Raw genomic sequence first — 363405 nt, forward strand, 5'->3', positions numbered from 1 at the left:
GATAAATATAAGTATTTAAAATGAAATTTTCTCTGCAAAATCAGCTGATTATATCAGCATTAATTGTTCCTATTTTTAGTTTATTTGCAGCAGTTGATGAGATCAATTTAACTCGTGCAGATAGTTTCTATGGAACAGATGGAACGGCGTTTGTGACTAAAACAACGACGAACGCAGATGGAACTCATTATATTTTTACAGACTCAGTCAGTATAGCCAATGTTTCTCCCCCAGATGGGGGAGTTACAGCTACCAGTTGTTTTAAGGAGACTGCAGGAACACTTAAATTTAAGGGAAATGGCTACTCGTTTACTTTTGATCGTATTAACGCATCGACAGCAGCAGGAGCTGTAATTAGTAATACAGCAATAAATAAATCCGTAACTCTTACAGGTTTTTCTATACTTTCTTTTACTCAAGCTCCTGCTATTACAGATGTCTCTGGAGCGGGGACAATTAATGTTGCGGATACTTTAATATTTAAAGAAAACTCTACTATTCTTTTTGAAAACAATAGTTCTACAAGTCCTGGCGGGGCTATAAAAGCAAAAACTCTCTCCATCACTGGTACAAACGTTTTTATGTCATTCAAAGAAAACATAGGGCAAAAAGGTGCAGCAATTGCTGCAACAGATGGCATAACGATATCCGAGAATCCAGGAATTGTAATTTTTCAAAAGAATGTCTCAAAGTCTTCAGGAGGCGCGATAGATTGCTCTGCTTCATCTGCACAACCTGAATTGATCTTAAGTGGGAATCGTAGTTTGTCATTCATTAAAAACTTATCAGCATCTTCTGGGGGCGCGATTAACACTGGAAAGTTAGTACTTTCTTCCGGAGGGCCTACAATATTTGATACGAATCAAGTTACCACTGGAAATGGTGGAGCCATTAAAATCTCAAGTTCTGGAGAGTTGAGCTTGTCTGCTGATAAGGGGGACATTACGTTTATAGGTAATGTGGTTGGAGTTGGAACAACGCGTGTGCATAATGCTGCCTATTTAGAAGCTGGTGCTAAACTAACAGATTTACGTGCAGCTTTCGGACAATCCATTTTTTTTTATGATCCTATAACTGTTGCAGGGAGCACAGTTGTTAGTGATGTCTTGAATATTAATCATCCTGTTGCAGGGAGCACAAGACAATATAATGGAATGATCGTTTTTTCCGGAGAACAACTGACACCAGAAGAGTCTAAAAAACCAGAAAATCTTACCTCTACGTTGTTGCAGCCTATAGCTTTACAAGCAGGAACTTTGGCATTGAGGCAAGGAGCAGTTCTGGGAGGAAGTAGTTTCACTCAGGAAACAGGATCTACACTCCTGATGGATGTAGGTACAGAGCTGAAAGCAAATGCTGAAGATATCCTACTTACCAGTTTAGCAATCAATACAAGCTCATTAGGTAATTCAGGGATTATTAAGCTTACGGTTACAGCAGCAGATAAAAAGATCTTAATATCAGGACCCATTAAATTCTTGGATAGTACAGGGAATATGTATGAGGACTCTGGTTTTATGAATGCTCATAAGTTCTCTTTACTAGAATTGACGGCTCCAGGTGGCATTACTCTTACAGGAGTGCCTGCAACCGTAGAAGAAACACCCCACTATGGCTATCAGGGTTATTGGACAATCACATGGAAAAATACTACAGAAAAAGTCAAGACAGCGTCCTTTGAATGGACAAAGACAGGCTACAACCCAAATCCTGAAAGAAGAGCATCTTTAGTTCCTAATACACTGTGGGGGTCTTTCGTTGATATACGTGGGTTCCAGCGGCTTGTAGAGGCAAATACAGAAAGCGCAATATATAATAAAGGACTTTGGGTTGCTGGGATTTCTAACTTTTTTCATAGAAATAGCATGCTCTCAAATCGTGGGTTTCGCCACGTCAGTACAGGAGCTGTATTAGGAGCTACGACACAAACTGCTGCTGAAAGTATCCTTACCATTGCTTTTGGACAATTGTTTAGTTGGGATAAGGATTACTTAGTGAACAAGAATCGTGCATATACATATATGGGTTCTCTAGGACTACAACATGAAATGCCCTTATTTTCTGTCGCACAGATACTTTTGGGAACCTCAAAGCCTGCTTTGCGCCTGCTCGAGCTATTTTCTCAGGATCTCCCTACAGCGCTATACGCTCAACTTAGTTATAGTCACGTCGATAACCGAATGATAACACGGTATACTCATCATCCTGAAACTCAAGATTCTTGGGATAGCAGTACCTGGGCAGGAGAACTCAGCGGACGCCTGCCCTTACGTTCAGGCGTAAATGACGAGTGGTTGTTCAGTGAATACTCGCCATTTTTCAAGGTACAAGTAGTTTACATTCATCGAGGAGGATTTACAGAAAAAGAAGAACAAGCCAGAACATTTTCTTCTGGCAATCTTTTGAATATCTCTTTGCCTGTAGGGATAAAGTTGGAGAAAATCATGAACAATGCTCATGGAGCTTATGACCTTATTCTGATGTATGTTCCCGATGTATATCGACGTAATCCTGATAACAAAACTTCTTTAGTTATTAGCGGTGATTCTTGGACTACTAAAGGTACAAACCTAGCCAGACAAGCTTTAATTGCAGGTACTTCTACTCGTCGTGCTCTCTCTACTCATGCAGAACTGTGTAGTCATTTTGCCTTTGAATGGCGGGGATCTTCTCGTAATTATAACGTAGATCTCGGCAGCAAAATTCAATTTTAAGTTGTAATATCTTTATAGGAAGAAGCCTTCCTTCCTTGAAGTTCTCCGTTAGGTATTCTTTGTCTTGCTTTGTTTATTTTCTTGATGTATTGCTCGAATATTATTTTCAAATTATATCTAGTACTTTATAATGAAGGTTTTTTCTCCTCGATTTCTGTTTTCCACTTTATTTACTTTGCCACTATCAGTAAGTGCGGTAGAGGTAATCCTAGATTCAAATGCTAACTTTAGTGGTGCTGGCGGAGGCTCTTTTGTTCCTAAAGAGACAACAGAGGCTTCGGGCACAACCTACGTCTTAAAAACCGATGTAACCATTGCTAATGTTCCAGGGCCTACGGGGTCTGTGGTGGCAAAAAGTTGCTTTGCTAACACAGCAGGAGATCTCACTTTTGCAGGAAATGGCTACACTCTTATATTCAACACTCTTGATATGGGAACTACAGCGGGAGCAGCGATTAGCAGCACAGTCGCAGATAAAGCGATGATATTCACTGGCTTTTTTCAACTTTCTTTTCTTCTTGCTCCGGGAAGTACTGTAGCAACAGGAAAAGGAGCAATCAGCGCAGCGAATCGCTTGAGTTTTAATAAGAACATGAACCTTTTCTTGAATCGAAATTTTTCAAGTGAAAATGGCGGAGCTATTACAGCAAAAACCCTTTCTTTAACAGAAACAATGCAGGCGGCTATTTTCTCTCAAAATACATCATCCAAGAAAGGCGGCGCTGTTAATGGCACGAATAGTGTAACGATTAAAGAAAATAAAGGACAGGTTATATTTTCAAACAATACTTCTGAAGATTCAGGAGCTGCTATATTTTCAGAAGGGAACATAACTATTACGGATAATACGAGTGTTTCTTTTATACAAAACACAGTGACGGGAGAGACTTCAACGACTCCAGGAGATAAATCCGGTGGTGCTATCTGTGCCTATAAAGCTTCAACAGACAATGCTCTTGTTTTTACAAACAATGTGTCTTTAATTTTTTCTAACAATTCTTCCACATCAAAAGGAGGAGCCATTTGTGTGAAAAAGCTGACACTCTCTTCTGGTGGTCCGACAGTATTTACAGGGAATAAAGTTCATGGTGGGACAACTCCTGCAGGGGGAGCCATTGCTATTATTGATTCTGGAGAGCTAAGCTTGTCAGCAGATCATGGGGATATTATTTTCGAGAATAATACTGTGACTTCCACAACACCAACTTCAACAAGAAGTGCTATTGACTTGGGAACCAGTGCTAAAGTTACCGCTTTACGCGCAGCTCACGGACAATCGATATTTTTCTATGACCCTGTCACTACAGCAAGTACGACAACAGTGGCTGATAATTTAAATATTAATGCTCCGGATGGCGCTAACACCACTCAATACACAGGGAACATAATTTTCTCTGGAGAAAGACTTTCAGTTCAAGAACTTGCCGATAAGAAAAATCTCACGTCGAAATTCTTACAACCTATGACGCTGACAACAGGTACCTTAGCTTTGAGAAGTGGCGTAATGCTACAGAATGGAGGTTTTACACAAACCCAGGGTTCTACATTCGTTATGGACGTGGGAACGACATTAGAAACTACTGGGGACATTGTACTGACGAATTTAGCTATCAATATAAACTCCATAAATGGGACTAAACAGGTAAAAATAGAGGCTAAAAATACTTCGAAAAATGTAACAGTTTCAGGCCCAATTGTTCTTCTTGATAGCCAAGGCACTTTCTATGAAAACCATGATTTGCGATTACCTCAGGACTTTTCGTTATTAGATCTTAAAGCTACAGGAACGGTAACCCATACAGGAGTCCCTGGAGGGTATGTAGAGGGAGTAAAATTCCATTACGGCTATCAAGGAACCTGGGGAATAACTTGGAATGATGCCACAACGAATACAGCTATAGCGAAGTTTCATTGGACAAAGACCGGCTATATCCCCAACCCACAAAGGAAAGGATTTTTAGTTCCTAATAGTTTGTGGGGGTCTTTTATAGATATAAGTTCTCTTCACCAGTTGATGGAGACATGTGCTGATGGCATACAGCATCGTCGAGGCATTTGGGCTGCGGGACTCTCTAACTTTTTCCATAAGAATAGAACAAAAACACGAGCAGGCTACCGCCATCTCAGTGGTGGCTATGTCTTAGGCGCTAGTACACAAATGCCTTCTCAAAATGTTTTTAGTATTGCTTTTTGTCAGTGCTTCGCACGTGATAAAGATTATGTCGTTGCTAAAAATCAAAGTACAATTTATGGCGTTTCTCTTTATTATCAACATCCCGAGCTTTCGTATTTTTTCTCAGAACTTTCGCAGAGATACTTCCCTGAAAATCTTCCTATGATATTTTCAGGAACCTTAAGCTACACTCATACAGAAAATAACTTGAAAACAAAGTATTCTGCTTACCCCACAGTAAAAGGAAACTGGGGAAATAACTGCTATGCCATAGAACTTAGTGGGCGTACTCCTGTGTATCTTTCTGAGAAACTGCTCTTACAGCAGTATACTCCGTTTGTGAAATTGCAATTTGTGTATGCACATCAAGAGGATTTTAAAGAAAAAGGTACCGAAGGACGTGCTTTTGGAAAGAGTAGTTTGACGAACCTCGCCGTGCCTATAGGAGTGAAATTCGATAAAGAATCCGATATAGAGCAGGCTTCTTACCACGCCACAATCGCTTATGTTGTTGATGTTATCCGTAATAATCCTGAAACAACAACAACACTTCTCATTAGCCAGGACTCTTGGAAAACGTTCGGAACTAACTTGGCAAGGCAAGCCCTCGTTCTCCGTGCGGAAACTCATTACAGCTTTAATGCAAATTTTGAAGCATTTAGTCAGCTTGCTTTTGAACTCCGAGGCTCTTCCCGTAATTATAACGTAGACCTTGGCGGAAAGCTCCGATTTTAAGCAAAATTTTTTATTTATTGTTATGGATTGATCGGTTTTATATAGTTTAAAAATATTTTCACTTATACGAAGTATGCAATATGAAGTTTATTTGTCATTGGTTATTAATCTCTTCCACCGTTACTTGTTCAGCATATGCTGCAACTACCTCCTTAGGGCCTAAGGATAGTTATGATGGAGATACAAATGCTAAAGCTTTCTCTGAAAAAGAAACAACTGGGGGAGCAGATGGGACTGTCTACAATAGCACTGGTGATGTGACAATTAACCAAGCGGGAAAAAGTACGGCTCTTACTAAAAGTTGCTTTAGTGAACAAGATGGAGACTTAACCTTTAAAGGAAATAGTTACTCTCTTTTCTTTAATAATATCAAATCTACAGCAGAAGGTGCTGTTATTGGTAGTGCGGGAGCTTCGAAAACTGTAAAACTGACAGGATTCTCTACACTTTCCTTTATCGCTGCACCCTCGACTAGTGGAAAAGGCACCATGAAATCTACGGATGGGTTAGTTTTTGAGAATAACGCTAAACTCATATTTAATCGAAATTTTTCAAGTGAAAATGGCGGCGCAATTACCACAAAATCGTTCTCTTTAGTAGGAACTACTGAATCGGCGTCGTTTCTTCAAAATAATTCTTCGAAGAAAGGTGGCACCATTTATAGTACAGGAAATATGACTCTTTCTAAGAATCCAGGGTTGCTGCTCTTTAAAGGCAATACAGCTGTAGAGTCTGGAGGTGTTTTATCATCAGAAGCGAATATCACAATCTCCAACAATACTAAAGTCGTGTTTGATAGTAATACTACTACGAGTGCAACAGCGAATGGCGGCGCTATTGATTGTAGTAAAACAGAAACAAATCCCGTTCCCGTTCTTACTTTGACAGGAAATGAACGTCTTGAATTTATAAATAATACTGCTGTTGCTAATGGGGGAGCTATTCATACTAATAAACTTGTAATCTCTTCGGGGGGGGGGGGGGTCCTCTTTGCTAACAACACGGTCTCTGGTACAACAGAGGGTGCAGGCGGCGCAATTGCGATAAAAGATAGCGGAGAGATTAGTCTTACGGCACAAGATGGTGACATTATTTTTAATGGCAATACTCTTGTTACGACGGGATCGTCCGGCACTAGAAAAAGAAATTCCATCAGTCTTGGATCCGATGCGAAATTCTTAAATCTTCGTGCTGCTCCCGGGCAGGCGATTTTCTTCTATGATCCCATTGCAGATGGGAAGAAAAAGATGACAGATGTATGCAACATCAATGCTGCAGATGCGGATGATTCTGCGATTTATAGTGGCTCTATAGTCTTTTCTGGGGAGAAGCTCTCTCAAGAAGAAGCTGCCCTGCCCGCCAATCTTGCATCTACATTTTGGAAGGCAATAAACTTGAGAGGTGGGAAGCTAGTACTCAGGAAAGGAGTTGCGCTTGACGTCAATTCCTTCACTCAAACCAAGGGAACCACTCTCTTAATGGATTCCGGAACAACAATGACTGCGTATGAAGGAATCACGGTTAACAATTTAGCCATCAATGTGGATTCTTTGGACGCGAAGAAAAAAATCATTTTCAAGGTTTCAGGATCAGGAAAAAAGATAGTTTTATCTGGTCCACTCATCTTAACGGATACCTCAGGCTATGCTTATGAGAACTCTGTCCTTAGTCAAGATCAAATCTATCCTTCGATTATTTATCTAGAAACACCCCTCATGAAAGATATCGATGTTTCCAAATTCGAACTTAACTCTGTACATGCTGAACCACACTTTGGATATCAAGGTATCTGGGCTTTAGAATGGCAACCTGACATACCAAAAGTACTTACTGTGCCGACAGGGTCGGTAGAAGCGAGTCTGCCGTTGTTAGCATTGACAGACGACCGTAAGGAACCTATAAAATCCGCTGTCCTTATCTGGAAAAACACAGGTTATCTTCCTAATCCTGAGAGGCGGGGGTCTTTAGTTCCCAATAGCCTATGGGGTGCGTTTGTCGATATTCATGGTTTACAGGCTGTGTTGGAAAGGAGTGCCAACACTCTTTACCAACAGCGAGGGTTTTGGGTGGCGGGATTAGCAAACTTTTTGCATAAGGATAAGATGGAGATGCGTAGTGGATACCGTCATACGAGTGCAGGTTATGTTTTAGGTGTAGGCACACAAACGGCAAGTGAAGATGTGTTTCAACTTGCTTTTTGCCAGCTTTTTGGTAGGGATCAGGATCACTTAGTAGGTAAGAACCATGCTGATGTATATTCCGGGGCCGTCTATTACCAACATACAGGAATTATGGAAGATTTTTCACGATTTTTCCCTTGGAATATAGAATTGGAGGCCCATTCTTTAGTTTTAGAAGCACAACTTGCGTATAGCCATACGAACAATGAAATGAAAACGCGGTATCCTGAGATGCAGGGAAGCTGGGGCAACGATGCGTTTAGTGTAGAGCTCGGAGGTAGAGTGCTGTACTTTCCTGAATCTATAGCGTGGTTAGATAATTATGCTCCGTATGTGAAGTTACAAGTGGTGTATGCGCATCAAGAAGATTTTAAAGAACAAGGTCGGGAAGTGCGTGGCTTTACTAACAGCGATTTGTTTAATGTTGCTGTACCTTTAGGGCTACACATGGAGAAATTTTTAGAGGATGAGGGGGGATCTTTTGATGTTATGGTGGCGTATGTCCCTGATGTGATTCGTAGCAATCCGGCTAGTACGGCTTCATTAATAATTGGTGGGGGTTCATGGCAGGCTTTGGGTACGAATTTGTCAAGGCAAGCCGTGGTATTCCGTGGGGGAGGCCATTACGCTTTAGGTTCTGAGTTGGAAATGTTCGGACAATGTGCTTTTGAGTTGCGGGGTTCTTCACGGAGCTACACTATTGATTTGGGTGGGAAACTCCGCTTCTAGAGATAGTGAGAGTTTAAAGGAACTCAATTAAGCTCTTGCCCCACAGGATGTGTTTTGTAGGGCAAGAGCTTTTTTGTTTTTTTTATTTTGTATGACCAAGGTTAGCCTTACCACCAAGAATGCGATTAATTTAGGTGATAGTGCAAAAATTTACAGTGTTACAGACGGCTCGAAGCCAGGCGATTTTTTTTAGGATCTCTTTAAGTAGTAATTAGACGTCCGCTTGCATTAACAATAGAGGCTCACCTAAAATATGAGTTTTTTCATAAGAAACAATTGTTGTCCGGGAATTGCATGATTTTTTAGTCCCGATATAGCTTGAAAAGACATGGACTTAGGAACAGAGCATTTTGTAAAATTAAGAAATACCCGGCATTTGAAATGCAGAATTATGATTTCAAGCCCATACTTGCGCATATCTGCCTTTCCAAATAATAGTCATTTTTGTGTTATTATCATCAGTTAGTACTATAGGACGAAGTGTCATTCCTTTTAGCGACCATAGAGATGAAACTAAGAGATTTCCATAAGTAAGGCCTCGAAATTTAGAGTTCCACGTATCGTTATCAATGGGACAATTGTCAGTAGCATGATGGTACCATACATCAGGTATACGTCGTGTAAAGTCTTGATGATTAAATAGGTAATACCACACAGTAAATTCTGTCTCACCTGTTGTTCTATTAACAGTATAATAGGGGAGATGCGTAACTAGAGCTCCCGTCTCAGGATCTTTGGTACAAGAGTAGTATATATAAGAAAAGAAAAGTGCCATCAGATGCGTGTGTGCCCGATAATCTAAGACTTCCAGAGAGGAGTACTTCTTTAGGTATTTGATAGAACTCTTAATGCCAGGAATATTGCTACAAAGATGAGGGGCTTTGGCATAGAGAGTAGGAAAAGAATAATTCCAAATAGAATGTGCACCCCAGCCCAAATGCTCTTGAGCATGGTGAATTATATTCTTAATATGAGGACAAACGTAGATTTTAGGAACTTGGATTGGCTCTCCAGTTTCTTTAATGCTAACAGTAGCCAACGTAAAATATGCGTGTACATACTTTTCAGGCAAATAATTCACTACGAGTGCCATGCGATTCAATGCATGTTTAATTTCCTCTGGCATAAGAAGCGCTTCATTTTTGATAGATATCGGTTCACGAATATACAAAATGCGGTAATGACGATTCTGATAAATCTGAAGAAGAAGGAATCGAAGAATATGAAAAATAAGAACGATAGGAATGAAAAGATATAGAAGGACTATAAGAATCTTTCTACACGTGGAACAGGCTTTTCTTTCCTTGATTGAGGTGAGACACCAGATTTTACCGTCAACAGTGGCTTTACCTAGAATACAATTTTCTTTTCCACCCCATGTGAGACAATTGTCCAGGAATTGAATAGTTTTTTCTAACCCCGAAGGTTTATAGTTAAGGGAAAACGATAAATTAGACATGAGATCCTTTGTTATAAGGCAAAAAAGAAAACATTATAGCATTATAATAAAAAAATAATTTTAAATTTCATTATTAAGTGTTAGTATAAAAATTATTTTAAAAAATAAAAGTCTCTAAGAGACAAGAAATCATCCTAGCTCATTTCAAAGTTTCTAAAGTAAAGTCGAGACAATCGTCATACGAATTCACGCAACATAGAGATTTATTTAGATCTATCCTTAATCAATCGAAATGTTATTTTTTAACCCCTGAAGAGGAAGTTGATCCCCATTATAATTCAATATAACAGTCAACGATGAAGTAGGTCGAATCTTCAAAGCCATTTCTGACAGGGGGAGCAAGGATAAGCGCTGTATACTTGTTACGCAGATAAACAGTAAACCTGACAGCTTCCCTTAATTCTAAAGGAACACATCCATGCCCGGATTCTGCTAGTGCAATAAAGTAGGAAAAATAAATTCAATTAAAACAATTACTTTACTAATGATTTAGTTTGTGATCTTGCTTTTTAATTCCTTTCATTGCATAACTTCCTTCAATTTTGATTCTTTGAGTCTGTTTTTTTTATAGGATTTTTATGTTTAGAAAATTTTTTATTTATAATGTTATATGTGTGTGTTTATTAAGCTTAGGTTGCCATGTTTATGGTGACTCCTCTTTAAAGGACCCTAATAAGAAACTTATTGTTGCTTGTGAGAATACTTTACAAAAAGAGGAAGAGGAGAATCATCAGTTTGATATACTTTTTCAAGTATTGTTAGAAGAAAGCGCGAAGATGTATGAACAACTTGAGGCTGCATGTAAAGAAGACGAAATAGAAGATATTATTCAAGCTATTGAGATTCTTAAGGCTTCTTCCTCAGGAAAACGATTGATGGAAGTCGTTCGCGATATTCAGGCTTGTTCAGATTGCTCCGCATGCGATACGATGTCAGAAGAATGCCTCTCTTCGGCAGGTATATTACAGCAACTCGCAGAAATTACTGAAACTTTACAAAATTATAGTGTCTCAACATCTTCTGACTACTTAGATCGTAATCTTGATATCCGTGAGAAAGAACTAGAGTTTAAAAGAGAGTTGTTAGCTTGGGAAAAAGAAAAAGCTAAGCAAGATTTAGCTTGGAAACGTGAAAGCTACGTACGCGACGCTTTGTTACTCAAAAAATAGCCTTTAAATATAAGAACGATGTTTTAAAAACAGTAAAGATTTTTTTTACTGTTTTTTATTTTCTAAATTTCTTTATTCGGTACATATTTAAGGAATATTCATGTCAGTACCTTCGTCTACTTATTCAGGATCCTCAACTGGTGGGGATCTCATAGAAATGGCAATTTTAACTGCCCCCCCCCCCCCCAGATCTAGCACATCTGACTCGGATATATCCGATTCCTCTATATCTACAGAAGGAACTCAAGGAACTCTTTGTACAACTCAAAACATTATCACACTTGTAGAAGAAGGCTCCCACCACCAACCGTTAACAGTACCAGAAGTATACGAGGCTATATGTGTAGCAGATCCTTCTCAACAAGATCCTATGGATTACCACGTTGGAATCACATATATTAATGGATCTATGCAAACATGTTTTGAAGCTACTAACGAAGCAATGCATATAAGCACTACGCGTGGAGGAGATCCTGTAAGACTCCTCTATAATAATGGTGATGGTCTTGGTTTTTGGTGTTTTGGGACACGGTGCCGTACCACTCCTCCTCTGGAACACCCCCTCTGTCAAAGTCTTCTGGAGGTTTGGAACCAATTTTTCGAACATCCCCAAAACGCAGGAAGAGAACATCTTGTCTTCTTTTACGGTAATGGGGGTATTTACGTTCGAGTTGCTTTAGAGGTTTCTCCTCATTCCTCACACATTTGTGTTGTTGGAATTAGCCCTAGCATTACCATCCCAGTCCCTCATCGAGCACATCATTATCGTGTTACTGGAGATTGGACTAACATACAAGAAACTCGGACAACTACTCTGCCTTATTCAGATGGATCAGAAGGATTATACTCGCCCAGTCTGCGCTGTCCTTCATTTGCTTGGGCACTAAGATATGGAGAGAGAGTGCTGGGTAGTAGTGGTAGATCGGAAGGAGAAGAATCACAACCACAACTGGATGAAAGAAGAGTCGCACTTATCGTCAATCCTCGTTCACCCGTAATGGATCAGCTTACCTCTTGGCTAGGGACAATAGATATGGGAATAGAGACAATAGCTGAATTTAATCCCCGTCCACAAACTTGTAATGAGGTAATGCTAACAATGCTTTTTTCTTTGACTAAAGTTTCTTCTGTAGTTCAAGAATGCCTACTAACGTTTTTAGCTGAAGGCTTTGATTTGACAATGTGCTACGTTGTTATCACAGGATACACAGCTCTTACAATACGTTACTTTTTCCTTCTCTTTACAAATCATCCAAATTGTCGAAGACTACTACGTCTTCCAAGATTGTTTGCTTTAGGGGCATATCCTCTGACTATTGTGACTCCTCTATTTGATCATATGAATCTAATACGAAGATTACTTGGAATCTGGACTGTGACCCCCTCGTCCCTATACAGTACAATGTTTATTATAGGCGCAGTTATTAATGGAAGTGTAGTACATGTAGAATGCGTACGAAACTTTTATCCATGTCTTCGTGGCCGTATTCAAAGGTTTTTTTATCGTTTTTTAAGTGAAGAGGGAACCTTACGTTCTGGATTAGTTCGAATAGATCAGACAAATACTCGAGAATCAGCAATAAATCTATTCGATACTCTATACGGGGGAATTTTTCTACCTGCACTAATTATAATTTTTAACCAAGTAGTTATACAAATTCCCCAATCAATAATACATTTAAATAATAGCACGAATTCTTCTATCTACCCTGAAGGAAACCTTACACGCACATCATCAAATATACAAGGAAGCCAGGCTCTTTTTTTCGGACAAACCTTAAACAGCATGTTGTACCTGATAGTTTTCTGTATAAATGTTATGTTTCTTATAAGGTTAGTACGTCAATACTACCGTTATCATCGCCGCTAAAAATAATTGTTTTTTAGAAACATTGGGAAAAATCATAGTTTATTTACCCTCAGTAAGGCAATAAGGACAGACTTTTAACCGCTTATCCCAAGATTTCTCAATGATTTTTATGGCGACTTGCTCATGGTTGGCATTATAAGCCAAATATTGAGCCCCTAAACCTGTCTTATTTAAAAACTCTTGAAATGCCTTAAATTCATGGCTTTCATAACCTGGAAAGTTATAAAACTCATCAAAAACAATAATAGTTCCTGGACATATTCTAGAACCAAAAGCTTCAAAAGCCGTTACTGATGACGAATACAACTCACAATCAATATGTAAAAAAGCAACTTTTTCTTTTGGATCCACAGTTTGTGCAAAATTTATTAAAGTATCTTTAAACCATCCTTTAATGAGTTTTACGTTATGTAAAACAGGGGGAAGAAGATTTGGATTTCCAAAGGCAAAAGTACCTGCAATAAAAGTTTTATCTTTTCTCACCCAAGGCTCGGGTAACCCCTCAAAAGAATCAAATCCAAAGATCGTCTGATGAGGATTTAATGCCGCAAGAAAATTGGCACTCCTCCCAGTACACACCCCAAGATCAATATACAGTCCTTTTAATTCCACGCTGTCAGAACCATATCTCAATACCTCTACATCCGAAAGCAGGGGTACAGCATTCGATAGATATTGTTTTACAAAAATTTTAGCTGTTTCACTATTCTCATAGGGTTTATCTCCCGACGCAAAATGATAAAGCTGATGACCTGGTTGTGGAGAAGCAGCAAAAGGTATGTTAATTTGTAGTAACTGCACTAGGTCTACTTGTTCTACAGAACATAAAGCCGTTTGATAAGTAAATCCGTACAAAAGTAAAAATAAAATCTTATGTATTAGCATCGTACATTCTCGGTTTTTAAAAAGATAAAAAACTTGGTTCATGGTGGACTCAAAGTTGTCAATAAAGATGCCACCAGAATCAACTGCAAATGACTTGCAGGGACAAAAAGTTCATCAACTTACATTATGTAGTCGAATCCTTGCTTTGCTATTCCTATCTTAGACTTTATTTTCAGGTAGAGAAAATATGAATCTTTCATCTAAATAGATATTAGCACCCGCCAGGGTGATTATACACAAGATTTTTGTCTAGAAAAATTTATTCATGGAACTTTACAATCCTATAAAAAATCCCTTATTCTGTAAAAATCCTAAGCCTTCTTTGAAACGAATTTTTATAAAGCCATAAGGCAATCTAGACAGTTCATTCTATTTACAAGATTGAACACGAGGGTTATTGTTGCAAATTAGTATTTCGTTTATCTTGTTCAAACAAAGATTGAAGTAGTGGATTTACTGTTTCTACTTTGTAGTAGACACAAAAAAGAACACAGGCGTGTGTTTCATGTTTCAATATAACGAGTATAAGAATAAATTGGAGTAGGAAGATTATGAATTCAAATTGTACCTGTACCATACAATTTAATGATGAGCATTTGAAGCATATTTAAGTAATTCAACTTCGATCCAGTAGTCAATAAAATGCAGTTTGTTGTCAGTATCTATAGGGTGATATTTTAAATAACAGGCGATGATGTCGTCTAAAAATTCTTGATGCAATTCTTTAGGTAGTTGTTGTAAATACCACAACCAACCTGTAATCCATGTTGCAAAAGCTACCTGAGTTGGAAAAGTCTCATCCACAGTAATAATCTCTAATCGTTGAAGAAGTAAACCTGTTTCTTCAACATAGGTCGCGAATTTAGCAGGAGTGACAAGAGAAAGTGGATTTGAAAAATTAACAAAATAATTCGCCCATTTTGATGAAGCAACTACGGTATTTATCGCAAAATCAAAACGATCATACCCATAATCAGGTGCAAAATATAGAAACACCTTACCGCCAGGTTTTAAGGCTTTTTCTATTTCTTGCAGCGCGACAAAATGGTCACAAACCCAATGAAAGCAGCTAAATGATACGATAAAATCAAATTCACTTTCAAAACCTAAATTCATAGCATCACGCTTAATAAAGTCTAAGTTATTTAAACGAATTTTATTCTTTAGATTTTGAGCAACTTGTAACATAGAGTCCGAAGTATCTACTCCAAAGACAAAACCATAAGGTACTGCTTGTGCTATTTTAGCTGTAATACGTCCATCACCACATCCAATATCTAAAATTTTTTCATAACCACTCAACTGAAATTTTTGAATATACGAAATCGCCCATTGACATTGTAAATCAGAGTTATTCAAATAATGTTGACCGTCCCAATGATCATCTTGTATAGGAATTTCATTTGTAAAAATTAATAAATAAGAACTCAAAAAACATAAGCAAAGCAAAAACTTCATTGTTTTTCCTTGTATTTCAGTGTTACAGAAAATCATGAAGCTTTCATGTAATGACATCGAGCTATTTTTTAACAATATTCTCTATAATGGGAAGTAGTGTAACACGAATGCCCCTTAAAGACAGTCCTCAGAACCTTTTTGTCATTAGACATATTCTTGTGCTTCTAGCGATTTGACTACAACATTGATATCGGGATTAAATAAGATATTGCTTATACAGAAGAAGAAATCGCCTATCTAATAAAGAGAACGAGATTATTTTTAGGATAAGTCTATAGCGTTATCTTTTCGCAATATAGCACATTCCAAAATACCTCAGAGTAGTTAAGTAATTATTCTTAAAACAAGTTACGTTTATTATAAGAATATTGTGATAGCACATAATATTACTAGGCTATTTTTAGGGTGATTTTAATAAAAGAAATCTATAGTTGGGATAGAAAATTTTTCCAAAAACTTGGATCTAACTCAATTAAAGAAACTCAGCTCCCTTGGTAAACTTTAACTTTAGATAATGACTCGCTTGCTTTTTAAAAATAATAAATGGGGCAGCCTGGATTTGAACCAGGGACCTACGGGTTATGAGTCCGCAGCTCTAACCACTGAGCTACTGCCCCAAATTAAAGAAAACTATGCTAACACAAATCTTCCGAGTAAAGCAAGTGATAACCATGTTTTAATTATGAGCAATCTTTTAAATAGCGTACAGAAATCTGTTTCATCTTCATATATAAAGATTCACCACCGTTCACTCGGCCAAAAGATAAATACTCACGCAGTCGTTCAAAAAACACCGGCTTACATGTCAAAATTGTCGTAGGAGTTTCTCCTGAATAAACTTCAGTAAATATACTCGCAATCCCTCCAGATATCAAAGCTTCAGTATAGGTGAAAAAAAATAAACGCCCTTCCTGATAAACCTCATATAAATAAAGATTGCTTTGACAACCCAAAACTAAGTTCTCTTTACGGATCTGCTGTTTGTCAAACGAATGAGATTCAATGTTATACCCCATCAATCCTAGATATAGAGCATCCTTATAAAAGGGTTCGGAAAAAAGTTTCCGAATTACCATACGTTGCTTTTCAAGACATCGGGCATGCTGAAGAGGACAAATAGGTTCCAAATTTACTCCTCGATGACTCTATCAGGCTCTTGCTTTAAATGTACTAGGGTTTGCGATAATGTCTGAATACACTGGTTCGCTTTTTCAATCACTGTATTTGGATTTTCTGATAACCAAGTTTGTGATCTCCCTAGCCCTGCAATATCAACTGTGTAGGGAAGCGGCCAACTTGTTTCTAGCTTTAAAGAATCCATTGTTTGTGATAATACTGCATTTTGATTAGCAGACTGATTAACTTCTAGAAGTATCTGAATTTGCTTTTGCATGATCATTTGGTGTTTTAAAAGCTGATACCCATTAATTGCGCTCTGGATACTTGCTATTTGGTTTTCATGAGCCTTTTTATCAAGAGTATAAGTCGCTTCTTCCCCAAAACGTAATTGGTAGGTTGCCTTAATACTGATCTGATTGCCTATGCAAAAACCTATAACACAACCTACAGCTTGAGGGATGGCATAAATTAGTGCAGAAATAGATGAAATAATTGTAGCTAAAAGAATTTGCCGCGTCCCATGCGGATCCAGCTGCTGGATCCCATAATGTATCCAATTCCATAGGCTATTATAATCTTTATACTTATTCTCCTTATCGAGAAAATTCGAAGTAATAATACCTACAATAACGCCAATACCTAGGCCAATACCTAGCCAAATAGTCAAAGTCATTGCTACAGCATGGTGACAGATTAAAATTAATGCCCAAGCTAAAATATAAAAAAGTATATACTTCCAATTATCCCTTAAAAATCTGCTAATTTTTTCTAAAACCGAACGTACATGCATCCAAATAACATGTTTAGACGGAGTATAGGAAATTTTAGGTAGGAGGCCTAACGCCGGTAAAGTCGAAATTGCCGGCTGAACTGGTAGGGGTGAAAATAAGACAATACTTACTTCTTCTAAATTCGGCTGCGAAGAATCTGCCTGCGATGGAGAAATCGGGGAAGTAGTAGTATTTAAATCACAAAGTGATACTAAAGAAGATGAGCTTCCTCTAGAGGATATTGGAGAAGACATTATTATTAAAAAATAAAGCAATAAAAGACTTTTATAGTAAAATAACTTGTTTTTCTTTGTAAATACTGGTTTTTTGTTTTGTCAGTAGGCAAGGGGAAAGTATTCAAAAATTTATTACTATCTTCGCTCTGTTGTGAAAGAGATTTGACTTTTTCTAAATAACCAATATAATCCTGTCGCGTTTATAGAATAGGCTAAATGGGAGCCTGCTCTTCTAAATGTGGGGCTAGATCTATATTTAAGGACAACTTCATTGCAATGACCTTAACCTGAAATTTTTTGAAGAATAGTTTGATACATGGCAAAAAAAGAAGATACTCTTGTTCTCGAGGGTAAGGTGGAAGAACTTCTCCCAGGAATGCATTTCCGTGTTCTATTAGAAAACGGTATGCCAGTAACTGCGCATCTCTGTGGCAAAATGCGTATGAGTAATATCCGTTTACTTGTCGGAGACCGTGTAACTGTGGAAATGTCCGCTTATGATTTAACAAAAGCAAGAGTTGTCTATAGGCATCGTTAATTGTTTTCTATTGATGTTTTAAAATAAGTGACATAGACTAGGCAAGTTTCTGAGCCATGAAAATCGTGGAAATAAGTAGGCCCAGGTAGCTCAGTGGTAGAGCACTTGCATGGTAAGCAAGTGGTCATAGGTTCAATTCCTATTCTGGGCAGAAAGGAATAGTTGGAGTAATAAATAATTTTTTTTAAAGAGGATTCAGAGATGTCGAAAGAAACTTTTCAACGTAATAAGCCCCATATCAACATTGGTACTATCGGGCACGTTGACCACGGGAAAACCACACTAACAGCAGCAATTACACGTGCGTTGTCAGGGGATGGGCTAGCCGATTTTCGCGATTACAGTTCGATTGACAATACTCCTGAAGAAAAAGCTAGAGGGATTACAATTAATGCTTCTCACGTTGAATACGAAACTCCAAATCGTCATTATGCTCACGTAGATTGTCCTGGCCATGCTGACTATGTCAAGAATATGATTACAGGAGCAGCACAAATGGATGGAGCTATTCTTGTTGTTTCTGCCACCGATGGTGCTATGCCTCAAACCAAAGAACACATTCTTTTAGCTAGGCAAGTAGGCGTGCCTTATATTGTTGTATTTCTCAACAAGGTAGATATGATTTCTCAAGAAGATGCAGAACTCGTTGATCTAGTGGAAATGGAATTAAGTGAACTTCTCGACGAGAAAGGATATAAAGGATGTCCTATCATTCGAGGCTCTGCATTGAAAGCTTTGGAAGGAGATATCTCCTATATCGAGAAAGTACGTGAATTGATGCAAGCGGTAGATGACAATATTCCTACCCCAGAAAGAGAAGTTGATAAGCCTTTTCTTATGCCCATTGAAGACGTATTTTCAATATCTGGTCGTGGTACAGTAGTGACAGGAAGAATTGAGCGTGGGATTGTTAAAGTCTCTGATAAAGTTCAAATTGTTGGGTTGGGAGATACAAAGGAAACTATCGTAACTGGCGTAGAAATGTTCAGAAAAGAACTCCCAGAAGGTCGCGCAGGAGAAAATGTAGGCCTACTTCTTCGAGGTATTGGCAAGAATGATGTAGAAAGAGGTATGGTTATTTGCCAACCTAATAGCGTAAAACCTCATACTAAATTTAAATCTGCTGTTTATGTATTGCAAAAAGAAGAAGGCGGGCGTCATAAGCCATTCTTTAGTGGGTATAGGCCGCAATTTTTTTTCCGCACCACTGATGTGACAGGCGTGGTTACTCTCCCTGAGAATGTGGAAATGGTTATGCCTGGAGATAACGTCGAGTTAAATATTGAACTTATCTGTCCCGTTGCTCTAGAGGAAGGAATGAGATTTGCTATTCGTGAAGGTGGTCGTACTATTGGGGCTGGAACGATTTCAAAGATTATTGCTTAAAGAAATTAAGTGAAAATAATGCGCAATACAGCATTGTATTGTGCTTTCTGGGTGTGTAGCTTAGCTGGTAGAGCAGTGGCCTCCAAAGCCGCCGGTCGGGGGTTCGACTCCCTTCGCACCCGTGGGTATTTAACTTTGATCTAGAAGTCAGTTTATGAAACAGCAAAATCATCGCGAGGCTTTATCTCATAAACTCGCTGCAGCTAAAAAACAAGCAAAGTCTGCAGGTGGTTTTTTAGATGAAATAAAAAAAATTGAATGGGTGAATAGGCGAGACCTTAGAAAATATGTTAAAATCATTATTATCAGTATTTTTGGATTCGGATTTGCCATCTATTGCATAGATTTAGTGTTTCGTAAGTTGCTCACATTTTTGGGTAGTATCATAAGCTTTTTGTTCGGTTAGTTGCATGTTTAAATGGTATGTCGTTCAAGTCTTCACGGCTCAAGAGAAAAAAGTAAAAAAAGCTTTGGAAGATTTCAAAGAATCCTCCGGAATGATTGATTTTATACAAGAAATTATCTTGCCAATCGAAAACGTTATGGAAGTTAAAAAGGGTGAACATAAAATTGTCGAAAAATATATTTGGCCAGGATACCTGCTTATTAAGATGCATCTTACCGATGAATCATGGCTCTATGTAAAGAGTACTCCAGGTGTTGTCGAATTTTTAGGCGGAGGTGTTCCTGTAGCGCTTTCTGAAGATGAAGTAAAAAGTATTCTCACAGATATAGAAGAAAAAAAATCCGGTATTGTTCAGAAGCATCAATTTGAAGTGGGTTCTCGGGTTAAGATTAATGATGGAGTGTTTGTCAACTTCATTGGGGTGGTTTCCGAGGTCTTTCATGATAAAGGTCGTTTAAGTGTTATGGTTTCGATTTTTGGGCGAGAAACTCGTGTAGATGATTTAGAATTCTGGCAGGTGGAAGAAGTAGCTCTGGGACAGGAAAGTGAATAGTAGAATAAAATCTGTGTATTCTTATTCTCTATCTTCTTATAATTTTAGTTTTTTTGCCCTCTGCTTGCCGAGGTCCTTGAATACAAAATAAGGTCTAGTATGTCGAATAAAAAGGTAGTGAAAATAATTAAATTGCAAATCCTCGGAGGTAAAGCAAATCCTGCTCCACCCATCGGACCTGCTTTAGGTGCTGCTGGAGTAAATATTATGGGATTCTGTAAGGAATTTAATGCTGCAACTCAAGATAAGCCAGGAGATTTACTGCCTGTAGTAATTACTGTATATTCAGATAAAACTTTTACTTTTATAACGAAGCAGCCTCCAGTTTCTTCTTTGATTAAAAAGACCCTAAATTTGGAGTCCGGTTCTAAAATTCCTAATCGCACTAAAGTAGGAAAATTAACTCAGACTCAGATTGCAATTATTGCTGAACAAAAAATGAAAGATATGGATGTCATTCTTTTAGAATCTGCCAAGCGGATGGTGGAAGGTACTGCCCGTAGCATGGGTATAGACGTAGAATAACTTGTTATTTATAGAGCTACATAATTATGACAAAACACGGAAAACGTATACGAAGCATCTTAAAAGGTTATGATTTTTCAAAGCCATATTCTTTGCAAGAAGGTATAGATATTTTAAAACAGTGTCCTGCAGTGCGCTTTGACCAAACGGTAGATGTTTCCATTAAATTAGGTATAGACCCTAAAAAGAGTGATCAGCAAATCCGTGGGGCTGTTTTTTTGCCTAATGGAACGGGAAAAATTTTAAAGATTTTAGTTTTTGCTGCTGGAAATAAGGCTAAGGAGGCTATTGACGCTGGTGCTGATTTTGTCGGTAGTGATGATCTTATTGATAAGATCAAAACTGGGTGGTTAGAATTTGATGTTGCCGTTGCCACGCCTGATATGATGCGTGAGGTGGGGAAGTTAGGAAAGGTTTTAGGGCCCAGAAATCTTATGCCTACTCCTAAAACAGGCACCGTAACCACAGATGTTTCCAAAAGTATAGGAGAGCTACGCAAAGGAAGAATTGAATTTAAAGCAGATCGTGCTGGCGTATGTAATGTGGGTGTAGGCAAATTATCTTTTGATGGTTCTCAAATTAAAGAAAATATTGAGGCGTTAAGTGCAGCTCTTATTAAAGCTAAGCCTCCAACAGCTAAAGGTCAGTATTTGGTTTCATTTACAATCTCTTCTACTATGGGACCTGGAATCTCTATAGATACTAGGGAATTAATGGCATCTTAATCATATAGAGGGAAAATGAAAGAAGAAAAAGTATTGCTTCTTCAAGAGGTAAAGGAAAAGATTTCTGCATCTCAGGGTTTTATTTTATTAAGATATCTTGGAATGACAGCAGTTTGCTCTCGGGAGTTTCGTAATTCATTATCCGAAGTTTCTGCAGAGTTTGAAGTTTTGAAGAAAAGGATTTTGTTGAAAACTTTAGAGGCTACTGGTGTAGAAATAAGCTACAGTGATGAAGGACATCTTGGAGTTGTATTTTCTTATGGAGATCCTATTGTAGCAGCAAAACAGGTATTAGATTTTAATAAACAACACAACAATTCTTTAGTTTTTCTTGCTGGAAGAATAGACAACGCCTCCCTTTCTGGTGAAGAAGTGGAAGCTGTCGCTAAACTACCATCTCTCAAAGAGCTTAGACAGCAAATCGTCGGATTATTTGCTGCGCCTATGTCTCAAGTTGTGGGAATTATGGGTTCTGCTCTTTCTGGTATTATCTCCTGCGTACAGCAGAAGGCAGAAAAGAATTAAGGAATGTAGTTAAAGTTCTCAAAATCAAGTAAGGGTGACAAAAGTGACAATAGAAAGTTTGGAAGTCTTGGTAGAGAAGTTGAGTGGCCTAACAGTGCTTGAACTCTCTCAATTAAGAAAATTATTAGAAGAAAAGTGGGATGTTACTGCTGCAGCTCCTATGGTTGCCGTGGCAGGTGCCGTTGGTGGTGGAGAAGCTCTTGCTCCTGTTGAACCTACAGAGTTTATAGTAACTCTTGAAGAGGTTCCCGCAGATAAAAAAATTGGTGTTTTAAAAGTTATTAGAGAAATCACAGGCTTGGCTTTAAAAGAAGCTAAAGAAATGACAGAAGGCTTGCCTAAAGTTGTCAAAGAGAAAACTTCTAAAGTTGATGCTGAAGAAACTGTCAAAAAATTACAAGAAGCAGGTGCAAAAGCTTCCGCTAAGGGACTGTAGTGTTATGGAAAAGAAAAATATAAGAGTTTTTCTTTTCTTTTCATGTTAAAAAATTAAATCCGCCCCAGACAGGCATAGGTGAGCTTGTTTAGGGAAGTTTTGTTGCATCACAATAGCAGGAGAGCGCGCATGTTCAAATGCCCTGAACGGGTCAGTGTCAAAAAAAAGGAAGATATCCTAGACCTTCCAAATCTTATCGAAATTCAAATTAAGTCTTATAAGCAGTTTCTTCAGATTGGCAAGTTAGCAGAAGAAAGAGAAAATATTGGTTTAGAAGAAGTTTTCAGAGAAATTTTTCCTATTAAATCTTACAATGAAGCCACGATTCTCGAGTATCTTTCTTATAATTTAGGTGTGCCTAAATATTCTCCAGAAGAATGTATTCGGAGGGGAATTACTTATAGTGTGACTTTAAAAGTCTGCTTCCGATTAATCGATGAAACGGGCATTAAAGAAGAAGAAGTTTATATGGGAACCATTCCCATCATGACTGATAAAGGAACTTTTATTATTAACGGCGCAGAACGCGTTGTTGTTTCACAGGTTCATCGTTCCCCAGGCATTAACTTTGAACAAGAAAAACATTCCAAGGGGAATATTCTTTTTTCATTTAGAATCATTCCTTATCGAGGGAGTTGGCTCGAGGCCATTTTTGATATCAATGACTTAATTTATATTCATATTGATAGGAAAAAACGTCGTCGTAAAATTTTGGCAATGACCTTCATTCGTGCTTTAGGATATTCCTCAGACGCTGACATCATTGAAGAATTTTTTAAAATAGAAGAGAACGTTCTTAAAAGTGAAAAAGATTTTGCTTTGCTTGTGGGAAGGGTTTTGGCTGATAACGTCATTGATGAGACCTCTTCCTTAGTTTACGGTAAGGCTGGAGAAAAGCTCAGTACAGCTATGTTAAAACGTATGTTAGATGCTGGGATTACTGCAGTAAAAATTGCTGTTGATGCTGATGAAAATCACCCTATTATTAAAATGCTAGCTAAAGATCCTACCGATTCTTATGAAGCCGCGTTGAAAGATTTTTATCGTCGATTACGTCCAGGAGAACCTGCAACTCTAGCAAATGCACGATCTACAATTATGAGATTATTCTTTGATCCTAAGCGCTATAACTTGGGACGTGTAGGTCGTTATAAGCTTAATCGTAAGTTAGGCTTTGCTATGGATGATGAAGCTCTATCTCAAGTTACCTTGAGAAAAGAAGATGTGATTGGCGCTTTAAAATACCTCATTCGCTTAAAAATGGGAGATGAAAAAGCTGGTGTAGATGACATTGACCATCTTGCAAATCGGCGGGTCCGTTCTGTTGGAGAACTAATTCAGAATCAATGCCGTTCTGGTCTTGCAAGAATGGAGAAAATTGTTCGGGAAAGAATGAATTTATTTGATTTTTCTTCAGATACCTTAACACCCGGAAAAATTGTTTCTGCTAAAGGTCTTGCAAGTGTATTGAAAGATTTCTTTGGGCGTTCGCAATTGTCACAATTCATGGACCAAACCAATCCTGTGGCTGAGCTGACTCATAAACGACGTCTTTCTGCTTTAGGTCCTGGGGGGTTAAACAGGGAACGTGCAGGGTTTGAAGTTCGAGATGTCCATGCCAGTCACTATGGACGTATCTGTCCTATTGAAACGCCGGAAGGACCGAATATTGGTTTAATTACTTCTCTGTCGGCTTTTGCTAAAATTAATGAGTTTGGATTTATTGAAACGCCCTACCGTATTGTCAGAGATGGTATTGTAACAGATGAAATCGAGTATATGACAGCCGATGTGGAAGAAGAATGTGTGATTGCTCAAGCTTCTGCAAGTTTAGATGAATACAATATGTTTACTGAACCTGTATGTTGGGTGCGTCACAGTGGTGAAGCTTACGAAGCGCCTACGAACACAGTAACACATATGGACGTTTCTCCCAAACAGCTTGTCTCTATTGTAACAGGCTTGATTCCTTTCCTAGAGCATGACGATGCTAACCGTGCTTTAATGGGATCCAACATGCAACGTCAAGCAGTGCCTTTACTTAAAACAGAAGCTCCTATTGTAGGTACAGGACTAGAGTGTCGCGCTGCCAAAGATTCTGGAGCGATTGTTGTTGCAGAAGAAGATGGTATAGTAGATTTCGTCGACGGTTATAATGTTATTGTTTCTGCTAAACATAATCCAACGATTAAGCGTATATATCCTTTAAAAAAATTCTTAAGATCAAATTCTGGTACGTGTATTAATCAAAAGCCTTTGTGCTCAGTAGGTGATGTAATAATAAAAGGCGACGTGATTGCCGATGGACCTGCGACAGACAGTGGAGAGTTGGCCTTGGGTAAAAATGTCCTTGTTGCCTTTATGCCTTGGTATGGATATAACTTTGAAGACGCTATCATTATATCCGAAAAACTAATTCGAAAGGATGCGTATACCTCAATTTATATCGAAGAATTTGAACTAACCGCACGGGATACAAAATTAGGGAAAGAGGAAATTACTCGTGATATTCCCAACGTATCTGATGAGGTATTAGCTAATCTTGGAGAAGACGGGATTATTCGTATTGGTGCTGAAGTAAAACCTGGAGATGTTCTTGTCGGTAAAATTACACCGAAATCAGAAACAGAATTAGCTCCTGAAGAGCGCTTGCTGCGTGCTATCTTTGGAGAGAAAGCCGCCGATGTTAAAGATGCCTCTTTAACAGTTCCTCCTGGTACGGAAGGTGTAGTTATGGATGTGAAGGTCTTTAGTAGAAAAGACCGCTTGTCTAAAAGTGATGATGAGCTTGTAGAGGAAGCTGTTTACCTTAAAGATCTCCAAAAGGGATATAAAAACCAAATTGCCGTATTAAAAACGGAATATCGTGAAAAATTAGGAGCTCTTTTACTGAATGAAAAGGCTCCAGCTTCTATTATTCATCGTCGTACGGCTGATATCCTAGTCCATGAAGGAGTTGTTTTTGACCAAGATACTATAGAAATTCTTGAGCAAGAAGCTTTAGTCGATCTTCTCATGCCTCCTTGTGAAATGTATGATGTATTGAAAGGATTATTGTCAGGTTATGAAACTACTCTGCAACGTTTAGAAGTAAACTATAGAACTGAAGTTGAACATATTCGAGAAGGCGATGCAGATTTAGATCATGGTGTAATTCGCCAAGTAAAAGTTTATGTTGCTTCTAAGAGAAAACTTCAAGTCGGAGATAAAATGGCAGGGCGTCATGGAAATAAAGGCGTCGTATCCAAGATTGTTCCTGAAGCGGACATGCCTTATCTTGCCAACGGTGAAACCGTACAGATGATTCTTAATCCTCTAGGTGTGCCTTCAAGGATGAACCTAGGACAAGTATTGGAAACACATCTTGGTTATGCTGCAAAAACTGCAGGCATTTACGTTAAAACTCCTGTATTTGAAGGATTCCCGGAAAATCGTATTTGGGACATGATGATCGAGCAAGGATTGCCAGAGGATGGCAAGTCCTTCCTTTATGACGGTAAAACGGGTGAGCGATTTGATAATAAGGTCGTTATTGGTTACATTTATATGCTAAAACTCAGTCACTTAATTGCTGATAAAATTCACGCAAGATCTATTGGACCCTACTCCTTAGTTACACAGCAGCCTCTTGGAGGTAAAGCTCAAATGGGTGGACAAAGGTTTGGAGAGATGGAGGTTTGGGCTCTAGAGGCTTATGGTGTGGCCCATATGCTTCAGGAAATTCTTACAGTAAAATCTGATGATGTCTCTGGACGGACGAGAATCTATGAGTCGATTGTTAAAGGAGAAAATCTTTTAAGATCAGGAACTCCTGAATCTTTTAATGTCTTAATTAAGGAGATGCAAGGTTTAGGACTTGATGTTCGTCCTATGGTAGTAGACGCTTAAAAAAAATACTTGTTGGAGAAAATAATGTTCGGAGAAAATTCTCGAGACATTGGTGTCCTTTCCAAAGAGGGGCTGTTTGATAAATTAGAAATAGGCATAGCTTCAGATGTTGCGATCCGAGATAAGTGGTCTTGTGGAGAAATTAAAAAACCTGAAACGATAAATTATCGTACATTTAAACCAGAAAAAGGTGGATTGTTCTGTGAAAAAATCTTTGGTCCTACCAAAGATTGGGAATGTTGCTGTGGAAAATATAAAAAGATTAAGCATAAAGGAATTGTTTGCGATCGTTGTGGAGTTGAGGTTACTCTTTCAAAAGTACGTCGAGAACGCATGGCTCATATTGAACTCGCTGTTCCTATTGTTCATATTTGGTTTTTTAAAACCACACCATCAAGAATTGGTAATGTACTTGGTATGACTGCTTCGGATCTTGAACGCGTCATCTATTATGAAGAATACGTTGTCATTGATCCAGGTAAAACTGACTTAACAAAGAAGCAGCTTTTAAATGATGCCCAGTATCGTGAAGTAATAGAAAAGTGGAGTAAAGATGCTTTTGTTGCCAAAATGGGAGGCGAAGCAATTTATGATCTATTAAAGTCTGAAGACCTTCAAAGTTTACTTAAAGAATTAAAAGAACGTTTGCGTAAAACGAAATCCCAACAAGCAAGAATGAAACTTGCTAAACGATTAAAAATTATTGAAGGCTTCGTTTCTTCTTCTAATAACCCTGAATGGATGGTATTAAGGAATATTCCTGTAGTCCCCCCCGATCTTCGTCCTCTAGTTCCTTTAGATGGCGGACGTTTTGCAACCTCAGACTTGAACGATTTATATCGTCGTGTAATTAATCGTAACAATCGTTTGAAAGCAATTTTACGATTAAAAACACCAGAAGTCATTGTACGCAATGAAAAACGTATGCTACAGGAAGCCGTGGATGCACTATTTGATAATGGTCGTCACGGTCATCCAGTCATGGGAGCTGGCAATCGTCCATTAAAATCCCTTTCAGAGATGTTAAAGGGGAAGAATGGACGTTTTCGTCAAAACCTTCTCGGAAAACGAGTAGATTACTCCGGACGTTCTGTTATTATTGTTGGACCTGAATTGAAATTTAATCAATGCGGGTTACCCAAGGAAATGGCTCTAGAGTTATTTGAACCTTTTATTATTAAGCGTCTTAAAGATCAGGGGAGTGTCTATACTATCCGTTCTGCTAAGAAAATGATTCAACGTGGAGCTCCTGAAGTTTGGGATGTGCTGGAAGAGATTATTAAAGGACATCCTGTACTGTTAAATCGCGCTCCTACATTACATCGTTTGGGGATACAAGCTTTTGAACCTGTACTTATTGAAGGTAAAGCCATTCGAGTACATCCTTTAGTGTGTGCAGCATTTAATGCCGACTTTGACGGAGACCAAATGGCTGTGCACGTTCCTCTTTCCATAGAAGCACAACTTGAAGCTAAAATTTTAATGATGGCACCAGATAATATTTTCCTTCCTTCTTCTGGAAAACCTGTAGCGATTCCTTCTAAGGATATGACTTTAGGATTGTATTATCTTATGGCAGACCCCACATACTTCCCTGAAGAACATGGGGGGAAAACGAAGATTTTTAAAGACGTCATTGAAGTGCTGCGGGCATTAAATAATGGTGGATTTGTAGATGAAATATGTGGAACTCGTCGGGATGAGACAGGACGAGGTATTCATATTCATGAGAGAATTAAAGTTCGCATAGATGGACAAATTATCGAAACTACTCCAGGAAGAGTCTTATTTAATAGAATTGTTCCCAAAGAATTAGGGTTTCAGAATTACAGCATGCCAAGTAAACGGATTAGCGAGTTGATTTTGCAATGCTATAAAAAAGTCGGCTTAGAAGCTACTGTATGTTTTTTAGATGATCTTAAGGATCTCGGATTCATCCAAGCAACAAAAGCTGCTATTTCTATGGGATTAAAGGATGTGCAAATTCCTGAGATTAAAAGTAAAATCTTACAAGATGCTTACGATAAAGTGGCTATTGTTAGAAAACAATATGATGACGGAATCATCACAGAAGGAGAGCGGCATTCAAAAACGATTAGTATTTGGACAGAAGTTTCGGATCAACTTTCTAACGCACTTTATATAGAGATTAGTAAACAAAAACGTAGTAAGCACAATCCCCTATTCCTTATGATTGATTCTGGTGCTCGAGGAAACAAATCTCAGTTGAAACAGTTAGGAGCTTTACGAGGATTAATGGCGAAACCCAATGGTGCTATTATTGAATCGCCAATCACTTCAAATTTTCGCGAAGGACTTACCGTGTTAGAATACTCTATTTCTTCTCACGGTGCACGAAAAGGTTTGGCGGATACTGCTTTGAAAACTGCAGACTCTGGATATCTTACAAGAAGACTTGTAGATGTTGCTCAAGATGTTATTATTACTGAACAAGATTGTGGAACTTTAAATCACATCGAAATTTCTGCTATTCGTCAAGGTTCTGAAGAACTTTTACCACTTAAAGATCGTATTTATGGCCGTACTGTAGCTGAAGATATTTATCAGCCTGGAGATAAAAGTAAGTTGCTGGCTGAAATTGGAGATGTTCTTACTTCATTACAAGCAGAGGTTATCGATGATGCAGGTATTGAAGGAATAAAGATTCGTTCAACGTTAACTTGTGAAAGCTCTCGTGGTGTGTGTGCAAAGTGCTATGGTCTTAATCTTGCCAATGGTCGTCTTATCGGTATGGGCGAAGCTGTAGGAATTATTGCTGCTCAATCTATTGGAGAACCAGGTACACAGTTAACAATGAGAACATTCCACTTGGGTGGTATTGCTGCAACATCCTCAACGCCAGAAATTGTGACAAACAGTGGGGGGATTTTGGTTTACATGGATCTTCGTATTGTTCAAGAGAAAGACGGCAATAGTCTTGTACTCAATAAAAAAGGAGCCCTTCATGTTGTCCGCGATGAAGGACGTAGCCTTGAAGAATATAAAAGATTATTAAATACAAAATCTATCGAAAGTTTAGAAACTTTCCCCGTAGAATTGGGTGTAAAGATTCTTATAGCTGATGGAGAACCTGTCTGTAAAGGACAAAGAATTGCTGAAGTTGAGCTCCACAACATTCCTATTATTTGCGATAAACCAGGGTTTGTAAAATATGAAGATTTGGTTGAAGGAGTCTCTACTGAAAAGGTAGTGAATAAAAATACTGGACTTGTCGAACTTATTGTGAAGCAACATCGTGGAGAACTGCATCCACAAATTGCTATTTATGATGATATTCACCTTTCGGAACTTGTTGGAACTTATGCAATACCTTCAGGAGCAATTATTTCGGTGGAAGAAGGTCAAAAAGTGGATCCCGGAATGCTTTTGGCTAGATTGCCCCGGGGAGCGATTAAGACAAAAGATATTACAGGAGGGTTACCTCGCGTTGCTGAATTGGTGGAAGCTCGCAAACCCGAAGACGCTGCTGACATCGCAAAAATTGATGGGATTGTAGACTTTAAGGGAGTCCAAAAGAACAAACGTATTCTTGTTGTCCGCGATGAGTTTACTGGAATGGAGGAAGAACACTTGATTCCATTAACAAAACATTTGATTGTGCAGCGTGGTGATAACGTAATTAAAGGTCAACAACTTACTGATGGTTTGGTTGTTCCTCACGAAATTTTGGAAATTTGCGGTGTACGAGAGCTCCAAAAATATCTTGTCAATGAAGTTCAAGAGGTTTACCGTTTACAAGGAGTGGATATCAACGACAAACATATCGAAATCATTGTTCGTCAAATGTTGCAAAAAGTTCGGATTACAGATCCAGGTGATACAACACTACTCTTTGGTGAGGATGTAAATAAAAAAGAATTCTATAAAGAGAATCGTCGTACTGAGGAAGACGGAGGGAAACCTGCGCAAGCTGTTCCTGTATTGCTTGGAATTACTAAAGCTTCTCTAGGAACTGAATCCTTTATCTCTGCAGCTTCCTTCCAAGATACAACACGAGTATTGACAGACGCTGCCTGTAGTAGTAAGACAGACTATCTGTTAGGCTTTAAAGAGAATGTGATTATGGGGCATATGATTCCTGGAGGTACAGGATTTGAAACTCATAAACGTATTAAACAGTATTTAGAAAAAGAACAGGAAGATTTAGTTTTTGACTTCATTAGTGAATCTGAATGTGCTTGTTAAGTAGCCATGGACTAGAACATTGAACATTGGAGGTTAGAATCATAACCATAACCTCCTTGATGGTAATCATTTTTTTTGTTAACCTCACTTGTAGGCTAATAGTGATAGCAGGGTAATATGTCTAGCGAATTTGATCAACTAAAGCAATGGAGTACTATTGTTTGCGATAACGGAGATCCTGAATTAGTAAAAGCATCTGGGGCTAAAGATGCCACTACAAATCCCTCGTTGATCCTCAAAATTGCTCAAGAACCACGATTTCAAGAGTTATTAAATGAAGCTGTTGTCTGGGGAATTCGTCAAAACGGTGATGATATTCAAACCCTGACCTTCATTTTGGATAAGATTCAAATTAATTTTGGTTTGGAGATTCTTAAGAACATTTCTGGTCGAATTTCTCTGGAAATCGATGCGCGTCTAGCTTTCAATGTTGAAGCCATGGTACAACGCGCCATTTTTTTTACCGACCTTTATGAAGCTATGGGGGGAGACAAAAAACGCCTATTAATAAAGATTCCTGCGACATGGGAAGGTATCCAAGCTGTAGAGTTGTTAGAAGCAAAAGGCATTGCCTGTAATGTTACTTTGGTTTTTAACCTTATTCAAGCAATTGCTGCCGCCGAAGTCAAGGCGACGATAATTTCACCTTTTGTTGGTCGTATTTATGACTGGTGGATTGCAGCTTATGGAGATGAAGGATATTCTATAGATGCAGACCCTGGAGTTTCTTCAGTAGCAAATATTTATGCTTATTATAAAAAATTCAATATTTCTACTCAAATTATGGCAGCCTCTTTTCGCATGAAAGAACAAGTATTGGCTTTAGCGGGTTGTGATCTTTTAACAGTATCACCTAAAATATTAGAAGAATTGAAAAAATCTCAAAACCCTGTGATTAAAAAATTAGATGCTGCAGAAGCTAAAAAATTAGATGTGCAGCCTATAGAATTAACAGAAAGTGTATTTCGCTTTTTAATGAATGAAGATGCCATGGCGACAGAAAAGCTTGCCGAAGGGGTTCGTATATTTGCTGGAGATACCCAGATTCTTGAAACTGCAGTTACAGAGTTTATTAAGCAGATTGGTGCCGAAGGTACCTAATCTGCTTAATAAATGAGGTCTAGCTCGGAAGTAAGAAAGCGCGAACCTTAAGGCAAATAAAGAAAGATAAAATGAACCGTAATGCGTCGCTATTAGTGTTTTCTTGCCCTTGCTGTTGTAAAGGCTCTGTTTCCTTTTCTATTTTTAATTTAGAAGATATTCTTATTTGTAACTCTTGTGACTCTGCTTATACTTTTGATGCAGTTATGCGAACTGCTATCCGTCAGTTTATAGCCTTGTGTAAAAGAATCTATGAGGCGAACTCTATACTTGGAGATGCTGCAGTTTCAGTATCTATCCAAGATAATAATGTGGACATCCCTTTCCAACTGTTATTTTCGCGTTTTCCCGTAGTTTTAAACCTCTCTCTAGAAGGTAAACAAATTGCTATACGCTTCATTTTTGATGCTTTGAAAAAAACCATATTACATAGCGAAAGCCAAGTCCTCACTTAATGATTATCTTTTATCTCATTCTCTAATGCGTTTAAGGCTTCTTGAAGAATGACATTTCCTGAAGAAGACTCTTTACTAGTAAGCTGAAATGAAGCAACTGTTTTTAAAAAAGTAAAAGAGAGCGTGGGGTAATCATCTAGTGTTGCTGTGCTTGTAACAATATAGGCATTGTGATTTACAATGGTTACAGCTTGAAGACAAAATACACGTCCCCACGAAGATTTTTTTTCCGTTTTGATAATAGTAAACTCGCCGCTGGGTGATTGGATTTGAGTGAATACCGAAGATTCTAACGTGAGTTCATTGGCTTTATGATAAGCTAAAATCTCTTCAATATATTCAGAAAGTTGCTTGGAAGTGACTTCCTGAGCAATATTGATAGTAGGAGTGAGACTCCCGGTTCCCTGACCAATAAAAACAACATCTAACTTTTCAGGAAGTTGTACTTTGTCATCGATGCATTGCCAAGAAGTGGGAATACGGATTGTATAATCTGTATGAGAATACGAAATCCAATTAGAAATAGGGTGGATTTTTTTTGTAGATGTCTTTTCGGTTTGCTTACGCGATCTACCTCTCAGGTTCTCATGCCGAATATTTTTGGATTTATTAAAAAAACATGTCTGTTCATGTTTTCTTAATGTTGTTAGGCGTTGCTTAGACTGAGAAGTTGAAGACTGTCGGCTTGCTTGTGCAGCCCCTAGAGGTATATTAGTAAACAGAAAAGTAAGAAGAACAAGAAGTGTCATAGAAATTTTTATTTAATTTTATTTAAATGGGGTAATGACATAAACTACTGAATTAGTTGAATCATAATGTAATCTTTTTTTAAGATAAACTCTGTTTTCTCAAAAGGTCCGTGGTGTCGTGTAATGACAAATCTTAGCGCAGATGATAAACTTAAACACATTTGTGATACCTTGCGTTTGGAAACTTTGAAACCTGCAGAAGAAGAAGCTTCAGCAGTAGTGCAAAGTGCCAAAGAACAAGCTAAAAGAATCATACAGGAAGCTCAAGATCAAGCTAAAAGTATCCTTGCAACTGCAAAAGAAACAGCGAATCAGAAAATAAAGCAAGGGGAAGCTACTCTTTCTCAAGCAGGCAAGCGCTCTCTAGAAGCTTTAAAACAAGCCGTGGAGCATAAAATTTTCAAAGAATCTTTAGCAGAATGGCTTGAACATATCACTACGGATCCCGAAGTTGTTGCGAAATTAATCACAGCTTTAGTTCAAACTGTTGAAAATCAGGGCATCATGGGGAATCTTATGGCGTCAATAGGAAAACAGGTGAACCCACGCGCAGTGAACGAATTGCTAGGGAAAGCAATAACAACAAAATTACGAAAGAAAGGAATCGTTGCTGGCAGTTTTGTTGGCGGTGTTCAATTAAAAATTGAAGAGAAGAATTGGGTTCTAGACTTAAGCTCAGATACTCTCCTGGATCTCTTCATGCGGTATTTACAAAAAGACTTTCGTGAAATGATATTCCAGGATTCTTAGTATTGCCAGCAATACAATAGAGCCTGTCACTAGATTTAGAGTTAGTATGACTCAATATTATTTTTTATCCTCGTTTCTGCCTCTTCAATTACCTGAAGCTCCGCCAGCTTTTTCTATTGAAGATCTAGACGACCTTTTAAATTTAAATTTATCCAATAAAGATCTGGGCTATTACGAACTTCTCAAGCGTTTTTTTGATTTTGATAATTTTGCTTTTTTTTGGGCAGGGAAATCGCCTCCTCTTTCTTTCGGAACAGTCACTCAGGAAAATGTGGAAAGTATGATCGCACGCCAGCAGTGGACTGATGACTGTGAATTTGAAGATTTTTTTAAGGACTTCTTGATAAAATATAAAACTCCTGAAGAACGTGTATACAATTTTTTCTCTCTCATGCGAGATTTTCTTGTCTACTATCAAAATAGTTCTTCACAGTTTTTACACATGTATTTCACATTTCAACAGCAATTGCGGGTAGTCTTGGCAGGGTTTCGTGCACGTGTGTTACACTTGGATGTTTCTTATGTTTTAAGAGATGAGGATAGTTCGGATCCCATTGTACTTGAAGTATTAATGCAAAAAGACGCTCCGAATTATGAATTGCCTAAAGAATTTTCAGACTTAAAAGGCGTCCTTGAGGATTATGGACGTTTGCCACAAACATTGCATCGTACACTGGCTCTTTACGAATTTCATAAACTCGAGGAATTTTATCGGGAAGCCTATTTTAATGAAAATTTTATATTGGCAAGGGTCACAGCTTATATGTTTGCTATTCGTAACGGCTTGACAAATTTTGCGAAAGGAAATGAAATTATTAATCATATTGAACAGGCAATCACATGGTAATAACCTCAGAACAAACAACACAAGGCTATGTCACAGAAGCCTATGGGAACTTATTGCGCGTGCATTTTGATGGGTATGTACGTCAAGGGGAGGTTGCTTATGTCAATGTAGACGAAACATGGTTAAAGGCTGAGGTTATTGAAGTTGTTGGTCAAGAAGTGAAAATTCAAGTTTTTGAAGATACCCAAGGCATAAATCGTGGTGCTTTGGTTACATTTTCAGGACATCTTTTAGAAGCTGAGCTGGGCCCTGGGTTACTCCAAGGAATTTTTGATGGTTTGCAAAATCGTCTTCAGGTGCTTGCTGAAAGTAGCTCATTTTTGCAAAGAGGAAAATATGCAGCTGCTCTTTCTGACCAATCTCTTTGGGATTATGTTCCCAAAGCTACTGTTGGAGACGTATTAACGCGTGGCGATGTCTTGGGGACAGTAAAAGAAGGACGCTTTATTCATAAGATTATGCTGCCATTCTCTTGTTTTAAAGAAGTTACACTTACTTGGGTGATCTCGGAAGGGAGTTATAATGCTTATACTATAGTGGCAAAAGGTCGTGATTCCTCGGGTCAAGAGCTTTCTTTTACTATGGTGCAAAGATGGCCAATAAAACAAGCTTTTATAGAAGGAGAAAAGATTCCTGCTCATGAAATCATGGATGTTGGCTTAAGAGTATTAGATACACAAGTTCCTATATTGAAAGGAGGAACCTTCTGTACCCCAGGACCTTTTGGTGCGGGTAAGACAGTCTTACAACACCATCTATCGAAATATGCAGCTGTAGATATTGTGATTCTTTGTGCGTGTGGTGAACGTGCCGGCGAGGTGGTTGAGGTATTGCAAGAGTTCCCCCACCTAATTGATCCGCATACAGGGGAATCTTTGATGCATAGGACATGTATTATTTGTAACACCTCCTCTATGCCAGTGGCTGCCAGAGAATCTTCAATTTATTTGGGGGTTACGATTGCAGAATATTATCGCCAGATGGGGTTACATGTGTTGTTGCTTGCAGATTCTACTTCGCGATGGGCTCAAGCTCTTAGAGAAATTTCTGGTCGTCTTGAGGAAATCCCTGGAGAAGAAGCCTTTCCTGCTTATTTGGCTTCCCGTATTGCCACGTTCTATGAGCGTGGGGGAGCTCTAAAGATGAAAGATGGCTCCGAAGGTTCACTAACAATATGTGGAGCCGTATCTCCTGCAGGAGGTAATTTTGAAGAGCCAGTAACACAAGCAACATTGTCTGTAGTAGGAGCTTTTTGTGGCCTTTCTAAGTCACGCGCTGACGCACGACGGTATCCTTCCATAGATCCTATGATGTCTTGGTCGAAATACTTGGATCGGGTAGCTCAAATTTTGGAACATAAAGTTATAGGTTGGGGAGCAGCTGTAAAAAAAGCAGAGAACTTTCTCATTCATGGCTCAGAAATAGATAAACGTATGGAAGTTGTGGGAGAAGAAGGAATTTCCATGGAAGATATGGAAATTTATTTAAAAGCAGAGCTTTACGATTTTTGCTATCTTCAGCAAAATGCCTTTGATCCTGTCGATTGCTACTGTCCTTTTGAGCGACAAATAGAATTGTTCTTACTTATTAGTGGGATTTTCGACACCAAATTTACTTTCGATAGCTCCGATGATGCAAGAAGTTGTTTCCTTGAATTACAAAGCAAGATTAAGACCTTGAATGGGCAGGTGTTTCTTTCTGAAGAATATCTGGAAAGTAAGGAAGTTATTCTTAAGTTGTTAGAAACCAAAGTGATACAAACAACATAGAAAATATGCAAACAATATATACAAAAATTACTGATATCAAAGGAAACTTGATTACTTTAAAAGCAGAAGGCGCATGTTTAGGGGAGTTGGCAGAAATAGAAAGAGCTGATGGAAGATCTTCATATGCTTCTGTACTGCGCTTTGATGCTAACAAAGTTACACTCCAGGTTTTTGGTGGGACCTCAGGATTATCTACAGGCGATCATGTGGTTTTTTTAGGAAGATCCATGGAAGTTATTTATGGGGATTCCTTATTGGGAAGAAGACTGAATGGGGTGGGAAAACCGATAGATGGTGAAGGAGATTGCTTTGGTGAACCAATAGACATTTCCACACCAACATTCAACCCAGTATGTCGTGTTGTGCCTAGAGATATGGTGCGAACCAACATTCCTATGATTGATGTGTTTAATTGCTTAGTAAAATCTCAAAAAATTCCGATTTTTTCATCTGCAGGAGAAAATCATAATGCCCTATTAATGCGTATTGCAAGTCAAACTGATGCCGACATTGTCATTATTGGAGGTATGGGGTTGACATTTGTCGATTATAACTTTTTTGTCGAAGAAGCTAATAAGCTCAGCTTTATAGATAAATGTGTGATGTTTATTCATCAAGCTGTAGATGCTCCTGTAGAATGTGTATTAGTTCCAGACATGGCATTAGCTTGTGCAGAGAAATTCGCTATAGAGAAGAAAAAAAATGTCTTAGTATTGCTTACAGATATGTCAGCCTTTGCTGATGCATTGAAGGAAATTGCGATTACTATGGACCAAATTCCAGCGAATCGTGGGTATCCAGGTTCCCTTTATTCAGATTTAGCATTGCGTTATGAAAAAGCTGTGGATATTGCAGGTGGAGGTTCTATTACTATTGTGGCTGTCACAACGATGCCAGGAGACGATATTACACATCCTATTCCGGATAACACAGGATTTATTACTGAAGGACAGTTTTATTTAAAAAATAATCGTATTGATCCTTTTGGTTCCTTATCACGTCTTAAACAGTTAGTCATTGGTAAAGTAACTCGTGAAGATCATGGAGATTTAGCAAACGCATTAATCCGTCTCTATGCGGATTCTCGTAAAGCTGCGGAGAGGATGTCCATGGGGTTTAAGCTTTCTACTTGGGATAAGCATCTTTTAGCTTTTGCAGAACTCTTTGAAACGCGCTTGATGAGCTTAGATGTAAATACTCCTTTAGAAGAAGCCCTGGATATTGGCTGGAAAATTCTTGCACAAAATTTTACTTGTGAAGAAGTGGGGATCAAAGAACATTTAATAAATAAGTATTGGCCGAAGTTATGTCCGACCAAATCAAGCTGACCAAACATACCCTACGCCTAGAAAAAACTAAGCTTGCACGTTTAGAGGCCTATCTTCCCACTCTGAAGCTCAAAAAAGCTCTACTTCAAGCCGAAGTACACATGGCGAATCGAGACTTTATTAAGAAAAAAAAGATCTATAAACAAGCTCGTGATCGGGTGTATGCTTTTGCAGAACTATTTAGTATTCCTTTGTACATTGATTGTATAAAAAAGAGCTTTACCATTGATAGTGTGGATAAGGACTATGAGAATATCGCTGGAGTAGAGATTCCCTTAATAAGAAATGTTACCTTGGCTCTTCCTTCCTATCCTCTCTTAGGTACTCCGATATGGCTAGATGGTTTAATTTCATCTTCTCAAGAATTTGTCAGGACTAAAGTGTTTGCTGAAGTTGCAGAAGAACGCCGGAAAATTCTAGAGGAAGAGTTACGTTCAGTTTCAATCCGTGTTAATTTGTTTGAGAAAAAACTCATTCCTGGAACTAAAGAAACGCTTAAAAAAATTGCTATTTTCCTAAGTGATCGTAGTATTACAGATGTTGGTCAGGTCAAAATGGCAAAAAAGAAAATAGAATTGCGCAAGGGGAAGGATACGTGCGAGTAGATGTTCATAAATATCTTTTTATTGGACTAGATAAATCGGATTTTTTTTCTGCAAGTAGAGATCTCGGCATCATAGAATTTATTTCTAAGAAGCACTTTGTAACTCCGGCGTATGGGCGACGCTTTATCGATTGTTTAAAAATTTTTAATCGTTTAGAAGAAGAGTATTCTGAAGATGCATTACAATTCGTAAAGATTGGCGAACTCTCTGTTGATGAGATTTTGACAGAAGTCCTCACTTTGAATCAGGAAATCCAAGAATTAGCAGAAAATGTAAAGGCTTTAGGACAAGAAATTGTTAGAGTAAAACCCTTAGGACGATTTTCTTCCAGTGAGATCGCGGATTTTTCACAACGTACAGGGTTGTCACTTCGGTTTTTCTACCGAAAACATCGCGAAGGCCAAGAAGTAGAGGAAAACCAACAAAATGTATTCTATCTTTCAACAGCGTATAACTTTGATTATTACGTAGTCATCGGCATTGTAGATCTCTCCAAGGATTTGTATACAGAAATAGAAGCAGGAAGATCTGTAAATGAACTTCAGGAAGAACTTGCAGCGCTGCAACGTCAAATTCATCAGAGGTCGAATAGACTTTGCGAACTTTATGCGTATCGTGACGAAGTTATCCGTGGTTTATATGTGTATGACAATGCGCAACAATTACGCCAAGCTGAAGAATGCAGTCAGGAATTCTTTAACGGCAAAGTTTTTGCTGTCCAAGGATGGGTAATTGCCAAGAAAATCAAAGATCTTCAAGCTCTCTGTGACTACCACCAAATCTATATGAAAAGGGTGGCTATAAATCCTGAGGAAACTGTGCCTACATATTTAGAGAATAAAGGCATGGGCATGATGGGAGAAGATCTTATCAATATCTACGATACTCCCGCTTCTTCTGATAAAGATCCCTCTTCTTGGGTTTTTGTCTTCTTTGTAGTTTTCTTTTCTATGATTGTTAACGATGCGGGTTACGGATTTTTATTTCTTGCTTCCTCGCTATTCTTTGCCTACAAGTATCGTCGTAAAATAAAGACTTCCAAACATCTTGCTCGCTTTATTAGGATGTTTGCTATCCTAGGACTGGGATGTATATGTTGGGGAGCTACGACAACTTCGTTTTTTGGCGTTACTGTTGGTAACACCAGTATTTTAAGAAAGTATTCACTTACCCACGCTCTTGCTCTGCAAAAGGCAAAGTACTACTTAAAATTCCGACCCGCTCCGTATAAAGAACTTATTAATGAATATCCGACTTTAAAGTCTATCCGAGATCCCGAGAACTTTTTGTTGGCAGCGGAAACTAACAGTGGGGAATACGAAGCTCATGCTGTGGTTTATAATAAATTTATTGATCATATCCTTATGGAGCTTGCTCTTGTTATTGGGGTCGTCCATCTTTCTTTGGGGATGTTTCGCTATTGTCGATATCGCTACTCCGGAATTGGTTGGGTGATATTTATGCTTAGTGCCTACCTTTATGTGCCCATGTATTTGCATACCCTATCTTTAATCCATTATGTGTTTGGTGTGCCTTATGAACTCGGAAGCTATCTAGGATATTATGGTATGTTTTTTGGGATTGGCGTTGCGGTGGTGCTGGCAGTTATACAGAAAAGTTGGCGCGGAATTGAAGAACTGGTTGCTGTGATTCAGGTGTTTTCTGATGTTCTTTCCTACTTGCGTATTTACGCTTTAGGGTTAGCAGGCGCTATGATGGGAGCTACTTTTAATCAACTGGGAGCACGTCTACCAATTCTTCTCGGTGCTATAGTGATTTTGTTAGGTCATTCTGTGAATATCATTCTTTCTATCATGGGAGGAGTCATCCATGGGTTAAGGCTGAATTTTATCGAGTGGTATCACTACAGCTTTGACGGGGGAGGACGGCCACTGCGTCCTTTAAAAAAAGTAACCTACTATCAGGAAATTGATACTTAAAGTATTCAAAGTATTCACTTAGATAATAATTCCGAGGTTTGATACACTCGATATATTTTTAAAGAAGAACATAGGAAAATCTTTAGTGACCTAGGTTTTTCTAAGGACTTTTCAAAACGGATCGTACGGGGTACGTAATGATTGATTTATCTGTTGTTGGACCTGCTTTAGTCTTGGGGCTGGCAATGATAGGGAGTGCTATAGGCTGTGGTATTGCTGGCGTTGCTTCGCATGCTGTAATGTCTCGAATAGATGAAGGACATGGTAAGCTGATAGGTATGTCCGCTATGCCCTCTTCGCAATCGATCTATGGTTTTATTTTGATGTTGCTTATGCAGACATCGATTAAAAATGGGTCTCTGTCAGCAGCTGGAGGTATTGCTATAGGCTTATCCGTAGGAGCAGCACTGCTCCTATCTGCAGTGATGCAAGGTAAGTGCTGCGTTAGCGGAATTCAGGCTTACGCTCGGTCGTCATCGATTTATGGTAAATGTTATGCCGCTATTGGGATTGTCGAGTCGTTTGCACTCTTTGCTGTTGTTTTTGCGTTATTATTACTCTAAAGCTCTATTTGCTTTTACGTTATTGCTCTTAGGAAACTTTTTATGTTTGTCAGGTTGTTTTGAGCCTACACTCTCCTCATTTACAGAGTATATAGATACCGAATATACATCCGCAGCACAGCTGGATATCGAACAGGGGAGCATGCATGAAGTTTTTGGCCAGCAAGTTATAGTCAGCTGGACCCTTCCTTCTCGTATGCGAAAATGTTTACCAGCAACCCTGTATCTCTGGGTATATTATGGGAATGGTACGGTTGAAAAACTTATCTATGAAGTAAATCAGCTTGCAGGTTACCGTGTCTATTGCCTTAAAGGGCATAATTACGAGGAAATGCAAGGTATTGTTTCTTACCATATAACGTTATGCAGTGGAGATAAGGAGATTGTGAGTAGACGTCATCACCTATGGATGGAGGTCATTTCAGTAGATAACTCGTCCTTGTTATAAGTACTTCCTGAATATCACAAATATCTCTATCCTGTTTTAATAATCATTTGAATACACAGAAGATAATGAAAAAAGAAGATTTCCCAAAAACTTATAACTCTAAGGATATAGAAAAATCTTTATATGCTTTCTGGGAAGAGAATGGCATGTTTCACGCCGATACCTCAAGTGACAGACCCTCGTATTCTTTGGTTATGCCCCCGCCCAATGTTACAGGAATCCTACACATGGGTCATGCTTTAGTAAATATTCTGCAGGATATTTTAGTACGCTACAAACGGATGTCAGGCTTTGTAACTTGTTGGGTGCCGGGGACAGACCATGCAGGAATTGCTACTCAAAGTGTAGTAGAGAGATATCTTCATGCAAAGTATGGAAAGTGTCGTGCAGACTATTCTCGTGAAGAATTTCTGAATCACATTTGGGAATGGAAAGAAAAAAGTGAATCCGTAATTCTCTCACAATTACGACAGTTGGGTTGTTCTTGTGATTGGGATAGAAAATGCTTTACTATGGACCCTCTAGCCAATCACGCTGTAAAAAAAGCATTCAAAACTCTATTTGAGCAGGGGCATATTTACCGTGGCTACTACCTTGTGAACTGGGATCCTGTATTGCAAACTGCTCTCGCTGATGACGAAGTAGAATATGAAGAAAAAGAAGGGTGGTTATATTACATTAGGTATCGCGTTGTAAACTCCGAGACCTCTGTTGTAGTAGCAACAACACGTCCAGAAACCCTATTAGGCGACACTGCAATTGCTGTTCATCCCGATGACACCCGCTATACAGAGCTTATTGGTGCTAAAGTTATGCTTCCCTTTGTTCACCGTGAGATTCCTATCATTGGGGATATTTCGGTAGAGCCTACCTTCGGTACGGGAGCTGTGAAGATCACTCCTGCACACGATAAAGACGACTATCGCATAGGCAGAAACCACAACCTCCCCATGGTGAATATCTTAACACCTAAAGGAGAGATTAATGAGAACGGAGGACCTTTTGCTGGACTTAAGAAAGAACAAGCTCGTCAGGAGATTATCACAGCACTGGAAAACCTGAAACTCTTCGTAAAACAGGAGCCTTATATCCTCCGCATAGGGATCTCTTATCGGTCAGGAGCTGTAATCGAACCCTACCTTTCAAAACAATGGTTTGTTTCAGTTTCTAGCTTTCGAGCACCCTTAAGAGAGTTTGTTGATAACAAGAGTATCCGCATTTTTCCTAAGGAGTTTACCAAAAATTATCTGTCTTGGGTGAATAACCTTAGAGATTGGTGTATTAGTCGGCAATTATGGTGGGGGCATCGTATTCCTGTATGGTATCATAAAGATAATGAAGACCGTATGTTATGCTATGATGGTGAAGATATCCCCGAAGAAGTTGTTCAAGACCCTGAAAATTGGTATCAAGATCCCGATGTTTTAGATACTTGGTTTTCTTCTGCGTTATGGCCCCTTACTTGTTTTGGATGGCCAAGCAAGGAGACTTCGGATTTAAAGAAGTTTTATCCCACCTCAGTATTGGTTACGGGGCATGATATTCTCTTTTTCTGGGTAACTCGTATGGTGTTGCTATGTTCTGCCATGTCTGGACAGAAACCCTTCTTTGAAGTTTTCTTGCACGGGCTAATTTTTGGAAAGTCATATAAACGTCACAGTACCACAGGAAATTGGGCTTACATTGTAGGAGAAGAAAAACATTCTTACGATATGGGTAAGGAGTGTCCTAGTGACGTCATTGCTAAATGGGAAAAGCTCTCCAAGTCTAAAGGTAATGTTATTGATCCTTTGCAAATGATAGACACTTATGGAGCCGACGCTGTTCGTATGGTCCTGTGTTCATGTGCAAATCGTGGTGAGCAAATAGATCTTGATTATAGGTTATTTGAAGAATATAAGAATTTTGCAAATAAGGTATGGAATGGTGCGAGGTTTATCTTCAGCCATATTGCTGATCTAAAGGGAAAAGATCTTCTCTCGGGTATAGACCCAGTTTCTTTAGGACTCGAAGATTTTTATGTTCTTCATAGTTTTAACCAAATTATAAAGCAGATAGAAGAAGCATATATAAGTTATTCCTTTGATAAAATTTCAACTCTTGCCTATGAATTTTTCCGTAATGATTTGTGTTCTACATACTTAGAAATTATTAAGCCGATTCTTTTTGGCAAACAAGGTAATGAAAATACAAGAACAGCAAAGCGTAAGTTATTAGTTGTACTTTTAGTAAATGTATTGGGAATTCTTCATCCTGTAGCCCCTTTCATTACAGAAACCCTGTTTTTAAAAGTTAAGGAAATATTGGGAGATATTCCAGAGGGATGTGGAGACGTATTCACAAGCCATACTTTGACAATGTTGCGTGCGCGTGCATGTATGGAGGCCTCGTACCCTAAGCCATTCAAGATTGATATGCCAGATGATCTTAATGAATCGTTTATGTTCGCACAAAGACTCGTATATACCGTAAGGAATATCCGTGGGGAGATGCAGCTTGACCCTCGCCTTTCTCTAGACGCTTTTGCTATTTGTAGTGGAGATAAAGATATTCAACCTTATGTTCCGATTATTCAGGCTTTGGGAGGACTCACCTCTATCCAGATAGTATTAGAGGAACCTCAAGGACGTCTGTATAGTCTTGGTGTTGTAGATAGTATCCGTCTGGGAATTTTTGTACCTGAAAAATATCTAGCTAAAGAAAAAACTCGCTTAGAAAAAGAAAAACAAAGACTCGAGCGCAATGTTCAAAATATCAAGCGTTTACTTAGTAGTAAGAGTTTTTGTGAGAAAGCAGATCCTGATCTTGTTCGTGGGAAAGAGGAAATTTTAAAGAATAGTTGTATAGAGTTACAAAACATTCTTGATAAACTTATATCGTTTTCCTAACACAGAGGACCGGGCTTCTGTGCACCGCTATAATATTATCAGAATGATTGGAAAGGGAGGGATGGGTGAAGTCTATCTTGCTTACGACTCGTCCTGTTTGCGTAAGGTCGCTCTTAAGAAAATCCGGGAAGATTTGTCTGAACACTTGGTGTTGAAAAAGCGCTTTTTGCGAGAAGCAAGAATTGCTGCAGATCTTGCCCACCCCGGTATTGTTCCTGTCTATACAATCTGTAGTGAAAGTGATCCCGTCTATTATACCATGCCCTATATAGAAGGATATACGCTAAAAAATTTACTTAAAAGTGTTTGGCAATGTGAACCTTTATCCAAAGAGCTTGCGGAGCAAACCTCAGTAAGAACATTCTTGTCTATTTTTCATAAGCTCTGTTCTACAATAGAATACGTCCATTCTCGAGGTATTCTTCATCGCGATCTTAAACCAGACAATATCCTCCTAGGAATCTTTAGTGAAGTCGTCATTTTAGATTGGGGAGCTGCGGTTTCTTGTGGTGAAAAAGATGAACTCTTTACAAATGATCTGAAGGAAAAAGAGCTTTCGTCAAACATGACAATTCCAGGTAGAATTGTGGGCACTCCCGATTACATGGCTCCTGAGCGTCTCCTTGGAAATCCCGCTTCCGAAAGCACGGACATTTATGCTTTAGGTGTTATCCTTTATCAAATGTTGACACTCTCCTTTCCTTATAGAAGAAGAAGAGGTCAAAAGATCCTGGTAAATAGCGAAGCTACAATTCCTTACCCAGAAGAAATTGCTCCTTATCGAGAAATTCCTCCCTTTCTTTCCTCAGTAGTGATGAAGGCTCTTGCTGTAAATCCTGCGGCACGTTACTTATCCGTCGCGGAACTTAAGAAAGATATTGATCACCATTTACAAGGAAGTCCGAAATGGACACTAACAACGACGCTTCATCCTCGAGAATCTTATAGTTGGAAGTTACAAGAACCTATTCTGTTGTCTAAGTATTTTCCTATGTTAGAAGTTTCGCCAGCATCGTGGTACAGCTTGGCTATCTCTACTATAGAAAGCTTCTCTGAAGTGCGTTTGGAATACTCTTTGTCTAGGAAAGGCTTAACAGAAGGATTTGGTATTTTACTTCCTCCGTCAGAAAATGCCTTACGTGGGGATTTTTACCACGGCTATGGCTTTTGGCTTCATACCAAAGAACATGTGTTTTCTGTATCTCTTATAAAGAATGGACTGGAGATTCAAAAAACACAGCACAAAGTAGATACAATGAACGAGGCTTTTTCCATAGTGTTGGAAAAACGTGATCATTGCGTATCCTTGTCTATCGATGGTGTCCCTTGGCTTATCCATATCGACTACCTCCCTAGTCGCGGTGGACCTATCGCTGTCATCGTTCAAGATATGACAGATGTCCACGGAAGTATCAGTATTCTAGAAAGTAGTGGTGCTCTCCAGGTAAGTTGTCTTGCTGTTCCGGATGCCTTTCTTTCCGAAAAACTTTATGATCGCGCTTTGACTTTATATCGTAGAATTGCTAAGTCCTTCCCCGGACGTCGTGAAGGCTATGAAGCACAATTTCGTGCAGGAATTACCGTATTGGAAAGGGCTTCAGAGCACAATGAAGAACAGGGATTTTATTATGCTCTCGAAGAATTTGCACACCTACACCATAGTTCCGGCGCTCCTTTGGAATATTTAGGAAAATCTCTAGTATACCAAAGGCTTGGTGAATATAATGAAGAAATTAAAAGCCTTTTGTTAGGTCTGAAGCGCTACCCACAACATCCTGAAATCCCAAGATTGAAAGATCATATAGTTTATCGACTGTATGAAAGTTTTCATAAATGTCATTACGTAGCTTTAGCCTTCACTCTTTTGGTTCTACAGGTAGCCCCTCAGTTAATAACTGTAGAACAGGAAGAAAAATTATTCGCGTGGTTGGGAGGCAAAATCAGCAATACGTTATTTTGTCGCTTGGATAGGACTTCCTTGGACTTTCGTTCTTCTAAAATGGAATTATTTTTAAGCTACTGGTCAGGATTTACACCTCACCTTCCAGGTTTGCTACACAGAGCTTGGGATCTGAAAGATTCAAGAATGCTTGTAGAGATTTTCTACACAGCCCTAGATCTTGGAAATTATCAATTTATAAACACCCATGCGGATGTCCTCAGAGGATATATTCAAGATGCCACTTGTCCCAAAGAAGAAGTAGAAATCTCCTGTGAGGAATTGTGTTGTTTTCTTTCTTGTCTGGAGGCAATCAGTATACAGGCGCCTCTTAAGGAAATCTTCGCTGATATCGCGACCTTGTCATCCACTCTTATTCTCTACCTTTTCGATTTGTTTGCTAAAGATGCTTTTATACACTATCGAGCAGAAACAATATTTGATGCGATTTTGAAGGTAAAACCTTATATTCCCTCAAACCTTTATCAGGAATATCTTCTTCCTTATGAAATTCGCGCACATCTTTGGAATCATAATGGAGAAAAAGCAGGTGAGTTACTCCACAGCTATCAAGCCAATCAGTGGATAGATGACAGTGCAGAAATCTTTATTCTTTATGGATGTTGGCTTGCTCTTGTAGAAGATCATAGTTTTGTAGAACTGCATTTTGATGCTTGTACAGAAGAGTGTGTTTTTCCCCCCTCTTTGCTGGCGCGTGCTTGTGGGCGTCTAGGGCTATCGGATGATTCTCTCAGTTACCAAGAGCGTCGTTTGTTGCTGCAACAGAAGTTTCTTTATTTCCATTGTTTAGGAAGATATGAAGAACGAGATAGGTGCAAAGATGCGTACGAACGCCTTCCTACAGAGTTCCCACTTTAATCTAAGTTGTACTGTTTACCATGGTTTTGAAATAAATAGTTTTTCATTAAAGAACGATCACTTGAAAAGATGTTTTTGGAAGCTCCTGCAAAGAGTAGCTCCCCACCTTGTATTCCTGCTCCAGGACCGAGTTCAATCATATAGTCTGCTTGTTCTAGTACTCCCAGATTATATTCGACACAGATTATAGAGTGACCTTCATCTACTAAGTTATGAAAAAGCTGAGGTAACTGCCTTGTTCTCGCAACATCTAAAGAAGAGGATAATTCATCAATAAGAAAGAGGGTGGAGTTCTCTTGTTTTTGATAGAGAAACCATGCCATTTTTAACGCTGTTTTTTCACTAAAAGAAAGGGAAGTCAGTGTTTGCCCTAGAGGTAAGTAGCCAAGGCCTGCCTGTAATAGGGCGTGCAACGGTTTTTGTATTTTTTTAATAAAAGGAAAATGTCCTCTTATCATTTCAAGAGGGGTTTGAAGCAGCTCACCAAAATGTTTACCTTCATAGAGTACTTCTTGAGCGAGAGGTTGAATGCGGTACCCAGAACAGGTGGGACAGGAACGCTTTTCTAAAGCATAGAAAGCACGGTCTATGAGTTGGTAGCCTAACCCTAGACAATCAGGACATTGTCCTTGTTTTGTATTCGTACTAAACATCGTTGGAGAGATATGAAGGGCTTTGGCTTGCGTTAGTGAGGCATAGAAAGTTCGTAAATGGGGGGTAATATCGAAATAAGTGCCGATGTCAGAACGTCGGGATCCTGCAAAGGGATGAGAATTTATGACTACAATATTCGTAAAAGCAGTATTTCCCTGAGCAAGTTGACGTTCTGCCTCTTTTTGAAAACCTTCTATCAAGAGAGAGCTTTTCCCCGATCCTGAAACACCTGTAATGGCGACAACAGCATGAAGGGGGACGGAAACTTTAAGATTACGAATATAATGGATAGATAAACATACAGTTAAGCTGGCTGTTGAAAGTTTGTAGTGATGAGAAATCTCCGTTGGAGGAAAATAACGTTGGGGAGCACTGAGATAGCCCCCCTCAGGTCCTGATTGGGGACCAAGGTAGACAACATGATCCGCATAAGGGACTAAGGATGTCGTGCGGTCCGTAGCAATCACAGTATTATGATTTGCTACAAGTTCCTTCAGTAACTGTACGAGTACAGGAACATCGTCGGGATGCAATCCAGATAGAAGGTCTTCAAAAAGATAAACACTGTGGGTAAGATTTGTAGAAATTTTTTTTGCCAAGTGCAGACGATAAAATTCTCCGTTACTGAGTGTGTTTTGCTTTTGCCCTAAAGTGATGTAGTTTAAGCCTACCTTATCTATAAATGTAAGACGATTCATCAGATCTTGGATTACGTACATTGCAGTGTCATCCTGAATGTTTTTTAGAAAAGTACGTAAGAATGTGGTGTCCTTATTGTAAATATCTATGAGGGAAGTTGTTCCTATGCGAATGTTCTGAGCATAGACATGCAAGCCCCAACCCTTACAAGAGGGACACACCTGCTTAATTATCAGAGGTGTAATTAGAGGAACATGGGGAGCTTGACTCAGGTGTTCTGTAAGCAAATCATTCAACCCTCCATGGATCTTTGTGCCTTTACAGAGTATGTGAATAGCAGATTTGCTAAGAGTGCTTAAAGATTGTAATGGTGAGATTTTCTGACGCTTGAGTAGTTGTAGTAAGGGCTGAGTAGAAGAATTTGGAAAAAACACAGTAAAGAGTTCAAGAGGGGTGTAATGAAGGATTTTATCTTTATGATGCTCTAATGAAACTTTAAGTACTTTTCCAAAACCACGGCATTGATGACAACGCCCTTCTTCATGGTCTGTGGAAAGGAGTTCTTGCGAAATCTCAGGATAAAGAGTGCCTTGACTGTCCTGCCATCCCAAGGAATACGACAATGCAATCGGATTTCCTTGAGTCTCTATGTACACACAGGGTTGGGCAGATAGGGAAAATGCTAAGGATAACGCAGATAGTAGTGAAACTTTGTGCTGATCAGAAACTTTAATATGTTGAATGATCAGCGCGGGATTTTCCAAATTTTCATTCATGACTTCATCTAAGTCGTAGATTTTTCCTGCTGCAAAAAATTTTAAAAAACCTTCCTTACGTTTCGTCTCCAGGAAGATTGGAAGATTTGCTTCTGAAGGGATGGGAGCTGTGATAGTCACATAGCAGTCCATATGATGAGTGAGTAAGTCCTCAACAATCGTTTGTGGTGTTAGCTTACAGAGCTTTTCTCCTGTAAGAGGAGAAAAAGGCTGGCCTAATAAGGCAAACAATTTTTCTAAACCATGACTGATACCTAATGCCGAGGCTAACGTATGATGTGAAAGATCCCGAGGAATTCCGCGTTGTTTTACAGCAATAATGGGAGGGAGTCCTTCTACCTTACCTACGTTAGGTAAGGGTGTTTCTTTAAGAAGTCCTTGGCGGATGTAGGGAGGGAAAAGCTCAGCATAGGCAATATTCCCAGAGGCATAGAGAATATCAAAGACTAAAGAATGTTTTCCTGATGCTGAAGGTCCTGCAATAGCAATGAGAGCATTATGAGGTAAAGTCAGATCAATGTGTTTTAGGTTGTTCTGGTGAGCATTGTGTATTACAATGGTACTTGGCCCTGGAAGCGGAGAATACGATCTTTCAAGAGAAAATGGAGTGAGCTTATCTTGTAAGTAAGGGGCTAATGCTTGAGCCGTCGGAGTTCCTAGTTGGACTAATTCTTTTGGAGAGCATGAGGCTAATACATACCCGCCTTGATCACCTCCTTCGGGACCTAGCTCCAGAACATAATCAGCACTTTTCACTACATGCATGTTGTGTTCAATGACGATCACCGTATGTCCTTGATCAGTTAAAGAACGGAGTATTGTGATTAAAGTTTTCACATCGTGAGTATGTAATCCTGTTGTAGGTTCATCTAAAACATAGAGAGTGGGTTTTGAAGAGGCAAGAAGAAGCTCATAGGCAAGCATCAATCGCTGAATCTCCCCGCCTGACAATGTAGATAGAGGTCGTCCTAAGGGTAAGTGGTCTAAGCCTAACGAGCATAATGCGTCGATCTTTTCATAAATATGTGGATGGGAGATGAAAAACTTCTTTGCTTCGTACACTGTCATTTCCAAAATGTCGGCAATACTTTTGCCTTTATAGAGAATATCCAAAATCTGCGGTTGGTAACGGCGTCCTTGACATTCGGAACAAGGGAGGGGAGTATCTTCATGAGAGGGGGCCGTAGTGCCTAAGCCTCGACAGGAAAGACATCTGCCTAGCGGAAGGTTAAAACTAAAATGACCTTTTGTTAGACCACAGCGTCGGCTATGGGGTTGTGAGGAAAAAAGTTGTCGTAATTCGTCAAAAGCTTTGATATAAGTCAGAGGAATAGAACGCTGAGAACGTCCAGGAAGATCTCTCGTAATATGGACAAGGCGTTCTAAACGACCTCCTTCAAAATGTAAAGTCTCAGGACAATTTCCGTTAAGGAAGCTTTCGACAACAGGCACCAACGTGTCATTAATTAAAGAGGATTTCCCTGATCCCGAGACTCCTGTTATGGCTGTTAGCCTAGCTAAAGGTAAGCAGACAGTCAAGTTTTTAAGGTTATGAATTGTTGCCTGGGTTAACGAGAGCCAGGTAGAAGGAAGAGGACGTGCTGAAGGAATGGGGATAGTATACTCACAGCGGAGATATTTTGCTGTTAATGACTGTGATGTTGCTAAGAAATCCTTAGGTGTCCCATTAAAAAGAACTTTTCCTCCAAAGATGCCAGCACTAGGACCAATATCTATGATTCTATCGGCAAACGATAACATATGCTCATCATGTTCAACAAGTACTACAGTGTTTCCTTGGTCCCGAAGCTTTCGAATGATATGCATGAGCTTGTGTGTATCTTTGGGATGTAGGCCTATAGAAGGCTCGTCCAAGATATAAGTAATTCCAAATAATTGTCCGCCAAGATGTTTAGCGATCGCTGTGCGTTCTTGCTCGCCTCCTGAAAGTGTAGCTAAAGCTCTATCGGGAGTGAGGTAACCTAAGCCAAGATCTACGAGGAAAGAAAGTCGTTGTTGTAACCCTTTCAAGACTTCAAGAACAGTAGAAGAGTCGGTATCTAGATTAGAGAAAAAGGAGAGCCAATCACTCAAAGGAAGACGTTGAAAATCTGCAAATGTCTTTCCTCGCCATGTAGCTGCAGAAGCGTACTCTCCGATTCCTGTACCTGTACATTGGCGGCATATACAGCTTAACATACCATCAGAAAGATAATGAGAGGGTTTTGCAGTATAACGGACCTTATTTCCAATGTCGTTAAGAACACCTCTCCACACTTTATATGTGAGGTTTTTCTTTCCTGTAGCAGAGTCAAATAGACAGACGGGAAGAACGAGGTTTCCTTTTCCTCTTAAAAAAGCATCCCGAATATCTTCAGAAAGATTTCTCCACGGCGTATCTAAACTAAAATTTAGAGTATCGGCAAGAGCTTGATACAGAGCATGATTTAGCTGTGTCGAACACTTACCTGCAAAAGTGCAACAATTCTGTCGTATAGAAAGATCTTCACGAATAAGAGTAGGATCTTTAATAGTGATATATATTCCCGATCCCTGGCAGGAAGGGCAGTGAGGATCAGAAATGTGAGGAGAAAAAAGTCGGGGAGTAAGAGGCATGTACGTTTGATTTGTTTCAGCAAAGTATTGTTCGGTAGAGAATGTCAATAATTTTTGATCGACAAGTAGGGAACAGTGGCCTTGTCCTAAGGCGAGAGCAGTAAATAGACTGACTTTAAGACGCGCAGAATTACTCTTGTTTGTTATTAATGTATCAACGACGATATCAGCAGACCCTTCTTTAGGAATGCCTGTGGAGAGAAAGGAATAGATCGGCACTATAGTGTTGTTCATACGTATTTTTGTAAACCCTTGCTGAATATAGTCTTGGACTTTCTCAACATTTTTGTGAAAAATAGGAGCAAGGAAAGTAAGTTGTGTATTGACGGGGATCTCCTGAAGAGTAGCAAGAATTTTTTCTTTACTCTGTATGTTGAGGATTGTCTTAGTCTCAGGATCACGGGCTTCACCTTCCAAAGTAAAGAGAAGAGCTAAATGAGAGAAAAGTTCTGTAGTGTTTCCAATAGTAGCATGGTTATGATGAAAAAAATAATTTTGTTTTACCGCAATTGTTGGGGAGAGTCCTTGGATTTCACGGACTTTGGGATTGGGAAGAGATGAGAGCATAGTGGCAAAGAAGGTGGGAAGAATAGAAACAAAACGCTTTCTTCCCGCAGCGTATAAGGTATCAAAAGCGAGGGATGATTTTCCTGATCCAGAAACACCAGTGAGTAGAACGATTTCTCCAGAGTTAAAGGTTATAGAGATATTTTTAAGATTCCTAACCGTGATTCCAGAAAGATGAACAGGGAATGAGACCATAGGAGTTGCTCATGATAACTTAAGAGGTTGAGTTGCTCCAACCTGAAAACGAGAAGGCGGAGAAACTCAATGATGCTTAGGGATTTCTAAGTACAAAGTAAAGCGTAGTCATGTATATTCCTGCAAGTATCGTCAAAGTAATCAAGCTAAAAAATTATCTCAATATTAAGGTGGGGGAATACATAGAGATTCCCAACTCTGGATTTGGGTGTAATTTTGATAAGAAAAATAGAGGCGTATGATCACAAGAACTAAAGTTATTTGTACAATAGGACCAGCATCAAGTACCCAGGAAATGTTAGCCAAACTTTTGGATGAAGGCATGAACGTTGCCAGGTTAAACTTTAGTCATGGCACTCACGAAAGCCATGGAGAAATTATCCGCATGCTTAAGAAACTTCGAGAGCAGAAACAAGCACCTCTAGCGATTATGTTGGATACTAAAGGACCTGAAATTCGTTTAGGTTTTATCCCCACACCAATTAAAGTGACACAAGGACAGAAGATTACTCTCTTAAATAAAAAGGTTGAGGGTACTACCAAAGGAGGAGTTTCTTTATTACCCAGTGGAATTTTTCCTTATGTGCATGAAGGTGTTGATGTTCTCATAGATGATGGTTATCTACACGGTGTTGTTACTGCTTCTGGGACAGACAGTTTAGAATTAGAATTTATAAACTCTGGAGAACTTAAATCACACAAATCCCTGAGTATCCGTGGTTTAGATGTTGCACTCCCTTTTATGACAGAGCAGGACATCTCTGATCTTAAATTTGGCGTGGAACAGGGGATAGATATCATTGCTGCATCTTTTGTGCGTTACGGTGAAGATATCGAAACTATGCGAAAATGTTTGAAAGATTTTGGTAGCCCTCACCTTCCGATTATTGCAAAAATAGAAAATCGCCTAGGGGTAGAAAACTTTCTTCAGATTGTAAAACTCGCTGATGGCATTATGATTGCCAGAGGTGATTTGGGAATCGAGTTGTCAGTTGTTGAAGTTCCTAATTTGCAAAAGATGATGACGAAAGTTTCTAGAGAAACAGGACGTCTCTGTGTTACGGCAACACAAATGCTTGAATCTATGATGCGCAATGTATTACCTACACGAGCTGAAGTTTCTGATATTGCCAATGCTATTTATGATGGCACCTCAGCTGTTATGCTTTCTGGAGAGACAGCATCGGGGCAGCACCCCATAGCTGCTGTTAGAATGATGCGTGCTGTAATTCAGGAAACGGAAAAAAATCTTTCCTACGAAGCATTCTTAGTTTTAGATGATAGTCAGTCTGCTGTTAAAGTTTCTCCTTGCCTTGCTTCCATCGGATTGGCAGGGATTCAAATTGCAGAGAAAGCAAATGCTAAAGCCATCATTGTGTATACAGAATCTGGAAGTACTCCTATTTTCCTTTCTAAGTACCGCCCTAAATTTCCGATTATTGCAGTAACTCCGAATGCTTCGGTATATTATCGCTTAGCCTTAGAGTGGAGTGTCTATCCTATGCTTACTCATGAGGTAGAAAGGACTATATGGCGGCGTGAGGCATGTCTATATGGCATAGAACAAGGCATCTTGTCCAATTATGATAGGATTTTGGTGCTCAGCCGTGGGGCGGATATAAAAGAAACAAATAACCTAACTTTGACAATCGTTAACGATATTTTAACAAATACTACCTCTTGTTAATAAGGAGAGGGTTCCTTTGTTTTTTGTCATAAAAGCTTTGCAGAGCAGCTTCTAAAGATGCCTGAGAATTAGGGAGTTTTTTCTCCAAAGATCGCTTTGAGTATACAGCTACAGAGCCTGTTTTTTTATAATGCTTGTGAAGCTGCTTTGAATTATCTGTTAAATCAAAGACCGCAGGAAACTGATTAGGAAGAGTAAGAAGATCTTCAAAGTTTCTAAAAGTAAAAGAGGTATAGGCAGACAAGTTTTGCTGTGATTCTTGAAGGTGTGTGGAACTTTGTAAGGCTAGGGTTAAAGTAGCCCCAGAAAAGCATACGGCCAAAGCTTCAAGAAAAGACATATACTGAGGAAGAGAGGCTTGTACAACGATGACAAGAATGTGACTATAGCGATACTTCTTCTTAACAATAGGAGAAAGTTTCCTTTTCCATCGTTTATGGATCCATAGCCATTGTTCGGGCTTACAAGCAATTCCCTTCTCAAGAAAGGTCATCAGCTCGTCCATGAGCTTCTTAATTGCTTCTTTCATAGGAAGATTTTTATCAGCGTAGAATTTGGGACTAGGAATCACTTGATAATCTTGCTCCCGACGATAAACAGTAATGGCTATGACAGGCCTCCCTGTTTTATATGCTAGTAATGCAGGAGATGTTGTAGTAAACGCAGGAGACCCAAACAAAGAATAGGCATATGGAGACATGAGTAGTGCCTGATCTCCAACAATACCAACGAACTGACCTTTACGTAAAGCTTCTATAGCATGATGGATACCATGTTTTGGTTCTACTATTTTTCCCTTAAATACTTCTCGTAAGGCAAAAATCTTTTTACTAAGTTTGCGATTTTTTATTGGCTTAGCAAACGCTAATCCTGAGTAATTTTTTGTAATGAAAAGAAAAGGAAGTTCCCAATTTGCTTGGTGACCAGAAAATAGAATCACACCTTTGTTTTCTTCTAATTCTTGAAAAGTTTGTTTCAGTCCGTCGTCGGAAAGGACTTCTTGAGAGGTAAACCCTTCGGGTTGTTGTGAAGATGTCGTTATAGAAATTAAACTATCAATATTTTGGATAAGTTTTTCGATTCCGAGCAACTCTAAAATTGTAATCATAAAATGCTGCAAAGATTCCTTAGCCAAAATATAACGCTCGTGAAATGGTTTATGAGGAAACGCTAAGGCTAAATTCGTAAGGGATGTTTTGCGGTAATCTGCAATAGTATAGAAAGCCAATGTTCCTAAGATCTTCCCTACGCGACGTAAAATCATCATCGGTATTCGTTTACATACTGCAATCGTACCGATAACTACATAGTAGAGAGGCGCTTCTAAAAGATTTTGCTGAATCTGACGTAGTTTCTGCGGCATGATGTACCTTAAAGCCCGTACGTATACCGCGGGATGGGGTTTGTAAACAAATCAGGATAGTTATGGCTAGAATTCATGAAATATGAACTTTGGCTTTAAAGCATCCCACGGACAGACAGAGAGCTAGCAAGGCAGTACTGATGAGAATTAAACCAATTATGGGCGTACTCATGCCTAAAAATACACCAGTTTGTCCAAAAACTCCAACAGAAAGTAAAATCAATGCTATAACTGATGCAGTAGCGAGTAACCCAAAGACGAAAGTCAAGATTGTCATTATTATCTTTCTTGTTCTGGGAGTAACACAACAGCACATCGTATTGGTAAAACACCCAATCCCTAGAGGAATGCATTCTGTTAAACACATAACTATATCTTGATTTTGAGAACAACAAACAAATGCTAATCTATGAGAATAATCTTTTCTATATGTTTTGCATTTTATTTTTTTTAATTCATCATCAAAAAAGGCTTCCTGGAAAAAGTAAAATAGCATGGTTCTTGAATCAGAACTATTCTAATCTTATAGCGATTAGAATTAAACCAATTGTAGGCTTAGACATTGCCTAAAAGAAAACCGAGTCTCCAGTAATAGTAACACTAATATTTATCATAGAATTGTTATAGTTATTGATAGAGTAAAAATTATAACATAGGTTTTCTCTGTTTCCTCTTTGGTTACTGGGTTGAACAAGCAATAGCAATGTAGAGACAACAATATTCAGATCTAAAAGAAGAATTGTTCTGTAAACAACGAAGATATTTTTTAGCTATTCTCACTAGTAAAAACTACTCATTCATTTCAACGGTCTTGTTTATATATTTTTGTTGTTTCCGTGGGTTGGGTTTGGATAATCACTTTATTATTTCGGATTTCCGCAGAAAGATTTAAAGGAGCACCATTTTTAGTAAAGAGAGTAAGTTTTCTTAGATATTCACGAAAACGATGCCGGATGCCAGCTTCATCGATAAGAGCAAGATCATGCAAAATGCCATGTTCTTGAGCAATAATAGATTGGAGAAAGGTATTTTCTAAAGTCTTTTCATCCAGAAACTCTACAGCCCAACTGATAGGGATATGATTATAGGGAGGTGCCATCACAATGGTCAGTGCCATATTGTTCTTTACAACATCTAAAAACAGCTTACTAACATCCTTGACATAAAGAGGAAGATCCATCTGGTAAATGCCTTGATGTAAGACAATAGGAAGTACGGGCTCTAAAGTATATACTTGTGGATTTACAGTAGCAATGTACTTAACAGGGAAGAAGAGGAAGACAGGTAAATTAAGGTTAAGGGGAATAAATTCTTGTTTAAGAAAGAGTAGGCGTAGAAAATCCGCTTGAGGATCATTCAAATTCATATACGTGTTTTCAAAGGGAATCAGGATTTTTTTCCATCCTTGAGGAATAGGAAAAATAATTTCGTCATGATTTCCTTGAGCGATGCGGTTTCTTTCTAATTCTTCGAAGGAGATTTTATTTAAGTTAAAAGTCAACTCGAGGCCTTGCTCTTTCAAAGCATTCACGTATTCTTTAGGACCACTTACTTTTTGATTGAGATACTTCGGCCAAATATCTAAATACTCATACCCTTTGGGGGGACTGCCTATGGGAGTAGTTACGGTAATGACAATATCTTCAGTTACATATTGGGTAAGCCGGATGGAAACATCATTTGCATCTACACTGTGGATTTCTTTGCGTATATTAATTTCATGATCTAGAGTAACAAGATTACATTTATCGATAGTAGCAATCCAGCTTTCGGAATGACCTGTGACACTGATCACAACCTCAAGGTTTGTGGAACGTAGATCTTGAACAGTACTTTTATTCCCTGTAATGGTTAAGGAGACTTTTTTGCTCAGCAAGCCGTTTTTTTGTAGACCCAGGACCGTTTGTTCGGGTTCCAAGTCGACAATGCGTATGGGAATGTTCGTAAGCGTTCGTGTGATAGTCACGCTCTGTCCTACTAAGATCCAAATAATTATAGCAAATCCTAAGGAGACAGCTTTTCTAGGCCAGTTTCGAATAAACAATTGTGAAAAAAAATTAATCATTTCTTCCAAATCCGGGAAATCAAAGGTTTTCGTTTGTGTTCCTTAGGAGAAAGAATGCTACGCAGTACTGCCTTGAATTTATCAATTTGTACACCCCTTGTCAGTAGGCCGCCTCGTGATAAAGAAACACTACCATTCTCTTCAGAGACTGTGATAATTAATGCATCTGTGCGTTGGCTAGCTCCTAAAGCAGCACGATGCCGTGTTCCCATAGATCGTGAAAGTTGAGTAGTATCATGAGCAAGCGGAAGGACTACGCGAGCATAGGTGAGAGTTTCCCCTCTCAGGATTACTGCACCATCGTGTAGGGGCGACGAAGGCTCGAAAATTGTTTCTAATAGTTCTTCAGAAAAATTCGCATTGATGTTTACTGAAGAGAAACTTAAGTATTCATCAAAGGAGTCTTTGTTTTCCATGACGATAAGAGCCCCAATTTGTCGTTCTGATAATTGGTATACACTTGCGGCCAACTGCTCAACAAATTGATCTTGTGTATCAATAACAAATTTTTTCCCATGAAAACGTATTCGAGATAAAGCAAGACGAATTTCTGGTTGGAAAATGATAAAGACAACAATGGTAGCAATGTTGACGACATGTAACATGAGTCTACGAATAATAGGAAGATGGAGTTTGTCAGCAAGAACAAAAAGTAAAAGGAAAGCAAGCAACCCAAAGACTACGTCCATAGCACGCGTTCCCCAAAAAATTTTTAAAAGATAATTCAGCATTACCCAGATCAAAAGAATTTCTAGAAGAGGCGTAGTATAATAAATAATATCAAAGGGCATAGTGTTACTAGGTTTTTAGGCAGAATGCTTAAACAAGCACGCAGCTGTCGTCCAGAAAGGAGATGTCTTACATCGTAACATATCCAACAAAAAAGGTTAACAGCAAAGCATTTTATAGTTGCAATAGTTTGCTTTATACTTCAAATTGCAGTTTTTTAATTTGCATATTGATTCTGGAGCAATATGGACGCTGTCATCTTATCTAGAATACAGTTTGGATTGTTTGTAGGTTTTCATTACCTCTTTGTTCCTCTTAGCATGGGATTAAGTATGATGCTTGTTCTTATGGAAGGACTCTACTTAATTACCAAAAAAACCTTGTATAAACAGATGACTTGGTTTTGGGTAGGCATTTTTGCCTTGACTTTTGTTGTAGGCGTGGTTACAGGTATTATGCAGATTTTTTCCTTCGGTTCTAACTGGGCGAATTTTTCTGAGTATACCGGAAATATTTTTGGCACTTTGCTAGGAAGTGAAGGCATTTTTGCTTTTTTCTTGGAATCAGGGTTTTTAGGCATCTTGCTATTCGGTCGGCATAAGGTTTCTAAAAAAATGCATTTTTTTGCGACCTGCATGGTGATGCTAGGTGCACATATGAGTGCCTTTTGGATTATTTGTGCTAATTCTTGGATGCAAACACCTTCGGGATATACAATGGTCATGCAGCATGGAAAACTCATACCTGCACTTACCTCATTTTGGGAAGTCGTCTTTTCCCCAACCACAATGCATCGTTTTGGTCATGTAGTGTTAGGAACATGGCTTTCAGGAATTTTTCTTGTCATCGGAATTTCTGCTTACTATTTGCATAGACAGCGGCATACGACATTTGCTAAAAAAGGACTGAAATTAGGTGTGATTTGTGCTGCTGTAGTTCTTATTTTACAACTTTGGTCCGCTGATATTACAGCTCGTGGCGTTGCTAAAAATCAACCAGCGAAGCTAGCAAGCTTTGAAGGAGTGTTTAAAACTGAAAACTCTAGTCCTATGTGGTTGTTTGGCTATGTAGATGTAAAAAATGAACGTGTCATTGGGCTCCCACTTCCTGGAGGACTCTCCTTTTTAGTCCATAGAAATATTAAAAGTCCCGTTATAGGCCTAGATCAGTTCCCCAAGGAGGAATGGCCTAATGTTCCTGTTGTCTTTCAGCTCTACCATCTTATGATTCTATGTTGGGGCCTCATGGTCTTACTAACAGTGATCGCTTGGTTTGTTTATAAGGAAAAACGTTGGGCTTTAAATTCTTGTATGCTTGGTATATTAACATTTTCTATGCTTGTCCCCGAAGTCTGTAATGAGGTTGGCTGGTGCGCTGCGGAAATCGGCAGACAACCTTGGGTAGTTCAGGGCTTACTAAAGACTAAAGATGCAATTTCCCCAATCGTACAACCAGGTCAAGTTATACAGTCCTTGCTCATGTTTAGCTGTGTCTTTACAGGCCTTTTGTCTCTTTTTATCGTGCTTTTGTGTAAAAAGGTAAAACGAGGTCCTGATGAAAAGGATCTCATAGAACTAACAAACTTAAGTCAGAGGTGATTTTGTGGAACTCTCCCTAACCGCTATTTTACCAATAGTTTGGTATGTGATTTTGGGTGCTGCTGTCTTTGCTTATGCACTAGGCGATGGTTTTGACCTTGGATTAGGTATTATCTACCCAATGGCGAAAGACAACACAGAACGTCGCATCTTATTGAACTCCATAGGGCCTGTATGGGATGGTAATGAAGTTTGGCTTATTATTATTGTCGGAGGGTTATTTGCAGGATTTCCTAGAGCTTATGCAAATCTTCTATCGATTTTTTATATGCCCATTTGGACACTCGTACTCATGTACATCTGTCGGGGTTGTGCCTTAGAGTTTCGTAGCAAATCAGAATCTTCGTCTTGGCAGACGGTGTGGGATGTAGTCTTTGTAGTTTCTGGCATGGCCATTGGTTTATTTTTAGGTACACTTGTAGGCAACATTATCCTTGGTTTACCTTTATCCCCAGAGACTCCTTATTCCTCGTTATCCTGGTTGTTATTTTTCCGCCCCTACGCCGTTTTATGCGGAAGCCTTGTAGTTAGTGCTTTTGCCATTCATGGTGCATGCTTTGCTTTAATGAAAACTTCAGGACCCCTCCAAAAACGTATTGCTAATCGTTTTTCTCATGTCTTATCTGTATTTTTAGTATTCTACTTATTCATCTTGTTCGTGAGTGTAACGACTATTCATAAACGTTTTGATGCCTTTCCTACTAATCCCTTGTTGATTTTGTCTATTGTTTTGATCTTTAGTTGTTGCGTAGCGGCTAGGACCAGTGTATCTCGAAAACGTTATGGATATGCTTTTATCTATTCTGCTTTGAATTTACTGATGTTAATTTTATCTGCAGTTATTTTGACCTTTCCTAACCTTCTTTTATCCACAATAAATCCTGAATACAGTTACACGATTTACAATAGTGTTGTTGAAGTAAAAACTCTAAAAAGTTTATTGCTTATTGTCCTTATTGGTTTGCCTTTGGCGAGTGCTTATAGTATCTATGTGTATCGTGTATTTAGAGGTAAAACAGATTTTCCTTCTATTTATTAAGGAATTCCAGGGGAGAGCTGTTGCTTTAGGTTAGAAAACCCTAAGAGAACCTTTTAAGCCCATGTGATTCGCATAGCTCTTTATCAAGAAGCTTCTTTGATACTTAAAACATAGTAAGCAGGAAAGGCAAAATGGTTATTTGGCCGTGGTAGACATTCTATAACCACGGGTTTGCCTACCCACGGGTCTAAGTTTACATTTGTAGCATAAAGAAAGGCTGTTGTATTTTCCTTAACTATGTCTTTGAGTAAGTAATCCCCTGGGTTGTTTTTCACTATATGAGGATACACTTCTAATACACCTGTAAGAACTTGCTTGTTTTTTTGCTCAGCACGATAAAAATCTTCTCGCTTTAAAGATGGGGAATGATTTTGAAATTCTTGCATGGCTGCCCAAATCTTAAACAACGAATGCTCAAGATTTTCGCGTCCTTGTATAAGAGGAGAAGATTTTAACGTAGCTCGCTTTCGAATATGACGAGAAAGTAGCGACGTTGATGATGATGTGTGTATCGATGATGCTACAGGTTCTTCAGACGTAGAAGCTACAGGTACAGCTGATTGAATTTCTAGAGATTTAGATAGATAGGCTTCTTGGATTTCCTCTAAAGCTTTTTGTACAAGAACTTGTAGATTGGGAACACTACTAAATTCTTCGGATTGGACAAGATTGATTTTTTTATAAATAGCATCTAAATCAATCTCATTAAGATTTTTTGTTAACTCTGTATGAGCAAACTCCAAAGCAGATTGTAATAAATCTAAAGCAATTTTTTTTTGTCTTTCACATTGAGTATAAAGTTCAATCGGACCTTTCGAGACCACAAAGTTCTTTGCAACATAAAACACACAGTCTAGAGGTAGAGCAATCTCTAGCCATTTGCCTTGAGACACCTGTGTTGTAGGGGATACAGTTGTCCCTCGTTTGAGGCGTGCTAACACAGGAGCAGAAGTTGTAGGATTTAAACGAACATTAACTTGCTCGCCTTCAATCACATTGTCTAAGACAAAAGTACGAAATACATAACCCGTAAGTCCTAAAGGAGCAGCAACAACATAGTAGTCCTTGCTTTCACCAAGCACAGCAATAAGATCTCCTTTTGAGAGTTCTTTAATGATAGTACTGTCTGTATGGGGCGCTAGACGCATACGGACACGATTGCCTTTGATCTCTCCTGTAAATGAAAGAAACGCTTGATCTACTGAAGATGTAGAAATTTGGAGATCCACAGTATAGACAGTTGCTGGGCTTAACGCTGTTCCGAGAGCGAAAAGAAGCATAGAAATTGAGAGCATTCTCATGCTTTACTCCTAAGAAATACATTTGAGCTAGAGATCGATAAAAACCATCGCTTATCGTTTTAGAGACCTTAGCCCCCAGAAAAAGAATTATATCGGCCTAGAAGAAAAAGTCAATTCCCTTACCCAAAGCTTAGAATATCGTAAAGTTAGGTATAGAGAACAGCTTTTATATGTTCACAATTGGACTCTCCGCAAGTACAACCTATAGGAGTGCCTAAATAAACATTGAACTGCTCACTAGGATTCAGAGGATTAGTAACTACATAGAGTTTGTCTCCACTTTGGATAATATCCCAAGTACGAAACACAAGATCTTGATCGGAGACTGTGATATGGTCTTCTTCGTAGATCACTCTTCCAATTTGACAGTGCATGCAATTACAGTGAGGTTCCGGTTTTGGTAAAAGAGTTGCGTTGTTTCCTGCAAGAGTACGAATAACCGCGGCCATTTTTTCTAGCACATCCGCAGGGGCATCGGAGTGATCTTTGTGCTCAGGAATATGTTGAAGAATTGCCTCAATAGGATTTGTACCCGCAAATAAGGGAGAAATAAAATTCTTTGGTAACACTTGAATGTCATTTCCTTTCGTGACTTGTTGTAAAATATTCATAATCATATTCATACCAACTTTTTCATCTTCTCGGATAGAGTCTTCTTTGATATGAGTGAGTTGAGATGTTTCAAGGTGAAGAAGATGTTCATGAAAAGCAATGTCAATAATGGATTGGTCTAAGTTGGGAATCGAAATAACCTTACCATCAAGAAGGTGGAGTTTTAATGTTGTTTGGCCTTTTCCCTCCTCTTCTTGAGATTCGATAAATGCGATTTGACTCCACCGTGCTGAGATATAGGGAGGGATGCAGATTAATTGATCATTAATTTTGACTTTCATAGTGACCTCAGGAGAATGAGTCCTATCTTAGGGTTATTTATGGCTATTGTAGAGCACGCTTCTTTTTTTTGACAATAAATTAGCAGTTAAGAGTTTTGATTGCCAATTTTTTTCCAGGCACCTTAGGATCAGCTAGTGTACCTTTTTTGTTATCATAAGAATATTGTTTTTTTTAATCAGTACTATTAAAGAAGGGCAGGATGGCAGCAACGTTTATTTAAAAATAAGGCAGTTGCTGCGAATTACAATATAGGGCCTTTCAGGCTACTTTAGCAAAAAAATATTAATAGTATAGAGATATGCTGCTGAATACGAAAATAGGGTAATTATAATGAAAAAAGCTATGGTCATTGATACAAGTGTATTTATTTACGATCCTGAAGCTCTTTTCTCTTTTGAAAATACCCGTGTGATTATTCCTTTCCCAGTGATCGAAGAATTAGAAGCCTTTGGTAAATTTCGAGATGAACCTGCTAAGAATGCTTCTCGTGCTTTAAGTAATATTCGTTTGCTATTAGAAAATGTGGAGAGTAAGGTGACAGAAGGTACAATGTTACCCAATGGCAGTGAGCTACGTATAGAAGTCGCTCCTTTATCTAATGATGATCGGCGTGGGAAATTACAGACATTAGAATTGCTTCAAATGATCGCAGAACGAGAACCGATGGTTTTTGTAACTAAAAGTTTAGGCCGTAGGGTCCGTGCTGAAGCCTTACATATAGAGTCCAGAGATTATGAAAATAAACGTTTTTCCTTCCGTTCTTTGTATCGTGGGTATCGAGAACTTGAAGTAGCGGAAAGTGAAATTAAAAATTTTTATAAAAATGGCTTTTTAGAAATCCCTTCGGGAATTTCTCCTTCTCCAAATGAATATTTTTTTATTTCAGCAGGAGAAAGTTATTTTGCTTTAGGACGGTATTGTGTGAGTAAAGGCGGTATGATTGCTTTAAAAGCTTTTCCAGAGAGCATTTGGGGAGTGAAGCCTTTAAATACGGAACAGAAGTGTGCCTTTGATCTTCTTCTTCGAGACGACGTGAAATTAGTAACACTAATGGGACAGGCGGGATCAGGAAAAACAATTTTAGCATTGGCAGTCGCTATGTATAAGGTTTTTGATCAAGGAACATACAACAAGCTATTAGTCAGTCGTCCTATTGTGCCTATGGGGAAGGATATAGGATTTCTCCCTGGATTGAAAGAGGAGAAACTTTTGCATTGGATGCAACCCATATACGATAATATGGAATTTCTCTTCAGTCTTAATGGTATGGGAAAATTTTCTGAAGCTCTTCAGTCTTTAATAGATGCTAAGAAGTTGGAAATGGAGGCTCTCACTTACATACGGGGGCGGTCGTTACCTAAAGCTTTTATGATTATTGATGAGGCTCAAAATTTAACTCCTCATGAAATCAAAACGATCATTTCTCGAGCAGGAAAGGGTACAAAAATTGTGTTAACAGGAGATCCAACACAAATTGATAGCTTGTATTTCGATGAAAACTCTAATGGACTTACCTACCTTGTTGGCAAGTTTCATCATTTAGCTCTTTATGGGCATATATTTATGAACCGTACAGAACGTTCAGAATTGGCTGCTGCTGCCGCAACAATTTTGTAGCTACTTTAACCATACACCTCATCTATTTCCTGTTGTGGAGTCTTTAATTGCATAGGAACTGGTTGTGGACTTAATGGTGTTGGGAGGGGTGTGTCTTTTTTTCCATGGAAACATTCTGAGCAGAATCTTATAAGGATACGTACAATCTTGATGATTCCTTGAATTAAATAATAGATGGCTTTTATGCCAAATACTTCTAACCAAGCATTAAAGCGGATTTTGGGTATTTCCCTGTGAATTAAGACGCAGGGTTTGGTGCGACATTTCTTACTGAAGTTACCCATACGAATAGTAATTAGATTCTCAAGCTCGGTTATTCCTTGCAGAGCACGCATCCCTGTAATCGTACTCAGGAGGGGAAAATAGCTGAGAACTTTTTCAATAGGAGAACGGTAAAGCGGATTATTTAGTGGAATGTTCAATAAATTTTGAACTTGAGCAGCACTCCAAGATATGTGGGAATGTTGTATTAGAAAAATTCGATTAGAGATAATGCTCATGTCCGCTTTGTGCAAATACAATAAATTGCTTCTATAATGCCTAAAAAAATATTTTTTTCTCAAAAATTTTCTTTAATAATCCTTAAGATATAAAGGGTTAAGATCTTAACAATAAAAAATAAATTTTATTGGAATGGTAATGGAAAGTAACGAACAATACGGATCAGATTGCTATTAGGCTATCACTATCCTGAAACTCATACTCTCGTCAGAGTCGATCTCTTGGTTTTGGAAGTTGTAGTGTGATACATAACAGTCGGTTTCATGTGCGAACAAATGGAAACAGAAGCGATGAGACTATGCTCGATTGCAAATGTATATGTTCGTATTGGGACTTTTTTATACTAAGAAGGCAAAACGATTCCGCCTTAAGTACAGATTTGAATAACTAGGCGTGAAAAAACTTTCCAAAATATAGGAAAATACTTCGCCTGATTTAGCATAAATACAATCCTTTATAGGATTTTTTTGAGAACTAAATTTTATTAGACTTTGTCTATAAAAATGGAGGTGGAGAGACTCGAACTCTCGTCCTTGATAAACTCCCTGTAAATTTCTACATGCTTATCTCCTAGAGTAAGTACATTGAATTCTCTCAGCTAGGAGCCTCTATAAGAACCAATGAATCTCAATAATCTCGAACAAACCTTCTTGAGAATTAGAGAAGATAAGTTCCAACCAGATAGATGACGATGTTTCACTAGCCTCTGGTAGAACTGGTGAACATCGGGTTATCTAGAGGTTATCTCTAAATAACAACTTGTGCTAATTAAGCAGCAACTCTTTCCTCAATGAGGTCAGCGAAGCAGATAATTTCGCATTCAGCCTTTGGTTCGGCATTTATTGTTTTGTCGGCTTTTTAGGAGGCCAGCCAACGCCCTCCGCATGCAATTAACACTTCATTTTCAAGTCGAAACCTATACACCCCCAAAGATCATTGTAAAGTTTCTTCTTGTTTTATTGCAAATACGACTTTTTAGATTGCTACTTCAGTGTGAATTCTTCCCCCTCCTTTCATAGAGGAGAGCTGTGGACGAAAACCTCAAAAAGCTTTATGTTGAGATAGTTTTATATTTAGATTATACCAGAGACAAAAACATGACCGACAATTTGGAGAATAAAGATAGCTTTTCTGCAAGGGAAGAGCAGATCTTAAAGTTTTGGAAAGAAAAAGAAATTTTTCAAAAATCTTTAAAAAATCGTCAAGGTTGTACTCTTTATTCTTTTTATGATGGCCCACCCTTTGCAACAGGACTACCTCACTACGGACATTTATTAGCGAGCACAATTAAAGATGTTGTTGCCCGCTATGCTACAATGAATGGCTATTATGTTCCTCGACGTTTTGGTTGGGATTGCCATGGAGTTCCCGTAGAGTATGAAGTGGAAAAATCACTCAATCTTACCTCACCAGGAGCTGTAGAAAATTTTGGAATTGGTGCTTTTAATGAAGAGTGTCGTAAAATTGTTTTTCAATATGTTCATGAATGGGAAGCTTATATCAATCGTATAGGGCGATGGGTAGATTTTTCCTCTACATGGAAAACTATGGACGCTTCCTTTATGGAAAGTGTATGGTGGGTGTTTAAGTGCCTCTATACCCAAGGATTGGTTTATGAAGGAACTAAAGTTGTTCCCTTTTCTACCCAATTGGGTACCCCTCTTTCCAATTTTGAGGCAAGTCAGAACTATAAAGAAGTAGCTGATCCTTCAATTGTGCTCAAAATGCCCCTACAGGGAGATCCTGCTTCTTTACTTGTATGGACAACCACACCATGGACTCTTCCCTCCAATATGGCAGTTGCTGTCGGAGGGCATATCACCTATATTCGTGTCGAAGATAAAGAAACACGAGAGCAGTGGATTTTAGGTCAAGGGTCTCTTGCTCGTTGGTTTGCTAATCCTGAAACATTTACAATTTTAGAAAGCTTTTCTGCACAGGCTCTTATTGGTAAGACTTATGAGCCGCCTTTTTCTATTTTTGCATCTAAACGTGAAGAGGGAGCATTTCGAGTGCTTGCGGGTTCTTTTGTAGAAGAGCACGAAGGCACAGGAATCGTCCATATGGCACCCGCTTTTGGTGAGGCGGACTTTTTGCTTTGTAAGGAAAATCATATTCCCATGGTGTGTCCTGTAGATGACCATGGCAATTTCACAGAAGAGATCCCTGAATATCAAGGTCAATACATTAAAAATGCAGATAAACAAATCATCAAGTTTTTGAAACATGTGGGTAAGATATTTTATCATGGTACTTCGACGCACCGGTATCCATTTTGCTGGAGGACAGACACTCCTTTAATTTATAAAGCAGTAAACTCTTGGTTCGTAGCTGTGGAAAAGATCAAAGATAAGATCCTTCGAGTGAATAGTCATATTCATTGGGTGCCTGAGCATGTACAAAAGGGTCGGTTTGGGAAATGGCTTGAAGGAGCTCGCGATTGGGCAATTAGTAGAAATCGTTATTGGGGGACACCTATGCCGATTTGGAAAAGTATAGATGGAGATATTCTAGTTATAGGTTCTGTCCAAGAACTTGAAGAGTTCACAAAAACTCAGATTAGTGATTTACATCGACATTTTGTGGATTCTTTAAAGATTGTGAAGGAAGGAAAAGTTTTTTATCGTGTTCCCTATGTTTTTGATTGCTGGTTTGATTCTGGAGCTATGCCTTATGCACAGAACCACTATCCTTTTGAACATCAAGAAAAGACTCAAGCAGCATTTCCTGCGGATTTTATTGCTGAAGGACTCGATCAAACTCGAGGATGGTTCTATACTCTTACAGTAATTTCTACAGCCTTATTTGATCAACCTGCATTTCATAATGCTATTGTCAATGGCATTATTCTTGCAGAAGATGGAAATAAGATGTCAAAGCGTTTAAATAACTATTCTAGCCCTAAATATATCTTGGATATTTATGGCGCTGACGCTTTGAGATTGTATTTACTACATAGCGTTGTAGTAAAAGCTGAAGACTTGCGTTTTTCTGATAAGGGTGTTGAAGGTATTTTTAAGCAGATACTTCTTCCTCTAACGAATGTAATAGCTTTTTTTAAGATTTATACAGAACTGTACGAATTTAATGCTCAAGTTCAAGAAGAACCAAGTTCTGTAGAAATAGATCAGTGGATTTTATCTAATTTGTACAGTGTTGTAGGTAAAGTTCGTGAAAGCATGCAAATATATCATTTAAACTTAGCTGTAGAGCCCTTTGTGACTTTCATCGATGACCTCACGAACTGGTATGTACGCCGCTGTAGGCGACGATTCTGGGAGGCTGAAGATTCCTTAGATCGCAGGGCAGCTTTTACAACACTTTATGAAGTGCTCAGAGTATTTTGTAAGGTAATTGCTCCTTTTGTTCCTTTTATAGCTGAGGAAATCTACCAGCAGCTAAAAACTACAAATGATAAAGAATCTGTGCATCTTTGTGATTTCCCTCAAGTTGACATGGATAAGATTCTTCCCGCATTAGAGCAAAACATGAAAGATGTCCGAGATATTGTTGGACTTGGCCACTCTTTGCGTAAAGAGCACAGGCTGAAGGTGCGGCAGCCGCTAGCAAACTTTTATATTATTGGATCTAAGAATCGTTTGGATCAGTTATTGGCGTTCGAGACTCTGATTGCAGAAGAGCTTAATGTGAAACGAGTCGTCTTTTATCAAGAAACTCCGAATTTTGTAGTCACAACTATAAAACCTAATTTTCGTTCCTTAGGTAAAAAAGTCGGAGCAAAAATAAAGGAAGTACAAAAGGCTCTCGCAGAACTTGATAAAACTGCAATTAAGCAATTAGAGCAGGGACAAGATTGTCTGTTAAATCTTGATGGAAAAGAAATCATTTTAAATAGTGACGATATTGTTTTCTGCCGTCAAGTAGATCCTGGATACGTTGCTCGAAACTCAGCGTTGTTTATTGTAGTACTTGATTGCAAGTTGACAGAAGAACTGATTACTGAAGCTATAGCTCGTGAGCTAGTGAACAAGATTAATACAATGCGAAGAAATCAAAAGCTTCACGTATCTGATCGCATTGCGCTGAAAATAAAGAGTTCTGAGGTAGTGCACAAAGCCTTTTTACAATATGAAACCTATATTTGTGAGGAGACGCTGACTACAGGATATGAATTTGTAGAAGTCTCACACCATGATGGAGAGGACTGGGAAATCAATGGTCATGCGGCAAATATTACTGTAATTAGTTCTATCCTAGCCTAAGAACATCTTGTCCGTGGTTATTTTGAATAAGAGTAAATTTACTTTTTATCCTGTTGGGATTCTTGTCTAGGGAATAAACGACGGTGCTTTTGATAATAAATATAGCCAGCTAAAGATAATATAAATGTAAGAGCAATTCCATTAACTAAGTAACCTGGTAGAGTCGTTGGTGCCGAAACATTAGCAAGTCTATGAAAATGGTCTAAAGGCCAAAAAGTACAAATAGGAGATCCTAAAAGATTTTCCACGGGGACAAAACCAAATTCGCGACTGTCAGCGCTCATTGGGTAGTTATCTCCTAGGACTAGGACGTGTCGTTTAGGTATTTGAATTCCAAAATTGCGAATAAACTCGGCAAATTCTTCAGGATCTGTGGGAGGAGCACCTTTTTCAATAAAAGCAATGTAGGGTCGGGTGGATGAAGACTCAGCTTGTTTAGTTTTTTCAGATTCAACAAATTTTTGTAGCATAGGATCGTTCTTTATAAAAACTGGAGAATCCATGATGTAAAGGTTCTCTTGGTTAAAGAAAGCATAACGATTAGGTAAAGGAGCTTGTTGTGGATTTATAGGGTTGTAAATGGAACTAAAATTAACACCACAGTTGAAAAGCTCTACGACTTGATTGTCATTAAGTTGAGCTAAAGGATGAGAGGATTTTAACTTGTGACGCATGCCTCCAAAACCAATTTGGTAAGCTTGTCCTCTGGAATATTCATAACAGCCGTCAGGAACTGTAGGAAAGGCAAGAGCATAGGCTTGTGCAGCTCCTGAAGTGTTAATTTTAAATGGATGATATTTATAAGCAAGGCCTCCTACAACAACAAAACGTGATGTAGTTAAGTTATTCCGAATAAGATGCAAATGCTCCTGACGCAGCGGAAGAAGTGTTTTCATAGGCTGAATTGAAGGAATTAATCTTTGATCATAATGATGTAATAGAGGGGGAGGATAGGAAATATTTGGAGTATGACAAATTTCTAGATACGCCTGGGTTGTTGAGTTTTGGGTTAGTAAAGAATGAGCTTGCATGGCTTGCTTTTGGGTGAGAATACGTACCATAGCATAGTGACCCATACCAAAAAGATCTGCATAGCTTACTGGTGAAACATGCAAATCTTTTAACTTATTTGGGAGATCATCATGCCAAGCCTGATTATAAAAAAACTGGCCATAAGCATTGATTTGAGGTAGGGTAAGCTTACCACATGCCCGGTTCATTTGCTTAAAGTATATCAAGGTTTTCCCATTTTGGACATTCACGTTTGTTGTGCCATCAAATGAGATATAGGGGACATGGTAAAGATGCTCTAAACGTTTGTCGGAAGGTGGATAGATTGGATTCCCTACTTTGTCAAGACCATAAATTTTCCCCCCATAAAAATATAAAATGTCTTCGGGTTTTCCCATACAACGTTTGATGTAACGTTTTTTTCCAGGAATAAAACCAAAATACTTTGTTTCAGCGTCAGGAATCGGAAGATTTCCTACAGTAAAGACAACAAGGCTTCCTCGAGTAATTGACTCAGGATTAAAGCCCCAAGGTTTTTCCCTAAAAGGATAATGCAAGCCAAAAGTTGTTTTAGAAACCAGAATGCGATCTTGTTCTAGAATCGTAGGTCGCATGGATCCCGTAGGAACTTCATAAAGTTCAAACCAAAACTGACGAATTAAAAAAGCCACAATACCGGCGAAAAGAATCGCTTTGATAAGCTCATAAACTTTTTTTACAAAAGAACTAGGAAACCTTTTACAAAATTCCAATGCTTGTTGGGCTAAATTGCTCGCTGTTTCTTGATCACGTTGAAAAATAGCACCTTCTAGTTGCTCTAAAAGGTTATGTAAATATTGGTAGGATTGCGGATGCTTTGCTAATTTTTTGGTTTTAAGGAGCTTATAAGTATGGTGAAGAATTTGTCGACTTTTACGTATAGAATAGTGTTGTTTCATAGAGATACTGGGTTAAAAAGCTAAGTCTTCGTTTTTAATCAGGCTATTTTGGATTTTTCAAGATTCGTCCCATACAATCACAACCTAAAATAGAAAGGAATCATAGTACGCATTCAAAATGATTCCACCTAGCGGAAGTTGTGAGTATATTCTATCGCATTAGATTTTTTGATCAAAAATATTTTGCTGAATTATCAAAAGATCTTCTAGGGCAGAGGAATTTGTGGGTAAGAGTAGGTGTAAGGTGATGTTGCTTCATGCCCTACATCGATAGTTCGTAATGTCACGGGTCCCTTAGGAGTCTGAATGCTCGCCCATAAGGGGAAGACGGAGATTTCAGGAAACGTAAAATACATTAAGACATCAGTTCCAGACAAAGGACTCAGGTCATTAGGCCATAGACCATGCCACATTTCCGTAGCTACAGAAACCTGGGGAGTACCTTCAATGGAAACTTTGGGGGACCAAGGTGTCTGGTTTTTGCCTTGTATTTTTATCAATTCCTTAGGTGCAGGAAGTAGCGAAAGTTGTAGAATCTTGCTAAATAAAGGGGCTTCTTCAAAGCTAGTGAGAGGAACTAAGGTGTGAGTTTCCATATTTAAAGCAAACATCTTAATATATTGTGAGTGCAGTAGAAATACGAAAATCTTGGAAGAAGAATTGAGTTGATGGATTGCTATTTTCCATGAAGTCTTTTGTGTAAGAGTACGATCCCTATAGGTTAGACAGGGAAAGTCAAGTATTTCTAGCCAAACAGCGTCAGGAGTCATGGATTTCACAAGTAAAAAAATCCTTTGTGTCCCGCGACTCAACACTGTGTAGTCACCTGGCTTAGCAAGAAAAATATTTTGTTTTATAGTTCGCGTGGACATGGGTTGAGAAGAATAGACGCTTAAAGGAGTCGTCAATAAGAGTCCCAGAAATAAGAAAAGTATTTTTCCTTGCTTTTTCATCAAATATTTCGCTAAAATTTTTTCCTAAAACATCGTGCTGTAATTCCCTATGGTAAGATGGTGATTTTGGAGTTGTCAATATGAAAAAGAATACTCATCCTGAGTATGGGCAAGTTTTATTTGTAGATTCTTCTACAGGCTATAAGTTTGTATGTGGATCCACATATCAGAGTGATAAGACAGAAGTCTTTGAAGGACAAGAATATCCTGTATGTTATGTTAGCGTATCTTCTTCCTCACACCCTTTCTTTACAGGAAGTAAGAAATTTGTAGATGCTGAAGGTCGTGTTGATAAATTTTTAAAACGTTATAGCGCTAGAAAACAGCCTTTGCAGCAGCCACAGGCTGAAGAAAAGACACGTCCTACCGTTAAAAGTAAAAAGAAGGTTGTAGGAAAGAAAAAAAAGTAATTTCTTTACTTAAACTAAGCTTTTCTCCTCTTTAAAATACATTACAACTCTTTTAAGATTGAATAGTTGTGGTGTATTTTTTATTTGGTTTTCCATCTTGCAACATGGCCTTTGATGCTGTATACTTAATATGATTTAGCATGCTGCTAAGTACTGTAAAGCTTCCTGGGAATGATATTGAATTCATGGATGTTGGGGTGTTTAATGCACATTGCCTTTGTAAGCTCATTGATAATGAAGTTGATGCATGAAAAAAAAGATATGTGAATATTTAAAACGTCTAGAAGAAATAGAAACACAAATTTCCAATCCTGAAATTTTCAACCGTCCTAAGGAATATAGTAAACTCAGTAAAGAACATGCACGCCTTTTGGAATTAAAAGGAATGTATGATCGAATCCTAAGTCAAGAAAAAGTACTTACCGATGATAAGCAGGCTTTGGCTGTAGAAACAGATCCCGAAATGATTGCTATGCTCACAGAGGGTATTGATGAGAGTAAGGGTAAGCTTGAGCGTTTAAATAAGCTGTTGGAAAATTTGCTTGTTCCTCCAGATCCTGATGACGATTTAAATGTTATTATGGAATTACGCGCAGGGACAGGAGGAGATGAAGCTGCTCTTTTTGTTGCAGATTGTGTGAGGATGTATCATCTCTATGCAGCTGTTAAAGGGTGGAAATACGAGGTGCTTTCCGTCTCAGAATCTGATTTGGGGGGCTATAAAGAATATGTCATGGGTATCTCTGGGATGGGAGTCAAGCGATTGCTGCAATATGAAGCGGGCACACATCGGGTTCAAAGGGTCCCTGAAACAGAAACCCAAGGACGAGTTCATACTTCAGCAGTTACTGTTGCTGTACTTCCAGAACCTCTGGAAGATGATACAGAGATTGTCATTGATGAGAAAGATTTAAAAATTGATACATTTAGAGCTTCTGGTGCTGGAGGGCAACACGTAAATGTTACAGATTCTGCTGTAAGGATTTCACATTTGCCTACAGGGCTTGTGGTTACTTGCCAAGATGAACGTAGTCAGCACAAGAATAAAGATAAAGCTATGCGCATTCTTAAAGCTCGTATTCGTGATGCTGAAATGCATAAGCGCCACGAGGAGGCATCGGCTATGCGTTCTGCTCAGGTTGGAAGTGGAGATCGTTCAGAAAGAATTCGAACCTATAATTTCCCCCAAAATCGTCTGACAGATCATAGAATAGGCCTAACTTTATATAGTTTGGATAAAGTAATGGAAGGTGACTTAGATCCTATCACAACAGCCTTAGTCAGCCATGCCTATCATCAATTGCTAGAACATGGAAATCAAGAAACTTCTTAAAGAAGGCACTGCCTACTTAGCTTATCATGGTATCCCTTTTTATGAGCGTGAAGCAGCATATATTCTTATGGACCTTCTTGGATTTGCTACGCGCGCGCAATTATTTGAGATATCTTGGGTTTCCGAATCTATGCTCTTAGAATACCGTAAGCGTTTGCAAAAACGTGGCCAGAGATGTCCGACAGCTTATGTTCACGGTTCTATTTGTTTTTTTGGACTTAAGTTACATGTAGATGCTCGCGTACTGATTCCTCGAGTAGAAACCGAACTTCTTATTGAACATATTGTGACTTATGTATCTTTCCATCCTGAAATCCATACTTTTTATGATGTTTGTTGCGGTAGTGGGTGCCTTGGGCTAGCTATAAAAAAATCCTGTCCACATCTTGAAGTAGTACTTTCAGATATTTGTTCCCAAGCAGTTTCTGTAGCCAAGGAAAATGCTGTGAATAATCATTTAGATGTAGAGATTCTCCTAGGAGATTTGTTTGATCCTTATGTAAGTCCGGGAGATGCTTTTGTATGTAATCCTCCGTATCTTTCTTATAGAGAAATAATTCAATCTGATCCAGAAGTGCGTTGTTATGAACCTTGGCAAGCCCTTGTTGGTGGTTCTACAGGATTGGAGTTTTATGAACGCATAGCTCAAGAATTACCTAAGGTTTTGGCTTTGCAGGGTGTGGGATGGCTTGAAATAGGATATAACCAGGGGCGCGAAGTACAGAATATTTTTTCTAAACAGGGAATCTCTGGAAATGTATACCAAGATTTAGCTGGTTGGGATAGGATTTTTTTTCTTGAAATAGATCAAAGGGATCCTGTATCCTCAAGGGTGTATTCTTGATTTTTTAGGTAAATGATCGGTTCTTTATCACAAAAGTTGTCTTCTGTATTTTCTTCTTTAGTCTCTTCTCATAGGGTAACTGAAAAAAATATTTCTGATTCAATTCGGGAAGTGCGGTTAGCACTTCTAGATGCTGACGTCAATTATCACGTAGTAAAAGACTTTATTGCGAAAGTAAAACAGAAAATTCTTGGGGACGAAGTTTGGACACATGTTTCCCCAGGCCAGCAATTTATACGTTGTTTACATGAAGAATTAACTGCTTTTCTCCGTGATGGTCGCGAAGAACTGATTATAGAAGGGCGCCCCTCTGCAATGCTTCTTTTTGGTTTACAAGGATCAGGAAAAACAACAACCGTTGCTAAGCTTGCAGCTCATATTATTCAAAAACAGAAAGCAAAAAAAGTTTTAGTAGTTCCCTGCGACCTTAAAAGATTTGCAGCCATAGATCAATTGAAAATTTTAGTCTCACAAACACAGGCAGAATGTTATCATACAGAAGAGGAAAATTCTGTAAAGGTAGCAGCACAAGCAATGAGGTATGCTAAAGAAAAGGAACACGACCTTGTTATCATTGATACTGCTGGTCGTCTTCATGTAGATGACACACTGATGGAAGAATTGGCGGCGATACAACAAGTTGTGCAGGCAAAAGAGCGTCTCTTTGTTATGAATCTTGCTACAGGCCAAGATGCAGTAGCCACAGCTCAAGTTTTTGATAAGTATTTAGATTTGACGGGAATTGTTTTCTCTATGGTGGATGGAGATGCTCGTGCTGGGGCAGTACTTTCAATCAAGAGTGTTTTAGGGAAACCAATTAAGTTTGAAGGGTGCGGAGAAAGAATTCAAGATTTTCGTGCATTTAATCCTGAATCTATGTCTGATCGTATTCTTGGAATGGGGGATACCATAAATTTTGTTGATGAAATGCGTCAATGCATTTCTGAAAAAGAAAACGAAGAGCTCAATAAAAAATTGGTGGAAGCTACGTTTACTTATGAAGATTATTATAAGCAGATGCAGGCTTTTCGTCGTATGGGACCGCTACGGAAGCTTTTAGGGATGATGCCAGGGTTTCATAATACTAAGCCTAGTGAGAAGGAATTGGTGGATTCTGAGGAACATATGAAAAAAACAGAAGCAATAATTCTCTCCATGACTCTTGCAGAGAGAAGGGAGGAGGTGATTCTGGATATGAGTCGTATGAAACGGATTGCTTTTGGTTGTGGTCTGACTCTAGGAGAAGTGAATCAGTTTCGTAAACGTATGACGCAATCGAAAAAATTTTTTAAAGGTATGACTAAGAAGAGGATGGAACAAATGAGCAAGAAAATGTCAGGAGGCAATTCGTGGCGCTAAAAATTCGTTTAAGACAGCAAGGGCGTAGGAATCACGTGGTTTATAGGTTGGTACTCGCAGATGTTAGGTCGCCTCGTGACGGTAAATATATTGAGCTATTGGGTTGGTATAATCCGCATAGTGCAGTAAATTATCAGCTAAAAAGTGAGCGAATTTTTTATTGGTTAACACGAGGAGCAGAGCTGACTGAAAAAGCCGAAGCTTTAGTAAAACAAGGAGCTCCCGGTGTATATACCGAACTGATTTCTAAAAAAGAAGCTCGTAAAGTGGTTGTGCGTAACAAACGTCGCATTTATCGTCAGCGTCGCGCATTAAAACGATCAGAAGCAGCGAAAGCTTCTACTACGAATTAAGGTTGTGAATTTGGGATGGAGATTGACATACTTTCTTTATTCCCAGACTATTTTAATAGTCCTTTAGAGACCAGTATACTTGGTAAAGCGATTAAGCAAGGCATACTGAGTATAGGGATTAAAAATCTGCGTGATTTTGGATTTGGAAAGTGGAAGCAAGTAGACGACACTCCTTTTGGTGGTGGGGGCATGCTTTTAATGGCAGAGCCTTTAGTGCGAGCAATTAGAAGTATAAAAAAAAACGATTCTAGAGTGGTATATCTATCTCCACAAGGCACTTTGTTAACTGCCGCAAAAAGTCGTCAACTTGCTCAGTTCCCCCATTTAATTTTACTCTGCGGTCACTATGAGGGTATCGATGAGCGTGTTATAGATAGTGAAGTAGACGAGGAGATTAGCATAGGCGATTATGTGGTAACTAATGGTGGAATCGCAGCTCTTGTTCTCATCGACGCTATATCTCGATTTGTTCCTGGTGTACTGGGAAATCAAGCGAGTGCAGAAAGTGATTCTTTGGAAAACGGTTTGTTAAAAGGACCTCAATATACACGTCCTCGGGTTTTTGAAGGGCATCAAGTTCCTGAAGTCTTATTCCAAGGTAATCATAAAGCAATGGCCGAATGGAGACAGCGCGAAAGTCTAAAAAGGACACAGGTTAGACGCCCAGATTTGTATCTTCGTTATCTTTACCACCATTCACAGGATAACGTACAAAATGAATTGAGTAGGAATCCTCTATCACACACTTCAAGTTGGGGACAAGCAGCAATTGTTTTGGAAGTTAATAAAGTAAAGCGAGCGAAGCATTTTTATTGTAAGGTTTTTAATTTATGTGAATCATTGGAAGGAGAAGAGAACACACTTTCTCTTCCTGATGAAAACAAAACTCAATTATGGTTGTGGGAAGTTGGAAGAAAAGAAAAAGGTTTTATTACAATGTCGTTTTTCTTTTATTATGAAGCAGATTTTTTCAACTTTTTAAAGAGATGGGAATTATGTGGCGGAGCTGTACACGAGAAACAAGCAAGTCCTCAGGGCACCCTGTTAGTAATGGCACAGGATCTTGACGGGCATACTTGGGTGTTTTCTCAAAAGAATAAGACAGAAGAACAAAGAAGGGCATTTAGGTGATGTTATGGGGAACTTACTTGAGGAATTAGAACAACAACAGTGTAGAAGTGATCTCCCGGATTTTCATGTTGGTGATACTATCCGGTTAGCTACGAAGATTTCTGAAGGAGGCAAGGAGAGAGTCCAGGTATTTCAAGGGACGGTAATGGCGCGTCGAGGTGGAGGAGCTGGAGAGACAGTATCTCTACATCGTGTTGCTTATGGAGAAGGCATGGAGAAGAGTTTCTTGCTTAATAGTCCTAAGATTGTAAGTATTGAGATAGTCAAACGTGGTAAGGTAGCTAGAGCTCGTCTATATTATTTAAGAGGAAAAACAGGAAAAGCTGCCAAGGTAAGAGAGTACGTAGGTCCGCGATCTTCGAAGAAATAATTCTGCTTATTTAACCCTGTGACACTTATATGAATGTTCCTATCGATGAAAATGAAATCCGCCATTTTTTTTCGATGACAGTTTTTGAAAGAGAAGTTACTACCCAAGGTTTTGATATAATCGCAGGAGTAGATGAAGTAGGGCGAGGCCCTCTTGCAGGTCCTGTGGTTGCTGCTGCGTGTGTCTTACCTAAAAATAAGATATTTGTAGGTTTGAATGATAGTAAAAAATTAACTTCTAAACAAAGAGCTACCGTTTGTAAGGCTTTAATTAGTGATCCCGAAGTTTCTTACGGTATTGGTGAAGTTTCTGTAGAAAGAATTGATGCAATTAATATTTTAGAGGCCACTAAAGAGGCTATGATTCAGGCTATAGTCGCTTTGTCTGTGTCACCGAATTTTCTTTTGGTAGATGGTTTAGACCTTTTTCTTAAGCTCCCCTCTAAAAAGATTATAGGAGGAGATGCTAAATCGGCATCGATAGCCGCGGCTTCTATTTTGGCAAAGGAGTACCGGGATAATTTAATGCGAGAGTTACACACGCTCTATCCCCACTATGGCTTCGATAAGCATAAAGGATACGGAACTGCTAGGCATTTAGCAGCGTTACGTACTTATGGCCCATGTATTTGTCATAGAAAAAGTTTTTCGCCTATCAAGCAAATGTGTGTTATTCTATGAAGAATTCACAAGTTCAGAGGCCTTTTTCTCCCGACCACCCGCAATGTTTCCCTAAGCTTTTTACTATTAGTGCTCCAGCAGGAGCAGGGAAGACAACTTTGATACGCATGTTGGAAGAAGAGTTTTCTCATGCTTTTGTCAAGACAACATCGGTCACTACACGGCAGCCTCGTCAAGGAGAGATCCCCGGTAAGGATTATCATTTTGTTTCCAAAGATGTATTTGAGAAGCTTTTGCATAAAGAAGATTTCCTTGAATGGATCTTTCTTTTTGGACAGTACTATGGGACGAGTGCACAAGAAATTGAAAAGATATGGCAACTAGGGAAACACGCAATTGCGATTATTGATGTTCAAGGTGCTTTGGCTATCCGCTGTAAAATGATGAGTGTAGCCATTTTTATTGCCCCCCCTTCTCATGAAGAGTTAGCAAGACGATTAACTGCTAGGGGATCTGAAGAGGGAGTCCAAAGAAAAGCACGGTTAGAACATAGTCCGGAAGAGTTGGCAGTGGCTCATCAGTTTGATTATATCATTATTAATGATGTATTAGATCGGGCTTATGCAGTTTTAAAAAGTATTTTTATAGCAGAAGAACATAGGAACACATTATGACGAAACAAGATCGTTTCACCAATGAACATTTAAATAAATTTTTTGAAAATCCTTTTAGTTTAGTGAACTATGCAATTAAGCAGGCAAAGATTAAAATTACTAAAGGTGATGTACGCTCTTCTAATGTTGCTATTGAGACTCTTCTTTTATTAGATAGAGAAGATATTCAGATAGAGCTTATTGAAGAAACCCCACCCTCTCCCTCTCCTGCGATTGAGAAAAAACGCTCAGAGAACAGCAACACAAGGAAAAAAGATCTATCTGCCTATTCTTGGAGTAACGTTAAATAATGCCTACCCGTGTTTTGATTACTTCAGCATTGCCTTATGCAAACGGTCCTTTACATTTTGGCCACATCACGGGAGCTTATCTGCCCGCGGATGCTTATGCGAGGTTCCGTAGGTTGCTGGGTGATGAAGTTCTCTATATCTGTGGCTCCGATGAATACGGGATAGCAATTACTTTAAATGCGGATCGAATGGATTTAGAGTATCAAGAGTACGTGGATATCTATCATAAGTTACATAAAGATACCTTTGATAAATTGCACTTCTCCTTCGATTTTTTTTCTCGAACTACAAATCCTTTTCATCAAGATATAGTGCAAGATTTTTATAACCAGTTGCTTAAGAGGGGGTTAATAGAAAAGCGTCTAACAGAACAGCTATATTCTGAGGAAGAAAATCGCTTTCTTGCCGATCGTTATGTAGAAGGAACTTGTCCTCGATGTAGTTTTAATAAAGCTCGAGGAGACGAATGTCAGCGTTGTGGTGCTGACTATGAAGCTATCGATCTTATACACCCTAGGTCCAAGGTTTCTGGAGTTCCTCTGATCTTGAAGCAGACAGAACATTCTTATTTTCTATTAGATAACATGAAGGAGCAGTTACGTACTTTTATTGCAGATTGTTATTTATCTGATCATGTGCGTAAGTTTGTTGTTGATTATATTGAAAAGGTAAAACCTAGAGCGATCACGCGTGATTTGTCTTGGGGAATTCCTGTACCCGACTTTCCCGACAAGGTATTTTATGTTTGGTTTGATGCTCCTTTAGGTTACATCAGTGCCACCATGGAGTGGGCAGCATCACAAGGGAATACTGAGGTGTGGAAACGCTTTTGGTTAGATCCAGAAGTGGATTATGTCCAGTTTATTGGTAAGGATAATCTTCCCTTTCATGCTGTTATTTTTCCTGCTATGGAAATGGGACAAAGCCTACCCTACAAAAGGGTCAATGCAATCGTTTCTTCAGAATTTTATCTTTTCGAAGGTCGCCAGTTTAGTAAGTCCGATGGGAATTACATAGATATGCAAGCATTTTTAGCTACCTATTCTGTGGACAAATTGCGTTACGTTCTTGCAGCTACCGCACCCGAGACTTCGGATAGTGAGTTTACTTTCGAAGATTTTAAAATACGTTGTAATTCGGAACTCGTTGGCAAGTTGGGTAATTTTATTAATCGAGTGTTAGCATTTGCTGAGAAGAATAATTACACCCAGTTATTGTATAACCCTGATCTTTTTGATGATTGCGATCGGAGCTTTCTTAAAGATATTGGCAATTTGATCCAAGAGGTATACGAGTGTTATAATCGCTATAGTTTACGTAAGGTGACTTCTAAAATTATGGAACTTGCTGCTTTGGGCAATGTTTATTTTAATCATCAAGCTCCGTGGAGATTATTAAAGACGGGTGCGCGTAAACGTATAGAGGCTATCTTGTTCTGCGCTTGCTATTGTCAGAAATTGTTGGCGTTAATTTCCTATCCTATCATTCCTGAAAGTGCTCTTGCTATTTGGAAGATGCTTGCTCCAAAATCTTTAGAGAATCGGAGTGTAGACATAACTTATGCTAGAGATTTATGGAACTCTGATTTTTTAAATCCTATAAATGAGGAGTTTAAACTCCAATCTCCTTGGTTGTTGTTTACAACTGTAGATTAGTGGATCTTAAAGCTTTAACCTAAATCTGAGAAATTTAACCGAGACTCTTAAGCATATCTCCAAGTCCTGTGCAGCGATGCTGCACTTTATCATTTCTTGTGGCAATGGCAATGGCTTTTTTCGTACCCACGAGGATCACAAGCTTCTTACCTCTTGTGATTGCGGTATAAAGTAAGTTTCTATAAAGCATCATGAAGTGCGAAGTATGGATTGTCAAGATAATGCATGGGCTTTCACTGCCCTGATATTTGTGCACTGAAGTTGCATAAGCTAAAACTAAATCATCGAGTTCTGTAAAGGAATAACTTACATGCTTTCCCTCTATTTGAACGATCACTCTTTTATCTCCAAAATTGATTGCTGATACGTAGCCGATATCTCCGTTGAAGACCTCTTTATTATAGTTATTTCGGATTTGCATGACTTTATCCCCGACAGCGTACGAATAGAACCTGCCGTGCAGATTGGCTTTTTTAGGGTTTAAAGCTGTTTTTACCGCCTTGTTTAAGCTGTGAATCCCCAAAATACCTTTTTTCATTGGCGCTAGAATTTGAATGTCTTGGGGATAAATATGGTATTTTTTTGGAACGAATTCTGTAGTGAGATAAATGATATGGTTGAGAGCTTGTTGTGGATCTTCTTTTTGAAAAAATAGAAAATCTTTACGACCAGATTCAGAGTGGAGCATAGGAAACGCTCCTTCATTTACTCTATGGGCATTGATGATAATTCCAGAGTCATGAACTTGACGGAAAATTTTATTTAGCTTGATGACAGTAATTTTGTTTGAGGTAATCAGATCCTTTAAGATATTTCCTGGACCTACACTGGGTAGCTGATAGATATCTCCAATAAGGATAAGGATAGCGAAATCTGGAAGGGCTTTAAGAAAATGATGAAGCAAGCAAGTATCCATCATTCCTGACTCGTCGACGATGATCAAATCACAATCTATGGGATTGTCATGGTTTTTCCGAAAAGACTTTGTTTTAAAGTCATACTGTAAGAGGGTATGGATAGTTACGGAATGCTTGCCAGTAATTTCCGTCATCCGTTTTGCAGCTTTTCCTGTTGGAGCAGCAAGGATAATTTTATAAGTAATCTGCTCAAAGATTTTCAATATGGCTTGAGTAAGAGTACTTTTCCCTGTTCCCGGACCTCCTGTAATGATCAGAAGTTTTTCTGCTAAACAAGCTTCTATGGCTTCTTTTTGTTTTTCTGCAAGTTTAATATTGAGGTTGTCTTCTATCCAAGTTATTGCCTTGCTACTGTTAATAGAACGAATTTTTCTAGAAGAAAATAGAATTCTTTTTAAATCAGCGATTACAGTTTGCTCGGCAAGATAGAGGTAGCGCGTCCAAACATGAAGAATCTCATCGATTTTTTGAATATGAAGGAGCTTACGGCTTTGCATACTATAGATTTGTGAGAAGATTTCCTCAACAGTGATCGTTTGCTCCGCAATATCTTGATTTAGGAGTTTAAAGACTGTTTCTGTGAGCATAGAAAGAGGACAGCAGGTGTGACCTTCCTCTTGAAGTTCTTCAAGACAATGTTGTATTCCTGCGCATAGGCGGTTTGGAGAATTGGGGGGTACCCCAAGTCGTGAAGCAATGAAATCCGCAGTTTTAAATCCAATACCCTCCATTTCTCGTGCGAGTAAAAAGGGATCCTCACAGATTTTTTCTATCGATTTTTCCTGATATTTTTTATAAATCCTAACGCCGTAGTGAATGGCAATATTATATTTCTGAAGGAAAAGTAGAGTTGTCCGTAGGTTTTTTTGTTCTCGAATTTGCTTACAGAGGCTTTCACAACGTATTTGGCTGATTCCCGACACCTCACTAAGGCGTTCTGGTGTCGTATCTAAAATAGCAGGAGTCGTGTCTTGGAATTTTTCAATAATCCTTTCTGCAATTTTAGGACCTATTCCTTTCACAAGTTTAGAGGTAAGATAATTGAATACTCCGCGGTGTTCATATGGTAAGGAAGAGTCATAATTTTGAATGCGAAAATACTTTTCATTTTGTCGTGTATAACACCATTCACCATAGAGATGGAGTTGTGTGCCTAGTTGAATGAGGGAAGCCGGCAATTGTCCTTGGATCAAGATAAGAGCTTTATACGGGACTTTGATGTAGGCTGTAATTTCCCCTGAATCTTTGTTTTCAAAAAGGATTTGCTCTAGATGACCGCAGATTTTCTCCATAGAATTTTTAAATCTTATTTTTAGAAGGCGAGGATCCTAGGAGAAGTAGATAAAAAAGTTCCTATAAGGTAATGCTTATTAATTTTTTAATCTACTAATTATTAGGAGATTCCATGAGGAAGTCATGAGTTTAAGAAACCTCTTCTGGGGAGGTACTACTCGCTTTTCTTCCAAAGAGTACCAAACTTAATAGACTTCCTCCTAGCATTAAAAATATTCCTAGACTTTCTTGGATGGAAGGCAAATTTTGGGCATAGAGATAAGAAAACACCAAACCAAACAGTGGTTCAAAGATCAACATGGTGCCAAGTAAGGCAGATGATAAGTATAGGCTAGCTTTATTCCAGGCTGTGATTGCTTTTGCTGAAGAGAATACTCCCATAATTGCACACAGAGAAATAAAGAGGAAGCGCTCAGAAATCGGATTATGGGATATTAAGTTTTGAGTGATGTGAGTCAAACCAAGAATATCAAAGAGTATAATGAGTGGGAGACAGATAATCAAGGCACTGATGCCCAAGAGATAGCACCAAGCATCAGGAGCTAGGGAGGGGTGTTTCTCCAAAAGCGCTTGATTACAGATCACATAAGCTACCCATAGAATTGTGGATAGAGTTACAGCACCAATACCCAAGATATATTGCCAAAGGGAGGTTGTCATTGAGAGGTGAAAGGTAGAAATATGAGTCAGGACAACGCCTGCAATGATAATGCAGCTGATGGCAAATAATATGCTATAGGAGAGTTCCTTCTGTTTAATATTGGAGTAGTATAAGATGGCAACAGGGGAAAGCCCTGCGATCATGACTGTCATTGCAGCTCCTATATAACGGATACCTAGGGTAATTCCGAAATAATAGATAGGATTAACGAGAAGAGTCCAAAGAATGCTTTTTTTCCAAATATATAGAGGTGTTTTTTTTAAAAGACTGGGCATCTTTCCTATGCAACAAATAAGGGAAAATAGTCCAAAAATTGTGTAGCGGACAAGAACAATATCAAGTTCTTTGAAAGACTTAAGTAGGTTAGGAATGACGAATACGATTGCCCAGTAGAAACAAGCAATTAAACTATAGAAGATCCCAGTCAGTAAACTACGGGCCTTAGGTTTTTGGCTTGTATTAGGAAACATGCTGAGCTCTCTTAAAATATGGGAAATAGTGTGATAAATTGTACACAATTTTAACATGATAGTGATTTTTAAAGATATTCCGACGTTTATACTATTTAGTTGATTCCTTATCTAGAGTTAAAGGTGAGTTTTAGGAAAAGATTATGTGATGGAGAGGACACAAATTTTAGTTTATCGTGGTGAGGGAGTCTCCACCCATTATTTACGCCATACACTACGCTTTTTGCGACAGTATATGGGAGAAAACGAGCTGAAGATTCAAAGAGTCGATGGGGAGTTTCTTCTTTATGATCCCTTGTGGGAAGATTACACACGTCTTTTAGTCTTTCCTGGAGGAGTAGATCGTCCGTATCATAATAAACTCCATGGCTTGGGTACTGCGCGTATTGCGGAATATGTTCGTGAAGGTGGGCGATTTTTGGGTATTTGTGCCGGAGCTTATTTTGGAGCTAAGATGGTATATTTTGATGAACCTGATGGCCCTCCCCTTCGAGAAGCGCGTGATTTAGGTTTTTTCCCAGGACTTGCAATAGGCCCTGCTTATGGTAAAGGTTTCTCTTATACAAGTCCTAGTGGAGTACAGGTAACTCCCCAAATGTTTACAGGGTTTGGACAAGGCTGGGCTTTATTTAATGGGGGTTGTGTTTTCGAAGGTGCTGAAGATTATCCCGAAGTCTACGTTGAAGCGCGTTACGTAGACCTCCCCCGACAACCTGCGAGTATTATTTCTCGGTATATTGGCAAGGGTATGGTTGTACTTTCCGGCCCCCATATAGAGTATCTTCCAGACCATTGTCAGTTAACTCAGGATAATGTCAAGAAAGTCCGAGAGTTTTTGCGGGAACAATCTGAAACTCTACATTGCTATTGCTCAAATCTGCTTATACGTCTTTTACAGCCTACGTTATAAGTTTAGTTGGAACTGCTTTTTTATTTTTTAAATTTTTAGGAAAGACAGCAAATGGATATCTTCTTCACAGTGTTATAATTTTAATCACTCTGTCAAATTAACATTAAGTAGACTAGCCAGAGTTTTAAGACTAACAATGGAGGCCTACTTGGGTAAGACATTCCATAGCGGCAATAATTATAGGATTCTAGTAGTGAGAAGTAAGGCACAAGAGAGAGTGTTGTAATGGAGAAACGCGAAGAATAGGGTTAACCCCTATAAAAAACTCCGGAGGATGGGTTCGAACCAACGACCAATGGATTAACAGTCCACTGCTCTACCGCTGAGCTACTCCGGAACAATCCTTATGCATAAAGATACTAGGGAAAAATAGTAAAAAGTCAATCATTTTCAGTATAGAAAAAGGAGTTGCTTACGGGTTTTTCTTTTTATTTTAAGATTTCATTATCTTTTTTAATAATAACATTAATTGACTCATATAGCCACTTCAGTGCTTGCTGAATCTACTCTTGGAGGCTTCTGCTGTTATGAATTTGTTATTCAGGAAATTCTGAAGCGACGTGCATTTGCAATTATAGCTCTGATTTTTTTGTCCGAGCTATGTTTTAGATAGACAGCGCTAGCATTTTGGGAATTACTCAAGAGGAATTTCACTCAAACAGATTTTCGAATTGCCGCTGCAGCTTTTAGAGATAGTTTACTATTTTTCTGGAGAATTCTCTATAACTATTATAGATTTTAGACAACAATTTCGAATTATAACTTTTCCTGCTATACCTGAGAATGTAACTTAGCAAACTACTCTCTATAACCTGGGTTTTTCGTAAGCAAAGAATACGTGGAATGTAGACAATTGCTTTAAGGATCTTATGAGTGGTGCATCCCAATTTAATGAAAGAATAATTCTCTAACAAATCCCATAAGTTCTTCTGTAGATTTTCGAGGATTATTGGATTCGTTAAGGTAATTTTGAAATCCTGGATAGGCAGAATAGAAATATTCGTGAGCTTGTTGAGAAATTCGCTTTATAATATCTCCAGGAAGATTAAGGTGATAGAGGCTTTCTTCAACAGCAAGGTAGAGGAGTAGAGGGAGTGCTGTTGAAAATTTAGGAAGTCCTTGAGAAGCATTGACGATACTATAGAACTCTAAAGAAGGCACAGAGAGTGGAGGGACATCTTTTTGGTTTGCGCGTGTACCATGAACACGTGTATTTATAAAAACACAACGCCGAATCAATACAGGAGTTTGGTCAAGCCAGGAATTAGTTATAGGTTCTTGTTGTGTGGAGAAATTTTTCCATACTAAAGACCAGTTGGTTTTTGTTCCATGATTATCATATGGAAATATTGTTAGATTAGCCCCACGAATGAGTAAATCAGAAATTTCTATTTTTTTAGCTAATAACATAGATATAAAGGAGAATCTTACATCAATAGATTCAATTTCTGCTGCGTAAGGAAAACGTTCTGAAGATATAGGATTATAAATACATACATGACGAATTTTAAGACCCGAAGTTTTCAAGGAAACACGTCCTATCGATACTTGGGTATGTAGATGAGAGGATAGCCAATGCTCCGTGATACTTTCTTTGCGTATCCAAAAATAGCTGGCGACACAGCATCCTATCAAAAATAGGTTCTTGAGAAACTTAAACATGTACGCAATGCGGTTAAGTAGCTTAATACTTAGGATAGAGAAAGAAATTAATATTGAAAATGAAAAAGGTCTCTTTTCTTTCAAGAAGAGAAAAGAGACCTGGTAAAATTGTGAAATACGTACTAAAAGATTAGTAATCCATTCCAGCACCTGGCATAGCAGGAGCTGATGAAGATGTTTTCTCTTCAGGAATGTCTGCAATTAAAGCTTCTGTTGTAAGCAGTAACCCAGCTATAGAAGCTGCGCTTTCTAAAGCTGAACGCGTAACTTTAGTTGGATCCAAAATTCCTGTGACAATCATATCTGTATAAACATCACGCAAAGCATCATAGCCTTCATTTGCTGTTCTTGCTAATACTTGTTGACAAATGATAGCGCCTTCTTTACCAGCGTTTATTGCAATTTGCTTTAATGGAGATGTCAATGCTTTCAAAATAATACGAGCACCGATAACTTCATCTTCGTTAGATAACATAGGGAGAAACGCTTCTAATGTAGGAATACAACGAACAAGGGCTGTACCACCACCAGGAAGAATTCCTTCTTCAACAGCAGCGATTGTTGCATGTTGTGCATCATCAACTCTATCTTTTTTCTCTTTCATTTCTACTTCTGTAGCTGCACCTACACGGATTACAGCAACGCCTCCAGAGAGTTTTGCTAAACGTTCTTGAAGTTTTTCTTTATCGTAATCTGAAGAGCTATCTTCGATTTGCTTTTTGATGTTCTCACAACGAGCTTCGATGTCAGTTTTATTACCTATACCTTCAACTATTGTGGTATCTTCTTTAGTGACAATAACTTTTTTAGCTTTTCCTAACATGGAAATTGTTGTGTTTTCAAGCTTCATGCCGAGTTCTTCACTGATAAGTTGACCACCAGTAAGAATAGCAATGTCTTCTAACATAGCTTTTCTTCTATCTCCGAATCCAGGAGCTTTTACTGCGCAGACTCTAAAACCAGCACGGAGTCTATTGACTACTAATGTAGCTAGAGCCTCACCCTCTAGGTCTTCAGCAATGATTAGTAGGGGACGACCAGATTCTGCGACTTGCTGTAAAACTGGAAGAAAATCTTTAATTCCGGAGATTTTCTTATCATAAATAAGAATGAGAGCATCTTCCAACACACATTCTTGTGTTTCTGGGTTTGTAGAGAAGTAGCTGGAAAGGTAACCCCGATTGAAGTTCATTCCTTCAACAACATCGAGAACTGTTTCAAAACCCTTAGCTTCTTCCACAGTGATTGAGCCATTTTTTCCAACTTTTTCCATAGCTTCAGCAATGAGATTACCAATTTCCGCATCATTATTAGCAGAAATTGTCGCTACTTGTGCGATTTCCTTATGGTTTTGAACAGGTTTACTGATTTTTTTGAGTTCATCGACAACAACTTTTACAGCCTTATCAATACCCCTTTTGAGGTCCATAGGATTCGCACCAGCGGTAACATTTCTCAATCCTTCGCTATATATAGCTTCGGCAAGAACAGTTGCTGTGGTAGTGCCATCGCCAGCTTTATCAGCAGTTTTACTAGCGACTTCTTTTACCATTTGAGCTCCCATATTCTCATGCTTATCTTCGAGCTCAATTTCTTTAGCGACTGTAACACCATCTTTAGTAACTTGAGGAGACCCGAAGCTTTTATCTATAACTACATGTCTTCCTTTAGGGCCTAAGGTAACTTTTACAGCCTCTGCAAGGGTTTTTACCCCTTTATAGATTTTTTTTCTGGCTTCTTCATTGTATTTAATATTTTTTGCTGCCATCGTTGTACTCCTTAACTTTCTATAATCTGTAAATTATTATTTTATTTGAGGACGGCCATGATCTCATTCGATTGTATAATGACATATTCCTCATCATCGATAGTAACTTCTTGACCTGCATATTTATCCATTAAAATAATATCGCCAACTTCAACTTCAAAAGGCAGCACCTTACCGTCATCGTTGCGTTTTCCCGTACCCAAAACAATAACTTGTGCACGATCTTGTTTTTTCTTTGCAGTATCAGGTAGAATAATACCTCCACGAGCTGTGGCGTCTTCTTCTTCTCTTTTGATTAAAATTCTATCACCCAAAGGTTTAATGCGGAGAGTCGTTGTTTGATCAGACATAGTATAAGCTCCTTATGTTTTACGTTGTAAGAGACTTTGCTGTTTTAGGCACTACGATAACAAAGCCTTTTTTTTTGTGCAATAACTTTAGCACTTTACGTTATTAAGTGCTAAATAATTCCTAATTGATTGAAATCAGGGAAGATAAAGAATCCATTTGTTTGGTAATAAAAGTAAAAGCTTTTTCTAAAGGAGAGGTTGTTTGTAGATCTAACCCGGACTTTTGCAAGATATGTAGTGGAAAATCTGATCCCCCACTTTTTAGGAATGACAGATAAAGATCGACAGCTTTAGGTTCTTTATTAAGAATTTTTTCCACAAAGGACAAGGACGCAATAATCCCTATTGCGTATTGATATACATAAAAATTGTAGTAAAAATGCGGGATTCTTGCCCATTCTAATGAGGAAAAAGGATCGAAGGTAATAACTGTACCATAAAATTCTTCTTGCAGATTGCGGTACATTGATGAAAGGAACTCTTCAGTTAGAGGAACACCTTGCTCTGCTGCAGAGTGGATTTCATATTCAAATGTGGCAAATAAAGTTTGGCGAAATAAAGTAGCAAATATCGTATCTAAAGTGCGTGTGATTATAGTGATTTTCTCCTCTTTAGACTCACTAACTTCCGCTAGACCATGCATTAAGAGCATTTCATTGAGGGTCGAAGCGATCTCTGCCAAGAAAATAGGATACTGCGCATCGTGGTAGGGCTGATATTTTCGACTAAAATAAGAATGCATGCTATGCCCTACTTCGTGAGCAATTATAGATACATCATAAAGAGTGTTTGTGTAATTGAGAAGGATATAGGGGGGGCTATCATAGCAGCCCGAAGAATAGGCTCCAGAGCGTTTATTTTTATTTTCATATCTGTCTACCCAACGATCTGAAAGAAGACCTTTTCTTAAAAGGTGGATATATTCTGAGCCCAAAGGTTGCAAACTTTCACTAATAAGATGCACGCCTTCTTCATAGCTATAGTGTTTCTGCTCCACAGAACTTATAGGTGCATAGATATCGTAAAAATGAAAGTCTTTTAGTTGTAGTACTTTCTTCTTAAGAGTAAAGTACCGATTAATTAAAAAGGTATGTTTTTTTATTTCTTCTATAAGTGTAAAGTAGACACTTGTAGGAATATTATTTTGAAATAAAGCAGCATCTAAGCAAGAAGAGTAATTTCTTGCTCTTGCAGCAAAAAGATGGGCTTGAATTTTTCCATCGAGCAAATTGGCAAAAGTATGCCGGTAGTTGTAGTACCGTTCGCATTGAGCTAGGTAAGCTGTACGGCGTAACTCGCGATCCGTGGACTGCATGTAGAAGGAGGTTAAAGCATGGGAAAGAGGATGCTTTTGTTTTTTTGAATCCTGAGCTTCTCCAAAGGGAATTTCTGAGTCACTTAGTGAAGAGAAGACTTTGTTAGAAACATTCAGTGCTGTGAAGGATGAAGCTAAAATTTTTTCTTCATTTGGAGTTCCTGTATGGAGAGAAAGTCGAAAGATTTTTTCTAAATAAAATTTATAAGGGGACAAAAAGGGGTGGCAAAGTAGTTCTTCGGTTTTGTCTAAAGAGAGTGCAATAAGGCTAGGCTGAATCCAGGCAGTTTCTTCTTTAAAGAGAGTATAGAGGTGTGTAATGGATTGGTAGTCTGCAATTGCCTCTGGATGTGTAATATCTTGATCATGAATAAGGTGTGCATAGGTATAGAGTTTATCTAGTTGTCGTTCTATAGCAAATGTTTTTGTTAACAGGGTATGTAGAGATTCCGGGTTCTCTAGGGTATAATGTGTTAAAGAGAGCTCAGGCCAGAAAGGGTAGTCTTTTTTTGCGTATACAAGCTGGAAATCTTTTGTCCAGGCTTCTCTATTTGAGTACAAAGGAGTAGTATCCCAACAATTTTCTTCTGCTACTTGCCTTCTTAAGGGAAAGGTTTCGTTTGCAGTCATAACACAACTTCCTTCTACTATTAGAGTGGATAAGAGAAGGCATTACTATAAGGGAATTTCTTAGAAAAAGCCAAGTACGAATTGTATAGCATACTGGCTTCAGAAGGGATTGATTGTATCAATAAATACCGTAGGGATACCTAGGTTTATTTTTAAATACTCGGCAAGAGTTTTAGGACCAATTTTTTCTGTTGCTGTGTGACCAAATGCAAGAAAATTTATCTGATTTTCCAGAGCCATAGACCAGGCGGGTTCATCAAAATTTCCTGAAATGAAGCAATCTATCTTACGGGCTGCAGCATGAGTTAGCTCCCGATACGCTCCTCCAGAGATGATCGCTGCTGATGAAACTGTTTTAGGGCCTCCTAAGGCCTTTCCTTGAAGGGTTGCTTGATAGTAGTTTGTTAGTAGTTCTATAAATGTTTCTATGCTCATTGGGGCAAAACAACCTTGTACTCCTAGATATGGAGATGAGGATCCAAAAGGTTGGAGATGGTCCCAATTGAGGTCATGGGCAACTTTCCAATTATTCCCTAAAGTTGGATGAGCATCTAGGGGAAAGTGATAAGCAATGAGTTGGATATTATATTTTATGAGATACTGGATTCGATTGTAGATCATACCAGTAAGTGGGTAAGCCATCCCTTTCCAGAAGAGCCCATGATGTACAATAAGGACGTTAGTTTGTAGTTGAGCTGCTTGTTTTAAGGTAGCGAGGTCTGCTGTAACGGCAACAGCAATTTTTTGTACAGAAACCGAAGTGTTCCCTACTTGTAGGCCATTGGGAGCGCAATCAGAGAATATCTCCGGAGAGAAAAGGGCATCAAGATAAATTAAAAGATCGGCGATATTCATAAAATATAAAAAAACTCCTATGATTAGCTAACTAGTCTATTTTTTGCAATTAATCAAGTTATTACATGAATATTTTATCCATAGGACTTTTGAATTTAACTTTTCCAATTCCTTGGTATTTAGGGAAGAGTTACTCCGTGCGATTTATGTGTATTTGCTTTGTGGCTAAAAATATTCAGCCCGCTAATTCATAAAGTTTGGGGAAATTGGATACACGATTTTTAGTTGTTTGGCATGCTGTTGCATGTAAGTAGTAAAAAAGGAATTCCTTGATGTTTATTCTTGGTGGAAGCTCTTATCTAGTCTGTCTTTTGCGGAATATTTTTTTTATTCGGATATGTTTTTCCCATAAGAGAGAAAGCTTTATTTTCCTTCTTATGTATTTTTATTAAGTTATTCGCTATTTGCCTTTTGAGTATTATTGCTTCGTTTTGCTATGGAGATGGTATTATTTGACGTCTCTGGATAATTATATTATAATGTAAAGAATTCTTGCATGGGTAGTAATGCTGTGGAAAAAAATCCCTATCTTCATGTGAAACGGTGTCTTGCTCGTGAGGTTATATCTCAAATAGTTCCAGGCATGATTTTGGGCTTGGGAAGTGGATCTACAGCTAGAGAGTTCATTTTAGCTCTTGCGGATAAGATTCATAAAGAAGGAATAGAAATTCAGGCGATTGCTTCTTCTTGCGCATCCCATACTCTTGCAAATAGCCTGCGTATTCCTCTTTTAAATTCTGAAAGTTTCTCTTCTATAGATCTTGCTGTGGATGGTGCTGATGAAATTGATTTGCAATTACGAATGATTAAAGGAGGGGGAGGAGCTTTATTTAGGGAGAAAATTCTTTTACAAGCTGCCAAAAGGAAAATTATTCTTGCGGATGAAAGTAAGAAGGTTGCTGTGCTTGGAAAGTTCGGACTCCCTGTGGAGATCAGCCGTTTTGGAAGTTGTGCAATAGCTAAAGAATTGATTCGCCAAGGCTATTGTGGCTCATGGCGTTTTCAATCTAATGGGGAACTATTTCTCACGGATAGTGGGAATTATATCTACGATATTCGTGTTCCAGAGCTTTATCCTCAGCCTGAGAAAGATTTGCTTAGACTATTACAAATTCATGGCGTTATTGAAGTCGGGTTTGTTATAGAAAATGTTGAGGTATGGTTTATCAATAACCAAGGCCAAATTAGTAAAGAATATTCAGTCGCTATATGAGCTTAGAAAAAGAACTCCTGGAACAGACTCCTTTGGTGCTGCTTAACTTTTATAAATTGGTAAATTTTTGTCATTATGCAGGCATGATCTTGGGTACTGAAGAGAAGAAATTTGCTATTTATGGCCATGTTGCTATGGGGCAGGCATTTCAAGGTGTAGATGCCTCAGGTCATCCTTCAATAAGACCTTTGACTCATGATGTATTAAGTTTTGTCTTTTCAGGATTTGATATTCGTGTTTTACGTGTGGTGATTAATGATTATAAAGATAATGTTTTCTATACACGATTATTGTTAGAGCAAAAGAATGGGCAGCTCGTCTATTGTGTTGATGTGGATGCCCGTCCTAGCGATAGCATTCCTCTTGCTTTAATTCATAAAGTGCCTATTTTATGTGTTAAAGCCGTGTTTGACGCTGTTATTCCTTATGAAGAATAGGAAATGACTTAAAGCATGAGGTAAATTATGACGAAAATTCCTTACTCTCTTTTAGAAAAAGGATCTTTATTAGTGGCTTCCCCTGATATGGATCAGGGAGTTTTTGTTCGCAGTGTGATTTTGCTTTGTGAGCATAGTTTAAATGGTTCTTTTGGTTTAATTTTAAACAAAACATTGGGGTTTGAAATTTCTGAAGATATTTTTGCTTTTGACAAAGTTTCTAACCATAATATTCGTTTTTGCATGGGGGGACCATTACAAGCAAATCAAATGATGTTGCTGCATTCCTGTTCCGAAATTCCTGAGCAAACTTTAGAAATTTGTCCTTCTGTATATTTAGGAGGAGATCTTACTTTTCTTCAAGAAGTTGCCAGTAGTGAATCTGGACCTGAAATTAATTTATGTTTTGGCTATAGCGGGTGGCAAGCAGGTCAGTTGGAAAAAGAGTTTTTAGAGGGCGAGTGGTTTCTGGCTCCAGGAGATAAAGATTATGTCTTTTTTTCGGAACCTGAGCATTTATGGTCTTCAATTCTTAAAAATTTGGGAGGTAAATATGCCTCATTGTCAACAGTTCCTGAAAATTTATTATTAAACTAGTCTTTACTTTAAATGATTTTTGCCTAGTCATTAATTAAGGTATTCTTCAAAATACCTGGAAATTCACTCTGAATAATTTACTATATTATTGTTTTCCAAATTTAATAAAATGAATGCGACATATGCTAAAGCTTGTGAATTATTTCCAGGTGGGGTAAATTCCCCTGTGCGTGCTTGCCGTTCTGTCGGTATTACTCCTCCTATTGTTGTTTCAGCAAATCGTGATGTTTTTTGGGATTGTGAGGGTCGAGAATTTATAGATTTTTGTGGATCTTGGGGTGCTTTGATTCACGGGCATAGCCATCCACGCATTGTTAAGGCAATTTGCCTGGCTGCTTCTAAAGGGAGTTCTTATGGATTAACTTCTATACAAGAAATAGCGTTTGCCACGGATTTACTCTCTTTTTTGGGTCTTGCCCAACATAAAGTACGTTTTGTCTCTTCAGGTACAGAAGCAGCGATGACAGCTGTCCGTCTTGCTCGTGGAATCACGCATAGACCTATAATCATTAAATTTACTGGAGCATATCACGGTCACGCGGACTCTCTCCTTGGTGGGGTTTCTATAACCTCAGAGAATCTGGACTCTCTTACTATGATTCTTCAACAAGAGATTATGGATTCTATGCTTTTAACTCTTCCTTACAATGATTTGGAAGTATTTTGTGGAGTAATGGAGTGCGTGGGAGAGCGAGTTGCTGGAGTGATTTTTGAGCCTATTTGTGCTAATATGGGTGTTGTGTTACCTAAGCCAGGGTTTTTAGAGGTTATTATAGAAAAATGTTGTCATTTTGGTAGTTTGTCCATTATGGACGAAGTTGTTACGGGGTTCCGTTTAGGATTTGGTGGGGCTCGGGACACCTTGAAACATACTGCAGATATTACTATCTATGGGAAAATTTTAGGTGGAGGTACGCCTGTAGCGGCTGTTGTTGCTCATAAAGAAGTTTTAGATCATCTTATGCCGGATGGAATGGTATTTCAAGCAGGAACGCTTTCTGGAAATGCGCTTGCTATGGCTGCGGGATACGCTTCCATACACCTCTGTAGAGAAGAAAATTTTTATAATAGTTTACAACACCTTGCAGATGTGTTTTATTGCCCCATTGAAGAGGCAATCTCTACGCAGGGGCTTCCTGTATCTTTAGTATATCAGGGTTCGATGTTTAGCTTGTTTTTTGCTGGGACGGCTCCTCAAAATTTCAATGAGGTGAAGGCAAGTGATGAGCAGAAATTTCAGGAATTTTATCGTGAGATATTTAACAACAATGTGTATCTCTCGCCTTCTCCTTTAGAAGTAAACTTTATTTCTGCAGTTCATACGGAAGAGCATCTTATCTATGCACAAGGTGTTATTCTTGATACCTTAATCAAAGTGTTTCATGGTGTGAGTTCACAAAGATCTTTATAGCAATTAGGAGACTTATGGAGAGAAAAAAAAAGCTCAGTATGCTTCAGTTTCTTTTTTGTCTTCCTTTGGGTATTGGACGATGGATCGGGTTTAGTTGTACTGTTATTAGAAGTTTTTCGTGGGAAAAGAGTCTGATTCGTTCTGTTTATCTGCAAGGTTATGATATTGGCGTGCGTTCATTGTCTATCACTGTTCTTACGGGTATAGTGAGTGGAATTGTTCTTGCTTTACAGTCTTATTATCAGTTAGGAATGCATGGTCTTTCGTGTGCTATAGGTTTTTTTGTTGTAAAGAGTATTTTGGTGGAGATTGGGCCTGTATTAACAGCTTTGGCTCTTTCTGGAAAAGTCAGTGGAGCTATTGCTGTTTTTCTAGGAACGTTGCGAATGACTGAACAGGTCAGTGCGATGAAGACTTTAGGAGAGAATCCTTTAAAGTACTTTGCTTTACCACGCATTATTGCTGGAGTACTTGTTATGCCAGTTTTGGTAATTATTGCTATATGGTCAGGAATATTGGCGGGTTATGGGATTTGCCGCTATGTTTTTCAGATCCCTTCACGGGTATATTGGAGCATGACATTTGGCAACGTACTATTTTCAGACTTATTGATGGTTATTATTAAATCTTTAGTTTTTGGTTTTATCATCACCTCGCTAGGTTGTTATTATGGTCTTGCCCACCATCGTCGCATTTCCGGAATTACTGACGTGATTACTGCGGGTATGGTTGCTTCGTATGTCTCCATAGTATTTATTAACTGTGTCATTACGACACTATTTCATGTGTTATGTTAAGTTATGTTACCGTGGATTTATGTAAATGATATTTATAAGAACTATTTGGATGTTGAAGGACAAAAACATACGGTTTTAAATGGTGTTTCTTTAGAGATTTTCCCTAATGAATTTTTAGTAATTTTGGGTAAATCTGGAAGTGGTAAAAGTGTCCTTTTGCGGCATATTATGGGTTTAGAATGTCCTGACTTTGGAAAGGTGGATTATGCTGAGGAGTTTTTGTATAAAGGCCAGTTAAAGCAATTTATGATTGGGATGGTCTTCCAGGGAGGAGCTCTATTTGATTTTCTTACTGTAAAGGAGAATGTGACGTTTGGCTTACGGGCATATAATGCAAAGACTCAAAAACTTTCTGAGGAAGATATCGAAGAGAAGGCAATGAATGCTTTACGAGATGTGGGCTTGGAGTATGCTGCAGACTTCTTGCCTACTAAGTTGTCTGGTGGGATGGTGAAGAGAGTTGCTTTGGTGCGCTCTTTGATCTATGCGCCTAAATTAGTGCTTTATGATGAGCCTACTGCAGGTCTTGATCCCATGACAAGTCAGGAAATTACGCGACTCATTGCAAGATTGCGCAATGAACAGAGCATGGGGGGTGTAATTGTGACTCATGATATTGCTTTAACTTTAACTTTGGCAGATCGCATTGCGATACATCATGAGGGCACCATCCCGCGCATCTATACGAAACAAGAGTTTATGGATACAGAAGAACCGTTAGTAGAGCAATTTTTTTGCTTGTTCCCAAATGTCCGGGAGTTAAGAGGAGCAGATGTCTAGAGCAGATCATAAAGCAATGTGCTTAGGATTATTTGTTGTTGTCGGTATCTTAGGGTTGTTAGCAGTGATGATTTTTTTCCCTAAAGCTCATGGGAATAGAAAACAAGAACTTCACGTAGCCTTTATCTATGCTGGAGGTGCTTGCAAGGGCATGAATGTCTGTCTTGCAGGTCAGGTGGTAGGTTCTGTAACAGCAATACAGAATATTATGAATGAGGAAAGAAGAAACGCTGAAGGGCAGCTGTATTGCTATAAGCTGGTTTTAAAAATCGATTCCCTTGTGTCTTTGTATGCAGGGGATACTATCACCATGTACTCTCCTAAAGTTCTTGGTGAATCTGTTATCAATATTTTTCCTAAAGGTCCTAGTCACGAAAGCTCTAAGATAACTTCTAAAGAGCTTATCTATGGGCATAATATTGACCCGGTGGAAAAACTTATTCAGTGTATAGACAAAACAGAGAAAGCTATGATTACGCTTCGTGAGGAAGTCAAAAAGATTTCTTTAAAGGTGAGTAGTTTGCTTGATAATGAACTAGAAACTTCTTTGACTCATCAGGCTTTACGTGCTGTTGAGGCAATACAATGTAGTGCCGAAAAGATTTCTAATTGTTTAGATGTTCCTCGTATCGAAAAAATGGATAAATTGATTGACGAGTGTCAGGAAATTGCGTTTAGCTTACGGAATTATGGCTTGCTCTATCAATATAATGCAAAATGGAAGCGTTTGCAGAAACATCGAGAGCAAAATGATCTTCTTTATTCTAAAGAACGTTCTCAAGAAAGCAAGTAGCTTTTTTATTTTCTTCATGTAAAATGTAGATTTTCTTTAAACAGCATACCAAGGTGATCTTATGGATAAATTTTCGGATGCTATTAACGAAGCTTTAGAAAAAGCTTTTGAAGTTGCGAAATCTTCACGGCACACGTACGTTATTGAAAACCACCTTCTTCTTTGCCTTCTTGAAAATACAGAGTCCCTATTTTATTTAATTATTAAGAACATTCATGGCAATGTTGCTTTGTTGAATTCTGCAGTTACCGATGCTCTTTCTCGCGAACCCACTGTTGTTGAAGGTGAGGTTGTTCCTAAGCCCTCTCCTGGGCTGCAAAGTTTACTTATTGATGCGAAAAAAGCCGCTCAGGAATTAGAAGACGAGTATGTGTCAGGAGATCACGTCTTACTTGCTTTTTGGCAAACGAATAAAGAACCATTTGCTTCATGGAGAAAAACAACAAAAGTCTCTCTTGAAGATCTTAAAAAACTGATTAGTACAATACGACGAGGCAATCGTATGAATTCTCCTAGTGCAGAAACAGCTCTTAAAGGATTAGAAAGATATTGTAAAAACCTTACGATGCTTGCACGGGAGGGAAAATTAGATCCTGTGATTGGTAGGGATGAAGAAATTCGGAGAACTATCCAAGTACTATCTCGCAGAATGAAAAATAATCCCATGCTTATTGGCGAGCCTGGAGTAGGGAAAACTGCGATTGCTGAAGGGCTTGCCCTTCGAATTGTTCAAGGTGATGTTCCTGAGTCGCTGAAAGGTAAGCAACTCTATGTTTTGGATATGGGAGCTCTCATTGCTGGAGCTAAATATCGGGGTGAATTTGAAGAACGCTTAAAAAGTGTTTTGAAAGACATAGAAGGTGGGGAAGGGGAAAACATTCTCTTTATTGACGAGGTACATACTCTTATTGGAGCTGGAGCTACTGAAGGCTCTATGGATGCAGCCAATCTGTTAAAGCCTGCGCTAGCAAGAGGAACCCTCCATTGTATTGGAGCAACAACACTTAATGAATATCAAAAGTACATTGAGAAAGATGCTGCTTTGGAAAGACGGTTCCAACCAATTTTTGTTACAGAACCCTCTTTAGAAGACGCTGTTTTTATCCTTCGAGGGTTGCGAGAAAAATATGAGATTTTCCATGGCGTACGTATTACAGAAGGCGCTCTTAATGCTGCTGTTTTGTTGTCTTATCGTTACATTTCGGATCGTTTTTTGCCAGACAAGGCAATTGATTTAATCGATGAAGCTGCAAGTTTGATTCGTATGCAAATTGGCAGTTTGCCTTTACCAATTGATGAAAAAGAACGTGAACTCGCGGCTTTAATTATCAAGCAAGAGGCAATAAAACGAGAAAAGGCTGCTTCTTATCAAGAGGAAGCTGCAGCTATGCAGAAATCTATAGACGCTGTTCAAGAGGAACTCGTTGCTGTACGTTTACGTTGGGATGAAGAGAAAAAATTAATCTCAGGATTGAAAGAAAAGAAAAATTCTTTGGAAAATATGAAGTTTGCCGAAGAGGAAGCAGAACGTGTTGCTGATTACAACCGCGTTGCTGAATTGCGCTATAGCTTGATTCCTGCGTTAGAAGAAGAAATAAAGAAAGACGAAACTGCTTTAATCCAACGAGATCACCGGCTTTTGCAAGAAGAAGTTGATGAGAGACTTATTGCTCAAGTTGTTGCTAACTGGACAGGCATTCCTGTACAAAAAATGCTAGAAGGAGAAGCTGCAAAACTTCTTGTTCTTGAGGAGGCATTAGAAGAACGTGTGGTAGGTCAACCATTTGCTATTTCTGCGGTTAGTGATTCTATCCGCGCAGCTCGGGTAGGTTTGAGTGATCCTCAACGTCCCCTGGGAGTTTTCTTATTTTTAGGTTCTACAGGAGTTGGAAAAACAGAACTTGCTAAAGCTCTTGCAGATTTTTTATTCAATAAAGAAGAGGCAATGATACGTTTTGATATGTCTGAATATATGGAAAAGCATTCTGTATCGAAATTGATAGGTTCACCTCCAGGATATGTCGGTTACGAAGAGGGAGGTAGTCTGTCTGAAGCTTTACGAAGGCGTCCTTATTCTGTAGTCCTGTTTGATGAAATAGAGAAGGCTGATAAAGAAGTTTTAAATATTCTTTTGCAGATTTTCGATGAGGGACTTCTCACCGATAATAAAAAACGTAAAGTGAACTGTAAACATGCCTTATTCATCATGACTTCAAATATTGGCTCTGAAGAACTTGCTGAGTACTGTAATAAAAAAGGTAAGCAAATTACTAAAGAAGCTGTCCTTTCTGTTGTCTCTCCTATGTTAAAGCGTTACTTAAGCCCAGAGTTTATTAATCGTATTGATGACATACTTCCTTTTCTCCCTTTGTCAACGGAAGACATTGTAAAAATTGTCGGTATTCAAATGCGAAAAATTTCTCAAAGATTGAAAGAACGCCATGTGAACTTATCTTGGGATGACTCAGTAACATTGTTTCTTAGTGAACAAGGATATGATAGTGCTTTTGGAGCAAGACCTTTAAAGCGTTTTATTCAACAAAAGGTAGTCATCATACTTTCTAAAGCTTTACTCAAAGGGGATATCAAAGCAAATTCTTCTGTGGAGCTTACCATGGTTAAGGATGTTATTGTATTTAAAAAAGCGGAGCAAATTGCACCTCCTGCTTAGAGTTAAAAAATATCCTCTCTAAAAACTTAGGAAGATTTCCGAAGCTTACCGAGGTAGTCCTTACGCTAGACATTTAGCTAATTATTGCTTAAAGTAGATAGGTTCATGTAAGTCATGTACTTTTACTGAATTGCTTTTTGTTTTTTTCTAGAACGTTTGTTTAAAGTTTAGAAAAGTCTATGTTTAGGTGGTTTCTTTTATATCTTTTGCTTTTTGGACCGAGTGTATGGGGTGCTTTATTCAAAAAACATCCCATAGAAGAAGAATGTCAGAGTTGCTCTCAACATGCTAAAGAATATGAAAAGTTCTGGAACTTGGATCCCTATAGGTTAGACGCTCTTTGTGCTTACCATGCAATTTATCATGACGAACAAAGTTCTCGTAGAATTCGTCAACTCTTTCCCCAATTAGAGAATAGCGAGGTCTTTGTATTTGTTTGTACTATTTTGGGTGCTGGGAAAACAGATTACAGATTTTCCGTAGAGGAAATTGCTTTAATGCGGAAGCTCTCCTGCCCAGGACTTTCTTTAGGTTTTCTAGATGAGCTTGTAGAAGTAGACCCTAATAAAGATTTGGCACGCGCTTTAATACTGGCAGAGTTTCCGGGTAATCTTGGAAAAAAAAAGGCTGCTTATTATAGTGGTTATCTTGATGTTCTTGCCCTACGTATTCATGCTGAGCGTCAGCGTTATTTTGATCAATGTCCGTGTGCTTTGGGAACACCGGTTTTTCATAAAGCAACTTTAGAGGCCATCAACACGATTCTTTTCTATGAAGAGGGTATTCGGTATCCTTCAAAAAAAGAAATGTTTTCAGATGAATATTCCTTCCTTTCTTCGGTTACGGATAGGAAATTTGGTGTTTGCTTGGGTATCTCATCATTATATTTCGCGCTCTCGCAACGTTTGGACTTACCGTTGGAAGCTGTTACGCCCCCCGGACATATTTATCTTCGTTATCAAGGCGGTGAAGTGAATATTGAAACAACTGCAGGAGGACGTCATCTTGCTACGAAAGACTATTGCAATTGCTTGGATATAGAAAAACTACAAGTCCGTACTCCTACTGAAATGATAGGTTTGACGTTTATGAATCAGGGGTCTTTTGCTTTGCAAAAGGAAAAGTATGTGGAAGCTGAAATTGCTTATGAAAAAGCTCAACAATATCTTAAAGATGAGGAACTGAAAGAACTTCTTGGCATTGTAAAAATTCTTAGTGGAAAAAAAAAAGAAGGGAAAGCTCTTTTAGAACAAAGTTGTCGTGCGAAAGAACCAGGTTCAGTGGCTAATGATTACCTTACGAGTAAGATAAATACACAGACATTAGCCCTACTTTTTCATTATCCTGGATCTACTTACCAAGAGGTTGCCCATTATGAGACAGAGCTCAAACAAGCTATGAAACGTTCTCCAGAATGCTCTGAAGGTCTGCGACGTCTTGTTTCAATAGCCTTTCACTTAGGAAAAATTGCTGAAGGGGTCGCTCTATTAGAGCGTTGTGCTGACCTATCTCCAAATGATCTTTCTCTTCATCTCAAACTTTGCAAGATTTTGTGTGATAGATATGACTATGCAAAGGCGTTAAAATATTTTCTTGTTATTGAAGCCCTAGTAACAAAGCAAGGTCTTTCTAAAGAAGAACTGCATTCTTTTACTCTTTTTCATGAAATCCAAAAAGTTGTATCAACAATAGCTCCGTGATTATTTAATGTGAATTAATTGTATTTTTGATTATATTTTTTTTAAAAATGGTATTTATAAGCTTTTATGAGTTTAGGTGTATTAGTATCCAATTCACATTCACAAAGTGCCTCTATGCGTAGGCATGCAGCAGAAAAACTGTATACTATAGAAATGCAGTTGAAAGAAAAGTCTCACCCATCTTGGATGGTAGCGCGCTCCAGGCTAGGGCTTGAAACCTTAGCTGTAGTTGTTGCTCTTCTTTTTATTGTTATGGCGGTATTATTGTGGTCAGGAGTTGTAGGTGTAGCCTCTGTTTGGGTAGTTTCTTGTTTTATTATGGTAGCTGTTGTTTTATTGACTTTTGCTTTAGTCTCCGCCCTGTTATATCGTTTCGAATTTTCTCGAGAATGTGCTTGGCGTTCTACTCTTTTAGAATGGCAATATTTAGCTGCTGATTATCGTCGTCTAGTTTTATAAAATGAACGGATCGAATAGTATTTGAAACTTTATAATGTACTGACTTTCTCAGCATAAATTTTTTAAAAAAATTTGGTTAATTTGGTGTCGCCTAGCGTAATTAATATTCAACTGGGGTTCCATTATGCTAGGTAAAATTCCTATTCCAATGCTTTAATTTTTGAGGCACTTTTTAAACTTCTGGTGAACCTTTTTACATCCAGCATATATCAAAATTTTGGCTGCTGTCTTTTTTCTGTAACTCTAGCAAATCCAGAAACTATTGAGGCAAGCGACCCAGTAAATGATGAGGGCAACGTCATAAATAAATCTCCTGCTTTTTTCCCACCGGCATTCACCGGGAACAAAATTAGTTTTTAACTACAAAAGAAATTCAGGAGCACGACCAGCATAATGCTTTTCCGCCATATTTCCTGTAATTTTCTTTATAGAATAACGCGCAATATAAATGGCACTCTGTCTAGTCATACTGTCTAGCTGTCTAGAGTAGAAAATCCAAAAGGCCATAACTTCATGAGAGTCTCTGACATATAAAGCTTATTTTCTTTTTTACAAGAAATGAGCTTTATATCTTCAGAATCAAACTTGAAAAGAATTGCATGAAAATGAGGAGATTGTAACTTAGCACACTACTCTTCACAACTAAAATAACGAAGAGACTTTAGTGTGCATTATGCGTGGGGGTAAATGGATAAAAAGCAGAGCAGTATTTGTTACCTACGGATTGATTTTGTAGAGATCTTGCTGTCTACTATGTATTATGCTTTACATCATACAATCAAGGAGTTTTATTCTATGACATGGGTAGAGTTTTGTAAAGATGTAAGCGGACGCTTGGGGTTGAATGGATTTTTTGTTGTCAATGTGCCACCTTTTGAAAAAAGTTGGGTAGATGGTTGTCGTCTTATTATTACTATTATAGTATTGTGTCTTGGTTTAGCAGCTCTGGTCTGCGGAATTGCTGTGGGTTCTTGGGGTGTTCTTAATGTAGAGATTCTTGCTGGGGCTTTTTCTTTTGTCTTGGGTATTTTGATGATTTTTCTTGCTGTATTTTGGATAATAAAACTTTTGCCTTCACACTGGAAGCAAGTCGCAACATCACTACTTCGTGAAAAAGAAAATCAAGTTCCCTCAAATACTTGACACATCTACGAGTGTTTTCGTAGCTTAACTGACATTTTTGTGTCTATTGTATGTCTATTAAGTAAGAAAGCCTGGGTTTTCTTCTTTTTCCTTATGGATAAGTTTTTTTTGTTTAGCATTCATATGCACAAGTATGTTATGGATGCGGCTGCTTTGTTTCATAAGGATGAGAACTTATAAATATAAAATATATTTTTAAATTGAGATAGATAGTTTTTCTTATGTTTTAAATACGATGTATAATAGGCTTTTGTATTGTTTTTAATACAAGTTATCTGGAGATCGGATGTCTTGCTTTCAATTTGCTAAAACTGTGCTTTTTGGCTTAGGAAGCTTTAACTGTTCTGCAGAGGCTATTCCCTCTTTCCGGACTGAACATAAAGCTGAGGACATAGCTCGAGTTGTTTTCGCTTTTTTTTTATATATAGTGGCTAAGACAGTCTTGGTAGTAGGAATTTTGGCTACAGCTTTTAGTAGCTCTATAGGTATTGCTGCCGGCTTTTTTTCAATTGTCTTTGGATTGGCATTGTTTGTGTGGGCAGTCGTACTGGTATGTGGATTTCTTGGTCTTTTGCCAAAAGACAAAAATTTGGATAGTGCTATAGTGAAAGGTTCTCTTATGAAAAACAAATTTCAGAAAAGTTCTAAATTAGATTTTTTTCAGAGTGATTCGCAGGAGGTTCTGAAAAGTCAAGAAGAAAAGGCTGATGTAGAGTCTGATACTTCTTCAGTTCTTCCAATTCCAGTTGCTTCGGCAAGTTCTTTTTTTCTTAGTTCTAAGACTGACTTGGATCTTGTTATTCAAGAGACTACTGCAGATAGTGCATTGGACGAGTATTTATTAGAAGTAGAAGATAGTAGTGATGAAGAGATGAAAGTAAAGCTACTAGAGTTAGAAAAGCTGGGGAATGAGTACACGAGTTACTTTAATGGCGATTGTAAAACAGAGGACAGCGCAGGCAGTGATGCTATAGAACTTAAGGAGGGACATTTTTCCTAGAGCATAGCATTTATCTTTTTTTATTTTCACATTATGTTGAGGAACATTTTGTTAGAAAACATCAGAGTTTATCTAGTGTTTTTTTTGCTTGTTGCAATCTTCGTTTCACCTCACTATAGTTACCTCATGTGAATGTAAGGCGAAAAGTCTCAATGTGGCAAGGCAAGGGAGTTTGCCCTATGGAAAATGAGAAAGAATCGGAAGTAGAGCTATTAGGTGACTATAAGATTCTTTATTGTCTCGGACAGACTTCATGGAGCCAAGATTTTCTTGCTGAACACCGTTTTATAAAAAAACGCTACGGCATCAAGCTTCTTCTTCCAGAATTAGCTATTTCAGAAGCTTTTATGAAAGCTTTTCATGATGTTGTTATTAAATTAGCGCGACTTAAACATCGTGGCGTTGCAGTTATTGAAAATGTTTCTCAGATTTCCAAGCAATGTTTTCTAGTGATGCAAGAGCATAGCGTGGCTGCGATTCCCTTAACGCAGTACCTTGCTAGCCTTTCTCAGCCTCTTACAGAACTAGAAATAGTAGCTTTGGTTCATCAACTTGCTGAACTTTTAGATTATGTTCATAATGCAGGTGTATTTCAAGGGGCTTGGGATCTTAATACGGTGCATATTCAAATTTTGGATAATGTTCCAGAAGTTCTACTTCCTGAATTGGGGTTTTCGTCATTGGTTCAGGAACGTGCCTTGCAGGAACTTTTGATAGGTGAAAGTGAACAGAAACAAGTTAAACTTAGGGAAAGAATTCTTTTTCAAGTTTTGGAACAGCCCTCTGAAGAAAGGACTCAAGATGTTTATGCTTTTGGCATGATTGTCTATTATCTTCTTTTTGGCTTTCTTCCCCAAGGGGTTTTCCCTATGCCTTCTATAGCCTTTCCTAGTTATGTTTATGATTGGGATAGACTTTTATGCTCTTGTTTGAGTTATTCTTTAGAGGAACGGGCTCGTGTGCTTTCTCCCCTAATTAGAAAGAAACTTCGAGGTGACCAGTTTCTTAGTGTCATTTCTACATGTACGCAAGGCTCTTTGCGAGAAGTTGTCGAAGATGTTTGTCCGGTAGTTTCGCATCCTGACGTTATGCGTGGAGAAGGTGCATACCAAGTAATTCAGCAAGAGGAAGCTACGGAGCATTTAGAGTTTGTGCTTGTTGAGGCGTGTTCTATAGACGAGGCTATGGATACTTCTGTAAGTGCTAAACTAGAATGTGAAAAGGAAGAGGACTATTCCCATGCTCTTCAGTCTCTACTTGTTCGTGAGCCTGTAGTGAGTCGTTATATAGAACTAGAAAAAGAAAAACCCAAGCCCTTACCTTTGTTCACAGAGATGGTTCTTATCGAAGGGGGGGAATTTTCTCGCGGAAGTTCTGAAGGTCAACGTGATGAACTTCCTGTTCATAAAATAATTTTAAATAGTTTTTTCTTAGATATCTATCCTGTGACTAACGAACAATTTATTCGGTACCTTAATTGTTGCGATGGTGAACAAGATAGATATTATAATGAATTGATTCGTCTTAAAGATTCGCGTATTCAGCGTCGTTCAGGGAAACTTGTTATAGAGCCTGGGTATGCTAAACATCCTGTTGTTGGTGTCACTTGGTATGGTGCTACAGGCTATGCAGATTGGGTTGAAAAGCGTCTCCCTACAGAAGCAGAGTGGGAGATTGCTGCTTGCGGAGGTGCTGCGCAGCTGCGTTATCCTTGTGGTAAGGAAGTAGAAAAAAGCCAAGCCAACTTTTTCACATCGGATACAACGGCAGTGATGAGTTATCCCTGTAATTCTTATGGGCTTTATGATATGGCGGGAAATGTTTATGAGTGGTGTCAGGATTGGTATGGCTATGATTTCTATGAGATTTCTGCTCAGGAACCAGAATCCCCTCAAGGTCCGGCTCAAGGGGTGTATCGTGTATTGCGTGGTGGATGTTGGAAAAGCTTAAAAGATGATTTACGTTGTGCTCATCGTCATCGCAATAATCCTGGTGCGGTAAATAGTACTTATGGTTTTCGTTGTGCTAGAAACGTCGGGTAAGAGATTTGGTGGATGAGGGGGAAGGGTTCTAAAGAGTACTACCTGATGTTGTGTCAGGAATTAGCAGATCATGATTATTCTTATTATGTACTTCACGATCCTAAGATTTCTGATTATGTCTATGACATGAAAATGCGTGAATTACTTCAGATAGAAGTTCACCATCCTGATTGGAAAGTCTTGTGGTCGCCATCAATCCGTTTGGGTGATCGTCCCTCTGGAGGATTCGCTGTTGTCGATCATCAGCCTCCTATGCTTTCTATTGCGAACAGTTATTCTAGAGAAGAACTCGAGGAGTTTTTTTCTCGTGTTAAGAAAACGTTGAGCTATACTCCGACTTATGTTGTAGAACTTAAAATTGATGGCATTGCAGTTGCTATACGTTATGAAGATCGTGTTCTAGTCCAAGCTTTAAGCCGAGGCAATGGACGTCAGGGAGAAGATATAACGGCGAACATTCGCACTATACGTTCCCTCCCCTTAAAGCTTCCTAGAGATGCTCCAGAATTTGTAGAGGTGCGGGGGGAAGTCTTTTTTTTGTGTTCTACTTTTGAAAAGATCAATGTAAAGCAACAGCAACTAGGGAGGCCTATGTTTGCTAATCCCCGCAATGCTGCTGGAGGCACATTAAAGCAACTTTCTCCTCAAGAAGTGGCGAAACGAAAATTGGAAATTTCTATTTATACTGTGATAACTACGGGGATGAATGATTCTCATTATGAAAACCTTTTACATTGCCGTACATGGGGATTTCCTGTGTGTGGTCACCCTCAGTATTGTAAAACAACAGATGACGTGATTTCCATATTACAAACAATAGAAATAGAGCGGTATACTCTTCCTATGGAGATTGACGGAGCTGTGATAAAAGTCGATAGCTTAATGAACCAGCAAAGGTTGGGGATGACAGGAAAGCATTATCGGTGGGCGTTGGCATATAAATATGCTCCTGAACAAGTAGAAACGATAATTGAAGATATCATTGTGCAGGTAGGAAGAACGGGAGTTCTTACTCCTGTAGCGAAGTTACGACCTGTTGTATTATCGGGATCTTTGGTATCTCGAGCGTCTCTTTATAATGAAGAAGAAATTCATAGGAAGGATATCCGTATTGGTGACACTGTGTATGTGGAAAAAGGGGGAGAGGTTATCCCTAAGATTGTAGGAGTTTGTAAGGATAAGCGTGTACAAAATTCTCAGCTATGGCAGATGCCTGAGTTTTGTCCTGGATGTCATGGCAAGCTAGTTCGTGAACCTGATAAGGTTGGAGTTCGCTGTAGCAACCCTTCCTGTTCCGCTGGGGTTATTGAAAAAATTCGTTTTTTTGTAGGTCGAAGTGCTTTAGATATTCAACATTTAGGAATGAAGATCATAACAAAGCTTGTTGATTTGGGGATGCTACATACTTTCTCAGACATCTTTCAGTTAACAAAAGAAGATTTGCTTCAAGTACCGGGGTTTCGCGAACGCTCGGTGGAAAATCTCTTGGCTGGTATTGAAAAAGCGAAACATGTTTCGTTAGATCGGTTTCTTGTAGCTTTGGGTATTTCTTATGTTGGTATTAGTGCAGCCTCTGCATTAGCCAGTTGCTTTCACACCATAGAAAAGATAATTTCTGCACCTTATGAGGCTTTGCTTACTGTTGAGGGTATTGGGGAGAAAGTTGCACACTCTATTATCGATTACTTTGCTAGTATTCAGCATATTCAAGAGATTGAAAAGATGTTGGCTTTAGGGGTTAAAATTTCTCCTTATCAAGAGGTAAATTCTATGTGTGTAGGAAAGGTCTTTGTTATGACCGGCTTTTTGTTGGGAATGTCTCGGTCTCAGGCAGAAGCTGCTATTCGCAATAGTGGGGGTAAAGTGAGTTCTTCAGTATCCAAACAGACAGATTATCTTATTGTAGGGACAAACCCTGGGTCCAAGTTGAAAAGAGCTAGGGAATTGCGAGTTCCCATTCTTACTGAGGAAGCTTTTGTTAAGCTTCTTAAGCTTGGGTAATTTACTATTAAAATAAATTATTTAATCAGTATTCATATTTTTATTAATATTTTTACCATTACCTCTAATAATTTCATCAAACTATTTATTATAAATATCTTTTAGGTTTATAATAGCTCAATAAATTCCGTATCTTTTTATTTCTTTGGAGGAAGGATGGCTTCTTCACCAGTTACTTTTGTTCAGGGTATCCCCTCTTGGTCGCAGAGTAACATCCTGGAATCAGGATCCCCACAAGTTGACCAGCCTTTAAGTCCTGAAGCTCAAGGATTGCGAGCACCGTTGATTGCGCGTTGGACTGTCCTAGAAAATCTAGAAAACCATATTAAAGCTATGGAAGCTTCAGATTTGAAGAAATACCGCGCCTATAAGATTGCTTTGTTAATTATTACTTTGATTGGTATAGCAATCGTCTGTGTTTTGCCTATATGTTTGGGATTGGGGCTCTCTCTTTGGATTCCTATTCTTGTGCTTGTTGGAATGGGGATAGCTATAGGAGTTGTTTCATACAAGTTGCGAGAAAAATGTCAAAAAATTCGATTGAAATACTTGGGGTACCAGCTCTACTACAAGCAGATCATGAGTCAGCATTCAGATTTAAAGGCGTTGACCTTGCATAAATATAACATCACAACGAAGCAACAGGAAAAGAGCTTAGCAGTTAAATTGCAATTACGTGCTGACTCGGAATCAGAAAGACCTGATGGAGGCGCTAAAAGAGATGCATCCCTAGATTTTGCCTCAGAAAGGATAGCACAGTTTTACCAAGTTGAGGCTCTTCTAGGTATCAATCATGTGAAGGATGCTGAGTGGCGGAAGCGTAGTCAAGAAGTGCGTATGATTAAAGAAAAGGTTATTGGAGGCATAAAAGGAGACGAAGCAATTAAAAAAGTGCAAAGAGATGCTTTACTGGTTTCAGGAGTTTACCACGGAGATTTCGTAAGTTCCGAGGGGTTTATAGATCTTGCCAAAACGATTATGAGTGTCTGTGGTTATGGCAAGTACATGGGAACACAGGCTCGCCAAGCCCTGGATCAATACACGCGAGCCTATCTCGATAGTAAGACTTTTGTTAGTTGGAATCCTCAATTGCCTCAAACTACACAAGAATATCTTAAGAGCTGCAGTCGTATTTTAGATCACGCTTCCAAGATATTTCAGGATCTTGCTCTATTAGTAGATCACTGCACTTCAGCACAATGGCTTTATGATTTAGAAAAGTTAATTTCGTGTTATGAGTATCTAGTCAATATGCAGCAGGTAGAGGATAAGAAGGTAGCTGAAATTGAGACGCTTCATCATCAGCTTGGGGTGCAGGAAGGGTGCAATCAAACGCGTTTAATGTTGTTATCTGGGATACGTAAAGACTTTCAAAGACTTGTTTTAACAAAGATATCAGGGAGTATAGATCAGAATGAGTTTTGTCAAGAACTCCAAGTGCTTTGTGAAAAGCTAAAATTGGAAAGATATCAGATACGTCAGGCATTAGGAAAAGGAAATGCGTCGATTAAGGAGTGCGAGGTTAAGGCTAATAAAGCGCTTATTGATTACCTTATAAATTTAGGGGACACTGGACAGTTGTTAGATCAGGTACGCACAGCTATTCAATATGGAAGGTTTGTAGAGAAAAATGTGAGTTCTGCCCTCCAAAGCCATCCAGAGAAGCGATGTATAGGATTGAAGAGCATTCTAGCACAACTTAAGGGGATATTGTATTCTGATGAGTGGGGTGCTGTCTCGATGAAATCTCTGGATAAGATTACTAAAGAAAAGACACTCTTACAACAACGCCTAAAAGAGCTCACGGAGAAGCTAGAGTCTTGGGAAGCGAGATATAATATATTTAAGGGTGAAAAACTTAGTCGCGTACTATTTAAAGATTTTGCGCAGTCCTATCCTTCGATTGATACACTTATCAGCAAAATTGGGGAGGCTAATTTCACTGGAGATATTGGGGAGTGTCTTTTAAAGAGTCGCGCATATTTAAATGACATGTTCAACAAGTGTACAGAAAAGCATTGTGCGCCGACTCAGGAAGAGATAACCGCATGGTCTGAGGAATACCGACAGCTGTGTAGTGAGCTTTCTGTTTTTTCTTCTACACTTCAGGAAGTGCAGCAGGAAATCTGTGAGGAGGGAATTTCCTCAGGGGCTATGTTATTCCAGTCCTTAACGACTAAGGACAAAAAATTGGAAGAGAAGCTTGAAGTAAAACGAACGCAACTCCGGGCAACAGCAAAGGCACAGCGAGCTTCTTCACGTGAACAAAGCCAGATACAGTTGAACACTCTTGTAAAAGAAGGAATTCAGAATTTGGAAGCTGTTTTACAAGGAATGGCAACTTTTGAAACAGCCACTCAGAATCCTTTAGAATATGACCCCACAAAGATTACTGAAGCTATATCGCAGCTTTTTATGGCGATGCAGAAGGCGAACTTTCTTGATCTTGAGGAGGTACTTACGACATCTAGTACGGCTGCTCCTGAGCCTTTAGCAGTCTTAAAGGAAGTTACTCCAGAAGTGAAAGAAGGCTTAGCAGCAAATATTATAGAAAGTCAGAAAAAATATCGAAGTTTCTTAGAGTTACAACAAGCAAATTTAGATAGCTTTTTGAAGAATATAGAAAAAATAGTGAAAAAGTGGAATCTTGCTCAAACCATAATCGGTGCATTGCTGGGGTTATTTATTTGTGTGATGAGTTTAATGTTGATTGTATCTCAGGCACTCTGGATTTTTATTGCATTGTGTATAGGGTTTATATGTCTACAAATTATCCCGTTGATTTTTGGGCATGTTTTAGAAAAGAAACTCTTAGATGCTCGTGTTGTGGAGAATGCCGAGATATTGTTACCTGCGACTAAAGTTTTTCCTTCAGAGTTTGGGAATACGAGGTTAAATCGTTTAGCACAGCTCCAGGATACTTTAAGTCTAGAAGGTTGTCATATTACTTGGGCTAAAGAGATAACCTCAGATATGCATGATTTTCACACAGGTAAAGAAACAACTGCTAAAGAGATTATAAAAGAATTCCGCAAGGATTCGAAGTTCTTTGAGCAACAGATGAAAAAGCGTTTTCAGGATAAGCCTCCAGCTACTGATGGAGAGAAGAAGACGATTCCTCAACAGGAGCAGGGATTAAAGGTTGATGATTATGCAATGTTGAATCAGGACAAGTTGTGTTTGCAAGACGTTGTTCAAGCTGAGTTGGAACTGATCAATAAGGAAATAGACTTGCTGGTTACAGAGCGTTTAAGGTTATGTACGCGAAAGAAGCAGAATGACATGGAACAAGCCTATAGTGAGCAGCTAGAGAAAAAGATCATGGATAAAAATCGGGCATACGTAAATCTAGAGCAGGATATTAAGCTTAAGACGACAATTCGTGATATCTTAATACAGGCTCTTGAGAGTGCTCCTAAGCTTTCTAAAACTAGAGAGTTTAATGTAACCCAAGAGATTGAAGAGCTTCTTAAGCTCATTGCTATTATGTATTGTGATTCTGTATCTTGTGAAGAACAACAGAGAGCTAAGGAGCAATTTCAACGACGTGTTGTTGCGGTTGCATTATCTGGACAGATTTCGACCTTAGAAGAAGGTTTTCATTTATATGCATGCCGAGGAATTTGTCGTTCCACTATGAGAGATCAGTCCGAATTAAAGACGCGTATTTTAAAAAGAGAAACAAAGGAAGCTGTTCTTAGTCGTAAAGAAGAGAGCTTGAGGATTTTGGGTTTACCCAACTTGATGCCTTTTGTGAGGTTTTCAGATTCTTCCATTCAAGGTTCCGGATATTCTCAGGCTCTAGAAGCTTTTAGATTACTAAAGATTCTTTCTAAGAAATTAGAGAAGAATGAGTTGTTAAATACTAACGATTTTATACAGGTGCGAGCTGCACTTTCTGCTTATATTTATAAACATAAATCTTTAGCTAACATTGCTTGTTCTCTTTCTCCAATTGGCGCACCTTATACAGATGTGGCTACTATGATGCAAGAAGCTTATGGTATTAAAGAAATGCTTGAAGAGAACACTGAAGTGCTTATTCGTCATCAGTGCGATATTGCTTTGCGACGAGTGCGCTATATTATGCGTGAGCGAGCAAAGGAATACAGTAAGTCCCACTTACAGGCTGTTATTAAATATTTGCGTTCTGTATTTTCGGGAAACCAATCTATGGATCAAGAACGTCTCCAAGCTCTTTGTCGTAAGTTTCCTACATTTCCTGTTGATGTTCTGCAACAACTGTTGAAAGAAGTACAGAGTCAATGTAGTGTTCATGGTCAACAGGTAGCGGAGTTCCAACAATTGATAGCGCGTGGCGCGCTAGTCAAGAACAGTGTGAATGTAAAGCAACAGCAATTTGATCTTCATTGGGAGCAGTGTAGTGTGCGGCTTCGAGAGATTAGTGAAAAGTTGGAAAGCTTGAAGCAAAGGCGTTCTCTGCTCTTACAAAAGGAATAGTGAAAACATAAAGTACTTGCATATTTGAAAAAAGACCGCCCTCTGCCTGTACAAAAAGCTTTTAAGTAAAAGACTAATCTATTTTTTCAGTGGCGAAAATACGAAGAAGATAAGAGATAAGTTCGTGTAGTTTGAATGTATGGGTTCTATAGCCAATGTAGCGGTCAGGTCGAATGATAAATAGGGAATTTGCGTTTGCATGATAAAGTTTAAGAATTCGAGGATCCTTGATTGTAATGACTTCTACCCACTCACCGTATTCTTCTTGAAGGGCTCGTTGAAGATCTATGCGATCTTTAAAGAAAATCAAAAGGTGCTTTGAGCTTTTCAAAGGATCTAAAAGGAAAGTACCTTCATTGAGGTGGAAGTCTATAGCGCGCATGCCTGGACCGGGACCTAAGATTTCCTTGTCCTGAGGAGATATTTTGATAATGTCACTGAAACGATATTTTAAAGCTTGATGAGGTGGGTAGTAGTACTCTCCACTTGCATTATTGAGTTTTCGGCATCCTTTTAAGAAGTAATACATTAGCGCAGGCGCATATAAACGCGAGAAAGGCAATTTTTTCGCGCGCTTTTCGGTAGTTTCACTAATATGTGGAAGAATATTTCCATTTTCTTGTTCTTTTGTTACAACGAGGTATTTTGAAGCTACTTTTTTAAGGACAGGAAGTAGCTTCCAAGCAAGATTAAAAGCGGCATGAATATTCGCATTGATTCCGTTGAGATAGGAGAGCACTAAATTATGGGAGAGACTTCCTAGAAAGAGTAAATTGCCATGTTCGGAAGGTAGTATAGAAGAGTGTGTTGTTTTAATATGATATTGCTCATCAGCAATAACAAGATTGTAGGTATAAAGCAATTTGTGTTTGAGTTTAGGGGATAACCCATGGATTCCTTGAGGTAGACAGAGCTGTTTTGTCCTCTCTTGAGGGTTATAGAAAACGAAGTTTAAAAAATGCTTGGTAACAGGGAGGAGATGGATATGATCTTCTTCGAAAGATTGTCCTTCATCGCAGTTTATGAAAACCACCTCTCTGTGGGCTTTTCTTATCTTGATTTGGTTTTTCACAAGATCTTTAATATCAGAATTATTGTCAGCCTCAGACGCAATAATCCAATGCGGATGATAAATTTTGCGTTTTTCAAAATTTTGAGAGATTTTTGTACTTTCAATAAAAATATTGTTGTCAACAAGAGTCACAGGTCGTGTTGCCCAGTCTATAACGCCTCCATGTTCTAAAAACATATGAATCAGGTGTTTTTCAAATTCCTGATATGTTGTGGAGAGAGAAAAGGGTAAGGGAGATTCTCCTGCTTGGCTAAATTTAAAAAGTAAAGTTCGCTTTTTCCAATGGTAGCGTGCACCAAAAAGTTTGTGGTTGTTTTTAACAAAATTACCAAGAAGCCCTCCATTATGAAGGAGTTCTAATGAAGAGCACGATAAGATTATAGGAAGTTTCCTAATGTCTAGAAAATTCGCGTCTTCAGGAGTACTTCTATGGTCAATAACTTTTGTTGTAATACCATGTTGGATTAACATATTTGCTAAGATAAGGCCCGTGGGATTCGCGCCTATGACTAAAATGTCAGCCATGTCGGCCTCTGAATAATGACAGGGATAGTTAGAGTATAAGATAAAGATATTGATGAATCAAGAGTGGAGTTTAAGAAGGATAATCAAGAATAAAACCTTTAGCTTTAAAGATCCTTGGAGTTAGAGTGTGTTCATAAAATGCCTGACTATTTCTTGAATAATTTTATCTCGATGAGGAGAAGAACCAACACTGTGGCCAGTATTTTCATAGGTGATAAAAGTTATGTTTCCTGGAGAGTTATTTTCAAAAAGAGCTTGATGTATTAGAGAAACAATAAAATCGTTTTTTCCATGTTGATGAAGAATGGGGGGCTTTAGAGGCAGGGAGTTCACCACGATGTGATCTTGAATTTTTAAAAAACTTTCAATGTCTCCCGGACAAATAACTAAAGGAAGACCAGTGAAACCGAATTCTTGCCCTATGGTACCGACTAGGTCTGTAGTTTGACTGAAGTTTGAATAGAGTTCCTTTAGAAGGATACCGCCATCTGCAATAGCTGCCCATAAACTTAGAGATTTGATAGTAAGAATTTTAGGCATGTATAAGCGAGTAAGATTTAAGGCCAGATGACAGCCAAAAGAAAAACCAGCAATGCCTATCCTATGTGGATTTAATTCTGGGTATCGATGAATGGCTTGAAGAATATCTACGCTATTTTGTAGATAAGTTGCCATAGCGATATCTTCAGTCTGACCCTCACTGTCTCCACATCCTGCCATATCTATACGTAGCGTAGCAATTCCATGAATAGCAAGCTGTAAAGCAAGTCTTCGATAAGTTTTTTCTATGCCGCCAAGCTTGCTACCACGAAAACCGTGGAAAATAACCACTACGGGAAAGCCCTGTGAAGGTTGAGGAGTCTTAGGAAAATGTAAAACTCCAATAAGGTTATAACCTGCGCTAGGCAGCGTAATTGCCTGACAGATTTCGTGGTTAGGTTGCACCGTAGTGTTAAGTTGTAGCAAATCTTCAGGAATTGCTGGAAATCCAGGAACCTGTACGGGTTTAGCTATTGCTTGCGACAAAATAAACAGAAACAAAAAGGCCCAGGAAGTAATTTTATACATTTCAATATGTTATGAAAATAAAAGCGTATAGTTTAGATAAGGAAGAATGTTTTTGTCAAGATTTGGAGCTAGGAGGAAATATACAATTTCAACACTTTTTTAAGATCTTATAAAGATACTTGTCTTTTCGTTACGAGAGAAGTACACTACTCTTTTTAATTTTTCATTCTCATAGTTTTGAGTCTTTATGCGATATGATCCCAGTTTAATAGAAAAAAAATGGCAGGACTTTTGGAAAGAAAAAGAAAGTTTTTATGCCTATGAATTGAAAGATAAACTCAAATATTATGTTTTGGATATGTTTCCTTATCCCTCTGGAGCAGGGCTACATGTAGGGCATTTAATTGGTTATACTGCTACGGACATTATCGCAAGATATAAAAGAGCTAAGGGTTTTTCTGTGCTCCATCCTATAGGCTGGGATAGCTTTGGGTTGCCCGCGGAGCAATACGCAATTCGGACAGGAATGCATCCTAGACTAACGACACAGAAAAATATTGCAAATTTTAAAAAGCAACTTCTTGCCATGGGGTTTTCTTATGATGAAAGGCGTGAGTTTGCTACGAGTGATCCTGACTACTATCGTTGGACTCAGAAGCTTTTCCTCTTTCTCTATGAACAGGGTCTTGCCTACATGGCAGATATGGCAGTGAACTATTGTGCTGAATTAGGCACTGTATTGTCCAATGAGGAAGTTGAAAATGGGTTTTCTATAGAAGGAGGGTATCCTGTTGAACGCAGAATGCTCCGACAATGGATTTTGAAAATTACTACCTATGCAGACCAGCTTCTCGCGGGTTTAGATGAACTGGACTGGCCTGAAAACGTCAAGCAGCTTCAAAAAAATTGGATAGGGAAGTCAGAAGGCGTTGTCGTATACTTTAAATTAGAAGGCGAAGACGAGAGGGTACTGAAAGTTTTTACTACGCGTCCGGATACTTTAGCAGGAGTGAGTTTTCTTGTTGTTGCTCCTGAGCATCCTGAGTTGGAGCATATAGTGACGGAAGTCCAACGAAAAGAGGTGGAGGAGTATGTTCAAGCAACCCTTAAAAAGAGCGAACGTGAACGTCTAGGAACTACCAAGGTGAAAAGCGGGGTATTTACAGGAGCTTATGCTCAACATCCTGTGACAGGGAAGCTTCTACCTATCTGGATTGCGGATTACGTAGTGTTGGAGTATGGTTCTGGTATTGTTATGGGTGTTCCCGCCCATGATGTTAGAGATCATGATTTTGCACAGGCTTTTTCTTTACCCATATATGAAGTAATAAATTCTGATGGGGTGTGTATTCATAGTAATTTTGATGACTTTTGCTTGGATGGCTTGTTGGGTGTGGAGGCGCGAAATTATGTTATAAGATATTTAGAAGAGCGAGGCATAGGAGAAGCAAAAACGGCGTATAAGTTACGGGATTGGCTTTTTTCTCGTCAGAGATATTGGGGAGAGCCTATACCGATTGTTCATTTCGAAGATGGTAGTTGCCGATCTTTGGGGGATGATGAACTTCCTCTTCTTCCCCCAAATATTGATGACTACAGGCCTGAAGGGTTTGGCCAAGGACCTCTGGCGAAGGCTAAAGAGTGGGTATATATTCATGATAGTAAGACAGGAAAACCTGGCCGGAGGGAGACGTATACAATGCCGCAATGGGCAGGATCCTGTTGGTATTATCTGCGTTTTTGTGATCCCAACAACTCCACAGCGCCTTGGTCTTTAGATAAAGAGCACTATTGGATGCCTGTAGATCTTTATATTGGTGGTGCAGAACACGCAGTCTTACACTTACTTTATGCGCGCTTTTGGCATCAAGTATTTTATGATGCTGGTTTTGTATCTACTTCGGAGCCTTTCAAAAGATTAATAAATCAAGGTCTAGTGTTAGCCACTTCGTATCGTGTGCCGGGTAAAGGGTACGTGAGCTTTGATGAAGTGCGGGAAGAAAATGGGTCGTGGTTTACTCTATTGGGAGAACCTGTCCAGGTACGGCAGGAAAAAATGTCTAAATCCAAGTTAAATGGTGTAGATCCTCAAATCTTGATCGAAGAGTATGGGGCTGATGCCTTGCGTATGTATGCGATGTTTTCGGGACCTCTGGATAAAAATAAGCTATGGTCTAATGACGGCGTGGCAGGATGTCGTCGTTTCCTTAATCGTTTTTATGAATTAGTCTCTTCCGAGAGTGTCCAGGATATAGAAGACGACGCAGGATTATGTCTAGCTCATAGATTAGTACATCGTGTGACAGGATGTATTGAAAATATTTCTTTGAATACGATACCATCGTTCTTTATGGAATTTTTAAATGATTTTTCTAAGCTTTCTATTTATTCTAAGTCTGCCTTAACTCTTGCTGTGCGTGTTCTCGCACCAATTGCTCCTCATATTAGTGAAGAGCTTTGGGTGTTCTTAGGACATGCACCAGGGATTGATAGGGTCGTTTGGCCTGAGGCTGATGAAAAGTATTTGGTTTCTCAAACAATAACCTTGGTGATACAAGTAAATGGTAAACTACGGGGACGTTTGGAAATTACTAAAGATACTCCTAAAGATAGGGTACTGACTTTGTCTAGAGAAATTGTTGCTAAGTACATAGGAAGTGCTCAAATTAAGAAAGAGATTTTTCTCCCCAATAAATTAGTGAACTTTGTTTTATGACCCGACGTAATCCCAACTATATGTTTAGATATTTGTATGATATTTGTTTAATTGGTGCTTTCATCATTGCACTCCCCAAGCTAGCCTATAAGATGTGCGTGTATGGTAAGTATAAGAAATCTTTATTTCAGCGCTTTGCTTTAAAACGACCTAAGGTTCCAGGAACAGGACCCTTAGCCTGGTTTCATGGAGCTTCTGTAGGTGAACTTCGCTTGTTATTGCCAGTAATTGAACAGTTTTGTGAAGAATTTCCTCATTGGCGTTGTTTGATTACTTCATGTACTGAATCTGGATTTGATCTTGCAAAACAGCTTTTTGACCCTAAAGGCATTACCACCTCTATCTTACCTTTGGACTTCAGCCTTATTATCAAGCCTGTAGTACGTAAACTCTCCCCCGCTCTTCTCGTATTTTCGGAAGGAGATTGTTGGTTAAATTTTTTTGAAGAAGCTAAACGTTTGGGAGCTACTACTTTAGTAATTAATGGGCGCATGTCTGAGAAGTCTGTAAGAAACTTTAAAATTTTAAGACGTCTAGGGAAGAACTACTTCGCCTCTATGGATAGATTTTTATTACAGGATGAAGTGTATAGAGAACGTTTTCTTGCTGTAGGGATTCCTGAGAGTAAGTTACGAGTTACAGGAAATATCAAGACGTACTTAGGAAAGTGTCCTTTTATAGATTTAGAGCGGAAGGGTTGGAGAGAACGTTTGAGGTTGCCAGAGAGTGCTGAGCTTGTTGTTTTAGGCTCCATGCATCCTACAGATGCAGAAAAGTGGTTGCCCGTAGTGCAGCAGTTAATCAGAAGAAAAGCTTATGTGCTTTGGGTCCCTCGGCATATTGAAAAGACTAAAGATCTACAAGAGTATTTGTCCAAAGGGAATATCCCATTTGGATTATGGAGTCGAGGAGCGAATTTCCATAACGTTCCTGTTGTTGTTGTTGATGAGATTGGCTGGTTGAAGGAGCTTTATTTTGCCGGGGACTTGGCTTTTGTCGGTGGAACTTTTGATTCTAAAATTGGTGGGCATAATTTATTGGAGCCTTTACAATGTGGGGTTCCTTTAATCTTCGGACCACACATTACATCGCAGTCGGAGTTGGCGCAGCGTTTACTTATGAATGGTGCTGGATTGTGCTTGGATGGTACAAAATCGGTAGAGAGTGTTGTGATGTTTTTGCTGGATAACCCGAAAGTACGTGAAGCTTATATTGAAAAAGGAAAAATCTTTTTATCTGAGGAAGGGCTTGCTTTTGAACGTACTTGGGCAGAGTTAAAAGATGCTATTCCCTTGTGTAAAAATACGTGATTTGGTAAATTTTTTGGTATATCGCGGGATAGAGTAGAGGTTATCTCGTTGGGCTCATAACCCAAAGGTCGGAGGTTCGAATCCTTCTCCCGCTAATTTATTTCTTTTGTGGCGGTATAGCTCAGGTGGTTAGAGCAGCAGAATCATAATCTGCGTGTCGTTGGTTCAAATCCGACTACCGCTATGTCCCTATTTAGTACTTTCTATTTCCATTCAAGAATGAATGGTGTCGGTTTTTTTAAAGGCAATTTAGTTTCACTGGCTTTCCCAAAGTAAAGTTAAAGGACGTTGATCTACGAGTTCTTTTTTTCCAAAGTATTGTAAAGGACCGGGAAAGCGATAGAGATCTTCTAAAAGACAAGAGTTGCTTTGTTGTATTAAATATTGAACAGCCGGAGCATAAGGATTTACGGAGTCAGTCTTGATAACAGTAGTTTGAGCTCCACAACGATTTTCAATATGCATCATTTTGTATAGTGGAGTTGCTCCCCCCTCCCATTGGTGATAAGATGTTGCAAGGTTGCTGATGGTGATCATGTATCCTGTTTTGTTACGAACAAGGAATAAAGCAGAAAGAATGCCTAGAGCAATACCATAATTAGCGTCGAAGTTAGAAGGAAATGCTGCTCGGGCTTCATAGCCGAAGAAGTGAGTTACGGGTTGAAAGACCATTCTTGGTTCGATTTTTTGTATTTCCTTTTTTACTAATATAGCTAGAAGTTCTTCAGTGGCAATTTTTGAGACTCTAACATTGCCATAAGAATCCCGAGCGATAAGAAGTTGGTAGGCGATATCAGAGGGTAGAGAATTGAAGGTTTTTAAAGCTTCTGGAGAAAGTTTTTCCACAATATGCTCTGGAGTGGCAGCACTATCCAATAACAAAAGATTTAGTTCATTTATGAGTTTTTGAGTGTCTAGAATATGTTCAATAAGTCCTTCAGGAATAAGCACGGTACTGTAGTTTTTTCCTTTACGATAACGACCAACTAGTCCCTTAGCAATCTGTTCACTAAGTTTTTGTAGGGAGATTTTCCTTGTTGCAATGTGTTCACTGATGAGGGTAAGATTGGGGAAGGTTTGCAAGGCACATTCTAGCGTGGTATATGAGGCTTGCCGACCCATAAGACGGATGAAGTGGTGGTACTTTTTTGTTGATAGAGCATCCTTGGCTAGATTACCGATCATTTCTGAATAGATGCGACATGAAGTATGAAACCCAAGTGAAGTTTCAATCCAAGAATTTTTGAGATCACCGTCTATAGTTTTAGGAACGCCAATGACAGGCGTTGAGCAATTATGGGCAAGAAAGTACTCTGCAAGCATTGCTGTATCTGTATTGGAATTATTGCCGCCAATGATGAGTAAACCGTCGAGTTTGAGTTTTTTTACTACACCTAGAATTGTTTTTTTTTGCTCTTCAGTTTTGATTTTTTCTCGGCTGGAGGAAAGCATGTCAAACCCTCCCACATTGTAATAGTCATAAACTACCGAGATATCTAAATCTTTATATAATCCCTGAGTTAATCCTAAAGGACCTTTAATAAATCCAAAAAGACGTGTATTTGGATTGAAAACGTGTAATGCATCGAAAAGCCCTATGACAACATTATGCCCTCCAGGTGCTTGGCTTCCAGAAAGCAACACTCCAATTTTTAATGGTTTTGAAGGAATCTCTTCACCTTTATAAATGCAAACTTCAGGGATGTTACAGAGATAAGGAATTTGTTGGCGAAGCTGCTCTGAAGCTGAAGTCTGCTCCGGCAACTCTTGAATATGCTGAGAACGTATTGTTTCTAAAAATGCCAAGGTTTCAGGACGATAGCGTAGACGTTGAGTTTCAAAATAACTTTTATTTAAAGAAAGGAGTTCCACAAATTATTCTCAAGTTGAAAGTTCACTGATTAACCATGTGATAAGATCAGAAAGAACGGAGGAACTGTTCAGAGGAAGCACATGGTCAACATTAGGGTAACTGAGTAGACGAAGACGGTTATTTTTATTTTTAAAAGCTTGGGCAAAAAGTTTTTGATGATTTAAGGAAACCAAAGTATCGTTTTCTCCATGCATATGGAGAATAGGGAGGGACTCAGGAATATCTACCACTTGCTTAGAGATATCTATTTCCAAGAATTGTGAGCAGAAGGCTTTGCTAAGTGGAATGCCTGCGTAGTGAATGTTGTCACTATTGGAAGTAGAGGAGCTTATGATCGATTGGTTTTGAGCATCTTGCACCCAAAGGGTTCCTAGAATTGTGGGTGCCCAAAGAGCTAAAGCTTTAATCTTAGGCATTAAGCCAATACTTAAGAGAGTTAACGTGGCTCCTAGCGAGGAACCAAAAATGGCAAGATTTGTTTTGTCAGTGTATGGCTGCTTATATGCATAGTTAACGATTTCACAGATGCTGGTTTTATAGTCTTCAAGAGAAAAGTCATCGGGCTGTCCTTCGCTGTCTCCGTGGCCTGGTAAATCGATCCGCAGGGCTGCGCAGCCTACTTCTGCGAGTGCTTCAGCCAAGTGAACATGCGTACGTTGTGTTCCTATTTTGTCAGAGACTAGACCATGTAGAATAATAACAAGGGGATGGGAAACTTGCTCATTTAGAGGTGTATGCAAAATTCCAAATGTCGTGACGTTCCCGAGTAGGGTAAGAGTAAGCATGGTACGGCGTTCATGTTTGTTAGATACCACACCGATTGTCAAGGGAAGCTCCTATCTTAAGAGGATTAAATCCCCTTGTTAATGTAATTTTTAAAAAGAAATTAGTCGAGAAAAATCAGTGTTCACTTAATCCTTATACTGCACGAGATTTCTTGATGGAAGAGACTACAATACTTTTTAAATTTCTTGAAAAGTATTTTTACATGCGATTGCTTGATATGATAGTTGCCTTGAGTAAAGATAAGTTTTTTGCCCGAACTATAGTATAAGAAACATTAGAGGAAGGTATGATCTTAATTGATGGGCGAGTAGCCAATGTGTTTCTTAGGACAGGATAGCCATCTGATTTTGAAATTATCTTTCATTCTTATTCAAACTTCTAAAGAGAGGATAATCGACGGCAGTCTATTTTGTAGAGTATATCACCTAGAAGCAAGTTTTTTTCTTTTATAAATTAGAGAATAAAGACTGTAAAATGGGTAAAGAGAGCTTGTTATTGCGGGAGCATAGAGCATCAGTATTCAAGGCTGCTTCAAGAATAGCTTCAGGGTGTTCTAGAACGGTTAATTTTTCTTTTTTATTAGGCAGTTCAGGTAAATAGAATAGGTTATAGTGTGCTTCAAAGTGTTTGTGTAATAGATAATAGAGAGCTAGGGCAATTAAAAGAATAGGGAAGAATAAGAAAGAGAGGCATTTTAAAATTTTTATTAAAGTAGAAACTTCGCTTTGCTCTTCTTCGACTAGCCCTATACTGTCCGCATTTATAGTAAGGATTGTGTGTCGTGTTCCTCCTAAGAAAAGATACGAGTCCACCTTGTGTAGGAGTTTATTCATTGGACTTATCGGAATATTAGAAGAGAAGCTATAGAATTTCATAGAATCTTATATTATTACAATAGTGACGATAAACTATACCATAAGTTGAATTTTTATTATATTATTTCACGACTTTTCATAGGAACGAGAGAGACACAATTTCTAAATTATCAGAAGATTTGTTTAGCTGAGACTTTCCTTACTTTTTCCCAAAAATTTAAAGTAGCTTGAAGAGTTTGTAAAAAATCTAGCGAGATTTTGTTTTGTGGGAAGCTATGACTATCTGGATTATCCATGATTGCTTTAAGAATAATGTCGGGGTTCTTCAGAAGGGTCAATTCTTCTTTTTCATTAGACAGTGGGGGTAAATAGAATAGGTTATAGTGTGCTTCAAAGTGTTTGTGTAATAAATAATAGAGAGCTAGGGCAATTAAAAGAATAGGGAAGAATAGGAAAGAGAGGCATTTTAAAATTTTTATTAAAGTAGAAACTTCACTTTGCTCTTCTTCGACTAGCCCTATACTGTCCGCATTTATAGTAAGGATTGTGTGTCGTGTTCCTCCTAAGAAAAGATACGAGTCCACCTTGTGTAGGAGTTTGTTCATTGGACTTATCGGAATATTAGAAGAGAAGCTATAGAATTTCATAGAATCTTATATTATTGCAATAGTGACAAGGGACTATAGCATAGATTGGATTATTCAATTGCTTTTTTAAAAATGTTTTCTTTTGAAGATGAAGAACACGTATCAATTTAATTATTTGTTTTATAAGCCTCCCAGGGATAGATAGATTCTTTCTTAGTCTATAGGTCCATGAAATTTTTAGTGTGAAGATACACTATAATGATTCTCTGAAGTAAAAAATTTTAGAAGGTATTTCAGAGATAGTTAGGGAGAGTCCTGGCTTTTGTCGTAGGGTTAATATGCCCTATCAGGGATTTCTATACACATTTGGCATTGGTCTTGCCAGTGCTGGTGGTTCAGGAGTAGGGTCAGGGGGGGGGAATTGTCGGAGTAGGTTTCTGGGGGTATTTTTATTTGTAAAGGTCCTAGGAATCTGTAAAAATCTTCAAGGGCCCAAATTTTTCTATAAAGTTTGAATTTACAAAATGCGGGACTTCCAATATCGATATGGTGTTTTTTGATGTGTGGATGTAAAGAACCATCGGATTTTTGTTTTATTGTAAACATTTGAACGATAGGAATCGCGCGTAATCGCCATTTTTTAAAAGGACAGGCGAGGGATTCGATGGTAGAGAGGTAGCCATTGCAGCGATGACGAACAAGAATAGCAGCACCATAGCCTAGGCTATAGCCGTAATCATTATCAAATTTTGTAGGTAATCCTGAGCGACCTTCATAACCTAAAAAGTGAGAGATTGCATTGAAGGGAACAGAGGGAAAATAGCTTTTCAGATGATTTTGTACAAGATGAATAAGGAGTTTGTCTACACTGATCTTGGAAACGTAGACATTGCCGTGAGTATCACGATCATTAAGGAGCTGGTGGGTAATGGTTTCGGGGAAACTATGCAGGAGTTTTTGTGATTCTAGAGATAGAAGAGAGCTTGTCTTGTTCTGTTTTGGTAGGCGTTCGATTTCCTTAATAAGATTGGTAATTTCTGGGATAAATTCGATAATGCCTTCGGGGATGAGGATGACTCCGTAATGTTTCCCCATAGCAGCCCTATCTGCTATAACGGAGCAAATTTTATGAATTACGGTTTTTAGGGGTAAGTTTTTCGCAGCGATTTCCTCGCCGATTAAAGCGATGTTGGGGTGGGTTTGTAAGGCACATTCAAGAGCGATGTGGGAGGCAGAACGGCCCATGAGCTTGATAAAATGGTAGCGAGCTTTACAAGATAAAGCGTCTCTTGAGATATTGCTAATAATGGATGAGTAGAATTTTGTTGCAGTATCGAACCCGAATGTTAAGTCTAGGAAAAGATGTTGTAAATCTCCGTCTATAGTTTTTGGTATACCAATGACTGAAGTTTTTGGGTGGTGGATTGCAAAGAATTCGGCAAGGATGGCAGTTGCTGTATTAGAACCGTCACCACCGATGATCACGAGTCCATCGAGATCTAGGGTTTTTACAGTTTTTAGACAAGCTTCTTTAGCTTCTTGGGTTACGATTTTTGTTCTTCCTGTTCCTAGGCAATTGAAACCTCCCGAGTTGCGGAACTTATACAGGAACTCTTTTGTTATGATTTCAGTATGATTTTGTATTAATCCTTCACCATTGTCAATAAAGCCAAATAATGAGGAGTTAGGGTTGAGGTTCTTTAAACTATCAAGGAGCCCTTGAATGACATTATGTCCTCCTGGAGCGGGTCCTCCAGAGAACATAACACCGACTTTCCATGAGGGACTGGGTTGAACTGTTCCTAAAGAGAATTTTAGGTAGGGAAGGGAGTGAGTGTTGGGAAAGAGTGTTTTCACACCTGAAGAGACGTTTTTTGAGAAGCTGGTATCGGGTATGGGGATTAAGCGGTCACCTTGTTTCAACTCTACAGGGAGAGGATTTGTGTAGGCGTTGACTACGGTGTCAAGATCTATGTAAGCAAGATGCATAGAGGCACTGGAATTTCAAATGTTAAGTTTATTTCTCCCCTAGGGGGGAATCTTCTATATATAAGGGATTTTCATGATTGTGGGAAGTAGTGTGTTTAGATGAGACCAAGGATTTTCCACCAGAGCATTCCAAGACCTACCCAAATGAGAATGTTTATGATGCTAAGGATGAATCCTGCCTGCCACCATTCTTTAACGCTAACAAGTCGTGATCCAAAATAAAGTGGGGCTGGTCCGGAGCCGTAATGTGTTAGTCCTCCAAAAAGATTACTGGCAAATGCAAGTGTAAGGGCAGCAAGGACTGGGTGAGTTCCTAGGGAGACAGAAACCGCTAGGAAGATTGGATAGATAGCTCCAATATGGGCGGTATTACTAGCGAAAAAGTAGTGGGAATAAAAATAGGTAAGAAAGAGGATTGGGAATCCTATTTTCCAGGAAAGCCCACTCACTAGAGCAGCTGCGGAATCTCCTACAAGGGGAATGAACCCCAGTTGGTTTAGGAAAGAGGCCATCATGATTAGAGCACCGAACCAGATGAATGTTTCCCATGCTGTGGTATTTGCAATGATGTCCTTATGCCAGTCCAGGATATTTGTTAGGATAAGTAAGGAGAGGCCAATGAGTGCTGCTGTTGTTGCTGAGATTCTTAACAGGTCGCCAAATGTCCAGAGGATGACTAGAAGGATAAAGATTACTAAAATTGTTTTCTCTCCTTTTTGCAATGGCCCCATTTCTTTTAACCGAAGTTTTGCTGACCGTATGGCTTCTTCACAGGATGTAATTTGTGGGGGATAGAATTTATAGAGTACGAGGGGCATACAAACAAGGCTAATAAGTCCTGGGAGAATTGCGGCTTTTGCCCAGGCTACCCAGGATAGGGAAACACCTACATTGGCGGCGAGAGCAGCAACAAGGGGGTTGCCTGCCATGGCGGTGAGAAACATAGCGCTGGTGATTACGGAACTTTGGTAAGCGACTTTAATGAGAAAGGAACCGATAAGATTTTCTGTTCCTTTTTCTGCAGAGCTTCCAAACGAGTCGGAGAGGCTTGTAACAACGGGATAGAGGATGCCTCCGGCTCTGGCAGTAACACTGGGGATTGCTGGAGCAAGGAGAAAATCCGTGATTACCAGACCATAGCTCAGTCCTAGCGGACTTTTCCCTAAGACGCTGACGAAAAAATAGGCAACACGTTCGCCCAGGCCTGTTTTTATGATTCCTCTTGCTATGGAGAAAGAGAGAAATACTAACCATGCTATGGGATTATGGAATCCAGACAATCCCTGATCTAGGGTAAGGGTTTGTGTCAGTAGGAGTGTGGAGATTCCTATGATGGCAATGGCTCCCATAGGAACGGGTTGGAGGATAATTCCCATAATCGTGGTTGTAAATATAGCAAAAAGCTGCCAGGCATTAGGATTTATAGATGCTGGATGAGGGGAAAACCAGATGCCTAAAAGTACTAAAGTGAGGAAGAGAAGGGATAAAAAACGTTTTTGTTTATTCACTTGGAACCTCTGTGTATGATTGTCTTTAAGATTTTCCTAAAGGAGCTAAGGCTCTATGGGAAAGTCTTCTAGCCATTTTTCCATTTCTTCTAGAGTATCATTGATGAGCTCTGTAGAGGAACAGAGTGTATTGATACAAGATTCTACGGTTTCTTCGCTTATAATATTTGTTACATCCTCCATGCTGATGAATGTTGTATCGATGAGTCCTGCATGGAAGGCTTTGGTGATGGGGTATACAAGTTCTTTTGGATATAGGGTGCATGTCCCTGCGATAAGATTATCCCAGGCGAAGGAGGGGATTTTTTCTAGTCTATAGTTGAGTAGTTCTCCAAAATATTGAATTGTAGTTTCTCGTGAATTTGTTCTTATTCCTACGAGGGTGACGAGTCCTGAAATTGCAGCTGCCTTTACATAAGGATTGATATTGGGAGTCTCTATAAGTTTTTTGATTAGGGTGTCGTCATTACATACACTAGCAAGGATTCTTGGAAGGTCTTCAGTCAGGACGTCACCAGCGATAGCGTGGGGAGTATCATCATCAAAAGAAAAAAGTTCTATAATGAGCGGCAGCGCACGGGTTTCTCGAAATTGTGCAAGAAGATACATGGCATACAGATGTCCCTGGTAACTGCCATCACTGACAATTTCTGGGATACGTTTTGTAGCATCTTCGAGGATATGAAGTAGGTAGGGTGTGATTTGCGTTTGTTTGACTATAGCTGCTTCTATAGCTTCTCTGGGGAGAATGCCTTCGTCATAGGCAAGATCTTCCAAAATATGGGAAATATCCATTTGTCAGAGATACTCCAATTCTGTCAGTATTTGTATTAATTGCGTCGTAGCATGCAGCATTTCTTCTGTCAATGATTTAGAAGGAGTAGAACTATAGGCACAACAGTGTATGTTTAAGGATTTTAAATAGCTTATGATTAATAGATTATAATTTTTACTTGGCCTTATCGGCATAATTTATTCTTGAACTTATTTAGACGAGACAAACTTCCATAAAGCTTTAGGATTTTTTATAGAAGCTTTACGGTAGTACCCTACCAGTATACATAACTTTTTACATACTATAAAGAACTTTAGCCCTATCCAGAAGATTTCTTTTGTTTTTTCTGGTTATACGAGGACATCTTTATATGCGGTTGAAGGTGAGGAGGTGGAAAGGTCGAAAGGTGAAGGTTGTAGGGAAAATCGCGGAATGGCATCGAGCAATTCTTGAGTTTTGTTATGTTTTGGAGTGGAGAAGATCTCTTCTTTAGGGCCGTGTTCAACAATTAAACCTTTGTCTAGCACTGCAATCGTCTCAGCAATGGAATAGGCTGCTGACATGTCATGGGTGATGAAGAGCAGAGTAATATTGCATTCTTGTTTTATGGTTTGAAAGAGCTTAAGGATAAGAGATTGATTCAGTGTGTCTAATGAAGAAAGTGGTTCATCGCATATAAGTAACTTAGGATTGGAGACAAGAGCTTTTGCAATTGCGACGCGTTGTTTTTGTCCACCACTGAGCTTATAGGGTTTAAGATTAAGTATGGTATGGGGAAGGTTTACAAGTTCAAGAACACGATAAATTTGTTGTTTCTCTTCCTTTTTGGAATAAGTTCCAATGACACGTAAAGGTTCAGCAATAAGATTTTGCGTGGACATGGTGGGGTTTAAACTTGAATGGATGTCTTGCCAAATCATCTGGACGAGACTTGCTCGAGGAGTCTTAGAATTGAGGTTAAAAGTAATTGTGCCTGTATCGGCTTTTAAGAGACCTAGAATTAGAAGGGCTAGTGAAGATTTTCCTGACCCACTAGGTCCTACAAGCGTTAGGCACTCTCCTCTTTTCAATTTTAAATTAATGTGATTTAAAATTTTTTGCTTGCGGATAGTTAAAGAGAGGTTTTCTATAGTAATTAGATGCGTCATGGATGAGGGTAAATGTGTTGGAATTTTTTGCTTAAAATGGGTAAGGAAATTTTGTTCAGGGGAATTTTAGAAACAGCGTGGAGGAGTTTTTTAGTATAAGGGTGTTGAGGTGTAGAAAAAACTTCTTCAACGGTTCCTGTTTCTATAAGTTTACCGTCTTTAATAATTGCAATATCGTTACAGAGTTCCGTGACTAAGGCGAGGTTATGAGTGACAAGGAGCATACTCGATTTATTTTGTTTATGGATTTGATGAAGGATTCTTAGTGTTTGAGCTTGGGAAATAGAGTCGAGAGCTGTTGTAGGTTCATCTGCAAGGATGAGTTCTGGAGAACTTGCTAAGGCAATGGCAATAACAATACGTTGACGCATACCCCCACTTAATTCAAATGGATATTGGTGTAAGCAGTGGTGAGGATCGGGAATATGGACATCTGTAAGGAGGTCAACAGCTTTATCATAGGCTTCTTGTTTAGTTATTTTTGTGTGTTGTCGAAGAGTTTCTATAATTTGTGCTCCTATGCGCATGGAGGGTGTGAGTGATCCCATGGCATTTTGTAATATAGTAGCGATTTTTGGTCCTCGGATTTTATGAAACTCTTTCGGGGTAAGCTTAGAGAGATCCGTTTGGTTGAAGAAGATATTTCCTTGTGTAATTTTACAGTTCTTAGGAAGAAAACCTAAAATAGCTTTGGTAATTGTAGTTTTTCCTGAACCGCTTTCTCCTACTAAGGCTAAACTGCGGAATTTTTTTAGTTGTAGAGACAGGTTATCGATAAGAAGCTTGTCAGGATTTTTAGAAATTATTGAAAGCTCAGTGATGTGAATAGAAGTTTTAGGCATAAGAATCCTCCTCAAGAAGGGTTTTAGCCCCTTCTCCAATAAGGTTGAAGCTCATGGACAGAGAGATCATAAAAAGAGAGGGGAAGAAGAATAACCATGGGTAGCAGTTTATAGCATTGATTCCCTCTCTGATTAGAGTTCCTAAGCTTGCTTGAGGAGGTTGAATTCCCAATCCCAAGAAGCTAATAAAAGCTTCTGTATAAATAGCATTTGGAATAGTGAAAATTAAAGTGGAAATGATGGGAGCAAGAGTATTAGGAATGAGATGTTTTGTCAAGATATGGAATGTGGAAGCGCCCATGACTTTTGCGGAAAGGACAAATTCTTTGTTTTGGAGGAGGAGAAATTCTCCGTAGATGATTTTTGATATTGGAATCCAACCGGTCATGATCATCGCGAGAATAAGAGAAACAACGCTGTGTTGAAAGATAACAAGGAGAAGAATAATGACAGGAATTCGTGGCACAGAATAGAGGATTTCTATAGTGCGCATCATGAAGAAGTCTATTTTTTTTCCTCCTGATATGGCAATTGTGGACCAAATGAGTCCTATACAGACGTCGATACAGGTGGCAATGATAGCGATGAGGAGAGAGAGACGGAGGCCTTGCAAAGTGCGTGCAAGCATACAGCGCCCCAGAGTATCTGTTCCAAAGGGAAAATGCGATCTAGGAGAGAGGAGGATAGCATTTAACGAAGTATGTTCGTAATTAGAATAGAAAAAGGGGAGTAAGAGTGCACTGAGGATGAGTATGCTTAAAAGGCTAATCCCCAGGAGAAACATTTTGTTTCTAAAGATATATTTATAGCGATGAGAGGATAAAGGTGTATCCATTACAATATTCTTTTCTACTTCATTATGAGGTTATTTTTTTTAATTTCTTTCCATGACTATAGCGAATTTGAGGGTCGATCACAGCTTGTAGAAGATCGGAAAGTAGGGAAGAGAACATGAATAAGGCACCGTAGAGTACGGCTAAGCCTAAGGTTACGGGGTAGTCTCTTTGCTTGATACTGCAGACAAACCATTTTCCTAATCCAGGAATACAGAAGATGTTTTCTACTCCGAAAGAGCCTGTCATGACCGTGGTGATGAGAAACGCTGAGTAGGAAATTGTTGGGAAGATAGCGTAAGGCAAGATATGCTTGAAAACGACTTTAAAAGGGGATAATCCTTTGGCGTAGGCTAGCAGGACATAATCTTTGTTTAAAGCTGAAGAAACAGAGGAAAAAGTCAGCTGAGTGATGAAAGCCATGGGAGTCACAGCTAGGGCTATGGAGGGGAGTATGGTATGACTAAAGGTTCCCCAACATGCGACTGGAAGTAGAGGAATTTTTACAGCGAATACATATTGTAAAAGAATGGCAATTATGAAAGAAGGAACGGAGATTTGTAGGATAGAGATTCCGATTATATAGCGTCCTTGTTTCTTTTTTTTTAAGGCGGCTATAGTGCCTACAGCAATACCTCCTCCCAGGGAAAGCAAAAGACTTTGAAATCCTAAGATAGCAGAAGCAGGCAAAGCTGTAGTGATAATGTTTGTCACTGGACGATCTTTATAAACTAGAGAATTCCCCAAATCTAATTTTATTAGTGAGTAAAGATAATGGATATATTGATAGTAAAGAGGTTTATCTAAGCCGTAGTGTGATTTTAGAACGAGTAGGGTCTCTTCAGAAAGTACATTAGAGCTTTCATCATTGAAGGGGTCGCCCGGAATTGTTTTCATAACAAAAAAGGTCAATGTTAGAATTATCCAGAGAGAAAGTAAGTTGAAAAGCAGCCGTTTTTTTATGTAAGAAAACATAGGGATGACCTAACATTGAGAATCTCTACTATGGAGTTCTCCTTTGAAAATTTATGCCATTATACTGTGACTTGTTCCCATCTTCAATATAAAAATTTTATTTAATAGTAGCATTAGGAGTTTTAGTAAGAATTGTTTTTCTTATTAAAGAAAATCAGGTTTTTTTATTCCCGATAAAAATTTATTTATTATTATGAATACAATAAGCTCTGTTTATTTTTGCCTATAGATGAGTTTCAATTTAATGTAATGTGAAAAAGACAGTTGTGAATTTCTTTTCACATGCGTGATCGTGAGTGGTTTCTTCATTAAAAGTTTTATAAATTGTTTGTTATTTATTAAAAGAAAATCCGCCTACTCTGTTTATTCTGTGATCGCGACTTTTTTTAAGTCTACGTAGCCCAAAGGAGAATCAAATATATTATGGATTTTCCTGTTTATGGCATAGGTATGATTACTATGATATAAAGGAATGATTGGTGTCTCTTGCTCAACTATAGTTTCTATGATTTGTAAGATTTCTGTATTGCCATTCGTTGTATAAAGGGTAGCTAAAGCATTTGCATACTCATCATTTTGCCATTTTGTTAGGTCGTAGGGATTTCCTAGAATTGCTAAAAAAGACACAGGACTTGGGTATTCTGCGACCCAGCCTCCGGTAGCAATAAAGAAGTTGCCATGTTTTCTATGTTTTAAGAAGTTGTGGTATTCTGTCCCTTGTATTGTGATATGGAGGCCTAAGACTTGTTTGATCTGCTGTTGGATTTCTTGAGCAATAGCAGTGAAGTTATTCGAATCTAAAGGATAAAGGAGGGAGAGTTCAGAGAGCTCTTTATCAGAAAGTTGTTCTTTAGCTTGTGCAAAATACGCTTGAGCTTTTTTCTGGCGTTCTTCTGTAGTTAGAGGATGAGGAGAAGGTAGGTAGGAGAGGAGAGGTGGCACAAGACTTTGAGCAACCTTTCCTTGATTAACAAGTTGTACAATGACTTCTTTATTTAGGGCATGGGCTATAGCTTTTCGGAAGGCTTTGTTTTGTATTAGGGGTTTTTGAAAATTGTAGATAAGAAGTGTAGTACTTAGGACGGGATAGCTATGCAGTACTTCTTCAGGTAGGGCGCGTTGTGTTTCTTTGTCTAAGACGGAACTCCACGGAGATCCTATCCAATCTACTGTATGGTTATTTAGGAGTTTAAGAGCTGTGCGTAGGTTGGGGATGATTTTGAGAATAATTGTATTTAGGTGAACCACTTGGCGATCATAATAATGCGGATTAGCTTTGAGTTCAAGATAGTTTTGGGGTTGGTATTTCTTGAGAATGAAAGGACCATTAGAAACTTGAGGTACATTGGCTAGAGGTGTGTTATAATAATTTCGAAGAGATGTGTGTACAGGATAGAATACGGGATGTGCGATAATCTCCAAAAAATGGGAGAGAGGGGTTTCTAAGGTAATTTCTAATGTAAGGGCATCTTTTGCGTATATGCCGAGATCTTCTAGGGGGAGCTTGTGTTCACTTACATTAAAGGAGTTTTTGATCACGCGGAGTAATGTGTGTACTGAGGGAGAAAATCCTTCCGAGTGGAGTTGTTTTAGAGATTCTTCAAAATCATAAGCTGTAAGAGGATCTCCATTGCTCCATAAAGAGGGCTTGAGTTTAAAGGTATAGACTTTCTGATCTTCAGAGAGAGTATAACTTTCTGCTAAAGCGAGTTGTATGCCTTGAGTGCTTTCGCGGACAAGCCCTTCATAAAGGGCTTTTGCTATAGAGATGTCTTTGCAGAGGTAGGTGCCTCGAGGATCTAGCTCTATGGGATCCGAGCTCATAGCTATAGTGAGGGTTGTAGTTTCTGGTTTTTGATGAGAGCAGCTAGAGAGAATAAGAATAAGGACAGTAAGGTGTCGCTGGATTTTTTGGAATTTGCTTTTTGCCATATAGAGCACTTACATTCACTAGGGGTTAAATCTAAAGAATACGCAGATTATTAAACGTTGATGCTATGATGCTCTCTCTCTTATAGAAGCTACTCATTTTTTTTGAAAATAGAAATGTGTATATGTATAAGTTATGCTTGTTTGAATTTCTTTTCGCGATTTTTTATTCTTGTTTACTATTTTTTTATATATAAACATTTGCTATAGAATTGTAATGAATATACTTATGAATTTTCCTAGTTACAATAAAAAAAATCCACAAGATGTGCATGTTAAATGATTCTGAGATTTATTTCTGTACAATATGAGCGTATTTTAGATCTACAGCACCGGAAGCGTTATAAATGACATCTTTTACTTCGTATAATGTAAGGTAGTCATAGTGCATATAATATAAAGGAATAATTTCAAGATTTTGGATAAGTTTATCTTCTTGGGAGAGGAGTTTTGCACTTGGGTAGTAGGCAACTCCTGTTTGCGTGGCTATGTTATAATCTTGGATGCTCCTTTTATTAAGAAAAAGGTGGTACTCTAGACCTTCAAGAAAAAGGTCAATGCCGACAGCTTTCCACTGTTCTTTAAGCAGTTCTGCAACATGTTTGCATCTTAAAATGTCCGAAGGATAGGTAAGAGTGAGTTTTTCGGGAGGTGTTAACGTCTTTTGTTTTTTATATTCTGGAGGCTGTGGAGCTCCGCGCGAGAGTGTGTTCGCAGGCTGCTGTTTACCATGTAATGCATTATTAATTAAACTATGCTTGTCGATAGCAGCTGCCAATCTGTGGCGACTTTGGAGATTGGCAAGATGCGGGTCTTTTGTATTTAATACGAGCCAGAAAGCCCCCTCTACAGGATAGTCATAGTAGTGATGAGATGTATTTGTATAGAGTTCCTCAGGAATTCCTTGGTGCCATGGTTGTCCTACCCAATCGATTTTTTTTCGGTTGAGGAGGTGTACTGCTGTATAAATATCCGGAATAATTAATAAATGTAACGAGTTGATGGCTACACTGCTATAATCATAGTAGTGGGGGTTTTTCTGTAGGGCAAGACGATTTCCTGGAGAATAGTTGACTAGAATAAAGGGTCCACTGAAAAGTTGTGGATTGTGGGGATTGAAGATAGCAAAGGCAGGGAAAGCAAGAAGTTTTGGTAAATCTGGATAAGGGATATCCGAGGTTATTGTTATCGTAGATAATGAGGGTGTATGGAAAGTGAGTCCTTGGAAAAGCTCGGAGTGGGGAGAGTTTTTTCGAGCGTATTCCCAGGCATTACGAATGTCTTGAGAAGTTAGGGGTGTACCATCACTCCATAAGGCATTTTCTTTGATAAAGAAAGTATAGGTTGTGTAATCTCTAGAAGCAATATAGTCTCTAGCAATTGCGAATTCTAAGTTATTGGGTTTATCGGTATTTTCTCTTGTAAGACCATCAAAAAGTAACTTTAGAATTGATAATTCTAGGGTTCTTTTCGCTTGCTCAGGAGAGAGTGTTGTCGGGTCATCGTAAATAGCGATAGTGAAAGATTGGGTGGCTTTTGATTTAGAAGCAAGACAACTAGAAAGAAGGGAGGAGAGGAACAGTAGAAAAAACCACCGTTGTAATGTCATTATAAAACACTTAAAACTGCTAAAATTGAAGGTAAGACCTTTATGTACATTGGATTTAGAGTAGTTGCTCTTTAGATTTTTGTAATACAACAAAAATCGGAAGAGAAGTTAGTTGATAGGTTATAGTTTTTAAGATTTTTATTCAAAATAATTAGGTGTAGAAGAATTGCTGTTAAAGGTGTGAGTTTACAGCAGAATTAAGGAGAAAATATTAAAGTTCTCCGGCATATCGAAAGTCTACGCTTCCTGTAGGAGAGACGCCTACATTAACAAGTTTTTTATTTAGGGCGAAATGGAAGACATCGTGATATAGAGGCTCGATAATATGGAAAGTTTCAAGGTAAAGAGAAGCTTGAGACACAAGGAGTTCACGAGTTTTTGGATTCATCTCCTGTTCTATAGTTTTCATAAGGTGAAGAAAACTCTCATGATTAATGGCATAAGGAGGAATTCCTGAAGGATGGGTAAAGATAGAAAGAAATGCCATGGGGTCAGTAAAGTCTGCAAACCATCCTCCTATGGCTAAGGAGAAGTTTCCTGCTGCGAGATCAGCTTGGAGAAGAGAGAATTCTTTACTGGCAATAGGTAGGGTGAAGCCGAAAATCTCTCTCCATTGCTCACGGATGAGCTGAACAAGTAAGGAATTTGCTGAGGATCCTGCGGAAAATACGAGACTATGATGTTCTAAATCTTTTGGGGAGAGGTGAAGTTCTTGCAAAGCTTCTTCAAAAAGCTGTTTCGCTTGGGTTCGGCGTTGTTTTGTATTTTGTTGATCGCTTTCTGGATAGGGGTGAATATTTGTAGGAAGAAGATGATGAGCTGGTTTTCCACGATCTAAAAATATCGTAGAAACAAGAGCTTCTTTATTTAAGGCGAGAGAAAGGGCTTCGCGGAGTTTTACATAGTTTAGAGGAAATTTGTTCACATTAAAAGTCAGCCATGAGGTACCGGCAACGTCAAAAGAGTGTAAGTGGCCCTGGGATTGAAGGGTGGAGAGTGCTTCTATGGGAATACGGTCGCCCCAGGGTGGTCCTTGCCAATTGAGTTTTCTTTGGTTGAATAATAGTGCTGCAGTGTTTGAATCGGAAATAAAATGGATCGTAATAGATTGAGTTTTCACTTGGTTATGGTTGTAGTAGCGGGGATTTTTAGCAAGCTTTAACCATTGCTTGTGTTTGATTGTTTTGGGATAGAAAGCACTGCTAGCAATAGGGAGGGCTTGGGAGTTAGAATGTCGTTGTGTTTTGTGGACAGGGAAAAAGACAGGCAGAGCGAGTAATTTTAGGAAGTGTGAAGTTGGGGCCTCTAAAGTAATCACTAAGGTTGTAGCATTAGGGGTATAGCAACCTATTTCATTGATAGGGAGGGTCCCTTCTTGAATTTTTTGGACATTTTTGATGAGGTTGAATGCAAAAGCATAAACTCCAGAGACTTCTTGGTTGATAACTTGTTTCCATGAGGCAATGAAATCCTCTGAGGTGATAGGGTCGCCGTTGCTCCAGAAAATATCTTTGAGCTTAAAAGTATAGGTAGTTTTATTTTCAGATAGGGAATAGCTTTCAGCAAGTGCAGGTTCTAGCATACCTGTTAAAGGATTTTCTTGTACAAGTCCTTCATAGATATGTTTGATTAAGCTCATTTCTGAAAGAGTTCGAACTTGTCGTGGATCTAAGGAGCGTGGTTCATCGCGCATACTGATGGTTAATTGGGCTTGAAGGGGGCGTAGAGAACGTTTACATCCTTGGAGAGTTAGGGGTGAGGTGAGGAGGAAACAGAGGCAGATTCCCAATGATGTCTTGCGCATGGACGGATTCCTGGAGTGTGGATTTTTTGTTGAAAACATTCTTTTCCGAGACCTGCGATCATAGCCGCGTTGTCGGAACATAGTGTTGCTGGGGGAAAAAATAGGGGTAAGTTACAAGCTGCTTTTATCGCAGACTGGAAGTAAGCATTTGCTGCTACTCCCCCCCCAATCAACATAGACCGACACGAAAATTCTTTTATAATAGGAGAAAGTTTTTGTACAATAGTTGCGCAAGCAGCCCTTTGAAAAGAGGCTGCGATGTTCTTTTGCTTCTGTTCCTCTAGTTTAGGAAGGGGGGTGCGATGATTGCTATTTTTTCCCCTAATTGTATAGAGTACTGCAGTTTTTAGCCCACTGAAGGAAAAATCATGGCCTGGGACTTTTGCCGAGGGGAATGGATAGGCGTGTTCTTCACCTTGGGAGGCAAGTTTTTCGATGCAAGAGCCGCCGGGATAAGGGAGTCCTAAAAAACGAGCGACTTTATCAAATGTTTCGCCTATAGCGTCATCACGTGTCTTGCCAATTAGCTTATAAGTATAAGGATTTTCCATTAGAAATGTGGCTGTATGGGCTCCTGAAGCGACAAGACCTAAGGCGGGAAATAGAACTTCTTCTACGGTCATATAAGCTGCATAGAGATGAGCTTCGACGTGATTTACACCGATGAGGGGCTTTTGAGAGCCTAGGGCAAGGCCTTTGGCAAAGTGAATGCCGACGGCAAGAGAACCAATGAGCCCTGGTGTTTGAGTCACAGCAATGAGATCAATATCTTGTAAGGAAAGGTTAGCTTGTCCTAAAGCTAAATCTACGACTTGAGGAAAAGCATTGAGGTGAGCTCGGGAAGCAAGTTCAGGGACTACGCCACCGTAGGGGGCATGAATAGCTTGTGATGCAACAATGTTTGATAATATCTGTTTATTATCATTAACTATAGCGCAAGCAGTCTCATCACAAGAGCTTTCTAAGCCTAGGGTGAGCATAATTAAACCAGAGAAATAAAAAAGTCACTTCTTATAGTAGAAGGGGCTCTTGAATATGAGCAAGTAAAACTTAAATAGGATCTGGATGAAAGAAATTGATAGGATATTAAAAGAAATTTTAAGTCGAGAAGGCGCTGCTACACAAGAGGAATTATGTGCCAAGCTTTCGGCTTTAGGGATTGCTATGACCCAGTCTTCCGTATCTCGATGGTTACGTAAGATTCAAGCGGTTAAAGTTCCTGGAGAATACGGGGGCGCACGCTATACTCTTCCTGTGTCTTCCGAAGATCCAAAAATGTGTCATTTGGTACTCTCCATTCGTTATAATGCTTCTTTGATAGTAATACATACAGCTCCCGGCTCTGCTTCTTGGATTGCGGGGTTGTTAGATCAGGGATTAAAAGAACAAATTTTAGGAACTCTAGCTGGAGACGACACAATTTTTGTGACTCCTGTAGCGGAAGAAGAACTACCTCTTCTTGCGAAGGCTATTGAAAATCTCTTGAAAGTTTTCTTGGATTGATCGCATAATTATGCTTTTATTATAAATAAATATGCAATAGGATACATTTGGAGCACCGGATAGCTACAGCAATATTATTACTACGAGGGTGTGGATATACTTTGTTTATCAGTAGTATTGCGATTCTTTGTGGTTCGATGTGGGGTCTCTTGATTGGAACGGTAAGCTCTCGTTATTTTTGCTGTCGTATTGTTCGGTTTCTGGCAAATAGTTATGTAACAGTCATTCGAGGCACGCCTTTATTTATCCAGATTTTGATTCTATATTTTGGTCTGCCTGCTGTGATTCACTTGGAGCCGACGCCGTTGGCCTCAGGAATCATTGCGTTGAGTATCAATTCTGCAGCTTATCTCGCTGAAAATATTCGTGGAGGAATTAATGCTCTTTCCTTAGGACAATGGGAATCTGCCAAGGTTTTGGGATATAAAAAGTATCAAATTTTTTTTTATATTATCTATCCTCAAGTTTTTAAAAACATATTGCCCTCACTAACAAATGAATTTGTTTCTTTGATTAAGGAGAGCAGTATTCTCATGGTTGTAGGTGTTTCAGAACTTACCAAAGTAAGTAAAGATATTGTTTCTAGGGAGCTGAACCCTATGGAAATGTATACAATTTGTGCTGGACTGTATTTAGTAATGACAACGACATTTTCCTTTGTTGCAAGATTGTTAGAAAGAAGGCAGGGGTATGACAATTAGGGTGGAAAACCTGGGATATTCTGTGAATGCTAAAAAAATTTTGCATGATGTTTCTTTTTCTTTAGAAAAAGGGCGCATCACCTTATTTATAGGTAAGAGTGGCTCGGGAAAAACAACAATTTTACGAGCTCTTGTGGGTCTTATACAGCCTAGCCAAGGTTGTATCTTGATTGAGGGAGAGAGTCCTGTTTTAGTTTTTCAGCAGCCCGAGCTATTTTCTCATATGACAGTCATTGGCAACTGTATCCATCCTCAAGTGCATGTTAAACATAGGAAACTTGAGGAAGCCAGAGAACATGCTTACAATTTTTTGCGATTTTTAGACATAGAAGATGTTGCCGAGAGTTATCCTTGTCAACTTTCTGGAGGTCAACGTCATCGGGTTGCTATAGTTCGTTCTTTGTGTATGGATAAGCGTACTTTGCTTTTTGATGAGCCTACAGCAGCTTTGGATCCTTTTGCAACAGGATCTTTTAAACGTCTTTTGGAGATGTTACGTGATCAAGATTTGACTATAGGAGTTTCTACTCATGATATGCACCTTGTTCAGACTTTTTTAGATCGTGTCTATCTTATAGATCATGGGAGTGTTGTTGGAAATTATGACAAGCATAACGGAGATTTATGTCCTGAGCACCCCTTATTTAAATATTTAAATTCGACATTTTGATTATGGCTGCTATAAAGCAGCCGTAATTTTAAAATTCCGACCAAGAACAACAATGTGCTGCTTGGATAATATAAAGATCTGTTGAATTTTCTTGGGATTCTGCGACATTTTTTAATTGTAGTGAAAAGCCTGTGCAGTTTGGAGTTATAATCAATGTTTGGGTATAACCAGCAGGACTTTCTGAAAACTCTACAATATCATAGTTTTGTTCGCCAAGGGTAATGTATCCTGTCTTTAGTAGTTGTATTCTGTTGGGTTGAGTTATATTCAAATTGGCGTGGTTAGGATTCCAGTTGTTATTGTGATAGGTTAGAGACATAAGAATTTTAAGGTCTTGGATATTTATTGTTGATGGAACTAATGCTTTGAAAGTTAGAAACCATGTATAAATTCCAGGATAGATTCCAGAAAGTGTTGTAGGAGTCAAATGAAAGCTTTCAATATTTGGTTGAGTTTCGTTGTGTCTTAATGCATTGAATGGAAAGTATCCCCCATTGGTTGAGGTCGATGTTTTCCAAGAAAACCCTATAATTCCAGAAGTCAATAAATCTAAGGTGAGTGGACTTTCAAACTTAGGATTGATTCCAGAGGAATAGAGCAGGTTATTTTGCTTTGTTGCTATTTGTGTCATTGGCGTTACAGGAGATTCCTGAGTATTTTTTTCTTGTACGTACTTTTCTAAATACTCTAAGGGTACAGCATCTCTTGCATTTTTGGGCATACCAAGCCCTGAGATTCGGAAGCCGTCCATATCGATATGGCCGCGAAATTTTCCTCCTGCTACTGGCATCATTTGAAATTGCAATGACGATACAGCACTTTCATGCTGGGATGTTTTTTCATAAACTTCATTCAGCTTGTCTTTTAACGGTTGGAGCTGTGTGTTTGTATAGCCCACAGATACAGCATCAGATTCTTTAAGATCGGAGGAGATAGGGAGTCCTGTAATTTTATTATTGTTCATATTCAGAGTGCCTTTCAAGTTCCCTCCATTTATAGATAGAAACTTTTCTGAGATCTCCGTAAGTATTGTTGGTGAGAGTTGTTGTTTTAGAGATGCTTGGGTATTTTCTTGTACAAGATGGTTTAGATCATTCAATTTATTTGTTAGGTTATTTTCGATAAGTTGGAGGGAGCTAATCCCGTCTTGGAGATTTGTGATTGTTTCTAAGGAACAGCATTTGTTTAAAGTACTGAGGTCTTCTGAGTGTTCTTGTAATCTCTGTTTGATTGCTTGTAAGGTAGTCTCGAGCTCTACTATCGAAGATGTTTCCGTTGGAGTATTTATGACTGTTTCCATCATTTTTATGGTTTTTTGAATTGCTGTGGAAAGAGCTTCTTTTTTAAGAATAGAAGGCTGGTTTAGGAAGTGATGTTTTTTCATGAGTTATAATCCTATTTAAATAATATTGTTTTCACAATAATTAAAATGATTTAATTAACAAATTATTTTTTAGAATTTAATTCTTTTCTTTTAAAGAAGACGTATGAGATTTTTCCCAAGGAAGGGGATGGACAGTTTGGGGAGGCGTTGCATCCCCTAGAGAAGAGAAGAGTTTATCAGCGAGGCTATTGAAAGGGTTCCCCAAATTATAACTTTTTAGAAGAGCAATGCGTGCATAAGCTGAGGACCAATCTACTTCTGGGGAAGAGATCGGTCCGCGAATTCTGATAAGGAAAAAGTTTTTTGTTTTTAAAGAAGTATTATGGAAATATTTTTTAATGACTTCTGGATCAATACCTAAAGTCATGTAAATTTTATTATGCATAATGTCTGTCTTTCCCCATAAAGCAAGACGTATACGGTTATCAATAAGAGCGTCGAAGCGTTTACAAAAAATTGTTCCCTTTTGTACAGAAAAGAAGATGGGAGTAAACCAGGATTCTACAAACTGTTTTTCTTGTTCAATATCTAAAAACTGAAAAAGGGCGTTCATAGTCCCTGTGTTTGCTATAGAAATTTTTCCGATATCTAGGGTTGCAGCATCGATACGAAATTCTTCAAAAGAGTAAGGCTTTATAGGAAGATAAAAATTTTGTTTTTCAACCTCTAGGGTTATAGGGTATTGAGAATAAGCACTTCCTGAAATCAAAGGGTTAAATTCTTGAAGGAACGCTCTGTTCACGGCTTCATTAATATTGAGGTGCGCTTTGAGATTATCATCGAGTAGAATAGCTTTGTCTGTAAGAATAAGAGGAATCTGGGCTTGAAGGTTTTCAGCATCCACAAGAATGTGTATTGGCCCTATACCGTTAAATAGATCGTTTTTGATACGTACATTGATTTTAGGGCCTGCAAGGGAAGAGATTTGAGCTTTAACTGCTGGCGATATAGGAACAATCCCTGTGATAAATGCTGAGGGGATCTGTTTCCAGTCTGTAGTTTGTTTGAATTCTCGTAATTCGGGGTTAAAAAAGCGGTTGACCTTACCCTGTAAAAGAAATGTTGCTGGAGATTTAGGGTCTTGACCGTGAGCTAAGCAACAGCCTTCTAGATTGTACTCTAGCTCAGCACTGAGATTATTTGCATAGAGAGAACCTGTTAGGTTATTAATGATGAAGGTTTCTTTAGAAATATGATCATAGAAGATCAAAGGGTTTGTTGTTAACGATCCTTCAAGTCCTCCTTTAGCAAGTAAAGCAAGACAGGTGAGTCCGGAATCTTGGTTAGCACAAGAGAGTTTGGAGATGTTTAAATGTAACACAGCTGTTCTATGCAGTGTACAAGTGGGAAAGCAGGAGGCCTCTTTAAAGAAGCTTACATAACGCTCGGGAGAGATTTCCCATTGTAAGACTCCTTCAGTTGCTGATGACAGTTTCATTGAAGAGTCCATCACTAGCTTCAAATCACTGAGAAGAGCATCTGATTTTAATGTGCACAAACAGACGAGTTGCTCCTCATCTTTAGGGTTATAATTTGCTGAGAAGGTGAAGTTCCCCGTAGGGCCAAAGTAATTGGAGAGGGCTATATTTTTCTCATAGATTGTTGGTAAAGCATCTAAGGGAAATGAAAGGATTTCTCCAGAGCATTGTATTCTAAGATTTTTGAATTTTGTAGATTCTGAGGCATCATCAGAAAAAAAGAGAATATTAGGAATGAGGATTCGCGTGCTACTTAGAGAGGGATATGTAGGATTTTCAATGAGGGCCTGGAGATTGCCTTTTGTAAGAAATTTTCCTCCATCAGTGTGAAAAGAGAAAGTCAATTTTTGTACTTGAAAAGGAGTAAGGTGACTAGATAGAAGACTCAAGGGGAAGGAAACAAAGTTTCCATGAATTAGAATGGAGGTTGTTTCTGGTTTTATAGGTTCATTAGGGTTCCCAAATTTTGCATGGAAAAGTAGTTCATTTTCTCCAGCGATAATTTTCCCTGAAAATTTTGGAAAGAAAAGATGATTTTGTGTGATCTGTGCTTTTCCTGAAAATTGCGTCTCCGCATAAGAAAAGTGGGGTGAAAGTTTCTCTTCCCATTTTTTCGTAAGATGGTAAGTCCCATGTCCTTCAAATGCAAAGGTTTGATAGGGGCCAGATAGTGAACAGGCAAGTTGTAATGAGGGATTATTTAATGTAGCGTCTGCTTTGAAGTTGTTATTTTTATATTTTCCCTCCACGTGTAAGGAATAGTTGGGAGCTTCTAGAGGGAGGTTAATAGTAAAGGGTTGTGGGAAAAAAGCTCTGAGGTAAGTATGGGGAAGCTGGGCTTGTTGGAATCGGAATTCTGTGAAGTTTTTCTTGTTATCAATGCGTACAGAGCCATTAAGATAAGAGGAGGTTGTACCTCCGAGAATAGAAGATGAAGAGTAGCGGATGTCTGTAAAGCGTTTTGTTTTCTTCATGCCTATTTGTAAGTTAGTAAGTTGTACCGATAGATTAGAGTCTTGCGGATCGAGAAAAACCTCAGGGAAGAAAGCCTGTGAGGTAATTTCAATATGACGCCATTTCATGATATCTAAGGGAATTTTAGCATTGGAAATATTGACGTGGATCTGCTGGCTAGTCATTGCTATAGGGAATGGAACTAATAGGGTACAGAGTGCAGAAGCCATTTTAGACTGGATTTCTATGAATGAGGGACTCCCTTCAACAATATAAAAAGTAGATTTATGAATATGACCTTGTAGTTTTGCTTGGACCTGGTTTCCTTGTCCAATCGCCGTCATAATAATTTTTCCATCTGGAGTGTGTTGTACAGCTGCTGATAAATTGAGACTATCTTCATAAGAAAAGAGCTGATCCCAAAAAGGAGAGATCGTGAAGATTTTAAAGAAGGAAATAGGGACTGAAGAGAACTCTAGCGAGATTTTGACTTCTGGAGAAAAAATACTTTCTATAAAAATACTGCCAACACGGTTCTCTTCTGTTACGGCACACTTCATAATAAACTTTTCTAGGGTTTTTTCTAGATAAAACCCCGATACAGCTAAGTGAGAGCCTTGAATGGTTCTCATATTGATGGATCCATGTTCAGAGAGAATCTTGTCACATCCTTCGAGATAGGGAAGAAAAGATCCTGGGTCTAAGTGACGAATAGAAGAGGTGCCTATAGATTGAGATTCATCAATATGTAGTGACCATCCATATAAGGTCAATCCTTTAGGTTTCTTATAGAGTAACAAACGGATTAAGGAGCCGTCAATTTGTACTTTTTCTGCGGAAAAAATTTCAGAGTTTTTACTATCTAAAATTTTGATTTTTTGTGCTTTTTGGGGGCCTAGCCAGGAAAGCTCTAAGTCTTCTATTTTGTAAGTGAGTCCTGATTCCTTATGTATAAGAGTAAACAAGAGATATTTTCCTGAGCTTCGCGAAAATAGTGCGGGCAGGAAGATAAGGACAGTTGTACCTAAGCCTAGTCCTAAACAGATGGCTAAGATTTTGTACCAAGGTTTTCGTTTCATCTCAGTAATTTGGTAATTTCCATAAGAGTTGGGTTATATCTGTTTTTAGAAAACTGCTCAAACATATCTTCAAGTCGTTTTTCTATAAAAGTGATCGCTGCATTGGTATAAAGTTTTACACAAGTATTTGGGTGTAGTAACCGGGTTATAATATCGTTCACTGTGAGTTCTGCAAGGTTAAAGGCGGGTTTATAACCTTTCTTGTGACAAACAATGAGTCCCTCCTTTTCTAGGATATCTAGGCATTCTAAGATTTCCCCAATGGGAATTTTAGAATGCCTAGATATCACTTGTGCTGTTGGGGAGGGTAGTTCTACATTAAAGTAGTTTGTTATGACAGCAAGAATGTAGGTTGAGATAATGAGTTTTGAATAACAGTTGGGTAACAATTTATTCCCGGGGAAGATAAAGGTATACCCATGGTTTTGAAGGATGAAGGTGAATGCCCCACCAAATAGATAAATGATTGCATAGAGATAGAGCAGAAGAAGAAATGAAGGGAGAGCAACAAGAGCTCCATAAGTGAAGCTATAGTTAAATAGGTGTACCTGGAGGCTGAAAAAGATCTTTTGAAAGAAGATCCATACTGTGCCAATAATTAAGGTAGAGATAAGTGCTGAACTTTTTTCTACATTAACACGGGGTAAGAAGGCATAACAGCAGAATAAAGCAAGATAAAGAAGAATGTAGGGAACTAGTCTTGAGATGAAATACAGGGTTGTCATGGAGTGGCTCAAGGTAAAGAGCTTGGCATATTGCAATGGCATGATTTGTGTAATATAGATCCAAGAACCACAGACGATAATAAAAATCATAGGACTAATTAAAGTAATGATGAAGTATGTCACTAATCTTTGAAAGGATATGGGAGTCCAGCTAGTCCGGAAGATTTTATTTAGCCCGTCTTCTAAGGATAAAAGTATGAGAATGCCTGCCCAGCAAAATATAAAGAAACTACCAACAAGCACTAAACCTATGCTGCTTGTGGAGACATGGTAGGCAGCTTCTACAATGGCAAGGATAGGTTCTTTGTAATCAGGAAACTTAATCATGAGCCACTCTTCCCAATTTAAATTTGCGAAGAGGTATTGCGATAACCGAAGAAAAAAGACTAAAATAGGGACACAGGTAAGCAAGCCATAGTAGCTCAATACACACGCTTCTTTAGAAGTCTCATTGTGTAAGAGGACTTTAAGAGCTAGAATAAAAGATTTTATAATCCTATTGTTTCGAAGATATTTCTTTTGCACAGGTTTTTTCTTGGAAAAGAGGAAAAGTTTCCGAAACATAAAGAAAAGTATTATGGTTTTTTATTTATTTTAATTAAAAACTCCTTTTTTTTATAAAAAATTAATAAACTAATCTTCTTTGATTTTATTTCATTTTAATACATGAAATCATCAAAAATAATGGAAATTCTTTCCGACACAAATTTTCAGCTTTTGCTCGCTTTCCCGTTGAAGTTTTTGGAGATATCCATTCCTGAAGGCCTTGGATAACAAAGCCACTTGAGGATAAGGCCTGAACCCAATATGTAAGAGGGAAATGAAAAGAATGGGAATAAGAAGAATTCTCTTTTCCTGGATGTGTTTTAATAGGAATTGTTATTGAAGAAAGATAGCGATTTATTTGTCGAGCCACAAGTTTCTTACTTTCATCATAGTGCCATGATGAAATACGAGGAATTCGGAAACAAGGGTGATTTAACACAATAAAAAACTGTCCTGAAGGTTGTAATAGAGCTGCTGTATTTTGTATTGCATGATCAGGGAAACGCATATTTTGCAATGAAAGGATAGCAACTGCATGAGAAAAAGGTGGAGAGTTCATCTTCTCCATGTGCAAAGGCAAGCTAAAATCTTGAACAATAAAGTTATGAGCACGTGATTTACGGATTTTATTTGCTATTGTAATAAGGCTAGATGAAATATCGCATCCTAGGTAACGGCATGTCTTCGGAATCGCTCTTTCTAAGACTCCTTGACCACAACCGATATCAAGTAAGGAAGCTTCCGATGTTAGAGAAAGTAGAGGAAGCAACTGAGGAAGAATAACTTTTCTATGATAATAATGACCCTGAGTTTGAACAAGTTTATGATAATCAAAAGCCAAAAGATCCCATGAAGTAGACATAGTAGCAGGAACATACTTCTTGGTTTTGCACAAGGATTTTGAAAACATAAAACTCGTGGATCCTCATTATAGTAAGAAAAAGGACTAATGATGTACTTCCTCATATTTTTTCTTTACTTATCATCTTCATCTTTTTCTTCGTCTATTCTATCCAAAGGACTATACACAGGAGGAGGAGAAGGAGAAGGAGGAGGAGGAGGAGGAGGAGGAGGTAGGAATCGGGAGAAGGAAGTATCTCGTTGTCTACTGCTGGGGTGAGTATCTGGTGATGGAGAACCAGTAGTACCTTTAGTTAGGTCCATTGGCTCCTCTTGCGACATTGGTTCTGATGATAGCTCTTCTTCTTCGCTATCACCTCCCCCCCCTCCTGGCATGCTTACATCACCTGTACTAAGGGATCTTTTCAAGGTTTGCTTAAACACGGCGTTTCGAAGTTTGGTTTCAACTAGTTGAGCTGTTTCTAATAAGGACCCAAGATGAAGAACGGTCTTACGAAGTTTACCTTCTTGTTCTGTTAAAAATTTAATATGTCTTTGCCTCATTATTGCTTCTTCTTCGAAGTTTAGTAGCACTTGATCCATTTTAGTTGCTTGATGTTTCTGTTGTTGAAGCAACCCCTCGAATGTGTGAACTGTTTGACGTAAGTGGAAAATTTGCTCTGATAGTACTACTATAATTTCTTCAGTAAATAAAACATTTATTTGTCGAAGAAATTCCCGTATGGCAGATGATGCTTTGCCCTCCATTTCCAAAAGATTCAGACCCAATTCATTGAGGCGTGCTACTAATTGCTGCGCAGAGGTGGAATGTTTGCTTAAAATGGTAGACACATTACCGAGTTGGGTAAGTAGCACTTGCAACTCGTCGGAATGATGTTGCAGTTCTGCATTTGCTTTGGAAAGGTCTTCTATCTCGTTCTGCAATTGCGTGCAATTGTTGTGTAATGCTTTTGATGTTTCTTTAAGTGCTTGATTTTGTATAATTAAGTTGCCTATCTCGACTTGGAGAGCTTTGGTTGCTTGCGTAGTCGTGGAATCACTATGGCAAAGCAGCGCCGCTAAAATTAGTCCCACAACTACGATTGCCAATAAGAATCCTAACCCTGTTGTAAAACCTAAAGGAGCAGACATAGCAAGTATAACGGGAATAATAGCTAAGAGCATAAGAATAATCAGAACAATGAATCTAGCAACATTCGCAACCCTTTCTTTAAGAGGAGCCTTAGTAGGTGTTAAATTAGTAGGTGTTAAACATGGAGCTGGTGGAGGCGAAAGCGAGGAAGGTGCTTCTGGATTTATCGGTGAGCTGGTCATAAAATTCCCTTAAATGCTTGACATGGTGAAAAAGTATCTTTCTAAAAAGCTATAAAATCAAGAATTTTCTGATGAACATTCTTGAATTATTTTTGTAAATTAACAAATTGAAATCTAGAGCATGTCTTACCAGGTATTATGGGATTGAATTGCATGTTTGTTTTGCCTTGAGTGGAGGTTCTTTAGTTACTCATAATGGATTGCATAGAGAAAGAGGACTCTCATCTGAGACTTTTAAAGTTTTACTTGTGGTTATCCTGTACCTAAGGATATGTTAAGTGCGATGCCATGTAATGGTAGAAGTTGGGCTCTTTAGTTAAGGTTCGCATGGTTTCTATATGCAAATGTGGTTAAATAGAATTGAAATAGGCAAAAGTGAAGAAACTACACCGTGTATTGATAGCTCCTTCCATTATGGGTGCTGATCTTACGTGTTTAGGTGCAGAGACAAAAAGGATAGAGCAAGCTGGAGCGGATTTTATCCACATTGACATTATGGATGGGCATTTTGTTCCTAACTTGACGTTTGGTCCTAGCATAGTAGCTGCAATTAATAGATCAACGGATTTATTTTTAGAAATTCACGCCATGATGTATGCGCCTTTTGAATTTATAGAGGCTTTTGTTTGCTCAGGAGCAGATAGGATTATTGTTCATTTTGAGGCTTCTGAGGATATTCAAGAGCTATTGTCTTATATAAAAAAATGCGGAGTGCAAGTAGGTTTGGCTTTTTCTCCAGATACTTCTATAGAATTCATCCCCCCATTTTTACCTTTATGTGACGTTGTATTGCTGATGTCTGTTTACCCAGGGTTTTGTGGTCAAGGTTTCTTAAAGGATACTCTCGACAAAATCATTTTTACTCGTCATGCTATACAGAAGTTAAATTTAGGAGGCTCATGTTTGATAGAAGTGGATGGGGGGATTGATCTGGATTCTGCACAAATATGTCGTGAGGCTGGGGCTGATATTTTAGTGACAGCCTCTTATCTATTTGAAGTGGATGCTATCTCAATGACCGATAAAGTTTTGTTGCTCCGAGGAGAAAATCATGGTACTCAGTAGTCAGTTATCGATAGGAATGTTTATTTCTACAAAAGATGGTTTGTATAAAGTGATTTCTGTTTCTAAGGTATCAGGACCTAAGGGAGAATCTTTTATCAAAGCTTTATTACAAGCTACTGATTCTGATGTTGTTATAGAAAGAAATTTTAAGGCTAGTCAAGAAGTTAAAGAGGCTCAATTCGAAACACATACTTTAGAGTATTTGTATGTTGAAGATGACAACTATCTTTTTTTAGACTTGGGGAATTATGAAAAGATATACATTTCTAAAGAGATCATGAAGAACAGCTTCTTATTTTTAAAAGCAGGCGTGACTGTTTCTGCAATGATCTATGATCATATGGTTTTTTCTGTGGAGTTACCTCATTTTTTGGAGTTGATGGTAGCGAAAACAGATTTTCCTGGAGATTCTCTTTCTTTATCTGGGGGAGCAAAAAAGGCGCTTCTGGAAACTGGTATAGAAATTGTCGTCCCGCCATTTGTAGAGATTGGTGATGTTATAAAAATAGATACGCGGACTTGTGAATATATTCAGCGGGTCTAACTTTAAGTAGAGAAGGCAAGTATGGACTTAAAGCAGATAGAGAAACTCATGATTGCTATGGGGCGGAATGGGATGAAGCGTTTTGTGATAAAACGCGAAGGTCTCGAACTTGAGTTAGAAAGAGATACAGGAGGAGATCGGCAGGAGCCTTTAATTTATGATAGTAGGCTTTTCGGAGGATTTGCTCAAGAACGCCCCATCCCTATGGATCCTAAACAAGATACGGCAAAGGACGCATTCGTAGAGCAAACTGAAGTATTACAATCTGCAAATCCTGGAGATTTTATTAGTTCCCCTTTAGTAGGAACTTTTTATGGTTCTCCAGCTCCGGAAGCCCCCTCTTTTGTAAAGCCTGGCGATATAGTGTCTGAAGACACGATTGTTTGTATTGTTGAGGCAATGAAAGTAATGAATGAAGTGAAAGCTGGAATGAATGGCCGTATTGTTGAAGTTCTGCTTACTGGTGGAGACCCTGTCCAATTTGGGTCGAAATTATTTCGTATAGTTAAGGCTGAATAATGAAAAAAGTCTTAATTGCGAATAGGGGAGAAATTGCTGTTAGGATTATCCGTGCTTGTCATGATTTAGACTTGTCCACGGTAGCGGTGTATTCTTTAGCAGACCAAGAAGCTCTCCATGTTCTTCTTGCTGATGAGGCGGTTTGTATAGGAGAGCCTCAGGCGGCAAAATCTTATTTAAAAATATCTAACATTTTAGCTGCTTGTGAAATTACAGGAGCCGATGCTGTACATCCTGGATATGGCTTTTTAAGTGAAAATGCGAATTTTGCTTCTATATGCGACAGTTGTGGCCTGACTTTTATTGGCCCCAGCTCAGAGTCTATAGCTACTATGGGAGATAAAGTTGTCGCAAAGCTTCTTGCTAAGAAAATTAAGTGTCCTGTGATTCCTGGTTCTGAGGGTATTATCCGTGATGAGGGTTCTGGACTGAAAATAGCAGAGAAAATTGGTTTCCCTATAGTTATTAAAGCCGTTGCTGGTGGCGGAGGCCGTGGTATTCGTATTGTTAAGGAAAAAGATGAATTTTATCGTGCGTTTTCTGCGGCTCGTGCTGAAGCGGAGGCGGGATTTAATAATCCAGATGTTTATATTGAGAAATTTATAGAAAATCCTCGCCATCTAGAAGTCCAGGTGATTGGGGATAAACATGGGAACTATGTTCATTTAGGAGAAAGGGATTGCACGGTACAACGCCGCCGTCAAAAGCTTATTGAAGAAACTCCAAGTCCAATTTTGACACCGGAAATGCGTGCTAAAGTGGGTAAAATTGCTGTAGATCTTGCCAAAAGTTCTGGTTATTTTTCTGTAGGAACTGTTGAATTTCTTCTGGATAAAGAAAAAAGATTTTATTTTATGGAAATGAATACGCGTATTCAAGTTGAACATACGATTACTGAAGAGGTAACAAACATAGATCTTGTTAAAGAGCAAATTCGTGTTGCTATGGGAAAAAAATTGCCATGGAAACAGAAGAATATTACTTTTTCAGGGCATGTCATACAATGTCGTATTAATGCTGAAGATCCAGCAAATAACTTTGCTCCTTCTCCTGGCCGTCTAGACTATTTCCTTCCTCCTGCAGGTCCTGCCGTTCGTATAGATGGGGCTTGCTATAGTGGTTATGCAATTCCTCCTTATTATGATTCTATGATTGCTAAAGTTATTACAAAAGGAAGAAACCGCGAAGAAGCTATTGCTATTATGAAACGTGCTTTAAAAGAGTTCCATATTGGCGGAATACACTCTACGATTCCTTTTCACCAGTTTATGTTAGATAATCCTAAATTTATTCATTCTGATTATGATATTAATTATGTAGACAACCTTCTAACTCAAGGCAACTCTCTGTTCTGATCTGCATACCATTATTATTAAGATAATTATAATCTATTCCTTATTTTCCTGTTTACTCTTCTAATTTTGATTAAGAGTTATTTAATTTGCTTTCTCTAGGCTTTTATACGAAAAAGTGCTATAATTTTTTATACTTTTATCTTTTTTAGAATTGTATGGATTCTATTACTCTCCATCCAGATATAAGTCTTTCTTATGCAGCGCGTGCCGTCGCACTTCTGGATAACTACTTTTATTTTGGGGGAGAACAAACTCAGGTAATTGCTGCAGGCGGAAGTTATGTTTTTTGTAGAAAAGTCGCAGGACGTCCCGTATCTTTGGCTGAGAAAGTACTAAAAATTCTTAGTTTTTTATTATTTCCTCTTGTTTTGATAGCACTTGCTTTCCGAGCACTACTGCATATGACTTATAAAGCATCTTTTGTTTATTTCAATAGTGACATACCTGATTGTTGTTGTAGTTTTCTGGCTACAAGTTCTCCTACGGAAGTTGCTAGTTTAGCAGAACATGTGGAAGGAATCTTTCAACAAACGCTGCCTAAGCGTTATCTTACAGCAATACCTAATCTCACGAAGAGTGGTAATTTAGAGTCTATTAGTTTTAGAGTGAATTGGGAGCGTGTTGTTAGAGATTCTTGTTTTAAAAAGGTTCTAAAATCGATAATATTGCCATATGCTTATTTGATGACTTACTTCCCCGCCCTTTGTTCTTGTAAAAAACTCTCTAGTGAATTTGCTAGTACACAAGAAAAATCTGCTCTTGTTAGAGAGGTTATTAGCTATTTACAGATGTGTTATATACATGCAGGATATCCTAAAACAAATTTAGTTCTTGATTTTATGGAGTGGAAAGATTGTCCTCAGATAAAAGTGCCCCATAATGCTTTTAAAGAACTTTTCTTCGGTATGGGTAAGCTTTTAGGAAAATGTATTTTAGAGTTTCTTTTCAAAGAACATCTAATTTCAGGATTTCGATTGACTGATACAAAAGTAAATATTTTATTTGAGTGATTTTGTTTAAGATGTAAGTAAAACGTGAGTTTGTATTCATGTTTATCGTCTCAACTATATGTTTTTCTAATAGTTTTCTTAATTCTCTTTTTCTACGAGGAGAAAAAGGATATTTAGAGAAACTCACAGCTCTAGTAGATACTTATTTTGATTTTACAGGGCGTCATATTATTGTAATCAAAGAGAGCTCCGTACAGGGGGGAGTATTTTGCATTACGGGATCCAGAACAGTTACGCTGCAAGAAAAACTTTTAAAAGCTGTTTCCTATCTTCTTCTTGTTCCCGTGATTATTCTTTTGATTTTCAAATGTCTTCTGCACCTTTTAGTATATTTAAAATATCGGTCATTCTATCAAGTAAATGAAAATGATTTTCGAGAGATCATGATGTTCAGGAATGAAGAATATAACCTACCCGCTCTTCCTTTCAAAGTTTATACTCGGCTTGAGCAGCGCCATCAAGAATTACGTTCAGGAATAAGCAGGGATGAACTTGAAAAGCGAGGATTCTACTTTTTCGGGATGTTAGACTCAATTCCTTACGATAATATTTTCACAAGCGATCTTATTATTACTTTTGGTTTGCTGGAATTCCCAGGATATATCTTTCAATCTTTACCTTCTACTTTCCATTTGTCTGAGTGGATGTCAAAAGAGAGGGGAGGCCATGCCTATGTAGAGGCGATTCGTATTTTAGAAGGCTCAAATATAATGAATCATCGTTCAATTTTACGTTGTCGATATGATTATATGTTTAGTAATGGAAAGAGAGGGGAATCTGTTTATGATTTAGTCATACAACAACAGTTCCACTGGTAAAAATGTTCATGGTATAAAGCGGGAATTTCATGTCTTTTCTTTTATCCAATGTTATAAAGTTTATAGAACTTAATTCTTTGAAATAATTAGATGGTTTTTTCCTTATTTTGGAAGAGATTGTCTTAGTAGAGATATTAATTTATCCCTAATTTTATTATTCTTGTTTAATATTCATCATTTTTCAATTAATTATTACATGACTCATTCAATTTTTAAAAATTTTTTTACTCCAATGACTTTCTCGGAAAAGCTTATGGAAGTTCTTCCATGTCATCGTAAAGGAAATGGCTTGGTTGAACGCATTACGGCCTTTGTAGATAGATGCTTGCAAATTAATCCTAGAACGATGCATATGGAGTATTTCAATCTTAGAAATAATCTTCTTTATAGAGAGAAATTTTTAATATTGACTCCGGAAGAGATTGCTTTGAAACTTTTTGTTTGTCTCTTGATCGTGCCTATTTTCATTCTAATTGCGTTGAAGTTTATTCTACGTTTGATTCTTTATTATAAATATCGCGGATGGGAAGAAATCCAATGGGAAAACGTATTTGTTGATTTCCAAATTAAGTGTCCTCCATGGCCTAATGAAATCAAGGAATTGTTAAAAACAGACAAAAGGGCTCCAGAGAATGAGTTTTTTGAGCTTTCTAAATTGGATGATGATACTAGAGAAGAAATCATAAAATTACATTCTCAGATACGCTCAGGTAAATCAAAAGAAGAGTTAGAAGAGCGTGGGTTTATTATATCTTGTCCTAGTGAGGAGAATGATATTTTGTCCATAAATAAAGAGCTTGTTTTTAAGCATTTAGCTTTCCCTCACTATGTATTTACTTCTATTGTAAGTTTAAGTTTGGGTGATATTCATCTTACTGCTGAGGAAGTTTCTGAATCACGATTATCGATACATATAGATTCTGAAAAAGATCGCTTTGAAAATACAAGACGGAGTGCAGCAAAGGGAGAAAAAAACAAAATATTTGTAGTGCAAAAAGCACGTTATGATCGCGTCCCTGTAAAGGGATATCCGTTAGGCACGTTTGTTTTAATGATACAAGAGCTTTTTTTACAAGAAAAATTCCCTCCTAATATAAATTTCAGAGGAAATATGCTCGAAGATATAAAAGTATTTCGCCAAATTTAGTTTAAAATAATCTAAATTTCAATTTGCCAAGGATATTTATGTTAACCCCGATTTCTTATTTCAAGAATTTTTTTTCACCTATCAACCCCAAACAAGTATATAATCATTGTTTTTTCATGCGTGAAATTTTTCTTGTCTTGATTGTCTTGATTGCTTTAGCAGCGTTAGGGAGTGTTCTAATCTTGGGAATCCTAGAGTTGATTCCTTTCATTGCTGCTCTCATTCTTGGCGGCATTTGTGCTTTAATACTCTTAGGTCTTATCTTAGTAGGGAAACATTACAGAACGATTGATGTCATCATTGATGACAATTTACTTCTGTGGGCAAAGATTTTCTCTATAAATCAAAAAGCCATAAGCATGGATCTTATTGCTTCTGCAGACCTTAAAAAGGCTAAAGAAGCTGCTAAAGCGAGGCTTGCCCGAATAGTAAGGGAATGTAAGAGCCAAATATTGAAGGGCATTTACATTAGAAATAAGGAGATTCTAGAGATTCATACTTTTCTTCTTAAGTGCGATCATCGGACTAATTACAAGCGTCTAGTTGCAACGTCTTACTACTTATTAAAAAAAATTGAAGAAAAATTTCCAGAATTTATTAAAGAGCTTTATTCTAATCTTTTGCGAGGACGTATTAAAGAAAAAAATGGAAAAATTCATAAACTTCCTCAGGATAAAACATCGTATGATTTCCATAATAACCTTGCGACTTTTTGTTTAGCCTACTCCAACAATTATGATGGGCATTTATCTTCGGTCTTTAAAATAATCCGAACTTTAGTTGTGAATTATATTGGTCTACGTGAGGTAAGCAAAGATACGAAATTTTTCTCTTCAGAATCAAACTATTATTCGCTACGGTGTATATTTAATGATTGTGTTAAGCTCGTACAAGGTTTGTTTAATCTGGACTTATTGAAAGTCATGTATGAGGAGGGAAGATACCATCCTTCACAGGAACAAAATATTTTAACTGCTCTTATGTTTGCTGAAATGTGGGATCAAGACAAATTGGATCTAATAGTATTAAGTTTGAAACGAGCTTCTTTTAAAAATATGGATTATATCTGTGGTGAATGTGTAAATTATGAATAGAATTCTTTCTAGGCAAAATAAAAGAAGATTCTACATAATTTTGGCAAAAGCTGAAAAATAAATTTTATATAAGAGTCTTAGATTAAAAGAAAAGCGAAGGTTTTCTTAAGATTAGAGTTGAATAAGTTGTCATGATTACAAACACAACAAAAGGCCAACGATTTGAGTTATTAAACTCCTAATGTTGACCTCTACAACCATATAATTCACAGGATTTATAATATAATCCATAGAAATAGGTTGTTTAGTATTCATAGATTACTCTTTAGTTAGAAACTAAGTATTAAAACACATTCTTTTTCATATTAGAAAATTAAAAATAATCAACTTGTTTTTCTAAATAAATTAAAAAACTCTATCTCAAAGAAAAAGCTCAACTAGATTCCCGGTTTTACTTTAGAAAAGAGCAAATAAAGTTTATGATAATAAGCTTTAAATTCGAAGAAAGGGCAGTTGTAAAAGAAATTGTCTCTTACTTCAATAGTCTGATAATGATAATTATGTTGTATAGTTTTCTGATAGCCTAGTCATCTGTAAAGTTACAAATCGTTTTGCCAAAGTGACTTCAAAAACTTAACAATAACTTATGTATGCATTTTATAATGCATTAGCATTACTGCATTAGCATTACAGGAAATAATGAACCAAAGAAACGAGTAACAAAAAGGACTACTATTAAGATTAGCAGAGTTTGGAGTAATATATACACTATTTTTGTAAGAAGTATCAAAATTCCTAACCCTAGAATTTCTAAAATCGCTCGTATAGTATGAAAAGTTTTTTCTTTTGTAGTATCTTTAGGATCTTTTGTGGACCAGACACTATAGAATCTTCCACATCCTATGACACCCCCAACTATAGGAATCGATGCAAAAATAAGATCCCCCCACTTTTCTTGTGTATTGCCTAATCCTAGTGAATCTCGAGAAAACCCTTTTCTAAATAGAAAAAAGTAATTCTTGCTAGCAGAACTAGTTATAAAATCAAGGTTACTAGTGTATTGATTGATAAACATACTCTATTTATTCGAATTGTATTCATATGGAAAATACTTTAAACATAGCCATGTTTTTCTTCTAACTAAATTTCTATAAGACCTTCTTTATTAAGTTTTTTCTTCTTGAATTGAAACATAAAAAACAGGTTGTTCCCTGAGGTCTTTTTCTATTCTGCTTTAAGATGGGAAATTGATAAGTGGGATAGATGCTTGTGATTTTAAAAAAAAAACTATATAATTTTCGGCGCCTTTTATTTTAAAAAAAAAGTACATGTATGACTTGCGCACCACTATCTTTTTCATCACCATTATCCGCACCCCTATCTTTGATTTCATCACCACTATCTTTGATTTCGTCATCGACGCAAACATCTTTTGCGTATTCTTTACCAAAGATTGGTCGTCGCTCTACTCTGCGGATAATTCTTGATATTTTGATTGTTACTTTAGGTATAGGAATTTTGGTTTCGGTTGCAATTGTTCTTTTTTTTCTTTATGGATTGAACTTGCTGTCGATACCTGTAATCGTTACTTCTTTTAGTTTTGTTCTTATCGGATTTTTATGTATAGTGCTGGGGCTATATTTTATGGTTAATAGTGTGAATCAAGGTCTCGTAGGTACCCTCCAAAAGCGACTTATGGAGAATGAAACAGTAATTGAGGAACTCTCTAAAGAACTTAAAGAGTTAACAGCCTCAAAATCTCAGGAAATGTTACAGTTAGCAACCCGTTAAAGGCTTATTGATTTTATTGTTATAGTCTTTTTGATGGTTGTTAAGAACTCTACATATATCTAGTTTATTAAGTTATTTGTTGTAAGTGTTTAGGTATGTATAGGATTTTCTAATAATTATTTTAAGTTGGACATCGGTCTGTATCATCAAGTGAGGAGTTCGATCTTTCTCTTCTTGGAAAGAAAAATTAAAAACAGAGAAGGGTATTGTGTGTTGAATGAATTAATTTTTTGTACTCAAACTGTTGTTGTTGTGATGCTAGGTATTTTTTGTACCTCTAGAGGAAAGGCATGGCTGACTGGGTGGTTGTCCCTCCTTTCCGTAATTGCGAATATCTTCGTTTTGAAACAGGTGTCTCTTTGGGGGCTTGAAGTCACATCCGCTGATGTTTATATGGTGGGATTACTCACCTCTTTGAATTATGCTCGTGAACTTTACAGCAAGGAGAGTGTAGGCGATGCTATGTTGGGTTCTTGGTTTATTTCTATCGCTTTCCTTATCCTTACGCACCTTCACCTTGCTCTGGTTCCCTCTTCTAGTGATACAACTCAGAAGCACTTTCAAGCTTTATTTTCTTCTACTCCGCGTGTCATTTTTGCTTCCTTAGTCACTATGATTAGTGTACAGATTTTAGATGTGAAGTTGTTTGTTTATTTACAAAAAGCCTTTCGTTATAAGTATTTTGGCGTGCGGTCAGCACTTTCTTTATTTATTTCTCAACTTGTCGATACTGTATTATTTTCATTTTTAGGATTGTATGGATATGTTGCTCATCTTTCGCATGTTATATTGTTTGCTTTGGTTATTAAAGGCGTGGTCATTGTGCTTTCTATTCCTACAGTAGTTTGTGCTAGGGTAATTAAAAAACGGTACTTATCTTAAAGCAAATAGCTAACAGATGTATTGAGTGGTTCTACAACATTTTCCTTCCAGGAGTTCCAGCGGGTAGGGGAAAGTAAATGACACCATTGTAACAAAGCTGTAGTTTTGAATGCAAAGGCGACGAGTAGGTAGAGAATCACTGCAAGAACACATCTTAAAATATCAAGAAGAAGAAGTAGTACACCGAACCCTAGCATTTCGACTATTCCTTTAGTAACTTCTAATCTATACTTACACATGTCATTCGGATGAATAGGGCCTGCATGCGCTTCAATTAGACGGATAATACCAGCAGCTATAGAAATTATGGGAAGACTTCTATACATTTTGTGCAGTATCCCCTGCTCTTTAAAGTTGGGTATTCGATAAGGGGTAAAGTTTAATTCCGCGGGGTCGTAATGGCGTCCTTGGACCAAGATACGGAATGGACACATCCATTGTGAAGCAGCAGCTAAAAATGCGTCATAACTTTGGAATAGCATCGTTTACATTCTTACAACGTCATTCAACTTATGTTTATTTTATAATATTTATTATACACTTATGCGTCTTTGTTTGGTATAAAGAGAAGTTTGTAAAAGGAAAAATTATTCTTTGTTATGTTGGCAGCATAATTTTAGAAACACGTGTTTATAAGTTACCTTTACTTCAACCCTTGTCTTTCTTATATTTCCTTTGTTTTTTGAATGACACTTGTAAGGATTTGCTTTGGCTTTGAAGTTTCGTATTCTTCATAAATCTAAGAAATCCCAAGCTCGTGTAGGGCAGATAGAAACAGCTCACGGCATTATAGATACACCTGCTTTTGTCCCTGTTGCTACTCATGGTGCTCTAAAAGGAGTTATCGATCATAGCCATGTTCCTCTACTTTTTTGTAATACCTATCACCTTCTTCTTCATCCTGGAACAGAGGCTATCGCTAAGTTAGGCGGACTCCATCAGTTTATGGGTCGTCAGATGCCGATTATTACTGATTCTGGAGGTTTTCAAATCTTTAGTTTAGCGTATGGTTCGGTAGCTGCAGAAATCAAAAGCTGTGGGAAGAAAAAAGATATTTCCTCCTTAGTACAGATTACTGATGAGGGAGCTTGGTTTAAGTCGTATAGAGATGGACGTAAGCTGTTTCTTTCTCCAGAAATCTCTATTGAAGCACAGAAAAATTTAGGCGCAGATATCATCATTCCCCTTGATGAGCTTCTTCCTTTTTACGCCGACAGAGAGTACTTTTTATCTTCTTGTGCGCGTACCTATGTCTGGGAAAAGCGTTCTTTGGATTATCATAAGAAGAACCCCAAATGCCAATCTATGTATGGTGTAATTCATGGAGGTCTCGATCCTGAACAGCGTTGCATAGGCTGTCGCTTTGTTGAAGAAGAACCTTTCGATGGTTTTGCCATTGGAGGTAGTTTAGGACGTAATCTTAAGGAAATGGTGGATATTGTTCGCATCACAACTGCTTTTTTAGCGAAAGATCGCCCTATCCATTTATTAGGAATAGGGGATGCACCTTCCATAACTGCTACGGTGGGCTTTGGCGTTGATTCTTTTGATAGTTCTTACCCGACTAAAGCAGCTCGTCACGGTTTGATTTTGTCAATTGGAGGAGGAATTAAAATAGCACAACAGAAATATATGTATGATTCGACTCCCCTAGATCCATCCTGTTCATGTCTTACTTGTTCTTCGGGAATTTCCCGTGCTTATCTTAGACATCTCTTTAAAGTGCGGGAACCCAACGCTGCAATTTGGGCTTCTATTCATAATTTGCATTATATGCAGCAGGTTATGGCAGAAATTCGTGAGCGTATTTTGCGTGATGAAATTTAATTTATCGAAAAGACAAGTTTAAGCAGTTTTTGATGTGAGTCTATAGGTTGCTTATTGTGTATTTCTTGACTGTGGTAGATAAAATATTCTGTTTTAGTTTTTCTGAATAAAAACATTGCTTATGATTCCTAAATATACAAGACACATTGAGTTTGTCGTAGCTTCTACTTATTTTCCTTGTTGTTTAGTGCAGCGAGGATTTGTTCGAAATGCTCGTAATCTAATGTTTCCCTTGGGAAAAAGTGCTGGTATCGAATTAAAGAGAAGTTTTTTTGCTTCCATTCCTATCTTGGGAATACTTATGGGGATGGAAAGGCTTTATAGCGTCTGGTCAACAAAAGATCTCCGAGATTCTCGAATATCTATATGCTTGCATACCCTAGTAGGGATCTTAGAGGTTTTGGGTTTGGGGATTATACTTGTATTTGCTAAAATTCTTCTATTAATTTTGCTTTTACTTTTTTTTACTTTTTACAATCTATGCTCTTCTTTCTGTTTACGTGGAAAAGTTCCTTCTTATGTTGTGTAGTATGATTGAGATGCTTTTCTTGTTTAGGATGTGTTTTTACAACTCTATTCAAGTTTTCGAGCAAGAATTAAGAGGCAACTTATAGTACAAAAGACAAGAGCAGATGCTATAGGAATTGTAATATAACTGAATAAGAAAATCTTCGTTGAGCACGATATTCTTCCGCAAATGTCCATTTGCATTCCTGGAATTTCTTGTAAGCATATTTGGTATATGGCTAGAACTAGGCCTATCAGAACTTGGGGAAGGACGTAAAGCTTTATAGAAGTATCGTGACGATAAGCAGCAATTCCCAGGATGAAGGTTAAAGGAAATAAGCAGATTCTTTGGTAATGGCAAAAGATGCAAGGCTCTATATTTAGAATATAGCTATAAAACACACTAATTAATGTGCCAATACAAGCGATTACCCACGCAAAATATAATGCATAATTGCGTAAGAACTTACTCATTGCCATCTCCTTCGGAAGCTTGTAGCTGATGGATTTGAGCAATTACCTTTTCAATTTTGTCAAATGTAGGATCTTCAACTAAATAATCTCCAACTATAGCTGTTGGTGTAGCGAGCTGTCCCCCTAAGACTCGGGAACAGTAAAGATTATTTTTCTTTAGTTGATCGTTATATCTTCCTGAAGCTACACATTGCTGTAGGCCTTTCGTATTTATGCTACGTCCAGAGTTAGTTTTCAAACCTTCTGCGAGTTTTGCAATGACTTCAGGAGTTGCCCAATGGGAGCCCTCCTCTTTAGGATAGATAAGTAGACGATGAAAATATTCTATATAGGCGTTCACATCAGGTTGTCGCGGATTGTGGTTATAAATACAAAAAAGCGCTTGGACGACAGGTCTAGAACCGCGTATGAAGCACACAGGGATTAGAGTAAATGATGCCTCTCCTTTGTCGATATAATGTTGTTTCAATAAAGGAAATATTTCAGTAGAAAACTCCGTACAAGCGGAACAGGAAGGTTCTTCAAATATCGTAATGTTGATAGGAGCATAGGGATTGCCAAGGGTAGGAAAGTGCTTTGTATTTACGGGAATATGTGCCTTAGCCGGAAGAAGTATCTGCTTTTTATACACAAGCCATCCTAAGCACATAAGAAATAACACTGATGTGCATAAAACAAGGATCTTTTTGTTCAAGGGAAAGGATCTCATTACTGAATTTTATAATTAGCTAATAAAATAAAAGATATAAAAGTGCAAAAGAGTTTTGATTACAGAAGTTAAAAAATTACCAATCTTACCCCTTGGGTTAAAGAAAAATGCTTTTTTACGAAACATCTATAAAATAACTTTCCCTTTTATTTTGTGCCCCCTTATTAGGAAAGAAATGTTCCTAAGGTTTTATTCTTATGGATAAAGAGACTCTTGAAAATATTTATAAACATTTTCGATACCGTTTCCTGAAGCTTAATATTTTGCCTGCCTTCCTTGGCCTGCTTCTCATTTGTACACCAAGAACACTAAATTATCAGGAACCCGAAGTCATCTTTTCTGATCGTCTTTGTGGGATTTTACTTATCTGTCTTGCTTTGCTTTCATTAAAACAACGAGCTTGTCTTTGGCTAGGAGTCATCTTAGGAATGTGGGTCATGCTGTTTGCTTGTTTCCCGCACCGTTCTGCTACGATTTTTGTTAATGATACGTTGGTGGGCTTTGCTATTCTTGCTGTGGTTTGTATCTCCCCTACAAGGCCTGAGGCTCTTGAAGTAGGACCTACGTTTCCAGAAGGATTTTCCTATAATCCTTCTGCGGGAGGACGTCGTGCTGCTGTCCTTTTCCTTAGTTTACTTGCTTGGCTCCAAGTGCGTTACCTCACTGCTGCAAGTTTAGGTATTGCAAGTACCGCATCTTCACGTCCTTTTTTACTTTATGCGAGTATGTTAGTAGCATATTCTCTTCTTGTCGTTCTTTCTTTAGCAGGAAGCGAGCGTCGCTGGCATACAAGACCAAAGATTGTCATTGCTACTACTATTACTTTAATCAGTGCAATTATTCTTACACTCATTCCTGTAATCTTGCATCAGTTACGTCCTGACTGTTGGCTTTGCCTTTGCCTCACTATAGAACCTGCATTTGCTGTCGTTTTTGCTTATGATGAGATCCGAGCAACTTTGAGCTATATATCCCAGTTTTTAGGAGATAAGCGAGCTTTAGCTCGCGCTTCTTTCTTTGGCTCCGAGTATTATAAACATACTCTTTTTTGGGAAGAAAGGACGGTTCTTCCTTTGAAAAAAGCGTGTAAGCAGGCTTTTCAAGGCATATCTTTCCCTATCAATCAGCTTTTGAGTATTCTTGTCGCTGCTATCTTTATAAAGATTAACAGTTACGTGAGTTTACCTACTTTCTCGAAAAATTTTCTTAATATTTGTGCGTGGTTTATTATTGTACTTGCTATTTTCGCTTTTGCGGAGAGTTTACGTCATATCAAGTGGATCAGTTTAATTTTTGCTATTGCTATTTTGTTTTCCCCCGTACTTTTCCATATCCCTATAGAATCTTCTATGTTCTTCCCTATTATTGTTACGGGATTGGTACTGATCTTTTTATCCATAGGAAGAATAAGACCCAAGAAAACAAATCTCCTTTAAACAAGGTTCGTTTATTGCTACATGTGAATAAAATTTTATTTAGATATGTTTTTTACGTCTCTTCAGCTTCACGTTTGTCACGTTTTTTCTTTTCATATTGGTTCATATGGATTCCCTCTTTAACATACTCTAAAGCTTGAAGAATAGTTTCATCGTATCTGGAAGCCTGGTCAGAGTCCTTGGGAGGAAGTCCTTTTATTGTCTTGCCAAGGCTAATGAAAGAAAATCTTTTTGAGGCTTGAGGAACGAGCACATTTGATTCTATAAAGTTTGCTAAAGGCTGTTTTGATATGTTTTTCTCCTGAATACAGTGATTGCGAATTTGATTATAATTACTTTCCGCAAGATTTTTATGGAGATTTAAGGCGTGCTTATGATGGGAATAGGCATAAATATTTAGAGGAAGGACCAATAAGATAAAAGCAAGTACTGCAGGAACAATGAGAGGAAGGATAATTTCTGTCATTATACTTACTCCTATAGGAGGACAGCCTAGAAGGATAGCTCCTAGGCTAAAAACAATTACAGCAAAGGTGAGAATTATGGCAGCGAGGATAGCGGGAAGTACTCCCTTCCAACGATGGTAAGAGACATTGTGATAGATCTCTAGTTTTTGTTCGGAAGTTAGGACAGAAAGAAGAGGGGTTGGGGGTGTTGATGATTCAAAAAGGGAAGGCATACTCATGAATACAGATGCTCTTTTAGATGTTGAATCAGATACAAGCGATTGTTTAAAGACTGCATAGACGGACTCAAAGAGATGGGGACCAGATTGTTATTTTTAATCACAAGCAAAGTGTCTCCTAAAAATAAGACATCATGAAAATCGTGGGTGACTAAAACAATAGTTTTTCCTTCTTTTTTTGCTAAGAAAACTATGTCTTGGTAGAGCTGTTCTTTAATTATCATGTCTAGGGAAGAAAAGGGCTCGTCCAAAAGAAGAATAGGCTTTGAAGAGAGGCATTGTGAGGCAAGGGCTACCCGCTGTCGCTGTCCCCCAGACAATTCATCAGGATAACGATTGAGTAAGGGGGTTAAATCGAAATTTTGGATGATTTTTTCCAGACGATCCGAAGGAATGGGAGAGCGAGAGGTTTTGGGACCCAGTTCGGTTGGCAGTAAGATATTTTTTAATACGGTGCGCCAAGGAAGCAAGGCTTCTTTTTGTTGCATATAGGCAACGTGTTTATTGGTAAGTGCGGATTTTCCCCATAGAAACTCTCCCTGTTGAGGAGGTAGGAAACCCGCAAGAAGATGGAATAATGTAGTTTTGCCTGTTCCAGAACGTCCTAGAATGATGGTAATTGTTCCCGGAGACACGGTAAATGAAACATTTTGAAATATACAGAGCTGATTATAAGAATAATATAATTGAGTGACTTGCAGCATTGAGAAAATCTTCATTCTTAGGATATGAAGGACTTGCGGTTACCAAGACTTGAACTTGGGACCTCGACATTATCAGTGTCGCGCTCTAACCGACTGAGCTATAACCGCGAATTATGTATGGAGACTAGGAGACTCGAACTCCTGACCTTCTGAATGCAAATCAGACGCTCTACCAACTAAGCTAAGTCCCCTCCAATTTTCTCCCATAAGGCGAAAATAAAAAGATCATCTTACTTTCTCTGAGATTTAACCTCAATGAAGAAAGTAAAAGGTGTTTTCTAATGTGCTAGGCAAAGCTCTTTTAAGACACTTTTAAGTAAGGTATCCATATAAATCTTGCTTGCTTCATTTTGAAGTTTTTTCCACTCTTCATGGCTTGAAGATTCTAAGGGATGAGGAATCAGGATATTCACCCCTAAGCAAGGAATCTTATATTCATAGCAGACTTGAGAGACAGCACCGCTAGCACTGTCAAACCCTTGAATTTCGGGGTAGAGTTTCTGTAGAGAAAGAAAATAATTACGCGACATCGCAAAGGATTCTCCTGTAGCAACTAAGCCTTCAGTCAATGTATGTTCTGTCTTGGTTTTGGGTTTCAAATACCCATACGTTTTTAACAAATCTTCAATTACTTGTTTCTCTGTAGTGATAAATTCTTTTCCCCCCTTGCGAATAGCTTCGCGGTGTACGTCACTAGTTGCAAACACACTTTTCTTGATGTCAGGAATCTCAAATCTTTCAAAAAAAGGACGGATATCAGTGTCATAATTGATGTATCCTTTAGAAATTAAAACATTACCGAAGCGGCTGTTTTCTGATCGAGAGTAACACGTTCCAATGATGAGAATGAGATCAACATGATGTTTAAGAATCATGTTACATGTAACAACAGCGGAAGAGACTTTATTAGGCCAAAGAGAGGAGACGACAAAGTATTTTCCAAAGTAATTGCCAGAGTAGTAGATTCTCTCCCCTTCTTGAGTTCTCTTACTGTTGGAAAACCAGGGGATAGGACAGCCAGAGTCTTCTGAAGAGCTGTCGCCGGTTGTCTCAGGAAAAGCAAAAATAATTCCAATACGAGTTAAGGGAGCTTGTTTCTCGTTTAGGATATTTAAATCTTCGGCAACAACACTAAAAAAAGAAAGAGAACAGAAAAAAATAAGGAGAAATTGGCCGACCATAACTGTGCCACCCACTTTATAAAGAGGTTTTCCTGTAGTTTATAGAAAAAGAATTGTTAAAGAGAATAAAAAAAGAGAGAAGTTAGCTTTTTTGAGTCTAGGGGTAGCGAAAAACTAGACTCAAAAAAACTGAATTGGGATGAAAATGGATAGAAGCTCTTATAAGTGAATTTTTTTACGCATAGAGGAAGGCATTGTTTTTGCTTCACGTATTTTGGTAATTTTGAAAGATTTTGTGAAAGTTGCGTACTCTTCATCTAGCGCTTTGGGATCTTTATTTTTATAGACGATAAACACCTGATAGAGTGTGTGATTTACAGATATTAACATTCCTCGAAAGTAGACGTCTTCACAGGAAATCCAGAATTCTAAAGTTTTATGTCCTTGAATTTGAGTGGCTTGCATGAAAAGAACTTGGGACTCAGGTAGAGCCTGCATCATTCCTGAAAACCCTTCTTGAAGGTTGAGCTCAGGACGACTAATATCAACTTTATCTGGATATTCCCAAACAGAAACTACGTAGACACTATTGTCTTCCGTAGTCTCTGTTACGTAGGTATCATAACGTATGGTAATCTCTGACTGAGGAAGTTCTACAATTTGTCCTGAATGGTCAGGCTCACCGGGAAAATCTACAGAAAAACCACAATTTGATGTATAGTCGTAGTGTTTCCATTCGAGAGAGCTTTTTACTTTAGAGATGAAAACTTCTTTCTGGGCCTCCTTTTTAGAGAACCACCCTTTCACTTTTTCTAGAAACCTCGGACGTGTTTCTGCTCCTATTCCAGGGGAAGGGTAGAGAATATTTAGGGATAGTAACGTGGATAATAGGGCCTTTTTCCAAAATGGCGACATAATAAACTAAAAAACAAAACATATTAACTATCTAAATAATATCTCGGCTGCATTTTTATTTTGTAAAATAAAATAGATTTTTTCGAAAAAATAAAAAAATCTTGTCTTTTATAAAACTCAAAGAGATAATCCTCGTAGATTAAAAAATATAAATTATTTATAGGTGGTTGTATGAATCAGCGAACCTCTAAAGGTCTAAGACTAGGAGTATTACCTGCGCGCTGGTATAGTAGTAGATTTCCTGGAAAGCCTCTGGCGATGATCCTTGGAAAATCTTTAATACAAAGGACTTATGAAAGGGTGTGTGAGTGCTCTTTACTTGATAAAATTGTAGTTGCTACTGAAGATCAGCGTGTCATCGACCATGTGAATGACTTTGGTGGACATGCCGTTATGACCTCTTCTAAATGGATTAATGGTACGGAGCGTACGGCTGAGGTTGCCTCTACTTACTTTCCTAATGCTGAGATTATTGTAAACATTCAAGGAGATGAACCGTGCATAGATCCTAAAGTAGTGGATTCTCTAGTCCAAAAACTCGAGACATCTCCTGAAATACAATTAGTGACTCCTGTAGCTGTAACTAAAGACAAGGAAGAGATTTTAGCAGAGTATAAGGTAAAGTGTGTCTTTGATACTCAGGGAAGAGCGCTTTATTTTAGCCGTAGCCCTATCCCCTGTATTTTTAAAGAAGATACCCCTATCTATTTGCATATCGGTGTCTATGCTTTTAGAAGAGAAGCTCTCTTCCGCTATATACAGTACAGCTCTACGCCTTTAAGTGATGCCGAAGATCTTGAACAGTTACGTGCGTTAGAGTTCGGCGAGTGTATCCATGTGTGTGTTGTAAATGCGAAGAGTCCTTCCGTAGATTATCCTGAAGATATAATTAAGGTAGAAAAATATATCACATGCCTTTCAAGTGCTTGTTTTTAACTGGAGGCGTAGTCTCTTCTTTAGGTAAAGGGTTAACAGCGGCTGCTTTAGCCCTACTTTTAGAACGACAGGGTCTTAAAGTTGCCATGTTAAAGCTAGACCCATATCTTAATGTAGATCCAGGGACGATGAATCCCTTTGAACATGGTGAGATCTATGTTACTGACGATGGAATAGAGGCAGATTTGGATCTAGGCCACTATCATAGGTTCTCTTCAGTTGTACTTTCTAAGTATTCTACAGCGACTTCCGGTCAAATTTATGCTCGTGTAATTAAGAAGGAACGCGAAGGCTATTATCTTGGAAGTACAGTTCAAGTCATCCCCCATATTACTAATGAAATTATGCAAGTGATATTGGATTGTGTTCAGGAGCCTGCTACGGATGTCCTTATTGTGGAAATTGGAGGTACTGTAGGAGATATTGAATCGCTCCCCTTCTTAGAAGCTATTCGACAGTTTCGTTATGAGTATCCTGAAGATTGTCTTAACCTTCATATGACCTATGTCCCTTATTTAAAGGCTGCGAGAGAAGTTAAGACTAAGCCTACACAGCATTCAGTACAAACTTTGCGGAGCATTGGAATTATTCCTGATGTAATTTTATGTCGTTCTGAAGAAGCCCTTAGCTCTGAAGTCAAGTCTAAGATTAGTCTTTTTTGCAATGTTCCGAGTAATGCGGTCTTTAATGTTGTTGATGTACGCGCTACAATTTATGAAATGCCTCTTATTCTTTCTCAAGAGCATATTGCTAGATTTATTGGACAGAAATTAAAATTAAATGTTCAGCCAGAAGATCTTACGGATTGGAAAATCTTAGTTGATCGGTTATCTCAGCCTCTTCCTAAGGTATACATAGGGATTGTAGGCAAATATCTTCAACATCGCGATGCATATAAGTCAATATTTGAAGCATTAACTCATGCTGTTCTGAGTCTCAATTACTCTATAGAGATCCTCCCTATAGATGCCGAAGATCCAAATTTATCTCAGATTCTTGCGCAATGTGACGGCTGTTTAGTTCCTGGAGGGTTTGGAGCTCGTGGTTGGGAAGGGAAAATTTCGGCTGCTAGATTTTGTCGTGAACATAGAGTTCCTTATTTTGGCATTTGTTTGGGGATGCAAGTTCTTATTATAGAATATGCACGTAATGTTTTGCATTTATCGCGGGCGAATTCTACAGAAATGGAGAAAGAAACGCCTGATCCCGTTGTCTGTATGATGGAGGGACAGGATCCTCTTTTAGCTACTGGAGGTACGATGCGCTTAGGATCTTATCCTTGTCGCTTAGTTCCAGAAAGTAAGGTATGGAAAGCTTATGGACAAGTCAATGAGATCTATGAACGGCATCGGCATCGCTATGAAGTGAATCCTACTTATATTAAATGTTTAGCAACCCAGGGCTTACATGTTGTTGGTATTTGCCCCCATCAAGAGTTATGTGAAATTGTCGAAGTTGAAGATCACCCTTGGATGGTAGGCGTACAGTTTCATCCTGAATTTATTTCTAAATTAATCAAACCTCACCCTCTTTTTATTAGGTTTATACAAGAGGCTCTTGTTTATTCTAAGGCCAAAGCTCATGTCTAATGGTCATGCTTTTAAGGCATTTCTTGGGGTGGATTATGGGAAAAAACGCATAGGGTTGGCTTATGCGGTAACGCCTTTTTTTTTGAGTCTTCCTATAGGAGTTCTGGAAGCGAGTAAGAGTTTAGAGGCAACAGCACAAACCCTCCAAAAGGTTATTGTAGACCGGCAGATCACTTGTGTAGTTCTAGGTAATCCTCTTCCCATGCAGAGAAATCAAATTTCCCCTTTACAAGAGGAAATAACAGCTCTTGCTGAAAAACTAAAAGAAATACCTCTTGTAGACATTGTGCTTTGGGATGAACGTCTTTCTTCCGCTCAAGCGAAACGCATGTTGAAACATGATTGTGGGCTTAGCCGAAAACAAAGGAAAGGCAAAACAGATGCTCTTGCTGCAACTTTGATCTTAACAAGTTTTCTTGAGAGTAGTCATGAGATTACATGAGCTACTTCTCATAGATTAAAAAAATTTTCTTCTTAGGAACTATTGTTATTTTTTGTTATTTTTGCTCTTAATCCTGTTAGACAAAAAAGGAGTTAGAAATGGCTGATATAGTTCAAGAGGAGAAAGATACAACTTCTCCGCGTCTATGTCCACCCTGTGTGTTAGTTATTTTTGGCGCTACAGGAGATCTTACTGCGCGTAAACTTCTACCTGCTTTATACCGTCTTTCAAAAGAAGGGCAGCTTTCTGAGACATTTGCCTGCGTTGGATTTGCAAGAAGAGAAAAGACTCATGAGCAATTTCGTCACGAGATGAAGCAAGCGGTCATTACCTTTTTACCATCCACAGAATTAGATATTCGGGTTTGGGAGAATCTTCAGGAGCGATTGTTTTACCATCGTTCAGAATTTGATAATACTGCAGGTTATATTTTATTGAAGAGTTTTTTAGAGGAAATAGATCATAAATGTGGGACTCGGGGAAATCGTCTTTTTTATCTTTCTACTCCTCCACAATATTTCCCTGAGATTATTAGAAATCTAAACAAATACGACCTTTTCTATAAATTTTCTGAAAAAGGGCAACCCTGGTCACGTGTTATTATAGAAAAGCCTTTTGGAAGAGATTTAAAAAGTGCTGAGAAGCTGCAACAATGTATTGATGATAATCTTGATGAAGAGGCTGTGTATCGCATTGACCATTATTTGGGTAAGGAGACTGTACAGAACATTTTAACGATACGTTTTGCAAACATGTTGTTCGAATCTTGTTGGAATTCACAGTATATTGATCATGTACAGATTAGTATGGGTGAGACTATTGGTATTGGAACACGGGGCAATTTGTTTGAATCATCAGGAATGCTCCGAGACATGGTTCAAAATCATATGATGCAGCTTTTATGCTTACTTACTATGGATCCTCCAGTAACTTTCGACTCTGAAGAAATAAAAAAAGAAAAAATTAAAATTCTACAATCTATTTCTCCCTTATCTCCTGAGTCCTCCATAGTGCGTGGACAATATGGTTCCGGCATTGTCCAGGGAGTTTCTGTCTTAGGTTATCGTGAGGAAGAAAATGTTGCTAAAGATTCGAATGTAGAAACTTATGTTGCTGTAAAAGCTGAAATTAATACGCCTCGGTGGCTTGGGGTTCCCTTTTATTTGCGTGCAGGTAAACGTCTTGCAAAAAGATCTACAGATATTTCTGTTATTTTTAAAAAGACCACCTATAATCTATTTTCTGTAGAAAATTGTTCTCTTTGCCCTTTGGACAATGATTTATTGATTATTCGTATCCAACCTGATGAAGGTGTAGCTTTAAAGTTCAACTGTAAAGTTCCTGGAACGAACACTGTTGTACGTCCTGTAAAAATGGATTTTCGTTACGACAGTTATTTTAAAACAACCACGCCTGAGGCATATGAACGATTATTATGCGATTGTATTTTAGGCGATAGAACTTTATTTACTGGTCGCGAGGAAGTTATGGCTTCTTGGCGGCTCTTTACTCCAGTGTTAAGGGAATGGGAAGAAAATTCTATTTCACCAAATTTTCCGAACTATGTTGCTGGCTCTATTGGTCCGAAGGAAGCCGATGCATTGCTACAGGCAGATGGAAGGAGTTGGCAACCTCTATAAAAATCAAAGAAACCTCAAGAAAAGTATATGGCAACACTAGTAAATTTTAATGATAACAATAAGCTTTTGTTAATTAAACAATCCGATTTTTTTGTGGACTTAGCAAGTAAAGACTGGATTGCCACAGCAAATCGGGCAGTTAAAGAGCGTGGTGCTTTTTATGTAGCCTTATCAGGAGGGAACACACCTTTACAAATTTATAGAAACATTGTTGAAAATAAAGACAAACTTATAGACCCTAGTAAGTTCTTCTTGTTTTGGGGAGATGAAAGACAAGCTCCTGTTACATCCGCAGCTAATAACTATAGCCAAGCGATGAGTATACTCTATGAGTTAGCTGTTCCTAGTACTCAGGTATTCCGAATGGATACGCAAGATCCTAATGGGGCGGAAGAGTATCAAAAACTCATAGAATCTGTAGTTCCTGAATCTAGTTTTGACATGATAATGTTGGGGTTAGGAGAAGATGGTCATACCCTCTCTCTCTTTCCTTATACAGCAGCTTTAGAAGAGGAGAATCGTCTTGTTGTGTTTAATGATGTTCCTCAGTTAGCAACAAATAGAATGACTTTAACACTCCCCTGCGTTCATAGGAGTAGGCATATCGTGGTTTATGTACAGGGAGTAAATAAGAAACAAATTGTGAAAGCTATATTTTTTTCCGAAGGCAGAGAAGAAAAAATTTATCCTATAGAACGTATAGGAGGAACTAAGACTCCTTTATTTTGGATTTTATCTCCCGATACTTATGATCTTAAAGATTTTGATAGTATCTCTTCGATATATAAAATGGAAGTCCTATAGTTTTTTGTTGCGAATCTAGCTTCGGAGTAGTGGTTATTGGGGAACTTATGGTTTTATTACAAGGTTCATAGTATATGTTTATCTATAGCTCCCTTTTCCTTTGTCTTTCATTGACTCCACAAAACTCTGCTAAAGCATTTAAGATCTTTTGTGAGGTTTCCTCACAACAGCAACATGTGAATCTAAGAATAGCAATTAAAAGGCAAATTACAAAGATCACTACTCGGAAAAGGAATAAAAGAATTCCAAGACCCAACATTTCTATAACTGCCTGAGCTGTATAGACAACTTTCATTTTTGTAGAGTCTTTAGGATCTTTTGTTGACCACACACTATAAAACCTTCCAGCTCCTACTATCATACCTAGAATAGGAAGTGCTCCTATAATGAGGAAGCGGTTAAGGTTAAAAGAAATTAGTCCATTCGAGTTTCGAACAAATCCTTGTTCAAAAGGGAAAAAAAAAGGTGTAAGATTTGTAGGGAAAAAAAAAGGTGTAAGATTTGTTTGGTATACAAAATCATTGCTGCTTGTAAACTTATTAATAAACATATTTTTTAATAAAATACCTCACAATTCCATAGGGAACACTTTTCCTTATAAATCAATATTTTGCATAACTACGTTATTCTTTATGACAAAGGTGGGCCGTCAGGATAGAGATCTTCGTATTTTGGAGGTGGGTCATCAGAATATGGAGGTAAAGGAGGTGTCAATAAAACGAAAGGAAATACGGGCTGAGGTAAGAGGGCATTACGTATAAAATGAAGATCCGCTTCTCTAAATAGGTTGTTATAGTTAATGAGGCTTTGATTCACCATTATGCGAATGGCATTACCCATATCTCGATGGCTTCGGCAAGAATCCTCAGGGATGCCTATGTCAGAGATGATTGCACTAACAGCGGTTTGGAGTAGCGCTTGTGTCATATGGTGTGCAGTTTGTTTGCATTTTTTAGCACTATAAAACGAAGCAATTAATGCACCGATCAATGTTAAAATTGCTCCGCCTCCGGCTGCTGCACAGCAGCCAATCATTGCAGCGGTGAGAATAGGAGCCGCTCCAGGACCTGTAAAGAACACAGCAAGAACAATACCTGCTATTAAGGCAAATAAAACTAAGGAGGCAATTATAGCAACAATAAGGAAAGAGATCGAGGATGCTCTAAAAGCTTTATATGCTTTTGAGGTATCTTTAGAAGCTGCTAATGCTGTTGCGGTTGCAGCAAAATCTGCCGGATTATTCTTACAAGTTTTTAAGTCTTTAATAATGTTTCCTTGATCTTGTTTTAGAGTGCGTAGCGTAGCGGTAGCCTTGTGGATTTTCCAAATGCAAAAGGCTACGGTACCTAGTGTTGTGCCTAAAATTAGAACGAATATAATAAGTAAAATAGCAACACAAATTATGCCAAGAACTAGAGAAATTGCATTATTATTTCCTCCCAGGGCGTAATTGTATCCGTTCCCAAGATATGCTAATACTGCCAGATGTTGCAGGGAATTCATCAGCACCCCTATAGTGCTTAGACTAGTGAAAATTGGCGAAGACCATGTGTAACTTCTGTAATATAGAGAGTTCTGTAATATTAAAGCGTTAAGCCAGTGAAAATTGAGTTTGCTTTTGGTGAAAAATCTTTTAAGATCATTCGATTGATCTTGACTACCAACAAATTCTGTACCACTGTATAAAAAATTTAAACAACGGCGAGTGTTCTCATTGGCTGCATAAGTTGTGCCGGACAATAGCGTTGTTGGAGTCATGAAAAGTTCATATTTTATTGGAATTGCAAAATTTTACTAGAAATATTGTTTATCAACAAGGATTTTATTTTTTTATCAAGATTTAATTGCGTCGCTAATAGAACTAAAGTCCTTTCAATTAAGAAAATTTACTTTACATTGTACTAGATTTACCATGCACGAACAGTATGTTCTAGTTGGACGAAGGGAACTGCACAGGCAATGAACATCCTAGAACCGCAGCTTGCCCGCCCGCCTTCATTCTCTACATAACTCGCTGTTAATAAAACAATACAGATTATGACTCCAATTATAGGAATACAGTATAGAAGTCCGTAATAATCTGTAGTGTCTTTGGCTTGATTAGTGAAACTTGAAAAGTGTGCTTTAGCACGTGGAATCATTTTTCCGGAATACTTTGCTTGTATGGCAGCTATGAGGAAGGTCAAAGTTTTGTAGATAATCTTAATAAGTAAAAGAAATGGGATAACAATAGAAACAATGACCAGAATAAGTGGAGCTAAAAGTACATCAAGTGTTATAAGGCATGCTTGCTTTACTTTAGACATATTATCTAAATCAAAAGAAGTCATTCCAGGTGAAGAAAGATAAAGGTAACAAGCCATTTTGAACTCCCCAATAAATGTTATTAAAAAATTTTTAAGTTTCTGATATTTTTTACTTTTTAGATAAATACTAAGATTTTTTTTCTTAGCGTGTCTTTTTAGAAAACAGCAAGTAAAATTAGTAGATGATTATAATTCCACAGTTTGGTTTTGTTCAAAACAAACTATTTATTAGATGATTTTTTTTAGCCTTTTGAAAATTCTTGATAAAATGTAAATACACCATACGATTCGATCTCGTTGTTAAAATCTAAGCAATCTAGACTTCAATTTTAAAAATTTCCTGCTAAAGATTCAATAAGGCTTTTACTTTTTTCTAAGGTTATGGGCTTGAAAATCTCAACTTTCCAACACTCCTTGGAATGTATAATGTATGTAGAAAAAAAGATAAGTCACCTAAACAAAGGAGTAAAAGAGCTCCAAAGATTCTTTGAATAAGGAAAACACATCCAAGCATTTTTATAACATAGTGAAGTTTCTGTAAAGGCAGACTCTTCTACATATAAAAAGCACATTCTAATTGCTAAATAGGAAACAGATTTTTACAATTTTGAGGGCTTGGAATATTCTCATATTGTGCGGATAAAAAGTATGTTTTTTTATAAGACAAGATACATTTCTTTGCCTCCTCACCGAAATAAGACTAGAAAAAAGTACTTACTGAGGTTTTTAGAGTACTATGAGGTATAGAGTCTTATTATGAGCGTGTTTTGTTTGCAAAAATTTATGCTTCATCCATTGTTAAAGAAAAATATTATAATGAAAAATGCTTTTTATATTGTTATGGGACCTCCAGGATCAGGTAAAGGCTCCCAATCACAACGTCTTGCAAATACCCTCGGCATACCTCATGTTAGCTCTGGTGATATGTTGCGTGCTGTTATAAAGCAACAAACCCCTTTTAGTCTTGAGGCTAAAGCTTATTTAGATAAGGGACAGTTTGTTCCTAGTAGTGTTGTCTGGAGCCTGTTAAAAGAGAGGTTGCTAAGTAAGGCATGCACACAAGGCTGTATTATTGATGGGTTTCCCCGAAATTTAGATCAAGCTCATATTTTAGACAGTTTTTTCAAAAAATTAGGCTTAAATTACCATGTGTTTTTTTTGGACGTCTCTGAACAGGAAATCATTCGGAGGATTTGCTCTAGGCTTATTTGTCTCTCATGTGCTCGTATTTATAGACAAGAACAAGGCTATAGCCAGTGCCCTCTATGTCATAGCAGTTTGATTCGACGTTCTGACGACTCTCCTGAAGTAGTCAAACAAAGGTTAAAAACATATTACGAATATACCATTCCGGTGACTGCTTATTACGAAAGCATGGGAAAACTTAATCGTATTTCTGCTGAAAATACAGAGGACCAGGTTTTTCGAAATATTTTAAGCTATATTGTTTTTTGAGCTTATGAAGCATTGCCTGCTCTATTCCCCTTTTGCTAATTTATTTTCTGAAGAAGGGGACCTTGAAACACAGATTCTTTTTGGTGAACGTGTTTTATTTTGTAATCACAAATGTTATGCTTATTCCCAGTTATTTAAAGACGGGGCATTGTGGAGACCATATCCAGGGAATCGTTTGTGTGCTGACCACATGACTTGTTTTTCAAGTATTCGATTAGAGCCTAATGCTGCTATAGTTTCATCGTCTGCGTTGTTAAAACCTTGGAATATTCCTCTTCCTTTTGGAACATTACTGGTCGTGGATTCTAAGAATAGGGTACGTTTCCCCAAGGAAGTTTTGGAAGCTCTAGTTGAGGTTTGGGGACCAGGAGAACCTTGGTGTGTATCTCGTCATCTTCGGTTTTTAAATCGAGATTTTTCCATGGAAAATTTATTTCGCGATGCCGAACAATTCTTAGGCTTCCCTTATTTATGGGGCGGACGTTGTCTCCATAAAAATCTCGAGGTATTAGGTGTAGATTGTTCAGGACTTATAAATATTTTATATCAAGCTCAAGGCTATAATATCCCCAGAAATTCTATAGATCAATATGCAGATTGCTACCCTGTCGCGAATTTTAATGAGCTTCCTCCTGGAGGTTTTGTCTTTCTTAATGAAAAGATGTCATGCATCTCTCATGTTATGCTAAAAAGAGATTCTCAGAGATTAATTCATGCTTCGAAGACTTTAGGCAACGTTTCCAATTTTATTGTGGGAAAAGATTGTCAGTTCACAGGGAACATGTTGCATTCACCTAGACTAGGGATAAACGTACCCGCCTTTTTTGGATTTCCTAAAAAAAGAAGAGCTTTCCTTTAATAGGAAAACTCTTCTTAATAAAAGTATTCGTAAACAACGCCAATTAACGTTTGGAAAATTGGAAACTCTTGCGGGCTTTTTTATGCCCATATTTTTTCCGTTCTTTCTTTCTTGGATCTCGTGTAAGGAAACCACAGCTTTTTAGCTCTTGTCTAGATTCCTCGTTTTCTTTTAAAAGAGCTCTAGCAAGACCTAATCGTGTGGCAATTACCTGACCTTGGATTCCACCACCACTGACGCGAATAATAAGATCAAACTGATCTTGATTGCCTATAGTTTTTAAAGGAGAAAGAATAGTAGTTCTTTGAATTTCCGAAGGAAAATACTCCTTAAATGTTTTTCCATTCACATCAATTTTACCACTTCCAGGACGAAGACGCACGCTAGATACTGCTTGTTTTCTTCTTCCTGTGGCTACGGATTCTTGCATTGTATTTTTTGCCACAACTCACCTTGAATTAAATATCCAATAAAATTGGTTTTTGAGCTTCGAAATTCTCATACTCCCCTCCTTTAACAATTCGGAGAGATTTTAATTGCTTTCTACCTAGACTATTTCTAGAGATCATGCCTTTAATTGCATGTTCAATAATATAACTTGGTTTTCTTGCCATCATGTTCTCAAAAGGAATTTCTCGCATACCAGAAATGTATCCTGTGTAATAACGGTAGAGTTTTTGGCTTTTCTTACTTCCCGTTAAACGTACTTTTTCTGCATTGATAATGATGACACCATCTCCCATAGCTACATAGGGTGTGTAAGTTACTTTATGCTTTCCCCTCAAAATTTTTGCAACCTCAGACGATAATCTACCTAGAGTTTTATCAGTAGCATCCACTACATACCAAGATTTAATAACTTCGGAAGGTTTGACTAAGGTTGTTCTTGTATCTTTTCTTTTTTCCATAACATGTAACCATCTTACTCGGAGGTACAGATTATAAGTTTGTGTATTTTTTTACAAATAAAAATAGCTAAGTACAGTAGATATAGTATTTTTTTTAAATACTTTTTATAAGTTCGCCTTTTCTACTAAAAAAATAGTTGCCCGTTGCGTAAAACACCTTCTTTAGAGCATTGCCTTGCAAGCTTTTTGTTATGAGTGACAATAAGGACACCACAAAGTGGATGAGCTTGTTTTAATAGAAGGTGATGAATACATTCCGATGTTTGTTCATCTAAATTTCCAGAGGGCTCATCAGCTAGAAGGATTGTAGGTTTGTTCATAAGGGCTCGAGCAATTGCTACCCGCTGTTTCTCTCCTCCTGATAGTTTAGAACAGCGAGTGAAAGTTTTATGTTTGAGGTCTACGGAATCTAAGAGTTGTTGAGCGTATTGGTAAGTTAAAGAACCTTTAGAAGTATTTTTATGTGCTATTGTGGCTGGAATTAAAATATTGTTTAAAACAGTATCATCTTCTAACAGATAAAAGTTTTGAAAAATAAAGCCAATATGCTGATTTCTCAAGCTGGGAAGATTATATTTTTTTTGATCTTTTCCAAAGAACTTCAGTTCCCCAGAAGAAGGAGCATCTAAAGTGCCAAGAAGATGAAGTAACGTAGTTTTTCCGTTTCCTGAAGCACCTGTAATCGCTATGGTTTCTCCAGAACATAGCGATAAGGAAACATTTTTTAGGATAGAGATAACTTGATTCTCTTGTCGGATAGTCTTAGAAAGGTTTTTTGCTTCTATAAGTAAGGGCATGATTAATCTGCTTTTAAGATTTCAGAAACCTGCATTTTGGCGATTTTTCTTGCTGGTAGGGCTCCTGAAATTGCTGCTAGGATTAAGGTGCCAAAGCCTAAAAAGTAGATAGCTTGAGGATGGATTTTATTTGGTAGGTTTTGGCCGAAGAAAGTGGTATTAAAGGCTTCTCTTCCTTGAAGATAGCTGAGTACCTCGACAATAGATTGTAAATTTTTTAAGGTTAACAAGGCTAAAAGAGTTCCTAGTATGACGCCAAAAGCTCCCGATACAGCACCACAGCAAGCAAATATGGCTTTAAGGCTTTGAGGTGAAGCTCCCATGGCTTTGAGGATGCCAATTTCCTTTTTTTTGTTATTTACAAGCAAAATAGACATAGTCATCACATTAGAACAAGCAACAGTAAGGATAAGGATAGCAACAAAAAGAAAGAGCACCTCATCACTCTGTAATTGATCTAAAATGGGCTTAAAGTAGTCATAATCATATAAAGAAGAAATATCCCAGTACTTGTGGATCTCTGAAGAGATAAGGATTTTTTCTATCTGATTTTTGATAGGCAAGATTTCCTTAGTATTGGAAAAGAAAATATGAAATCCATTTGTCATTCCTAAACCTTCGGAGCTTGCACGTATGAATGTAGTTAATTCAGGATCAATGAAGATGGTTTTGCTGCCTAAGGGAGAGAGTCCAGAGTTATAAAATCCTATTACATGGACAGGATAAAAGGTTTCCTTTTGGGTTGCTAATGAATACGTGCTTAATTTCCCTAAACTTCCAACTTGATAACCAAGTTCTTTATAAGCATGAGGAAGGATAACTGCAGCTCCTTGATAAAGAGTTTCTAAACGATGAAAGTCTTCTCTCCAACCGTGAGAACTTCTATTAAAGGGGTTCAGATCAGAAGAGCTGTAGTCTGTTTCGTCATAGGGAAGGACTTTTTCTTGATAGGTGGTACTGTTTGAGGGATACGTAATAAAATGAGATAATGTCCTTGATTGGGGTTTATGTAAATTAGACGTAGGATCTAGCTGCAGGTAACCTATCCCCTCCTCAAATTCTAAAAGTTGCGCTTTTTTCTCATTTAGGTAAGGTTGTAGGGATTTTACGGCAATTTTTACAGGATCTTTGAGTACGCCCGCATTGTTACAATCTCGACAGGGAAAGACTTCAGGAAGTTGGTAATCTACTTCTGAATCATAAGGATCTTCTTGCAATGAAGACAATTTTTCTCCTAAAGTTTTAGTGGTATAATTTGAAGATTCGGAATGCTTGTCTACTTGATAGTAATAGGAATTGTAATATGCTTCCGAAGGAACCATAGTAATAGGAGAATGCAGTTGAGAAAGGTCATGAAGCCATCTTTGTTCTAGACCGTGGATTACAGAGATGAAAACTAGTGAGAGCCACACAACAAGAGAAATAATACCTATAGAAAAAAGAGAAATGAAAGCAGAGGATACTCCTCCTTTTCTTGGTACTAAATACTTTAGAGCTATAGAAAATTCTAATTTCATGACTTCTAATTAAAAAGCGAGTGTAGCGAAGCCAAGTAGGCAAGCATTTAGAAAATCTGGTTATTTAGCTTCTTTAAAAATTACGTGTCTACGCAACTTTCTATCATATTTTTTGAGTTCTAGTCGACCTGTTGTTTTTCTTTTGTTTTTCACAGTCCAATAGATATCAGAACTTTCTGAACTTTTTAATTTGATAATTTCGCGGGTCTTGCTTGCCATGGATCAGTCCTTTTAAAAAATGCTAAATTGCTATACTATGCTATAGTTCTTTTTAAAAAGAATCAAGAGATCTCCTTCATTGTCATTGGTTAAAGAACTTAAGTGATAACAAAAAGTTTAAATTTTTTCAACTAAGCTTTTCCTTAAAATGAAATTTATTATTTAGAATCTAATTTCATGGAAAGTGGGTTATGAATCTATCAATAAAATAAGGAATTGTTGTTTATTGAATTCTAAAAGATGAGTGAAAGAATTTTTCAGACAGCTCTACTGATATATCTCACAAATTTATATTTATAAACAAAGCGAAGCCTATTTCTTATTTTGGTTAATAATGTTGCAGCGCGGAAGTATGACTTTGTTAGGCATGTTATAAAAAAGTTCCTTGAACCCAAGCTCTGCTATTAAATAGCAGTAAACTTGGGAAAGATGTAGTTGAACTAAACGGAGTAAGGCAATTGAACAACATTCCAAGAGAATGCTGCCACTCGAAAGGTAGACCATCCTATGTTTCTTATTTGGAAGTATCCTGGTGTTGTTGTATAAAATGTTGAACAAAACCATTGCATAGGTCGTGTTCGAAAATTACTTCGCCCAGCACTTGTAGTGATTGAAAGTGGTATGTCTAGACCATTAGTAACAGCTTCTAAAACACATTCGCCTCCGGTACCGTTATCTAGCCAGCGGCCATCCTTTATCATGAAAGCACTTATGCGAAAGACTTTTGGTTCAATAGTGCTTGCTGTAAATTGTAATTTTCCTCCGTTAATTGTGAGTCCTGCAGTATTTGTATACTCTTCTTGGTGAAATTTATTCCAGGGAAGGGCAGTACCGGTTCCGAAATCCCCAGATCCACTATGTCCTCCAGAAGTAGCTGATCGCCGTGCTGTTTTTGGTTGTGAGCGCTTGAAATATCCAAAAGGAACGTATTGTTGTGGCTGTTGAGTATTGATATTTGTGTAATCTGAACGATTGTTTCCTGATGTATCTTTGTAGGAAACTGTCGTGTTTGCTAGATTGAGTCGGCCATGAAAGTCAATGGAAGTTGATTCAGATAGCGTTACATTGATATTTTGTTTCACCGAGAGATTTTGTTGGCAAGTAACCCCTCCATTAGTACAGGTGAGATTACTTGAAATTGCAGCATTTTCTGTAGTAATGCTTTCAGTAACAGTAAGGGCCGTGTTTTTTTGTACCTCTGTTAGATTAATGGATTGAATGTCGAATCGAACAAAGATAGGAAGTGAAATATTAATTTTTGGTGTTGGTCCTGCCATATTAATCTACCTCAGAAAAATTGAATTTGAATGGGAACCAAATGACATTAGTGCTAAAGCTTTTAATATCTATTGACATTCCAGTTTCTGCTTGGATGTAAGGATGGTTGTTTGATGTGCTTTCAGGTATAGGAAAAATTGCGAATAATACGACACACGTACTGTCACTTCCTGAAACTCCTCGGGTGTCGGCAATGTTAAGTAAAGTCTTCACTCCTCCTGAATTCAAATAAAGAAGGAAATTTGCTTCATCAGTTCCACTATGCCCACCATAGTAACGACTACATTGTAGTGTTACTTGGTAAATACCGGCTGCTTTCAGAAGAATCTTATCAGTAGATATAGAAAAGTATCGGCTATTGTTTGGAGTGGCATTATAGCTATTGTCTTGTGCTTCGCCTCCTCCTGATAATTTTATGGGTATGTTTTTGTTATTAACCGTTATTGTATACACATTCTTATACCTGATGTATTGATTTGCGGCTTGTATAGAAGTCTTATGGTAGTAATCAAATGTTAGAGCGTCTCTTTGGGAAAGTGGGTTGCTAATGTCATTAAATATTGGAGTTTTGTTTTGTTCTGTGGGAGAGGTAATATTGAAACCATTAGAAAGCACAGTTGCATTAAATTTCGTACTTGTTGTAGTTAGATTGCCTCCAATAGTCACATCACAGGGACTGGTAACTTGATCTGTTACTCTAAGGTTACGAGTAGATAAGGTATTTTCAACAGTTGTCTTACCATCAACAGAAAGTGTTGTCTTATCAAGAAAAAGATTTTGATCCTTAACTCCAGAGTCGTTTTCTATACTTTTAGGTGAATCGCCAACAGAGCTCAGGATTGTTTGTTTGGGTTGTTTTTCAATCATAGTTAACCTGCGATATCTGGATAATAAATAAGACCAAAAGAAAAACTGTTTAAGACGGCTTGATCGTGTTCAAGATCAAAATAGAAAACGTTATTTCGGTGTTCACCTAAATTAGATGCATTTGGATCCGGAGCTACACTTGTAATCCGCATTGCTGTGCCGAGTCCTCCTTGGTCTGCATACCCGCCACCGCTGTAAACAGTATTCCCAGAAAAAACCTTCCCATCACCCCTTTTAAGATATATATACCCTCCCCATCCATTATTCCATCCCCAACGTTTTCCAATACTGAAAAAGAACATGTATGTTCCAATAGCAAGTAATTGTATAGCTGAGCTACCACCTGCGGTTACTCGTTGTTGCCCTGCTTTAAAGCCTACAAAGCGAAAGATCTGGTTAATATTTCGTGATTGATAAATCGTCAAAGGTGCATTTAGCATTCGCAATGCTCCTTGCTCCGTTGGCATGGTAAGACGGCCATATGCTTGTAGGGAGCAGAAATAGTATTCAGGAGAATTGACGTAGTATGCAGGTACGGGCGAACACTCGTAGACTGGTCGAGCTACATTACTTAAGCGATTTCCATGTAAGTTAATTGATAGCGTACTGCTAGAAGATTCTGCGTTTAAATTATAACTGCTTCCAGAGGTGAGCCCTTGAGTTGTTGCTTTAGAACTAAATGAAGCATTCCCTTGTATATCAAAAGTCATATTTGGTTGAATGCTTTTAGCTTGAGTGTCAAAGGTAATGATGTTTGCGGCAAGCAAATTATTATCTATAGTAGAATCAACTTTAAAATAACATTTATTATTATCTGGAGTTGTCATTTTAATAATATTTCCATTTTTTTTCTTAAAAAAACAAAATAGAAGTATTTAGTCAAAGCTTTATAACTATAAAAAACAAAAAAGAATAAAAATAAATAGAAGAATGAAAATTGGGGGCGGCTGGATTTGAACCAACGTATCCACGAGGAGTCGGATTTACAGTCCGATGCAATTGACCACTATGCGACACCCCCATAAAAATGCTGGAGAAAGGACTTGAACCCTCAACCGTTCGATTACAAATCGAATGCTCTGCCAATTGAGCTACTCCAGCATAAACAGGGGGTAATTATCTCAAAAAGAAAGTTTTATTCTCAATCAGAAATTCAGCTATGCATAATTAGTTTTCTTCTTCTGAAGATGTTGGGTGGTTTTCTTGAATGCGAAAATCTTGTTGTGTAGGGATAAACTTCTCTGGCACAAAACTTGTATCTTGAATTTTTTCCGTCTCTGCATACTGAGGTATGCATTCTTGATTAGCACTGGGAAGGATTTGGAAGTCATGGTGTTTTAATTTTTCTGTAACAATGCGATCTTGCTTTGCTTTTGCTTTATTGAGAAGTTTTTTGCTTGTAATCTCTTTATTTTTTGTAATGGCATAAGTTGCTCCAGTGGTATTTTTTTGTTCATGGGCTAAATTTTCTGTGAGACGTTGAAATAACCTAGAACAATTCTCTCCTACACTACTTGTGCTTGTTGCGGAGATTACTTTAGCAGAAAACTTAAATTTTCCTTCACTTGTATAACGGGCAGTTTGCTCCGCCTTGTTTAAGCAACATTGTTTGTACTTTTTCTTGGAGCCACAGGGACATAGATCATTTCTGTTAATTTTTTTTGACACGCGATCCTCTTAACTACAAAATTTGCAAAAAGTTTAAATAAGCTCCGGATAAAAACCAATTATAAGTTTACTAGCTTTTAAAAAGATGTTTCCTTAAAAATACCTTACTTTAACAGCTGTTCCTTACTGTATTCATGTCTACCTTACTATTGCATCCCCCTTGGATAAAAGCGGGCAAGCGTATAGAAAGCTTAATCCGGAAAGCGCTCTATACTTATAAAATGTTGGAAAATCATAAAAAAATTGTTGTAGCCTTAAGTGGTGGGAAAGATAGCCTTACCCTTCTTCTTATGTTAAAAGCGATTTCTGGACGGGGGTTTCCTAATCTAGATCTTTATGCAATCCATGTTAGAGGTAAGTACTCCTGTGGAGCAGAAGTAAGCCAACACTATTTAAGACAGATTTGTGATAAAATACACGTTCCTTTTACTACGGTCTCTTCTCCCTATAATCCTGATACTCCGGAATGTTATCCATGTTCTCAAGTTAGACGGAGGCTTCTCTTTCAAGGAGCAAAACAATTGGGGGCTACAGCCATAGCTTTTGGACATCATAGAGATGATTTGGTACAAACAGTTCTTATAAATCTTTGTCACAAAGCAGAGTTTTCAGGCATGCTCCCGGTATTAGACATGATACATTTTCAGGTAACTTTATTACGTCCTTTAATTTTTACTCCTGAATTTTGGATTCGAAAATTTGCTAAAGAACATGGTTTTGCTCGGGTAACGTGTCGTTGCCCTGTAATCTCTTTACGATCTAAAGCTGAAGCACAGTTAAAATTTTTAGAAGGGATTTTTCCTTTAGCACGTCATAATATAGCTCTAGCTATTTGTGAATATGGTTCCTCTAAATCACAAAAAAATAATTCATAGAAATAAGATAGTTAGATTGTTCTAAATTTATTTTTTTAATAAACTACAATAAATTTTGATTTGGTTCTTTTATGACTAAAAGATTAAAAATAGTTTTAACTAATGATGATGGGATTGAAGCTCCAGGTATGAGTTATTTAGTTTCTGCTTTACTAGATGCTAATATTGCGGATATCCATATTGTTGCTCCTCAAACAGAGCAATCGGGGCAGAGTATGGCTATTTCCATGCACAGGGTTTGTTGCCTGACGCCTTACCCTTACCCGCAAAATGTGAAAGAAGCCTGGGCAGTCGGAGGAACTCCTGTGGACAGTGTTAAGCTTGCTCTTCGAGCACTTTTCTCCGATTCTCCTCCTGATCTTGTTATTTCTGGGATTAACTGTGGTAACAATTGTGGTAGGAGTGCTTGGTATTCAGGAACCGTAGGTGCTGCAAAGCAGGCTTTGCTTGACAATATTCCTGCAATTGCATTATCACAAGATAATAACATTTCTTTTTTTCAAGAGAAAAAGACTCCTGAAATTTTGAAAAAACTTATTCTTTATCTTCTTTCTCAGCCGTTTCCTTGCTTAACAGGTTTGAATATTAATTTTCCTGCGAGCCCTGGCGGAAGTTCTTGGAAAGGTATGCGCCTAGTTGCTCCAGGAGAAGAAGTGTTTTATGAAGAACTTCAGTACATGGGGTGTGTGAATCAAAAGAAATATTATATTGGGAAATCCCCTATTTTTAAGATCTTTGGTACTCCTTCGGAGGAGATGTCGGCTTTATTAGAAAATTATATTAGTGTTGCTCCTTTGTTTTCTCAAAACTCCCCTTTTGGGTTGATGAGTGAATTTGAATTCCAAAAAGCGCGCGAAGATTTTGATACATTCATTACTGACTCTGAAGCTATCAACGAGTTATTTTAGTGCTTTTCTTATTGTTTTTAGGGATTTTCTAGAATAAAGAAGGTCATTTTTATCACAGAATTTGGCAAGTGAAATCTCATGAAAAATGATTGTGATTAAACTATTTCTTCTGCTAACTTAGCAATCCTACCTTATTTGGATGCGTAGCTCAGTGGTTAGAGCACCTGTTTTACACACAGGGGGTCATAGGTTCAAATCCTGTCGTGTCCATTTGCGGGAGTAGTTCAATTGGTTAGAGCACCGCCCTGTCAAGGCGGAAGTTGCGGGTTCAAGCCCCGTCTCTCGCGAAAAATGTATTCAGAGGTCTAAGGATGTCTCACGGCCCCCGTCCCACAAAATTCAGCTTTCCTTTGTATTTTTCAAAAACACTAAGTTGGTTTATTCTAGGCGGGGTACTGGCTGCATGTGGCGTTCAGATGGTGTTAGTCCCAAATGAATTGATTGATGGCGGAATTGTTGGCTTATCCATAATTGCCTCGCATTTCTTAGGACATAAGTCTCTTCCCATTTGCTTGGCATTGTTTAACTTCCCTTTTGTTTTTTTTGCATTTAAGCAAATAGGCAAGTATTTTGTTATTCAGATGCTGACTACTGTGATCATCTTTTCCTGTGCCGTATGGCTTATTGATATCCTTCCCTCCTGGTTAGGAGTCAGTCCTTTTGTATTTAAAGGCTCTGAAATGGAAACTGTTGTCTTAGGTGGAATCATTATTGGTGTGGGTTGTGGTTTGATCATTCGCTATGGGGGTTCCACAGATGGTACTGAAATTTTAGGCATCATTATAAATAAAAAGAAAGGATATACTGTTGGTCAGGTAATTCTTTTTGTAAATTTCTTTATTTTTGCTCTCGCCGGTATTGTCTATAAAAATTGGCATACGGCTTTTCTATCCTTATTGACCTATGGTATTGCTACGAAAGTTATGGATATGGTGATTTTAGGCCTTGAAGACACGAAATCTGTTACGATTATTACTTCTTCACCGCGAAAACTAGGCCATATTCTTATGGAAACTCTAGGGCTTGGATTGACGTATATTCATGCTGAAGGAGGATATTCGGGGGAACCTAGAAATCTTCTTTACGTAGTTGTAGAGAGATTACAACTTTCTCAATTAAAAGAGATTGTTCACAGAGAAGACCCTACTGCTTTTATAGCCATTGAAAATCTTCATGAAGTTATCAACGGGAAGCGTACTAGCTAATATTAGGATATTGCCATTCGAGTGTAAGTTTATTTGGAATATTCAGATGATTAAGGATTTTTCCTACTAAAGCATTTTCAATATCTTCTGCGGATTGGGGTTTAAAGTACCACATTGGCATAGGAGGAAAAATGATAGCTCCTGCTTGACTGAGTTTCAATAAATTTTCCAGATGAATGGCATGTAAAGGTGTTTCACGAGGTACTAAAATGAGTGTACGTTTTTCTTTTAATGCAACATCAGCAATGCGCCTTAGTAAATTATCTCCAAGTCCTGCAGCAATAGCGGCGGCTGTAGCCATACTACAAGGGACAATAATGGTACCGGCTACAGTATAAGATCCTGACGATAAAGAACTTTCGACAACATTAATTCCGTGGATATGGACATAGGGAAGACTTTCTTTTGGAAGTAGATTCTTGAGAGATTGGCAACCTAACTCATAATATAAAGTTTTTGCTCCTGCTTGGGAAATTACCACCTCAACTTGATTTTTCATATCCGCAAGTTCTTGAATAAGTTTTACAGCAAGTATAGCTCCTGAGGCTCCTGAAATGCCTACAGCATAGCGTTTCATAAGTTTATCAACACAATCGCGTTATTAGGAATACCATCATACCAATAAGGAAAGATAAAGCAATCCCGATATTTGCCAAAAAAAAGACTTTTTTATTTCCCCTTTTGGTTTTTCCTATCTTACGATACTCAGTGAGTACTTTGAGGATAACAATTAGCGGAGCGATTGAAGAGAGATAGAATCCCCAGCCAAGAGAGTCTACCCATCCTACTGAAAGGTAAAGAAAATAGCCTAAAATTAAACATAGAGCAGCAATATTGGCTGCCCGCTTTGCTCCATAGTACGCAGGAATACTGAACAGACCTTCTGTTTTATCGAAATCGATATCTTGAATGGCATAGATGATGTCGTTTGCTGCAATGATCATCCCCACACTCCCCCCCCATAAAAGAGCGAGGAAGTAAAATGATTTTGAGAGATGTTCCCCACCAGCTAAAGCTGAAAAATTCATAAGAATTGCTAGGGTATAAATTAACCCCAATCCCCAATGACATAATAAGGTCTTACGTTTCATGTATGGGTAGATAATAATGACCGCTGTAGCAAGGATACCGAGACTTAGAACCCCTAATGTTTTACATAACAATAAAAAAATACAGCTACTTATTAGAGAAAGAGCTTGAGCAAAGCGTAAAGATATTGACTTTGTGGGCAAAACTCTTAAAGAAGTTCTTGGGTTGCGTTCATCAATAAAGCAGTCCACACTTTGATTAATTACAATGCCAGCAGTTCGAGCAAAGGCAGAAGCGCATGCTCCTAGAGCGATGGTCCGTAGGGCTTGTTGCATAGATAGATGTTGAGAAATTTCAGGAAGACAAAAAGCAAAGAGAGTCGAAGCTGATAAGAACAATATAGAAAAAATAGAATATCTAAAATTAATCAGGTGAAAAAAAGAATTTAATTTCATAAGAATTTGCTTTTATATAAAACAATTTATATTTATAGATAGTAAATAACTACACCCTGTAATTCTCTCCTAAATGGGGTGGTATACCCTAATCTTTTAGAACCCCTATACGTAGGGGTTCGTCTTTTTCTTAAGCATACACCAAATGTTCTTTGTAAAATTTAAATAAAAGCAAAGACTGTTAGAATCGCATTTGTTCACAACACCTAGGCTTAAACTTGCTTTATTGCGGATATTTCTTGCTTGAGGGATCTTGTCTTTGTTATTTTTCTCTTTAAATAGTGAAGCTGTCGGATATAAGAAAACTTCACTGGGCTAGTAGCTTAAAACGAGATGAGCTAAAGAAAAAATTGCTAGCTGATTACAGGGGAACGGATAGAGAATAGATTTCAGTTGAAGTTGGTGAGTGTACAGAAGAACTTAGTTTATGCATTGGCTAAATGCATCGAAGGTTTCATGAGTTGTTTAAAATTTTGGCTAAAAGAGCAGATTATTATTGAGAAATCTTTATAAATTAGAAATTTTAATATGGTTTTACTTATACAATTACTTTATCCGGTCAATAATACATAGATATAATATCTTGGTATACCATATTATGGGTACTCATTTTATTTTAATTATGTAATAACTCCATGGTTATTGATAATATACAAAATTCAACTTCTGATCTCCTCCCAAGTACAATCCCTTCTGTAGATGTAGTTAATGAGTCAAAACTTAATTCTAAACTGGTCGATTGTTGTTTGATAGTCATTGGCTTAATACTTGTATTATTTGGAGTTGCATTTTTTGTCTTTACAATCCCGGGTGTAGCAGCTTTATTCTCTACTTTATCAGGCCTGCTAAGTGTTATTTTAGGAACATGCTTATTAACTCTTGGAACTGCGTTTCTAATATTTAGGAGGAACCTCCCAGGGATGGACTGTCAATTTTCTCATTTTTTAAAAGAACGTGCTAATATGAAACGGGAGATTGCACAATGGCGAGTCGAAGCTGCTAAGAACCAAAAATTAGCGAATAGTTTTAAAGAAAAATATGAGAATAAGAGCCTTTCTGAACAAGAAGGATGTCAGGATTTGAAAAACAAAATCGTTATTTTAGAAGAAAAAATTATTTCTTTATACAATGAGAACAAAGAACTTCAACATAAGCGAGACATGTCTTTTCAGATAGAGCAAACACTTCGCAATCGCATTAAAAATTTTGAGAAAAAAGAGAGCATTTTAACACATCAAGTTCGCAATTTGGAGAGGATAGGTAACAAACAACGTCAATATCTGTATGATGTAACTAGAGAAAAAGAAGTGTGCGAAAGTGAAAATTATAAATTACAAGAGGAGTTGGCCTCTATTAATAATAGTATAGTAGGGAAGACCTTTTTGACAATTTCTTCTCGTATAAAACAGTCTACACAACAAGAGACCTTGATTAATTCAGAAGAAGACTTTTTAGAACCCCCTTCTTCTACTAAGAAAAGATCCAAAACTGTGTTTCAATTCTTGTTCTCTGAATCACCGCCTTCCTCTACGGATAGGCATGCTTTTCCCTTTCTCCCAAAAGCTAAAAAAGAACACAGCACGAAAACTAGTAGTAGTAGTGAATTTTTATTGAATCTATTAAAGAAAGTACAAGCTTGGAAAAGCAATTTCTTATTAAAAGTGTTCTCCAACAAGCACACTTCATCATTTACGTCACAAGAACAAAAAGAAGATTAAGTTAACAGGTTTATTCTTTATAAATCTATATAGGTAAATTCCTGTTTACCTGCTTGTTTTGCAATGACTCGTTGTAAAAATTGCTCAGCTCGAGAAGCCAATATAGATTTTGCCTGTTCTTCAGAACAACTATGGCGAATGATCTGATGTAGAGTAGGATGATCTGCTGCAGACTTAAAGTTATCGAAGAACTTTTCTGTTGCATTGGAGTAAAAGAAATCTGTCCCAAGAACAAGATTAAAAAGGACCTCTATTTTCTCAGCATGAAGAATATGATCCTGAATTGCATCTAAAGACGGGCCTACAAAAGGACGAATAAGGTTTAAACCAATGACGCCTCCCCTATGGGCAATTTCTTTGGCATGGACGTCCATAAGATTTCTTGGATGATCAAGGATAGCTCGGAAATTTGAATGGCTAGCTAAGATGGGTAGGTTAGGAAGTTTATTTGCAGTATAATCTAAGATATCTTCTGTAAGTCTGTCGCAACAGTGGCTAAGATCTATAGGAATTGCAAGTTGGTCCATAAGATCCAGAAGGTACTTGCCCTCTTGGGATAGTTTGTTAGGAGCAAATGCTCCGCCTCCAAAGCGGTTTTCTTCATTCCATACGATTCCTAGGTAAGCTAAGGGACCTTCTTTTGTTAGTGCTACAAGTTTAATAAAAAGCTCATGAAGAGGCTGTGAGTCATTTCCAAGTACTGAAGCGTTCTCTATGCTACGTATGATAGCTAAGGAAGGTTCTTTTTTAGTTAAAGATACGGTATTGTGTTCTTTATTGTGGGTAATGCAGGTAATTCTAGGATCTTCTTGCGGAAGAGAAAAGAATAAAGCGTTTTGCTCGTCACAACTGGGTGTTTTTTGACTTTTTGCTACAAAAATCGCACAAACCTGTTTTCGGATTCCTCCTACAAAAAGTTGGCCTGGAGAACAGCGTACATTAGGATCTCGAGGGGAAAAATGAGGATGGGAAAGCAAATCACAATGAATATCAATAATCATGAAGTCCCTGAATAGTCTAGAACATAATATGGAGAGAGGTAAGGAAGCAGCTCAGGATACGAAGAAGTCTTAGCATCATAGACAAAAACAATGGCAGGTTGCTTACTTTGCAAAGCTTTTCTTAATGTTGGATAAAATTGGCGAGGGTGAGGTTTATTGCAAATGAGTCCCTGAAAGTCTGGACGTGCTTTTAGGAAAGATTCCAGTTGGGAATGATCTTCTACAGTATATACCTTCAAGTGATTGGTGAAAGAATGGCAAGTTTTGGGAAAGATCTTAGCTTTTCCCTGAGTTACTTGTTCTATCGAAGAGCGGGAGATAAGCCCTTCACGATAGATAATCAGCGGATCTACACCTACGACAGTAGATTCTAGACCATAGAGGGAGTGACTATCAAAAATACTGATATCTTGATGAGGAAAATCTTTTAAGACTTCTCTACCTGTAAGAGCCGGAGGAAACCCAGAGAGATTTGCTGATGTTCCAATTAACGTGCCACAGTATTCAATGACTTGTTTTATTGTGTCGTGATTGATTATACGAAATCCTAAAGTTTCTTTAATAAACAGGGGATTACGATGTTTGAGTACTAAAGTAATCCCACCTGGAAAGAACTCCTGAGCAAGCCTTTGGGCCATTGGAGAGAGAGGATATCCAGAAATTCTTTCTATATCTTGGATAGTATTTACATACAGAGCAAATGCTTTCGTTTGTTCTCTATGCTTTAGTGCATATAAAATAGGTTGTGCCTTAGGGGCATGAAGTGAAAGAGCTAAAGCATAAACAGTATCTGTAGGAAGAGCAATTAACTTTCCTATAGTAACACGCTGGATGATCTCTTCTACAGAAGTTGTTAAATATGCACTAGACATCGAATTTGTAGAATTTCAGAAGAGACGTATAAGTCCTTATATACAAAATTATCCGTCATTCTTTAGTTTTGTGAGTATGGTACTTAAAAGATCTTTCTAAATCCAGAGCTTTTACCAAAAAATTATTTATTTATAAAAATAATATCTTCTTGAAAAATTTAAAAACTATTTTTTCTTCTTCTTAATAAGAAATTATTATAGCTTAATATAACATCAACTCACTTAACCAAAAATAAGGACCTATGACACAGTATTCTTTTTTTCGTCGTAAATGTGGAGGCCTGGATATTATCGAATGTCCAGGGAATCCTGAGGACCCTTTAATTATTTTATGCCATGGTTATGGATCTCAGGCTGATAATTTAATCTTTTTCCCTTCTGTGTCTTCTTTTTCAGGGCTTCGTCCTACATGGATATTCCCTAATGGTCCTATTTCTTTGACTAACCAATTTCAAGAGGGACGAGCATGGTTTCCTTTAGATATGCCTTTATTTCAAGAGGTTATCAATGATGTATCCATGACTCCTGAAAAGGAGCACAAATATCGTCAGCTCTTCAATGTTAATCCAGATTTGGCTAAAGAAACTTTGGAAAATTTAATCGCGGATCTTGGTCGTTCTTATACTGACATAATTATAGGAGGTTTTAGTCAGGGCGCAATTATGGCAGCCCATCTCATTTTAACAACACAGAACCCTTATGCAGGTGCTCTCTTTTTTTCTGGAATACGGCTGTTTGATAAGAGTTGGGACAAAGGAATTCAACATTGTGCTCCAGTTCCATTTTTGCAAAGTCATGGCTATGAGGATCAGATTCTTCCCTATACTTATGGGAAGCTACTTTATGATCTCATCTCAGCGAGACTTCCTGGGGAACTGGTCTCTTTCACTGGAGGACATGAAATTGTCCCTACAGTTATAGAAACAATGTGCTCTCTAGTTCCCGTTTGGATAAATCAGCGGCGTTATAGTTGACAATTTTTCTTTCTACTACTTGATTCTTTAAAGACAGAAGCTGAAGAGCCACCCATTCTAGAATAGCACCTCCTGAAGAAGCATTGTCTAGAGCTTGGTAAGCGTTCTCAATCACTGCCAGGATTGTTTTTAGAGGTAGCAAAGGCAACTGTAGAATTGTGTTTACGTATTTTGGGTAAACTAGAAAGGGAGCTTTGCATTTTAAATCTAACATATAACGATCTCGATAGAGAGCAAGGAGCATCTGTAAGAGTGTTTTTACTTTTTCTCTGAGTGCTTGTTTATCAAATTCAGGGGTTTGTTTCACAATTTGTGCAACCTCAGTGATAGGGATAAGACCTTGTGCATAACGTAACACATAGTCTATCTCTTGTTGATCCAGTATAGAAGATTCTTTTCCTTCTATAAAGATTGCAAAACTGCGTGATAAAATAGTTGCGGGTAAACGTTGAGGTTTTGTTGTTGTCAATGTGATGACGGCATGAATAGGGGGTTCTTCAAATACTTTTAAAAAAGCAGAAATGGCAGGCAATGTCATTCGATCGACTTCGTGAATTATATAAACCTTATAACATGATTCAAAGGGCTGTATCCAGATTTGTTTTTTAATTTCGCGAGGAAGATCTATGGAATGTAACTTTCCCTTACTTATAGGGAAGAATTCATGAATGTCGGGGTGAATTCTTTGAGAAATCTTATGTTGAGCTCGAGGAGATTGGGATAAAAGGATTTCTGAAGCAAGATCATAAGCCTTACCTCGCAGAGAAGTTAAGGAAGGACCATAAAGCATGATTCCTGAAGGAATTTTTCCATTTGTAATTTTTTTTAGTAAGGTGCTCCATCTTTGGTATGCGATTTCTACTTGCATAAGTTTAGACCTATACGCTTCATTACTTGATCTACAGAGCTTGTCAAAGCTTGACAAGCATTGAGTATCAAATAACGGCTAGGGTGGGCCTTGGCTAATGCTAAAAACCCCTGACGGATGGCATGGTGATAACTTAAAGGCTTTTGCTCAAACTTATCCAAAGATTTTTGTTGTTGTTTTCTTTGTAATCCTATTTCTGCAGGGATATCTAATAATAAAATAAGATCAGGAAGAAAAGGCTTAAGACCTTGTACTTTATAGCAAAGATCTGCAACAAAAGATGCACCTAATTGTTCCGCAATTCCCTGATAGACAATGGTAGAATCATGAAATCTTTCACAAAGTACAAGATAACCATTCTGTAAGGCAGGGAGAATTTTTTCCTCTATGTGTTGAGCACGCATCGCAAGAAATAAAAAAAGCTCACTGTAGGTTGAAAGACATGACTTAGAAGGATCGAGAATAAAATCTCGAAGAAGCTCACCTAATTTACTTCCTCCAGGTTCTCTTGTTCTAAATACTTTCTTATTTTGAACTACGACGAATTGCTTGTGTAAAGCTTCCGCTAAAGAGCTTTTCCCAGCACCCTCACCCCCTTCAATAACTATAAACACAATACTACCTTTAACTTATGGCTTAAAGTGTAGGAAGATTGTTTTCCTCAACTTCAGATAATATCTCTTCATCATTTTCATTCGAAGAGAGTTTTTCCATAGCAACAAGGACATCGCCTTCTTTTAAATGTACAAGACGTACTCCTTGTGTAGACCTACCCATAACTCTAACATCTTGCATACTAATGCGGATGGCTTGTCCTTGTCCTGACATGAGTAGAATACTATTATAATCTGTGACTGGAATAGCTCCTAATACATCCCCATTCCTTTCATTAATCAGTATGGAGCGTACTCCCACACCTCCACGGTTTGTTTCCCGAAAATCTTCAACTAATGAACGCTTACCAAAACCATTATTACAGACCACCAATACTGATTGGTTTTCTGTAACAATTTGACAACTCACAACAAAATCATTTTGATTTTTTAGTGAAACACCACGCACACCACGAGCAGTTCTTCCCATAGGGCGTACCTTATCATGAGGGAATCGTACTGCCATGCCAAGATGGGTAAATAACATGACCTTTTCTTGGTCATTTGTGATATGGCATGCAGCAATAAGTTCATCTTCATCGTCAATTTCTAAAGCACGAATCCCCTTCTTTCTAGGGTTGCTAAATGCTTCTAAAGCAACTTTTTTTACAATTCCACATTTTGTCGCTAGAAATAAAAAGTCAGCATTTTCGAAATTTTTTACATTCAATATAGCGGCAAGTTGTTCTCCTGGACGTATGCCTTCCAAGAAGTTAATGATTGGTTTCCCCTTAGCTCGTCGTTCCCCTTCTGGAAGTTGCCATACTTTTAACCAATAGCATTGTCCAAAGTTAGTAAAGATAAGAAGATAATCTTTTGTAGATGCTGAATACACTGCCTTCAAGAAGCCTGAGCCCTTTTTGATATCAAAACCTGTCACTCCGTGACCACCACGACGTTGTTCTCTGAAAACCTTCACAGGCATCCTTTTTACATAGTCGTCTGCTGATATTGTAATAATTACCGGCTCATTAATAATAATATCTTCAATATCGCGAATATCGTTACTATCAAATTCTATCGTAGTTCTTCGCGGGGTTTTATGGTGCTTTAAAAGGTCTTGTAGCTCATTTCTAATAATATCTTTAATCAATCCTTCATCTGCGAGTACACGCTTATAGTAGGCAATTTTATTGAGCAATTCTTCATATTCTTTTTGAATTTTCTCAGCTTCTAACCCAGTAAGTTGATAAAGGCGTAATTCTAAAATTGCAATAGCTTGAGCATCTGTTAAAGTAAATTGCTTTACTAACTGGTGTTTCGCATGTTCTTTATTCTCACTCTCACGGATAGTTTTGACAACATTATCTAAATAAGATAAAGCCTTGAGATACCCTTCTAAAATATGTGCTCGAGTCTCTGCTTTGTTTAATTCATAGCGAATTCTTCTACGGATGACTTCAGTACGATGTCGTATCCATGCAGAAATCATCCTATGGATGTCCATGGTTCTAGGCAGATTTTTATCCAAGGCTAACATATTAGCCCCAAAAGTTACCTGTACATCAGTAAATTTATAGAGTCTATTAATAGTAATTTCTGAAGACTCACCTTTCTTTAATTCTAAAACTACACGAATACCTTCTTTATCAGACTCATCTCGAACATCAGAAATGCCTACTAAAGTTTTATCATTGACCAGGTCAGCAATCTGTTCGATGAGTCGAGATTTATTTACATTGTAAGGCATCTCTGTAATGATAATGTTTTCACGATGCTTATCAGCATTCTCTTCAACATGTAAGCGTGCCCGGACTTTGATTTTTCCTCTACCTGTAACATAAGTAGAGCGTATGCCTTCAGAACCGCAAATCACTCCCCCCGTAGGAAAATCTGGACCAGGCATTCTTTGTAAGATTTCTTCTATAGTAGCATTAGGATTGGCTAAGAGTAGCAAAGTAGCTTCTAAGAGCTCTCCAAGATTATGAGAAGGTATATTGGTTGCCATTCCCACTGCAATCCCTGAAGAACCGTTGCAAAGAAGATTAGGAAATTTAGAGGGAAAGACTATGGGCTCCTGTTTGGTCTCATCATAGTTTGAGGCCATATCCACAGTGTCTTTGTCTAAATCTTCCATTAGAAATATAGCACTATGAGTCAGACGTGCTTCTGTATAACGCATAGCTGCGGGTGGATCTCCATCTATAGAACCAAAGTTCCCCTGACCATCGACCAATGGATAGCGCATAGTCCAACTTTGCGCCATACGGACAAGAGTTGGATAGATAACACTTTCACCATGAGGATGATAGTCCCCCGAAGTGTCCCCACAAATTTTCGCACATTTACGATGTTTAGCTCCTGGAGAAAGATTCAATTGTCGCATAGCGTAGAGAATGCGCCTTTGTGAAGGTTTGAGCCCATCCCGGATATCTGGAAGTGCTCTAGAGATAATCACAGACATCGAATAACGAAGGTAACTTTCCTTCATCTCTTCTTCAAGATTTTTAGGGACGATAATTTCTTCTTTATGCAACATAGGCTGAGAGGCTCCTAAATATCTAAGTTATTCATCCTAATAGACAGAGCGTGATTTTCAATGAATTCTCTTCTAGGTGGGACTTCTTCACCCATCAACATGGTGAAAATATGATCTGCTTCAACAGCATCTTTTAATGAGACACGTATAAGAGTTCTCTGGTCAGGATTCATCGTAGTATCCCAAAGCTGGTCAGCATTCATTTCTCCAAGACCTTTATATCGCTGGATTTCTATTCCATGTCTTCCAAGATTTTTGAAATGGTTCATAACCTCTTGTAAAGTATAGCAAGTATAGTTAAGAATTTTGGAATCTTCATTGGAGATAATCATTTCATGTTGTTCAGGAATAAGATAGTTACGAACTTCCATTTCATAGTCTTTGAGTTGACTTTGGATATCCATAAAAACACAGGTTTTATATAGTTCTATGATCTTGTAATCCATAGTGTCTTTTTCAAAGAGCTCTTCTTTTTGTTGCTCGGAATAAAGATAACAACCGCCCAATTTCCCACTCATAGGAGACGCATAATATAAAGGATAACCTAACCCTTCACGATACATTTCCAGGAATTCAGAAAAAGGAATAGCCTTTTTCTCCAAGGCTAGGATAAATGTCTCTACATCTAAAATCACATTCACGAATACCTTAAGAGCATCTCCACTCAACTCTCTACCCGTTTTTGCAAAGGTAACTTTACTATCACCAACGCCTAGAGTTAGCAGATAATCATCCATTTCTTTTTCTGACAGGATATAACGAAAGTCTTTTTTCTTACTTACTTTATATAGAGGAGGCTGGGCAATATAAACACACTCATTTTCTATAAGAGCAGTCATATGACGATAGAAAAATGTTAATAACAAAGTACGAATATGTGAACCATCAACATCAGCATCTGTCATGATGATAATACGCTTATAGCGTAATTTCCCTAAGTTAAAATTATCAGAACCTATGCCACAACCTAAAGCGGCTATAATAGTTCCAATTTCTTGATTTTGAAAGACTTTTTGTAAACGTGCTTTTTCTACGTTTAGGATTTTACCACGAATAGGTAAGATGGCTTGAAATTTTCGATCACGTCCTTGTTTTGCTGAACCACCTGCAGAGTCTCCTTCAACAATGTACATTTCACATTTTTCTGGATCTTTCTCTAAACAATCGATGAGTTTTCCTGGCAGTCTTGCACTATCTAATGCGCTTTTTCTTAGAGTGAGCTCTCGAGCTTTTTTAGCAGCTTCTCGAGCTTGAGCAGCAATAAAAACCTTCTCTACGATCATCTTGGCAATTTGTGGATTTTCTTCAAAAAAGATTGCCAAACTTTCACCAGTCACTTGCTGAGCTACAGAACCTACATCACTGTTTCCTAATTTCTGTTTTGTTTGTCCTTCAAACTGTGGATTGGGAACTTTTACAGCAATAACTGCAGTTAACCCTTCACGAATATCTTCCCCTGTTAAAGAAAGTTTTGTTGTCTTAGCACAATTATGAGCTTTAATGTACCCATTTACAACTCGGGTAAGAGCTGTTGAAAAGCCTGTAAGATGTGTCCCACCCTGCCGTGTAGGGATATTATTTGCATAAGAATACATAAGTTCAGAATATCCTGCGTTCCACTGTAAGGCCGCCTCAAATTCTATCTCCCCATCATCTCCTGCGCGAATCCCTGAAATATAAATAGGATTGGGAAACAGGCTTTCTTTATTTTGATTCAAATAGCTGACAAAAGACTGAATGCCCCCTTCATAAAAGAAAATGACCTTATTAAAACTTACATCACGATCATCTTCAAATGTGATAGTTACTCCCCGATTTAAAAAAGCAAGTTCTCTTAAACGTTTTATTAAAATAGAGCAGTCAAATGTGCATGTAGAAAAAATTGTTGGATCAGGGTGGAAAGTAATTTCAGTTCCCTGCTTATCTGTAGAACCTAGGATCGTGAGTGAGGTGATCGGGACTCCTTTAGAAAATTCCATTTGGTAGCCTTGTTTCTCTTTAAAGACTTTAGCAACAAGCTTTTCTGCAAGAGCATTTACACATGAAACTCCTACTCCATGAAGTCCTCCAGAGACTTTATAACTATCTTTATCAAATTTTCCACCTGCGTGAAGGACTGTGAGAACAACTTCTAAAGCAGAAACCCCCCTCCCTTGTTTTACAGATTCTCGTTTATGAACCTCTATAGGAATTCCGCGACCATTATCTGCAATTGTGATCCCCCCATCTTCTAGGATACGCACATCAATCTGTGAGCAGTAACCAGCCATAGCTTCATCAATACTGTTATCTACAACTTCATAGACAAGGTGATGAAGTCCTGAAATTCCTGTATCCCCAATATACATACCTGGGCGTTCGCGAACAGCTTGTAATCCTTCTAAAACGGTAATGGCTGAGGCATCATAATTTTTTTCTTTTGGACTCATAAACTTATCCTAACAAAAACTGTATCCCCTGAATCTGTGCGTGAGGCACAATCTTATGCAAGCAGGTAATCAAGTCACTCTGATCTGTTTGTTTTAATAAAGCATATAAAGAGGAATTATAAACTTTTACTAATAAAACTTGCTCTTTAAACCCTATGGCTCGAGACATTTCTTTATACTTACCTTCTAGAATTTTATTCCATGCTTCGACTATTTCTTGGGGATGCGCAGCTAAAATGCGCTCAATATCTTTTAAATAGCTATAAAGATAGTGTTTAGCATGTTTAATAGGTGAGGCTGTTTTTTTTAATGGATGTCTTTTTCGTCGTAAAAACATGACCTACCTGAAGGACAATGCAATGTATTATCGAATACACTACATCAAAAGAAACTTCTTATATCCAATAAAATGAAAAAAGTCAATACAACGTTAAGAATTCTCTTAAAAGGACCTTTTTATAAAAATAGACGACTGCATGCAAACATACAATTTAACAATGATTATAAGAAAATATAAAATAATTCAATTTACATGCAACCCAAACAGTCAATAGTTTAGATTCATTGTGTCCATAAATATCACAGGTGTCTTGATTATTAATTGCAAGAAAACCTGCACTGCATAACTTATTATCCTTGTAGTGGCTTCAAACAGAGTTTGAGCAATAAATATTACAGTAATCATTGAAGCAAGCAAAAACCTTCCTATGATTTGAAGAAGAAGGTCAATTCCTTTTAGAATAATTTCCACAATCACTATAAGGGTTCCTAAGCCTGCCATTTCAATGAGCCCACGGACGCAGTGTTGCATGGAATAAGGAGAAGAAGAGGATTTTAAGGGAATACAGCCTTCTATCTTATTTGAAGGATAGGATGCCCTTGCTTGTTCAATCCTTTGTAATCCAATCACCATTCCTAGTAGAGGAACAGCTCCTTGAACATTAGTTACAAATTGAGAAGAGGAGCGTATACCAAAGGCCGGTGCATTCACATTGATTCCCATAACACGTTCTCCTAAAAATCTAGGTAGCATTTTTTCGAAAAATGCGATTTATTTGCAATCCAAATACTTCTCTTGTCTAATCACTTGTAAAGAAGAGTCCTGGTTATTTTTCGTTCTCTTCTACTATTGTGATAATGTTTCCTTGATATTTTAAATCAAAAAAATTTTTTACAGCACTACTTTGAAAAAGTTTCTTTAGTTTAAGCATTGCACAAGTGTTGAGATCTTCATCGCGAATCACCACAATATTTGTATATTTAGACATATCCAGATTTTCTAAACATAGACTATCCACTTTTGGGGAGAATCCTCCAGCAATAGCGAAATGTCCAGGAATAACAGCAGCATCTGTGTCAGAAAGAGAACCCATTAGAAGAGGAGCAGCCACCTCAACTATAGTGATATTTCTATTGTCTTTTCCGCAGACATCTCTAGAAGTTGTGTTCAAGTCGATAGGCTGTTTACTTATAATAAGCTGACATTCTTCAAGCAATTGCAATGCGCGTTGCGCATTTGTACAATCTACAGGAATAGTGATTGTGATTTTACGCTTATTTTTTAACTCTTGTAGTGAAGAAAACTTTTTCGAATATATTCCCATGGGCTCAAGATGGACTTTAATAAAAGGGACGAGCTTCCCTAAACTACCATAACGCCTACATTCATCCTGTAGAAAAGCTTCATGTTGAAAATAGTTCGCTTCAATTTGCTTATCAAGAAGCAAGCGATTTGGAATACGATAGTCATCAATAGGAAGAATTTTTAGCTTCAATCCTAAAGTTTTCGCCTCTCCTTGCAAAGTATAGAGCAATTCAGCATGGGGTATGGGACTAGCAGCAATACGGATTACATCTTCGGATTCCTGTTTTTGGCAAGAAGTAAGAAACAGAGTCAGGGAAATAACTCTTCTAAGTCTTAACCATGTTATTTTCATAAAATCCCTCGGTATTTTAATATGCGACGGCCATAGAAATTGCCTAGATTACGAACAATTTCGATACATGCTAGCGTAATCACGAGTACTGACATTGTGACTGATAATTGAAAACGGTAGTACCCATACTGCAATAACACTTGTCCCAATCCCCCTCCTCCTACAAATCCTGCAAGTGTTGAACAAGAAATAAGATGGATAATAAGGGATTTAAGAGAAAATATAAGGTCGGGATAACTTTCTGGAAGGAGGATATCTTTAATAATTTTAATCCTAGGAATTCCTAAAGCAGTCGCAGGTTCAAGATAAATAAGAGCTGAATTTCGCAAAGCATTTGATACTAATGTTACGACAAAAGGAATCGCTCCAATTGTAAGTGGAACAATAGATGCTGTTGTTCCTAAAGATGTTCCGATAATCCACCGCGTTACAGGGAAAAGGATAACAATTAAAATAGCAAAAGGAATCGCAGTAAGAAAACTCAAGGCAATGGATACTGTAGTATGGAAAAATTTAGGAATATTACAAAATAACCCCATGCCTATAAATCCTCCTATTAAACAAGAAAATAAAAAGGAAAAACCTACCATATAGAAGGTATTCCCAGTTTCCTTAAGTAAAAGTAGAATCAGATCTCTCTGCACGGTATTCTCCTATTATTATCTACAATTCAATTCTTTAATAAGAACACCTCGTTCTGTTAATACAATCTTAGCCTGTCTTCGATTCTCTAAGGAGCCTTCTAAGTCCACAATTAAAAAGCCCATAGGAGTGTTCCTAAATAAATCAATCCTTCCTGATAAGATATTTATTGATACAATACCTGTTTGAATGATTTCGCTAACAATGCCTTGGGCAGCAAGCTCTTTGGGAAAGCCTAGTCTCAATAATTCTGTGTAGTTCCTATTCTTATAAAGGAAAGAAAAATCTTGTGAGACCCGATCAAATAGTCCTTCTGTCAAAGGGCTCTGCGGAGTAAGAAAGAGTTGTTCTGTGGCTCCCAATTCTTCGATAACACCTTGATGCATAACTAAAGTACGAGAGCAAATTTTTTTAATGATATCTATTTCATGGGAGACCAGGACAAGGGTAACCTTTCTCTCATCATTCAGTTTAAGGAATTTTTCTATAATATCTTCCGTAGACTTTGGATCCAAGGCTGAAGTAATTTCATCGCAAAGCAAAACTTGAGGTTCACAAATTATTGCTCTAGCAATGGCAACTTTTTGTTTTTGCCCACCGCTAAGATTTCCTGGGTAGACATCTTTTTTGTGATAGAGGTTTAAAAAATTAAGTGTTTCAAGGACTCTTTCATGCACTTCTTCTTGCAGCATATGACTGTTATGAACATGGAGAGGATAAGCAATATTTTGAAAGACAGTTTTTGCAGAAAATAACCCATAGTTTTGGGAAATATAGGCAACCTTCTTAGCAAAATTACTGCGTGACATTTTTTTTACTGCTAAAGAACTTTGAAATCCAGCTATAGTTATGGATCCTGTAGTAGGAAATTCGAGAAAATCTAAACAACGTAATAATGTAGTTTTTCCAGAGCCACTATGACCTATGATACCAAATATCTCTCCTGAATACACAGAAAAAGATACCTCTTTTAAAAGGCTATGCAGGCCTAGGGTTTTACTTAAATTTGCAACAGAAATAATAGCAGAATGTTCTTTTAACACAGATATGTTTCCTCAACTCAAACTATACCTATAAAGGTCATCCTATTGCGATAAAGTTTTAATTACCTAAAATTTAGCAGTGTGAATTAAACTGTAAAGTCGTGTATTCTTTCAAGCTAGATATTCTTCTTCTTTTCAGATTCATCGTAAGATGCTCGTTCGATGTCAAAGATGAATTCTTATAAAGATGCTTGACAAATCTCCTAGATTACGGTCAAACTAGCTGTTGATGATACCTACGGAGGTAGGCCTTATGCCGAGCATTTATGATTTTTTAGGAAATGACGATGACAATTTATTAACCCACGAATGTAAGCACATTCGGAAGGAAAGTCTGACTCTTCCTTGTCATGATTTTGTAGATAAAGTTTTTGTGGAGTCGGATAGGAATAATCGAGCATTAAGGTCCTTACAAACATTATTTTCTCATGGCCGATTAGCAAACACAGGTTATATGTCTATTCTCCCGGTGGATCAAGGGGTCGAACATAGTGCAGGAGCTTCTTTTGTTGCAAATCCTTTATATTTTAATCCAGAAAATATTATAAAACTAGCAATTGAAGGAGGATGCAATGCTGTAGCTTCTTCTTATGGTATCTTAGCGTTGTTTTCTAGAAAATATGCCCATAAGATTCCTTTTATCCTCAAGTTAAACCATAATGAACTCCTTTCTTATCCAACAAGCTATCACCAAATTTTCTTTAGTCAGGTAGAGGCTGCATATTTGATGGGAGCTATTGCTGTAGGAGCGACCGTATATTTTGGTTCTGAGACCTCTCATGATGAAATTGTTGCTGTGTCAAAAGCTTTCGCTAAAGCGCGTGAGTTAGGGTTGGCAACTATTCTTTGGTGTTACCTTAGAAATTCCGCGTTTGTAGTTAATAATATTGATTATCACAGTGCTGCCGATCTTACAGGACAAGCAGATTACCTTGGAGCAACATTGGGCGCTGATATTGTAAAGCAAAAGCTTCCCACTTGCCAGGGAGGATTCAAAGCAATAAAATTTAGCAAAACTGATGAAAGAATTTATACTGAATTATCCTCGGACCACCCTATAGACCTTTGTCGTTACCAAGTTTTAAATAGTTATTGTGGTAAAATAGGATTAATCAATTCTGGTGGACCTTCCGGAGATAATGATCTTACAGATGCTATTAAAACAGCTGTTATTAATAAAAGAGCTGGAGGTATGGGTCTTATTTTAGGAAGAAAAGCTTTTCAACAACCGCTTTCTGAAGGAATTCAACTATTGAATTTAGTGCAGGACATTTATTTAGACCCAAACATTACAATAGCCTAACCTTCCAAAAAATTTTCATGCATACAAAACCCACAAAACCGTTAGGAACCTTTACCGTAGGCATGCTATCCCTAGCTGTAGTGATTAGCTTACGTAATCTACCGCTTACAGCAAAACATGGTCTCTCGACTTTGTTTTTTTATGCCATTGCTGTAGCTTGTTTTATGGTTCCTTATGCTCTTATTGCTGCTGAGCTTGCTTCTTTTAAACCTCAAGGCATTTATATCTGGATACGAGATGCCTTAGGCAAATGGTGGGGATTTTTTGCCATATGGATGCAATGGTTTCACAATATGACCTGGTACCCAGCTATGCTTGCCTTTATTGCAAGTACAATAGTCTATAAAATCAATCCCGATCTCGCTCATAATAAAGTCTATCTTGCCATAGTAATTCTTGCAGGATTTTGGTTATTAACGTTTTTTAACTTCCTAGGCATTAGCTCCTCTGCATTATTTAGTTCTATCTGTGTAATTATAGGAACGCTCATTCCTGGCATTATCCTAGTAAGTTTAGCACTTTTTTGGATTTTCTCTGGCCACCCTATAGCGATTTCTCTTTCATGGAGTGATATCATTCCAGATATTAGTAATATGTCTTCATTTGTTCTACTTGCAGGGATGTTGCTCGCTTTATGCGGTCTTGAAGCTAACGCTAACCTCGCTTCAGATATGGTAAATCCTAGAAAAAATTATCCTAGAGCTGTCTTTATCGGGACGATAGCCACTTTGTTCATTTTAGTACTAGGCTCTTTGTCAATTGCGATTGTAATTCCAAAAGAAGAAATTAGTTTAGTTTCAGGACTAGTAAAAGCATTTACCCTCTTTTTTGACAAATATCACCTCTCATGGATGACAGGAATCATTGTTCTTATGACAATTGCAGGTTCTTTAGGAGAGTTAAACGCCTGGATATTTGCTGGAACTAAGGGGCTCTTCGTCTCCACACAAAATGATTGCTTACCACATATATTTAAAAAGGTGAACACCAAGAATGTTCCTACTAATTTAATGATATTTCAGGCTATTGTAGTGACAATATTCACCTTATTATTTTTGTGTTTGGATTCTGCTGATCTTGTTTATTGGATTTTAAGTGCACTGAGTATTCAAATGTATCTTGCCATGTACATTTGTCTATTTATTGCAGGCCCTGTATTACGTATTAAAGAGCCCAAAGCTCGGCGTTTATACTCCATCCCTGGAAAATTTTGGAGAATTTGTATTTTATCTTTTTTAGGAACTTGTTCTTGTATTTTCGCTTTATGGATTAGCTTCTTGCCTCCACAGGAATTTACTAACCTCTCTGAAAAAGGTAAGATAGCCTATACGATTTTCTTACTGCTCGCTTTTACCTTAAACTGTCTAATTCCTTTCGGTATCTACTTCGCACATAAGCGTTTATCTAAAAAAGTCAGTTAGAGGTTCCCTTCTCTTTTTATAAAAAATTCTAAAACCAATAGCTTTTTTCGCTTAAGACTGCATTAAATTAGCTAAAAAAGAAAAAGTTTATGCATCCAGTGATCAGAAAAAAGATAATCATCGACATGATGTCATTCAATGCTGTAACAATAGGTCCGGAAGCTAAAGCAGGGTCTACACCAATTTTCACAAAGAAAAATGGAGAAAGAACCCCTAGAGTGGTTGCTGTAAGAGAAGCTCCTAAAATTCCAGTAGCGACAGTAACTCCTAATTGTATGCTACTTCCAGAAAAGATATTTAAACCTAAAAATCCCATTAAATAGACAACAATACCGCAAAGAATGCCAAGAGCAACTCCCGTAAGCAAACCTATGGTGATTTCTTTAAAAATGGTTTCCCGACGCCGCCCAAAAGATAACGTTCCCGTAGCCATGCTACGGACTAAAATTGTACTACATTGAACTCCAACATTTCCCGACATCCCGTTAATTAAAGGAATGAAAAAAATAATCAAAGCTAATAATGCTGGAGAAATTTTTTGGAAATAAGCCATAACCGAAGCGCTAATTAACCCTGCGCATAACGTAACAAGAAGCCAAGGTGCTCTAAGTAAAAATCTCTGGACTACATGACAGCTATGATATCCCACATCTTCAGTTGTCCCAGCCATTCTAGCAATAGTCTCATCAGCAATATCCTCAATCGCTTCAACGACATCTTCATAAGTAATTGCTCCAATTAAAAAGTTTTCCTCATCTACTACTGGAAGGGCTGCAATCTTATACCTTTCAACAAGATCAACAACCTCCTCTCGAGTCACGTCGGGCAATACCTTATGCTCTACCTGGCTCATAATTTGCTTTAAAGAAACTTCCGGAGGATTAATAATTAAACTTCTATCTGTAACAACACCTTGAAGTTCTCCTTTAAAATCCAAGACAAAAACTAAGCGAGTCAAATCAATCCCCGGATTATTTCGGATGCAGGCAGAAACATCCTTAACCTTTGTTTCCATCAAAAAAGCAAAAAATTCGTTTGTCATCAAACGACCCGCAGTATTTCTACCGTGCTTTTGCAGATCACGAATTTTTAAGGCTTTTTTAGAATCTATCAATTCAAGAATTCTGCGATATCTACGATCAGGGATATCATCCAAAACCCAAACAGCTTCATCAGGAGGCATCTGCTCAATTAAAGTACAAACTTCAATGTCAGAAAGTCTACGAAAAATTGCCCAACGTGAAGCAGAGTCAGTATTAATAATGAAAGCAACTTTAGAAGTATTACAGGAAAGATTTTTATAAAGAATTGCTCGAGATCCAGACGGAAGACAGGAAACAGCATAAGCAAGATCTATAGGGTTATATTCACTAACAATTTTAGACAAATCGTGGGAATGTATATCTGTGGATAAGCAAGTAAAAGCTTTCTCTAACTTAAAACTCAGCTCATCATCCAAATGACTTGTCTTAGAATCCATTAGATTTCCTGAGCCAAAAGCAGTATCTAATTTATCCTCACTTCGGTTCTGCTCTCCTGCCATACCCTACCTCTTTGATTCTCAAGAATTTCATGAAATGTATATCTTGTCCTAAGATTAACTAAATAGGGATCTTTCAGCCATCTAGTCTCAGTAATTTTCATACCACAACGAATAGAACGTAGGATCATTTCCCACGCTGTCTCTATATCTTCTTCTACAGAATAGAACTTCCCTAAATTTAAATAAGCCCCAGGAGAGCCTAAAGAAGCTGCTTGTTCCAAGTACATTTTAGCAAGTTTACTTGCACGTATACACTTCGTTTTCCAGAAAAAAAATAAATATACTTTTCCTAGCAAAAGTAAAATATTTTCATCTTGAGGACAAGACTCTAAAAGAGGCAGTAAAATTGCCTCTGCTTTCTCAACTGACCCCAGATCTTCTAATAATCTTCCCTTTTCTAAGAGAGTAGCAGCAAGAATAATTTTTGCTCGAAAAGAAAGAAGCAGAGAATCTATCTGCGATAGAAGAGCATGAGCTTCATTATAATAAGTAAGATCCTCTTGTAACTCTGCAAGTAAATAATATGAATAACCCCAAAGTTCTATAATTTCTGGTTGATGACTTAAATCCCATGCTTTACGATAATATAATAATGATTCTATTAAGAATATTTCTTTATAAGCCTCATCTACTGTAACTTCTGCTAAACACTTCAGTGCCAATCCCCGATCACTCCAAAATAAAAAAGCTTCAGGACGCAATGAACATAACTTACTGGCTACATCTACAGCCTTTTGCAGTAATCTTGCACTTTTTTTCTTGACTCCCCAAGAAAAATACCCGTCAAAAAGTTTTTGCCATGCCTCAACAGAATCAAAATCCCATTCTACACAAGAAAGAAAACAAGACACAGCAGAAGCAAAATTTGCATTATCATTAAAATACAAAGCTGAACAAAGCTGAACAGTACCTAAAGCATAGATAAAAGAACTATTTCCAGGAAAAGCTTTCATTGCAGAAATCAGACGCAATCGACTTTCTTTAAACAAATTAGGTTCTTCTAGGTACAATCCTAAAATAGAAATTCCCATTGCTAATAAGCTAGAAAGCACAATCGGATTATTAGATTTTTTTTGGATAGAAGCAAGTTTTTCCAACCCAGCTTCAATGTGTTTTACATTACTATTTAACCAACCAGAGCGAATTAATAACTCTCCCCAAACTATCCACAATTCTGAAAGATGAGGAAATGATTGCAAAGTTTGGTAAAGTATCTGGGTTGCCTGATAAAAATGTTCCTTTTTATAAGTCACATCGAAAAGCTTTACAGCAGCAAGAGCGTAGCTATAACGATAATTTTGATAAGAAATGCTATCAGGAGCTCGGGTAAAGCTTAAAAAAATAGCCTGAGAAAAATGTTTCATGCTCTGTTCTATCCAGAAAGCCTTTCCTTCTCTAGTTCCTAAAACAACCAACCCTTTAGCATAATCTGCATGAATATCTGGGGCATGAGAATTTAGAGTTAAAGCTTGAGCTAAACATCGTATTCCATAGGTCAAATCATACAACTCTAAATGTTTGTGATACAACGCTAGAAAGCTCTTACCGACTGTCTGGTATACAGTAGCAGTAGCAGCTAAAGAAATCTCCTCTTGCTTTATCCCCAAACTAAAATGTTCCCATCCCAACCGATATTGTAATTGAGGATGCATTTCTAAGAGTTTCTTTATTAAATGATAATTTTCCACAACTTGAAAAAGAAATTTTATATCTCCTGTTAAAGAATACAATTCAAAATTAATACATGTGCGAACAGAACATAAAGAAAGCCTATCCGAAGCACTAATTCTTAATTCTTGAAAAAGAAGATCCACATAAATAAGGACGTCCATAAGTAAAGACAAATTTTTATATCTTAGTCCATACGTGGTACCATAAAAAATAATCTTTTTTAAAATTATAGGATGGCTACGAGTTAACATCAACAAAGTTTGAGCTACTGCTAAATATCCTTCATTAAAAGTTTGCGAATGCATTGCACATTCAATTTCAGATAATAGGAAACCTACAGTGCCCTTAAAACAACCAAACTCATCCTGAGGCCCCAACTCACTTGTGACCACTTTAGAAGAAATAAAAGGTAGTGGTGATTTAATCATGTACCTTCTTTGTTATAGTAATGAAACCTTCTTACAGTCAATTTAGAAAACTAAAAAATAGTCCAATTTGTTAGATCAAAAACCCCTTATCAATTTGCGATAAATAGGTCTATTAGCTTTAAAATATCGAAAGCCATTTTAGCGTATTCGATTTTTCAATCAAAAATATTTTATCGCAAAGAAGCCATTTATTGAAAAATTCATCTTTTTTCCCAGTCAAAAATCACTAGATCTAAATTCAGTATCATTATGTATAGGCTAATCTGGATAGGCTTTATGACAAGCCGGTCCAACATATTGAATTGAAGGAGATCCTCCAGAAATTATTTTTCCTTCCTTAAAAAGAAAGACAGCTACTGGTTGACAGCACCTTAATGAATAACAACCATGTTGTCCTAATCCTAGTCTATTTCCTTCTCCTTCAAAGTGGAAATTTTTTTGATTTCCTGCAAACAATATATGCGCTCGTGAGTATATGACATCATCATTCCAATCTCTTTCCAAAGAACCGAGAGCTACACGTCCTGCCAAAGGACTTAACAATGCATAAAAAGTAGTCATTATATACGCAGAGCCGTAGAAAGGAGCTTTTAACAATGCCGCTAATGAACGCCCCATCTCTCGAACAATATCGTTATAAATAAAACGTTCTTCCTCAAAAAGGCTTTTGCAAAAAAAATAATCATATACCATTCGAAAAAGAATATAAAAAGGAATTATAAAAAACCTTATGAGATTGTAGACCATTCTACTTAAAACTAAAAAAAGTACTATAAAAATAGGAAGCACGTGGAATTCATAAGGAAAACGATAGACTAAAGCAATACCAGAGCCCTTGTGATCCAGGGTAGATAAATCCATACAAACATCAAACTGAAAGCTTTTGTACTGAGAACCTTTGTAAAAAAGAGGCATAAAAACCCAACGACGTTCATCAAATAAACAAATGCGTGTTGCTGCAAAAATATCGACTTTTTTCCCTAAAGAATACAGGATTCCTCCCCCTCCCCCGAAAAGAATCAATGGAATAAGAATAGCCCCAACGATAACAGGCCATGAGAAAACAACAAGTTGAGCTTGTATTAAAGAAATAATTGCAACAAGTATAGATAAAATGAACAAAGCTCCAAGAGCAACAAGTCCGATGCGAATAATGAAATGAACTTTATATTTTTGTTTTAAAGATAACGTAGATAGAACCTCAGTCATTTCGCTGTAGGTCTTTTTAAGATAATTTTGGCTCCACAGATTAGGATCATAAAAATTATCTTCACTTATAGGCTTCAGCTGTGCATTAACAGCGGATAAATTAAAATACGACATATTAAAAAATTACTTTATTTCAAAGCCCAAGAAAAAAATTTCACTATCTATTATGCTGTCAATGCTTTACTTTGTATTGAAAAAAATAGTGCTTTTCATGACAAGAAAATACTTATATACTAAATACAATCTTTTACTTCTCCTTGCAATCTTTCTTGGCTTGGGGTTAGGACTCACGAACTCTGTTATACTTTTTGCTATTGCAGAAGGAATCTCTAGTATTTTTTTAAAATTACTTCGATTAATCAGCTTACCTCTAGTATTTTTTGCTATTGGATCTACAATTACTTCTGTGGATAACTTGAAAACAATGTTTACCTTGGGGAAAAGACTCGTCTACTATACTTTATTCACAACACTCATTGCAGCTTCTATTGGTTTAGGCATAGTCATATTCATTCATCCAAGAGTCACTACCGCAACGACTCTTGCAACAATGACAGAAACAAACTCCACAGGATACACTAATATCTTAGCAGACATTCTACCTAACAATATACTCAAGCCTTTTATTGAAGGAAATGTCATTGCTATTGCATTTTTAGCAGTTATCTTAAGTATCGCGTCTTTATTCTTGAAAGAAAAAGAAAGAACTTTCGTAAAAAACTTTTTTTCTACTTTCTCTTCTATTTTCCTTAATTTAGCCAAAGGCATACTTAAACTTCTTCCTTTAGCAATGTTTGCCTTTTCTATTCTTCTATATAAAGAGTTTAGAAATCAGGAAAATCTACAAGTATTTAGTAAATATTTATTCTGTGTAATAATGGCTAACCTCCTCCAAGGATTTTTGGTGCTTCCCCTCTTACTTAAATTTCACAAGATTTCCCCTTTTAAAGTAGTAAAAACAATGTCTCCAGCTTTGATTACGGCATTTTTCTCAAAATCTTCAGCAGCTACCTTACCCCTAACAATGGAACTTGCCGAAGATGAATTAAAGATACATCCCACTCTTTCTCGATTTAGCTTTCCCTTATGCTCTGTTATCAATATGAATGGCTGTGCAGCTTTCATTCTCATCACAATAGTTTTTATCCTTACTTCAAATGGAATACTTTTGTCGCCCCTTATGTTAATTGCTTGGGTTCTCATTGCAACCCTTGCAGCCGTAGGAAATGCCGGTGTGCCTATGGGATGCTATTTTCTTACCCTCTCCTTACTCTCTTCTATAAAAATTCCTTTATCTATTCTCGGTCTTATTTTGCCTTTTTATGCCGTCCTAGATATGTTAGAGACTTCCCTTAACGTCTGGTCGGATTGCTGTGTAGTAAGCATAGTAAATAAACAGCTTTCTAAAAAATTCCCTTTATAAGGCCCCCTTCCTGTGAGCAAAAAACATACCCGCTTCTCTTCTCAATTAGGATTTGTATTCTCCATGATGGGAATTGCTGTCGGAGCTGGCAATATTTGGCGCTTTCCCCGAATTGTCGCACAAAACGGAGGTGGGTCTTTTATTCTTCTCTGGTTAGGTTTTTTATTTCTATGGTCAATTCCCTTAATTATTATAGAACTTTCCATTGGTAAATTAACCCAAAAGGCCCCTATAGGGGCCTTAATTAAAACTATAGGCCCAAAATGGGCGTGGGCAGGAGGATTTATAACCTTAGTTACAACCTGTATTCTAGCCTACTACTCAACAATCGTAGGCTGGGGATTGAGTTATTTCTATTATGCCCTTTCAGGAAAAATTCAATTAGGTAATAACTTTACTCAATTATGGGAAACTCATTACCAAAGTACTCTACCTCTTTGGTCTCATCTTATTTCCTTAGGACTAGCCTACCTCATTATCCGTAAAGGAATTGTACAAGGTATTGAAAAGTGTAATAAAATTCTTATCCCAGCATTTCTTGTATGTATGCTAGCCTTACTTATACGAGCTGTTACACTTCCAGGAGCTCTTCAAGGAATAAAACAACTTTTTACTTGTGATCGAAGTTCTTTTGTTAATTATAAAGTATGGATAGAAGCCCTTACGCAAAATGCCTGGGACACAGGAGCAGGTTGGGGACTACTACTTGTTTACTCGGGATTTGCCTCAAAAAGAACTGGAATAGTTGCAAATGGAGCGCTTACAGCAATATCCAATAACCTTATTTCCCTAGTTATGGGCATTGTCATTTTCTCTACATGTGCTTCTCTAGATATCCTAGGAACTCAACAATTACAAGAAGGAGTTGGAGCCTCAAGTGTAGGAGTCACGTTTATCTACCTTCCAGAACTATTCACACGACTCCCAGGTTGGTCTTATTTCGCCACCTTGTTTAGCTCCCTCTTCTTCTTAGCGTTCTCTATGGCTGCTTTATCGTCTATGATTTCCATGCTCTTCTTACTTTCTCAAACTTTTTCAGAATTTGGTATAAAAACACATATTGCGGAAACACTCGCAACACTCATCGCATTTATCCTAGGGATTCCCTCAGCTCTAAGCATGAAATTCTTTACTAACCAAGACACCGTATGGGGTATAGCACTTATTGTTAATGGTTTAATTTTTATCTATGCAGCTTTAACTTACGGACTTAAAAAAATAAAAAAAGAAGTTATCAATGCCGTCCCGAATGATATCCATTTAAACCACATATTTACCATCATAGTAAAATATTTGCTTCCTATTGAAGGAATACTTCTTTTGGGTTGGTATTTCTATAAAGGACTATTCCCAGAAAATGACACATGGTGGAACCCTATTTCAACTTATAGTCTTTCAACCCTAATCTTACAGTGGACTATAGGATTCACTATTTTATGGAAAGTAAATCGAAAGTTATATTTAAGATTTATTCGTTCAAACCCAGAAAATTCTTAAAGACAAAAAGTATATGTAGTAGCAAGTATTTTTATTTGAATTGCCATAAACCCAACTATTCCTTATACTCCTTGCACAATCCACTTTTTGCATTGAGGGAATAATCATGACAGCATCCATAGAAACACAAATGCGCAATTTAGATGATCGTTTGGAAGAAGTTGAACATCAAGTCAGTAAATTAGACCCTCTCTCTCAAACAGTGCAAGTGTTATCACTACAAGTCCAAGAGGTGGTAGACAGTTCTATAGAGGGAAAAGTTTCCTCTAATAAAGTAGGACAACTACAAGAGCAGGTAGGACTATTATTACATCTGATACTTGAGGACAATAAGAATAAAGATCCAGCTCCACAACAATTTCATGTATCCAGTACATCCGGATACAAGATTCAACAAAAAGCCCCATCTACTTTGGCTAAAGTTCTCGCAGTCTTATTAACTCTTATTGCCTTAATCGCGCTTACCGTTCTCATTGTTTGTATACTTACTGCTTGCGGAGCCTGTCCTATAGTTCTTTCTATCCTTAATCTCTACACTATCGGAGCCTGTATATCTCTTCCTGTTCTTGGTTCTTTAGCAGTTGGTCTCATGGTTTTATCTATTTTAGGCGCTCAAACAGCAATGAAAAATAAACTTATCATTATTAACAGCTCATCACAATCCTCCTAAAAAGAATTTTATATGAAACCTACTCCTTATTCTACCTCTACTACGCAGACCGAGCTGATTGAAAGTTCAACTTCATCTTCATCTTTTGGTGACTCTAAAGTCGAATTTTTATTAAAAGAAATTTCGACGAAGTTGTCTGCATGTCAATCAGTATTGCTTGCCCGTCCGGCTGTTTCTTTCCCGACACAACAATTAGATTCTACTAGTAGTCCTGCCTTTTCTTCCTTGCTAACAACTCAACAGCAAGTGCACGCAGAATTAACTAGTCTAAGAGCAGAATTAGGTTTAGTAAGAACTTCTTTACTTATCCCCATTAAAACTTCTCCAAGGAGTCGCATAGGCATTATAACTATAACAGCAATACTTCTTGCTATTTCTCTACTCGCTGTTCTTATAATTGTACTCGCTGTTCTTGGTTTCACAGGGATTTTACCTCAAGTTGCTCTCTTACTTGGCTATTCCGACTTACTTTGGGCAACAATAAGTGGATCTATTGTTTTTGTAATTTCTGCTATTAGTGTTATAAGCCTTATAATTACTCAACAGCAGCGTCCTATAACAACTCATACTACTAGTTAATAAAAAAAATTAGCTTACACTTACCGTATCACTTCATACCTCACTTGAAATTAATTACTTTAGTCTTATAAGATATCTTTTTTTGGTAGGTATGAATCATGCGAAAAGCCTTGCGCCTGCTATTTAACCTACATCACGGCGAAGAAAAAAGAGCCCTTCTGTTCCTTTGTCTAGGCTTAGTATGGGGCATGGGTTGCTATGGCACTCTCGCCCTTGCTGAAGGTTTGTTTATTGAAAAGTTAGGGTCCATAGAGTTACCAAAAATTTATTTAGGGTCCTCTTTAATTCTATGTCTTTTTTCTTCCCTTGTCCTTTATAATTTATTTCAAAAACGTGTTTCTCCTAGGACTCTTTTTCTTACTCCAGTGATAAGCACAGTTATATGCAATGTTTATCTTCTATTTTTTTCTATAGTAACAACAGACCTTCCTCGTTTCCCTTTGTTCTTCTATCGTATAATTATTTGGAGTTTAACGATTTTTTCTTATACAAGTTTTTGGAGTTTTGTAGATCAATTTTTCAATTTACAAGATGGTAAAAGACATTTTTGTATTTTTAACGCTATTATTTTCCTTGGAGATGCTATTGGTAGCGGGATCGTTGCTACACTTGTGCACGTCTTAGGAATCCAAGGGATGTTGATTTTATTTAGCATAGCCCTACTCTTAACCCTCCCCATTGTATTTTATGTCTCTAACTCTCTAAAAGCTCTTGTTGATGACCATGACCATTTTCTTGATACAGGACATCCTCCTCGAATTTCTCAAGCTTTAAAGCTTTGTTTTGCAGACAAATATACTTTCTATTTGTTGTGTTTCTACTTCCTCATGCAACTCTTAGCTATTGCAACAGAATTTAATTATTTAAAAGTATTTGAAGTAGTATTCACTTCGAAAGAAGAATTTCATCTAATCGCTCATATAGGTAAATGTGCCCTATGGATCTCTCTTGGAAATATGTGTTTTGCCTTATTTGCTTACAGTAGAATCATAAAAAACTTGGGAATCAATAATGTCATCCTATTTGCTCCTTTATGTTTTCTTAGTCTCTTTTTTTGTTGGATTTTCAATACCTCACTTTGTATTGCTACTATAGCTATGGTTGTCCGTGAAGGAGTGACTTACGCTCTTGATGATAACAACCTTCAACTTCTGATTTATGGAGTCCCTAACAAAATTCGGAGTCAAATCCGTATTGTTATAGAATCATTTATTGAACCTATAGGCATGCTTGTTTGGAGTCTTATTTGTTTTATTGCTCCAAAGCAATTCATTCTTTGCTTGACCATCTCTCTAATAGCTACTGTTCTTGTCTGTTTAGTACGTTCTTATTATGCCAAGGCAATTCTTAAAAATCTTTCATCCCAAGCACTTCACCCCAATAAATTCATGCAAAACTGGATGAAAATAATGAATACAAAACAAAAACGACAAATAGAGCTCTTTCTCTTAGCTCATCTCAAACACCCTAATGAACAACACCAAACTTTTGCATTTCAGCATCTGCTAAATCTTGGCAGTCGCAGCATTCTTCCTAGTCTTCTTGCTCACATGAACAAACTTAGCCTCCCAAATAAATTAAAAACTTTAGATATGCTCAAATTGAGTTTATGGGCTAAAGACTTTCTTACCTTAGAACTCCTTAAACGATGGACAAACACCTTTCCCCATCCAGCAATTGCCACAGCTATCCACCTTTATTTTGCTGAACACAATCTTTTACAAATCACAAACATTGCTGAAGATCTTTATGACGCTGCTGGAGACCGATTATTTGCCGCAATTCTTACTGTACGAAGGCAAGAAACAAGCGGTTCTTATCGTGATCTTGCAGATTCCCGTCTTCAAGAATTATTACAATCCCAAACTCCACAAGCAATTGCTACAGCTCTATCCATATTACGATTAGAAAAAAATCCAGATAATTTTCCTATCCTCCTAGATTTTTTAGATTTTTCCAATAACGATATTCTCATTTTAACTTGTAAAGCCCTCTATACCTCTGTTAGAGTTACTCATAAACCCTACTGCCGTAAACTTCTTCTCGCATTAAAGCATGCTTCTCATAACAATGAAGCCAGTCAGTATTTACTAAAGACAATCAGCATTGCTTTTGATACTAGCCTTGTTAAGCAGCTCCTTATCACAATATTTCAACTTAAAAGCTCTTCTAGAAAATTTGCTGAAATTATGATTGAAAATTTACCTAAAGAAGTTGCTCCCGCATTTCTTCAGGTCCTTATTGATGATACCATACACAACCGTTGTCGTATTTTAGCTGCTAAAGCACTTTGTAAAATCGATAATTGGCTATTGAAAAAACATGCGTATAAATTAGTAAAATTTAAAGCAAGCAAAGCACTATTCTACTCTTACCACAAACATTACATTCAAAAATGCTATCCTTCATACAACCTAAGTTTACTCATCAATACTCTTAACTCTAATTATTATGCTGAAGTAAACTTTATCCTCACACTACTTGGTATTCTAGGATCTGTAGAAGATTCTGATATCCTAATTCGTGCGCTTATAGGGAAAAATCAAAAAATCAAAGCCCAGGCCTTAGAATCACTAGAGAAAAATTGTGACGGTCGCTTATTTTCTTTACTCGAACCCTTCGTAAACCAACCATGCCCGTGTTATAGTGAAAAATATTATTTTAAATGTGGTGTTATTCCTCTAACTCTTAAAGAACTCCTAAACATGATGGAGAACTCCCCTTCATGTTTAAACAAATTGACTGCACAACAACTCAAACAAGAGCTTGCCTACTGCGATACAGACTTCCAATCCCCTAGTATGTATACAAATATTAATCAACAAGAGGAAGAACTGGTGAGTAATAATCCAGACACATTGATTTCTTTCTTTATGATTTAACCTGACAAGGTATCTTTCCTATGAATTTAATTGATCGGGCGTTTCTATTAAAAAAAACTATTATTTTCCATTCTCTTGATATGGATCTCCTTTTAGGGATTGCTGATAAAGCAGAAATCATGATTTTTAAACCGGGGGCAAACATATTTTCTATAGGACAACGAGGCTTTAGCTTTTACATTATTGTAGAAGGTCATGTGATAATTTCTTACGATAAACTCGAAACACCCATAAAATTAAAATCAAAAGACTGCTTTGGAGAAGAGAGCTTATTTAATAATAAACTTAGAGAATACAATGCTTGCGCCAATACACAAGCACGCATGCTTGTTTTAAGCAAAGGACAAATTTTAAACATTATTGAAGAATGCCCTTCAGTAGCCTTATCTTTTTTGGAATTATATAGCAAACAAATAGAATTTAGATTGCCCCTAAGCACAAGAATCCAAATCTAAAAAAATACTATAGAAAAACGGTACGCTACTTTCATAATCGCGATTTAGTATTTAACACACCTATCATTGCAGCGCACCCAAAGAAATACGGGTAAACGTTTATTGTTCAGCTTGACGTCTTCTAATATAGGTCAATACATCACCAACAGTACGGAGTTGTTCTGCGTCTGCTTCAGAAATTTCAAAAGCAAACTTTTCTTCTAAAGTCATAATCAATTCTGTTAAATCTAAGCTATCAGCATTCAAATCCTCAATAAACGAAGAGTTTTCATTAACTTCTTTTGGATCCACACCTAGCTGCTCAACAATAATTGCCATTAAATCATCTTCTAAACTCATTGCTATATCCTGTTACATGTTTAACTACACAATATCTAATAATTCTCATAATAGAGAAGTAAGTTAGTATTGCAAAAACTTACTTTTTCTTCGATGCTTACTTAATAAGTAGTGCCCCCATCCACAGCTAATACTTGTGAAGTTATATACTCAGATAACGGGGAAGCAAAAAATAATGCTACCCGAGCAATATCTTCCGTAGTTCCTGCCCTTCCCATAGGAACGTTCTTAAGCCATTCAGCAGTCACAGTCTCACTCAATACCCTTGTCATGTCTGTATCAATAAAACCCGGAGCTATACAATTTACTCGAACATTTCTTCCAGCCACTTCTTTAGCTAAAGATCTACTAAAAGCAATAACTCCACCTTTGGCAGCAGTATAATTAGTTTGCCCAGGATTCCCCATTTTAGCACCAATAGAAGTAATATTAATGATTGAACCTGAACGCGCCTTCATCATAGGCCGAATTACTGAAGAACAAGTATAATATAAGGAATCTAAATTAGTACGAATCACCATGTGCCAGTCTTCTTCAGACATACGCATAAGCAAATTATCACGAGTGATACCAGCATTATTAATTAAAATATCGATTTTTTGATGACGATCTAAAAAATTTTTTACCGCTTCTTTAACAGCCCCAAAATCACCAACATCTACACGAGCAAATGACACTTGTCCTTGAAGATTGCTCAGAGCACTCGCAGCAGCCTGTCCCCGTTCTTCATTCACGCCCCAAATCTCTACATCAACACCCTGTTCTAAAAATAATCTCGCAATTCCTAAACCAATTCCTCGCGAGCCACCAGTAATAATTGCTTTTTTCCCCGTTAATATAATCTCCATATTAACATACCTCTTCTAAAAAATTTTCAATTATCTCAGTAGTACTAAGACTCTGCGTAGGCTTTGTAAGTCCAATTGAACGATTTAAACCTGTAAGTACTTTACCAGGCCCTAATTCTAAAAATCGATCCACCATGGATTCCATAAAATAGCAACTTTGATACCATAGAGTTGGTGACGTTATCTGACGCGCTAAACAAGTCCGAATTTCTTCAACAGATATTAGAGACTTAGCAACAACGTGTGAAATTAAAGGTACACCCGAATCTTTGATTGGAAGAGTATAAATATAGGGCGCAAGACCATCTTGAGCCGTCTGCATAAAAGGCGTATGAAATGCCCCAAATACTTTTAACCAAATTGCCTTCTTAGCACCTAAAGTTTGAAATAATTCGATAGCCTCTGAAACTTTTTCAACTGTTCCTGCAATCACAAGTTGACTAGGTGCGTTATAGTTTGCTATCCAAATCCCCTCACCTAAGCCTGCTATATGTTGCTCAACAACTTCAGCAGGCAGCCCTAATATGGCTGCCATAGCTCCAGGGCTCTGCTTACAAGCCTCATTCATTAACTCTCCACGTTTCCTAATAAGAGTTAATCCATCTAATAAAGATATCCTATTAGAAGCAGTCAGAGCAGTATATTCTCCCAAACTTAATCCTGATACAACCGTGGGAACAATAGAAGATCGTGAAGAAAGAATACTCACGACTGCCATACTATGAAGATAAATAGCTAATTGACTATGTATAGTTTCCATTAATAATTTTTCTGGTCCTTGAAACATAATCGAAGTTAAGGAAAATCCCAATATTTCATCAGCAAGTGCAAAAATATCCGCAGCTTCTGAATAATTATGAGACAAATCTTTTCCCATACCTACATATTGACTTCCTTGACCTGGAAATAAAAAAGCATACCGTGTGTTCATAAGTCAATCCTTCCCAATTTAAACCTGCTCCAGGATTACTGCACCCCAAGATAAACCCCCTCCAAAGGCTGTTAAAAGCAAATATTGATGTGGATCGATACACTCCGTATGAATCAGTTCGTCTAAGGCAATACCAACAGATGAAGCTGCTGTATTTCCATATTTATGTATGCTCTTAAATACTCTAGAAGGATCAACGTTAAAGCGCTTAGCCATAGCATCAATGATTCTTTCATTAGCTTGATGAGGGACAAGCCAATGAATATCTTCTTCCTGAATGCCAGCCAAAGCAATTGCGGTTTTAGCTGAAGATTCCATACGCCTTATCGCATGCTTAAAAACCTCCTTCCCCTCCATAGCCATATAATGCTTCCCAGAACGTAAAGTTTCCTCAGAAGCGGGGTGACGACTTCCTCCTGCAGGTAAGCTTAAAAGCTCCCCTAATCTACCATCAGCACCTAAACAAACCTGATGAATTTCAAGTGCTCCTGGACGACTTTCTCCAATCACACAGGCAGCCCCGCCATCACCAAAAAGTACACAAGTATTCCGATCCTCATAATTAACAAATGAAGAAAGCTTATCCGCAGCCATTAATAAAACATTTTTATACGCACCCGACTCTACATAAGCCTTGGCTACTGACAATCCATACAAATATCCTGAACAAGCTGCCTGACAATCAAAAGCTGGAATCTCTTCTATTCCCAAATATGCCTGAGCAAGAGTCGCAGTAGAGGGAAAAATATAATCAGGAGCAGCAGTAGAAAAAAGAATACATTCTATTTGATCTTTTCTTAGATTAGAATTTACAATTGCCTTTTTCGCAGCTTGAGCACCCATATAAGAACTATGTTCATGGGGAGCAGCAATTCGACGTTCTCGAATTCCTGTTCTCAAAACAATCCATTCATTAGAGGTGTCTACCATTTTTTCTAAATCAAAGTTCGACAAAACCTTTTGAGGTAAGTATGAACCCGTTGCCCAAATTGCTGCTTTTTTAGTCTTACTCATAGACAAACACAAGGAAAGAAAAAAGCTAGTATACTATTCAAAGAGTTTATACTCTAACTTTAATTTAGTCTCCTAACCAACCTTTGGGGCAAATGTAAAAAATAAAATTCAAAAAAACCATGATAAAGTACCCTGATTATTTATCTAAACTAATTTTCTTTTTAAGAAAGCTTCCTGGAATTGGTTTCAAAACAGCAGAAAAACTCGCTTTTGAACTTATCACATGGGAAAAAGAGCAACTCGAAGCCCTGGGCCAGGCCTTTGAAGAAATTTCAATTGTGCGCAGTAATTGTAGCCAATGTTTCAGTCTAAAAGAAGCACCCGAGGCTGATTGTCATTTCTGTACAAAAGAACGAGATCCTTCCAGTCTATGTGTTGTAGCCAGTCAAAAAGACGTCTTTTTCTTAGAACGCTCAAAAATATTTAATGGACACTATTATGTCCTAGGCTCACTCCTCTCACCAATTACAGGGAAACATATAGACACTCAACGCCTTTTCTTATTGAAACAACGAATTGAAACTCTTTCCTCTAAAGAGATTATTCTCGCCCTTGATGCGACTTTAGAAGGCGATGCTACAGCTCTTTTTTTAAAACAAGAGTTGGTTACACTTCCCATTTTTATTTCGCGTTTGGCTTTGGGTTTACCTGTAGGGTTATCTTTTGACTATATAGACTCAGGAACACTAGCCAGAGCTTTCTCTGGGCGTCATCCATATTAATATTGAAATAAAAGTTCCCTTTCTTAAAATTATTTGCGGCTCCCATTTGGTTTAAATGTCTTTAAAAGCACAACATATTCTAAACGGTAAAGCCTTGTTAAAAAATTCGCCACTCCGTATTTTTGTGCTTACTTCATAAACAAACCTTCTGTCTCAGAAAAGATTCTTTGGAATGCTCATCATGCGAAATAAAATTATTCTGCAGTTCTCCATCTTAGCGTTAATCCAAGCTCCTTTAACTTTATTCTCTGCAGAAAAAGTTAAAGAAGGCTATGCAATTGTAGAATCTATTACGATTACAACAGAAGGTGAAAATGCTTTAAATAAACATGCGCTACCTAGACTAAAAACCCAAAGCGGAGCTTTGTTTTCTCAAATAGATTTTGATGAAGATTTGCGTACTTTAGCGAAGGAATACGATACTGTAGATCCCCAAGTAGAGTTTTTTGAAGGAAAAACTACAATTGCATTACACCTAGTAGCTAAGCCTTGTATTCGTAAAATTCTTATTTTAGGAAATCATGCTATTCCTCAACATAAAATTATCAAAATTTTGCAAATATACCAAAATGACCTTTATGAAAGAGAAAAGTTTCTAAAAGGAATGGATGATTTAAAAACATACTATCTTAAACGCGGCTACTTTGAATCAAAATTAAATTACGATTTCGACCATAATCAAGAAAAAGGTTGTATTGATATTTCGATTCAAATCAAAGAAGGTCCCTGTGGGAAAATCAAACAACTAAAATTTAATGGACTGAATAGTACAGAAAAAGCAGACATTCAAGAATTTATTCAAACAAAACAGTACTCAAAAACTATCAGTTGGTTCACAGGAGCTGGATTATATCACCCCGACATTATTGAACAAGATATTCTAAGTATTACAAATTACCTACATAACCACGGTTATGCTGATGCAATAGTCACTCCACAGTACGAACTCGATGATCAAGGCAACATCTTACTTTGCATAAATGCAGAAAAAGGCTCTCGATATACGCTAGGCCATGTACATATTGATGGTTTTAAAATCCTTCCCAAACGCCTTATAGAAAAACAAATGAGTGTTGCCTCGAATGATCTGTATTGTTCCGACAAAGTATGGGATAGCGCACAAAAAATTAAACAAGCTTACGCAAGGTATGGTTACATTAACACCAATGTTGATGTTCTTTTCACCCCCCATGCTAACCGCCCTGTATATGATATTACTTATCAAGTGAATGAAGGCTCACCTTACAAAGTCGGTTTAATTAAAATTACTGGGAATACCCATACCAAATCTGACGTCATTTTACATGAAACAAGTCTCTTTCCTGGCAATACATTTAATCGATTGAAATTAGAAAATACGGAACAACGCCTACGCAACACAGGTTATTTTCAATCCGTTAGTGTTTATACTGTACGTTCTCAGTTAGATCCTATGGGGAATGCCGAGCACTATCGTGACATCTTTATAGAAGTTAAAGAAACTACGACAGGAAATTTAGGCTTGTTTTTAGGATTCAGCTCATTAGATAATCTTTTCGGGGGTATAGAATTATCAGAGAGCAATTTCGATCTTTTTGGTATCAGACATTTTTTCTCTAAAGGATTTCGTAGCTTACGGGGAGGTGGAGAATATCTATTTTTAAAAGCCAATTTTGGAGATAAAGTTACGGATTATACCCTAAAATGGACAAAACCTCACTTTTTAAATACTCCTTGGATTTTAGGAGTAGAGCTTGAGAAATCGATTAATAGAGCCTTGTCAAAAGATTACGCTGTTCAGACGTATGGTGGAAATGTAAGCACAACTTATATTTTAAATGAGCACCTCAAATACGGGATCTTCTATCGAGGTAGCCAAACAAGTCTTCATGAAAAGCGTAAATTTCTTCTCGGTCCTAATATAGATAATAACAAAGGTTTTGTATCTGCGGGAGGTTGCACTCTAAGTTATGATTCTATTGACAATCCACGTAATCCTACAACAGGAATACGAAGCGGAATCAGCTTTGAAGTTTCTGGACTAGGAGGAACATACCACTTTACTAAGCTCTCTATAAATAGCGCAATATATCGAAAATTTACACGTAAAGGCGTCTTAAAAATAAAAGGCGAAGCTCAGTTTATCAAACCTTATAGCAACACTATAGCAGAGGGAGTTCCTATAAGTGAACGCTTCTTCTTAGGTGGAGAGACGTCTGTTCGAGGATACAAATCCTTTATTATTGGCCCCAAATACTCACCCTCCGAACCTAAGGGAGGACTTTCTTCACTGCTTCTTTCAGAAGAGTTCCAGTATCCTTTAATCAATCAACCTAATGTGAGTACCTTTGTTTTCCTAGATGCAGGTTTTATAGGTCTCAAAGAATATACTATACATTTAAAAGACCTATGCAGCAGTGCTGGAATTGGCTTACGTTTCGATGTAATGAACAATGTGCCAGTTATGTTAGGATTTGGATGGCCTTTCCGTCCTACAGAAATACTCAATGGAGAGAAAATCGATGTATCTCAACGATTCTTCTTTGCTCTAGGAGGCATGTTCTAAAATATAAAAAATTATAAGAGCATCTCTTAAAAAATCTTTGTTGTTTTCAGAGAACGCTTTTTTTGTTACCTTGTAGTCTTTGATTTCTTAATTTAAATGGGTTGTTATGAAAAAATTACTGTTTTGCACTGGCTTTACGATCTTGAGCTTATCCTCCGTAGCTCAAGCTGACATAGGTTATGTGAGTTTAAAGCGTTGTCTTGAAGAATCTGCTTTAGGAAAAAAAGAAAGCGAGGAGCTTGAATCTATGAAGCAACAATTCATGCAAAATGCTGAAAAAATGGAAGAAGAACTTTCCTCCCTCTATGGAAAATTACAAGATGAAGATTACATGGAAAGTCTTTCCGAGACTGTATCAGAAGAATTACGTAAAAAATTTGAAAATCTTTCTGCAGAATATAACGCCTATCAATCACAATACTATCAAACCATTAATCAAAGTAATGTAAAACGAGTTCAAAAACTGATTCAAGAAGTAAAAAGCGCTTCAGAAACTGTACGAGAAGAAGCAAAATTAGAAGCTATTTTTAATGAAGAAGCTATTTTAGCCATTTCTCCAGGCACTGATAAGACTACTGAAATTATTAAAATTCTTGATGAATCTTTCAAAAAAAATAACTAATATCACATAGGATTAAGGAGTTTTCTATGTCTGAAGGACCAGTTTATACTCTTACACAGTTAGCTGAGTTATTGCAGGTTAGAGTTCAAGGAAATTTGGAAACTCCTATTTCCGGCATCGAAGAGATTAGCAACGCTAAAGCACACCACGTCACTTTCTTAGATAATGAAAAATACACGAATTTTTTAAAAACTACAGAAGCTGGTGCAATTATTTTATCTAAATCTCAAGCCATGCAATATGCATATCTAAATAAAAATTTTCTTATTACTTCGGAATCCCCCTCTCAAACCTTTCAAAAATGCATAGAGCTTTTTATTAAACCCGCAGAATCTGGATTTGCTGGCATTCATCCTACTGCAGTCATTCATCCTACCGCTCATATTGGAGCAAACGTTTGTATAGAGCCCTATGCTGTTATTTACCAAAATGCACACATTGGTGCAGGAACATCTATTGGAGCTGGAAGTATTGTTGGAGCTGATAGTATACTAGGAGAGAATTGCTTGATCTATCCTAAAGTTATCATTCGAGAAAGAGTGGTTATTGGAAAACGTGTTATTATTCAACCCGGAGCTGTTTTAGGATCATGTGGCTTTGGTTACATTACCAATGCTTTTGGCCTTCATAAGCATTTAAAACACTTAGGCTCAGTAATCATCGGCGATGATGTCGAAATTGGAGCAAATACAACAATTGATCGTGGACGTTTTAAAAACACAATAATTCACGAAGGTTCAAAAATTGATAACCAAGTACAAATAGCGCACCAAGTTAAAGTTGGTAAACACACTATTATTGTAGCACAGGCGGGTATCGCAGGATCTACAAAAATTGGAAACTACGTGATCATCGGAGGTCAAGCTGGGATTACAGGACATATTTCTATTACAGATCATGTAATCATGATAGCTCAAACTGGTGTCACAAAATCGATCACATCTCCTGGAATTTACGGAGGAGCCCCCGCACGTCCTTACCAAGAAACTCATCGCCTAATTGCAAAAATTCGAAATCTTCCTAAGACTGAAGAAAGGTTGCGTAAACTAGAACAAGAAGTCAAAAGCCTCTTAGAGAAAATTGAAAAATCTTCACTTATTTAATTTATAGCTAGACATGCATAGTATGCATCTTTCGCTTTAACATCAGCACTTTCATTACATTTTTATTCAAAATTTCAGGGCTAATTTCTCCATCATGAACTAGCTGGATGATAACTTTTACCCCAATATGGAACTCACTAAGACTGGAAAATACGAAACATTCCCCTCCAGAATTCAATGCTTTCACTGTCTGTTCCGTACTTGCTAATATAGAAGGACTCATAAATTTTAATGTAGAAAAGTCTACATCTAAAGCTAGTCCCCGAATTGTATTGGCCAGGCTATAACGCAATGCTATAGGACTGCACAAAGAAGCAGCAGGAGAAGGAACATTGTTATCATAAACGCATCCTTGAATGTTTCCGCTAGACTTAAGCTCCTTAATGAGTTTTCTATAATTCAATAGATCTATAGACATAATTTCTTTAAAAATTAAAGAAAACATGACACCGTATTCTTGCAACAAAAAACCCAAATCTTTCCCTAAAACATCCAAATCCTTGCATTCTATGAGAGAAAGCTTTCGACAAGCTAAGTAAAAGCGTAAACTGTGTACAATACTACTTCCTAAAAGCAATGGCAAAGCTAATGCTTTATTTATAGAGCGTATATAAGCACATTGCCTTTCAAAAGGCCCACAAAATAACAACACTCCGCCAAAACCTTCATGATGCTCTGAATAACGAATGATTGCTAAAAAATCTTCCCATTGGACTTCATATGGGGTCATATAAAAAAAAAGTTGTGCTATCCTTTTATCCATAGAAGTCAACATAGCAAACCACTCTTTAGTTTCCTCAAGCTCCTCATTTTTATAAGGCAACCACTGCGTTTTCTTTAAATAATGGCTATGAGTAGACCCTCGACATTGAAATTCCTGTGCTGAAAGGACAATACGTTTTGCAATCGATGAGAGCTTTTGTTCCAATTCTTCATTATCTTTAAACTTATCACCCTTATCACCAAAACGATGATCAAAATTCTTTACTATTCCATCGACCGAGTCCACATAAAACTGGGTATGTCTATTAAACTTACGAAAGACATCCATAGTCTACAGTCCTTATGGTTGTTTGCTGCAATTTTTAATCCAGGGATATTAAAGTTTTCTAGATTTAAAAAAAACTTAATTACTTTTTCTTTAGAATAGCGCTTGTTTTTTCAACCCCTACCTCTTATAATGACAAGGAAACAATTCTTCATGCATCTCCCTTGGATCCAAGCATGTTCAGTTTATCTCCATACAACATAGCTTCTGAGATTACACAAGAAACAACCGTACAAGATGTCCTAGAAACTTATGGTGCTGCAGAATGTACACAATTCCTTAACCAAATGCTTCTGATTCGTGAACTTGAAGTTCGAGGAGAAGAAGCCTATTTAGAAAATCTCGTAGGAGGATTTTATCACTCTTACATTGGCCAAGAAGCTATAGCTACAGCAATACTTGCTAATACAGGAACTGACCACTGGTTCTTCTCTTCCTACCGTTGTCATGCTCTTGCTGTACTTCTTGGTATTCCACTTGAACAAATTGCAGCCGAGCTTCTAGGGAAAGAAACAGGCTGTGCTTTAGGCAGGGGCGGTTCAATGCATATGTGTGGACCTAATTTCCCAGGAGGTTTTGGTATTGTCGGAGGGCAGATCCCCCTTGCAGCAGGAGCAGCATTTACTCTAAAATATCATAAAGAAAAAGAAAAAATTTCTTTGGGATTTATCGGAGATGGTGCCGTTGCTCAAGGCGTATTTCATGAAACTTTAAATTTCGTAGCTCTTCATGACCTACCTCTCATGCTGATTATCGAGAACAATGGCTGGGGTATGGGAACAGCTCTACATCGAGCTATAGCAAAACAGCCCATAGCAGAATCTCAAGGAGCCTCCTATGGAATACGAGCCTTTACCCTAAATGGTTTTGATTTATTTAACTGTCTTACAGGCTTTAAAGAAGCGTATCAATATATGCAAGCTACACGTCACCCCATCCTTATAGAATGTATCTGCTCGCGATTCCGAGGACACTCAATATCTGATCCTAACCTTTATAGATCTAAAGAAGAAATGCAATCTCTTTTAAAAAAAGATCCTATTGTTATTGCTAAAACTTGGTTAATACAGCTAGGAACTTTGACTGAAGAAGAGTTTCAGCATTTACGCCAAGAATGCAAAACAAAAGTCCTTCAAGCCTTTACAAAAGCAAAAGCAGCTAATGATCCATCTACGACTACATTAGAAGAAGGAGTTTATGCCTAAGTACAAAACATTAGAAATTCGAGAAGCACTTCGAGAAGCTATTGATGAAGAAATGTCTCGAGACCTTAATATTTGTGTGTTTGGTGAGGAGGTTGGAGAATATAATGGAGCCTATAAAGTAACCAAAGGCTTATTAGATAAATGGGGTTCTCATAGAATCATTGACACACCTATTAGTGAAGCAGGCTTCACAGGAATTGGCATCGGTGCAGCATTAACAGGACTTCGACCTATCATAGAATTTATGAGTTGGAATTTTTCTTTTGTTGCAGCAGACCAAATTATCTCTCATGCTGCTAAAATGCATTATATGACTGGAGGAATTTTTAATGTGCCCATAGTATTTCGAGGCCCTAATGGGACAGCTGCCCAAGTATCTTGTCAACATTCTCATTGTGTTGAAGCTTTCTACGCCAATATTCCAGGTTTAATCGTTATATCCCCTTCAAATCCCTATGACGCTAAAGGGTTATTAAAATCTGCAATTCGCAATAATAATCCCGTGCTTTTTTTAGAAAATGAACTAGAATATAACCTCAAAGGTGAGGTTCCTATTGAAGAATATCTCATACCTATTGGTAAAGCACAGACAATTCAAGAAGGAAAAGACGTAACTATTATTACCTATGGCCGAATGGTGTCGATTACTAAAGAGGCAGCTGCTCTAGCAAAGCAACAATGGGGATTTTCTATAGAAATTCTTGACTTACGGACTATAAAACCTTTGGATCTTCCCACAATTTTAGCTTCAGTACAAAAGACTTCCCATTGTATTGTCATAGAGGAAGGACATTATTTTGCAGGAATTTCTGCGGAAATTATTTCCTTGATCACAGAACATGCTTTTGATTACCTTGATAGTCCTCCTCTAAGGGTGTGTCAAAAAGAAACTCCCATGCCCTATAACAAGGCTTTAGAATATGCAACACTTCCTAATGTTAACCGAATCGTAGACACCATTGAAAAAGTCATGAGGTAAGTTTATGATTTCGCTATTAAAAATGCCTAAGCTTTCTCCAACTATGAAAGTCGGTACAATCATTAAATGGCATAAACAAAGCAATGAACAAGTACATTTTGGGGATGTTCTCATTGAGATCTCTACAGACAAGGCTGTAGTAGAACACACAGCTACTGAAGATGGTTGGATACGCCAACTCCTTTTTCATGAAGGAGATAAAGTTTCTATAGGGACGCCAATTGCCATATTTTCTACACAACCCGATGAGCTTTTTGACTTAGAAGAACTCTTACCCAAAAAACAAGTAGTGGAAGAAAAATCTTCCCCTATCTCTTCAGAATTTACAGAAAATGTTCCCCCAATAGCATCCCAATCTCATTCTCCTAATCTCATGGCTGTTATGGGATTTAAGCCTGAGCCTCCCTTAACTACTCCCTTAACTTTTAAAAACCCTAATATCCATAGCAAGTTATCCCCCTTAGCAAAACATTTAGCGAAGGAAAAAAACTTAGATGTTTCCTCTCTCCAGGGAAGTGGTCCTGGAGGCCGTATTGTGAAAAAAGATCTAGATAAAGCTCCTCGTAAACACATTGGCGGATTTGGTTATCTTGAAGCTCCTGATATTCCTCCAGGTTTCTATCAAGAAGAAAACCTTTCTCCTATTAGAGAAATTATCTCTCCGCGTTTACAAGCAGCAAAAACATTTATCCCACATTTTTATGTAAGACAACAAATCTACGCAACGCCTTTATTAAATTTGCTTCACGAATTACAAGTACAGGGTATTAAAATTTCTATCAATGATAGTATTATTCGTGCTTGTGCTTTAGCTCTTAAAGAATTTCCTGAGATAAATTCTGGATTTAATAGTGTGGATAATAAAATTATCCGTTTTAAAACTATTGATATTTCAATAGCAGTTGCAATTCCAGATGGAGTGATCACTCCTATTATCCGCTGTGCAGATTGCAAGAATATTGGGATGATCTCAGCAGAAATCAAAAACTTAGTAGAGAAAGCTCGCAACCAATCCCTTCAAGAAACAGAATATAAAGGGGGATCCTTCTGTATTTCCAACTTAGGTATGACAGGAATCACAGAATTCACAGCAATCATTAATCCTCCCCAAGCTGCAATTCTAGCTGTAGGCAGCATTGTAGAACAACCCATAGTTCTCGATGAAAAAGTCGCCATAGGGTCTACCTGTATACTCTCCCTTTCTATAGATCACAGAGTCATTGATGGTTATCCTGCAGCTATGTTTATGAAACGATTACAGAAAATCCTAGAAGCTCCTGCTGTTCTTTTGCTAAACTAATAAGAGTTTTTATTAAATAATTATGCTTCTTTCCCAGAACATGACTTAATAGGTACGTGCCAAATTTTTTTGGCATAATCAGTAATAGATCTATCACTAGAAAAAAATCCCATCCCTGCAGTATTGTAAATAGACTTTTTAGTCCATAGTTCCAATTGAACAAACTGTTCATTAATAGCATTGTGCGTATTAATATACGCTTCTAGATCTGCTAATACAAAAAAAGGATCTCCTTCTTGAAAAAGCCGATGTACAATAGGTTTAAATAAATCCCTATCATTGCTTTCAAAAAAGCCTTGACTTATCATCTCTAATACCTTTTGGATTTTAGGATTTTTATCAGAGATAGCTCGTGGATAGTATTCTCGACGCAATTTAGCGATCTCTTCTTCAAGAAGACCAAAAATAAACATGTTCTCCTTACCGATGTACTCTGCCATTTCTATATTCGCTCCATCCATAGTTCCTATAGTCAGAGCACCATTTAAAGCAAATTTCATATTGCCTGTCCCTGAAGCTTCCATCCCTGCCGTAGAAATCTGCTCAGATAAATCCGCAGCAGGAATGATTGCCTCTGCTATGGAGACACAGTAATTCGGAAGGAAAAGAACTTTAAGTTTATCCTTCATATCAGAATCATTATTTATGTAATTGGCAACACTGTTAATCAGCTTAATAATTAATTTTGCCATAGCATAGCCTGGTGCAGATTTACCAGAAAAAATCACAGTAGTAGGCACCGTAGTTTTCTGAGAATTCTCTTTTAATTCCACATAAGTATAAATAACTCTAAGGATATTCATCAGTTGCCTTTTGTATTCATGAATACGTTTAATATGGCAGTCAAAGAGAGATTCAGGATTTACAAGAATTCCTACTTTTTTATAAATCTTGGTTGCTAGGGCCTGCTTATTTTTTCGCTTAATTTCTTGCCAACGCTCTCGAAAACTTTTATCTTCAGCAAAAGGGCGTATCTCTTTGATTTGGGCAAGATCTGCCATATGACGATCTCCAATCGTCTCATTCAAGAGCTTATCCAAGCGAGGGTTGCAAAGTCCTAGCCATCGCCGAGGAGTGATTCCATTGGTAACATTAATAAACCTCTCGGGGAAAAATTCATAAAATTCTTTAAATAACGTATTCTTAATTAATTCGGAATGAAAAGACGATACCCCATTAATCTTAGCAGAACCGATAACGGCAAGGTTTGCCATGTTTACATGCTTTTCACCTCCTTCTTCTATAATGGATAGGGAGCGTCGTTTGTCTTCATTACCTGGATAACGACGTTGTACTCTTTGTAGCCAACGCGCATTGATCTCATAAATAATTTCCAAATGACGTGGTAATAATTTTGAAAACAAACTCAAAGACCATCGTTCCAAAGCCTCAGGAAGCACCGTATGGTTCGTATAGTTAAAAATTGTATTGGTCATTTCCCAAGCAATGTCCCAGGGGAGCTCCTCCCTATCCACAAGAATACGCATCATTTCTGGAATTCCTAAAGCAGGATGCGTATCATTCAGTTGTACTGACACTTTATTAGGAAGATCATCCAAGGAAATATGAGTTTTAGTATACCTACGGATAATGTCTTGGACAGTGGCAGAAACTAAAAAGTATTCCTGTTTAAGACGTAATTCTTGTCCTTTAAAAATTGCGTCATTCGGATAAAGCACACGAGAAATGTTTTCAACTAAAGCAATATCTTCAATAGCACGAATATAGTCGCCATGGTTGAAATAGTTAAATTCAAAGCCGTGTGGAGACTGAGCTTGCCAAAGTCTCAAAGAATTCACAGTCTCGTTCCCATAGCCAGGAACGGGAATATCATAAGCCATTGCTAAAACTTCTTGCGTGTCGACAAGATCGGCAATTGCTTTTCCATGCTCATTGGTATAATGATTTACACGTCCATAAAAATGGACAGGATAAAGGTACTCTCCACGACAAATTTCCCATGGGTTACCATAGCGTAACCATTCATCGGGAGCTTCTACTTGATACCCATCAATAATCTGTTGATTAAAAATCCCATAATCGTAGCGTATCCCATAACCATAGGCAGGAACAGCAAGAGTTGCCATAGAGTCTAGATAACAAGCGGCTAATCTACCGAGTCCTCCATTTCCTAGTCCAGCGTCAGCTTCCATCTCTACAAGATGATCAAAATCATAATTTAAAATAGCAAGAGCCTTTTTAACTAAATCTAAAATCCCCAAGTTTAAAAGATTGCTCTTTAAACTTTTACCTAAGAGAAACTCCATAGAAAGATAATACACTCGTTTGACATCATTATTGTAATAACTATTTTGAGTTGTCAACCAACCTTTAGCAAGCCATTCCATCACCGTTTTAGCCACAGCCGTAAAAATATCTCGAGGAGAAGCAGATTCTGGAGATTGGACCACGCATAAATATAAGCGATCTAAAATCCCCTTTTTCATAGTTTCGACATTAACTAGGTTTTTATTAAAACTTAAACTATCTTCCACGACAAGACCATGCTTATAAGTGATCCTGTTTTTCATATGTGAAAATCAAAAAAAAAAAAAGCTCTTTCAAGAGTGCATTCAATGTATTAAATTTATTTAAAAAAAAGTTTATAACATTAAAAAAATCTATACGACTTAAGAATCATGAAAAGAAAAAATAATTAGCAAAATTAAGACGTATTTATTTTTAAACATTAGGTTGAATAAAAAAATGTGAAAAAGTACAATTATTGCCCAAAATAACCCTTAATCACCAAAGGTAAGATATGACAACATCAGCAGCACCATCACCTACGTTCAGTCCAATGCAACCAGTACCACCGCCATTAATTTCAAAACATCCTAAGTGCTCTTGGAAATTTCTTAAGCCAATTCTAATTTCATTAATACTTACTATTCTAGCTATTACTTCCGTAGCATTGATTACAACTAGCGGTGTTGTTTTAGGTATAGGAATCGGTATCGTACTTGCTATACAGCTCCTAACTGCAGGAATTGCTCTCGTCTACCTTATCTTTTATTGTAAAAGTAGCTATGAAGCATTAAATAAAAACCACTATATCAAGCTTTAGTTTCTTCTTCTGTAATAAAAAACTCTATACTTTTCTGTATAGAAATCAAGTGTTTGCTAATGTCTTGAATAGCAATAGTGGTGTCATTGTTATTTTTTTCATACTTCTGAGCAATCAGTCGAATGGAAGAAATCACTGTGGAATGATCTCTTGAAAAAATATCTCCAATTTTTGCATAGGATAAAGAAAGCTTTTGACGACATAAATACATGGCTATCTGACGAGGTATAACATATTCTCGAGATTGCGACCGCCCCAAGATACTTTCTTGGGTTACACTATAATATTGTGCAACAGCACGAATAATTCCTGAAGGAGTAAGACGCACACTCTGAGCAGTCTCCAGAATATCTTTCAGAATTGCTTTTATATCATTCTCATACAATAACTGCTGAGAAAGTTTCTTATAAGCTACTCGCTTGGCAAGAAGAGTAATGGCATGAAATAATGCTTTTACATTTGAGGATAAAGCACAAATCAGAAAATCTAAAGCATCCTCTTGAATCCGAATAAAAAGTTGCTCCGTCTGTCTCATTAATAAACTTCTTAAACCTTCTTCTTTTAAAGGATGAATCGGAACCGCAACTCCCCATTCAAAACGGCTAATCAAACGGTCTTCAATAGACTTAAGATCCGCAGGACCATATGAGGATGAAATAACAATCAATTTCCCCTCCATATGCAACGAGTTGAACGTATGAAAAAACTCTTCTTGAGTCGCAGCTTTTCCAGAAAAAATCTCAATATTTTCAATAAATAAAGCATCGACATTACGATAAAAAGCACGAAATCTCTGCATCTCCCCTGAACGAATCGCAGAAACTAGATGCTCTGTAAATAAGTCAGAAGAAACATAGAGAACTTTATTAAGATACTCACGAAGAGCTGTAACTGTAGCTTGCATTAAATGCGTCTTTCCTGAGCCTTCAGAACCACAAAGGTAAATAGGATTAAAAGCAAACTCCTGGCCTTTTTCAGAAACCTTAGCAAATTCTTGCAAAATACGAAAAGGCAAGTCATTTTCAGGCGTTACTAAAAAAGTAGAAAACGTCATTTCAGGATTCACATTTCCGTATTCCATAGTAAAATATGCCGTTTTCTCCTTTTGGATTTGTGAATCTTTATAAAAAGATCTAGCCTTATCAGCAGAGGTCAAATGAACACGAATAGGCTTACTGTTATTATTCACAAGGCTTGTTTTAACCTTATGCTTTACATGCTCTTCAAACCAGGTGACTTGGAACGAATCCTTAGCTTCAAGATATAAATTACAAGCATCAAAGCATAAAACTTTTAATGAGCGTAACCACTTGTCTACAGTACTTCTACCGATTTCTTTCTCTTGTAGCAAAAGAAAATCTTCCCATGCTCGCATAAATTATCAGCTCATATAAATCGCTTATTAAATTTCTATTAATACAATACGACCTTTTTTTCAGTATTAACGGTGTTTTTTCTTATTTAAAATCACTTCATTTTTAAGATGTTTGCCATCTAATATTTTATTTGTTCCCCATTGTTGAACAATCCCTAGGACCATAGAAGAAAGCCAGTAAATGTTCAATCCTGAAGGAAAATTATAAAACATAGCAGTAAACAAAATTGCCATCATATTGCCCATAGCTTGCTGTTGCCGTTGCTGATCAGTGACTACCTTATGAAAGGCTACCATTTTCTGTTGTGCAAACATAACAATTCCTAATAGAATAGGTAATAAGTGAAACTCATTACCAATAAACCATACAGAAGTCTTCCAAGAAAATAAAACATCAGGCGCAGTTAAATTATCAATCCAACCGGGAATAAATGACGCCCCTCTCAATAAAAATGATGATTTCAATAAATCAAACATAGCAATTAAGAAAGGTAACTGTATTAACAAAGGAAAACATCCTGTAATAGGATTAACCTTATTTGTCTTATACAAAGTCATGATTTCCATTTGAGCCCGCTTTGGCTCATTTTTGTACTTCTGTTGAATCTGCTGAATATGGGGTGATAATATTTGCATACGCCGCATGGAACGTATAGACCATGCGTTTAATGGATATAAAAGAAGCTTTAAAAACACAGTTAATAAAATAATAGAAATTCCCCAAGAACCTGTAATTATCTTGAAAAATTTCATAATAATGAAAAGTAAACTAGCAAAAGGTGCAGTAATAAATACAAAGATCCCTCGGAAAGAAATGCTATCAAGATAGTGAGGGTTCTCTCCTTTAATACCAGTATACGTCTTATCTAAAACTTTCAGTGTCGGCTCAGCTAAAGGCCCTGCATAAGTTAAAAACCGATAAGATCCTTTACTTTTAGGAAGTGGTAGTAAAATTTCATATCCAGGATATTTAGAAGCTGGATATGCTTGATTTCTGGCTTTTAAAGCAGATAATCGTGTGGGAACTGTAGATCCCGGAATATAAAGAGCCCCATAACCCGCAGGAATATCCATTAAAGGAGTTAGGATAATACCAAAATAACCATTAGAATTTAACACCCATTGGGGATACACACCACTACGTAAAATTAAAGAATCTTTTGCCTTAGGAAGCTTTACTTTATCCAATTGCCCTTTGTTTTTATTAATCACCCAATATTTCATTGTTGGGTTAAAAGCATTGGACATAATTTCTACCTCAGGGACCCCTGAAGTCAACCAAATATCCTCAACTTCTTCAGCTAATACAATTTCTGTTTCAAAAGCATAGGGCTGTTGTGAAGCGTCAGAAGGTAACCTATAAATTTTCTGTACTGCTCCATTACGGCTTTCTAAATGAATATATTCAGAAGTGAAAGTTAGAACACGATATCCAAGAGCAAACGGAGTAGCCAACTCCCTTCCTGATACAATATTCAATGCATGATATTCTAATGGTGTAGACTGTTTACCCTCGCTCAAAAGCCCTCTACGCAATAAAGGATAGTACCCACCATTTGTATTCTCCATCTTTTTTCCGTTAGGAAGCTCAGAATAAAATCCGGGAAAAATAGCTTCAGGCGATGTCTGTGCTGCTAATTCTCTATCAAAACCAATTTCATTCACTATGCTTTCATTATCTACAGAAGCAAACGGTAGATTGATCCCCTCTATGGAGCCACTTTCCTCAGAAATCACAATCTGTATATAGTCATTAGATAAAACATAGTGGCTAGTGCTATCTAGAGACTTTCCCAAATCTTGATCATCTCTAAAAATCACAGCTTGGGTTATAGGTAAATTTAAAGTAACCAGTCTTTCTTCTTTAGAATCATAAATACCCAGAGGTAAGTATTCATTTCCAGACCTCCAGAAAACAAGAGAAGTTCCAAAAATTGTGCTATCCTTATTCACAACTTTTCCTTGTCTATACTCACCCAAAAAAACGAGCGGCTCTTTATTATTACGAAATTCAACAACCAAAACAGGCAAGTTCTCTACTAAAGGAAGAAATACCTTTCCTGGATTCATAAAAGACGTAGAAGAAAGGTTAGAACTATATAATGCAACATGGACATGATCAAATGCATGGGTTTGATCCACTAAACTCCAAGATTGTCCTTCAGAATAAATTGCTTGAGCTGGATCTCCAGTATTTAAAAGAAAAAGATGTCCTCCCATACGTACAACGTAGTGATTTCTCTCTTGTTCTTCATCAGGAGAGGTACTCCAAGAAGTGACACTCAATCCCACAGATTCTGTAGCTACTAGTGCTTGTTTAGAAATAACTCGTTGTTTCTCTGCCAATCGTTTGCAAGAACGGAAATCTTTATAACCAAAAAATAATTGACATCCGACAAAAGCAATACCGATTAACGAAACAAATAACAAAGCACGCTTATTCATCTGCTAGCTCTAAAAAATAAACTAAAAAAACAAAAATATCATAAATCGATTTATCTCCCCTAGGAGAATTCTTAGGATAAGATAGATTATGCCTTTCTTAAATCAAAGATGTGCCTTTCCTATTTCTCAAGAAACACACCACTCCTAAGACCACACCAAAAACAAATAAAGGAAAAGAAAGAATTTGACCAATAGTAAGCAAACTATTTTCACTCACAACTGTTCCCTGATGTGTTTTGACATATTCTGCACAAAAACGAATCAGCGCAATTCCAATACAAGCAAACGCAGTTACATAACCTTTACCCAATTTTAAATAACGCTTGTAAGTAAGAAAATATAAAAGCCCAGAAAGCAGTAAATAGCCAATCCCTTCATAAAGCTGCACAGGATGTACAGGAACACCTGACTTTCCTTGTACAGAATTAGAAAAAATAATTCCCCAGGGCAATCTAGTGGGTTTTCCTATAATTTCTTGATTAAAAAGATTCCCTATACGAATCAAAAATGCGGTAATTCCAAAAACAGCTCCGCACAAATCCATAAGAAATAAAAAAGTAAGCAGTGGTATTTTTTTCCGATACTTCCGAGTAAAAATTATAGCCTCCAGAATCAAACCAAAAATACCTCCATGACTCGCCAATCCCCCATGCCAAACTTTAATAATTTCTTGGGGATGTTCTAAATAAAAACTCCAACCATAGAATACCACGTAAGCCAGGCGAGCCATCGGAAGAATAAATAAAATAGAGTATAAAGCGAAATTTTCTATGGCTATTTTCAAATCACTCTTCGAAAATTGTATCCTATAAGTGGCATTATAGTAAGAGAGTCCCAAATAAATTGACAAAATACTTGCCAACAAAATGCCAAGAGTAAAAAACACTCCGTACCAAGTCAGTTGTAAAGGAAAACTCTTTGAAGTCCACAAAACTTTTGAATACGTCCAATTTATCGCAGCTACAATAGCTTGCATGATTTAATACCAAATAGAAAAAAAATCAAAATCCCTATATAATAGGACAATTGAAAATAAGTGCAATCTACTATGAGAAAAAATAGCAAATACTGTTTAATTTTAGCCCCAGGCATTTTATGGATCATGGCCGGGATTAAATTACTTTTAAAAGCTTCTATGAGTGTTTTCGACAATTATTTTTCCTTTATCATCTATTGCCCATTAGCCATGCTAGCTTGGGGTTTAGCAGCTCTAAAATGTAGATTCCTTTTGTGCAAAACTTGGGAAAAACAACTGGCGCTGGCTAACCAGTTTATTTCACAATCTATATCTGGAAAAACCTATCTAAGACAAACATTTATCTCAAAAAGATTTTTTATAATGGCATTAATGATTGCTTTTTCCTTAATTCTACGCCATTATATTTGTAATCCATTAATCTTATTCGTAATTCGAGCAACAGTCGGGTATGCTCTTATTAAAACTGCTATCTCTTATCTCTATCGAATTCAAAAAATCTCAATTCAACATCTTTAAGAAGAAATTGTCATAACTTTATGGAAATTGTTTATACAGGAATAGACATCATTGAAATCAGCCGGATTCAAAAAGTTATAAAAACTCATGGTCAACGCATACTTAACAGACTATTTACTCCTAAAGAACAACAGTATTGCTTAGAACTTACGAATCCTATTTCATCCTTTGCCGGACGTTTCGCTGCTAAAGAAGCTATAGCAAAGGCCCTAGGAACAGGTATAGGACGTTTCATTGGTTGGAAAGATATTGAAATCTTGAAAACCTCCCAAAGACCTGAAGTCTCCCTCCCCTCTCGTATATATAAGCAAACCGGAATTACCAAAGTCGTCCTTTCAATAAGTCATAGTAGAGAATACGCAACAGCAGTTGCTATTGCATTAACCTAAAAATCGTTCAGCATCTAAAGCTGCCATACAACCACTGCCTGCAGAAGTAATTGCTTGTCGATAATACTTATCCTGAACATCTCCTGCAGCAAAGACCCCTGGAATAGAAGTTTTAGTAGAACCCTTTTCAGTAAGAATATACCCTATCTCATCAAGCTTCAATTGACCTTGAAGAAAATCTGTATTCGGTTTATGTCCAATAGCAAAAAAGACTCCCGCAGCCTCTTTAGTGACAACCTCTTGTGTTATATTATTCTTAATATCTACCGAACGAACAATAGTATCCCCAGAAATTTTTATAATCTCACTATTCCATAAAAAAACGATTTTATTATTAGCTAAAGCTTTTTTTTCCATTATTTTAGAAGCTCGTAATGTATCTCTCCTATGCACAATATAAACCTGTTTGCCATAACGCGTAAGATACATAGCCTCTTCTAAAGCTGAATCGCCACCACCAATCACATATAGATCTTTATTTTTAAAAATAGGAGATGCTCCATCACATACTGCACAAGCAGTCACGCCTTTTTGCCAAAATTCGTTATCACCTGCTCCAGCAATGTCTAAACGTCTTGCCGAAGCACCCGTAGCTATAATACAAGCGTCACAAGAATAGATTTCTTCCTTAGAATGTAATAAAAAGGGTCGTTTACTAAAATCTACAGATGTCACATCCTTAGCTAATACTTGAGCTCCTAATCGCACCGCTTGCAATTTCATAGCCTCCATCAATTTTGGTCCTAAAATTCCTTCCGAAAAGCCTGGGAAATTTTCCACTTCTGTTGTAGTCATAAGTTGTCCTCCAGCAATCCCTGAAAAAAACCCTTCAAATAAAAGAGGAGCTAAAAGTGCTCTCGCAGCATAAATTCCTGCTGTATAGCCAGCCGGTCCAGAACCAATAATAATTAATTGAGAATGAGACATTCGTTTGCTCCTTGTTTGCGTTCTTTAAATTAGGATCTAAATTAAATAAAAATTTTTGCTCAATAAAATAGAATGAAAAATCTCCGATAAGGGAGATCTTGCCTTTTTTAAGGTTTATATTTACACTATCTTTTTTGACTTTGTAGTTTTTAGGAGAATAACAATAAATGCCAAAACAAGCCGAATACACTTGGGGATCTAAAAAAATTCTCGACAACATAGAATACCTAGACGAGGATGTTGTAGAATTCAAAAACTTGCTCTACACGGCACACAGAATTACTTCAAGCGAAGATGAGACTGATAGCGAAATTCAGCCCGGCGCTATCCTAAAAGGTACTGTAGTTGATATTAACAAAGATTTTGTCGTAGTCGATGTAGGATTAAAATCGGAAGGAGTCATTCCGATGTCGGAATTCATAGACTCTTCCGAAGGCTTGGCTTTAGGAGCAGAAGTCGAAGTCTATCTAGATCAAGCAGAAGACGATGAGGGCAAGGTTGTTCTATCAAGAGAAAAAGCAACACGCCAACGCCAATGGGAATATATTTTAACTCATTGTGATGAAGGATCTATTGTTAAAGGTCAAATTACACGCAAAGTCAAAGGCGGCCTTATTGTAGATATTGGTATGGAAGCCTTTCTTCCTGGATCACAAATAGATAATAAAAAAATTAAAAATCTTGATGATTATGTAGGTAAAGTCTGTGAATTTAAAATTCTAAAAATTAATGTCGAGCGACGCAATGTTGTTGTGTCTCGAAGAGAATTATTAGAAGCAGAAAGAATTTCCAAGAAAGCTGAGCTCATTGAGCAAATCACGATTGGAGAACATCGCAAAGGCATTGTGAAAAATATCACGGATTTTGGAGTCTTCTTAGATCTTGATGGGATTGATGGTCTTCTACATATTACAGATATGACTTGGAAACGTATTCGCCATCCTTCTGAAATGGTTGAGTTAAATCAAGAGCTTGAAGTCATTATCTTAAGTGTGGACAAAGAAAAAGGCCGCGTAGCTTTAGGATTAAAACAAAAAGAACATAATCCTTGGGAAGATATCGAGAAAAAATACCCTCCAGGAAAACGTGTTATTGGTAAAATTGTTAAACTTCTTCCCTATGGAGCATTTATTGAAATTGAAGAAGGAATTGAAGGATTAATTCACGTTTCAGAAATGTCTTGGGTAAAAAATGTTGTTGATCCAAGTGAAGTGGTAAATAAAGGTGATGAAGTTGAAGCCATTGTTTTATCTATTCAAAAAGATGAAGGAAAAATTTCTCTTGGCTTGAAACAAACCGAACATAATCCCTGGGACAATATTGAAAATAAGTATCCTATTGGGTTACATGTAAATGCTGAAATTAAGAACTTAACAAATTATGGTGCTTTCGTTGAATTAGAACCCGGGATCGAAGGTTTGATTCATATTTCTGATATGAGTTGGATTAAAAAGGTTTCCCATCCTTCAGAACTCTTCAAAAAGGGTAGCACAGTAGAGGCGGTTATTCTCTCTGTAGATAAAGAAAGTAAAAAAATTACTCTAGGGGTAAAGCAGTTAAGTTCAAATCCTTGGAATGAAATTGAAGCCATGTTTCCTACAGGAAGCATAATTTCTGGAGTTGTGACTAAAATCACTGCATTTGGAGCCTTTGTTGAATTACAAAATGGTATAGAAGGATTAATCCATGTTTCTGAGCTTTCTGAAAAGCCATTTGCTAAAATAGAAGATATTATCTCTATTGGCAGTACAGTATCAGCAAAAGTTATTAAACTAGATCCTGATCATAAAAAAGTATCTCTCTCTATGAAAGAATATCTTGCAGAGTATCCTTATAATCAAAAAGCAACAAACTCAGGGGAGTCAGATATCGTATCTAAATCCTCTAAAGAAAGGAAAAAAGGGAAATAGTATTTAATTGCCATTTGAAAAAATCTGTTGTTTTTTCTCTATTGGCTCTTCAATTTAGATCTCTATAGTTTCCTTATTATATGAGGAGTATAATGAATAAAAATCTTGTAGCTATTTTTGACTACATGGAGAAAGAAAAAGGAATTCAACGCTCTACTATTACAGGGGCGATTGAATCCGCTTTAAAAATTGCAGCTAAAAAAACTTTAAGAGATGATGCTAACATTTCTGTAAATATTAATTCTCGTACGGGAGATATTGAAGTTTTTTGTGAAAAAGAAATTGTAGAAATTTGCCAAAATCCCAGCAAAGAAATCCCTTTAGATAAAGCAAGAGAATATGATCCTGATTGTCAAATTGGTCAGTATATGGATGTTCCCTTTGTTTCAGAAAACTTTGGGAGGATAGCAGCTCATGCAGCGCGACAAATTATTGGGCAAAAATTACGTCATGCTGAAAGAGATGTGATCTATGAAGAGTACCGTCATCGTGTAAATGAAATTCTATCAGGAATAGTCAAGAGATTTGCAAAAGGCTCAAATCTAATTATAGATTTAGGGAAAGTCGAGGCTATTCTTCCCGCTCGCTTTTATCCAAAAACTGAAAAGCATAAAATTGGTGATAAGATTTACGCGCTACTTTATGAGGTACAAGAATCAGAAAATGGGGGAGCAGAAGTTATTCTTAGTCGTAGTCACCCAGAATTTGTTAAACAACTATTCATCCAAGAAGTGCCAGAGTTAGAAGAAGGTGCTGTTAAAATCGTTAAAATTGCTCGAGAAGCTGGTTATCGCACTAAATTAGCTGTAAGTTCATCTGATTTGAAGGCAGATCCTGTTGGAGCTTTTGTTGGTATGAGAGGTTCTCGAGTAAAAAATATTATCCGAGAATTAAATGATGAAAAGATTGATATTATAAATTATTCCCCAGTACCTACAGAATTATTACAAAATTTACTTTATCCTATAGAGATTCAAAAGATTGCTATTTTAGAAGATGATAAAGTAATTGCTATTGTAGTTCAGGATGCCGATTACGCTACTGTAATTGGAAAACGTGGTATTAATGCTCGTTTAATTAGTCAAATTTTAGACTATGAGCTCGAAGTACAACGTATGAGTGAATATAATAAGCTTTTGGAGATTCAACGCCTACAATTGGCAGAATTCGATAGTCCCCATTTAGATCAGCCTCTAGAAATGGAAGAAATTAGTAAGCTAGTTATTCAAAACTTGGAACATGCGGGATACGACACAATCAGAAAAGTGTTATTAGCAAGTGCTAATGACCTAGCTTCTGTTCCTGGGATCAGTTTAGAGCTTGCTTATAAAATTTTGGAGCAAGTCAGCAAATATGGAGAAGGCAAAGTTGACGAAAAACCTGAAATTGAAGATTAAAAATGCTCAGTTAACGAAAGCTGCTGGGCTAGACAAGCTAAAACAAAAATTAGCTCAAGCAGGATCTTCTGAACCTAAAGTGTCCTCAGAAAAGCCTTCTGGGAAAACACCAGGTAAGGAAAAAATGACCAAATTAGCTGCAAAGGTTTCTGTTGCATCCCCAACTACAGAACCTGCTCCTGTAGAAGCTAGTCTTCCACGTATTCGTGCAAAAAATCGTTCATCTTTTGCATCAGAAGATGATGCTATACTTCCTGCATCTATTGAATTTTCTTCTTCAGAACCTCTTTCGGTAGATATAGAATTTGAATCTCGGTCTAAACCAATAGAGCTTGCACAAGAAGTCTCTGTAATTGAAGAAGTCTCTTCAAAAAATGACGTATCTGAACCTAAGCCTGCTATAGAACCAATTCTAAATAAACCTACTGGACCTAAAAGTGTTGTTGTAAATAAATCTAAATTTGGTCCTACAGGTAAACATATTAATCACCTGTTGGCTAATACATTTAAAGCTCCTCCTAAAGAAGAAAAAGCAGGATCTAAGCCTACTACAGACAAACAAAATAAAGGAGGACCTTTAGAAGAGACTTTATCTACTCGAGATAAATTCGGGACTCTCAATAGACCAGTTTCACCTTCTGTTCGACGAGACGTTAATAAAAGGCCTTCTTCAGATTTTCGTGATCGCGCTAAAAAAATGGACGATAGTGTAAAAGCTTTTACAGGTAGAGATCGTTATGGTTTAAATGATGAAGGAGAAGAGGATAAATGGCGCAAAAAACGTGTTTTCAAGCCGAAAAAGCATTATGACGAACATGCAATTCAACGCCCAACACATATCAAAGTATCCTTACCTACCACAGTAAAAGACCTCGCAGCAGAAATGAAACTCAAAGCTTCTGAGTTAATTCAAAAATTATTTATTCATGGGATGACTTATGTGGTAAATGATATTTTAGATAATGAAACTACAGTACAATTTATTGGTTTAGAGTTTGGATGTACTATTGATATTGACTATTCGGAGCAGGATAAACTTTGTTTAGCCTGTAACACAGTTCAAGAAGAAATTGAAGCTACAGATGCTAATAAACTAATTATCCGCTCCCCTATTGTTGCCTTTATGGGTCATGTAGATCATGGAAAAACTACATTGATTGACTCTTTAAGAAAGAGCAACATTGCGGCTACGGAAGCTGGAGCGATTACTCAACATATGGGAGCGTTTTGTTGTACTACCCCTGTTGGTGATATCACCATTTTAGATACGCCAGGTCATGAAGCTTTTTCTGCAATGCGAGCTCGGGGTGCTGAAGTATGTGATATTGTAGTTTTGGTCGTTGCCGGAGATGAAGGAATTAAAGAACAGACTTTAGAGGCTATAGAGCATGCTCGTGCAGCCAACATCGCTATTGTTGTAGCCATCAATAAATCTGACAAACCCAACTTCAATCCTGAGACTGTTTACAGGCAACTTTCAGAAATTAATCTTTTATCAGAGGCTTGGGGGGGGACTATAGTTACTGTTAATACCTCTGCAAAAACAGGAGCGGGCCTTTCTGAACTTTTAGAAATGTTGGCTTTACAAGCAGAAATTTTAGAACTTAAAGCTGATCCTTCTGCACGTGCTCGAGGTCTTGTTATTGAATCAGAATTACACAAAGGATTAGGACCTGTAGCCACTATTTTGATTCAAAATGGTTCTTTGCATCTTGGAGAGGCTCTTGTTTTCAATGATTCCTATGCTAAAGTTAAAACTATGCATAATGAGCATAATCAGCTGATAAAAGAAGCTGGGCCGTCGACTCCCGTTTTAATTACAGGGCTTTCTAATATTCCTAAAGCTGGGGATCCCTTTTTTGTTGTCAAAAATGAAAAAATAGCTCGAGAAATTATTGAGGCAAGAATTGCAGGTCAACAACGGTTTGCTTTGCAACAAAAGAAACGTCCAAATTTTGATACTGTATTGCAAAATAAAAAAACCTTGAAACTCATGATTAAAGGTGATGTCCAAGGATCTATAGAAGCTTTAGCCAATTCGATATACAATATTAAGTCAGAAAAGGTTAATGTTGAAATTCTTACTCATAGCGTGGGTGAGATTTCAGAATCGGATATTCGTCTAGCGGCAGCCTCTAAAGCGGTGATTCTTGGTTTTCATACTGGAATTGAAAGCCACGCTGAGCCTTTAATTAAAAATTTAGGAGTAAAAGTTTGCTTATTTAACATTATCTACCATGCTGTAGATGTTGTTAAAGAAATGATGACAGCCCTTTTAGACCCTATTGCAGAAGAAAAAGAAGAGGGTTCTGCAGAAATTAAAGCAATTTTCAAATCTTCTCAATTAGGGTTAATTTATGGTTGTTTAGTTGCTGATGGTATTATAACAAGGAACCATAAAGTTCGTATTCTACGTAACCAAGAGGTACTTTGGAAAGGCACACTCTCTTCATTGAAGCGGGGCAAAGAGGATGTAAAAGAGGTAAAAAAAGACTTGGAATGTGGAATTTTCCTAGAAGGCTATCAAACAGCTCAAATTGGTGATATTTTACAGTGTTATGAAATCATTTATCATCCACAAAAATTATAAGTTAAAATGCTATGACAGAAAGTAGGCGTATTAAAAGGGTAAACTCCTTGTTACGCGAAGCGATTGCAAGGGTAATTTTAAGAGACGTTAAGCACCCTAAGATCTCTAACCGTTGGATTACAGTAACTCGAGTTTCTTTAACTAAAGATTTACATTCTGCCCGTGTTCATGTCTCGATTATGTCTCATGAAAACACCAAAGAAGAGACTTTAGCAGCTTTACAAGCATCAGCCGGTTACATTGCTTGTAAAGCTGCTAAAAATGTTGTTTTAAAGTATTTTCCCGAGCTTAGTTTTTATCTCGATGATATTTTTTCTCCTCAAGATTATATAGAAAACTTACTTTGGCAAATTCGTGAGCAAGAAAAAAATTAATAAATTGTGTTCATATTTAAAAATTTAATCTCATTAAATGCTATCATGGAACTTGCAATAGAAGTTAAGGAAGGTGTTCTTCTTATCGATAAGCCTCAAGGAAGAACTTCATTCAGTCTTATTCGAGCTCTAACAAAGTTGATCGGAGTAAAAAAAATTGGCCATGCGGGAACTTTAGATCCATTTGCTACTGGCGTTATGGTAATGCTTATAGGTCGGCGCTTCACACGTCTTTCTGATGTTTTATTGTTTGAAGATAAGGAATACGAAGCAATTGCTCATTTAGGCACTACAACAGATTCTTATGATTGTGATGGCAAGGTTGTTGGAAGGTCTAAAAAAATTCCTACTTTTAAAGAGATTTTAGTAGCTGCGCAATATTTTCAAGGTGAAATTCAACAATTGCCGCCGATGTTCTCTGCAAAGAAAGTTCAGGGAAAAAAGCTTTATGAATACGCTAGGAAAGGCTTATCTATAGAACGTCGTCATTCAACAGTCCAAGTATATTTACAAATTACTAAATATGAGTATCCTTTATTATATTTTGTTATACGCTGTAGTAAAGGAACATATATTCGTAGTATTGCTTATGAACTCGGCAATATGTTAGGGTGCGGAGCCTATTTAGAGCAACTGCGTCGCTTGCGTAGCGGCTCTTTTTCCATAGATCAGTGTATTGATGGAAATTTTTTAGATTGTCCGGATTTTGATATCTCTTCTCATTTACGAGATGCTCATGGAAATCGCCTATAGTTTTGCATCTTCTACTTCTATAGATTCTGTAACTGTAGGTTTTTTTGACGGCTGTCACCTGGGTCACAGTAAACTTTTATCTGTCCTTACTTCATATCCAGGAACTTCTGGAATTATTACTTTCGATCCCCATCCTCAAGCTATTCTTTCATCCCCTCCTAAACTCATTACTAACCGGCAAGAGCGCTTAAAACTATTACAAGCCTTCCCGATAGATTTCTTATGCATCCTATCTTTTGATTTTAAACTCGCAAATCAATCTGCTGATACATTTATTTCTTCTTTACATGAGCAATTAAAATTCAAACGACTCATTCTAGGTCACGATTCTCGGCTAGGAAAAGGAGGACAGGGTAATGTGAATACTCTAATTCCTCTGGGGAAAAGTTTAGGAATAGAGATTGTACAAGTGTCTCCTTGTTATGTTGATGGTATTTTGGTATCTAGCAATAGAGTTCGCAATTTACTTATTGAAGGGCATTTAGAACTTGCCTATCGTTATTTAGGTTATCCTTATACGTTCTTAGGAAAAGTAGCTGAGGGCTATGGGATCGGTAGTGACTTAGGATTTGCTACTATCAATCTTCCTAGAGAAGAAAGCCTGCTCCCTCTGGGTGTATATGCTTGTGAAATATGTCACAAAAATAAGAACTACTTAGGAGTAATGAATTTAGGAATAGCTCCTACAATTAAAAGAAATTCTCTATGTGTTGAGGCTCATCTTTTTAATTTTTTTGGGAATCTTTATGATGAGGAAGTTGCCATAATTCCTAGAAAATTTCTTAGGAAAGAAAAAAAATTTTCTTCGAGGGTTACTCTAGTTAATGCCATTCGCCAAGACATTAGTAATGCTCAAAATTTTTTTAAAAACAACACATTTAATTATGTAAGAAAAGAATAACATCCCCGTCTTTAACAATGTAATCACGTCCTTCAGCTCGAAGTTTACCAACTTCACGGACTCCTGTTCTTCCTTGATAAGCCACCATATCTGTAAACGTTATAATTTCAGCGCGAATAAATCCTTTCTGAATATCTGAATGAATCGCTCCTGCAGCTTCGACAGCTGTAGATCCTTTGGGAATTGTCCAAGCTCGAGTTTCTTGAAGTCCTGTAGTAAAGTAAGAAATCAGTTCAAGAGTTTCATAAGCTCTGGAAATAAGTCGATGTAGTCCTGATTTTTTAAGTCCAAGGCTAAGGAGAAACTCTTCACGCTCTTCTATAGGAAGAGAGATAATTTCTTCCTCTATCCGAATGCAAATAGGAAGAACTTGAATGTTTTCTTTAGCGGCGATTTCTTTTACAATAGCCACGTATTCATTTGTCATGAGCGGAAGGGAATCCTCACCTACATTTGCAATATAAAACATAGGTTTCATGGTCAAAAAGGAATAAGGCTTTAACAGTGTGTGTTCTTCACGAGTGAGTGCCAAAGAACGTAAAGCTAACCCCCCTTCTAAATGAGCGATGATCTTATCAAACAGTGGCAGGAGAGCCCCAACCACACTTTTACCTTTAACTAACTTTTCTAATTTTCTACGAATATTTATAGCAGAAGAAAAATCTGCAAAAACCAATTCTAAGTTAATTACAGCAATATCTTGAGCAGGGTCTACTTTCCCTGAAACATGAGTAACATCTGAGTTTTCAAAACAACGAACAACATGAGCAATCGCGTGAGTTTCTCGGATATGGGAGAGAAAACGGTTACCAAGACCTGCGCCATCTGAAGCTCCTTGTACTAAACCAGCGATATCTACAAATTTCATATCCGCATAAATTAGCTTTTGACTATGACTAATTTTTGACAAAATATCTAACCGCTCATCAATTACAGGGACAGTGCCGATATTAGGATCTATAGTGCAAAAAGGATAATTACAGGAAGCCACTTGAGCTCCTGTTAAGGCATTGAACAATCCAGACTTTCCGACATTAGGAAGTCCTACAATCCCACATTCCGTATGACTCATCTAAAAGATATCTCCACCATTCCATATTACCAAACCCCCATAAGCACTAAAACCATTGTTCTAATGCTTATAGAGAGCCTAATAGGAAAAGGTCCTCCTCTTAAAAGAAACCTTTAACGCTTTCAGTGTGATCTGCAAAAAGCATACCAAAAACGTACTTTCTTGTATAAGACTTTCTTAATAAATCATGAAAATTCTTAGAGTCTGCTTTATCCTTCATTTAATAAGCCAATATCCTAGAGTTCCTTAGAGGTAAAAGACCTAGGCTTCACTCTTGAGAAAAACAATAGCATGAGGTAACTTGCAGATAATTCCAGATATGATGAGATCTTGGCACAAACATGGGTGAAAAAACAGAAAAAGCAACGCCGAAACGCCTTAGAGACGCGCGCAAAAAAGGCCAAGTAGCAAAATCTCAAGACTTTCCCTCTGCAGTAACCTTCATCGTTTCAATGTTCACAGCTTTTTATTTAGCTTCCTTTTTTTTTAAACACCTTGGAGGTTTCCTTGTCTCAATTTTAACGCAAGCACCTACGAATCACGATCCACAAGTTACTCTACATTACCTTAAAAACTGCCTGACTTTAATTCTTACAGCTTCTCTTCCCTTATTGGGTGCGGTGGCTGTCGTTGGCCTTATTGTCGGTTTTCTTATTGTCGGCCCAACTTTTTCTACAGAGGTCTTTAAGCCTGATCTAAAGAAATTCAATCCTATTGAAAATATTAAGCAAAAATTTAAGATCAAGACGGTGATAGAATTAATTAAGTCTATTCTTAAAATATTTGGTGCTGCTTTAATCTTATATATTACCTTAAAAAGTCAGATTTCTTTGATAATAGAGACTGCAGGCGTCTCTCCCATTGTTACAGCTCATATCTTTAAGGAAATCTTCTATAAAGCAGTGACATCTATAGGTATCTTCTTTTTAGTAGTTGCGGTGCTTGACCTTGTATACCAACGCCATAATTTTGCTAAAGAGCTTAAAATGGAAAAGTTTGAAGTAAAACAAGAATTTAAAGATACAGAAGGCAACCCCGAAATCAAAGGTCGTCGACGTCAAATTGCTCAAGAAATTGCCTATGAAGACACTTCATCACAAGTAAAACATGCAAGCACCGTAGTTTCCAACCCTAAGGATATTGCTGTTGCTATTGGTTATATGCCAGAGAAATATAAAGCTCCGTGGATTATCGCTATGGGCACGAATTTACGAGCAAAAAGAATTATTGCTGAAGCTGAAAAATATGGAATTCCCATTATGAGAAATGTTCCTTTAGCACATCAACTTTGGGATGAAGGAAAAGAATTGAAGTTTATTCCAGAATCCACTTATGAAGCTATTGGGGAAATCCTCCTCTATATCACTTCGTTGAACGCGCAAAACCCTGACAATAAAAACATTAACCAACCTGACTATCTACAATGAACAAACTACTCAATTTTGTAAGTAGAACTTTTGGGGGAGATGCAGCCCTAAATATGATTAATAAGTCGAGCGACCTTATCCTTGCGTTGTGGATGGTCGGCGTCGTTTTAATGATTATTGTCCCCTTGCCTCCAACTATTGTGGACTTAATGATTACCATCAATCTCTCTGTTTCTGTTTTCTTATTGATGGTAGCTCTTTATATCCCAAGTGCCTTGCAGTTATCAGTATTCCCTTCGCTACTTCTAATTACAACGATGTTCCGTTTGGGTATCAATATCTCCTCATCACGGCAAATTCTCCTCAAAGCTTATGCAGGACATGTCATTCAGGCTTTTGGAGATTTCGTAGTTGGAGGAAACTATGTTGTCGGATTTATTATCTTTCTTATCATTACGATTATCCAATTTATTGTAGTTACCAAAGGTGCTGAGCGTGTTGCTGAAGTTGCCGCAAGATTCCGATTAGATGCTATGCCTGGAAAGCAAATGGCCATCGATGCGGACTTACGTGCCGGCATGATTGATGCTGTTCAAGCACGGGATAAACGCGCTCAAATCCAAAAAGAAAGCGAACTCTATGGAGCTATGGACGGTGCCATGAAGTTCATTAAAGGGGACGTAATTGCTGGCATTGTCATCTCGTTGATTAACATCGTTGGTGGACTTACTATCGGTGTTGCTATGCACGGAATGGATCTTGCTCAAGCAGCTCATGTTTATACATTGCTATCTATTGGTGACGGTTTAGTTTCTCAAATCCCCTCTCTCTTAATCTCCTTAACAGCCGGTATTGTCACTACTCGTGTTTCCAGTGATAAAAATAGCAATTTAGGTAAAGAAATTTCTTCTCAGTTGGTGAAAGAGCCCAGAGCTTTACTTCTTGCTGCTGCTGCTACTTTAGGAGTAGGCTTTTTCAAAGGGTTCCCTCTATGGTCCTTCTCTATCCTAGCTTTAATCTTTGGAGTGTTGGGAATCCTTTTGATTACGAAAAAAACCATCAATGCAAAAAAAGGGGGCGCTGCTGGAGCTTCAACCACTGTAGGCGCCGCTGGAGAGGGCGGCACAACAGCTAGTGACAATCCTGATGACTACTCTTTGACTTTACCTGTAATCTTAGAGTTAGGTAAAGATCTCTCTAAGCTCATCCAACAAAAGACAAAGTCAGGGCAAAGCTTTATTGACGATATGATTCCTAAAATGCGCCAAGCTTTATACCAAGACCTTGGTATTCGTTATCCTGGAATTCATGTACGTACGGACTCCCCTTCCTTAGAGGGGAATGATTACATGATTCTTTTGAATGAAGTTCCCTATGTACGAGGAAAAATTCCTCCTCGTCACGTATTAACAAATGAAGTAGAAGACAATCTTAGCCGTTATAATCTTCCTTTCATTACTTATAAAAATGCTGCAGGTCTTCCCTCTGCATGGGTAAGTGAAGACGCAAAGATGATTTTAGAAAAAGCAGCAATTAAATACTGGACTCCTCTCGAAGTAATCATTCTACATTTGTCTTACTTTTTTCATAAAAGTTCTCAAGAATTTCTTGGCATTCAAGAAGTGCGTTCCATGATTGAATTTATGGAACGTTCCTTCCCTGATCTTGTCAAAGAAGTTACAAGGCTCATTCCCCTTCAAAAACTTACGGAAATTTTTAAACGTTTGGTACAAGAACAAATTTCAATTAAAGACCTACGTACAATTCTGGAATCTTTGAGTGAATGGGCACAAACAGAAAAAGATACTGTCCTACTTACAGAATATGTGCGCTCTTCTTTGAAGCTTTATATCAGTTTTAAATTCTCTCAAGGCCAATCTGCAATTTCTGTCTACCTCTTAGATCCTGAAATTGAAGAAATGATCCGCGGGGCAATTAAGCAGACATCGGCAGGATCTTACCTTGCCTTAGACCCAGACTCAGTTAATCTAATCTTGAAGTCTATGAGAAATACTATTACTCCAACGCCCCCAGGAGGACAATCTCCAGTACTATTGACAGCAATTGACGTCAGAAGATATGTACGAAAATTAATAGAGACAGAATTTCCTGATATTGCTGTGATTTCCTATCAAGAAGTACTCCCAGAAATTCGCATTCAACCATTAGGACGTATTCAAATTTTCTAATTGATCTATTGTTTCTTGTTATAGGAGGTTCATGGCATCATCTGGAGGCGCTGGAGGTTTAGGAAGTACACAAGGTGTTAATCTTTCAGAAGTGCAAGCAGCCGCAGCCAAATCTGATGCATCTGAAGTTATTGCTAGCCAAGAAGGCACTGAAATAAGTCTTATCCAACAGTCTCAGGACATGACAAATCCTGCGGCAGCAACACGAATAAGGAAAAAAGAAGACAAATTTCAGACTTTAGAGTCGCGAAGAAAAGGTGAAGCTGGTAAAGCAGGAAAAAAATCGGAGGCAACAGAAGAAAAAGGAAAGCAAGATCTCGCGGATACATTCACTGCAAATAATACCGAAATTTCTGCGCAAGACTTACGAGAACTTCGCGATTCCTTAACAGATGACTCCTCATCCGAAGAAATTTTACAGTCTATTCAAAAAAAAATCAAAGATCCAGCCTTACAAGCTATAGCTTTAGACTATCTTGTACAGACAATTCCTTCTAGTCGTGGAGCTCTAAAAGATGCACTTATCCAAGCGCGACTAACACATACACAACAATTCAGCCGTGCTGCTATTGGAGGAAAGAATATTTTATTCGCATCTCAACACTATGGGGAAATATTAAATACTTCGCCTTTCGGACTACGTCAGTTATATCTTGAAGTTACTGGAAATACCCATTCATGCGAACAACTTCTTTCACTACTCCAAGATCGTTATACTTACGATGACTCCAAAATCGTGAGCTCCTTTCTACTAAAAGGAATGGCTGTAGATTTAAAATCAGAAGGACCTTCCATAGAGCCTGCAAAACTACAAACCATGATGACTGAAATACGTAATTTACAAGCAGTCCTTGCTTCTTATGATTTTTTCAGTGCTAAGGTCCCTCTTCTTCTCGATAATTTAAAAGCAGAAGGAGCTCGCTACCCTGAAGATATAAATTTTGTAAAAGTTGCTGAGTCATATCATAAGGTTATTAATGATAAATTTCCTACTGCATCGAAACTAGAACGCGAAACCCGAAGCCTCATCGGAGAGGATCTAGACGCTGTTACTGGAATCTTGAATTTATTTTTTGGAGCTCTGCGACAAACCTCCCCACGGCTTTTCCCTTCAGCGGATAAACGACAACAATTAGGGACGATGATTGCCAATGCTTTAGACATGGTCAACATCAATAATGAAGATTATCCCAAAGCAACAGACTTTCCTAAACCTTATCCATGGTCATAAATGTAAGGCAAGCCACTATGCAAAACGAATTTGAACAGCTTCTAGAAGCGTTAGGCTCTTTATTAAACACCACACTTACACCTGATAGCAATCAAGCCTGTTTAATTCGGTTTAGTCATACAAATGTTCCTGTGCAACTTGAACAAGGCAACACTTCCGGAGATCTCGCCGTAGCAACACTCCTTGGATTACTTCCAGACAATGTATTTCGTGAGCGTATTTTTAAAGCTGCACTCTCAGTAAACGGTTCTCCACAATCTAACATTAAAGGTATTTTAGGGTATGGCGAGATCTCCCAACAGCTTTACCTTTCCGATATCCTAAGTATGAACTATCTCACTGGAGAAAAACTCTTTCAATACCTCACGCTATTCTCGCAACACGCAAAAATTTGGATGGAGGCATTAGAAACAGGCAACCTTCCTGATTTGCATGTCTTAGGGATTTATTATATTTCGTGAATATTCTTCCTGATATTAATAACTCTCCAACAGCACGTCTCTGGCAATCCATAGGGATCTCTACAAAACACGGTGTGTGCGTTCCTCTATTCTCATTGCATACTCAGGAGAGTTGCGGAATCGGTGAGTTTCTAGATCTTCTCCCATTTATTACATGGTGCAAACAATTAGGATTTCACATCATTCAGCTTCTTCCCTTGAACGATACAGGAGAAGATACTAGTCCTTATAACAGCATTTCCTCAGTCGCTCTAAATCCTCTTTTTCTGTCTTTAAGAAAACTTCCTCATGTAATGGCAGTTCCTCAAGCACATCAAAAACTCCAAGAAATGCACAAGCTTTGCCATCTCTCCTCAGTGAACTATACCCAGGTGAAAGCCTCTAAATGGATGTTTTTAAAAGAATACTATCAGCATCATGGGTATAAAGAAAGTAAGGAAAACAATGAATTTCTTGCATTTATAGAGAGAGAGAGTTACTGGCTTATGCCTTACGGAGTCTTCCGTGCTATCAAATACCACATGAAGGGCGCTCCGATTAACAACTGGCCCAAACCCCTAACTGACATTCATAACTTTTCTTATTTAGAAAAACAATTTCAAGAGGAAATGTTGTTTTTTGCCTACCTACAGTTCCTCTGCTATCGACAGATGAATGAAGTCAAAGCCTGGGCGGATAAGCACAATATTCTTCTTCAAGGAGATCTTCCTATTCTTATAAGTAAAGATAGTTGTGATGTTTGGTACTTTCGTCAATATTTTTCCTCATCACAATCTGTTGGTGCCCCTCCAGATATCTATAATGCCGAAGGTCAAAACTGGCATCTTCCTATTTATAATTTCACTAATCTTATACAAGATCACTATATTTGGTGGAAAGAACGTCTCCGTTATGCGGAAAATTTCTACTCACTCTATCGTTTAGATCATATTGTGGGCTTTTTTCGCTTTTGGGTATGGGATCCTTCAGGTAATGGAAAGTTCATCCCTGAGCATCCTGAAGATTATATCAAACAAGGGAAAGAGATCCTCTCTACTTTAATCCACGCCTCTTCCATGCTCCCTATCGGAGAAGATCTTGGGGATGTTCCTCAAAAGGTAAAACAAACTCTGCAAAAGCTTGGTATCTGTGGAATCCGTATTCCCCGCTGGGAGCGCAACTGGAGAGGGAATGAAGAATTTATCCCCTTAGAAAACTACTCCCCGTTGTCAGTTACTTCCCTATCGACTCATGACTCTGATACTCTAGCCTTATGGTGGCAAGATGCTCCTAAAGAAGCTCAACAGTTCGCTGAATTCTTGGGTCTTCCTTTCACTCGCCATCTTTCCCAAGAAAATCAAAAAAATATCTTAAAACTTTCTCATCAATCCGGATCGATCTTTCATATCAACCTGTTTAATGATTATCTTGCGCTATGTCCTGATCTTGTATCAAAAAATTTATACCACGAAAGAATCAATTCTCCAGGAACTATTTCTAAAAATAATTGGGTATACCGCGTACGCCCTTCAATAGAACAGTTTTCTACTCATGAAAAACTCAATATCTACATCGAAGAAATTCTTCCTAAACCCTAGTCCTATTTCGTTACTTACCTAAATCTACTTTTTAGAAAATCCTTTTGCTATTTATTATACTAGAAATTTTTAAAGAAAACCTCTTTCTTATATATCAGAAAAAGTCTACTATGAATTCTTTTTACTAAGGTTATTTTATTTTCGTAGTAATGACGAATTTAATGTAGGAAAGTTATGTCTAGAAAGTGCGCACTTACAGGGAAAAAACCTCGTCGTGGTTATAGCTACACTATTCGAGGAATTGCTAAAAGAAAAAAAGGTATTGGCTTAAAGGTTACAGGAAAAACCAAAAGACGTTTCTTTCCTAATATGATCACAAAACGTCTGTGGTCCACAGAAGAAAATCGTTTCCTTAGACTTAAAATTTCTGCCAATGCTCTTCGGCTTATCGATAAACTAGGATTGGAAAAAGTTCTTATTAGAGCAAAGAACAAAAATTTCTAGTTTCCACTAAGTATGCAACAAAAGGGAATGTTTTATGTCTTTATTAAGACGTCAGGTTTCTTTTTTGCGTATGCAAAACCAATTGATAGATGTTTTTGCTCCAGTAGACCCTTATCTTGAGCTTGCTGAAATTCATCGACGTGTTATTGAAAATCAGGGGCCAGCTCTTTTATTTCACAATGTCTTAGGATCTTCTTTTCCTGTTCTTACCAATTTCTTTGGAACACAGCAACGTTTAGATCTGCTTTTTTCTCGTGCTCCAGATGATCTTATCACTAAGATAGCTCATGTACTTTCTTCTAAACCCTCCATCTCTACTTTCTGGAGATCTCGCAATTTACTACGAAGATGCTTGTCCCTAGGATTACGGAAAGCATACGGACGCCACTTTCCATTCATTTCTATGCCTTCAGTGAACCTCTACAACCTACCAATAACTACGAGTTGGCCTGAAGACGGCGGGGCTTTTCTTACCCTTCCTCTAGTTTACACAGAGTCACCCAGTCTTACCACCCCTAACTTGGGAATGTACCGCATGCAAAGGTTCGGTCATGATACCTTGGGACTTCACTTTCAAATTCAAAAAGGAGGGGGAATGCATCTTTATGAAGCAGAACAAAATAAAAAAAATCTTCCTGTTACTGTATTTTTATCCGGCAATCCCTTTCTTATCCTCTCAGCCATTGCTCCACTCCCTGAAAATATTTCTGAATTTCTTCTGTGCACTTTTCTACAAAGCTCAAAGCTCGTCTATAAAAAGGTAGCAGATCATCCTCATCCCCTACTTTATGATGCAGAGTTTATCCTCATAGGAGAAGCTATTGGAGGAAAACGTCGTCCTGAAGGACCCTTTGGAGATCATTTCGGATATTATAGCCTCCAACACGACTTTCCTGAGTTTAAATGTAAGAAAATCTACCATAGAAAAGATGCTATCTACCCCGCGACTGTCGTTGGTAAGCCCTATCAAGAAGATTTTTATATTGGGAACAAATTACAAAGCTATTTTGCTCCTCTATTTCCTCTCATCATGCCTGGCGTGCGTACATTAAAAAGTTATGGAGAAGCTGGATTCCATACATTAACAGCAGCGGTTGTTAAAGAGCGTTATTGGCGCGAATCCTTGGCCATCGCCCTGAGAATTTTAGGAGAAGGGCAGCTCTCCCTAACAAAATTCCTGATGCTTACTGACAAACACATACATCTAGAAAAATTTTCAGAAGTTCTGGAAGCTATCTTAGAACGTATGCTTCCCAATCGCGATCTTATCGTATTCTCCGAAACTGCTAATGATACCCTAGATTATACGGGCCCTGCGTTAAATAAAGGCTCTAAAGCTATTCTAATGGGAATAGGAAGCCCTCAACGTTCTTTACCCCACAAATACCGTGGACCACACCTACCAGGGATTACGAACTTAGCTCCTTTTTGTCGTGGGTGTCTCGTTTTAGAAACCTCAAAGGAAGACCTCAACATAGAGAAGCTCCTTTCCCATCCTTATTTACAAGAATGGCCACTCATTGTCATTACCAATAACCTCAAAAACACTTTAGATAGTGAGAAAAACTTCTTATGGCATACCTTCACAAGATGTGCTCCCGCTACCGATCTTTATGCCCGCTATCACAATGTAACCATGCATCGGCCCGGTTACTCTTTTCCTTTTATCATTAACGCTTTAATGAAGACTTCCTATCCCAAAGAAGTCGCTGCCGACGAAAAGACTATTCAAAAAGTTTCACAACGTTGGTATGAATACTTTCCTTCAGAAAAAAATCCTACTGTATTTCAGAAATAAAAATTAAAACAATTATCCAAATAAGTTTGTTTATTTTTCTTTATCATTTTATACAAAGCAAAAACTAAATTGAAGAGTTATAAATGAAAAATAAACAAGAAGCAAAGCTAAGAATTTTCCTTATCATCTGTACAACAGTATTTCTAGGAATATTAGCAAAAGCTCCTAATAAAGACACTTTTCAAACCTTCTTAAAATCTGAAGAACCTGTGATTTATTCAAAGGAATGCAACGAAGACATGAGGCAAATCTTATGTGATGCTATAGACCATGCAGAGAAAGAAATCTTTATTCGAATTTATTATCTCTCGGAACCAAAAATTTGCAGCAAACTACACAACCAGATGCAAACAGATAAAAACATTACAATTCATTATCAAAGTTATAAAGCAGCTCAGAGCTTCCTACAATCCCAAAATGTTGCCCTTATCGAGCATCCTAAGATCGAAGGTAAACTCATGCACCAAAAAGCACTTGCTATAGATAAAAAATATGCTTGGCTAGGGTCCGCAAACTATACTCAGAATTCTTTGGTTTTCGATAATAATTTAATCCTTGGGATGAAAAGCCCTAAACTTTGTGACTATATTATCCGCAATACCTCAGGAAACTTTCTCATCAACAACCAATTTGGAGAATACTTCACACTACCTCAAGATCGAGAAAAGGCGTTATCTACAGTACTAGAACAAATAAAAACCGCTCGAAAGACAGTTCTTGTTGCAATGTATGCCCTGACCCACTCCTCTATTCTCCAAGCGCTTTATGAAGCTCATCAACGCGGAGTTAAAGTTGATATTATGATAGACAAAGCGTTTAAAACGATTACTTTAAAACAACTTGGTGCTCTAGGCATTACACACCTTCCTATTGCCATTAAAACATCTCGGTATAGATTGCATCATAAATTTGCTGTTATAGACAACCGTATATTACTTGTAGGTTCTATAAATTGGTCTAGAGCAGGCTTTCACTGGAATGAAGAAGATCTTCTTATCCTTCATGATCTTACTAAAAGACAAAATCGCAAACTTAACAGGATCTGGCGAGATCTCACCAAATACTCTGTTGCTCTCTTACCTTATACACTTAATCCTAGGGATGAAGAAAAACAAGCTGCCTAATCTTTAAGACTCCTCGTTATCTTTTTGATAAAAAAGCATAGAAGCCATGTCTAGAATCCCCTGATTCCTGGCGATTACCCAAGCTTCTGCTGCTGCTGCAATAGCCTGAGAAGCAGAAGTTCCTATAGAAATCTTTTTCTTCTTTCCCACAACTTGCACACTGTGCTTTTTCTTACGCTCTTTTTTTTCTTCACTATCTTGGGAACCTTTACGGTCATATTTTTCTTTACTACGCAATCGACTAAAATCTAAATGTAGATGGCGCAACTGTGAGAGTAAAACGTTAGCCTGTTTCTGACTTAACAATTTAAAGTGGTGGTGTCTTTTTTTCTCTTTTTCCTGATCACTAATTGCTAGAAGAGCAAGGCGTATAGCCTCATTCGCAGCAATTTCTTTAGAGATTTTTACCATCAGTGTGGGGTCTTGACGAGTATCTTTAATGACTTTTTCAGCACGTATAATACCATAAGGACTAAAACCAAATATTCTCATCATGTTCTCTAAAACTCCATATCCATAGAAGTCTTCTTATTTTTCTTTTTACTTGAAGATCTCCTACTTGATTGTTCCCCCCCTGGATTCTGATCAGAAAATCCTTTTCCGCTATCTCTGCCATCATCATGAACAGTAGCAGCCTCAGGTTTTCCCTGAACAGAAAAACGCGAAGAACTCATAAATGGTCGGGGAGAATGTAAAACTAATGGAGGCTCTACAGCAACATTACGATACTGATAAATTAAAGGATCGGGAGGAGCTCCAGGACCTTTATGTTTCTCTAACTCTTTTGTATAGGTTTCTATGCTACGTTGTAAAGGTGCCATTAAAGAAACCCCCCGATGAGCTAGAAAATGATAGGAGGAACTGATGGCATCATTGCCCGACACATCGCCAAAGCCGTCCCTTATAGAAGTAATACTTTCCTTGGAAACCGGCAAAAAAGATCGGCTGCTATTATCTGGACTATAGAATTCTGTTGTTCTCACTACGTCTTTCGTAATAGAAAAAATATCTTCTGATTTTGTCTTCTTGGGAAAACGATACCTTCCTTCAGTATGCCATGAACTTTGCGAAGGCGTACGGATAGAACGTTGTTCCTTATGAAACGAAGAAAAATGTAAAGAAGTATTTACTTTTTCAATACTGATGGACTTATGTTTGGGTTTATCTTTGGAACTATAAGCCAGTGTTCCAGAAAATTTAGGTGCAGGAAATTTAGTTGAAGAACTCGGCCCCAATAAGCCTAAAGGAGTAAAAGTCGTTCCTGTTGTTGAAGATGCAAGTATTCCTGCCATTGCACGTGCGAGCAGAGCTTGGTCCTCCAATAATTGACTTTGACTGTCTTTCTTTGCAATCTGCAGAGCAGCGTTTTCAAGAGATGTAGTCTTATGAGAAGCTCCCATTCCTCCTTGAGTATTCGTAGGATCCAAAGTGGAATCGGAGAAAGCAACCTTGACCTTCTTTGTTCCTAGTCCTATAGGTGTCATTGCTGTGCTAATCTCCTGCTGATCTAAATTAGAAATATCTACCATTCCCTCGTTGCCTGTAAACATTGCCCTCCGGACTAACGCCGAAGTCTCTACATTAGGATCCAATAGAAAACTGACCATCTCGCCTCCTAAACGGACTAGCGTCCACATGTTCGTCTTCTCTTCAGTTACCGGAGTTTCTGTTCTTTGCAATGATCCAAAGGAAGCTATTGAGCTTGCTTCCGACGCACTTATCTCTTCATTGAAAACAAGAGGTGAAAACTTCGATGATTTTAAGGATTCAAGAGAGATCATTGAAATATCCGAAGAGCTTCCCCCCATCCCTGAGGCATCGAGAAAAAATCTTTGCATTTCAGGAGAAATACGATTTCCTTTTTTAGTGGCTACTTCCATATCTGTAGGGAGTAAGGATGCCCCTTCCCCCTTAGCTTCAGCACGCCGTGCTGATACCCGAGACGCTCGGGACCCAAATCCTGACAAAAATCCTTGAACACTTGCTCGCATTTTAGAAAAAGCTCCTCGTAAACGAGCTTTTGTAGAAGTCGCAGTTGTGTCCTGAGTCTTACGATACTTAGCTTTATTAATCTGTGATTCTGTTTCATACATTCCTGTAGACCCTGAGCGTACTAGCCCTTCTTCTTGTTGTACTGCAGAATTTGCCCCTGTATCAGAAAGCAAGAACTCCCGAGGCAAAGCTGTCCCTTCTGCCTGTTTTCCCTGTACAAAGGAAGGGTCCAATTTCTCAGGACCTAAAGGACCTAAAGGAGGGATATTTCCACTACCTGAAACTGCCATAATATTTCTCAGATTATTTTTAGAAATTAGAATTGTAATTACAATCTAATTTTAAAATTAAAAAGTAATTAAAAAAAGAACTTAAGAAAGAATAGCATATAAAATTGAGACAAAAAAAACGCAAGACTGCTTGCCTTGCGTAAAAAACCTAAGAGGGGAAATGAAAGTTAGCCGAGTAGATGCAAAAAAGTGCACCGCTATCAAGCTAGAGAGATCGCTCAGACCCAACTATCTTCAGTATTAAGATTTTGGAGATCTTAATACTGAAACAGTTTCTAGCTTTGCATAACTAACTCAGGCAAACAGTTATTCCTTCCACCACGGGTTCGTCCCGTTTTGCGAGTTTTTTTAATTCTAAACCACCTCTTTATAAGCGAATTGAGTAGTTGCCAAAGTTGTTTTTATCTGTATAGACAAATCCATTTTCGTAATTAAAAATTAATACCTTATCAGGATCTTCTATACGATCACTTAAAAGAGAATGCACTAAGTTATCGTATTGCTGAGCACGGTGTTTAAGTGCCTTCTGATTTTTAACAATCAAAAATTTACGTTTATTCTTCGTGTTCCTTGAAGCTTTGAATATCTCTACTGACTTGTTCTGAATAAGTCGAGCCAAAGCTCTATTTGGTTTTTTCTTCTTTGGCTTGGGTTTTCCCATAAATTAAAGAAAATATAAAAAAATAAATTAATAAATTAATTTTAATTGAAATTAGATTAATAATAATAACTTTTAATTTGATGGACAATAAAAACTAAATGCCAATACTTTCCTATGAAGTCATCAATGGAATTATAGAAACTATTGCGCATTCAATAAGGAGAAGTGTCATTATTCAACTTGGCAAATCAAAAAATAATCTACAGTTATTTTTATGATTCTAATAAATATCTTATATTGATAGCATTGTTACTAGTTTATTTAAATAATTAGCTATGTCAAATATTTCTTCTTCGTTACCAGCTGCCCATCTTTTACCCCCTAAGAGTCCACTCTCTTCTCCCAAAGTACGAACAATCCTTTTTGTGGCCCTTGCAGTACTCTTAGCAATTGGAGCCATACTTGCTTTTGTCTGCCTCGCTGCTCCTATAGCTTACATTGTTGGAAGCGTAGCTTTAGTCTTGTTTATGGGAACTCTAACTCTACTCATTAACAATATCATTAGTTTAGCTCCTCGGAAATTCCCTGACCATTTTATGACCCTTCTTCGAGATAATTTTCCTCCCGTCATCTGCAAATTCGTTGAAGAACAATCGCCTACCTTAGGAGAGCTATTTTCCATCTTGTCCTTTTTAGAGACAAAATCACCTTGGGAAGAACTTTCTGAAAGCATCCAATCGAAAATTAATGCCTTTGGCTATAAACACTTAATCGAGGGAGTCGCGGGTATAAGCCTTTGTTCTCTAAGGCACCTATTACGTGACACCTATCCTTTATATCGCTTAAAAGAATTCGTTTCCTCTGGGTCTTCTAATCCTCTACTTATGCAATACAATGTCCCAATAGCTTACCATGGCTTCTTCTGGCTACTAGGCATGACGCTCCTTGCCTCAAAAACTGCTCCACTTTTCTACAAGGGTGCAGTAATCAACTTAGCAACTCCGTGCATTTGCCAAGGATTGTTAGAGCTTTCTCCTAAAAAACGCCAATTCTTACGTGACGCGGCTCAAAATAATGCTTGGGATACTCCTCAAGTCCAACAATTGCTTGAGGAACTAGAAATTCTTTGTAAACAATATGAAAGGGCAGGGCCTTCACTATCACAAGACCCTAATGTAAAACTAGGAATTGTTCTTGATAAATTCAAAGTGAAAGATTTGGCATTGGCTTTATGCATATTTGGAACCTCAGACGAACAACTCTCTCTCCTTGCTGGCATGCGTCATTGGGAAGCCTGGGATAAAATGTGTGACATCAACCACGGAGGACGTGCTGGAAAAGCATTCGAAACGTTCTTCAGTTTTCTTTGGCTAGAAGATTGTTTCTATACAGAAAATAGAAATTGCTCATTCGAACTTCTTTTTATGGATGAAGCAGGATTGAAAAAGTTTTTTGAAGATATACCCTCAAAAGAAGAAGGTGCGCACCCATCTCTAATTGAACTACCTACAATAATGCAACGCTGCATGCAAGTCTCTCCTTATCTTCGAAAGAAGTATCAAAATTATAATTCTTCTAAACTTTATGAATTGTTGATGATCAAGCTACCACAACAACTAAACAAATGTTGCTCCAAATTGAATTCTTTATTCCTATTACGAGAAGCCTAAAAAAATAATCATGCTCTACAATAACCCATAAAGATACAAACTGTTTTTATGAATGCTAGATGTTCCTATCTCCTTAACTAAGAAGTTGTATTAAGGATACTTATTTTATCAGGAAATATGGAACAATATTTGCTTACAACAAAGACCAAAATAAAAAAAATCAATCTTGCTATACACTTAAGCTACATGATTTTTTTTGTAGATGCATGTTTCGCTCAATAATTTGTTTTATTTTTTTCCTGTGTTTTTTTAGTTATCTCTTACTTCCTCAATACTTTCCAAATTTCCATCCTTTATACTTTGCCCCCTACCTAGGACTAGCCTTCTATCAATTGCCTAAACAACGTGTACTAACACATGCTCTTCTTATTGGATTTTTTTGTGATCTAAGTTCTTCATATTTGTTTGGCATTCATACTACACTCTATGTCACAACTTCAGCACTGACCTACAGGACACAACGCATTCTCCTAAAAGACAACATCTTTTCTCTCCCTATTATCAATGTGATCTTCTCTTTACTCTTTGTACTCCTTTCTTACCCCGTGCTGACCTTTTTCAATCCCCAACTACAATGGAGCCTCTCTTTATTTGCTCTCAATGTTAAATATATCACAATAAGCACTTTGGCTTATAGCACTGCAATTTATCTGTTACCTTGTATAATAACTCGCGGAATGAGTAAACTCATTGCTTTCTTAAGGATTCTTATATGTTATTAAAAGGCCTACGCTTAGCTGAAAAAATACTTTTGAAACTCAAAGAAGAAATTGCGGAAGTTTCTACTCCTCCAGGGTTAGCCGTCATTCTTATAGGAAATGACTCTGCTTCTGAAGTTTACGTGAATATGAAAATCAAAAAAGCTACTGAAATCGGTATGGTTTCGAAAGTACATAAACTGCCTTCTGATTCACCACTCTCCTCAATTTTAAAATTAATCACTCGACTAAATGAAGATCCTTCTATCCACGGTATCTTAGTCCAGTTACCCCTTCCTAAACATCTCAATAACGAGAAAATTACTGAAACGATTGACCCAAATAAAGATGTTGACGGTCTTCATCCTCTGAACATGGGAAAACTTCTCCTTGGGTCTTCCGAAAGAATTGCCCCCTGTACACCCGTAGGCATCATCGAGCTGCTAAATCACTATGAAATACCTCTTACTGGACGGCACGTCGCTATTGTGGGAAGAAGTAATATTGTAGGCAAGCCTCTTGCAGCTCTTATGATGCAAAAACATCCCTCTACAAATGCTACGATAACCCTACTCCATAGCCAATCTCAAAATCTTACTGAAATTTTAAAAACCGCAAATATTATTGTTGCTGCAGTAGGAGTGCCACTCTTTATCAAGGAAACTATGGTAGCACCCCAGGCTGTCATTATCGACGTAGGGACAACACGAGTCTCTGCAAATAATCCTTGTGGTTATACACTCCTCGGCGACGTAGACTTTAATAACGTAGTCACCAAATGTGCTGCAATTTCTCCTGTTCCTGGAGGGGTAGGACCCATGACTATTGCCATGCTTATGAGAAATACATGGGAAAGTTATCGAAAATTAGTCTCTTAGCACTCTTTATCTCGGGGGCAATATTCTCTTCATGTTGTTCGCGTCAATCTACAACACTCAAAGGAGAACAAATGACAATGACATATCGCATTGTTCTGGGTCGTTCTCTTTCTTTGGAAGAAAAACAACGATGCGAAAAAGAAATCCAAGCAAGTTTTCATCTTATAGACTCCATTTACAACAATTGGAATCCTGAATCAGAACTATCAAAAATAAATCGAGCGCCTGCAGATATTGCACTTCCCATCTCATTAGAACTTATGGAATTTCTCAAAAAAATTGATGAATTCTATAGGCTATCAGAAGGGCGTTTTGATCCCACCCTAGGTCCCCTAAAAACCCTATGGCTCTTCCATCTAAAACGACAGACTCTTCCTCCACAGGAAACCTGGGAAAAACAATATGAGAAAGTAGGATGGCAACGTATCTTAATCGATTTTAAGGAAAAAACATTAACTAAACTTCATTCTGAAGTACAATTAGACCTCTGCGGAGCAATCAAAGGTCACACTGTAGATCTTTTACTTGAAGTGTGTCAACGCTTCAGTCCAAATGCCTATGTAGAATGGGGAGGTGAAATTAAAACTTCAGGCTGCCACCCCCAAGGCAGACCTTGGTGCATAGCTTCCGCAGCAACTACAAAAATCATAGAACTCCAAGACAACGCTATTGCCACCAGCGGAAACTATATCCAAACATGGCATGTTCATGGAGAAACCTACACCCACATCTTAGACCCTCGTACAGGGAAGCCCCTAGATCTTTCAACTTACCCTATCCATGCTGTCTCCGTAATTCACCCTAGCTGTGCTTATGCCGATGCCATGGCAACAACACTCATGACGTTTACTTCCAAAAGTGAAGCTCAAGCTTGGGCAGAAAAAAATAATCTTCACGTTTACATTAACGATACCGATGCTTCATAACTGCAGCGACTTCCCTTTTTTTCTCTCTTTCTATAATTGCCTGACGCTTATCGTGTGTTTTCTTTCCCCGGCAACAACCTAAACGAACTTTTACATAGCCATGACGTAAAAACATTCCCAGAGGAATTAAAGCAATTCCCTTCTGCGACACCTTGCTTTCTAATTTACGAATCTCATATTTATGGAGGAGCATCTTGCGCTTGCGCCGTTCTTCATGATTGTAAATACTACCAAAAGAGTAGAGTGCTATACTCGCATTTAATAACCAAGCTTCTCCTTTAGAAATAATGACATAGGCGTCACCAAGGTTTCCCCCGTGATTACGCAACGATTTAATCTCAGTTCCTGTTAAAATAATCCCTGCTTCTATAGTTTCTAAGACTTCATAATGATGTAGGGCCTTGCGATTAGAAACAATCTCCTTTTGCACTGTACCTTTCCTTCCCTACAACTTAAGTTCTAATTAAAGTATAGCAAAAAGCCTTTTTCTTCCCCAACCTTCACCCTATCCTTTCCTATCCTTACCAAAATATAGAAGACCAGAAAATCCTTTTATAGTAACATCCCATTCGTGCCTCTGGTAACGTGAAAAAGAGGTTCTATTCATAATGTGAGGATTCTTAGGTTATAAGGAAATATGAAATTTGTTGTATCCCGAAATGAGCTAGGAAACCTTATCAAAAAGATTCAGAGTGTAGTTCCTCAAAATGCTCCCATTCCAATACTTACCCACGTACTCATTGAAACTTACAATGATGAGCTTGTCTTTACAGCTACAGATCTAACAGTAAGCACACGCTGTGTTGCTAAAGCTAAAGTTTATGAAAAAGGTGCTATTTCTATTTCTTCAAAAAGATTTTTCCAATTAGTGAAAGAGCTTACCGAAGCTAATCTAGAAATTTCTGCATCTCGAGGAGAAATGGCGCAAATTACCTCAGGATCTTCCTGTTTTCGTCTTCTCAGTATGGAAAAAGAAGATTTTCCCATGCTTCCCGATATGCAAAACGCTACGCGCTTCACCATATCTGCCGAAGAATTAAAAAATATGTTACAGCGCACCTCTTTTGCTGTTTCACGAGAAGAAAGCCGTTACGTCCTCACCGGAGTGTTACTTTCTATTACCCAAGGAACAGCGACAATTGTAGGCACTGATGGCAAGCGTCTTGCAAAAATAGATACAGAAATTTCTCTCCACAAAAGTTTCTCTGGTGATTACATTATCCCTATTAAAGCTGTGGAAGAAATCATCAAAATGTGCGTTGAAGATGCTGAAGCTACAATATTTTTAGACAAAGATAAAATTGCCGTAGAATGTGATAATACGCTTCTTATTACAAAACTCCTTGCAGGGGAATTTCCAGATTTCTCACCAGTAATCTCCACGCAAAGCACCATACAACTTGACTTACATCGCGAAGAACTCATCACACTGCTCAAACAAGTTGCCTTATTTACTAATGAATCTTCGCATTCTGTAAAATTTACCTTCCTGCCTGGAGAACTCACTCTTACAGCAAACTGCACAAAAGTAGGTGAGGGCAAGGTAAGCATGACAGTGAATTACTCTGGAGAGCCATTAGAAATTGCCTTCAATCCCTTCTTCTTCTTAGATATTCTTAAACATAGTAAAGATGAACTTGTTCATTTGGGGGTTTCGGATTCTTATAATCCAGGAATCATCACAGATTCTACTTGCAGTCTCTTTGTAATCATGCCGATGAGATTGCACGATGATTAATGAAAATCCTTTCTCTTACGCTTAAAAATTTTCGTAACTATAAAGATACAGAAGTTTCATTCTCTCCTAACTCCAATTATATTCTTGGAGAAAATGCTCAAGGAAAAACCAATCTTTTGGAAGCTTTATATGTTTTATCCTTAGGGAGATCTTTTCGTACCTTACACATAACCGACGCGATAACTTTTGGTGCTCCTTATTTTTTCTTGAAAATCACTTTTGAAAAAGCTCACCTCCCTCAAATTCTATCAATCTATGCAGACAAACATGGTAAGAAAATCCTTTATAATCAAACTCCTATAAAGACTCTTTCCGAACTCATCGGTATAATCCCTATAGTATTCTTTTCTTCCAGAGACTGCTCTCTTATCTCAGGAGCTCCCGCAAATCGACGGCTTTTCTTAAATGTTCTTTTATCTCAATGTGATAGTCAGTATATCTACAAGCTAGCCTCTTATCACCGAGCTCTCTTACAAAGAAATACCCTTTTGAAAAACAAGCAGACGGCTACACTTACCATCTGGGAGGAACAGTTAGTCAAGTTTGGTGCTTATTTAAGTCTTCAGCGTTTCTCTTGCTGTGAACAGTTAAATAACCTAACACAAGAGTTATGGAAAAACTCCCTGAATGAACAGTTAGAACTAAAATTCAAAAGCTCTTTGGTTAAAAGTTCTTGTCCAACCGAAGCTACTATTGCTGAAGAGTTTCGTAAGCAACTTGCCTCTTCTATATCTCGAGATTTAGAATTAGGGAACACATCTATAGGTCCTCACCGCGAGGACTTCCACTTAACAATCAACCAACTACCAGCATCTCTATTCTCTAGTGAAGGACAAAAACATAGTCACCTTGCCATTTTGCGACTTGCTGAATGCAGATACTTACAACAAGCTCACGACGTATATCCCTTAATCTGTATGGATGATATTCATGCAGGCTTGGATAATGTACGAGCTTCTCAGCTCTTAGACCTAGCTCCCACTCTTGGGCAAACCTTCATTTCTTCTACCTATATAGATCAACAACTCTTGCAAAACAACCATGTTTTGCGGATTGAAAATGGGCAAGTTACTCCGCACACTTGTATCTAAATTTAATTAAAAATCATTATTCTTTATTCCAGTTAAAAATTAAATATTAATTATTTATTAATAAGTTAATACAAATCTGTTCTTTTTTAATGAAAAACTTATTTAAAATAGTTATATCGGTGATACATGAAGAAACTTTTATTAACTTTCCTATTTTTAGCTATAGGCAATCCACTTTTTGCTAATACTTCTGTAATCCAAACACTTCCATTAGGAATTGGAGGAATTAAAGAAACTTCTCAGCAAAAAGAATCCGTAGTTTGTTTACACGCATTTTTACGCTCTTACAGATCTTTAAAACCTATCGCTCACGTATTAGAAAAAGAAAACTACGATGTTTTTATTTGGAACTATGAAACACGTAAATTTACTCTAGAAAGACACGCCCAACACCTAAACCGTTTATTAAGAAAGATTGCCGAACTCAAACCCGGTGTTCCCATAAACTTTGTTACTCACTCTATTGGGGGCATCATTGTCCGTGCCGCGCTCACACGTCCCGACTGCCCAGAAGAAGCCAGAAAAGGTAAAGCTATCCTTATGGCCCCTCCAAATGCAGGATCTACGTTAGCAAGACGTTACCGTCGCCTAGGTATTGTACAAATTATCTTCGGAGGAAAATTAGGAAGACAACTACTTACCTATTGCCCACAAAAAATGCTCAACGCTGGAAAATTCCCCTCTGCTGTTGATGTGCTCATTCTTAGCGGTAATAAAGGAAGTCGCTTTATTCCTTTCCGTTTAGAATATGAAAATGACGGTAAAGTTTGTACTATAGAAACTTACTTAGATACACCACACACAGCCTACGTTCTTCACACCAACCATACCTATATCATCACAGACAGAAAAGCCCTTTACTTAATGCAAACATTCTTAAAAGATGGCAGTAAAACCTCAGCAATTAAACAAGTTCCAAAAGCTTTAGAACAAACAGTCATGGAAAATAAACAAAAAAACTCCAGATTAAACCCATACCAAAACCAAGATATTTATGTTATCCATTGCTTTGGTTCAAGACCTTATAATCTTTCAGGGTTTCCCAAGAAATGGAACTCTACCTCAAAAAACGAAATACATCTTGAAAAGTAAGAAAAATGAAAAAGAGGATGAGCAAAAAAGTAAAGGGTATAAGAATCTTCTCTACTATCTTCATATTCAACCGTTTTCTGGTCATCATCTCCCATAAACATAAGAGAATATAACCACCGTCTAAAGCAGGAATAGGAAGCAAATTCAAAACAGCCAAGTTCATACTGATCAAACCAATCCAAAAAAGAGCTTCAGAAAATCCCAAAGACCAACCTGTATGTAGAATTTGAACAATACCCACAGGTCCAGATAACCATTGAAGACTTAAACGCCCTGTTACCAAAGCCTGAATAGTCGCATAACTATCTTTAGTTATATTAACGATTAAAAGGCCAGGAGTAGGATTATATTTCACTGCTAGATCTTTTAAAGGGATTCCTAGCGATAATTTTTGCTTTTCAATATCCAATCGATCTAAATAGTGCCTTCGTTTATCCTTATTTTTTATCTTCCTAGCCATCTTGCGTTGCTTATCCAAGTACTCTTCAGAATAAATATGCACCCACGGATGAGGTTGTATAGGGTCAAGAAGAGAATATTCTCCAGAAACACGTAGCGGTTGCATTTCTCCCAAAGTATTTAATATTTTTTGTAGATCTTCGGGATGATACGAAGCAATAAAATGCTCATCAGCATGAGAAGAGGCTACCTCTTCTAGTTCTAGATTGCTCATTTTCTGTACTATAATAGAAACTTTATGATCTTGAACTAAACGTAAAATATCCACACTACTAGAAACAGGAGTCCCATCAATGGCAAGAATGCGATCCCCCAATTGCAACCGTTCTTGAGGTTGAGGCAATGGAGATGCTGGATCAATAGGATGCAGTTCTCCTTCAATATACCCATAACTATTAATGATATAAGGAAGGGTATACAAAGAAGACCATCTCCCTTTAAGGCCTGCTTCATATTGGGTATCTATAAGCTCATTACGGACATAGGGAGTAAAGTGTAAGACTCCTGCACGTACCCTAGGTTGACGGGAAAAAAAGACCTTCCCCTCACGAGATAGTTTAACAAAAGCATAAGACTCATTAAGAATCTGAGAAACCTGAGTGGGAGAAAAAAGAAGCATTCCATCCATCCACACTAAACGATCACCAACCTGTAAACCTGCAGTAAGCATAGGAGATCTCTCAGACATAGGCATATGATTACGATAGACAAGATAACTCGCCCCTGAACAAGGAACTCCTTCTTTAATAGGATCAAACTCTGTTTGAATAGAAAAATGCTGAACAGGTGTATGCAAATAACTCGGGCGGACAACATCCAAAGTAAGTTGTCCTTCTAATAAAGCTGCAGTCAGGACATCTTTATCTCCTTCATAAGGTTTACCATTGCAAAAACGAATCTGATCACCTATTTGCAACCCCTTAGACTGCAAAATAGGGTGTACCCAGCCCACAATACGTGAACACTCTCCATAATTTTTATTCCTACCCCCAAAAAGATACAACGCACCAAAAGCAAGCAATGCCAATAAAACATTGGCTAGAGGCCCAGCGAATAATACGATCATTCTCTTCCAAGGAGCCTTACTGAAAAAACCTTTGGGTACATCATAAACAGAGACCTCAGAATCCGGATTTTTCTTTTTTTCTCTAGCACACTCCATTCCTCGAATACGAACGTACCCACCAAAAGGAATACAACCAATACGATACTCCACATTGCGAATACGTTTTTTAAATAAAGCTGATCCGAAGCCTATGCTAAAACTTTCGACAGCCATACCTACAGCTTTTGCCGCAAGCAAATGACCTAATTCATGAATCAATACTAGAACCCCTAACGCCAAGGTTGCCAGAATAAAATAGATTATCGTCATAAACCACCAGCTTATATTTCTTGAGCAAGAGCTCGAGCTTCATCATCTACTGCCAAAACATCCTCTATTGAAGAAGAGGCATAAACTTTATGACCTTCCATAAGAGTTGTTAATTTTTGCAAAATTTCGCACCAAGAAATTGCACCCTTTAAAAATCTTTCTACTAAAACTTCATTTGCAGCATTAAAAAAACTCCCTGAAGATCCTCCATCTCGCAATACTTGATGTGCCAAGCAAACACCAGGGAAGCGTTGCTCATCTATAGGGAAAAATTCTAATGTTTGGTTAATAGAAAAGTCTATACCTTCTTGAGGAGCGGGTAAGCGCTCAGGCATTGTTAAAGCATATTGTATAGGGAAAAGCATTTTAGGAGGATACATAATAGAAATTACATTGCCATCCAAAAATTCTACTAACCCATGGATTAAACTTTGAGGGTGTATCACAGCATCAATTTTTACATCTTGGAGACCAAATAACCAATGAGCTTCAATAATCTCAAAACCCTTATTCACTAATGTTGAACAATCCACAGTAATCTTTGGCCCCATACGCCAGGTAGGGTGCTTCAAAACATCCTGTATTGTCACATATGCAAGTTCTGTTGAGGACTTGTAGAGAAAGGGTCCTCCAGAAGCCGTAAGAATAAGTCTTTTTATGGTTTTTAAATCACGCCCTTCCAAACATTGATACAAAGCATTGTGCTCACTATCTATAGGAAGGATTTTTCCATTATATTCTTTTACATAGCGAGCAACAATTTCTCCAGCACAAACAAGAATCTCTTTATTTGCTAAAGCAATAATTTTCTTTTTTTTAATAGCTTCTATAATAGCGGGTAACGCTTTTATCCCTAAAGAAGCGGCAACCACAGTGTCTACACTCTCTATTGTTGTAGCTACCAGCAGTCCCTCGTCCCCTAGAAAAAATTGAATCTTAGGGAATCTTTTACATCCCTCAGAATAAACATCTTCACGATACACAACAGCAACTTCAGGAGAAAACTCTTCTACTTGCTGAAAAAACACTTCTTGGTTATTACCATACGCAGCTAAAGCAATAATTTTAAACCAAGAAGGGTAACGCCTAACAACTTCTAATGTTTGTTGGCCGATACTTCCTGTCGACCCTAAAACGGATAAATATTTCAACTAAACTAGCCTGAACTACACATAATCAAAAGATCATACTCCGGCAGTTAGAGACTTGTCAATTCTCTATTCACACTATTTCTGCAGTAAAATTTTTAATAATGATTCTTCTAGTGTACTGTAAAAGTTGCACAATTGCATACATGGTTGTGAGAAGCACTACAGATAAACCTGAAGTGGACAGTCCAACACCATAAGCACTAAGAATAGCTCTTGAACATGCAGGAGCTAAAAATGCCGTTGCACTGCCAAAAACCAAAGACCACAACATCACGCCAATCATAGATCTTGCAATAATTTTAGCAATCAATGCCGGAATTAACAAGAAAGAAAGCGCCATAAGGACACCCACAGCCTTAAAAGCCCCTACAAGACACGTAGAAAGTTGCAAAATGATCAGATAGTCTATAAATTTTACAGGAATTCCTAAAGAACAAGAAAATATTGGATCAAAAGAGGCACATACCAAACTACGGAAAGCAAAGACAGTAATTAAGCTATTAGCTACCACAATAGTGCAAACGGGAAAGATATCTTCTTTCGTCAAAGCGTCAGCATTTCCCAAAACCAAGTCAGTTCCTATATGGGCATTTCTAGTAATGAAAACAAGCAAAATTAAGCTTAAAGAAAATAATAGAGAGAAAACTAAAGCAATGCTATTTCCTTCAGAAATTCTAAACGTATTCCGAATAAAATAGATTAAAAATCCTGTAAGTAAGGCTGTAACCATAGCAGCAAGAGTCAGCATTCCTAAGGATAAGGTGGTAAGTTGATGGGTAAACAAGCAAACACAAACTAAACCAAAAAGAACTGTGTGAGAAACTGCATTCGCATACATCGCCATCTTTCTTAAGACTAAAAAAGCACCTCCAAAAGCTCCAGAACAAGCAATGGCAAGAAAAATGATGACTTGCACATCATCAATATATAAATGAGAAAAGAACTTATTAGAAAACAAGCGTGAAAAAAAAACAAAGAAAAACTGAAGAAAAGAGACTCCGTGATACGGAGAAAGTATGAGCAACATTATTCCTCCTTCTTTTTCTCTGGGATCACCTGATCATGAGGATCATAATAAGGATCTTTGAGTATTTCTGTGATTGCATAATCGATCTCTTCAGTCAAAACATGCTCCATTTCCTCAGCAAAACCATGCACGTTCTCTTCTTTAAAATCTAGAGATTGTACAAGATAGGATTCCCACAATCTGTGAGCTCGAATTAATCTTATCACTTCGTTTTGACCTTTCTCTGTAAGCTGATAACGATCGTTTTTTTTCGTTACAAACCCCTCCCATTGTAATAGTTTCACTCGCCATCTTGGAAAAGATTTTGGACCAAAATATTCTTGATATTTATTACAACAAACAAAGTCTCTTTCCCCAATATCGCTTAAACCTTGATCAAATAAATACCAAAATACTTTGAGAAGATGCTCTTGATTCTTAACAAAAGCAAAGCGCTGTTTTCGAAAACAACGAACCACTAGGCCGGATTTTGGAGAAAAGAGCAGGCAGAAACATGTTAGAATACCAGCACAAATTACAATGACAGGACCAGTAGGGAGAGTAACCATAAATATTTGTTTCCCTATCATAGCTTGGCAAGTAAGAGCTACAGATATATAGCTCCCTAAGGCGCCAGCCAGCCCTCCAAAACACACTGCGATCACCAAAATTGTACTTAAGCGATTGGAAAGCTGACACGCCGCTAAAGAAGGTGCCACAAACATGGCAGAAATTAAGACAATCCCTACACTTCTAACACCACTAACAATGACTAAAGAAGTGAAAATTAAAATCGTAATCTCAGCAGCAAGTGTCTTTAACCCACAAGTTATTGCAAAATCTTTATCAAAGATGGTGACGACAATTTGACGATACCACCACCATAGAGTCATTAATGAAAGTACAAAAACACCCGCAGCTAATATACCTTCAGTAAATCTTAAAGTTGCTGCCTGACCATACAGATATGCATTAATGCGGTTATATAACAAAGGACTACTATTCTTTACATAACTCGCTAAAATCACCCCGATAGCAAAAAAAACTACAAGAACAAAACAAAGTGCTGCATCCTTATGCAACCGCAAAGTTCTTTCTAAAAAGACAATGGTTCCGTAGCCAAGAATAGATGCTATGCATCCAAAAAAAACGATCAAAAAAATAGAGCTTTGATTTGGGAAAAATTGCTGAGTAAGTAACGCACCTAAAAGCAACCCTGGATAAGAAGCATGGGATAGACTTTCACTCAAAAGAGGCTGCCTACCAACAAGCAAAAGAGTTCCCCATAAAGCTGTTGTCATACAAATACATGTGACAGCAAAAAAACTAGATAAAAAAATAGAATCAGAAAAAATACATTGCATCATGCTCAATAGGTTCCAAGCTGTTTTTCCCGAGATAATTTCAAGGTACGATCTAAAAGCTCAAGTTCACAGCCATACGTCTGAAAAATCGTATCACTATTTAAACACTTCTCTGTAGGTCCACAACAAATTAAACGCTTATTCAATAAAATAACATGGTCAAACAACTCTCGTACATGACTTAGGTCATGATGCACAACAACAATCGTTTTTCCTTCGTCTCGAAGCTCTTGTAAAATCTTAACAGCAGTTTTAAACGAAGCCATATCAATTGCAGAAAAAAGTTCGTCCATCAGATATAAATCCGCCTTTTGCATTAGAGCTCGCGCTAAAAATGCCCTCTGTTGTTGCCCCCCTGAAAGCTGACTTATCTGCCTATTGGCTAAACAAGCTAAACCTACTCTATCTAAAATATGTAAAGCTTCGTTTCGATCGTCTGAAGAAATTCTACTCCACATACCTTTATAGCTATAACACCCCATAAGAACTAAATTCAATACTGTCATAGGAAAATCCCAATCAACACTAGCCCGTTGAGGCATATAGGCAATTCGCTGCCGTACCTTCTTAAACTGTTTCTCAAAAAAATATACACGACCTGAGGCAGATCGAATCAGTCCTAAAGAAGCTTTTAAAAGAGTACTTTTCCCAGCTCCATTGGGACCTAAAACCGCAGTCAAAGTCCCCTTGCCTAAAGAAAACGATACATGACAAAGAACGTCAATACGATCATAGTTTACACATAGATCATGGACAGACCAAGAGACTTCATTCTGTTTCAATGACTGTTCCTCCTAATTCTTCAGTAATGACACGTACATTGTGCTTAAAGGTATGAAAATAATTTTCTTCCACATTATCACTATACAAAGGTTGTTTAGCTAAATGCAGAGTATAGTCTTTTTGCAAGCAAGAAACGATTTTTTTTAGTGCATCTTGGTTCAATGTATCTTCAGGGAAAACAACATGAACCTCATGGCTACGAATATAATCAACAACAACCATAATGTCACGAATGCTGATCTGAGCTTCTGGAGATAATCCCTCAGGAGAAATACAACGCGATTTCCATTCCCCTGTTACGATTTCTTCAGGAGAAGCAAGATAACGACGTGTAAAATAACTGAATGCATTATGGCCTGAAACAAGATACCGATGCTCACTAGGAATCGTATGCAGACACTTTTCTGCCCAGAGATCCAATCCCTGCATTTCTTTAATCAATTGATTCGTGTTTTCTTGAAATTCATTTTGCCACTCAGGAAAATATGAAATTAAAACCTGACAAATCTCTGCTACTACTTCTATCCAAATGCTAAGGTCCAGCCAAATATGTGGGTCATGGATTCCATCTTCTTGTAGAGGAGCAAAAACATTTCGTTGAACTAAACGTCCTCCTAAATCTATAGCCTTGGGATTCCCATCCAAATGCTTACGCAAACTTAACGTATGCTCAAGCCCCAAGCCATTGCAAAAAATCAATGAGCTCGACATGATCTTATCTTCGTCTCCTTTGACCATTTCATAGGCATGCGGATCTAAAGCACCTTCAATCAAAACAAGAGTACCAAACTTATCTCCTACAATTCTTTGAACACAATCATGAATCATGCGATTCATAGATAACACGCAAGGCCGAGAATTTGATTCTAGACGTGGAGAGCTTATACAACCGAACATCATACAACACGCTCCTAAACAACAAATCCAACGAATCATTTTCACTATACCACATATGTGCATTAGCACCTCCAAAGCCATTTCTTTTAAGCTTTATTACAAACTAACTACCCCTTAGAGAGAAATAGTTAAGGTTATAAAAATACCACAAAAAAATCCCGTTATTTCCTTAGCTGCAACTAATAAAGTGTAAGAAAATAGCAAAAAAAATAAATTGCCATCAAAATATATTTTATGAAGTACGAAACGCAATTAAAAGCATTGTTGAGACTAATTAAATAATATATGTAAGCTTATTTATTTATAAAAAACAAAATGCTATAGAAAAAAAAATCGATCTTTCTTACGATTGTTGTTCTTCGGAGTTATTTAAGTAACAAAACGGTGTTCAGAGGAAAGTAACATTTGCGAAAAAAGGAATGTTTAACATAATTTATGCTTGCTCATTAAAACAACACTTTAATTTTATTTTTCTAAACATTAAATTGAAAGTATGCCACATTCTTTCTTATAAAAATACGTAAGCGTCAATTATAAAGGTGGGTTTCATGGCCGTAGAACAATCGAACATAAAAGAAGACATAGAAAAGTTAATCGGGAAAGCTATTAAAAAAGTCTGCGGAAACAAAGAAAACGATCTGTGTCGCTATCTTCCTGGCCCTAGTGGCGGTTATATGCATCATTTCACTTTGAAAAAGATGAAAAGCGTTGCTCCTGAACAGCTCCTAAAAATGTTGAAAACTTTTATTTTAGAATCTGATACTCCACGTACAATCAATCCTAAGCCTCGAGCTCCTAGAGGATCTAAAAAACGCCGAGATTTCATTAATTTTACAAAAACTGACATCGAACGTGTTCTAGAATTAGCTCGACAAGTGGGAGATAAAGATTTACTTGCTCGTTTTAGTCCTAAAAAACCACTAACTTCTCTAAAAAGAGAATTAATTCGTTCTATTCGAAATGGTTTAATCAATGTAGAACTCTGGAATGCCTACGTTGAAGCTGTAAAAACTATCAATTTTCCTGGCATCGAAACTTCTCCATCCTTTATTTAAATTAAAAAAATTCACAAACAACTTATTGTTTAAGTTGTTTGTGAAAAATTTGCTTTAAAGTAGAGTTCTCCTTTCCCCTTGTCAATAGAGAGAAAAGGTGATATACTGAAAAGCCTTCGAAAGAAAATAAAGCCATGCTAATTTTAAACAAAATTAATTAAAAGTTACACAAATCAATACATAAAATAAATTATTTCAGAGGGTAAAATATGACAAAAACTGTGGAAAAACCTTTTGGAAAATTGCGCTCTTTCCTGTGGCCAATACATACGCACGAGTTAAAGAAAGTTTTGCCAATGTTCCTAATGTTCTTTTGTATTACGTTTAATTATACGATATTACGGGATACTAAAGATACTCTTATTGTAGGAGCTCCTGGTTCAGGGGCAGAAGCTATTCCTTTTATTAAATTTTGGCTTGTTGTTCCCTGTGCTGTCATTTTTATGCTCATTTATGCAAAGCTAAGTAATATTCTTAGTAAGCAAGCGTTATTTTATATGGTAATTACGCCATTTTTACTTTTCTTTGCTCTTTTCCCAACGTTAATTTATCCATTACGTGACACTTTACACCCTACAGCCTTAGCAGATCACTTACAATCTATCCTTCCTACGGGATTTTTAGGGCTCATCGCTATATTTAGAAACTGGACGTTTGCAGCATTTTACGTATTAGCTGAACTCTGGGGAAGCGTAATGTTATCTCTAATGTTTTGGGGATTCGCTAATGAAATTACTAAAATTAACGAAGCAAAACGTTTCTATGCTCTTTTTGGAATTGGTGCAAATGTAGCTCTCTTAGCATCAGGACGTGCAATTATTTGGGCTTCTAGACTTCGTGCTTCTATTTCAGAAGGAATTGATCCTTGGGGTTTCTCTCTATACCTTTTGATGTCTATGGTCATAGTTTCTAGTTTTGTTATCATGCTTAGCTATTGGTGGACAAACAAACACGTTTTAACAGATCCACGATTCTCTAATTCTACAGAAACGAAAAAAGAAGCCAAATCTACCAAACCCAAAATGAACATGAAAGAAAGCTTTGCTTATCTTGTAAGATCTCCTTACATGCTTCTGCTTGCTCTTCTAGTTATCTCCTATGGAATTTGTATTAACCTCATTGAAGTGACCTGGAAAAGTCAACTTAAGCTTCAATATCCGAATATGAATGATTATAGCGAATTCATGGGGAATTTCTCTTTTTGGACAGGAGTAGTTTCAGTCACTGTAATGTTATTTGTTGGTGGTAATGTCATTCGCAGATTTGGCTGGTTAACAGGAGCTTTGGTTACTCCTATTATGGTGTTCCTTACAGGTGTTGTCTTCTTTTCCCTCGTTATTTTTAGAGAACATGCTTCTGGGCTCATAGCGATGTTTGGTACCACCCCATTAATGTTAGCTGTGATTGTAGGTGCCATTCAAAATATTCTATCAAAATCAACAAAATATGCTCTTTTTGATGCAACTAAGGAAATGGCCTATATTCCCCTAGACCAAGAACAAAAAGTTAAAGGGAAAGCTGCTATTGATGTTGTTGCTGCTCGTTTTGGTAAATCTGGAGGAGCATTAATTCAGCAAGGACTCTTGGTAATTTGCGGTAGCATTGGTGCAATGACACCTCATTTAGCCATTATCCTCTTCTTCATTATTGCTATTTGGTTAGTTGCAGCAACAAAATTGAACAAACTTTTCTTAGCTCAATCTGCTCTCAGAGAAGAACAAGAAGTTGCCCCTAGTGTGAATGAAACTGTTCCTTCGGGTAATGCTACTATCAAAAATGCTTCTTCATAGTTTGTTGAATGCATTCTAAAAAAGTCTTTACTCCTATTTAGGTAAGTAGAGACTTTTATTTTCTTTTACATAATTTAGATGTACGTTCAATCGGATTATTATCAAGATGCCATTTCTCCCCTATTACATTATAAAATAACATTCCCCAATGTATGTATTAAAAATACTGTTCTACATAAGAGTTACTTCAAAGGGAACAATTGAATCCAAAAATATAGAAGCAGCTAATCAGATGTTGTTATCCTTAACTAGAATTGCTTCCCCAGTTTTGCGATCAAATTTATATATAGGAAATCTTTGAAACTTTGCTACCCTTAATTTGTCTATATCTAGCGAGTCTCCACAACGTTGGAACTGACGCTTATAATAAGTAGTATATTGAGATAGCTCCTTAATTAAAGCACGGGCAGGTCGTAGTTGCGGAAATGCTTGTAAACTTGCATTTATCGCAGTTTTGAATTCGCTCCATGTCATCATTGCTATGTAAGGTTCATAGGTACCGTAGAAACAGGTTGCTTTATCCAAAGCATTTGTTTTCATTAGGACTCCCAATAAACTTAATATCTGAAAACAATTCCCTTTACTGTAATCAAAAGAACATAGCGTCATCCATTCTTCGAATTTCAGGGAAGAGATAAGCTGTGCTTGTTCCCAAGTCACATGATGGCGACACAAAAGAAGTAAAAAATTTATAAATCCATTAGAAGTCCAAGAAAAAGCTGAGGGTACGGGTACACTCTGTTCCCGCTTAAGGATTGGCCCCCATTTTTCTTGAAGATTCCTATATACCGTATGATAAATGGCTTTTGCCTCCACACTACTCCATTCTCCATTCATCGCATAATCACAAAGTTTTTGATACTCCAATTCTGTAAGTTCTTGAAAAACATAATAAGTTAGAGGCTGAAATATGCTCGCCTTACCTTTACAAGTATAAGCTAGTGGCCCGAGCAAACGATGGATACCTAATTCGTAATTAAAGACCTGCTCTTGTCTCCAAACAGGTTGTTCAGCAAGCAAGGAGAAGTGGAAAAGCCAATGCAAAGGACAGTGACGATCGAGCAAAGCCTCGACACTAACAAGCTGGGAGAAATCTATACCTTCTAAACGAGAATTACCGAAAGCTGCTAATTTTTTATTTAACTTTTTAAGGAAAACTTTATCATACTTGGAGAAAATTAACTTTGATTTCTGTTCTTCCCCTGATTGTTTACGCATGGCAAGAAAACATGATAATTCCTCGATATCTAGATGTTGCTCAATAACACACTCGAAAATACTTAAAGGGTAGGCATCTTTCAACACCTGAAGAAAACTATCGGGAATCTTCTGAGGAGCAGGCTTACCTAAATAATAACACACTCCCAAGATAATTGCACTTATGAGAGCAATGAAAGATGCACATATTAAGGTACCACCAAGGATATAACTAACTGGAGCAACGCATAAAATGCCTATCAATATCCCTATAATTGCAAAAATAACGGCTAGCGCTACTCCTAAAATTACCTTTTGTCTAATAGAAAAATCGCTGGCATATGAGTAATTACTTTCATGACTGTTTAAAAGTGTGTTTTGTGCTAGTTGTGCTAAAGGTGAAGACCTCATAGATACCTTTAAATTACTTTAGAAAAAAAATATAACATATTTTTAATAAAAACTCTTGTTAAAAACATAAATTTCAGTATGTTAAGAAATAATCAAGTTATTCCATAAGCAGAGACTGGAACTACGAAGAAATTCGGGAAAAGGATATAAGATACATTTAGACGTCTTACTTTTTTAAAAGATCACATCTTAAAATCCCATCAGATTCAACCATGTAATTATACTAAAAGAATTCGCAACTTTAGCTAATAAGGTGATCGGAATTGAAGAAATATATTCTCTATCTCTCGAATACCTGCTTTTAAGAAAAAAGTTTTTTATTTTACTAATTTCTAAGGAATAGTATGTGTAAGTGTGCACTTCATCCAATAAGGCTAAAAGGACACTTAAGAAAAAGTATTGTTTGGAATTTTTTCATAATCTAAGCATCGCACATTTTGTACTGAGTTGCTCCTTATAGTTATACGAGTATTCACGTATTTGCTTTTATTTTGCTTACTGATTACTTATGTTTCTTGAATGGCTTTAGCGAGAGACTGTCGCCTCCTTGCCCCCGTTATAAAATTGACCGAATAAGAAGGGAAAACTCCTTCTACTTTTAGCAAGTGTTGCGTGGGCTTCCCAGATTGTATTGCTTGTGCTAAAACCGAAGAATACTGGCAACAAAAGTCTAAAAGTAATTCTCCTTCTCCTTGTGCTGGAAAAATCGTAGGCTGATGTTCTTTTAAAGCTTTTTCTATAGTATCCAGGACCATTAAATCTAAACTAACATTGTACTTCGAACTACTCTCATCTAATACACCTAAAGCACATAGAAGACCTCCTAACGCACATATCCCGAATAAAGTAGATGGGCTTTGATCTCTGTTTCGATCTCTTGTATCTAAACAACATAGCCAATGCCAAAATTGCGGCGATGTATTAAGGATAAGATCGTACTGTGCAGTTGAATATCCATGTAAGCAAAGCAGTAGCAATTTTGAATGAAGTAATTCTGCAGTATACTCTAGCTTGAAGGGGTGGTGTGCACATTCACGTTGTGATTCTTCTATTTCGGATACATGTTTTTGGCATGCATCTATTAGGCGATTAATGATTGTTTTCACGTTTTTATCATCCCATGTTGCTGTGCGCGCATGGCGTTCTAAACATTTTTTTTCCTCATATGTGAGTTCTTTTAGTATACCTGGAATCGCGGGAGAAAAAATGGTCACACGTTTTAAAGCCTGACCTAAAGGCCCGAGCCAAAAATATCCAAAATCTTTTTTTGTTAACCCCTCCCGATGACAAATCTCTAAATCTCCTAAAGTCACAAACTTATATAGCCAATGTAAAGGACAATGTTGAAGTATGGTAGACTCTAAATCCGCCCATTGGTAATTTTCTAAAACTTCTTGAAGATTTTCTAGCCCAAAAGAATGTACTTTGTTTCTCGTAACTTCCGGAAGTGCGGCTAATTTTTCCACAAGAGACACCTGCATTCTTAAAACATCAATGAATGCACGTAATTCACTAATAGTCAGCTTTTGATCTTCTACAAATGAAGCAATACAATGAGAATAAACATCCCTAATCACACGCAGAAAATCCTGAGGAATTACAGTAGAAACAGGGGGGAGTTTCTTTTCTTTGGCGATGATAAGCATGACTGTAACAATAAGTACGACCAAAGCTAGAGCTCCTAAAATCCCTCCAACAATGTAGGAAATAGGGAAAGTGAGCAATATCAAAGCTAGAGCAACTCCTATTAAGAGAATCGTGACAATCGCTATCTGAAATGCAATCTGCACACTTAAAGAACACGGCATACAAGAACAAGAATCCTGATTTCTTTGTATCGGGGAAATATTAGATAAACTCATACGCACTCCTCTTAAGGCAATTTCTCCGTAAGACTATAGGCTATCTGTAAATAAAAATCTCGAATTCAAAATAATTTTAATAAATCTTCAGGAAGAACTTTATCTATTACTAGGAAATCCTTATTAACTTTATGACGTCCACCTCTATTAAAAAATAGCGAGTAGAATGTTTGGAACACACATACACAGAAGGTTTTACAAAAACTTTACGCAGGACGTTTAAGACGTGGTTAGTATACCACAAGCTTATTCTAAATAATTAATGTAATGTCCGGTTGAAACCTTGTACTTGTTTCATACAACATGTGAACACTGTATAAATAACTAGCAAAGCCAAAACCATCTGACGCCCTATTTCTCCGCTCATCAAAAGCACAGAGCTACTCCCATACGATAAGTGGACCAAAGAACAGACCTATAAATCACTTAAAAACAATAATTTGCAAAAATTCTTTGATAATTTGACAAGTAAGAGATGCCTCTCTAAGATAAGAATTCTAAGACAAAGAATCCTCAAGCATATTTTGAAAGAATATAAATTAGAAAACATCCGGAATTTTTCCATTATAGCACATATCGATCATGGGAAATCTACAATTGCAGATCGCCTCCTTGAAAGTACGAGCACTATAGAGCAAAGGGAGATGCGTGAGCAACTTTTAGATTCTATGGATCTAGAGAGAGAACGTGGAATTACTATAAAAGCACATCCTGTAACCATGACATACATGTACAAGGGAGACACCTATGAGCTTAATCTGATTGACACTCCTGGTCATGTGGATTTCTCTTATGAAGTTTCCCGATCTCTAGCTGCCTGTGAAGGAGCTCTTTTAATCGTTGATGCTGCTCAAGGTGTCCAAGCACAAAGTCTTGCCAATGTATACCTTGCACTCGAACGAGATTTGGAAATCATTCCTATATTAAATAAAATAGACCTTCCTGCTGCAGATCCTGTAAAGATTACAAAACAAATTCAAGATTACATAGGCCTAGATACTACGCAAATCATTCTCTGCTCCGCCAAAACTGGCGAAGGTATTGATGATATCTTACACGCCATTATTAAATTCATTCCTCCGCCTCAATCCCCCCAAGAAACAATTCTGAAAGCTTTAGTCTTCGACTCTCATTATGATCCTTATGTGGGCATTATGGTTTATGTACGAATTATTAGTGGGGAGTTGAGCAAAGGCAATCGTATTGTATTTATGTCATCAAAGGGAACTCCGTTTGAAGTCTTAGGAGTAGGAGCTTTTCTCCCTAAAGCAACTTTGATTGATGGTTCTCTATGCCCAGGTCAAGTAGGTTATTTTATTGCCAATATAAAAAAAGTTCATGAAGTGAAAATTGGAGACACTGTTACCTCTGCAAAACACCCGGCTAAAATTGCTCTTGAAGGATTTAAAGAGATCCATCCTGTAGTATTTGCTGGCATTTATCCTATAGATTCTTCTGACTTCGATGCTTTAAAAGATGCCCTGACTCGACTACAACTGAATGACTCTGCTCTGACTATAGAACAGGAAAGTAGCCATTCTTTAGGGTTTGGTTTTCGTTGTGGTTTTTTAGGTCTTCTTCATCTCGAAATTATTTTTGAAAGAATTATCCGAGAATTTGACTTAGACATCATTGCTACAGCTCCTAGCGTTATTTATAAAGTGATCCTCAAAAACGGTAAGACTCTCCATATTGATAACCCTTCAGGATATCCCGATCCCGCGATTATTGAGGATGTGGAAGAACCTTGGGTTCAGGTGAACATCATTACCCCTCAGGAATACCTTAGCGGCATCATGAACTTATGCTTAGACAAGCGCGGGGTTTGCATAAAAACAGAGACACTTGATCACAACCGTCTTGTACTTTCCTATGACCTCCCTTTAAACGAAATTGTCACAGATTTTAACGATAAGTTAAAATCTGTGACTAAAGGTTACGGTTCTTTTGATTATCATCTTGGAGATTACAGAAAGGGAGCCATTATAAAACTTGAAGTTCTAATCAATGAAGAACCTATAGACGCTTTCTCCTGCCTAGTTCATAGAGACAAAGCAGAATCTAGAGGGAGAAATATATGTGAAAAACTTGTAAATGTCATTCCCCAACAATTATTTAAGATCCCTATTCAAGCTGCTATCAATAAGAAAATCGTAGCAAGAGAAACTATACGTGCTCTTTCTAAAAATGTTACTGCAAAATGTTATGGCGGTGATATTACGAGAAAACGCAAGTTGTGGGAAAAACAGAAAAAAGGGAAAAAGCGCATGAAAGAATTCGGCAAGGTTGCCATTCCAAACACTGCTTTTATTGAAGTACTCAAACTCGACTAGCTCATTAATTTCATCATCCTTTTGATGATATCATCGTAGATGATCTTATTTTCTTTTACTTTACTCTAGTTGTTATTTTTGTCTTAACCCAATCTGTATGGTAGAACTCTCCTCGAGGACGATCATTACGTTCATAACTATGTGCACCAAAATAGTCCCTTAATCCCTGTGCCAAGGCCATGGAAGAATTTGCTGTGCGATAACCATCATAAAATGTTAGTGCTGCAGCAAAGCAAGGAACTGAGAACCCAGCGCCAATTGCTGCAATTATGGTTCTTCGCCATCCTATTTCAGCATTACGCAAAGCAGAGCGAAAGTACTCTTGGAAAAGCAAAGACGAGTTTTCAACATGCTGAGAAAAACCTTGATATATCTTATCTAGAAACGCACTTTGGATAATACACCCTCCACGCCATAGCAAAGCAAGCTCCCCAAGATTAATTCCCCAGTTATACTCTTCAGACGCCTTCCCCAAAAGTATGAATCCTTGAGCATAACTAATGATCTTTGAAGCATAAAGAGCGTGAAAGATATCTTGGATAAACACTGTTGAATCTCGAGGTTTTTCAAAAATTGAAGGGACGCCAGAAAAATCCTGAGATGCCTGTTTACGCACTTCCTTTTCTTCAGAAAGAAACCGCGCTAGCACTGCCTCAATAATTAAAGATAGGGGCACACCAGAATTTAATGCATCAATAGCGATCCATTTTCCTGTACCCTTTTGTTTAACTACATCTAAAATTGTATCTATAACAGGGACGCCATCTTCATTACGTATAGCCAATACCTCAGCAGCAATACGAATTAAGTAGCTTTCTAACTCTAAATTATTCCAATCTGCAAAAATAGTTGAAATGATATCCAAAGGGAGCTGAAGATAATTTCTTAACAAACCGTAAGCCTCACAAATAAGCTGAATATCCCCATATTCTATACCATTGTGGACAGCTTTGACATAGTGGCCTGCACCTCCCGAGCCAATCCAAGAACAACAAGGACGACCATGAACGTGTGCAGCAATCGCTTGAAACATAGAAGCTACCAGCGGCCAAGCCTCAGGATTTCCTCCAGGCATAATCGCTGGACCGTAACGAGCTCCTTCCTCTCCACCTGAAATGCCGACCCCTAAAAACAAAATCCCCTTTTCTTTAAGCTCTGTACACCGACGTTCAGAGTCTTTAAAATAACTATTCCCCCCATCAATAATCACATCACCTGGCTCCAATAAAGGTAACAGATGTTGGATAAGTTCATCGATAGGATGACCTGCTTGAATCATCAACATGACTTTTCTTGGTCTCTTTAACGATTGGACAAAGGTTTCCAAAGATTCAAAACCTAAAAGTTTTTTATCTTCAGAATGTTCCGCAAGAAATGTTCGCATTTTCTCAAGAGTCCGGTTATACACAGAAACAGAAAAACCATGGTCTCTCATGTTTAACACCAAGTTTTTTCCCATGACAGCTAAGCCTATAAGACCAATATCCGTTTGCAATGTTTACCCTCCCTATACCATTAGATGTAGAACAAACTTTCGCTTTTTACCATACGCGAGTAGTATATAGCAGTTATAACAAATCTGGTCTTCTTCACAAACACTTTGTCCATTCTCAACTGGAGTGTTATTCACGTACAGACCCTTTTGTTCAATTAACCTACGGGCCTCTCCTTTAGAGCCACATAAGCCTGCAGAAACAACAAGATCCATCCACCGTTTCCCTATGACCTCGACTTTTTTTAAAGAAATTCCTAACCCACTTCTTAGAAGCTGCTGAAAATCTCGCTCAGACAAGGAGGAAAAACTCCCAGGATGCGTACTTTGGGTTAAAGACTGAGCTTCTGTAAGCCCTGTGTTTCCGTGGATAGCATACAGGATATTTTGAATAACAATTTTTTTTACCCCTATAGGATCTGTATAAAACTGCGTGTCTAACTCCATAATTTCTTCGTTACTTAGTAAAGTCAGAGTTCGAGCAATCTTAGGAATATCGCTATCAGGTAAACGAAGAAAATACTGGTATAAGTCATAAGGAGACGTCAACTGAGGGTCTAGCCATACAGTCCCCGACTCCGTTTTCCCAAGTTTCTTTCCCTGAGCATCTGTAAGTAAGGGGTAAGTCAAACCGTATGCATGTCCTAATCCCTTACGACGAATAAAATCTATACCTGAAGTAATGTTGCCCCATTGATCGCTACCCCCGCATTGTAAAAGTATTCCGTATTGCTTACGTAAATAATAAAAGTCATAAGATTGTAAGAGTAAATAGCTAAATTCCGTATAGCTCATGCCCTCATCTGCATGTACCCGCTGTTTTATGGTATCCTTAGCCAACATTTGTCCCAGACGGAAATGCTTTCCTATATCCCTTAAAAAATCAATGAGGCGAAACTCTTGAAACCAATCCGCATTATTTACAATGCAAACGCCGGGTAAATAATGCGCAAGACATCGGATAATTTTTTTACTATTATCCAAAACCTCGTGTCTCTCAAGTAAAGAACGCTCGCTGCTTTTCCCTGAAGGATCCCCCACCATACCTGTAGCCCCGCCAACTAAAGCCATAGGTGTGATTCCTTGTTCTGCGAGCCTTTTCAAAAAACAAATCCCGATCCAATGACCGATATGTAAGGCCGGTGCTGTAGGATCAAATCCTAAATATGCAGATAAAGGCCCTTCAAATGAGTCTAGCCCTGCAGAAAAATCTTCAAGAACTCCACGAGTTTTTAAATACTGTAGCCATGCCTGCATAAATTACAACCCTCTACTCTATACGCATTTACACACATTATCTTATTCATAAAAGTGCTTATATGCAAGGTTAGCACGTCCAATGGAAATAAAGAAAAGATTCGATGGTAGAAGAAAAATACTCTAGTGTACTATGAAACTTTGTTTCTTCATTTTTTTAGAGGGTCTATGGCCTCTTTTATGCCAAAAAGTCAAGTGGGTTCAGTACTTTCCACACCTACACTTCCAAATCATCGCAGCTCCCCTATTTTACCTTTACAGATAAAGAAATATGCTGCCTATATCCTTTATGTATTTGCTAGTTTCTGTATTCTTGCAGGATGCATAGTTATGATGTTAACCAAGGAAATCCTTTTTTGTCTGGCATGTATTTTAGGGGGAATACTATTCGCCGTAGGACTTATCTTGAAACTCCGTAATGCAAGTAGCTTATAATAAAGTCAGAGAAAAACTGCTAATGCGGATCGCAGTTTAATTAAAGCTTTCGAATGTATTTGCGATACTCGAGACTCACTCACCCCAAGGACTTTTCCAATTTCTTTTAACATAAGTTCTTCATAATAATACAAAGCCATAACTTGGCGCTCCCTCTCCTCCAGGGCTTGGATGGCACTGGAAAGAAAAGAAGCAAACTCCTTTTTATTGACAACATCATAACCTGTTTCAGCTCGCATATCCGGGATGCGCTCCTCAAGAGCTATACCGGAACTCTCATCACTATGCGAAGGTTTTTCTTCATTTAAAGAAATAATTAAAGCAGGACGAGCTGAGGCAAACCACCCCGCGAGCTCCTGTTGTGAAATATTCAAATATTCAGAAAGCTCAAGATCTGTGGGCTCTTTTCCTAAAGATTGACGCAATGAATCCATAGCTTGGGCAAGCTTGTTGGCTTTTTGATGTACACTACGAGGAACCCAATCTTGTTTACGTAAGTCATCAATAATTGCTGCTTTAATCAAAAAGACTGCATAAGCTTCAAATCGACGGCTTTTTTCAGGATCATAACGCTCAACAGCACGCACTAATCCCTCTATTCCTGAAGCATAGAGATCCTCAGTCTTCACATGTGCAGGCATTCCTATAATCAAACGATGAACAACACTTTTGACTAAGGGTAAATAGGATTCTATTAGGATATCTCGATACTCAATCTCCTGAGTTTCCCAATACAAGTTCCAAATTGCAGAAATGTTCTGTGGTTCTTGTGTTTTCACAAATTTTTTTTTATCTTATTATTTATAAGATTAATTAAAAAATATTTTTTAAACAATATTTAGATAGATAAAATGATAGTTATCAATCTTTTCAACAAATTAGGGAAGTAAAACCTCGTCTGAAACAACCCCCAAAAGAGCTATAGGCATTTCTTTGGGAAGTTCATTATGAGACAAAATAAGCAAATCAGGAAAGTGTGGTTCAAGCATTTTTTTCATTTCAATACGAGTTTCGCAACCTGTGACAATCGCACGAAAGTCCCCAGAAACAGACTGTTTGAGTAGGTAGTCCACTTGATCAATAACTTTTTCTCGTACCACAGGCTTAGAACTTAAGTATAAATTACTTATCAACTCTTCTACATGAGAGTCTACCGTAATTACTTCTAGAGGTTTTTCTTGAACCCATAAACTTCTACCAATGCGTTTTCCAAGATACTTTCTGATCTTCTCTACAAGCAGTTCCAAATTTTCTGTAGGAACATAGTACAGGGCTATTGCCTCTAAGATCTTTGGAAAAAGTCTTAAAGAAATCCTTTCTTTTACTAATAAGCGCGTCACCACAATGAGAGAACTAAAAGAGATCTTCTTCGGAACAACTTCTTCAATAGGAATGCCAAAAAATCTCTCAGCATCCTCAAGACACTGTTGAACACACCTTCCATCAAGAGTTTCATACGCTGTATTTCTTAATAGGGGAAGGAAGACCTCCAAGGTAATTTCTGATAAATTAAATGTTTGATCAAAAATTCTTATAGAAAGATTTTGATCTTCAGAATGTACTTGGGTAAGTTTGGGAAACGTTATGCCGAGTTCCTGGAAAATTTGTTTACAAGCGACTACATAAACTTGAGAAAACTCTGTTGCTTGATAGGGAGGGCAGTAACTTTCTACCTGGGAAAGGGCAGATTCCAAAGGAGAATCAGACAACACAAGCTCTTCTTTTTTATAGGCAATCCATAAAATACTTCCAAGTACGAGAATAGGTAGTTTCGGAGAACCAGGAATATATACAAGAGAGAAAATCAGTAGTGCAACAAATCGAAAGTACTCCCGGACCTGCATATAATATTCAATCACATGATCTAAAAGAGTCTGCTCCTTACCCACCTTACTAATAAGAGTTGCGGCTGCAGAAGCAGTAAAAAGAGCAGGAATTTGACTCACCAAAGCATCCCCCAATACGGTAATCCATAAATCTCGGATTACGTAACCTGAAGTATAAGAAAGTAAAGTAGCCGCAACAGCATTCACTGCAAGAAGTATCCAACTTACGATAGTGTCACCTTTAATGAATCGAAAAACTCCCTCCATTGCAGAAAAAAAATCACTCTCTTCAATCAACTTACATTTCTTATCCTCAGTTTCTTTATAAGAAGCTCTGCCGGAAGCTAAATCTGTATCTAAAGCCATTTGTTTCCCTGGAAGAGCTTCTAAAATAAAACGAGAACGCACTTCAGCAATCCTTTCAGCCCCTTTAGAAACAAGAAAAAAATTGATGAGAAAGAACAAAAGGCAGGCAAGAATGGCAGCGCCTAGATTATCGCAAGAAAAGAAACGACCTAATGCAAAGATCATAGGAGAAGCTGTTCCCGACGCAACAATCCATCGTGTCGAGGCAAGATTAAGACCCAAGCGAAACAAACAGAGATATAAAAGAAGTGGGGGAAAAAGCTTTGCAGAGCTACTAGAGTGGCGTGAAAAAACCCAACACATTGTCAATAAAGACAAAGCAAAATTGATACACAATCCACAGTCAAGAAAAGACTGGGGTAAAGGTAGAAAAACAGATAAGAGTATGCCTAAAGGAAGTAGAGTTATACCAAAAGTTTTGTTGCCTTTTTTAGGCATACAGACACCCTCCTAGAGAATCTCATTTCTTCCCCATACTGTTCATATCATATATCTGCAAGTAAAACCCCGGAAGTGAAAAAGTGTGCCCTATCTTTGATCTTGTCGACTATTTTCTCCTATGGTAACGTTATTGCGCTTTATAGAAATTTCTACGGAGTATAGCGCAGCCTGGTTAGCGCGGTTGCTTTGGGAGCAATAGGTCGGGGGTTCGAATCCCTCTACTCCGAATTTTATTTCTCAACAACTTGCCTACTTGGCGGAGGAATTGTCATGGCTAAACTTGTTATCACTTATGAAGATGAGCAACAAGAATTCGACATAGAAGAAGGTAGTGATATTATAGCGCCATGTGAGGCTGCTGGCATTCCTTTTGCTTGTACAGAAGGAGTCTGTGGCACCTGCGTAGTCGAAATACTCGAAGGAGATAAAAATCTTTCCGAATTTACAGAAGCAGAAAAAGATTTCTTAGGAGATGCTGAAATATCTAAAGAACGTTTAGCTTGCCAATGTTGTATCCAAGGAGGGTGCGTAAAGCTTACTTTCTAAGTGAAAAACAATTAAAAAATTTTTTTCAATGTTGTATTATAAAAAATAAAATAATTCCATTTCTATTTAATAGTGTTGAGACCATAATAAGCACAGCATCTGTCTCTGACAATAATGTTTTACTTAGCCATATTCTTTTGTGAATATTTAAATATTTGTAATTTTCTCTCCAACAACTGAGAATTCAACAAATCTCCTTAGCTTTCGAACCTAAATTTCCTGATGAGGTAGTAACTAAATCTTTCGCAGGAAGTGTGTAAAGACGTACATCCAGTCGTCCTCGTGCCTTAATCAGATGTTTCAAACAAATTTATTCTGAGTTTTCCAGATTGAGAAAATCTTACTCTTTAGTTTTTTCTAAAAAATTTGAGTACTTTAAAAACTCGTCTTGTTTGAAACATTAGAATAAAAAATATTCACTTTGCATGATAAGTTATCTCTATAGTAAGCTGACCGTTCTTTTTATTTAATAGTTCAGGTTCTCATGACAATCGTTTGTAATCGAACTAAGTCTTCACGACGTTTAACACATTCAGTAAGAATAGGTCACCTCTATATCGGCAGTGAACATTCAATAAAAATGCAATCTATGACAACAACATCCACAACTAATGTCGACGCTACTGTAGAGCAAATCTACAGGTTAGCAGAACATAACTGTGAGATTGTGCGAGTCACGGTGCAAGGATTAGCAGAAGCTCAAGCTTGTGAAAAGATTAAAGACCGTCTTCTTACTCTAGGACTACAAATCCCTTTAGTTGCTGATATTCACTTCTTTCCCCAAGCTGCAATGTATGTCGCTGATTTTGTTGACAAGGTTCGGATTAATCCTGGGAACTATGTAGATAAACGTAACATGTTTTCAGGGACAAAAATCTACACAGATGTAAGTTATGCTCAAAGTTTATCGCGTCTTGAAGAGAAGTTCTCCCCTCTTGTAGAAAAATGCAAGCGACTAGGAAAAGCAATGAGAATCGGTGTCAACCATGGGTCTCTTTCAGAAAGAGTTATGCAGAAGTACGGCGACACTATTGAAGGTATGGTTGCCTCTGCCATAGAATACATCAACATTTGTGAACACATGGGCTATCGCAATGTTGTCTTCTCTATGAAGTCTAGCAATCCTAAAGTGATGGTAGCTGCTTACCGGCAACTTGCTAAAGATCTCGATGCCCGAGGTTGGCGGTATCCACTGCACCTCGGTGTTACGGAAGCAGGCATGGGTATAGACGGCATTATCAAATCTGCTGTAGGCATTGGCACCCTCCTTACTGAAGGCCTAGGAGATACCATACGCTGCTCCTTAACTGGATGTCCCACCACAGAAATCCCTGTATGTACAAGCCTCTTACACCATACAAAAATATACCTAGATCTTCCGTCAAAACCCAATCCCTTTGCTCTAGAAAACTCCAAAAGCTTGGTTGCTGCATCAAAAAAAATCACCAAAGACACTCCATGGGGGAAGATCTACGGAGTCTTTATTAAGCTCTACACAAAACACTTGACGGACTTGACTTCTGATGAACTCCTACAAGCTCTTGGGATAAACCCTAAAACAAAAAGTAAAGAGTTTACAACTCCCGAAGGTGTTATTGTCCCAGAAGATATGTTCACAGCCCCTATCATAGAAATCCTACAACAACATTTCTTGGTTTTTCACCATCACCAAGTCCCTTGTCTTTATGAACATAATGAAGAAATTTGGGATAGCTCACAAGTCCATGATGCTCCCTTTATTCACTTCCATGCTTCAGATCCTTTTCTTCATACTAGCCGAAATTTCTTTGAAAAAGAGAGGCACCAAGGAAAACCTACGAAACTTGTATTTTCTCGTAATTTTGATAACGAAGAAGAAGCCGCGATTTCCATAGCTACAGAATTCGGAGCTCTTCTTCTTGACGGCTTAGGAGAAGCCGTCATTCTCGATCTTCCTAATATCCCTCTTCCTAAAATTCGCGAAATTGCTTTTGGGACCTTGCAAAGTGCGGGTATGCGTTCGGTAAAGACGGAATATATTTCCTGTCCTATGTGTGGACGTACTCTCTTTGATCTCCCTGAGGTAACAACACGCATTCGCAAAAAAACAAAACATTTGCCAGGCCTTAAGATTGCCATTATGGGATGTATCGTCAATGGCCCAGGAGAAATGGCTGATGCTGATTTTGGCTTCGTAGGATCCAAACCAGGAATGATAGATCTCTATGTCAAGCATAAGCGTGTGAAAACACATATTCCTATGAAAGATGCTGACGAAGAATTAATTCGACTTTTACAAAAACACGGGGTATGGAAAGATCCAGAGTAACATTAAAGTCCTAATTCTATATGCTTTCTTTTCACACACACCCTCTTAACTATGCAACGTTTGACGAACTTACAAGTCTTGCAATACGCCATGGTATTTTCTCAAAACAACAGGATAACGAGGGCTTTGTTTATGCTGCTAGTAATGAAGAAATTTTTCCTATTTTAGAAGCCAAAAACTACTGTGACCTACACCAGCTCCATAGTACAACAGTGCGCTATGTTACTCAAAAAACTCCCGTGTATCAACCCGGAGATGGCCTCCATACCCAACAACCTCGACTTGCTCTCCATATTCGGCATTCAGATTGTCAAGCAGCCATCTTTTATGATAAAGAACACCATGCTATTGCGAATGTTCACAGCGGTTGGCGCGGGCTTCTTGGCAATATCTATGCTGTTACTGTCGCTGCTATGAAAAAAACTTACAATACACATTCTCAAGATCTCCTTGTCTTTATTGGCCCTTCCCTAGGTCCTGATCATGCGATTTACTCTGACTACCTCACACTATTTCCTACTACTTTCTATCCTTTCATGTATCCTAAAAACCATTTTGATTTTCGCGCTGTTGCAAGAAAGCAACTCCGAGATTTGGGTATCTCGAATACAAACATTGTAATTTCTGACTACTGCACATACACGGAACACGATCGTTTCTTTTCCTCACGCTATCAAATGAGCCATCCTAACCTCAAGCCAATCCACCCTGTTCAAAAAAAGAAAAATAATGTTACTGCTGTTGCCTTATTGCCGAGAGATTAGTAATTGAAAATACTTCTATATAAAACATCGATCCACTGTCGGTATTTATTTTTCGACTCCAAGATATAAGTGTTTAGAAGTTAAAGTATCACAAACTTTTATCTTTGTATTCCTACCACAACCTAATGAAAACATGTTTCAAAAATGTGCAATAATCGCCTAGCTCTTCAGCATTTTTTAAACACAGAGTTAGATATGATTAGCGTATTGACTAAAGAAAATTCACAACAAACCATGGCCTCTCCCAACACATGGTAAAACGCAAACTTCTAAAGCAATCCACTTAAAGAGCACTTCGGAGATTCCTTCTCGTGTTCTTCAAATAGCCTCTATCCTATTGTCTATTGAATATTCGTTGTAGTTATCGTTTTATCATGTCTCACTGTTTTACTAACTACAATGTCTACTGTTCTACTCCCTATAATTATAGTCTCTATTTTGCTGAGGGTTGCTTTACTAATAATAGGAGCAGGTAGAAGTCAAAAGCCTGATCTTTCTAAAATCAACCAGATAACCCTACTTACCCCGGGAACACAAGGCATATCTTATAAAATTGCCTTAGAGCCATTGGGAATGCCAATTACGACTTTGTTAGGATCTAAATCAGGAATGTCGAATCTTTGTATTAAACATAAGTATGTGAAAATATTTCAATGTAAAATATCGATGTTTGTCTCTCAACACTATGGTATAAATTCTTATTTCCATATTCTCATTGCAACCTGATGAAAATATTTTTTAATACAAAAAAGCGCTTTGTTTATACAAAAAATCAGAAAATGTGCGAAAATTGCCTAACTATTAAGTATTAAGTTTTTAAACACAGAGTTGGATATGACTAAAATATTAGCTAATCAAAATGCAAAACAATTTACACAGACCTCCCCAACTTTACCTATTGAAGGGCAAACTTCTAAAGCAACTCGTTTAAAGAAAATTCAAGAGATTCTTCTCAGGATTTTTCAAGTAGCTTCTATCCTATTATCTATTGGAATATTCGTTGCAGTTGCTGTTTTATCTTATGTTAGTGTTTCACTAACTACAATGTATGCTGTTCTACTCCCTATGATGATTACCTCTATTTTACTGATGCTTATTTTACTAATAATAGGAGTAATTAAAAAACCTGATCTTCCTAGGATCAAGATGCCGACAACTACTCTAGAAACAAAACCCAAACCTTATAATAATTTCTTCACATCATCAGCATTAGAACAATCATATATCCTACACACTGAACCTTCAGAGAAAAATTTACCAATACTAAATGCAAAAAATATTCTACAGTATAAGCTAAAAGCTTCCCCAAAGATAAAACTCATTACTGCACAAGCTCCGAATCTGCCAACAATCTATCCTCAAGAAAAGAATTGCTTACACAGACTTTTCCTCCTCCCTCCAGAAAACAGTGTGAGAAGTCCATTGAATTTACCTTCTTCTAGTCCTCTGACTGATCTGCAAGCCGATTTAGGGGACGAATCTTGGAATAAAATGAAAGGAGAAATGAACATTTGTCCACGTCAAGGATATTGGCAATGTTTTCCTTATAAGGATATAAATCAACAAAGCTGCAATGAAGAATTGATACTGGCTTGGAGTCCTTGGGGATATTACAATGCCGACCTTGAGAAAATGCTAGATAGCACAAAAAATACTTCCTATATTCCCCCATACATCGCAAATCCCCAAAAATGCGCAACATACTATTTTACATACTTATTCTACGAACTCATGACTCAAGGAAAGGCGGAGGTGCATCTCCATGCTGAAGACGCTTTTAACCCAATAAACCATACAGGGAATTCTACTTATGATAATAAGTTTGTTAAGCTCCTTCCAGCATATTTATTAAACGGACTTTGTAAAGCAGTCCAGCAAGCTAGTAGCGCCCTAAAGGATGACATGCTTTCCGAAATTGCGAAGAAAAATTTACAAAAAATCCTAAATAAAGGATTTGTTTTGTATCTTACTAAGGCGAGTGGCAATCCTCTAAAAGAGTGATTCCCTTTCTTGAATTTCTAATAAGATTAAATAGATTGAGAAAAAATTCGTTTTTCCAGCTGTTTAATTAATAAAGAGTTATTGATTCTTTACAATTTATTTGTCACTGTAATAACTACTCTAATATATCAATCAGTTTTTTTGTCTTTTTTAAAAGTCGAAGTATTTTGTTTATTTGAAAAAATAAATTAAAAAATTTTCTTTATAAAAAGAATAATTCCTATTAAAATAGAAATTTTTATTTTTTAATTAAAACTATTCAAAAAGGTAATTCATGGGATGTTTAAATGCTACGGCTGTACGCTTATGGTTCCAGACCTTGCAACTATCCTCAGTTAACAATGAAGAAATTTCAACATCCTCCAGACTAAAGAAAGTACTAAAAATCACTTTTTGTGTTCTTCTTGTTCTTTCAGGAATTCTATTTCTAGGGACTTCGATCACAGGTATGGTACTTTTGGCTACAGGCTTTCCCTTCTGGTTAGTCACTACCATTCTATGTTCTTTAGGTGCAGCTACAATTTCTTTATTACTTCTAGCCACACTTATTTTTAAATGCGTACCTAATTTCCTGGAACCGAAAACACCAAAAATAGAACAAAAAATTCCCCATCGATGTGCAATAAATCTTGAGGAGCTTTACCATCCTGCTACAACAATATTACCTGAAAATATTGAGATTCCCGGTGCAAGGGACATTCTTATCTACTCATTAAAATTCTTACCTCAGATAAAGCTTATTACAGCACAAATCTCTAATTTCCCCACTATTCGTGATCATAGTAAAGGTGTACATACACTTTTCTTCCTTCATCCAAAAACTGGACCGAAGGATAAAAACATACCTTCTATCACTCTTCTGAGACAACTAGAAGTACACTTGCAGAAAGGTACTTTAGCAGCTGCCAAAGAAAGCATGAATACCCAGAAACAACCAGGATTATGGAAACTATTTCCATGGTTGAATCGAGATCCACAAGAAGTATCCCCTTCAGGAATAATTCTTCTATGGACTCCTTGGGATTATTACCCAGAAGACTTACAAAAAATAAAAAACCAACACCCAGGAGAAATTTACTACCCTCTTTTCTTACAAGACTCCACACTCCTTTTTAACTTTAAATTTCTTACAAATTTATTATTTGACTTTATGGCAGCAGGAATACACAAAATCCATATCCATGCTCCTACGATCTTTGCTCCTCAGCGCCCAAATGGATATTCTATTTACGGATACCAAAACTTCCTTAGACCCGTACTACTCTCAGCATTATCTACAGCTGCTAAAAAAGCAGCCATCAACACTAAAACTAGCCCTTCATCACTACCTCCTTCTTCTAAACTAGAGCATGAAACAGGTATCACTGAGGAAGAAAAAAAGTTACTTAAACTTGATCCTAACCTATCCCCAGAGGTTAAAAAAGCTCTGAGAAAAGCTCTTAAAGAAGGGTTTTACCTATACATCACGGACAATACTAAAAACCCAATGAAAAACTAACATATGGTCAAAAACATGAAGAATAAAGTTCAACGTATAGAGGAAAAAATCTCAAGACCAACAACTATAAATCGAGTAGAGTTTCTGGTTGTTCAATGCCATCTTTAACCTTGACTAGGAAGCTTACGGCTTCCTTGCCATCAATAATCCGGTGATCATAACTCAAAGCAATATACATCATGTCAGCAATAATAATCGCATCATCAAGAACTACGGGACGCTTTTCCACCTTATGCATTCCCAGAATCCCTACTTGTGGAGGATTGATAATAGGAGTGGACAGTAAGGAACCATACACCCCTCCATTAGTGATTGTAAAGCCTCCCCCTTCTAGTTCAAAAAGAGCAAGCTGGGCATCGCGTGCCCGAGCAGCCAAATCTGCAAGTTTCTGTTCGATCTCCCCACTGGAGAGTGTATCACAGTCACGAATAACAGGAACAACAAGTCCACGATCCGTACCTACGGCAATACAAACGTCGTAATAGTGACGATAAACAATTTCTTCTCCATCAATAAAAGCATTCATACGTGGATAGGCTTTCAAAGCCTCTAGGACAGCTTTAATAAAAAAAGACATAAAGCCTAACTTCACCCCATAACGTTCGACAAACCGCTGTTGTTTTTCCTTTCTAAGCTTTAGAAGAGGCGTCATATGCACCTCATTAAAGGTAGTGAGCATGGCAGATTCATGCAACGCAGAAAGCAAACGACGGGAAATTGTCTTGCGAATTGAAGACATCCGTTCACGAAATTCCTCTCTAGAATTTGAAAAAGTAGAGGGATGTTCATCATGAAGATGTCTATCACGAAGAGGAACAAAAGTCTTGTTTGTAGCAGGAGGTTCCCGAACTCCTGACTGAGGAAAGCAAATAATTTCCGCATCTAAAGTTCGCGTTGATCCGTCATCTGACATACTCTCAATTTGATTCGTATTATCAATTTTAGCAACCACACTATCAACAGCAACAACATCCCCTTCAGTAACCTCCCAAAAAATACGACCTGAAACAGGTGCATAAATTAGCTGATTTAACTTTTCGCTTTCGATTTCTACGATTCCTTGATTCTCTTGGACAAGGCTACCTGTAGTTACCAATAACGAGGCAATAGTTACCTCACTAATTGACTCAGCAATATTGGGAATTCGAACTTCCGTAGTCATACCTTACCTTAAAGCAAATAGTGTTTGCATAAATGTTAAAAACTCCTGACGACTAAGTTTCGCAGATCCTGAGGCTGTAGAGCTACTACGTGGACGCCCTATACATACCAGTTTCTTAGGCAAAACGTCCTGTAACGCCATGAACATATAGTCGTAAGCTCCCATATTGCTAGGCTCTTCTTGCAACCAAACGTAGTGCTCCACCCTAGAATACTTGTCAATACATTGTACTAAATCCTCAAGAGATAAAGGATAAAGACTCTCCGTACGCAAACAAGCAAAATCCTTACCTCGCTCTTCAGGAAGGGCTTCTCTATAATCATAATAAACTTTTCCTACACAAAGCACTAAAATAGTAGCGTCATAATTAGGATCCGGGTCTTCGAGAATAGATCGGAATCCTCCAGGCTCTGCAAATTCCTCAATTGTACTTACACATTGGGGGTGCCTTAGTAACAGCTTAGGAGTAAAGATAACCAAAGGCAAAGAAAGATCTCTTTTTGTATGTTCACGAAGAATTCGGAAATATTGCACTGGAGTTGAAGGTAAAACCACTTGGAAATTCCAATTTGCAGCAAGTTGTAAATACCGTTCAATGCGCGCTGAAGAATGCTCAGGCCCCTGCCCTTCATACCCATGAGGCAGGAGAAGAACAATATCGGAATGTAAATCCCATTTTTGGATTCCCGATGAGATATACTGATCGAAAACAATCTGAGCGCCATTAGCAAAATCCCCAAACTGGGCTTCCCATAATACAAGAGTTTTCAAAGCTTGCTGGGCATAGCCATATTCAAAACCTAAAACAGCATACTCAGAAAGTGGAGAGTTGTACATTTCCACAGAGCCTTGATCGGCAGATAGATTATATAATGGCGAATAGGTATCTCCCGTGGTTATATCACTCCAAAGTAGATGACGCTGGCTAAACGTCCCACGGACAGAATCTTGACCTGAGAGTCGTAAACCATAACCTTCTATCAATAAAGAAGCAAAGGCGAGTTCCTCTGCCATTGCCCAATCATAACCTACTAAACCCTCGGCCATCTTCATTCTCTTATCTAGTAATGCTTTAATTTTGGGATGGGGAGTGAAATTCTTAGGAAGACTACAAAGCCGTGAGCTAATATGAACTATTGTGTTGCAGTCCAAGGCAACATCTAAATCATGGAGAATGAGCTCGCCATTTTGTAATCTATTGCAATGACAGCATTCTCGTTTTGGAAAATGCTGGGATTCCTTGTCTTTTAAAGTTTGAAATTCACTATTAAGCTTATTGTGAACTTCCTGTTCAATAGAGCTTAACACGGATGGGGAAATTTCCGAGGAACCTTCTTTGAGCAACTTCTTTTTAAAAATTTCCCTAATGGTAGGTTTTTTCTTAATCTGATCATAAAGCAAAGGAGATGTGATGGACGGGTCATCACTTTCATTATGACCATACTTGCGATAACAACAGAAATCTATAATGACATCGCAATGAAAGCGTTCTCGAACTTTTAATGCGTGTTCTACAGCCTCAAGGCATGCAAGAACATCTTCCCCATTCACACGAAACACAGGGATTCCCAACATTTTTGCAATGTCAGTACAATAAGGTGTTGATCGTGATTCTTGAGGTTCAGCAGTAAAGCCTATATAGTTATTGATTACAATATGTAAGGTCCCCTCTGTGGTGTACCCTGGGACTTGGCTTAATTGCAGAGTTTCGTATACAACCCCCTGTCCTGAAAAGGCTGCATCTCCATGAACAAGTACGGCCAAGCAGTTTTGTTCTTCTCCAGCTTTCCCTTCATGCTGCAATGCAGCAACTACTCCTTCCACAACAGGATCTACGGCTTCTAAATGACTTGGGTTAGGGAGCATCACAAAAGTGATTTCTTCGCCATTCTCACGCAAAGACTTAGCAACATAGCCTTTATGATACTTCACATCCCCAACGCTATCCAATCCACGAGTTTTAGGATCATCCTCGAATTCCATAAATACATAGCGATAGAGCCTCGAAAACACGTTCGTCAACACATTCAAACGTCCACGATGAGCCATGCCTAAAACGTAATTCTTGATGCCCAGGGTAACACCATAATGTGTAAGATGCTCAAGCATAGGAATTAAAGTCTCTCCTCCTTCCAGGGAAAAGCGTTTTTGCCCTGTAAACTTTACTTGCAAAAACTCTTCGAAGAATGTTGCTTTACAAAGATCTCGATAAGAGCGCATAAGTTGCTGGGCAGAGAGTTTTTGTTTCGGCCCCTCCATGAGTTTCCAAACAAACTCTTGGAGTTCGGGAATGCACCCTAGGGTCTCCACAGTAATGCTACGGCAGTAGTACGCTTTCAATGCTTCAATAAGCTCATCTACAGAAACTTGATCTTGGGGAAGGAGTCCTAAAGAAGGAACGACTTCCTGGAGGTCTATCTTGGCAATCTTCTCCTGAATTAATAAGGAATTTTTAGGTGGAGATAGGGGAGAAATCTGACTCTGTAAATATCCATAGTAACGATAGACCGTACATAAAAACTGGGCCTTTTTCTCTTGTAAGGAAACGTAAGCATCGTTATTCGTTATTTTTTCTCTACAAGAAGATTCCGCTTGTCCTAATTGGTATCCTTCAAAAAAATACTTCCATGAAGGATCTAGAGTTTCACGGTTTAAAAACCTTTCATACATGGACTCGATCCAATCCATATCTGAAGAATGGATGTGTTCAATAAACTCAGAATCCATAGGGAATTATTCTCTGTAGATATACGACATAAGTTTTTGTTTCATAACAAATTTTTATTTTTCAAAAAAAATAATCTTTGTTTTTTTTCTATAGTTGAAAAAAACCGCAAAATACTGTACACCTGCTCTCGAAATACAGTATGGTAGCCTCTAGATGAAAAGCGAACGTTTGAAAAAACTCGAGTCTGAACTTCACGACCTTACTCAATGGTTAGAATTAGGTTTGGTGCCAAAAAAAGAAATTAGTAGGCATGAAGAAGAAATTCGACTCTTAGAGCATAAAATTTATGAAGAGAAGGAGCGTCTTCAGCTCCTCAAAGAAAATGGAGAAATTGAAGAGTATGTGACGCCACGACGTAGTCCTGCAAAAACGGTGTATCCTGATGGTCCTAGCATGTCTGATATCGAATTTGTTGAGCCTACAGAAACCGAAATCGATATCGATCCGGGAGAAACTGTAGAGCTTGATCTTAACGATGAAGCAAGGGAAGAAGGTGCTGTAGAAATTGACTATTCTCACGAAGATGATGAAGATCCTTTCAGTGACCGTAATCGTTGGAGACGAGGAGGCATTATTGATCCTGACGCAAATGAATGGTAAAGTCCCCATTAGCACTTTACATTCATATTCCTTTTTGTAGCAAAAAATGTCATTATTGTAGTTTCTATACGATTCCCTATAAGCCAGAGTTAATTTCCTCATATTGTAATGCGATTATCCACGAAGGATTAAGAAAATTCGAGTCTCTTGCAGAACATTACTTTATTGATACTCTTTTCTTTGGAGGAGGGACTCCCTCTCTTATCCCACCTTCTGAGCTTCAAAATATTGCGAAGATATTGGCTTCCCAAGCTCAAGAAATCACCTTAGAAGCAAATCCTGAGCACCTTAATGCGTGCTATCTCGAACAGCTACAAGAAACTTCAATAAACAGAGTAAGCTTAGGAGTTCAGACTTTTGATGACCCCCTACTGAAACTTCTAGGTCGCACGCACTCCTCTTTATCAGCTATCCAAGCAATTCTACGTTGTCGCTCTTACGGTTTTACCAATATCTCCATAGACCTAATTTATGGCCTTCCTACTCAATCTCTTGAGACTTTTCTTACTGATGTGCAACAAGCTCTTGCTCTACCTCTCACGCACCTCTCTATCTATAACCTCACTCTAGACCCTCAGACTTCCTTCTATAAACACCGCAATGCACTGATCCCCTCAATCGCCAGAGAAGACACATTAGCAACCATGCATCTTCTAGCAGAACAACAACTTTCCACCTACGGTTTCGATCATTATGAGTTAGGCTCTTACGCAAAACCTAATTTTCTTTCTAAACACAATCTCTATTATTGGACTGATCGTCCCTTCTTAGGACTAGGAGTCTCCGCATCTCAATATCTGGATGGAAAACGATCAAAAAACTACACTCGAATTTCTCACTACCTGCGTGCTATTCAGAAAAACCTCCCTACGGAAGAATCTTCAGAAATACTTCCGGAAAAAGAAAAAATCAAAGAAGCTTTAGCTTTACGGTTACGCCTTAGTCAAGGAGTTCGCTGGAGAGATTTTCCCCCTGAGCTTCTTATCATGCTCATCAACAATCCAATTTTAAATTCCTTCTTAGATTGCAGTGAAGAATTTCTCTTCTTAAATACACAAGGTCGTTTATTTCATGATACAATTGCGGAAGCCGTTATGAATTTTTCTTTTTAAATAGAGAGCTTCTGATTTTTCCCCCTCTCTATTCATAAAGACGCGCAGGCTATCTCCCTTCTAGAGCAAGGATGAAATACAGACAAATATATTACTGAGTATTCGAAGTCTTTTTTTTACGGGAATGCCCTGGAAGAAGACAAGACTGTTGATGCATTGTCCTAGGAAAATGAAAAACAAAGACTGTAGGAATCTTAGAAATCTTTGTTTTCACAACACTAAGGTCTGAACATTGCCAAGCTTCCACAGATCGTGTCTGCACGTATTCCTCTTCTTCGGAAAGATTTGAGGCAATGCAAAGCTCAGCGTGAGTAGGTAAAGCATCTATAAGGGTGTGAAACGTATGAACATTGCGATAAGGAGTTTCTATACAAACAAAGGTAGAACCTCTCTTTGCAAGGGCTTTAATATAATTAAAACGTTCCTTCGGAACGTGAGGTAAATAACCAAGAAACACAAAATTCTGCGCAGGGAAACCAGAAAGCATCAAGGCCAGTGTTATAGAGCAGGGCCCAGAAAACGCTTGAACAGAAATGCCAAGAATACGAGCACGACGTACCAAATTTGCTCCGGGATCTGCAATACAAGGAAGCCCTGAATCAGAGAGCAAGCCCCAATTTTCCCCATGCTTAAGTAAAGGTTCGAGGTAAAAATCGCATCCCTTTTCTGAGCGATCATTCTTATTTAGAACCGCTATAGGGAATTTATGAACCTCGGGAACTTTCCATAGACTTAGAAATACTCTACCGCTACGATCGCTCTCTACAATCAGTCCATGTATTTTTGGAATTAACTCACTAAGGATTGTAGGCAACGTTTCCACACGACGATTGCCTAAGGTATTGGGAAGAAGATATAAAGTCATAATTTTGTCATTTTAATTACTAAAGTTTCGATAGCAACGACAGGATCCTGTATATTCTTCTTAATCAAGCTTTCTGTATAAAAAAGAGAGCTTAAGGCCTGGTACAGCCTCTCTCTACCGTAAAAGACAAAAAGACGATATTTACTATCCTTAGGGGTCTCTTCAAGACCACGTAAGCCGTAGAGACATTGAGAACGTAGAAAAGCAATCATTCCCAAGGGATCTTCCCCCCGTTCATTCAATAAGATATGCAGTAACTGATGACTTTGAGAGACTTCCCTTTTTAGAAGGGCGTCACGAAACTTCCATAAAGAAACACGCTCTTTTTTAGTAACGAAATTTTCAATATCCAAAGAATCCAAAGAATCCTTCTTACCCACTCTACACAAAAGCTGATCAAACTCGTTAAAAACATCATGAACAGAAATATCAGCAAGCTTACGTAAAAAAAGAGAGGCTAAAGAGGGTGAGCAGTTCATCCCTAGGCATAAAGCACGCTGGGAAAGTAACAATGCTAAGCGTTTCTCACGATCTATAGGCCACTCTCTAAACAAACTTAAAGAGAGTACAAAAGGCAAAGATTGGCATAATCTCCGAAAGCACTCCTGCTTTGCGGTCATTAAAAGTAAGGTAAGTTGAGGCTGAGGGTTTTTTGCATAACGAATAAGGAAATCTCTAGTTTCTTCTCTAAGCTTATCAACTTTCGAAATGACAACTGTCTTATGCATGCTAAAAAGCTCGTAATTCTCTGTCCATAAAGCTAAAGTGTGTTCTGTCAATCCTGAGCCGTCGATTTCTTGGCATTTTCCAGAAGTTAACGCTTCCACAAGGACATCCTTATCCTCCTCAACAGAGAGTCCGATAAAAGCTATTGCAGGCAATTTCTCTTTATAAAGCTGAGAGAAATCATCAAAACGAGTTAGAGACTTGTACATCCTCTAAAAAACCTAAAAAAACATTCCAACTGAGAAATCTACTATACCTGCTATTTTTGTAATCGTATAGCAGAACTCTAATGAATTAAAAAATCTTTACAAAAAAAACGGTGAGAAGAAAGAAATCCTCCGCACCGTTAGTTCTAGACCTCACAACAAGATTGTATGATTATTGAGACATTAATTTAATCAACTGGTGACGCCAGCCATGAGCTGTGCGAACACGACTCTTTGAAGCAGGCTTTCTGGTTGCTGTCGACGAACATACACGCTTGCATGTTGCTGTGTGTTTGTGTTTTTTATGACATGCCAAAGCACAAGCAGTTGTTTTTTTTACAGCACCTTTATGAGCAGCTATCTTCTTGGCAGCTGGTTTACGAGCTGTAGTCTTTTTAACCGTACGTGTAGCAGCAACTTTTTTAACAGGCTTACGGACTATTGCTTTCTTAGCAGTAGTTCTACGAACTGCAGGTTTTTTAGCTACTGGTTTACGAACAGATTTTTTAGCTGCTGGTTTACAAGCCGTAGCCTTTTTAGCTACCATCTTACAAGTAGCTTTTTTAGCTACTGGTTTACGAACAGATTTTTTAGCTACTATCTTACGAACAGGTTTTTTAGCTACTGGTTTACGAGTTGTAGTCTTTTTAACCGTACGTGTAGCAGCAACTTTTCTAGCAGGCTTACGGACAGTTCTAGTTGCTGTCTTCTTGCCACTACGTTTTTTTTGTGCTCCTAACATTGTTGCATTCCCCTCATTAGACAGGTAATTACTTACCTGATCTATCGACAGGAAATTGAAAAACTTTAATAAATTAGGATTTTATTTCACTAACAAATAGAATAAAAAATTGTTACTAACTTTTAATAAACTAAAAAGTAATCACTTGGAGCAAAACTTTTCTAAATAATAAAGAATACACCGCACTCCAAAGCCTGAAGCATATTTAGGAAAAGAATCCTCTTCTTTTTCATGATATGCCGTACCAGCAATATCTAAATGAGCCCAGGCTACAGGAGTCTCTTCTAAAAAACGCTGAAGAAAAAGAGCGGCAGTAATTGCCCCGGCACGGTTATTCCCTATATTTTTCATATCGGCAATATCCGAATGCAACGCCTGCTCATATTTTTCCACAAGTGGCAGTCTCCATAAAGATTCGGAAGTTTCAGCAGAAGCCTCCAACAGATCTTGTGCTAAGATATCGTTATTAGAAAATAAACCTGCGACTCCCTCCCCCAAAGAGATTACGATAGCTCCTGTTAAGGTGGCAACATCTACAATTCGAGTTGGGTTACAATACTTTAAAGCATAGGAAATAGCATCGGCAAGGATCAAACGTCCCTCAGCATCGGTACTACCAATTTCCACACAGAGTCCCGACATTCCGACATACACATCTCCCATTTTATAGGATCTGCTATCAATTGCGTTCTCTGTTGCAGGAATAAGACCTGTAACATTTACAGGTAGCTCCAAAGCTGCTAATCCTGACAAAATGCCAAGTACTGTAGCTCCTCCTGCCATATCCTCTTTCATAGTCAGCATAGATTTTCCGGGCTTGAGATCCAAGCCTCCAGAATCAAAAGTGACTCCCTTACCTATGAGTACAGTATGATCTTTAGACTTTGGGCGTCCTTGGTAACGAAGGACAATAAAGTAAGGGTCAACAGCAGAGCCTTTAGCAACGGCAGTAAGTAAACCCATTTTTTCTTTTAATATTGCCTCTTTATCTAAAATCTTAGTATCAATGCTAGGGAACTCCTTCCCCAACCCCTGGGCAATTTCAGCAAGCTTCTGAGGAGTGATATCATCAGCATTCCGATTAACTAAATCTCTAGTTAAGTAAACGCCTTCAAATATAGCTTCTTGCTTTCTAAAGATGCTATCAGCAATTTTAGGTACAATGCCAAAAACAGTAGCCTTGATAATTAAGGGTTCGTCAGTGTACTCCCGCTTGTTGTAACGAGGGTAATCGTAATTTAACGAGAGAACTCCTCCAGCTAAAGCCGATATAAACTCCTCAGCAGACAACCGTAATTCAGAGAGCGTCGGTAAAATAATATTGATGGTACGACATTTAGCTTTTCTTAACACCCGAGTCAACTTAACATAGGCAAGAAAAACACGATGTGGAGTCAGTTCTTCTACTTTTCCTAACCCTAAGACAATGGTTCGTGTTTCCTTAGACTTGATACTATTATAAACAAGCTCAACTTCTCCATGTTTACCTTTAAAATTCTCTAAAGCAGGAAGATAACACGATACATACTCTGCTCCACAAGAGGTGGCAATTTTTGCTTCTTTAAAATGCCAAAACGGCAAGACTATAGCTTCAGCTTTCCCTCGGTTTTTCCAAGAAGCTTGGGTATAAAATAAAACCACGACCCTTCTCCACTTTTATCAAAAGTATTTAATTCAAAATGCTTAAAAAGGAACATCTTCACAGACATATTGTTGTTCTTGTCCATAGCCTGCATACATGTTCTTATCTTTAATAGCCTCAGCGTCCAAGGTCTCTCCTTCAAAGCCCATAGCTACAGATTCAACAGATTCATAAGACGTAGAGGAGTGATTCTCTTCCAAGGCTAGAGACCGTCCTCCCTCACTCTTTCCAAAAGGGCTGAACTTTAAAGAATCCACACTGATGACTAAAGAAGCTTGGGGTGACCCATCTTTGCTCATATAGCTCTCGACAGCAATATCTCCAGCGACAATAACGCCGGAACCTTTTTTTAAGTAAGGAAGCATTTTATCATAACGGTTATGCCAAATATTGCACTTACACCAAACAGTCTCATCTTTCATTCCCATACGAGTTTTAACTCCTACTCTAAGTACGACAACACGTTTTCCCTTTGAAGTCATTCGTTCTTCGGGATCGGCTCCAAGATAGCCTGCAAAATATCCAAACATCATAATATTGCCTCTTAACTTCTTACTTTTGATATTCCTACGCTGTGAAAAGCATGTTCCTTTAGCTCACCCTATGCATCTTATGCACTTTGCTTATTAATTAAAATAAATGAAGGATAAAATATTAATAATTCAGAAACAACAACACCTGTATCTGTCATTTAAAGGGAAAAACAGGGAAAGAATACAATGCCTTTGTTCGTCCAACAGGGGAAAGACATTGTAACCCTAAGTGTATTAAGCACGAATTCCTGTAGGAGGAGGCTGTATTCCCCCACCAGTTTGAGGCATTTGAGGCATTGTATCTACGGAAGGCTCCCTACCAGCACAAATATCTGCGCATACGGTCCGCCATTTGACAACAGTTTCGATAAATAGCTGAGCAAAAGCCTTTAATAGGTTGGTTTCAGCATACTTCATATCTAAAACACAATGCATAAGAATGAGTTGCTCTTTCGTTGCGACTCCGACACCTCCACCTGCCATCTGGCCACCCAGCATCGAGCCCTCCAACAGCTTTTCATATAATGCTAATTTTCTTTGAGAATTATCAGGAAGTCCATCCAATAAAGGAGCGTAAACATAAAGGCGATCTGAATGCTCTTCATAAGTAAGATGAAGGGAAAACTCACCATCAACAAACAAAATGCAAGTGTTATTTTGATCAAAAGCTACGTCAGGTAACTTAAGTTCTTTAGCAAAATTTTTTAGATTTTCCTCAGCATTTTGCCTAGACATGAGGGAATCTCCTTGTAATAAATTATTGTTACTTTAAGTTAACATAATACTGATTTGTTAGTAAATGATTTCAAAAGCTTAAAACCAAAAACTCTCTTGTCTTTCACTCCCCATTATGCTATCGAATTAGCAATGACAAAAATTACTTCTTACCCAACCTCACCTTTACCCCTTGGGGCAATGCAAGTGACTCCACAGCGTTATCGCTTTGCTTTATTCGCTTCTCAAGCCACAGAAGTAATTCTTGCTTTGTCTTCTGAAGATTCTGAGATCATAGAGATCCCCTTATCCCCTAAAAAACATCAAACAGGTGCAATTTGGCATATAGAGATTGAAGGAATTTCAAATCAATGGTCTTATGCATTTCGTGTCAATGGTCCCAAGAAAAGATATTCACAATATGCTTCTAAAGAGTACCTTGCTGACCCTTATGCAAAAAATCTTCGTTCGCCACAAATTTTTGGTGCCACAAAAAAAAACGGGGATTACGCATTCTCTTATTTAAAAAAAGAAGAATTTTCTTGGGATGGTGATACACCTTTACATCTTCCGAAAGAAGAGATGATTATTTATGAGATGCACGTCCGTTCATTTACCTGGGCAGCAACTTCTCAAGTAGAAGCTCGGGGTACATTTTTAGGAATTATCGAAAAAATTGATCACCTGCGTAAATTAGGGATAAATGCTGTTGAGCTTTTACCTATCTTTGAGTTTGATGAAACTTCTCATCCCTTTAAAAGTTCAAAATTTCCTCATTTGTGCAATTATTGGGGTTATGCACCAGTAAATTGCTTTTCTCCTTGCCGACGCTATGCTTATGCCTCTGATCCTTGTGCTCCTATCCGTGAGTTTAAGACTTTAGTAAAAACCTTACATAAAGCAGAAATCGAAGTCATTCTTGACGTAGTTTTTAATCACACAGGATGGGAAGGCACTACGTGTCCTCTTCCATGGATTGATACTCCCTCGTACTATCTTTTAGATGACCAAGGTACTTTCACAAATTATTCAGGCTGTGGCAATACTTTAAATACAAACCGAGCACCTACAACCCAATGGATTCTTGACGCTTTGCGTTATTGGGTAGAAGAAATGCATGTGGATGGGTTTCGTTTTGATCTAGCTTCTATATTTTCTCGAGGACCTTCAGGAACTCCTCTGGAGTTTTCTCCTGTTTTAGAAGCTATATCTTTTGATCCCTTACTTACCCAGACTAAAATTATTGCAGAACCCTGGGATTCAGGAGGTTTATACCAACTAGGATATTTTTCTTCTTTTTCCTCTCGTTGGAGTGAATGGAATGGTGCCTATAGGGATAATATCAAAGCATTTCTTAATGGAAATCAGAATCTGCTTAGTACTTTTGCTTCCCGAATTTCTGGATCTCAAGATCTCTATTCTCAGGGCTCTCCTACCAACTCCATTAATTATGTTAGCTGTCATGACGGTTTCACACTATACGATACGGTATCCTATAACTATAAGCATAACCAAGAAAATGGGGAGAATAACCGTGATGGCACAAATGTAAACTATAGTTACAATTTTGGAGTTGAAGGAGAAACACAGAATCTTGACATCATTGAGATAAGGCAAAGGCAACTTCGCAATTTCTTCCTTACCCTTTTCCTCTCTCAAGGAATTCCGATGATTCAATCAGGAGACGAGTATGGACATACAGCTCAAGGAAATAACAATCGTTGGGCATTAGATACTACAGCCAATCATTTTCTCTGGGATCGTCTTAAAGAAAATTCCAATCTTGTAAATTTTCTTTGTGAGCTGATTCATTTTCGAAAAACGCATAAGAAAATGTTTAATCAAGGATTCCTTAATGCAAAAAAAATTTCATGGCTAGATGCTTCTGGGCATCCTATCCTATGGCAACCAAGTTCTTTTTTAGCTTTTGATTTAAAATTAGATAACTCCAGCTTGTATGCAGCATTCTACATAGGCATAGATGAAATCTCCATAGCCTTGCCTAAAGTCAGACCGCATTTTCTTTCCTACCAACTCATTGCTAATAGTATGGAGGGTTTTTCTTCTCGTATTTTGTACTCAGGAATTACGAAACTTTCTCCACATACTATTCTTATAGCAATCAGTCAAGCAAAAGAGACTTAGCTGATTTCTCTTTCACAATCTTCGTCCCAAGATTCTATGACAACAAAATCAATATTTTTATAAAATTGTTCTAAAATCTGACGCGCATTGTACCCTTCAATAGCAAAACGATCCACATGGGATTTAAGAAGGCTATCTGCATCTACAACTAACCCCTCAGGACTATCTATAACAAGACGTGCTGTCCAATCTACAGCTTCTTCTACACCATAAAACTGTTTAGTCACACCAAATCCTGCATAGCCTTCTTCCTCAGCTTTAAGGTGAAAGAAATTTTGAGGATTTTTAGCTAATAACTTTTCGTACAAAGCTGTTCTTTCTAGAATCACGCAAGCCGATAAAGCTTCCTTATCAAGTTCTCTAAGATATTTTATAGAGAGAACTGACTTGAGATAATCTTCAATTGTCACTTCATTAGAAATCCTAATACAATGATCTGCCGTTTGGTGGATATACAAGGAACCTTGGTATTGTATACCATTTAAAAAAAGTGAAGCTGTAACCTCAGCAGGCTCAATTTTTAAACATTGCACGCCTGGATAATGCTCACCCCAGCGAATACCTTCGTATAATGCATGTACGGCACAACGCTGCCCTTGTGCGGCAGTCTGTAATAAAACATTATCTCCATAAACACGATAGGCACCCTTCGCTTCGATTAATGCTGTGGTACTTTCACGCAAAAGAAGCACACGAACCTTAGGCTCAGCGAGCACATCCTGCTTAATAAAAGTATCCGATACCTTAACTTCTGCATATCCTATTATGTTTATAGCAAGGGAAAGACCTATCAATATGTGTTTCGATATTTTCACTTCCCTTCTCCTAAATTTTGTAAATTCGCTGCATGCTTTTTTAAGTGGTTATAAGCAAGCTGGGTAACCATCCTGCCTCGTGGCGTTTTTTTAATTAAACCTTTTAAAATTAAAAAAGGCTCATAAACATCTTCTAGGGTTTTAATATCTTCCCCAACTGCCACCGATAAAGTTTTGATTCCAACAGGACCACCTTGATAGTAATCGATTATTGTAGTGAGAAATTTCATATCTATTTCATTTAATCCCCACTCATCTATTAATAGCATAGCTAAAGCTTTTTGTGCTACGTCGCCATTTATACAGTTTCCTTCACGCATTTGTGCAAAATCTCTTACCCAACGCAGAAGGTGGTTCGCAAGGCGTGGTGTTCCTCGGGAACGTTTCGCTATGGCTTCTAATGCGTAGGACTCTACCTTTAAACCAAGAAGATGTGCTGATCGCAAGAGAATCTCCGTAAGATCTTGATCTGAATAATAAGAAAGTCTGGCACTATAAGCAAACCGCGTTCTTAAAGGTTCGCTTAGCATTCCTGATCGCGTTGTTGCTCCTACTAAGGTAAAAGGAGCAAGATCTACACGAACAGAACGAGCTCCAGGGCCTGAATCAATCGTAATGTCTACTTTAAAATCTTCCATAGCAGGATAAAGATATTCTTCTGCGATTTTCCCCATACGATGGATTTCATCAATAAAGAAAACATCTCCCTCCTGTAAGCTTGTTAATAATCCTAGAAGATCTGAAGGCTTTACCAATTGTGGGCCTGACGTAGTAACTAAACCCTTACCTATTGTACGAGCAACAATATGAGCTAAGGAAGTTTTTCCCAATCCAGGAGGACCGAAAAACAGGCAATGCCCTGGAGCTTCTCCACGTTGTAGAGCTGCGCGAAGAAATAAATCTAAACGTTCTTTTAGGCTCTCCTGTCCACAAAACTCGTATAATCCCTTAGGTCTTAAGGAGACATCGAGTTTATTATCTTGGTACAAGACAGCTGCTTGGTGCGTCATATATCTATCCTTATATCTTCTTAGTCTCTTAAAGGCGCAGGAATTTGTAAACAATTAAAATACGCTCCAAAAATAAGGTTTGCCTTTTTCCTATTGTATTATCTAACATTGCTATTGGGGTCTATCTCTAGAAAATGGAGTCTAAGGAATGGATTTGCTTCTGTTATTTAGGTCTTTTTTAGAAACATTTTTTCCTACCTGGTAACGAGAACAATTGCCTAGAATCAACAAAATAAAGGAATGTACATATCCCTCGAGCAAATGAATTTCTAGATACTAAGGTTTCTAAAATGAGTATAAAAGAAGATACGTGGATCCGTCAGATGGCTTTGGAAGCCGAAATGATCAAGCCTTTTGTTGACAGCCAAATGAATATTAATCGGGATTCTGGAGAGAAGCTCATTAGTTATGGTCTTTCAAGTTATGGCTATGACCTTCGTTTATCTCGAGAATTCAAAGTTTTCACTAATGTATACAATTCTATTGTTGATCCCAAGTGTTTTACTGAAGATACGTTTGTTTCTATTCATGACGATATTTGTATTATCCCTCCCAATTCTTTTGCCCTTGCACGTAGTGTGGAATATTTTCGGATTCCTAGGAACGTATTAACTATGTGTATAGGAAAATCTACGTACGCACGGTGTGGAATTATTGTAAATGTCACTCCCTTTGAACCTGAGTGGGAAGGATATGTAACGATAGAAATTTCGAATACAACTCCGTTACCTGCAAAAATCTATGCCAATGAAGGAATTGCTCAAGTAATATTCTTTGAAGCCCGTACTCCTTGTGAGATTTCCTATGCTGATAGAAAGGGGAAATATCAAAAGCAACAAGGAATCACAGTTCCTTGTGTTTAAAGTTTTGATATGCAGAAAGTACCTTGGCTAAGATGGCTAGAAGAAGGAGTTATAAATTCTTGGTGGGTCATTCTGAGTGTTCTTATTAGTGGATTTATTTATGATCGTGCGATTCACGAAGTGCAGCAGGAAGAGTTACGCTTACAAAGTCGCGTGACTCTTTTACAAGAAAAAATCCTTAAAACGAAAGAAGAGCAAATCCAGCTTCAACTTCATCTCGAGCATTGGGATATCCCCGCCGTTATAGAATCTGCATTAATTCAGCGGTTAGGTCTCATTCCTAAAGGGTATGTAAAAGTATACCGTGCTCCAGGGCAAACCACCAAAGAATAGGGGTTGAAACAAGATCATGATGCCTACAGTGTTTATTTTTCTTGTTATCTGCTTTACTCTATGTTCTGGATTCATTTCCTTATCACAAATTGCCTTATTTTCGTTGCCAACAAGTTTGATTTCTCATTACAAACGCTCAAGATCAAAAAAACAACAACAAGTAGCATCTTTACTTTCACACCCACACCACCTACTGATTACTTTGATTTTCTGTGATATTGGGTTAAACATTGGCATCCAAAACTGTATGGCTATTCTCGTCGGAGATACAGCCTCATGGTGGTTCACGGTAGGAATTCCCTTAGCCATCACTTTAATTCTAGGAGAAATTTTGCCTAAAGCTGTTGCTTTACCTTACAATACACAGATCGCTCGTTCGGTTGCTCCTACCATTCGCTTTTTTACAAAGATCCTCAAACCAATGCTTTATTGGGGAATTAGTGGAATTAATCGTTTGGTCCAATGGATTCTTTCTAAAGAACAAGTGAATCTTATCCAACCACAAGAGTTAAAAGAGGTATTACAAAGCTGTAAAGATTTTGGTGTTGTGAGCCAAGAAGAAAGACGTTTACTTTATGGTTACCTGTCCCTTGGGGATTGTAGCGTGAAAGAACGTATGCAACCCCGCCAAAACATTCTTTTCTATGACATCCAGACTCCCATAGAACATCTTTATTCACTATTTTCTAAAAAACATTGTTCTCGTGTTCCTGTTTGCAATGATAACCTGCAAAACCTTTTAGGAATCTGCACAGCAAAAGCACTTCTGCTCTATGGCAAACCTCTCCAATCTTCAGATGAGATTCTTCCTCTTCTAAAGAAGCCCTATTATATGCCAGAGACTATTTCAGCAAAGACTGCCCTTTGCCATCTTGCTGCGGAAGAGGAAACTCTAGGTATGATCATTGATGAATATGGATCGATTGAAGGATTAATCACACAAGAGGATCTTTTTGAAATAGTCTCTGGAGAGATTGTAGATCAGCGGGATAACCAACTTCTTTATACAACCTCAGGGAAAGATGTCGTGATTGCTGCAGGCACTCTAGAACTACGTGATCTTAATGAAATTTTTGATATCAATTTACCCACAAATAATAATACTGCAACGTTGGGAGGCTGGCTAACAGAACAAATTCGTGCGATCCCTACGACAGGAATGAAGCTCACATGGAATAATCTACTTTTTCAAGTGCTGGATGCAGCTCCAAACCGTGTCCGTCGTGTCTACATAAGGAAAATGTATGACTGATTCTGTAATTCTTTGGCTTGGAACCAATGTCCTTTGCATTGTCTTCCAAGGATTTTACTCCATGATGGAAATGGCCTGTGTTTCCTTCAATCGTGTTCGACTCCAATACTATTTAACAAAAGGCCACAAGAAAGCCCGTTATATTAATTTCTTAATCCGTAGGCCTTATCGACTTTTTGGAACCGTCATGTTGGGGGTAAATATTGCCTTACAAGTGGGCTCTGAATCTTCGAGGAACTGTTATAGAGCTCTAGGTTTTTCTCCCGATTATGCTCCGTTTACACAGATCTTCCTCGTAGTAATTTTTGCAGAGCTTCTTCCATTGACAATATCACGTAAAATTCCTGAGAAATTAGCACTCTGGGGAGCCCCTATTCTTTACTACTCCCATTATATTTTCTACCCGTTAATTCAACTCATTGGAAGCATTACAGAAGCTCTTTATTATTTTCTAAAAATCAAAAAAGAAAAATTAAATTCCACTCTTAGCAGAGATGAGTTTCAAAAAGCTTTAGAAACTCATCATGAAGAACAAGACTTTAATGTCATTGCTACAAATATCTTTTCTTTAAGTGCGACTTCTGCAGATCAAGTTTGTCAACCTTTAGATCAGATTACAATGCTTTCTTCTTCCGCCAACGTCAAAGATTTATGCCGTACAATAAAAGATACGGATACAGATTTTGTGCCTATTTATCATAAAATCCGAAAAAATATTATAGGCATTGCTCTTCCCAAGGATTTTGTAAATAAAAATCTTGATGATGCATTAATCCACCATTTGCATTCTCCTTGGTTTATTACAGCAAAGTCGAAACTTATTCGCATTCTCAAAGAATTTCGTGACAACCGCTGTAGCGTTGCTGTTGTACTTAATGCTTCAGGAGAACCCATGGGCATTCTGAGTTTGAATGCTATTTTTAAAATTTTGTTTAACACTTCAAACATCGCACATCTGAAACCCAAGACAATCTCTGTGATTGAAAGGACATTTCCCGGAAATTATCGAATTAAAGATTTACAAAAAGAGTTAGGTATACGGTTTTCACAGCATACCGTAGAAACATTAGCGCAGCTTGTTCTTCAATTTTTAGATACTCCTGCTGAAGTGGGGACTTCCGTAATTATTGATAATCTTCTCCTAGAGGTAAAGGAAATGTCTTTATCTGGCATTAAACGCATCTCTATCAAAAACTTACTTTCGTAACTCCCCTACCAGGGACTTCGTAAATGTGAAATCACTTTTTCTATTACTGGAATAATCTCATTGATAGCTTTTAAAGAGAGCAGATGACTGAATGAAAACCTCACAGTAGAGGCCACCAATTCTTCAGGTATATTCATACCAACGAGAGATTTTAGTGGTGCCGTAGCTCCTGAAAAACAGGCAGAGCCATAACTACAGGCGATACCCTCCCTATCCAAAGCAATTTGCACCACTTCTCCTTCAAGAGGAGGAAAAGCAATAGCAGAAACATTGTTAACACGAGGCTTTTCTTCACAATGAATAACAATGTTAGGAATTCTAGTTTTTAAGCCAATTTCGAAAGCGTTACGGTAACTCAGGATTTGCTGAGTGATTTCTTCTTGATGCGAGTCTAAATACCGAAATACATAAAGCAAAGAAGCGATTCCCCAGAGGTTTTCCGTTCCTGAACGTAGGCCCTGCTGCTGTCCACCTCCAAAAAATATAGGAGACAATTTTGTTCTAGGGTCAATGAGAAGAACACCTATTCCAGGAAGAGCATGAAATTTATGACCACTGAATGCTGCTATGGTGACTCCAGGGGGCAATACAATGCGTTCCTTTCCAATGATTGCTGTTGCATCTACAATAAATTGTAGCTGGTGTTTCTGGGCTAATTGTGCTATAGATGCGATATCCGTCTTAGAGCCCAGCTCACTATTTACCCAACCTAAGACGATCGCTGAAGTTTCTGGCTTTAAAACTTCCTCTATCTGTTCACAATTAAGACAACACTCACCTTCTTCGGGATCTAAGTAAGATACGGAAAGACGTGCCTGTTTTAATGGTTCAATGATTGCGGGATGCTCCATACTTGACGTAATGACATGACTCCCTTGAGAAAGATTGGCTATCGCTAAATTTAAACTCTCTGTAGCTCCAGAAGTATAGAGCACACGTCCTCGGAAAGAAAGAACTTGCTGAATCCATGTTGTTGTTTCTAAAATAAGTTGGCTTGATCTCTTCCCGAAACTATGAATACTGGAGGGATTCGCATAGAGATTCTCTTGGCCAAACAATTTAAACAAAAACTCTAAAAGGCCGCGCTCTGGAAAAGCCATAGCGTTATTGTCTAAATAGATCATTAGAATGTTCCTAGTGAAGTGCTATCGTATTCGAACTAATACCACAGTAGCGTTGTCATCGCCTCCCCGACTATTTGCCAGAGAAATCAATGTATTCCCACTTTCTTCCAAGGTTGCTGATTGAAGCAAAATCTTCCGAATATCTGCATCGGGAACCATATTGGTCAGTCCATCAGAACACAGGAAAAAAAGATCCTCCTTTTCACAAGAAATATCTCGAATATCTGGCATGACGTAGGGGCGGCTTCCTAAAACATTAGTTAGAATATGCCGATAAGAATATACCTTATCTGATTGTTTACAAAGTTTATAACGACTTTTTAATTGGTTTTCCAGGGAATGATCCTGAGTCAAGCAATACAGTTCTTTCCCTCTGAGACAGTAAATACGACTATCCCCTACATGAAATACCCAGGCCCTGCCATAACGAAATTGAATGAAACTGAGAGTTGTTCCCATTCCTTGCAAATGTGCCTCCATTAAACCATGTCCGTAGATAAGATTATTGACTTCAGAAAGAATGATTTTTAAAGTCTCTTTATATTGTTCGTCCTGAAATTGCAATAATTGAGGTTGTCTTTGATCAATCAGCTCCATAAGACTAACAATTGCCTCCTGTGAAGCTACGTCACCGCCTAAGCACCCTCCCATTCCGTCGGCGATGGCAACAACTTGAGAGATCAGATTTACTTGCCAGAAATCTTCATTTCTCGCACGTATTCTACCAATGTCACTTAATCCGAAATAATCAAAGTCCACTGTATTTTCCTAAAAAAGGAATCCCGGGATACTTTCGTCTATCAAGAATATGTTCCCTATTTTCGTCGAAAACGTATGATAACTTCCAACCCCTTTACGATATAACAAAACAATTGTATTTAAAGAAATTTCTTTTCTTACACATACTTTTTTCTTATGCAACTAGGATTTCTGTATCCTAAAAGAAGCTTATTCCAAAATCTATACTCCTAACCTCCTTAATATTAAGGAGGTTTATTTCTATAAAAGACTTTTTATCAATTAAAAATTAAAATAAACTTATAAAGTAATTAACTAATAAGCAGAAGCCGTATAATAGAAAGTAATATTTAAGGTATATTTATGAGTATAAATTCTGAATCCTTTGCTCCTTTAAATAAGCCGGAAAATTTCCAGCTAATCTCTCAAAAGAATTACGTAAAAAGAGAACGGCTTTCTAAAATACTCACAGCCGTTATCGTAATTTTAGGAATTCTCAGTATTACAGGAATCATTGCTGGTACCATAGTTTCCGGCATCCTTCCGCTTATTGCTATATCAGGAGCTGTTGTACTTCTCACAGCGCTTGCAATTTATGCTGTGCACAAAAAAATCAATCCAGCAACAACATATCAACACGTGGGTTGGTTAGACATTGATCCTCAAGGGTTAGAACACCTAAGTGATCCAGATAGATAGTATAACTATAAGAGAGACTACGTCACTACAATGCTAGTCTAAAGCCATAACGACTTTAATTTCTGATTTTTTTATTCTCTACCTGTTTTTAAACTTTACGTGGAGAACAAATACTGTTTGCCATAAATCTATAGACTCCTTATGTAAAAGAACAAGCATACGTTGCTCAGATAGGAATAACTATGAAGTGGTTCATTTTCTTTGTAAGCTGTACTCCCGTACTCCTTCTTCCTGGATGTACGTTAATTCCTAAAGAGAGGGGGGAAATAAAAATCTGTTTCCTTTGTATATCATCCACCCTACTTCCGTAATTCCTCCAGACTTTCGAAGATTTGTTTCCTATTGAGTTCTTTTACACTTGTTTTTATTTTTTCTTTGATATAACTAAGTAAGAATGCTAAATATGGAATTTCTCAAGTTTGTGAGACAAATATTTAGTGGAAATTCTCTCTTATAGAAAGCGTTTCCGTAAAATAATACATATTCTATATCTAAAGGACAAAGACTATGAGAAAAATGTTTGCGTTAATATCTTTGGGACTGTTGTCTCTAGGCGTTCTTAGCTTGTCGAGCTGCACTCCAGTAGGCTCTTCGGGCAGTTATCACTCTAGCTCTATAAAAAAATAAAGCAAAAGATGTGTTCGCTAATGCTCCCTCTCGATTAAGGAGACATGAGATCATCTTATGAAGTCTTCAGATCGAGTTCACAGAAAAGACTAGCAATGGATGTAAATACGTTGCTAGGATTTTATTTTAAAATCATAATGGTGCATTTTCTCTCTTCCTGGTAGTATCATCCACCTTATTTTCATAATTTCTCTAGACTCTCCAAACACTTGTTTCCTATTGGGTTTCTCTATACCTACTTTATTTTTTTCTTTGATATAACTAAGTAGGAGTGTTAAATATGGAATTTCTCAAGTTCGTGAGACAAGTATTTATGGAAAGACGTTCTTATAGAGAGATTTCCATAAAGCAACACATATTCTATATCTAAAGGGCAGAGACGATGGGAAAAATGTTTGTGTTAATATTTTTGGGACTGCTGTCTCTCAATATTCTTAGTTTGTCAAGTTGTGCTTCGTTAGGTTCATCGGGGAGTTATCACCCTAAACTCTATAAATCAGGAAGTAAAGCCAAGGGTGTTGTTGCTATGCTCCCTGTGTTCTGCCACTCGAGCAAGGGTCATGAGATCGTCCCATGGAGCCTTCAGGCAGAGTTCACAGAAGAAATTAGTAAAAGATTTTACTCTTCTGAAAAAGTCTTTCTCATCAAACACAACGCACCTGCCCAAGCGGTATCTCCGTTTTATACTCCTCTAGCCCACAATATGCCACAAACTGCGGGAATTCCATTTCTTCCTGCAGAGTTTGTAATTGCTACAGAATTTTTAGAACAAAAAACCACTCAAGATAGTTTTGGTAATGACTCTTTAACAGCTGCTGTTCGCGTTCGTGTTTTTGACATTCGTCATCAGAAAGTATCTCTGATTTATCAGGAAATTATTGAAGCAAGTCAACCTCTAAGTATGGTATCCAATGATTACCATCGCTATGGGTGGCAAACAAAACATTTTGACTCCACTCCCATGGGCTTGATGCATAATCGGCTTTTCCGAGAAATCGTTGCTAGAGTTGAAGGTTATGTTTGCGCAAATTATTCGTAATGTATGCATAAGTCACAATTTCTTCTTCTTCTATTTCTACTGTTTGCTGCTTTTGCATCAAAAAACTTTTTCATTTGGCCCGCAGTTTCTGGAAAAACACCTATAAAATTACGTCATGTGCTTATTGGAGTTGGACTTCTAATTTTTGGATTTTTCTTCGACCATACGTTGAGCTCGTTAAGCTCACAGACTCCTGAACTCACCCCCATACTTTATAGTCTCTTTCTTGCTTTCGCTTTTCTTTTTTATCTTTTCTTACTTCCCTTAAACATTACACGCGTTATCCTTTTCTCTGGAGATAAACCTCTAGCTACAATCTGGCAGGCTATACTCTCTTCTTTGCGCATGTGGATAATTCTTATCCCTGTTACACAGCTGATTGGAATCATTCTTAACAAATTCCTTATTCTCATCATTCCTATACAAAATTTGCATGTTCAAGAAATCACAACAAAAATCCAGAATGTAAGTTTTTTAACAGGAAAACACATGAGTTTTCTTTTAGCGATAGGAGTTCTTACTCCTTTTTTCGAGGAAGTTTTCTTTAGAGGATTTTTGCAAACATTTTTGAAAAACAAACTTTCAAGAGGCTGGGCGTTGTTTTATACCTCAATAATTTTTGCTCTAAGTCACGTAGAGTCCTCTTTAGGAAGCCTAGTCTTTGTTCCTATGATCTTTGTTTTTTCTCTATTTGCTGGTTTTTTATATGAAAAAGAGCGTCAGATTCTCGCTCCTATAGTTCTACACATGCTGTTTAATTTAACAACATTCTTTTTTATGGAAGTTACATAACTGAGATTTGTCTGAGGAGAAAGAAAAATGTAAGTTGGAGAAACTCTTCTAGCAAAGAAAAACACTCCTTAGGGCTGCTACCTTCCAGTCCTGACCCGATTCGTAGGTTTCCTTTCTTATAAGGTCCCCAACTTACCTTTCCTTTAATACCATACTTTTGTTTTTTTATAAAAGCTGTTCCATTCTTTAAGGAGAAGATCTATTCTTGAAGTTTCTCTTCTCGTAGCTTTGCTAATTCCCACAAGTGATCTGCTTCTTCTAATGTAATTGGCTTGTGGCAATCTCGGAATAGATAAGGTGCACGACGACGTAATTTTGCTATGGCTTGATCAGCAATATTCTCGGTAGTGGTTAGACCTTCACGCTCCAAAAGGAAACAAAGTATTAGCGTGAGGGTAAGGATATCTCCAGCTTCTGAGCCGATCTCTTGAGTGGCTTTACCGCCAGAAACAGCGTCAGAGAATTCCTGACATTCTTGAAGAATATGCTCTATCATGGAGAGCAAAGACTGCTCTCGAGACCAAGGACAGCGCCCATCAAGAACCATCAACCGTATAAGATTCATTAGCTGTGAAAAGACACTATCCCCCATCAATTATGTTCCTACAAGCTCCATGTACCTACGATTTTGTAAACTCGCTAATAGTGATGTTTTAATTTTCTTATGCCCTGAAGAAAATGGTAGCACATCAATGTCATTCAAAGGATGAAGAACTCCAGATTTTGGCAAAGAAGCTATCTGAAAAATCTTAGGAATTAGACGCACCTTATAATGAGTAAAAGCGTGGCGTTGTTCCGCAAGCTCCCCGAGCTGTTCTAAAGTCCCCCCTATATAGTTTTCCATTTTTTGAGTGAGTGTTGCCGTATCTTGTAAGGCCTCAATAGATCCTACTTCAATATAAGGAAATTCATATAAGCCTGCCATCATTTCTTTAGGCTGCCTTTGTTCAAGGACAATACAATCTCTATATAAAACAATAGCTACCCAACGGTATAGGGAAATAATTTTTTTGCGGGCATGGCGTATAGGTAACAATATTTGCTTTTCTTCTTGCCATGCAGCACATGCTTCGCTTACAGGACAACGATAACATTGGGGGGAACGTTTGCAAATGCAAGCTCCTAACTCTATCAAAGCTTCAGCAACAATTTGTGGATCCTTATTCGGGAGGAGAGCTTGTGCTATGCGCGATATCCATGTACGTGTTGACTCTAAATCTATGGAAGCCTCAATTAAAAACATGCGACTCAATACACGCAAGACATTGCCATCAACAGCCGCCGCACGTCTTTTAAAAGCAAAGGCTAGGATTGCATGAATCGTATAGGGACCTATACCACGAATTTGTGCTAAGGCAATAGCGTCGTCAGGTAACTCCCCATGAAACTGTTCCATCACCATACGTGCCCCCTCCAAAAGATGGCGTGCTCGAGTATAATATCCTAATCCCTCCCACAACTTGATGACATCTTCTTCCTTAGCTTCTGCTAAGGACTTTATTGTCGGGAATTTTTCCATCCATTCAATAAAATAATTTATAACAACTTCTGCTCGAGTTTGCTGAAGCATAACTTCAGAAACCCACACGCTGTACGGAGTGGGATTATCTCGCCAAGGCAAACTTCTCTTATTTTTTATGAACCATTTTTTTAATATCTCAACAGGAAAATTTTTCACCCTTTCAGAAAACACTATCTTTCTCATACAAAATCTCTTAAAATTTTATAAATTCTCTATAAAGTCCCAAACAATTAATTTATGGTATTGAATGGAACAGTTTGCCTGGATTGCAATACATTCCGCAAGATTGTCTTCATTCTTGCGGTCCCACCTATCTAGTTACAGCAAGCAAGCGATCGTGAACACGATAAGACACCATCGTTGCCAAGTAAACGGATCCATAGAAAGATTTGAATCCTATAAAGTACAACCAGGAGACCATATTACTGTCTCTTTGATCTCTGAACAACAAGAACTGAAATTACTTTGGGAGGACACTTGTAGTGCAATTTATGATAAACCTCCCTATGTAACAACTGAGGAGGTTGCAACACGTACAGGCCTTCATATTGTTCATAGACTTGACAGAGACACTTCAGGATGTCTTCTACTTGGAAAATCTCATGATGCGACTACTCAACTCATGAAATTATTCAAACAACGAAAAATTCATAAACAATATATCGCATTAGTTTTTGGTCACCCTAAAAAAAATTTTGGAACAATAACTACATATACAGCGCCACAATACCGACGCTGCGGAGCAGTTATTTACGGATCTACTCTACCCTCTCAAGGCAAAATTACTATAACACAATGGTCTGTCTTACAACGCCACAAACGCTACACACTTCTGTTTTGTCACCCGCTAACGGGCCGCACTCACCAAATCCGCCTCCAGATGAAACTTCTCGGTCATCCTATAGTCGGAGATATTGATTACGGGTCAAAACAACAACCTCCTAAAGTTTTCCGTCCACTCCTACATGCCCACTCTCTAACGTTTACCTCACCATTTTCTGGGAAACGTCTGAAAATTGAAACTTCGTCAACGGAAGATCCAAGGAAATACGCGGCTTACTTACTTGAAAACTAAAATAGTGTCTCCTGGGTACCTTCAGTCCCTTCTTGACGTGGTTGCCGTATTAAAGGTGGGCGTGGTGTCCGTTCGACTCCACTTGTTGAAGGTTGCTCAGATAGGTCATAGGACGCCCTAGGCTGTTGCGTCCTAGGCCGGCTTGGCTGCTCCAGCCCCGCTGCTTTCATCCATTTTTTAGACATGTTTACAATAAAAAGGTCTCTTTCTTTAGGATCTAGCAAATGTTGTTTTCGGGTTTCAGTATTTTCAAAACATTTTTGTGCTAAATCTAAATAACGCTTGGCTATAGGCTCATTAAAGTTAGTTCCTCGTTTATAGGATGCCTTTCTTCCAGGCGAGTGTCTTTGATCGTGGTGCTGTTGCTCACGAATCTCTACTAAGTCCTTCATCAAGGAAACCAGTAAAGGATGTGTAAGAATATTCCCACGATTAAGATCTCCAGTTCCAGGAACCAAATATAGGTGATAGTGTGCAAGGATAATTGCTAAAAGAGACATGAGTTGGTTAGAAGTAAGCCAACAAGGTCTAGTTCCCCCATCTGTTGCTTCCGTAAGAACCCGAGCGGTTATTTGCATAACAGCTGCAGCAGTCATTAACTTAAGGGATGCAGTAGAATTTTCTTTTATAGAATGTACCTGAAGTTTAGGCAAAGTATTGGCAATTTTATCCATATCGAAAGGATTAGCAACATGAGTTGTTCCGTTTCCCCAGGGAGAAATCACGCGTACCTGTTCTTTTAACTTGTTCTCATCTTCATAGAAATTTAATAAAGGCTGAGACATTCCTTTTAAAATACAATTTCTCCAAAAAGAATTTTGTAATAAACTTGAGACATCCTGGAGACCATCACACCATATATCCATAGACTGTTGACTTAAAATCTCAGAAAAATCTGTAGAACACGCCCTACAAGCCTTCTCAAGGACATCTAAAGAAGGAATTTTTCCACTTTCTCCCCCTGCTAATAAAGCTAAAGTGTTCACACCACACGAATACAATGCCATGAATAAAACGGCTTTCCCATATTTTTCCTCTAGGTTTTCAAGAGACTCTAGGTCAATAAAATAATGCTGTCTTCTTATTCCACAGAGATTTCTCCACAAGCCACAACAAAACCTCCCGAAACTACCGCAACCACATTTTCCGTCTGGGCAACCACAGGAGGGACAACAACATTCTTTAGTACAACATTCTCCACATTGCTCATAACAAAAGTGCGCAGACTCTTTAGCAGCTTGACTAGTGACTGTCATGTAAATGAGCTGTGCTAAAGATGTTGTCATATCAAGAGGAGTTGCCGTACTTGCAGACGTTGCTAAATGAACAAACGCTTGGCTTAGGGCATCCCAATTCCCCCTAAAAAGATTAGAAGCGAGTACTCCTTGTCTTCCTAACAAAAGAAGCAGCTGCTGCAACTGTTCTGAAGACAATCCAGAATTTCCGGCTGATTGTAGCAAGATATTTAAAAACTGCTGCGAATTTCCGGCTGAAGGCAGTGTAGATCCTGTAGGAAGCTGTGCTCCTGATTGAGTTTGCTGCCACCATTGAACAAGTTCCTGTAGTTGCGGTAGAGATATTCCTACTCCTGGCGTACTAGGGGGAGAAGCAAGGACAGTTGTTGGCATCGAAGGCGTGGATTCGGAAGTCACTGTACCTGTTGTTAGAAGGGTATTTACGAAAGTACTGATTATATTCGAGATGGGCTGAGGGATCGGTGCATTAGAAGTAAATTGTGGATTACTATTTCCTATAGGATTCACCATAATTGTCTCCTAATCACTGCTTAAGTATTTTAGATTTCAATAAAAAATTTAGAATAAAATTTAATAAAAAAAAGAAGCACGTTAAAAAATCTCAAAAAAATTATATAGGATAAACCTAAGAAAAATCAAAAAAAATTTGATATTCATGAAAATCAGACTCGGAAAAACTGTAAATTCTCTCCCACAAAAAGTTTTCTTAATAATCGAAAAATGTGTTAGCCTTCTCAAATTCATGCCTTAAAGAAAGTAAAAAACGAGGTTATATTTATGTTGAAAATTGATTTAACTGGAAAGATAGCTTTCGTTGCAGGTGTTGGAGACGATCAGGGCTATGGTTGGGGCATTGCAAAATTGCTTGCTGAAGCTGGAGCAACAATTCTAGTGGGTACTTGGGTACCTATTTATAAAATTTTTTCTCAATCTTGGAAACTGGGAAAATTTGATGAATCTCGAAAGCTTTCTAATGGAGAACTATTGCAAATTGCCAAGGTTTATCCAATGGATGCGAGTTTTGATACCCCTAGGGACGTTCCTAAAGAAATCTTGGAAAACAAACGTTATAAAGGCATATCAAGATTCACCATATCAGAAATTGCTACTCAAGTTACAGAAGATTTTGGGCATATCGATATTTTAATTCATTCTCTAGCGAATAGTCCTGAAATTTCCCAACCCTTATTAGAGACTTCTCGCAAGGGTTATCTGGAAGCGTTGAATACTTCGAGTTATTCTTTTGTTAGCCTTCTTTCCCACTTTGGTCCCATAATGAAGCCTGGGGCATCCACACTGTCCTTAACCTATCTAGCTTCTATGCGTGCAGTTCCTGGTTATGGAGGGGGGATGAGTACAGCAAAAGCTGCTTTAGAAAGCGACACTAAAATCTTAGCTTGGGAAGCTGGGCGCCGTTGGGGAGTGCGTGTGAATACGATCTCTGCTGGTCCTCTCGCAAGCCGTGCAGGAAAAGCCATAGGTTTTATCGAAAAAATGGTAGATTATTACCTCGACTGGGCCCCTATTCCTAAACCTATGACAGCGGAACACGTAGGAGCTGTGGCGGCTTTTCTAGCCTCACCGTTTGCCTCTGCAATTACAGGTGAAACCCTCTATGTTGACCATGGGGCAAATATCATGGGAATTGGTCCAGAACTACTTCCTAAAAGCCCATAATTTTTTCATAATAATTCACTCCTGCCGCCCAAGCAGAAAGAATTCCTTTTTCTTTAGCAGGAGGGGCTAGAAAGTCTGCGTATTTATGCATATCTTTTGGAGAAGAGCTCATTACAATTTTAAAATCCCCTCTTTGGATGAGGTCTATGTCATTAGCGTCATCGCCAGAAGTCATGATGAAGGGTCTGTTGCCATAATAAAGTAAATCTACTATCCGATCTATAGCCTGCCCTTTCGAAATAGACCGGTCTGTAAAAAACAGAATGGCATACTGAAAATCAAAAGGCCAACGCATCAATGTCATCGTCATACAAGACATAAATAGGTCATTTTTTTGGAATTCTTTTTGAATTCTTATCACTTCTTCCTTTTTGCCAAAGACTTTAGCGGCAACAAAACTTGGGTAAGGATAATCTGTTTTTAATGATCGCGTTTCTTTCAGTATTTTACGTTCTTCAGCATTAGGAAAATATCGAGGATCTATGTATTGATGTAACAGTTTAGCCGTAGGGGTCGGAGAAAAACGATAGCACTCATCCCCATAAAGCATGCCAGACTCTACCGTAAGCAGTGCTAACGCATCTTCTAACCCCTCCTGTAAACATGTGAGATATTCTGAAGAAATCCCTTGGGAATACAGAAGACACTGAGAAGCGGAAGACCATGTAGACGCTCCGTTTTGACATCCTAATAAGAAGGGAATCGAAAGTTTTTTAAAAAGCTTAATTGCATACCTATAGTACCTTCCTGTAAGAAAAAATATGTCCCACCCCGAGGCATGCAATGAATAAAGCGCAGCAATAACCTCTGAGTGGATTTCATGACTTTGATGTGTTATCGTACCATCAATATCAGTAGCTAACAATTTCTTCATAAGATTTCTCACTTCTATGCAACATAAATTTCTAAGTCAATTTTAAAGCGCCTTCCCATTGACTCTATCAACTTCGATTAAAATTGCAGCAAATATTGAAAATATGTTCTATAATAAAAAGACTGCAATCGCATAATAGAAGATTCTTCTGAAGAACTTGCCACACGGCACTTGCAGGAATATACATCATTACGGTTTAATTTACTTGGCAATCATCGTTCCATAATTTATATAACATTAACTAATAAATAATTCCTCCTCCATTTGCCTCATAGCTAGGTTACATGTGTACATCTTAAACTGAATTTGCAGTACTGTGGAGGTGTGTAAGAGGCTTTTCGCTTATGATTTTTAAATTTTCTTCTTTCTTTGCTGAAATTGGAGAAGATCTTGCTCTTGCAGAGCATGCTCAAGAACAAATTACATTTCAAGAAATGTTCCCTGGTAACATGAAATTAGAAATGTTCAAAATGCTTGGATCTCTAGCTTTACTTTTAGGGATCTTCGGTATTGGAGTATGGGCATTTAAAAAATTTCTCAAATCTCGGGGTCATGGCTTTACAAATTCCTCGAATATTAAAATTCTTGACCGGCGTTCGTTAACTCCAAAAACCTCGATTTATCTTATTCATGTAGTAAATAAAATCCTGGTCATTGCAGAGAATGCTGAAAAAGTAACTCTACTCTCGGAGTTCCCTCCTAATATGGATATCAATGAGTATATTCAACAACAGAGAAAGCACTCTGCGTCCATAACCTCAGATTTGCTGAGTAAAGCCATACAAAAAATTCAAAACAAACAACAAACAGATCAGAAATCTTAATCTGATATGGTAAATAATTAAAACATATCACACTGCTCTGGGATCAATTTGGAGTATTTCCTAACATGACAACATGGACATTAAATCAAAATAGTTTATCAAAATTTCTTAAAAACTCAGGAATGGAGCCTTTTTTAGAGCGTGAGAGTGGCCTTATTTATATTAATATTCAAGCAAATGATGTTGACTTGCCACTATTCTTTGTTATCCGTAATGAAGGAGAAATCCTTCAGTTTATTTGTTATTTTCCTTACCAACTCTATGAAACTCATAAGGAGTCGACAGCACGCCTGTTACATCTTTTGAATAGAGATATTGATATTCCAGGGTTTGGAATGGATGAAGAACAGGGGTTAATTTTTTATCGCCTTGTGCTTCCTTGCTTGCAATCTAAGGTGCACGAAATGCTATTGCACATATATATTGATACAATAAAACTTGTCTGCGATAGTTTCTCACACGCTATAGGCCTGATTTCCTCAGGAAATATGAATCTAGATCAATTGAAACAACAAGCACAGCAGGAACAAAGAAACAGGCAGAATAATACTTAGGTAAGGACAACGTATGACTCTCCTTGTTTTCTATGATACTGAAACAACAGGAACGCAGATAGATAAAGATCGTATTATAGAGATTGCTGCCTACAACGGTTCTACAGGAGAGTCTTTTGTTACTTACGTAAATCCTGACATTCCTATTCCTGAGGAAGCTTCAAAAATTCATGGTATCACTACAGAAACAGTGCTTTCTGCACCTAAATTTCCCGAAGCCTATGAAAATTTCAAGCAGTTTTGTGGAAGCACGTGCATCCTAGTTGCTCACAACAACGATGCCTTTGACTTGCCTTTAATTACTAGAGAATGCCGTCGACATTCTCTAGAACCTTTAACAAATCGTACTGTAGATTCTTTGAAGTGGGCACAAAAATATCGGCCGGATTTACCCAAGCATAGTTTGCAATATCTTCGTCAAGTCTACGGCATTGCTGAAAATCAAGCACATAGAGCTCTAGACGATGTCATTATCCTTTATAAGGTATTCAGAGCTATGATTGGAGATTTAGAAGGCGAACAAGTGTTTAACTTACTACAGGAAAACTGCCATCCTAAAGTTTTTAAAATGCCCTTTGGGAAATATAGAGGGAAGACACTCACCGAAATTCCTGCCTCCTACTTTGCATGGTTAGAAAGCCAGGGAGCTTTAGATAAACCAGAAAATAAAGATATAAAAGTGGCCATAGCTTTACTAAAAAAAACCTAAATGGCTTTTATGATACTCACGGCAGCTTTTTCTCTATGTCCGAATGATATCTTCCTTTTTCGGTCTTTTCTTGAACATCGCGATCATCAGCCCTATTTAGACAAAATTACCATGGCTGATATACAAACACTCAATGCCTTAGCCTTACAACGACGCGTTTCCTTAATTAAAATATCGACAGCCTTATTTCCTTTAATCGCTGATCATTATAATCTTATGGATGTTGGCAATACCTTAGGCTATGGTTGTGGACCGCTTGTTCTCTCTTTAAGTTCCCAGGAACCCTTAACCACATTAGCAACACCTGGAGAGACCACGACAGCTCATGTCCTTGCAAAGCGGTACTATCCCCTAGCGACTTTAGTCCCCATGCCTTACAACCATATAGTAGAAGCTATCTTATCAAAAAAGGTTTGCGGCGGTGTCCTAATACATGAAGAACGTTTTAGTTACAATTCATCGCTTATATTACGCGCGGATTTAGGAGAACTTTGGGAACGTGAAACTTCGAGTCCTCTTCCTCTCGGTTGTCTAGTTATTGCCAAAAATATTCCCGTGGCTACTGTGGAAGCCTTAACCTTAGCCTTAAGAACATCCCTTCTTAATTCTCTAAAAGAACCTAAGATTGCAGGAAAAAAAGCTTTGGAATATGCCCAAAGCAAAGATCTTATGGTGATTCATAAGTTCATACACACCTACATTACAGAAGAAACTTTTTGTTTATCTACAACGGGGAAAAAAGCATTAAAAACATTATGGAGATACTGTGCTCCGTTTATCAAACACACTGCCTAAAATTTTGTGCATAATTGCAGATGATTCTGAGGCGCGTCCTTTACTAGAGCAGCTCTCCTTTCAACATATCGACGTGCATCTCTACCGTTGTAAGCCTAGGAATCCTCCGTTACTTTTAGACGTTTATATTGTTGATCATTGGGGTGGTCCTGCTGTGCTTGCAGCACTGGAAACATATCCCCAGGCATTGACTCACTATGACTTATGGATAAATATGGGATTTGCAGGATCCTGTTCTATAAAGCTATCTCTTGGGACATGCTATACTGTAAATTGCGTAGCTAAGCTTAATCAAGAGCCCATCCCCAACCTTTCTGAAGAACCAAAACTCTTTCCTATTCCTATAGATTCCCTACCGAGGGCTTTCCTAGTTACAACACATGTCCCTTATTGCCATGGTTTCCATAAGACTTTTCAACTCGTAGATATGGAGGGATATGCAATAGCCTTACAAGCAACAAAACACCAGATTCCTTATAGGATACTGAAAATTGCCTCGGACTATACCCTACCGAATAGCTCTCAGCAAATACGTGCTCATACTCACCAGCTCGCTATAGAACTCTCCGAAGTATTCATAAAGATTTTACCAGAAATCTTTGAAACTACAATTGCTTCTACTTTACTATCTCGAACCCCTCCTTTATCTTAAGTTTCTCTGTACACCCTGGATGATGTCTGTTGAGATTTTCACGATCTCCCGTTCCTGAAAGCTCCCACATTTTTAAAAAGGCTGGGCAGTTACATAAAAGTTCTTCCTTAGTTCCTTCTGCTATTTTTTGACCATTCTCAAGATATAGCACTCTATCGACGTGTTCAAGTGTGGAAAGCTTATGCGCAATAATAATCTGTGTACAATGCCCTTTAAGCTGGCCTATAATTTCTTTAATATAATTTTCACTGATAGCATCTAAAGAAGATGTTGCTTCATCCAATATGACAATAGGCGCCTTCTTTAACAATGCACGTGCTATTGTCAACCGTTGTTGTTGTCCTCCTGAAAGGTTTTTTCCTGATTCTTCAAGGAGACTATGGATCCCTTGAGGCAACCTTTGAACAAACTCATGGGCATAAGCCTGATGCAATGCCTCAAAAACCTGACTTTCAGTAATTTCCTGTCCACAGGTGAGATTATTCCATACGGTGTCGTAGAAAAGAAAGGGTGTCTGCAAAACACAAGCAATATGATCTCTTAAAGAAGCTTTGCTATATTGTGTTATCGGCTGAGAATCTATAAGAATTTCACCATGTGTAGTCTCATACAAGCGCGGTAAGAGCTTCGTTAATGTTGTTTTTCCTGATCCTGTAGGACCTACAATCCCTAAAGCTTCACCTTTATGAAGAGTAAAACTTAGATTTTGAATCACCTGCTTATCTTGGGAATAACCAAAAGAGACATTACGAAACTCTATAGTCTTTTCTAATCCTACAAAGTGGGTAGTTGCGTAGTTGTGGTTTTGTAAATCCGGGTGCCTTAGGACTTCATAAAACCTTTCTGCAGCAGCACAACCTTTCATAATTAGAGTGTTTTCATCTCCAAACTTTTTGACAGGATCATAGATCAAATAAAGAAGCCCGCAAAACACGATTAATTCCTCTGCAGGAATAGTAAATTTATACATTCCAACAATCACTACAAAAGCAAAAAATAAAGAGGCTATCGTATGGAGCAAAGGACGAGGAAGAAGGCCATAAGCTGCGCTTTTTTCTTCTAATGCTGAAATTTTATTGTTATGTTCCCGATATTTTTTAAAAGCAAAGTTTTCTGTTCGAAATACCTTGACTGTCATAACTCCTGCGAGGAAATCTAGAAGTACAGAAGAAAAAGAATCTTGGCTTTTCTGGATACGCCAAGCTAGCTTTTTGAGCTTCCTCGCAATTACAATAATAGGAAAAATAAAAACAGGAAAAGCTACGCAAATCAATAAGGAGAAACGCCAGGAAATAGACAAACAAATAGCAAGCGTAAGGATGAGAGTTAGGGGAGCTTGAATATAATTAATCATTAAAGAATTCACAGCTTGGGCAATGTTGGCAGAATCTGTCAGTACACGATTACTTAAATTTCCCATGTCATGAGCGTGGAAAAAGGTCATTGGAAGATTCTGCAATGCTTTAAAGTAATCCTCGCGTAGATCTCGGCTCACACGTATCGAAACTAGTTGAGCAAGAAAACGCTGAGCAAAGAGTGTAATTGCTTTAAAAATTGCTACGCAGACAAGGAGGAATGCTAGACCTCGAAAACGTGTAAGATCAATATATTGGGTGATAAACCGTGAGAACTTACTCGTAATTGAAGTCGGGGTTTTTCCAAACTTAGTGATATAGGTCGTAGCTTGGGAAACATTTAAATTATTCGGATCGTCACTAATGGCAGGCCAAGCTTCCAGAACATCTTTTTGACTAAGCTGTGTCACTTTAACAAGCTTATCTTTTTCACGACGTCCAAAAAGTAGAAAAACGTCAGGACCTGTTTTGGCAATGATCCCTAAAGAAAAGATTTCCGCCTGAGACGATAACGTCAATCCCAAGATTGCCAATAAAGAACTTCCTAATATAATGAGATGTTTTTTATGCCTCAGGACCGCTTTCAGAAGTAGTTTCATAAAGACCTATAGTGCGAAATTTCTCATACCGCTTTTCTAATAGTTCTTCTATAGCTAGATCTTTTAATCGTAACCACTCCCGAAGAATAAACTCTTGAACATTGCGATATACCTGTGCGGGATCATGATGCGCTCCCCCAATAGGTTCCTTAATCACGGCATCTATAATACCGAATTGCTTTAGGTTTTCTCCATGCATTTTTAGCATGGCAGCTGCTTCACTATTTTTCTTAGGATCTTTCCAAAGAATGGAAGCACACCCCTCAGGAGAGATAACAGAGTAGTAGGAATGCTCTAACATAGCAATAGAATCCCCGATAGCCATGCCTAGAGCACCTCCAGAACAGCCCTCACCGATGACGATGGTGATGATAGGAATAGCAAGTCTACTGAGTTCGAAAAGATTTTGAGCTATGGCCCAGCCCTGGCCTCGTTCTTCGGCAGTAAGTCCAGGATAAGCTCCTGGGGTATCTATTAAAAAAACAACAGGCAACCCAAATTTTTCAGCTAACTTTCCCAAACGTAAGGCCTTTCTAAAACCTTCAGGACACACCATACCAAAATTCCTATGAACACGGGAGACGGTATCACATCCTTTTTCCTGGCCAATAAGCATGATACGTCGCTCTTGGATTTTTGCAAATCCCCCAACGACTGCAGGATCATTACGAAATGTCCGATCACCACAAAGTTCAACAAAATCCTCACACATTCCCTGAACATAGTTTACTGTACGAGGTCGCGAAGGATGACGACAAATCTGAACACGTTCCCAGGGGGTAAGATCTGAATAAATCTTCTCTTTTAATTTATCTAAACGCCTTTCCAATTTCTGAATCTCTGAAGAAGATAATAAAGAATTGTTCTTATTTTTTTCTTTGAATTCCGCTATTGTTTTTTCGTATTCTACGACTTGTTTTTCATGGGGAAGAAGTTCCATAATTACGTGCTCTCTTCGTACAAAAAGGATGATTTTAATACAAATAATTCTTAAAAACAATTATAGATCATAATTTAATCTACATTTTCAAAAATTTTTTTTTATTTTTTTTCAAAAACAAGCATAACCTCATTCTTCTGATATGGAATACTGATTAGAAAATCTGAATTCCAAAATTTTTTATTTCCTTGCAAAGCAAAAATTTCCATATAAGAGCCGGAAGAGAAAACACGTATGAAGCCTCTTTCTCCGCAGATCATGATGTCATTCGTAGGGCCCTTATAAGAGTCTAATGATTCTGAACGAAGTCGGGGCCCTTCCACAACTTGACAATGTTTACCTTTACAGAACAAAGAAAACGTCAAGGGTACAGCAAGTTCTTGCATTAAGGAGTGCACTTGACACTGTGTTTCAGAGATACGTATTTGACTAAGGAGGTGTCCTCTTGGGTAGGCATCTTGTAAATAGGAAAAACCTGTGATGCGTGGATGCGGCATCCCTAGGGAGCTAAGAAAGGAAATGTGGATTTCCTCATCGGTGGTTGAGCAAGAAAATTCCTTAGCAATTCCGCAACAACCAAATCCCGAGCAGTCACTGTAGTCCCCAGAACAAGGACCGTAAGCTACAATGCCTACATCTCCAGAATAGTAAGCTCCCAAGCTACTTTTACATCCGGAAGCAGCTATAAAAGCTGAAGAAGAAGAACTTCTTTGCATCCAAAAGCCTAAGGCTGGATCTATTAAAGTGTATTCGGGAGAGAGTTGTTGATCAAATTGATAGAAGAAAGACTTACTTAAATCTGTTTTTTCTTGAGGAGAGCGTGAGGTCTCTTGACTCCAAAGAGCAGGAAAGATACTGCCTTCATGATTAAAACAGCTTTGTTGGAACTGATACATTTTAGTAAGAACGTCTCGACCTTCCTCATAAAATTCTGTGATCTGTAAGAGTAGTAAGCCTAGCTCTGCATGTTCTGCAGGATAAGGTAGCCCCTTCCAAGGAAAACCTCCGCGAGCAAATAACAGAACGGCTCCAGATGCTTCCTGTTCAAGTTTTAGGAAACTTAAGCCTAAGTCCTTTCCTTCTTCTAAGGCCGTCAGAAGATAAACGGCACGTGCAATATCATGTACCTTAAGTAAAGGGTGATGACGAAAAATCTTGAGGACAGCAGGCCTTACGCTTTTGTCTTGGCAAGCATAAATAAATTGTTTTACTTGAAGATCGAAATTTGTGTTAGGGAACACCTCGATAGATTCTCGTAATCCCAGCTGTGGTCCCATCACATTCACAATTTTGTCAGGAAAGCGTTGCAGCCAAACGATAATAACAAAATACTTTAGAGTCAAGTTTCTAAACTATTTTAAAACTTGACTCTCATGACTCATGACAATGAAGACTATAAAAACTAGGAATGTTTTGGGGTTTCTATCAAACGTTTCATTCTTTTCCCAGGGGTAAATTTTACAGCTCGTCTTGCAGGAATATGAATGGGAACAGTGGCATTCTTCGGATTACGCCCTACTTTAGGCTTTCTTTCCACTACTTGTAAAACACCGAAATCTCTAAACTCTAGCCTATCGCCTTTGACCAAAGCATCTGTCATCTTGTCTAAAAAATTTTGAATCACAGTACGTACATGATTGGGGTGGATTTTGTGATCTTGCGAAATCGTACTGATCAGTTTCTTCTTAGTCATGGTAGCCATATTAGACGTTGCCTCCTATTAAAGTGCCCTAAAGTAGCTGAGTAGCTCTAAATAATAAACTTTTGAAGTATAAGCTCATCATATCCATTCATCCTTTGGATTCAAGATATTTTTTAAAAAATGAGCAATCACTATAAACCATCTTAGATAAGTATAATAACTATATTTCTAGAAAATTAGAGAAAGGGTCTTAAATAAAAAAAATCCCTAGGTTTATATTACCAATCAAACACGTGACTTCTTTTATTTAACTTGATAAAGTAGCTTGTTCTTGAGTCCTCGTAGCTCAGTAGGATAGAGCGGTTGCCTCCTAAGCAGCAGGTCATGCGTTCGAATCGCATCGAGGACGATATTTTTATCTCCTGCTTTCAAATACTTAACTAAATTTTACAGAAGTTTTTCGAGATCTAACATGCGTAGTACTCCCTTTCTGAAAATTAGGTCCAGAAAGAAAATTATGAATTCCCTCTGCTATACCCTTTGCTAAATGCATCCGGTACCGCGTATCTAACAAAGCTGCTCGTTCACGAGGATTAGACAAAAATCCGGTTTCAACTAAAACTGCTGGCATAAGTGTATCGCGAATCACAACAAAATTTGCGTTTTTCATACCTCGAGATTTCAACATCCCATTTTTACTCATAGCAGCTAAAATATCTTTGCCCAAAAATTCCGACATGCGGTTCCTCAAAGCTGTAGTCTTCTTTCCGTTATAAAAATACACTTCAGTCCCATAGGCGGTAGTATTGGAAGAATAATTACAATGGATACTGACAAAGACATCTGCCTTACCTTGATTTGCTAGACTGACCCTTTTTGCTAAGTCTGTGTATGTATCGGAAGATCGGGTAAGTACAGGTTTATATCCCATTCTTTTGAGATAACTTTGAACAGAAAACGCAAATGTGAGTGTCAATGCCTTTTCTTCATAATGAAATTCTTTACTTGCAGTGCCTTGATCTTTTCCTCCATGTCCAGCATCTAGAAAAATAATCTCACTACGTCGCACACGCTGAGGAGGATGGCTTATATGTGCAAGAACACTGCCATTTCCTAAACACGTTATATAAAAAAGAAAACATTTAAACACAAGAAGCGAGTACCTCATAAACAGTTTGCTTATCATCAAAAGCAACTGTTTGATGTTTAAAAATCTGGTACGCTTCATGCCCTTTCCCTGCCACTAATACTATGTCTTTATCCGAGGCAATAGCTAAAGCATATGTAATTGCTTGTTTTCTGTCGATTTCGATAAAATAATTCCGGGTAGAAAACCCCTGACAAATCTCCTTCACAATAGCCTCTGGATCTTCTCCTCTAGGATTATCCGATGTCACTACAGCAAATCCATAACGCTCTACAACTTGTGCCATAACCTTGCGCTTACTACGATCGCGATCTCCCCCACAACCGAAGACAACAATTAATCTACCTCCTTGAGGTAATATGTCTCGCAATCCATTTAAAACATTATCTAAAGCATCTGGAGTATGCGCATAATCAATGTAAATAGGGCAAGGCCCCGTTAAAATAGGCTCGAGACGACCGCGAGGGGGTTTAGCTTTTTCAAGTATCGCAATTAATCCAGGTAAGTCACATGGCAAACTTTCATGCGCAGCAGCTAAAACGGCAAGCACATTATATACGTTATACCTGCCAATAAAAGCCGATTGGCAAAGAAATTCTTGTCCTCGATACATTACGATATACCGTGTTCCTGTGGTAGAAAGCTGAATGTCCCGAGCTCGATAATCTGCAGAAGTTTCTATACCATAAGTTACAACACGTGCTGTTGTAGCTCGCTGAAAACGAGAAACATAAGGACAATCAGTATTCAACACAGCAATACCTGTGGCAGGAAGACAAGCAAATAGTTTTGTTTTAGCTTCAACATATGTTTCAAAAGAACCGTGAAAATCGAGATGGTCTAAAGTGATATTCGTCAAGATGCCCACATCAAAAGACGTATGCGCAACTCTATCTAAAGCTAAAGCTATGGAGGTAACTTCTATAGCTGCTGCCTTTTTATTGTACTTCACCATTTCGGCTAAATATTTTTGCAAATAACATGCCATGGGAGTAGTAAAAGCATCTTGAACACTCTCTGAACCCAAAATATGTTCTATTGTTCCCACCAATCCTGCCGGTATATTGTGGCTATCAAAAAGCAGTTTTATCAAATAAGCAATGGTAGTTTTTCCATTCGTTCCCGTGACGCCCAGAAGGTAAAGTTTATTCGAAGGATCACCATAATGCTTTGCTGCTAATTCAGCCTCTAATTTTTCCAAATGCGAAGTTACAATCTGCACAGTAGAAAGAAAAGGGTTGTATAAAGATGATACGATAGCAATCGCTCCATGATTTACAGCATCGGCAGAAAAATCATTCCCATCATAACGTCTTCCCTTTCGGGCAATAAAAATATCGCCCACACCAACACAACGAGAATCATGAGTTAAATTTCGTATAGGAACAGAACGCACTTTCCCATAAATTTTAGCGTCTATATTTTGAAGAAGTGCTTTTAAATGCATAATCATACTAGTAATGTTCTTTTTTCTGAAAGGACATGCTCTAAAAACTCGCATACCCTACCCATTTGGTCCACATCCGATAAATCACATGTATCCAATGTCCACCAAAATGTCATGGGAAACTGACTAAGCCTGTATACAATAGCTTACGTTTACCTCCTAAAAACTGTCTATAGGATTCATTTAGATGTTTTATAATCAAAATGACTATGTAAAATACGACATGAACAATTCACTGAGTTTCCTTAAGTTATGTTACAGTTTCTCAAAAATAACCCTCCCATACATATCTCTTGACTATGAAGTAAAGAGATAGATAAACTGAAAACAATGTTCTGTTTTGATTTTTCCTAAAAGCAAGGACCGACTTAGAAAACCTCTTATCTTGCAAATATTTAGGAAGCTTTAGACGAGCGATTCCATTCTTCATAAAGAGTTTTTAAAGCAGTGGCTTCTTGATGAAAGTTATTTGCTTCTGCATCTGAGGGGACCCCTAAATAAGCAAGCACACGTTTAGCAACTCTAGCAAAAATAGGAGCAGCGCATCTTCCTCCCATATAATTTTTCGTTCCATCAGGACGTAGACCGTAGCTGGGATCATCTATGGAGACAAGCATAACAAGAGAGGGGAAGGCATCTTCCGCGCTTTGTACAGGAGTGATTCCAATAAATGACGCAATGTGACGGTGCTTATCGTATCTACCATGAATTATTTTTTCTGTAGTTCCTGTCTTTCCTGCCGTAGAATGATGTTTCAATGCTGCTCGAAATCCTGATCCTCCAAGACATGTGGTAAAACGCATTGCTTTTACAATTTCTTGAGCAATGGTGTCTGAAAATATTCTCTCCTTTTCTAATTTAGGAAGTCTATACTCCTCTCCAGAAGAAGTGACTATTTTTTTTACTAAGGTGGGCCGAACACGATAACCACCATTAGCAAGAGTTGCATACACTTGAACTATTTGCATTCCTGTAGTAAGGATATTGTATCCCATAGCAAGAGAATATGGCGTGGCCAGAGACCACTCTGGAGACCCATTAATATGAAAACGGAGAGGGGAAGGGACAAGCCCACAAGCTTCACCAGGAAGCTCTATTCCCGTTTTCTTACCAAAACCTAAGGCAAGAAGCTTCTCTTGGTACCACGTACTTCCCCGTGTTTGTACTATGCGATCGGCAAGTTGCGCTACATAGACGTTCGAAGATTTCTGAATCGCCATGTACATATTTAATTGACGATTTACAGAGATGTCTCTAAGAGGAGCTCCTTTACGCCCCGGGAACTTTGTCCGCGAGACATCTATAGGCTCTTGTGGATCAAAAAGCTGTTTTTGTAATTCACTGTGAGCCTCCTCATTTCCTTGAAGAGCAATGGCTATCGTGATTGGCTTCATAATGGAGCCGGGTTCAAAGGCATCTGTAACAAGAGAAACTTTCGTGTGTTCTATGCATTGCTTATTATTGAAAAAACTCTTATAATCTGTTAAATCGAAGAAGGGATATTGTGCTAAAGCGAGAATTTCCCCTGTACGAGAATTCATGAGAATAAGTTTTCCCCCTTGAGCCTGAGCTTCAATTACTCCCTTTTTTAGTTCTTCTTCTGCTATAGTTTGGATGGTTGGATTGATCGTTAAATAGACATCAGAGCCATCTTTTGGAACTTTTATAACTCTATCAAGATCTAATCTATTTAATGGGGAACGGAGGAACTTTCTCTCTCCGACTTCGCCTTCAAGAAGGTGATTGAAATACGCCTCTAACCCGCCTGTAGGGAAAGCCTTACCTGTTTTTTCATCTTTAACTTCTCTTAAAGTGTGAAGGACCTGGCCTAACAACTGACCAAAAGGATAAGAACGTTGATAATCAACAATGAAAAAGAGAGCGTTTCTTGGTAAATTATGTTTTATTGCGTAATCTTTCCACCATAAAGCAATCCGGTCACGAATAGCACGATCAAGTAAAGGATAAAGTTTGCGGTAATGAGATTTCTTATTTAGTTCTTTATACAGGTGTTTGTAGCTACCCTCACCTACAAGATGAAGAATCTCTTGAATCACACTCTCCTTATGACTCTCAGGAATTGTGGTAGGATCCACACATAAATGGAATTTTGTAATATCAACAGCGAATGGCTGGAAAAATTCTTGTTCTCCTTCACGCAAGGTTGTGTTCGCAAAAAATGTCCCACGACGAAAAGGATCTTTGACACGAAATTCATGTTGTCCTTGGGCTTCTGCAACCCAACGATCTCCTTCACAAATTTGAATTTTATAATAACGCAAAATGAGAAGAGCATAACAGATCAATGCTCCACAAATCATCAAAGTTAAACGTTTACGGTGACTCATGAGACAATATGCAAATACTCTTTTCCATAGGATATTCCAAATATTGGTACTCAGGAAGAGCAGCAATTTCCATTAAGTGATCCGGTCTCTCAATTTTATCAATCAGAAAACGTAGGGTAACATTTTCCTCTTCAAGCTCACGCAAGGTGACAGTAAGACAAGGAATTTCTAAGCGGAGCTTGGTAAGCATATTTTGCTTATCTATGTAGGAATAAAGAAGGCTGCCAAAGCAACACAAGCAACAAGATAAACGTAAAAAACGACTTTTGTTCATCAGGAAGCTTTTTCAAAACAACGCATTTTTGCTGACCGTGAACGAGGATTGATGCGGATTTCCTGATCTGAAGGTGTAATAACTTTTCTAGTTACTACTTTTCCTAAACCTAAAGCCTCTGCCTGTCTAAAAAACCATTTCACAGAGCGATCTTCTAAGCTACAAAAAGAAATAACAACAAACCGTCCCTGAGGAGCTAACCAGGATATAGCAGATTCTAATAATCTTTTCAATTGTAGATCTTCTTGATTCACATAGATACGCAATGCTTGAAAAATTAGCGTTAAGGGATGAATTTTCTTACGCACGCGATAAGAAGGAAAAACGCGAGAAGTTGCCACTTTCAAATCCTGGACAGTAAGAATCCGCGTTTGCTTTCGAAAATGCACTATAGCTCTTGCCGCTGATTTCCACAAAGGTTCTTCGCCATACTTACGAAATATATTTCCTAATTCTTTTTCCTTAAGGGTATTCAAAACTTCACACGCTGATCTCCCTTGGGTAGGATCCATCCGCATATCTAGGGAGTCTTCCCCTCCTTGAAAACTAAATCCTCGTGACAAATCATTGAGCTGCATAGAAGATACCCCAAGATCAGCAAGGACGCCATTGTAAATGTTTTCTTTGGGTAGCTGTGCTAAATCTTCGAAAGAGGCGTGTATAAAACGCATACGCTCTTGAAATTTCTCCAAACGCTGGCGCGCTAAAGACAAAGCGTGAGGATCGCGATCTGAAGCATCGTAAGAAATTAGCGAAGGATAGGCTTCAAGGAATGCTTGAGCATGTCCTCCTGCCCCAACTGTGACATCACAAAAAGTAGATAAAGGCCGTTCAACAAATAAAGCTAAACATTCTTTGACTAAGACCGGAATGTGAGTAAAGACATCGGACATAAGGATTCCTTATAGACTACGTACATGGGAACATACAGTAGCTAAGAACATACACTATCTTAGAGAAAGGCGAAAGCTTTCCTTAGATGAAGAGAATCCTAATGAAGACTATTGACTTTTTCCGTGACCCCGTTATGATTTAAAAGAGGGACTTTCAAGGCTCCATTATGGTAGAAATTTTCAATTACAGTGCTTCTATTTATGAAAAGCATGCTGCAGACAATAGGCTAGTCAATGACTTCCGTAAGGAAGTCCAAATGGAAGGGATCACGGTTCGCGATATTGCGAAACATGCTCAAATTCTAGACATGACTCCAAAGCCTTCAGCTTTAATTGCCCTCTTACAGACAAATCAAAAAACACATTGGGCACTTTTCACTCCTCCAAATAATTTTTATACCCAACGTTTCTCTACCCCCTACCTTGCTCCTTCTCTAGGCTCCCCGGATCAACAAGACCAAGACATAGAAAAAATTTCAGCCTTTCTTAAAGTGCTTACCCGAGGAAAGTTCTCTTATCGCAGTCGAGTAACTCCTTTTCTATCTTATCGAGATAAAGAGGAGGAAGCAAAGGAGAATTCCGACAAAGAATCCGCAGAGGACCAAGAAGAAGATTCCCGAATCCAACAAGGTAAAGTGCTCATTAAAGCATTAGACCTCGGCATTAAATCTACAAATGTTATGATTGACTATGTAATCTCACGCATTTTTCAATTTGTTCAAGGCTAATTTATGTTAGACAATGAGTGGAAAGCCATTCTAGGCTGGGGAGATGACGAATTAGAAGAGCTGAGAATCTCAGGGTATTCTTTTCTCCGTCAAGGGCATTATAAAAGAGCTTTACTTTTTTTTGAAGCACTAGTAATACTAGATCCCTTGAGTATTTATGACTACCAAATTCTTGGTGGTCTTTATTTGCAAATTGGCGATAACGATAAAGCGTTAGTTACCTTAGATCAAGCTCTACGCATGCAGGGGGACCACCTTCCTACCCTCTTGAATAAAACTAAAGCATTGTTTTGCCTAAATCGGATTGAAGAAGCCTCGGCAATTGCTACTTACCTAATGTCTTGTCCGGATGCAATGATTGCTAATGATGCTGAAGCTTTATTGATGAGCTATAATAAAAAGGTCCTTAAAAAAAATCTCACTCTCTCGCGATAATTTTTCTCATCTTCCTCCTCCTCCCATCTTGACTAAAAAATAGAAGGCTATGCTTCCGTACTTTCCAGAAAAACTGTTGATTGCTTATCAATAGCAATGGTACATTGGCAATTTCTTCCCTTAGCAAGTATGGATCGGCCGCATTCGGGGAAGTTTCTATAGATAAAAGAGAGCAACATGTTAACCTGTAACGATTGTAGTACTTGGGAACAGTTTATAAATTATGTGAAAACACGTTGTTCAAAAACAGCCTTTGAAAATTGGATTTCCCCCATTCAAGTCTTAGAAGAAACTCAAGAGAAAATTCGCTTAGAAGTTCCAAACATCTTTGTGCAAAATTACCTTCTAGACAACTATAAGAAGGATCTTTGTTCGTTTGTTCCTTTAGATGTTCATGGAGAACCTGCTTTAGAATTTGTGGTCGCAGAGAACAAGAAATCTCCTTCAATACTCTTACAACAAAAAGAGCTTGGAGAAAATGCTCATGATCCTATTGAAGAGTCTAAAGATTTTGAACTCAAGTTAAATGCTTCCTATCGCTTTGATAATTTTATAGAAGGCCCCTCCAATCAATTTGTTAAATCAGCAGCTGTGGGTATTGCGGGGAAGCCGGGACGTTCTTACAATCCCCTTTTTATTCATGGTGGCGTTGGTCTGGGCAAAACCCATTTGCTGCATGCTATAGGTCACTATGTTCGTGAACATCATAAAAACTTGCGGATTTATTGCATTACAACAGAAGCTTTTATCAACGATCTTGTCCACCACCTTAAATCAAAATCTGTTGATAAAATGAAAAATTTTTATCGTTCTCTGGATCTTCTTCTTGTCGACGATATTCAATTTTTACAGAACCGCCAAAATTTCGAAGAAGAGTTTTGCAATACCTTCGAAACTTTAATCAACTTGAGCAAGCAAATTGTTATTACTAGTGACAAACCTCCAAGTCAGTTAAAGTTATCCGAACGGATCATCGCACGCATGGAGTGGGGTCTCGTTGCTCATGTTGGTACTCCGGATTTGGAAACCCGTGTAGCTATCTTACAACATAAAGCGGAGCAAAAAGGATTACAGATTCCTAATGAAATGGCTTTCTACATTGCTGATCATATTTATGGAAATGTTCGTCAGTTAGAAGGAGCTATCAATAAGCTCACAGCCTATTGTCGACTGTTCGGTAAAAGTCTCACAGAAACGATTATCCGAGAAACCTTAAAAGAATTATTCCGCTCTCCATTAAAACAGAAAGTCTCTGTTGAAAGCATTTTAAAAAGTGTCGCTACAATATTTCAAGTTAAGCTTCAAGATTTAAAAAGCAACTCCCGTTCTAAAGAGCTCGTGCTTGCTCGTCAAGTCGCGATGTACCTAGCCAAAATGTTAATCACTGATTCTTTAGTTGCTATAGGGGCTTCTTTTGGTAAAACGCATTCGACAGTACTTTATGCATGTAAAACTATAGAACAAAAACTTCAAAAAGACGAAACTTTAAAACGTCAAATAAATTTGTGCAAAAATCATATTGTTGGATAACCTAGGAGGCATTTCATGTTCCGCAGAGCAGGCAAAGGTCCTTTCGAAGATGTACAAACACTTTACGAAGAAGAAAATTCTTCGCGATCTAATTATTCTCCTTATTCACGGCCTGAACATTTAGATACTCCTCCAAGCCTTTTTGATACTCCAAAAACATCAGAAACGCGTCCTTTAACACACAACTTACAAGAAGAGGGTTCCTTGGCACAATGGCCGCCAAACTCAAGGACAGAATCCCTTCTTCCGCCTTCTGAAGAACCTGAAACTACCTTAGGAGAGGGTGTAACTTTTAAAGGAGAGCTTGCCTTTGAGCGCTTTTTGCGTATCGATGGTACATTTGAAGGTATTCTTGTCTCCAAGGGAAAGATTATCATCGGTCCTAAAGGAATTGTAAAAGCTGATATCCAACTTCAAGAAGCAATTATCGAAGGTGTTGTAGAAGGCAATATTACTGTTGCTGGAAAACTAGAGCTACGCGGCGAAGCAATTGTTAAAGGTGACATCCAAGCGACAACACTCTGTGTAGATGAAGGCGTGCGGATTCTTGGTTATCTCGCCATTGCAGGAATTACTGAAGATCAGAAAGAAAAAGACTCAATATCAGGGTAGGCTGTGCAACACTTTTTTCGATAGCCTTATACCACGAATTAGTTAGAGGATATGTAGATAAGAAGCACTTAGGTCCCGTTAAGGGAAGTTTTCTGATTTGTTTTTCCTTATTTATCCCTGGCCATAAAGCATAGTAGGGAATGTTTTTTGATTTAGCCACTGACACGATAAATTCCTTAGGAATTTTGGAGATTATGTAAATAACGCAAGTTGGAGGGCACGTCCATGTTTCCCAACACTGCTGTATACTTCTTATAAAAAACTGCAAAGCAGGAAGCTTTCCATCACATGCCCGGAAATAAATAGATAGTGCCACTTTTGTGGGTTTATACAAGCTCAATGTGTGTATGCAAGACGTTGGCAAACAATGACAACATACATTGATTTCATTACAATTAAGATACCGAAAACAATGAAGACACCGTCCGGCTTTACTTTCCAGAGAAAGCTTCTCGAGACAACACGAGCAAAAGAGCGCACCTGGAGAACCACAACCATAGCACAAATAGGGGAAAAGTAAGCGTAAGAAAAAAACTATGAATTTCTCAAGCATACAAAATTTTTATTCCTAAAATTCCAATTAATTTGCTACGTTGTTGAACGTGTAGAAGCTTCAATTTTTCTCTCAATCACAATGCTTAAACGATTCTTAGATTCCCTTTGGAAAATTTGTCAAAAAAATAAATTTCAGCGCTTTACTCCCATAATAGATGCTATTGATACTTTTTGCTATGAACCTATTCATTCCCCTACCTCACCTCCCTTCATTCGAGATTCTGTAGATGTCAAGCGATGGATGATGCTTGTTGTCATTGCCCTTTTCCCTGCAACGTTCTTAGCAATATGGAACTCAGGACTCCAAGCCATCATCTACGGTTCAGGAAATGCTGCTCTTATGCAGAAATTTTTACACATTTCAGAATTTCGTAGTTATCTTTCCTTTGTTATCAATGATATCAAAGTGCTCTCCATCCTTAGGGAGGGCTGTAAAATCTTTTTTCCTCTTCTCCTTATCAGCTATGGCGTTGGAGGATTATGTGAAGTTCTCTTTGCAGTGATTCGCAAACATAAAATTGCTGAAGGACTTCTTGTTACAGGAATTCTTTATCCTCTTACGCTCCCACCTACAATACCTTATTGGATGGCAGCTTTAGGGATTGCCTTTGGTATTGTGATTAGCAAAGAGCTGTTTGGAGGAACGGGAATGAATATTCTCAATCCTGCCTTATCTGGAAGAGCTTTTCTTTTCTTTACCTTCCCTGCAAAAATGAGCGGTGATGTCTGGGTTGGGAAAAATCCTACGGTAATTCAAGAAAGTCTCATCAAGATGAATTCCGCTTCAGGAAAATCTTTGATCGACGGCTTTTCACAATCTACATGTTTACAAACACTAAACTCTACACCGCCTTCTGTAAAACGCATTCATGTAGATACCATTGCAGCACATATTCTTCACATGCCGCATGTCCCTACCGAAAATATAATCCAATCACAATTTTCTCTGTGGACAGAAGCTCACCCGGGTTGGGTTTTGGATAAACTTACACTACCTCAACTCCAAGACTTTGTCACTGCCCCCCTTGCTGAAGGTGGCTTAGGGCTTCTCCCCACACAATTTGATTCAGCATATGCCATCACAGATGTCATCCATGGTATTGGGAAATTTTCCACAGCCAATCTCTTTTGGGGGAATGTTCTAGGATCTCTTGGAGAAACTTCAACATGCGCTTGCTTACTCGGAGCTTTCTTTCTCATCCTCACAGGAATTGCCTCATGGAGAACCATGGTTGCCTTTGGCTTGGGTGCCTGGATCACAGCTTGGATGTTTAAATTCGTCAGTGTACTTATTTTAGGTAAGGGTGGGGCCTGGGCGCCCGCTCGCTTTTTTATCCCTGCCTATCGCCAGCTATTTCTTGGCGGTCTTGCCTTTGGTCTTGTCTTCATGGCTACGGATCCTATTTCTTCCCCTACAATGAAACTTGGCAAATGGATTTATGGGATGTTTATAGGGTTCATGACGATCTTAATTCGCCTGATCAATCCTGCGTATCCTGAAGGCGTCATGTTAGCAATTCTCCTTGGCAATGTCTTTGCCCCTCTTATCGATTATTTCGCTGTTAGAAAATACAGAAAAAGGAGAGCGTAGAGATATGTCTACAGGCTCTTCAAAAAGCCCTAGTCATCTAAACCAAACTTGGTATATCATCACCTTTATCCTAGGATTAAGTTTATTTGCCGGGCTCTTATTATCGACAGTATATTATTTGCTCTCTCCGATACAAGAACAAGCCGCTACTTTTGATCGTAACAAGCAAATGCTCTTGGCAGTCCATACTTTAGATTACCAAGGACATTTTCAGCTCTACGACAATAATGCTTGGGTGCCTGCTATTTATGACAAAGAGACTCAACTCTTGCAGTCCTATGAAGGCCGTTCTCCTGTAGTTTCTAGCCTAACTCTGGACCTTTATACCCAACGTTTTGTTCGTCCTTTATTAGCAGATAAACATGGAGCTATCTTCTCTTTTGAAGATAAACACAAGAACATTGTAGAGTTTATCAAAGAGTACCAAGAAAGTGGTTTTTACCACCAACCGCTTTTACTATTCTATGCTATTTTAGAAAACACAAACCGTGCTGCTATGATGTCAGCATCTGAAATTGCCAAAGATCCTTCTATGATCCAAGCCCTTGTCATTCCTATTTCAGGATTTGGTTTGTGGGGACCTATCTATGGCTACCTCGGGATTAAAAATGATGGAAATACGGTATTAGGAACTGCTTGGTATCAACAAGGGGAGACTCCAGGATTAGGAGCAAACATTGCAAATCCTGAATGGCAAGTGCAATTTTATGGGAAAAAAATCTTTGCTGCTGCTACCTCTGGGGTCACAGATTTTGCGATGGCTCCCCTGGGTCTTGAAGTTATTAAAGGTTCAGTACTCACAGCCTTTGGACATTCTCCCAAGGCACTTTCAGCTATTGATGGAATTTCAGGAGCTACCTTGACTTGTAATGGTGTGACTGATGCCTACATTCAATCTCTAGCTCCCTATCGCCAACTTTTGATAAGCTTTGCAAAGCTAAACAATTCAGGAAAAAAAGATGTCCATAAATAAAAAGTCTTATAAAAGTTATTTCCTGGAACCTTTATGGAACAATAACCAAATACTCATCGCTATTTTGGGAATCTGTTCCGCTCTTGCTGTAACTACAACGATGAATACCGCGATTACCATGGGTCTAGCTGTAAGTATTGTCACAGGGAGTTCTTCATTTTTTGTTTCTCTTTTACGTAAGGTCACTCCTGATAGTGTCAGGATGATTACGCAATTAATTATTATCAGTCTATTTGTTATTGTCATCGACCAATTTCTTAAAGCTTTCTTTTTTAATATTTCCAAAACTTTATCCGTATTTGTAGGTTTGATCATCACAAATTGTATTGTTATGGGCCGGACAGAAAGCTTAGCAAGACATGTTCCTCCTATTCCTGCATTTTTGGATGGCTTCGCTGCAGGATTAGGTTATGGCTGGGTACTTCTATTTACTAGTATATTGAGAGAATTCTTTGGATTTGGAACATTGCTAGGGTACCGTATTCTCCCTGAATCACTGTATGCCTCGGCAGCACATCCCGATGGCTACCAAAACTTAAGTCTCATGGTCTTAGCTCCCTCAGCGTTTTTTCTGCTTGGCATAATGATTTGGATCATAAACATTCTTGGTTCTAAGAACACAAAAGGGTAGCTCATGATGTGGTTAGGTTCTTATAATTGGCTCAATATTCTTGGTATTTTCCTTCAAGCGACCTTTATTCAAAATATCCTTCTGGCGAACTTTTTAGGAATGTGTAGTTACCTTGCCTGCTCTACTAGGGTTTCTACAGCAAATGGTTTGGGGATGTCTGTAGCTCTTGTTCTTACCCTAACCGGAAGTATCAATTGGTTTGTTCATGCGTTTATCACAGGTCCTAAGGCTCTTACTTGGCTCTCAACTTCTCTAGCCTCTGTGAACTTAGGATTTTTAGAACTCATTATTTTTATTGTTGTTATTGCTGCTTTCACACAAATCTTAGAACTTTTCTTAGAAAAAGTTTCCAGAAACCTTTACCTATCTTTAGGAATTTTTCTTCCCCTTATTGCTGTGAATTGTGCAATTCTAGGAGGTGTACTGTTCGGCATGACTCGAAATTATCCCTTCATCCCCATGATGATTTTTTCCTTAGGGGCAGGCTGTGGCTGGTGGCTTGCTATAGTCTTATTGGCGACGATTAAAGAAAAACTTACTTATTCTGATATTCCCAAAAACCTGCAAGGAATGGGAATTTCTTTTATTATCACCGGACTCATCGCCATGGCCTTTATGAGCCTTACAGGCATCGATATCTCCAAACCTACAACTACTACTCCACCTGTAGAAACAACAGTTACCCATAGTGTGCCAACTATTTTTTCTGACGAGAAGATCGTTTCGTAAAAAAAGAAATGCTTTGTAAGCCTTTGAAAAATAGAAATTAGAAAGGCACGACAGTGTGAATTTTTTATGATTCTGTAGTAGATAGAACTTGTTTTTGTTCGAGTACCTTACTAAGTATTAACGTTATGATTGAGACTAGTAAAATCGCAGTAGTTAAAGCAATGACACCATACATCATACAAAACACGCCTCCTGGAAATAAAATAATTACAGGAAACATTGATAACACAAATAAAGCAAGTAGAGTCAGCAAAACTACAAGAATTTCATGACAGATCCGAATATAATGAGGCGTTTTAGAAACGGAATACCTCTGGTGAGTCGAGGTATAGAACATAGAATCAGTTGTTTTAAATATCATTTTTACAATAAAGAAATATCTAAAATATTTTTGCTTTTTTGAAAGAAAAACCTAAAACATTTTTGCTTTTTTGAAAAATTTTTGTTTTCCCTAGAGAAATACCTAAAATATTCTTGCTTTCCTTTGTGTGAAGAATACGATAACGGTAATAAGTACAAAACAATAAAATCAAGATGAGACAACTTCCTATAATCCAAAAAATGAATTGCGTAGACACTGGTCCTATTATAAATAATCCACAAGCTATAATCCCAATAGCCAATGCACTCAGAATTATAATTACAAGGGAGAGGGTCTTCACACGAGGATTCTGAACGAACTTTGGTATATATTTTAAAAAAGTAGAAGAATCTACTGAAGCAGTGAGACGCATAATACAGATCTATAATTATAAACTATTTAATAAGAATTAAAAAGGTTTTAAAAATTAGAACTAAATCTAATCTTTTATTAAAAAGATTAAATACTGTAAATACAAAAGTTCATTCTTCACTAGAAGAAAATTGTGCAGTATCTAACTCTCCATCTAACCGCATAATAGCCAGCCACCCTTTCTCTTCGGGGGATTCATTAAGTTCTTTAGGATTTTCTGTTAATACTTGATTTACGTCTAGAATTTCTCCAGAAACAGGGCTTAAAACTTCAATAGCTGATTTTGAAGACTCTAGAATTCCCAAGACATCTCCTTTCTTACAGGAACTTCCTATTGAAGGCAAATCCACATGGAGTATCATTCCCAAATGAGTCTGCATTTTTTTCGTCAGCCCTAGACGTACTAAGCGATTGTGGATAGGTAAAATCCATACATGATAATCAGAATACCACATTATCCTACTCCTTGTCCAATGAAGCGTTCCATATAACTACCTACAACTTCCTCATTCAATCGATTTTTAGCAAAAAACAGCCTGTCTATACCCATAGGACAATCATTAACTGCATGTCCTAAACATCGGTAATAGTATGGACCTTCTTCCGAGTGTATTATCAGGCCAGAAAGCGCATCAATTTCCATAGCGAAGAGTTGATCAAATGGCTGAGGAAGATCACTATCTTCCCGTGTAAAGGTTCTCAAAGACTTTTCTAATCCCCAAAAGAACGTTCCTCCAGGATACGTTCCAGCTCTGTGCTCTTCCATTAATTTCCATAGACGCCTTTGCCACAGGGCGCTCCCTGTTTCTTTAGGATAACGAGCACGTAAAGCGTTAAGAATACGATCTGATTGCAATGCATTGCCATAAGCATTCACCAACTTTGATGCCAGACCTTTTTTTAGAACCTCGCGGTAAGAAAGAACCTCTTCACCGTCAAAGCAAGTTTCTACTTTGAATGTATAGTATCTTTCTTGATCTTGACTGTAACGTTCTATAATTTCATTTTCAAGCAGTACGTTTGCCAAAGCTTGACCATCTACAATCCCTTCAAGAATGCTATCCTTGCCTGGAGATAACAAAATCTCACGACTCTCTATAGAAGCAGATCTTAACGCCTCAGTAATTCTTTCAGGGTATGCTCTTAAAATCGCCTTGCGAGTAAACACAGAGATCTTATCTCTTAAGGAGGTCTTCAAACACTGAAAATCCTTAGGAGATTGGCAGGTTTCTGCGGCAGTAAACTCCTGAAGAATTTCCTGAAAATGTTCTGGATTTTGTTGCCAATGATCCACTTCCACTAGGGGAACTTTTGTCTCTAAGTCTTCCAAAGCTACTGTCTGATAACTTACTGCAAATCGTTTACCAATCAGCCGTGGTTCCTTAGCTTTTATTATTTTTATAGGTAAAAGCATGTAAGGAACATCCAAAGGATCTTTCAAAGGAGGAGCTACGAGATAGATATAGGTCTCAAAAGCAAGAAGATCCTGTTCTGTTTTAAAGCAGTATTCCTTGGGCAAGTTAACAAGCTCAACTTCTGTGGAATCTTTACCTCTATAGAAAAATTCACATAAAGGTTGATAATCAAAAGCTACACTTCCCTGCAGCAATAAAAATGCTCTCTTACAAAGAAGAATTTCCCGATACATTTTAAAAAATTCAGTCTCAGAAAGACCTAAAAATTGAAAATAAAAAGCAATAAACTGATTAAAGCTGAGTGAAAACTCCGAATACTTGCTTAACTTAGTAAATGCCCGTTTTGCCTTATCATAAAAATCATCTCGAGCTTCATTGAGTGAAGGAAGGACTAGAAAGCGTCTTTCTGCGTCAATAAAGCGGAGTAAAACTTCAACAGCAGCAGAAAGATAAGCATCTCCAAACCAATCTCGAACATTTCGATAACCAAATAAACGTAAATCTTTACCTCGACTTAAAGCACTATCTTCGGGAAGTGCGAACCTCTGTCTGCGATATTCTAACATCTGTCGCAGCACGTAATGGGGAAATTTTTTTTCTTCTAAGAACAGCTGCACTCTAAAAGCAAAACCCTCTGGAGATACAGGATTATCGATTTGCTGAAAACGATTTAAGATCTCTACAAGCCGAGGTACTGAAGATTTCCATACTTCTTCAGAAGAAATAAAGGGAGCGTCAAAACGACGATATGGCTGATAATTTTTTTCCTTAGCAAAGGCTGGAAAGCCTTGTGAGTAAACCCGAAAAAAGAGTTTTTCTCCTAATTTTGTTGTTAAAAAATGCTGGGTAAGCAATCCTTCATTTACAAAATTCCACTCTTTAGGGTTTCCTGTAAAAGGATAGGCCTCGTGCATGAGAAATTTCTTTATAGCAAGGACGTCTTTCTCTAAATATTTTTTACCCGATGCTGTAGTGAACACTACCCGACAAAATTCTATCTTTGAAGCATGCTCTCCACAGGAAAAACGTCCCCAACCAATTCCCACTCCCGAAACGCAAACAATAACAATTATGAAACCAATAAATTTTTTTTGATGCTTATAGAAGAACGCTAACAAAGCTCAACCTCTGTACAAACAGTAAAAGTGTAGTGTAAACGATAGTAAAGAAAAAAACCAAGTAGGATCCCACATAGAAAGGCGAGCACGTGGCAAGAAAGTGTTTGGAGTAAAGCATTTCCCTTTAAAGTGGGGAAGAAAAGATTAACCGGGCATCAAATTCCGTTGCAAATGGCCTACAGTGTAATGGACAGGATGAAAATACCAATCAAGAATTTCAGCATTTTCGACTTTTCGAGAAAGTGTTTTATCTTTTTCAAAAACTTTTTTTGCCTTTTGTGCGACTTCAGGAGACTCAATAACTAAAATACTTTCATAATCAAAGAGATCACTTTTCTTACCAAAATTGTAGCTGCCGATAACAAAAATTGCATCATCAACAATCATGCACTTTTTGTGAAGTTGCGTCTCTTTAACAGCAAATTCATAAATAGCAAGATTCGGATTGGATTGCTTTTTTAAGCACAGGAATTTCTGCCATAGAAAATAATAACTCCCGTAGCTTAAGGCAAAATAGTTTATGCGATTTCCCCATGCATAAATTGAAGTGAATAAGGGGCTAAGTTCATGACATCCATTAGTCAGTATATCCAACTGTATGTGTCGGGAAAAGGAGGCAGCAATTAAAGCCTCGATAAGCTCATCTTTTGGAATAAAATACATATTAGCAATCTGGATTGAAGATTGTGCATTACGAATTAATGTAAGATATTTCTCAGTTACGGGGTTGGGTGTGCCTTCATGAGGGCCTCCAAAGACGATTTTCACACGTGCAGAATCAACGAAAACAATATCCTTGTTTTCATCAAACTCAGGACAAAACATTTCATGAGCTTGCTCCCTAGTGAACCCGGGACAATCATCAGCAAAGTGTTCTGGATTATTTATAAACCACCAATGTTGAGCATAGTATTCCCACATTTTAAAATACTTATAAAATTCTTTCCGAAGTTGGCATCCTATGGTTACTGAACGGAAAGTGACATCTTGATCACGAAAAGCCAGAGGCCTTTGTACGCCACCGACATACAAACGTGATGTATCGACAATCTCAGGTTCGATATCTCCAGGAGTACACATAAAATCTTCAAAATTACTTCCCCCCATAATACAATATTTGCCATCGATGAGACAAAATTTCACATGCATTTCCATAACATTGGGATGCAAAACACTGTTTGATGGAGGACAACCTGTAAAGACATAAAAAAATCTCTGCGGATAGCGTTCCTGTGTTTTTTTAAGAATAAGTTGATCTTCTAAATTAATGAATGTAGGTTGGATGAGCATGTAAGCGCATAACGCAGGGGCGATGTCCATACGCCGACATAAATGGTCTAGGATTTCTTTTAGTAATCTCCCTCCTGCCATGCAAGGGCAGAGTTCCACATAATAGTTTGCGTGATCAATACAATGAAGGAGGTATTCAAAAGTTTCTAGGCCATTATCATGGACTAAAACAGCAACATGTTCTTCCTCAGAGGGAAAAGAGAGCACCTTAGCACAAGCAGGAATCTGTTCGAAGAGAAGCGAAGAAAAAATTCCCATTGCAATACAGCACAAGTTTATGCGGTTCATAGTTCCCCACAGCAAAATAATTGGATAAATGTTTCTTTAACATCTTTGCGAGCTTGTGAAAGTTCTTGCGGTATTGGTTCGATTCCTAGAGGGAAAAAAGCGTGCTTCTCGATTTCTTCCACTACTTCATCAACAACGGTCGGAAGCAAGAATTTTTGATAAAATTCTTTAGAACTCCCCGAAAGAAATAAAGACCCCTGATGAAGGAATCCTTGACGACTTTTACGTTGGGCAGCACCGCCCACTTTTTTTCCTTGTAAGAGAACATCATACTTTGAAGTTTTTGCCATACAAAAATTCCCAGACACCCTGAGTGAGGGAGCCTCATCTTGCTCGGCTAAACATCCATTTAAATGAAAAACTTGTTTTAGCACTTTAACTACTAAAGAATTTACCGTATGATAATTAGTTAAGACGGTGGAAGCGTATTGAGGATGGGTTGCAGACATAAGCAAAGAGAAAGCATAATCACTATGATGAAAGACAAATCCTCCTCCGCTGGGTCGGACTGCAGCATCTAATCCTTGGCTTTCAGCATTGGCAACTAAAAATTTTTCTTTGCGCATAAAATGCCCATAAGTCAGAGAAAAAGGACTTTCCCATTCGTATAGGTGCAAAATGACTTCATCCGCCTTAAGTTCGTCAAATAATTGGCGATCTTTTTTCATATGAGTTGCTGCTGAAGCTTTTCCTGAATCTATTATGCGCATTTCCATACAATGAATTTTAATGAAATCAAACCCAAACTATTTTAAAAGAAGTGCTCACTATTTTCTAAAGAAGTAGAATTACTGTACCATACTCTAGGGTTTGTGCAAAATATTCTTGTATTCTATGATAGAGATTTTGCTGATGTTTCCAGTCTACATCGAAGAGTTGCATCATTATCTTAAATTTCGTATATGCTTAAGGAAAGTTCTACCCCTGTCTTTTAGGTTTTTATGTTTGAGAAGTTTACTAACAGAGCGAAGCAAGTCATTAAATTGGCGAAAAAAGAAGCTCAGCGTTTAAATCATAATTACCTAGGCACTGAGCACATTCTCCTAGGCCTACTCAAACTTGGCCAAGGTGTAGCTGTCAATGTGTTACGTAATCTAGGGATTGATTTTGATACTGCAAGACAAGAAGTTGAGCGTTTAATTGGTTATGGCCCTGAAATCCAAGTTTATGGGGATCCTGCGCTTACGGGCAGAGTAAAAAAATCTTTTGAAGCTGCTAATGAAGAAGCTAGTATTTTAGAGCATAATTACGTAGGTACGGAACATTTGCTCTTAGGGATCTTACATCAAGCGGATGGGGTGGCACTGCAGATTTTAGAAAACCTTCATATTGACCCTAGAGAAGTTCGTAAAGAAATCCTCAAAGAATTAGAAACATTTAATCTTCAACTCCCCCCCTCTTCCTCTTCTTCTCGTAGCACTTCTTCCTCTTCAAAATCCTCTTTAGGTCATACGCTTGGCGTAGATAAAGGGGAGAAACTTTCTGCTTTAAAAGCCTATGGCTATGATTTAACAGAGATGTTTCGCGAGTCCAAACTCGATCCTGTAATTGGCCGTTCTGCAGAGGTCGAGCGGTTGATTTTGATTCTTTGCCGTCGTAGAAAAAATAATCCTGTACTTATTGGAGAAGCCGGTGTTGGGAAAACAGCGATTGTTGAGGGCCTTGCACAAAAGATTATCCTAAATGAAGTTCCTGATGCTTTGCGTAAAAAACGTTTGATCACCCTAGATCTTGCTCTGATGATCGCAGGAACTAAATATCGAGGTCAGTTTGAAGAACGTATTAAAGCAGTTATGGATGAGGTGCGTAAGCATGGAAACATCCTACTCTTTATTGACGAACTTCATACGATTGTAGGAGCAGGAGCTGCGGAAGGTGCTATTGATGCCTCCAACATCTTAAAACCTGCGTTAGCCCGTGGAGAAATCCAATGTATTGGCGCGACTACAATAGATGAGTATCGTAAGCATATAGAAAAAGATGCAGCTTTGGAACGTCGGTTCCAAAAAATTCTTGTTCAACCTCCGAGTGTTGATGAAACTATAGAGATCTTGCATGGTCTAAAAAAGAAATATGAAGAGCATCATAATGTTTTCATTACTGAAGAGGCTCTCAAAGCTGCAGCCACACTTTCAGATCAGTACGTACATGGACGTTTTCTCCCTGACAAAGCTATAGATCTTCTTGATGAAGCTGGAGCTCGCGTGCGAGTGAATACTATGGGCCAACCTTCAGAGCTTATGAAGTTAGAAGCAGATATTGAGAATACAAAGCTAGCAAAAGAACAAGCGATTAGTACTCAAGAGTATGAAAAAGCTGCGGGTTTACGTGATGAAGAGAAGAAGTTACGTGAGCGTCTTCAAAATATGAAGCAAGAATGGGAAAACCATAAAGAGGAACACCAAGTTCCTGTAGATGAAGAGGCTGTAGCTCAGGTTGTCTCGCTACAAACAGGAATCCCCTCAGCAAGGCTTACCGAAGCCGAAAGTGAAAAGCTTCTTAAACTAGAAGATACATTACGTCAAAAGATCATCGGTCAAAATGATGCGATTACTAGCATATGTCGCGCTATCCGTCGTTCACGTACAGGAATTAAGGATCCTAACCGTCCTACAGGTTCTTTTCTATTTCTTGGTCCTACAGGTGTGGGAAAGAGCTTACTTGCCCAGCAAATTGCTATAGAAATGTTTGGGGGTGAAGATGCCTTAATCCAAGTCGATATGTCTGAATATATGGAGAAGTTTGCTGCGACGAAAATGATGGGATCGCCTCCAGGTTATGTGGGTCATGAAGAAGGTGGTCATCTTACAGAACAAGTTCGTCGTCGTCCTTATTGTGTTGTTCTTTTTGATGAAATAGAGAAAGCTCATCCAGACATTATGGATTTGATGTTACAAATTTTAGAACAGGGACGGCTTACAGACTCTTTTGGCCGTAAGATAGACTTCCGTCATACTGTTATCATTATGACATCTAACTTAGGAGCCGATCTTATTAAAAAAAGTGGGGAAATTGGCTTTGGGTTAAGATCTCCAATGGATTACAAAGTAATACAAGAAAAAATTGCAAATGCCATGAAGAAGCATCTTAAGCCAGAATTTATCAATCGTCTGGATGAAAGTGTGATTTTTCGTCCTTTAGAGAAAGATTCTCTCTCTCAGATTATTCATTTGGAGATTAATAAGCTTGATTCCCGGTTAAAAAACTACCAGATGGCATTAAACATCCCTGATTCTGTAATTTCTTTCTTAGTCACCAAGGGCCATTCTCCAGAAATGGGAGCACGTCCCTTACGTCGGGTTATTGAACAGTATCTTGAAGATCCCCTAGCTGAGTTATTACTCAAAGAATCTTGCCGTCAGGAAGCGAGGAAACTCCGCGCTATATTAGTAGAAGACCGCGTGACTTTCGAAAGAGAAGAGACTTCTCTTCAAGAAGTAGAAGTGATTCTTCCTAAGCAAAGCGTGGAATCATAGGGACACTGATAATCCCACCGCCTAGACACTGCTCTCCTTGATAAAAAGCAATCACTTGTCCTGGAGTAATTGCCTTGACAGGTTGCGTGAAATGGACCAGAACTTTACGAGAAGAAGGGATACATTGAATTAGGCAGGCTTCATCCAGGGAGCGGTACCGCACTTTTGCTGTGCAGGAATATGCGACCTTAGGAGGGTCTATAAACCAATTCATATCTTCAGCTACAAGTTCTTGTTGGTAGAGTAGAGGGTGATCTTCACCACGAACAATATAGAGAATGTTTTTCTCCATATCCTTTCCCACAACATAGCAGGGTTTTTCAGATCCTCCGACTCTTAGTCCGCGCCGTTGCCCTATAGTGTAGTAATGTGCGCCTGAATGTGTTCCTATCACTTCTTGCCTATCCCAATCGACAATATCCCCGCTTGCGTTGGGAATAAACCGTTCGAGAAAATATTTAAAAGGACGCTTTCCTATAAAACAAATTCCTGTACTATCTTTTTTTGTTGCAGTAGCTAGACCTACCTGAGTTGCAATTGCACGCACCTGAGTCTTTGTCATCTCTCCCAAAGGAAACAACACATTAGCAAGAGCATTTCTAGATGTTCCTGAGAGAAAATAACTTTGGTCTTTATGACCATCACTACCACGAAATAAACAAGGTCCTTGACTATCGAAGCGTAGTCGGCAGTAATGACCAGTTGCTAAAAAATGGCCTCCCAGTTCTCTTACTTTTCTTTGCAATAGATCAAATTTGATTTCTCTGTTGCAAAGGACATCCGGGTTAGGAGTATAGCCTAAGGAATATTCCTTAAGAAAGCGGGAAAATACCTTTTCTCTGTACTCTTTAGCAAAAGATACCGTGTAGTAAGGAATGTCCAGCTGTACACATACCTTTTGAACATCTCCATAGTCTTCTGAGGAAGAGCAAGGGCCGTTGTCCATTTCCTCTTCCCAATTTTTCATAAACAATCCGACAACATTATAAGATGTGAAATGCTTGAGAAGATAGGCCACAACGGAGGAGTCTACTCCTCCAGACATTGCCACAATAACTGTTTGGTTCATCTTGATTTATAACATAATTGAAAAAAAATTAAGAATCCATACTAACGGGTCAATAAAATAAAAAAAAACCCTTTATTAAAATACCTTGTCAAATTATAGAATTACCCATTTAAGAACTTTAAGATAAGTTTTCCTATATTCTCATCTAAACTAGAATACAACGTAGAGCCACTGTAAGCTTAGTTTAAGAGCAACGCCTGTCTCTAGACTTGTAAGCCACAACTGCTTTCCATGAAAAAATCATATTAAACCATATGTCTACAGAACTATTTGGAAGAAAGTATTTGAGTAAAATTTCAATATTTACATTTATATAATTGTATAATATGGAAACAAAAGACTCTACTTATTCTATTTAAGAATTAAAAATATAATAGAAAACAACAAGGGTTTAAAGCCTCGCTGTTTATATCACCACATACTAAAAATAAGATTCTATGGGGTAGTTGCAGATCCACTACCCCCGCTAGGAATAGGAGTAGGAGTAGGAGTTGGGGCTGGAGTAGGCGAGCCATTTGAAGCATTGGAAATGACTACTGCTCCTACAATCATAGCAAGTACAGTAACTACCATAGTACATACGGATATACTTGTATGAGTTTTTCGCTTAGCAACACAAGAAGAACAAGGCCAATCGGTCTCTTCAGAATCGCAACGATACTGCTTAGCCTCAAGATAAGAAGCAATATTGGTGTTCCGCGTTGAAGATGCTGTTCGGTAAAAACCATTTGTGTTACTGCGTTCTGTTGTATTGTGAGCATTTTTTGGTGTTTGGCTAGAAGGAACTTTCTCCTCTACATAATCTAAGGACTCTTCCTGAGAAGCTACATCAGCTTCTTTAGAGAGAGAACGCTCTTCACGTCGTTTACAAGAAGACTTTTCTTCACGAACTTGAGGACATACACTACAGTTACGCTTTACTCGAATGGCTGCAGCTTTTTCCATGTCATAACGCAAGGTAGAAGTCACTTGTCTATCCCTGAGCAATTTATTTGTTTTTATACGGGGTTCGCGAGCTTCAAGAACTTCTCGTGCAGACTTTCTTGCACTCGTTTTTTGTCCTTTATGTTTTGCCAACTCTTGTGTAGGGCTCGGACGAACAACAAGTACGGGTAGAGCTGCACCTTTTGCTAACTCTTGTAATTCTACCTTTTCAGAACTTTGGGATATCTCAATATTATTCAATGCACCAGAAATTGTGTTTTTATCTTTTGAGACATCTTCAAAATTTTCACTTTTCACCATTTTCGCAGTCAATTTCTTAGCATTCATCGACGCTTGAATCTCAGAAGAGGACCCCTCAGGAGTTTGAACAATTTGTGTTTCAAAAGGTTCCGGACAAGAAACTTGAGACCGAGTAGCATAACGTTTCTTTACTGAAACTAAAGAATCTTCACGAAATATTTTCCTTAGCTTTGCTTTTTGATGAACATCACTTGAAAGTGCTCTTGAAGCTTTTCTAGAATTCTTACCTTTCACCATTTTCGCAGTCAATTTCTTAGCATTCATCGACGCTTGAATCTCAGAAGAGGACCCCTCAGGAGTTTGAACAATTTGTGTTTCAAAAGGTTCCGGACAAGAAACTTGAGACCGAGTAGCATAACGTTTCTTTACTGAAACTAAAGAACCTCCGCGAAACAAGCTACCCAGTTCTACTTTTTGATGAACATCACTTGAAAGTGCTCTTGAAGCTTTTCTAGAATTCTTACCTTTCACCATTTTCGCAGTCAATTTCTTAGCATTCATCGACGCTTGAATCTCAGAAGAGGACCCCTCAGGAGCTCGAACAATCTGTGTTTCAAAAGGTTCCGGACAAGAAACTTGAGACCGAGTAGCA

303 protein-coding genes, 14 tRNA genes, 2 other RNA genes and 2 pseudogenes are annotated in these 363405 nt (G+C 37.9%); 172 read left to right on the plus strand and 149 right to left on the minus strand.

Annotation, left to right across the window (positions count from 1 at the left end; translation table 11 throughout):
- The first annotated feature begins 20 nt into the window (after nucleotides 1-20).
- From Cs308_RS03265 to Cs308_RS03275, 3 genes are all read left to right on the plus strand, one after another.
- A complete protein-coding gene (locus tag Cs308_RS03265; protein ID WP_066482514.1) occupies nucleotides 21-2714 on the plus strand; it encodes a polymorphic outer membrane protein middle domain-containing protein in 2694 nt (897 codons plus the stop codon).
- 130 nt (nucleotides 2715-2844) lie between these two features.
- Nucleotides 2845-5622, plus strand: a complete 2778-nt coding sequence (locus Cs308_RS03270) for an autotransporter domain-containing protein (RefSeq protein WP_066482516.1) — start codon at nucleotides 2845-2847, stop codon at nucleotides 5620-5622.
- Between the two features lie 80 nt (nucleotides 5623-5702).
- Nucleotides 5703-8531: a polymorphic outer membrane protein middle domain-containing protein gene (locus Cs308_RS03275; protein ID WP_066482518.1), complete on the plus strand. Its 2829-nt coding sequence runs from the start codon at nucleotides 5703-5705 to the stop codon at nucleotides 8529-8531.
- A gap of 397 nt (nucleotides 8532-8928) precedes the next feature.
- On the opposite strand, the gene Cs308_RS03280 is transcribed toward Cs308_RS03275, so the two are convergent.
- The gene (locus Cs308_RS03280) at nucleotides 8929-9990 is read right to left on the minus strand and encodes a DUF648 domain-containing protein (protein ID WP_066482521.1); all 1062 of its coding nucleotides are present in this window, start codon (nucleotides 9988-9990) and stop codon (nucleotides 8929-8931) included.
- A gap of 578 nt (nucleotides 9991-10568) precedes the next feature.
- Here Cs308_RS03280 and Cs308_RS03285 point away from each other — a divergent pair.
- Nucleotides 10569-11159, plus strand: a complete 591-nt coding sequence (locus tag Cs308_RS03285) for a CT360 family protein (RefSeq protein WP_082905011.1) — start codon at nucleotides 10569-10571, stop codon at nucleotides 11157-11159.
- Between the two features lie 100 nt (nucleotides 11160-11259).
- The gene (locus Cs308_RS03290; RefSeq protein WP_066482523.1) at nucleotides 11260-13029 is read left to right on the plus strand and encodes a DUF687 family protein; all 1770 of its coding nucleotides are present in this window, start codon (nucleotides 11260-11262) and stop codon (nucleotides 13027-13029) included.
- 39 nt (nucleotides 13030-13068) lie between these two features.
- Here the strand turns inward: Cs308_RS03290 and Cs308_RS03295 are convergent, their stop codons facing one another.
- The 5 genes from Cs308_RS03295 to Cs308_RS03315 form a co-directional block, all read right to left on the minus strand.
- Entirely contained in the window at nucleotides 13069-13914 is an 846-nt protein-coding gene (locus Cs308_RS03295; protein ID WP_066482525.1) for a TylF/MycF/NovP-related O-methyltransferase, read from the minus strand.
- A gap of 582 nt (nucleotides 13915-14496) precedes the next feature.
- Complete coding sequence (locus tag Cs308_RS03300) at nucleotides 14497-15408, minus strand: class I SAM-dependent methyltransferase (RefSeq protein WP_197481283.1); 912 nt, start codon at nucleotides 15406-15408, stop codon at nucleotides 14497-14499.
- Nucleotides 15409-15916: 508 nt separating this feature from the next.
- A tRNA-Ile gene (locus tag Cs308_RS03305) sits at nucleotides 15917-15989 on the minus strand.
- A gap of 63 nt (nucleotides 15990-16052) precedes the next feature.
- Complete coding sequence (locus tag Cs308_RS03310) at nucleotides 16053-16448, minus strand: SufE family protein (protein WP_420834798.1); 396 nt, start codon at nucleotides 16446-16448, stop codon at nucleotides 16053-16055.
- A gap of 53 nt (nucleotides 16449-16501) precedes the next feature.
- A complete protein-coding gene (locus Cs308_RS03315; RefSeq protein WP_066482529.1) occupies nucleotides 16502-17515 on the minus strand; it encodes a hypothetical protein in 1014 nt (337 codons plus the stop codon).
- A 298-nt stretch (nucleotides 17516-17813) separates the two neighbouring features.
- On the opposite strand from Cs308_RS03315, the gene infA reads away from it, so the two are divergent.
- The 14 genes from infA to Cs308_RS03385 all read left to right on the plus strand — a co-directional run bounded on the left by infA (nucleotide 17814) and on the right by Cs308_RS03385 (nucleotide 32241).
- On the plus strand, nucleotides 17814-18035 hold the full coding sequence (gene infA / locus Cs308_RS03320) for a translation initiation factor IF-1 (protein ID WP_066482530.1): 222 nt from the start codon (nucleotides 17814-17816) through the stop codon (nucleotides 18033-18035).
- Between the two features lie 79 nt (nucleotides 18036-18114).
- Nucleotides 18115-18186, plus strand: a tRNA-Thr gene (locus Cs308_RS03325).
- 50 nt (nucleotides 18187-18236) lie between these two features.
- Nucleotides 18237-19421, plus strand: coding sequence for an elongation factor Tu (gene tuf / locus Cs308_RS03330; RefSeq protein WP_066482532.1), 1185 nt, complete (start codon nucleotides 18237-18239; stop codon nucleotides 19419-19421).
- 49 nt (nucleotides 19422-19470) lie between these two features.
- A tRNA-Trp gene (locus Cs308_RS03335) sits at nucleotides 19471-19543 on the plus strand.
- A 32-nt stretch (nucleotides 19544-19575) separates the two neighbouring features.
- The gene (gene secE / locus Cs308_RS03340; RefSeq protein WP_066482534.1) at nucleotides 19576-19827 is read left to right on the plus strand and encodes a preprotein translocase subunit SecE; all 252 of its coding nucleotides are present in this window, start codon (nucleotides 19576-19578) and stop codon (nucleotides 19825-19827) included.
- A gap of 4 nt (nucleotides 19828-19831) precedes the next feature.
- Complete coding sequence (gene nusG / locus Cs308_RS03345; RefSeq protein WP_066482542.1) at nucleotides 19832-20380, plus strand: transcription termination/antitermination protein NusG; 549 nt, start codon at nucleotides 19832-19834, stop codon at nucleotides 20378-20380.
- Between the two features lie 99 nt (nucleotides 20381-20479).
- Complete coding sequence (rplK, locus tag Cs308_RS03350; RefSeq protein WP_066482544.1) at nucleotides 20480-20905, plus strand: 50S ribosomal protein L11; 426 nt, start codon at nucleotides 20480-20482, stop codon at nucleotides 20903-20905.
- A 26-nt stretch (nucleotides 20906-20931) separates the two neighbouring features.
- The gene (rplA, locus tag Cs308_RS03355; RefSeq protein ID WP_066482546.1) at nucleotides 20932-21630 is read left to right on the plus strand and encodes a 50S ribosomal protein L1; all 699 of its coding nucleotides are present in this window, start codon (nucleotides 20932-20934) and stop codon (nucleotides 21628-21630) included.
- A 15-nt stretch (nucleotides 21631-21645) separates the two neighbouring features.
- Nucleotides 21646-22155 (plus strand): 50S ribosomal protein L10, encoded by a 510-nt coding sequence (gene rplJ, locus Cs308_RS03360; protein WP_066482548.1) that lies wholly within the window; start codon nucleotides 21646-21648, stop codon nucleotides 22153-22155.
- Nucleotides 22156-22198: 43 nt separating this feature from the next.
- A complete protein-coding gene (gene rplL / locus Cs308_RS03365) occupies nucleotides 22199-22591 on the plus strand; it encodes a 50S ribosomal protein L7/L12 (protein ID WP_066483429.1) in 393 nt (130 codons plus the stop codon).
- A 129-nt stretch (nucleotides 22592-22720) separates the two neighbouring features.
- The gene (gene rpoB / locus Cs308_RS03370; RefSeq protein ID WP_066482553.1) at nucleotides 22721-26479 is read left to right on the plus strand and encodes a DNA-directed RNA polymerase subunit beta; all 3759 of its coding nucleotides are present in this window, start codon (nucleotides 22721-22723) and stop codon (nucleotides 26477-26479) included.
- Nucleotides 26480-26503: 24 nt separating this feature from the next.
- Nucleotides 26504-30685, plus strand: coding sequence for a DNA-directed RNA polymerase subunit beta' (gene rpoC, locus Cs308_RS03375; RefSeq protein WP_066482554.1), 4182 nt, complete (start codon nucleotides 26504-26506; stop codon nucleotides 30683-30685).
- A 117-nt stretch (nucleotides 30686-30802) separates the two neighbouring features.
- Nucleotides 30803-31786, plus strand: coding sequence for a transaldolase (tal, locus tag Cs308_RS03380; RefSeq protein WP_066482556.1), 984 nt, complete (start codon nucleotides 30803-30805; stop codon nucleotides 31784-31786).
- Between the two features lie 71 nt (nucleotides 31787-31857).
- On the plus strand, nucleotides 31858-32241 hold the full coding sequence (locus tag Cs308_RS03385) for a ferredoxin (RefSeq protein WP_066482558.1): 384 nt from the start codon (nucleotides 31858-31860) through the stop codon (nucleotides 32239-32241).
- On the opposite strand, the gene Cs308_RS03390 is transcribed toward Cs308_RS03385, so the two are convergent.
- The gene (locus tag Cs308_RS03390) at nucleotides 32238-32990 is read right to left on the minus strand and encodes a hypothetical protein (protein WP_066482560.1); all 753 of its coding nucleotides are present in this window, start codon (nucleotides 32988-32990) and stop codon (nucleotides 32238-32240) included. The genes Cs308_RS03385 and Cs308_RS03390 overlap by 4 nt on opposite strands.
- A gap of 123 nt (nucleotides 32991-33113) precedes the next feature.
- On the opposite strand from Cs308_RS03390, the gene Cs308_RS03395 reads away from it, so the two are divergent.
- From Cs308_RS03395 to pknD, 10 genes are all read left to right on the plus strand, one after another.
- The gene (locus Cs308_RS03395; protein ID WP_066482564.1) at nucleotides 33114-33740 is read left to right on the plus strand and encodes a V-type ATP synthase subunit E; all 627 of its coding nucleotides are present in this window, start codon (nucleotides 33114-33116) and stop codon (nucleotides 33738-33740) included.
- A 46-nt stretch (nucleotides 33741-33786) separates the two neighbouring features.
- Nucleotides 33787-34587 carry a DUF2764 family protein gene (locus Cs308_RS03400; protein WP_066482566.1) on the plus strand — a complete coding sequence of 267 codons (801 nt, stop codon included), beginning with the start codon at nucleotides 33787-33789 and terminating at the stop codon, nucleotides 34585-34587.
- Complete coding sequence (locus Cs308_RS03405) at nucleotides 34581-36356, plus strand: V-type ATP synthase subunit A (RefSeq protein WP_066482568.1); 1776 nt, start codon at nucleotides 34581-34583, stop codon at nucleotides 36354-36356. Before Cs308_RS03400 ends, Cs308_RS03405 begins: the two co-directional genes overlap by 7 nt.
- Nucleotides 36357-36361: 5 nt before the next feature.
- Nucleotides 36362-37684 (plus strand): V-type ATP synthase subunit B, encoded by a 1323-nt coding sequence (locus Cs308_RS03410; protein WP_066482570.1) that lies wholly within the window; start codon nucleotides 36362-36364, stop codon nucleotides 37682-37684.
- A complete protein-coding gene (locus Cs308_RS03415; RefSeq protein ID WP_066482574.1) occupies nucleotides 37663-38289 on the plus strand; it encodes a V-type ATP synthase subunit D in 627 nt (208 codons plus the stop codon). Before Cs308_RS03410 ends, Cs308_RS03415 begins: the two co-directional genes overlap by 22 nt.
- Nucleotides 38280-40229: a V-type ATP synthase subunit I gene (locus Cs308_RS03420; RefSeq protein ID WP_066482579.1), complete on the plus strand. Its 1950-nt coding sequence runs from the start codon at nucleotides 38280-38282 to the stop codon at nucleotides 40227-40229. The genes Cs308_RS03415 and Cs308_RS03420 overlap by 10 nt, the downstream gene beginning before the upstream one ends.
- 137 nt (nucleotides 40230-40366) lie before the next feature.
- Complete coding sequence (locus tag Cs308_RS03425; protein WP_066482581.1) at nucleotides 40367-40792, plus strand: ATP synthase subunit C; 426 nt, start codon at nucleotides 40367-40369, stop codon at nucleotides 40790-40792.
- Nucleotides 40713-41240 (plus strand): acyl-CoA dehydrogenase, encoded by a 528-nt coding sequence (locus Cs308_RS03430; RefSeq protein ID WP_197481285.1) that lies wholly within the window; start codon nucleotides 40713-40715, stop codon nucleotides 41238-41240. The genes Cs308_RS03425 and Cs308_RS03430 overlap by 80 nt, the downstream gene beginning before the upstream one ends.
- 65 nt (nucleotides 41241-41305) lie before the next feature.
- Nucleotides 41306-44128 carry a valine--tRNA ligase gene (locus Cs308_RS03435; protein WP_066482587.1) on the plus strand — a complete coding sequence of 941 codons (2823 nt, stop codon included), beginning with the start codon at nucleotides 41306-41308 and terminating at the stop codon, nucleotides 44126-44128.
- Nucleotides 44129-44147: 19 nt separating this feature from the next.
- Nucleotides 44148-46946 carry a serine/threonine-protein kinase PknD gene (gene pknD, locus Cs308_RS03440; RefSeq protein WP_066483430.1) on the plus strand — a complete coding sequence of 933 codons (2799 nt, stop codon included), beginning with the start codon at nucleotides 44148-44150 and terminating at the stop codon, nucleotides 46944-46946.
- Nucleotides 46947-47797: 851 nt separating this feature from the next.
- Here pknD and Cs308_RS05115 read toward each other — a convergent pair.
- Together Cs308_RS05115 and uvrA are read right to left on the minus strand one after the other, a co-directional pair.
- Nucleotides 47798-47866, minus strand: a pseudogene (locus Cs308_RS05115) (hypothetical protein); the annotation flags it as partial.
- Nucleotides 47867-48913: 1047 nt separating this feature from the next.
- A pseudogene (uvrA, locus tag Cs308_RS05120) lies at nucleotides 48914-52393 on the minus strand (excinuclease ABC subunit UvrA); the annotation flags it as partial.
- 238 nt (nucleotides 52394-52631) lie between these two features.
- On the opposite strand from uvrA, the gene pyk reads away from it, so the two are divergent.
- The gene (pyk, locus tag Cs308_RS03450; protein WP_066482590.1) at nucleotides 52632-54080 is read left to right on the plus strand and encodes a pyruvate kinase; all 1449 of its coding nucleotides are present in this window, start codon (nucleotides 52632-52634) and stop codon (nucleotides 54078-54080) included.
- Here pyk and Cs308_RS03455 read toward each other — a convergent pair.
- From Cs308_RS03455 to cdaA, 4 genes are all read right to left on the minus strand, one after another.
- Nucleotides 54067-55443, minus strand: coding sequence for an LpxL/LpxP family acyltransferase (locus Cs308_RS03455; protein ID WP_066482592.1), 1377 nt, complete (start codon nucleotides 55441-55443; stop codon nucleotides 54067-54069). The two genes, pyk and Cs308_RS03455, sit on opposite strands and share 14 nt — an antisense overlap.
- 73 nt (nucleotides 55444-55516) lie before the next feature.
- Nucleotides 55517-55720 carry a hypothetical protein gene (locus tag Cs308_RS05040; protein WP_156506733.1) on the minus strand — a complete coding sequence of 68 codons (204 nt, stop codon included), beginning with the start codon at nucleotides 55718-55720 and terminating at the stop codon, nucleotides 55517-55519.
- A gap of 525 nt (nucleotides 55721-56245) precedes the next feature.
- Nucleotides 56246-57508 (minus strand): YbbR-like domain-containing protein, encoded by a 1263-nt coding sequence (locus Cs308_RS03465; RefSeq protein ID WP_066483435.1) that lies wholly within the window; start codon nucleotides 57506-57508, stop codon nucleotides 56246-56248.
- Entirely contained in the window at nucleotides 57505-58299 is a 795-nt protein-coding gene (cdaA, locus tag Cs308_RS03470) for a diadenylate cyclase CdaA (protein ID WP_066482600.1), read from the minus strand. The genes Cs308_RS03465 and cdaA overlap by 4 nt, the downstream gene beginning before the upstream one ends.
- A 183-nt stretch (nucleotides 58300-58482) precedes the next feature.
- Here cdaA and Cs308_RS03475 point away from each other — a divergent pair, with 183 nt between their 5' ends.
- Nucleotides 58483-59835: a cytochrome ubiquinol oxidase subunit I gene (locus tag Cs308_RS03475; RefSeq protein WP_066482604.1), complete on the plus strand. Its 1353-nt coding sequence runs from the start codon at nucleotides 58483-58485 to the stop codon at nucleotides 59833-59835.
- Nucleotides 59836-59839: 4 nt separating this feature from the next.
- Complete coding sequence (gene cydB, locus Cs308_RS03480; protein WP_066482620.1) at nucleotides 59840-60874, plus strand: cytochrome d ubiquinol oxidase subunit II; 1035 nt, start codon at nucleotides 59840-59842, stop codon at nucleotides 60872-60874.
- Between the two features lie 83 nt (nucleotides 60875-60957).
- On the opposite strand, the gene Cs308_RS03485 is transcribed toward cydB, so the two are convergent.
- Together Cs308_RS03485 and Cs308_RS03490 are read right to left on the minus strand one after the other, a co-directional pair.
- Nucleotides 60958-62175: an SH3 domain-containing protein gene (locus Cs308_RS03485; protein ID WP_066482623.1), complete on the minus strand. Its 1218-nt coding sequence runs from the start codon at nucleotides 62173-62175 to the stop codon at nucleotides 60958-60960.
- 146 nt (nucleotides 62176-62321) lie between these two features.
- Nucleotides 62322-63068 carry a hypothetical protein gene (locus tag Cs308_RS03490; protein WP_066482626.1) on the minus strand — a complete coding sequence of 249 codons (747 nt, stop codon included), beginning with the start codon at nucleotides 63066-63068 and terminating at the stop codon, nucleotides 62322-62324.
- A gap of 331 nt (nucleotides 63069-63399) precedes the next feature.
- On the opposite strand from Cs308_RS03490, the gene Cs308_RS03495 reads away from it, so the two are divergent.
- Nucleotides 63400-64686, plus strand: a complete 1287-nt coding sequence (locus Cs308_RS03495; protein ID WP_066482629.1) for a PhoH family protein — start codon at nucleotides 63400-63402, stop codon at nucleotides 64684-64686.
- Between the two features lie 5 nt (nucleotides 64687-64691).
- On the opposite strand, the gene Cs308_RS03500 is transcribed toward Cs308_RS03495, so the two are convergent.
- Together Cs308_RS03500 and ssrA are read right to left on the minus strand one after the other, a co-directional pair.
- On the minus strand, nucleotides 64692-65186 hold the full coding sequence (locus tag Cs308_RS03500; RefSeq protein ID WP_066482634.1) for a hypothetical protein: 495 nt from the start codon (nucleotides 65184-65186) through the stop codon (nucleotides 64692-64694).
- Nucleotides 65187-65688: 502 nt separating this feature from the next.
- Nucleotides 65689-66115, minus strand: a transfer-messenger RNA (tmRNA) gene (ssrA, locus tag Cs308_RS03505).
- Between the two features lie 169 nt (nucleotides 66116-66284).
- Between ssrA and ileS the strand changes: the two genes are divergently transcribed.
- Nucleotides 66285-69410 carry an isoleucine--tRNA ligase gene (gene ileS, locus Cs308_RS03510; protein ID WP_066483438.1) on the plus strand — a complete coding sequence of 1042 codons (3126 nt, stop codon included), beginning with the start codon at nucleotides 66285-66287 and terminating at the stop codon, nucleotides 69408-69410.
- A 38-nt stretch (nucleotides 69411-69448) separates the two neighbouring features.
- Here ileS and lepB read toward each other — a convergent pair whose 3' ends face one another.
- Together lepB and Cs308_RS03520 are read right to left on the minus strand one after the other, a co-directional pair.
- Entirely contained in the window at nucleotides 69449-71359 is a 1911-nt protein-coding gene (gene lepB / locus Cs308_RS03515) for a signal peptidase I (protein WP_066482636.1), read from the minus strand.
- A 206-nt stretch (nucleotides 71360-71565) separates the two neighbouring features.
- Nucleotides 71566-72267: a hypothetical protein gene (locus tag Cs308_RS03520; RefSeq protein ID WP_231881964.1), complete on the minus strand. Its 702-nt coding sequence runs from the start codon at nucleotides 72265-72267 to the stop codon at nucleotides 71566-71568.
- A 125-nt stretch (nucleotides 72268-72392) separates the two neighbouring features.
- On the opposite strand from Cs308_RS03520, the gene Cs308_RS03525 reads away from it, so the two are divergent.
- From Cs308_RS03525 to metG, 11 genes are all read left to right on the plus strand, one after another.
- Nucleotides 72393-72722: a type B 50S ribosomal protein L31 gene (locus Cs308_RS03525; RefSeq protein WP_066482638.1), complete on the plus strand. Its 330-nt coding sequence runs from the start codon at nucleotides 72393-72395 to the stop codon at nucleotides 72720-72722.
- Nucleotides 72723-72969: 247 nt separating this feature from the next.
- Entirely contained in the window at nucleotides 72970-74055 is a 1086-nt protein-coding gene (gene prfA, locus Cs308_RS03530) for a peptide chain release factor 1 (RefSeq protein WP_066482640.1), read from the plus strand.
- The gene (prmC, locus tag Cs308_RS03535) at nucleotides 74033-74899 is read left to right on the plus strand and encodes a peptide chain release factor N(5)-glutamine methyltransferase (RefSeq protein WP_066482642.1); all 867 of its coding nucleotides are present in this window, start codon (nucleotides 74033-74035) and stop codon (nucleotides 74897-74899) included. The genes prfA and prmC overlap by 23 nt, the downstream gene beginning before the upstream one ends.
- 12 nt (nucleotides 74900-74911) lie before the next feature.
- Complete coding sequence (gene ffh / locus Cs308_RS03540; protein WP_066482643.1) at nucleotides 74912-76258, plus strand: signal recognition particle protein; 1347 nt, start codon at nucleotides 74912-74914, stop codon at nucleotides 76256-76258.
- Nucleotides 76249-76611, plus strand: coding sequence for a 30S ribosomal protein S16 (locus Cs308_RS03545; protein ID WP_066482644.1), 363 nt, complete (start codon nucleotides 76249-76251; stop codon nucleotides 76609-76611). The genes ffh and Cs308_RS03545 overlap by 10 nt, the downstream gene beginning before the upstream one ends.
- 15 nt (nucleotides 76612-76626) lie before the next feature.
- Nucleotides 76627-77742: a tRNA (guanosine(37)-N1)-methyltransferase TrmD gene (gene trmD / locus Cs308_RS03550; protein WP_066482645.1), complete on the plus strand. Its 1116-nt coding sequence runs from the start codon at nucleotides 76627-76629 to the stop codon at nucleotides 77740-77742.
- Between the two features lie 4 nt (nucleotides 77743-77746).
- Nucleotides 77747-78112 carry a 50S ribosomal protein L19 gene (rplS, locus tag Cs308_RS03555; protein WP_066482647.1) on the plus strand — a complete coding sequence of 122 codons (366 nt, stop codon included), beginning with the start codon at nucleotides 77747-77749 and terminating at the stop codon, nucleotides 78110-78112.
- A gap of 29 nt (nucleotides 78113-78141) precedes the next feature.
- Complete coding sequence (locus Cs308_RS03560) at nucleotides 78142-78792, plus strand: ribonuclease HII (RefSeq protein ID WP_066482648.1); 651 nt, start codon at nucleotides 78142-78144, stop codon at nucleotides 78790-78792.
- The gene (gmk, locus tag Cs308_RS03565) at nucleotides 78789-79406 is read left to right on the plus strand and encodes a guanylate kinase (protein ID WP_066482651.1); all 618 of its coding nucleotides are present in this window, start codon (nucleotides 78789-78791) and stop codon (nucleotides 79404-79406) included. The genes Cs308_RS03560 and gmk overlap by 4 nt, the downstream gene beginning before the upstream one ends.
- A complete protein-coding gene (locus Cs308_RS03570; protein ID WP_066482654.1) occupies nucleotides 79403-79696 on the plus strand; it encodes a hypothetical protein in 294 nt (97 codons plus the stop codon). Before gmk ends, Cs308_RS03570 begins: the two co-directional genes overlap by 4 nt.
- A complete protein-coding gene (metG, locus tag Cs308_RS03575; RefSeq protein WP_066482656.1) occupies nucleotides 79696-81351 on the plus strand; it encodes a methionine--tRNA ligase in 1656 nt (551 codons plus the stop codon). The genes Cs308_RS03570 and metG overlap by 1 nt, the downstream gene beginning before the upstream one ends.
- Before the next feature lie 34 nt (nucleotides 81352-81385).
- Here the strand turns inward: metG and recD2 are convergent, their stop codons facing one another.
- Together recD2 and Cs308_RS03585 are read right to left on the minus strand one after the other, a co-directional pair.
- On the minus strand, nucleotides 81386-83560 hold the full coding sequence (gene recD2 / locus Cs308_RS03580) for an SF1B family DNA helicase RecD2 (RefSeq protein ID WP_066482660.1): 2175 nt from the start codon (nucleotides 83558-83560) through the stop codon (nucleotides 81386-81388).
- Between the two features lie 130 nt (nucleotides 83561-83690).
- Nucleotides 83691-84692, minus strand: coding sequence for a DMT family transporter (locus tag Cs308_RS03585; protein WP_066482662.1), 1002 nt, complete (start codon nucleotides 84690-84692; stop codon nucleotides 83691-83693).
- A 148-nt stretch (nucleotides 84693-84840) separates the two neighbouring features.
- On the opposite strand from Cs308_RS03585, the gene Cs308_RS03590 reads away from it, so the two are divergent.
- Complete coding sequence (locus Cs308_RS03590; RefSeq protein ID WP_066482664.1) at nucleotides 84841-85602, plus strand: BPL-N domain-containing protein; 762 nt, start codon at nucleotides 84841-84843, stop codon at nucleotides 85600-85602.
- 265 nt (nucleotides 85603-85867) lie between these two features.
- Here Cs308_RS03590 and Cs308_RS03595 read toward each other — a convergent pair.
- From Cs308_RS03595 to Cs308_RS03620, 6 genes are all read right to left on the minus strand, one after another.
- Nucleotides 85868-85939 (minus strand) — tRNA-Asn (locus Cs308_RS03595).
- A 551-nt stretch (nucleotides 85940-86490) separates the two neighbouring features.
- Nucleotides 86491-87264 carry an AsmA family protein gene (locus Cs308_RS03600; protein WP_066483441.1) on the minus strand — a complete coding sequence of 258 codons (774 nt, stop codon included), beginning with the start codon at nucleotides 87262-87264 and terminating at the stop codon, nucleotides 86491-86493.
- Nucleotides 87265-87394: 130 nt separating this feature from the next.
- Nucleotides 87395-89032 carry a chaperonin GroEL gene (gene groL / locus Cs308_RS03605; RefSeq protein ID WP_066482667.1) on the minus strand — a complete coding sequence of 546 codons (1638 nt, stop codon included), beginning with the start codon at nucleotides 89030-89032 and terminating at the stop codon, nucleotides 87395-87397.
- A gap of 41 nt (nucleotides 89033-89073) precedes the next feature.
- On the minus strand, nucleotides 89074-89382 hold the full coding sequence (locus Cs308_RS03610) for a co-chaperone GroES (RefSeq protein WP_066482669.1): 309 nt from the start codon (nucleotides 89380-89382) through the stop codon (nucleotides 89074-89076).
- Between the two features lie 121 nt (nucleotides 89383-89503).
- A complete protein-coding gene (gene pepF / locus Cs308_RS03615; RefSeq protein ID WP_066482677.1) occupies nucleotides 89504-91327 on the minus strand; it encodes an oligoendopeptidase F in 1824 nt (607 codons plus the stop codon).
- Between the two features lie 99 nt (nucleotides 91328-91426).
- The gene (locus Cs308_RS03620; RefSeq protein WP_066482679.1) at nucleotides 91427-92182 is read right to left on the minus strand and encodes a Nif3-like dinuclear metal center hexameric protein; all 756 of its coding nucleotides are present in this window, start codon (nucleotides 92180-92182) and stop codon (nucleotides 91427-91429) included.
- A gap of 511 nt (nucleotides 92183-92693) precedes the next feature.
- Between Cs308_RS03620 and rpiA the strand changes: the two genes are divergently transcribed.
- From rpiA to Cs308_RS03695, 15 genes are all read left to right on the plus strand, one after another.
- Nucleotides 92694-93395, plus strand: a complete 702-nt coding sequence (gene rpiA, locus Cs308_RS03625; RefSeq protein ID WP_066483442.1) for a ribose 5-phosphate isomerase A — start codon at nucleotides 92694-92696, stop codon at nucleotides 93393-93395.
- Complete coding sequence (locus Cs308_RS03630) at nucleotides 93392-93832, plus strand: bifunctional nuclease family protein (RefSeq protein ID WP_066482680.1); 441 nt, start codon at nucleotides 93392-93394, stop codon at nucleotides 93830-93832. Before rpiA ends, Cs308_RS03630 begins: the two co-directional genes overlap by 4 nt.
- Nucleotides 93833-93859: 27 nt before the next feature.
- Nucleotides 93860-94429: a YqgE/AlgH family protein gene (locus tag Cs308_RS03635; RefSeq protein ID WP_066482682.1), complete on the plus strand. Its 570-nt coding sequence runs from the start codon at nucleotides 93860-93862 to the stop codon at nucleotides 94427-94429.
- A 109-nt stretch (nucleotides 94430-94538) separates the two neighbouring features.
- Nucleotides 94539-95840, plus strand: a complete 1302-nt coding sequence (hemL, locus tag Cs308_RS03640) for a glutamate-1-semialdehyde 2,1-aminomutase (RefSeq protein ID WP_066482689.1) — start codon at nucleotides 94539-94541, stop codon at nucleotides 95838-95840.
- A 14-nt stretch (nucleotides 95841-95854) separates the two neighbouring features.
- Nucleotides 95855-96637, plus strand: a complete 783-nt coding sequence (locus Cs308_RS03645) for an MlaE family ABC transporter permease (RefSeq protein WP_066482691.1) — start codon at nucleotides 95855-95857, stop codon at nucleotides 96635-96637.
- A gap of 3 nt (nucleotides 96638-96640) precedes the next feature.
- A complete protein-coding gene (locus Cs308_RS03650; RefSeq protein WP_066482693.1) occupies nucleotides 96641-97417 on the plus strand; it encodes an ABC transporter ATP-binding protein in 777 nt (258 codons plus the stop codon).
- Nucleotides 97410-98210 carry an MlaD family protein gene (locus Cs308_RS03655; RefSeq protein WP_066482695.1) on the plus strand — a complete coding sequence of 267 codons (801 nt, stop codon included), beginning with the start codon at nucleotides 97410-97412 and terminating at the stop codon, nucleotides 98208-98210. Before Cs308_RS03650 ends, Cs308_RS03655 begins: the two co-directional genes overlap by 8 nt.
- Before the next feature lie 61 nt (nucleotides 98211-98271).
- Complete coding sequence (locus Cs308_RS03660) at nucleotides 98272-100881, plus strand: ATP-dependent Clp protease ATP-binding subunit (protein ID WP_066482700.1); 2610 nt, start codon at nucleotides 98272-98274, stop codon at nucleotides 100879-100881.
- Nucleotides 100882-101060: 179 nt separating this feature from the next.
- Nucleotides 101061-102581, plus strand: coding sequence for a transglutaminase family protein (locus Cs308_RS03665; RefSeq protein ID WP_066482704.1), 1521 nt, complete (start codon nucleotides 101061-101063; stop codon nucleotides 102579-102581).
- Nucleotides 102582-102647: 66 nt separating this feature from the next.
- Complete coding sequence (gene incD, locus Cs308_RS03670; protein ID WP_066482707.1) at nucleotides 102648-103040, plus strand: inclusion membrane protein IncD; 393 nt, start codon at nucleotides 102648-102650, stop codon at nucleotides 103038-103040.
- A gap of 687 nt (nucleotides 103041-103727) precedes the next feature.
- A complete protein-coding gene (locus Cs308_RS03675; RefSeq protein ID WP_066482709.1) occupies nucleotides 103728-104183 on the plus strand; it encodes a hypothetical protein in 456 nt (151 codons plus the stop codon).
- Between the two features lie 286 nt (nucleotides 104184-104469).
- Nucleotides 104470-105183 carry a hypothetical protein gene (locus Cs308_RS03680; protein ID WP_066482716.1) on the plus strand — a complete coding sequence of 238 codons (714 nt, stop codon included), beginning with the start codon at nucleotides 104470-104472 and terminating at the stop codon, nucleotides 105181-105183.
- Nucleotides 105184-105362: 179 nt separating this feature from the next.
- On the plus strand, nucleotides 105363-107225 hold the full coding sequence (locus Cs308_RS03685) for an SUMF1/EgtB/PvdO family nonheme iron enzyme (protein ID WP_066483443.1): 1863 nt from the start codon (nucleotides 105363-105365) through the stop codon (nucleotides 107223-107225).
- A 12-nt stretch (nucleotides 107226-107237) separates the two neighbouring features.
- Nucleotides 107238-109226, plus strand: a complete 1989-nt coding sequence (gene ligA, locus Cs308_RS03690) for an NAD-dependent DNA ligase LigA (RefSeq protein WP_066482719.1) — start codon at nucleotides 107238-107240, stop codon at nucleotides 109224-109226.
- 156 nt (nucleotides 109227-109382) lie between these two features.
- Entirely contained in the window at nucleotides 109383-113687 is a 4305-nt protein-coding gene (locus Cs308_RS03695) for a hypothetical protein (protein ID WP_066482720.1), read from the plus strand.
- Between the two features lie 73 nt (nucleotides 113688-113760).
- Here the strand turns inward: Cs308_RS03695 and Cs308_RS03700 are convergent, their stop codons facing one another.
- Complete coding sequence (locus Cs308_RS03700; RefSeq protein ID WP_066482722.1) at nucleotides 113761-115284, minus strand: FAD-dependent monooxygenase; 1524 nt, start codon at nucleotides 115282-115284, stop codon at nucleotides 113761-113763.
- A gap of 120 nt (nucleotides 115285-115404) precedes the next feature.
- The gene (locus Cs308_RS03705; protein WP_231881965.1) at nucleotides 115405-116325 is read right to left on the minus strand and encodes an alpha/beta hydrolase; all 921 of its coding nucleotides are present in this window, start codon (nucleotides 116323-116325) and stop codon (nucleotides 115405-115407) included.
- A 214-nt stretch (nucleotides 116326-116539) separates the two neighbouring features.
- On the opposite strand from Cs308_RS03705, the gene leuS reads away from it, so the two are divergent.
- The 4 genes from leuS to Cs308_RS03725 all read left to right on the plus strand — a co-directional run bounded on the left by leuS (nucleotide 116540) and on the right by Cs308_RS03725 (nucleotide 120502).
- Nucleotides 116540-119008: a leucine--tRNA ligase gene (leuS, locus tag Cs308_RS03710; protein WP_066482726.1), complete on the plus strand. Its 2469-nt coding sequence runs from the start codon at nucleotides 116540-116542 to the stop codon at nucleotides 119006-119008.
- Nucleotides 119005-120318: a lipid IV(A) 3-deoxy-D-manno-octulosonic acid transferase gene (waaA, locus tag Cs308_RS03715; RefSeq protein WP_066482729.1), complete on the plus strand. Its 1314-nt coding sequence runs from the start codon at nucleotides 119005-119007 to the stop codon at nucleotides 120316-120318. Before leuS ends, waaA begins: the two co-directional genes overlap by 4 nt.
- A 22-nt stretch (nucleotides 120319-120340) precedes the next feature.
- A tRNA-Met gene (locus Cs308_RS03720) sits at nucleotides 120341-120413 on the plus strand.
- 15 nt (nucleotides 120414-120428) lie between these two features.
- Nucleotides 120429-120502, plus strand: a tRNA-Met gene (locus Cs308_RS03725).
- A 71-nt stretch (nucleotides 120503-120573) separates the two neighbouring features.
- Here the strand turns inward: Cs308_RS03725 and Cs308_RS03730 are convergent.
- From Cs308_RS03730 to tsaD, 15 genes are all read right to left on the minus strand, one after another.
- Entirely contained in the window at nucleotides 120574-122190 is a 1617-nt protein-coding gene (locus Cs308_RS03730) for a diphosphate--fructose-6-phosphate 1-phosphotransferase (RefSeq protein WP_066482732.1), read from the minus strand.
- Between the two features lie 9 nt (nucleotides 122191-122199).
- The gene (locus Cs308_RS05045; protein WP_066483447.1) at nucleotides 122200-122976 is read right to left on the minus strand and encodes an alpha/beta hydrolase; all 777 of its coding nucleotides are present in this window, start codon (nucleotides 122974-122976) and stop codon (nucleotides 122200-122202) included.
- Between the two features lie 447 nt (nucleotides 122977-123423).
- On the minus strand, nucleotides 123424-123852 hold the full coding sequence (locus tag Cs308_RS03745; protein WP_066482736.1) for a DUF648 domain-containing protein: 429 nt from the start codon (nucleotides 123850-123852) through the stop codon (nucleotides 123424-123426).
- 110 nt (nucleotides 123853-123962) lie between these two features.
- On the minus strand, nucleotides 123963-124439 hold the full coding sequence (locus Cs308_RS03750) for a DUF648 domain-containing protein (protein WP_066482738.1): 477 nt from the start codon (nucleotides 124437-124439) through the stop codon (nucleotides 123963-123965).
- A gap of 273 nt (nucleotides 124440-124712) precedes the next feature.
- Nucleotides 124713-126368 carry a diphosphate--fructose-6-phosphate 1-phosphotransferase gene (locus Cs308_RS03755; RefSeq protein WP_066482740.1) on the minus strand — a complete coding sequence of 552 codons (1656 nt, stop codon included), beginning with the start codon at nucleotides 126366-126368 and terminating at the stop codon, nucleotides 124713-124715.
- Nucleotides 126369-126463: 95 nt separating this feature from the next.
- Complete coding sequence (locus Cs308_RS03760) at nucleotides 126464-127876, minus strand: anion permease (RefSeq protein WP_066482742.1); 1413 nt, start codon at nucleotides 127874-127876, stop codon at nucleotides 126464-126466.
- A gap of 45 nt (nucleotides 127877-127921) precedes the next feature.
- Nucleotides 127922-128671, minus strand: coding sequence for a DUF1186 domain-containing protein (locus Cs308_RS03765; RefSeq protein ID WP_066482744.1), 750 nt, complete (start codon nucleotides 128669-128671; stop codon nucleotides 127922-127924).
- A gap of 330 nt (nucleotides 128672-129001) precedes the next feature.
- Nucleotides 129002-129799, minus strand: a complete 798-nt coding sequence (locus tag Cs308_RS03770) for an ABC transporter ATP-binding protein (RefSeq protein ID WP_066482747.1) — start codon at nucleotides 129797-129799, stop codon at nucleotides 129002-129004.
- The gene (locus Cs308_RS03775; RefSeq protein WP_066482751.1) at nucleotides 129796-130641 is read right to left on the minus strand and encodes an ABC transporter ATP-binding protein; all 846 of its coding nucleotides are present in this window, start codon (nucleotides 130639-130641) and stop codon (nucleotides 129796-129798) included. The genes Cs308_RS03770 and Cs308_RS03775 overlap by 4 nt, the downstream gene beginning before the upstream one ends.
- Nucleotides 130634-131476 carry an ABC transporter permease gene (locus tag Cs308_RS03780; protein ID WP_066482759.1) on the minus strand — a complete coding sequence of 281 codons (843 nt, stop codon included), beginning with the start codon at nucleotides 131474-131476 and terminating at the stop codon, nucleotides 130634-130636. The genes Cs308_RS03775 and Cs308_RS03780 overlap by 8 nt, the downstream gene beginning before the upstream one ends.
- A 22-nt stretch (nucleotides 131477-131498) precedes the next feature.
- The gene (locus tag Cs308_RS03785; RefSeq protein WP_066482761.1) at nucleotides 131499-132449 is read right to left on the minus strand and encodes an ABC transporter permease; all 951 of its coding nucleotides are present in this window, start codon (nucleotides 132447-132449) and stop codon (nucleotides 131499-131501) included.
- A gap of 363 nt (nucleotides 132450-132812) precedes the next feature.
- Nucleotides 132813-134381: a peptide ABC transporter substrate-binding protein gene (locus Cs308_RS03790; protein WP_066482763.1), complete on the minus strand. Its 1569-nt coding sequence runs from the start codon at nucleotides 134379-134381 to the stop codon at nucleotides 132813-132815.
- Between the two features lie 289 nt (nucleotides 134382-134670).
- On the minus strand, nucleotides 134671-135987 hold the full coding sequence (locus Cs308_RS03795) for an ABC transporter substrate-binding protein (protein WP_066482765.1): 1317 nt from the start codon (nucleotides 135985-135987) through the stop codon (nucleotides 134671-134673).
- A 211-nt stretch (nucleotides 135988-136198) separates the two neighbouring features.
- Complete coding sequence (locus tag Cs308_RS03800; RefSeq protein ID WP_066482770.1) at nucleotides 136199-137791, minus strand: peptide ABC transporter substrate-binding protein; 1593 nt, start codon at nucleotides 137789-137791, stop codon at nucleotides 136199-136201.
- A complete protein-coding gene (tsaD, locus tag Cs308_RS03805; protein WP_066482771.1) occupies nucleotides 137737-138771 on the minus strand; it encodes a tRNA (adenosine(37)-N6)-threonylcarbamoyltransferase complex transferase subunit TsaD in 1035 nt (344 codons plus the stop codon). The genes Cs308_RS03800 and tsaD overlap by 55 nt, the downstream gene beginning before the upstream one ends.
- Nucleotides 138772-138856: 85 nt before the next feature.
- Between tsaD and argR the strand changes: the two genes are divergently transcribed.
- Genes argR through Cs308_RS03820 form a run of 3 tightly spaced genes read left to right on the plus strand, consistent with a single transcriptional unit; the run spans nucleotide 138857 to nucleotide 140665 of the window.
- Nucleotides 138857-139294 (plus strand): arginine repressor, encoded by a 438-nt coding sequence (gene argR, locus Cs308_RS03810; protein ID WP_066482772.1) that lies wholly within the window; start codon nucleotides 138857-138859, stop codon nucleotides 139292-139294.
- 47 nt (nucleotides 139295-139341) lie between these two features.
- Nucleotides 139342-139995: an amino acid ABC transporter permease gene (locus tag Cs308_RS03815; protein WP_066482773.1), complete on the plus strand. Its 654-nt coding sequence runs from the start codon at nucleotides 139342-139344 to the stop codon at nucleotides 139993-139995.
- On the plus strand, nucleotides 139985-140665 hold the full coding sequence (locus Cs308_RS03820; RefSeq protein ID WP_066482775.1) for an ATP-binding cassette domain-containing protein: 681 nt from the start codon (nucleotides 139985-139987) through the stop codon (nucleotides 140663-140665). Before Cs308_RS03815 ends, Cs308_RS03820 begins: the two co-directional genes overlap by 11 nt.
- Before the next feature lie 28 nt (nucleotides 140666-140693).
- Here Cs308_RS03820 and Cs308_RS03825 read toward each other — a convergent pair whose 3' ends face one another.
- The 5 genes from Cs308_RS03825 to Cs308_RS03845 form a co-directional block, all read right to left on the minus strand.
- A complete protein-coding gene (locus tag Cs308_RS03825; protein ID WP_066482779.1) occupies nucleotides 140694-142049 on the minus strand; it encodes a hypothetical protein in 1356 nt (451 codons plus the stop codon).
- A 76-nt stretch (nucleotides 142050-142125) separates the two neighbouring features.
- On the minus strand, nucleotides 142126-145560 hold the full coding sequence (locus Cs308_RS03830) for a hypothetical protein (protein ID WP_066482780.1): 3435 nt from the start codon (nucleotides 145558-145560) through the stop codon (nucleotides 142126-142128).
- Nucleotides 145557-146849 (minus strand): YihY/virulence factor BrkB family protein, encoded by a 1293-nt coding sequence (locus Cs308_RS03835; RefSeq protein ID WP_066482783.1) that lies wholly within the window; start codon nucleotides 146847-146849, stop codon nucleotides 145557-145559. The genes Cs308_RS03830 and Cs308_RS03835 overlap by 4 nt, the downstream gene beginning before the upstream one ends.
- 85 nt (nucleotides 146850-146934) lie before the next feature.
- On the minus strand, nucleotides 146935-147741 hold the full coding sequence (locus tag Cs308_RS03840; protein WP_066482786.1) for a class I SAM-dependent methyltransferase: 807 nt from the start codon (nucleotides 147739-147741) through the stop codon (nucleotides 146935-146937).
- Between the two features lie 65 nt (nucleotides 147742-147806).
- Entirely contained in the window at nucleotides 147807-149006 is a 1200-nt protein-coding gene (locus Cs308_RS03845) for a hypothetical protein (RefSeq protein ID WP_066482789.1), read from the minus strand.
- 375 nt (nucleotides 149007-149381) lie between these two features.
- Here Cs308_RS03845 and rpe point away from each other — a divergent pair, with 375 nt between their 5' ends.
- The 8 genes from rpe (at nucleotide 149382) to Cs308_RS03885 (ending at nucleotide 156558) form a co-directional block, all read left to right on the plus strand.
- Nucleotides 149382-150071: a ribulose-phosphate 3-epimerase gene (gene rpe / locus Cs308_RS03850; RefSeq protein WP_082905015.1), complete on the plus strand. Its 690-nt coding sequence runs from the start codon at nucleotides 149382-149384 to the stop codon at nucleotides 150069-150071.
- Nucleotides 150058-150615, plus strand: a complete 558-nt coding sequence (locus Cs308_RS03855; protein WP_066482790.1) for an elongation factor P — start codon at nucleotides 150058-150060, stop codon at nucleotides 150613-150615. The genes rpe and Cs308_RS03855 overlap by 14 nt, the downstream gene beginning before the upstream one ends.
- A gap of 21 nt (nucleotides 150616-150636) precedes the next feature.
- On the plus strand, nucleotides 150637-151134 hold the full coding sequence (gene accB / locus Cs308_RS03860; RefSeq protein WP_066482791.1) for an acetyl-CoA carboxylase biotin carboxyl carrier protein: 498 nt from the start codon (nucleotides 150637-150639) through the stop codon (nucleotides 151132-151134).
- Nucleotides 151134-152489, plus strand: coding sequence for an acetyl-CoA carboxylase biotin carboxylase subunit (accC, locus tag Cs308_RS03865; RefSeq protein ID WP_066482792.1), 1356 nt, complete (start codon nucleotides 151134-151136; stop codon nucleotides 152487-152489). Before accB ends, accC begins: the two co-directional genes overlap by 1 nt.
- A 155-nt stretch (nucleotides 152490-152644) precedes the next feature.
- Nucleotides 152645-153499, plus strand: coding sequence for a DUF648 domain-containing protein (locus Cs308_RS03870; RefSeq protein WP_066482793.1), 855 nt, complete (start codon nucleotides 152645-152647; stop codon nucleotides 153497-153499).
- 38 nt (nucleotides 153500-153537) lie between these two features.
- On the plus strand, nucleotides 153538-154317 hold the full coding sequence (locus Cs308_RS03875) for a DUF648 domain-containing protein (RefSeq protein ID WP_066482797.1): 780 nt from the start codon (nucleotides 153538-153540) through the stop codon (nucleotides 154315-154317).
- Between the two features lie 160 nt (nucleotides 154318-154477).
- The gene (locus tag Cs308_RS03880) at nucleotides 154478-155464 is read left to right on the plus strand and encodes a hypothetical protein (RefSeq protein ID WP_156506734.1); all 987 of its coding nucleotides are present in this window, start codon (nucleotides 154478-154480) and stop codon (nucleotides 155462-155464) included.
- A gap of 38 nt (nucleotides 155465-155502) precedes the next feature.
- Nucleotides 155503-156558, plus strand: coding sequence for a hypothetical protein (locus Cs308_RS03885; RefSeq protein ID WP_066482801.1), 1056 nt, complete (start codon nucleotides 155503-155505; stop codon nucleotides 156556-156558).
- A 613-nt stretch (nucleotides 156559-157171) separates the two neighbouring features.
- Here Cs308_RS03885 and Cs308_RS05075 read toward each other — a convergent pair.
- Nucleotides 157172-157573: a hypothetical protein gene (locus Cs308_RS05075; protein WP_066482803.1), complete on the minus strand. Its 402-nt coding sequence runs from the start codon at nucleotides 157571-157573 to the stop codon at nucleotides 157172-157174.
- A 257-nt stretch (nucleotides 157574-157830) separates the two neighbouring features.
- Between Cs308_RS05075 and Cs308_RS03895 the strand changes: the two genes are divergently transcribed.
- The gene (locus Cs308_RS03895) at nucleotides 157831-158289 is read left to right on the plus strand and encodes a hypothetical protein (protein ID WP_066482806.1); all 459 of its coding nucleotides are present in this window, start codon (nucleotides 157831-157833) and stop codon (nucleotides 158287-158289) included.
- A 255-nt stretch (nucleotides 158290-158544) separates the two neighbouring features.
- Entirely contained in the window at nucleotides 158545-159171 is a 627-nt protein-coding gene (locus tag Cs308_RS03900; RefSeq protein ID WP_082905025.1) for a queuosine precursor transporter, read from the plus strand.
- On the opposite strand, the gene Cs308_RS03905 is transcribed toward Cs308_RS03900, so the two are convergent.
- Nucleotides 159168-159653 carry a hypothetical protein gene (locus tag Cs308_RS03905; RefSeq protein ID WP_066482810.1) on the minus strand — a complete coding sequence of 162 codons (486 nt, stop codon included), beginning with the start codon at nucleotides 159651-159653 and terminating at the stop codon, nucleotides 159168-159170. The two genes, Cs308_RS03900 and Cs308_RS03905, sit on opposite strands and share 4 nt — an antisense overlap.
- 226 nt (nucleotides 159654-159879) lie before the next feature.
- Here Cs308_RS03905 and tgt point away from each other — a divergent pair, with 226 nt between their 5' ends.
- Nucleotides 159880-160998 carry a tRNA guanosine(34) transglycosylase Tgt gene (tgt, locus tag Cs308_RS03915; RefSeq protein ID WP_066482814.1) on the plus strand — a complete coding sequence of 373 codons (1119 nt, stop codon included), beginning with the start codon at nucleotides 159880-159882 and terminating at the stop codon, nucleotides 160996-160998.
- 121 nt (nucleotides 160999-161119) lie between these two features.
- Nucleotides 161120-161527: a hypothetical protein gene (locus Cs308_RS03920; RefSeq protein ID WP_066482817.1), complete on the plus strand. Its 408-nt coding sequence runs from the start codon at nucleotides 161120-161122 to the stop codon at nucleotides 161525-161527.
- A gap of 44 nt (nucleotides 161528-161571) precedes the next feature.
- Here the strand turns inward: Cs308_RS03920 and Cs308_RS03925 are convergent, their stop codons facing one another.
- Both Cs308_RS03925 and Cs308_RS03930 read right to left on the minus strand, forming a co-directional pair.
- Nucleotides 161572-161979, minus strand: coding sequence for a disulfide bond formation protein B (locus Cs308_RS03925; RefSeq protein ID WP_066482825.1), 408 nt, complete (start codon nucleotides 161977-161979; stop codon nucleotides 161572-161574).
- Nucleotides 161972-162673 carry a thioredoxin domain-containing protein gene (locus tag Cs308_RS03930; protein ID WP_066483454.1) on the minus strand — a complete coding sequence of 234 codons (702 nt, stop codon included), beginning with the start codon at nucleotides 162671-162673 and terminating at the stop codon, nucleotides 161972-161974. The genes Cs308_RS03925 and Cs308_RS03930 overlap by 8 nt, the downstream gene beginning before the upstream one ends.
- A 212-nt stretch (nucleotides 162674-162885) precedes the next feature.
- Between Cs308_RS03930 and Cs308_RS03935 the strand changes: the two genes are divergently transcribed.
- Nucleotides 162886-164124, plus strand: coding sequence for an SPW repeat domain-containing protein (locus Cs308_RS03935; RefSeq protein ID WP_066482828.1), 1239 nt, complete (start codon nucleotides 162886-162888; stop codon nucleotides 164122-164124).
- Nucleotides 164125-164176: 52 nt separating this feature from the next.
- Here Cs308_RS03935 and Cs308_RS03940 read toward each other — a convergent pair whose 3' ends face one another.
- From Cs308_RS03940 to Cs308_RS03965, 6 genes are all read right to left on the minus strand, one after another.
- The gene (locus tag Cs308_RS03940; RefSeq protein ID WP_066482830.1) at nucleotides 164177-164809 is read right to left on the minus strand and encodes a hypothetical protein; all 633 of its coding nucleotides are present in this window, start codon (nucleotides 164807-164809) and stop codon (nucleotides 164177-164179) included.
- Nucleotides 164806-165513 (minus strand): ATP-binding cassette domain-containing protein, encoded by a 708-nt coding sequence (locus Cs308_RS03945; RefSeq protein WP_066482832.1) that lies wholly within the window; start codon nucleotides 165511-165513, stop codon nucleotides 164806-164808. Before Cs308_RS03945 ends, Cs308_RS03940 begins: the two co-directional genes overlap by 4 nt.
- 34 nt (nucleotides 165514-165547) lie before the next feature.
- A tRNA-Ile gene (locus Cs308_RS03950) sits at nucleotides 165548-165621 on the minus strand.
- Between the two features lie 10 nt (nucleotides 165622-165631).
- Nucleotides 165632-165704: transfer RNA gene (locus tag Cs308_RS03955), tRNA-Ala, on the minus strand.
- 87 nt (nucleotides 165705-165791) lie between these two features.
- Nucleotides 165792-166694, minus strand: a complete 903-nt coding sequence (locus tag Cs308_RS03960; RefSeq protein WP_066482839.1) for a 5'-methylthioadenosine/S-adenosylhomocysteine nucleosidase family protein — start codon at nucleotides 166692-166694, stop codon at nucleotides 165792-165794.
- A 159-nt stretch (nucleotides 166695-166853) separates the two neighbouring features.
- The gene (locus tag Cs308_RS03965) at nucleotides 166854-167552 is read right to left on the minus strand and encodes a hypothetical protein (RefSeq protein ID WP_231881973.1); all 699 of its coding nucleotides are present in this window, start codon (nucleotides 167550-167552) and stop codon (nucleotides 166854-166856) included.
- Between the two features lie 168 nt (nucleotides 167553-167720).
- On the opposite strand from Cs308_RS03965, the gene kdsB reads away from it, so the two are divergent.
- From kdsB to pgl, 5 genes are all read left to right on the plus strand, one after another.
- The gene (gene kdsB, locus Cs308_RS03970; RefSeq protein WP_066482845.1) at nucleotides 167721-168485 is read left to right on the plus strand and encodes a 3-deoxy-manno-octulosonate cytidylyltransferase; all 765 of its coding nucleotides are present in this window, start codon (nucleotides 167721-167723) and stop codon (nucleotides 168483-168485) included.
- On the plus strand, nucleotides 168461-170074 hold the full coding sequence (locus Cs308_RS03975) for a CTP synthase (RefSeq protein ID WP_066482846.1): 1614 nt from the start codon (nucleotides 168461-168463) through the stop codon (nucleotides 170072-170074). Before kdsB ends, Cs308_RS03975 begins: the two co-directional genes overlap by 25 nt.
- Nucleotides 170067-170516, plus strand: coding sequence for a Holliday junction resolvase RuvX (gene ruvX / locus Cs308_RS03980; RefSeq protein ID WP_066482848.1), 450 nt, complete (start codon nucleotides 170067-170069; stop codon nucleotides 170514-170516). The genes Cs308_RS03975 and ruvX overlap by 8 nt, the downstream gene beginning before the upstream one ends.
- Before the next feature lie 98 nt (nucleotides 170517-170614).
- Nucleotides 170615-172156 carry a glucose-6-phosphate dehydrogenase gene (gene zwf, locus Cs308_RS03985; protein WP_066482851.1) on the plus strand — a complete coding sequence of 514 codons (1542 nt, stop codon included), beginning with the start codon at nucleotides 170615-170617 and terminating at the stop codon, nucleotides 172154-172156.
- A 27-nt stretch (nucleotides 172157-172183) separates the two neighbouring features.
- Nucleotides 172184-172960 carry a 6-phosphogluconolactonase gene (pgl, locus tag Cs308_RS03990; protein WP_066482852.1) on the plus strand — a complete coding sequence of 259 codons (777 nt, stop codon included), beginning with the start codon at nucleotides 172184-172186 and terminating at the stop codon, nucleotides 172958-172960.
- An 82-nt stretch (nucleotides 172961-173042) separates the two neighbouring features.
- On the opposite strand, the gene Cs308_RS03995 is transcribed toward pgl, so the two are convergent.
- The 3 genes from Cs308_RS03995 to Cs308_RS04005 form a co-directional block, all read right to left on the minus strand.
- Nucleotides 173043-173510 carry a hypothetical protein gene (locus Cs308_RS03995; RefSeq protein ID WP_066482858.1) on the minus strand — a complete coding sequence of 156 codons (468 nt, stop codon included), beginning with the start codon at nucleotides 173508-173510 and terminating at the stop codon, nucleotides 173043-173045.
- Between the two features lie 80 nt (nucleotides 173511-173590).
- Nucleotides 173591-174718 (minus strand): inclusion membrane protein GarD, encoded by a 1128-nt coding sequence (gene garD / locus Cs308_RS04000; RefSeq protein ID WP_156506735.1) that lies wholly within the window; start codon nucleotides 174716-174718, stop codon nucleotides 173591-173593.
- A 149-nt stretch (nucleotides 174719-174867) separates the two neighbouring features.
- Nucleotides 174868-175323 (minus strand): hypothetical protein, encoded by a 456-nt coding sequence (locus Cs308_RS04005; protein WP_066482861.1) that lies wholly within the window; start codon nucleotides 175321-175323, stop codon nucleotides 174868-174870.
- A gap of 759 nt (nucleotides 175324-176082) precedes the next feature.
- On the opposite strand from Cs308_RS04005, the gene Cs308_RS04010 reads away from it, so the two are divergent.
- Both Cs308_RS04010 and Cs308_RS04015 read left to right on the plus strand, forming a co-directional pair.
- Nucleotides 176083-176721 (plus strand): nucleoside monophosphate kinase, encoded by a 639-nt coding sequence (locus tag Cs308_RS04010; protein ID WP_420834799.1) that lies wholly within the window; start codon nucleotides 176083-176085, stop codon nucleotides 176719-176721.
- Nucleotides 176722-176725: 4 nt separating this feature from the next.
- Nucleotides 176726-177580, plus strand: a complete 855-nt coding sequence (locus Cs308_RS04015; protein ID WP_066483459.1) for a C40 family peptidase — start codon at nucleotides 176726-176728, stop codon at nucleotides 177578-177580.
- A gap of 43 nt (nucleotides 177581-177623) precedes the next feature.
- Here the strand turns inward: Cs308_RS04015 and rpsI are convergent, their stop codons facing one another.
- The 11 genes from rpsI to Cs308_RS04070 all read right to left on the minus strand — a co-directional run bounded on the left by rpsI (nucleotide 177624) and on the right by Cs308_RS04070 (nucleotide 184834).
- Nucleotides 177624-178010, minus strand: coding sequence for a 30S ribosomal protein S9 (rpsI, locus tag Cs308_RS04020; RefSeq protein WP_066483461.1), 387 nt, complete (start codon nucleotides 178008-178010; stop codon nucleotides 177624-177626).
- Nucleotides 178011-178038: 28 nt separating this feature from the next.
- Complete coding sequence (rplM, locus tag Cs308_RS04025; RefSeq protein ID WP_066482862.1) at nucleotides 178039-178488, minus strand: 50S ribosomal protein L13; 450 nt, start codon at nucleotides 178486-178488, stop codon at nucleotides 178039-178041.
- A 125-nt stretch (nucleotides 178489-178613) separates the two neighbouring features.
- Entirely contained in the window at nucleotides 178614-179285 is a 672-nt protein-coding gene (locus Cs308_RS04030) for an ABC transporter ATP-binding protein (RefSeq protein ID WP_066482873.1), read from the minus strand.
- Between the two features lie 2 nt (nucleotides 179286-179287).
- The gene (locus Cs308_RS04035; protein WP_066482874.1) at nucleotides 179288-180802 is read right to left on the minus strand and encodes an ABC transporter permease; all 1515 of its coding nucleotides are present in this window, start codon (nucleotides 180800-180802) and stop codon (nucleotides 179288-179290) included.
- A 60-nt stretch (nucleotides 180803-180862) separates the two neighbouring features.
- Nucleotides 180863-181021, minus strand: coding sequence for a 50S ribosomal protein L33 (gene rpmG / locus Cs308_RS04040; protein WP_066482875.1), 159 nt, complete (start codon nucleotides 181019-181021; stop codon nucleotides 180863-180865).
- Between the two features lie 440 nt (nucleotides 181022-181461).
- Nucleotides 181462-182298 carry a hypothetical protein gene (locus tag Cs308_RS04045; RefSeq protein ID WP_066482878.1) on the minus strand — a complete coding sequence of 279 codons (837 nt, stop codon included), beginning with the start codon at nucleotides 182296-182298 and terminating at the stop codon, nucleotides 181462-181464.
- Nucleotide 182299: 1 nt separating this feature from the next.
- The gene (locus tag Cs308_RS04050; RefSeq protein WP_082905017.1) at nucleotides 182300-183166 is read right to left on the minus strand and encodes a hypothetical protein; all 867 of its coding nucleotides are present in this window, start codon (nucleotides 183164-183166) and stop codon (nucleotides 182300-182302) included.
- Nucleotides 183167-183168: 2 nt separating this feature from the next.
- Entirely contained in the window at nucleotides 183169-183993 is an 825-nt protein-coding gene (locus tag Cs308_RS04055; RefSeq protein ID WP_066482879.1) for a hypothetical protein, read from the minus strand.
- Between the two features lie 111 nt (nucleotides 183994-184104).
- Nucleotides 184105-184187, minus strand: a tRNA-Tyr gene (locus Cs308_RS04060).
- A gap of 7 nt (nucleotides 184188-184194) precedes the next feature.
- Nucleotides 184195-184267, minus strand: a tRNA-Thr gene (locus tag Cs308_RS04065).
- Between the two features lie 66 nt (nucleotides 184268-184333).
- Complete coding sequence (locus Cs308_RS04070) at nucleotides 184334-184834, minus strand: YecA family protein (RefSeq protein WP_066482881.1); 501 nt, start codon at nucleotides 184832-184834, stop codon at nucleotides 184334-184336.
- Nucleotides 184835-184968: 134 nt separating this feature from the next.
- On the opposite strand from Cs308_RS04070, the gene Cs308_RS04075 reads away from it, so the two are divergent.
- The 5 genes from Cs308_RS04075 (at nucleotide 184969) to Cs308_RS04095 (ending at nucleotide 187822) form a co-directional block, all read left to right on the plus strand.
- Nucleotides 184969-185709, plus strand: coding sequence for a tRNA 2-thiocytidine biosynthesis TtcA family protein (locus tag Cs308_RS04075; RefSeq protein WP_066482882.1), 741 nt, complete (start codon nucleotides 184969-184971; stop codon nucleotides 185707-185709).
- Nucleotides 185710-185780: 71 nt separating this feature from the next.
- Nucleotides 185781-186617 carry a 5'/3'-nucleotidase SurE gene (surE, locus tag Cs308_RS04080; protein WP_066482884.1) on the plus strand — a complete coding sequence of 279 codons (837 nt, stop codon included), beginning with the start codon at nucleotides 185781-185783 and terminating at the stop codon, nucleotides 186615-186617.
- A 137-nt stretch (nucleotides 186618-186754) separates the two neighbouring features.
- Nucleotides 186755-186827: transfer RNA gene (locus Cs308_RS04085), tRNA-Val, on the plus strand.
- Nucleotides 186828-186830: 3 nt separating this feature from the next.
- Nucleotides 186831-186904, plus strand: a tRNA-Asp gene (locus Cs308_RS04090).
- Between the two features lie 24 nt (nucleotides 186905-186928).
- Complete coding sequence (locus Cs308_RS04095) at nucleotides 186929-187822, plus strand: YitT family protein (RefSeq protein ID WP_066482886.1); 894 nt, start codon at nucleotides 186929-186931, stop codon at nucleotides 187820-187822.
- On the opposite strand, the gene Cs308_RS04100 is transcribed toward Cs308_RS04095, so the two are convergent.
- Nucleotides 187815-188399, minus strand: coding sequence for a UbiX family flavin prenyltransferase (locus tag Cs308_RS04100; protein ID WP_066482888.1), 585 nt, complete (start codon nucleotides 188397-188399; stop codon nucleotides 187815-187817). The genes Cs308_RS04095 and Cs308_RS04100 overlap by 8 nt on opposite strands.
- A gap of 7 nt (nucleotides 188400-188406) precedes the next feature.
- Entirely contained in the window at nucleotides 188407-189306 is a 900-nt protein-coding gene (locus Cs308_RS04105; RefSeq protein WP_066482890.1) for a UbiA-like polyprenyltransferase, read from the minus strand.
- 635 nt (nucleotides 189307-189941) lie between these two features.
- On the opposite strand from Cs308_RS04105, the gene Cs308_RS04110 reads away from it, so the two are divergent.
- Nucleotides 189942-191024 (plus strand): AAA family ATPase, encoded by a 1083-nt coding sequence (locus tag Cs308_RS04110; protein ID WP_066482892.1) that lies wholly within the window; start codon nucleotides 189942-189944, stop codon nucleotides 191022-191024.
- Nucleotides 191025-191041: 17 nt separating this feature from the next.
- On the opposite strand, the gene Cs308_RS04115 is transcribed toward Cs308_RS04110, so the two are convergent.
- Together Cs308_RS04115 and Cs308_RS04120 are read right to left on the minus strand one after the other, a co-directional pair.
- Complete coding sequence (locus Cs308_RS04115) at nucleotides 191042-192025, minus strand: membrane dipeptidase (RefSeq protein WP_066482894.1); 984 nt, start codon at nucleotides 192023-192025, stop codon at nucleotides 191042-191044.
- On the minus strand, nucleotides 192022-192897 hold the full coding sequence (locus Cs308_RS04120) for an L-threonylcarbamoyladenylate synthase (protein WP_066482896.1): 876 nt from the start codon (nucleotides 192895-192897) through the stop codon (nucleotides 192022-192024). The genes Cs308_RS04115 and Cs308_RS04120 overlap by 4 nt, the downstream gene beginning before the upstream one ends.
- Before the next feature lie 242 nt (nucleotides 192898-193139).
- Here Cs308_RS04120 and Cs308_RS04125 point away from each other — a divergent pair, with 242 nt between their 5' ends.
- Nucleotides 193140-193871 carry an alpha/beta hydrolase gene (locus Cs308_RS04125; RefSeq protein ID WP_066482899.1) on the plus strand — a complete coding sequence of 244 codons (732 nt, stop codon included), beginning with the start codon at nucleotides 193140-193142 and terminating at the stop codon, nucleotides 193869-193871.
- On the opposite strand, the gene Cs308_RS04130 is transcribed toward Cs308_RS04125, so the two are convergent.
- The 9 genes from Cs308_RS04130 to Cs308_RS04170 all read right to left on the minus strand — a co-directional run bounded on the left by Cs308_RS04130 (nucleotide 193813) and on the right by Cs308_RS04170 (nucleotide 203922).
- Nucleotides 193813-194739: a DNA polymerase III subunit delta' gene (locus Cs308_RS04130; RefSeq protein WP_066482900.1), complete on the minus strand. Its 927-nt coding sequence runs from the start codon at nucleotides 194737-194739 to the stop codon at nucleotides 193813-193815. The genes Cs308_RS04125 and Cs308_RS04130 overlap by 59 nt on opposite strands.
- Complete coding sequence (gene tmk / locus Cs308_RS04135) at nucleotides 194730-195353, minus strand: dTMP kinase (protein ID WP_066482902.1); 624 nt, start codon at nucleotides 195351-195353, stop codon at nucleotides 194730-194732. Before tmk ends, Cs308_RS04130 begins: the two co-directional genes overlap by 10 nt.
- 22 nt (nucleotides 195354-195375) lie before the next feature.
- The gene (gyrA, locus tag Cs308_RS04140) at nucleotides 195376-197871 is read right to left on the minus strand and encodes a DNA topoisomerase (ATP-hydrolyzing) subunit A (protein WP_066482903.1); all 2496 of its coding nucleotides are present in this window, start codon (nucleotides 197869-197871) and stop codon (nucleotides 195376-195378) included.
- 14 nt (nucleotides 197872-197885) lie between these two features.
- Nucleotides 197886-200300 carry a DNA topoisomerase (ATP-hydrolyzing) subunit B gene (gene gyrB, locus Cs308_RS04145; protein WP_066482906.1) on the minus strand — a complete coding sequence of 805 codons (2415 nt, stop codon included), beginning with the start codon at nucleotides 200298-200300 and terminating at the stop codon, nucleotides 197886-197888.
- 4 nt (nucleotides 200301-200304) lie between these two features.
- The gene (locus Cs308_RS04150) at nucleotides 200305-200637 is read right to left on the minus strand and encodes a DciA family protein (protein ID WP_066482907.1); all 333 of its coding nucleotides are present in this window, start codon (nucleotides 200635-200637) and stop codon (nucleotides 200305-200307) included.
- Between the two features lie 210 nt (nucleotides 200638-200847).
- On the minus strand, nucleotides 200848-201333 hold the full coding sequence (locus Cs308_RS04155) for a hypothetical protein (protein ID WP_156506736.1): 486 nt from the start codon (nucleotides 201331-201333) through the stop codon (nucleotides 200848-200850).
- A 73-nt stretch (nucleotides 201334-201406) separates the two neighbouring features.
- Nucleotides 201407-202231: a MetQ/NlpA family ABC transporter substrate-binding protein gene (locus tag Cs308_RS04160; protein WP_420834800.1), complete on the minus strand. Its 825-nt coding sequence runs from the start codon at nucleotides 202229-202231 to the stop codon at nucleotides 201407-201409.
- A 2-nt stretch (nucleotides 202232-202233) separates the two neighbouring features.
- On the minus strand, nucleotides 202234-202827 hold the full coding sequence (locus Cs308_RS04165) for an ABC transporter permease subunit (protein WP_197481308.1): 594 nt from the start codon (nucleotides 202825-202827) through the stop codon (nucleotides 202234-202236).
- A 69-nt stretch (nucleotides 202828-202896) separates the two neighbouring features.
- Nucleotides 202897-203922 (minus strand): methionine ABC transporter ATP-binding protein, encoded by a 1026-nt coding sequence (locus Cs308_RS04170; protein ID WP_066482919.1) that lies wholly within the window; start codon nucleotides 203920-203922, stop codon nucleotides 202897-202899.
- Between the two features lie 253 nt (nucleotides 203923-204175).
- On the opposite strand from Cs308_RS04170, the gene Cs308_RS04175 reads away from it, so the two are divergent.
- Both Cs308_RS04175 and Cs308_RS04180 read left to right on the plus strand, forming a co-directional pair.
- Nucleotides 204176-205225: a class I fructose-bisphosphate aldolase gene (locus Cs308_RS04175; RefSeq protein WP_066482921.1), complete on the plus strand. Its 1050-nt coding sequence runs from the start codon at nucleotides 204176-204178 to the stop codon at nucleotides 205223-205225.
- 17 nt (nucleotides 205226-205242) lie between these two features.
- Nucleotides 205243-206646 (plus strand): amino acid permease, encoded by a 1404-nt coding sequence (locus Cs308_RS04180; protein WP_066482923.1) that lies wholly within the window; start codon nucleotides 205243-205245, stop codon nucleotides 206644-206646.
- Nucleotides 206647-206713: 67 nt separating this feature from the next.
- Here the strand turns inward: Cs308_RS04180 and mgtE are convergent, their stop codons facing one another.
- The 3 genes from mgtE to Cs308_RS04195 all read right to left on the minus strand — a co-directional run bounded on the left by mgtE (nucleotide 206714) and on the right by Cs308_RS04195 (nucleotide 211611).
- On the minus strand, nucleotides 206714-208126 hold the full coding sequence (mgtE, locus tag Cs308_RS04185) for a magnesium transporter (RefSeq protein WP_066483465.1): 1413 nt from the start codon (nucleotides 208124-208126) through the stop codon (nucleotides 206714-206716).
- Between the two features lie 26 nt (nucleotides 208127-208152).
- Nucleotides 208153-210285 (minus strand): tetratricopeptide repeat protein, encoded by a 2133-nt coding sequence (locus Cs308_RS04190; protein ID WP_420834801.1) that lies wholly within the window; start codon nucleotides 210283-210285, stop codon nucleotides 208153-208155.
- Between the two features lie 261 nt (nucleotides 210286-210546).
- Nucleotides 210547-211611: a hypothetical protein gene (locus tag Cs308_RS04195; protein ID WP_066482929.1), complete on the minus strand. Its 1065-nt coding sequence runs from the start codon at nucleotides 211609-211611 to the stop codon at nucleotides 210547-210549.
- A gap of 97 nt (nucleotides 211612-211708) precedes the next feature.
- Here Cs308_RS04195 and Cs308_RS04200 point away from each other — a divergent pair, with 97 nt between their 5' ends.
- From Cs308_RS04200 to Cs308_RS04225, 6 genes are all read left to right on the plus strand, one after another.
- Nucleotides 211709-212920: a dicarboxylate/amino acid:cation symporter gene (locus Cs308_RS04200; RefSeq protein ID WP_066483468.1), complete on the plus strand. Its 1212-nt coding sequence runs from the start codon at nucleotides 211709-211711 to the stop codon at nucleotides 212918-212920.
- Between the two features lie 12 nt (nucleotides 212921-212932).
- Nucleotides 212933-214417, plus strand: a complete 1485-nt coding sequence (locus Cs308_RS04205; RefSeq protein WP_066482932.1) for a sodium-dependent transporter — start codon at nucleotides 212933-212935, stop codon at nucleotides 214415-214417.
- A 106-nt stretch (nucleotides 214418-214523) separates the two neighbouring features.
- The gene (gene incB, locus Cs308_RS04210) at nucleotides 214524-215087 is read left to right on the plus strand and encodes an inclusion membrane protein IncB (protein WP_066482933.1); all 564 of its coding nucleotides are present in this window, start codon (nucleotides 214524-214526) and stop codon (nucleotides 215085-215087) included.
- Between the two features lie 12 nt (nucleotides 215088-215099).
- Entirely contained in the window at nucleotides 215100-215666 is a 567-nt protein-coding gene (locus Cs308_RS04215) for a hypothetical protein (protein WP_066482935.1), read from the plus strand.
- 98 nt (nucleotides 215667-215764) lie between these two features.
- Nucleotides 215765-218548, plus strand: a complete 2784-nt coding sequence (locus Cs308_RS04220) for an MFS transporter (RefSeq protein ID WP_066482938.1) — start codon at nucleotides 215765-215767, stop codon at nucleotides 218546-218548.
- A gap of 20 nt (nucleotides 218549-218568) precedes the next feature.
- Nucleotides 218569-219003: a cyclic nucleotide-binding domain-containing protein gene (locus tag Cs308_RS04225; RefSeq protein WP_066482939.1), complete on the plus strand. Its 435-nt coding sequence runs from the start codon at nucleotides 218569-218571 to the stop codon at nucleotides 219001-219003.
- A 99-nt stretch (nucleotides 219004-219102) separates the two neighbouring features.
- Here Cs308_RS04225 and acpP read toward each other — a convergent pair whose 3' ends face one another.
- From acpP to fabH, 4 genes are all read right to left on the minus strand, one after another.
- Nucleotides 219103-219342 carry an acyl carrier protein gene (gene acpP, locus Cs308_RS04230; RefSeq protein WP_066482943.1) on the minus strand — a complete coding sequence of 80 codons (240 nt, stop codon included), beginning with the start codon at nucleotides 219340-219342 and terminating at the stop codon, nucleotides 219103-219105.
- 101 nt (nucleotides 219343-219443) lie between these two features.
- Nucleotides 219444-220190 carry a 3-oxoacyl-ACP reductase FabG gene (gene fabG, locus Cs308_RS04235; protein ID WP_066482945.1) on the minus strand — a complete coding sequence of 249 codons (747 nt, stop codon included), beginning with the start codon at nucleotides 220188-220190 and terminating at the stop codon, nucleotides 219444-219446.
- Between the two features lies 1 nt (nucleotide 220191).
- Nucleotides 220192-221121 carry an ACP S-malonyltransferase gene (gene fabD / locus Cs308_RS04240; RefSeq protein WP_066482950.1) on the minus strand — a complete coding sequence of 310 codons (930 nt, stop codon included), beginning with the start codon at nucleotides 221119-221121 and terminating at the stop codon, nucleotides 220192-220194.
- A gap of 18 nt (nucleotides 221122-221139) precedes the next feature.
- A complete protein-coding gene (fabH, locus tag Cs308_RS04245) occupies nucleotides 221140-222135 on the minus strand; it encodes a ketoacyl-ACP synthase III (RefSeq protein WP_066482952.1) in 996 nt (331 codons plus the stop codon).
- Nucleotides 222136-222254: 119 nt separating this feature from the next.
- Here fabH and recR point away from each other — a divergent pair, with 119 nt between their 5' ends.
- From recR to lpxD, 4 genes are all read left to right on the plus strand, one after another.
- Nucleotides 222255-222857, plus strand: coding sequence for a recombination mediator RecR (gene recR / locus Cs308_RS04250; RefSeq protein WP_066482953.1), 603 nt, complete (start codon nucleotides 222255-222257; stop codon nucleotides 222855-222857).
- A 172-nt stretch (nucleotides 222858-223029) separates the two neighbouring features.
- Nucleotides 223030-225402, plus strand: coding sequence for an outer membrane protein assembly factor BamA (bamA, locus tag Cs308_RS04255; RefSeq protein WP_066482955.1), 2373 nt, complete (start codon nucleotides 223030-223032; stop codon nucleotides 225400-225402).
- Nucleotides 225403-225508: 106 nt separating this feature from the next.
- Nucleotides 225509-226024, plus strand: coding sequence for an OmpH/Skp family outer membrane protein (locus Cs308_RS04260; protein WP_066482957.1), 516 nt, complete (start codon nucleotides 225509-225511; stop codon nucleotides 226022-226024).
- A gap of 26 nt (nucleotides 226025-226050) precedes the next feature.
- On the plus strand, nucleotides 226051-227127 hold the full coding sequence (lpxD, locus tag Cs308_RS04265; RefSeq protein WP_066482959.1) for a UDP-3-O-(3-hydroxymyristoyl)glucosamine N-acyltransferase: 1077 nt from the start codon (nucleotides 226051-226053) through the stop codon (nucleotides 227125-227127).
- Nucleotides 227128-227134: 7 nt separating this feature from the next.
- Here lpxD and Cs308_RS04270 read toward each other — a convergent pair whose 3' ends face one another.
- Nucleotides 227135-228178, minus strand: coding sequence for a hypothetical protein (locus Cs308_RS04270; RefSeq protein WP_066482961.1), 1044 nt, complete (start codon nucleotides 228176-228178; stop codon nucleotides 227135-227137).
- Nucleotides 228179-228351: 173 nt separating this feature from the next.
- Here Cs308_RS04270 and Cs308_RS04275 point away from each other — a divergent pair, with 173 nt between their 5' ends.
- Genes Cs308_RS04275 through Cs308_RS04285 form a run of 3 tightly spaced genes read left to right on the plus strand, consistent with a single transcriptional unit; the run spans nucleotide 228352 to nucleotide 231659 of the window.
- A complete protein-coding gene (locus Cs308_RS04275; protein WP_066482962.1) occupies nucleotides 228352-229380 on the plus strand; it encodes a thiamine pyrophosphate-dependent enzyme in 1029 nt (342 codons plus the stop codon).
- On the plus strand, nucleotides 229373-230359 hold the full coding sequence (locus Cs308_RS04280; protein ID WP_066482964.1) for an alpha-ketoacid dehydrogenase subunit beta: 987 nt from the start codon (nucleotides 229373-229375) through the stop codon (nucleotides 230357-230359). Before Cs308_RS04275 ends, Cs308_RS04280 begins: the two co-directional genes overlap by 8 nt.
- Before the next feature lie 4 nt (nucleotides 230360-230363).
- Nucleotides 230364-231659 (plus strand): pyruvate dehydrogenase complex dihydrolipoamide acetyltransferase, encoded by a 1296-nt coding sequence (locus Cs308_RS04285; RefSeq protein ID WP_066482967.1) that lies wholly within the window; start codon nucleotides 230364-230366, stop codon nucleotides 231657-231659.
- Between the two features lie 20 nt (nucleotides 231660-231679).
- Here Cs308_RS04285 and Cs308_RS04290 read toward each other — a convergent pair whose 3' ends face one another.
- Entirely contained in the window at nucleotides 231680-234106 is a 2427-nt protein-coding gene (locus Cs308_RS04290) for a glycogen/starch/alpha-glucan phosphorylase (RefSeq protein WP_197481310.1), read from the minus strand.
- Between the two features lie 314 nt (nucleotides 234107-234420).
- Here Cs308_RS04290 and Cs308_RS04295 point away from each other — a divergent pair, with 314 nt between their 5' ends.
- Nucleotides 234421-234726, plus strand: a complete 306-nt coding sequence (locus Cs308_RS04295; RefSeq protein WP_066482973.1) for a hypothetical protein — start codon at nucleotides 234421-234423, stop codon at nucleotides 234724-234726.
- Here Cs308_RS04295 and dnaA (Cs308_RS04300) read toward each other — a convergent pair.
- The 3 genes from dnaA (Cs308_RS04300) to Cs308_RS04310 all read right to left on the minus strand — a co-directional run bounded on the left by dnaA (Cs308_RS04300) (nucleotide 234716) and on the right by Cs308_RS04310 (nucleotide 239522).
- Entirely contained in the window at nucleotides 234716-236101 is a 1386-nt protein-coding gene (gene dnaA / locus Cs308_RS04300; protein ID WP_066482977.1) for a chromosomal replication initiator protein DnaA, read from the minus strand. The two genes, Cs308_RS04295 and dnaA (Cs308_RS04300), sit on opposite strands and share 11 nt — an antisense overlap.
- A 66-nt stretch (nucleotides 236102-236167) precedes the next feature.
- Nucleotides 236168-238546, minus strand: coding sequence for a membrane protein insertase YidC (gene yidC / locus Cs308_RS04305; protein ID WP_066482979.1), 2379 nt, complete (start codon nucleotides 238544-238546; stop codon nucleotides 236168-236170).
- A 97-nt stretch (nucleotides 238547-238643) separates the two neighbouring features.
- Nucleotides 238644-239522: a prolipoprotein diacylglyceryl transferase gene (locus Cs308_RS04310; protein WP_066482983.1), complete on the minus strand. Its 879-nt coding sequence runs from the start codon at nucleotides 239520-239522 to the stop codon at nucleotides 238644-238646.
- Between the two features lie 72 nt (nucleotides 239523-239594).
- On the opposite strand from Cs308_RS04310, the gene Cs308_RS04315 reads away from it, so the two are divergent.
- Together Cs308_RS04315 and acpS are read left to right on the plus strand one after the other, a co-directional pair.
- Entirely contained in the window at nucleotides 239595-240041 is a 447-nt protein-coding gene (locus Cs308_RS04315) for a hypothetical protein (protein WP_066482985.1), read from the plus strand.
- A 20-nt stretch (nucleotides 240042-240061) separates the two neighbouring features.
- Nucleotides 240062-240430: a holo-ACP synthase gene (gene acpS, locus Cs308_RS04320; protein WP_066482987.1), complete on the plus strand. Its 369-nt coding sequence runs from the start codon at nucleotides 240062-240064 to the stop codon at nucleotides 240428-240430.
- Here acpS and trxB read toward each other — a convergent pair.
- Entirely contained in the window at nucleotides 240422-241357 is a 936-nt protein-coding gene (trxB, locus tag Cs308_RS04325) for a thioredoxin-disulfide reductase (protein ID WP_066482990.1), read from the minus strand. The two genes, acpS and trxB, sit on opposite strands and share 9 nt — an antisense overlap.
- A gap of 167 nt (nucleotides 241358-241524) precedes the next feature.
- Here trxB and rpsA point away from each other — a divergent pair, with 167 nt between their 5' ends.
- The 6 genes from rpsA (at nucleotide 241525) to Cs308_RS04355 (ending at nucleotide 249282) form a co-directional block, all read left to right on the plus strand.
- Entirely contained in the window at nucleotides 241525-243267 is a 1743-nt protein-coding gene (gene rpsA / locus Cs308_RS04330) for a 30S ribosomal protein S1 (RefSeq protein WP_066482992.1), read from the plus strand.
- Nucleotides 243268-243359: 92 nt separating this feature from the next.
- Entirely contained in the window at nucleotides 243360-244664 is a 1305-nt protein-coding gene (gene nusA, locus Cs308_RS04335) for a transcription termination factor NusA (protein WP_066482994.1), read from the plus strand.
- A complete protein-coding gene (gene infB / locus Cs308_RS04340) occupies nucleotides 244621-247254 on the plus strand; it encodes a translation initiation factor IF-2 (RefSeq protein ID WP_066482996.1) in 2634 nt (877 codons plus the stop codon). The genes nusA and infB overlap by 44 nt, the downstream gene beginning before the upstream one ends.
- Before the next feature lie 11 nt (nucleotides 247255-247265).
- Entirely contained in the window at nucleotides 247266-247628 is a 363-nt protein-coding gene (gene rbfA, locus Cs308_RS04345) for a 30S ribosome-binding factor RbfA (RefSeq protein WP_066482998.1), read from the plus strand.
- 45 nt (nucleotides 247629-247673) lie between these two features.
- Nucleotides 247674-248381, plus strand: a complete 708-nt coding sequence (gene truB / locus Cs308_RS04350; protein ID WP_066483000.1) for a tRNA pseudouridine(55) synthase TruB — start codon at nucleotides 247674-247676, stop codon at nucleotides 248379-248381.
- Complete coding sequence (locus tag Cs308_RS04355; RefSeq protein ID WP_066483002.1) at nucleotides 248365-249282, plus strand: bifunctional riboflavin kinase/FAD synthetase; 918 nt, start codon at nucleotides 248365-248367, stop codon at nucleotides 249280-249282. The genes truB and Cs308_RS04355 overlap by 17 nt, the downstream gene beginning before the upstream one ends.
- On the opposite strand, the gene ychF is transcribed toward Cs308_RS04355, so the two are convergent.
- Nucleotides 249260-250354: a redox-regulated ATPase YchF gene (gene ychF / locus Cs308_RS04360; protein ID WP_066483004.1), complete on the minus strand. Its 1095-nt coding sequence runs from the start codon at nucleotides 250352-250354 to the stop codon at nucleotides 249260-249262. The genes Cs308_RS04355 and ychF overlap by 23 nt on opposite strands.
- Before the next feature lie 341 nt (nucleotides 250355-250695).
- Between ychF and sctU the strand changes: the two genes are divergently transcribed.
- The 8 genes from sctU (at nucleotide 250696) to Cs308_RS04400 (ending at nucleotide 260545) form a co-directional block, all read left to right on the plus strand.
- Nucleotides 250696-251781, plus strand: coding sequence for a type III secretion system export apparatus subunit SctU (sctU, locus tag Cs308_RS04365; protein ID WP_066483013.1), 1086 nt, complete (start codon nucleotides 250696-250698; stop codon nucleotides 251779-251781).
- The gene (sctV, locus tag Cs308_RS04370; protein ID WP_066483015.1) at nucleotides 251778-253910 is read left to right on the plus strand and encodes a type III secretion system export apparatus subunit SctV; all 2133 of its coding nucleotides are present in this window, start codon (nucleotides 251778-251780) and stop codon (nucleotides 253908-253910) included. The genes sctU and sctV overlap by 4 nt, the downstream gene beginning before the upstream one ends.
- Nucleotides 253911-253941: 31 nt before the next feature.
- Entirely contained in the window at nucleotides 253942-255141 is a 1200-nt protein-coding gene (sctW, locus tag Cs308_RS04375) for a type III secretion system gatekeeper subunit SctW (RefSeq protein ID WP_066483017.1), read from the plus strand.
- Between the two features lie 17 nt (nucleotides 255142-255158).
- On the plus strand, nucleotides 255159-255602 hold the full coding sequence (locus Cs308_RS04380; protein WP_066483018.1) for a CesT family type III secretion system chaperone: 444 nt from the start codon (nucleotides 255159-255161) through the stop codon (nucleotides 255600-255602).
- Nucleotides 255599-257179 (plus strand): 4-alpha-glucanotransferase, encoded by a 1581-nt coding sequence (locus Cs308_RS04385; RefSeq protein WP_066483021.1) that lies wholly within the window; start codon nucleotides 255599-255601, stop codon nucleotides 257177-257179. Before Cs308_RS04380 ends, Cs308_RS04385 begins: the two co-directional genes overlap by 4 nt.
- Before the next feature lie 174 nt (nucleotides 257180-257353).
- The gene (gene rpmB, locus Cs308_RS04390; RefSeq protein ID WP_066483023.1) at nucleotides 257354-257623 is read left to right on the plus strand and encodes a 50S ribosomal protein L28; all 270 of its coding nucleotides are present in this window, start codon (nucleotides 257354-257356) and stop codon (nucleotides 257621-257623) included.
- 34 nt (nucleotides 257624-257657) lie between these two features.
- Nucleotides 257658-259421: a menaquinone biosynthesis decarboxylase gene (locus Cs308_RS04395; RefSeq protein WP_066483026.1), complete on the plus strand. Its 1764-nt coding sequence runs from the start codon at nucleotides 257658-257660 to the stop codon at nucleotides 259419-259421.
- Nucleotides 259422-259504: 83 nt separating this feature from the next.
- The gene (locus Cs308_RS04400) at nucleotides 259505-260545 is read left to right on the plus strand and encodes a phospholipase D-like domain-containing protein (protein WP_066483029.1); all 1041 of its coding nucleotides are present in this window, start codon (nucleotides 259505-259507) and stop codon (nucleotides 260543-260545) included.
- Nucleotides 260546-260548: 3 nt separating this feature from the next.
- Here the strand turns inward: Cs308_RS04400 and Cs308_RS04405 are convergent, their stop codons facing one another.
- The 3 genes from Cs308_RS04405 to ltuB all read right to left on the minus strand — a co-directional run bounded on the left by Cs308_RS04405 (nucleotide 260549) and on the right by ltuB (nucleotide 263488).
- Entirely contained in the window at nucleotides 260549-261037 is a 489-nt protein-coding gene (locus tag Cs308_RS04405) for a hypothetical protein (RefSeq protein ID WP_066483470.1), read from the minus strand.
- Nucleotides 261038-261045: 8 nt separating this feature from the next.
- Nucleotides 261046-262827, minus strand: a complete 1782-nt coding sequence (locus Cs308_RS04410; RefSeq protein WP_066483030.1) for a hypothetical protein — start codon at nucleotides 262825-262827, stop codon at nucleotides 261046-261048.
- Nucleotides 262828-263194: 367 nt separating this feature from the next.
- On the minus strand, nucleotides 263195-263488 hold the full coding sequence (gene ltuB, locus Cs308_RS04415) for a late transcription unit protein LtuB (protein WP_066483032.1): 294 nt from the start codon (nucleotides 263486-263488) through the stop codon (nucleotides 263195-263197).
- A gap of 275 nt (nucleotides 263489-263763) precedes the next feature.
- Here ltuB and Cs308_RS04420 point away from each other — a divergent pair, with 275 nt between their 5' ends.
- The 4 genes from Cs308_RS04420 (at nucleotide 263764) to Cs308_RS04435 (ending at nucleotide 267600) form a co-directional block, all read left to right on the plus strand.
- Nucleotides 263764-265098, plus strand: a complete 1335-nt coding sequence (locus Cs308_RS04420; protein ID WP_066483033.1) for a DUF1389 domain-containing protein — start codon at nucleotides 263764-263766, stop codon at nucleotides 265096-265098.
- A gap of 206 nt (nucleotides 265099-265304) precedes the next feature.
- Nucleotides 265305-265820: a hypothetical protein gene (locus Cs308_RS04425; RefSeq protein WP_066483036.1), complete on the plus strand. Its 516-nt coding sequence runs from the start codon at nucleotides 265305-265307 to the stop codon at nucleotides 265818-265820.
- Complete coding sequence (folD, locus tag Cs308_RS04430) at nucleotides 265811-266674, plus strand: bifunctional methylenetetrahydrofolate dehydrogenase/methenyltetrahydrofolate cyclohydrolase FolD (RefSeq protein ID WP_066483039.1); 864 nt, start codon at nucleotides 265811-265813, stop codon at nucleotides 266672-266674. The genes Cs308_RS04425 and folD overlap by 10 nt, the downstream gene beginning before the upstream one ends.
- Nucleotides 266644-267600 (plus strand): FAD:protein FMN transferase, encoded by a 957-nt coding sequence (locus Cs308_RS04435; RefSeq protein ID WP_066483041.1) that lies wholly within the window; start codon nucleotides 266644-266646, stop codon nucleotides 267598-267600. The genes folD and Cs308_RS04435 overlap by 31 nt, the downstream gene beginning before the upstream one ends.
- Here the strand turns inward: Cs308_RS04435 and smpB are convergent.
- Nucleotides 267578-268030 carry an SsrA-binding protein SmpB gene (smpB, locus tag Cs308_RS04440; protein WP_066483043.1) on the minus strand — a complete coding sequence of 151 codons (453 nt, stop codon included), beginning with the start codon at nucleotides 268028-268030 and terminating at the stop codon, nucleotides 267578-267580. The two genes, Cs308_RS04435 and smpB, sit on opposite strands and share 23 nt — an antisense overlap.
- Before the next feature lie 207 nt (nucleotides 268031-268237).
- Here smpB and dnaN point away from each other — a divergent pair, with 207 nt between their 5' ends.
- From dnaN to Cs308_RS04455, 3 genes are all read left to right on the plus strand, one after another.
- Nucleotides 268238-269338, plus strand: coding sequence for a DNA polymerase III subunit beta (gene dnaN, locus Cs308_RS04445; RefSeq protein WP_066483045.1), 1101 nt, complete (start codon nucleotides 268238-268240; stop codon nucleotides 269336-269338).
- Nucleotides 269338-270429: a DNA replication/repair protein RecF gene (gene recF, locus Cs308_RS04450; RefSeq protein WP_066483048.1), complete on the plus strand. Its 1092-nt coding sequence runs from the start codon at nucleotides 269338-269340 to the stop codon at nucleotides 270427-270429. The genes dnaN and recF overlap by 1 nt, the downstream gene beginning before the upstream one ends.
- Nucleotides 270430-270555: 126 nt before the next feature.
- A complete protein-coding gene (locus tag Cs308_RS04455; RefSeq protein WP_066483051.1) occupies nucleotides 270556-271521 on the plus strand; it encodes an esterase/lipase family protein in 966 nt (321 codons plus the stop codon).
- On the opposite strand, the gene Cs308_RS04460 is transcribed toward Cs308_RS04455, so the two are convergent.
- The 6 genes from Cs308_RS04460 to Cs308_RS04485 all read right to left on the minus strand — a co-directional run bounded on the left by Cs308_RS04460 (nucleotide 271487) and on the right by Cs308_RS04485 (nucleotide 278619).
- Nucleotides 271487-273355, minus strand: a complete 1869-nt coding sequence (locus Cs308_RS04460; RefSeq protein ID WP_066483053.1) for a site-2 protease family protein — start codon at nucleotides 273353-273355, stop codon at nucleotides 271487-271489. The two genes, Cs308_RS04455 and Cs308_RS04460, sit on opposite strands and share 35 nt — an antisense overlap.
- An 11-nt stretch (nucleotides 273356-273366) precedes the next feature.
- Nucleotides 273367-274506, minus strand: coding sequence for a 1-deoxy-D-xylulose-5-phosphate reductoisomerase (gene dxr / locus Cs308_RS04465; RefSeq protein WP_066483058.1), 1140 nt, complete (start codon nucleotides 274504-274506; stop codon nucleotides 273367-273369).
- Between the two features lie 70 nt (nucleotides 274507-274576).
- Nucleotides 274577-275533: a metal ABC transporter permease gene (locus Cs308_RS04470; RefSeq protein ID WP_066483060.1), complete on the minus strand. Its 957-nt coding sequence runs from the start codon at nucleotides 275531-275533 to the stop codon at nucleotides 274577-274579.
- A complete protein-coding gene (locus Cs308_RS04475) occupies nucleotides 275533-276879 on the minus strand; it encodes a metal ABC transporter permease (RefSeq protein WP_066483062.1) in 1347 nt (448 codons plus the stop codon). Before Cs308_RS04475 ends, Cs308_RS04470 begins: the two co-directional genes overlap by 1 nt.
- A gap of 2 nt (nucleotides 276880-276881) precedes the next feature.
- A complete protein-coding gene (locus Cs308_RS04480; protein WP_066483064.1) occupies nucleotides 276882-277658 on the minus strand; it encodes a metal ABC transporter ATP-binding protein in 777 nt (258 codons plus the stop codon).
- A complete protein-coding gene (locus tag Cs308_RS04485; RefSeq protein ID WP_066483476.1) occupies nucleotides 277645-278619 on the minus strand; it encodes a metal ABC transporter solute-binding protein, Zn/Mn family in 975 nt (324 codons plus the stop codon). Before Cs308_RS04485 ends, Cs308_RS04480 begins: the two co-directional genes overlap by 14 nt.
- Nucleotides 278620-279104: 485 nt before the next feature.
- On the opposite strand from Cs308_RS04485, the gene ddbA reads away from it, so the two are divergent.
- Both ddbA and npt1 read left to right on the plus strand, forming a co-directional pair.
- Complete coding sequence (gene ddbA, locus Cs308_RS04490) at nucleotides 279105-279611, plus strand: DNA binding protein DdbA (protein ID WP_066483067.1); 507 nt, start codon at nucleotides 279105-279107, stop codon at nucleotides 279609-279611.
- 209 nt (nucleotides 279612-279820) lie between these two features.
- Complete coding sequence (gene npt1 / locus Cs308_RS04495) at nucleotides 279821-281401, plus strand: NTP/NDP exchange transporter Npt1 (RefSeq protein ID WP_066483069.1); 1581 nt, start codon at nucleotides 279821-279823, stop codon at nucleotides 281399-281401.
- A 228-nt stretch (nucleotides 281402-281629) separates the two neighbouring features.
- Here npt1 and Cs308_RS04500 read toward each other — a convergent pair whose 3' ends face one another.
- Entirely contained in the window at nucleotides 281630-283009 is a 1380-nt protein-coding gene (locus Cs308_RS04500) for a DUF1389 domain-containing protein (protein ID WP_066483070.1), read from the minus strand.
- Between the two features lie 506 nt (nucleotides 283010-283515).
- Nucleotides 283516-284871 (minus strand): DUF1389 domain-containing protein, encoded by a 1356-nt coding sequence (locus Cs308_RS04505; protein ID WP_066483073.1) that lies wholly within the window; start codon nucleotides 284869-284871, stop codon nucleotides 283516-283518.
- A 524-nt stretch (nucleotides 284872-285395) separates the two neighbouring features.
- Here Cs308_RS04505 and lepA point away from each other — a divergent pair.
- Complete coding sequence (gene lepA, locus Cs308_RS04510; protein ID WP_066483076.1) at nucleotides 285396-287204, plus strand: translation elongation factor 4; 1809 nt, start codon at nucleotides 285396-285398, stop codon at nucleotides 287202-287204.
- A 55-nt stretch (nucleotides 287205-287259) separates the two neighbouring features.
- Here lepA and gnd read toward each other — a convergent pair whose 3' ends face one another.
- Nucleotides 287260-288699, minus strand: a complete 1440-nt coding sequence (gene gnd / locus Cs308_RS04515) for a decarboxylating NADP(+)-dependent phosphogluconate dehydrogenase (protein WP_082905018.1) — start codon at nucleotides 288697-288699, stop codon at nucleotides 287260-287262.
- A gap of 12 nt (nucleotides 288700-288711) precedes the next feature.
- On the minus strand, nucleotides 288712-289953 hold the full coding sequence (tyrS, locus tag Cs308_RS04520) for a tyrosine--tRNA ligase (RefSeq protein WP_066483079.1): 1242 nt from the start codon (nucleotides 289951-289953) through the stop codon (nucleotides 288712-288714).
- Nucleotides 289954-290133: 180 nt separating this feature from the next.
- Between tyrS and Cs308_RS04525 the strand changes: the two genes are divergently transcribed.
- A complete protein-coding gene (locus tag Cs308_RS04525) occupies nucleotides 290134-290388 on the plus strand; it encodes a hypothetical protein (RefSeq protein WP_156506738.1) in 255 nt (84 codons plus the stop codon).
- Between the two features lie 5 nt (nucleotides 290389-290393).
- On the opposite strand, the gene Cs308_RS04530 is transcribed toward Cs308_RS04525, so the two are convergent.
- Nucleotides 290394-291167 (minus strand): FliA/WhiG family RNA polymerase sigma factor, encoded by a 774-nt coding sequence (locus tag Cs308_RS04530; RefSeq protein ID WP_066483083.1) that lies wholly within the window; start codon nucleotides 291165-291167, stop codon nucleotides 290394-290396.
- 99 nt (nucleotides 291168-291266) lie between these two features.
- Nucleotides 291267-293018, minus strand: coding sequence for an FHIPEP family type III secretion protein (locus Cs308_RS04535; RefSeq protein WP_066483085.1), 1752 nt, complete (start codon nucleotides 293016-293018; stop codon nucleotides 291267-291269).
- 155 nt (nucleotides 293019-293173) lie between these two features.
- Here Cs308_RS04535 and Cs308_RS04540 point away from each other — a divergent pair.
- The 7 genes from Cs308_RS04540 (at nucleotide 293174) to Cs308_RS04570 (ending at nucleotide 300138) form a co-directional block, all read left to right on the plus strand.
- Nucleotides 293174-293248, plus strand: a tRNA-Pro gene (locus Cs308_RS04540).
- A 43-nt stretch (nucleotides 293249-293291) separates the two neighbouring features.
- Complete coding sequence (locus Cs308_RS04545; RefSeq protein ID WP_066483088.1) at nucleotides 293292-293567, plus strand: 2Fe-2S iron-sulfur cluster-binding protein; 276 nt, start codon at nucleotides 293292-293294, stop codon at nucleotides 293565-293567.
- Between the two features lie 484 nt (nucleotides 293568-294051).
- Nucleotides 294052-295875, plus strand: coding sequence for a 4-hydroxy-3-methylbut-2-en-1-yl diphosphate synthase (locus Cs308_RS04550; protein ID WP_066483090.1), 1824 nt, complete (start codon nucleotides 294052-294054; stop codon nucleotides 295873-295875).
- A 20-nt stretch (nucleotides 295876-295895) separates the two neighbouring features.
- Nucleotides 295896-296639, plus strand: a complete 744-nt coding sequence (gene pgeF / locus Cs308_RS04555; protein WP_066483092.1) for a peptidoglycan editing factor PgeF — start codon at nucleotides 295896-295898, stop codon at nucleotides 296637-296639.
- A 399-nt stretch (nucleotides 296640-297038) separates the two neighbouring features.
- The gene (locus tag Cs308_RS04560) at nucleotides 297039-297365 is read left to right on the plus strand and encodes a hypothetical protein (RefSeq protein ID WP_066483094.1); all 327 of its coding nucleotides are present in this window, start codon (nucleotides 297039-297041) and stop codon (nucleotides 297363-297365) included.
- A 108-nt stretch (nucleotides 297366-297473) separates the two neighbouring features.
- Nucleotides 297474-298640 carry a hypothetical protein gene (locus Cs308_RS04565; RefSeq protein WP_066483096.1) on the plus strand — a complete coding sequence of 389 codons (1167 nt, stop codon included), beginning with the start codon at nucleotides 297474-297476 and terminating at the stop codon, nucleotides 298638-298640.
- Between the two features lie 274 nt (nucleotides 298641-298914).
- Nucleotides 298915-300138, plus strand: a complete 1224-nt coding sequence (locus tag Cs308_RS04570) for a hypothetical protein (protein WP_066483098.1) — start codon at nucleotides 298915-298917, stop codon at nucleotides 300136-300138.
- A 64-nt stretch (nucleotides 300139-300202) separates the two neighbouring features.
- Here the strand turns inward: Cs308_RS04570 and Cs308_RS04575 are convergent, their stop codons facing one another.
- Nucleotides 300203-301300 carry a 2-oxo acid dehydrogenase subunit E2 gene (locus tag Cs308_RS04575; protein ID WP_066483100.1) on the minus strand — a complete coding sequence of 366 codons (1098 nt, stop codon included), beginning with the start codon at nucleotides 301298-301300 and terminating at the stop codon, nucleotides 300203-300205.
- 3 nt (nucleotides 301301-301303) lie between these two features.
- Nucleotides 301304-304027 carry a 2-oxoglutarate dehydrogenase E1 component gene (locus Cs308_RS04580; RefSeq protein WP_066483103.1) on the minus strand — a complete coding sequence of 908 codons (2724 nt, stop codon included), beginning with the start codon at nucleotides 304025-304027 and terminating at the stop codon, nucleotides 301304-301306.
- A 154-nt stretch (nucleotides 304028-304181) separates the two neighbouring features.
- Here Cs308_RS04580 and Cs308_RS04585 point away from each other — a divergent pair, with 154 nt between their 5' ends.
- Entirely contained in the window at nucleotides 304182-304628 is a 447-nt protein-coding gene (locus Cs308_RS04585; RefSeq protein WP_066483106.1) for a hypothetical protein, read from the plus strand.
- A complete protein-coding gene (gene hemW / locus Cs308_RS04590) occupies nucleotides 304622-305740 on the plus strand; it encodes a radical SAM family heme chaperone HemW (protein WP_066483109.1) in 1119 nt (372 codons plus the stop codon). The genes Cs308_RS04585 and hemW overlap by 7 nt, the downstream gene beginning before the upstream one ends.
- A 91-nt stretch (nucleotides 305741-305831) precedes the next feature.
- Here hemW and Cs308_RS04595 read toward each other — a convergent pair whose 3' ends face one another.
- From Cs308_RS04595 to Cs308_RS04620, 6 genes are all read right to left on the minus strand, one after another.
- Nucleotides 305832-306605 (minus strand): SAM-dependent methyltransferase, encoded by a 774-nt coding sequence (locus Cs308_RS04595; protein WP_066483113.1) that lies wholly within the window; start codon nucleotides 306603-306605, stop codon nucleotides 305832-305834.
- Nucleotides 306602-307540: a hypothetical protein gene (locus Cs308_RS04600; RefSeq protein ID WP_066483117.1), complete on the minus strand. Its 939-nt coding sequence runs from the start codon at nucleotides 307538-307540 to the stop codon at nucleotides 306602-306604. The genes Cs308_RS04595 and Cs308_RS04600 overlap by 4 nt, the downstream gene beginning before the upstream one ends.
- Before the next feature lie 169 nt (nucleotides 307541-307709).
- Entirely contained in the window at nucleotides 307710-308279 is a 570-nt protein-coding gene (locus Cs308_RS04605) for a histone H1-like repetitive region-containing protein (protein ID WP_066483120.1), read from the minus strand.
- Nucleotides 308280-308420: 141 nt separating this feature from the next.
- The gene (locus Cs308_RS04610) at nucleotides 308421-309920 is read right to left on the minus strand and encodes a leucyl aminopeptidase (protein WP_066483127.1); all 1500 of its coding nucleotides are present in this window, start codon (nucleotides 309918-309920) and stop codon (nucleotides 308421-308423) included.
- Between the two features lie 42 nt (nucleotides 309921-309962).
- Nucleotides 309963-310454, minus strand: coding sequence for a single-stranded DNA-binding protein (locus Cs308_RS04615; protein ID WP_156506739.1), 492 nt, complete (start codon nucleotides 310452-310454; stop codon nucleotides 309963-309965).
- Nucleotides 310455-310688: 234 nt separating this feature from the next.
- Nucleotides 310689-311189: a type III secretion chaperone Slc1 gene (locus tag Cs308_RS04620; RefSeq protein ID WP_066483129.1), complete on the minus strand. Its 501-nt coding sequence runs from the start codon at nucleotides 311187-311189 to the stop codon at nucleotides 310689-310691.
- Between the two features lie 132 nt (nucleotides 311190-311321).
- Between Cs308_RS04620 and Cs308_RS04625 the strand changes: the two genes are divergently transcribed.
- On the plus strand, nucleotides 311322-313313 hold the full coding sequence (locus tag Cs308_RS04625) for a glycogen debranching protein (protein ID WP_066483495.1): 1992 nt from the start codon (nucleotides 311322-311324) through the stop codon (nucleotides 313311-313313).
- On the opposite strand, the gene Cs308_RS04630 is transcribed toward Cs308_RS04625, so the two are convergent.
- Entirely contained in the window at nucleotides 313310-314128 is an 819-nt protein-coding gene (locus Cs308_RS04630) for a SpoIID/LytB domain-containing protein (RefSeq protein ID WP_066483131.1), read from the minus strand. The genes Cs308_RS04625 and Cs308_RS04630 overlap by 4 nt on opposite strands.
- Complete coding sequence (ruvB, locus tag Cs308_RS04635) at nucleotides 314125-315138, minus strand: Holliday junction branch migration DNA helicase RuvB (RefSeq protein ID WP_066483134.1); 1014 nt, start codon at nucleotides 315136-315138, stop codon at nucleotides 314125-314127. Before ruvB ends, Cs308_RS04630 begins: the two co-directional genes overlap by 4 nt.
- A 290-nt stretch (nucleotides 315139-315428) precedes the next feature.
- Between ruvB and dcd the strand changes: the two genes are divergently transcribed.
- Genes dcd through Cs308_RS04655 form a run of 4 tightly spaced genes read left to right on the plus strand, consistent with a single transcriptional unit; the run spans nucleotide 315429 to nucleotide 318793 of the window.
- Nucleotides 315429-316001, plus strand: coding sequence for a dCTP deaminase (dcd, locus tag Cs308_RS04640; protein ID WP_066483137.1), 573 nt, complete (start codon nucleotides 315429-315431; stop codon nucleotides 315999-316001).
- 9 nt (nucleotides 316002-316010) lie between these two features.
- The gene (locus Cs308_RS04645; RefSeq protein WP_066483140.1) at nucleotides 316011-316334 is read left to right on the plus strand and encodes a hypothetical protein; all 324 of its coding nucleotides are present in this window, start codon (nucleotides 316011-316013) and stop codon (nucleotides 316332-316334) included.
- A 16-nt stretch (nucleotides 316335-316350) separates the two neighbouring features.
- Nucleotides 316351-317586 carry a hemolysin family protein gene (locus Cs308_RS04650; protein ID WP_066483143.1) on the plus strand — a complete coding sequence of 412 codons (1236 nt, stop codon included), beginning with the start codon at nucleotides 316351-316353 and terminating at the stop codon, nucleotides 317584-317586.
- A complete protein-coding gene (locus Cs308_RS04655; protein ID WP_066483149.1) occupies nucleotides 317579-318793 on the plus strand; it encodes a CNNM domain-containing protein in 1215 nt (404 codons plus the stop codon). Before Cs308_RS04650 ends, Cs308_RS04655 begins: the two co-directional genes overlap by 8 nt.
- Before the next feature lie 5 nt (nucleotides 318794-318798).
- On the opposite strand, the gene Cs308_RS04660 is transcribed toward Cs308_RS04655, so the two are convergent.
- Nucleotides 318799-319917: a cysteine desulfurase family protein gene (locus Cs308_RS04660; RefSeq protein ID WP_066483153.1), complete on the minus strand. Its 1119-nt coding sequence runs from the start codon at nucleotides 319915-319917 to the stop codon at nucleotides 318799-318801.
- Between the two features lie 21 nt (nucleotides 319918-319938).
- Nucleotides 319939-320676 carry a PP2C family protein-serine/threonine phosphatase gene (locus tag Cs308_RS04665; RefSeq protein ID WP_066483156.1) on the minus strand — a complete coding sequence of 246 codons (738 nt, stop codon included), beginning with the start codon at nucleotides 320674-320676 and terminating at the stop codon, nucleotides 319939-319941.
- A 342-nt stretch (nucleotides 320677-321018) separates the two neighbouring features.
- Between Cs308_RS04665 and Cs308_RS04670 the strand changes: the two genes are divergently transcribed.
- The 3 genes from Cs308_RS04670 (at nucleotide 321019) to Cs308_RS04680 (ending at nucleotide 323812) form a co-directional block, all read left to right on the plus strand.
- Nucleotides 321019-321354 (plus strand): Rab5-interacting family protein, encoded by a 336-nt coding sequence (locus Cs308_RS04670; RefSeq protein WP_066483162.1) that lies wholly within the window; start codon nucleotides 321019-321021, stop codon nucleotides 321352-321354.
- Nucleotides 321355-322363: 1009 nt separating this feature from the next.
- Nucleotides 322364-323020, plus strand: a complete 657-nt coding sequence (locus tag Cs308_RS04675) for a CT253 family lipoprotein (protein ID WP_066483165.1) — start codon at nucleotides 322364-322366, stop codon at nucleotides 323018-323020.
- Nucleotides 323021-323023: 3 nt separating this feature from the next.
- Nucleotides 323024-323812 (plus strand): CPBP family intramembrane glutamic endopeptidase, encoded by a 789-nt coding sequence (locus Cs308_RS04680; RefSeq protein WP_066483167.1) that lies wholly within the window; start codon nucleotides 323024-323026, stop codon nucleotides 323810-323812.
- A gap of 31 nt (nucleotides 323813-323843) precedes the next feature.
- Here Cs308_RS04680 and ffs read toward each other — a convergent pair.
- The 3 genes from ffs to mutY form a co-directional block, all read right to left on the minus strand.
- Nucleotides 323844-323944: signal recognition particle sRNA small type (ffs, locus tag Cs308_RS04685), an RNA gene on the minus strand.
- A gap of 67 nt (nucleotides 323945-324011) precedes the next feature.
- A complete protein-coding gene (locus tag Cs308_RS04690; RefSeq protein ID WP_066483169.1) occupies nucleotides 324012-324404 on the minus strand; it encodes a MazG nucleotide pyrophosphohydrolase domain-containing protein in 393 nt (130 codons plus the stop codon).
- Between the two features lie 3 nt (nucleotides 324405-324407).
- Nucleotides 324408-325517: an A/G-specific adenine glycosylase gene (gene mutY / locus Cs308_RS04695; RefSeq protein WP_066483171.1), complete on the minus strand. Its 1110-nt coding sequence runs from the start codon at nucleotides 325515-325517 to the stop codon at nucleotides 324408-324410.
- 64 nt (nucleotides 325518-325581) lie between these two features.
- Here mutY and Cs308_RS04700 point away from each other — a divergent pair, with 64 nt between their 5' ends.
- Entirely contained in the window at nucleotides 325582-326409 is an 828-nt protein-coding gene (locus Cs308_RS04700; RefSeq protein ID WP_066483174.1) for an RluA family pseudouridine synthase, read from the plus strand.
- Here Cs308_RS04700 and Cs308_RS04705 read toward each other — a convergent pair.
- Entirely contained in the window at nucleotides 326406-328175 is a 1770-nt protein-coding gene (locus Cs308_RS04705) for a hypothetical protein (RefSeq protein WP_066483177.1), read from the minus strand. The two genes, Cs308_RS04700 and Cs308_RS04705, sit on opposite strands and share 4 nt — an antisense overlap.
- 267 nt (nucleotides 328176-328442) lie before the next feature.
- Here Cs308_RS04705 and Cs308_RS04710 point away from each other — a divergent pair, with 267 nt between their 5' ends.
- Entirely contained in the window at nucleotides 328443-329342 is a 900-nt protein-coding gene (locus Cs308_RS04710) for an enoyl-[acyl-carrier-protein] reductase (RefSeq protein WP_066483185.1), read from the plus strand.
- On the opposite strand, the gene Cs308_RS04715 is transcribed toward Cs308_RS04710, so the two are convergent.
- Nucleotides 329329-330216, minus strand: coding sequence for an HAD-IIB family hydrolase (locus Cs308_RS04715; protein ID WP_066483186.1), 888 nt, complete (start codon nucleotides 330214-330216; stop codon nucleotides 329329-329331). The genes Cs308_RS04710 and Cs308_RS04715 overlap by 14 nt on opposite strands.
- A 344-nt stretch (nucleotides 330217-330560) precedes the next feature.
- Here Cs308_RS04715 and Cs308_RS04720 point away from each other — a divergent pair, with 344 nt between their 5' ends.
- The 5 genes from Cs308_RS04720 to Cs308_RS04740 all read left to right on the plus strand — a co-directional run bounded on the left by Cs308_RS04720 (nucleotide 330561) and on the right by Cs308_RS04740 (nucleotide 333750).
- Nucleotides 330561-331040: a FliO/MopB family protein gene (locus Cs308_RS04720; protein ID WP_066483189.1), complete on the plus strand. Its 480-nt coding sequence runs from the start codon at nucleotides 330561-330563 to the stop codon at nucleotides 331038-331040.
- 65 nt (nucleotides 331041-331105) lie between these two features.
- A complete protein-coding gene (locus Cs308_RS04725) occupies nucleotides 331106-331594 on the plus strand; it encodes a type III secretion system chaperone family protein (RefSeq protein WP_066483191.1) in 489 nt (162 codons plus the stop codon).
- A 13-nt stretch (nucleotides 331595-331607) separates the two neighbouring features.
- Nucleotides 331608-332303, plus strand: coding sequence for a putative quorum-sensing-regulated virulence factor (locus Cs308_RS04730; protein WP_066483194.1), 696 nt, complete (start codon nucleotides 331608-331610; stop codon nucleotides 332301-332303).
- 9 nt (nucleotides 332304-332312) lie between these two features.
- Entirely contained in the window at nucleotides 332313-333098 is a 786-nt protein-coding gene (locus tag Cs308_RS04735) for an MqnA/MqnD/SBP family protein (protein WP_066483498.1), read from the plus strand.
- Complete coding sequence (locus tag Cs308_RS04740) at nucleotides 333070-333750, plus strand: nucleoside phosphorylase-I family protein (protein WP_066483197.1); 681 nt, start codon at nucleotides 333070-333072, stop codon at nucleotides 333748-333750. Before Cs308_RS04735 ends, Cs308_RS04740 begins: the two co-directional genes overlap by 29 nt.
- On the opposite strand, the gene Cs308_RS04745 is transcribed toward Cs308_RS04740, so the two are convergent.
- The 4 genes from Cs308_RS04745 to Cs308_RS04760 all read right to left on the minus strand — a co-directional run bounded on the left by Cs308_RS04745 (nucleotide 333716) and on the right by Cs308_RS04760 (nucleotide 338346).
- Nucleotides 333716-335704: an ABC transporter ATP-binding protein gene (locus tag Cs308_RS04745; RefSeq protein WP_082905019.1), complete on the minus strand. Its 1989-nt coding sequence runs from the start codon at nucleotides 335702-335704 to the stop codon at nucleotides 333716-333718. The genes Cs308_RS04740 and Cs308_RS04745 overlap by 35 nt on opposite strands.
- On the minus strand, nucleotides 335670-336644 hold the full coding sequence (locus Cs308_RS04750; protein WP_066483203.1) for an acetyl-CoA carboxylase carboxyltransferase subunit alpha: 975 nt from the start codon (nucleotides 336642-336644) through the stop codon (nucleotides 335670-335672). The genes Cs308_RS04745 and Cs308_RS04750 overlap by 35 nt, the downstream gene beginning before the upstream one ends.
- Nucleotides 336645-336745: 101 nt before the next feature.
- Complete coding sequence (locus tag Cs308_RS04755) at nucleotides 336746-337921, minus strand: hypothetical protein (RefSeq protein ID WP_156506750.1); 1176 nt, start codon at nucleotides 337919-337921, stop codon at nucleotides 336746-336748.
- Nucleotides 337922-338046: 125 nt separating this feature from the next.
- Nucleotides 338047-338346: an HU family DNA-binding protein gene (locus Cs308_RS04760; RefSeq protein WP_066483210.1), complete on the minus strand. Its 300-nt coding sequence runs from the start codon at nucleotides 338344-338346 to the stop codon at nucleotides 338047-338049.
- Between the two features lie 275 nt (nucleotides 338347-338621).
- Here Cs308_RS04760 and Cs308_RS04765 point away from each other — a divergent pair.
- Nucleotides 338622-338695, plus strand: a tRNA-Arg gene (locus tag Cs308_RS04765).
- 27 nt (nucleotides 338696-338722) lie between these two features.
- Here Cs308_RS04765 and Cs308_RS04770 read toward each other — a convergent pair.
- The 5 genes from Cs308_RS04770 to rsmH all read right to left on the minus strand — a co-directional run bounded on the left by Cs308_RS04770 (nucleotide 338723) and on the right by rsmH (nucleotide 344395).
- On the minus strand, nucleotides 338723-339514 hold the full coding sequence (locus tag Cs308_RS04770; RefSeq protein ID WP_082905020.1) for an N-acetylmuramoyl-L-alanine amidase family protein: 792 nt from the start codon (nucleotides 339512-339514) through the stop codon (nucleotides 338723-338725).
- Nucleotides 339429-340880, minus strand: coding sequence for a UDP-N-acetylmuramoyl-L-alanyl-D-glutamate--2,6-diaminopimelate ligase (locus tag Cs308_RS04775; RefSeq protein ID WP_066483501.1), 1452 nt, complete (start codon nucleotides 340878-340880; stop codon nucleotides 339429-339431). Before Cs308_RS04775 ends, Cs308_RS04770 begins: the two co-directional genes overlap by 86 nt.
- A 395-nt stretch (nucleotides 340881-341275) precedes the next feature.
- On the minus strand, nucleotides 341276-343228 hold the full coding sequence (locus Cs308_RS04780; protein ID WP_066483216.1) for a peptidoglycan D,D-transpeptidase FtsI family protein: 1953 nt from the start codon (nucleotides 343226-343228) through the stop codon (nucleotides 341276-341278).
- Nucleotides 343215-343502 carry a hypothetical protein gene (locus Cs308_RS04785; RefSeq protein WP_066483219.1) on the minus strand — a complete coding sequence of 96 codons (288 nt, stop codon included), beginning with the start codon at nucleotides 343500-343502 and terminating at the stop codon, nucleotides 343215-343217. The genes Cs308_RS04780 and Cs308_RS04785 overlap by 14 nt, the downstream gene beginning before the upstream one ends.
- Nucleotides 343502-344395, minus strand: coding sequence for a 16S rRNA (cytosine(1402)-N(4))-methyltransferase RsmH (rsmH, locus tag Cs308_RS04790; RefSeq protein ID WP_066483223.1), 894 nt, complete (start codon nucleotides 344393-344395; stop codon nucleotides 343502-343504). The genes Cs308_RS04785 and rsmH overlap by 1 nt, the downstream gene beginning before the upstream one ends.
- A gap of 167 nt (nucleotides 344396-344562) precedes the next feature.
- On the opposite strand from rsmH, the gene Cs308_RS04795 reads away from it, so the two are divergent.
- The 8 genes from Cs308_RS04795 to nqrE all read left to right on the plus strand — a co-directional run bounded on the left by Cs308_RS04795 (nucleotide 344563) and on the right by nqrE (nucleotide 352179).
- Nucleotides 344563-345123: a DUF5399 family protein gene (locus Cs308_RS04795; RefSeq protein WP_066483227.1), complete on the plus strand. Its 561-nt coding sequence runs from the start codon at nucleotides 344563-344565 to the stop codon at nucleotides 345121-345123.
- A 3-nt stretch (nucleotides 345124-345126) separates the two neighbouring features.
- Complete coding sequence (locus Cs308_RS04800; RefSeq protein WP_066483231.1) at nucleotides 345127-345558, plus strand: type III secretion chaperone; 432 nt, start codon at nucleotides 345127-345129, stop codon at nucleotides 345556-345558.
- 177 nt (nucleotides 345559-345735) lie between these two features.
- A complete protein-coding gene (gene dnaA / locus Cs308_RS04805; protein WP_066483232.1) occupies nucleotides 345736-347088 on the plus strand; it encodes a chromosomal replication initiator protein DnaA in 1353 nt (450 codons plus the stop codon).
- 15 nt (nucleotides 347089-347103) lie between these two features.
- Nucleotides 347104-347700 (plus strand): bactofilin family protein, encoded by a 597-nt coding sequence (locus Cs308_RS04810; protein WP_066483233.1) that lies wholly within the window; start codon nucleotides 347104-347106, stop codon nucleotides 347698-347700.
- Between the two features lie 634 nt (nucleotides 347701-348334).
- Entirely contained in the window at nucleotides 348335-349846 is a 1512-nt protein-coding gene (locus tag Cs308_RS04820) for a Na(+)-transporting NADH-quinone reductase subunit B (RefSeq protein ID WP_066483238.1), read from the plus strand.
- Nucleotides 349847-349850: 4 nt separating this feature from the next.
- Nucleotides 349851-350819 (plus strand): NADH:ubiquinone reductase (Na(+)-transporting) subunit C, encoded by a 969-nt coding sequence (gene nqrC, locus Cs308_RS04825; RefSeq protein ID WP_066483503.1) that lies wholly within the window; start codon nucleotides 349851-349853, stop codon nucleotides 350817-350819.
- Nucleotides 350806-351450, plus strand: a complete 645-nt coding sequence (gene nqrD / locus Cs308_RS04830; RefSeq protein ID WP_066483239.1) for an NADH:ubiquinone reductase (Na(+)-transporting) subunit D — start codon at nucleotides 350806-350808, stop codon at nucleotides 351448-351450. The genes nqrC and nqrD overlap by 14 nt, the downstream gene beginning before the upstream one ends.
- A 6-nt stretch (nucleotides 351451-351456) precedes the next feature.
- Nucleotides 351457-352179, plus strand: coding sequence for an NADH:ubiquinone reductase (Na(+)-transporting) subunit E (gene nqrE, locus Cs308_RS04835; protein WP_066483241.1), 723 nt, complete (start codon nucleotides 351457-351459; stop codon nucleotides 352177-352179).
- Between the two features lie 64 nt (nucleotides 352180-352243).
- Here the strand turns inward: nqrE and Cs308_RS04840 are convergent, their stop codons facing one another.
- The 5 genes from Cs308_RS04840 to Cs308_RS04865 form a co-directional block, all read right to left on the minus strand.
- Nucleotides 352244-352516, minus strand: coding sequence for a hypothetical protein (locus Cs308_RS04840; protein WP_156506740.1), 273 nt, complete (start codon nucleotides 352514-352516; stop codon nucleotides 352244-352246).
- A gap of 506 nt (nucleotides 352517-353022) precedes the next feature.
- On the minus strand, nucleotides 353023-353367 hold the full coding sequence (locus Cs308_RS04850; protein WP_066483253.1) for a glycine cleavage protein H-like protein: 345 nt from the start codon (nucleotides 353365-353367) through the stop codon (nucleotides 353023-353025).
- Entirely contained in the window at nucleotides 353367-355445 is a 2079-nt protein-coding gene (locus Cs308_RS04855; protein ID WP_066483272.1) for a hypothetical protein, read from the minus strand. The genes Cs308_RS04850 and Cs308_RS04855 overlap by 1 nt, the downstream gene beginning before the upstream one ends.
- A 144-nt stretch (nucleotides 355446-355589) precedes the next feature.
- Nucleotides 355590-357023: a phospholipase D-like domain-containing protein gene (locus Cs308_RS04860; protein WP_082905021.1), complete on the minus strand. Its 1434-nt coding sequence runs from the start codon at nucleotides 357021-357023 to the stop codon at nucleotides 355590-355592.
- Nucleotides 357020-357739, minus strand: coding sequence for a lipoyl protein ligase domain-containing protein (locus Cs308_RS04865; protein WP_066483275.1), 720 nt, complete (start codon nucleotides 357737-357739; stop codon nucleotides 357020-357022). Before Cs308_RS04865 ends, Cs308_RS04860 begins: the two co-directional genes overlap by 4 nt.
- A 225-nt stretch (nucleotides 357740-357964) precedes the next feature.
- On the opposite strand from Cs308_RS04865, the gene Cs308_RS04870 reads away from it, so the two are divergent.
- On the plus strand, nucleotides 357965-360499 hold the full coding sequence (locus Cs308_RS04870) for an ATP-dependent Clp protease ATP-binding subunit (protein WP_066483279.1): 2535 nt from the start codon (nucleotides 357965-357967) through the stop codon (nucleotides 360497-360499).
- On the opposite strand, the gene mnmA is transcribed toward Cs308_RS04870, so the two are convergent.
- Nucleotides 360477-361568 (minus strand): tRNA 2-thiouridine(34) synthase MnmA, encoded by a 1092-nt coding sequence (mnmA, locus tag Cs308_RS04875; protein WP_066483285.1) that lies wholly within the window; start codon nucleotides 361566-361568, stop codon nucleotides 360477-360479. The genes Cs308_RS04870 and mnmA overlap by 23 nt on opposite strands.
- 435 nt (nucleotides 361569-362003) lie before the next feature.
- Nucleotides 362004-363314: a hypothetical protein gene (locus tag Cs308_RS04880; RefSeq protein WP_156506741.1), complete on the minus strand. Its 1311-nt coding sequence runs from the start codon at nucleotides 363312-363314 to the stop codon at nucleotides 362004-362006.
- Between the last annotated feature and the right edge of the window lie 91 nt (nucleotides 363315-363405).

The sequence above is a fragment of the Candidatus Chlamydia sanziniae genome (assembly GCF_001653975.1).
Taxonomy (GTDB): Bacteria; Chlamydiota; Chlamydiia; order Chlamydiales; family Chlamydiaceae; genus Chlamydia; species Chlamydia sanziniae.

Excerpts from the sequence above, each read along its gene's own strand:
- Cs308_RS03265 (WP_066482514.1), top strand. The coding sequence starts at position 21 with ATGAAATTTTCTCTGCAAAATCAGCTGATTATATCAGCATTAATTGTT.
- Cs308_RS03270 (WP_066482516.1), top strand. The coding sequence starts at position 2,845 with ATGAAGGTTTTTTCTCCTCGATTTCTGTTTTCCACTTTATTTACTTTG.
- Cs308_RS03275 (WP_066482518.1), top strand. The coding sequence starts at position 5,703 with ATGAAGTTTATTTGTCATTGGTTATTAATCTCTTCCACCGTTACTTGT.
- Cs308_RS03280 (WP_066482521.1), bottom strand. The coding sequence starts at position 9,990 with ATGTCTAATTTATCGTTTTCCCTTAACTATAAACCTTCGGGGTTAGAA.
- Cs308_RS03285 (WP_082905011.1), top strand. The coding sequence starts at position 10,569 with ATGTTTAGAAAATTTTTTATTTATAATGTTATATGTGTGTGTTTATTA.
- Cs308_RS03290 (WP_066482523.1), top strand. The coding sequence starts at position 11,260 with ATGTCAGTACCTTCGTCTACTTATTCAGGATCCTCAACTGGTGGGGAT.
- Cs308_RS03295 (WP_066482525.1), bottom strand. The coding sequence starts at position 13,914 with ATGCTAATACATAAGATTTTATTTTTACTTTTGTACGGATTTACTTAT.
- Cs308_RS03300 (WP_197481283.1), bottom strand. The coding sequence starts at position 15,408 with ATGATTTTCTGTAACACTGAAATACAAGGAAAAACAATGAAGTTTTTG.
- Cs308_RS03310 (WP_420834798.1), bottom strand. The coding sequence starts at position 16,448 with ATGGTAATTCGGAAACTTTTTTCCGAACCCTTTTATAAGGATGCTCTA.
- Cs308_RS03315 (WP_066482529.1), bottom strand. The coding sequence starts at position 17,515 with ATGTCTTCTCCAATATCCTCTAGAGGAAGCTCATCTTCTTTAGTATCA.
- infA (WP_066482530.1), top strand. The coding sequence starts at position 17,814 with ATGGCAAAAAAAGAAGATACTCTTGTTCTCGAGGGTAAGGTGGAAGAA.
- tuf (WP_066482532.1), top strand. The coding sequence starts at position 18,237 with ATGTCGAAAGAAACTTTTCAACGTAATAAGCCCCATATCAACATTGGT.
- secE (WP_066482534.1), top strand. The coding sequence starts at position 19,576 with ATGAAACAGCAAAATCATCGCGAGGCTTTATCTCATAAACTCGCTGCA.
- nusG (WP_066482542.1), top strand. The coding sequence starts at position 19,832 with ATGTTTAAATGGTATGTCGTTCAAGTCTTCACGGCTCAAGAGAAAAAA.
- rplK (WP_066482544.1), top strand. The coding sequence starts at position 20,480 with ATGTCGAATAAAAAGGTAGTGAAAATAATTAAATTGCAAATCCTCGGA.
- rplA (WP_066482546.1), top strand. The coding sequence starts at position 20,932 with ATGACAAAACACGGAAAACGTATACGAAGCATCTTAAAAGGTTATGAT.
- rplJ (WP_066482548.1), top strand. The coding sequence starts at position 21,646 with ATGAAAGAAGAAAAAGTATTGCTTCTTCAAGAGGTAAAGGAAAAGATT.
- rpoB (WP_066482553.1), top strand. The coding sequence starts at position 22,721 with ATGTTCAAATGCCCTGAACGGGTCAGTGTCAAAAAAAAGGAAGATATC.
- rpoC (WP_066482554.1), top strand. The coding sequence starts at position 26,504 with ATGTTCGGAGAAAATTCTCGAGACATTGGTGTCCTTTCCAAAGAGGGG.
- tal (WP_066482556.1), top strand. The coding sequence starts at position 30,803 with ATGTCTAGCGAATTTGATCAACTAAAGCAATGGAGTACTATTGTTTGC.
- Cs308_RS03385 (WP_066482558.1), top strand. The coding sequence starts at position 31,858 with ATGAACCGTAATGCGTCGCTATTAGTGTTTTCTTGCCCTTGCTGTTGT.
- Cs308_RS03390 (WP_066482560.1), bottom strand. The coding sequence starts at position 32,990 with ATGACACTTCTTGTTCTTCTTACTTTTCTGTTTACTAATATACCTCTA.
- Cs308_RS03395 (WP_066482564.1), top strand. The coding sequence starts at position 33,114 with ATGACAAATCTTAGCGCAGATGATAAACTTAAACACATTTGTGATACC.
- Cs308_RS03400 (WP_066482566.1), top strand. The coding sequence starts at position 33,787 with ATGACTCAATATTATTTTTTATCCTCGTTTCTGCCTCTTCAATTACCT.
- Cs308_RS03405 (WP_066482568.1), top strand. The coding sequence starts at position 34,581 with ATGGTAATAACCTCAGAACAAACAACACAAGGCTATGTCACAGAAGCC.
- Cs308_RS03410 (WP_066482570.1), top strand. The coding sequence starts at position 36,362 with ATGCAAACAATATATACAAAAATTACTGATATCAAAGGAAACTTGATT.
- Cs308_RS03415 (WP_066482574.1), top strand. The coding sequence starts at position 37,663 with ATGTCCGACCAAATCAAGCTGACCAAACATACCCTACGCCTAGAAAAA.
- Cs308_RS03425 (WP_066482581.1), top strand. The coding sequence starts at position 40,367 with ATGATTGATTTATCTGTTGTTGGACCTGCTTTAGTCTTGGGGCTGGCA.
- Cs308_RS03430 (WP_197481285.1), top strand. The coding sequence starts at position 40,713 with ATGGTAAATGTTATGCCGCTATTGGGATTGTCGAGTCGTTTGCACTCT.
- Cs308_RS03435 (WP_066482587.1), top strand. The coding sequence starts at position 41,306 with ATGAAAAAAGAAGATTTCCCAAAAACTTATAACTCTAAGGATATAGAA.
- pyk (WP_066482590.1), top strand. The coding sequence starts at position 52,632 with ATGATCACAAGAACTAAAGTTATTTGTACAATAGGACCAGCATCAAGT.
- Cs308_RS03455 (WP_066482592.1), bottom strand. The coding sequence starts at position 55,443 with ATGCCGCAGAAACTACGTCAGATTCAGCAAAATCTTTTAGAAGCGCCT.
- Cs308_RS05040 (WP_156506733.1), bottom strand. The coding sequence starts at position 55,720 with ATGACAATCTTGACTTTCGTCTTTGGGTTACTCGCTACTGCATCAGTT.
- Cs308_RS03465 (WP_066483435.1), bottom strand. The coding sequence starts at position 57,508 with ATGATTAATTTTTTTTCACAATTGTTTATTCGAAACTGGCCTAGAAAA.
- cdaA (WP_066482600.1), bottom strand. The coding sequence starts at position 58,299 with ATGCCCTTTGATATTATTTATTATACTACGCCTCTTCTAGAAATTCTT.
- Cs308_RS03475 (WP_066482604.1), top strand. The coding sequence starts at position 58,483 with ATGGACGCTGTCATCTTATCTAGAATACAGTTTGGATTGTTTGTAGGT.
- Cs308_RS03485 (WP_066482623.1), bottom strand. The coding sequence starts at position 62,175 with ATGAGAATGCTCTCAATTTCTATGCTTCTTTTCGCTCTCGGAACAGCG.
- Cs308_RS03490 (WP_066482626.1), bottom strand. The coding sequence starts at position 63,068 with ATGAAAGTCAAAATTAATGATCAATTAATCTGCATCCCTCCCTATATC.
- Cs308_RS03495 (WP_066482629.1), top strand. The coding sequence starts at position 63,400 with ATGAAAAAAGCTATGGTCATTGATACAAGTGTATTTATTTACGATCCT.
- Cs308_RS03500 (WP_066482634.1), bottom strand. The coding sequence starts at position 65,186 with ATGAGCATTATCTCTAATCGAATTTTTCTAATACAACATTCCCACATA.
- ileS (WP_066483438.1), top strand. The coding sequence starts at position 66,285 with ATGACCGACAATTTGGAGAATAAAGATAGCTTTTCTGCAAGGGAAGAG.
- lepB (WP_066482636.1), bottom strand. The coding sequence starts at position 71,359 with ATGAAACAACACTATTCTATACGTAAAAGTCGACAAATTCTTCACCAT.
- Cs308_RS03525 (WP_066482638.1), top strand. The coding sequence starts at position 72,393 with ATGAAAAAGAATACTCATCCTGAGTATGGGCAAGTTTTATTTGTAGAT.
- prfA (WP_066482640.1), top strand. The coding sequence starts at position 72,970 with ATGAAAAAAAAGATATGTGAATATTTAAAACGTCTAGAAGAAATAGAA.
- prmC (WP_066482642.1), top strand. The coding sequence starts at position 74,033 with ATGGAAATCAAGAAACTTCTTAAAGAAGGCACTGCCTACTTAGCTTAT.
- ffh (WP_066482643.1), top strand. The coding sequence starts at position 74,912 with ATGATCGGTTCTTTATCACAAAAGTTGTCTTCTGTATTTTCTTCTTTA.
- trmD (WP_066482645.1), top strand. The coding sequence starts at position 76,627 with ATGGAGATTGACATACTTTCTTTATTCCCAGACTATTTTAATAGTCCT.
- rplS (WP_066482647.1), top strand. The coding sequence starts at position 77,747 with ATGGGGAACTTACTTGAGGAATTAGAACAACAACAGTGTAGAAGTGAT.
- Cs308_RS03560 (WP_066482648.1), top strand. The coding sequence starts at position 78,142 with ATGAATGTTCCTATCGATGAAAATGAAATCCGCCATTTTTTTTCGATG.
- gmk (WP_066482651.1), top strand. The coding sequence starts at position 78,789 with ATGAAGAATTCACAAGTTCAGAGGCCTTTTTCTCCCGACCACCCGCAA.
- Cs308_RS03570 (WP_066482654.1), top strand. The coding sequence starts at position 79,403 with ATGACGAAACAAGATCGTTTCACCAATGAACATTTAAATAAATTTTTT.
- metG (WP_066482656.1), top strand. The coding sequence starts at position 79,696 with ATGCCTACCCGTGTTTTGATTACTTCAGCATTGCCTTATGCAAACGGT.
- recD2 (WP_066482660.1), bottom strand. The coding sequence starts at position 83,560 with ATGGAGAAAATCTGCGGTCATCTAGAGCAAATCCTTTTTGAAAACAAA.
- Cs308_RS03585 (WP_066482662.1), bottom strand. The coding sequence starts at position 84,692 with ATGTTTCCTAATACAAGCCAAAAACCTAAGGCCCGTAGTTTACTGACT.
- Cs308_RS03590 (WP_066482664.1), top strand. The coding sequence starts at position 84,841 with ATGGAGAGGACACAAATTTTAGTTTATCGTGGTGAGGGAGTCTCCACC.
- Cs308_RS03600 (WP_066483441.1), bottom strand. The coding sequence starts at position 87,264 with ATGTTTAAGTTTCTCAAGAACCTATTTTTGATAGGATGCTGTGTCGCC.
- groL (WP_066482667.1), bottom strand. The coding sequence starts at position 89,032 with ATGGCAGCAAAAAATATTAAATACAATGAAGAAGCCAGAAAAAAAATC.
- Cs308_RS03610 (WP_066482669.1), bottom strand. The coding sequence starts at position 89,382 with ATGTCTGATCAAACAACGACTCTCCGCATTAAACCTTTGGGTGATAGA.
- pepF (WP_066482677.1), bottom strand. The coding sequence starts at position 91,327 with ATGACTGCAAACGAAACCTTTCCCTTAAGAAGGCAAGTAGCAGAAGAA.
- Cs308_RS03620 (WP_066482679.1), bottom strand. The coding sequence starts at position 92,182 with ATGAATATCGCCGATCTTTTAATTTATCTTGATGCCCTTTTCTCTCCG.
- Cs308_RS03630 (WP_066482680.1), top strand. The coding sequence starts at position 93,392 with ATGAGCTTAGAAAAAGAACTCCTGGAACAGACTCCTTTGGTGCTGCTT.
- Cs308_RS03635 (WP_066482682.1), top strand. The coding sequence starts at position 93,860 with ATGACGAAAATTCCTTACTCTCTTTTAGAAAAAGGATCTTTATTAGTG.
- hemL (WP_066482689.1), top strand. The coding sequence starts at position 94,539 with ATGAATGCGACATATGCTAAAGCTTGTGAATTATTTCCAGGTGGGGTA.
- Cs308_RS03645 (WP_066482691.1), top strand. The coding sequence starts at position 95,855 with ATGGAGAGAAAAAAAAAGCTCAGTATGCTTCAGTTTCTTTTTTGTCTT.
- Cs308_RS03650 (WP_066482693.1), top strand. The coding sequence starts at position 96,641 with ATGTTACCGTGGATTTATGTAAATGATATTTATAAGAACTATTTGGAT.
- Cs308_RS03655 (WP_066482695.1), top strand. The coding sequence starts at position 97,410 with ATGTCTAGAGCAGATCATAAAGCAATGTGCTTAGGATTATTTGTTGTT.
- Cs308_RS03660 (WP_066482700.1), top strand. The coding sequence starts at position 98,272 with ATGGATAAATTTTCGGATGCTATTAACGAAGCTTTAGAAAAAGCTTTT.
- Cs308_RS03665 (WP_066482704.1), top strand. The coding sequence starts at position 101,061 with ATGTTTAGGTGGTTTCTTTTATATCTTTTGCTTTTTGGACCGAGTGTA.
- incD (WP_066482707.1), top strand. The coding sequence starts at position 102,648 with ATGAGTTTAGGTGTATTAGTATCCAATTCACATTCACAAAGTGCCTCT.
- Cs308_RS03675 (WP_066482709.1), top strand. The coding sequence starts at position 103,728 with ATGGATAAAAAGCAGAGCAGTATTTGTTACCTACGGATTGATTTTGTA.
- Cs308_RS03680 (WP_066482716.1), top strand. The coding sequence starts at position 104,470 with ATGTCTTGCTTTCAATTTGCTAAAACTGTGCTTTTTGGCTTAGGAAGC.
- Cs308_RS03685 (WP_066483443.1), top strand. The coding sequence starts at position 105,363 with ATGGAAAATGAGAAAGAATCGGAAGTAGAGCTATTAGGTGACTATAAG.
- ligA (WP_066482719.1), top strand. The coding sequence starts at position 107,238 with ATGAGGGGGAAGGGTTCTAAAGAGTACTACCTGATGTTGTGTCAGGAA.
- Cs308_RS03695 (WP_066482720.1), top strand. The coding sequence starts at position 109,383 with ATGGCTTCTTCACCAGTTACTTTTGTTCAGGGTATCCCCTCTTGGTCG.
- Cs308_RS03700 (WP_066482722.1), bottom strand. The coding sequence starts at position 115,284 with ATGGCTGACATTTTAGTCATAGGCGCGAATCCCACGGGCCTTATCTTA.
- leuS (WP_066482726.1), top strand. The coding sequence starts at position 116,540 with ATGCGATATGATCCCAGTTTAATAGAAAAAAAATGGCAGGACTTTTGG.
- waaA (WP_066482729.1), top strand. The coding sequence starts at position 119,005 with ATGACCCGACGTAATCCCAACTATATGTTTAGATATTTGTATGATATT.
- Cs308_RS05045 (WP_066483447.1), bottom strand. The coding sequence starts at position 122,976 with ATGCTTACTCTTACCCTACTCGGGAACGTCACGACATTTGGAATTTTG.
- Cs308_RS03745 (WP_066482736.1), bottom strand. The coding sequence starts at position 123,852 with ATGAAATTCTATAGCTTCTCTTCTAATATTCCGATAAGTCCAATGAAT.
- Cs308_RS03750 (WP_066482738.1), bottom strand. The coding sequence starts at position 124,439 with ATGAAATTCTATAGCTTCTCTTCTAATATTCCGATAAGTCCAATGAAC.
- Cs308_RS03755 (WP_066482740.1), bottom strand. The coding sequence starts at position 126,368 with ATGCATCTTGCTTACATAGATCTTGACACCGTAGTCAACGCCTACACA.
- Cs308_RS03765 (WP_066482744.1), bottom strand. The coding sequence starts at position 128,671 with ATGGATATTTCCCATATTTTGGAAGATCTTGCCTATGACGAAGGCATT.
- Cs308_RS03770 (WP_066482747.1), bottom strand. The coding sequence starts at position 129,799 with ATGACGCATCTAATTACTATAGAAAACCTCTCTTTAACTATCCGCAAG.
- Cs308_RS03775 (WP_066482751.1), bottom strand. The coding sequence starts at position 130,641 with ATGCCTAAAACTTCTATTCACATCACTGAGCTTTCAATAATTTCTAAA.
- Cs308_RS03780 (WP_066482759.1), bottom strand. The coding sequence starts at position 131,476 with ATGGATACACCTTTATCCTCTCATCGCTATAAATATATCTTTAGAAAC.
- Cs308_RS03785 (WP_066482761.1), bottom strand. The coding sequence starts at position 132,449 with ATGTTTTCTTACATAAAAAAACGGCTGCTTTTCAACTTACTTTCTCTC.
- Cs308_RS03790 (WP_066482763.1), bottom strand. The coding sequence starts at position 134,381 with ATGGCAAAAAGCAAATTCCAAAAAATCCAGCGACACCTTACTGTCCTT.
- Cs308_RS03795 (WP_066482765.1), bottom strand. The coding sequence starts at position 135,987 with ATGACATTACAACGGTGGTTTTTTCTACTGTTCCTCTCCTCCCTTCTT.
- Cs308_RS03800 (WP_066482770.1), bottom strand. The coding sequence starts at position 137,791 with ATGCGCAAGACATCATTGGGAATCTGCCTCTGTTTCCTCCTCACCTCA.
- tsaD (WP_066482771.1), bottom strand. The coding sequence starts at position 138,771 with ATGCTCACCCTAGGCTTAGAAAGCTCTTGTGATGAGACTGCTTGCGCT.
- argR (WP_066482772.1), top strand. The coding sequence starts at position 138,857 with ATGAAAGAAATTGATAGGATATTAAAAGAAATTTTAAGTCGAGAAGGC.
- Cs308_RS03820 (WP_066482775.1), top strand. The coding sequence starts at position 139,985 with ATGACAATTAGGGTGGAAAACCTGGGATATTCTGTGAATGCTAAAAAA.
- Cs308_RS03825 (WP_066482779.1), bottom strand. The coding sequence starts at position 142,049 with ATGAAAAAACATCACTTCCTAAACCAGCCTTCTATTCTTAAAAAAGAA.
- Cs308_RS03830 (WP_066482780.1), bottom strand. The coding sequence starts at position 145,560 with ATGAAACGAAAACCTTGGTACAAAATCTTAGCCATCTGTTTAGGACTA.
- Cs308_RS03835 (WP_066482783.1), bottom strand. The coding sequence starts at position 146,849 with ATGTTTCGGAAACTTTTCCTCTTTTCCAAGAAAAAACCTGTGCAAAAG.
- Cs308_RS03840 (WP_066482786.1), bottom strand. The coding sequence starts at position 147,741 with ATGTTTTCAAAATCCTTGTGCAAAACCAAGAAGTATGTTCCTGCTACT.
- Cs308_RS03845 (WP_066482789.1), bottom strand. The coding sequence starts at position 149,006 with ATGACCAGCTCACCGATAAATCCAGAAGCACCTTCCTCGCTTTCGCCT.
- Cs308_RS03855 (WP_066482790.1), top strand. The coding sequence starts at position 150,058 with ATGGTACTCAGTAGTCAGTTATCGATAGGAATGTTTATTTCTACAAAA.
- accB (WP_066482791.1), top strand. The coding sequence starts at position 150,637 with ATGGACTTAAAGCAGATAGAGAAACTCATGATTGCTATGGGGCGGAAT.
- accC (WP_066482792.1), top strand. The coding sequence starts at position 151,134 with ATGAAAAAAGTCTTAATTGCGAATAGGGGAGAAATTGCTGTTAGGATT.
- Cs308_RS03870 (WP_066482793.1), top strand. The coding sequence starts at position 152,645 with ATGGATTCTATTACTCTCCATCCAGATATAAGTCTTTCTTATGCAGCG.
- Cs308_RS03875 (WP_066482797.1), top strand. The coding sequence starts at position 153,538 with ATGTTTATCGTCTCAACTATATGTTTTTCTAATAGTTTTCTTAATTCT.
- Cs308_RS03885 (WP_066482801.1), top strand. The coding sequence starts at position 155,503 with ATGTTAACCCCGATTTCTTATTTCAAGAATTTTTTTTCACCTATCAAC.
- Cs308_RS05075 (WP_066482803.1), bottom strand. The coding sequence starts at position 157,573 with ATGTTTATCAATCAATACACTAGTAACCTTGATTTTATAACTAGTTCT.
- Cs308_RS03895 (WP_066482806.1), top strand. The coding sequence starts at position 157,831 with ATGACTTGCGCACCACTATCTTTTTCATCACCATTATCCGCACCCCTA.
- Cs308_RS03900 (WP_082905025.1), top strand. The coding sequence starts at position 158,545 with ATGCTAGGTATTTTTTGTACCTCTAGAGGAAAGGCATGGCTGACTGGG.
- Cs308_RS03905 (WP_066482810.1), bottom strand. The coding sequence starts at position 159,653 with ATGCTATTCCAAAGTTATGACGCATTTTTAGCTGCTGCTTCACAATGG.
- Cs308_RS03920 (WP_066482817.1), top strand. The coding sequence starts at position 161,120 with ATGATTCCTAAATATACAAGACACATTGAGTTTGTCGTAGCTTCTACT.
- Cs308_RS03925 (WP_066482825.1), bottom strand. The coding sequence starts at position 161,979 with ATGAGTAAGTTCTTACGCAATTATGCATTATATTTTGCGTGGGTAATC.
- Cs308_RS03935 (WP_066482828.1), top strand. The coding sequence starts at position 162,886 with ATGGATAAAGAGACTCTTGAAAATATTTATAAACATTTTCGATACCGT.
- Cs308_RS03940 (WP_066482830.1), bottom strand. The coding sequence starts at position 164,809 with ATGAGTATGCCTTCCCTTTTTGAATCATCAACACCCCCAACCCCTCTT.
- Cs308_RS03945 (WP_066482832.1), bottom strand. The coding sequence starts at position 165,513 with ATGCTGCAAGTCACTCAATTATATTATTCTTATAATCAGCTCTGTATA.
- Cs308_RS03960 (WP_066482839.1), bottom strand. The coding sequence starts at position 166,694 with ATGGTCGGCCAATTTCTCCTTATTTTTTTCTGTTCTCTTTCTTTTTTT.
- kdsB (WP_066482845.1), top strand. The coding sequence starts at position 167,721 with ATGAATCAGCGAACCTCTAAAGGTCTAAGACTAGGAGTATTACCTGCG.
- Cs308_RS03975 (WP_066482846.1), top strand. The coding sequence starts at position 168,461 with ATGCCTTTCAAGTGCTTGTTTTTAACTGGAGGCGTAGTCTCTTCTTTA.
- ruvX (WP_066482848.1), top strand. The coding sequence starts at position 170,067 with ATGTCTAATGGTCATGCTTTTAAGGCATTTCTTGGGGTGGATTATGGG.
- zwf (WP_066482851.1), top strand. The coding sequence starts at position 170,615 with ATGGCTGATATAGTTCAAGAGGAGAAAGATACAACTTCTCCGCGTCTA.
- pgl (WP_066482852.1), top strand. The coding sequence starts at position 172,184 with ATGGCAACACTAGTAAATTTTAATGATAACAATAAGCTTTTGTTAATT.
- Cs308_RS03995 (WP_066482858.1), bottom strand. The coding sequence starts at position 173,510 with ATGTTTATTAATAAGTTTACAAGCAGCAATGATTTTGTATACCAAACA.
- garD (WP_156506735.1), bottom strand. The coding sequence starts at position 174,718 with ATGACTCCAACAACGCTATTGTCCGGCACAACTTATGCAGCCAATGAG.
- Cs308_RS04005 (WP_066482861.1), bottom strand. The coding sequence starts at position 175,323 with ATGGCTTGTTACCTTTATCTTTCTTCACCTGGAATGACTTCTTTTGAT.
- Cs308_RS04010 (WP_420834799.1), top strand. The coding sequence starts at position 176,083 with ATGAAAAATGCTTTTTATATTGTTATGGGACCTCCAGGATCAGGTAAA.
- Cs308_RS04015 (WP_066483459.1), top strand. The coding sequence starts at position 176,726 with ATGAAGCATTGCCTGCTCTATTCCCCTTTTGCTAATTTATTTTCTGAA.
- rpsI (WP_066483461.1), bottom strand. The coding sequence starts at position 178,010 with ATGCAAGAATCCGTAGCCACAGGAAGAAGAAAACAAGCAGTATCTAGC.
- rplM (WP_066482862.1), bottom strand. The coding sequence starts at position 178,488 with ATGGAAAAAAGAAAAGATACAAGAACAACCTTAGTCAAACCTTCCGAA.
- Cs308_RS04030 (WP_066482873.1), bottom strand. The coding sequence starts at position 179,285 with ATGCCCTTACTTATAGAAGCAAAAAACCTTTCTAAGACTATCCGACAA.
- Cs308_RS04035 (WP_066482874.1), bottom strand. The coding sequence starts at position 180,802 with ATGAAATTAGAATTTTCTATAGCTCTAAAGTATTTAGTACCAAGAAAA.
- rpmG (WP_066482875.1), bottom strand. The coding sequence starts at position 181,021 with ATGGCAAGCAAGACCCGCGAAATTATCAAATTAAAAAGTTCAGAAAGT.
- Cs308_RS04045 (WP_066482878.1), bottom strand. The coding sequence starts at position 182,298 with ATGGCAGGACCAACACCAAAAATTAATATTTCACTTCCTATCTTTGTT.
- Cs308_RS04050 (WP_082905017.1), bottom strand. The coding sequence starts at position 183,166 with ATGATTGAAAAACAACCCAAACAAACAATCCTGAGCTCTGTTGGCGAT.
- Cs308_RS04055 (WP_066482879.1), bottom strand. The coding sequence starts at position 183,993 with ATGACAACTCCAGATAATAATAAATGTTATTTTAAAGTTGATTCTACT.
- Cs308_RS04075 (WP_066482882.1), top strand. The coding sequence starts at position 184,969 with ATGTCTACCTTACTATTGCATCCCCCTTGGATAAAAGCGGGCAAGCGT.
- surE (WP_066482884.1), top strand. The coding sequence starts at position 185,781 with ATGACTAAAAGATTAAAAATAGTTTTAACTAATGATGATGGGATTGAA.
- Cs308_RS04095 (WP_066482886.1), top strand. The coding sequence starts at position 186,929 with ATGTCTCACGGCCCCCGTCCCACAAAATTCAGCTTTCCTTTGTATTTT.
- Cs308_RS04100 (WP_066482888.1), bottom strand. The coding sequence starts at position 188,399 with ATGAAACGCTATGCTGTAGGCATTTCAGGAGCCTCAGGAGCTATACTT.
- Cs308_RS04105 (WP_066482890.1), bottom strand. The coding sequence starts at position 189,306 with ATGAAATTAAATTCTTTTTTTCACCTGATTAATTTTAGATATTCTATT.
- Cs308_RS04110 (WP_066482892.1), top strand. The coding sequence starts at position 189,942 with ATGGTTATTGATAATATACAAAATTCAACTTCTGATCTCCTCCCAAGT.
- Cs308_RS04115 (WP_066482894.1), bottom strand. The coding sequence starts at position 192,025 with ATGATTATTGATATTCATTGTGATTTGCTTTCCCATCCTCATTTTTCC.
- Cs308_RS04120 (WP_066482896.1), bottom strand. The coding sequence starts at position 192,897 with ATGTCTAGTGCATATTTAACAACTTCTGTAGAAGAGATCATCCAGCGT.
- Cs308_RS04125 (WP_066482899.1), top strand. The coding sequence starts at position 193,140 with ATGACACAGTATTCTTTTTTTCGTCGTAAATGTGGAGGCCTGGATATT.
- Cs308_RS04130 (WP_066482900.1), bottom strand. The coding sequence starts at position 194,739 with ATGCAAGTAGAAATCGCATACCAAAGATGGAGCACCTTACTAAAAAAA.
- gyrA (WP_066482903.1), bottom strand. The coding sequence starts at position 197,871 with ATGTTGCATAAAGAAGAAATTATCGTCCCTAAAAATCTTGAAGAAGAG.
- gyrB (WP_066482906.1), bottom strand. The coding sequence starts at position 200,300 with ATGAGTCCAAAAGAAAAAAATTATGATGCCTCAGCCATTACCGTTTTA.
- Cs308_RS04150 (WP_066482907.1), bottom strand. The coding sequence starts at position 200,637 with ATGTTTTTACGACGAAAAAGACATCCATTAAAAAAAACAGCCTCACCT.
- Cs308_RS04155 (WP_156506736.1), bottom strand. The coding sequence starts at position 201,333 with ATGCTACCTAGATTTTTAGGAGAACGTGTTATGGGAATCAATGTGAAT.
- Cs308_RS04165 (WP_197481308.1), bottom strand. The coding sequence starts at position 202,827 with ATGGTAGGTTTTTCCTTTTTATTTTCTTGTTTAATAGGAGGATTTATA.
- Cs308_RS04175 (WP_066482921.1), top strand. The coding sequence starts at position 204,176 with ATGCCGAGCATTTATGATTTTTTAGGAAATGACGATGACAATTTATTA.
- Cs308_RS04180 (WP_066482923.1), top strand. The coding sequence starts at position 205,243 with ATGCATACAAAACCCACAAAACCGTTAGGAACCTTTACCGTAGGCATG.
- mgtE (WP_066483465.1), bottom strand. The coding sequence starts at position 208,126 with ATGGATTCTAAGACAAGTCATTTGGATGATGAGCTGAGTTTTAAGTTA.
- Cs308_RS04195 (WP_066482929.1), bottom strand. The coding sequence starts at position 211,611 with ATGTCGTATTTTAATTTATCCGCTGTTAATGCACAGCTGAAGCCTATA.
- Cs308_RS04200 (WP_066483468.1), top strand. The coding sequence starts at position 211,709 with ATGACAAGAAAATACTTATATACTAAATACAATCTTTTACTTCTCCTT.
- incB (WP_066482933.1), top strand. The coding sequence starts at position 214,524 with ATGACAGCATCCATAGAAACACAAATGCGCAATTTAGATGATCGTTTG.
- Cs308_RS04215 (WP_066482935.1), top strand. The coding sequence starts at position 215,100 with ATGAAACCTACTCCTTATTCTACCTCTACTACGCAGACCGAGCTGATT.
- Cs308_RS04220 (WP_066482938.1), top strand. The coding sequence starts at position 215,765 with ATGCGAAAAGCCTTGCGCCTGCTATTTAACCTACATCACGGCGAAGAA.
- Cs308_RS04225 (WP_066482939.1), top strand. The coding sequence starts at position 218,569 with ATGAATTTAATTGATCGGGCGTTTCTATTAAAAAAAACTATTATTTTC.
- acpP (WP_066482943.1), bottom strand. The coding sequence starts at position 219,342 with ATGAGTTTAGAAGATGATTTAATGGCAATTATTGTTGAGCAGCTAGGT.
- fabG (WP_066482945.1), bottom strand. The coding sequence starts at position 220,190 with ATGGAGATTATATTAACGGGGAAAAAAGCAATTATTACTGGTGGCTCG.
- fabD (WP_066482950.1), bottom strand. The coding sequence starts at position 221,121 with ATGAACACACGGTATGCTTTTTTATTTCCAGGTCAAGGAAGTCAATAT.
- fabH (WP_066482952.1), bottom strand. The coding sequence starts at position 222,135 with ATGAGTAAGACTAAAAAAGCAGCAATTTGGGCAACGGGTTCATACTTA.
- recR (WP_066482953.1), top strand. The coding sequence starts at position 222,255 with ATGATAAAGTACCCTGATTATTTATCTAAACTAATTTTCTTTTTAAGA.
- bamA (WP_066482955.1), top strand. The coding sequence starts at position 223,030 with ATGCTCATCATGCGAAATAAAATTATTCTGCAGTTCTCCATCTTAGCG.
- Cs308_RS04260 (WP_066482957.1), top strand. The coding sequence starts at position 225,509 with ATGAAAAAATTACTGTTTTGCACTGGCTTTACGATCTTGAGCTTATCC.
- lpxD (WP_066482959.1), top strand. The coding sequence starts at position 226,051 with ATGTCTGAAGGACCAGTTTATACTCTTACACAGTTAGCTGAGTTATTG.
- Cs308_RS04270 (WP_066482961.1), bottom strand. The coding sequence starts at position 228,178 with ATGGATGTCTTTCGTAAGTTTAATAGACATACCCAGTTTTATGTGGAC.
- Cs308_RS04275 (WP_066482962.1), top strand. The coding sequence starts at position 228,352 with ATGTTCAGTTTATCTCCATACAACATAGCTTCTGAGATTACACAAGAA.
- Cs308_RS04280 (WP_066482964.1), top strand. The coding sequence starts at position 229,373 with ATGCCTAAGTACAAAACATTAGAAATTCGAGAAGCACTTCGAGAAGCT.
- Cs308_RS04285 (WP_066482967.1), top strand. The coding sequence starts at position 230,364 with ATGATTTCGCTATTAAAAATGCCTAAGCTTTCTCCAACTATGAAAGTC.
- Cs308_RS04290 (WP_197481310.1), bottom strand. The coding sequence starts at position 234,106 with ATGAAAAAGGGGATTTTAGATCGCTTATATTTATGCGTGGTCCAATCT.
- Cs308_RS04295 (WP_066482973.1), top strand. The coding sequence starts at position 234,421 with ATGACAACATCAGCAGCACCATCACCTACGTTCAGTCCAATGCAACCA.
- dnaA (WP_066482977.1), bottom strand. The coding sequence starts at position 236,101 with ATGCGAGCATGGGAAGATTTTCTTTTGCTACAAGAGAAAGAAATCGGT.
- yidC (WP_066482979.1), bottom strand. The coding sequence starts at position 238,546 with ATGAATAAGCGTGCTTTGTTATTTGTTTCGTTAATCGGTATTGCTTTT.
- Cs308_RS04310 (WP_066482983.1), bottom strand. The coding sequence starts at position 239,522 with ATGCAAGCTATTGTAGCTGCGATAAATTGGACGTATTCAAAAGTTTTG.
- Cs308_RS04315 (WP_066482985.1), top strand. The coding sequence starts at position 239,595 with ATGAGAAAAAATAGCAAATACTGTTTAATTTTAGCCCCAGGCATTTTA.
- acpS (WP_066482987.1), top strand. The coding sequence starts at position 240,062 with ATGGAAATTGTTTATACAGGAATAGACATCATTGAAATCAGCCGGATT.
- trxB (WP_066482990.1), bottom strand. The coding sequence starts at position 241,357 with ATGTCTCATTCTCAATTAATTATTATTGGTTCTGGACCGGCTGGCTAT.
- rpsA (WP_066482992.1), top strand. The coding sequence starts at position 241,525 with ATGCCAAAACAAGCCGAATACACTTGGGGATCTAAAAAAATTCTCGAC.
- nusA (WP_066482994.1), top strand. The coding sequence starts at position 243,360 with ATGAATAAAAATCTTGTAGCTATTTTTGACTACATGGAGAAAGAAAAA.
- infB (WP_066482996.1), top strand. The coding sequence starts at position 244,621 with ATGGAGAAGGCAAAGTTGACGAAAAACCTGAAATTGAAGATTAAAAAT.
- rbfA (WP_066482998.1), top strand. The coding sequence starts at position 247,266 with ATGACAGAAAGTAGGCGTATTAAAAGGGTAAACTCCTTGTTACGCGAA.
- truB (WP_066483000.1), top strand. The coding sequence starts at position 247,674 with ATGGAACTTGCAATAGAAGTTAAGGAAGGTGTTCTTCTTATCGATAAG.
- Cs308_RS04355 (WP_066483002.1), top strand. The coding sequence starts at position 248,365 with ATGGAAATCGCCTATAGTTTTGCATCTTCTACTTCTATAGATTCTGTA.
- ychF (WP_066483004.1), bottom strand. The coding sequence starts at position 250,354 with ATGAGTCATACGGAATGTGGGATTGTAGGACTTCCTAATGTCGGAAAG.
- sctU (WP_066483013.1), top strand. The coding sequence starts at position 250,696 with ATGGGTGAAAAAACAGAAAAAGCAACGCCGAAACGCCTTAGAGACGCG.
- sctV (WP_066483015.1), top strand. The coding sequence starts at position 251,778 with ATGAACAAACTACTCAATTTTGTAAGTAGAACTTTTGGGGGAGATGCA.
- sctW (WP_066483017.1), top strand. The coding sequence starts at position 253,942 with ATGGCATCATCTGGAGGCGCTGGAGGTTTAGGAAGTACACAAGGTGTT.
- Cs308_RS04380 (WP_066483018.1), top strand. The coding sequence starts at position 255,159 with ATGCAAAACGAATTTGAACAGCTTCTAGAAGCGTTAGGCTCTTTATTA.
- rpmB (WP_066483023.1), top strand. The coding sequence starts at position 257,354 with ATGTCTAGAAAGTGCGCACTTACAGGGAAAAAACCTCGTCGTGGTTAT.
- Cs308_RS04395 (WP_066483026.1), top strand. The coding sequence starts at position 257,658 with ATGTCTTTATTAAGACGTCAGGTTTCTTTTTTGCGTATGCAAAACCAA.
- Cs308_RS04400 (WP_066483029.1), top strand. The coding sequence starts at position 259,505 with ATGAAAAATAAACAAGAAGCAAAGCTAAGAATTTTCCTTATCATCTGT.
- Cs308_RS04405 (WP_066483470.1), bottom strand. The coding sequence starts at position 261,037 with ATGAGAATATTTGGTTTTAGTCCTTATGGTATTATACGTGCTGAAAAA.
- Cs308_RS04410 (WP_066483030.1), bottom strand. The coding sequence starts at position 262,827 with ATGGCAGTTTCAGGTAGTGGAAATATCCCTCCTTTAGGTCCTTTAGGT.
- ltuB (WP_066483032.1), bottom strand. The coding sequence starts at position 263,488 with ATGGGAAAACCCAAGCCAAAGAAGAAAAAACCAAATAGAGCTTTGGCT.
- Cs308_RS04420 (WP_066483033.1), top strand. The coding sequence starts at position 263,764 with ATGTCAAATATTTCTTCTTCGTTACCAGCTGCCCATCTTTTACCCCCT.
- Cs308_RS04425 (WP_066483036.1), top strand. The coding sequence starts at position 265,305 with ATGTTTCGCTCAATAATTTGTTTTATTTTTTTCCTGTGTTTTTTTAGT.
- folD (WP_066483039.1), top strand. The coding sequence starts at position 265,811 with ATGTTATTAAAAGGCCTACGCTTAGCTGAAAAAATACTTTTGAAACTC.
- Cs308_RS04435 (WP_066483041.1), top strand. The coding sequence starts at position 266,644 with ATGGGAAAGTTATCGAAAATTAGTCTCTTAGCACTCTTTATCTCGGGG.
- dnaN (WP_066483045.1), top strand. The coding sequence starts at position 268,238 with ATGAAATTTGTTGTATCCCGAAATGAGCTAGGAAACCTTATCAAAAAG.
- recF (WP_066483048.1), top strand. The coding sequence starts at position 269,338 with ATGAAAATCCTTTCTCTTACGCTTAAAAATTTTCGTAACTATAAAGAT.
- Cs308_RS04455 (WP_066483051.1), top strand. The coding sequence starts at position 270,556 with ATGAAGAAACTTTTATTAACTTTCCTATTTTTAGCTATAGGCAATCCA.
- Cs308_RS04460 (WP_066483053.1), bottom strand. The coding sequence starts at position 273,355 with ATGACGATAATCTATTTTATTCTGGCAACCTTGGCGTTAGGGGTTCTA.
- Cs308_RS04470 (WP_066483060.1), bottom strand. The coding sequence starts at position 275,533 with ATGTTGCTCATACTTTCTCCGTATCACGGAGTCTCTTTTCTTCAGTTT.
- Cs308_RS04475 (WP_066483062.1), bottom strand. The coding sequence starts at position 276,879 with ATGATGCAATGTATTTTTTCTGATTCTATTTTTTTATCTAGTTTTTTT.
- Cs308_RS04485 (WP_066483476.1), bottom strand. The coding sequence starts at position 278,619 with ATGCACATATGTGGTATAGTGAAAATGATTCGTTGGATTTGTTGTTTA.
- ddbA (WP_066483067.1), top strand. The coding sequence starts at position 279,105 with ATGGCCGTAGAACAATCGAACATAAAAGAAGACATAGAAAAGTTAATC.
- npt1 (WP_066483069.1), top strand. The coding sequence starts at position 279,821 with ATGACAAAAACTGTGGAAAAACCTTTTGGAAAATTGCGCTCTTTCCTG.
- Cs308_RS04500 (WP_066483070.1), bottom strand. The coding sequence starts at position 283,009 with ATGAGGTCTTCACCTTTAGCACAACTAGCACAAAACACACTTTTAAAC.
- Cs308_RS04505 (WP_066483073.1), bottom strand. The coding sequence starts at position 284,871 with ATGAGTTTATCTAATATTTCCCCGATACAAAGAAATCAGGATTCTTGT.
- tyrS (WP_066483079.1), bottom strand. The coding sequence starts at position 289,953 with ATGCAGGCATGGCTACAGTATTTAAAAACTCGTGGAGTTCTTGAAGAT.
- Cs308_RS04525 (WP_156506738.1), top strand. The coding sequence starts at position 290,134 with ATGCCAAAAAGTCAAGTGGGTTCAGTACTTTCCACACCTACACTTCCA.
- Cs308_RS04535 (WP_066483085.1), bottom strand. The coding sequence starts at position 293,018 with ATGCCTAAAAAAGGCAACAAAACTTTTGGTATAACTCTACTTCCTTTA.
- Cs308_RS04545 (WP_066483088.1), top strand. The coding sequence starts at position 293,292 with ATGGCTAAACTTGTTATCACTTATGAAGATGAGCAACAAGAATTCGAC.
- Cs308_RS04550 (WP_066483090.1), top strand. The coding sequence starts at position 294,052 with ATGACAATCGTTTGTAATCGAACTAAGTCTTCACGACGTTTAACACAT.
- pgeF (WP_066483092.1), top strand. The coding sequence starts at position 295,896 with ATGCTTTCTTTTCACACACACCCTCTTAACTATGCAACGTTTGACGAA.
- Cs308_RS04560 (WP_066483094.1), top strand. The coding sequence starts at position 297,039 with ATGTCTACTGTTCTACTCCCTATAATTATAGTCTCTATTTTGCTGAGG.
- Cs308_RS04565 (WP_066483096.1), top strand. The coding sequence starts at position 297,474 with ATGACTAAAATATTAGCTAATCAAAATGCAAAACAATTTACACAGACC.
- Cs308_RS04570 (WP_066483098.1), top strand. The coding sequence starts at position 298,915 with ATGGGATGTTTAAATGCTACGGCTGTACGCTTATGGTTCCAGACCTTG.
- Cs308_RS04575 (WP_066483100.1), bottom strand. The coding sequence starts at position 301,300 with ATGACTACGGAAGTTCGAATTCCCAATATTGCTGAGTCAATTAGTGAG.
- Cs308_RS04580 (WP_066483103.1), bottom strand. The coding sequence starts at position 304,027 with ATGGATTCTGAGTTTATTGAACACATCCATTCTTCAGATATGGATTGG.
- Cs308_RS04585 (WP_066483106.1), top strand. The coding sequence starts at position 304,182 with ATGAAAAGCGAACGTTTGAAAAAACTCGAGTCTGAACTTCACGACCTT.
- hemW (WP_066483109.1), top strand. The coding sequence starts at position 304,622 with ATGGTAAAGTCCCCATTAGCACTTTACATTCATATTCCTTTTTGTAGC.
- Cs308_RS04595 (WP_066483113.1), bottom strand. The coding sequence starts at position 306,605 with ATGACTTTATATCTTCTTCCCAATACCTTAGGCAATCGTCGTGTGGAA.
- Cs308_RS04600 (WP_066483117.1), bottom strand. The coding sequence starts at position 307,540 with ATGTACAAGTCTCTAACTCGTTTTGATGATTTCTCTCAGCTTTATAAA.
- Cs308_RS04605 (WP_066483120.1), bottom strand. The coding sequence starts at position 308,279 with ATGTTAGGAGCACAAAAAAAACGTAGTGGCAAGAAGACAGCAACTAGA.
- Cs308_RS04615 (WP_156506739.1), bottom strand. The coding sequence starts at position 310,454 with ATGATGTTTGGATATTTTGCAGGCTATCTTGGAGCCGATCCCGAAGAA.
- Cs308_RS04620 (WP_066483129.1), bottom strand. The coding sequence starts at position 311,189 with ATGTCTAGGCAAAATGCTGAGGAAAATCTAAAAAATTTTGCTAAAGAA.
- Cs308_RS04625 (WP_066483495.1), top strand. The coding sequence starts at position 311,322 with ATGACAAAAATTACTTCTTACCCAACCTCACCTTTACCCCTTGGGGCA.
- ruvB (WP_066483134.1), bottom strand. The coding sequence starts at position 315,138 with ATGACGCACCAAGCAGCTGTCTTGTACCAAGATAATAAACTCGATGTC.
- dcd (WP_066483137.1), top strand. The coding sequence starts at position 315,429 with ATGAGTATAAAAGAAGATACGTGGATCCGTCAGATGGCTTTGGAAGCC.
- Cs308_RS04645 (WP_066483140.1), top strand. The coding sequence starts at position 316,011 with ATGCAGAAAGTACCTTGGCTAAGATGGCTAGAAGAAGGAGTTATAAAT.
- Cs308_RS04650 (WP_066483143.1), top strand. The coding sequence starts at position 316,351 with ATGATGCCTACAGTGTTTATTTTTCTTGTTATCTGCTTTACTCTATGT.
- Cs308_RS04655 (WP_066483149.1), top strand. The coding sequence starts at position 317,579 with ATGACTGATTCTGTAATTCTTTGGCTTGGAACCAATGTCCTTTGCATT.
- Cs308_RS04660 (WP_066483153.1), bottom strand. The coding sequence starts at position 319,917 with ATGATCTATTTAGACAATAACGCTATGGCTTTTCCAGAGCGCGGCCTT.
- Cs308_RS04670 (WP_066483162.1), top strand. The coding sequence starts at position 321,019 with ATGAGTATAAATTCTGAATCCTTTGCTCCTTTAAATAAGCCGGAAAAT.
- Cs308_RS04675 (WP_066483165.1), top strand. The coding sequence starts at position 322,364 with ATGGGAAAAATGTTTGTGTTAATATTTTTGGGACTGCTGTCTCTCAAT.
- Cs308_RS04680 (WP_066483167.1), top strand. The coding sequence starts at position 323,024 with ATGCATAAGTCACAATTTCTTCTTCTTCTATTTCTACTGTTTGCTGCT.
- Cs308_RS04690 (WP_066483169.1), bottom strand. The coding sequence starts at position 324,404 with ATGGGGGATAGTGTCTTTTCACAGCTAATGAATCTTATACGGTTGATG.
- mutY (WP_066483171.1), bottom strand. The coding sequence starts at position 325,517 with ATGAGAAAGATAGTGTTTTCTGAAAGGGTGAAAAATTTTCCTGTTGAG.
- Cs308_RS04700 (WP_066483174.1), top strand. The coding sequence starts at position 325,582 with ATGGAACAGTTTGCCTGGATTGCAATACATTCCGCAAGATTGTCTTCA.
- Cs308_RS04705 (WP_066483177.1), bottom strand. The coding sequence starts at position 328,175 with ATGGTGAATCCTATAGGAAATAGTAATCCACAATTTACTTCTAATGCA.
- Cs308_RS04710 (WP_066483185.1), top strand. The coding sequence starts at position 328,443 with ATGTTGAAAATTGATTTAACTGGAAAGATAGCTTTCGTTGCAGGTGTT.
- Cs308_RS04715 (WP_066483186.1), bottom strand. The coding sequence starts at position 330,216 with ATGAAGAAATTGTTAGCTACTGATATTGATGGTACGATAACACATCAA.
- Cs308_RS04720 (WP_066483189.1), top strand. The coding sequence starts at position 330,561 with ATGATTTTTAAATTTTCTTCTTTCTTTGCTGAAATTGGAGAAGATCTT.
- Cs308_RS04725 (WP_066483191.1), top strand. The coding sequence starts at position 331,106 with ATGACAACATGGACATTAAATCAAAATAGTTTATCAAAATTTCTTAAA.
- Cs308_RS04730 (WP_066483194.1), top strand. The coding sequence starts at position 331,608 with ATGACTCTCCTTGTTTTCTATGATACTGAAACAACAGGAACGCAGATA.
- Cs308_RS04735 (WP_066483498.1), top strand. The coding sequence starts at position 332,313 with ATGATACTCACGGCAGCTTTTTCTCTATGTCCGAATGATATCTTCCTT.
- Cs308_RS04745 (WP_082905019.1), bottom strand. The coding sequence starts at position 335,704 with ATGAAACTACTTCTGAAAGCGGTCCTGAGGCATAAAAAACATCTCATT.
- Cs308_RS04750 (WP_066483203.1), bottom strand. The coding sequence starts at position 336,644 with ATGGAACTTCTTCCCCATGAAAAACAAGTCGTAGAATACGAAAAAACA.
- Cs308_RS04755 (WP_156506750.1), bottom strand. The coding sequence starts at position 337,921 with ATGGGACCACAGCTGGGATTACGAGAATCTATCGAGGTGTTCCCTAAC.
- Cs308_RS04760 (WP_066483210.1), bottom strand. The coding sequence starts at position 338,346 with ATGGCTACCATGACTAAGAAGAAACTGATCAGTACGATTTCGCAAGAT.
- Cs308_RS04770 (WP_082905020.1), bottom strand. The coding sequence starts at position 339,514 with ATGAAGCGTACCAGATTTTTAAACATCAAACAGTTGCTTTTGATGATA.
- Cs308_RS04775 (WP_066483501.1), bottom strand. The coding sequence starts at position 340,880 with ATGCATTTAAAAGCACTTCTTCAAAATATAGACGCTAAAATTTATGGG.
- Cs308_RS04780 (WP_066483216.1), bottom strand. The coding sequence starts at position 343,228 with ATGAGTCACCGTAAACGTTTAACTTTGATGATTTGTGGAGCATTGATC.
- Cs308_RS04785 (WP_066483219.1), bottom strand. The coding sequence starts at position 343,502 with ATGAACAAAAGTCGTTTTTTACGTTTATCTTGTTGCTTGTGTTGCTTT.
- rsmH (WP_066483223.1), bottom strand. The coding sequence starts at position 344,395 with ATGTCCGATGTCTTTACTCACATTCCGGTCTTAGTCAAAGAATGTTTA.
- Cs308_RS04795 (WP_066483227.1), top strand. The coding sequence starts at position 344,563 with ATGGTAGAAATTTTCAATTACAGTGCTTCTATTTATGAAAAGCATGCT.
- Cs308_RS04800 (WP_066483231.1), top strand. The coding sequence starts at position 345,127 with ATGTTAGACAATGAGTGGAAAGCCATTCTAGGCTGGGGAGATGACGAA.
- dnaA (WP_066483232.1), top strand. The coding sequence starts at position 345,736 with ATGTTAACCTGTAACGATTGTAGTACTTGGGAACAGTTTATAAATTAT.
- Cs308_RS04810 (WP_066483233.1), top strand. The coding sequence starts at position 347,104 with ATGTTCCGCAGAGCAGGCAAAGGTCCTTTCGAAGATGTACAAACACTT.
- Cs308_RS04820 (WP_066483238.1), top strand. The coding sequence starts at position 348,335 with ATGCTTAAACGATTCTTAGATTCCCTTTGGAAAATTTGTCAAAAAAAT.
- nqrC (WP_066483503.1), top strand. The coding sequence starts at position 349,851 with ATGTCTACAGGCTCTTCAAAAAGCCCTAGTCATCTAAACCAAACTTGG.
- nqrD (WP_066483239.1), top strand. The coding sequence starts at position 350,806 with ATGTCCATAAATAAAAAGTCTTATAAAAGTTATTTCCTGGAACCTTTA.
- nqrE (WP_066483241.1), top strand. The coding sequence starts at position 351,457 with ATGTGGTTAGGTTCTTATAATTGGCTCAATATTCTTGGTATTTTCCTT.
- Cs308_RS04840 (WP_156506740.1), bottom strand. The coding sequence starts at position 352,516 with ATGTTCTATACCTCGACTCACCAGAGGTATTCCGTTTCTAAAACGCCT.
- Cs308_RS04850 (WP_066483253.1), bottom strand. The coding sequence starts at position 353,367 with ATGTGGTATTCTGATTATCATGTATGGATTTTACCTATCCACAATCGC.
- Cs308_RS04860 (WP_082905021.1), bottom strand. The coding sequence starts at position 357,023 with ATGAACCGCATAAACTTGTGCTGTATTGCAATGGGAATTTTTTCTTCG.
- Cs308_RS04865 (WP_066483275.1), bottom strand. The coding sequence starts at position 357,739 with ATGGAAATGCGCATAATAGATTCAGGAAAAGCTTCAGCAGCAACTCAT.
- Cs308_RS04870 (WP_066483279.1), top strand. The coding sequence starts at position 357,965 with ATGTTTGAGAAGTTTACTAACAGAGCGAAGCAAGTCATTAAATTGGCG.
- mnmA (WP_066483285.1), bottom strand. The coding sequence starts at position 361,568 with ATGAACCAAACAGTTATTGTGGCAATGTCTGGAGGAGTAGACTCCTCC.
- Cs308_RS04880 (WP_156506741.1), bottom strand. The coding sequence starts at position 363,314 with ATGAATGCTAAGAAATTGACTGCGAAAATGGTGAAAGGTAAGAATTCT.